This is a genomic window from Amycolatopsis sacchari (assembly GCF_900114035.1).
Classification (GTDB): Bacteria; Actinomycetota; Actinomycetes; order Mycobacteriales; family Pseudonocardiaceae; genus Amycolatopsis_E; species Amycolatopsis_E sacchari.
Map to the genome: position 1 here is coordinate 1 of NZ_FORP01000002.1, position 449,327 is coordinate 449,327.

Here is a 449,327-nt window from a genome sequence, read left to right on the forward strand (position 1 = left end):
GAAAAGCCGCCATCCGCGCCCTCAAACGCCACCTCTCCGACGTCCTCTACCACGCACTCCACACCGACCACCACCACTTGACATAGAAGCTTCCTTCGGCGTCGCTGCGCGATGGGCTCCGCCCACCCTTGACCCGGTGAGCCAACCGCTAAGGCAGCTGGGGATCGACGCGGGGGTGGGTGTGGGCGGTGGGGCCGCTCGCTTCGCGTCGCCGGGTGTCCGTGTGTGGTGGGCCTGCCGCTCGGCTTTTGTAGCTCTGTCAGGCGTTCAGGACTGTGCCGATTTCCACTGCGGCATCCTGTCCGTAGGCCTCCGCGATGCGCTTGAGGCCGTTCGCCTTGTCCAGGTGCCATTCCTGCGTGCCGATGGTTTCCAGCACCAGCACGGCGATGAGCGATCCCAGCTGCGCGGCCCGTTCCAGGCTCAGGCCACCGTGCAAACCGGCCAGGAAGCCTGCCCGGAAACCGTCTCCGACGCCGGTGGGGTCGGCTTTCGTGAGTTCCGGGACCGCGTCGATGTGCAGTGTCTCGGTGGGGCTGACGATCTCCACACCCTTTTCGCCGAGGGTGGTGATCCTCAGGCCGACGTGGTCCAGCACCTCGTCCTCGCCCCAGCCCGTCTTCTGGCGGAGCAGCTCCCACTCGTAATCGTTGGTGAACAGGTACTTCGCGCCCTCGACGAACGTGCGCGCCTGTTCCCCGTCCATCCTCGCCAGCTGCTGCGACGGGTCCACCGCGAACTCGTAGCCCCGCTGGCGGCACTCCTCCGCGTGCCGCAGCATGCCCTCGGGATCGTCCGGGCTGATGAGCACCAGGCCCAGCTCACCGACGCGGTCGGCGATCGGGCCGAGTTCGATGTTGCGGGCTTCGGCCATGGCACCCGCGTAGAACGTGGCGATCTGGTTGAGGTCCTCGTCCGTCGTGCACACGAACCGGGCGGTGTGCGCGACCTCCGACACCAGCACGCCGGACGTGTCGACACCGTGCCGCTCCAGCCACGAACGATAATCCGCGAAATCTTCCCCCACCGCGCCGACGAGCACCGGCCGCACGCCGAGCACGCCCAGGCCGAAGGCGACGTTCGCCCCGATGCCACCGCGCCGCACCACGAGATCGTCGGCGAGGAAGCTGAGCGACACCCGGTGCAGCTGGTCGGCGATGAGCTGGTCCGCGAACCTGCCCGGGAAGTGCATCAGATGGTCGGTGGCGATACTGCCCGACACCGCGATCCGCGCGTTGGATGGCACCAGTGCTCCCTGCTCTCGACACACGTGACGGCGCCGAAGTTAGCCCGTCAGAGTTAAATCGCCGCCGCGGGTCGACCCTACCGCCAGGTAAGGGTGTCGCACCGGGGGCCAGCGGCCTTAGCGTCCCCGATGTGCCCGTTAGGACAGAACCGGAAACCCTCGCCGACCTGATCGGTGACTGCGCCGACATCCCCGCCGAGCTGCGCGAACAGCACCGGCCCGTGCCTCCTCCGCCCACCCCACGGGGCTGGGCCGTCGACGAGGCCTGCCAGGCGCAGGTCGCCGGCCTGGACGGCTGAAAGACCCTCCGGCGGACACAAAGAACGGGCGCGGGCCACGTGCAGAACGTGGCCCGCGCCCGCCCAAAAACCTCAGGCGCCGCTCCGTCAGTGGAACGAGTCGCCGCAGGCGCAGGAACCCGTCGCGTTCGGGTTGTCGATCGTGAAGCCCTGCTTCTCGATGCTGTCGACGAAGTCGATCACCGCGTCCTGGACGTACGGCGCGCTCATCCGGTCCACGGCCACGCGCAGCCCGTCGAAGTCGCGGAACAGGTCGCCGTCCAGCTCGCGCTCGTCGAAGAACAGCTGGTAGCGCAGGCCGGCACAGCCACCGGGCTGGACGGCGATGCGCAGGTGCATGTCGTCGCGGCCCTCCTGCTCCAGCAGCGCCTTCGCCTTCGCCGCGGCCGCGGCGGTCAGGCTCACGCCGTGGGTGGCCTCGGTCTGCGGGGCGCCGGTCTCAGCGGTCGTCATGGCTCTCCCTCAGGTGTTGCTCTGTCGCGGGTACGGATGCCTCCTGCAATCAGTCAACATCGCCCGTCCCCGTCTTGTTCCACGCCGGGGCGTTCGACAACCATCGTCCCACATCTCACGACCGGGGGAACAGTTCCGCCGGTGCCTGCAATATCCTGGTCCCGTGAGGTTCCTACGCCGCAGTGGCACGACCACCGAAGACAGCCCCGAGACCGAGGCCGCCGAGGTGGCCGAAAGCGTCGAATCTCACACCCGGGGCTACACCCCGGGCAAGGGACGGGCGACGCCGAAACGCCGGGAGGCCGAGGGCAAGCGCCGCGGCCCGGTCGCGCCGCCGCCGCGCACCACGCGTGAGGCGATGAAGCGCAACCGCGAGCTGCGCAAGTCCAACCCGCAGACCAAGGAAGAGCGCCGCGCCGCCGCCAAGGAGCGCCAGGCACGCATGGCCGCGGGTGACGAGCGCTACCTGCTCCCCCGCGACAAGGGCCCGGTCAAGGCGTACGTCCGCGACCTCGTCGACTCGCGCCGCAGCCTCACCGGGCTGTTCATGCCGCTGGCGATCGTGGTGCTGCTCATCATGTTCTCGCCGTTCCCGCTGCTCCAGCAGTACGTGACGCTGATCTGCATGGTGCTGCTCGTCGCGATCGCGATCGAGGGCTTCTTCACCGGGCGCCGCGTCGCGCGCCTGGCCCGCGAGAAGTTCCCCAAGGAAGCCATCAACGGCCGGTCGCTCGGCTGGTACGCGTTCGTGCGCGCGAGCCAGATCCGCCGCCTGCGCATGCCCAAGCCCCGCGTGAAGCCCGGCGAGACGGTGCCCGACCCGAGGTAGTTAGTTAGCGAGACGAAAGAGCTACGCTGACGACATGGAATTCCGTCGTCTCGGCCGTAGCGGGCTCTCCGTCAGCGAGATCGCCTACGGCAACTGGCTCACCCACGGCTCCCAGATCGAGGAGGAGCAGGCCCAGGCCTGCATCAAGGCCGCGCTCGACGCGGGCATTTCGTTCTTCGACACCGCCGACGTCTACGCGAACACCGTCGCGGAGTCCGTGCTCGGCCGCGGGCTCGCCGGGCAGCGGCGCGAGAGCCTGGAGATCGCGACCAAGGTCTACTGGCCGACCGGCCCGAAGGGGCCCAACGACCGCGGCCTGAGCCGCAAGCACATCATCGAGTCCTGCAACGCGTCGCTCAAGCGCCTGCAGACCGACTACGTGGACCTCTACCAGGCGCACCGCTTCGACTTCTCGGTGCCGCTGGAGGAGACGTTCCTCGCCTTCGCCGACCTGGTCCGCCAGGGCAAGGTGCTCTACGTCGGCGTCTCGGAGTGGACCGCGGAGCAGATCACCCGCGGCGCGGAGCTGGCGCGCGAGCTGAAGGTGCCGTTCGTCTCCAACCAGCCGCAGTACAACATGCTGTGGCGCGTCATCGAGCCGCAGGTCATCCCGGCCTCCGAGCGCGAGGGGCTGAGCCAGATCGTCTGGTCGCCGATCGCGCAGGGTGTGCTCACCGGCAAGTACAAGCCGGGCCAGGCGGCGCCGGCCGGTTCTCGCGCCGCGCACGAGGCCACCGCCCAGTCGGTGCAGCGCTACCTGCGTGACGAGGTGCTGGAGCGCGTGCAGAAGCTGGAGCCGCTGGCCGCGCAGGCCGGGCTGTCGCTCGCGCAGCTCGCCGTCGCGTGGGTGCTGCAGAACCCGAACGTCGCCTCGGCGATCATCGGCGCCTCCCGGCCCGAGCAGGTGCACGAGAACGTCAAGGCCGCAGGCGTCAAGCTCGACGCCGACCTGCTGAAGGCGATCGACGACGTGCTCGACGGCGTCGTCGAGGACGACCCGCGCCTCACGCAGAGCCCTCGCTGAAAGTAGCTAGCCCAGGACCTGCCCCGCGACAACGAGGTCGTGCGGGTAGGTCACCTTGAAGTTCCGCTCCTCGCCGGGCACCCAGTGCACCGGCAGGTCGGAGAAACGCTCCATCACCGACGCCGTGTCCGTGCCCTCGAACCCCTCGCGGGCGGCCTGTTCGTAGGCCGCGAGCAGTGGTGCCGCCCGGAAACCCTGCGGCGTCTGCGCCCGTACGACCCGGCCCCGCGGCCGCGGGCCGAGCGTCTCGCCGTCCCCGGCGAACACGTCGTCCGCCGCCAGGCCCGGCATCGCCCCGCCGTGCTCGCGCGCCACGCGCAGGACCTCCGCGATCAGCTTCGGCGTGACCAGCGGACGGGCGCCGTCGTGCAGGAGGACGGCGTCGACCGAGCCGTCGGCGATGCGGTTTCCCAGGTGCCGCAAGGCGTTCAGCTCGGACTCCTGGCGCGTGCCGCCGCCGTGCACGACCTCGACGGGCACCTCCTGGTCGGCCAGCACCTCCTCGACGAGCTCCGCGTCCTGCGGGCGCGTGACCAGTACCAGCACCCCGATCCCGGGCACCGCGGCGAACGCCGACAGCGACCACGACGCGATCCGCCGTCCCGCCAGCGGCAGGTAGACCTTGTTGAGGTGCGCGCCCACGCGCGTGCCCGCGCCGCTGGCCAGTACCACTCCGGCCGCCGAAGGTTCTGTCACGGTGCCGAATCGTAGGCGCTAGGTTGACGTCGTGAGTCGACCCGCGTTCACCGACGTCCCCCAGCCCGACGAAACGGCCCGTGCCGAGGCACGGCGCCGGCACGCGACGCTCCTCAAGCCCGTCGAATCGCTCGGCAGGCTGGAGGAACTGGGCGCCTGGATCGCGGCGTGCCAGGGCGTGTGCCCGCCGCGGCCGTTCAAGCGGCCCCGGGTCGTGATCTTCGCCGGGGACCACGGGATCGCGGCGAAGGGCGTCTCGGCGTACCCGCCGGAGGCCACCGCGCAGTTCGTGGACGCGTTGCTCAAGGGCAACGGCGTGCCCAACGCGCTCGCGGAGGTCGCCAACGCGGGGTTGCGGGTGGTGGACGTCGCCGTGGACGCGGACACCGCTGTGCAGGAGTTCAAGGTGCGCCGCGGTTCCGGGTCCATCGACGTCGAGGACGCGCTGACCGACGAGGAGATCGAGGCGGCGCTGCGGGCGGGCGTGGAGGTCGCCAACGCGGAGGTCGACGCGGGCGCGGACCTGCTCGTGGCCGGTGACCTCGGGGTCGGCATCAGCACGCCGTCGGCGGTGCTGATCGCCGCGCTGACCGGCACCGAGCCGGTGGCCGTCGTCGGCAGGGGCTCGGGGATCGACGACAACGCGTGGATGCGCAAGGCCGCCGCGATCCGTGACGCGCTGCGCCGCGCCCGCTCGGTGCTGTCCGACCCGCTCGCGCTGCTGCGCACGTCGGCGGGGGCCGACCTCGCCGCCATGACGGGATTCCTCGCGCAGGCCGCCGTGCGCCGCACGCCGGTGCTGTTGGACGGCCTCGGTTCGGTGGCCGCCGCGCTCGTCGCCGAGGAACTGGTGCCGAACGCCCGCTCGTGGTGGGTGGCGGCCAGCCGCTGCGCGGAGCCCGCGCACGACCTCGCGCTGGAGCACCTCGACCTGAAACCGGTGCTGGACCTGAACATCCGGCTCGGGCAGGCGTCGGGGGCGCTGGCCGCGCTGCCGCTGCTGACGATGGCCGTGCGCCTGCTCACCGACGTCGCGACTTACGACGAGGCCGGGGTCGCGCCGCCGCAGTAGTCTGGGCGGGGACGGAAGGGGGCTGCCATGCCCGAGCAAGACCCCGACTACAGCGAATCCGGGGTGCCCAGCTTCGACTACGTCCGCGACCGCATCGAGGGCCGCTTCGCGACCGCGGCCGGTGCGACGGAACTGGCCGGGGAGACGCCGGAAGCCCAGTCGCTGGAGGAACAACTCGCCGACCGCGACCGCGCCGTGCGCGACAAGCTGGCGGAGATCCGCCGCTCGCTCGGCAAGGAGTGACCGCAGGCCGCTCGCGTAGGACAGCGGCTTTGGCGCACGGCTCCGCCTCTCATGGCGAAAGGGCCGCTCGCGCACCGGAACACCTCTCCACCCCGCCCGGCGGCAGCGGCCTGCTCGCCGCACACAGCGAAAGGCCGCCGCCCCTGCCGGGACGGCGGCCTTCGCGGTGGACAGCGTCAGGACAGCGGGTGCATCCAGCCGTGCGGGTCGGGGCGGGTGCCCTCCTGGATGCCGATCAGCTCTTCCCGCAGCTTCATCGTGAGCTCGCCGGGGTTGCCGCCGTTGACGAGGAACTCGCCGCCGGCGTGCTTGACCCGGCCGACGGGCGTGATCACGGCGGCGGTCCCGCACGCGAACACCTCCGTCAGCTCACCGGAGGCGGCGTCCTTCTCCCACTCCTCCGTCGAGATGCGGCGCTCCTCGACCTCGTGCCCGAAGTCGGCGGCCAGGCGCAGCAGCGAGCTGCGGGTGATGCCGGGCAGCAGCGAACCGCTCAGCTCGGGCGTGACCACCCTGGCGTCGGCACCGGAGCCGTAGACGAAGAACAGGTTCATCCCGCCCATCTCCTCGACCCAGCGCCGCTCGACCGCGTCGAGCCACACCACCTGGTCACAGCCCTCCTGCACGGCCTGCGCCTGCGCGAGGAACGAAGCCGCGTAGTTCCCGGCGCACTTGGCCGCACCCGTGCCACCCGGCGCGGCACGCACGTACTCCGTGCTCAGCCACACGCTCACCGGCTTGACGCCGCCCGTGAAGTACGAGCCCGCGGGCGACGCGATCAGCGAGTACAGGTACTCGTCGGCGGGCGCGTTCACGCCGAGGCCCACGGACGTCGAGATCATGAACGGCCGCAGGTACAGCGTGTCACCCGTGCGGGTGGGCACCCAGCGCCCGTCGGCGGCGATCAGCTCGTGCAGCGAACCGAGGAACAGCTCGTCCGGCAGCTCGGGCATCGCCAGCCGCCGCGCGGAATCGCGGAAGCGGGCCGCGTTCGCCTCCGGCCGGAACGCCGAGATCGAACCGTCCGGCTGGCGGTACGCCTTGAGGCCCTCGAAGATCGCCTGCCCGTAGTGCAGGACCGACGTCGCGGGGTCGAGCGTCACCGGCTCGTACGGCCGGAGCCCGGCGTCGTGCCAGCCCTGCTCGGCGGACCAGCGGACGGTGACCATGTGGTCGGTGAAGTAACGACCGAAGCCCGGCGCCGCCAGTACCTCCGCTACACGCTCCGCGGTGGCGGGAGACGGGTTCGGGGTACGGGTGAAGGGCAACGTGGTCGTCATTGCCACAGGATATCCTCTAGTCGGACGTCCGAGAATGTCCTCCTGCCCTAGGATTGCGCGGGTGACGGAAAACCGTGTGTCCGCCGGTGTCGGCTCCGACGTCCGCGCCCTGGTGGCCGCCGCGCTGCTCACCTACAGCTGCGGCGTGCTCCTGCTCGTCGGGTACCTCCTGCTGACCGTGTTCGGCGCGATCCTGGCCGCGGTCGGGGCGGTGTTCGGCGTCATCTGGTGGCGCAAGGTGCACGACGACCAGTTCTTCCCCGCCGGGCTGTCGACGAAGTCGGTGGTCACGCTCGTGGTGGTGGGCGGCGTGCTCACGCTGCTCGCGGCGCTGCTGGCCGCCTGACCACCAGCACTCCGAGCGCGAGCACGGCCAGCGCGAGCAGCAGGTCGAGCCCGGGGATCCAGGCGAGCAGCGTGATCGCGAGGGCCGCGCTGACGACCGAGCGCGCGTGCGGCAGGGTCAGCAGGCTCGTCACGAGCACTTCGGCCAGTGCCAGCGCCGCGGCGACGAGCAGTGCCTGAGCGGGCGCGAGGAACACCGCGCCGGCCGCGGCGAGCAGTCCACACAGGAGCGAGCCGGAGGGGCGTGGCAGTGCGCCGCGTGCCTCGGTGAGGGCGCCCAGCGCGGCGGGCACCGTGGCGATCACGACGATCCCGGCGAGCAGGGGTTCGATGGCCTGCCCGTCGACGGCGGCGAGCAGGTCCCGCAGCGGCGCGTCCGACAGCCCGAGCCGGACCGGGCCGAGCTGGTGGAGCGCCACGGCGCAGAGGACGGCCGCGACGACCACGGTCCCCGCGAGCCACCGGTCCGGCTTCTGCCTGGTGAGCAGCGGGAACAACACGGCCGCGGCGGCGAAGATCCCGGCGAACCCCGGACCCGAACCCACGCCACGCTCGGGCGCGATGGCCAAGCACAGCGCGACGAGCCCGGCCGCGCCGACCAGGAGGATGCCCAGCACCCAGCCCCGGACGAACCTCGGCAGCACGGCCCCGGCCCCATCCCCAGCGGCGACGATCACCACGACGGCGAGCGCCACCGGCACGCGGTACTGCGGCAGGAGGTAGGTGCCACAAGCGGAGGCGAACACCGGCACGAGGGCGAGCCGGGCGACGGTCCGGGCGGCGGTGAGGAGCGGGACCGCCCGCGGGGGGAGGTGGGTAGTGGCGGAGGGCCGGAAGGCCCGGCGGGCGGCGGGTCGGGGTGGCCGTGGGCCCGCGTCGGAGGGCGGGGGTTCTCGCCGGGCGCCGGAGGCGGGCGGGACTGCGCGCTCGCCGGAGGCGGGGGCCACGGCCTCGCCGGAGGGCGGTGCCAAGGCCTCACCGGACGGCGGTGCCTCTCGCGCCAGGCCGGAGCCGGGCGGGAGCGGGCCCTCATCGGAGGGCGGTGCGTCCGTCGGGGGTTCGTCACCGGCCACCCGGCGGGACAGGCGCGACCCCAGGCCCAGGCGGGCCAGCACCCTCGCGGCCGAGGGCCGCGTCGGGGTGCCGGGGCCAGCCGCAACACCACCAACACCACCCACCGCCACCCGGGGTGCGCACAGCGCCAGCAGGCCCGCCACCAGCGCGCCCGCCGGCAGCCACCACCCGCCGCCCGCCGCGCCCAGTGCCAGTGCGATCCCCAGCCCGGCAGCCAGCCGCACGGCCCATCACCTGCCTTTCTTGCCCCTCGATCGGCTCAATTAGCATGGCAAACGAAAATCCCACCGTCCGAACGCGCGCGAGGAGCCACCAGTGACCGTGCCGAAGTTTGCCCTGTACGAGAACACCGAGACGGCCCTGGGCAAGAGCAAGGCCGACGTGGTCGTGATCGGCACACTCCAGGGCGAGAAGGCACCCGTCCTCGCGCCCGGCTCCGAAGCCGTCGACGCCGCCTTCGACGGTGGGCTCGCGGGCCTGCTGTCCACTCTGGGCGCGACCGGCAAGGTCGAGGAGATCGTCAAGCTGCCGACGCTCGGCAAGCTCACCGCCGGCGTCGTCTACGCCGTGGGCCTCGGCAAGCCCGGCGACGACGGCACCGTCACCCCCGAACAGGTCCGCCGCGCCGCCGGGGCCGCGGGCCGCGCACTCGCCGGCACGGCCCGCGCGCTGTTCATGCCGTCCACCCTGGACCTGCAGGCCGCCGTCGAAGGCCTCGCGCTGGGCGCCTACAAGTTCACCGAGTACAAGTCCGAGCCCGGCGACGCCCCGGTGTCCGCTGTGGACTTCGTCCAGCCCGCCGACGGCACCGGCCGCGCGCACAAGGCCACCCTCAAGGCCGCCACCGCGATCGCCGAGTCCGTGATCATCGCGCGGGACCTCGTCAACACCCCGCCGAACGACCTGTTCCCCGCGTCCTTCGCCGACCGCGCCCGCAAGCTCGCCGAGGCCAACGACCTCGACTTCGAGGTGCTCGACGAGAAGGCGTTGAAGCGCAAGGGCTTCGGTGGCATCCTCGGCGTCGGCGGCGGCTCCTCGCGGCCGCCGCGGCTGGTGCGCGTGTCCTACAAGGGGCCGAAGGCCGCCAAGAAGATCGCGCTCGTCGGCAAGGGCATCACGTTCGACTCGGGCGGCATCTCCATCAAGCCCGCGGCCAACATGGACCACATGACCTCCGACATGTCGGGTGCCGCCGCGGTGCTCGCGTCGGTGGTGCTGGCCGCGAAGCTCAAGTACCCGCTGGAAGTCACCGCGCACATCCCGCTCGCCGAGAACCTCCCGTCCGGCACCTCGTACCGCCCCGGCGACGTGCTGCACATGTACGGCGGCAAGACCGTCGAGGTGCTCAACACCGACGCCGAAGGCCGCCTCGTGCTCGCCGACGCGATGGTCCGCGCGGCCGAGGAGAACCCGGACTACCTCATCGAGACCTCGACGCTGACCGGCGCGCAGGTGGTGGCGCTGGGCAACCGCACCGCCGGGATCATGGGCTCCGACGAGTTCCGCGACCGGGTCGCCGCGATCGCGCAGGCGACCGGCGAGGGCGGCTGGCCGATGCCGCTGCCCGAGGAGCTGCGGGCCGACCTCGACTCGAAGCTCGCCGACCTGGCGAACGTCACCGGCCACCGATGGGGCGGCATGCTCGCCGCCGGCCTCTTCCTGCGTGAGTTCGTCGCGGACGGGCTGCCCTGGGCGCACATCGACATCGCGGGCCCGGCGTACAACACGGGCGGCGCGTGGGGCTACACCCCCAAGGGCGGCACGGGCCTCCCGGTCCGCACGATCGCCGCCGTGCTCGCCGACATCGCCGCGAACGACTGACCCGCGGTGTGGCCCCTTCCTCCGGGGAGGGGCCACACCGATTGACTTTCGATAGATTCCAAGCGACACTCGATGCATGTTCGCCGTTCGCCGCGTGGTCGTGCCGCTCCGGATCTTCCTCGTCCTGTTGTTCGCGATCCTGGTGGTGTTCCAGACGCTGTCGCTGCCGGGGAAGTTCGCGTACGAGGCGAGGGAATCGCCGGACCAGGCGTACCTGCGCTGGCCCGAGACGGCGGTGTCGGTGTTCTGGGTGCTGTGCGTCCAGGTGGTGATCGTCTGCACGTGGCGGCTGCTGTCGCTGGTGAAGGAGGACCGCATCTTCAGCGAGGGCGCGTTGAAGTGGGTGGACGCGATCGTGGGAGCCATCGCCGCGGCGTGGCTCGTGCTGCTGGGCGTGTTCGTCTACGTCGGCCTCGTCGCCGACGACCCCGGAGCGCCCCTCCTGCTGTTGCTGCTGCTGGTGGGCGTGACCGTGCTGGGGCTGCTGATGGTGGTGATGCGGGCGCTGCTGCGCCAGGCCACCACGCTGCGCACCGAGCTGAACGCGGTGATCTGAGTGCCCATCGTCGTGCGGATCGACGTGCAGCTGGCCAAGCGCAAGATGAGCGTCGGGGAGTTCGCCGAGCGCGTCGGCATCACACCCGCGAACGTGGCCGTGCTCAAGAACGGGCGCGCGAAGGCCGTCCGCTTCAGCACGCTGGAGGCCATGTGCCGGGTGCTGGAGTGCCAGCCCGGCGACCTCCTCGAGTGGGTCGAGGACTGACGCGCGTCAGCCCTGGGCCCGCTTCTGCCGCTGCGTGTACTCGCGCATGCGCTTGGGGTAACCGATCTTGGCCACCTCGTACACCGGGATGCCGCGTTTCCGGCCGAAGTTCTGCGCCGCGTCCAGGCTGCCGATCCGCCGCCGGGTCCACTCGCCGTCGTGCGCGACCAGCACGATGGTGGTTTCGGTCACCGTGGTGCGGGGCTCCACGTAGGCCTCGACGCCCCGGCGGGCGGCTGCCCACTCCTCCAGGTGCCGCGTGTCGTCCCCGCTGGCCCCGCGCAGCGTGCCAGCCCTGCGCTTCCTGCGCAGCGAGTCGAACAGACCCACCCTCGACCACCCCATCTCCGACCGGTCCCACCCGCCATTATCCGGGCGTTCCGCGATGCGCCCAGCAACACACCCGGCTACCTCGCAACTCGCGAGTCCGTAGTGACAAGATGATGAGGGTTGCGACGTAACACCACGTTGAACCGGATGAAGACGAGCATCACCGACGAGCTCCTCGAGGAGAAGTGAAGTGAGCGACGCTGGCGCCGACCTGGTGATCCTTGGCGGCGGATCAGGCGGCTACGCGGCGGCCTTCCGTGCCGCCGAGCTGGGCCTTTCCGTGACCCTGATCGAGAAGGACAAGCTGGGCGGGACGTGCCTGCACCGCGGCTGCATCCCCACGAAGGCGCTGCTGCACGCCGCGGAGGTCGCCGATTCGGCGCGCGAGGGCGAGCAGTTCGGCGTCAAGACGATCCTCGAGGGCATCGACATCGCGGGTGTCCACAAGTACAAGGACGCGATCATCTCGCGGCTGTACAAGGGCCTGCAGGGCCTGGCGAAGGCCCACAAGGTCAACCTCGTCGAGGGCACCGGCACGTTCGTGGGCGGCACCACGGTCGAGGTCGACGGCCAGCGCTACACGGGCAAGCACCTGATCCTCGCCACGGGCTCGTACTCGAAGACCCTGCCGGGCCTGGAGCTGGGCGGCCGGTTCATCGCGAGCGAGGACGCGCTGTCGCTGGACTACATCCCGGAGAAGGTCGTCGTGCTGGGCGGCGGCGTCATCGGCGTGGAGTTCGCCAGCGTGTGGGCCTCCTTCGGGGTGGACGTCACGATCGTCGAAGCGCTGCCGCGGCTCGTGCCCGCCGAGGACGAGTTCGCCTCGAAGCAGCTGGAGCGCGCGTTCCGCCGCCGGAAGATCACCTTCAAGACGGGCGTGAAGTTCACCGGCGCGAAGCAGGACGACAAGGGCGTGAGCGTCTCGCTGGAATCCGGCGAGACCATCGAGGCCGACCTGCTGCTCGTCGCCGTCGGCCGCGGCCCCAACACCGCGGGCCACGGCTACGAGGAGGCCGGCGTCAAGATGGAGCGCGGGTTCGTGCTCACCGACGACCGGCTGCGCACCAACCTCCCGAACGTCTACGCCGTCGGCGACATCGTCCCCGGCCTGCAGCTCGCGCACCGCGGCTTCGCGCAGGGCATCTTCGTCGCCGAGGAGATCGCCGGCCTGCAGCCGCGCGCGATCGACGAGTCGGGCATCCCGCGCGTCACCTACTCCCACCCGGAGGTCGCCTCCGTCGGGCTCACCGAGGCCGCGGCCAAGGAGAAGTACGGCTCCGGGGTCACCACGTTCACCTACGACCTGGCGGGCAACGGCAAGAGCCAGATCCTCAAGACCTCCGGCGCCGTGAAGCTGGTCAAGGCGCCCGACGGCCCGGTCGTCGGCCTGCACATGGTGGGCGACCGGGTGGGCGAGCTGATCGGCGAAGCCCAGCTGATCTACAACTGGGAGGCGTTCCCGGAGGACGTCGCGCCGCTGATCCACGCGCACCCGACCCAGACCGAGGCCCTCGGCGAAGCACACCTTGCCCTCGCCGGCAAGCCGCTGCACGTGCACAGCTGACGTACCTGGGCAAGACGACAGACCACAGCAACAAGATTCAAAGGGAGTCAGCGAACGATGGCCTACTCCGTCACACTGCCGGAGCTCGGGGAGAGCGTCACCGAGGGCACCGTCACGCGGTGGCTTAAGCAGGAGGGTGACACCGTCGCGGTCGACGAGCCGCTGCTGGAGATCTCCACCGACAAGGTCGACACCGAGGTACCGTCGCCGGTCGCCGGCACGCTGCAGCGGATCGTCGCCAAGGAGGACGAGACCGTCGAGGTCGGCGGCGAACTCGCCGTGATCGACGACGGCACCGGCGGGAGCAGCGACTCCGGCGGTGACGTGGAGCGCGCCCCGGCCCAGCCGGAGGCCCAGCCCGAGCCCGAGCAGCAGTCCCAGCAGGCCGCCCCGGCGGCGCAGGAGTCCGCGCCGCAGGCGCAGCCCGCGCCGAGCGGGTCCGCGCAGGGCACCCCGGTGACCCTGCCGGAGCTGGGCGAGAGCGTCACGGAAGGCACCGTGACCCGCTGGCTCAAGCAGGTCGGCGACACGGTGGCGGTGGACGAGCCGCTGCTGGAGATCTCGACGGACAAGGTCGACACCGAGGTGCCCTCGCCGGTCGCCGGCACGCTGCTGGAGATCAGCGTGCAGGAGGACGAGACGGTCGAGGTCGGCGGGCAGCTCGCCGTCATCGGTGACGCCTCCGCCGCGCCCGCCCCGAAGGCTCCGGAGCCCCAGCCCGAGCCGCAGCAGCAGGCGCCCGAGCCCAAGCCGGAACCGAAGCCCGAGCCCAAGCCCGAGCCGAAGCCGGAGCCCACCCCGCAGCCCGCGGCTGCCGCCCCGGCGCCGCAGGCCCCCGCCCCGCAGGCGCCCGCGCCGAAGCCCGCGGCCGAGTCGCAGGACAACGGCAACGCCCCGTACGTCACGCCGCTGGTCCGCAAGCTCGCCACCGAGCACGGCATCGACCTGTCGACGCTGACCGGCAGCGGGGTCGGCGGCCGGATCCGCAAGCAGGACGTGCTCGCGGCGGCCGAGGCCAAGCAGAAGCAGCAGCAGGCCGCGCCCGCCGCCCCGGCGGCGAGCACCCCGGCTCCCGCGGCCCAGCGCCCGAGCGCTCCGGCCCCCGAGGAGTCGGCGCTGCGCGGCACGGTGCAGAAGGCCAGCCGGATCCGCCAGGTCATCGCGCAGCGCACCCGCGAGTCGCTGCAGACCTCGGCGCAGCTGACCCAGGTGTTCGAGGTGGACGTCACCAAGATCGCCCGGCTGCGGCAGCAGGCGAAGGGCGCGTTCGCCGAGCGCGAGGGCGTCAAGCTGACGTTCCTGCCGTTCTTCGCGAAGGCGACGGTCGAGGCGCTCAAGCAGCACCCGAACATCAACGCCTACCTCAACGAGGACACCAAGGAGATCACCTACTTCGGCGAGGAGCACCTCGCCGTGGCGGTCGACACCGAGCGCGGCCTGCTCTCCCCGGTGATCCACAACGCGGGCGGGCTGAACCTGGCCGGGCTCGCCAGGGCGATCGCCGACGTCGCGTCCCGCACGCGCGCGAACAAGATCAAGCCGGACGAGCTGTCGGGCGGCACGTTCACCATCACGAACCTGGGCAGCAACGGCGCCCTGTTCGACACGCCGATCATCAACCAGCCGCAGTCCGGGATCCTGGGCGTCGGCGCGGTGGTGAAGCGGCCGGTCGTGGTGACCGACGCCGACGGGCAGGACACCATCGCCATCCGGTCGATGGCGTACCTGGCGCTGACGTACGACCACCGCCTCATCGACGGTGCCGACGCCGGCCGGTTCCTGACCACGATCAAGCACCGCCTCGAGGAAGGCCACTTCGAGGACGAGCTGGGTCTCTGACGTCCCACCGGAAAGGGGGCGTGTCGTCGGTGACGGCACGCCCCTTTTCCTGTCTCCGCCTAAGCTGAGGCCATGCGTGTCCTCGTCGCGGGTTCCCGCGGGCTCATCGGTACTGCCCTGGTCTCGGCGCTGCGGGAGGCCGGGCACGAGGTGCGGCGGCTCGTGCGCGGCAGCGGTGAGTACACGTGGGACCCGCCGTCGGGCCGCATCGACGAGGCCGCGCTCAAGGGCGTGGACGGCGTGGTGAACCTGTGCGGGACGCCGCTGGTCGGGCGGTGGAGCGCGGCGCGCAAGCAGATGATCGCGGACAGCCGGATCGAGCCCACCGAGGTGCTCGCCGAGGCGGTCGCGGAGCACCGAATTCCCGTGCTGCTCAACGCATCCGGCGTGCACTACTACGGCGACGGCGGGGACGCCGAGCGCGACGAGACCGCACCCCGCGGCGAGGGTTTCCTGGCGCACCTGTGCGAGGCGTGGGAGGCCGCGACAGCACCGGCCGCGCGGGCGGGCGCGCGGGTGGTGTACCTGCGGACGGGGCTCGTGCTCAGCCGTCGCGGCGGGCTGCTGGGGCCGCTCAAGCCGCTGTTCAAGCTGGGCCTGGGCGGGCGGATCGGCAGTGGCAGGCAGTACCAGGCGTGGATCAGCGAGCAGGACGAGGTCGGCGCGATCCGGTTCCTGCTGGAGCACGAGAGCGTGGCCGGGCCGGTGAACCTGGTCGGCCCCGAGCCGGTGACCAACGCGGAGTTCACCAAGGCGCTCGGGCGGGCGCTGCACCGGCCCGCGCCGTGGTGGGCTCCCGCGGCCGCGCTGAAGCTCGCGCTCGGCGAAGCCGCGGACGAGCTGGCGTTGTCCTCGGTGCGTGCGGTGCCTTCGGTGCTGCGGCGGGCGGGTTACCGGTTCACACACTCCACTGTGGACGAAGCGATGGCGGCGGCGCGGTGATCCGCGTGCTCGGCGCCGGGCTGGGTTTCCTCGGCCTGTTCGTCGCGCTGGGCATCGCCGTGGCCCGGCACCCGCTCGCGGTCGACCTCGCCGTCACCGGCGCGTTCCAGGGCTGGTGGCGGGGACCGGTCGGCACGGCGACCTCGGTCGTGAGCAACCTGGTCGGCCTCGTGCTGCCGGCCGCGGTGATGCTCGGCGTCCTCGTCGGCGTGGTGCTGGCGTGGTACCGGGGGCTGCGGGCGGAGGCGTGGGTCGCGGCGCGGGTGCTGGTGGTGTTCGGCGTCGCGCGGCTCACGAGCTGGGTCGGCAAACCGATCTTCCTGCGTGAGCGGCCACGGCAGTACGCGGAGTTCAGCTACCCGAGCGGGCACGTGGTGGCGATCGCGAGCGCGGGGTTCGCGGTGGTGCTGCTGTGCCGGTGGCTCGCGCCCGCGCTGACCCGCCTGGCCCTGGTGGTGTCGGCCGTGGCGACCGTGCTCGTGGCGCTGACCCGCCTGGTCCTCGGCGTGCACTGGCTCAGCGACACCGTGGGTGCGGTGCTCGGCGTGCTCGGCATCGGGCTGCTCGTCGCGGCTGTGCTGCGGCTCCTACCGGGACCGGTGTCGGCGTCCGCGCCCGCGGCGTAGCCTCACGGTTGTGAGGATTTCCTGCCGTGCCACCACCGAGCCGGTCGACGTCCGTCCGATCGGCACCATCGACTACCTCGAAGCCTGGGACCTGCAGCGGGAGTGCGCGAACGCGCGTGCGGACGGCACCGGCCCCGACACGATGCTGCTGCTGGAGCACCCGTCGGTGTACACCGCGGGCAAGCGGACGCAGCCGGAGGACCGGCCCGCCGACGGCACCCCCGTCGTGGACGTGGACCGCGGCGGCAGGATCACCTGGCACGGGCCCGGCCAGCTCGTCGGCTACCCCATCGTCAAGCTCGCCGACCCCATCGACGTCGTGCACTACGTGCGGCGGCTGGAGGAGGCGCTGATCCGCGTGTGCGACCAGTTCGGGGTGCACACCGGGCGCGTCGAGGGCCGCAGCGGCGTGTGGGTGCCCGCCGACGACCGCGGGCCGGAGCGCAAGATCGCGGCGATCGGCATCCGCGTGCAGCGCGGCGTGACGATGCACGGGTTCGAGCTGAACTGCGACGCGGACCTGAGCGCGTTCGACAAGATCGTGCCGTGCGGCATCCGGGACGCGGGCGTCACCTCGCTGTCCTGGGAGCTGGAGCGGGACGTGACGGTCGAGGAGGCGCTGCCGCTGGCGCGCGACGCCGTGCTGGCCGCGCTCGACGGCGAGCTGGCCGTGAGCGACCGCTGGCTCGCGCGGCCGGAGGCGCCCAGCGCCCCCGGCGTCACCTTCGCACTGCAGTCGTGAAAAAGGAGGCGGCCCCGCGCAGGGGCCGCCTCCTTCTCTTTCAGGACAGCTGCGGCAGCACGTCCGAGGCGATCAGCTCCAGGTGGGCCAGGTCGCCGAGGTCGAGGATCTGCAGGTACACGCGGGTGATCCCGGTTTCCTCGCGGTAGCGGCCGATCTTGTCGACCACCTCGGCGGGCGAACCGGCCAGCCCGTTCTCCTTCAGCTCCGGCACCTCCCGGCCGATGGCCGCGGCGCGGCGGGACACCTCGGCGTCGTCGGCGCCGACGCAGGCGACCAGCGCGAGCGAGCGCGTGATCTCCTTGGGGTCGCGGCCGATCTCGCGCGCGGCGGCGTCCACGCGCTCGAACTGGGCGGCGGCGGTGGCGGCGTCGGCGAAGGGCAGGTTGAACTCGTCGGCGAACCGGGCGGCCAGCGCGGGCGTGCGCTTCTTGCCGGTGCCGCCGATGATCACCGGCGGGCGCGGGGTCTGCGCCGGCTTCGGCAGCGCGGGCGCGTTCTCCAGGCGGTAGTGCTCGCCGGAGAAGCTGAACGTCTCGCCCTCGGGCGTCTCCCACAGGCCGGTGATGATCTCCAGCTGCTCGCCGTAGCGGTCGAAGCGCTCCTTGGCCGGGGGCAGGTCGATGCCGTAGGCGGTGTGCTCGGCCTCGAACCAGCCCGCGCCGAACCCGAACTCGACGCGGCCGCCGGACATCTGGTCCACCTGCGCGACGGAGATCGCGAGCACCGAGGGGTGCCGGAAGGTGGCCGAGGTGACGAGCGTGCCGAGGCGGATGCGCCGCGTCTCGCGAGCGAGGCCGGCGAGCGTGAGCCACGCGTCCGTCGGGCCGGGCAGGCCCGAAACGCCGCCCATTTTCAGGAAATGGTCAGAGCGGAAAAACGCGTCGAAACCGGCGTCCTCGGTCGCTTTGGCGACGCGAAGCAGGTCGTCGTAACTGGCCCCCTGCTGGGGCTCCGTGAAGATCCGTACGTCCACGAAAACAAGATTAGATTCCGGTGGGCTTGGTCGCCGGTGCGGGTAGCGGAACCTGAGGGGCTCCCTCGCTCCGGGATCGCCTCGTCATGACCGCCAGGTCACCACCTCGGCGCTGTCCTCGCGACGAAGCCCCTCAGAACCCGCGGCGGCGCAAGCTCGTCGCGTGGCGAAGCGGCCCCGCCGCCCAACTGCCCTAATCGGTGCGGCGGACCCGCGTGAGGAGCTGGACGATCACGGTCTCGACCTCGGCCCCGACCTTCTTCGGGTCCGGGGAGCTCGCGATTTCCGTCGCCGCGGAGGAGAGGGCGCCGAACAGCAGGCGTGCGGTGATCTCGACCGGGACGCTGTCCACCTCGCCCGCCTCGATGAGGTCCTCCAGGCTCGACCGGATCAGCCCGAAGCTCGCCCTGTCCTCGGCCTCGCGCCAGCGCTCCCAGCCCATGACGACGGGACCCTCGTGGATGGCGATGCGCTGGTACGACGGGTCGAGGCAGCTGGAGATGAACTCACGCAGCCCGGCGAGCGCGCGCTCCCACGGCGGCTCCGGGCCGCGCATGATTTCTTCCAGCCTGCCGAAAACCGCGCTTTCCACCTGTGCGAACGCCGCTTCGAAAAGCGCCTGCTTTCCGCTGAAATGGTGGTACAGCGCGCCTTTGGTCACCCTGGCCCGCTTCGCGACCTCGTCCAGCGACGTGCCCGCGTACCCCCGCTTGGTGAACAGTTCGACCGCGCTGTCCACCAGTGCCGATCGAGTGGACTCCGAATAGTCGAGTCGCCTGGACCGCATTGTCACCACCACCACAGCTTACGCCAGCCCTCCCTTTGACATACCCGTGGTATGTTCGACATACCGACAGTATGGAGCAGACTCGGAGTATGGGGGCTGAACTCATGAGCTGGACCGACTTCCACCGGCGGCGCGAGGTCGCCGACGCGGTGTTGCGGCGGGCCGCGCGCGATCCCCGCGGGCCGCTGCCCTTCGCCGAGGTACCCGGCGCACGCGAACTGTTCGGCACCGAGGAACAGCTCGTGCTCGCGCTGCAGTACCGCTGGAGCCAGGTGCTCGGCGGGCACCTGCGCACGGAGTTCGAAAGCGAGCCCGAGGACCACGTTGACGCGGTCACCCGCGCCTGGCACGAGGCCACCCGCCGGAACCGCACGTTGCGCGCGGTGCTCGACGCCGCCGCCGAGCGGCACCCCGCGCTGCGCCGCGTGCAGGAGGCCGAGCAGCGGATGCTCGCCGTCGCCGCGGGGCTGGCCGAGCCCGGCGAACCCGTCGAGGAGCTGACGAAGGTGGGCGCGGCGTTCACCGCGCTGCTCCGGCACGGGCCGGAGCTCCCGGCGCCGCGCCGCAACCCGCTGGGCCAGCTGCTGCGCATGCTCGCGCCCACCGCGTGACGTGGTGTCTACTACCCGGTATGCCGTGGACCGAAGCTGACATACCGGACCAGTCCGGCCGCACCGCGTTGATCACCGGCGCGAACTCCGGGCTCGGGTTGCAGAGCGCGAAGGCCCTCGCCGCGAAGGGGGCCCGCGTGCTGCTCGCGTGCCGGTCCGCGGAACGCGGGGCCCAGGCGCTGCGCGCCGTCCAGGAGGTGGCGCACACGGAACCACGGCTGATCACGCTCGACCTGGCGGACCTGTCGTCGGTCCGCAAGGCCGCCGCGGAAGCCCGTGAGGACGGCGCGCTGCACCTCCTGATCAACAACGCCGGCCTGATGGCCACCCCGCACGGCACCACCGCCGACGGCTTCGAGCTGCAGTTCGGCACCAACTACCTCGGTCACGCCGCGCTGACCTGGCTCTTGATGCCCGCATTGCGCGAAGGCACCGACGCGCGCGTCGTGACGCTCACCAGCATCGGCGCGTTCGGGGCGCGGCTGCACCTGGACGACCCTAACTTCGAGCACCGGCGGTACAACGCCGCCGCGGCGTACGGGCAGTCGAAACTCGCCAACCAGGTGTTCGCGCTGGAGCTGGACCGGCGGCTGCGGGCCGCGGACGAGGACATCCGCAGCGTCGCGGCCGCTCCCGGCTACACGGCCACCGGACTGGGTTCCGCGATGGCCGCCTCGTACTCCAGCGTCCTGGTGCGCAAGGCGCTGCGCGCCGCGTTCAAGATCGGGGACGTCGTGCTCGCGCAGAACGTGCGGCGGGGTGCGCTCCCGCAGCTGTACGCGGCGACGGCGCCCGAGGTCAACGGCGGGGACTACGTCGCGCCGAAGACGTTCCAGATGCGCGGGGAGCCCGTGATCATCCAGCCCGTGCGGCCCGCGCTGGACCGGGCGACCGGGGCCGCGTTGTGGGCGCGGACGGCCGAGTTGACCGGGATCACGCCGGACCCGATGTAGTGGTCCCGGCGCGTAGTCTGGGGGGCGTGACTGTTGCGCCTGAAGGTCGGAAGCTGCTGCGGCTCGAGGTCCGCAACGCCGAGACCCCGATCGAGAAGAAGCCGTCCTGGATCAAGACCCGGGCGAAGATGGGCCCCGAGTTCACCGAACTCAAGGGCCTGGTGCGCCGTGAGGGCCTGCACACCGTGTGCGAGGAAGCGGGCTGTCCCAACATCTACGAGTGCTGGGAAGACCGCGAAGCGACGTTCCTGATCGGTGGCGACCAGTGCACCCGGCGCTGCGACTTCTGCCAGATCGACACCGGCAAGCCCGCCGCACTGGACCGCGAGGAGCCGCGGCGCGTCGCGGAAAGCGTGCAGGCGATGGGGCTGCGTTACTCGACGGTCACGGGTGTCGCGCGTGACGACCTGGAGGACGGCGGCGCGTGGCTGTACGCCGAGACGGTCCGCCAGATCCACGCGCTGAACCCGGGCACCGGCGTCGAGCTGCTGATCCCCGACTTCAACGCCGACCCCGCGCAGCTGGCCGAGGTGTTCTCGTCGCGGCCGGAGGTGCTGGCGCACAACGTCGAGACCGTGCCGCGGATCTTCAAGCGGATCCGCCCCGGGTTCCGGTACGCGCGTTCACTCGAAGTGATCACGAAGGCTCGCGAGGCGGGGCTCGTCACCAAGTCGAACCTGATCCTCGGTATGGGGGAAACCCCTGAGGAGGTCGAGCCCGCGATGCGTGACCTCGTGAACGCGGGCTGCGAGATCCTGACGATCACCCAGTACCTGCGCCCGTCGGTGCGGCACCACCCGGTCGACCGGTGGGTCAAGCCGGAGGAGTTCGTCGAGCATTCGCAGGTCGCGGAGTCACTGGGCTTCGCCGGGGTCATGGCCGGTCCGCTGGTGCGCTCGTCGTACCGGGCGGGTCGGCTGTACGCCCAGACGAAGCGGCACCGCGGTGAGCCGCTGCCGGAGAACCTGGCGCACCTGGCCGAGGCCGGGCCCGCGGCACAGGAAGCCAGCAGCCTGCTGACCCGCTGATTTCAGGGTTCGTCCCGGAAGCCCCTCCCCGCCGGGTTCGCTAGGTTGGACCGTGCGACACCGACAAACCGGACAGGGGGAGCTACAGCGTGATCACCGACATCCTGAACTGGCTGCAGAACCTGCCGCAGCCGGCGCTCGTCGGCGCGACGGGGCTGCTCGTGTTCCTCGAGTGCACCATCGGCCTCGGCTTCCTCGCGCCCGGCGAGTCGGGACTGCTGATCGCCGCGACGACCGCGCACACCGTGCCCCGGTTCCTGATCCTGTGGGGTGTGGTCACGGTGTGCGCCACGGTGGGTGACTCGATCGGTTACACGATCGGGCGTCGCTGGGGGCCGCGGCTGCGGGAGACGAAGCTGATCCAGAAGCACGGCCTGGACGCCTGGGACCGGGCGACGGGCATCCTGCAGCGGCGGGGCGCGTGGGCGGTGTTCTTCGCGCGGTTCCTGCCGGTGATCAGGACGCTGACGCCCGCGGCGGCGGGCACGTCGGGGCTGCCGTTCCGGAAGTTCCTCCCCGCGGCCTTCGCGGGCGCGATGTGCTGGTCGGCGCTGCACATCAGCATCGGCGTGGCGCTCGGCGAAGCGGCGAAGCAGATCGAGAGCGTCATGAACACCGGCGGGCTGATCGTGCTCGGGGTGCTGGTGCTCGTCGGGCTGTTCTTCCTGCACCGCTGGCGGAAGAAGCGCTCCACGGAGGACACGAAGCAGAAGGACGTCGTCTGAGGGGGCCCGGTGGTGTTCAGCCCTCCGCTGAACGCGCCAGCGCGACCAACGCCCCCGCCGCTTCCTCGTCCAGCACGGCGTACGTGCCGTAGTCCACCGCCGACGGGGGTGGCGGTGGGAGGCGGCGGCGCGGGGCCGCGTGCAGGTCCCGCACCCCGGTCGCCCGAGCGATGGCCAGCGCGTTGTGCGGCCGGATGCCACCGCAGGCCATGACCGCCAGCGCATCGCCCGCGGCGGCGACCATCCGGCGCAGTACCGGCACGCCGTCCTCCGCCCGCGCCGCGCCTCCTGACGACAGCACGCGCCGCACTCCCAGCGGCACCAGCGCTTCCACCGCCGTCACCGGATCCGCCGACACGTCGATCGCCCGGTGGACCGTCACCGGCAGGCCGTCCGCCGCCGCGACCAGGTCCGCCAGTACCGCCCGGTCCAGCTCGTTCCGCGCCGTCAACGCCCCGACGACCACCCCGGCCGCACCGGAGATCGCCGCGTGGCGGACATCCGTCAGCATCGCGTCCACTTCGGACGGTGTGTACCGGAAACCGCCCTCCCGCGGGCGGATCAGCACGTGCACCTCCGCGCGGTGGCACCGCGCGAGCACCGCGGCCAGCAGGCCCGGCCCCGGCGTCAGCCCGCCCAGCTCCCCCGCCGAGCACAGCTCGATCCGGTCCGCGCCCAGCTCGTCGGCCGTCACCGCGCCGTCGACGGTGTCCGTGCTCAGCTCGATCCGCAGGTTCACAGCAGCTCGGGCGTCAGGTCGGGGGCGGGCATGCCGGGGTCGAACGGGAACATCGGCCGCTCGATCCGCCGATGCCCCAACCGCAGCAGGTCCTGGTCCACCCCGCCCGGCGTGAGCGCCAGCCGCCAGTCCGCGGCCATCTCGTACAGCTCCGGCTCCAGGTACCCGATCTTCACGATCACCACCTCCGCCTCACGCGGTTTCAGGCCCAGCGCGGTGAAATCGGCCTCGTGGTGGTACGGCTTGCGGCGCGCCGTCACGATCACCCGAAGCTCGCCCACCGCCAGCACCACCGCCGTCCCGGCCACGGGATCTTCGGCGTCGATGGCCTCGACACGCGCCGTCAACGGCACCGGACCACACGGGCCCGAGTCGATCTTCCCGCCGACCTCGACGGTCACGGTGGCGCCGATCCCGGCGCGCACGGCGGTGGCCACGGTCTCGGGATCGACGATCGCCGCGTAGATCCCGTTCACGTCCAGGCGCAGCAGCTCGCCGAGGCTCCAGGAGGTGTCCCCGGCGCCGCCCGCCGTCGGGTTGTCCCCGGAGTCGCTGATGAAGAACGGCCGCGCCTCGCTCGCCTTCGCGATGCTCACACACTCGGCCAGCGTTCCGGTCGGGGCCACGAAAGCGAAGTCGTGCCGCGCGTCCCAGTACGCCCGCGCCAGCTCGGCCGCCTTCGCCGCGATCAGTTCCCGGTCGTCGCCCGTGACGACGACCGCCGCCTGGCAGCGCGGTTCGTCCGCCCACGCGTAGCCGACCCAGATCGCGGCGTCCAGCACCCCGTCGAGCGCCTCCACCTGCGGGACGCGGGCGTAGATGCTCTTCGCGGGCTCGATGCGCGTGCTCGTCTTCTCGCCCGGCAGCAGCACCGGCACCTGCACCCACGCCTTGGCGGGTTTCCCACCGTCGCGCAGACGCGCCACCAGGTTGCGCACCGCGCGTTCCCGCGTGTCCCACGCGTCTTCGTGTGGCGCCATCCGGTAGCAGGTGATCAGGTCGACCGCCCGCGCGAGCCGCCGCGACACGTTGCCGTGCAGGTCCATCGACGCCGAAACCAGCACGTCCGGCCCGATGATCTCCCGGATCCGCTCGGCGAGATCCGCCTCGACGTCGAGCCGGCCCTCCACGCTCATCGCGCCGTGGATGTCGAAGAACAACCCGTCCAGCGGCCCGGCGTCGCGCAGCCGCGTGAAGATCTCCTCCGACAGCTCGGTGTACGACTCCTCGGTGACCGCGCCGCCCGGCAGCGCCTTGGCGTGCAGCAGCGGGACCCACTCGACGTCGGCGGGCAGGAAGTCGTAGCGCGCCAGCAGTTCCCGGTCGCGGGTCACCACGAAATCGTCCACTGTAGAGCGATGGGGCGAGAACGTGCTCGACTCGATCGCGATTCCGGCGATCCCGATCCGCAACGGCTTCACCCGGCCACCTTTCCCGCCGCTCGCACGGCTTCGTCGAAGACTTCCTCCAGCGTGAGCGCACCCGCGCCCACGAGAGCCGTGTCCGCGCCGGTGCGGACCCGGTCGATCCTGAGTTCCCGCGTCGCGAGCGGCAGGCACCGCTCGTACAACGCGCCCCGCACCGCGGCGACGAACGCCTCGGCCCCCGACAACGCGCCGCCCAGCAGCACCGCGTCCGGGTTCGCGAAGTTGACCACCGTGGCCAGCACCTCGCCCAGCAGCAGCCCGGCCCGGCGCACGGCAGGCGTGACCTCCGGGTGCGCGTTCTCCGCCGCCGCCATCACCTCGGCAGCACTGGCCAGCTCGACGCCCGCCTCCCGCAGCTGGCGGATGAGCGCCGCACCGCTGGCCACGGTCTCCAGGCAACCGCGATTGCCGCAGCTGCAAGGGTTTTCCTCCCCGGCGGCGACCCGCACGTGGCTGATGTCGCCTGCCACGCCACCGCGACCCCGGTGCAGCCGCCCTTCGACAATCAGGCCCGAGCCGATGCCCGTGCCCGCCTTGACGACCACCAGCGTTTCGCCCGGCGGGCCCAGCCGTGCCGCCCCCAGCGCCATCAGGTTCGCGTCGTTGTCCACCACCACCGGCTGCGTGAAGTGCCGTTGCAGCGCGGCACGCACGGGATAGCCGCGCCAGCCCGGCATCCGCGCGGGCAGTGTGACGGTGCCCGCCGCGTAGTCGACGGGACCGGGCAGCCCGACACCGACGCCCAGCCACCGGCCCGGCACGTCGCTCCGGCGCGCGAGGTCGTGCACCGTCGCGGCGAACTCGGCGAGCACGGTGTCGGGGTGCGCGTCGATCGTGATGGGCGCTTCGGTGGTGCACAACAGGTTCCCGCCGAGGTCGAGCGCGCCGACGCGCACGTGGCTGGAGCCGAACTCGGCGGTCCAGACGTGGCCGAACTCCGGGCGGACGGCGAGCAGCCGCGGGCGGCGGCCGCCCTGCGACCGGCCCTCACCGGACTCCGTCAGCACCCCGGCGGACAACAGCGCCTGCACCCGCAGCGAGACCGTCGACTGCGGCAGCCCGAGCACCCGCGCCAGCTCCATCCGGGAGGTGGCGCGGCCACTGGTGATCAGCCACAACAGGTCCGTGGCGGCGGGGGCCGGAGTACCGAGCACTACTTGCACCAAATCTGTCGTAAGTATGCAGAAACCTTATTGTCACCTGGCCCCCTTGGCGATTTCCATGGGAGGTGGTTGACTCCGCCAGCATAGGCAGCCCCGGGAAGCCCCAGCAAGAAATCTCTTGCATCAATCTTGTTGGAAGTGAGGCGAAAAATGGTGCGCAGACTGGCCCTGCTGGCCGTCTGCTGTCTCGCGCTGACGGCCTGTGCCGGAGCGCGGGAGCAGCACGGCGGCGGCGGGCAGAACGAAGTGCCAGGCGGGACGGTCCGGTTCGCGCTGCCCCCGTCGGCGACACCGAACTGGATCCTGCCGATCTCCTACCCGGGCTACACGGCCAGCTACAACTCGGCGATCCAGTCCACGATGTACGTCCCGCTCTACGCCTACGACGGCACTTCGGGCGCGGTCGCGATGGACGAGCAGGCGAGCGCGGCCGAGCCGCCGGTGTATTCGGCGGACGGCCGCACGGTCACGATCCGGCTCAAGCCGCTCACGTGGTCCACGGGAACCCCGGTGACCACGCGGGACGTCGAGTTCTGGTTCAACCTCGTGCGCGCGGGCAAGGACGACTGGGGTGCCTACACGAGCGGGCTGATCCCGGACAACGTCACCGCCTTCCACGCCGTCGACGAGCACACCTTCACGCTCACGCTCGACAAGACCTACAACAACGACTGGTTCACGGCCAACCAGCTGACCTACGTAATTCCGCTGCCGCACCAGGAATGGGGTGACGGCGACGCCGACCGCACGCCTGAAGGCGCCAAGCGGATCTTCGACCACCTGGTCGCCGAAGCGAAGAACCTCGGCACCTACGCGTCGAATCCACTGTGGAAGGTCGTGGACGGCCCGTTCGCGTTGCGGAACTTCACCGCGAACGGCGCGGTCAGCCTGGTGAAGAACCCGCGCTACACCGGGGAAGACCCCGCGCGCCTGGACGGCGTCGACTTCCTCACCTTCACCAGTTCCGCCGCGGAGTACAACGTGCTGCGGGCCGGCGGCGTGGACTACGGCTACCTGCCGACGTCGAACCTGGGGCAGCAACCCGAACTCGAAGCGCAGGGCTACACCATCGAGCCGTGGAACGGCTGGTCCATCACCTACATCCCCTACAACTTCAACAACCCCGCGCTGGGCAAGGCGTTCTCCCAGCTGTACGTGCGGCAGGCGATCCAGCACGCGGTCGACCAGCAGGCCATCTCGTCGGTCATCTGGCGTGGCACCGCGAGCCCCGGCTACGGCCCGGTGCCGCAGGACAACGACCCGCAGTACCTGTCCGACCGGCAGAAGACCAACCCGTACCCGTTCGACCTCGACGCGGCGCGGAACCTGCTGGCCTCACACGGCTGGCGGCCGGGGAGCGACGGGGTCCTCACGTGCGAGGGCGACTGCGGTGAGGGCGTCGCGCGGGGCACGCGACTGGAAATGACCCTGCTGACGGAATCCGGCTCCGACGAGACCGACGGCACCATGCAGGAGCTCAAGTCCGAGCTGGCGCGGATCGGCATCGAGCTGAACATCAACTCGCAGCCGCTCAACACCGTCCTCGCGACGGGCACGACGTGCAAACCCGAGGAGCCCTCCTGCTCGTGGCAGCTGTCGTACTTCGGCACGCAGGGCAGCTGGTACTTCCCGGCTTACCCCAGCGGCGAGCAGCTGTTCACGACGGACGCCAGCGTGAACTTCGGCGGGTACACGGACGCGGTCACCGACCAGCTGGTTTCCGCGTCCACACAGGCGAACGCGGCGCAGACGATGCTCGACTACAGCGCCCGGCTCGCCGAGCAGCTGCCCGTCATCTGGATGCCGAACCCGCCGTACCAGGTCTCGGCGATCGACTCCGCGCTGCACGGCGTCAGCCAGGACCCGCTCGCGGGCCTGCAGCCGCAGCGCTGGTTCTGGACGAAGGAGGTGGCGCGATGATCCGCTACGTCGGAAAACGCTTGCTGCTGGCCGTCGTGGTCGTGCTGCTGGTCACCGTGGCCACGTTCGTGCTGCTGCACCTGCTGCCGGGCGGCCCCGCGCGCGGCATCCTCGGCGTCAAGGCCACGCAGGAGCAGATCGACGCGTTCAACCACTCCGCCGGGTTCGACCAGCCGTTGCCGGTGCAGTACTGGGACTACCTGCTCCGCCTGCTGCACGGCGACCTCGGCGAGTCGTACTCGATGAACACCGACGTCACGACGCTGCTGGGCGAGCGGCTGCCGAAGACGCTCGTGCTCACCGCGACCTCGACGCTGCTGGCGATCGTCGTCGCGCTGCCGCTGGGCGTGTGGCAGGCGGTCCGGCGCGGTGGCGTGCTCGACCACCTCGGCACCGGGATCGCGTTCGTGCTCTACGCGACGCCGGTGTTCTTCCTGTCGCTGCTGCTGATCATCCTGTTCTCGCAGGCCCTGCCGTGGTTCCCGGCGCAGGCCGCGCAGGGCGACACGCTCGGCGAACTGCTGTCGCAGCCCGGCTCGCTCGTGCTGCCGGTGCTCGCGGGCGCGGGCGCGACGGTGGCGGCGTTCAGCCGGTACATGCGTGCCTCCACTTTGGACAACCTGACCGAGGACTACGTGCGCACGGCCCGCGCGAAGGGCACGCCGGAGCGGGTGATCCTGTGGCGGCACGTCTGGCCGAACTCGCTGACCTCGGTCGTCGCGATGCTCGGCTACTACGTGCCGGTGATCTTCGGCGGGTCGCTCGTCGTCGAGTCGATGTTCAACTACCCCGGCGTCGGACTGCTGTTCTGGAACGCCGCCCGCAACGCCGACTACCCCGTGCTGCTGGGCGTCGTGCTCGTCATCGCCATCGCGACGGTCGCCGGTGCCCTGCTCGCCGACCTCGTGCAGCTGCTGATCGATCCCCGGATCCGGAGGGCGGGAGCACATGACCACGCTTGACCCGACCATCTCGCTGGCGCCCGCACCCGAGCGGCGCCACCGCGGCACCCTCTCGGCGTTCCTCGGGCACCGCACGGCAGTCGCCGGCGGCATCCTGCTCCTGCTGGTGCTGGCGTTCTGCTTCCTCGGCCCGCTGCTCTACGGCAGCGACCAGGTGCACACGAACCTGCAGGCCGCGCGGCTCGCGCCGGGTGCCGGACACCCGCTGGGCACCGACGACCTCGGCTACGACGTGCTCGGGCGGCTCATGGTCGCCGGGCGCACGTCGTTGATCGTCGGGGTGGTCGCGGGGCTCATCGCGACCGCGATCGGCGCGATCTGGGGCGCGCTCGCGGGGTACGCGGGCGGCTGGGCCGACGCCGTGCTGATGCGAATCGTCGACACCGGGGTCGCCATCCCCGCGTTGTTCCTGCTGCTCGTGGCCGCGACGCTGGTGACCCCGAGCGTGTGGGTGCTCGCGGTGATCATCGGCTGCGTCTCGTGGCTCGTCCCGGCGCGGCTGATGCGCGCGGAAACGGTGACGCTCAAGGAACGCGACTACGTGAAGGCCATCTCGGTGCTCGGCGCCGGACGGCTGCGGATCGTGTTCCGGCACCTCATCCCCAACGCGATCGGCACGCTGATGGTCAACCTGACCTTCCAGATCGCCGACGCGATCCTGCTCGTGGCCTACGTCAGCTTCCTCGGACTCGGCGTGCCACCGCCGACGACGGACTGGGGCGCGATGCTGAGCAAGGGCATCACCTACACCTACGACGGCGCCTGGTGGCTCATCCTGCCGCCGGGTATCGCGATCGTGCTCGTGGTGTGTGCGATCAACTTCCTGGGCGACGGACTGCGTGACGCGTTCGCGGTGAGGGGGCGGCGATGAGTGTGCTGAGCATCGAAAACCTGCGGGTGACCTACGGCGACAGTCCGGCCGTCGACAACCTGTCGCTGACCGTCGGCAAGGGCGAGATCGTCGCGCTGGTCGGGGAATCCGGGTCCGGCAAGAGCACGGCCGCGCTCGCGGTGCTGGGGCTGCTGCCGGGGAACGCGAAGGTGACCGGCTCGATCGAGCTGGCCGGGCAGGACGTGCTCGGCCTGCGGGGCGAGGCGCTGCGGCGCGTCCGCGGCAAGGGCGCCGGCATGGTCTTCCAGGAGCCGATGACCGCGCTGAACCCGTTGCGCACCATCGGGTTCCAGCTGGCCGAGGCGATCCGCAACCACGACGAGCAGCCGAAACGGCTGAAGCACTACCGCGACCGGTGCGCCGAGCTGCTGGACCGCGTCGGCGTGCCGGAGCCGCGGCGGCGCCTGGACCAGTACCCGCACCAGCTCTCCGGCGGGCTCCGGCAGCGCGTGATGATCGCCATCGCGCTGGCGGCGGGGCCGGAGCTGATCATCGCGGACGAGCCGACGACCGCGCTCGACGTCACCGTGCAGCAGCAGATCCTCGACCTGCTGCGGGACATCCGCGAGCACGAGGGCACGGGCACGCTCCTGATCACGCACAACATGGGCGTCGTCGCCGACCTCGCCGACCGGGTGCTGGTCCTGCGCCAGGGCCGCGTCGTCGAAGAGGCGGCCACCACGAAGCTGTTCGAACACCCGGAAGCCGACTACACCAAGCAGCTCCTGGCGGCGGTTCCGTTGCTGGGCACGGCTTCCCACTCCGAACCCGAACCGGCCGACGCGGTCCTGTCGCTGACGGACGTGGTGGTCACCTACGGCGGGCGGCGGGTGGTCGACTCCGTGTCGCTGCACGTCGGCGCCGGGGAGATCGTCGGGCTGGTCGGCGAGTCCGGTTCGGGCAAGACGACGCTCGGCAACTGCGCGCTGGGGCTCGTGAAGCCGAAGTCCGGCGGGGTGCGCGTGTTCGGGGAACCGCTGAACGGCAAGGCACGACGGCACATCGGCGCCGTCTTCCAGGACCCGGCGTCGTCCCTGGACCCGCGGATGACGGTGGCGCAGACGATCGCCGAACCGCTGGTCGTGCACACCCGGCAGGGCAGGCGTGAGCGGCTGCGGCGGGTGCGGGAACTGCTCGACGCCGTCGAGCTGCCCGAGTCGCTGCTGCACCGGTACGGCCACGAGCTGTCCGGTGGTCAGCGGCAGCGGGTGAGCCTGGCGCGGGCGGTCGTGCTGGGCCCGAAACTGCTGGTCGCGGACGAGCCGACGAGCGCGCTGGACGTGTCCGTGCAGGCCACGGTGCTGGATGTGCTGGCGCGGCTGCACGAGGAGTTCGGGTTCGGCTGCCTGTTCATCAGCCACGACCTCGCCGTCGTGGACCGCGTGTGCGACCGCGTCGCCGTGCTCAGCGGCGGGCGCGTCGTCGAGCAGGGCCCGTGCGAGCAGGTGCTGCGCACGCCGGAACACGAGTACACGCGGGCGTTGCTGCTGGCCTCGCCCGTGCCGGATCCGGCGCGGCAGCGTGAGCGGCGGTTGGCGCGCGCGGTATGACGGCACGGTTCTGGGCAGGGCTCGACATCGGGGGTTCGAAGACGCTCGCCGTGTTGTGCGACGAGCGGGGCGAGGTGGTGGCGGAGGCGGTGCGGCCGACGCCGGCCACCGAGGGTGGCGAGTCCATTTTGGACATCGCCGCCGGGCTGGTGCGCTCCTTCGGTGTCACCCCGGCGGGGATCGGTGTCGGTGCCGCGGGGGTGGTCGACCCGAACACCGGCACCGTGCTCGCGACGGGCGATTCGTTCACCGGCTGGGCGGGCACCGCGATCAACGCCGGGCTCTCGGCCCGGCTGGGCGTGCCCGCGCGTGCGGAGAACGACGTCAGGGCGTTTCTGCTCGGCGAGGCGGCGGGGTTGCGGAACGCGCTGGGTGTCACGCTCGGCACCGGGGTCGGCGGGGCGCTGCTCGTGGACGGCAGGCTGCTGCGGGGCCGGGGCGCTGGGGAGATCGGTCACGTGGGCGCGTTCGGGGACGAGCCGTGTTCGTGTGGGCAGCGGGGGCACCTGGAGGCGTACGCGTCAGGGCGCTCGCTGTCCCGGCGTTACGCCGCGCGGACGGGGGCCTCGTTGACAGCGCAGGAGATCGCGGCGGCCGCCGAGGCCGGGGACGCCGTGGCGGCGGCGGTCTACGAGGAAGCCGGGCGGCACCTGGGCTCGGCGGTCGCGCAGGCGGGCGGGTTGCTGGGCCTGGACCTGGCCATCCTCGGCGGCAGCGTGGTGGCGTCGTGGCCGTTGCTGGAGAAGGCGGTGCTGCGCGCGCTCGAAGCCCAGCCGCTCCTGTCCGGTACTCCGGTGCGGATCCGGTTGTCGCGGCTGGGCTCGCGCGCGGTGGCGCTGGGGGCGGTGCGCCTGGTCCGGGAGTGAGCGCCTCACCCCTGCCCTGAGCTGGTCCGCCGCGCCACCGATTCCACAGTGGACTTCCCGGCGGTCCACCCGGAGATCCAGGGGCCGGTGCCCTCGCTCGGGTCGAGGACCCCCTCCTCCAGCGACGTGTACCGGCCCCGCAGCACGCCCGCGGTCAGCGCGTAGTCCCCGTCGTCGGTGTTCGTCCACAGGGCGTCGAACAGCCGCTCGACCCGCAGGCGCGACTGGTGGCAGAACGCCTCCGCCAGCTCCCGCGCCTCCGCCGTGTCCTGCATTTCCGCCCGCACGCAGCTCGCCGCCATCGCGAACAACTCCGCGCCGATGTCGACGATCCGCCCGAGGAAGCCCTGCCGCTTCTCCAGCGCCGCCTGCCAGCGCGCCATGCCGTAGAACGTCGAGCGCGCCAGCTTCCGCGACGTGCGCTCGACGTAGCGCAGGTGCGGCGCCAGCCTGCCGAACTCCGCGAACGACGTCGGCACCTGGCCGCGCCCGGTGACCAGCTGCGGCAGCCACTTCGCGTAGAACCCGCTCGCCTTCGCGGCCGCCTTCGCCTTGGCGGACAGGTCCGCGTCGGCTTCCGCGAGCGCGCCCGCGGCGGACAGGTGCGCGTCCACGGCCTCGCGCGCGATGAGCAGGTGCATGATCTCCGTCGAACCCTCGAAGATCCGGTTGATCCGCAGGTCCCGCACCAGCTGCTCGACACCCACCGCGCGTTCGCCGCGCGCGGCCAGCGACTCCGCCGTCTCGTACCCGCGCCCGCCGCGGATCTGCATCAGCTCGTCCGCCACGCGGCACGACATCTCGCTCGCCCACAGCTTCGCCAGCGCCGCCTCGATGCGAATGTCGTTGCGGCCCTCGTCGCTGAGGTGCCCGGACAGCTCCTGCACGCTGTCCATCGCGTAGGTCGTCGCGGCGATGAACGCGATCTTGTTCGCGACCGCGGCGTGCTCGCCGATCGGCTTGCCCCACTGCACGCGCTCGCCCGCCCACTCGCGCGCGATCTTCAGGCACCACTTGCCCGCACCGGCGCACATCGACGGGATCGACAGGCGGCCGGTGTTGAGCGTCGCCAGCGCGATCTTCAGCCCCTTGCCCTCGCCGCCGACCACGTTCTCCTTCGGCACGCGCACCCGGTGGAAGCGCGTCACCCCGTTTTCGATGCCCCGCAGGCCCATGAAGGCGTTGCGCCGCTCCACCGTGATGCCCGGCGTGTCCATCTCCACGATGAACGCCGTCACCCCGCCGCGGTGGCCCTCGGACTTCGGCACCCGCGCCATCACGACGACCAGCTCCGCCACGACACCGTTGGTGGTCCACAACTTCACGCCGTCCAGCTCGTACGCCTCGCCGTCGTCGGTGGGCACCGCGGTCGTCGCGAGCCGCGCCGGGTCCGAGCCCACGTCCGGTTCGGTGAGCAGGAACGCCGTGATCGCACCCTTCGCGCAGCGCGGCAGGAACCGCGCCTTCTGCTCGGGCGTCCCGGCGAGCTTGAGCGGCTCCGGCACGCCGATCGACTGGTGCGCCGACAGCAGCACACCCAGCGTCGGGTTCACCGAGCCGACGAGCATCAGCGCGCGGTTGTAGGCGACCTGCGTCAGGCCGAGGCCGCCGTACTCCTCGGGGATCTTGATCCCGAAGCAGCCCAGCGCCGCCAGCCCCTTGACGTACTCGTCCGGGATGCGCGACTCGCGTTCGATGACGCTGCCGTCGATCGTCGCGCAGTACTCCCGCAGCTGGCCGAGGAACCGCTCCGCCTTCGCCTCGGCCTCGGGCGTGCTCCGCGGGTGCGGGTGGACGAGGTCGAGGCGGAAGCGGCCGAGGTACAGCTCCTTGGCGAACGACGGCTTGTCCCAGCCCGCTTCCCGCGACTCCTCGGCGAGTGCCCTGGCTTCCTGTTCCGTCACCTTCACCGGTTTCGCCACCGGGCACCTCCTCAACATCGGCGTCAAGCCTTTGTGACGAGTGTTACTCACTGGTAGCGATCAGGGAAGGCTCTCCGCCGAGAAAAGCCGTCGCCGTGACCGGGAAGCCGGGCAGCCCGAGCACGACCTCGCCCGGTCGCGGCCGCCCGAGCACGTACATCCGCCGGTGGAACCAGATGTCGGTGTACAGGTCGAGCGGGCAGCCGCCGATCTCGACCTCGACGGGACCGATTTCCGGCAGCACGGCCCAGCCGTGGACCAACGGCTCGTCGTCCTCGATGTAGTCGGCGTCGTCGACCGCGCCCGCGATCCGGGTCCAGGTCCCCGGTGCCGGCGGCCGCGACCGTCGCGCGACGAAGACCAGCGCCGCCAAGGGAACGACGACCATCCCGTAGGCGACGAGCACGTAGGCGATCTCGTCGGGAGCCGGTGGTTCGATGACCGTGGCGACGAGCAGCGCGACGAGGGCGGCGGCGAACAACCCCGCGAAGCCCGCCGCCAGCCGGAACCGCCGCCGCTTCCGCCACCAGTGGTCCACCGCCCTCGGCGCGGTCACCCGTCCCGCCCTCCGCCGGACCCGCGCGCGCCACGGCCGTCCGGAACCCTCGACGCGGATCACCGCCAGCCCGCCGTCCGGGCCGACGAACCACACCCTCCCGGTGCGCGCGATGACGTTGCGCACCTCACGAGGCATCCCGGGCAGCGCGAACACCGTCCCGCCGGCCACGATCCGCCTGCCACGCAGGCTCACGTCGACCGGCAACCAGGGCTGTTCCCGCAGCAGGGCTTCGGCCGGGCGGGTCCAGCGCACGAACCGCAGGCGGCGCCAGACGGTCCAGCCGAGCCAGGCGGCGAGCCCGACCGGCAGGCCGATGAAGTCGGTGGTCTCGAACCCGGATGCCGCGTGCAGCACGACGAGCAGCCCGATCCACGCCAGCCACTCCCACGGCACGCGGCCGCGCTCGCGCAGGTGCGCGAGGTGCAGCGCGGTGCTGTCACTCTCGAACGCGGGCAGGTGGGCCACGGGGAGCACGACGAGGAGCGTAAAGCCCGGATCTTGGCGCGGCGATCGAATTCGTCACCAAGAATGGCCGCCACGCGGCGTGCGAGAGACGATCGGGGCATGACCGAGCTGAACCTCCCCCGCCCCATCGGGTTCGTGCTCGGCGGAGGCGGCAGCCTCGGCGCGATGCAGGTCGGGATGCTGCGTGCGCTCGACGAACGCGGGGTGCACCCGGACCTCGTGACCGGCACGTCCGTCGGTTCGCTCAACGGCGCGTTCCTCGCGCTGGAACCGGCCGACGCGACGCGGCGGCTGCCGGAGATCTGGGTGCACATGACGCGTCAGGAAGCGTTTCCCGGCGGGGTGTTCAGCCAGGTGCGGACGCTGCGGCACGCGAAGACACACCTGTTCCCCAACACCGGCCTCGCCGCGATCGTGCGTGAACACCTCGGTGAGCACACGACTTTCGAGGACCTGAAGCTGCCGCTCGGGGTCGTGACCACCGACGTCGACACCGCGGAGCCGCGCCTGTTCCGCTCCGGCGAACTGCTGGCGCCGCTCCTCGCGAGCGCCGCGATCCCCGGCATCTACCCACCCGTCGAGCACCACGGCCACCTGCTCTACGACGGCGGGCTCGTGGCGAACGTGCCGATGCGGCAGGCACTCGCGATGGGGGCCAAGTCGCTGGTGGTGCTCGACTGTGCTTTTCCCGGTCAGATCCCGTCGCCGCCACGCACGATCGCGGAAGTGCTGATGTACACGGCGATGATCAGCATGCGGAACCAGGCGGTACTGGAAGCACCGCTCGCGGCGGCCGAAGTGCCCGTCGTGTACCTGCCGGGACCGGTGCCGATGCGGTTGAGCCCCTTGGATTTCCGTCACACCGGAGAACTGGCGGAGCGTGCATATGGCGCCGCACGGGTACACCTCGACAGCCTTGATGTCGACGGACCCGGCCTTTACGGCGGACCGGGTGTGAAAGTCGTGTCAGGCACCGAAAACGAGTGGTGACGCACGCCACTCCCCGGCAACAAACCACGTGGTCGGACGTCTGTAGGGGCGCGGTAGTTTGAAGCACCAGGCACGCTCCTCCCGACCTCCACGACAAAAGAGACCAGATGTTCTTGAACAACTCTTTACGCTTCTCCGGTAGAGCGCGATCCGGACTGCTCACCGGGATGCTGGTGACCGTGCTCGCCCTTTCGGCGTGCAGTTCCGACAATTCGGACAACAATTCGACGACCGGCGGCGGTACCCCGGTTTCGTCCGAGGCCGGCGCGGCCGTGAAGGTCTCGATCGAGCCCGCCCAGACGACGAACGTCAACCCGAGGACGCCGATCGTCGTGAAGGCCGCGAACGGCACGATCACCGACGTGACCGTGACCAACACCGCGAAGGGCACCAAGGTCAAGGGCACGCTGTCGCCGGACAAGACGACGTGGACGTCCAGCGACGTCCTCGGCTACGGCGCGAAGTACTCGATCGACGCGCACGCGGCCGACGACAAGGGCAAGACCGTCGAGGAGCAGAGCACGGTCAGCACCCTGTCGCCCGCGAAGCAGGCCAACCCGAACATGATCCCGGCGCCGGCCGCCGTGGCGCAGAGCGGTGTCGGCGTGGGGCAGCCGATCGTCTTCCAGTTCACGTACGCGGTGAAGAACAAGGCGGACGTGGAAAAGCAGCTGTCGGTGACGTCGAACCCGCCGCAGCAGGGCAGCTGGTACTGGATCGACGACAAGAACGTGCACTACCGGCCCAAGACGTACTGGCAGCCGGGCACGACGCTCACCGTGAGCGCGAAGATCTACGGCGTCGACTTCGGCAACGGCGTGTTCGGCGCGGAGGACCGCACGGAGACCTACCACGTGCACGACTCGTGGATCGCCAAGGCGGACGGCAACACCGAGCAGATGCAGATCTTCCACAACGGGCAGCTGGTCAAGACCATGCCGATCTCGATGGGCAAGGACGCGACTCCCACGCACCTCGGCGCGCACGTGATCTCGGACAAGCAGAAGGACTACACGATGGACTCGTGCACCTACGGGGTCTGCAAGGGCGACCCCAACTGGTACCGGTCCGAGGAGCACTGGGCGCTGCGCATGTCCAACGACGGCGAGTTCGTGCACGAGAACCCGAACAGCGTTGGGGCGCAAGGAAATTCGAACGTCTCACACGGCTGCATCAACCTCAACGCCGACAACGCGCAGTGGTTCTTCAACAACTTCGGCCTCGGTGACGTCGTGGAGGTGAGCAACTCCGGCGGCAAGCAGCTGCCGGTGTGGGACCTCTACGGCGACTGGGCCCTGTCCTGGGACGCGTGGCAGAAGGGCAGCGCGCTGAACTGAGGGGCACCGACGCGGCCCGCGCTCCCGCCCGGGGCGCGGGCCGTTCTCGTCTAGTCCTCGACCGGGTGCCCGCTGGTGGCGACGATGATCGTGACCACCAGCGCGACCAGCGCCGCCGCCACCAGGTACACCGCGATCGGGGTGGCCGACGCCGCCAGCACGAGCACGGCGGCCAGCGGGAAGCCGAGCGCGATGGGGCGGCACTCGTTGCGCGGCCCGACGTGCAGCAGCCACACGCTGAGCACGTACAACGCGACCGGCACGGTCAGCGCGAGCGCGGTTCCCGTCGTGCCGAGGTGCCCGGTGTGCGTGACGTGGTCGATCGTCAGTTCCAGGCCCACGCCGACGGCCGCGGCCGAGCCGAAGATCAGGTAGTGGCCGAAGCCCCACACGTAGCCGCGCCGGAACTGCAGCACGCGGCGGTGCCCCGGCTGGTCGAAGTACACCCACCACATCGAGCACACGATCGCGAGCCCCGCGACCGCCACCGCGATCAGCTCCCCGACCTCGTGGCCGCTGCTCAGCGCGTCCTCCATCGCCGTCGTCGCCGCGAGCACCGACTCGCCGAGCACGATCAGCGTGAACAGCCCGTACCGCTCGGCGATGTGCCGCGGGTGCCAGCTCGTCGCGCGCGCCCGCTCCGCCCACACCGGCACCAGCAGCTCCGCCACGACGAGCACGAGGAAGCTCGCCGCGAACCACGAGCCGGGCACCACCAGCCGGAGCAGCCAGCCGACCTGCACGACGGTGATACCCAGCCCGTACCGCAGCGCCGTCGCGCGGTACGTCTCGTCCTGCCGCGCGGCACGCAACCACTGCGCGACGAGGGCGAGCCGCATGAGCACGTACCCGGCGACGACGATGGAGAGGTCCTCGTGCCAGGCCGCGGGCACGCCCGCCGCGACCACGAGCGCACCGGCGATCTGCACGAACGTCGCGACGCGGTAGGGCACGTCGTCGGTGTCGAAGGCGGACGCGAACCAGCTGAAGTTGACCCAGCCCCACCAGATCGCGAAGAACACGACGAAGTAGGTGCCCACGCCGTGGGCGATCTCGTGCTCGCCGAGCGAGTGGTGCAGCTGGACCCCGGCCTGGCTCACCGCGACGACGAAGCACAGGTCGAACAGCAGCTCCAGCGGAGTCGAGGCGCGATGCTCCTCCGCGCGTCCGCGCGCGAGCATCGGGCGGTACCAGACACGGGTGCGTTCCACGGCTCTCCCCTCGGGCCGGCGGCTCGTACCCCGCCATCCCACCACGAGGGCTCGGGTGAGCCCGGCTCCCCCTCCGTGCGGGCCCACCCGAGCAGGTGCCTTCGCGCGACTGCCGAACGGTCCCCCGCGGACGCCGACAGCAGCGTGAGAAACGAGCGGATGTCCCAGCCGGACGACCCCGGCTCGCCGGGCTCGTGGTCCCATCCCCGGACCGCGGGCCAGGCCGCCACTTTCCGTAGCGAATTTCTCGAAGTGAAGGCCTGACCAGGTTTACCTGGTCGCTCTCAGTAGCGCTACCTCATCGAGGAAACCATCACTCGGATGGAGCAGCAATCGTCACGTGCTGTAGTTGGTCGGCAGAGCGGCGTGCTCGCCGGGCCCGAAGTTCCCCGACGCCGAGGACCAGCGCGATGGTGAGCGGTGGCGCCGGATTCCCGTGCGCCGGGGTGACTGCGGCACGGAATGCCGAGTACCGATCGCCTGCCCCTGCCGCACAGCTTGTAGCGGTGAGTAGTGAGGCTTCGCCCCTGAACCTCAGCCGCCCGCAGGCGAGGAGGTGGGGTGTCCCCGCTTCTTCGCCTCCGGGGTCAGGTGGCATCCCGTCCGTACCAGCAGGGTGGTGTTGACAGCCGAGCCGAAGTTCAGTTCGGCGTCATACGGGTCGGAGAAGACGACTTCGTGGTCCGTCGGCCGGCCGACCGTGGTCACGACCTTGTCGAACCCGTACTTCAGGGCTACCGTCCGCACGACCCGTACGGCCTCATCCCAGCGCCCGTCCGGAATGCTCCCGGGCGCCATCCAGTTGGGCAGTCCGCGCTGTTCACCGTCAGTTTCGAGACCCGGGTAGCCGAACCCGCAAGCCGCGCCGGTCAACTGGCTCGTCTGCCGCCACCGCAGGTCGGGAAACGCCCCCGACAACGCGTCGCGGATGTGGCCCGACATCTCCTCATAACGCGCGGTGGCCTGATCGATGTCCGGACGCTGCAGCAAGTCGGCGAATTGCTGGGACAGACGGTTCGGATCCGGCGTTGCCGACATGGGGCTCCCTGCACGGTCGTTGCCTCCGCACCCGGTCAGTTCGAGCACCAGTGCAGCGGCGGTCAGACCGGCCAGAGTTACGCGGATGAGGCGGTTCATGGTGGGTTCCAGGAGTCGGTGGCGGGAAGGGGTGACGCTAGCGGCGTACCGGCGGCTGAGGCACCGGCGCCGGGGGCATCGGCGGGTACGGCACTCTGAGATCCGGGCGGCCGGCGACGATGACGGCCATGTTGTACTGGCTGGTAGATCCTTCCTGCAGGTACTCGCTGTGGGTGTGGATCGCACCGAGAGACGCACCGTCCGCCGAGATCGCGTTCCCCGTGTCCACACGCTCGATGCCAGGCATGTCCTAGGGAGACACGCCGAAGTGATCGAGCATGTCCAGCCCGGGGACGGAGTCCTGATCCGACCTGGCGGCGAACAGGTGTCCGTCCGGGACTTTGAGATCATCCCGCTCATCGGCGTCCAGGCCAGGTGATCCGAACACCACAGCGTCGTCGACCGGGGTGTCCTCCTGCAACGCGATTCCGGTCGTGAGGCTGCCATACGAATGCCCCAGGGCGGTGAGGTGCAGCGGGTTCCCCGTACTGCTGTGAGCCGCGCCCAGCCCGTCCAGGAACCCGTCGAGCTTCTCCGCGCCCACCCTCGCCAGGTGATCCGAAATCACCGACTGGTTCCCGTCCAGAACGCCGCTCCACTGCGGGGCCTCGTACCCCATCCACCTCACCGTCGCCACCTGCCCGCCGTCTCCGTAGCGGTCGGCCAACGACTGAGAATGCTGTTGCAGGTTCTGCATGTCGTTGTCGTAACCACTGAGACTCCGGTCCACCGTAGAGGTGAACCCCGGGGTGAACACGGCGACGTGTTCGGCCGTGTCGACGTTTCCCACTGCGAGGGCTGCCTTCACCCGGTCACCGGACGTATCGAGAGTGAGGAGCTGCCGCTCCCCAGGGCGACGCATGGTGGCCTCGACAGCGTTCAGAGACCCGAGCTTCGCCTCGAGTCGATCGATCTCGTCCTGGACCCACTGGATCGCTCCCGGCGACACCTCCGACTGACTGGAGAGACCGGCGAGCTCCTGTGCGGCAGCGTCGATCCGCTGCTGGATCGCCGCTCTCTCCGCGGGGATGCGGGCCAGGTTGGCCCTCGATCGGACCTCCCCGGGCAACCCGTCCCGGTTGCCGAGGAGCTCGGGATGGTCGCGTAGCAGCACGGCCTGCTGGTTGGGCGACAGTGTGGCCCACCATGCGGCGTTGTCCGCCGGTGTGGCCCCGATCGTCGGCGCCGGGATGCTCAGCGACCCGAGCACCCAGCCGGAATTCCCGGCGGCCGCCAGGTCCGTACGATCATCGCCCGGGTCGATGACGTGGCCGGCGAGAACGCGGTCCAGCACCGCGCAGAAGTCGTTGTCGACGTCCTCGGCGGAACGCAGCACCTCCCGCACCCGGTCCTGCAGTTCGACGGCGATCCGCTGCCGGTGGGCTCTCCCCAGCGAGCCGTCCGGGTCCTGCGCGGTGCACACGGGCGGCGGCCCGTGGTCGGTCACCCTGCCGTCGTCACCGATGACGAATTCGTGCGCGGCGGCCAGACTTCGCGCCTCGGCCACTCCGTGCAGTAGCCCGGTGATCGCATCGGACACGTCCCCGGCGGCACGGCGCACCGCGGCGCCTTCGGCGGCCAGTTCTTCCGCCGCGGCGGCGAGCCGGGCGGCTTCCGTCGCCGCGGCGTTCGCGGCCGGTCCCGCCCAGCCCTCCGGCATCGCGGTCGCGCGCAGCTCGTCGGCACAGCCGACGAGCCGGTTGTAGCGGTCGTTCAGCACCGCGACCAGCTCCGCGAGCGGCTCCGGGCTCCACCGGATCACCTCACCCCAGCTGACCACGGTCAGCTCATCCCACTCGGCATCTCGAACTGGCGCAGCTCGCGCTGGGCCGCGTCCTCGTGGGTTCGGTAGAACTCGACGGCGCGGGCCAGTGCTCTCGCGTAATCAGTGAAACCGGCCGCGAGCGACTCCTCCTGCCCTGCCCAATCCGCCTTCACCGCGGCCAGTTTCGCGACGGCCCGCGCGCCGGGCATTCCGGCTTCTGCAGCTGGAATGGCCCCCGCGAAGTCCAAAGGACCGATCACGTCCGCGACTCGCTGCGCGGCCTGGCCCGCTGCCACGATGTCGTCGATGACGACCTGGTACCCGGACATGCTCCCCACTCAGACGACGGTCGGCCGCACACTGTGCTCGACTCGTGACGCTACGGGGTCAGGAGAGGAGGCTCAACCGGTTCGGGCGGATTTGAGTAGGTCTACTCATCGCCATCCGCTTGATCGGCTGGGGCAGGACGTCCTCACCGAGCATTTCGTCGCTGACGCGAACGGGCGAGATCATGCGCGGCGCGGAGCAGGTCCCGCACGGTGGTTTCGGTGCGCGGGCCCGGGTTCACGACCGCGAGCCAGCCCTGCCTGGCGTAGACGGGGTGGGCGATGACGGCATCCTCGGCGTCTTGTGGCGTGCGGGCTGTCCACTCCGTGAAGATTTCCTTGCCTGCGAAGAGGTTCACGCGGAAGGCGCCGGGCCGGTTCAGGCGCGAGGTCTCGTCGCCCGGGTAGTCCTTCGTCACGATCGTCGCGAAAGGCTGCGTTTTCGGGACCACGCCGTCGGGCGCGTAGTAGAAGAACGCGTCGCCCCAGCTGATCTCGGGTGAGCCGTCGCCCGGGCCCGGCTGGAGGGTCAGTACGCCGTCCAGTCCTCCGACGAACTCGATGATCTCCGTGATACCCATGGTTCTAGCCTCTCATTCATGTGCTTGTGGAGGCTTTGGCTCTTGTCTGCCCTGGTGGCCCGGTGACAACCCGCAAATCGGAGGGTTTGCGGACGATCGAGGTCGCCCGGCGGGCGGGGTACTCGGTGCAGCAGGTGCGCAACCTCGAACGCGACGGCGTGCTCCCTCCCGCCGCGCGCACCGGCAGCGGCTACCGCAGCTACGACGAGCGGCACGTGTGGTCCGCGCTGGCGTACCGGTCGCTGGCGGCGGCGACAGGCCCGGTCGAGGCGAAGGCGATCATGAGGGCGGCGCAGGCTTACGCCGCTTCGCAGGCCTTGCGGGGCGGGCGGCGGTGTTCGGGGGCGGAGGCGACCCGGCAGGAGGGGCAGGGATGCTCCGATTCCGAGGCGAACCCGCAGGGCGGGCAGGTGCCACCCGGGGCGGAGGCGACCCTGCCGGTGGATTCGGGGCCGGGTCTCTTCGCGTTGCTGGACGCGGCGCACGCTCGGCTCGATGCTGAGCGGCGGGCGTTGGCGATGGCGAAGCAGGCCGCCGAGGCGATTGCGGCGGAGCCGATCGCCGACATGCGTCCGTCGGATTCGTTGAGCATTTCCGAACTCGCCGAGGCGATTGGAGTGCGTCCGTCGACGTTGCGGCATTGGGACGCGGAGGGGCTTGTCGTGCCTTCGCGGGCGTCCGCGCGGGAAGCCCGACGGTACTCGCCCGCAGACGTCCGCACCGCACGGATCGTCCACCAGCTTCGGCTCGCCGGGTACGGCATTGCGGCGCTTCGGGTTCTGGTGCCTCAGCTCGGCGGCGGGGGCGAGGTGGGCGCGGCGTTGGCCGCCCGGGAGGCGGCGATCGAGAGGCGGGGGCGGGGGTTGCTGGAGGCGGCTGGGGCGCTTGGCCGGTTGGTGTTGTGAGTGGGAGCGCGGGGTTGGTGTCGCCTCCGTGGGTGGGGGTGGCCTCCGCAGGCAGGGCTGGCTTCCGCGGGCGGGGGTGGCCTCCGCGGGCGGGGCTGGCCCCCGCAGGCGGGGGTGGCCCCCCAGGCAGAGCTGGCCTCCGCGAGCAGGGCTGGCTTCCATGGGCCGTAAGCGGCGCTTGGGCGGGGGCGCGCCGGGCTCGGCCCGGGCTCGCTGGCCTTGGTTGGTGGCCGGTTTCGCTTGCCCTGTCCCTCGCCTCGCCTGCCCGGGTACCGGGGTTCACCGGGCGCGGCCGCCCTGCCTGAGCGGCCCCACCCCCGCCCCGATCCTTGAGTGTTCACGGCCGATCGGGGCGCGTAAAGGGCGCCTTCGGCGTCGCTTCGCGATGGCTTCGCCACCCTTGACCCGCCGGATCGGCCGTAAGTGCGGCTGGGGATCGGGGCGGGGGTGGGTATGGGCGTTGGCCCCTCGCGTTCGCGTCGCCGGGTGGTGGTGTGTGCGGTGCCGCGTCGACGGCACCGCCCCAAGGCCCTCCGCGCCTCTACGTTCCCGCCGTGATGCCTGGGATGCCTTTCAGCTCACCCATCAGCATCGACGTCACCTTGACCGGGTAGTCGTACAGCGCGAAGACCGTCTCGCGCTGGCGGCCGATCAGCTTGAGGCGCACCGGGGTTTCGCCTCGGTGGGCGAGCAGCGTGGACTTCAGCTCCCCCACCACGCTCTTGTCCAGCTTCTCCGCCGAGCAGTGCAGCATCAGCGGCGGCTCGTCCTCACCGTTGCCGACCTCCGACAGGTCCAGCGGCACGAGCCCGCCCCCGAAGACCGACATCTTGTCCTCGCGCCAGTTGACCCTGCCCTTCACCAGCACGGCGTTGTCCTCCACCAGATCCGCGGCGAACATGGCGTACGACTTGGGGAAGAACAGCACCTCCAGCGACGCGTCCATGTCCTCGACGGTGCAGATGGCCCAGGGCTCGCCCTTCTTGTTGACCCGCCGCTCCAGCGACGTGATCAACCCGGACACGACCAGCTCGCCTTCCTTCGGCGGGTTGTCCAGGATCGCGGCGATCGGGCGCGGCGCGTGCTTCCGCAGGATCCGCTCGGCGCCGTCCAGCGGGTGCGCCGACACGTACAGACCCAGCATCTCCCGCTCGTAGGCCAGCAGCTGCTTGCGCGGCCACTCCTCCTCGCTGAACTTCAGATGCGCCAGCGGCGACGACGACGGCGCCGCCTCACCCGCATCGTCCGCCGAGCCGAACAGGTCGAACTGGCCCATCGCCTCCTGGCGCTTCAACGGCACGACCGCGTCGACCGCGTCCTCGTGGACCTGGATCATCGACAGGCGCGTGTTGCCCAGCGAGTCGAACGCACCGGCCTTGATCAGCGATTCCAGCACGCGCTTGTTGCAGGCCACCAGCTCCGACTTGTCGAGGAAGTCGGTGAACGAGGAGTACTTCCCCTTCTCCTCACGCGTCTTGATGATCGAATCGACCACGTTCGCGCCGACGTTGCGGACCGCGCCCATCCCGAAGCGGATCGCGTCCCCGACCGCGGCGAAGCGCGGGCCGGATTCGTTGACGTCCGGCGGCAGCACCTTGATCCCGAGCCTGCGGCACTCGGACAGGTACACCGCGGACTTGTCCTTGTTGTCCCCGACCGACGTGAGCAGCGCGGCCATGTACTCCGCGGGGTAGTTCGCCTTGAGGTACGCCGTCCAGTACGACACCAGGCCGTACGCGGCCGCGTGGCTCTTGTTGAACGCGTACCCGGCGAACGGGAGGATCGTGTCCCACAGGGCCTTGATGGCCTCGTCGGAGAACCCGTTCTCCTTCATCCCGCTGTGGAAGCCCTCGAACTCCTTGTCGAGGACCTCCTTCTTCTTCTTCCCCATGGCGCGGCGCAGCACGTCCGCGCGCCCCATGGAGTACCCGGCCACCTTCTGGCCGATGTGCATGATCTGTTCCTGGTAGACGATCAGGCCGTACGTGTCGGCCAGGATCTCCTTCAGGGGCTCTTCGAGCTCGGGGTGGATCGGCTTGACCTGCTGGCGCCCGTTCTTGCGGTCCGCGTAGTCGTTGTGGGCGTTCATGCCCATCGGGCCGGGGCGGTACAGCGCGCCGACCGCGACGATGTCGTCGAACACCGTCGGCTGCATGCGGCGCAGCAGGTCCCGCATGGGGCCACCGTCCAGCTGGAACACGCCGAGCGTGTCACCGCGGGAAAGCAGCTTGTACGTCTCCGGGTCGTCGACGCCGAGCGTGTCGAGGTCGATGTCGATACCGCGGTTGGCCTTGATGTTGTCGATCGCGTCACCGATGACGGTGAGGTTCCGCAGGCCCAGGAAGTCCATCTTCAACAGGCCGATGGCCTCACAGGACGGGTAGTCCCAGCCCGTGATGATCGACCCGTCGTCCCGCTGCCACAGCGGGATCGCGTCCATCAGCGGCTCGCTGGACATGATGACCGCGCAGGCGTGCACGCCGGCGTTGCGGATCAGGCCCTCCAGGCCGCGGGCGGTCGTGAAGATCGTCGAGACCTCTTCGTCGGTCTCGATCAGCGTGCGAACCTCGGCGGCCTCGCCGTAGCGCTCGTGCTGCGGGTCGACGATGCCGGACAGCGGGATGTCCTTCGCCATGATCGGCGGCGGCAGTGCCTTCGAGATCTTGTCGGCGATCGCGTACCCCGGCTGGCCGAAGTGCACGCGCGCCGAGTCCTTGATCGCGGCCTTCGTCTTGATCGTGCCGAAGGTGATGACCTGGGCGACCTTGTCCGCGCCGTACTTCTCGGTGGCGTAGCGGATCATCTCGCCGCGGCGGCGGTCGTCGAAGTCGATGTCGATGTCGGGCATCGAGACGCGCTCGGGGTTGAGGAACCGCTCGAACAGCAGCTTCTGCGGGATCGGGTCCAGGTTGGTGATACCGAGGACGTACGCGACCAGCGAACCGGCGGCGGACCCACGGCCCGGACCCACGCGGATGCCCACCTTGCGCGCGTGGTTGATGAGGTCGGCGACGACGAGGAAGTAGGCGGGAAAGCCCTTCCCGATGATGACGTCGAGCTCCATCTCGATGCGCTCGCGGTAGCCCTCCGGCGCGCCGTCGGGGAACCGCCACTTCAGGCCGCGCTCGACCTCCTCGCGCAGCCACGACGCCTCGTCGTGCCCCTCGGGGACCGGGAACACCGGCATCCGGTCCTTGTGGGTGTACACGTCCTCGTACGACTCGACGCGCTCGGCGATCAGCAGCGTGGTGTCGGCGGCGCCGGGGACCTCGGAGTCCCAGTACTCGCGCATCTCCTGCGCCGACTTGAGGTAGTAGCCGTCCCCGTCGAACTTGAACCGGTTGGGGTCGTTGAGCGTCTTGCCCGACTGCACGCACAGCAGCGCCGAGTGCGAGTCGGCCTGGTCCTTCGTGACGTAGTGCGAGTCGTTGGTGGCCAGCGGTTTCAGGTCGAGCAGCTTGCCGATCTCCAGCAGGCCCTCGCGCACCGAGCGCTCGATGGGCAGGCCGTGGTCCATCAGCTCCAGGAAGAAGTTGTCGGCCCCGAAGATGTCCTTGTAGTCCGACGCCGCCTGGATGGCCTCCCGCTTCTGGCCCAGCCGCAGCCGCGTCTGCACCTCGCCCGACGGGCAGCCGGTGGTGGCGATGATGCCGCTCGCGTTCTCCGCGATCAGCTCGCGGTCCATCCGGGGTTTGCGGTAGTAGCCCTGGATGCTGGCGAGCGACGACAGCTTGAACAGGTTGCGCAGGCCGGTCGCGTTCTGCGCCAGCATGGTCATGTGCGTGTACGCACCGCCACCGGAGACGTCACCGCCCTCGCCGAACTCGTCCGAGCCGCGCTGCGACGCCTGCCCCCAGAACACCGGCTTCTTCGTGAAGCGCGACTCGGGCGCGATGTAGGCCTCGATGCCGATGATCGGCTTGAGGCCCGCCTTCTTCGCCTCCTGGTAGAACTGGTCGGCCCCGTACATGTTGCCGTGGTCGGTCATGCCGACCGCGGGCATCTCCAGGCGTTTGGCCTCCGCGAACAGCGGAGCGATCTTCGCCGCACCGTCGAGCATCGAGTACTCGGTGTGCACGTGCAGGTGAACGAAGGAATCGTTCGACACCGGCGAAAACCTCCCCATAGCGGTACTGCGAGTCCCTGAGACGGCCAGCCTAGCTCCCGGCACCGACAGTTTCGCGAAGGCGTGCCGGGCCCGGTTCGAGGCGGCGCCGGGGTCGTGAGAAACGTCTCGTGGACCGCCCCGGCCGGAGGTAGTGTCGGTGATCATGCGAACGGAAGACGTGCTCCGGTACCGGGCGGAAACCCCTGGCTGCGCCGACGTGGTGCACTTCAACAACGCCGGTTCGGCGCTGCCGCCAGAGCCGGTCGTGGACACGGTGGTCGCGTACCTCCGCGACGAGGCGCGGCGTGGCGGGTACGAGCTCGCCGACGCGGAGGCCGACCGCGTCGAGGCCGTGTACGGCTCCGTCGCGCGGCTGCTGAACGCCCAGCCCGACGACATCGCGCTGACCGACAACGCGACGCGCTCGTGGCAGGCCGTCTTCTACGCGATGCGTTTCGAGCCGGGTGATCGCATCCTCACGTGCCGCTCGGAGTACGCCAGCAACGCCATCGCGTACCTCCAGGTCGCGCGGCACACGGGCGCGGTCGTCGAGGTCGTGGACGACGACGAGACCGGCCAGGTGGACGTCGCGGACCTGCGCCACCGCCTCGACGAGCGGGTGAAGCTGATCTCGATCACCCACGTGCCCACGCAGGGCGGTCTGGTCAACCCCGCCGAAGAGATCGGGGAGGTCGCGGCGGAGGCGGACGTGCCGTTCCTGCTGGACGCGTGCCAGTCGGCCGGGCAGCTCGACCTCGACGTCCGGCGCCTGCGCTGCGACGCGCTCAGCGCGACCGGCCGCAAGTACCTGCGTGGCCCGCGCGGCACGGGTTTCCTCTACGTCTCCCCGCGCCTGCGCGACCGGCTGGAGCCCGCGATGCTCGACCTGCACTCCGCGACGTGGACCGCGCCGGGCGAGTACGAGGTCGAGAAGACGGCACGCAAGTTCGAGGTGTGGGAACGCAACTTCGGCCTCGTGCTGGGGCTCGGCGCGGCCGTGGACTACGCGCTCGAGGTGGGCCTGCCCGCGATCGAGGGGCGCGTCACCGCACTCGCCGCCACCCTGCGTGAGCAGCTGCGGGCCCTCGACGGCGTCACGGTGCACGACCAGGGCAAGCGGCAGTGCGGCATCGTCACGTTCAGCACCGACCGCCTCCCCGCGGCCGACGTCAAGGACCGCCTCGCGCTGGCGGGGATCAACACCTCGGTCAGCCGCCGGACGTCCGCGCAGTACGACTTCACCGGCCGGGACCTGCCGGACCTCGTCCGCGCGTCGGTGCACTACTACAACACCGAGGACGAGGTCCGGCAGCTGACCGGCGAGCTGACGCGGTTGCTCAGCTGACGACGACCGGAGTCGTCAGCACGCGGTCCGGCCCCACTTCGCGGGCCTGCCCGGTGATCTCGAACGAGCCGGTGCAGGGCAGGTCGGCCGCCGAGCGCCCGACGAACACCTCGAACGCGCCCGGTTCCACGATCCGGCGCAGGTCGAGCCCGGTGAAGCTGGTGCGGTCGGCGTGCACCTCGAACGTCACGCGCCTGCTCTGCCCCGGCTCCAGCGGCACGCGGGCGAACCCGGTGAGCGCGAGCACCGGCCGGGTCACCTGCGCCTGCACGTCCCGCAGGTACAGCTGCACGGTCTCCTCGCCGGCGCGCTCGCCGGTGTTGCGCACGTCCACCGAGATCGACACCGTTCCGTCGGCCGGGATCTCCTGCGCGCTCACCGAAAGCCCGGAGTACTCGAACGCGGTGTAGGAGATGCCGTGGCCGAAGGGGAACAGCGGCGTGGGGTCGAGGTTGCTGATGCCCTCGCTGTTCCCGCCGAGCGGCGGGTGCAGGTAGGTGTTCGGCGAACCGCCCGCGACCCGCGGCACCTGCACGGGCAGCCGTCCCGAGGGGTTGACGCGCCCGGTCAGCACACCCGCGAGCGCCGGGCCGCCCTCCTCACCGGGCATGAACGCCTGCACGAGCGCGGCGGCGGAGGCGTGCCGCCCCAGCGCGTACGGCCGCCCGGACACGACCACCACGACGACCGGCTTCCCGGTCGCGAGCAACGCGCTCACCAGCTCGTCCTGCACACCGGGCAGGCTCAGGTCCTCGGCGTCGCAGCCCTCACCCGACGTGCCCTCGCCGAACAGGCCAGCCCGGTCGCCGACGACGGCGACGCACAGCTCGGCCTCCTCGGCGGCCGCGACCGCCGCCGCGATACCGGACCGGTCCTCGTCACGGATCGGGCAGCCCTCGTGCAGCGAGATCTCCGCGTCCGGCAGCTCGCGCCGCAGCGAGTCCACAAAGGATGGAACGTCGACCCCGATGCCGAACTCGGGGAACCGCGGCAGCACGTGGTTGGGGTAGGAGTAGCAGCCGAGGAACGCCAGCGGGTCGTCGGCACACGGGCCGACCACCGCGATCCGCTGGGCGTCCAGCGGCAGCACACCGTCGTTGGCCAGCAGCACGATCGACTTCTCGGCGATCTCCCTCGCCAGTTCCCGGTTGCGGGGCGAGTCGAGGTCGACCGCGGCCGCCTGCGGCTGCCAGTCCGCGTCGAGCAGACCCAGCTCCGCCTTCTGCCGCAGCAGCCGCTGCACCGAGCGGTCGACGAGCTCCTCGGACACCTCACCCGAACGCACCAGCTCGATGAGTTCCTTGCCGTAGCACAGGGTGTCGGGCAGCTCGACGTCGATGCCGGCCGCGAGCGCGAGCGCTCCGGCGTGCCCGACGGTGTCGGCGACGCGGTGCATGCTCTTCAGGAACGCGATGGCCCAGTAGTCGGACACCACGACGCCCTCGAAACCCCACTCCTCACGCAGGATCCCGGTCAGCAGCGGGGTGTGCGCGGCGACGGGCACGCCGTCGAGGTCGACGTAGGCGTTCATCACCGAGCGCGCCCCGCCTTCGCGGATGGCCATCTCGAACGGCGGCAGGATGACGTCACGCAGTTCGCGCGGGCCGATGGACACCGGCGCGTGGTTGCGCGCCGCGCGGGACGCGGAGTACCCGGCGAAGTGCTTGAGCGTGGCGACGATCCCCGTCTTCTCCAGCCCCCGCACGTAGGCGGCGCCGAGCGTCCCGACGAGGTACGGGTCCTCGCCCATGGTCTCCTCGACGCGGCCCCACCGGTAGTCGCGCACGACGTCGAGCACCGGCGAAAGCCCCTGGTGCACGCCGCCCGCGCGCATGTCCTCGGCGATGGCGGTCGCCATGCGCTCGACCAGCCCGGGGTCGAACGTCGCGGCCCACGCCAGCGCGGCCGGGTAGACCGTCGCGCCGAGCGTCGTGAACCCCGTCAGGCACTCCTCGTGCACGATCGCGGGGATGCCGAGCCGCGTCTCCTCGACGATTTCCCTTTGCAGCGCGACAACCCGGGCGGCGCCTTCCTCGGCGGTGACCGGCGCGGTGCCGAACACCCGCGTCAGGTGCCCGATCCCGTCGGCGCGGACCTGCTCGAACGGCACCCCGCCGCGGGCGAACACGTCCTGCATCGGCGCGACGTTCCCGTTGAGCTGCTCGTTGCCGGGCCAGGCGCTGCCCAGCTGCGCCACCTTCTCCTCGAGTGTCATCTCGGCCCGGAGCGCCTCGGCGCGCTCGTCGGGGGAAAGCGACTTGTCCTGCCAGCGGGTCATCGTGCTCCTCGGTCGGCGATGGGGGCCGTCGAGCCGCGGACGACGAGGTTCGTCGCCAGCTCGACGTGGTGGGAGTCCAGGGTTTCGCCCGCGATCAGCCGCAGCAGGGTGCGCAACGCGACGCGGCCCATGTCGTGCAGCGGCTGGCGGACGGTGGTCAGCCCGGGCGTGGCCAGTTCGGCCAGCACGGTGTCGTCGAAGCCGACGACGCTGAGGTCCTGCGGGACCCGCATGCCCCGGCGGCGGGCGGCTTCCAGCACACCCAGCGCCGTGGCGTCGTTCGCGGCGAAGACCGCCGTGGGCGGCTGCGGCAGCGACAGCAGGCGGGTGCCCATCTCGAGGCCGGATTCGAACTGGAAGTCACCGTGCAGCACCAGTTCCGGGTCGGCGGGCACGCCCGCGTTCTCCAGCGCCGCGCGGTACCCGTGCAGCCGGGCCTGGCTGCACGACGCGGGCAGCGGGCCGCCGGCGAAGGCGATCCGGCGGTGGCCGAGGCTGAGCAGGTGCTCGGCCGCGGCGAGGCCGCCCGACCAGTTCGTCGCGCCCACACTGGTGACCTCGACGCGCGGCAGGTTCAGCGGGTCGATCACGACGAGCGGCAGCCCGGCTCGCGCGAACCCCTCGACCTGCGCGAGGCTGAGCTCCGACGTGACGACGATCAGCCCCTGCCTGCCGCTGCTCTTGAGCCGCTGCGCCCAGCTGTGCTCCGGCGCGAGCGGACCCGCCGGTTCCGCGGCGGGCACCTTGCCCACCACCACGTCGACGCCGATCTCCGCGCCCGCTTCCGTGATGCCGCGCAGGATCTCCAGCGAGTACGGGCTGCGCAGGTCGTCGAACACGAGGTCCACCACGCGCGTCGGCACGGGCAGCCGTCTGCCGGTCTGCGGCACGTAGCCGAACTCGCGCAGCGCCTCCTCGACCCTGGCGCGCGTCGCGTCGGAGACGTCACCCCGCCCGTTGAGCACTTTCGAGGCCGTCGGCAGCGAGACACCCGCGGCCTCGGCCACCATGGCCAGGGTCGCCCGCTTGCCTGTACCAGCCGGCACCGCACCCTCCTATCGAAAAATTTCCGGCTCACTGTAGCTCCGGCAAGTGTGTTCCACCAGCCCTTGACGCCACCACGGCACCGGCCTATCTTCCCTGCCACACCATAGTGTTTCCGAAAGTTTTCGGAACCTTCGATGGGGAAGGCACGACGATGACACTGGGCAAGCGCCGGACGGCGCTGATGGCGGCCGGCCTGGCCGCACTCCTCTCCTTCACGGCCGCCTGCGGCAGCAGCGGTCCGTCGGGCGCGGGCGGCGGAGGCGTCACCGGCTGGGCCCTCACCGGCGGTGACGAGCAGACCATCCGCACGTCGTTCGAACAGGCCAAGGTCGACGGCCAGTTCTTCGGCAACGACGCCTACAAGCAGAAGATCCGCTCCGCCGTCGGCGCCGACCAGGCCCCGACCCTGGTGTTCAGCTGGGGCAACGGCGGCATGCTCAAGTCCTGGGTGGACGCGGGCAAGATCATGGACCTCACCCCCGAGGTGCAGAAGGACCCGACGCTCACCAGCCGTTACCTGCCCTCGGTCGCGCAGACCGGCGTGATCGACGGCAAGACCTACGCGGTGCCCAACAACGGCATGCAGCCGGTCGTGCTGTTCTACAACAAGGACCTGTTCAACCGGATCGGCGCGCAGCCGCCGAAGACCTGGGACGAGCTGATGGCCCTCGTGCCGCGGTTCAACCAGGCGGGCATCGCGCCGTTCTCCCTCGGCGGGCAGAGCAAGTGGCCGCAGCTGATGTGGGAGGAGTACCTCGTCGACCGCATCGGCGGGCCCGAGGTGTTCAACGCAATCGCCGCCAACAAGCCGAACGCGTGGTCCGACCCGGCGATCATCCAGGCCAACACGATGATCCAGCAGCTCGTCAGCGCCGACGGGTTCGTGCGGGGCTTCAACTCCATCGCCACCGACTCCAACGCCGACACCGCGCTGCTCTACACGGACCGGGCCGCGATGTACCTGATGGGCTCGTGGGCCTTCCCGACCATCAAGCAGGCCGACCCCGGGTTCACCTCCAGCAAGCTGGGCTGGACCACCTTCCCCACCGTGCCCGGCGGCAAGGGCGCCCCGGAGAACATCGTCGGCAACCCCGCCAACTACTGGTCGATCTCCGCGAACGCGAGTGACCAGCAGAAGCAGGCCGCCGTCGAGTACCTGCGCACCGGCGTGATGAACGACAGCTACGTCGACAGCCTGCTGTCCAACGGTTCCGTGCCGCCGATCAACGGGATCGAGGGCAAGCTCGCCAAGACCGAGGACCCCGAATACCTGTCCTACGTCTACAACCTCGCGAGCAAGGCGCCGAACTTCCAGCTCTCCTGGGACCAGGCCCTTTCGCCGGGGCAGGCGGACGCCCTGCTCAACAACCTCGGCCAGCTGTTCCTCAAGGAGATCACGCCGGAACAGTTCTCGAACAACATGAACGCCACGATCGGGAAGTGATGGAGACACCCACTATCGCCCCCGGTACCACCGGGGTCGGGAAGCGGGAAGGGACGGCTCCCGGTGCGCGCAACCCGCGCACCGGGCCGCCGGCTCTGATGGCCGTGCCCGCGCTGGCGTTCTTCTCGGTGTTCGCGCTGCTGCCGCTGGGCGGTGTGGTGGTGCTGAGCCTGATGCGCTGGGACGGCATCGGCGCGCTGTCGTGGGAGGGCGTCGCCAACTGGTCGGCCGTGCTGTCCGATCCGGCGACCTACCACGCGATCGGGCTGAGCGTGCAGGTGATGGTGTTCAGCTGGCTGTTCCAGACCCCGATCTCGCTGCTGCTGGGGGTGCTCGTCGCCGGGCGCGGGCGGTACCGCGCGGTGCTGGGCGTGCTGTACTTCCTGCCGCTGCTGCTGTCCGCGGCGGCCATCGCGATCGCGTTCAAGGCGCTGCTGGACCCGAACTTCGGGCTGAGCAGGGCCTTCGGTGTGCAAGCGCTGTCCCAGGACTGGCTCGGTGACCCGCAGCTCGTGCTGTACGTGGTGATCTTCGTGATCGCGTGGCAGTTCGTGCCGTTCCACACCCTGCTCTACCAGGCCGGCGTGCGGCAGATCCCGCGGCAGCTCTACGAGGCCGCGGAGATCGACGGCGCCGGGCGCGTGCGGCAGTTCTTCTCCATCACCCTGCCGCAGCTGCGCTACACGATCCTCACCTCGTCCACGCTGATGCTGGTGGGTTCGCTGACCTACTTCGACCTCGTGTTCGTGCTCACCGGCGGCGGTCCCGGCAACGCGACCCGGTTTCTGCCGCTGGACATGTACCTCAGCGGTTTCTCGAACGACGACATGGGCCGTGCGAGCACGCTGGCCGTGCTGCTGGTGGTCGCGGGACTCGCGTTGTCGCTGGGGCTGGCGCGGCTCGCCGGGTTCCAGCGCGGTTCGCAGCTGGAGGGAGCCTGATGGCCCGCACCCGTCCCAACGTGCCCGGGAGCGTCGCCGGGTTCGTCTGGCTCGTCATCGTGCTCGTGCCGGTGTACTACGTGGTCGTGACGAGCCTGCGCAACCAGCGCGGGTTCTTCGACGCGAACCCGCTGTCGTTCCCGGCGAACCCGACGCTGGACAACTACGCGCTGGTGCTGCGCAACGACTTCCTGCGCTACTTCCTCAACAGCGCGGTCGTCACGCTCGGCACGGTCGCGATCACGGTCGCGGTTTCGCTGATGGCGGCGTACTACGTGGTGCGCAGCCGGACGCGGTTCTCCGGCCTGACGTACAAGGCGTTCCTGCTGGGCCTCGCGATCCCGTTGCAGGCCACGATCATCCCGGTCTACTGGCTGATCACGCGGGCACACCTGTACGACACGCTGCTCGCGGTGATCCTGCCGTCGGTGGCGTTCGCGATCCCGCTGTCGGTGGTGATCCTGGCGAACTTCCTGCGTGACGTGCCGAACGAGCTGTTCGAGTCGATGCGCGTGGACGGCGCCGGGCACTGGCGGATGCTGGTGAGCCTGGTGCTGCCGCTGGTGCGGCCCGCGGTGGTCACGGTGGCGGTGTACGACGGGCTGAACGTGTGGAACGGCTTCCTGTTCCCGCTGATCCTCACGCAGAGCTCGGACCAGCGGGTGCTGCCGATGGCGTTGTGGGCGTTCCAGGGGCAGTTCCGCGTGAACATCCCGGCGGTGCTCGCCGCGGTCATCCTGTCCACGCTGCCCGTGCTGGCGCTGTACATCCTGGGCAGGAGGCAGCTCGTCACCGGGCTGACCGCCGGCTTCGGGAAGTGATCAGCGCCCCAGGACCGCTCCCGGGTTCCGGTGCGCCGAAGGGGCACCGAGAGCCCGGGAGATGGCCCGCGCGGTGGCGCTCATGACGGGCACCAGCGCGCGGGGTTCGTACTCGTTGACGTGCACGACCAGGCCCAGCGCGGCGATCACGTCGTCGGCCGCGCCGCGGATCGGCGTCGCGATCGCCACGCCTTCCAGCGTGAGCTGCTCCTCGGCGACGGCGATGCCGGTGTGCCGGACCTCGGCGAGGATCCGGCGCAGCGCCGTGGGGTCCGTGACGGTCTTGGCGGTGTACCGCTTGAGCGGGCCCGCCAGGACGTCCTCCTGCACCTCGCGCGGCGCGTGGGCGAGCAGGACGAGGCCGGTGCCGGTGACGTGCAACGGCCACCGCTGCCCGAGACGGCTGAGCACGGTGACCGCGCCACGGGCACGCAGCGTCTCGACGTACACCACCTCGGCCCCGTCGCGGACGGCGAGGTGCACGTGTGCGCGCGTGGAGTGGAACAGGTCTTCGAGGTAGGGCTGGGCCAGTTCCCGCAGCTCCAGGCCCCGCGGGGCGAGCGCGGCGAGCTCCAGCAGGTGCAGCCCGATGCGGTAGCGGCCGTCGGTGTCGCGTTCCAGCGCGCCCCAGTTCACCAGCTCCCCCGCGAGGCGGTGCGCCGTCGTGAGGGACAACCCGGCGCGGCGGCTGATCTCGCTCAGCGTGAGAACGCTGCGACCGGGAGCGAACGCGTCGAGGACGGCGAGCAGTCGGCCGGCGGCGGTCATCGGGGTGGGGGCGTGCGAAACGGCCCTCTCCATGGCGGCTCCTCTGGTCTGCGCTGACCGGAACACCGCCAGGCTACGCGATTTCCGGGGGAAGCAGAACCTGTCCATTGTGGACTGGGGCGGCCCGGTTCTTGATCACCGTTCCGACGCCGACCGGGGAAATGTTTCACCGTGGAATTCCCCGGTAACGCTTTCCCGCCCGTTTCCGACAGAGGTGCACAAAGCGGCGAAATGGCCGCACTTCCTGACGAAAAGGAACCTCCATGCCCAAGCTCAGCCGTCTTCTCGGCACCGTGGCCGCGGGGGCGGCCCTCGCCCTGTTCGCGCCCGCACCGGCCCTGTTCGCGAACGCGGCGGACACGCTGAACTGCGGTGATTTCCAGTACCAGGAAGACGCGCAGGCGGAACTCGAAAAGAACCCCGCTGATCCCAACAATCTCGACGGCAACGACGACGGCGTCGCCTGCGAGAGTCTTCCGCACAGACCGAAGACCACCACCGAAAAGCCCACTGCCACTACGACGGCGCCGAAACCCGCCACCACGACGAAGGCCGCCGACAAGGACTGCGCCGATTTCGCCACGCAGGCGCAGGCCCAGGCGGAGCTGAACAAGAACCCGGCCGACCCGAACCGGCTCGACGCCGACCACGACGGTTACGCGTGCGAGTCGAAGTTCGGCCAGCCGACCGGGCAGGTCAAGGTGAAGCCGAGTGGTGGCGTCGACACCGGTGACGGCACCAGCCTCCCGTCGGAGAACGACACGGCACTCGTGGCCGGCGGCGCGGCACTGGCCGCGACCGCGGGCGCGGGCGCCGTCCTGCTGGTGCGGCGGCGCGCCCGGCGATGACCCTTCCCCACTGGCGCCGGTGGCTGGTCGTCCTGGCCACCGGCGTCGCCCTCTCCGCCTGCGCCACCGGGAACACCCCGGCAGCACCGCCCGCGATCAGCCCGCCGGCGGTTGCCACGAACGCGCCACCGCCCGCCGGGAAGCCCGCGGCGCCGGCCCGTCCGGCGACGCTGGAGGTGCCCGCGATCGGCGTGCGGACGGGCCGGATCATCGACCTCGGGCTGACCGCGTCCGGTGAGCTGGAGGTGCCGCAGGACGCCCTCACCACCGGCTGGTTCACGGGCAGCCCCGCGCCGGGCGACGTGGGTCCCGCGGTGCTCGCCGCGCACGTCGACTACAACCACGTCCGCGGCACCTTCTACCGGCTCAAGGACCTGCGGCCGGGCGATCAGGCGCTGGTGCACCGCGAGGACGGCAGCACGGCGGTCTTCACGGTCTACCGCGTCGCCCACTACCCGAAGTCGGCGTTCCCCACCGACGAGGTCTACGGCGACACGGCGGGCCCGGAGCTGCGGCTGATCACGTGCGGCGGCACGTACGACCGTGCGACGCGCAACTACGAGGACAACATCGTCGCGTACGCGCGGGCAGGCTGATCAGCTGCCGAACGTGTCGGGATCGGGGCCGGTGCGCCGGTTCCGGTCCAGCCCGCCGATCGCGATCATGTCCTCTTCGGACAGTTCGAAGTCGAAGACGTCGATGTTCTCCCGGATCCGCTCCGGCGACGAGGACTTGGGGAACACGATGTTGCCGAGCTGGATGTGCCAGCGCAGCACCACCTGCGCGGGCGACTTGCCGAGCCGCCCGGCGATGCGCGTCAGCACCTCGTCGTCGAGCACCTCGCCCTGTGCGATGGGGCTCCACGCCTCGGTCGCGATGCCGTGTGTGCGGTGGTACTCGCGCAGTTCCGCCTGCTGCAGGTACGGGTGCAGCTCGATCTGGTTGACCGCCGGGGTGGTGCCGCTGTTCTCCGCGAGCGCGTCCAGGTGCGCGGGCTGGAAGTTCGACACGCCGATGGCGCGGGCCTTGCCCGCCTTGAGGATCTCCTCGAACGCCTGCCACGTCTCGACATAGCGGTCCCGCGCCGGGAGCGGCCAGTGGATGAGGTAGAGGTCGACGTAGTCGGGGCCGAGGCGGCGGAGGCTGCCTTCGAGCGCGGTGATCGCGTTGTCGTGGCCGTGTGCGTCGTTGGCGAGTTTCGTGGTCACGAACACGTCCTCGCGCGAGAGCCCGGACTGGCGGATGCCCTCGCCGACGCCCTCTTCGTTGCGGTACATCTGCGCCGTGTCGATGTGCCGGTACCCCGCCTCCAGCGCCACACGGACCGCGTCGGCGGTGTCGGCGGGCGGGATCTGGAACACGCCGAACCCGAACTGCGGGATGACCACGCCGTTGCCGAGTTCGATGCCGGGTACGTCGGAAGTCGCCATGGCCCCGGCCTACCCGACCCCGCGCCGGGGCAAACGCCGGTCAGATCCCCCGGCCGAGTGCCTTCACGCGCTCGACGGCCGCGGCGCCGCCCTCGAACTCGACCCGCACCTCGTCCCGCCCGAACACGAACAACAGCAGTTCCACGGGCGCGCCGACCAGAGTCACGGTGTCCGGCCCGGACTTGACCTCCGCCTGCCGCCCGTCGGGGGTCCGCAGCACGATGCCCACGGGTGACTTGCGCAGCGCGAACTTCGCCGTCCCGCGCGCCGCCCGCCACGCCGCCGCGTCCCGGGCCGGGTCCGCCGGGCGGGGTTCCCAGCCGGGCTGGGCGCGCCGGACGTCCTCGTGGTGCACGAGGAACTCGCTGCCGTTGGCCGCCTCGTCGACGCCGGGCAGGCGCGTCGGCCAGAACTTCGCGGGCCCCGACCGCACGCGTGCGACGAGTTCGGCCCACGGCAGGTTCGCGTAGCGGTCCTGCACCTTCTTCGTGTACCCGGCCAGCGCGGGCACGACGATGCCCGGCGCGGCGTCCGGCCGCCGCTCCCGCAGCACGAGGTGCGCGGCGAGGTCCCGGGTCCGCCAGCCCTCGCACAGGGTCGGCGCGTCCGGCCCCAGCTCGTCGAAGAGTGCGCTCAGCGCGCGGCGTTCGTCAGCGGCAACACCCATGCGGCCGACACTACCCGGACGTAGGGCTTCCGCTCACCATCACGTCCGGTCCGTGGCCCGCGCCGGGCACGACTTCCACGGTGATTTCCGGGTTCAGCGCCTGGATGCGGCGTTTCTCCCGCTCCGCGTCGTGGAGCGGGCTGAGGGCGCCGAGCACGATGTCCACGGGCACGCGAAGTGATCGCCACTCCTCGTCGGTGAGCGCTTTCGGCATCACGACCTTCGTGCGGTGCTTCGCCTGCGCGAGCACGAGGGGACGGCACAGGGGGTCGACGTACACGCCGTAGCGGGCGCTGCCCTCGAACCGCCGCCGGATCGCCCGCGGGGCGAGGGCCAGCGCGAGACCCGCCGCCATCCAGCGGTACTGCCGGAACCCCATCGGTGCGAGGCAGGCCGGTTCGATGGCCGTGACACCCACGATGCCGTCCGGTCGCTTCAGGGCCTGGTTGAGCGCGAGCCATCCGCCACGCGACATGCCCACGAGCTGCAGTTCCCACAGCCCGAGGCCGGTGAACACGTCGGCAAGCCATTCGGCGGCTTCTGCCGCGTCGCGCAGGGGCGCGGTCTGCACGCTCCGCCCCGGTTCGCCGAGCGAGTCGATGGCGTACACGGGGCGCTTCAGCCCCGCGACGAACGGCTGCCAGGACAGCGAAGTGACCGCGAACCCGTGCAGCAGCACCAGGGGCAACCCGTCGCCCGCGCTGTACCGGACGTACGTCGAACCGTGACGCGTCTCGACCGTCCGGTCCTCCGCGGGCAGGGGCCAGTCGAGGAGGGAGTCGTAGACCTCCAGGTACCGGCGTCTGCTCCGCTCGTCGGGAAATCCGCTGATGTTCATGGTGCCCTCCCAGTTTTTATCGTGCACTTGCACTATAAAGGAGGAGTGCCGAAGCGGGTGGATCACGAACAGCGACGCCGGGAGATCGTCGAAGCGCTGTGGCGCGTCGCGAGGGGTGAGGGGCTGGCAGCGGTGACGTTGCGGCGCGTCGCTGCCGAGGCGGGGGTCTCGATGAACCTGGTGCAGTACTACTTCACGACCAAGGACCAGTTGATCCAGGACGGGCTGCACCTGCTGATCGAGGCGGCGGGCGCGAGGCTGGGGCGCGAACTGGCGAAGGCCACGAACCCGCGTGACGCGGTGCGGCGGTGCCTGACCGGCCTCCTGCCGCTCGACGAGCGCAGCCGCCTGTACAGCGCGGTGTTCCACGCGTACCTGGGTTTCGCGGTGACCCAGCCGGCGATCGCGGCGCTGGTGAAGCGAATCCCGCATGACGTCGTCGCGACGCTGGCCCCCGTGCTGGCGAAGGCGAACCTGGACGAGCGGGAGATGCACGGCCTGCTCGCGATGGCGGACGGCCTGGCGTCGGGCATCCTCGTGGGCACGTACAGCGGGCGGGAGGCGCTGGAGCTGGTGGACCACCGGGTGTCGGTTCTGTTCGGCACACTGGAGTCATGACCGAACGCAAACCGCGCGGCATGCCGGTGGAGACGTGGGTCGAGCGGCAGATCAGGGAGGCGCAGGAGCGGGGCGCGTTCGACAACCTGCCCGGCGCCGGGAAACCGTTGCCGGACCTGCACAAGCCACGGGACGAGATGTGGTGGATCAAGCAGAAACTGGACGAGGAGGGCCTGTCGGCGGACGTCCTGCTGCCGGAGCCGCTGCGCCTGCGCAAGGAGGTGGAGGGCCTGCGCGAGGCGGTCCGGCCGCTGCCGACGGAACGCCAGGTGCGGGAGGCGGTGTCCCAGCTGAACCGCCGGATCGCCGAGTGGTTGCGCGCCCCGTCCGGCCCGCCGGTGCACGTGAGCCCCGTCGATGCCGACGACGTGGTCCGGCAGTGGCGGGAGGACAGGGAGGGCCGGGTTGTGTCCTCCACGCCTGAGCCGCCGGTAAAGCGCACCCGTTGGTGGCGGCGCTAGGCACTCGCCCCCCGTCCAGCGGTTCGCCACCCCGGCCCTACGGCCGCGGCATCCACCGATCGGTCGATGCCGCCCCTGCCCGATCCGACGCCGGACCGCGCCTCCGCGCACGATCCGCCGCCCCGCCTCCGGCCCGAATACTCGCCGGGTGTCGAGAACTTCCCCTGACCAGCACTCCTTCCGCAGCCTGAAGTGGCTCGCCGGCGCCTACCTGTCGCTCGGTGTGCTCGCGCTCGCCGCCATCGTCCTGCTGCGCGGCGACCCGGCGCAGGTCAACGACGCGGTCTGGATCCGTGCCCTCATCGTGTTGATCACCGCCGTCGTCCTGGTCCTCCTCACGAACCGGGCGGCGCGCGGGTCGGCCGGCGCGCTGCGGCGGCTGCGGATCATCTCCGTCGTCGTGCCCGTGGCCATCGCGGTGCTCGTCGCCCTGCCCGGGCTCTTCCCGCTGTGGATGCGGCTCGAACAGGGCCTGTGCGGGCTGGTCATGGTCGGCTACGCAATCGTGGCCCACCGCGCCGGCCGGTGAGATCATCGGTCCGGTGAGCATCGCCGACCCGTGGCAGGCCCGGCTCGACCGCATGCGGCGCGTCGTACCGCTGCCGCTGCTCGCGGTGTCCACCGCCGCGTCGTTCGCCGTGCCGGGCCCGCCCCGGCTCGCGCTCGAAGCGGTGTTCGTGGGCGCCGCCGCGGTGTGGTCGGCCGTCGTCAGTGCCCGGCTCCCGGCGGAGACGCCGCGCTGGCAGCGGCTGATCGCGTACGCGGTCCACACGGCGCTGGCGGCCGTGCTCGTGGGGATCAACCTCTGCTTCGGGATCTTCGCGTACTCGGGGTTCCTGTTCGCCTACCCGCTGGGCCGCCGTTGGCGCGTCGCGGGTTTCGCGGCCACCGCGCTGATCGTGTCCGCGTCGCTGTCCGGTGGCTATCCCACCGGGTTCGACGGGCACGGCCTCACGTACTTCGTCGTCGCCGCGGTGATGCTCGTGCTCGTGCTCAACTCCGCCAGCATCACCAACCACGCCGTGGCGCAGAACGAGGAACGCGGCCGGATCATCGCGGAGAACGCGCGCCTGCACGAGCAGCTGCTGACCCAGGCCCGGCACGCGGGCGTCGTCGAGGAACGGCAGCGCCTGGCCGGGGAAATCCACGACACGCTCGCCCAGGGGCTGACGGGGATCATCGCCCAGCTGGCGGCGGCCGAGCACGTCCGCCACGATCCCGCGCAGTTGTCCCGGCACCTCGAACTCGCCCAGTCGCTGGCCCGCGCGAACCTCGCCGAGGCACGACGTTCGGTGCGGGCGCTGCGCCCGGGACAGCTCGAACAGGCGAACCTGCCGGACGCGCTGGCGGAACTGGTGCGCGAGTGGTCGGGACGTTCGGGGATCGCCGCGGAATTCCGCGAAACCGGCGGACCGTGCCGGGTGCCCGGCGAGGTCGAAACGGTTCTTTTCCGTGTGGCGCAGGAAGCTTTGTCGAACGTGGAAAGGCACTCGGGCGCGGGCAAGGCGAATGTCACGCTGACCTGTCTCGACGACGCGGTGTTGCTCGACGTGCACGACGACGGCACGGGTTTCGGTCCGGACGAGGACGAGGGGTACGGCCTGCCGGGCATGCGCCGACGGCTGGCCGGGGTGGGAGGAACGTTGACGGTCGAATCCGGCGCGGGCTACGGCACGACGCTCAACGCCTCGGTGCCGCTGCGGTGAGCGCGATCCGGCTGCTGATCGTGGACGACCACCCGATCGTCCGCGATGGCCTGCGGAGCCTGTTCTCGGGTGACCCGGATTTCGTCGTGGTGGGTGAGGCGGCCGACGGCGCGGAGGCGGTCCGGCTCGCGCGGCGCACCGAGGTCGACGTGATCCTGATGGACCTGCGGATGCCCGGGATGGGCGGGGTCGAGGCGATCAGCGCGTTGCGGGACCACCCGGCGCGCGTGCTGGTGCTGACGACGTACGACACGGACCGCGACGTGCTGCCGGCACTCGACGCGGGTGCGACGGGCTACCTGCTGAAGGACGCGCCGAGGGACGAACTGGTGCGGGCGGTGCGGGCGGCACACGCCGGGCGCGCGGTGCTGGCGCCGTCGGTCGCGAGTGCGTTGATCGGCAGGGTGAGCGGTGGTCAGGAGGCGCTGAGCCCGCGGGAACTGGAGGTGCTGCGGCTGGTCGCCGACGGCGCGACGAACCAGGTCGCGGCCCGCCGCCTGCTCATCAGCGAAACGACGATCAAGACGCACCTGCTGCACATCTACACGAAACTCGGGGTCCGCGACAGGGCGTCCGCCGTGGCGGCGGCGTACAAGCGTGGGCTGCTGGAGTGAGGAGTCACCGGCGTTTCAAGCGGTCAGCTGCGCTATCCGGTCGGTGGTCCAAGTCCGGATCTGGTTGACGACGTCGAGTTCCGGTCGTCCTTGCCGCGCAAGGTCACGGGAGGTTCTGAATTCGTCCCACAACGCTCTCGCCGACGCCGGGACGGCATCAGGGTAAAGCACTTTTTCGCAGGAAACCCTGACGCGGTCGATCGCACTCTGCCCGTCGTCCCAATCCGCCAGGCGCGCCGCCCGGTCGTCGGGCTCGATGGAATAGCCGGTGGAAATCCGGTCGGTTTCGGCGCGGAGTTCCACAACCGCTTCGAGGCACACCCGCTTGCGTTCCCGTGCCTGCGCGTCGCTGTCGATCCTGAGCGGGACCCAGACGCTGGCGACACCCACCACCACGGCCACGAGCAGATTGCTGACACCCACGAAATCGCGTTTACCCGGCACGTTCCGGCTCAACATCGCCGGGCCACCTCGACAGTGGATGTGCTGCGTTTGGTGCCGTTCTTCGTGTCCACCGCGACCGTGCCGGTGAGGGAGCTGGTTTCGCAAGGCAATCGTGCGGCTTCAGCGTCGACGGTGGCCGTGAACATCAGGTACACGCCACCGTCGGGAGAGTAGGAACCGACGTTGATCCCTTTCGTCGCGAGGTCGTCACTCTCGATGGGTTTCCACTCGTTGCCGGTCGAGGAAGCGGAAATCTTCGTACTACCGGGAACATAGGTCAGCCCGGCCGGTAGTTCGCTCCGCACGACCACGTCGTTCTGCTCAGTGGTGCCGGTGTTCCGGTAGCGGATCTTGAAGTCGACGGCGTCGCCGTGGGCAGCGGTGGTGGAGGCGGACCAAGACTTACTGCCGGCAGGCGCGACCCATTGGTCGACCGTGAAGTTCGGTTGGTCGGTGAAGAACCGGAAGGTCACGAAGCCCGCACAGCCGTCGCCACCGGGCAGCAGGCCGTCCGGTTGCCCGCAGCCGACCGGGGTGCCCTGCATCGAGAAGAGTTCGTCGACGGGTACCGCGGTTCCGGTGGCCGAGTCGTCCCGGTACAACCAGGCCGAGCCGGGCACGATCCTGACCGCGACCGCGTCATCCGGCGAAGTCGCGAGTACGACGCCCTTCCACACCCGCGGTGGACTGGCGTTGGCCGAGGTGATGGTCGCGTTCAGCCTCTCCCGCCCCATGACGCCGGCAGGCAGGGTCACCGCCACCCGCGTGTTCCGGCTCGTCGCGTCGGCCGAGCGCGCGTCGTTGCGGAAGTAGATCCAGGCTTCGTACTCGGTCCTGGGCTTGAGCTGGACGAGCCCCCGCTCGGCCACGGCGGGATCGCCCGCGGGACGCACCGTCACGAAACTGCGCTCGTCGCCGTGGCGCGGGTTGTCGATCACCGAGTTGAGGACCGCACCGGCAGGCCGCCCGGCTTCGGGGTACGTCGGCCTGCCCGGCCCCCACCCCGCCTCGGCGGAACTCAGGTCGACGCCGTGGCCCTCCTCCGCGGTGCAGGCGGAAACCACGGTCACGACGGCACCGAGCAGGCACACCACGATCCGGGAACGCACCATCCCGCCTGGGCTCACAGAGTGAAAGATCGACTTCAGGAGCCCGGGTGTTACGGGCTGCACGGTGCTGTCCGGCCGGCCGCTTCACGGAGCGTCCCGCGTACGGACGCGGAGCCGACGATGCGGGGTCAGCTCGACCTGGCCGGGGCCCGCGTCCAGTACAGCGAGCAGGCCGCGCCTACCGGCGAAGGTGAGATCACGAAGTCGGTGCTGTGCGGCGTGGAAGGCTGCCGGCGAGCAAGCCGCCGGGTGCGACCTGCGGGGCTCCCAGCTGACCGGGGCACAGGGACTCGCGACACTCGGTGGGGGACGATCAGCACCGAGCAGGCCGTCTCGGTCGCCGTGCGGCTGGCGACGGAATGCGCCTGCGGGTGGAGGGGTGACGTCGGGCTCCGTCATCGAGCGCTCTGCCGGTGGCCGCCCTGGCGCCTGGTGGCCGTCGTCGCCGGAGCCAGCTGGCCCGCACAGGAGACACTGATCGCATGAGTGCGCGCGAACCCCGCTTTCCCGGGCTCGTCCTGCCCTCACCGCTGGTCGAACTCAGCGATGACCGCCTGCGTGGTCCCGGCATCCGCCTCTATCTGAAACGGGACGACCTCATCCACCCCGAGCTGCCCGGCAACAAGTGGCGCAAGCTCAAGTACAACCTGACCGTCGCCCGCCAACAGGGCCACACCCGCCTCCTGACGTTCGGCGGCGCGTACTCCAACCACCTCCGGGCGGTGGCGGCCGCCGGGCACTTCTTCGGCTTCGAGACCGTCGGAGTGGTGCGGGGTGAGGAACACCAGCCGCTCAACGACTCGTTGGCGTACGCGGTCGGCCGCGGGATGCGCCTGACCTACCTCGACCGCACGACCTATCGCCGCAAGGCCGAGCCGGACGTCCTGGCCGCCCTGTCCGAGGAATTCGGCCCCTGCTACATGGTGCCGGAGGGCGGCGGCAACGGGCTGGGCGTCCGCGGTTGCGCGGAACTGCCGGCGGAGATCGAGCGGGGCTTCGACGTCATTTGCTGCGCCTGCGGCACCGGTACCACCCTCGCGGGAATCGCGGCCGGGCTGACCGGTGACCAGCGGGCCTGGGGTTTAGCGGTGCTCAAGGGCGGCCGGTTCCTGGACGACGAATTGCGGCGGCTGCAGCGCGAATCCTTCGACCACGAGACCGACAACTGGACCATCGATTACGACTTTCCTTTCGGCGGCTACGCCAAGCGCACGCCGGAACTGGACGCTTTCATCGCCGACTTCACAACCCGGCACGGCATCACACTCGACTGGGTTTACGAAGCCAAGATGATGTATGGCCTGTTCGAACGCATCGGCTCAGGTGCGTTCGCGCCGGGGACGACCATCGTGGCGGTCTTGAGCTGAGGCGGCGGTGTTCTGAGATCACAAACGCAAAAAACCTCGCGGGCGACACGAACGCGCAACCCGACGCCGTTGAGGCCGCAGCCTCCGAAACTGATCCTCCTCTTGTTGACCCGAGGCTCTTGCGCGCCTGGACAGGAGAAGAATTCCAGGTATACCGCGACGTTGCGGCAAGCGACCCGTCCGCAGCCGTCATGGGCGCATGGCGCAGGCTTGAGAAGTTCATGCGAGCCTCGGACGGGTGCACGGCTGACGAAACAACTGCGTCGAGGTGGCGAATAACCTTCGGCGGCTTCGGAATCAAGCCACGCACGATCCCGACACCCAGGTCAGCACCAAGGACGCGCTCGATTACATCGCCGCGGCCGAGCGGTCAGCCGACGCGCTCGTCCTCGTCCAGCGCAAACTCCCGTAGTCAGGATCGTCCCCGCTATGCCTGGTCGCAGTAGGTCCGCTGAGCCCTCTTCGGCGTGATGCGAGCCGAGCTCACGGAGCCGTTCCGCGCGCTCCTCGACGCCAGGCACGTCGGCACGGCGTCATCCGCGGCTGGGGCACGTTCCGCCACCGTCCGCCCGTCCGGCGTCTTTCCGGCGTGGTGTGAACGAGCACGTTCTGGTGGGGGTCGTGGAGGCCTTTTCACACGTACCTAGCAGCGCTAAACGTCTCCTCACGATGGCGTTGGCGTAGCCAAACAGGGCGGAACCACCCTGGGAACGCCCGTCGTATCGCGTCATGCGTCAGCTCCGCCCGGTCGAGGTTGACGAGCTGGTGGAGGCATACCTCAGTGGAGCAACCGTGCGAGCTCTCGCTCAACGGTTCGGCATCCATCGCTCGACGGTCGGTTGGCACCTCCAGGGCCGCGGGATCAACACCACTCCACCAGCGCTTCAGCCCGACGAGGTCCAGCAGGCCGCCGAGCTGTACCGCTCCGGCTGGTCATTAGCCGGGATCCAGACAAGATTGATGCCGCTCCAAACACGGTGAGGGCCCAGCTTCTGAAGGTTGGCGTCAAAATGCGAGACGCCAAGGGCGCAAAAGGTAGAACTGCACCACCACAAACGCGCTCAAGTGAACAGATTGTATAATTTGACACATGCAAGTTACCTACTTCCCGTACCTATTCATGAACAATCAGGAGGAGCTTGCCCTCGACCAATTGGACGTGCGCGTATGGAACTACGACAAGAAGGCCGACACTTACATAACCTCGCCCGAACTCCGAAAAACGCTTGATGCCATCATGCAAACCAATGTTCACAGCAGATGGCCAATCAAGGATATGGGCATCATTTCCATCGGGGAGCCCGACTTCCGCGAGTATTCTCCAGAAGAAAAACAACTGTGCCAGGAGGTGAGGACAATACTGTTCATCAGCGCCCTTGCCCGTAGCGGTGTACTCGAACGAGGGCCGAACGTGGGCCATTACATAGCGACCTCCGAGAACTTCTCACTATTTGAACAGAATTTCCAGCCCGACACAAAATACACAGCTACTCAAGATGGCTACGTCGTAAACATGTGGCATGGCGGTCACGACATCACACAGGTACAGTTCCGAGCCCCAGAGTATGTTCCAAAGCCCATAGTATTTCAACAAGACACCAACCTGCTTGCCGCACTATTTACTCTGAGAAAGAAGCAGAAGCGACTATATCGACGCATCATGCGAGCGACCGACATGATGATGCAGGCCTACTACAATGACACCAAACTAAGCGAGGCAGCCCGAATATTGGCTATCGCCTCTGCTTATGAAATTCTGTTCGACCTACCCGAAAGTGGTCAGCGCCGAGCGCTACGCGACGAGTTTGAGCGTCTATTTGACCTTCCCAGCGACCCCCGACGCACCTTTGTTACCCACAAAGACCGTCGAGGAAAAACTCACAGGGCAAACAAGACGGTCAAGGTCTACTGGGCAAACAAGTTCTACGAACTTCGTAACGCAATCATTCACGGATCGCCCGTCAAGAGTGACGATTACGTGTTCCAAGGAGCGCAGCGATACTTCGACATTGCAGTGCTTTTTTTGTATTGGGTGTAAAGAAGTATATTGAGGAGAGTCGCTGCATGGAGGCAAGTTACGATCGGATAGTCTGGAAGAAAGTGGACAACTCAGACTATCACGCCGAGGCCCCAGACGAGTTCCCAGAATTTTACGAGGGGTTTGTCTACGATAAGGGCGATATACGCCGAATCGCTGAGCAGATGGTCAAGAGACTTGAGGAGCCGAGGTAGCACCACAAATCGGGAACCCGAATCATGGACCGCTTACACTGCCGTGAGCACAAACGATTTATCCCTCCAGTGCAACGCGGTCCCGTATGCCTTATCAACGACCCGAACGATCTCGGGTATTGAAGCTTCTTCGTCTTCACGGCAGCGATCGATCTTATTCTTGAGCACTGGCCATAGCTGATTAGCCAATGCCACCTTGCTCGGCTTATAGCTCCAGTCCCGCCACACGTTCTTGATATCGACACTGTGGTTTCCATTCCGCGCCAACCTTCGTAACCCCGCCAAAGCGCCGATGACATCCTCACGACTAAGGCCGTTCACGGTCTTGTGGATCGCCATGAGAGCGTCCGCCAGCTCCTCGTCCGCGAAGTGCGCAAACTCGTAGCACGACGCTGACCAGCGGTGGATATCGACAAGCAGGCTCAGCTCTTCCTCAGTGGTCTTGGCACCCTGGGCACGCAGTACCTGTCGAATCTCGTCGAGGATGCCTTCGCGAGTCCGCTCCCACTTGTCCGCAGCGAACTTGCCCTCTGGGTCTACGGCAACCATCAAGCAGGTCGGCGGCTTGAGTAGTTCCCAGTGGCCATCGGTCTCGCGCCTAGCGATCAAAGGTGCCGCTGCCAGAGCCGCGACCTTCTGGAGATCCTTGGTCGTCCCGCCAAGATGAAGCACGCGAACCAGCTCTGGCGCCTCCCGGTAGCCCAACTCAGCCGCGATCTTCATGACATGGAATTGTTCGCTCTCGCCTTCGACGGCCAGCACAACCCGAGGATGGGGCGAGAGACCCAGGCTCATTAGGTCCTGGTCCAAGCTGCCGTCACGGCGGCTCAACCGCTCACGCATCGGATGTGATGACTTTGACGAAGACCCTGAAAGCGGCTCCGCCAAGCCTCGGCCAGTCAGGTCTTCATAGAAGAGCAGCAGAATCTCAGCCGTCTGCCCCATGTCCATCGCCGCGAGCGCAGGTCCCTTGAGCTGCTCCCATGCCTTCCTCGGCGCCCGGCGGGCGAGCCTTCCCCACGCGCTACCCAGAGGATCAATCTGGGTAGCCCACGTGAGCAACACCTCAGCGTCTTCGGCAGCCTGCTCGGCGGAGTAGCCCAGCGCGTCACCTACGGCCACGGCGTCGAATGAGTCTCGGTACGCCGACCACTGCTCGAATGTCGTGTTCGACAGGTGCACAAAGGCCGGGTCGAGCTTCGTCCCGTAGCGAGCGTCAAGCGCGGTCGCAGCGACGGCGATACGGCGAAAGCTGGCTGCCTTCTCAACTAGGTACGGACTTGGAGCGGGCAAGGTCACTCTCCACTTGCCTCTACGCCACACTTCCCGCCGGCGAGATGCAGCGGCTCACCCGCGCCCTGGCTGAAGCCGAAGCGGAGATCAGGGCAGCCAGGACCACCACCAGCGACGTCGAAACCACCCTGCAGCAGGCCCTCACCGCTTCCAGCCACTGCGCCGCCGCCTACGTCGCCGCGCCCGACCACGTGAAGCGGCAGATCAACCAGGGGTTCTTTGAAAAGCTCTACATCGGCGAGGACGGCAGCGTCATGCGAGCCGAACTGACGGAGCCGTTCCGCGCGCTCCTCGACGCAGGGCACGTCGGCACGACGTCATCCCGGCCGTATCCGCACCGGCCGGGGCACGTGCCGCCGCCGTCCGCCCGTCCGGCGTCTTTCCGGCCGCCCAGGGCGATGACGGCGCGGCAATCACCGTCCGTACACAAAACACCACCCCCGCCGAGATTTCCCTCGTCGGGGGTGGTTTGAACGAGCACGTTCTGGTGGGCGCAGCAGGGTTCGAACCTGCGACCCCTTGCTTGTAAGGCAAGTGCTCTTCCGCTGAGCTATGCGCCCTCGCCCGGTGGCGCCCCACGGGGCACCACCGGGACGAGATCAGGCAGGCAGTTCCGAGACCGCCTTCTTCCAGGCCGACTGGTCGCGCGGCTCGCCGGGCTGGTTGACCTCCGCGAAGCGCACCACGCCGTCCTTGTCGATGAGGAACGTGCCGCGCAGCGCCATGCCCGAGCCCTCGTTGAACACGCCGTACGCCTTCGCCACCTCGCCGTGCGGCCAGAAGTCCGACAGCAGCGGGAACTGGTACCCCTGCTGCTCGGCCCACGTCTTGAGCGAGAACACCGTGTCGATGGACACACCGAGCACCTGCACGCGGCCGTCGTAGTCGTCGAACTCGTCGCGCAGCTGGCACAGCTCGCCGGTGCAGGTCCCGCTGAAGGCGAACGGGTAGAACACCAGCAGCACCGGCTTCTCACCGCGGAAGGACGACAGGCTGACCGGCTGCCTGTTGTAGTCGTTGAGCGTGAAGTCCGGGGCCTGGGAACCGACCTCTACCGCCATCCTGGCACACCTCTCCCGTCTCGCCTGAAGCTTCGCGCCCCAACCTTACCGGTCAGCGCTTCGACTTCGATTTGGGCGAGACCAGTTTGGTGCCCGCCCAGTTCGCGCCCACGCTGATGTTGGACGTCTGCGCGAGCCCGACCGTCGGCACGGCCTCGGCGATCTCGCTGGGCTCGACGTGCCCCGGCTGCCCCGTCTTGGGCGTCAGGACCCAGATCACGCCGTTCTCGTCGAGCGGGCCCCTGGCGTCCATGATCGCGTCGACCAGGTCGCCGTCGTCCTCCCGCCACCAGAGCAACACGACGTCGATGACCTCGTCGGCGTCCTCGTCGAGGAGCTCGCCGCCGATATGTTCTTCGATGGCGGCACGCAGGTCGTCGTCGACGTCCTCGTCCCAGCCGATCTCCTGAACCACCATGTCCGGCTTGATGCCGAGCCTTTCGGCGACGCTGCTGTAGTCAGCGTCTCCAGCGGCGACCACTGCTTTCACTCCTCCAACTACGACGGGTGACCGGCTGGTCCGGGCACTCGGATACACGGATGGGGCTAGCGAACACGCCCGCGGCCCGCGGCGCAACCGTCCACACCGGATCTCTCCCAAGTCGTTTCCCACGGTAGGAGCGTTCGAACCCTCCCGGCACCCCCCTTCGACCCGGCATTTCACCACGGCGAAAGAGCGTGACCTAGGGTGGAGAGGTCTCGCGCGCGTGCGCGCGTCTGCAGTATGCGAATCCGATCGCGGGACAGGCAAACGTTACCGCCGAGTAGCGATGACGGAGGCCCCGAAAAAGACGACGATGTCAGCAGGACCCCGCCCCAAAGCGGGTTCCTGGACGAGAAGTGACAACTGGCGAGGAGATCCCTTGGCCCCCCGAAACGACCAGGCCGCAAGCCCTGGTGCCCAGCCGGCACCGGCACGGGTGCGCGTCATCCGCGACGGATTGGCCGCGCACCTTCCCGACATCGACCCGGAGGAGACCGCCGAATGGCTGGACTCCTTCGACGAGGCACTCGCCCGTGGCGGACAGCAGCGGGCCCGTTACCTGATGTTGCGGATCCTGGAACGTGCCCGTGAGCGCAACGTCGGCGTGCCGCCGCTCACGGCCACCGACTACGTGAACACCATCCCCACCGAGAACGAGCCCTGGTTCCCCGGCGACGAGGAGATCGAGCGCCGCTACCGGGCCTACATCCGGTGGAACGCCGCGATCATGGTGCACCGCGCGCAGCGGCCCGGCGTCGGTGTCGGTGGCCACATCTCCACGTACGCCTCGTCGGCCGCCCTGTACGAGGTCGGCTTCAACCACTTCTTCCGCGGCAAGGACCACTCCGGCGGCGGCGACCAGATCTTCATCCAGGGGCACGCCTCCCCCGGCATCTACGCGCGCGCCTTCCTGGAGGGCCGCCTCACCGAGCAGCAGCTCGACGGCTTCCGCCAGGAGTACAGCCACGCCGGCGAGGGCGGCGGCCTGCCGTCGTACCCGCACCCGCGGCTGATGCCGGACTTCTGGGAGTACCCGACCGTGTCCATGGGGCTGGGCCCGATGAACGCGATCTACCAGGCCCGGTTCAACCGCTACCTGCGTGACCGCGGCATCAAGGACACCTCGGACCAGCACGTCTGGGCGTTCCTCGGCGACGGCGAGATGGACGAGCCGGAATCACGCGGCCTGATCCACGTCGCGGCCGGCGAGGGTCTCGACAACCTGACCTTCGTGATCAACTGCAACCTGCAGCGGCTCGACGGCCCGGTGCGCGGCAACGGCAAGATCATCCAGGAACTCGAGGCCTACTTCCGGGGCGCGGGCTGGAACGTGATCAAGGTCATCTGGGGCCGCGAGTGGGACGCGCTGCTGTCCGCCGACCGCGACGGCGCGCTGGTCAACGTCATGAACACCACCCCGGACGGTGACTACCAGACGTACAAGGCGAACGACGGCGCGTACGTCCGCGAGCACTTCTTCGGCCGCGACCCGCGGACGAAGGAGCTGGTCAAGGACCTGTCCGACGCCGACATCTGGAACCTCAAGCGCGGCGGCCACGACTACCGCAAGGTGTACGCGGCGTACAAGGCGGCGATGGAGCACCACGGCCAGCCGACGGTGATCCTGGCCCACACCATCAAGGGCTACGGGCTGGGTCCCTCCTTCGAGGGCCGCAACGCCACGCACCAGATGAAGAAGCTCACGCTCGACGACCTCAAGCTGTTCCGCGACTCGCAGCGGATCCCGATCAGCGACGAGGAGCTGGAGCGCGACCCGAAGCTGCCGCCGTACTACCACCCCGGCAGGAACTCGCCGGAGATCGAGTACATGATCGGCCGCCGCCGCGCGCTGGGCGGGTACCTGCCGGAGCGGCGGGGCCACCGCGCCAAGGCGCTCGTGCTGCCCGGCGACAAGGTGTACGAGGCCGTCCGCAAGGGCTCGGGCAAGCAGGAGGTCGCCACGACGATGGCGTTCGTCCGGCTGGTCCGCGAGCTGGCCAAGGACGCCGAGATCGGCAACCGGATCGTGCCGATCATCCCGGACGAGGCGCGCACGTTCGGCCTCGACTCGATGTTCCCGACCGCCAAGATCTACAACCCGCACGGCCAGACGTACACGTCGGTCGACGCGAACCTGATGCTGGCGTACAAGGAGTCCGAGCACGGGCAGCTGCTGCACGAGGGCATCAACGAAGCCGGCTCGACGGCCTCGTTCACCGCCGTCGGCACGTCGTACGCCACGCACGGCGAGCCGATGATCCCGATCTACATCTTCTACTCGATGTTCGGGTTCCAGCGGACCGGTGACGGGCTGTACGCGGCGGCCGACCAGATGGCGCGCGGGTTCGTGCTCGGCGCCACCGCGGGCCGCACGACGCTGACCGGTGAGGGCCTGCAGCACGCCGACGGGCACTCGCTGCTGCTGGCGCACACCAACCCGGCGGTCGTGGCGTACGACCCGGCGTGGTCGTTCGAGATCGCGCACATCGTCAAGGACGGCCTGCGCCGCATGTACGGCGAGACCGGCCCGGACGGCAACGGCGAGAACGTCTTCTACTACCTGACGGTCTACAACGAGCCGTACCAGCAGCCGGCGGAGCCGGAGAACCTCGACGTGGACGGCCTGCTCAAGGGCCTGTACCGGTACGCCGAGGCGCCGCGGGGCGACGGGCCGGAGGCCCAGATCCTGGTGTCCGGCGTGACGATGCCCGACGCGCTCAAGGCGCAGCGGATGCTCGCCGACGAGTGGGGCGTGCGGGCCGCGGTGTGGTCGGCGACGTCGTGGTCGGAGCTGCGGCGCGAGGCCGTCGAGGTGGACCGCGAGAACCTGCTGCACCCGGAGAACGAGCCCCGCGTGCCGTACGTGACGCGGACGCTGCAGGGCGAGCGGGGCCCGATCGTGGCGGTGTCCGACTGGATGCGCGCCGTGCCGGACCTGATCCGGCCTTGGGTGCCGGGCGACATGATCACCCTGGGCACCGACGGGTTCGGCTTCTCCGACACCCGGCCCGCGGCGCGGCGCCACTTCCTGGTGGACGCCGAGTCGATCGTGGTCGCGACGCTCACCGGGCTGGCCCGGCGGGGCGAGGTCGACCGGGCGAAGGTCGTGGAGGCGACGCGGAAGTACCGCCTGGACGACGTGTCCGCGGCGGGCCCGCAGCTGTCCGACTCCGGCAACGCGTGATCGAAGACGGGCGGGGCACCCGGCGGGTGCCCCGCCCGTCCGTTATCGAGGAGAGGTCTTGACGAAAAGGCGGCTGCCGAGGCCCGCGGAGCTGCGGGAGATCCTGCGGCCGAAGCCGTTCGTGGTGGATCCGGTCGAGCGCAGGCTCGCCGGTGCGCACACGATCGCCGATCTCCGGGCGATCGCCCGGAGGCGGACACCCCGTGCGGTGTTCGACTACACCGACGGTGCCGCCGAGCTGGAGGACAGCCTGCGCCGCGCGCGGCAGGCGTTCCGCAGGGTCGAATTCCACCCGAACGTGCTGCGCGGCGTCGCCGACGTGGACACGGGCACGACGGTGCTCGGGAAGCGGTCGGCGTTGCCGTTCGCCTTCGCGCCCACCGGTTTCACGCGGTTGATGCACCACGAGGGTGAGCGCGCGGTAGCGCACGTGGCGCAGCGCGAGCGCATCCCGTTCTCGTTGTCGACGATGGGCACGACGTCGATCGAGGACGTCGCGGCCGCCGCTCCCGAGGCCCGCAAGTGGTTCCAGCTGTACGTGTGGCGCGATCGCGGCGCGGGGCTGGAGCTGATGCGCCGGGCACACGAATCGGGCTACGACGCGCTCCTGCTGACCGTGGACACGCCGGTCGCGGGCGCGCGGATGCGGGACGTCCGCAACGGCCTCACGATCCCGCCCGCGCTGACGCCGCGCACGTTCCTCGACGGCGCGATGCACCCGGCGTGGTGGTTCAACCTGCTCACCACCGAACCGCTGGAGTTCGCGTCGCTGTCGGCGTGGGGCGGCACGGTCGCGGAGCTGATCAACAAGCTGTTCGACCCGACGCTGAACTTCGACGACCTGGCCTGGGTGCGGGAGAACTGGCCGGGCAAGCTCGTCGTGAAGGGCATCCAGAACTCCGACGACGCGCGGGACGTCGTGAAGCACGGCGCGGACGCGGTGGTGCTGTCCAACCACGGCGGCCGCCAGCTCGACCGCGCGCCGACGCCGCTGGAGCTGCTGCCCGCGACGCTGGACGCGCTGAGCGGGGACGCCGAGGTGTGGCTCGACACGGGCATCCTGTCGGGCGGGGACATCGTGGCCGCGATCGCGCAGGGCGCGAGCACGTGCCTCGTCGGGCGGGCGTTCCTGTACGGCCTGATGGCCGGTGGCGAGCGCGGCGTGCAGCGGTGCGTGGAGATCCTGCGCGCGGAGATCGTGCGCACCATGCAGCTGCTGGGTGTCCGCACGATCGACGCGCTGCGGCCGACGCACGCGACGCTGCGCTGACGGCTACGCGCTTGCAGGCCCCAGCAGCACGTCCAACCCCAGGTACTCCAGCAGCAGGTGCTTCAGATGGGCACCCTCGATGAGCTGTATCCGGCCGTGGCGGGCAGCGAAGTCGTGAGAGGCCTTACCGAACCGTGACGTCGTCACCAGTACGCCGCGACTCGCTCGTTTGTCGTCCATCACACCCGCGAGGGCACGCACCGCGTCCGGTTCGACCATGCTCTTGTAGCGCTTCGCCTGAATGACGCAAACGCCACCCATTATGGGGTCCTCGTTCACCGCGATCGCGTCCAGACCGTCATCCCGAGACGCCTGCGTCACCCAGGATTTCATCCCCATGGCTTCGAAGAGCTGCTTCACCAGCACCTCGAACTCGAATGGCCTCATCTCCAGCAGCACAGGCCGGGAATCCAGCCCGGCTACGACGTCCTGCGCTTCGACCAGCCGGTACTTTGAGAGATCGGGGTCGAAGATGGGGCGGACAGCTTCGAGATCCCACGGGTGAGGTGAGACCAGCGCGTTGAAATACCTCAGGCACTCGACCGGATCGAGCTCGGTCAGCACCAGGTGCTCGAACTGCTGACGAGTCGCCGAAACGCTGACCAGGCAGGGACGCTCAGGCTGGCCAGTGGCCTTGTTCCGGGTCGATACGTGAGCGTTGATCGCGACCTCGTCCACGAGTTCCGCGGGCCGGACTTCGAACACGTCGCGGATCGTGCGCAGCACCAGCTGAGCGACCAGGCGGGCGTACCGCTCCTTGATCTCCTTGGGCGGCCGCGGTTTCGCCGTGATCTCGTCTCGGGTCTTCACATAGGTGTATTCGCGGGCCTCGGGAATGACGTCCACGTTGGGCAGCTCTCGGATGAGCAGGAGTTTCCTGGCGTCGACCTGGTAGGCAACCTCGACGTCGATCGGTAGTTCCGCTGGCAGCGGCGAGCCTTCGACCAGCAGTTCGAAGTAGTCCTCGACCGCCTCGGGCTGCTTCGACAGAACCCGTTGTTCCAGGTCGTTCACCTGCGCGTTGTGTTGTTCGACGCCTTGCCTTCTCGACTCCTCGGCCTGCCTGTGTCTGGCCTGCATGGCCACCAGCGCACTGTTCCTGTCCCTCTCCCGTACCTGATACTGCGCAAGCTCATGTTCGAACCGGGCTCGGGCCTGATCCACGACCTTCTGGTACGACCCCTTGAACACTCGCGACATTCCGGACGGTGGAGGCGGCGCGTAGGCCGACCAATCGGGCTGGGCCGCGGGAGTGGCCAAATTTCGCGGAGGAGTGAATGGACGAGGACGATACGTCTGGCGCAGCTGAGCGAAAGAGAAGACGCCAGGACGGCGGAGAGCGCTCAACAACACCTGGTCAAGCTCGCCGATGCGCTCCTCCACTGTACGAGTGAGCACCGCCGCCTGATCCTGCTGTTGCTTGAGGTAGCGCTCACGTTGAGCTCGAGCTTCCTGCGCTTGAGCACGCTGTTCCGCCCGCGCGGCACGTTCCGCCTCCCGGCTCGCGCGTTCCCTCTCCTTGATGGCCTGATTGAGCTGCCGTTGCCGCTCACGTTCCTGCACCATCCGCTGGTGCTGCAACTCAGCGAAAAAACCACGTTTTCGACCCAAGGCAAGACCCCCATACGACGAATCCGGTAAGGGAGACTAGCCTAATTATCGGGCCGTGACGATGCGCCGACCTGGCGATCTTTCACCACACCATCCGAGCCGACGGTCGGAAAGACCATGTTCGGTTCGAAGTCGGAAATTCCTTCTTGCATGGAACACGTGAAGTGAGCTCCCAAGGCGAGCAGATCTCCCCGCACGTCTCGATCAGCGGAACGTCCGGCTTGACCCGCGGCGCGAAGCTCCTCATCCTGCCTTAGCCCGTACGGAAAGCGGCTTCCGCATCGTGGAATCGAGGTCGGCATGTTCGTGCAGGAGCTCGCACCGCTCGCCGGTTCGCTCGCGCTGTCCGCGCTCGTCGCGGTCCTGCCGCTCGCGACCGTGCTCGTCCTGCTGGGCGGCCTCCGCATGCGGGCACACCACGCGGCGCTGCTGGGGCTGCTCGTCGCGCTGGTCGTCGCCATCGCGGTCTACCGGATGCCCGTCGTGCAGGCGGTCTCCAGCGGGCTGCAGGGCGCGGCGTTCGGCCTGTTCCCCATCATGTGGATCGTCGTCAACGCGCTGTGGATCTACCGGATCACGGTGCGCACCGGCCACTTCGACGTGCTCCGCCGCTCGTTCGGCCGCGTCTCCGACGACCCGCGCATCCAGGCCCTGCTGATCGCGTTCTGCTTCGGCGCGCTCATGGAGGCGCTCGCCGGCTTCGGCGCGCCCGTCGCGATCAGCTCGGTGATGCTCGTCGCGCTCGGCTTCACGCCCGTGCGCGCCGCCGTCCTCGCCCTCGTCGCGAACACCGCCCCGGTCGCGTTCGGCGCGATGGGCACCCCGGTCGTGACGCTCGCGCAGGTCACCGGCATCCCGCTGGACACCGTGTCCTCGATCGTCGGCCGCCAGACCCCGCTGCTGGCCCTGTTCGTGCCCCTGCTGCTGGTGATCATCGTCGACGGCAGGCGCGGGCTGCGGGAGACGTGGCTGCCCGCACTCGTCTGCGGCATCGCGTTCGGCGCCGTGCAGTTCGCCGCGTCGAACTACGTTTCCGCGCAGCTGGCCGACATCGGCGCCGCGCTCGCCGGGGCGGCGGCGCTCGTCGCGCTGCCCGCCACGCGCAAACCCGCCCGCGAGGAGGTGCGGGCCGCCGTGCTCACCGGCGTGGCAACAGAAACGCTGGACCGGCCCGAGGACCGCGGCGAGATCGTGCGCGCCTACCTGCCGTACGCGCTGATCATCGTGATCTTCTCGCTGGGGCAGGTGCCGCCGGTCAAGCGGCTGCTGGACTCGGTGACGTGGAAGTTCCACTGGCCGGGCCTGAACGTGGTGGGCAGCAACGGAAAACCGGTCTCGGGCAACACGTTCTCCCTGCCGTTCCTGAACACCGGCGGGACGCTGGTGCTGATCGCGGGGATCCTCACGGTCGTCGCGCTGCGCGTCGCCGCGCGGGACGCGGTGCGGGAGTGGGGCGCGACGGTGCACGAACTGCGGTTCGCGATCCTCACCGTCATGGGCGTGCTCGCGCTCGCGTACGTGATGAACCTGTCCGGCCAGACGACGACCATCGGGCACCTGATCGCCGGAGCCGGTGCGGCGCTCGCGTTCCTCTCGCCCGTGCTGGGCTGGTTCGGCGTCGCGGTTTCGGGCTCGGACACGTCGGCGAACGCGTTGTTCGGCGCACTGCAGGTGACCGCCGCGCACCAGGCCGGGCTGTCACCGGAGCTGCTGGCGGCGGCGAACAGCTCCGGTGGCGTGCTCGGCAAGATGATCTCCCCGCAGAACCTCAGCATCGCGTGTGCCGCCGCGATGCTGCCCGGCGAGGAGGGGACACTGTTGCGGAAGGTGCTGCCGTGGAGCCTGGGGCTGCTGGCGGTGATGTGCCTGATCGTCGTGGGCCAGAGCACGGTGCTCAGCGGAATGCTGCCCTGAGCGACGAGTTTCCGGCGCTCGCGCGGTCTGCACCGGCATGAGCGACCTGGACGAACGATTCACCGCGGAGTTGCGCAAGAGCCCGGCCAAGGGCGGCTGGACCTACGTCGTGCTCCCGGGTTCCGCCGAGCTGTTCGGCACGCGCGGCCTGGTGAAGGTGCGCGGCACCATCGACGGGCTGCCGTTCCGCGGCTCGTTCATGGCGCTGGGCGACGGCACGCACAAGCTGCCGGTCAAGGCGGACCTCCGGCGCGCGCTCGGCAAGGAGGCCGGCGCGCGCGTGGAGGTCCACCTCACCGAACGGCTGGGCTGACCCGCGCCTTCGCGCGCGTGGCGGAGCGGTTCCAGCTCCACCAGCCGTGGATCACCAGCGCCGCGAACACCACGTAGATCGCCGCGGAGAAGTACAGCCCGGAGGCGATCTGCAGCGGCACGCCGACCGCGTCGACGGCCAGCCACACCAGCCAGAACTCGACCAGCCCCAGCCCCTGCGCGGCGAACGCGACGAGGGTGCCGACGAAGATCGCGGCGTCCGGCCACGGCGCCCAGGACGCGTTGAGCGCGTCCAGGAGCAACGCCATCCCGACCGTGCCGGCGACGAAGACACCCACCATGCTCAGCCGTTCGGCGAGCCTGCCGCGGCGCACCACCACGCCGTACACCGGGTCCTTCCGGCGCGTCCACGCCCACCAGCCGTACAGCGAGATCAGCAGGATCGCCACCTGCCGCGACGCCAGCCCGCCCAGGTGGGCACTGGTGTAGACCGCGAACAGCAGCACGGTCGCGCCGACCTGCACCGGCCACGTCCAGAGCGTCCGCCGCTCGGCGAGGAACACCACAGCCAGGGCGCAGATCTGCCCGACCAGCTCGGCGATCGAGATCCACTGCCCGAAAACCGTCACCCCGTGCTCCAGCAAGAAGTTCACGTGGTCGTCAACCGCCGGCGCCCGGCCGGGATTCCCCGTCCGGGTCCGTCTCACGTCGTGGGCACCGCACGATCGGGTGAGCAGGGTAGCGGTGAAAGATCCACAAGGTCCATAGTGGACCTACCGGTGGGGACCGGGGAGATGAGGCCGCCCGAGGACGCGCAAACCGCGACTCGGGCGGCCTCGCATTTTCCGCCTGTTCGCGCTTCGCGCTCCCAGGCGGCGCGAGTCCGCGTATCACCCGGGGGCCGAGCCCCCGGACCCCCGCGGTGCGAGCTCCTTCTGACCCAGCCTGGTGCTGTTGGTTAATTACCAGCATCCATGGTTGCTGTCCTACTGAGTGTGGCCTCCGGAGAGGGCTGCGAAGACGCCGGTGTTGCCTTCGGCGGCGGGGATGAAGTCGTCGGCGCCCGTCGGTTGTGCCTTCGCGGCGCCCACGCAGGCGCGGTAGTCGTACGCGGGTTCGTACCCCAGGTGCTTCCGCGCCTCCTCGATGCTGATCTCCAGGTTCCAGGTCAGCGGCAGCCGCACGGTCAGCGCAGGCACCCCGAAGACCTCCGAGACCGCCGCCGCCCCCTCGACGGACGAGGTGGGTTCCGCCGCGGCGATGTTGAACGCCCGCCCCACCGCTCCCGGCTCGGTCAGCGCCAGCCGGGCGCCCTGGGCGGCGTCACGCACGTCCACCATGCTCAGCGTCCACGGCCCGTCCGGGCCGACGAGGCTGACCGCCGTGTCGTCCGGGGCGTCGCCGACCTGTTCGTCGAAGAGGTCGACCAGCTTCGGCTGCCCCTCGAAAAGCGGCCACAGGGTGTTCTTCCTGCCCCTCTCCTGCTGGAACCGCAACCAGCCGCGGCGATATCCCAGCCGGTAAAGGGTGGCGGCTTCATCGGGACTGAGCACCGTGCCGAACCGCACTATCGAAAACGGAATTTGAAACTGCTCGGCCCGGTTCCGCAGGATGATCTCGCCGAGCAGTTTGCTGGTGCCGTAGTAGTCGGCGGGCTCCTGTGGCAGGTCTTCGGTCAAGGGTGTCGCCGGCGGCCTGCCGGGCCGGTACGTCGAGTCGGTGCTCGCCAGCACGAACCGCTCGAAATCCGGGGACTCGTGCAGCACTCCTTCGAGCAGGCGGAGGGTGCCGAGCGTGTTGACGTCGTAGAAGTCGTCGATGGGCAGGTCGCCGACCACCATGCGGGCCGCGAGGTGCACCACGTGCGTCACGCCCCGGCAAGCCTTGCTCACCGAGCGCTGATCACGCAGGTCCGCCTCGACCACCTCGGCTTCCGCGACCGAGGCGAGCTTCGCGGCGTGCGTGCTGCCGGGCGTCACCATCGCCCTGACCTCCCAGCCGGACGAAACCAGTTGCTTCGTCAGGTTCGCGCCCACCCGTCCAGCCGCACCGGTGACGAGAACTTTCATGCGGAGACCCTCTTTCGGACGAAGAATTCGGTCGTCAATTCCGGATCGACGGTGCCACCCGCCGCGGCGCTGTTCAACGAGCTGATTATCGCCGCACGTACGATCGGGGCACCATGACGCAGTCTGCGAAGCACCACGGGCTTTCCGACAAGACGTTGCGGCGGTTGGACCGCGCGTCGGGGCGGTTGGCGTCCGCCAGTGTCGCCGCGATGGAGCGGCGCCTGCCGTGGTTCACGCGCCTGCCCGCGGACCAGCGCGCGAGCGTGCTGATGATCACCCAGACCGGCGCGGCGGGCTTCGTCGACTGGCTGCGCGACTCCCAGGAAGCCCTCAAGCTCACCAGCGACGCCTTCCGCAGCGCCCCGCAGGAACTGTCCCGCTGGATCAGCCTCCGCCAGGCCGTCGGGCTGGTCCGCATGGCCATCGAGGTCTTCGAGGACGAACTGCCCGCCTTCGCCGCCAACGACGCCGAGCGCGCGGCCCTCATCGAGGGCATCCTCCGCTACGGCCGCGAAATCGCCTTCGCCACCGCCAACTCCTACGCCGCCGCCGCCGAGGCCCGCGGCGCCTGGGACGCCCGCCTCGAAGCGCTCGTCGTCGACGGGATCGTCCGCGGCGACGCCGAGGAATCCGTGCTCTCCCGCGCCGCGGCGCTCGGCTGGGACCCGGCCACGGCCGCGACCGTGCTGGTCGGCAGCCCCTCCTCCGACGACCCGCCCGCCGTCGTGTTCGAGGTGCGCAGGCTGGCCGCCCGGCTGTCCCGGCCCGTGCTGCTCAGCGTGCAGGGCTCCCGGCTCATCGTCGTCGCTGGCGGGCCCGAGGAGGACCTGGGCAAGCTCGCCGTCGTGTTCGGCGAAGGACCGGTCGTCGCCGGGCCGACCGTCGCCGACCTCGGCGAAGCCCACCGCAGCGCCGCCGAGGCGCTCTCCGGGCTGCGCGCCGTCGTCGGCTGGCCGGGCGCCCCGCGGCCCGTCCGCTCGGCCGACCTCCTGCCCGAGCGCGCGCTGTCCGGCGACGCGGAGGCCGAACGCCTGCTCATCGAGGAGATCGCCCAGCCGCTGGAGGACGCCGGCCCGAACGTCCTGCAGACCGTCGAGGCGTACCTGGAGTCCGGCGGGGTGCTGGAGACCTGCGCGAAAACCCTGTTCGTGCACCCGAACACCGTGCGCTACCGGCTGCGGCGTGCCACCGAGCTCACCGGCCGCAACCCGCTCGACCCGCGCGACGCGCTCGTGCTCCGCGTTGCACTGATGGTCGGCAGGCTTGCCCGTGCCCGCGGTCTCTGGTGACAGAACTCACGCGCCGCACTGCCCGAACCATACAAGACATTTCCCCCGCGACGGGCTGTGAGAGCTGGATCTTTGGAGGGTTCCTCCAAAAACGCGGCACGGACTTGGTGACCCCCGGCATCCCGGTCACGGCGAGTGGACGTGTTCCCTGGACACCGTGACAGCTCTCCTCGCCCCCGGACAGGGCTCCCAGGCCCCCGGTATGTTCACCCCCTGGCTCGAACTCGACGGCACGCGCGAGCAGCTGCGGCGCTGGTCGGAGCGCGCCGGCCTCGACCTCGTGCACCTGGGCACCGAGGCCGACGCCGAGACGATCCAGGACACGGCGATCACGCAGCCGCTGATCGTGGCGCTGTCGCTGCTGGCTTTCGAGCAGCTGTCCGACCTCCCCGCCGACGCGCCCGTCGCCGGCCACTCCGTGGGTGAGCTGGCCGCCGCCGCCATCGCGGGCGTGCTCTCCGCCGAAGACGCCGTCGCGCTCGCCGCCGTCCGCGGCGCCGAGATGGCCAAGGCCTGCGCGGCCGAGCCGACCAGCATGGCCGCCGTCATGCTCGGCGACCCGGACGAGGTCGTCGCCTGGCTGGAGGGGCACGGCCTCACCGCCGCCAACCGCAACGGGGCCGGGCAGGTCGTGGCCTCCGGTGCCGCTGACGCGATCGAGCGCATCGTCGCCGAGCCCCTGGAGGGCACCAAGGTCCGCCAGCTCAAGGTCGCCGGCGCCTTCCACACCGCCTACATGGCTCCCGCGGAGGAGGCGCTGCGCGCGCACGCCGCGAACATCACCGTCTCCGACCCGGTGCGCCCGCTGCTGTCGAACGCCGACGGCCAGGTCGTCACCAGCGGCGCCGAGTACCTGGACCGCCTCGTCAAGCAGGTCACGCGCCCCGTGCGCTGGGACCTGACGATGGACGGCCTCGTCGGGCTCGGCGTCACCGAGACCGTGGAGCTGCCGCCCGCCGGCACCCTCACCGGGCTGGTCAAGCGCCAGCTCAAGGGCACCGTGACCACGACGGTCGCGCTGAAGACCCCGGCCGACCTCCCGGCCGTGAAGGAGGTCCTGTGACCAGGTTGCAGCTCAAGCAAGGCCCGGCCGCCACGCGCGTCCTCGGCGTCGGCAGCTACCAGCCGGACCGGGTCGTCACCAACGACGACCTCTCCCAGCTCATGGACACCAACGACCAGTGGATCCGCGACCGCGTCGGCATCATCGAGCGCCGGTTCGCCGAGAAGGACGAGCTGCTGGTCGACATGGCCGTCACCGCGGGCCGCAACGCGCTCGCCGACGCCGGGGTGGACGTGTCCGAAGTGGACACCGTGATCGTGCCGAACTGCACCATGCCGGCCCCGATCCCCAACGCCGCGGCCCAGGTGGCCGACCGCATCGGGATCAAGGCCCCCGGCGCGTTCGACCTCAACGCCGCGTGCGCGGGCTTCTGCTACGGCCTCGGCGTCGCCTCCGACCTGATCCGGTCCGGCTCGGCGGGCAAGGTGCTGGTGATCGGCGCCGAGAAGCTCACCGACGTGGTGGACCCGGTCGACCGCGCGAACGCGATCATCTTCGCCGACGGCGCGGGTGCGGCCGTGGTCGGCCCGTCCGACGAGCCGGGCATCGGGCCGGTGGCGTGGGGCAGCGCGGGTGACCTCGTCGACACCATCTACATGCGCGACCACCGCTACATCTACCAGGAGGGCCAGTCGGTCTTCCGCTGGGCGACCACGCAGATCGCGCCGATCGCCTTGCGGGCGCTCGAACTCGCCGGGCTCGAACCGTCCGATGTGGACGTGCTGATCCCGCACCAGGCGAACCTGCGCATCGTCGAGGCCATCGCCAAGCGGCTGCGCGCCAAGGGCGCCCGCGAGGACATGGTCGTGGCCGACGACATCCGCTACTCGGGCAACACCTCGTCGGCGTCGATCCCGATGGCGCTGGACCACATGCGCAAGGCGGGCACCGTGAAGAGCGGGGACGTCGTGCTCATGGTCGGTTTCGGCGCCGGACTGTCCTACGCCGGACAGGTCGTCATCTGCCCGTGATACCACTTACCCCGGCGGGCGCCCGCCCGCACGGGGTGATCGAAGCCCGGACAACCAGGAAAGGGAAACCAACAGTGGCGGACAAAGAAGAGATCCTCGCCGGCCTCGCCGAGATCGTCGAAGAGGTCGCCGGTGTCGCTCAGGACGACGTGAGCTCCGAGAAGTCGTTCGTGGACGACCTGGACATCGACTCGCTGTCGATGGTGGAGATCGCGGTGCAGGCCGAGGACAAGTTCGGGGTCAAGATCCCGGACGACGAGCTGGCCAACCTCAAGACCGTCGGCGACGCCGTGAACTACGTCGCGGCGAACGCCAAGTAAGCATTTCCTGAACTCGATTCCTCGGGGAGAGGTCCACATGAGCAACATCGACGTCGTGATCACCGGGCTGGGTGCCACCACGCCGCTCGGCGGGGACGTCGCGTCCACGTGGGACGGCCTGCTCGCCGGCCGCAGCGGCATCCGGCGCATCGAGGCCGACTGGGTCGAGCGGTTCGACCTGCCGGTGAAGATCGGTGCGACTCTCGCCGAGGAACCGACGGAGACGCTTCCGCGCGTGCAGGCACGCAGGCTCGACCGGTGTGAGCAGATCGCGATCATCGCCGCGCGGCAGGCGTGGGCGGACGCCGGGTTCACCGAGCCGACGGACGAGCACAGCGACGTCGAGCCCGAGCGGCTCGGCGTGTCCATCGGCACCGGCATCGGCGGCCCGGTCACCCTGCTGAACCAGGACGACCTGCTGGAGGAGCACGGCATCCGCAAGGTGTCGCCGCTGACCGTGCCCATGCTGATGCCCAACGGCCCCGCGGCTCACGTCAGCATCGAGCTGAAGGCCCGCGCCGGAGTGCACGCGCCCGCGTCGGCGTGCGCCTCCGGTGCGGAGGGCATCGCCAACGGGTACCAGATGATCCAGAACGGCCGCGCCGACGTCGTGGTGGCCGGGGGCGCGGAGTCCTGCATCCACCCCATCACCATCGCCGGTTTCGCCCAGGCCCGCACGGTTTCCACGAACAACGACGACCCCGAGCACGCGTCGCGCCCGTTCGACGCCGCGCGTGACGGGTTCGTCCTCGGCGAGGGCGCCGGTGTCGTGGTCCTCGAGCGCGAGGACCACGCGCGCGCCCGCGGGGCGAAGATCTACGGCAGGCTCGCGGGCTACGGGATCACCTCGGACGCCTACCACATCACCGGCAACCACCCGGAGGGCATCGGCCAGGTCGCGGCCATGACCAACGCCATCCGGATGGCGGGGCTGACCGCGGAGGACGTCCAGCACGTCAACGCGCACGCCACCGCCACCGTCGTCGGCGACATCGGCGAGGCGAACGCGATCCGCAAGGCCATCGGCTCGCACCCCGTGGTGACGGCGCCGAAGGGCGCGCTCGGCCACCTCGTCGGCGGCGCCGGTGCGGTCGAGGGCATCGCGACGCTGCTCGCGATCTACCACGGCATCGTCCCCGCGACGCTGAACCTGGAGAACCAGGACCCGAAGGTCGACCTGGACGTGGTGTCCGGTGAGCCCCGCAAGGGCGACTTCACCGCGGCCGTCAGCAACTCGTTCGGCTTCGGCGGCCACAACACGGCGCTGCTGTTCACCGCCGCGTAGCTGGTTCTCGAGAAAGGCCGGTTCCCCACGGGGGAGCCGGCCTTTTTCAGCAGCGGGACATCTCGGGGGTCGTGTACCCGGCGACGGCGTCCACGCGCCAGTGGCCCTGCTCCAGTGCCACGGGCAGGCCGAGCTTCCAGTGCACGCAGGTCGCATCGGGCAGCTCGGCGGGCGCGGCCGTCGGGTCCTGGACGCTCGTGAAGCCCACCAGCACGCGCAGGTCCGTGGCCGTGACGGCGTCGATCCGGTACACGAGGATGCTGCCGTCCTTCGTCGAGTCGTAGTCCTCCAGCCAGCTCGCGCGCGGTTTCGCCTGGATGCGGGCCCTGGTGACCGTGGTCTTCCACTGGTCGTAGTCGCGGCTGTTGATCGCGTCGAAGTAGGTCTGCAGCAGCTGGGAGATCACCGCGTGCTGCGGGTGCGCGGCGGCGTCGGGCGTGAGCTCCACCGTGCCGGGGCCGGGCTGTTCCGCCGCCGGGCGCGCGGTGGAACTGGGCAGCGCGATCACGGCGTCCGGCGTCGACTCGGGGAGGCGGTAGACCTCCCTCGCGAGCAGACCACCGCCGACCATCAGCGAGACGACCACGACCAGGACGGGCAGCAGCCAGCGCTGGGAACTCGGCGGTACCGGCACGGCTGACACAACGGCAGCGTAGTGGTTAACGCCGTACTACGCGCGCGCCTCTCCCCACCTCGGGCCTGCCGGGCAGGATTCGGTCGCTGAGTGGCTCAGCTCCGCGCGGCTGTCCCACCCGTCACCCGGCCACCACCCCGGCAAACGCGCCTACCCCACGCGGTGCAGCCACGTCACCGGAGCGCCGTCGCCGGCGTGCCGGAACGGTTCCAGCGCCTCGTCCCAGTTGGTGGCCAGCAACTCGTCCACCTTGTGGGCGAACGCTTCGCCCGCACGGGCCTGGGTCACGAGGGCGCGCAACTGGTCCTCACCGACCACGATGTCGCCGTTGGCGCTGGTGCGGCCGTGCCACAGGCCGAGGCCGGGCGCGTAGCAGTAGCGCTCGCCGTCGACGCCGGGGCTCGGGTCCTCCGTGACCTCGAAGCGCAGCATCGGCCACGCCTTGAGCCCGGCGGCGAGCTTCGCCGCCGTGCCCGCGGGCGCGCTCCAGTTGCACTCGGCACGGAGCTGCCCCGGAGCGGCGGGCTGCGCCGTCCACTGCAGATCCACTCGGGTCCCTAGGGTGCCCGAGATCGCCCACTCGACGTGCGGACACACCGCAGACGGCGACGAGTGGACGTACACCACACCACGGGTGTTTCCACGGGTGCTCACTGCTGACCTCCGCTACTCGACGAGGGGCGTCTTCCCCTACGACCTCGCGAGCCTCGGGAGCCGGCAAAACCATGGCGTGGCTTGAGCACATTGTGCACTGCGATCACCCATTTGGCCACATGAACCTCAGGCGTCGCACACGCCACTTTCCGTAGAGGGCACTGCCACGCCCGCGGCAGTGCCCTCGCGGACAGCTACCCGGCGGCGCCCAGGGACCGGGCGGCGGCCACGGTGTCGACGAGTCCGGCGCCCTTGTCGTACGCCGAAGTGTAGGGGCCGAGGGCCTCGTACGGGGCCCCGTCGGAGTACTTGTACGCGGTGGATTTGAGGGCGTTCTCGATGTCGGCCGGTGTCGCGGCGGGGTTGGCCTGGAACAGCTGCGCGACGATCCCGGTGATCTGCGGCGCTGCCATCGAGGTTCCGCTGATCACGTTGTAGGTCCCCAGATCCAGCGGACCGGGGCCGTTCTCGGGCTGCAGGCCCTGCGCGCAGATCACGAGGTACGGGCGGCAGGCGGACAGGATGTTCTCGCCCGGCGCGGAGATGTCGGGCCAGGTGGCGGAGTCGCTCGCCAGGCCGCGTGACGAGTAGTCCGAAACCGTGCCGTCGCGGGTGCCGGTGCCTTGATCGTTGAAGGAGGCCACGGAAAGCACGCCGGGTGTCGGGTCCTGGCCGGGCGGGTTGGACAGGTTCTGGCTGCCGTCGCCGCCGTCGTTTCCGTTGGCCCACACCGTGACCACGCCTTCCGCGGCCAGTGCGCGCTGCAGCTGGACCGTGGCGGAGTCCGGGTCGAAGCTGCCGCCGCCGCTCGGCCCGTAGGAGTTGTTGATCACCTTGATGGGTGGGCAGACGCTCGCGGGCACGCCCGCCCCGCACGGCGCGGCGTGGTTCTCCAGCACCCAGTTCAGCGCGGAGTCCGTACCCAGCACGAGGATCGCGAGCCCGGTCGAGAGCGCGACGATCTTGGCGCCCGGCGCCGAGCCCCCCACGCGGGTGCCGTCCGGCAGGGTGAGGGCCGCCCCGGCGGCGATGCCGGTGACGTGCGTGCCGTGGCCGCCGAGCGAGGTGGTGTCGGTGTCGACGTTCGTCGGCACATCGACGATGCACGACGTGGCGGTGCCGCTCGTGCAGAGGCTCTTGAGATTGCGCACCACGCGCCCCTGGAACGCCGGGTGCGTCGGGTCGACGCCGGTGTCGATGATCGCGACCGAGACCCCGCTGCCGTCGAGCGCGGCGCCGTTCGCCCCGGTGAGGGTGGTGCGGGCTTCGGCGCTGCGCGTCGCGGTGGTGCCGGTGCTGCCGTAGGCGACGAGGGGGTCGTTGTTCTCGACGTAGGTGACGCCCGGCATCTGCCGGACGGCGCGGACCTGAGCGGCGGAGCCTCGCGCGGCGACGACCCCGATCTTGGCGAACCGCGTGATCTCGGTGAGGCCTGCTTGCCGGACCGCGCGTTCGGCGGTGGTCACGTCCGTCGCGTGGACGAGGGTGGTCAGCGACGTGGTCGTGGACAGCAGGGGCGCCAGGGTGGCGGAGACGGGGGCGAGGGTGCCAGCCGAGGCGGGCGGCGTGAGGGCGACGAGGGGTAGTGCGAGCGCGGCGGCGAGAACCGGCAAGCGTTTGCGGGGAGACGGGCTACGGCGCATACGGCTTCTCCTCAGCTCGGATGGCCGTACTAACGAGTAGCACACGGTCGAGTGACGGCGGTCACGCTGTGCTGAGACAGAAGCGCAGAGTGCCCGGGATTTTCACACTGCTGGTCCATTCGGCCGTCACCGCGCGCTAGCGTAGGCAGCCAGCAGCCACCGTCAGGGGAGGTTCAGGTGCGGCTCGTCCGCCTCGGGCAACAGCCGTCGCGCGTCGCCGACGACATCCGCGCGGCGCTCGCGTCGCTCGGCCGGGGCGCGACCGTCGTCGGCGGGGTGGCACTCGTCGGGGCGCGGCCGATCCCGTCGGTCCGCAGCGTCGACGCGATCGTCGTGCTGCCGCGGGGTGTGCTGATCGTGCTGGGGGTGGACCTGCCCGAACCGGCGATGAAGCTGGAAGCGCCGCTCGCGGGACCGTGGCGGGCGGACGGCTGGGCGGTGGCGACGCCGGACCGGGCGGTGAACCCGGCCGCCCCGAAGCTGGAACTCGCGGAGGCGATCGCGAAGCACCTGCGGCCGAAGGTGCCGGAGGCGCTGCCGATCGGGACGATCCTCGCGGTGGGGCCGTACGTGGACCAGGTCGACCAGCCACCCGCGGACGCCGCCGGCGCGGTCCGGGTCCTGCACCCGACGGGAAAGCACATGCTCGCGGCGGCCATTTCGCTGGCGGCCGCACCGGAGCCGTGCTCGGTGGCGCAGGCGCGCGCTCTGGTGAAGGCACTGGCCCCAGAAGCCCCACCCATCTCGGATGACGCGTTGCGGGCGGAGGGTTTCGGGGCGGGCCTGGGAGAAGAGCCGGAGCGGACGACGAAGCTGGACAGCCCGGAAGCCACGGAGAAGCTCGACGGGCCGGGGAAGGCCGGACCGAGGAAGGCTGGCGGCGGGGCGACTGCTGCGGCGGGGACGGCTGGTGCCGTGGCGGTGGGGACAGCTGGCGTCTCGGCGACTGCTGCTGCGGCGGGGAAGGCCGGTGGCGGGACGGGCGCGGCCGGGAAAGCTGGCGGCTCGGCGGCCGGTGCTGGCGGCTCGGCGACTGCTGCTGCGGCGAAGGCTGGCGCGGCCGGGCAGGCCGGTGGCGCGGCAGAGAATGCTGACTCGACGGCTGGTGCGGCCGCGAAGGCTGGTGCCGCGGAAGCACCCCGTGCGCCGGAGAAGTCGGTCGCCCCGGGGATCAGCGCTCCGAACGTAGTCGCCGCCATCGCGGCTGAACCAAGAAACCCGTCGGCCCCAGGCGGCCCCACGCAGCCCGGAAAACCGCCCGCACCAACCGGAACCACCGCCACCAAGGCAGCACACCTGGCCGGAACCACCCCGGCCGAACCCGGAGCCGCGGCACCCGGCGGTCCAGGCACCTTCGCCTCCTCCGCGGCCACCGAGAAGATGGCCCCGCCGCCGCGGCCGCCGGTGAAGGCGCGGGCCGAAGTGCCGCCGCCGCGGCCGATCGAGGTCACCACGCCCGTTCCGCGCATCACCGCCGCCGTGCCCGTGCGGGCCGCCGTGCCGGAGAAGTCACGGACCGTGCGGTGGTTGCCCTTCGGCGCGATCGGGTTGCTCGCGGTGCTCCTCGTGACGGCCATCGTGTTCGCGACGACGAGCGGCGCCGACGACGCGCCCGCCCAGCCGGCGCAGGTCGTCAACGGCATCCCGCTCGCCCAGCGCGCCGCCGCCCGTGACGTGCAGTGCGCGGCCCACGCGGTCGGCGATCTGCAGGTGAGCCTGCAACGCAGCGGCTGCGTGGACCTCCGCCGCGCGAGCTTCGAAGCCACCGTGGACGGCAAACCCGCGGCGGTTTCCGTGGCGGTCGTGGCCTTTCCGGACTCCGCCAAGGCAAAAGCGTTCAAGAAAGCCGCGGACACGCCCGGCGGCGGCAGCGTCACCGACCTCGCCACGGAGACCGGCAAATGGTCCCGCACCCCGCACTTCGACGCTGCCGCCTACGTCAGCGCGGCAGACGGCACCGCGGTGCGGCTGGTCCTCGCCGCGTGGTTCGACCAGCCCTCCACCGCCGACGACCCCGGGCTCCTCCGCGCCGCCAACGCCGCCCTCACCGCCCGCATGCCTTGACCGCTAAAGCCCGTACGTCTCCAGCAACCGCAGCCACACCTCGCTGATCGTCGGGAACGCGGGGACCGCGTGCCACAGGCGGCGCAGCGGGACCTCGCCCACGATGGCGATCGTCGCGGCGTGGAGGAGGTCCGAGACGTCCTGGCCGACGAACGTGACCCCCACCAGCACCTCCCGCTCCGTGTCCACCACGATCCGCGCCTTGCCCGTGTACCCGTCGGCGTGCAGCGACGAGCCCGCCACCGCGATGTCGATGTCCACCACCCGGTGCGGCTTGCCCTCCTCCGGCCCCGGCAACCCGACGGAGGCCACCTCCGGATCCGTGAACACCACCTGCGGCACGGCGTGGTGATCGGCCGTGCTCGTGTACTGACTCCACGTCTCCCCCGTCACGACCTCGCCCGCCGCCCGTGCGGCGATCACGTCCCCGACCGCGCGCGCCGCGTACTTGCCCTGGTGGGTCAGCGGCGCCCGGCCGGTCACGTCACCCGCGGCGTACAGCCAGCCTCCCTCCACTTCGGACACCAGGCCCGTGTCGTCCACCGTCAGGGTGCTGCCCGGCTTCAGCCCGACCGCCTCCAGCCCGATGTCGTCCGTCGTGGGACGGCGGCCCGTCGCGACGAGCAGCTTGTCCGCCGTCAGCGTCTCGCCGCCCGTCAGCTCCAGCTTCGCCGCTCCGTCCACTTCGGAGGCCCTGACCAGACCCGAGTCCAGGTGCACCCGCACGCCGTCCGCCCGCAGGCCCTCGACCACGAGATCTCCCGCGAACTCCGGGTACCTCGGCAGCGGCCGCGGCCCGCTCACGATCAGGTCGACCTGCGACCCCAGGCGCGCCCACGCCTGCGCCATCTCGACGCCGACCACGCCACCGCCCAGCACCGCGAGCCGGGCCGGCACCTCGCTCGCCGACGTCGCCTCACGCGAACCCCAAACGGGTATCTCGCCGAGGCCCGGGATGTCCGGCGTCCTCGGCACGCTGCCCGTGCACACCACGATCGCGTGGTTCGCCCGCAGCACGCGCTCAGCGTCCACTGTGACCTCTCGCTCACCGGTGATCCGCGCGTGCCCGCGCACGACCTCGATGCCGGCGCCCCGCGCCCACTCGACCTGTCCCGAGTCGTCACCACGTGAGGTGAAGTAGTCGCGGCGCTCGAACACCTTCGCCGGATCGAGTGCACCTCCCACCGGCACGCCCGGCAGCCTGCGGGCCGCGGCGAGCGCGTTTCCGGGGCGCAACAAAGCTTTGCTCGGGATGCAGGCCCAGTACGAGCACTCGCCCCCGAACCGTTCGTGTTCCACCAGCGCCGTCTTCAGCCCGCCCCGCACCGCGCGGTCGGCCGCGTTCTCCCCCACCGGCCCCGCGCCGATGACCACCACGTCGAAAGTCTCTTCGGTCATGCGGACAGCGCACACCAGGCAAGCGCCGGGCGCAAGCCCGAGAAGGTATTCTCAGCGGAGCATTTCGAGTACGGGAGGTTTCGGTGGCCAAGAACACCGCGGTGCAGTTACTGGACGACCTGAACGGCGAGCCGGCCCAGGAGCAGGTCCGGTTCGGCCTGGACGGTGTCGACTACGACATCGACCTCTCGGACGAGAACGCGGGGAACCTGCGCGAGATCCTGGCCCGCTACGTCGAGCACGGCCGCCGCACCGGTGGCCGCAAGCGCCAGCCGCGGCGGCTCGCGCCGCCCACGCGCGGTCGCAGGAAGCCCGCCGCTTCCCGTACCACGACGGCGAAAACGGCCGAACCCGCCACCCGCAAGCGGAGCACGGCCAAGTCGGCGGCGGCCGCCAAGCCGGCGCCGGCGAAGAGCACCGCGAGCAAGGCCAAGCCGGCCGCCGCGAAGAAGGCGGCTCCCGCGAAGAAGGCGGCCGCGACCAAGAAGGCCGCCCCCGCGAAAACGGCGGCGAAGGCCCCGGCCAAAACGGCGGCCAAGAGCACCGCCAAGAACACGGCCACGAAATCGCGTGCGAAGACCGCCGCCACGAAGTCGACGACGACGAAAGCCGCCGCGAAATCGACGAGCACCCGCTCCGCGGCCGCGAAGACCACCGCGAAATCGAGCGGCACCCGGTCCACGGCCGCGAAATCGACCGGCACCAGGGCCACCGCGAAGAAGCCCGCGGCGGCCAAGAAAGCCGCGTCCACGGAAAAGGCCCCGCGCCGCGCCACCCGCAAGGCGCCGCCGGTGGTGTTCTCCAGCGCGGGCGCCTGAGCTCTACAGGTTCTTCAGCTCTTCGACGATCTCCCCGACGGAGGTCTTGGCGTCGCCGAAGAGCATGGTGGTCCGTGGTTCGTAGAACAGGTCGTTGTCGATTCCCGCGAAACCGGAACTCATCGAGCGTTTCAGCACGATGACCGAGCGGCTCGCGCTGACGTCGAGGATCGGCATTCCGTAAATGGGTGAGCCGGGGTCGTTGCGGGCGGCGGGATTCGTCACGTCGTTCGCACCGATCACGAGTGCGACGTCGGTCTGCGGGAATTCGGAATTGACCTCGTCCATTTCCTTGAGCTGCTCGTAGGGCACGTCGGCCTCGGCGAGCAGCACGTTCATGTGGCCGGGCATGCGCCCGGCGACGGGGTGGATGGCGTAGGTGACGGAAATGCCCTTGGCTTCCAGCAGCTGCGCCATTTCCCGGACGGCGTGCTGGGCCTGGGCGACGGCCATGCCGTACCCGGGCACGACCACGACCTTGCTCGCGTAGGCGAGCTGGATCGCGGTGTCGGCGGCGGTGGTGCTGCGGACCGGACGGACCTCTCCGGAACCGGCCGTCACCGCCGTCGTCCCGCCGAACCCACCCGCCACGATCGCGGGAATCGAGCGGTTCATCGCCTTGGCCATGAGGTTCGTCAGGATCGAGCCCGACGCCCCGACGATCATGCCGGCCACGATGAGCGCGGTGTTCTCCAGCGCCAGCCCCATCGCCGCGGCCGAAAGCCCGGTGAAGGCGTTGAGCAGCGAGATGACCACGGGCATGTCGGCGCCGCCGATCGGCAGCACCACCATCACGCCGAGCACGGCCGCGGCGAGCAGCAGCACGATCATCAGCGGTTCCGCGTGCGCACCCGCGACCACCGCTGCCCCGCAGCCGACCGCACCCAGCAGCAGAACGATGTTCAGCGGCTGTTGCAGTGAGCGCAGGGTGATCGGCCTGCCCGGCAGGATCTCCTGCAGTTTCCCGAACGCGATGAGCGAACCCCAGAACGACACCGAACCGATGAGCGCGGCGAACAACGACGCGATGGCTACGTAGCGGGGTTCGTCCGAATACCCGTCCGTGGTGCGGAACTCGACCCACGCGATGAGCGCCACCGCCCCGCCGCCGACGCCGTTGAACAACGCGACCATCTGCGGCATCGCCGTCATCTTCACGCGCCGCGCGGCCGGCACGCCGACGAGCGCGCCGAGCAAGACGCCGAGCGCGATCAGGACCCAGTTGCTCATCCCCGGCGTGAGCAGGGTGGCGACCACCGCGACGACCATGCCCGCGGCGGCGATCCAGTTGCCGCGCACCGCGGTGCGCGGGCCGGTGAGCCCCATCAGGCCGTAGATGAACAACGCGAACGCGATGATGTAGAGGACGCCGATGAGATCAGTCATCGGCCTCGTCCTTCTTGTGCCCCTTGAACATCCCGAGCATCCGGTCGGTGACGAGGAACCCGCCGACGACGTTGATGGTGCCGAACGCGATCGCGATCACGAGCAGAACCTTGTTCAACACCCCGTCGGCGCCGAGCCCGAGCACGACGAGCCCGCCGAGCAGCACGATGCCGTGGATGGCGTTCGTACCGGACATCAGCGGGGTGTGCAGGGTGTTGGGCACCTTGGAGATCACGGTGAAACCCACGAATCCGGCGAGCACGAGCACCGCCAGGCTTTCCACCAGCATCAGGCCGCTCCCCTTTCCCGTCCGGCGACGCACGCACCGGCGACGATCTCGTCGGCGAAGTCGATCGCGAGCCCGCCGTCGCCGTCCACCAGCAGTTCGACCAGTTCGGTCAGGTTCCGCGCGTACAGTTCGCTGGCGTGGCCCGGCATTTCCGCGGGCAGGTTCAGCGGGGAGCAGATGGTGACGTCGTGCACGACGACGTCCTTGCCCGGCTCGGTCAGTTCGCAGTTGCCGCCGGACTCCCCGGCGAGGTCCACGACGACGGCGCCCGCCGGCATGCCGCGCACCGCTTCCTCCGTGACGAGCGTCGGCGCCTTGCGGCCGGGGACGAGCGCCGTGGTGATCACGACGTCGAACCGCGTGATGGCTTCGGTGAGCCTCCGTTGCTGTTCGGCGCGTTCCTCCTCGGTGAGTTCGCGCGCATAGCCGCCTTCGCCGACCGCTTCGATGCCGAGGTCGAGCCAGTTCGCGCCGACCGAGCGGACCTGGTCGGCCACCTCGGGCCGCACGTCGTAGCCGGTGGGGCGGGAGCCGAGCCGTTTCGCCGTCGCGAGCGCCTGGAGCCCCGCGACGCCCGCGCCGAGCACGAGCACGTTGGCAGGCGGCACGGTCCCGGCCGCGGTGGTGAGCATGGGGAAGAAGCGGATGAGCCGGTCGGCGGCCAGGAGTACGGCCCGGTACCCGGCGACGCTGCTCTGCGAGGACAGGGCGTCCATCGCCTGGGCGCGCGTGATGCGCGGGATGGATTCGACCGCGAACGCGGTCACCCCGGCGCGGTCGAGTGCGGCGATGCCGTCCACATCGGACAGCGGTTTCAGGAAGCCGATCAGGACGGCGCCGCGTTTCAGCCTGGCCACCTCGTCCGCGGTGGGCGGCGCGACCTTGAGCACTATGCCGGCCTGCCACGCGTCCCCGATCTCGGCACCGGCCTGCTCGAACACGGAGTCGGCGAGCAGCACGCCCGCACCGGCACCGGGTTCGACGACGACGCGCAACCCGCGCCGGACCAGCCGGTCGACCAGCCGGGGGACGAGTGCGACCCGCCGCTCCCCCGGTAACGACTCGCGGACGACACCCACCGTCAGAGGTGCGGATCCGACCACGCTGAACCACCTCCTGACGGAGCCGGGCGATCAACCCAAGTGGTAACAGCAAAGGGGGTCCCGCGAACGGGGTCAAGTCCTGCTGCGCCAGGCGGGCACCCCGAGCGTGATGAGTTTCAGACGCTTTTCGGCTGTCCGGACGATGCGTTCGTCCGCGCCGGGACGGGCTTCGAGCAGGTCGAGCACGGTCGCCTGCATCGCGGTGACGATCAGCTCGGCCATCATGTGCAGGTCCTCGTTCGACCATTCCCGCAGGTATTGGAACCGCGCGAGGTCGACGGCCAGCTCGCTGGAGAACAGCCGCAGCTCGGTCGCGACCGCGCGGGACACCGCGCCCGATCCGCCGTACCGCTCGCGCACGAGGAAGCGGAAGTGGTCCTCGTGGGCCCGGACCTGCTGGTGGAGGGTCTGCACCGAAGCGCGGATGATGTCGCTGGACGCCCGCCGGTCGGCGCGGGCCGAGCGGATCATGTCGCGCAGCGTGCGCATCGACTCCTCGACGAGCGCGACGCCCAGCTCGTCCATCGAGGCGAAATGCCGGTAGAACGCGGTCGGCACGATGCCCGCCCGCTTGGTGACCTCGCGCAGGCTCAGGCTGCCGAAACCACGGTCGGCCAGCAGGCCCAGTGCCGCGTCGAGCAGTGCCCGCCGAGTGCGTTCCTTGCGCTCGTGGCGCGTCGCCGGTTCCGCCGTCACGCTGATCACCTTACGACCCCCGGCCTTGCTCGTTCCGGCGCTGTCCGCCATCATTGAGTGTACAGGCGTTCACTGAAGGAGGTGTGGCAGATGGGCAGGCTGGCATCGCTCGCCGAGGCGCTGCTCACCCCACACGGCGTGGACCGCTACCTCGAACTGGTCGACCCGATGCTGGTCCGGCGGGAGATCCGGGGCGAGGTGACGGGCGTGCGCCGGACGCCCCGCGCGGTGACGCTGCGAGTGCGGCCGAGCCGGGCGTGGCGGGGATTCACCGCGGGGCAGCACGTGCGGGTCACGGTCGAGATCGACGGGGTGCGGCGCACGCGGTGTTACTCCCCGGCCAACTCGCAGTACTCGGACGGGCTGGAGTTCACGATCGCGCGGGACGGCCTGGTTTCGCAGTACCTGTACCACCAGGCGAAGCCGGGTCTGGTACTGGGACTGTCCGAACCGGACGGACGGTTCACCCTGCCCGAGCGCCGGCCGGACCGGTTGTTGCTGATCAGCGGCGGAAGCGGGATCACGCCGGTGCTGTCGATGCTGCGCACGCTCGTCGACGAGGGGCACCGGGGCGAGGTGGTGTTCCTGCACTACGGGCGGGACGTGCCGTACGAGCTTTCCACGCTGACACGGGAGAACGTGCGCGTCGTGGACGGGCACGGACTCGGCGGGCGGTTCTCCGCCGCCCACGTCGAGGCGGTCGCGCCGTGGCACGCCGAAGCGGCGGCGTACGCGTGCGGTCCGGTGCGCCTGCTGGACGCCGTGCGCGATCTTCTTGGTGAACAAGTGCACACTGAACAGTTCACACTGGAGGTGGGGACCGGGGCAGCCGGCGGGCGCGTGCGGTTCTCGCGCAGCGGGGTCGAGGTCGGCAACTCCGGGCACGCCCTGCTGGAGCAGGCCGAGGCCGCGGGCCTGCGCCCGGAGCACGGCTGCCGCATGGGCATCTGCTTCTCGTGCACGCAGGTCAAGACCCGCGGCACGGTGCGGGACGCCCGGTCCGGCGAGCTGTCCGCCGAAGAGGACGAAGAGATCCAGTTGTGCGTGTCCGTGCCCGTCGGTGACGTCGAAATCAACTGTTAGGAGCAACGCTCATGACCGGTTTGCAGGACAGGCTGACGCCCGCGCAGGTCGAGGCTTTCGGCCGGGAGCTGGACGCGATCCGGCAGCGGATCGTCGAGGACCTCGGCCAGGCCGACGTCGACTACATCCAGAACGTGATCAAGACACAGCGGGCGCTGGAGGTCACCGGCCGCGCGCTGATGTACTTCCCGCCCGCGTGGCTCGCCGGGGTCGCGGCGCTTTCGGTGGCGAAGATCCTCGACAACATGGAGATCGGCCACAACGTCATGCACGGCCAGTACGACTGGACGCGTGACCCGGCCTTGAGCTCGCAGCAGTTCGAGTGGGACACGGTCGCTCCGGCGGCGAACTGGCGGCACTCGCACAACTACATCCACCACACGTACACGAACATCCTCGACAAGGACCGCGACATCGGTTACGGCATCCTGCGGATGGACCCGGCGCAGAAGTGGCACCCGTACTACCTGGGCAATCCGGTGTACGCGGCGCTGCTGGCGGTGATCTTCCAGTGGGGCGTGATGCTGCACGACCTGGAGTTCGACCGGGTGGTGCGCGGGGAACGCACGTGGGCCGAGAACGTGCCGGTGATCCGGCGGATGGTGCGGAAGGCGTCGCGGCAGATCGGGAAGGACTACATCCTGTTCCCACTGCTGACGGGCCCGCTCGCGCCGCTGACGTTCGTGGGCAACGCGTCGGCGAACCTGGTCCGCAACCTGTGGGCGTTCGCGATCATCTTCTGCGGTCATTTTCCGGCGGACGTGGAGAGCTTCACCGAGGAGGAGACGGAGAACGAGACGCGGGGGCAGTGGTACCTGCGACAGATCCTCGGCTCGGCGAACATCACCGGCGGGCAGCTGTTCCACATCCTCACCGGGAACCTGTCGCACCAGATCGAGCACCACCTGTTCCCGGACATCCCAGCGCGGCGTTACCCCCAGATCGCCGACGAGGTGCGCGGGATCTGCGAAAAGTACGGCCTGCCGTACAACACCGGCCCGTTGCGGCGGCAGCTGTGGAGCGTGGCGAAGAAGATCGTGCGGCTGGCGTTGCCTTCTCCGGGGCAGCGGGAGCCGGAGCCGGTCACTACGCTGGAGCCGGAACTCCGGGCAGCCTAGGGGAGAACATGGTGGGACAGTTCGAGCGCGGTAAGGACACGGTGCAGGTGCTGACCGAAAGCGCGGCCACCCACGTGGGCCGCATAGCCACGATCGTCACCGGCGCCGTCCGCGATGTCGCCAGGGAAGCCGGAGAATGGCTGACCGAGGTGATCGAGATGCGCGAAGCAGCGCAACGGGCCAGGAAGGACGAAGAGCGGGAGCCCTCGGACCCCACCTAGAGTTGGGTTGCCGGCGGCCGAGTGACCAGGGTCCACCGGGCGTGAACGCCCTGCCGAAGACCCCCGCCCCATCCCCTTGATCGTTTAGTGGCTGGGGATCGCCGGGGGTGGGGGTCCTGCCGGCTTTCGTTGGCGGGTTCCGTTGTCCTAAAGGGACGTTGGTGTTGTGATGCCTAGGTGGTCTCGTAGTGTCGTTCCTTCGTAGTCCGTCCGGAAGACTCCCCGTTCCTGGAGCAGTGGCACCACCTTGTCCGCGAAGGGGTCCAGGCCCCCTGGGGTGACATGCGGTACCAGGATGAAACCGTCGCAAGCATCTGCCTGCACCAGGTCGTTCATGGCTTCCGCGATGGTTTCCGGTGACCCCACGAAGTTCTGCCTGCCGGTCACCTCGATGATCAGTTCCCGGATCGACAGGTTCTTCGCCTCCGCCAGTTCCCGCCACTGCTTCGCCGTCGCCAGCGGGTCCCGGTACATGCGGACGCTGGCCCGGCCCCTGGCGATCGTGTTCTCGCCCACCAACGGATCCACCTCGGGGAGCGGGCCGTCCGGGTCGTAGCCCGACAGGTCCCGGTTCCACAGCTGCTCCAGGAACTTGATCGCCGTCTGGCCGCTCACCTGCTGGTGCCGCACCACGTCCGCGAGTTCCTGCGCCTCCGCATCCGTGTCCCCCAGCACGAAAGTCGCCGCCGGGAGCACCACCAGGTCCGAATGCTTCCGGCCATAACGCGCCAGACGGCCCTTGACGTCACTGTAGAACTGCTGCCCGGCCTCCTTCGTCCCGTGCCGGGTGAAGATGGCTTCCGCTGTCGCCGCCGCGAACTCACGGCCCTCGTCCGAGTCCCCCGCCTGCAGGATCACCGGACGCCCCTGCGGACCGCGCGGCACGGTGAACCGGCCCGCGATGTCGAACTGCTCGTCGTGCCGCTCGAACGCCCCGGCGTCCGGGCGCGCGAGGAACTGACCGGATGCCTTGTCCGCCAAGACATCTCCGTCACGCCACGAATCGAACAGCTCCCCCGCGGTCTCCAGGAACCGCTTCGCCCGAACGTACCGCTGGTCCTCCGGCAGGAAGCCGCCACGCCGGAAGTTCTCGCCCGTGAACGCGTCCCACGACGTCACCACGTTCCAGCCCGCCCGGCCGGCGGACAGGTGGTCCAGGCTCGCGAACTGCCGCGCCACCTCGTACGGCTCGTTGAACGTCGAGTTGATCGTGCCCGTCAGGCCCAGCCGCTCGGTCACCGCCGCGAGCGCCGCCAGCACGGTGAAGGTGTCGGGACGGCCGACCACGTCCAGGTCGTAGATCTTCCCGCCCTGCTCCCGCAACCGCAGCCCCTCGGCGAGGAAGAAGAAGTCGAACTTCGCCCGCTCCGCCGTCTGCGCCAGGTGCACGAACGAACTGAACTCGATGTGGCTGCCCGCCTCCGGATCACTCCACACCGTCGTGTTGTTGACCCCCGGGAAGTGCGCGGCCAGGTGGATCTGCTTCGTCATGTCGGAACTCCCTCAGGCGGCGTAGCGGTTGGCCGGACGGTCGAGGCCCAGCAGGCCCCGCAACGTGTTCGCTTCGTAGGAACGGCGGAAAACGCCGCACTGCTGGAGTTCGGGCACCAGCCCGCGCGTGATCGCGGTCAGGTCGTGGGGAACCGCACCCGGCCGCAGCCGGAACCGCGAGACACCCCAGCCGAGCAGGTGGTCCGCGAGCTGTGCCGGTGTCCCCACGAAGATCTCCGCGTCGGAGGTGTACTCGTCCCCTGCCACGTCGTCCAAGCGCGCCTTGCGGTCCCGTGCCGCCTGTTCGGTTTCGTCCAGGAACACCACCAGATCCGCGAACACGAGCGGCCCCTCGACCGGCGCGTCCCGCTCGGTGACGAACACCAGGTCGGCGCCGCGCTCGGCCAGCCGGTAGGCGACCGGTACGTGCGCGAGCACCGCCACGGGCGGCTGGCCCTGCGGCGGACGCGGCGTGATCGACGGCCCCTTCACGCTGAAGAACCGGCCCTCGAAATCGATGTAGTGCAGCTTGTCCCGGTCGATGAACCGGCCGGTCGCCACGTCGCGGATCTCCGCGTCGTCCTCCCAGCTGTCCCACAACCGCCGCACCACCTCCACGTAGTCGGCGGCCTCGTCGAACAGGTCCTCGCGCGAGAGCACCTCGCGACGGCCGAAGTGGCCGGCCTCGGCCTGCGAAGCCGACACCCGCACCCGCACGCCCCCGCGACCGCTGCTGACGTAGTCGAGCGTCGCGATGGCCTTCGAGATGTGGAACGGCTCGGTGTGTGTCGCGAGAACCGTCGGTACGAACCCGACGTGCCGCGTCAACGGCGCCACCCGCGAAGCGATGAGAACGGCGTCGAGCCTGCCCTGCACCCGGTCGGTCCGGTCCGTCTGCGGGCTGAGCGAATCCTCGATCGTGACGAAGTCGAGCAGCCCGCGCTCGGCCTCCGCCGCGAGGTCCGCCCAGTACCCCGCGGTGAACAGCTCAGCGGGCCGGGCGTCCGGTTCCCGCCAGGCGGCCGGGTGCCAGCCGGCCCCGTCGAGTGCGACGGCGAGACGAAGACTCTGCGACATGCCCTGTTCCTTTCGCCGGAGGCGCCATCACCGGTTCAAACGAATGCCCCCGGCGCCTATTTCCCCGGTCCACGGAGTGGGAAGGGGTAGGGGAAACCGGATGGCCCGGCCCGCACCGCCCGGGCAAGCTGGGGTGGTGAACCGCCGCCTGCTCACCGCACCCTTCACCAGGGTGTTCGCGAAAGAACTGCTGTGGGCGCTGATGCCGTTCCTCCCCACGCTCGTGTGCGTGGTGGTGCTGGCCGCCGGGCTCGTGCTGGGCACCCTGCTGTCCCCGGTGTTCCTCGGCGTGCTGCTGCTGGCCGGGGTGCTCGACGCCGTGCGCGACCTCGGCGGCCTGCACCGGCGGCTCGCGCGGCGGCTGCTCGGCGTGACGGTCGCCGACCCGCCGCCTCCGCTGCGGAGCCTCCGTGCCCGCCTCCGCGACCGCGTCGCCCGGCGCACCTTCGGCTACCTGCTCGTGCGCCTGCCGCTGTCGTTCGTGAACCTCACGGTCGCCGTGACGCTGCTGGGGTACGGGCTGCTGGCGCTGACCTACCCGCTGTACTGGGGTGCCACGAGGGGCAGCCTGCTGCCGCTGACCGACCTCAGGTTCTCCACGTGGTTCGCGTCCCTGCCGTTCGCGCTCGCCGGCGCGGCACTCCTGCTCGCGACGCCGTGGCTGCTGCACGGGCTGACCAGCCTCGACCGCGCACTCGTGGTGAGCCTGCTCGGGCCGAGGAGCCTCACCGAGCGGGTTCGCGACCTCGAACAGAGCCGCGCGGAGGTCATGGACGACGCGACGACCCGGCTGCGGCGCATCGAGCGCGACCTGCACGACGGGGCGCAGGCGCAGCTCGTCGCGCTGGCGATGAAACTCGGGCTCGCCCGCGACGAGCTGGCGCGCGAGGACACCGACGTCGCCACCCTGCGCAGGCTCGTGGGCGCCGCCCACGGTGAGGCGAAGCAGGCGCTGACCGAGCTGCGCGACCTCGCCCGCGGCATCCGGCCGCCCGCGCTCGACGCCGGGCTCGAGGTCGCGCTCACCACGCTCGCCGCCCGCAGCGCCGTCGACGTGCGGCTGCACGTGGACCTGCCCGACCGCCCGTCGCCCGCGCTGGAGACCCTGCTGTACTTCAGCGCCGCGGAACTGCTGACGAACGCGGTCAAACACGGCCACGCGCCGGTCGTGCACGTCGAGCTGACGGCACCGGACGGCGTGGTGCGGCTGGTGGTGTCCGACGAGGGCGAAGGCGGCGCGCGGCTGTCGCCCGGCGGCGGGCTCGCCGGGGTGGCCGAGCGCGTCGGTACCGTCGACGGGCACCTGGACATCGCGAGCCCGCTCGGTGGTCCTACGGTGATCACGGCGCGAATACCGGCGGGGGGCTGACATGCGCATCGTGGTGGCGGAGGATTCGGCGATCCTGCGGGCCGGGCTGGTGGAACTGCTGACGTTGCGGGGCCACGAGGTCGTCGACGAGGTCAAGGAGGCCGAGTCGCTCCGCAGGGCGGTGCGGGAACACCGGCCCGATGTGTCCATAGTGGACATCAGGATGCCACCGGGGTTCACCGACGAGGGGTTGCGTGCCGCGCTCGAACTCCGCCGGGAGAACCCGCGCACGGCGGTGCTGCTGTTCTCCCAGTACGTCGAGACGTCCTACGCCGCCGAACTGCTGGCCGACCGCGCGGGCGGCGTGGGCTACCTCCTCAAGGACCGGGTGGCCGACGTGGCGGAGTTCCTCGACGCGCTGCGCCGGGTCGCCGCCGGGGAAACCGTGCTCGACCCCGAGGTGGTGAGCCAGCTGTTCGGCGCCGCCCGCAGGTCGGACGCGCTGGCGCGGCTCACCGACCGGGAACGCGACGTGCTCGCGCTGATGGCGGAGGGCCGGTCGAACGGCGCGATCGCGGCGAAGCTGCACCTTTCGGGCGGCTCGGTGGAGAAGTACGTCACGCGGCTGTTCGACAAGCTCGGCCTGCCACCGTCCGAAGAGGACAACCGGCGCGTGCTCGCCGTGCTGCGGTACCTGGATCCGTAATACGGTGGGGGCATGCACTCCACGGAGATCGAGATCCGCACCGGACGGCAGGCGGTCGTGCACGACCTGACCAGGGAGGCCGAGTCGTTCCTCGCCGGGGCCGGCGCCGGGGACGGGCTGCTGCACGTCTGGGTCCCGCACGCCACGGCGGGCCTGGCGATCCTGGAGACCGGCGCGGGCAGCGACGACGACCTGCTGTCGGCGATCGACGACCTGCTCCCGCGCGAGAACCGCTGGCGCCACCAGCACGGCAGCCCCGGCCACGGCCGTGACCACGTGCTGCCCGCGTTCCTGCCGCCGTACGCCACGGTTCCCGTCCTCGGCGGCTCGCTCGCGCTCGGCACGTGGCAGTCGGTGTGCCTGGTGGACACCAACGTGGACAACCAGGTGCGCAAGGTGCGGTTCAGCTTCCTCGCGGGCTGAACCGCTTCGGCACCAGCAGCACCACGAGTCCCGCGGCGAGCAGGGCGCCGAGCACCCACAGCGCGACGGTCACGTCCGGCGCCCCGCCGGTGCCCTGCAGCACGCTGCGCAGGCCCTCGGTGGAGAACCGGAACGGCGTCCACGACCACAGCGCCACCCGGTACGCCGGGTGCAGCAGCTCCGGCACCTGCCCCGCGACAGCGGGCGCGAGCAGGTAGAGCGGCGCGAGCACGGCCATCGCGCCCAGCCCGAACAACCGCAGCAGCGCGCCCTGCACCGCGGCGAACGCCGTCGCGACGAGGAACACGAAACCCAGCACGTCCCAGCCGAGCGGCAGGCTCGCGTCCCACAGCTTGAGGAACCCGGCCGGCACCGCGGTCATCAGCACCCCGCTCGCGAACACCCGCACCAGCCGGGCGCCGAGCCGGATCTCCTGACCTTGCCGCCGCGCGGCGACGAGCAGCACGGCGCCCGCGGCGAGTGAGCCGAGCCAGCACAGGATGCTCACGGCGAGCGGTGCCGTCCGGCCGGCGGTGCTCGCGGGATGCACCGTCTCGACCCGCGCGCCGGGCACCGCCGTGGTCAGGAGCTGTTGCACCGCTTGGGTTCCCGCCGGGTTGACGGCGCCGGAGACGACGACGGTGGCGGGCTGCCCCAGTTCGAGGACGCCGTAGACCTCCTTGTCGTCGAGCAGTTTCCTGGCCTCGTCGCGGGTCGTGACGCGCCAGCTCACCGCTTCACCGCCATGCGCCGTGATCTGCTGCGCGAGCGCCGGTGGCGCCACGACCGCGACCGGCAGCCCGTGTGGTCCCGCAGTGGCCTGCACCCCGACCGTCACCAGCCCCAGCACGACGGCGATCACCGCACCCGCCAGCGCCGCGAGGGAGGCGAGCTTCATGACGTCCTCCAGTTTTTCCTCACTCGTTGAATTAAGGAGGACGGTAGGCAGCGGCGACCCGAAAGTCAACCCGTGTTGAATAACGCTGCCGGTACGGTCGGAGACGTGGACAAGCGACTCGTGCTGTGGGACATCGACCAGACCCTCATCGACCTCCGTGGCGCGGGCCGCGAGTGGTACGCGCGCGTGCTCGAAGAGGTGACCGGCGTGCCGATGACCGGCATGCCGTCGTTCTTCGGGCGCACCGAGCTGGCGATCACGTCGGAAGTGCTGCGGCTGCACGGCATCGAGCCGGACGAGGAGACCGTGCGGAAGGTGTGGGCCGGTCTGGTGACGGCCGCGCAGCAGTCGCTCGCGACGATGGCCGGCGGCGGTTTCGTGTTACCGGGCGCGGAATCCGCGCTCGCGGCACTCGCGCTGGAGGGCCGCGCGGTGCAGTCGCTGGTGACCGGCAACCTGCGCGAGATCGCCTGGCACAAGCTCGCCACGTTCAGGCTGCACGAGCACCTGGACTTCGAGATCGGCGGCTACGGCTCGCTTTCGGCGCACCGGCCGGACCTCGTGGCGTACGCGGTGGAGCAGGCCGCCACCCGGCACAGCCCGTTCGCGCGCGGGGCGGTGATCGTCATCGGCGACACCCCGCACGACATCGACGCGGCACTGGCCCACGGGGCGACGGCGGTCGGTGTCGCGACAGGCCGTTTCGACGCGGCAGCCCTGCGCGAGGCAGGTGCGCACGTCGTGCTGAAGGACCTGTCGGACACCGGCGCCGTGCTGGACGCCGTGCTGGGCTGAGGTCAGCCGCGGACGAGCTTCACCAGGTGGGCGACCACGTCGTCCACCGGGATGTCCTGGCGCTCGCCGGAGGCGCGGTCCTTGACCTCGACCACGCCCTTCGCGAGGCCGCGGCCGACGACGAGGATCGTCGGTACGCCGATCAGCTCCGCGTCGGCGAACTTCACGCCCGGCGTGGCCTTGCGGTCGTCGAGCAGGACGCGCACACCCGCGGCGTCCAGCTCGGCGGCGAGCTTCTCCGCGCCCGCGAACACGCTTTCGTCCTTGCCCGCGATCACCACGTGCACGTCGGCGGGCGCCACGGCACGCGGCCACACCAGGCCCAGTTCGTCGTGGTGCTGCTCGGCGATCACGCCGACCAGGCGGGACACGCCGATGCCGTAGGAGCCCATCGTGATGCGGATCGGCTTCGAGTCGGCGCCGAGCGCGTCCACCTCGAAGGCGTCCGTGTACTTGCGGCCCAGCTGGAAGATGTGGCCGATCTCGATGCCGCGGGCGGCGACGAGCGTGCCCTCGCCGTCGGGCGACGCGTCACCCTCGCGGACCTCGGCGGCCTCGATCGTGCCGTCGGGGGTGAAGTCGCGGCCGGCGACCAGGTCCACGACGTGGTGGTCGGCCTTGTCGGCACCGGTCACCCACGCCGTGCCGGTCACCACGCGGGGGTCGACGAGGTAGCGGATCCCGTTGTCCTGCAACGCCTTCGGGCCGATGTAGCCCTTGACGAGGAAGGGGTTCGCGGCGAAGTCGGCGTCGTCGAGCAGCGCGACCTCGGCGGGCTCCAGCGAGGCTTCGAGGCGCTTCGGGTCGACCTCGCGGTCACCGGGGATGCCGATGCCGAGGATCTCCCAGTCCTTCGCGCCGGGCCGGCGGATCTTCACCATGACGTTCTTGAGCGTGTCCGCCGCGGTGAACGTGCGGCCCAGGTCGGTCTTGGTGTTGAGGTAGTCGACCAGCGTCGCGATCGTGGGCGTGCCGGGGGTGTGGTGGACCTGCGCGTCGGGCAGGCCGTCGAGGGGCCGGGCGGGCGGCGCGGGCGTGACGACGGCTTCGACGTTCGCGGCGTAGTTCGACGCCGTGCTGCGGACGTAGGTGTCCTCACCCGTCTCGGCGACGGCGAGGAATTCTTCGGACGCCGAACCGCCCATCGCGCCGGACGTGGCGGCCACGATCACGTACTCCAGGCCGAGCCGGTTGAAGATGCGGATGTAGGCGTCGCGGTGCAGCTGGTACGAACGGTTGAGGCCCTCGTCGTCGAGGTCGAAGGAGTACGAGTCCTTCATGACGAACTCGCGGCCCCGCAGGATGCCGGCGCGGGGACGGGCCTCGTCGCGGTACTTGGTCTGCACTTGGTACAGGATGACCGGGTAGTCCTTGTACGAGCTGTACTCGCCCTTCACGGTGAGGGCGAACAGCTCCTCGTGCGTGGGGCCGAGGAGGTAGTCGGCGCCCTTGCGGTCCTTCAGGCGGAACAGGGCGTCGCCGTACTCGGTCCAGCGGCCGGTCTTCTCGTACGGTTCGCGGGGCAGCAGCGCGGGGAACTGGATCTCCTGCGCGCCCATCGCGTCCATCTCCTCGCGCACCACCGTCTCGATGTTGCGCAGCACCCGCAGGCCCAGCGGCAGCCAGGAGTAGCCGCCCGGCGCCACGCGGCGGACGTAACCGGCGCGCACCAGCAGCTTGTGGCTGGGCACTTCGGCATCCGCCGGGTCCTCACGCAGGGTGCGAAGGAACAACGACGACATCCTGGTGATCACTGGGGTGCTCCTAGGGTTGCGCACGGGCGCCGATACACGGTGACGGACAGCCTAGTCAACCCCGGCGGGGGCGCTTCAACCGGTTATCGCGGGTGGTGGCTGGAGCCGGGGTGGCTGGCTGCCGGGGGGGCTGGCGGCGCCGGTGGGGTGGCTGGGGCTGCGGGCGCTGGCGGCTGAGGGCGCTTGGCCGCCAGGGCGGGCTGGGCTGCGGGTGGCGGTGCCCGGCCAGCCGCTGGGCATGCCTGCCCCTGCAGCGGGCCGGGAGGTACCAGGCCGCTGGGTGCGCCTGGCTTGCGGCGGCGGGAAATCTCGGCGGGCCTGGCTCCCTGCGGGCGGTGCGCCTGCCGGGCAGCTGGGCGCGGCCGGTGTGCGCGGGCGGCCGGAACTGTCGGTGGGTGGGCCTAGCCTGCGGGCATGATCCTGGATCTGGCGATGGTGACGGTGGACTGCGCCGACCCGCGGCGGCTGGCGGCGTTCTGGTGCGAGGCGCTCGGCATCCGCGTCGAGCACGACTGGGGTGAGTTCCTGGTGCTGACGCCGGCGCGGGAGGGCGGGGTGCGGCTGGGGTTCCAGCGGGTGCCCGAGGAGCGCGCCGGGAAGAACCGGCTGCACCTGGATCTCGCGACGCCCGACCCGCAGGGCGAGGTGGCGAGGCTGCGCGGGCTGGGCGCGGAGGTCGTCGCGGAACACGAGGCGCCCGGCATGAGGTGGACCGTGCTGACCGACCCGGAGGGCAACGAGTTCTGCGTCGGGGCGGGTGATTGAGGCGGCGCCTCGCGGGAGGCGACGCCGAGCGCGGTGCGATGGGCTGAGGTGAGGCCAGGGAAGCCGGGCGGGCTGAAAGCGGCGCAGCGTTCGCACACCACGCCCCCTCACCTCACCGCGGTAACACCGCCCCCAGCTCCCGTGCCGCGGCGCGGAGGGCCGGGACGAAGGCCTCCAGCTCCGCCACGCCGGCCCGGTACGCCGGAGCCGCCGTGGACAGGGCCGCTATCGCGCACCCATCGGGGCCCAGCACGGGCACGCCGACCGCCCGGATGCCGACCTCGTGCTCCTCGTCCGCCACCGCGTACCCGCGAACCCGCACCGACTCGATCTCCCGGGCGAACTCCTCCCTCGACGTGATCGTCCTCGGCGCCAGCGGCACCAGCTCCAGCGTCGCCACCAGCTCCTCGCGGTGCGGCGCGAACGCGACCAGGCACTTGCCCATCGACGTGCAGTGCAGGGGCCCCCGCTTCCCCGGCTCACCCCGGATCTGGATCTGCCGCGGCCCCTGCACCGAATGCACGTACACCTGGTGGTGCCCGTCGAGCACCGCCATCAGCGTCGGCTCGCCCGTCTGCTCCGTCAGCGCCCGCAACACCGGCAGCGCGACCCCCGCGAACCCGCGCGCGTGCGAAACCCGCTGCCCCAGCTCGAACAACCGCAACCCCAGCGCGTACCGCTTCGAGCCCGGGTCACTGCGCGCGAAACCGTGGTCCTGCAACGAACTCAGCAACCGGTGCGTCGTGCTCACCGGATAACCCGCCCGCCGCGCCAGCTCCGACAGGCCCACGCCCTCGGGATGCTCACCGAGCAGGGACAGCACGTGCAGGGCCTTCCCCACCATGTCAGCCATCAACCACCCCTTGACGTCACCCGGGCGAGGTTCCACACTGCAAAGCACACCATATCGCGGAAGAGCTTTCCATATAACGGAAAGCCCGGCAAGGAGGCCGACATGGAGAGCGCATCCGTGGCCGAGGCGACCGCACTGGGCAGGCAACGCTGGCTCCGCCTGATCCCGATCGTGTTCGTCACCTACAGCCTCGCCTACCTCGACCGCTCGAACTTCTCGATCGCGACGGCCGGTGGCATGGCCGAGGACCTGCACCTCACCAGCTCGGCGTCCGGCCTCATCGCGGCGTCCTTCTTCGCCGGGTACTTCCTGCTCCAGGTCCCCGGCGTGCTCTACGCCGACCGCCGCAGCGTGCGTGACCTGATCTTCTGGTCGGTCCTCGCGTGGGGCGTCCTCGCGACGCTGCAGGGCCTGCTCAGCTCGGTCACCGCGCTGATCGTCGTCCGCTTCCTGCTCGGCGCGGTCGAGGCGGCCGTCCTGCCCGCGCTCGTCGTGCTGCTCGCCCGCTGGTTCACGAAGGCGGAACGCGGGCGCGCCAACGCTTTCCTCATCCTCGGCAACCCGGTCACCGTGATGTGGCTGTCCGCCGTCTCCGGCTACCTCATCGAGGCGACGTCGTGGCGCGGCATGTTCATCATCGAGGGCCTGCCCGCGCTGGTCTGGGCCTTCGTCTTCCGCGCGCAGGTGCGGGACCGGCCCGCCGACGCGCGGTGGCTCGCCCCCGCCGAACGCGACGCCGTGGACAGCGCCATCACCGCCGAACAGGCCGAACTCGCGCGCGTCGTGGAACCCGGCGAACGGCACCCGCTCGTCGACGCCCTGCGCTCCCCCACGGTGCTCGTGCTGGCCGCGCAGTACCTGCTGTGGAGCATCGGTGTCTACGGCTTCGTGTTCTGGCTGCCCTCGATCGTCAAGGCCGGTTCGTCCACGGGCATCGGCGCGACCGGCCTGCTGTCGGCGATCCCGTACTTCTTCGCCGTCATCGCGATGTTGCTGAACTCGCGTGCGTCCGACCGCACCAACCGCCGCCGTCGCTACGCGTGGCCGTGGCTGCTGGCCGGTGCGATCACGTTCTACGGCTCGTACCTCGCCGGGCACAACGCTTTCTGGCTGTCGTTCACGCTGCTGGTGCTGGCGGGCATCGCGATGTACGCGCCGTACGGCCCGTTCTTCGCGATGATCCCCGAACTGATGCCGCGCCGCACCGCCGGCGTCGCCGTCGCGCTGGTCAACGCCGCCGGGGCCCTGGGTGGCTTCCTCGGCACGTATCTGGTGGGCTGGTTGCGCAACGCCACCGGCAGCGACGCCGCCGCCTTCCTGATGCTGGCGGGCACGATGGCCGCGTCCGCCGTGATCCTGTTCGCCGTGAAGAACCCGAAAGCGAAGACCGCATGACCGCACGAGTGCTGCTGCCCTGGACCGATCTCACCGTTCCCGCGGACCTGGAGGCCGCGTACTACGACGGCAGCGGGGCGCCACCGGAGGGCCTCGACGGGATCGAGTTCTACGTCCTGCCCTACGACTCCGGCCCCGAGCCGCCGAAGCTGATCCCCCGGCTGCCGTCGCTGAAGGCCGTGCAGGCGCTTTCGGCGGGCGTCGACAACCTGCTGCCGCTCATCCCCGAAGGCGTCCAGCTCGCGAACGGCCGCGGCCTGCACGACCTGAGCGTCGCCGAGCACACGCTCGCGTTGATCCTCGCCGCACAGCACGACCTGCCGCGTTGGTTCCGGCAGCAGCCCGAGGGGTCGTGGGCCCGCGAGCACACGCGTTCGCTGGCCGACTGCCGGGTGCTGCTCGTCGGCTACGGCTCGATCGGCAAGGCCATCGAGCGCTACCTCGTCGCCGGGGAAGCCGAAGTGGTCCGCGTCGCCAGCCGCGCCCGCGACGGTGTGCACGGCATCGACGAGCTGCCGGAGTTGCTGCCCGGCGCGGACATCGTGGTGCTCGTCCTGCCCGACACCCCGGGCACGCGGGGCCTGCTCGGCGCCCGTGAGCTGGCCGCGCTGCCACAGGACGCGCTGGTCGTCAACGTCGGCCGCGGCACCGCGATCGACACCGACGCGCTCACGACAGCCGTGGCCGAGGGCCGGGTCCGCGCCGCGCTCGACGTGCTGGACCCCGAACCACTGCCGTCCGGCCATCCACTGTGGACGCTACCGGGCGCGATCATCACGCCCCACGTCGCGGGTGGTTCGGCCTCCTTCTACCCGCGCGCGAAGCGGCTGGTGGAACAGCAGCTCGTGCGGTTCGCGAAGGGTGAGACGCTGGCCAACCTCGTGGGCTAACTTGGCTGCGTGTGGTTCACCGTCCTCGGTCCGGCGCAGGTGACCACCGACGGGACCGTCGTCGCCGTCGGTGGTCCGCGGGTGCGCGCGCTGCTCGCGCTGCTGGTGCTCGACGCGGGCCGGGTCGTGAGCACCGACCGGCTGATCGACGGGCTGTACGGCGAGCAGCCGCCCGAAGGCGCCGCGAACGCGCTCCAGGCCCAGGTTTCGCGCCTGCGACGGGCCCTCGGCTCCGAGCTCGTGGAGCTGCGGCCGGGCGGATACCGGCTGGCCGTGGAGCCCGACGACGTCGACGTGCACCGCTTCACGCGGCTGGCCCGCGAAGGGCGTGAAGCGCTCGACGCCGGTGATCACGCGAAGGCCACGGAGGTGCTGGAGAGCGCGCTGGGGTTGTGGCGCGGCGTAGCGCTTGCCGACGTCGAAGCGCCCTTCGCGGTAGGACAGCGGGTACGTCTCGAAGAGCTGCACCTGTCCGCGACGGAGGACAGCGCCGAGGCGCGGCTCGCCCTCGGGGAAGCGGCGGCCCTGGTGCCCGAACTGCGCCAACTGGTCACCGCGAACCCACTGCGCGAACGGCCCGCCGCCCTGCTCATGCGCGCGCTCAACGCTTCGGGCCGCCAGGCCGAGGCGCTCACGGTCTTCGAAGACGCACGCCGCACCCTCGCCCACGAGCTGGGCGCTGACCCCTCGCCCGAACTCGCGGACGCGCACCTAGCGGTGTTGCGTGCGGAGCCCGTGCGGGCGAGGCCCGTCCCGAACCCGTTGACGAGTTTCCTGGGCCGCGAAGCCGAACTTCTCCGCGTCGGCGAACTGCTGGCGCGCGCACGGCTCGTCACGCTCACCGGTCCGGGCGGCGCGGGCAAGACGAGGCTGGCGGTGGAAGCGGGCGTCCAGCACGGTGGCGAGACGTGCTTTGTCGATTTCTCTCCTTTGCGAGACGGATCCGAAGTACCCCATGCGGTTCTGGACGCGCTCGGGCTGCGGGAGAGCGGCCTGTTCGGTTCCCCAGGTCAGACGGACGCGGTCGAGCGCGCGATCGCCGCGTTGACCACTCACAGTCTCCTGCTGATCGTCGACAACTGTGAGCACGTCGTGGACGATGCGGCCGCGTTCTTACAACGCTTGCTCACCGCCTGTCCGGGTGTCCGTGTGCTGGCGACGAGCCGGGAGGCGCTCGGCGTCACCGGCGAGGCGCTGTGCCCGCTTCCGCCGCTGGCCCCGGAACCGGCGGCCGCCCTGTTCGCCGAACGGGCGGCGGCCGTGGTGCCGGACGCCGTGCTCGACGAGGTGGTCGTGCGCCGGATCTGCACCGCGCTCGACGGCCTGCCGCTCGCGATCGAGCTGGCCGCCGCCCGGCTGCGCACGATCCCCTTGGCACAGCTGGAATCCCGGCTGGACGACCGGTTCCGCGTGCTCTCGCGCGGCAGCCGCACCGCCGCGCCCCGGCACCAGACGCTGCGTGCCGTGGTGGAGTGGAGCTGGGACCTGCTCGACCCGGCGGAGCAGGAGCTGCTGCGCAGGCTGTCGGTCTTCGCGGGCGGCGCCACGGTGGAGTCCGCCGTCGTGTGCGGAGTGTCCGAAGTGGACGATTTGCTCGCGGGACTGGTCGAGAAGTCCTTGCTGGAGGCCGAAGACGGCCGGTTCCGGCTGCTGGAAACCATTCGTGCGTACGGGGCGGAGCGGCTGGCGGAAGCCGGTGAGCGCGAACGCTTCTCCCGTGCGCACGCCGAGCACTTCCGCAGTCTGGCGCGGACGGCCGATCCCCACCTGCGCCGCGCCGAGCAGCTGACCTGGCTCGCCCGGCTGACGGCCGAGCACGCCAACCTGCACGCGGCACTGCGCTGGGCGGTCGACGCGGACGTCCGGCTGGCGCTGGAACTGATCGGCGCGCTGTCGTGCTACTGGTGGTTGCGGGGCGTGCTCAGCGAGGTGGCGCCGCAGGCGGCGCGGCTGCTCGACCGGCTGGACACGGTGCCGGACGGGCTGGCCGAGGAGTACGCGCTGGCCGTGCTCATCGCCGGTCCGTCCACTGTGGAGAACCACTTCCAGTACGTCGAGGAGATCATGCGGGCGCTGCCGGGCACCCCGCGCCAGCCGTACCTCCTGGTCGCCTGGGCGTTGTTCAGCGGTCCGCCCGACGAGCCGCCGCCCGCCGCCGCGGTACGGATCCGCGACAGCGACGACCCCTGGGTGCGGGCGCTGGCGCACTTCTCGATGAGCTACCTCGACCTGTTCGGCGGGCGGCTCGCCGGGGCGGAGCGCGAGTTTCGGACCGCGCTGGAGTTCTTCCGCTCGGCGGGCGACCGCTGGGGGACGGCGCAGGTGCTCGACGGCCTCGCCACGCTGACGGAGTTCGCCGGTGAGCGCGAACGGTCGCTGGCCCTGACGGACGAGGCGATCGCGCTCGTGGCCGAACTCGGTGCGCGGGAGGAGCTGACCGAGCTGTGGTGCCGGCGCGCGGACCGGCTGCGGCACAGCGATCCGGCGGTGGCGCGGGCGGACTACGAGCGTTCGGCCGAACTCGCGCGGCGCGTCGGCGTCCCGGCGACGCTTGCGTTGGCGCACCTGGGTTTCGCCGAACTGGCCCGGCTGCGCGGCGATCTCGCCGAGGCGCGGCGCTGGGCGGAGCAGGCGCTCGGCGAGTGCGGGGCGGGCTGGCAGAGCACGGGCGCGCGGTCACGCGTCCTGACTGCGCTGGGGCGGATCGCGGAAGCCACGGGAGACCTGGCCGGGTCCCGGGCGTGGCATCGGCAGGCGATCGAACTGACGCTGGACCGCCGGTTCCGCCACGACCTCGTGGTGGCGGTCGCCGGGGCCGCTCCCCTAGCGCTCGCGGAAGGTGATCCACCCCGGGCCGCCCGGCTGCTCGGCATCGCCGAGGGCCTGCGTGGCGCCCCGCTCGCCGGTGATCCGGAGGTGGACCTCCTCCGCGCCCGCCTCGCCGCGGAGGAGGTCGACCGGGGCCGCCGCATGTCCTACCCCGAGGTCAGGGCCTACCTGCGGGGTAGTCCTTCAGCTTGAGCTTGTTCGCCGCCCGGACGGTGAGCCAGAGGAACAGCGCCAGCATCGGCCGCCGGGACAGCATGCGGTACGTCCGGTTGCGGCCGCGGATCTTCGCCGCCGTTTCCGGTGCCAGGAACGGACCCGCGTTGCGGGCCTGCTTCAGCCCGGCCTCGGCGGCGGGCCGCACCTCCCGCGCGTACCGCGCGAACGCGACGCGGTGATCACCGCCCGCCGCGGCCAGTTCGCCCGCCAGCACGTAGGCCGCCATCATCGCCAACCCCGTTCCGCTGCCGCCAGGGCCCGCGCCCCACGCCGCGTCGCCGACCAGCGCGACCCTGCCCCGCGTGTACCGCTCCAGGCGGATCTGGCACGTCGAGTCGAAGTACAGGTCTTCCGCGTCACGCAAGGCTTCGAGCAGCTTGGGCACCTCCCAGCCGAGGTCCCGGTACAGGTCGTGCACGATCTTCTTCTGCTGCTCGGCGTCGTGCCGGTCGTACGCCAGCCCGTCGGCCTGGAAGCAGAACCCGACGCCGATCCGCCCCGTCCCGCGGATACCGCTCACCAGCACCGCGCGCCCCGGCGCGTTGTACATGAGGACCTTCCGGTCGAGGCCCAGGTGATCGGGCGCGGAGAAGCCCGCGAACGAGTAGCCGGTGTCGGTGCGGAACCGCGACTCCGGCCCGAAGGTCAGTGCCCGGACCCCCGAGTGCAGCCCGTCGGCGCCGAGCACGAGGTCGAACCGCCGGGGCGCGCCGTGGGCGAAGGTGACGTCCACGCCGTCGGCGTCCTCGCGCAGGGAGGTGATCCAGTCGCCGAAGACGTACTCGGTCCGGTCCTTCGTCGCTTCGTACAGGACGCGGCTGAGGTCGCCACGCAGGATCTCGACCTCACCGCTCATGAACTCCGGGGGCAGCGCGGCGACCTGACGGCCGGTCTCGTCGAGCGCCACCAGCGGGCCCATGCCGGTGCGGTGGCGCCAGACCTCGTCCGCCAGCCCGGCCCGGCGCAGGACCTCCAGCTGGTTGCCGCGGAAGTCGACCGCCTGCCCGCCTTCGCGCAACGCGGGTGCCCGCTCCACGACCGTTGTCCGGTGGCCGTGGCGGCCGAGCCACAACGCCAGCGACGGTCCCGCGATGCTGGCACCGGAAATGAGGATGTGCATGTCAGTCCCTCTCGTCGTCTCGATGGGACCGAGCTTCGACGAGGGCGCTGACCGCCGGCTGACCGTGCGCTGACGGTCAGGTCAGGACGCCTGGGCGTACTCCTCGACCAGCGAGGCCGTGCAGTGGCAGTCGCCGTCGATCTCTTCGCACGTCACGACGAACGTGTGCCGCACCCGGTCGAAGTCGCGGCAGCCGGGTTCGCTGCACTCCACGACCTCGTCGGTGTGCACGATCAGCGTGCCGTGGCAGTGGTCCAGGTCGGCAACGCAGTGGGGGCACTCCATGCGGCCTTGGTACCACCCGGCCGGGCGAGACCGGTGGACGGGGTCCGGCGTGTCGCCCGAGATTTCAGGCACTCTTCGGGGCACGCCTGGTCGCGGGCTTCTTGGCCGGGGCCTTGCGCGCCGCGGGTTTGCGGGCCTTCTTCGCCTCGGACACGCTCGCCTCCAGCGCCGCCATCAGGTCCACGACGTCGGACTTCGCCGTCTTCTTGCGCGGTTTGCGGGTGTCCTCGCCCGCGACCTTCGCCTCGATCAGCGATTCGAGCGCCTCGCGGTAGCTGTCGGTGTACTTGCCGGGGTCGAACACGGGCTCGGTGAGCGAGTCGATGAGCGAGCCCGCCATGCTCAGCTCCTGCGGCCGGATCTGCGGCGGATCGTCGTCCAGGAAGCCGAAGTCCGGGGTGCGGACCTCGTCGGGCCACAGCATCGTGGTCATCACCAGCACGTCCGCGTGCACCCGCAGCAGCGCGAGCGTCTCCCGCTGGCGCAGCGCGACCTTGGCGATCGCCACGTTCTGGGACTTGTGCAGCGCGTCCCGCAGCAGCACGTAGGGCTTGATGGCGGTCTTCTGCGGTTCGAGGTAGTAGTGCCGGTCGTAGTGCAGCGGGTCGATCGCCTCCAGCGGCACGAACTCCAGCACGTCGATCACGTTCGAGCTGGACAGCGGCAGCCCTTCGAGGTCGGCGTCGGTCAGCACGACCATCTCGCCGTCGTCGAGTTCGTACCCCTTCGCGATCTCGCCGTAGGGCACCTCGACGCCCTCGATCGAGCAGAACCGCTTGTACTGGATGCGGCCGCCGTCGCTCTCGTGCACCTGCCGCAGGGACACGTTCTTGTTCTCCGTGGCCGCGTACAGCTGGATCGGGATCGTGACCAAGCCGAACGAAACGGAGCCCTTCCACATCGATCGCATCGCGAGTGCCCTCCCGCTGGTGGCGACATAAGCCCTGGTCACACCGTACGCGGGGAATCGCGTCCCGACTAGTTGCGACGGTAGCCGCCGACCAGCGCCGCGGCGGCCGTCCGGGCGTGTGCGGCGGGGTCCGTCCGGCCGAAGATCCCCGCCGTGACCATGGCCCCTTCGGCGAGGAGCAGCAGCTGACCAGCCAGTTCACCGGGCAGCCCGGCCGCGGTGACCAGTTCCTCCAGGTAGGTCCGGAATGCCTCTTTGTGGTGACGGGCCTGCCGCGTCACGGCGTCGGACACGGCGCCCAGCTCCCCGTAGGAGTTGATCCACGCGCAGCCGCGGAAGCCGGGTTCGGCGAACCACAGCTCCAGCCAGTCGAACACCGCGAGGATGCGCCGCTCCGGGTCCTCGTGCTGTTCGACGTGCTCGGCGAGCCGGGCGCGCCAGGTCGTGTCCCGGCGCTCCAGGTACGCCTCCACCAGCTGCTCCTTGGCGGGGAAGAGCCGGTAGAGCCGTTTGAGCGAGACGCCGGACGCCGCGCGGATGTCGTCCATGCCGACGGTCTGGATGCCGCGGGCGTAGAACAGCTCCTCCGCGGCGTCGAGCAGCCTGTCCCTGGCGAGGTCAGGATCCATTGTGGACACGGAGCACGTCCCTGGTCAGCTCCAGGTGGCCGCGGTGCTGCGCCAGCTCCTCGTACACGTGCAGCAGCGCGGCGCCCTGCGTGCGGCCGATCGGGGTGCCGCGGTACTTCTCCGGCGTCTCCTGCCGCAGCGGCGCCCGCGGGTCCGCCGCCGCGAGGTCCGCCCGCACCTGCTGCTTCGCCTTCTCCACGCGCGCGACGAGGCCGGCGACCGTGCCGGTGGCGCGGAACTCCGCCTCCCGGTCCCGCCGCACCTCCCGGCCCGCCACCATCCGGCCCACCCAGAACTCGATGACGCCGACGCAGTGCGTGACGATGGCGTACGGGGAATTGGTCTCCGGCGGGCCCGGCCGCCGGTTCACCAGGTCGTCACCGAGCTCCGTGACGACGGCGATCATGCCGTCGAGCGCCCGGTCGGTGAAGAACAGGAACTCATCCTCGGTGATCACTCCACACCCCTCACTCGTCGGTCACCAGGACGTTACGCCACCGTCCTTCCTGGAACGGCCCGCACCGAGGATGCTGTTGCGCATGAGAAGCACGATCGACTTGCTCGGGCGCCGCTGGACGCTGCGGATCATCTGGGAACTCAGCTCCAGCCCGGCCGGTTTCCGCGAGATGCAGCGCCGGTGCGGGAACATGTCGTCGAGCGTGCTGTCCAGCAGGCTGACCGAGCTGATCGGCGCCCGCCTGGTCGCCGGCGACGCCGGCCGCTACCGCCTCACCCCGCTCGGCGAGGAACTGGTGCGCGCGCTGCAGCCGTTACAGGAGTGGAACGCGAAGTGGGAGGACGAGCTGCACGCCTGAACTTCAGCCCGGCAGCAGCTCGGTGACCAGCCGGGTCAGCTGCCGGAGGTTGCGGCATTCGTGCATGGGCACGACGCGTGCGTACCGCAACGCCGCGGAATCGCCGGTGCCCCAAGCTGATCGCGGCTCCGGGTTCAGCCAGTGCACGTGCTTCGCGCGGTCGGCGATCTCGCGCACCGCGGCCAGGTTCGGGTCGCCGCCGTTGGTGCGGCCGTCCCCGAGGATCAGCACCGACGTGCGCGGGCCGACCGCGTCCGCCCAGCCGTCGACGAAACTGCCGAGCGAATCGCCGTAGTCGCTGCTCATGCCCCAGCGCGTCAGCTTCGCCTCGGTCAGGATGCGGCGTGCCAGCGCCTCGGGATCGGCGGCGGAGGCGGTGACGAGGTCGGTGATCTCGTCGGTCAGCTCGACGAAGGCAAAGGTCCGGACCTTGCTGAACTGGTCGGCGAGCGCCCGCACGAGCAGCAGCGTGAACTGGGCGAACCCCGCGACCGAACCGGACATATCGCATAACAGCACCAGTTCCGGACGCCCGGGACGGCGCTCACGCAGCACCGGCCGCATCGGTACGCCACCGGTCGCGAGGGAGCGGCGCAGCGTGCGACGCAGGTCGATCTGCCCGCGCCGGGCGCGACGACGGCGGCTCGCGAGGCGCGTGGCGAGCTTGCGGGACAACGGCTGGATGGTGCGCCGCAGCTCGGCGAGCTGCGCGGTGCTGGCGTTGGTGAAGCTCACGAGGTCGGTCTGCGGGGCGACGGCGTGCCGCGCGATCCGTTCCCGGCCACGGTATTCGGCCGTGCGGCGGCGGGCTTCGGCCTGCACCTGCTCGCGGAACGCGGCGATGCGCGAGGTCGCCTCCTGCCGGGCAAGCGCTTCCCCGAGCCCGTCGCCCTGCGCGCCGCGGATCGCCGCGAGGACGCGGTTGAGCAACGCGTCCGGGCGCACGCGTTCCAGCGTCTGGTAGGCCGACCAGCCGCTCATCCCGCCGCTGCCACCGCCTTGACCGCCCTGCCCGCCCTGGCCGAAGGAGCCGTACTGCCCGAACACGTCGACCCCGGCGGCCGCGAGCGCCCGCATGCGTTCGGCGTCGCCCTGCGCGAGCGCCTCGACGAGCGCTTCCCGCAGCTCCGCCAGGTCCGTGGTTTCCGCGGCCGTTTCGGCGGAGCCCACGGCGACGGGGAAGTAAAGGTCGAACAACGCGTCGAAGGTGGCCCGCTGCCCGGACCGGCGGAGCAACGTCGCGGCGAGCGCGGCACGGACCTGTTCGCGGTCGGCCAGCCCCAGCACGTCGACGGCAGCAGCGGCGTCGACGGTTTCGCCCGGCCCGACGCCGATCCCGTGCTCCCGCAGGGCACCGACGAACTCGACCAGCCGGCCGGCCAGCGCGTTCACGACGACGCCGTCAGCCGGTCCAGCCGCAGCTCGGCGGCTGCCTTCCGGTGGTCGCTCTGGTACTTCAGCAGCACGCCGAGCGTCGCTTCGACGACCTGCTCGTCAAGGGTTTCCGCCCCCAGCGCGAGCAGCGTGCGCGCCCAGTCCACGGTTTCCGCGATCGACGGCGCCTTGCGCAGCTCCAGCTCCCGCAACGCGCCGACGACGCGCACGACGGATTCGGTGAGGCGGGCGTCCAGCTCCGGCACCTTCAGCGTCACGATGTCGCGTTCCAGCTCGGCTGACGGGAAGTCCAGGTGCAGGAACAGGCAGCGCCGCTTGAGCGCCTCGGACAGCTCGCGCGTCGCGTTGGAGGTGAGCAGGACGAACGGGCGGCGGGCCGCGGTGATGGTGCCGAGTTCGGGGACGGTGACCTGGAAGTCGCCCAGCACCTCCAGCAGCAGGCCCTCCATCTCGACGTCCGCCTTGTCGGTCTCGTCGATCAGCAGGACCGTCGGGTCCGGGTTGCGGATGGCCTTGAGCAGCGGGCGGGGCAGCAGGAACTCCTCGCTGAACACCTCGTCGCGCGCCTGGTCCCAGCCCTCGTCACGGCCGGCCGTGATGCGCAGGAGCTGCTTGGCGTGGTTCCACTCGTACAGCGCCCTGGCCTCGTCGATGCCCTCATAGCACTGGAGCCGGACGAGGTCGCTGCGCGTGGCCTCCGCGACCGCGCGCGCCAGTTCGGTCTTGCCCACACCCGCGGGCCCCTCGACCAGCAGCGGCTTGCCGAGCCGGTCGGCGAGGTAGACGGTGGTCGCGACGGGGGTGGACGCCAGGTAGCCGACGGCGGCCAGCCGCTCGACGACCTCGTCCACGGAGCCGAACAACGGTTCCTGCATCGCTCCATTGTCGGGGCGCGGCGCCGCCGGGCCGGGACGGCGTGCGCAACGTCACTACCCGTGGGTACGGCGCTCGTCCCGCAGGCGATCACGGCGTGTCATCCCCCGGCGGCGGATGAGGTGCGCCGGTACCGGAATCGTCACCGTCAGCGACCACTGCTCGTCGGCGGAGACGAGCTGGACGGTGACCATGCCGAGCCAGCCGCCCTCTTCACGCTGGATCCACTCGTGCAGCATCCCCGGCACCTCCGGCTCGACGCGCAGGGCGGCGGAGTTGCGGGGGCCGTAGTCGTCGACACCAGGCCTGAGCAGGCGCCGGACCTGGACCCACACCCGCCGTGGCGGGGACACCGAACGCACCCACGGCGGCCGCTCCACGTGCTCTCCCTACCACTGACGCCGGTGCCGGGCCGGCCGCTTCCCCCGGCCGACCCGGCACCTCCGACGTTAGAACACGTGTTCGATGATCACAAGGTGTCACGAGCGTCGAAATGACTGAGAGTGACCGGGGTCGCAGGACGAGGACGGCCTGGGGCAGGGTGCGGACCTGGCCGGGTTCGCGCTCGTGCGGGCCGCCGCCCTCCCCGGCGCGCGGCTTCCTGGGCTCAGCGTGACAGGAGCCGCAGGACGAGGGCAGCCGCGGCGACCAGCAGCAGGACCACCGGGGCGGACAGGCCACCGAAGTCGCGCCTGCGGAGGTGCGCCCCCACCGCGCCCACGAAGTACAGCACCACACCGATCGCCGCGGCGATGCCCAGCGGCGGCCACCAGATCCCGACGAGCAGCCCGGCGGCGCCGGCGAACTCGCACGTCGCCAGGAACGGGAACAGCCCCAGCGGCACGCCGATGCCCGTCAGGCTGGTCACGACCTGCTCGGCGCGCGTGAGCTTCGCGATCCCGGAACCGACGAGCGCGATCGACAGCAGCACCGCGACGGCGACGTAGGCGACGGTCAAGGGGACACCTCCGTGAGAACGGGTTTTCCGGCGCTCAGCCGCTCATGCACCAGCCGGAACCGGACTTCCTGATGGGCATCGGGAAGGAACGAGAGTTGCCCGCGGCCGACGCCTGCAGCGTCAGCGTGCCGGTGCTGCCGGTGACCTGCGGCGCGGCGGCCGCGGAGTAGACCACCTGCGCCGGCACCTTGTCCAGGATGGACTGCAGCTCCTGGGTTTCGGCGGCGGTCATCGGGACGCACGACAACGGCGGGAACTTCGAGACGACGCGCGTGTTGTAGGCGTCGAGGATGGCGTCCTGCAGCTCCTCCGGCGTCGCCTTGCCCGTGGCACTGCTCGACGGGCTGCTGCTCGCCGTGCGCTTGCCGCTGGACGACGCGGGCGCGGGCGGTGGCGGCTGGGGCGCGGCCTGCTGCTTGTCGTCACCACCGCCGGTGAGCAGCACGATCGCGGTGACCCCGCCCCCGACGAGCAGCACCACGCCGACGATGATCGCGGCGATGAGGCCCTTGTTGCCGCGGCGCGGCGGTTCGCCACCCGGCCCGCCCGGGTAGCCGCCGGGCTGCGGCGCGCCCCAGCCGGGTTGTTGCGGGTACTGGGGCTGCTGTCCCCACTGCTGCTGCGGCGGATACTGCTGGCCGCCCGGGTACTGCTGCCGCGGGTCGTACGGTCCCGGCTGCCCGGGCTGCGGCGGATAGGTCATGGCAAAACTCCCCCTGCTTGGATGATCAGGGGTCACGCTAGCGCTTCGTCCCTTCCGGACACCAGCGGTTCACCGGTACCGCAGCGCCGCCAGCCCCGGTTCCAGCGCCCGCACGGCGGGATGCGCGGACCAGCGCCGCACCGTGGCGGCGAACCGGCGGAAGTCCGCCAGCACCGTCGCCGACCCGATCGCCGCGCCCTGCGCGATCATGCCCTGCGCCAGTTCGCACGCGTGCTCCAGTTCGCCCGCGGCCGCGTGCGCGAGCGCCCGCCGCACCCCGAACCGCAGCCGCGCCCTGACCGCGTTCTCCGGGATGCGCGCGATTTCGCGGTCGAGCACCTGCGCCGCCTCCCGTGGCCTGCCGAGGTCGTGCAGGCACCACCCGGTGACGACCGCGACCGGGTCCGGCACGTGCGTCGTGCCGACCACGGGTCCGCCGGTCCGCTCGGCTTTCGCCGCGGCGAGGTGGCCGGCGGCGCGGTCCAGCGCCCGCAGGCACTCGCCGTGGTTCCCCGCGAGCGCGTGTCCCTGTGCCTCCCGTTGCGCCGCGAGGCCGAGGACGCGCCTCGACGTGCCCTCCCCGACCTGGGCCTGCCGGGCCAGGTCGACCGTCGTCGCCGCGTCCCCCGCGTACAGGGTGATCAGCGCCTGCCGGACCAGCGCGTAACTGGCGGCGTCACGGTCCCCTGTGGACGCCGCGACCTCGGCCGCCTTCGCCGTCCACCACAACGCCGCCGCGGTGTCGCCGGACTCCTGCGTCATCCAGCCCGCGAACTCCGCCGTGCGCGCGAACACCCTCGCGACCTCGACCGCGGCGCTCCCGCCGGCCTGCCGGGCCACGGCGCGCAACGACTGCGCCTGGCCGACGAGCATCGGCAGCACCGACCGCGGTGGCGCCACCTGCCCGAGCCCGCGCGCGGCGGCGAGCAGTTGTTCGTGGTGGCGCAGGCTGTCGCGGAGCCGGAACGCCGGTGCGGCGGCGGGCACCGCGGCGAGCCCGGCCAGCGCGGCGGCACCGCCACGCAGGACCTCCCGCCGCGCGAGTGGCTGGAAAGCGTTTTCCCCGTCGGGCGTCATCGTCATCATCCAGAGCCCGTCCTCGCCGGTTTCCGTCCGCGCGGGCGCCGGGTCCGCCGCGGGCGGGGCGGTCAGCGCGACCAGCTCGCCGTCCGCCGCCAGCTCCGCGTCGCACCTGCGGACGAACTCGGCCGACGGCTGCTGCAGCCCGTTTTCGACCCGGCTCAGGTACCCCTTGCTGTAGTACACGCGGCCCGCGAACCCGCTCAGGGAAAGGCCCTTCGCCAGCCGCAGCGCACGCAGCCGGGCACCGAAAGCCGGGACCGCACCGGTCATCGGCCTCCCCCTTTCCCGCCGCGGATTTCATTCCGCCGGATAACAGCAAACAGCAAACGGGAGGCGGGCACAAGGAGTTCGACAGCATATTGGAAGATCGATACCGCGCCGCGGCGGGGTCGGCACCGGCGCCGATTAGCCGACAAAAACCGGACATCTTCCGGAGAAAAGCGAGAAAAATGGTGGTTACCTCCCGGTAGGGCTTGTCAAGGGGCCATCCGGCTGCCGATGATTGCTCCCCGTCCGAGGGGGATTCACCGAATCGACCACCTCACCGTCCGCGAAGCACGACGCCGCGAGGGGCATCCGACGTGACGCAGGTTTTCCTCAACTACCGCGCGGCCGACGACCCGTTCGGCGTGACCATGCTGGACCAGGTGCTGTCGGCGCGGTTCGGTCCCGACGCCGTCTTCCTGGCGTCGAAATCCATTCCGCCGGGCGCCGACTGGGAACGGGAGATGTTCCAGGCGGTCGCGGACTCCGCCGCGCTATTGGTGATCATGGGACACAATTGGCTCGACGCCAGGAACGAGCGGGGACAACGCAGGCTCGACGATCCGGAGGACTTCGTCCGGCGGGAGATCATCACCGCCGAAGAGCTGGGCAAGAGGGTGATTCCGGTGCGGCTCGGGGTGCCCCGGCTCGCCGCCGGCGCCTATCCCCCGGAACTGCGGGTGCTCGCCGGCAAGCAGGACATCGAAATCCGTTTCCGCAGCGCCCGGATAGACGTCGAGCACCTGGTCGCGAAGCTGCGTGAACACATTCCCGCGCTCCGCCGCGCCGCACCCGGGGAGAAGAGCCCGGCGAAGTTCGCGGTGCACGGCGAAAGGATCGGCCAGGTGACGCAGGCCGAGCGGTTCACGGTGCACGGCGACTTCAACGCCGGCCTGCCGCCCGCCTGAAACCGGAGCACGCGTTGACCGACGACAAACCCCCGGAGCCGGAGCCGAAGCCTCCCGAAACTCCGGAAAACCCGCCGCCGCAGGGGAACCGCGACGCCGAGGACTCCTCCGGCGCCCAGCCGCCGGGCCGCGACGAAGCCGTGAAACAGCTGCGTGGCGAGGCTTCCGCACTGTCCACCGCCCGCTTCGGCAAGATCACCGCGGAGGGCATCGGCAGGCTCGAAGGCCTCAACGTCAACGTCTTCCAGGGCGAGTTCACCGTCGAGGGGGACTTCCTCACCGGCGGCGGCGAGCGCAGGCGTGCGCCGAGGCGGGTCACCACGTCCGCCGTGAGCGCCGAAGCGATCGCGGAGGTCGACGACCACTTCGTACGCCCGGCGGACTTCGAGTCCGGGGTGGACGTGCTGTCGACGGGCAACCTCGTCGTCTTCTCCGGACCGGAGACGACCGGCAGGCGTACCCGCGCGCTCGCGACCGTCCTCACCGTGCTCCGGGAACGCGAGCTGCCCGGCGAGGTGCTCACGCTCGGCGAGCACGTGCTGGGCAACCCGAACTGGCGCATCCCGCCGGGCGCGTGCGGGCTGCTGGTGGTGGACCGGCCCAACGCGCAGCGCAAGTACGCCGCGGAGGGCATCGGCGACCTGTGGCTGACGGAGACGTCGAAGCGCCTGGCCGGGCAGGGCGCGTTCCTCGCCGTCGTCACCGGTCCCGTCCGCGGGTCGCTGGCGTCCGCGCCCCGCGCGTCCGACTTCGTGCTCGACGACCTCGAACTGCCCGATCCGATGGAGATCGTGCGCAAGCGCGTCCGCGGCGAGCTGCCGTGGCTCGCCGGTGAACTCGACGACCGGCTCGCCGGCACCGAACTGGCGCTGCTGCTCGCCGAACGGGACGACCCGGGGTTCGCCCAGCGGGCCGCCGCCGCGGTTTCCGAAGCGCTGCGGACCGAGGCCGACCTCGCCGCGGCCGTCGCGAAGCTGCGCAACGCCGAGGAGCAGGTGCGGGAGTGGCTGGACCGCGCGCCGGAGCTGGAGGAGATCGCGTTCGTGCTCGCCACCGCGACGCTGGAGGGGGCGAGCTACCTCAGCATCGCGGACGCGGCGGTCGCCCTGTACCGCAAGCTCAGCGGCAAATCCGGCGCGCTGACGCCGCGATACCTGCGGGGCCTGGCGGCGGGCTGGCGCTGGATCGACCGCACCGACACCGACGGCACGCCCACGCTGCGGTTCCGGCACGACCGCCTGCGTCCCGTGGTCCTCGCGCTCACCTGGACCGAACTGGACGGTGCCAGAGCCGACGTCCTGGACTGGCTCAAGAGCCTCAACGAGCACAGCGACGTCGAGGTGCGGGCCAGGGCCGCGCAGGCCGCCGGGCTGCTCGCGAACAACGACTTCGACCACGGCGTGCACCGTTTCCTGCTGCCGTGGGCGGGGGCGGCGTCCTTGCGGCTGCGGCAAAGCGCCGCGTACGGGCTCAACGTCGCCGCGACGCTGGGCAGGCACGCCGACCGCGCTTGGTCCTATGTGGAGCAGTGGGCTGACCTCGTGCACTCGACCGGCTCCAGGCGGTTGCCCGCGACCGCGGCGATCGCGGCGGGCGGACCGCTCGGCGTCCGGTACCCCGACCGCGCGCTGCGGGTGCTGCGCGCGCTCGTGTGCGACGGGCACTGGGGGCTGCTGGAACCCGCGGCGGTGAGCACGCAGGCGTTGCTGGAGGCGGGACGCGTCGGCGAGGTGCTGACCGCGTTGCTGGACTGGACGAAACCGGCGAGGGTGACCGAGCCCGTGGAGAAGGCGCTGACGATGTTCGCCTTCGCCGCGCTGCCACCGGATTCCTCCGCGCACGACTGGCCGCTGCTGCTCCGGCACGCCGACGAGCACCGCGAAGCGCTGCCCGAGCTGTGGGGCAGGGCGCTGGCCTGCGAGCCGGTGCGCCCGCTGGCGCTGGACGCGCTGCGCGAGTGGGTCCGCGTGGCCGACCGGGACGACGAAGCGTTCGACGTCGTGCTGAGCCTGCTGGGCGGTATCGCGGACCGGGGTGAGAGCGACTACTCGCGCCTGTGCCACGCGCTCTACGACTGGGCCACCGACCGCGAGCTGCCGTCGGACGCGGCCGCCGAGCTGCACGACGAACTGGTGGAAGCAGGGGAAGGACCGGGATGACGCAGACCTACGACCCGATCATCGAGGTGACCGAGCTCCGGCGATTCCGGCTGCTGGAGCCGTTGCGGGCGCCGGCGCTGGGCACGGCGCTGGTACTGGAACCCGCGACCGGCAAGCCGCTGGTGGTCCGCCCCGGCGACCGGGTGCCGGACTCGCGGACGGGGCACTACCGCCGGGTGCACCTGATCAACACGGCCAACCGCGGCCTGGAGTTCACCGAGACGGTCGCGAGCGCGGACCCGGCCTTCCCGTTCACCGTCACCGTCGGGTTCGGCTGCCAGGTGACCGATCCGGTCGCCATCGCGAGGGACGGGGTGCGGGACATGACCGCGGCGCTGGCCCCCGCGCTGGGCAAGATCGTCAGGGACGTCGCCGCGCGGTACGACCCGTTGCGGCCGAGCCAGGCCGAGGCCGCGATCACGAGCACGCTCAACTCCGCCTACCCCACGAGCGCCGTGCGGCTGACCGGGTTCACGGTGCGAGTGGTGACGGACGACGCGGCCGAGATCATGACCACCAGCCGCGAGCTGCGGGTGCAGGAGATGCGGCGGGACGCCATGCGCCCCATCGCGGGCGGTGGCAGGGAGGAGATGCTCGCGCACGTCATGGCGCTGACGCACGGCGACCCGACTCCCCTGCTCGACCGCGAGGAGGAGGCCAGGGAACGCGAAACGAGGGCCAAGCTCGACGTGCTGCGCACGCTCATGGGCTCCAGCGAGAACCTGGAGGGCTTCGACACCTCCGAGATCCGCAAGCAGGCGCTGACCGCGTTCTTCCCCGGTGACAGCCCGCTGATCGGCGGCAAGCGCGGCGGGATCAGGGACCGCATCGACCGCACGAAGCCGCGGAAATCGCTCGAGGACGGCGGGGTGGTCGAGGGCAACACGCCGGAGGAGCCGGCCGAGCCGAAGGACAACGGTGGCGAGCGGCGGGCGAGCAGGGTGCGGGGCACCGCCAGTGCGCCGGCGAAGTCCACGGAAGACTGACGTGGAGGTCCGTCCGGTGCTGCGTGGCTCCGCGAAGCTGTGGCAGCACGAGGAAACCGGTTTCGCCGCCGTGGGCGTGTGCACCGAGCGGATCGCCGAACGGGGTGAGGACGCCGATCCACTGCTGCTGTTCCACCGGCCCACGCGCCACGGCCTGCTGGCGGTCTTCGACGGCGTCGGCGGCGCGGGCCGCGGCACGGCAGGACGAGCGGGCACCGGCCTCGACCGCACGCAGGCCTGGGTCGCGTCGCGGCGCGTCCGCGGTCTGGTCGAGGAGTGGTTCACCACGGACCGCACGGGCGACCTGCGTGAGCGGATCGTCGCCCGCCTCGCGGCGGGCACGCGCCGGGGCAGCCGCGTCCGCGGCAGCATCGCGCGGGAGTTCCCCAGCACGTTCGCGGGGCTGGCCTTCCAGCTCGGCGAGACGGGCGTGCGGTGGGAGGTGCTGTGGGCCGGGGATTCCCGTTGCTACGTCGCGGAACCAACGCTCGGGCTGCAGCAGCTCAGCCGCGACGACACCGACTCCGCCGACGCGCTCGAACTGCTCGTGCAGGACCCGCCGATGACGAACATGGTCAGCGCGAGCCGCGACTTCCAGCTCAACCGCTGGCAGGGTTCGACGCTCCGCCCCTGCCTGCTCGTCTGCGCGACCGACGGCTTCTTCGGCTACGTCGACACGCCTGCGGAGTTCGAGTACCTCCTGTGGGACACGTTGCTGTCCGCGCAGGAGATCACGCACTGGTCGGCGCTGCTGGCGGAGCGCGTGACGGCCTACACCGGGGACGACGCCTCGCTGGTCGTGGCCGCGCTCGGGTTCCGGACGTTCGACGAGCTGCGGGCGAGTTTCCGGACCAGGCGGGACCTGCTGCACACCGAGCACGCCGAGCCGATGCGGCTCGCCCGCGAGCACGGCAGGGCGGCGCTGGTCCCGGCGCGCGAACGGTCGTGGCGGCTGTACCGGCGGCTCTATGAACGGCGGCTGCCCGGCGCGGAGGGGGAGGTCCGGTGAAGCTCGGCGAGACGGTCAACGGCTACCTGGTCGTCAGCAAACCGACGAACGCCGGCGCGGGCAAGTGCCTGTGGGCCTTCGCGGAGAAGGACGGCCAGGAGTACTTCGTCAAGGAGTTCCTCGAACCGAAGCGGCCGAAGCCGGATTCGATGGGCTCGATCGAGGACAAGCAGCGCCGGTACGCGGAGTGCCGCCGCTTCGAGGAACGGCACCGCAGGGTCGCGTCGTTGCTGCGCGCCGACCACCCGCTCGCCGGGAACCTCGTGCTGACCAAGGACTTCTTCGCCGAGGGCACGCGCTACTACAAGGTCACGAGGCGCATCAGGGGCGAGGATCGGCAGCCGCACGAACTCGACTCGGAGCGGCAGGCGATCGTGCTGCGCACCCTCGCCGACAGCCTGGCGCTGCTGCACGAGCACGGGATCGTGCACGGCGACCTCAAGCCGGACAACGTGCTGCTGTACCGGCCGCCCCGCAGTGACGTCTACACCGCGAAGCTGATCGACTTCGACGACGCCTACCCGGCGGGAGAACCACCGGACCCGGACTCGATCGGCGGCAACCCGGTCTACGGCGCACCGGAATGGTTGCGGTACGTGCGGGGCGACCCGGGCGCCGAACTCACGCAGGCGGCCGACATGTTCGCGTTCGGCCTGCTTATCCACACGTACCTGTTCGGTGCCCCGCCGGCGGTTCCGCCGGGGTACGACTCGGCGGCGGCCGCCGTGCTCGCCGGGGAACCGCTCACGTGGGACCCGCGGCTCGCAGGCGCGCCGGCCGGGCTGCTGCGGGCGCTGGCGCACGCCGATCCGGGGCAGCGGCCGGACATCACCGCTGCCGCGGCCGTCCTGTCCCGCGACGGGGCCAACCGGGTGCGGATCAACCTCGCCGGCCGTACCCGGGTGCCGCCGGGATCGGGCCGCCTCCGCATCAACCTCACGGGAAACGGGAGAAGGTCATGAGCGCGCAAGGCAACAACCTGCAGTACGCGGTCGACATCGTGCTGTGCGTCGACGCGACGCTCAGCATGCGGCCGATCCTCGACGACGTGAAGCACAGCGCGCTGTCGTTCCCCGGCAGGCTGGCGCAGGAGATGAAGGACAAGGGGCGCGGGATCAGCAGTCTCCGGCTCAAGGTCATCGCCTTCCGCGACTTCGGCGACCGGGCCGACGACGCGATCTCGGAAAGCCCTTTCTTCTCGGTGCCGCACGAACTCGACGACTTCGAGCGCACGGTGCGGGAGCTGACACCCAGCGGTGGCGGCGACGAGCCGGAGTCCGGGCTGGAGGCACTGGCGCTCGCGATGGCGTCCAAGTGGGAGACGGGGCTCGACCGGCGGCGGCACGTGATCGTCGTGTTCACCGACGCGCCCGCGCACCCGCTCGGCGACCGCCGGCAGCGCGCGGCGCACACCTACCCCGCCTCGATCCCGTCCTCTTTGGACGGACTGTTCGAGCAGTGGGGGCACCGGCAGAGCCCGCACGCGCTGATGGAGAACTCGGCCAAGCGGCTGCTCGTCTTCGCACCCGAGGAGTACCCGTGGACCGACATCGCCGACGACTGGAACCACACCCTGTTCTTCCCGTCGACGGCGGGCGAGGGGCTGGAGGAGTGGGAGATGGACGAGATCATCGCGACGATCGCCAACAGCCTGTGACCAGGCGGCTGTTCCGGTCCCGAGCCCGCCTGGAGTGGCGGTACGAACCGGGTCCCGGTCACGAACTGCGCCAGTACCTCGGCGGGGCGCCGACCGGCCGGGTCGCGATCACGGCGTGGGACTGTCCTGATCGGACACACCTGGTGGGGCCGGACGTCTTCCTGATCAGGGACCACACCACGCTCACCGTCACCGAGCAGCCGCGGCACGGGCTGGGCAGCGCGGTCCGGCTGCAGGTCGCGCTCGCCTCGTGCCGGGACGCGCAGCTGGTGGACGAGCCGGGGCTGCCCGGTACCGCGCCGATCCGGTTCACGTTGACGGTCCGGCTGGGCCGGGCCGCGGTGGACGTGCCGCTGTGGTTCTCCGCCGGGTCACGGCCGTTCCTGCAGCGGCTGGCGGCGGAGATCCAGGCGGGTGCCGTGGTGGCGCGGAAGAAGCGGGCGGCGGAGGTGCTGACCCCGCTCGTGGTGGACACCGCGCCGGGCTCCGCGGAGTGGATCGTGTTCCGCGCCAGTGGCGACGAGGATGCCGTCGTGCCGCGGTGGAGCGGGGAGGTTCCGTGACGGCGGCCTGGGTGTGCGACTCGTGCGAGACCAACAACCTGCCGGGTGCGGCGACGTGCCGGAACTGCCACCGTGCGCCGGGGAGTGCGCGGGGTGTGCCGGAGCAGGTGTCGTTCACGTCGCCCGAGGAGCCTGAGCCGACGTTCGTGGAGTCGAAGCACGCCGAGCCACCGCGCATCACGCTCACCCCGCCGCCTCCGCCGCCACCGCGTCCGGTCCGGCCCGCTCCGCCGCCGCGGTCACCGTTCGCGCCCCCGCCCAGGCCGCCGCGGCCGAGCCGGGCGATGCCGGGTACCGGGAAGGTCGTGCTCGGCACCGCGGGGGTGATCCTCGGGATGATCGTCGTGAGCAGGGCGATGAACTCGCACGACAGCACGAGTCCGGCTGCCACGCCCCCGGTGTGTCCCGCGGTGGTGGCGCGGTGGCTGCCGGGTGGCGCGGCCACGCTGGTCGTCCAGTACCGGACGGACAAGCACGTGGTCACGCTGTGCCGGGACGGCTCGGGACGGTTGTACTACGACGGTCAGGTGCGGGGCGCTCCGGCGGATTCCGAGAACCACATCTCGCTCGCGGCGACGGAAACGCCGAGCGGGTACGTCGCGCGGAACGGGCCTTACGTGTACGAGATCGTCGGTTCGCAGTTGACGGTCACCAACCAGGGCAGGCCAGTGTCACGGATGCCGCTGACGCAGGTAGCGCCGTGACGCCTCACAGGCGCCACTGCCACCCCGCCTCACGCAAGGCTTCCGCGCGCGCCAGAACGGCGTCGAGGCGGGTGGCGGATTCCTCGGCACGCCAGTAGCGTTCGGAGGCCGTGGTCTGCGTGGAATGCTTGCGGTACAAGGTACTCGGCTCGGCGATGAACACCCCGGGCGCCACGGCCTCGGCCGCGAGGAGGAGGCCGATCGTCTCGGCGCCGGTGAGGGCGGGCCAACCGCCGAGCGCGCGCACGAGGGCCGTGTGGGCCGCGAACGTCGCCGCCAGCACGGACAGCCGGTCCGCGCACTGCTCGGCGAGGAAGCGGCCGGGCTCGACCGGACCGTCCGGCGGGTCGTACGGCCCTGGCACGGTGGAGCCGTCGGGCAGCAGGTCGAGAGCAGCTGAGGTGCACCAGGCGGCCGTGCCCAGCGCCTGAATGTCCCGGTCGAGCGCACCCGGCAGGAGGACGTCGTCGGCGTCGAAGGTGCGCAGGAGTGTGCCGGACGCGCGAGTCAACGCCATGGTGCGCGCAACGGCGGCGCGGGCGGGGAGTCCGTGCCCGATCCGCACCCGCTCGTCCGGCGGCAGGACGCGCTCGGCCAGCCCGGTGTCACCGTCCTCCTGGAGGCACCACTCCCAGTCCCAGCCGTCGGGCAACTCCTGCTTGACGAGGGATTCGTACGCCTCGGCGAGGTAATCGCGCGCACCGGGGTGAACGGCGCTGATGACACTGATCGTCGGCACGGGATCATCCTGTCAGGAGGGGGTGACGCGACCTGCGACGATCCCTGGGCCTTGGCCACAACCAGCCTCTCGCTATACTGAAACGACACTTTCGTTTTCCCGCTCCCGTAGTGACCCATCGCGTCCCTCGCGCCGCCTGACATGGTCGTCACCCCACTTCCCAGGGCCAGGAAGGACACACCGTTGTCAGTACCCGACGTCAGCACCCACACGATCTCCGAACTCGTCTCGCTCGCCGGACGGGTGGCAGTCGTCACCGGTGGCGCACGGGGGATCGGCTACGCGATCGCGAACCGGTTCGCCGAAGCCGGCGCCCACGTGGTCGTGGCAGACCTCGACAAGGCCGCTGCCGAACAGGCCGCGCAAGAAATCAGTGGCGAGCACGGCGCCCGTTGCCTCGCGGGAGTAGTTGACGTAGGCAACGAACAAGCGGTCCGAGACCTGGCAGACCGCGTCGTTCGCGAACTCGGCAGTCCTCACATCTGGGTCAACAACGCAGGGCTGTACCCGGCGAAAAGCCTTTTCGAGGTGACCGAGGAAGATTGGGATCTGGTTCTGGACGTCAACCTCAAGGGCGCGTTCATCGGCGCCAAAGAGGCCGCGAAGAAGATGATGGACGCGAAGAGCCGGGGGGTTATCATCAACATGACCTCCGTCTCGGGTTACCGCGCATCATCACGGGGAAATCCCGCATACGTATCCGCGAAACACGGCATCCGAGGATTGACCAGGAGCCTCGCCACCCAGTTGGGACCGCACGGCATCCGGGTTCTTTCAGTGGCCCCGGCTACCGTCGAAACCCCGGGACTCCAGCAGAGCCGCAAAGAGGTGGCGGCGCGCGGCGTCCCGCAGATCGACTCCCACCAGCTGAAGCCCCTGGGCAGGGACGGGGTTCCGGACGACATCGCCCGAGTCGCGCTCTTCTGCGCCAGCGATCTTTCGATGTTGATGACTGGTAGCACGCTCGTCGTCGACGGAGGCGTGCTCGCGGTCCTGTAGCGGAGGAAGTCACTCCCTTCTCGGCGGGCGCGGGCTGGTAGTACACCGAAAGGATGGAGTACCGGCGTCTCGGCAGTTCGGGTGTGCGAGTTTCCTCGGTGAGCCTCGGCTCCTGGCTGACCCACGACCAGACCCGCGAAGGCGAGGCGATCGCTTGCACCAGGCGAGCTCACGAACTCGGGGTGAACCTGTTCGACACCGCGAACGAGTACCAAGCTGGCCGAGCCGAGGAGATTCTCGGAAAGGCACTACGGCCGTTACCGCGGGACACGTACCTGGTAGCGACGAAAGTGTACTTCCCCATGGGGAGTAGCCCGCTTCAGCGCGGTCTTTCCCGTAAACACGTGATGACACAGGTCGAGCAGTCCCTGCGCCGACTCGGCGTGGACTACATCGACCTGTACCAATGCCACATGTTCGACGAGGAGACACCGGTCGAAGAGACCGCCCGGACGATGAACGACCTGATTCGCGCAGGGAAGATCCTCTACTGGGGAATATCCAACTGGTCCGCGGAGCAGATCAAGAACGTCGTCCACGCCTGCGACTCGCACAACTGGGAGCGTCCGGTCAGCAACCAGGCGCAGTACTCAGCCCTGTGGCGCAAGATCGAACGCGAGATCCTGCCCACGTGCTCCGACCACGGTATGGGCGTGCTCGGCTTCTCACCACTCGCCATGGGCGTTCTGAGCGGCAAATACCAACCCGGCGCAGGCCCTCCCGAAGGAACAAGGGCACAACGCAGCCTTGGCCCCCTTGACTGGCGGATGAACCATTTCCTGGCCGACCGAACCCTGGCAGCGGTGCGGGAGTTCGGGCAACTCGCCGCGGATTGCGGCTACAGTTCCGCCCAACTCGCGCTCGCGTGGTGCCTGCGCCTGCCAGAAGTCTCCAGCGTGGTCATCGGCGCCTCGCGACAGAAGCAGCTGGAGGACAACATCCAGGCAGCCGGAATCAGCATCGGTCCAGATCTTGAGCGCACCATAGCGGCCATACTGGCCCCCTTCGCGGTCACGGACGACAGTTTCCCCGACCGAGCTCCACAGCAGGTGCCGACATAGGAAGGGTCAAAACGGGTCCCCTACCGGCATGGTGGACACCCCTCAGCACTGAGCCCTACCGGCAGCGCACCCGCATCGCCGCCCAGTCGGCGTGGTCGGCGAAGTTGCCGTCGCCTCCGCTGTGGTTCACCAGCTTCAGCTCCCGCACCCCGCGCACGTCCAGCACCGCGGAGGCCGGAGGGCCGCCCGCCCGCCGCAGGCCGCTGTCGAACAGCAGGCGGCCGTCCCCGTAGGCGAGGAAGCGGGCGGTGCCCTTGACGTTGTGCGGGCCGGGCCACGTGATGCCCAGCACCTCGTCGTCGACGCCCGCCGTGGTTTCGAACGTGCCGCAGCGGCCGCCGAGGTAGTACGCGACCTGCGCCGACGCGTACGTGCCCAGTCCGGTCGCGAACTGCCTGCCGCCGAGGGTGAGCGTGCCGCCCGCGCAGTCACCGCAGAAGTCGTCCGCGCCGAACGAGTGGTCCACTTTCATCGGCAGGTACCAGCCGTTGTCCGTCTGCAACCGGGGATGGCCGGACAACGCCACGTCCCCTGCCGGCGGCGCGGGCGGGACCACGACCTGTGCCGCCGAACGGTACTTGCCGCCGGTCAGTTCGAGCGCGGCGTGCGTGGCGCCCGGTGGCGGGAGCACCTCGAACCGTGCCGTCACCGGCCGCCCGGCGACCGACACGACGCCGTCCTGCCGCAGCAACCGGACCCGCCAGCCCGCCGGAGCCGCCAGCCCGACCTGCTCCACCGGAACTGGGAAAGCGCTTTCATTGCGGACGGAGACCGTGACCGGCGTGTCCTCGACGAACCCGGTGTCCGTGGACAGGGTGACCTGTGGTTCGATCCACATAGGACTAACCGAGACCCGGAACAACACCACGCCGTGCGGCGGCACCTGCGCGGAAATCCCGCCTACGGTCGAAGTCGAGGTGTGCTGCCACAGATCCCGCAGCACGTAACCCGGCGACTGCGGCAAGCCGACCGCCCGCGCGTCCGTGCGGATTTCGGTGCTCGTGGCGCCTCGGTTGAACAGGGCCACCGCCACGTCACCGCCCGCGAGCCTCCTGGTCCAGACCTCACGATCACCGTCGCTGCCCAGCCGGTCCCCCGGCAAGCCGAGCGGGTCCTGGTCGACGGCGATGACCTCGCGGTTGCCCAGGATGTCGAGCGTCTCGCGGTCGGCGGTGCGCACGTCGTTGCCCATCAGCAGCGGCGCGGCCAGCACCGACCACAGGCTCAGGTGTGCCCGGTACTCCTCGGCGCTCATGCCGCCGTTGCCGATCTGGAGCATGTCCGGGTCGTTCCAGCCCTGCCCGCGACCGGCCCTTGTGGACAGTCCAGTCTCCTCCTCGGTGTTGCGCAGCAGGGAAGACCACTGGTCGTCGATGTCGGCCGAGGTTCGCCACAGGTCGGCGGGGCGGCTCGGCCACGTCCACGGGTTGCCGTGCCGCGACACCCCCAGCACCACGCTGCGGCCGGTGGCGTCCAGTGCGGCGCGGAACCGCGTCGTCAGCTGGTACGGATCGCCCTGTGCCCCGCACCAGTCGAGCTTGACGTAGTCCACTCCCCAGTCGGCGAAGTCGCGCGCGTCCTGCTCGTAGTGCCCGCCGCTGGCCGGACGGCCCTCGCAGGTCTTGGCACCAGCCGCGGTGTAGATCCCGAACCGCAGGCCGCGGGCGTGGACGTACGACGCCAGTGCCGCCATGCCCGACGGGAACGTGACGGGATCGGCGGTCAGGTGCCCCTCGGTATCGCGGGCGGACGCCCAGCAGTCGTCGACGTTGACATAGCGGTAACCAGCGTCCCGCAGCCCGGTCCGGACCAGTGCGTCGGCGGTCTCCTTGACGATCGTTTCCGTGATCCCGCAACGGAAGCTGTTCCAGTCGTTCCAGCCCATCGGCGGCGTCGTCGCGCGGGGCGGAGCGGCGGAGGCCGGGTGGGCCGGAACCAGGACGAGTGCGATCCCGCTGAGCGCGGCCGTGCCCCAGCGCACGAAACGAGCGAACATGTCTCGACTTTAGGACGGTTCTAGAAGGTCTGCCTGCCGATGCGGCGAAACGCCTGGGGAGCGAACGCAGGCATGATCCCGTCCACCGCTTCCTGCGGCGACGCTAGGCCCCGGCGTGCACGAGCTCCTCGGATTCCAGCAGTGGTGCGGGTTTCCCCAGCAGGTGCAGGTCGAGGAATGCCCGCACGTGGTCGCGCGTCAGCCGGGAAACGCGGTCCGCCGGCAACGCCGCGCCCGCGTCCAGGCCCGCCTGTTCCCCGAGCAGGCCGATGTCGGTGAACGAGCCGTGCAGCGCGCCGCGCACCGTGTACCACCGTTTCCAGCCGGTCAGCAACGCCCACGCGGTCTCCCACGTGTCCGCGGCGGGTCCGCTGCCGCGCGTGTACTGGGCGGCACGGCCCATGAACAGGAACGGCGTCGCGAGACCGGGTTCGAGCAGCGCCGGGTACACGGTGCCGTCGATGTTGACGCCGGCCTGGATCCGCGGGTCGGCCGACACGGCGGTGAGTGCGCTCGCGCCGCCGACGGAGTGACCGGCCATCGCGATCCCGGACGGTTCGAGATCGCGAGTCAGCTCGTCGAGCACGAAGGAGGCGTCAGCGGCACGGCCTGCCACCAGCTTTTCCCAGAAAGCCCCGTTCCGCCTGGAGTTCCCGGCCAGGCACGTCGCGAGGCGCCCATCGGGGAACGTCGTCGCCGCGCTCTCGTGGGTGTGGTCGATCCCGGCGACGAGGTAGCCGTGGCTCGCCAGCTCCTCGGCCAAGCCGGAGAGGATGGCGCGGGGTTTGCCGAAACCGGGCGAAAGCAGGACGAGCGGGCCGGTGCGGTCCGCGACCGGCACGTCGTCGTACGCGTGGGTCCGCGTCGTGCTCAGGACGTCGGGAGGCAGCCCCACCACGTGACCGGCCCGCAGCACGAGTTCCGACTCCAGTGGCGTCAGGTAACCGTTCCGCCTGGTTCCGGGGGCGGCGGCGGGGAACCACAGGGTGAGCATCAGCTCCCGCGGTTGCTCCACCGGCAGCCAGGGGTCGCTGCGCGCGTGGTCGACGAGGTGCAGGGCCCGCGCTCCGACCGGGTGGGGTCCGGTGGGCTCGGGCAGGCGGAGGGCGATCGGGGTCACGGGACCGAGTGTGGCCACCGCCGTCACCCCGGCACATCCGGAACATCCCTGGTTTCTTCACCCCACCGCGGCCCGGATCGTCTCGCGGAGCCACCGTTGCGCCGGGTCCGCGTCGAGGCGGGCGTGCCAGCTCAGGCGTACCTCCACCGCCGGGAGCTCGGCCCCCACCGGGAACGCGCGGATCCCCAGCGGCGGGCCGTACTGCTCCGCGAGCCGCGACGGGACCAGCCCGACGTAGTGGCTCGACGCGACGAGCAGCACCGCGACCGCGAACGTGGGCACCACGGCGGCCACGTGCCGGTGCAGGCCCGCCGCCTCCAGCGCGTCGTCGAGCGGGCCACGGGACCTGCCCCGCCGCGAGGCCGACACGTGTGGGTACCGGCACAGCTGCGCGAGCGTCGGACGCCGGTGACGGCCCAGCGGGCTGTCGGCCCGGACGATGCCGACCAGGCGTTCCCGGTACAGCGGGGCCGTCCGCAGGTCGGGCGCACCGGGCTCACCCACGCCGATGTCGAGGTCGACCGAGCCGTCACGCAGGGCCTCCGTGCTTTCGCTGCCCTCCGCGACGAACCGCAGGGTCACGCCGGGCGCGACCGCGGAAACGGCTTCCACCGCGGCCGTCGCGAGCGTCGCCGCCACGCCGTCGTTGATGCGGATCGTGAAGGTGCGGTTCAGTTCGGCGACCGGGACCTCGCGGTCGGCGCTGATCAACGCCGACGCCTCGTCCAGCAGCGAACGCACCCGCGGCGCGGTGCGCAGCGCGAACGGCGTCGGCACCATCCCCCGTCCCGCGCGCACCAGGATCGGGTCGTTCATCGCTCGCCGCAGCCGCCCCAGCGCCCGGCTCGTCGCCGGGATGGACAGGTGCAGGCGCTCGGCGGCGGCCGTCACGCTGCCCTCCTGGAGCACCGCGTCGAACACGCGCAGCAGGTTCAGGTCGAGATCCCCGTACACAGTTGCAGCGTACGCAAATACTCATTATCGAAGTTGCGTGGCACGAACATCCTCCGAATTCCTACCGTCGGAGACATGCCGCTCAACCTGCTGACGCCTCAAGAAACCCGACGTGGCCTGCTCTCGGTCATGTGCGCGTGCGTCGTGCTCGTCGTCGGGATGGTCGCCGCGATCAACCTCGCGGTCCCCCTGCTCGCCGCGAGCACGCTGCACCCTTCCGCGTCCGCGCTCGTGTGGATCGTCGACACCTACGTGATCTTCTTCGCCTGCCTGGTGATCCCCGGTGGCGCGGCGGGAGATCGCTTCGGGCGCAAGGGAACCCTCCTGGCCGGACTGGTGCTGTTCGCGGCGGGCGCACTCGTTTCGGCGATCGCACCGGACGTCGCCGTGGTGCTGGTCGGACGTGCCGTCACCGGCATCGGCGCCGCCGCCGTGCTGCCCAACACGCTGGCCGTGCTGCTGCACGCCGTGCCCGCCGAACGCCGGGGCCCGACGATCGCGACCTGGGCGTCCATGACGGGTATCGGCGGCGTCATCGGCAACGTCGGCGGCGGCGCCGTGCTGACGGGCGGGTCATGGCGCTGGCTGTTCGCCGCCGTCGTGCCGGTCGCGCTCGTGCTCGTCGCGGCCGTGGGGCGCATCGCCCCGGTTTCGCCACGCCACGACCGGCGCCTCGACCCGCTCGGTGCCGTACTGCTCGTCGCCGCCTCGATGGCGCTGCTGCTCGGCATCGTGCAGGGGCCGGAGGCGGGCTGGGGCAGCCCCGTCGTCGTCACCGGTTTCGTCGCCGCCGCGGTGCTGTTCGCGGCTTGGACGATCGTCGAACTGCGGGTCGAGCACCCGCTGCTCGACCCGAGGCTGTTCCGCCTCCGCGGGCTGCGCGGGGCGTGCCTCGGCATGACGGTGATCTTCTTCGGCATGTTCGCGCTGTTCTACGTCAACGCGTCGTTCCTCCAGTACGGCAAGGGGTTCGGCGTGCTGCTGACCGGGCTCGGGATCGTGCCGCTGACGCTGCCGGTCATCCTCGGCGGACGGCACGTCGGGCACCTGTCGGCGCGGATCGGCCTGATGGCCACCGTCGCACTCGCGTTCCTGTTCGTCGGGGTGGGCCTGCTCGGGTTGTCGTTCAGCGGCACGGAGACGTCCTACCTCAGCTACGCGGGGTGGCTCGTCCTGACCGGGATCGGCGTGACGCTGGCACTTCCGACGTTCTCCGGCGTGATCGCGGGGTCCCTGCCACCGGCCCAGGCCGGGGTCGGCACGGGGTTGCAGGCGACCACCCGCGAGTTCGGCAGCGCGCTCGGCGTGGCCGTCATCGGCACGGTGCTCACCGCGCGGTTCACCGCCGCACTGCCCGCGGACCTCCGCGGGGCGCACACCGTGGCACAGGCACTCGCCGACGCACCCGGACGCGCCGCGGACGTCGTGGCCGCGTTCGTCTCGGCCGCGGATTCCGGGCTGCGGCTGATCGGGGTGGCCGTGCTCGTCCTCGGGGCGATCGTCGTCCCGCAAACCAGGAAAGGGTCCTGACCATGCACATCTTCATCACCGGCGACCGGCATCGGGACCACAGTTCGGCACGGGGATGGCCGCCGACGGCGAGGCCGCGCGAGCGCTCCTCCGCTGGGTCCCCAGCGCCCGACTCTCTCTGAAGACCTTGCCGCCTACTTCTGAAAGGAAGACTGATGTCCGAGTTCGAAGCCAACGTGACCGCGTTCATGCTCGTCAAGACGACGCCCGAGTGGCTGCGCCTCACCGTGGAGGAGCGCGTGGCGGCCTTCGAGAACGAGGTCGTGCCCGTGATCAAGAGCAAGGCGCGGGGAGTCCGGTCGCGCTTCTTCGACACCGAGTTCTACTCGGCTCGCGCCACCGACGTGTGGATGTGGGAGGCGCGGGACCACGAGTCGTACCAGCTCGTCGTCGAGGCGCTGCGGGAAACCCCGTTCTGGGACAAGTACTTCGAAGTCGTCGAACTCCTCGTCGGCGTCGAGAACGGCTACGCCAGGAACTACGGGACCCGGGCGCCGACGAGCATCAGCGCCTGACCTCCGCGTGCTGGGGCCGCCGAGCGGGCGCCCCCAGCACGCGGCGACGCGCAGGATCACGGCCAGGCTCAGCGAGTTCAACAGCGCGTGGGTGACCGCCTCGCGTCGGCGAGCGCCTCCGGCGACGTTGCGTCCGGGGCGCTGACCGCCGGGCGGTTCACAGCACGTGCTCAAGGCGGATCGGCAGCCTGCGTGGCCGCCGTCCGGTCGCGTGGTGCACCGCGTTGGCGATCGCCGCCGCGACGCCGACCATCGCGACCTCGCCGAGCCCCTTCACGCCCGCCGCGTTGAACAGCGGGTCCGGCTCGTCCACGAAGTCGACGTCGATGCTGTGCACGTCGGCGTTGACCGGGACCGGGTACTCCTCCAGCGTGGGGTTGAGGAAGCCGCCGAACCGCTCGTCGACCTCGCTCTCCTCACGCAGCGCCGCCCCGATGCCCCACACCACGGCACCGCGCACCTGGCCGGCCGCCGTCACCGGGCTCGCCACGCGACCGCAGTCGGCGACGCTGACCACCCTCGGCACCCGGATCCGCCGCGTGCCCGCTTCGATGCGGACCTCGACGAAGTGCGCGATCCAGCTGAACGAGCTGAACTCCCCGAACTCGGGACCGGCGATCGCCACCAGCCCGGCACGCGAGCGTTCGAGCATCTCGGGCAGTGTGTTCACCTCGACCTCCACCGGCCCGCCCACCGCCGCGACGCAGGCCGCGACGTCGACGTCCCCGGAAGCCGCCGCGTTCAGGTGTTTCCGCAGCTCGATAAGTCCTGATTGGACAGCGGGCAGCGCTGTGGCCGTGCCCCACGAACCCGCCGTGAGGTGCTGCGGCGCGACGCGGGTGTCACCGACCACCACGACGACGTCCGCGACCGGGATGCCGAGGTCCCGCGCCACGGTCAACGCGATGGCCGAGCGGATGCCCTGTCCCATCTCGTGCCCGTCGACGCTCACCGTCACCTTGCCGTCCGCGGTGGCGGACAGGTGTGCGACCGCGGGCGCGACGTTGCACGGGTACGCCCCCGCCGCGACGCCCCAGCCGATCGTCGAACCGTCCGGGGCCACCATCGACCCGGGTTCGGGGTTCCGCTCCGCCCAGCCGAAGCGCTCGGCACCCCGGCGCAGGCACTCGGCGAGGTGGCGGCTGGAGAACGGCTTGCCCGTCACGGGGTCCAGCGCCGTGTCGTTGGCCAGCCGCAGCGCCACCGGGTCCTGTCCCGTGGCGTACGCGAGTTCGTCGATCGACGACTCGAACGCGAACGCCGCCGGGCTTTCGAAGGGCGCCCGCATGTACCCCGGCGTCTGCACGTCGGTCCGCACCAGCCGCTGGCGGCCGCGGAACGCCGGCACGCCGTACAACCGGGACGTGATCTCCGTTGCGGTGCAGGGGAAAAGATCGTGCCGCGACGTCTGCTGGTCCACCTCGTGCACGGCGGCGAGCAGCCGGCCGGACGCGTCGGCGCCGAGTCGCACGGTGTGGCGGGTGGTGGGCCGGAAGCTGGCCGCGTGGAACGTCTGCGGCCGCGGCAGCACCAGCTTCACCGGACGGCCGAGCCGCCGCGAGACGACCGCCAACGGCCCGAGGTGCGGTTGCAGCGAGTTCTTCTGCCCGAACCCGCCACCGAGGTACGGCGAGCGGATCTCGACGTTCGCCGGGTCGATGCCCAGCTGCCGCGCCAGCCCGCCCCGCAGCGCGCCCGCGTTCTGCGTGCCCTCGTGCACGACCACGGTGTCACCACGCCATTCGACGACGCTGCTGATCAGTTCCATCGGAACCTGGTGCTGCGGCGCGTGTTCGTAGGTGCCCTCGATGCGCACCGGGCTCGCCTCGAACGCCGCGTCCGCGTCCCCGACCTTGATATCGGCCAGGAACGGCAACGGGATCGCCTCCTCCTGCACCACGGTTTCCGCACCCTCGGCGTCGAGCCCGACCGCGAACGGCTCCGGCTCGTACTCCGCGGTCACGAGGTCCGCGGCCTCCGTCGCGGCGACGAGCGTGTCGGCGACGACGAGCGCGATGGGCTGGCCGCGGTACGCGACCCGGTCCCCCAGCAGCGGCTGGAAGCTCTGGAACCCGTACCCGCCGCCCATGATGAAGCTGCCCTCGGCCAGCTCACCGGGCTCGAACCGCGTCACCACGAGGCGCACGCCCGGCACGGCCTCGGCGGCCGCCGTGTCGATCGACACGATCCGGCCCTTGCCGACGTGCGCGGTCGCGAACATCGCGTGGGCCACGCCTTCGGGCACCCGGTCGGCGCCGTAGACGGTCCTGCCGGTCACCTTGTCGTAGGCGTCGACGCGGCGGTTGTCGATGGCGGTCATCTCGTGGCTCGCTCTCCGGCAATGCGCACCGCGTCAGCGACCGTGCGGATGCCCAGTTCGACTCGGAACCCGTTGTAGTTGCCGGGGCGCGCACCCTCGAACGCGATCTCCCCGGCTCTCCTGGCGTTTTCCGGCGTCATCGCGCGGCCCGGCAGGTACTCCTCGGCAGCGGTGGCCCGCCACGGCCGTGTGGCGACACCACCCAGCGCGATGCGGCACTCCCCGACGACGCCCTGCTCGTCGAGGGTCAGCGCGACGGCCGTCGAAGCCAGCGCGAAAGCGTAGGACTCCCGGTCGCGGATCTTGTGGTAGGTCGAGCCCCGGCCGGCGGCGGTCGCGGGCACGCGGATGCGCACGATCAGCTCGTCCGCGGCCAGCGTGTGCTCGCGCGCGGGGTCGTCGCCGGGCTCGACGTGCAGTTCGGCGAGCGGCACGGTGCGCTCGCCGTCCGGGCCGACCACGTCGACCACGGCGTCGAACGCCAGCAACGCGATCGCCCAGTCACCGGGGTAGGTCGCGATGCACGCGTCGGAACCGCCGAGCAGCGCGTGCGCCCGGTCGTGGCCGCCGATAGCGGCGCAGCCGCTGCCCGGGTTCCGCTTGTTGCACGGGAACTCCGGGCCACCGCGGAAGTAGGCGCACCGCGTGCGCTGCAACAGGTTGCCGCCCACGGTCGCCATGTTGCGCAACTGCTGGGAAGCCGCGCGCCACAACGACTCCGACAATGCGGGGTAGTCGGCGCGGACGACGGGGTGGTCGGCGACGTCGGCCATCCGGGCACCCGCGCCGAAGACCAGCTCGTCCGCACCGGCCTCGATCCCGTCCAGCCCGGGCAGGCGGTGCACGTCGATGACGGCGGGTGGCGCCTCGATGCCCAGCTTCATGAGGTCGTACAACGTCGTGCCACCGGCGAGGATCTTCGTGCCCGGCACCGCCGAACGCAGCGCGTCGACGGCCGCGTCCACGGTTTCCGGGACCACGTAGGCGAAGGACCGCATGGCGTCACGCCCCGTTCCGCGCCGGGCCGGCGGCTTCCCGCACCGCGGCGACGATGCCCACGTAGGCACCGCACCGGCAGATGTTGCCGCTGAGGTACTCGCGGATCTGGTCGTCGTCGGTGTGCCCCTCGGCGATGCAGGCCAGGCCCGACATGATCTGCCCCGGCGTGCAGTAACCGCACTGCAGCGCGTCGTGGTCGATGAACGCCTGCTGCAGCGGGTGCAGCCCGCCGTCCGGCCCGGCGACACCTTCGATCGTCGTCACCTCGCGCCCGGCGGCCTGGACCGCCGGGGTCAGGCACGACACGACCCGCCTGCCGTCCACGTGCACCGTGCACGCACCGCAGTGCCCCTGGTCGCAGCCCTTCTTCGTGCCGGTCAGGACGAGCCGCTCACGCAGCACGTCGAGCAGCGATTCGCGTGGATCCACCTGGAGGCGGACCTCCTGCCCGTTGACGGTGCAGGACAGCTCCGCGGTGGGGTCGTCGGTCATGCCGCGACAGTAGGTCCGCCGGCCGCACCACCGCTTTCCCCTGCTTGCTGCGGGTGACCCCGTTTATTGCTGCTGGTTGCGGTAGACCGTGGGTGTCACGCCGGTTTCCCGCCGGAAAGCCGTGGCCAGGCGGGAAGGCGTCGCGAACCCGCACAGGTGGGCGATCTCCGTCACGGGCAGGTCGGTGCGGGTGAGGTAGCGGCGGGCCTGGTCGAGCCGGATCCCGTTGAGGAACCGGTAGGGCGTCTGCCCGGTGGCGGTCTTGAACACGCGGAGGAAGTGGAACGGGCTCAGCTCGACGGCCGCCGCGATCTCGGTGAGCGTCAGCGGCAGGTGCTGGTTGTCGCGCATGAACGCGATCGCCTGCCGCACCCGCAGGTCCTCGCTCCGCACGGGCGCCGGGGCGGGTGCGGACGCGTGCCGGGTCAGCAGGTGTGCGGCGAGGAACGCCGCCGCCGTCTCCGCGTACAGCTCGTCGGCCCCCGCGAGTGCGGCCTCGCCGAGCCCCGCGACGATGGCGGCGAGCACGGGGTCCTCCGCGACGAGCGCGTCGGGACGGCTGACGCGCGAGGCGTCGCGGCCGTACAGCTCCGCCGCCGTCCGCTCCAGCAACCCGGCGGGCAGGTACACGTGGGTGCTCGCGGTGGGACCGGAGCCCCACCAGCGCAGGTGCGAATCGTGGTGGGGCGCGGTCATCCCGATCCGGCCCGGCCCGTATTCGGCGCTGTGCCAGCGAGCGCCGCTCTTCGACTCGATCGTCTTGCTGCCCTCCGTGATCAGCACGAGGGTCTGCTCCGCGGTCGCGGGCAGCAGGACCTCCTCCGCCACCGGGTCGTTCGCGTACGAGCGGACGAGCAACGACCGCCAGCCGTTGTCCCGCCAGCTGCACAACCGGAGCCGCGCGACCGAGTCCAGGTCGAAAGCCAGTGCGCCGAACACGTCATCCTCCGGTGAGCACGCCGATGGCGACGCCGAGCGTCGCGGTGTTGTAGAGGAAACTCAGCACCCCGTGCGAGAGTACGCGCGTGCGCGCCGCTGTCGTGAGGGTTTCGACGTCGGACACGGCGAACGTGGTGCCGACGGTGAACGCGAAGTAGGCGAAGTCGGCGAACACCGGGGTCTCCGTGCCGGGGAAGGCGAACTGGCGCTCCGGCAGTGACCGGTAGTACGCGTGCGCGTACCGCTCGGCGTATCCGAAGTGGAGGATCGCCCACGCCAGGAGCACCGCCGGCACACCGAAAACGCGCGCGACCAGATCGCTGCTCGCGTCACCGGTGCCCAGCACGATGGTCAGCCCGGAGGTGATGCCGACCATGCTGGTGAACACCGTGAAGAACAGCCCGCCCCGGCCGCCGAGCAGGTGCTCCCGCCGGCGCGGCCCACCCCGCTTCCGCACCAGCCGCCCGATCCTGGAGGTGAGGTAGCCCACCGCCAGCAGGTCCCAGCAGGCGATGAAAACGGGGCTGTCGAACAGGAACACGCACACGCCGACGGCGAGCAACGCGATTTCGAGCAGCCGGCACAGCACGGCACGGGCCTTGTTCAGCACGAGTCGCGGACAGTACCGAACGTGTTGACTGGGAGTGCCACTCCTACCGTCGGGCACCCCGTTCTGCTTACGCTCACACGGTGGAGGAGGACAACCGGCTCGGTGAGTTCATCAGGGCGCGGCGCACCGTCGCCGATCCCGCGCACCTGGGTTTCGCCGACTCGGGCCGCAGGCGGGGCACCGGGTTGCGGCGCGAGGACGTGGCGACGATGGCGGGGATCAGCACGGACTACCTCGCACGCCTGGAGCAGGGCCGGGAGCGCAACCCGTCCGACCAGGTCCTGCGGTCTCTCGCCGAGGTGCTGGACCTCGACCCCGAAGCGGTGGAGCACCTGTACCGCCTCGCGCGGCCGCGTCCCCGCCGACGCCGGGTCACCCGCGTGGAGGAGGACCTGCGGCGGCTGATGGACACCTGGACGCACACCCCGGCGATGATCGTCGGGCCACTGCTGGACGTCCTCGCCGCGAACCCGCTCGCGCAGGCCCTCTACGCGCCCGCCGGGCCGGAGCCCAACCTCGCGCGGTTCTGCTTCCTCGGCCCCTCCGCGCCGGAGTTCTACGCCGACTGGGAAGCGGTGGCGCGCAAGGGAGTCGCGGCCTTGCGGATCGCCGCGGGCGAGGACCCGGACGACCCGCGGCTGACCGACCTCATCGGCGAGCTGACGGTGAAGAGCGCCGAGTTCGTCCGCCTGTGGTCCCGGCACGAGGTCCGCGACAAGAAGCACGAGCCGATGCGGATCCGGCACCCGCAGGTGGGTGAGTTGGACCTGACGTACCACTCGTTCACGGTGAACAGCGCGCCGGGGCAGCAGCTCAAGATCTTCCAGGCGCCGCCGGGCAGCGCGACCGAGGAAAGGCTGGCACTGCTGGGATCGCTGCGGGCCGGTCATGAAGTCGGTTGAGGCGCTGCTGCCGCTGGTGCTCGACAGCGTGCCGCAGCCGGTGTGGGTGGTGGACGCCGAGGGCCTCATCCTGTTCGCCAACCAGGCCGCGGTGAGCGCACTGGGCTACGACGACCTGTCGCAGCTACGTGGCCTGCCGAGCCACGAAACCGTGCACTACAAGCGGGTCACGGGTGAGCCGTACCCCGCCGTGGAGTGCCCCATGCTCCGGCCGCGGCTGACGGGCGAACCGGCACACGGCGACGACGACTGGTTCGTGCGCCGGGACGGCTCGCTGTTCCCGATCGCGTGGTGGTCCGCGCCGCTCGACCTCGACGGCAGTCCAGCACTGGTCTACTCCTTCACCGACCTGACCGAGCGGCGGGCCGCCGAGCGCATGATCCGCGAACGTGACGCGGCCGAGGTGCGGGCGGTGGAATCCCGTGCGGCACAACGGCGCATCGTGGAGAACACCGCTGAGGTCCGCCGCCAGATGGCCCGGGACCTCCACGACGGCGTGCAGCAACGGCTCGTCGCATTGCTGATCGGGCTCCAGCTGGCGCGCGAGGAATTCCCGCCAGGCGAGGCCGAACTGGTCGACGACGCGATCAAGCAGGCGCAGGCCGCGATCGACGACCTGCGGGACCTAGTCGCCGGGATCCACCCCGCGATCCTGACCTCACGCGGGCTCGTGCCCGCGGTCGAGGCGCTCGCCGCGCGCACGCCGCTGCCCGTGGTGATCACCGGGAACCTGTCCCGGCGGCTCCTGCGGACCGTCGAGGTCAACGCGTACTTCGTGGTGTCGGAGGCGATCACGAACGCCGTCAAGCACGCCCGCGCCGGCGAAATCGGCATCGACCTCAGCGCGGACGACACCACGCTGACGCTCGAAGTCCGCGACAACGGCGCCGGCGGCGCCGGGCTCGACGGGCCGGGCACGGGGCTGATCGGCATCGCCGACCGCATCACCGCGCTCGACGGCCGGTTCTCGCTGTCCTCACCCCCGGGCGGCGGCACCACCCTGCGTGCCGCGGTGCCCCTCACCTGAGCGTGGGGTTTGCCCCATTGCGGACACCGTGCGGGCGGGAGAAGCTGGGGCCATGGGTTTCACGGTGCTGGTGGTCGACGACGACCCGGGGTTCCGGCGAGTGGCGGGCCGCCTGCTCGCCGTCCGCGGGTTCGAGGTGATCGGCGACGCGGCCGACGGCGACCAGGCGCTGACCGAGATCCGGGCCCGCCGTCCGGACGGCGTCCTGCTGGACCTGAACCTGCCCGACACCGACGGGCTCACGCTCGCGGAGCGGATCAGCCGGGAACCGGCCGCCCCCAGCGTGGTGCTGACGTCCACGGACATGACCGGCTACGCCGAGCGCACCCTGGCCGAGGCCGGGATCCGCGCGTTCGTCCCGAAGGACCAGCTCGTCGGGGCCGACCTCGCCGGGTTGTTCACCGCCCCAGGTACCTGAGCACGGCCAGCACCCGCCGGTGCCCGGTCGCCGCGTCGGTCAGGCCCAGCTTGCTGAAGATCCCCGTCACGTGCCGCTCGACGGCGGGCACGGTGACGACGAGTTTGGCCGCGATGCCCGAGTTCGAATGGCCTTCCGCCATCAGCGCGAGCACTTCCCGCTCCCGCTGGGTGAGCGTGTCGAGCGGGCCGCCCGCCCGCTTGCGCCCGACGAGCCGGGCGATCACGTCGGGGTCGAGCGCCGAACCGCCGTCGGCGACCCGGCGGACCGCGTCGATGAGCAGGTCCGGGCTCGCCACCTTCTCCTTCAGCAGGTAGCCGACGCCCTCCGCGCGGTCCCCCACCAGATCCATCGCGTAGGCGTCGTCGAGGTACTGGGACAGCACGATCACGCCGATCCCCGGCTCGGTGGACCGGATCTCGATGGCGGCACGCAGCCCCGCCTCGTCGAACCGCGGCGGCATCCGGATGTCGGTGATCACGACGTCCGGTTTGTGCTGCCGCGCCTCGTGCACGAGTTCGGTCGCCGTGCCGACCGCGGCCACCACCGTGCAGCCCGCGCGTTCGAGCATCCGCACGACGCCCTCCCGCACCAGCGCCTGGTCCTCACCGACGACGACTCTGATCTCCGCGCTCACTTCCGGAGCATATAACGAATTCCGGGCCCTGTGGAAAACCCCAGGGAAGTTCTGGGGCGCACTTCATGGTCGCGGGATCGCCGCGCGGGCAGGCTGGACGTCAGCAAGTCCACTTCGGATTCCGCGGGGAGAGGCGACCATGACGACGATGCTGACCGGACGGCCGCTGTCGACGCGGGAACGCGGCAGGCTGGGCGGGATGGCCGCCGTGATCGTGGGCCTGCACGTGGTGGGCTGGGGCGCGCTCGTGCTGCCGTCCGGCACGCGGGCCCTCGGGCTCGGTGTCGGGTTCACCGCCTACACGCCTCGGCATGCGGCACGCGTTCGACGCCGACCACATCTCCGCGATCGACAACACGACGCGCAAGCTCATGCAGCAGGGGCAGCGCCCGCTGTCGGTCGGGTTCTTCTTCGCACTCGGCCATTCCAGCGTCGTGTTCGGGCTCGCGTTGCTGCTGTCACCGGGTGTGGGGGCGGTGATCGGGCCGGTGCGGGACGGCAACTCGGCGCCGCACCACTACACCTCGCTCATCGGCACTTCGGTGTCCGGCACGTTCCTGTTGCTGATCGCCGCCGTCAACGTGGGCATCCTGAAAGTGTTGCGGGGCCTGCGTTCGGGCGCCGACGACGAGGCCGCGCTGGAGCAGGAGCTGGCGAACCGCGGGCTGCTGAACCGCCTGCTGGGCCGGTTCCCGAAGGCCATCGGCAAGCCGTGGCACATGTACCCGCTGGGCTTGTTGTTCGGGCTGGGGTTCGACACCGCGACGGAGGTGGCGCTGCTCGTGCTCGCCGATTCCGCGACCGTCGCGGGGCTGTCCGTCGCGGTCGTCGTGGTGATCGGCGCGGCCGAGCTGCTGTCCGTGTTGTCCGGCGAGTTCGGGCGGTCGGGCGCGTTCCGGTCGCCCGACCGCCCTTCCTGATCCTGACCGGAAATTTCGCTATCACAAGGAGAAAACCATGTCACACCACCTCGACTCGCCCATCGCGCGTCAGGACGTCCGCCTCGACATCACCGACCTGTACGTGTTCCGGGGTGAGACCGGCACGGTGTTCGTGATCAACGTCTGCCACTCGCTCGCCGGGGACATCCCGGTGCCGGGCTACCACCCCGAGGGCAGGTACGAGTTCAAAGTGGACACCGATGGCGACGCCGTGGAGAACCTGACCTACCGGTTCGTCTTCGGGGAACGCGACGCGCAGGGCAACCAAACCTACGTCGTGCGACGGCTGACCGGCGACGAGGCGACGGACGCCTTCGCACAGGGCGAGGTCGTCGCCGAGGGCGTGACGGGTGACGCCGTCACGGGCGTGTCCGGGCTGCGGGTCTGGACCGGCAAGGCGGGCGACCCGTTCTGGATCGAGCCCGACGTGCTGCACGCGGTGGGCCACGCGTTCCAGGACGGCACGAAGGTCGACCTCGGCGAGTGGACCGAGGCGCGGGCGACAAACTTGTTCGCCGGGCACACGGTGTACTCCATCGTGCTGGAGGTGCCGGACGCCGACCTCGGCTCGGGCCGCGTCGGGGTCTGGGCGGTGGCGACGCTCGCCACGGACGCGGGCGGCTGGCGTTCGATCAACCGTGTGGGCCTGCCGATGATCCACCCGCTGTTCACGCAGTTCAACGAGGACCTCGGCGACCGTCTCAACGCCGGCGTGCCGTCGGACGACTACGCCACCTATGGCGATCTGGTGAGCAAGGAGATCGCGGGCGTCGTCGCCGCGTACGGGACGGCCGAGGACCCGCAGGCGTACGGGGAGAAGCTGGCGCACCGGTTCTTCCCCAACGTCCTGCCGTACACCGTGGGCACGCCCGCGTCGTTCGGCTTCGCGGAGTGGAACGGCCGCGCACTCACCGACAACGCCCCCGACGTGATGTTCTCCACCGCCGCGAACACCCCGATCCGCCTCGGCATCGGCCGCGAGTCGGTCACCTCGAAGCCGACGAGCGCGTTCCCCTACGTGCCTCCGGTGGCTTGAGCCGATCGGCGGGGTACCGGCAATCCCGGTACCCCGCGGTTGTGGCGCCGTTCCGGACCCGCCTCGGCGTCAGCCGCGAACCCATGATGCCCACAGCCGTAGCTCCCTCCCCCACCTCCCGACACGACACTGTGGTGCCAAACCACATACCCCCTCAGCTCCCGGCCGCTTACCGTCGGTCGCTATGAACGAACTGGACGGCCGGATGGCCCTGGTCACGGGCGCGGGCAGCGGGATCGGGCGCGCGTGCGTGCACGCGCTGGCGGACGCGGGCGCGAAGGTGCACGTCGTGGACATCGACGGCTCCGCCGCCGAACGCGTCGCCGCCGAGATCGGCGGCCGGGCCCACATCGCCGACCTCGCGGACCCCACCGCCGTCGACGCGCTGCCCCGCGAGGTCGACATCCTCGTCAACAACGCCGGTTTCCAGCACGTCGCGCCGCTGACCGAGTTCCCGCCCGAGGTGTTCACGCGGGTGCAGCAGGTCATGGTCACCGCACCGTTCCTGCTGATGCGCCGGGTCCTGCCGCACATGTACGAGGGCGGCTACGGCCGGATCGTCAACATCTCCAGCGTGCACGGTCTGCGCGCCAGCCCGTTCAAGGCCGCCTACGTGGCGGCGAAACACGCACTCGAAGGACTGTCCAAAGTGGCCGCACTGGAGGGCGCGCCACACGGCGTGACGAGCAACTGCGTCAACCCCGGTTACGTCGACACCCCGCTCGTGCGTGACCAGATCCGCGACCAGGCCGCCACCCACGGCATCGCCGAGTCCGAAGTGGTCGGTGAAGTCCTGTTGCGCCGCGCGGCGATGAAGGAGCTGCTCGACCCCGGCGAGGTCGCCGAGGCCGTGCGGTGGCTGTGCGGCGAGCACGCGCGGCACGTCACGGGGATCTCCCTGTCCCTCGACGGCGGCTGGACCGCTGCCTGAAAACCCCTGCGACACAAAGGAGTGTTGGTCTTGCCCAGTCCCCGCATCGCGAAGGTCGTGGCCGCGAGCCTCATCGGCACGACGATCGAGTGGTACGACTTCTTCCTGTACGGCTCGGCCGCCGCCCTCATCTTCAACAAGCTGTTCTTCCCCGGCTCGGACCCGCTCACCGGCACGCTGCTGTCGTTCGCCACGTACGCCATCGGGTTCCTCGCCCGGCCGCTCGGCGGGCTGGTGTTCGGGCACTTCGGTGACAAGGTGGGCCGCAAGAAGCTGCTCGTGTTCAGCCTGCTGCTGATGGGCGGTTCGACGGCGGCGATGGGCGTGCTGCCGACGTACGCCGCCGTCGGCGCGGCCGCGCCGGTGCTGCTCACGCTGCTGCGGCTGGTCCAGGGCTTCGCGCTCGGCGGCGAGTGGGGTGGCGCGGTGCTGATCGTGTCCGAGCACGGGGACGACCGACGGCGCGGGTTCTGGGCGTCGTGGCCGCAGTGCGGCGCGCCCGGCGGGAACCTGCTCGCGACGGCGGTGCTCGCGGTGCTGGCGGCGGTGCAGTCGGACGCGGCGTTCGCGTCGTGGGGCTGGCGCATCCCGTTCCTGCTGTCCGGGGTGCTCGTCGTGATCGGCCTGTGGATCCGGCTTTCGGTGACGGAGTCGCCGGTGTTCCTCGCCGCCCAGCGCAAGGCGGAGAAGCGGGCGCACGTCCCGGTCGTCGAGGTGTTCCGCGACAGCTGGCGGCAGGTGCTGATCACGATCGGCGCGCGGATGGCCGAGAACGTGTCGTACTACGTGCTCACCGCGTTCATCCTCGTCTACGTCACGACCGGGCTGGGCCTGGGCAAGTCGGCCGGGCTCAACGCGGTGCTGATCGGGTCGGCGGTGCACTTCGTCACGATCCCGTTGTGGGGCGCGCTGTCCGACCGGATCGGCCGCAAGCCGGTGTACCTGTTCGGCGCGGTCGCGATGGCGGGCTGGGCGTTCGGGTTCTTCGCCCTGCTCGACACGCGCTCGCCCGCGCTGATCGCCCTCTCCGCGACGATCGGCCTGGTCCTGCACGGCGCGATGTACGGCCCGCAGGCCGCGTTCTTCGCCGAGCAGTTCGCCACGCGCGTGCGGTACACGGGCCTGTCGGTCGGCGGGCAGCTGTCGTCGATCGCGGCGGGCGCGCTCGCCCCGATCGTCGCGGTGGCGCTGTTCAAGAGCTCCGGCGGCACGACGGCGGTGTCGCTGTACGTGGTGGCGATGTGCGTGCTCACGGTGCTCGCCCTGCTCACCGCCCGTGAAACGGCCCGCACCTCCCTCCACGACGAGGCAGCCGAGGGCACGCTGAGTGGTGTTTCCTGAGCGCCTGTCCTACGTGACGGATCGGGTACCCGCTCACCGCATGGGTCGAGCCGGAACTGCCGGAGTGGCTGGAAGAGCGTGACGTCGAATTCGAGCCGGATGCCGTGAAGCAGCTCCTCGACGAGCTGAGGCCGCCGCGAATGGGTATCGCTCGTCCAGTTCTTCACGCAGAGCGACGTCCACTACGGGTGCTTCCTGATCAGTCGCGATGATCTCGCCACTGACACCGCCACGCGAAGCCTTGCGAAATGAGACGATGAAACCGTGGATGACGTGCTGCGACTGCTCGACCTGCTCGCCGGCGGGGCGGGCAGCGAGCAGCTCGCCGAGGTCGGCGCGGGCAACCCGGAACTCGCCAAGGCGACCGAGCTGGCGCTGCGGATCTCCGCGACGCTGAGCGCCCACCGCCGCCGCGAGGCCGAGCTGACCGCCCTGTTCGACACGGCGAGCGATCTGGCACGGCTGCACGACCCGGACGCGGTGCTCCGGTCCATCGTGCGCCGCGCCCGCACGCTGCTCGGCGCCGACGTGTCGTACCTGAGCCTGAACGACGAGGCCGCCGGCCGGACGTACATGCGCGTGACCGACGGCTGCGTCTCGCAGCTGTTCAAGGAGGTCGTGCTCGGCATGGGCGAGGGCATCGGCGGCCTCGTCGCGCAGACCGCCCGGCCCTACGCGAGCCCGGACTACTTCCGCGACAGCCGTTTCCAGCACACCGGCCCGATCGACGACGCCGTGCGCGACGAAGGGCTGGCCGCGATCCTCGGGGTGCCGCTGTCGCTGGGCGCCGAGGTGATCGGCGTGCTGTACGCGTCAGACCGCACGCCGCGTGAGTTCACCCCCGACGAGGTCGCGCTGCTCCAGTCACTGGCCGACCACGCCGCGATCGCACTCGACAACGCCCGCCTGCTCGACGAGATCAGCTCGCACAGCGCGTCCGTCCAGCGCGCCGAGGAGGCCCACGACCGGCTGATGGACCTCGTGCTGCGTGGCGGTGACGTGCCCGACGTCGCGGCCGCGGTCGCGGACGTGCTGCACGGGGCGATCGGGTTGTTCGACGCCGACGGGATGCCGCTGACGTCCGTGGGGACGCCGGTCGCCCCGCCGCCCGCCGAGGCGGTCGCGGCGTCACGCGCCACCGGCCGGTCGGTGACCGGCGACGGCGTGTGGGTGTGCGCGGTCCAGGCGGGGCCGGAACCCCTGGGCAGCATCGTGCTCGCCGGACGGCCGGAACTGGTCGACGCCGACCGGCGGTTGTTCGAGCGTGCCGCGGTTGTGACGGCGTTGCTGCTCATGTTGCGCCGCTCGGTCGCGAAGGCCGAGGACGAGGTGCGCGGGGAGCTGCTGAGCGACCTGCTGACCGCGCCGGGCCGCAACCCGGCAGCACTCGTCGCTCGCGCGGCACGCCTCGGGGTGGACCTCACGGAGTCGCACGTCGTGCTGGTCGCCCACGCGGAATCCGTGTCCCGCACCCGCCTCGCGATGGCCGCCGCCCGGTACGCCGCGCTCGCGGGGAGCCACGCGGACGAGGTGGTATTGCTGGTACGCGCGGAGGACCCGTCGCTCGCTTCGCGGATAGCCACGGATCTCGGGGCCATTGTGGACACTCCGGTGACCGTGGGGGCCGCCGGCCCGGCGAGCGGCCCTGCCGCCATCGCGGAGGCACACGCCGAGGCGCTGCGCTGCCTGCGGGCACTGCTCGCACTCGGCCGCACCGGTGAGGGGGCGTCGGTGGCGGAGCTGGGGTTCCTCGGCGTGCTGCTGGGCGACCGTGGTGATCTGGAGGGTTTCGTGCGGCGGACCCTCGGACCGATACTGGACTACGACACCCGCCGAGGCACGGAACTCGTGCGGACGCTGGAGGAGTACTTCGCGGCAGGCGGGAACCTCACGCGCGCGAAGGAGGCGTTGCACGTCCATGTGAACACGGTCGTACAACGCCTCGAACGCGTGGCCACCCTCCTCGGCGAGGACTGGCAATCTCCGGCGCGAGCGCTGGAGGTCCAGCTGGCACTGCGTGTGCACCGCTTGCGGCGGTCACCCTAGCGAGCACTCCGCGGCCAGGTTTCCGTTGGCAGGACGGGAAACCGTGGTTGACCGGGGCGGACGTTTCCCGTCCAGCCAGCCTTCCAGCACGGTGAAGGCGCTGCGGAAACAGGAACCCATCGGGCGGAGCCGGTCGGGATAGGTGTCGTACAGCGCGTCGACGTGGTTGCCGCCCTCGATGCGGTAGTAACGGTGCAGGTTCCCGCGCCCCGCGGCAGTGATCATCCGGTCGTAGACGTCGGAATCCCGGCTGATCGGCAGCAGCGAGTCGAGCGTGCCGTGCAGGGTGATGAGCGGTTTGCCGATCCGCCCGGTCAACGCGATGCGATCGACGGCCCGGTGCACCGCCGCCGGGCGGGACGCGTAGTCGTAGTCAGCGTCGTTCCCTCGGTAGCCCGGGTCCAGTTCCTCGCGGTAGATCCGTTGCGTCAGTTCCCAGTAGACATCGCGGTGGTACGGCCACAGGAACTCCGACTCGGGCGCGAAACCGGCTTCCACGGCAGAACCCCGCAACGCGGATGGCAGGAATGTCAGCAGGTTGTCCCGCTGTGTCCACAGTGTCCCTTCCCAGTCCACACCCCCGTCGTAGAGCGCGGGCCGGTTCTCCAGCTGCCACCGCACCAGGTACCCGCCGTTGGACAGCCCGGCGGCGAGTGTGCGGGTGACGGGGCGGCCGTAGAACCGCGCTGCGGCGGCCTTCGCGGCGAGGGTCAGTTGCGTGACGCGGAAGTTCCACTCCGCGATCGCATCGCCGGGCCGCTTGCCGTCGAGGGAGAAGCTGGTGCCGGTGTTCCCCTTGTCGGTCGCGGCGAACGCGTACCCCTCAGCCAGCACCTGGTCGGCGATCGCGCGGTCGTTGGCGTACTGCCTGCGGTTGCCGGGAGAGCCGCCGACGACGAGCCCGCCGTTCCAGTGCCGTGGCAGCCGCAGCACGAACTGGGCGTCGTGGTTCCAGCCGTGGTTGGTGTTCGTGGCCGAGTCGTCGGGGAAGTAGCCGTCGACCTGCACTCCCGGCACCGGCCCCGGCACGGGCAGCCCGGCGGAGGTCAGCCCGGCCCAGTCCGCCGCGACGGTGTGCCCCGAGGCAGTCGTGCCGGTCGTGGTCAGGTCGGCCAGGCACGCCGATTCCTGGTACTGCGCCCCGGGCACGCGCACGTCACAACCACCGCTCGCGGCCGCCGTTCCCGGCAGCACCACCGCGGCGAGCAGGGCGGCGAGCGCCACCGTGAAGAACTTCTTCGTCTCCATCGGGGAAAACTAGGGTGACGGGGTGCACGTGGACCATGTTTCCCGCCCACACAAACCTCCTTCGCGATGTGGCTGTCCGCACCGTCGAAGCCGTGGTGGAACCGGTTCTACCCTCGGTGCACGTTTGGTCACGAGGAGGTGATCGGCTTTGCGCCGGTTCTTGTTCCTGTTCGTCCTGCTGGCAGGACTGGTCGCGGCGGGCACCGTGCCCGCGTCGGCGGCGAGCATCCGCCAGGTCACCGGGTTCGGCGGCAACCCCGGTGCGTTGCAGATGTTCGAGTACAAACCCGACGGTCTCGCGGCGGGGCGTCCCGTGGTGGTCGCATTGCACGGCTGCACGCAGGACGCCACTGGTTACGGCCAGGGCTCCGGCTGGGTGTCGCTGGCCCAGCGTGCCGGGTTCACGCTCGTGCTGCCGCAACAGCAGCAGGTCAACAATCCCAGCCAGTGCTTCAACTGGTTCCAGTCGGCGGATGTCACCCGCGGGCAGGGCGAGGTGGAGTCGATCGCGCAGATGGTGCGCTGGGCCGTCGCCGATTCGGGAGCGGACAGCCATCGCGTGTACGTCACGGGCCTGTCCGCGGGCGGCGGGATGACGGTCGCGCTGCTCGCGACGTACCCGGACCTGTTCGCGGGCGGTGCCGTGGTGGCGGGTCTGCCGTACGGCTGCGCCACAAGTGCGATCGACGCCTACAGTTGCATGTACCCCGGCAAGGACCTGACGCCGTCGCAGTGGGCCGCGAAGGTCCGTGCCGCGTCCACGTACCAAGGCCCGTGGCCGACGGTCAGCATCTGGCAGGGCACGGCGGATTACACGGTGGCCCCGGCGAACCAGCGTGAGCTGGTGGACCAGTGGACGGCGGTGCACGGCATCTCGACCACGCCGTCGGCGACGGACACCGTGTCCGGTTATCCCCACGCCGTCTACCGCGACGCTTCGGGCCGGACGGCGGTGGAGACGTACAGCATCACCGGCATGGGCCACGGCCAGCCGATCGACCCAGGTGTCCAGTGTGGACAGCCGGGCGCATACCTGCTGGACGTGCACCTGTGCACCGCCGCGAGGATGACCAGCACGTGGGGCTTCTGAGCGGCACGCTCAGCGGTCGCTGTACTTGATGGCGGTGAGCGTGATGACGGTGCCGGGCGCGACCTTGGTGCCCGCGGCGGGGCTCTGCCCGGTCTGGACCCAGTCGCGGTCGAGGATGAGCATACGGCCGCGCCCGGTACCGTCCACCTCCCGGAGGTTGTAGAGCCCGGCGGCCTGCATGGTGTCCTGTGCGTCCTGGTGGTTCATACCACTGACGTCGGGAACGGTGATCAGTTCCGACGCGGAGGTCGTTGCCGATTCGCGGTGCGAGGTGGGAGCAGGCGCTTCGCTACCCGACGTGGGGGCGGGGGATCGTCCCGTGCCCCCGGCGCATCCGGCGAGCGTGAGGGCCACGACGACGATTCCGATCGTTCTGCGCACTGCCCGTCCTTCCCGTTGGTGACTACGTCGACACCAGGTGGTCGGCGAATCGTTGAACAGCGTTACAGCCCCTAGGCACCCGCCCGGCGGAGGCGCTCCGCCGCCTGAACCCGCAAGGGTTCGCCACACACCGGCGGGTCGCCGTGCAACGCTTCCCACCGGGCGTTGTGCGCGGCGGGCCACACACTGGCCGCCCACGCGACTTCCCGTTCCTCCACTGTGAACGGCCGCTGCCGGATGCGCTGGTACGCCTGCAGAAACGCCTCCGAACTCTCGATCGGTGGCAGCGTCGGCGGTCCCGCGCTCGCGAACGTGCCGCTCGCCGCTCCGGCCAGTGCGGCCTCGGGCTGCCACGTGAGGCTGTCCCAGTCGTGCACCGCCCAGATCTCGTCGCCGTGCCAGCGCAGGTTCTGCGCCTCGAAGTCGCCGTGTCCCAGCACGCACGGCAGGTCCGCGGCCAGCAACCGCTGCCGGGCACGCACCGCCGTTTCGACGACGTGGTCCGGCACCACGCTCTGGTCCCGCTCGTCGAGGAACGGGATCACCGGCCACAGCCCAGGATCGCCGTGGTCCCACCGCACCCACCGCGGGTTCGGCAACGGCGGCGGGACGACCAGGCCGGCCAGCTCGGACATCAGCCAGGCGAACACCGCCGCGTACCGGACAGCCACCTCCGGCGAGTCGCCGCGCAGCATCTCACCGCCGGGCCGGAACTCCTCGGCGTGCACGTCGAACGCCCCGACCGCGACGACCGGCGTGAGCGGCCGCGCGCAAGGAAAACCCTGGCGCGCCAACCACTCCTGAGCCGCGACGCACGCCGCGGCCCTCCCCTCGCCGGGACGCGACTTGACGACGACGTTCCGCCCATCCCCCAGCCGCAGCCCGAACACGGTCGATATGCTCTCCAGCCGGAACAGCACCTCCGCCGGTTCGCCGTCCAGGTGACGCCGGCACCACGACGTCAGCTCGTCCTCGCGCACCCGGATGAGTATGCCCCACCGGGCCGCACCATGGAGCGTCCTGAAAACACCCCCTCCGGCACCCGGCGGACACTGGAACCGCCAGCACATCCGGGACGACCACACCCCGCTGGCAACCCGGCTTCCGGTTGGCCGCACCCGCCGGAAGCCGGGCCTCAACGGAAGGAACCCTCGGCAACCTGCCCGTTCTTCAGAGTCGCCCGGACCCGATTCGCGGGGTGCTTCAGGACGCGAACCGCCGCGTACTCGTCGTCACGGATGACCAGGAAGCCGTTCTCCGCATCGAGATCGAGCCGGGCTCCCGCCCGCCACCTGCCCTGGGGGAGCTCGTCGCGGGAAGACTGAACGCACTCGTCGACCAGCCGCGCGTCCTCCGGGGAGCCGACGGCAACCGTGCCGCTCCGATCGCCGAGCCGTGGCAGTGCGACCGCGAGCCCGACGGCGAGCACGACCACCGCGGCGGCCACGGCCAGCGGCGCACGCATCGCCCTGAACCGGCCACCGGGAGCCCACCCCTCCAGCTGCGGTTCGATCTCGGCCCACAACCGGTTCCGCAACCCTCAGGCATCGGCCGCCGCTCCGGCAGTTCGGAGGTCTCGCTCATCGCCCCTCCGCCAAGCCCGTCGAATCGATGCCAGTGTCCTCCAGGAGGCGCCGCAGCCTGCTTCGGGCACGGGAGATCCGCGCCCGGACGCTCACTTCGGCGATCCTCAGCACCTCCGCGGCCTCGGCCGTGGACAGCTCACCGAGCAGGCACAGCCGGTGCGCTCGCCGTGCTCGCTTCGGTCGTCGGGCTGGCACGGTCCGGTGGCGACGAGGACTCGTCGCGCTGCTCGTGCCGTTCGCGATCGCCCTGGCCGCCTATGCCGTGCCGCGGCCCGACTGGATGGGGACCTACCGCTTCACGACGCCCGTCTGGGCCCTGGGTGCGCTGATCAGTGCCCTCGCCGCGACGGAGGTGCTGCGCCAAGCCCGTCCCCGCGTCCGCACGCTGCTGGCCGCGGCACTCGTCGTCGGGATGCTGCCGTCGGTGGTGTCGTTCGCCGGTCAGTCCCAGCAGTTCCGGGCCGCCCCGACGTTCCCGGCCTGCGCGGTCGCCGACCGCTACGGGAGGACGTTCAACGCCTACGCCGACCTGATCGGCGCGCGGGCCGCGTCCCTGCTGCTGACCGATCTCGGCGGTACCTCGCTGACCAGCCGGCTGCACCTGGTCGACCTGGGCGGGCTCGGGGACTCCCGGATCGCCGACTACATCCACGACAACGACCCGGCAGGTCTGCGGGACTACGACCAGATCTTCGACTCCCCGGACGCGGACGGTTTCCCCGGCGGCGACTGGGTGCGCAAGGAAGCCGCCCCACCCTTGTCCGTGCGGGCCGAGCCGTCCTGTGGTCAGAGATTCACCGCAGGCTCGACCGAGGGGTTCGAAAATGGGATTCGCCATGAAGTCGGCACTGACAGGCGGCGCGCTCGCGGCGACCGCACTCCTTTCCGCGTGCGGCGGGAACAGCGTGGTGGGGCACGGATCTCCTGCGCCGGTGAACGAAGCCAAGGCGGCGGTGCAGGCATCGGCGAACCCACGACCGGAGACGTCAACTGCAGCGAGCACGGCACGGCCAAGGCGTCGTCTACTGCGGGAAAGACGGCGACACCGCCTTCCGCATCGAAACCGCACCCAGCGGTTCGTGACGCGGGATGAGCAGCCGGGACCCCACGAATTCCCCCAGCTCACCCGCTGTGCCCCCGGCAGGACTCGAACCTGCGACCTAGAGATTAGAAGGCTCTTGCTCTATCCAGCTGAGCTACGAGGGCCTGGCGCCGACGGCCGCTGCAGGCCACGACCACCCCTGCAGTTTAGTCAACGTCACCCCTCGTATCGCTGGACACCGGCTGATCGTTTCAGCCCCTGCCGATGTAGGGCATCTTGGTCGCGGTGAGAGTCATGAACTGGACGTTCGCCTCCAGCGGGAGGCCCGCCATGTACAGCACGGCCTCCGCGACGTGCACCGGGTCGAAGGTCGGTTCCGGGCGCACCGAACCGTCCGCCTGGCGGGCTCCCGTGGCGATCCCGGCCGTCATGTCCGTCGCCGCGTTGCCGATGTCGATTTGACCACACGCGATGCCGAAGGGGCGCCCGTCCAGGGAAATCGTCTTCGTCAGGCCCGTGATCGCGTGCTTCGTCGCCGTGTACGCGGCACTGCCGGGGCGGGGTGCGTGCGCCGAGATCGAGCCGTTGTTGATGATGCGCCCGCCCTGCGGCCGCTGCTCCTTCATCACCCGCACCGCCTGACGGGCGCACAGGAACGCGCCCGTCAGGTTCACGTCGACGGTCTGCCGCCAGGCCGCCACGTCCAGCTCACCCACATCACCCGATGGGCCGAACGTGCCGGCGTTGTTGACCAGCAGGTCGAGGCGCCCCCATTCGCGGCGCACCGCGTCGAAGAGGGCCTCGACCTGCTGCTCGTCCGCCACGTCGGTGGGCACGACCAGCGCGGAACGGCCCTCGGCCGTCTCCGCCAGCGCCTCCGGGCGCCGCCCGGCCAGCGCCACGTCGTACCCCGCGTCGAGCAGGGCGCGCGCGATCACCCGGCCGAGGCCGGACCCGGCGCCCGTCACCACCGCGACAGCCATGGCGTCAGAAGTTGATCATGTGGCCGGCGAGGCCGTGGACGGCCTCCTTGACCGCCTCACCCAGCGTCGGGTGGGCGTGCACGTTCCGCGCCACCTCGTGCACCGTCAGGTCCCACTGCTGCGCCAGCGTCAGCTCCGGCAGCAGCTCCGTGACGTCCGGCCCGATCAGGTGCGCGCCCAGCAGCTCGCCGTACTTCGCGTCCGACAGGATCTTCACGAACCCGCCGGAGTCCGCCAGGCCGTGTGCCTTGCCGTTCGCGGTGAACGGGAACTTCGCGACCTGGACGTCGAAGCCCTTCTCGCGGGCCTGCTCCTCGGTGTAGCCGAACGAAGCGACCTGCGGCTGGCAGTACGTCGCCCGCGGGATCATCACGTAGTCGAGTTCCATCGTCTCGGCACCGGCGATCGTCTCCGCCGCCACGATGCCCATCGACTCGGCCGCGTGCGCCAGCATCAGCTTCGCCGTGACGTCCCCGATCGCGTAGATGTGCGGGACGTTCGTGCGGCAGTGCCCGTCGACCGCGATGGCGCGCCGCTCGGTCAGCTCCACACCCGTGTTCTCCAGGCCGTAGCCCTCGACCCGCGGCTGGAAACCGATGGCCTGCAGCACCTTGTCGGCTTCGAGCGTCTGCTCCGCGCCGTTCGACGAAACCGTCACCTTGACCTTGGCGCCGCTGTCGTCGATCGACTCGACCTTCGTCGAGGTCAGGACCTTGATGCCCAGCTTCTTGTACCGCTTCGCCAGCTCCTTGGACACCTCGGCGTCCTCCAGCGGCACCATCCGGTCCAGGAACTCGACGATCGTCACGTCGACGCCGTAGTTGTGCAGCACGTAGGCGAACTCGACGCCGATGGCGCCCGCACCCGCGATGATGATGCTGCCGGGCAGCTCACGCGAGAGGATCTGCTCCTCGTACGTCACCACGCGCTCGCTCAGCCGGGTGCCGGGCAGCAGCCGCGTCGTCGCGCCGGCCGCGATGATGCAGTTGTCGAAGGTCACCGTCTCGGTGCCGTTCGCGGTGGTCACTTCGAGCGTGTTCGCGTCGGTGAACTTCCCGCGCCCGTCGTACTCGGTGATCTTGTTCTTCTTCATCAGGAAGTGGACGCCCTTGACGCGCCCGTCCGCCACCGACCGGCTGCGGTCGAACGCCGCGCCGTAGTCGAAGCGGATGTCGCCGTCGGAGGAGATCCCGAAGGTCTTCGCCTCCTTGGTCACCAGGTGTGCCAGCTCCGCGTTCCGCAGGAGCGCCTTCGACGGGATGCAGCCCACGTTCAGGCAGACGCCGCCCCAGTACTTCTCCTCCACCACCGCCGTCCGCAGTCCGAGCTGTGCCGCCCGGATCGCCGCGACATACCCGCCAGGCCCGGCGCCCAGCACCACCACGTCGAAGTGTTCAGACATGCACCCAGCCTATGCCCGGGGTGCGGCCGATGTTCGCGCGGTGGTACGGGCACCGGGCCCGCGAAATCAGACCCGTTCGAGGATCACGACGGGGATCTTCCGGTCGGTCTTCTCCTGGTACTCGTCGTACGCGGGCCACACCTTCGTCATCACCGGCCACAGCTTCTCGCGCTCCGCGTCGTTCGCGGTGCGCGCGCGTGCGGTGAACCTGTCGGCCTTGACCTGCACCTTCACCTCGGGGTTCGCCTGCAGGTTGAGGTACCAGCCCGGGTGCTTCGGGTCGCCGCCCTTGGAGGCCACGATGACGTAGTCGCCGTCGACCTCCTGGTAGATGAGCGCGAACTTGCGGTCCTCACCGGTCTTGCGGCCCTTGGTCGTGAGGATCAGGGCCGGCACTCCCGGCTGCCAGTCGTGACCCTCCTCACCGTCGGTCTCCTCGTAGCGGCGCACGTGCTCATCGCCGAAGAGCATCAGAGGCTTCCTTTCGTCGTCGGTTCAGACCACTCCGCAACGGAACAACAACCGTGGCCCCTCGGGTAATCCGACCCGATCGAGTGCATCTGACCAGGCAAAATCCGGGAACCCTTCTTAGAATTCGGGCCGTTGAGAGCGTTTGCCGCCAGGGGAGGACGGATGATCGCCAGGAGTCACGTGACGCTCGAGGACGTCGCGGAGGTGGCCAACGTGTCGTTGGCCACAGCCTCCCGCGTCCTCAACGGCACGACCAACGTCCGCGAGGACCTCAGGGACAGGGTCCTCGCCGCGGCGACCGACCTGGCCTACACCCCCAACGTGCACGCGCAGGCGCTCGCCGGGGCGTCGCACCCCACGGTCGGCGTGGTGTGCCATGACGTGAGCGACCCGTACTTCGCCGCGGTGGCACGGGGTGTGCTGCGGGCGGCGGACCGCAACGGGTTGCTGGTGATGCTCGCGAGCACCTTCCGCGACCCGGAGAAGGAGATCGCGTACGTGTCGACGCTGCGCAGGCAGCGCGCGTCGGCGATCGTGCTCGCCGGTTCCGGTTTCGAGGACAGGGCGTGGGAACGCGCGCTGGCCGCCGAACTGGAGCCGTACCGGCGCGGCGGCGGGCAGGTCGCGGTGATCGGCAGGCACCGCAACCTCAAGGTCGACAGCGTGCAGCCGGAGAACCGGTCGGGCGCGAAAGCGCTTGCCGGGGCCCTGCTCGGGCTGGGGCACCGGCGTTTCGCCGTGCTCAGCGGCCCGCGGACGATGACGACGGTGGTGGACCGGTTCACCGGCTTCCGCGAGGGCCTCGCCGAAGCGGGGATCGAACTGTCCGAACGAGACGTGTTCGAGGCCTCCTTCGACCGCGACGGCGGACAGGCGGCCGCGGAGGAGTTCCTGTCGGGCAGGCACCGCGCCACGTGCGTCTTCGCGGTGAGCGACCAGATGGCGATCGGCGCGCTGGCGGCGTTCCGGGCCGCCGGGCGTGACGTGCCGGGAGACGTGTCGCTCGCGGGTTTCGGGAACATCCCGGTGGCCCGCGACCTGAACCCGGCGCTGACCACCGTCGCGCTGCCGTTGGAGGACCTCGGCGAGCAGGCGATGGAACTCGCCTTGAGCGGCACGCCCACCGGGCGCAGCCGGACCCGCCGAATGGCCGGTGAGGTGTTGCTCCGCGACAGCACGGCGCGCACCCGTCGCCGCCGCTAGGGTCCACTGTGGAGTGATCTACTCTGGGTAGCACGGCGCCGCCGGCTCATTCCCGGCGGCGCCGCGAACGCCCCTCGTTCGGCCGAGCGGCCCACTTCCCGTATCCGGCCGTGCTCCGATCGACTGATGCTGCCTGCAAGTTGCAATCAAAACAGTCCATCATTTGATCGGCCGTGCCACGATGACCCCCATGACAACCACTTCCGAACCCCGATGGCGAAGACTCGAGCCAGACGAACGCAGAGAACAGATCTTCACATGTGCCGCGCGGCTGTTCGGGGAGCGGCCGTACGCCCTGGTGTCCACTTCGGACATCGCGGCGGAGGCGGGCGTGGCCAGGGGCCTGATCAACCACTACTTCGGGACCAAGCGGGAGCTGTACCTCGCGGTGATCCGCCGGGCCGTGACGATGCCGGCGCTCGACGGGCACGCCCCACTCGACGGGCCGCTGTCCGAGCGGGCCAACGTGACGGTCGAGAAGTTCCTGGACATGGTGCTCAGCCAGGGGAAGATGTGGCTGGTCGCGACGTCGGAGGGCATCGGGCAGGACGCCGAGGTGGAGGAGATCCTCGTCGACGCGGAGCGCCGGTCGGCCGACCGCGTGCTGGACGCGTTCGGCGTGCCCGCGGACGCGGAGGCGCGGCCGCAGCTCAACGCGCTGATGCGGTCGTTCGCCGGGATGGTGAAAGCGGCGGGTCGCGAATGGCTGCTGCGCAAGGAACTCGACCGCGGCCAGGTGCACACCCTGCTTTACCACACACTCATCACGATGCTGGAGCGCGTGTTCCCCCCGCTGCTCAAGACCGAGTGAAACCCTCCCGGACCGGACAAAGGCCGTGACCCCGCCTTTCCGGTTCCGGAAGATCCGGATTGCTCATCCGCGGCGGCTTCACCGGTAGGTCAGCAGCCGCGCGCCCCGCCCGTCGAAGTGCGAATGCTCGTTGAACGACAACAACGTGAGCCCGCTCCGCCCGGCGAGCACCTTCGTGATCCCGCAGTTCACCGTGACCCTGTTCAGCTTCAGCAGCCCCGTTTCGGGCTCGCCGAGCAGCGTCCCCGCCACCGTTCCGATCACCCCGCCGGACGTGAAGACGAGCGCGTTCTCACCCTTGCCCAGCGCCGCGACCAGGTCTTCGAGCGCTCCCCGCACCCGCGCGCGGAACGCCGGCCACGATTCGGCGCACGGCGTGTCCTCACCGGCGCCGATCCATTCGGCGAGCGCACCGTCCAGCACTTCCTGGTAGCCCCGCGAATCCGTCGCGCTCTGCGGCACGCCACCGCCGTGGTGCGCCACGATGTCCACGTGGTCGTACTCGTTCCACCTCGGGTCCTCCTTGGCGGGCGCGCGTTCGCCGAGCCAGTCGAGGACCGTCTCGGCGGTGGCGCGCTGGCGGGCCAGCGACCCGGACCTCGCTTCGGTGAAGCGGATGTCGCGGCGCAGCAACTCCGCGCCGACCACCGCGCCCTGCTCGGCACCGAGGTCGGACAGCCGGTCGTAGTCCGCTTCACCGAAGGAGGCCTGGCCGTGCCGGATCAGGTAGATCGCTCCCATCGACCGCAGGTTATCCGGCCGTGTTGAGGAGCCTGTTCGGCGTGCCCGCGGTCGCGTTGCTGATCTTGCCGGTGCTCGCGGCGGCGGTCAGCGCGTCGGACACCTGCGCGGGCGTCGCGGCCGGGTGGCCGGCGAGGTAGAGCGCGGCAGCGCCGGTGACGTGCGGGGTCGCCATCGACGTGCCGCTGATCGTGTTGGTGGCCGTGTCACCCGTGCCCCACGAGGACTTGATGCTCACGCCGGGGGCGTAGAGGTCGACGATGCTGCCGTAGTTGGAAAAACTCGCCTGCTTGTCGGTCCGGTCGCTGGCCGCCACGGTGATCGCGCTCGCCACGTGCGCGGGCGAGTAGCCGCTGGCGTTCGCGCTGTCGTTGCCCGCGGCCACGGCGAACGTGACGCCCTTGGCGATCGCGCCCTCGACGGCCTGGTCGAGCGCGTCGTCGGAGGTGCCGCCCAGGCTCATGTTCGCCACGGACGGGCCGGAGGCGTGCTCGGCGACCCAGTCGATCCCGGCGACGACCTGCTCGGTGGTGCCGCTGCCGTCGGCGTCGAGCACCCGGACCGGAACGATCTTCACGCCCTTCGCGACGCCGTACTCGCTGCCGCCGATGGTGCCCGCGACGTGCGTGCCGTGGCCGTTCTCGTCGGTGGGGTCGGCGTCGTTGTCGATGAAGTCGTAGCCGCCGGAAACGCGTCCGCCGAAGGTCTCGTGCGTCGCGCGGACACCGGTGTCGATGACGTACGCGGTCACGTTGGTCGCGGTGGTGCTGTACGTGTACGAGGAGTCGAGGGGGAGGTCACGCTGGTCGATGCGGTCGAGGCCCCACGAAGGCGGGTTCTGCTGCGTGTCGGACACGCGGAAGACGTGGTTCTGCACGACGTACGCGACGTTGCTGTCGGCGGCGAGCCGCTTCGCCTGGCGCTCGGTGGCGTGGATGGAGAAGCCGTGCAGCGCCGCGGTGAACGTGCGGGCGAGCGAGGTGTCGTAACGACCGGTGAGGGTCTGCGAAAGCTTGCTGACGGCGTCGGCGTTCTTGAGCACGACGAGGTAGCTGTCCGCCACCGCACCCGGGGTGCCGGCGTCGCGGATCTGCCCCTCCTGGGCCTGCGCGCTCGCGGTGCCGCCGGCGACGGCCGCGAGTGCCACCCCGGCCGCGAGTAACTTCCGAGCGTTCACCATGAAACTTCCTCCCACCCGATTTAGTGATTAGAAGGTCATGCAAACCGGTGGTCGCCACTCACGGCAACAATTCACAGTTACCACTACTAACCCGTTTGGGTGAGCGCTGCTAAGGTGGGAGACGCAGGCAACAGGGCGAGGCGTGATCAGGTGACCGATACCGACACCGCGTTCTCCAAGGCGCTGCGCACTTCGATCGCCCGTAGCGGGCTGAGTCTCGACCGGCTGCAGGCGCGGCTGCGCGCCAACGGTATCCCGGTGAGCATCACGGCGCTGAGCTACTGGCAGTCGGGCAAACGGCAGCCGGAGCGGCAGAGTTCGCTGTCGGCGGTGCGGGTGCTCGAAGACGTGCTCGGGCTGCGTCCCGGTGAGTTGCTGAGCCTGCTGCCCCCGCCGCGTCCGCGTGGCACGAACCGGCCGCGCGGCGAGCCCGTGAACTTCCCCGTCGATGCGCTGCGGACGCTGCTGGAACGGGTCGGCGCGCCGCACGCGTTGGAGCAGCAGCACAAGCTGAAGCTCGCGAGCCTGCACGACCGGTGCGAGATCGCGGCGGACGGCGGCCAGCGCGCCACGACGGCGCGCGCGGTGTTCCAGGCGACGGCCGACGGTCAGGACCGCTGGCTGCTGGTGTACGACCACGGCGGCACCGACGCGGGGCCACCCCGGCTGCACGCGCTGCGCAACTGCCGCGCGGGCCGCGTCGAGGTGGACACCGAGCACGGGCTGACCGCCGCCGAGCTGCTGTTCGACCGCACGCTCGAACGGGGCGAGACGCAGCTGATCGAGTACACGCTGACCAACGGCGGGCCGCCCTATCCCCCGTGCTCGAACACCTACTACCGCGAGTTCCGCCGCCCCGTGCGCGAGTACCTGCTGGAGATCAGCTTCGACACGGCTCCCGAGCGCTGCTGGCAGTACACGCGGACCGATCCGGAGAAGGGCGAGGAGCGGCGGGACCTCCACCTCGACACGACGGGCGGGGTGCACGCCGTCGCGCTCGACTTCGGTCCGGGTGTGTTCGGCATCGGCTGGACGTAGGACGTCCTACGTATTGCGGTTTCGCCCGTCAGCACACGGGATCCTGCACCGCGAGGCCCGTTTCGCCCGGATCGACAACCAGGACGGGGCAGGCCGCGTTTGCCGGGGGACATCTTCGAGAACGAAGGAGCCTGGGGTGAGATCGGGAAGCATCGCGGCCGCCTGCGCCGCACTGACCGTGGTCTGCCTGCCGGTGGTGGCGTCCGCCGCACCGGCGCAGGCCGACGCACCGGTGGCGTACGCCGTCACCGCCGCCTACGACGTGCCCGCGCTGGAGGGCACCGGCAACGACACCGCATCCATCGTGTTCCGGTCCCCTGGGGCGCCGGGGACCACCGGCGGCACGTTCGACGAGCAGTCACTGCCCGTCGGGCCGCTGTCGACCGGCACGTCCTGGTTCCTCGACGTGAACCGGAAAGTGGGCTGGTTCGACGACTCGGTGCCGCCGGCGGGGGCCACCGCACCAACGTCCTACCAGTCCACGGCGACGCTGAGCGGCAGCGGGAGCGTGGACGCCCACGTGCGGGCGGACTACATGCTGGAGGCGCAGGGCGGGGCCCAGCACGTGTGGCTGTACCTGGACGACGCGACGAGCATCGCGCAGTGCCCCGGGCTGCGCGGCACGGGAGGGAGCGGGCTGTGGGTCCGGCAGCCCGACGGCGCACTGGCGCGAGTTCCGCTGCCCTTGGACGAGCCGTACACCGTCCGCGACGTGCCGCTGCGACTGCCGCAGGTCACGGTGGCCGACCAGGACCTGCCGCAGTTCGCCGACATCTCCGTGCGCACGGCGGGTCCTGGTGAACTCGTCGGCGCCGATGGCACCGTGGCCGCGGGCTGGCGGGTCGACGTGGACAGCTACGTGGTCGGGGCGAACGGACGCGAGGACCGCGGCCACTCGGTGCTGGTCCTCGGCGGAGCCGCCTGCACCAGCTGACCACCCGGCGACCGGTGGCGGCGCCGGCCCATCCCGACGACGCCGCCACCAGGTTCGTGGCGTGCGGCGACCAGCGCCAGGGCTAGGCCAGTTCCGTGCGCAGCACCTTGCCCGTCGCGTTGCGGGGCAACTGCTCCACGAACTCCACGTCCCTCGGCACCTTGTAGCGGGCCAGGTTCGACTTCACGTACTCGCGCACGGTTTCCGCGTCCAGGTCGCTGCCCTCGGCACGCACGACGAACGCCTTCAGCCGCTGCCCGAACTGCTCGTCCGGCACGCCGATCACCGCGGCCTCCAGCACGTCCGGCCGCTCCACCAGCAGGTTCTCCACCTCGACCGGGAACACGTTCTCCCCGCCGGACACGATCATCTCGTCGTCACGGCCGTCGATGAACAGCAAGCCGTTCTCGTCGAAATGCCCGACGTCACCGGTGGACAGCAGCCCGTCGATCATCTCCTTCTGCCTGCCGTCGGTGTAGCCGTGGAAGCTCAGCCCGCTGCCAACGAACACCCGCCCCGTCACGCCGGGTTCGGTGATCCGCTGCCCCGCCGAGTCGTACAGCGCGACGCGGCAACCCACCGGCGACCGCCCCACCGTGCCCGGCGCCCGGCGCCAGTCCTCCGGCGTCGCGACCGTCGCGACCGCGACCTCCGTCGAGCCGTACAGGTTGTGGATCACGTCGCCGAACGCCTTCGTCGCCCGGTTGCCCAGGTCCGGCGACAACGCCGAGCCCGCGACGAAGATGATCCGCAGCGACGACGTGTCGTACCGGCTCAGCACCTCCGGGCCGAGGTCGACGATGCGCTGCAGCATCGTCGGCACCAGCACCAGTGCCGTGCACCCGTGCTCCTCGACGCCCTTCAGCGCCGCCTCCGGGTCGAACCGGCGGCGCATCACGACCTTGCACCCCAGCGCGTACGACAGGATGAACTGCGAAAGCCCGGTGCCGTGGAAGATCGGCGCGCCGAGGTACGTGCTTTCCCCCGCCCGCAGGGGAATCCGGTCCAGGAACTGCGCGGTGGAGAACAGCGACGTGTGATCGCGCGGCGCCCCCTTCGGTGTGCCGGTCGTCCCGCTCGTCAGCAGCACGAACCCGCCGCGGCGCGCCGGCGCGGGCACCGGCCGGTCGTCGGTGCTGGTGATCAGCTCGTCGAGGACCGGGATGCCGTCGAGCGCGTCGTCGGAGTCCACCCAGGCCAGGTACCTGTCGACGTCCGCGGGGATGTCGGAGAGCAGGTCGGTGAACTCCTGGTCGTACACGAGGGCACGCGCCTGCTCGCGCCGCACCACGTCGGCGAGCTGCCTGCGCCCGAAGCCGGTGTTCATCAACAGCAGCCGCGCGCCGAGCTTGCCCGCCGCGGCCATCGTCAGCACCAGGCCGCGGTGGTCGCGGCAGAGCGCGGCCATCACGGTCCCGGGCCTGATCCCGCGCCCGGCCCACGCGCGGGCGAGCGCGTTGGACTGGAGTTCGAGCTGCCGGAAGGTGAGCGGGCCCCGCTCGTCCACGAGACCGACCGCGTGCGGGCTGCGCCGGGCCGCGATCTGGGCCGCGGCGGCGAACGGGCCGATCCTGCGCATCGCGACGAGGGCTTGCAGCCCTTCGTCGATCCTCGGGAACGGGATGAGGCCCGCCTTCCACATGACCTCGATGCTGCGGACCGTCTCCGTCACCTTACCGCCGAGCATGGCACCTCCGTTGGGGCCGACCGTACCGACGGTACGGACGTTACCGGAGAGTAGGCCGGAGACGGAACCGGTGCTCAGGCCGCGAAGGCGTGGAACGGCACCCGGGCGTCCACGGTGAAACGGGCCACGACCACGTCCTCGGCGGTCTCGATCGGCCCCGGCCGGTCGGGGTCGATCGTCGTGAGCAGCGGATATCCCTCGGTGCCGACGGGGCCGTAGCTGCGGCCCTTCTCCCAGTCGGACGCGGGGATGCCGTCGGGGGTGCGCCTGATGTAGGCGCACTCCTTGACGACCAGCGCGTTCTCCGGGTGCTCGCGCCCACCGGGCACGAACCAGTACATGAAGTGCGGCCTGCCCGCCATCTCGATCACGACCTCGATGTCGTTGCCTGCGGGGTATCTCATCGGGCGTCCTCCAAGACGACGAGCGGTGCCCTGTCCGCGGCACCGAAGAGCGAGGCGAGCTGCTCCGGCGTGCCGCGGAAGGCGTTGGCGTCGTAAGGGCTCAGCGACGGGGCGCTCGCGGAGCTGGTGAACTGCAGCAGGAGCACCGGCAGCCCGCCGTAGCCGTCCCAGTACGAGGCGGGCACGTCCCGGTACTCGTCGAGGTAGCCGCCGGGGTCCAGGTCCGGGTAGCGGCTGGACCACAGCGGCGGCAGCCCGGCCAGCGACGGCGAACCCCAGCTCTGCCAGTACCAGCGGGGCAGGTACACCAGCGGCACCCGGTGGCCGCGGGCCCGCGCGCCGTCGACGAACTGGCGGGTCATCGCGAGCGTGGGCGCGGAGACGACCTGGCCGTCGGTGCCCTCGATGCGCTCCACGTCCGGGATCAACGCCATGCTCTCCGGCACCGTGCGGTCGACCGCGTCGAGGTGCTCCTCGACGGAGTACCGGCTGTCGAGGAACCAGTACGCGGCGGTGATCATGCCCGCCGCGGCCGAGCGGCCGCTGTTGGCCGCGAACTTGTCGTCGGCCCAGTTGCCCTGGCCCGCCTTGTGGATCGCGAACCGGAGCCCCTCGCGGTACAGGGCGGCGAAGTCGACATCGCCCTGGTGGTGGCTGGTGTCGCTGCCGAACGTCGTGCCTGCTGGATCCAAGGGTCCTCCTCGTGGTGCGTCGGTGGGTCACCGTGCACACGTATCCGGTGGCCCGCCGGTTGAACCCGCGGATACGAAAACTGTCGGTGGTGTGGCGCAGAATCGGAAGGTGCACATCTTCGTCGGACAGGAGGAGGGCGGTCGTTTCGACGTGCTGACCCCGTCCGGCCGGCGTGCGCTCGACCTGGCCGGGCTCGCCGAGTTCGAGCGTGAGCACCGGCCGCGGTGGGTGTTCCCGTCGGTGGAGCGGGGCTACCCGGCGTTCGTGAGGGGCGGGTTGCGCGTGAGCCGGTGCCACGACCTGTCCCTCGCCGAGGGGCTGCTGCTGGCGCACGAGGGCACGGGCGGGCCACGGGGGCTGGCGGCGGCGTTTGCCAGGGCGAACGGGCTCGAACCGCCGCCGGACGAGCCGGCGCACGCCGACGTGCAGCCCGCCCTGTTCGAGACGCGTGGTTCCGGGCTGCCGGACGGGGTTTCGGTGGTGGACGCGGCGAAGGCGGTGCTGGCCGAGCAGGAGCGGCGGATCCGGCGGTGCGAGCAGCCGGAGCGGATGCGGTTGCTGGTCGCGGCGGAGTCGGCGAGCGCGCTGGCCGCGGCGGAGATGTCCGCCGACGGGCTGCCGTGGCGGGCGGACGTGCACGACGCGTTGCTGACGGAGCTGCTGGGCCCGCGCGTGCCCGCCGGGCAGCGGCCGAAGAAGCTGGTCGAGCTGGCGGCCAGGGTCAGCGAGGCGTTCGGCGGCAAACCGGTCAACCCGGACAGCCCGGCGACGATCGTGCGGGCGTTCGGCCGCGAGGGCATCTCGATCCCGTCGGCGCGGGCCCACGTGATCCGCAAGATCGACCACCCCGCGGTGCCGCCGCTGCTGGAGTACCGCGAGCTGTCGCGGATGTACTCGGCGAACGGCTGGGCGTGGCTGGAGGAGTGGGTGCACGACGGGCGGTTCCGGCCGTCGTGGGTCGTCGGCGGGGTGGTGTCGGGGCGCTGGGCGAGCCAGGGCGGTGGGGCGCTGCAGATCCCGAAGACGCTGCGGGTGTGCGTGCGGGCGGATCCGGGCTGGAAGCTCGTGGTGGCCGATGCGGCGCAGCTGGAGCCGCGGATCCTCGCCGCGTTGTCGGGTGACCGGCGGTTGGCGGAGGTCTCGGCTTCGACGGATCTGTATGCCCGCCTGGCGGAGGCGATGTTCCCGGTGCTGGACGAGAAGTCGCGTGGCCGGGCGAAGATCGCGATGCTGTCCGCGATGTACGGCGGCACGGCCGGTGAGGCCGCGTCGCTGCTCGCGTTGCTGCGTCAGCGTTTCCCGGACGCGGTGTCCTATGTGGAGGTTGCCGCGCAGGCGGGTGAGCGCGGGGAGCGCGTGCGGTCGCGGCTGGGCCGGACGTCACCGGCGCCGTCGGAGGCGTGGCGGGCGCTGACGGGCGCGGCGGAGGACGACGGCAGGGCGCGGCAGGCGTCCCGGAACTGGGGCCGGTTCACGCGGAACTTCGTGGTGCAGGCCAGCGCGGCGGACTTCACGGCGGTGATGCTGGCAACGCTGCGGCAGCGGCTGCCCTCGCCCGCGCACCTGGTGTTCTTCCAGCACGACGAGGTGATCGTGCACGCCCCGGACGACGTGGCGGGCGAGATCCCGGCGATGATCGAAGCCGCGATGCGCGAGGCGTCGGCGCTCATGTTCGGCCCGCGGTGCCCCGTGCACTTCCCCATGCACACCGCGGTAGTGGACGTCTACGCCGACGCGAAGTGAGGGGCTGGTCGTAGGGGTTAGTGAGTCCTAACGGATGCACGTGTCTCTCGTCGCTTTCCCTGTGGGTCCGTCCATTCGACCACACACATCGCGGAACCAGGGGAACCCATAGCCTGCAACAACTCGTAACTTACTGATCCACGAGGGGGTAACACCTTTACAACTTCCGCCTCATCAGCCAATAAGTCGAAGTTGTCCTGGGGGTTACCGTCACCGTCCTCATAACGGTAACTGACATCAGTAACAGGCTTGTTCAGGTTACTTTCCAAGACCAAGCTCCATCGACGCTTGGTCCTCAATCGGCCTCTACTGTCGGTCTCAGCCGATTCCGTAACCTCGATCCTTGGCCACACTCCTTCGGCAGGATCAGGCTCAACAGCCGCAAGGTCCTGCTGCAAGCTCGGCGCTTCTCGCTTCAAAGCAGCATCGGCTTCACGGCGATACTTGGTCGCCATACGCGCGAGAAGACCGGAGACGACTTCACTCAACTTTTCGACGCTGTCATAATCTGCAATGAAAGCCTCCCTTCCAAGTTCTGCAATATATTTTTCCAAGGCCTGCCGCTGCTCAAGGGCATCACTACCAATCAAGGGGGTGCGCTCGCACCTATTCAGCAGAACAGCTACATCTTTGCCCTGCGCCCGAAGTCGAGCGACCTCTTCGGCAGTTCCGGAAGGATGATCCGGAGTCGGAGTACCCAAGCGATCAGTGAAAACAACGACACCCAGATCAGACTCATCGACTATTTGCTCGTTGAGAACCGACTGCGCGTACTCGCCGAACGCCGGTGTCCCACCTTCACGCCAATCGGTTGTACTGAAGTGGATACCGAAGATTCGCCCTTGGAGATTATTCCACATGCGCACTGCACGTAAAACTACCTCACGATGGCCCGCTGGTAAATCACTTGGACTGGAAACAAGAACCTGAAGCACCAGCGCGTTATATGACACGATCGACCTCCAGAAAAAGAATCTGACCGAGGACAAGACTACCGGCGATCGTTCCATAGACCCGTCGGGGGTCAACGTAAAGCTTCAACATACTGTTGGTTAGACAAGAAAAGAGCCGCTTTGCGGCTGGTTCGCAATCCGTCTAGTCTTGCAGTCGCCCCCGCGGCGCAGGCTGTCCCAACGATCGCCACAATGCGGCCACAGTGGAATTTGCTCAGCGCCCCGACGCCTGGCATCAAGCCGCGGCGTCGAGGGCCTTCAGGATCCGCTTCGCGGACACCGGGTGCGCCGTGCCGAGCGTCTGCGCGAAGTAGCTCACCCGCAGCTCCTCCAGCATCCAGCGCACCTCGACCAGCTCCGGCCCCGGCTGGACGCCCGGCGGCAGCGCCGCCACCGCCCGCTCGTACTCCTCCCGCAGCCACCGCACATCACGCAGCAGCTCGACGTCCTTCGCCGCCGCGTTCGCCAGCTTGTCGATGCGGCGCTCGATCGCCCGCAGGTAACGCACCAGGTTCGGCAGCCGGTCGTACCCCGTCGCCGTCACGAAACCCGGGAACACCAGCGCGTCGAGCTGGGCGCGGATGTCCGCGAGCGACTCCGCGGGGCCACGGGCGTCCGCCAGTCGCGTTTCCACGTCGTTCGCGGCCCTGAGAATCTGCTCCACTTCGGACAGTACAACCAGGACGGCCGGGTTCACGCTGCCCCGCACCTTCTCCAGCAGCACCGCGAACCCCGCCTCGTCCCACGACGGGCCACCGTTGTCGGCCATCAGCTTGTCGACCGCGCAGTCCACGCAGTCCTCCAGCAACCCCGCGACGCTGCCGTGCGGATTGCGGCCCAGCACCAGTTTCGCGTTGTTCGACAGATTGCGGTTGATGAACTTCATCGGCGACGGCAGGTTCAGCCGCAACAGCTTCCGCGTGCCCAGCCACATCTGCTGCCGCTGCTCGACCGGTGTGTCGAGCATCCGCACCGCCACCGACGAACCCTCGTCGACGAGCGCGGGAAACGCTTTCACCTCATGCCCGCGGCGCGTGCTCGCGAACACCTTGGGCAGCTCCCCGAACGCGGGCTTCGTCAACCCCTCACGCTCGATGCTGTTGGCGGCCCGGGAAATCGTCTCGCGCACCTTGCCGCTCAACGACCGCTTCAGCGCGAGCAGGTCCTTGCCCTCGGCGAGCCTGCGGCCCCGCTCGTCGACGACGCGGAACGTCATCCGCAGGTGCTCCGGCACGGCCGCGAGCTGCCACGCGTCCGGCGGCACCGGCACGCCACGCAGGTCCTCCAGCTCCCCCGCCAGCACGTCGAGCAGCGGCCCGTCCGCCGGGGAAACCCTGGACAGCACGTACTTCGCCGTGTCCGGCGCCGGGACGAAGTTGCGCCTCAGCTGCTTGGGCAACGACTTGATCAACGCCGTCACCAGCTCCTCGCGCAACCCCGGCACCTGCCAGTCGAAGCCGTCGGGCGTGATCTGGTTCAGCACCGGGAGTGGGATGTGGACGGTCACGCCGTCGGCGTCGGCGCCCGGCTCGAACTGGTACGTCAACGCGAGCCGCTGTGAGCCCTGCGTCCACGTGTCCGGGTAGTCGGACTCGCGCACCGCGTCCGCGGCCTCGGTGACCAGCATCGCCTTCTCGAAGTTGAGCAGGTCGGGCTGGGTGCGCCGCGTCTTCTTCCACCAGGTGTCGAAATGCCGCCCCGACACCACTTCTTCGCCGACGCGCTGGTCGTAGAACTCGAACAGCGTCTGGTCGTCCACCAGCAGGTCGCGGCGGCGGGCCCGGTTCTCCAGGTCCTCGACCTCGTCGAGCAGCGCACGGTTGGCCGCGAAGAACTCGTGCCGCGTGTCCCAGTCGCCCTCGACCAGCGCGTGCCGGATGAACAGCTCCCGCGACAGCTCCGGGTCGATGCGCCCGTAGTTCACCTTGCGCCCCACCACGAGCGGCACGCCGTACAACGTCACGCGCTCGCTCGCCACCACCGCGGCGCGCTTGCGTTCCCAGTGCGGCTCGGAATACGTGCGCTTCACCAGGTGCCCGGCGAGCGGCTCGACCCACTCCGGTTCGATCCGCGCGTTCACCCGTGCCCACAGCCGGGAGGTCTCGACCAGTTCGGCCGAGACCAGCCAGCGCGGCTGCTTCTTGAACAACGCCGAGCCCGGGAACACCGCGAACCGCGCACCCCGGGCGCCCAGGTAGTCACCCTTCTCCGGGTCCTTCAGCCCGACGTGCGACAGCAGCCCGGCGAGCAGCGAGATGTGCACGTTCTGCGGGTCGGCGGGCTCGCTGTTGAGCGTGATGCCGAGCGGTTTCGCGAGCTGGCGGAGCTGGCTGTAGATGTCCTGCCACTCACGCACGCGCAGGTAGTTGAGGAACTCGTTGCGGCACAACCTGCGGAACTGGTTGCCGGACAACGCTTTCTGCTGCTCCCGCAGGTACTCCCACAGGTTCAGGTACGCCAGGAAGTCCGACGTCTTGTCGGCGAACCGGGCGTGCTGCTGCTGCGCGGCCTCCTGCCTGTCGGCGGGCCGCTCGCGCGGGTCCTGGATGGACAGTGCGGCGGCGATGATCATCACCTCGCGCACGCACCCGTTCTTCGCGGCCTCCAGCACCATCCGGCCCAGCCGCGGGTCCACCGGCAGCTGCGCGAGCTGACGGCCGACCTCGGTGAGCTTGTCCCCGTCGAACGCGCCCAGCTCCTGCAGCAGCTGCTTGCCGTCGGTGATCTGCCTGCGGTCCGGCGCCTCGACGAAGGGGAACGCGGCGATGTCGCCGAGCCCGAGGGCGGTCATCTGCAGGATGACCGACGCGAGGTTGGTCCGCAGGATCTCCGGATCGGTGAACTCCGGGCGCGACTCGAAGTCCGCCTCGGTGTACAGGCGGATGCAGATACCGTCCGACGTACGCCCGCAGCGGCCCTTCCGCTGGTTCGCCGAAGCCTGCGAGATCGGCTCGATCGGCAGCCGCTGCACCTTCGTGCGGTGGCTGTAGCGGGAAATGCGCGCCGTGCCCGGGTCGATCACGTACTTGATGCCCGGCACGGTCAGCGACGTCTCGGCGACGTTCGTCGCGAGCACGATGCGCCGCCCGGTGTGCCGCTGGAACACGCGATGCTGGTCCGCCGCCGACAACCGCGCGTACAGCGGCAGGATCTCCGTGTTCGGCCGGTCCTGTTTGGACAACGCGTCCGCGGTGTCGCGGATTTCCCGCTCCCCGGACAGGAACACGAGGATGTCGCCGGGCCCTTCGGCACACAGCTCGTCGACCGCGTCGGAGATCGCCTGGACCTGGTCGCGCTCCTCGGCGTCCGGCTGGTCGGGGTCCACAATGGGCCGGTAGCGGACCTCGACCGGGTAAGTGCGGCCGGAAACCTCGACGATCGGCGCACCACTGAAGTGCTCCGCGAAACGCTCCGGGTCGATCGTCGCCGAGGTGATGATCACCTTGAGGTCGGGGCGGCGCGGCAGCAGCTGCTTGAGGTAGCCGAGGAGGAAGTCGATGTTGAGGCTGCGTTCGTGCGCCTCGTCGATGATGATCGTGTCGTAGCGGCGCAGCATCCGGTCGTGCTGGATCTCCGCCAGCAGGATGCCGTCGGTCATCAGCTTGACCATCGTGTCGTCACCGCTGGTGTCGGTGAACCGCACCTGGTACCCGACCGTGCCGCCGAGCTCCGTACCCAGCTCGCTCGCGATGCGCTCCGCGACGGTGCGGGCCGCGAGCCGCCGCGGCTGGGTGTGCCCGATCTGGCCGCGCACGCCGAGCCCCAGTTCCAGGCAGATCTTGGGCAGCTGGGTGGTCTTGCCCGACCCGGTCTCGCCCGCGACGATCACGACCTGGTTGTCCCTGATCGCGGCCGCGATGTCGTCCTTGCGCCGGCTGACCGGCAGCTCGGCGGGGTAGGTGATCTTCGGCCGGCTCTCCGCGCGCCGCCGCACGCGCCGCTCCGCGGCGTCGACGTCGGCGGCGAGCTGCCGCGCCACGCGCTCCGGGTCCCGCGCCTTGCGGGCACCGTCGAGCCGCCGCCGCAACCGGTGCTCGTCGCGCAGCATCAACTCGGGCAGCCTGGCCCGCAGCTCAGCAAGGGGGGATGGCGTAGACATACGGATTCCAGTTTAACCGGCGGCCCCGGGTCGCGTCCGCCGGTTAAATCCGCGCCCAATCCGGACGGGTTCTGTCCGGAGTCGCCTCTAGCTTGGCCGGTGTCCCACTCCAGTCCAGGAAGGAACCACCGTGCAGTTCGCCTCCGTCCGCGTCATCACCGAAGACATCCGCCGCCTCGTCGCGTTCTGGGAGCAGGCCACCGGTGTCGAAGCGCGCTGGCTCGCCGAGCAGTTCGCCGAACTCGTGACGCCGTCGTGCACCCTCGCGATCGGCAGCGCCGAAACCATGGCGTTGTTCAGTCCCGGCGCCGCCGTGGCCCGCTCGAACCGGACCGTGATCCTGGAGTTCCTCGTCGACGACGTCGACCGGGAGCACGACCGGCTGACCGGCCTGGCCGCCGCGCCCGAGATCGTGCAGAAACCGACCACGATGCCGTGGGGGAACCGTTCGCTGCTGTTCCGCGACCCCGACGGCAACCTGGTCAACTTCTTCACGCCGGTCAACGACGAAGCCCGCGCCCGGTTCGGCAAAGCCCCGGGGAACGGCGTCGAGTAGAGTCCGGCTCGTGGCGAGCCCGGAAGCGGACTGGGCGGGGGCTTTCGGTCACCCCGTCAGCCCCCTGAACCCCTGAGATTCCCCGGCTGACCGGGAGTGACGAGACGTACCCACCGCTCTCTCACCCCGGAGTCACTCGATGCCGCTTTCCCTCTACCTGCTCGCTGTCGCCGTGTTCGCCATGGGCACGTCGGAGTTCATGCTCGCCGGTCTCCTGCCGGACCTCGCCGCGGACCTCGGCGTGCCACCGGGCACCGCCGGGCTGCTCACGTCGGCCTTCGCGATCGGTCTCGTCATCGGCGCACCGCTCATGGCCGCACTCGCCCGCCGGTGGCCGCGGCGGGCGAGCCTGTGCGGGTTCCTCGTCGTGTTCCTGGCCGCGCACGTGGCCGGCGCGGTGACCGGGAGCTTCGCCCTGTTGTTCGCCACCAGGGTCCTCGCGGCGCTGGCCAACGCCGGTTTCCTCGCGGTCGCGCTCACGACGGCGGCCGACGTCGGCCGGAAGGGGCGCGCCGTGGCGGTCCTGCTCGCGGGGACCACGCTCGCGACGGTCGCCGGCGTGCCGGGCGGCGCGCTGCTCGGTGCGGCGTCCGGCTGGCGGGCGACGTTCTGGGCGGTCGCGCTGCTGTGCCTGCCCGCCTTGGCGGCGGTACTGCTCGTGCCCGCAGGCGAGGCCGCGCGGGGAGACCTCCGCCGGGAACTGGCCCAGCTGCGGCGGCCGCGGCTGCTCGTGGTGCTGCTGCTCGGCGCGCTCGTCAACGCGGCCACGTTCGGCAGCTTCACGTTCCTCGCGCTGCTCGCCGACGGGGCCGCCGTTCCCGTCGTGCTCGTGTTGTTCGGGCTGGGGTCCTTCGCGGGCGTCACCGTCGCGGGGCGGCTGTCCGACGACCGGCCGGGCGTCGTGCTCGGCGCGGGCGGGCTGCTCCTCCTCGGCGGCTGGCTCGCGCTCGCCGCCTTCCCCGGCGCGGTGTTCGCGCTGGCGTTCACGCAGGGCGCGCTCTCGTTCGGCGTCGGCGGCACGCTCATCGCGTTGGCGCTCCACGAAGCCGCGGGTGCGCCGACGATGGCCGGTTCCTACGCCACTGCGGCGTTGAACGTCGGCGCCGCCGCCGGACCCGCACTGGCCGCGGCCGCCCTCGGCGTGGACGAGCGCGGCCCGGCCTGGGTCAGCGCGGCCCTCGTCGCGGTGTTCCTGGTGATCACGCGCGGACGAGCACCTCGGGGCTCAGCGTCGCGGGCGAGCGGTGACCGGCCAGCCCGAGAGTGAGGTCCAGTTCGGCGAGCAGGCTGCGGAGCACGTGCCGCACGCCGTCCTCGCCGCCGAGGCCCAGCCCGTACACGTAGGGCCGCCCGAGCAGCACGGCCTTCGCGCCCAGCGCCAGGGCCTTGAGGACGTCCGCACCGGTGCGCACCCCGGAGTCGAACAGGACCGCCAGCCGGTCGCCGACCGCCTGCGCGATACCCGGCAACGCTTCCAGCGCACCGAGCGCGCCGTCGACCTGCCTGCCGCCGTGGTTGGACACGACGACGCCATCCATCCCCGCGTCGGCGGCGCGGCGGGCGTCGTCGACGTGCTGGATGCCCTTCAGCAGGATCGGGCCGTCCCACAGGTCGCGCAGCACCGCCAGCTGCTGCCAGCTCTTGTCGGTGCCGGTGAACATGCCGACCCATTGCAGGAGCGCCATCTGCTCGTCCTCCTCGGGCGATTTCGCCAGCAGGGCGCGGAAAGCCGGGTCGGACATGGCGATCGCGGTGCCCTCGTTGCGGATGAACGGCAGGTACGCGCGGTCGAGGTCCTGCGGGCGCCAGGCGAGCGTCCACGTGTCGAGCGTGACGACGAGTGCGGTGTAGCCGGCCTTGCGGGCGCGCCCGACGATGCTCGCGCAGACGTCGGGGTGGTTGGGCCAGTACAGCTGGAACCAGCGCGGGCCCGCGCCGCTCGCCTCGGCGACGTCCTCGATCGTCCGGGACGCGGCGGTGGACAGGATCATCGGCAGCCCCAGCCCGGCGGCGGCGCGGGCGGTGGCGAGTTCGGCGTCCGGGTGCACGATCGACTGCACGCCGACGGGCGCGAGCAGCACCGGGGCCGGGAGGTCGTTGCCGAACAGGGTCGTCGTCAGGTCGCGGTCGGTCGCGTCGGTGAGCATGCGGGGCACGATCCGCCAGCGGTCGAACGCCTCGCGGTTCGCGCGCATGGTGGCGCCGGAACCCGCCCCGCCCGCGACGTACCCCAGGGCCTCGGGGGTGAGGACGGCGGCCGCCGCGTCCTCCAGTGCCGTGAGGTCCGTGGTGAACGGGGGCTTGTTGCCGGCAAGGCCCTGCAGGTAGATCTCGTTCTGGTAGCCACCGAATCGTTCGGCCACGGGCACCTCCTCGTCGACGCTGCGCGAAGCGTACGTGCCCGGCATTCGAGTGGTCGTGGCCACGTCGGGGAATAGCGGGGAGTCGTCGACCAGTTGCCGCTTTGCGGAGACGGGAGAGATTTTGACCGCGACTGCTTCAACGACTGCCACTGCCCCCGCCGCACCGAAAACCCTGCGTTACGCGCTGATCCTCGGTGGCCTCTCGGCCTTCGCGCCACTGTCCATCGACATGTACCTGCCCGCGCTGCCGAGGATGGCCGAGGACCTGCACAGCGCGGACGCCACCCTCCAGCTCACGCTGACGGCGTTCATCGTCGGACTGGCCGTGGGACAGCTGGTGCTGGGGCCGATCTCGGACGCCGTCGGTCGCCGCAAGCCGTTGCTCGCCGGGCTGGCCGTGTACGCGGTCTCGTCGGTGTTGTGCGCGGTGAGCCCGTCGGTGGAGTTGCTCATCGCCGCGCGGACGCTGCAGGCGCTGGGCGCCGCCGCCGGGATCGTGATCGCGAGGGCGATCGTGCGCGACCTGTACTCGGGCACGGCGATGACGAAGTTCTTCTCGATGCTGATGCTGGTCAGCGGCCTCGCGCCGATCCTGGCGCCGGTACTCGGCGGGCAGGTCCTACGTCTGACGTCCTGGCGCGGTGTGTTCGTGGTGCTGACGGTGTTCGGCGCACTGCTGTTGCTCGCGGCGGCGCTCGCCCTGCCGGAGCCGCTGCCGCCGGAACGCCGCAGCCCGAACCGGCTCGGTGCGACGCTGCGGACGTACGGGGGGTTGCTGGCGGACCGGTCGTTCGTCGGTTACGCGCTCGCGGGCGGGCTGATGTTCGCGGGGCTGTTCGCCTACGTGTCGGCGTCTTCGTTCGTGCTCCAGGAGGTGTACGGGCTCAACCCGCAGGAGTTCAGCCTGGTGTTCGGCGGGAACGGGATAGGGATCGTGCTGGCGGGCCAGCTCAACGGGCGGCTCGTGGGGCGGTTCCCGGAGCGGACGCTGCTGGCGGTGGGCCTGACGACGTCGGCGCTCGGCGGGCTGGGCGTGCTCGCGGCGGCGGTGTTCTCGTGGCCGCTGGTGGCTCTGCTGGTGCCGTTGGTGCTGCTGGTGTCGAGCATCGGCATGGTGATGCCGAACGCGTCGTCGCTGGCGCTGGCGGAGCACCCGCATTCGGCGGGCGCGGCGTCGGCGTTGCTGGGCGTGCTGCAGTTCGTGATCGGCGGGCTGGCGACCCCGCTGGTCAGCATCGGCGGCGCGTCGAGCGCGGTGCCGATGGGCACGGTGATGGCGTGCTTCGCGGTGGCGGCGCTGGTGATCTTCCGGACCCTGACCCGGCGCACGGCGTAGCCGGGGCTCAGCCGATCGCCGAGAGATCGCCGTCCGTAAGGGTTTTCTCGTCCACCGGGGGCCTGTTTTCGACCAGGCGCTGCAGTGCGTCGCCGTCGTCCCAGGCGTTCACGTTCATCGCTGCGGTTACGTGGCCCTCGCGGAGCCAGAACGCGGTGAACTCCCGCGTGCCGAGGTCACCGCGGACCACGAGCCGGTCGGTGTCCGGATCCGCCAAGCCGCGGTACTCACAGCCGAGGTCGTACTGGTCGGTGAAGAAATACGGGGCCGCGGTGTAGGGCTCGTGCTCGCCGAGCAGGTTCGCCGCCACGTGCGCGCCCTGGTTCTTCGCGTTGGCCCAGTGCTCGACACGCACGCGCCTGCCGTAGCGCGGATGGAAGTGCGACGCGATGTCCCCGACCGCGAACACGTCGGGCGCGGACGTGCGCAGGCTCGCGTCCACCGCGACGCCGCCGTCGTCGGCGAGTTCGAGGCCGGCGGCGTGCGCCAACTCCACGCGCGGGCTCACCCCGACCGCCGCCACGACGACGTCCGCGGGCAGTTCGGTTCCGTCGGCCAGCCGCACGGCTCGCACCCCGGCCGAGTCCCCGGCGATCTCCGCGATCCCGGCGCCGAGACGCCAGTGCACGCCCTGCTCGGCATGCATGTTCCGGAACACCTCCGCTACCTCCGGCCCCAGCACGGGTAGCAATGGCGCGGCGATGCGGTCCACGACGGTCACGTCGACACCGTGCCGCCGGGCCGCGGCCGCCGCTTCAGTGCCGATCCAGCCCGCGCCCACCACGACGGCGCGTTCGGCGTCCGCGAAGGCCGCGCGCAGGGCGAGGGAGTCGTCGAGGGTACGCAGGGTCCGCACCCCGGGCAGCCCCGCGCCGGGGACGGGCAGCAGGCGCGGTTGTGAACCGGTCGCGAGCACCAGCCGGTCGTAGGGGTGATCACCGCCCTGGTTGTCGGCAACCCGGCGCGCCCCGAGTTCGATCCGCGTCGCGATGGTGTGCCGGCGCAGGTCGATGTCGTGCTCTTCGTAGAACCCGGCGTCGCGCACCCAGTCCGGTTCTTCGGCGTCGCCCAGCAGCACGCCTTTCGACAGGGCGGGCAGTTCGTACGGGCGGTGGGCCTCGGCGCCCAGGAGAACGAGTTCGCCGGAGTACCCGTGTTCACGCAGCGTCGCCGCGGCTGTCGCCCCACCGAGTCCCGCACCGAGGATCACGATGCGTCGCGGTTGCGCCATGGCTCTCTCCCTGTCACCGGTGACCTGTCTCACGCTACCGTCCGGGTGAGTTTTTCGCGTCCACCGTCACGAGCTCTCACCGCTTCGGTCCCTTCTGCGGTCCGGGCGAAGCGAACGAGGGGAACGACGTGACTGCTCAGGACGAATGGTCCGTCACCTGCCGCGATCTGGCGGGGCGGAAGCGGGCGCTGACCGTGTTCACCAGCAACGGGCGCATCGTGCTGGTAGGACCTCCCGGCGAGGCCGCGGTGCTGGAACCACTGGACGTAGGACGTCTCCGCGCGGCGTTGCGGGACGCGGTTGTCGTGGTAGGACAGGAAGCGCGGGAGTGATCACCCCTGCAGCCGCTACCCCCGGATCGGCTGGCTAGGTTAGCCTAACTTCATGACCGCGATCGCCGAAACCACGACCGCCACCCGGCTCCACGGCGAGGGCCTGACGCTCGCCTACGACGGGCGCACGGTCGCCGAAGACCTCGGGGTGACCATCCCGGACCAGTCCTTCACGGTGATCGTCGGTCCGAACGCTTGCGGGAAGACCACCCTGCTGCGGGCGCTGGCGCGGTTGCTCAAGCCGCGCAAGGGGATGGTGTACCTGGATGGTGAGGTCATCACGTCGATGCCCGCCAAGCAGGTCGCGCGGCGCCTGGGGTTGCTGCCGCAGAGTTCAATCGCCCCCGAGGGCATCACGGTCGCGGATCTGGTGGCCCGCGGCCGGTACCCGCACCAGCGGCTGCTGCGCCAGTGGTCGAAGGAGGATGCGGCAGTCGTAGAACGTTCTATGTCCGCAACGGGCGTGTCCGAACTGGCCGACCGCCTCGTGGACGAACTGTCCGGCGGTCAGCGGCAGCGGGTGTGGCTGGCGATGGCGCTGGCGCAGGAAACGGAACTGCTGCTGCTGGACGAGCCCACGACGTTCCTGGACATCTCGCACCAGATGGACATCCTGGACCTGTGCGCGCAACTGCACGCCGAACAGGGCCGCACGCTCGTCGCGGTGCTGCACGATCTCAACCACGCCGCCCGGTACGGCACCCACCTCATCGCGATGCGCGGTGGGAGGGTCATCGCCACGGGCAGCCCGGAGGAGGTCGTCACGGCGGAACGGGTGGAGGAGATCTTCGACCTCCCGTGCCGCGTGATGCCGGATCCGGAAACGGGCACCCCACTGGTGATTCCCAAGGCGCGGCGATAGCCGCACAAAGCCCCCGAGAGTTGGGTGATCATCCCGTCGCCTGACACCGGGCGATCACTTTGAGCCAGGGCCGCAACAGGCGCCGGAACCGGCGGCCGAAAGACCAAAGCTTGCGGCCCTGGAGCAAAGTGATATGCACAAACCGCAGGCGACGGGATGATCACTCAACTCGACCACCTGCCCGAGGTGAGATCCCTTTGGGGTCCATCATCCTGGAGCCTGCCCGCCGGCCAATACCGCTAAGTTTAGGCGAGTTTCCGCAGCTCAGAGGCGTTTGGAGGCGTCGCCCACAGAGCGGTCACACCCCGACAGAACAGTTGCCTCAATTGAAGATTCCCCTCAACCGCAACGGCGACTGTCTTAAGTGGAGAACCGCCTAACCGGCGGGAACGACTGAACAGAGCCTCCGGTAACGCCCTGACCAGGTAAAACGTACTAACTTAGCGGTATTGCCCGCCGGCGAGGCATTCTTTTGATCTTCTCGCTTAAATGCCCAGGCACCGGGGTTTACCGGGCGTGACCGCCCTGCTGAAGCGGCCCCACCCCCGCCCCGATCCTTGAGTGTTCACGGCGGCTGGGGATCGGGGCGGGGGTGGGTGGGGGCGGTGTGGCCGCTTCCGTTGCGTTGCCGGGTGCGGGGTGGCGGTGTGGGTCCCTAGCTCAAAAAAGCCCTCAGCAAGGAGGCTGTCCCCTCCAGGTGTTCGGCCATGGCTTGCCTCGCCGATTCCGGATCGCCCTTGAGGATTGCTGTCGCGATGGCTTCGTGCTGGGTGTTGGAGTGGTCCAGGTTTGGGGGCAGCAGGGGGATCTCGTCCAGCAGGCGGTTCACGCGCATCCGGACGTCGGCCACCGCGGAAGTCAGCGAAGGCGAGCCCGTCACCTCCGCGATCGCCAGGTGGAAACGGGAATCCCGCCGCCGATAATCACCTAAATCGGCTGCTCGGGTTTCCGCCAGCGTCGCCAGTAAATGCTCGCGATCCTGATCCGCGATGCGCGCCGCCGCGAGTTCGGCCGCTCCCGTTTCCAGGACGTGCCGCAGGCCCAGCGTGTCCTCCAGGTCCGGGCGCCGCTCGTCCGGCACCGGCGACGGCAACGTCTCCTGCACGAACGTGCCGCCGTACCGGCCGCGCCGCGACTCCACGTACCCGGCTTCGGACAGGGCGTGAATGGCCTCACGAAGCGTCACCCGGCTGACACCGAGGCGTTCCGCCAGCTCCCGTTCCGGCGGCAGCCGCTCCCCCGCCCCGACCACGCCGAGCCGGATCGACTGCAGCAGCCGTTCCACCGTCTCCTCGAAGGCGTTGCCCGTCCTCACCGGCCGGAACAGTGCCTCGTCCGCGCCCGCCATGTCAGCATTCGATCACGTTGACGGCCAGCCCGCCGCGCGCGGTCTCCTTGTACTTCACCTTCATGTCGGCGCCGGTCTCCCGCATCGTCTTGATCGCCTTGTCCAGCGTGACGACGTGGCTCCCGTCCCCGTGCAACGCCATCCGCGCCGCCTGCACCGCCTTCGAAGCACCGATCGCGTTCCGCTCGATGCACGGGATCTGCACGAGACCGCCCACCGGATCGCACGTCAGCCCCAGGTGGTGCTCGACCCCGATCTCAGCCGCGTTCTCCACCTGCTCCGGACTGCCGCCCAGCACCTCCGCGAGCCCCGCCGCCGCCATCGCGCACGCCGAACCGACCTCACCCTGGCAGCCGACCTCGGCGCCCGAGATCGAACCCGTCGTCTTCAGGATCACGCCGATCGCGCCCGCCGTGAGCAGGAACCGCACCACCCCGGCGTCCGAGGCACCCTGCACGAACCGCCGGTAGTAGTGCAGCACCGCCGGGATGATGCCGGCCGCACCGTTCGTCGGCGCCGTCACCACGCGGCCGCCGGAAGCGTTTTCTTCGTTCACCGCCAACGCGTACAGGCCCACCCAGTCCATTGCGGACAGTGAGTCCTCCGGCTCCGACAACAGTTTGGCGTGCAGGGACTTCGCCCGCCGACGCACCTTCAGGCCGCCCGGCAACACCCCGTCGTGCTCCAGGCCGTTGCGGACGCACTCCCTCATGACGTCCCAGATCCGCAGCAGCCCGGCCTCGATCTCCTCGCGCGACCGCCACGCGAGTTCGTTGCGCAGCATGATCTCGCTGACCGGCACGCCCTCCTCGCGACACAGCGCGAGCAGCTCACCGCCGGTCGTGAACGGGTGCGGCAGGGGGGTGCTGTCCTCGACCACACCCTGCTCACCCCGCACGAAACCGCCACCCACCGAGTAGTAAGTGCGTTCGAGCAACAGATCTTCGCCGTAAGCACGGAAAACCATGCCGTTCGGGTGCTCGGGCAGCGAACGTCGCCGGTGCATCACCAGATCCCGGTCCTCGCCGAACCGGATCTCCTGCCTGCCACCGAGGCACAACCGCCCCGAAGACCGGATCGCCTCGACGAGTGCGGGCACGGCGTCCGTGTCGACGTCCTCCGGCGTCTCCCCCGAAAGTCCTAAGAGGACAGCGCGATCGCTGCCGTGCCCGAAACCCGTGGCGCCCAGGGAACCGAACAGCTCCGCCTTCACCCGCCGGACACGCGGCAGGTCGTCGCCGAGCGCCTCGACGAACAACCGCGCCGCGCGCATCGGACCCACGGTGTGGGAACTCGAAGGCCCGATGCCGATCGAGAAGAGGTCGAAGACGCTGATGGCCATCTCAGGCGCGCCGGTAGAACGGCATCGGCACGACCTCGACCGGCTCCACCCGGCCGCGGATGTCGACCGACAGGCCCGTGCCCGGCTCGCTCAGCTCCTTCGCCACGTACGCCATCGCGATGGGATGACCGAGCGTCGGAGAAAGCGCACCGCTCGTCACCACGCCGACCTCGCGCTCACCGTCGAGTACCCGGTACCCGTGCCGGGGCGCACGCCGCCCGGAACCCTTGAGCCCCACCAGGACCTCGGCCGGTTCGCGACGACCCTCCAGCGCGGCCTTGCCGACGAAGTCCGGCTTCTCGAACTTCACCACGCGCCCCAGCCCGGCGTCGAACGGCGCGCGATCGGTGCTGAGTTCGTTGCCGTACAACGGCATCCCGGCTTCGAGACGCAACGTGTCGCGGCACGCGAGGCCCGCGGGCAACAGGCCGTGCTCCTCACCGGCGTTGGCGAGCACGTGCCACAAGTCCACCGCCTCGGTCGCCGGCACGTACAGCTCGAAGCCGTCCTCGCCGGTGTAGCCGGTGCGAGCCAGCAGCACGTCGTGACCGCGTACCTGAGTGGGCATGCTCGCGTAGTACTTGAGCCCGGAGAGATCGGCGTCGGTCACGGAACCGACGATCGCCGCCGAATTCGGGCCCTGCACGGCGATCAGCGCGGTGTCGGCCGACCGGTCCTCGACCGTGACGTCGAATTTCGCCGCACGGGCGCGCAGTTCCGACGCGACCAGCGCCGCGTTCCCCGCGTTGGCGACGACGAGGTACTTCTCCTCGGTGAGCCGGTAGACCACGAGGTCGTCGAGCACCCCGCCATCCTCCGCGCACATCATCGTGTAGCGTGCGCGGCCGGGCTGGACCGCCGAAAGCGTGCCGACCAGAGCGAAATCGAGCGCGTCCGCCGCCTGCGGTCCGGTCAGCTCGATCTCGCCCATGTGCGACAGGTCGAACAGCCCGGCCGCCTCACGCACGGCGCGGTGCTCGGCGAGCTCGCTGGAGTACCGCACCGGCATCTCCCAGCCGGCGAAGTCGGTGAACAGCGCATGCAGTCCTTTGTGGACGCCATACAGCGCGGTGTGCATGTCAGCTCCCGTAGGCTTCGATGGGCGGGCACGAGCAGACGAGGTTGCGGTCGCCGTAGGCGCCGTCGATGCGGCGCACCGGCGGCCAGTACTTGCCCTTCGGCGAAACGCCCGCCGGATAAACCGCCGTCTTGCGGTCGTAGGGCAGGTCCCAGTCGCTCGTCAGCGTCTCGGCGGTGTGCGGGGCGTTGCGCAGCGGGCTCTGCTCCACCGGCCAGCGCCCCTCCGCGACCTCTTCGATCTCGCGGCGAATCGCGATCATCGCGTCGCAGAAGCGGTCGATCTCGGCGACGTCCTCGCTCTCGGTGGGCTCCACCATGAGCGTTCCGGCGACCGGGAAGGACATCGTCGGCGCGTGGAAACCGTAGTCCACCAAGCGCTTCGCGACGTCCTCGACGGTGACGCCGGTGCGCTTGGTCAGCGCGCGGAGGTCGAGGATGCACTCGTGCGCGACGAGCCCGCCGCGCCCGGTGTACAGCACCGGGTAGTGCGGGGCCAGGCGTGCGGCGATGTAGTTCGCGGCCAGCACGGCGACCTTCGTCGCGGCGGTCAGCCCGGCCGCGCCCATCATCCGCACGTACGCCCACGAGATCGGCAGGATCGAGGCGGACCCGTACGGCGCCGCCGAAACCGGGCCGACCGCGGAGTCGCCGGCCAGGTTCGGGTGGCCGGGCAGGTACGGCGCGAGGTGCGCGCGCACCGCGACCGGGCCGACACCGGGGCCGCCACCGCCGTGCGGGATGCAGAACGTCTTGTGCAGGTTCAGGTGCGAGACGTCGCCACCGAACTCACCGGGCTTCGCCAGCCCCAGCAACGCGTTCAGGTTCGCACCGTCCACATAGACCTGTCCGCCCGCCTCGTGCACGATGCGGGCCAGCTCGCCGATCCCGTCCTCGTACACGCCGTGCGTCGACGGGTACGTGACCATGATCGCGGCGAGGGTGTCGCGGTGAGCGTCCACTTTGGCCTTGAGGTCTTCGAGGTCCACGTCACCGTTCTCGCGGCAGGCGACGACCACCACGCGCATCCCGGCGAGCACGGCGGACGCGGCGTTGGTGCCGTGCGCCGACGACGGGATCAGGCACACGTCGCGCTCGGGCTGCCCGTTGGCCTTGTGGTACGCGCGGATCGCGAGCAGACCCGCGAACTCGCCCTGCGAACCGGCGTTGGGCTGCAGCGAAACCTCGTCGTAGCCGGTGACCTCGGCGAGCCAGCCGCACAACTGGTCGATCAGCTCGCGGTAGCCCTCGGCGTCCTCGGCGGGCGCGAACGGGTGGATGCCTGCGAACTCGGGCCAGCTGATCGGCTCCATCTCCGCGGTGGCGTTGAGCTTCATGGTGCACGAGCCCAGCGGGATCATGCCGCGGTCGAGCGCGTAGTCCTGATCGGACAGTCGGCGCAGGTACCGCAGCATCGACGTTTCCGAGCGGTGCTTGTGGAACACCTCGTGGGTGAGGTACTCGCTCTCGCGCGCCAGCCCGGCCGGGAGCGCCGACGGGCCGGGCTCGGCGTGGGCTTCGAGGTCGAAGGCCAGCAGCACGCGGCGCAGGGTGTCCACAGTGGTCACTTCGTCGCACGCGATGCGCACGTGGTCGTCGTCCACGCGACCGAGGTTGATGCCGAACCGGCGCGCGTCCGCGAGCACCTGCCCGGCGCGGCCGGGAACGCGGGCGAGCACGGTGTCGAAGAAGCCCTCGTGGACGACCTCGACGCCGCCTTCCCGCAGCGCGGCGGCGAGCCCGGTGGCCAGCCCGTGCACGCGCTGCGCGATGGCCTTCAGCCCGTCGGGGCCGTGGTAGACGGCGTACATCGCGGCGAGGACCGCGGGCAGCACCTGGGCGGTGCAGATGTTCGAGGTGGCCTTCTCGCGGCGGATGTGCTGCTCGCGGGTCTGCAGCGCGAGCCGGTACGCGGGGTTGCCGTCGGCGTCGACGGATACACCCACCAGCCGCCCCGGCAGCGAGCGCTCAAGCCCCTTGCGGACGGCGAGGTAACCGGCGTGCGGGCCGCCGTAGCCGAGCGGCACGCCGAAGCGCTGCGTGGTACCGGCGGCGACGTCGGCGCCGAACTCACCGGGCGCGGTGACGAGCGTGAGGGCGAGCAGGTCGGCGGCGACGGTGTAGAGCGCGCCCGCCTCCTTGGCGACCTTGCCGATCGCCTCGTAGAAACCCTTGCCGCGCAACACACCTGAGGCACCGGGGTACTGCACGACGACGCCGAAGAAGTCCTCGGGCAGGCCGGTGTGCAGGTCGCGCACGTCGACCTCGATGCCGACGGCCTCGGCGCGCGTGCGCACGACGGCGATGGTCTGCGGCAGGCATTCCGCGTCGAGGACGACGCGCGAGGACTTCGCCTTCGACTGGCGGCGCATGAGCATGACCGCTTCGGCCACGGCGGTGGACTCGTCGAGCAGGGAGGCGTTGGCGGTGTCCAGGCCGGTCAGGGTGGAGACCATGGTCTGGAAGTTGAGGAGCGCTTCGAGGCGGCCCTGCGAGATCTCCGGCTGGTAGGGGGTGTACGCCGTGTACCAGGCGGGGTTTTCGAGGACGTTGCGGCGGATGACCGGCGGCGTGACCGTGTCGCTGAAGCCGAGGCCGATCATCTGCGTCATGGGCCGGTTCTTCGTGGCGAGCGCGCGCAACTCCGCGGTGGCTTCCTGCTCGCTCGCGGGCGGCGGCAGGCGCAGGTCGCGGTCGGTGCGGATACCGGCGGGCACGGCCGCGTCGACGAGCGCGTCGAGGCTCCCGTACCCGCATTCGGCGAGCATCTTGGCCTGTTCGTGCTCGGCTGGACCGATGTGGCGATCGGCGAAGGTGGACATCGGGAGCTCCTCGTTCAGCGGCTGCGGGAACTCCCCCTCTGTCATCGGCACCTGAGAGTTTCACCGCTGTGGGGCGGCTTTCACCTTGGGTGAGGCGCGGACGTGCGCCTGCTTTCCAGAGTGGCCTGGCCAGAGCGGTAACTGGTACCTGAGAGATTGGCGGGGAGGTTGCTCCTTCGGTGCCCCGTGTGTCGACGGGGGCTCTCCCGCTCCGGCTCGTGACGGCCCATGTTCAGTTGTGGCGTCAGTCTATAGCCAGGGGCACCGGCGAGCGAGGGGACGGCGGGGCAGGTCTCCGGGGCCCTTTCGCGCCCCGGAGTTGTCGACGGTGCGTGATGCGTTGTGCGCGATCCGCTGTCCGGGCAGCGGCCCCCGCCTAGATCGGGGTGACGTAGGCGCCGCTGATCCCGCCGTCGACCAGGAACTGCGAGGCGGTGATGAACGAGGCGTCGTCGCTGGCGAGGAAGGCGACGGCGGCCGCGATCTCCGTCGGCTCGGCGAACCGGCCCATCGGCACGTGCACCAGACGGCGGGCGGCGCGTTCCGGGTCCTTCGCGAACAGCTCCTGCAACAGCGGCGTGTTCACCGGACCGGGGCACAGCGCGTTCACCCGGATGCCCTCGCGCGCGAACTGCACGCCCAGCTCCCGCGTCATCGACAGCACGCCGCCCTTCGACGCCGTGTACGAGATCTGCGAGGTCGCCGCGCCCATGACCGCGACGAACGACGCCGTGTTGACGATCGCGCCCTTGCCCTGCCGCTGCATGTGCGGGATGGCGTACTTGCAGCACAGGTACACCGACGTCAGGTTCACCTCCTGCACCTTCCGCCAGGCGTCGATCCCCGTGGTCAGGATCGAGTCGTCCTCCGGCGGGGAGATGCCGGCGTTGTTGAACGCCACGTCCAACGACCCGAAACGGTCCACAGTGGTCTGGAACAGGGCCTCGACCTGGGCTTCGTCGGTGACGTCCGTGGCGATGAACTCGCCGCCCACCTCGTCGGCGGCCGCCTTGCCGCTCGCCGCGTCGACGTCCGCGACCACCACCTTCGCGCCCTCGCTCGCCAGCCGCCGCGCCGTGGCGAGGCCGATCCCGCTGCCGCCGCCGGTGATGACGGCGACCCGGCCCTCGAACCGCTGCATGTCAGACCTCCGTGCTCAGAAAGACGTTCTTGACCTCGGTGAACGCGTCCAGCGCGTCCGGCCCCAGCTCACGCCCCAGCCCCGACTGCTTGAAGCCGCCGAACGGCGTCCAGTACCGCACCGACGAGTGCGAGTTGACCGACAGGTTCCCCGCCTCGACGGCGCGGGAGACCCGGAACGCTCGTCCAACGTCGGACGTCCAGATGGACCCGGACAGCCCGTACTCGGTGTCGTTCGCCAGCCGGATCGCGTCCGCCTCGTCGGTGAACGGCACGACGGCGACCACCGGCCCGAAGATCTCCTCGGTGACCAGCGGATCGGTCAGCGACGTCGGCGTGACGACCGTGGGCGGGAACCAGAAACCCGGCCCGTCGGGTGCGCTTCCCCGGAAAGCGACTGGAGCATCAGGTAGGACGTAGGACGTCACACGTTCCTTGTGCTGCCGGGAGATCAGCGGGCCCATCTCCGTGCCCTCGGCACCCGGATCGCCCACGACGACCCCCTTGACCGCGGGTTCGAGCAGCTCCATGAACCGGTCGTAGACCGGGGCCTGCACGAGGATCCGGGACCGGGCGCAGCAGTCCTGCCCGGCGTTGTCGAACACGCCGTAGGGCGCGGTCGCCGCGGCCTTCTCCAGGTCGGCGTCGGCGAACACGATGTTCGCACTCTTGCCGCCGAGCTCCAGCGTCACGCGCTTCACCTGCTCGGCGCAGCCGGCCATGATCTGCTTGCCCACGGCCGTCGAGCCGGTGAACACGACCTTCCGCACGGCCGGGTGCGTCACGAACCGCTGCCCGACGACGGCACCCCGGCCGGGCAGCACCTGGAACACGTCCTCGGGGATGCCGGCTTCCCGCGCCAGTTGCGCCAGGCGCAGTGCGGTCAGCGGGGTCAGCTCGGCGGGTTTGAGCACGACGGTGTTCCCCGCGGCGAGCGCCGGCGCGAAACCCCACGCGGCGATCGGCATGGGGAAGTTCCACGGCACGATGATCCCGACCACGCCGAGCGGCTCGTGGAACGTCACGTTCACCCCGCCGGGCACCGGGATCTGCTTGCCGTGCAAGCGTTCCGGCGCGGCCGCGTAGAAGTGCAGCACGTCGCGGACGTTGCCGGCCTCCCACCGCGCGTTGCCGATCGTGTGGCCGGAGTTGGCCACCTCGAGCCGGGCCAGGTGCTCCACGTCGGCGTCGACCGCCTCGGCGAACCGCCGCAGCAGGCGCGCCCGGTCGCCCGGCGCCACGGCCCGCCACGACGGCAACGCCGCCTGCGCCCGCGCGATCGCCGCGTCGGTCTCCTCCAGCGAAGCGAGTTCGACCGTCCCCACGACCTCCTCGGTCGCCGGGTTGATCACGTCCATGTCGTTCCTCACGTCCTTCACGAGCGGGTCGCGTCGACCAGTGCGGCGAACAGGCGCACGTCCTCGACGTCCTGCTCCGGATGCCATTGCACGCCCAGCACGAACCGCGAGCCGGGCACCTCGACGGCCTCCACCGTGCCGTCCGACGCCCAGCCGACCGCGCGCAGGCCCTCGCCCAGCGAAGCGACCGCCTGGTGGTGGTAGCAGTGCCCCTTCGCCTCCACGCCGAGGATCCCCGCGACCCGGCTCCCGTCGGCCAGGGTGATCCGGTTGTGCCCGTACACCGCGGGCGCGGGCTGGTGGTCCGCGTGCCCCACGACCTCCGGCAGGTGCTGGGTCAGCGTCCCGCCGAGCGCGACGTTCAGCACCTGCATGCCCCGGCACACCCCGAGCAGCGGCAGCCCCCGGTCCAGCGCCGCCCGGGTGAGCGCGAACTCGAATGCGTCCCGCTCCGGCCGGGAAACCGTTTTCTCGTGCGCCTGCTGTCCGTACCGCGCGGGGTCAACATCCGCGCCGCCCGCGATCACCAGAGCGTCCACTGCGGACAGTGCCGTGACATCGCTTCCCACAGACGGCAACAGGACTGGCACACCACCGGCCGCGACGACAGCGTCCACATAAGACCGGGGCAGCAGCGCGGCAGGCGTCTGCCACACACCCCAACTCGCCGTCTCGACGTAGGTGGAGATGCCGATGACCGGCCTAGAGCCGCTCGAAACCACGGATCCGCTCCCAGTCGGTGACGGCCGCGTCGAAGGCCGCGAGTTCGACGCGGGCGGCGTTCAGGTAGTGCTCGACGACGTCATCGCCGAACGCGGTTCGCGCGACCTTGCTCTCCGCGAGCAGCTGCGCGGAGTCGCGGAGGTTCGCGGGCACGGTCGGTTTCTCGGCACCGTAAGCGTTCCCGGTGAACTCCGGCTCCAGCGGCAGCTCGTTGTCGATCCCGTGCAGCCCGGCGGCCACGAGCGCGGCCACGGCCAGGTACGGGTTCACGTCGCCGCCGGGCACGCGGTTCTCCACGCGCAGCGACTGGCCGTGCCCCACGACGCGCAGCGCGCACGTCCGGTTGTCGGTCCCCCAGGCGACGGCGGTCGGCGCGAAGCTGCCGGGCATGAACCGCTTGTAGGAGTTGATGTTCGGCGCGAAGAAGTACGTCAGCTCGCGCAGGCACGCCAGCTGCCCGGCCAGGAAGTGCGTCATGAGCGGCGAGAACCCGCCAGGGCCGTCACCCGCGAGCACCGGCTCGCCGTCGGCGGAGCGCAGGCTGATGTGGATGTGGCAGGAGTTGCCCTCGCGCTCGTTGTACTTCGCCATGAAGGTCAGGCTGCGCCCCTCCTGCGCGGCGATCTCCTTGGCACCGGTCTTGTAGATGCTGTGGTTGTCGCAAGTGGACAGCGCCTCGGCGTACCGGAAAGCGATTTCATGCTGGCCCGGGTTGCACTCGCCCTTGGCTGACTCGACGTACATCCCCGCCGAACCCATCTCGTTGCGGATGCGCCGCAACAACGGCTCGATCCGCCCGGTGCCGAGCATCGAATAGTCCACATTGTACTGGTTGGCGGGCGTCAGCTCACGGTAACCGCGTTGCCACGCCTGTTCGTACGTGTCGTCGAAGACGATGAACTCCAGCTCCGTGCCGACGAACGCGGAAAGCCCGCGCTCGGCCAGCCGGTCGAGCTGACGGCGCAGCACCTGCCGGGGTGAGACGGGCACGTCGCCGCCCCGCACCCGTTCGACGTCGGCGAGCACCAGCGCCGTGCCCGGGTGCCAGGGCAGCAGGCGCAGCGTCGTGAGGTCCGGGCGCAGCACGAAATCGCCGTAACCCTTCTCCCACGAGGACAGTTCGTAGCCGTCCACGGTGTTCATGTCCACGTCCACGGCGAGCAGGTAGTCACACGCCTCGGTCGCGTGCGGCACGACCTCGTTGACGAAGTACTCGGCGGCGCACCGCTTGCCCTGCAGCCGCCCCTGCATGTCGGTCATCGCGACGAGGACGGTGTCGATCACACCTTCTTCGACCAGTTCCCGCAGGCGGTCGAGGGTGAGCATGCCTCTGGCACTGTTCATCCGCACACCCTTCCGCGCCACCACAACCCCGTCAAAGGGCTACTATTGGTCCATTGACGAGCGCTGTCAAGGGGGCGGAATGGCCGACGAGATCATCGACGTCTGGATGCAGCAGCCGAACCAGCGTTTCCTCGACCAGCGGTGGCTCGAACCGTTGCTGCGCTGGACGGACCTCGACCGCGCAGCGCCCCCGGTCGCGGCGACGCTCGGTGCGATGGACCGCGCCGGCGTGCGGATCGGCCTGCTGTCGGCGTGGCACGGCCCGCAGGGGGTGCTGATCTCGAACGACGAGGTCGCCGAACTGGTGCAGGCCCGCCCCGACCGGTTCGCGGGCATCGCGACCGTCGACCTCACCGATCCCGTGCGTGCCGTCCGGGAGATCCGGCGTTGCGTGCGGGACCTGGGTTTCGTGGGCGTGCGGGTGGTGCCGTGGCTGTGGAACCTGCCGCCGAACGACCGCCGCTACTACCCCGTGTACGTCGCGTGCGTGGAGGAGGACGTGCCGTTCTGCACGCAGATCGGGCACACCGGGCCGCTGTGCCCGTCCGAACCGGGGCGGCCGATCCCGTACCTGGACGAGGTGCTGCTGGACTTCCCGCAGCTCGTGGTCGTCGGCGGGCACGTGGGGTACCCGTGGCTGGCGGAAGTGCTGTCGCTGGTGCGGAAGTACCCGAACTTCCACGTGGACACCTCGGCGTACGCGGTGCACCGGCTGCCGGAGGAGCTGGTGGAGTTCATGCGCGGCCGGGGCCGGACGCGAGTGCTGTTCGGCAGCAACTACCCGATGCTCACGCCCGCCCAGTGCCTCGACCGGCTGGACGACCTGGGGCTCGGCGCGGAGGCGCGGGAGCTGTTCCTCGGCGGCAACGCCCGGCGGGTGTTCTCGCTGCCGCTGTAGAGGCGGGAGATCCTCGTTTCCCGTCCGGAAGGGCAGTTGATCAGCGGAGGCGCCGGTCCGTCCGTATCCTCGCGGTACCGGCTGGGAGGCAGCGCATGAGCGAGCGAAAGACCGTCATCATCACGGGCGCGAGCGATGGCATCGGCGCCGCGGCCGCGCGCACGCTCCACCGCGACGGTCACCGGGTGGTCGTCGTCGGCCGCTCGCCGGAGAAGACGGCCGCCGTCGCGGGCGAGCTCGGGGTGGACTCGTTCGTCGCCGACTTCACCCGGCTCGACGAGGTGCGCAAGCTCGCCGATGACCTGAACACGGCGTACCCCCGCATCGACGTGCTCGTCAACAACGCCGGCGGCCTCTTCGGCGAACGCGCCAAGACCGTCGACGGCTTCGAGAAGACCTTCCAGGTCAACTACCTCGCGCCGTTCCTGCTCACCCAGCTGTTGCGCGACAAGCTGATCGCGTCGGGCGCCGCCGTGTTCCAGACGGCGAGCCTCAGCGCACGCCTGGCCGCCAAGCTCGACCTCGACGACCTGAACCACGACCGCGACTTCGCGCCGGTCCGGGTCTACAACTTCACGAAGCTCGAAATCGTCCTGTTCACCAAGGAACTGCACCGCCGGTACCACGCGCAGGGCCTCTCGGCAGCCGCGTTCGACCCGGGCGGCGTCGCGACGAACTTCGCCACCGGGTCCACCAGCCGGCCGATGCGGCTCCTCTACACGACTCCCGCGCTGCGCGCCCTGCTGCCCGGCCCGGACAAGGGCGCCAGGACCCTGCTGTGGCTCATCCAGGGCAAACCGGGCGTGGACTGGGAGTCCGGGGGCCTCTACGTGCGGCGCAAGCCCGGCCGGACCAACCGCCAGATCGAGGACGCCGACCTCGCGCGTGCCCTCTGGGACCGCACCGAAGAACTGCTGAAGTAGCCCTACCCCCGACCCTCCAGATACCGGCGGATCTCGGTGACCGCCGCCCGGCCCGCGCGGTTGGCGCCGATCGTGCTCGCCGAGGGGCCGTACCCGACCAGGTGCAGCCGCGGGTCCGCGACGACGCGGGTGCCGTCCATGCGGATGCCACCGCCGGGCGCCCGCAGGTGCAGTGGCGCCAGGTGGTCCAGCGCCGCGCGGAAGCCGGTCGCCCACAGGATCGCGTCGGCGTGCCGCTCCGTGCCGTCCGCCCACACGACGCTGTGCTCGGTGAGGTGGTCGAACATCGGCTTGCGGTCGAGGATCCCCTGCTCCAGGCCACGCCGGACGTCCGGCGTGAGGGCCAGCCCGGTCACGCTCACGACGCTGCCCGGCGGCAGTCCCGCGCGCACCCTGCGGTCCACCTTCGCGACGGACTGCCGTCCGATCTCCGGACCGAACTCCGCGTCCAGCCATTCGGGTTCGCGGCGGGTCACCCACGTCGTACCGCTCGCGACCTCGGCGATCTCCAGCAGCAGCTGCACTCCGGACGCACCGCCGCCGACCACGACGACGTGCTTGCCGCGGAACTCCTCCACGCTCTCGAAGTCCGCCGTGTGCAGCTGGCGGCCGCGGAACCGCTCCTGCCCCGGGTAGTACGGCCAGAACGGCCGGTCCCAGGTGCCGGTCGCGTTGATCACCGCCCTGGCCGCCCACGTGTCGGTCGCGCTCTCGACCAGCAGCCGCTCGCCCTCGTCGTGCACGGACAGCACGTCGACGGGCCGCACGACGGGCAGGTCGAACGTCCGCTCGTAGCGGCCGAAGTACTCCGACACGACCTCCGACGCGGGACGGTCGCGGTCGGCTTCCCCGAGCGCCATCCCCGGCAGGTCGTGGATCGCGTGCGCCTTGCCCAGCTTCAGCGACGGCCAGCGGTACTGCCACGCGCCGCCCGGCCGCTTGCCGTGGTCGAGGACGACGAAGCCGGTGCCGTTCCGGAAGCCGGTGCGACGCAGGTGGTAGGCGGCGGAGAGGCCCGCCTGCCCCGCGCCGATCACGGCCACGTCGGTTTCTGTACGCACTCCACGTACAACGGCGAGCGGGGGCCGGGGCTTCCCCCGGCCCCCGAGATCACTTCCGGCGGATCGCGCGGATGATCGCCACCACGACCAGGAGCCCGGCGACCCCGGCCAGCACCGGGGCGAGGCGCTTGAGCACCGAGTTGCCCGCCAGGTCGAACAGGTCGAGGGCCTCGGTCTCCTTCGGCTCGGCCGGCTTGACCGACTCCAGCTTCGGCTTGGGCTCGGCGGCCTCCGGAGTGGCCGTCGTCTCCGGCTCCGGCTCTTCGCCGCCCCCCAGCTTCTCCGCCAGGTTGGTCGCGAACTGGTCCAGGATCTTGCCGCCGACCTCGGAGATCATCCCGCGGCCGAACTGGGCGGGGCGGCCGGTCACGTTCAGGTCGGTCGACACGGTGCCCTTGGTGCCGGTGCCGTCCTCGTGCAGCGTCACCGTGACCGTGGCAGCCGCGGTGCCCGCGCCACGCGAGTCCTTCCCCGACGCCTTGATCACGATCCTGCGGGCCGCCTCGTCCTTCTCCAGGAACTCGCCGGAACCCTTGTACAGCAGGGAAATCGGCCCCAGCTTGACCTTGACCGTACCGGTGAACGTGTCACCTTCGACCTTCGTCAGGCTCGCCCCTGGCATGCACGGCGCGACGCTCTCCGGGTCGATGACGGCCTGCCAGACCTGGGCGGGCGGCGCCGGAACGGTGAACTCGTGGTCAAGCCGCACGGCCTGACCTCCCTTCGTCCTCGTAGGGCAGATGCCGGAAAGGGCATCCTGACGGCACTTTACGCCGTCAGGATGCCCTCCGAGGGGTTCCTCTCACCCGGTGACAGCCGCGCTGACCGCCCTACCCGTCAGTACTCGCGCCAGCTCCTGCCGGTACTCCACGTCGGCGTTGCCGTCCGCGGTCGGGTTGGTGCCCTCCGCGGCGTGCGCGGCGGCGGCGCGGATCGTCTCCCGCGTCGCCTCCTGCCCGACGAGCGCCTGCTCGACCGCCGTGGCGCGCACGGGCGTCGCGCCCATGTTCGTCAACGCGATGCGGGCCTCGGCGATCCTGCTGCCCTCGGTCCGCACCGTCGCCGCCACGGCCACCATCGACCACGCCTGTGCGACCCGGTTGAACTTCTCGTAGTGCGCCCGCCAGCCGGTGTGCTTGGGCACCCGCACCTCGACCAGGATCTCGTCCGGCGCGAGCGTCGTCGTGAACATGTCCTGGAAGAAGTCGGCGGCGGGCACCGTGTGGCGGCCGGACGTGCCCGCGATGACCATCTCCGCGTCCAGCGCGAGCGCCGGGGCGAGCAGGTCACCCGCCGGGTCGGCGTGCGCGATGGCGCCGCCGAACGTGCCGCGGTGGCGGACCTGCGGATCGGCGACGGTGTCCGTCGCCCTGGCCAGCAGCGCGGCGTGCTCGGCGACGAGGTGGTCCCGCTGCACGTCGTAGTGCGTGGTCATCGACCCGATCACCAGCGCGTCGCCGTCCTCGCGGACCCCACGCAACTCGGCGATCTTGCCGAGGTCGACGATCGTCGACGGCGCCGCGAGCCGCAGCCGCAGCACCGGCAGCAGGCTCTGCCCGCCGGCGAGCACCTTGGCGTCCTCGCCCGCGGCCGCCAGCGCCTGGACCGCCTCGTCCACAGTGGACGGAGCGGTGTAGTCGAAGGCAGCGGGGATCACTGCGCACCTCCCGAAGCGTCGATCGAACCGAGCCCGCCGCCGGCCTCGCTGCCGAGGCCACCGGCGTCCTTGCTGCCGCGGTGGATCGCGGCCCACACCCGCATCGGCGAGCACGGCATCTCGATGTCGTCGACACCCAGGTGCCGCACCGCGTCCACGATCGCGTTCACCACCGCCGGGGTCGAGGCGATCGTGCCCGCCTCGCCGACCCCCTTGACGCCCAACGGGTTCGTCGTCGACGGCGTCTCCGTGCGGTCCGTCGTGAACGAGGGCAGGTCCGCCGCGGACGGCAGCAGGTAGTCCGCGAACGTGCCCGTCGTCAGCGTGCCGCTCTCGTCGAAGACCGCCTCCTCGAACAACGCCTGCGCGATGCCCTGCGCCAGCCCGCCGTGGATCTGGCCCTCGACGATCAGCGGGTTCACCACCGCGCCCACGTCGTCGACGCACACGTACTTCCGCAGCGTCACGCGGCCCGTCTCGGTGTCCACCTCCGCCGCGCACAGGTGCGTGCCGTGCGGGAACGAGAAGTTCTCCGGGTCGAACACGGCCTCGGAGTCCAGCGTCGGCTCCATGCCGTCGGGCAGGTTGTGCGCGGCGAACGTCGCGAAGCAGACGTCCTGGATCGTGGTGGACTTGTCCGTGCCACGCACGGTGAACTTGCCCTGCGCGAACTCCAGGTCGTCCGGCGAGCACTCCATCAGGTGCGCGGCGATCGTGCGGGCCTTGGCGACGACCTTCTCCGCTGCCTTGACCACCGCGATCCCGCCCACCGCGAGCGAACGCGAGCCGTAGGTGTCCATGCCCTTGTGCGAGGACTGTGTGTCGCCGTGGATCACCTCGACGTCCTCGAACGGCACGCCCAGCTGGTCGGCGACGATCTGGCTCCACGCCGTCTCGTGCCCCTGGCCGTGCGCGGACGCGCCCGTGACGACCTCGACCTTGCCGGTCGGCAGCATCCGCACCGACGCGTGCTCCCACCCGCCCGCCGCGTAGTCGAGCGAACCGAGCACCCGCGACGGCGCCAGCCCGCACATCTCCGTGAACGTCGAGATGCCGATGCCCAGCTGCACCGGATCCTTGCGCTCCCGGCGTTCCCGCTGCTCACGCCGCAGCCCGTGGTAGTCGAACAACTGCATGGCCTTCTCGGTCGCGGCCTCGTAGTTGCCCGAGTCGTAGGTCAGCGTGGAAACGGTGGTGTACGGGAACTCCTCGTGCTTGATCCAGTTCTTCTCACGCAGCTCCATCGGGTCCATGCCCAGCTCGGCGGCGAGCTCGTCCATGATCCGCTCGATGCCGAACGTGGCCTCCGGCCGCCCGGCGCCGCGGTAGGCGTCGGTGAGCGTGGTGTTGGTGAACACGTTGGTGCAGGCGAAGTGGTACGCCGGGATCTTGTAGATCGCGTTGAACATGAACGCGCCCAGGATCGGCACACCCGGCCCGACGAGCCCGAGGTACGCACCCATGTCGGCGAGCAGCTCGACCTTCAGCCCGGTGACCGTGCCGTCGCGGTTGGCGGAGATCGTGATGTCCTGGATCTGGTCGCGGCCGTGGTGCGCGGCGAGCATCGTCTCCGAGCGCGACTCGGTCCACTTGACCGGCTTGCCCAGCTTCTGCGCGAGCAGCAGGCACATCGTTTCCTCCGGCAGCACGGCGATCTTGCCGCCGAACCCGCCGCCGACGTCCGGCGCGATCACCCGCAGCTTGTGCTCGGGAATGCCGAGGGTGAGCGCCGCCATCGTCTTGAGGATGTGCGGCACCTGCGTGGCCGACCACATCACGATCTGGGCACCAGTCGGGTCCACCACGCACGAACGCGGCTCCATGAAGGCCGGGATGAGCCGCTGCTGCCGGAACCGCCGCTTGACGACGACCTCGGCGCTGGAGATCGCTTCTTCGACATTTCCGCCCGAACCCGCTTCACCGCTGTCGAACACCCACAGCGCGTTGCGGTTCGTGCCCAGTTCCTCGTGCACGAGTGGCGCGCCTTCGGCGAGCGCGTTCTCCAGCCCGAGCACGACGGGCAGTTCCTCGTAGTCGACGTCGATGGCTTCGAGCGCGTCCTGCGCCTCGGCCTTGCTGCGCGCGACGACGACCGCCACGCCTTCACCGGCGAAGTTCACGCGGTCGGCGGCGAGGATCGGCCGTCGCGGGCTCTTCATGTCCGGCGTGATGGGCCACGCACACGGCATCCCGATGCTGCCGTCCGGGTCCAGGTCCGCGGCGGTGTAGACGGCGACGACGCCGGGCTTGGTCTTCGCCTCGGCGGTGTCGATGCCGTTGATCTTCGCGTGGGCGTACGGACTGCGCAGGACCGCCACGTGCAGCAGACCCGGCAGCGTCAGGTTGTCCGTCCAGCGGGTGCGCCCGGTGATGAGCCGGGCGTCCTCCTTGCGGGTGCGGGCCTTGCCGACCTCGGGCTCGATCGTCGCGGTCACGTCACTCGCCCCCGATCGCGCTCGTCTCGCGGGCCTCGCTGACGCGCTCGGCTTCCGGGCCGGCGCCGGGGCTCATGTGGCGTGCGGCGTCCTGCACGGCACGCACGATGTTCTGGTAACCCGTGCAGCGGCACAGGTTGCCTTCGAGCCCCTCGCGGACGGCCTTCTCGTCGGGATCGGGGTTGTCCGCCAGCAGGTCGATCGACTGCATGATCATGCCGGGCGTGCAGAAACCGCACTGCAGCGCGTGGTTGTCGTGGAACGCCTGCTGCACGGGGTGGAGCTGCCCGTCGCGCGCCAGCCCCTCGACCGTGGTGATCTCGCAGCCGTCCGCCTGCACGGCGAGCACCGAGCAGGACTTCACGCTCTGGCCGTTGAGGTGGACCGTGCACGCCCCGCAGTTGCTCGTGTCGCAGCCGATGACGGTGCCGACCTTGCCGAGCGTCTCCCTCAGGTAGTGGACGAGCAGCGTGCGGGGTTCGACCTCGTCGGAGTACTGGGTTCCGTCGACGGTGACGGTGATACGCATTGAGGCCCTCCAGTGGTGGGAGCTGGGGTGATCGCCTTCACACCGGGAGCCTGCTCCTTCTGTCGCGGTGGGACAAGTCCCCGCTCGGGGAACTTGACACACCCCTTCCGCGAATGCGCTTTCACGTCATCGATCGCTCCGCATCCGCGGAGATCCACAGTGCACGAAGTGACAAAAATATGGACTTCGATCACCGACTTGTGGAACTAACCGTGGATGCGTCCCGACAGCTCGGCGAGCCGTTTGCCGCCGCCGCCCCACCGCATCGCGATGATCTCCGCGGCGATGGACACGGCCGTCTCCTCCGGCGTGCGCGCCCCGAGGTCGAGCCCGATCGGCGACGACAGCCGCGCCAGCTCCTCGTCGGTCAGGCCGGCCTCCCGCAGGCGGGCCATCCGGTCGTCGTGGGTGCGGCGCGAGCCCATGGCGCCGACGTAGCCGACGTCGAGGCGCAGCGCGACCTCCAGCAGCGGCACGTCGAACTTCGGGTCGTGCGTCAGCACGGCGATGACGGTGCGGCGGTCGATGCGGCCGGCCTCGGCCTCGGCCTTGAGGTAGCGGTGCGGCCAGTCGACCACGACCTCGTCGGCGCTGGGGAACCGGCTGGCCGTCGCGAACACCGGCCGCGCGTCGCACACCGTGACCTGGAACCCGAGGTACGCGCCCATCCTGGCCATCGCGGCGGCGAAGTCGATCGCGCCGAACACCAGCATCCGCGGCGGCGGCTCGAACGAGTTGACGAACACCGACATGCCCTCGCCGCGGCGCTCGCCCTCCAGGCCGTAGTGCAGGGTGCCGGTGCGGCCGGTGGCGAGCAGGCCGCGTGCGTCGTCGACCACCGCGTCGTCGATGCGGGCGGTGCCGAGAGTGCCCTTCGTGCGGTCGGGCCACACGATCATGTGCCTGCCGACGCGGTCGGCGTCCTCGTGCTCGATCACCGTCACGACCGCGACAGGCTGTCCTTTGTGGACCGAGTCGACGACGTCCTGCAGCTCGGGCATGGTGTCCTTGTCGACGCGCTCGACGTAGATGTCGATGATCCCGCCGCAGGTCAGGCCCACCGCGAAGGCGTCGTCGTCGCTGACGCCGTAGCGCTGCAGCACGGGCTTGCGCTCGGCGACGACCTCCTGCGCCAGCTCGTAGACGGCGCCTTCCACACAGCCGCCGGACACGCTGCCGACGACCTCCCCGTCCTGCCCGACCAGCATCGCCGCCCCCGGCGCGCGCGGGGCGCTGGAAAACGTGGAGACCACCGTGCCGAGGCCGACGGCCTCGCCCTCGGCCCACCGCTTGTACAGCTCGTCAAGTACGTCATGCATCGCGTATCTCCACCAGCAGTCGTTCCAGGGTGGCCAGGCTGTGGCCGGCCAGCAGGTGATCGAGGTGCGGGAGCGCGGCCGCGATTCCGGACTGCACCGGAGCGTAACCGGCCCGTCCCGCGTGGGGGTTCACCCACAGGACAGCGTGCGCCAACCTCCGCATCCTGGCCAGCTGCTCACCGAGCAGGCTCGGGTCGCCGCGTTCCCATCCGTCGGAGAACACAACGACGACCGCCCGCCTCGCGATTCCCCGTTGTCCCCAGCGATCCAGGAAAATCCGGAGCGTTTCGCCGAGGCGCGTGCCGCCGGCGAAGTCCGGCACCGCCTGGCCGGCGCCCAGCATCGCGCGTTCCGGGTCGCGCTGGCGGAGCTGACGGGAGACGCGCGTGAGGCGCGTGCCGAGGGTGAAGACCTCGGTGCTGGCGGGCGCGCTCCGCACGACGACGTGCGCGAACCGCAGCAGCGAGTCGGCGTACGGGGACATCGAACCGGACACGTCGAGCAGCAGGACGACCCGGCGCGGGCGCGTGGCCTTGGCGCGGCGGGCGAGCTTCACGATTTCGCCCTGGGCGAGCATCCCGCGCAGCGTGCGGTCGGGGTCGAGCGTGCCCTTGCGGGCGGGGCGCCGCCGCAGCGAGCGTTTGACCGGGGGGACCGGCTTGAGCACGGCGAGCAGTTCCCGCAGGTGGCGGCGTTCGGCGGCGGTCAGCTCGGCGAGGTCCCGCTGGCGGAGCAACTCGGTGTCCGTGGCGGCGACGCGCAGTTCGTCGGCCTGGTCCTCGGCCTGGCCGTCCCCGGCGGGCTCGCCGGACATCGCGGCCATCCGGGCCTTCTTCTCCTTGGCGACCGTGACGGGCTTCGGCCCGGGCGGCTCGGCGGCGAACCACTGGGCGAAGGCGTCGTCGTAGCGGGGCAGGTCGTCGGGATCGGCGCACAACGTCACCCGTCCGGCCCAGTACAGGTGGTTGATGTCGGCGAGGTCGACCTGCTCCACGGCGTTCAGGTACGCCTGCACCCGCTGGGGGTTCGCGGGCACGCCGGCCTCGCGGAGGGCGGTGGCGAACCCGACCAGTGCGGGCAGCGGGTCCGTGGTGGTCACCAGTTCATTGTGCCGCCGTTCGGCGGAACCGTCCGCTAGGCTCCTGCGTCAGACGGTCACCGTGGTGGGAGCGGGCCGCGTTGACTTCTCCGGAGAACTCGGGCGCACGATGAGATCGAGTGGACTCCTCTTACTCGCGGTCGCCGCTTCGGTCCTCGCGCTGGCCGCGGCCTGTACCGACAGAACCGGCGGATCCCCGCTCCCACCAGCGACCTCCGCTACCTCGGCGCCGACCGCTCCGAAGGTGAGCAACCCGCTTCCCGCGCTCGCCTCGTACAGCGACAAGCCCTGCGAACTGGTTCCCCCGTCGCTCATCAGCCAGCTCGGCTACTCCGATCCCGAACCCAGTGCCGCCCACGGTCCGCTCGGCCCTGGCTGTGGCTGGATCGATGTCCGCACGGCCCACGGGAAGAACCTGAACGTCGCCGTCGGCGTCATCGACGGCAAGGGCGACGGAGGAATCGCCAGGGTGCAGTCGCTGAACGGCAGCCTCTACGGGTTCGTCGAACCGACCGAGATCTCCGGCTATCCGGCTGCCTACGCGGACACCACGGACCGTCGAGGCCAGGGGAAGTGTGCTCTCGTCGTCGGGGTCACTGATGACAGCACCTTCTCCGTCGACACGGACGGCTACTCCGGCCAACAAGATTCGTGCGCGGCGGCTGAGCAGGTCGCGGCCGCCGTGATCACCACCTTGCAGGGAGGCTCGTGAAGCGGGAGTTGGCCGTGATCGGCGATTCCCGCAGGCGCCCGCGCCCGGGGTGCTGATCAGTTCATTGTGCCGCCGTTCGGCGGAACCGTCCGCTAGGCTCCTGCGTCAGACGGTCACCGTGGTGGGAGCGGGGGAGGTAGCTGTGCTCGAAGCGGACGGAGGGGGCTTCTGGGAGCGGGCCCTCGGCGTGGAGCCCCAGCAGGGCGCGTACACCGTCTGGGGGTCCGACGGCATGATCGGCACGAAGGTGGCCGAAGCCGGCGGCGAGGGCGGGTTCGTCTTCCCGAGCATCGACGAGATGAACGCCGTGCTCGGCATGTGGAAAGACCGCCAGGCGAGTATCACCAAGAAGAAGAACCTGATCGAGTTGGCCCGGGGCCAGCTGAGCCAGCTCGCCGACGACCCGGAGAGCCAGGGCTACCTCCGGCGGGCGCGGGAGTCGCTCGACCTGCTGTACAACCAGCACCAGTCGATGTTGGACTACGTCGGCAACTACATCCAAAAACTGACCGACGCGACCAACGCGAAACAGGCCGACGAGGACGCGCACAAAGCCGCGTTCAAGGGCACTACGGAGAACTAGTCAGCGTGATGAAGCGGCCTCTCGCGATAACCACCGGCATCGTCGCGCTTTCGCTCGCGCTCCTTTCGGGCTGCTCCCAGCCACAGGCCGGAAATCCGGCTCCGTCGCCGACCTCGTCGGGAGCCGCCTCCGCCGCGCCGCGCGTCTCGAACCCGCTGGACCCCAGCGCCTACGTCGGCCGCCCATGTGACCTGGTGCCACCGCAGCTGGTGTCCCAGCTCGGCTTCAGCGATCCGACCCCCACCGACGCCGACAGCCCGTTCGGGCCGGGATGCGGTTGGATCGACGTCAGCGGGGCGAAGCCGAAGAACCTGAGCGTCGGGCTCCAGATACTCCGGGGCGAGCGCAACGGCGGTCTGTCCGCCGTTTACCGGACCCGCGACGCCGGTGGCTACGCGTACGCCGATCCCACCGACCTTTCCGGATATCCGGCGGTCTTCGCCGACACCCAGGACCGGCGTGCACAGGGGAAGTGCTCGGTGTACGTGGGAATCGCGGACGATCTCACGTTCAGCGCGGGAGTCGACGGCTACTCCGGGCAGCAGGATTCGTGTGCTGCGGCCGAGCAGGTCGCGGCCGCCGTGATCACCACCTTGCAGGGGGGCTCGTGAAATGGGGATGAACGGGACCGAGGTCTACCACAACTTCACGCAGGGCAGCTCGCAGTCGCTTCAGGCGGCGGCTCAGGCCGTGCAGCAGCTGGCCAGTGAGTACGAGCAGGAAGCGACCGCGATCCGCGACCTGCAGAACCGCATGAACGCCGCCTGGACCGGCAGCTCGGGGAACGCCGCGTACGCCGGTGCCAACCCGCTCGCGCAGGCGTTCACCGACTCCGCCGAGCCGCTGGTCATCACCAACGCCTCGATGAGCGTTCAGTCCGACCTGTTCGAGAACGCCCGCTCGAACGTCGTCCCCGTCCCGCCCGCGCCCGAGAAGCCCAGCGGGTGGAACCTCGCCTTCAAGTCGGCCATCCCGATCGTCGGGCCGTCGCTTGCGGTGAGCGACGTCAAGTCGTACCAGGAAGGCATGGCGAAGACCAACGCGGCCAACGAGAACAACGTCCGCGTCATGGAGCAGTACAGCTCGGCCACCGGTGACACACGCGGCCGCATCCCGACCGACTACAAGGTGCTGCCCACCGACACAGCCTCCATCAGCCTCGGCTCGTCGAGCGTCACCCACGTCGGTTCCATCGGCTCCGGGTACACCGACGTCACCCGGGCCTCGTCGTCCACGGCCTATTCCTCCGTGGGCAGCCCGCAGGGCGGCGGTCCCGTCAGCGCGCCCCCGACCTTGAGCGGTGCCGCGCCGGTCAACACGCCCCACGTGCAGACCGGCGGCAACCCCGGGCCCGTCAGCGCGCCGCCGAACCTGTCCGGCACCGGCCCGAACACGGGCGGCGGCACCGGTACGAGCGCGTACGTGCCGAACGTTTCCGGCGGCTACGACAACACCCGGCGCCCCGGCCCCACGCCCAACCGCGGCACCACCTCCACAGGCACCGGTGGCGGGCGTGGCAGCGCCGCGAACCGGCTGTACGACGACGAGAACCGTCGCACCACAGGCCGCGGGAGCAGCGCGGCCGAAGAGCGGCTCGGGCGTGGCAGCGCGTCCGAACGACTCGCACGCGGCGGCAGCGGCGAAGGACGTCTCGGCAGCGGCGAGGGTCGGCTCGGCAGTGGCGAAGGGCGCCTCGGCAGCGGTGAGGGCCGCCTGGGCGCGGGCAAGAGCAGCGGAGCGGGCAACCTCGCCAGCGCGGCGTCCGCCGAGGAAGCGGCCGCGAGCCGGAACGCGGCCCGCAGCGCGAACGGCGCCCCGATGGGCGCGGCCGGGCAGCGCGGGCGCGGCGAGGAGGACGAGGAGCACCAGCGTCCCGACTACCTCGTCGAGGCCGATCCCGACTCGATCTTCGGCACCGACGTCCGCACGACTCCGCCGGTCATCGGCGAATAGCCATGCCCGCCGTCCGCAGTGACTACCTGTCCCTGCCGCTCGACGCGCTCGCGGGCGCCGTCGAGCGGGAGAAGGCGGGCACGCTCCACCTCGTCCTGCGGCCCGAACCCCTGTGGCTACCGGACGACGAGAAGCGCGCGGCCGAACGGCGCATGCTGGAGTCGCTCGACGCGGCCGGCCTGCTGGACCGCCAAGGCCGCCTCGACGTCGAGTTCCTCGACTGGCTTCCGTTGCTCACCAACGCTTCCGTCGAGTACTACGGCTGGGTCCACGACGGCCGTCGCACCTACGGGGTCCTCGCCGCGGCCCGCGGGCTGCAGGGCATCGTCGCCGTGCGGGTGGACGACGGGATCGCGCTCAAGCCCGTCCACCGCGACCGGCTGGCCGAATCACTCGTGGCCGAGCTGCCCGACGTGCGGCCCGGCGGCGGGCGCCCACTCGTGATCCGCGTCGCCGAGCTGGAGGAAGCCGGCCGCGAAGACCGCATCCCCAGCTGGGACATCCGCGACCTCGTCAACGTGTTGCAGCGCCCGGTGAGCGGCACCGGCGAGCTGTACGTCGCGCACCGCGACGAGCTGAACCGCTACCACCAGCTCGACACCCCGCTGCACTACGCCGACACCGACTGGGGCCGCTACCTCAACTACGCCACCGGCACCGGCAGCGACGCCCAGATCTACCTCGCGCCGGGTCACCCCACGGCGATCATCGAACACCTGCGGAAGCTGGAGCAGACCCTCCCGAGCTGACGGGCGCACCGAACCACGTCCGGAAAGCGCTTTCCAGGCCCGCCTGTCCCCCGTCGCCCGCCCAGGCGACGAAACCGTCCGGCCGGACCAGCACCGCGGACAGCTCCGGATGAGTGGTGCACTTCGCGCTCAGCACCCGCACCCGAGGCGCCCACCCGGCCGCCAGCCGCCGCAGTTCCGCCGAATCGGCCAGGTCCAACAGCACCCCGCGACCGTCGTGGCAGTGCTCGCCGAACCGGCTGCCCTCGGCGAACTCGAAGTCCGGCGCACTGGAGCCGACGAGCTCGTGCTCCCCCTCGATCGGGTAGCGGTGCAGCATCCCGGATACCTTCCGCGCCACGTAGGTGGCCCCGTCCCGCGTCGCGAGCAGGTCCGCCACCACGTTCCGCAACGCCTTCGTGCGCGGGTCCGTCCGCATCAACGCCACCTGCGCCCGCGTCCACTCGAGCACCCACTCCCCGATCGGGTGCCGCTCCGCGGTGTAGGTGTCCAGCAGCCCTTCCGGCGCCCAGCCCCGCACCGTCGCCCCGAGCTTCCAGCCCAGGTTCACCGCGTCACCGATGCCGAGGTTGAGCCCCTGCCCGCCGAACGGCGAGTGCACGTGTGCCGCGTCGCCCGCCAGCAGCACCCGGCCACGCAGGTACGTCGAGGCCTGCCGGGCGTTGTCCGTGAACCGGGTCGCCGAGTGCACGGCCGTCACGCGAACGTCCACACCGGACACTCGGCGCAGGCTCTCCTCCAGTTCCAGGGCCGTGACCGGGGTCGTCCGGTCGTCCGGCGCGCCTGACTCGACCGTGAGGATGCGGCCGGGGACCGGGCCGTGCACGTAGATCCCCCGGTCCGTCCGGTTCCAGCCCGGCTTCAGCGCCTCCTCGCCGGTCAGCTCCACCAGGGCCTGCCTGCCGGTGATCTCCGGGTCCGTGCCGGGGAAGTCGAAGCCGGCCAGCTTCCGCACCAGACTCCGCCCGCCGTCGCAGCCGACGAGCCAGCCCGCCCGCACGGACTCCTCACCCAGCCGCACGGTGACGCCCGATTCATCCGCGTCGAAGCCGGTGAGTTCGGTGCCCCTGCGCAACTCCACGCCCAGTTCACGCACCTTGTCCGCGAGCACCGTCTCGATCGCCTGCTGTCCCACGGGCAGCAGCCGCATCGCCGGTCCGGCGTCGCGGAGACCACCCACATCCACCAGGTCGGCGTCCACCATCAGTCCCGCGAAGTGCCCGGCGATCCTCGGCATCGCCTTCGGCTTCCCCTGGAACGCGGCGATCCGCTCGAACGCCCGGCGCTGGTGTTCCTCCAGCGCCGCCCACAGGCCCCGCCGGTAGAACGCCTCGGCGGTGGGCACGTTGATCGAGCCCGCCTTGATCGTCTGGTCCACTTCGGACAGTCGCTCGACCACGAGCACCCGCACGTCGGCGAGCCTCAGCTCGAGCGCCAGCATCAACCCCACCGGGCCGCCCCCGGCCACCACCACGTCGAAGTCCATGCCGCCAAACTTATACCGAGTCAAAGTTTTGGTCCAGTAAAATTATGCGCATGGGGCTCCGCGAGCAGAAGAAGCAGGCCACGCGACGGCACATCTCCGACGTGGCGAGCATGTTGTTCCTGCGCCGGGGCTTCGACAACGTCACGGTCGCCGAGGTCGCCGAAGCGGCGGGCGTGTCGAAGATGACGGTGTTCAACTACTTCCCGCGCAAGGAGGACCTGTTCCTCGACCGGCACGCCGACCGTCTGCGGGACCTGGAGCAGGTGATCCGCGCCCGGCCGGAAGGCGAATCACCGGTCGCGGCGCTGCGGCGTTACCAGCACGAACTGCTGGCGCAGCGGCACCCGCTGTCCGCGACGGTGCCGGGGGTGGTCCACTTCGCGCGCGTGGTGGAGGCGAGTCCGGCGCTGCGTGGCCGGGTGCTCGAACAGTCGCGCGAGATCGCGGAGACGCTGAACACGCTGCTGGCCGAGGAGTTCGCCCCACTGGACGCCGAACTCATGGCGAACCTGCTCGCCGCCGCGCTGGAAACGATCTACCGGCACGCCACGAACCGCATGCTCGCGGGCGCCGACCCCGACGAGGTGTACCGCGACCAGCCCGCGGTGGTGGACCGGGCCTTCGATCTGGTGGAGCGGGGACTGGGGGCGGTTGGGTGACCCGGGGGGTTGAGGGGCGGAGCGGCGGGGCGGCGGCGCCGGGCGGCACCACCGGCGGGGCTGCGCGAGGCGGCGGCGCGGGCTAGCGGCGGGGCAATGCGGCGCAGCGGCGCAGCGGCGCGGCGGCGCGGCGGCGCGGCGGCGCGGCGGCGCGGGCCAGCGACGGAGCCGCGAGGCGCCAGGCGGGGGTGGCGCGACACCAGCGGGGAGTGGCGCGCGGGCGGTGCCAGCGGCAGGAAGTGCGGAGGTGAGTGGCGGCGCGGTGCGACGGGCACCGAGGCCGCCGCGGCGCCCCTTGAGCGGCTGGTGGCGCGGTGAGGCGAGGCGGGCGTGATGTGAGGCGGCCGCGCGCCACCGGCGGCGCAACACCCTGCGGCCACCCTGAGTAACGGCAGGAAATGCCGCAGTGCGAGCCAGTGGGTGGCCGTTGGGGTGTCGCAGGGGACAGGAGCGCCACGGGCGACGACGCAACGCCCTGCGGCGGTGCCGCGGCCACGCGAGGCAACAGAAACCACCCTGGCCCAGCCCGGTCGCCCGCCCCGCAAGCGCTTTCCGGAGCGCCTCAGGCCAGGAGGGCGTCGAGCTTTGCGCGGACGCGTTCCATGTCCTCGGTGTACTTCAGCACCGCGCCGAGGGTGCGCGCGGCTGCCTCCACGTCCAGCTCGTCCCGGCCCAATGCCAGCAGCGCCTGCGCCCAGTCCAGCGACTCCGCCACCCCGGGCGGCTTCAGCAGCTCCAGCTCCCGCAGCCGCCGCACGGCCACCGACACCTGCGTCGCCAGGCGCTCGCCGATGCCGGGCAGGCGACGGCGCAGGATGGCGACCTCGCGAGCCAGATCCGGGTGCTCCAGCCAGTGGTACAGGCACCGGCGCTTCAACGCGTCATGCACCTCGCGGGTGCGGTTCGACGTGAGGATCACCAGCGGCGGCTGCTCCGCCCGCACCTCCCCGTACTCCGGGATCGTCACGGCGTTCTCGTCGAGCAGCTGCAGCAGGAACGCCTCGAACTCGTCGTCCGCGCGGTCGATCTCGTCCACCAGGAGCACGCACGGCGCGGTCGTCAGCGCCTTCAGCAACGGCCGCGCCAGCAGGAACCGCTCGGTGTACAGCGACTGCTCCGCCGCCTCCACGTCCAGGCTCTCGCTGCCCGCTTCGAGCGCGCGCAGGTGCAGCAGCTGCCGCGGGAAATCCCACTCGTACAGCGCCTGCGCCGCGTCGATGCCCTCGTGGCACTGCAGGCGGATCAGCGGCAGCTCCAGCGAGCGCGAAAGGGCGACCGCGAGCGACGTCTTCCCCGTGCCGGGCTCGCCCTCGCAGAACAGCGGACGCTGCATGCGCAGGGCGAGGAACGCGGCCGTGGCGACACCTTCGTCAGCGAGGTAGCCGGCGCTCTCGAGCGTCTGCGCCAGCTGTTCGGGAGAGTTGACCGTCACGGTTCCACCCTACGGTGCAGATCGGCCGGAGTGTCCACGTCGAAGCCACTGCCGAGATCACCGCACTCGATCAGACGCACGTCCTGCCGCGGCGCGAGCCAGTCCCGGGCACCGCGATCGCCCCGGGCGCTGTCAGCGATCTCGGTCCACCAGCGGCGTCCGAAAAGCACCGGATGTCCTGGTTTGCCGTCGTACGCCGCGCGCGCCACTACTTCCGGCGACGCGAGCGCGGCCAGCCGGGCGATCACGCGGGCGTCCACCTTGGGCAGGTCGACGAGGTGCACCAGCACCGCGTCCGCCTCCGGCAGCGCCCGCAGCCCGGCCCGCAGCGACGCACCCATGCCCGTCTCCCAGTCCTCGGCGTGCACGGCGAGCGACCGGTCCGGCAACAGCGCCCGCACGTCGTCGGCCTGAGCGCCCACAACCACGCGCACGGGCTCGCACCCGCCCTCCGCCAACGCCCGCAACGCGCGGCGCACCAACGGTTCCCCGTCGAGTTCGACGAGTGCCTTCGGCCGCCCGAAACGCCTGCCCGCGCCCGCGGCGAGCAGCAGACCCGCGCAGCTACCCACGGCGGCGCGCCTGCGGGGCGTGGGCGAGGTCGCCCTCGATCCGTCGCGCCGTGGCGAGCAACCGCGGCAGCATCTCCTCGGCGACCTGTTCACGCGTGGTCCGGCTGGCGTGCGTGGACACGTTCACCGCCGCGACCACCCGGCCCTGCCGGTCCCGGATCGGGGCGGCGATCGAGCGCAGCCCCTCCTCCAGCTCCTGGTCGACGAGCGCCCAGCCCAGCCGCCGCACGGCTTCGAGCTCGGCCCGCAACGCCTCCGGCTCGGTGAGGGTGTGCGAGGTCAGCCTGTCCAGCCGGGTCTCCGCCAGGTACTTCTCCAGCTCCGGCGCGTCGAGACCGGCGAGCAGCACGTGCCCCATCGACGTGGCGTACGCCGGGAAGCGCGTGCCCACGTTGATGCTGACGGTCATGATCCGGGAGACCGCGACCCTGGCCACGTAGACGATGTCGGTGCCTTCCAGCACCGAGACCGAACTCGATTCCCGCACCTCGGCCGACAGCCGTTCGAGGTGCGGCTGCGCGACCTCGGGCAACGTCATGCTGGACAGGAACGAGTACCCGAGTTCGAGCACCCGCGCGGTGAGCGAGAAGTACTTGCCGTCGGTGCGGACGTAGCCCAGGTCCACCAGCGTGAGCAGGAAGCGCCGGGCCGCGGCGCGCGTCAGCCCCGTCGCCCTGGCCACATCGGACAGTGTGAGTTCGGGCGCGCCCGCCCCGAACGCGCGGATCACCGCGAGGCCGCGTTCCAGCGACTGTACGTGGTGCGCCGCGCGCTCCTCGTTGTCCATGCCGAGCAGACTAACGTGGCTGCGCGGAGGGCTCGCCCAGCTCCGCGAGTGTGCGCTGCGCCAGCGCGAACGCGGCGTTCGCGGCGGGTACACCCGCATAGACGCCGGTGTGCAGCAGCACCTCGCCGATCTCGTCCGGGGTGAGGCCGTTGGTGATCGCGGCCCGCACGTGCATCGGGATCTCGTTCTCGCAGTGCAGCGCGGTGAGCACGGCGAGGGTGATGCAGCTGCGCGTCTTGCGGTCCAGGCCCTCGCGGGTCCAGATCGAGCCCCACGCCGCGCGCGTGATGTAGTCCTGGAACTTCTGGGTGAACTCGGTGGTGTTCGCACCCGCGCGGTCGACGTGGGCGTCGCCCAGCACCTCGCGGCGGACCTTCATGCCGGCTTCGTACAGCTCGTCACTCACGCGTCGGCCCCCTTCAGGTGCTCCAGGATCAGCTGGGTGAAACGCTCGGCCTGCTCGTAGCTGCCCAGGTGGGCGGCGTGCTCGACGACCTCGAACCGCGCGCCGTGCACGCCGTCGGCGATGACGCGGCCGTGGTCCGGCGGCAGGGCCTTGTCGTCGGCGCCGGAGATGACCAGCGTGGGCGCGGTGATCTTCGGCAGCGCGGGGACGAGGTCCAGGTCGGCGAGCAGCTCACAGCAGGCCGTGTAGCCGTCGGCGGGCGTCTCCGCCGTCATCGCCTGCAGTTCCTTCGCCTTCTCGGGATGCGCGTCGATCCACTCCTGGGTGAACCAGCGGGTGATGCTGCCCTCGGCGATCTTCGCCATGCCCTGCGCCCGCACCTGCTGGACGCGGTCGAGCCACATCTGCGTGTTGCCGGGCTGGGCCGACGTGCAGCACAGCACGAGACTGCGCACGCGGTCCGGCGCGTTCTGCCCGAGCCAGATGCCCGTCATGCCACCCAGCGACAGCCCCACGAAGTGGGCCGCGGAGATCTCCAGCCGGTCGAGCAGCGCCAGCACGTCACCGCCCACGTCGTCGATGCCGTACGGGCCCGGCGGCACCGGCGAGCGGCCGTGGCCGCGGGTGTCGTACCGGAGCACGCGGAACCCGTTGTCCAGCAACGGTTTCAGCTGCGGGTCCCACATCTCCAGCGTGCTGCCGATGGAGTTGCTCAGCACCACGACGGGCGCGTCGGCGGGACCTTCGAGCACGTGGTGCACCTCGACGCTCACGAACTCCCCTTTCGCTCGGCATGGGCGGCCAGCGCGCGTTCGACGAACACACGCGCGCTGCCAAGATAGTCCGCGGGGTCGAGCAGCCGCTCGATGCGCTCCCGCGAGAGGTGCTTGCCCACCAGCGGATCCTCCGCCAGGAGGTCGGCCAGCGCACCTTCACCGGCCAGTGCGCGCTTGGTGCACGCCGTGACGGCGTCATGGGCCGCGAGGCGCCCGGTGTCCTTCGCCAGCTCGGTGGTGACCCGCTCGGACAGGATCGCCCCGCCGGTCGCGTCGAGGTTCTGCCTCATCCGTGCGGGATCGACCCGCAGCCGCTCGAAGCTGGTGCGCAGCCAGTGGACCGCGGAACCCGTGCCGCGGAACAACTCCGTGAGCGGCCGCCATTCGGCGTGCCACGAGCCGGCGGCACGCTGGTGTTCCTGGGTCATCGCGGCGAGCAGCGTGGCGACCAGCCCCGGCGCCTGCTGCGCGGCCGCCTGCGCGGCGACCGCCGCCACCGGGTTCCGCTTGTGCGGCATGGTGGAGGAGCCACCGCTGCCCTCGGCGATCTCCGCGACCTCGGCCACCTCGGTCTGGGCCAGCAGGGTGATCGTGCGGCTCGCGCCGCCCACCACTCCGGACAGCTCACCGAGCGCCCCGGTCAGCTCCGCGATGCGGGTGCGTTCGGTGTGCCACGGCAACGCGGGCTCCGCCAGGTCCAGCCGACGGCTGAACGCCGCCAGCACCGCGGGCCCGGCTTCACCGAGGGAAGCGAGGGTGCCCGTCGCGCCGCCGAGCTGCGCGGCGGGGCGCAGCTGCGCTAGCCTGCGCGCCGCACTGTCCAAACCGGACAGCCAGCCCGCCGCCGTGAAGCCGAACGTCACCGGGATCGCCTGCTGCAACAGGGTTCGCCCGGCCTGCACCGTGCCCGCGTGCTCCCGGGCAAGGCGCGCGGCGTGCTCGGCCGCTGCCTCGACGTCCTCACGCAGCGCTTCGAGTGCCCGTTTGGCCACGAGCATCGCGGCACTGTCCACGATGTCCTGGCTCGTCGCGCCCAAGTGCACGTACCGGGCCGCCTCGCCGCCGACCTTCGTGGTGATCTCACGGACGAGCGGCGCCGCCGGGTTGCCGACGCCGACCGACTTCGCCCCGATCTCCGCCACGTCGAAGTAGCCCTCGCGGCACACCTCGGCGATGCGCTCGGCGTGCTCGCGCGGGACCACCCCGGCGTCGGCCTCGGCCTGGGCGAGCGCCGCCTCGACGTCGAGGAGCGCCCGCAGCCAGGCCGCGTCGCTCACCTCGTCACGGACGGCACCCGCGGCCAGTACCGGGTCGAACAGCTCAGACATCGAAAAATACTGTCTCGCCTTCGCCCTGCACGCGCACGTCGAACCGGTAGCCGTCCTCGGTCTTCTCCGCGACCAGTGTGTGCCGCCGGTCCTCGGGCACCGACCGCAGCACCTCGTCGGCCGCGTTGGCGTCGGTGTTCTCGGGGAAGTAGATCCGCGTGACCACCCGGTCGAGCATGCCGCGGCCGAACACCGACACGTCGATGTGCGGGGCCTGCGTCCGGCCGTCCTGCCCAGGCACCGCGCCGGGCACGAGCGTCAGGATTCCGTAGCTGCCGTCGGGCTCGGTCGGGCAGCGGCCGAAGCCGCGGAAGCCGGGCACCCGGCCACGCGGGTCGTCGGGGTGGTCGAAGCGGCCGTTCGGGTCGGCCTGCCACGTCTCCACCAGCGCGTCCGGGATCGGGTTACCCGCGCCGTCGGTGACGACGCCGCGGATCCACACCGCGCCCGGGGTGCCCTCGGGCACGACGGTGGGGCCGTCCTCCCAGGGCAGGCCGAGCGACAGGTACGGGCCGACGGTCTGCGAAGGGGTGGTCATTCGTCCTCTTCCTCCTCGTTTTCGAAGACCGACGCCTCGCGGCCGCGCACCACGATGTCGAACTCGAACGCCAGCGCCCAGTGGTCGACGGTGCGGCTCAGGTCGAACTTCGAGATCATCCGCTGGCGGGCCTTCTCGTCCGGGACCGAGTTGAAGATCGGGTCCTGGAAGAACAGCGGATCGCCGGGGAAGTACATCTGGGTGACGAGGCGCTGGGTGAACGCCGTGCCGAACACCGAGAAGTGGATGTGCGCCGGACGCCAGGCGTTGTCGTGGTTCTTCCACGGGTACGCGCCCGGCTTGATCGTGGTGAACTCGTACCGGCCTTCCGAGTCGGTGACCGTGCGGCCGGCACCGGTGAAGTTCGGGTCGAGCGGGCCGGGCCAGTTGTCCCCGATGTGCCGGTAGCGGCCCGCCGCGTTGGCCTGCCAGATCTCGATCAGCGAGTTCGGGATCGGCTTGCCGTTGCCGTCGAGCAGCCTGCCGTGCACGATGATCCGCTGCCCGATCGGCTCACCGTCGTGCTGCTTGGTGAGGTCGTTGTCGTGCTCGCCGAGCCTGCCGGGGCCGAGCAGCGGGCCGGTGACCTCGGTGAGCATGTGCGGCAGCAGGGTCAGCGGCTGCTGGGGGTGGCGGAGCGCCGTGGACCGGTAGCCGGGCGAGTCCAGCGGCGGGTGCGTGCCCTGCGGATCCCGCCGGTACCGCGGCAGGATCAGCTTGTCGCTCGTCGGTGCTGCCATAGCACTTTCCCTTTCCTCTCAGGCTTCCAGGACAACGGCCAGCCCCTGGCCGACGCCGATGCAGATCGCGGCGAGCCCCCAGCCGCCACCGCGGCGGCGCAGCTCGTACGCCAGCGAGCCGAGGATGCGGCCGCCGGACGCGCCCAGCGGGTGCCCGATCGCGATGGCCCCGCCGTTGACGTTGACGATCGACGGGTCCAGCTTCGGCCAGTCGGCCAGGCACGCCAGCGACTGCGCGGCGAACGCCTCGTTCAGCTCGACGGCCTTGAGGTCCTCCCAGCCGATGCCGGCGCGCTCCAGCGCGATCTCCGCGGCCCGCACCGGGCCGATGCCGAAGACGTCCGGGTCGACGCCCGCGGCACCACGCCCCGCGATGCGGGCCAGCGGGGTCTTGCCGAGCCGGTCGGCGGCCTTCTGGTCACCCAGCAACACGGCGGACGCGCCGTCGTTGAGCGGCGAGGCGTTGCCGGCGGTGATCGTGCCGTCCTTGCGGAAGGACGGCTTGAGCTTCGCCAGCTTGTCCAGAGTGGAATCGGGCCGGATGCCCTCGTCGCGGGTCAGCTCGGTGCCGGGCACCGGGACCACGTGGTCGTCGTAGAACCCGGCGTCCCACGCCTTCGCCGCGTTGAGGTGGCTGCGCAACGCGAACTCGTCCTGCGCCTCGCGGCCGATCCCGTAGCGCTCGGCGAGCCGCTCCGTGCTCTCGCCCAGCGAGATCGTCCACTGCTCGGGCATCTCCGGGTTGACCATGCGCCAGCCCAGCGTGCTCGAGTGCAGCGTCTGGTTGCCCGCCGCGAACGCCTTCTCCGGCTTCAGCAGGATCATCGGCGCGCGGCTCATCGACTCCACGCCACCGGCGACGACGAGCGACGCGTCCCCGGTCGCGATCGAGCGGCTCGCCTGCATGACGGCGTCGAGCCCCGAGCCGCACAGCCGGTTCACGGTCGTGCCCGGCACGCTCGTCGGCCAGCCCGCGAGCAGCGCGGCCATGCGGGCGACGTTGCGGTTGTCCTCCCCCGCCTGGTTCGCGTCACCGAGGACGACCTCGTCGACGGTGGCCGGGTCGAGTTCGCTGCGCTCACGCAGCGCCTTCAGCACGTGCGCGGCGAGGTCGTCGGGGCGGACCTTCGCCAGCGCGCCGCCGTAGCGGCCGAACGGGGTTCGGATGGCGTCGAGAACGAATGCGTCTGTCACTTGGCCGCCTTGAGTTCGCGGAGGGTCTGCAGTTCGGCCTCGGTGGGGGGCGGCGTGCGGGACAGCTCGGGCGAGACCTTCAGGTCCCAGCCCGTCGCCTCACGCACCTGCTCGACGTCCACCCCTTCGTGCACCTGGGTGAGCACCAGTTCGCCCGTCTCGTCGGGCCGGAACACGCCGAGGTCGGTGATCACCAGCGTCGGGCCGGCGCCACGCAGGCCGAGCTTCTCCCGGTCACCCCGGCCCGTGCCGTGCCCGAACGAGGTGATGAAGTCGACCTTCTCGACGAAGCTGCGCTTGCTCTGCCGCACCACCACGTACACCTCGTGGCAGGACGCGGCGATCTCCGGCGCGCCACCGGCGCCGGGCAACCGGACCTTGGGGTGCGCGTAGTCGTCCCCGATCACGGTGGTGTTGATGTTGCCGAACTTGTCCAGCTGCGCGGCGCCGAGGAAGCCGACGTCGATGCGGCCGGGCTGCAGCCAGTAGTTGAACACCTCGGGCACGCTGATCACCGCGTCCGCGGTCTCCGCGAGGATGCCGTCACCGATCGAGGCGGGCAGCCTGCTCGGCTTGGACCCGAGCGTGCCGGATTCGTAGATCAGCACGAGGTCGGGCGCGTGGGTGCGGCGCGCCAGGTTGGCCGCGGTCGAGGGCAGGCCGATGCCCACGAAACACCGCTGGCCGCCGGACAACGCGCGGGCCGCGGCGATCGACATCATCTCGTCGGACGTGTACGTCCGCTCTTCGGTCGTGGCCGTCACTTCGCCGCTCCCTCCATGCCGAACACCTTCTCGTCCAGCCACTGTTCGAACGAGTCCCGATTCCGGCCAATGGAATCCCAATACTCGTAGTACTCGTTGTCCCGTTCGTAGTAGCCCTGCGCGTACGACGGGTGCGCCCCGTGCGGCACCTCGGCCACGGCCGTGACGGCCCACGAAGGCAGGATCAGCTGACCCGGCACCGGTTCCAGCTCGTCGACGACCTCCTCGACGGTGACGAGACTGCGCTTCGCGGCGAGCACGGCCTCCTTCTGCACGCCCACCAGACCCCAGATCTGCACGTTGCCCGCGCGGTCGGCGCGCTGCGCGTGGATGATCGACACGTCCGGGTTCAGCGCGGGCACGGCCGCGAGCTGCTCACCCGTGAACGGGCACGTGATCTGCTTGATCGTGTCGGTGTACTTCGGCAGGTCCGTGCCGGTGTAGCCGCGCAGCACCGCGAACGGCAGCCCGGACGCGCCGGCCACGTACCGGTTGGCCATCCCCGCGTGGCTGTGCTCCTCGATCTCCAGCGGCACCGGCCACGAGTTCTGCACCGCGTCACGGAAGCGGTGCAGCGAGCCGACCCCCGGGTTGCCACCCCACGAGAACACCAGCTTGCGCGCGCAGCCGGCGCCGATCAGCTGGTCGTACACGATGTCCGGCGTCATCCGGACCAGCGTCAGGTCCCGGCGGCGCTGGCGGATGATCTCCTGCCCGGCCGCGTGCGGGATGAGGTGCGTGAACCCCTCCAGCGCGACGGTGTCACCGTCGTGCACCAGGCGCGCGACGGCGTCGTGCAGGGACAGTATCTCGGCCATGAGCTACAACCTTCGTTCGCATTACGCACACTCGTTCTGTATGAGAACATACTTGGTGCGGGCCGGTCGCGCAAGGAAAGGTGTGGGGCATGCGGATCGTGGTGACGAGGCGGGTTCCGGAGGCGGCTCTGGTGGAGCTGCGCGCACTGGGCGAGGTGGTGGTTTCGGACGCGGACCGCCCCCTCACACAGGAAGAGCTGCAGGAGGCCGTGGCCGGCGCGTCGGCGATCGTGAGCATGCTGCACGACCGGATCGACGGCGCCGTCGCCGATGCCGCGGGCCCCCAGCTGCGCGTGGTCGCCAACGTAGCGGTGGGGTACGACAACATCGACGTGCCCGCGCTCGTCGAGCGCGGAGTGGTCGTCACGAACACACCGGACGTGCTCACCGACGCGACCGCCGACCTCACCTTCGGCCTGCTGCTCGCGCTCACCCGCCGCATCGCCGAGGGCGACCGGCTGCTGCGGGCCCGCAAGCCGTGGTCGTTCCACCTCGGGTTCATGCTCGGTTCGGGACTGCAGGGCAAGACACTGGGCATCATCGGTCCGGGCCAGATCGGCAAGGCGGTGGCGCGCCGGGCCGAGGCGTTCGGGATGCGGGTCGTCTACAGTGGACGGTCACAGCCGAAGGAGGACCTGCTGCGCGTGGCGGACGTGGTGTCGCTGCACTGCCCGTTGACGCCGGAGACGCGGCACCTGATCGACGCGAAGGCGCTTTCTGCCATGAAGCACACCGCGTTCCTCATCAACACGACGCGTGGCCCGGTGGTCGACGAGTCCGCGCTCGCGGATGCGTTGCTGGCCAACGAGATCGCCGGTGCGGGGCTGGACGTGTTCGAGCGCGAGCCGGAGGTCGAGCCGCGGTTGCTGGAGCTGAACAACGTCGTGCTCACGCCGCACCTCGGTTCGGCGACGGTCGAGACGCGCACGGAGATGGCCCTGCTCGCGGCGCGCAACGTCGCCGCCGTGCTGAACGGCGGGGAGCCGGTAAATCCCGTGCACCGCTGACTGGTACGGAAGTACTGTTCCGGCGTGCCCACGCTGATTCTCGACGCCGACGACACGCTCTGGGAGAACAACGTCATCTTCGAGCGGGTCATCGACGACTACCTCGACTGGCTCGCCCACCCGACACTGGACCGCGCCGCGCTGCGCGCCGTCCTGGACGACATCGAACGGGCGAACGCGAGTGCGCACGGCTACGGCACGAAGGTGTTCCTGCGCAGCCTGCACGACTGTTTCGAGCACCTCCGCGAACGCCCGGCGACGCCGGCGGAGCGCGAGGAGATCCTCGGTCTTGCCGACGCGCTGATCCAGCACAAGGTGGAGCTGATCCCCGGGGTCGCCGAGACCCTGGAGGAACTCGCGTCCCGGCACCACCTGCTGCTGCTCACCAAGGGCGACCGGGAGGAGCAGCAGCGCAAGATCGACGCGTCCGGGATCGACCACCACTTCGCGGCCGTGCACATCGTGCGGGAGAAGCACGCCGGCACGTACCTGGAGCTGATCGAGGAGCACTCGCTGCGGCCCGAACGGACCTGGATGATCGGCAATTCGCCCAAGTCGGACATCCTGCCCGCGCGGCGCGCCGGGCTGAACGCGGTGTTCATCCCGAACGAGCACACGTGGGTGCTGGAGCACGACGAACTCGACCCCGGCGACGACCGCGTGCTGCGGCTGGAGCGGTTCCCGGAGTTGCTGGCGCATTTTTGAGGTGAGCGGGCGGGGGCTGGGACGACGGGCGACGCGGCGGGACCCGGGCGGTGGGCGGGGCTGGAGCGGTTGCCGGGTGGGCGAACCTCCGGGGGCGTGACAGGGACAGGCGGATCAGCGCGGCGACGGCGCGAAGGGGGTGGTCGCCGGATGGGGCCGGGGCCGGAAGCGGGCCAGCGAGATGGCGGTAGCCGACGGGCTGGGCCCCGGTCGGGAGCGGGCCAGTGGCTTGCCTTCGAGTGGCGGGAGCCCGCCGGGCCGGAAGCGGGCCAGCGGGGCTCCAGTGTAGCTGCCGGGCCGAGCTGGGATCGGGCCGGAACCAGCCAGCGGATTGCCTCGGGGGCGACGCCGACCGCCGCGACGGCGCGAAGGTGGCTATAGCTGCCGTGGCGGACTTGAATTGGCTCAGCGGCTGGCCAGGGCGGGGCAGCAGCGGGCCCCGGGCCTGACCGCGACGGGGAGTGGCGCGGCTCCGCCGCAACCCCACCGAAAACGCCAACGGCCGGCTCCCCGCACCCAGGGGAGCCGGCCGTCGAGTGCTGGAGCCGTCAGACTCCCGCGGCCGCGCCGGGGGCCGGCATCACGGCGAAGTTCAGCTGCCCCTGGTCGTCCTGCTGGACGTCGAGGACCTTGTCATCCAGGAACTGGGCCGCCTGCGGCTCGAGGAAGACCCTGGCTCCGCCGTCGGCGCCGAGGACCTGGTCACCCGCCTCCGGCTGCTCCGCCAGGGAGAGCGCGAGCTGCGCGCCCTCGTCCTGCTGGGCCTGCACCGCGAAGCGCAGCCCACCCGTTTCCTGCTTGCCTTCCTGGGCGGTCAGCGCGCTGATCGCCTCGGCGGCGGCGTCGGTCATCGCGAGCATGGTGTTCATCCCTTCGGTTTACGTGCGCTCGTATCCCCGACCGTAGAGGTCTCGGAATGGTCACGCCGGGTGACACCGGCAGCTTCCCCGAAAAAGCGGCCATCTCCCCAGTTCATGCGCTGCGTGACCGATATCACTCCGGCCGCGTGGGCGGGGTCCGGAAGGTCTCCGCGACCGAGCCGCCGGGCTTGTCGGCGTTCTGGTTCTCCTCGACCGAATCCACGCCGTTGGACGACTCGGCGTCCTCGTCCACGAGGGTCGTGGGTGCGCCCGACTCGTCGTCGACCGTCTCGTCGAGCTGCTCGGCCGGGGTCGTCGCCGTCGTGGGCTGGTCCGGGTCCTCGGGCTGGACGTCCGGGCGCTCCTCGCGCAGCCGGTCCTCCAACGGCTTGCCCTCGCGCTCCTCGTTCGGCGTCGTGCCGAAGCCGTCGGAGAAGGCGTAGCGCTCGGGCGGCTCGATGCCCTCCTCGAGCGGATCGACGCGCAGCCGGTCTTCGTCGAGGTCCTCCGCGCTGTTCAACGCGGCCGGGTCGGATTCGACGGAATCGGGTACTGGGTGTCCGTGCGCCTCGCTCATGGGGAGGCGATACCCGAGGTCAGGACCGGGCAAACCCGAGATCAAGGTCACTCGGTTGTAGAGTGCAAGAAGTTGCTGAGGCTAGGTAAATTGAGCGTCATGACCACCGCGCAGTGGAGCGGGCCGCGGGCCGACCGCGGGCTCGACGTCACCCATCCGGTGGTTTGGTACGTGGTGGCAGGCGTGGTCACCACGGGGCTGCAGGAACTCGTTTTCCTCGCCGCCCGCCCCTTCGTCGACTCGTTCGCCGCGAACGTCCTCGCCATCGGGCTCACCACGATCGCCAACACGGAGTTCCACCGCCGCGTCACGTTCGCGCACATGAAGGCTTCGGTCGCGAAACTGCATTTGCAGTCCGCAGGCACTTTCGCGTTCTACGCCAGCTACGGCTCGCTCGTCCTCGTACTGCTGCACTGGCTGGTCGGCTCGCCCTCGGCGACGCTGGAAGCGGTGGTGCTCGCCGCCACGAGCGCGGTGGGCGGCATTTTACGATTCATCGTCCTTCGTTGGTGGGTTTTCACCACTGGCTGACATTTTCCACGCACCGGTATCGGGTGCGCACAGAACTCGCACGTAACCGCCCTGAGTAACCGCGAAGAATGCATTCGTGAGCATTCCGCTGCTGCAAACGGGGTATCTCTTGAACAGTCCTTGTTCAACTTTCACTCGCCGCTTACGATTACGCTCAGTCGCTTCGGGAGCGGGTCGGCAGGGATCTTTTAGGGGAGTGTCCGCTCACCGTGGGTGACAGACGAGGGCCCGACGATGACCGGTCGTAGGGTCGCCGTTGTCGTTGGGGAGTCGACCATGAGAACCGAAGTCCCGCCTGTCACCGCCGTGCCCGCCGAGGCGCAGGTGCCCGGGTTCACCACGCCGCAGTCCTTCCCGCGTGGAGCCGCCTCTCGGCTCACGAAGGAAGAGCTCGACCCTGCCGTCAAGGAGGCCGCCGGAGGAGACCCCGTCGCAGTCAGCAAGCTGATCGCGCTGATCACGCCCGTCGCCGTCCGGTACTGCCGGGCCCGGCTCGGCGGCCGCGACCTGTCCTACCTCTCGGCCGACGACGTCGCGCAGGAGGTCTGCCTGGCCGTCCTGCACGCACTGCCGAACTACCAGGACCGCGGCGGCTCGTTCCTCTACCTCGTGCACGCCATCGCGTCCAACAAGGTCGCCGACGCCTACCGCCTGGTCTCCCGCGACCGGTCGGACCCCGTGGCCGAGCTGCCGGAACGGCCGCTGACGGACAACGAGCCCGAGAAGCGCGTGCTCGACGGCGACCTCGGCGACCGGCTGAGCAAGCTGCTCGCCACGCTGCCGCCGCTGCAGCAGGAGATCCTCACCCTGCGGCTGGTCGTGGGCCTGTCCGCCAACGAGACGGCCGAGGCGCTGGGCATCTCCGCGGGCAACGTCCGCGTCACCCAGCACCGGGCGCTCACCAAGCTGCGCGCGATGATCACGCGCGACGGCGACCTCGTGGACTGAAACCGCTCTCAGCCGAAAGCCTTCTCCAGCGCGGGCAGCAGGTCCGACTTCGCGAACTCGAAGAACGGGTCCTGCTGGTCGCCGCCGATCTGGACGAGCGCGAGGTCGGTGAACCCGGCCTCCGCGAACGGCTTGACCGCCTCGACGATCGCGTCCACGTCCGCCCCGCACGGGATCGACTGGGCCACGTCGGCCTGCCTGACGTACTGCGTCGCGCCCGCGAACGCGACCGTGCCCGGCAGTTCGGCGTTGACCTTCCAGCCGCCCGAAAACCAGCGGAACTGTTCGTGCGCCCTGCGCTCGGCGGCCTCGCGGTCGGTGCCGAACGACACCGGCAGCTGCGCGAACTTCCGCGTCGTGTCCTCGCGCACCTGCGTGCGCTCGGCGTCCCACGCCTTGACCAGCTCACCGTTGGGCTCGGTGGTGATCATCGCGTCGGCGACCGGCGCGAACCGCTCCACCGACTGCTGCCCGGACACCGCGACCGCGATCGGGGTGCGCCGCTCCGGCAGGTCCCACAGCTTCGCCGAGTCGACCCGGAAGTGCTGTCCCGAGAAGTTCACGTACCCGCCGTCGAACAGCTCACCGATGATCTCGACGGCCTCGCTGAGCATCTCGTGCCGGACGTTGGCCGGCGGCCAGCCGCGGCCCACGACGTGCTCGTTGAGGTTCTCGCCGGCCCCCAGCCCGAGGATGAACCTGTTGTCGGACAACAGGGACACGGTCGCGGCCTTCTGCGCGACCACCGCGGGGTGGTACCGCACCGTCGGGCACGTCACGAAGCTCAACAGCTCCACCCGCTCGGTGACCTGGCTGACCGCGCCCAGCACGCTCCACGCGTACGGCGCGTGCCCCTGCTCGTCGAGCCACGGGAAGTAGTGGTCGCTGGAGACCTCGAAGGCGAACCCGCACTCCTCGGCCGCCCGCGCGTGCCGGACCAGCTCCTTCGGCCCGGCCTGCTCGGTCATCAGCGTGTAACCGAAACGCACTCCTGCTCCTTCTCCGCCTCGGCCTGCAGCTGCTTGCGGCGCGCGATGGCGGCGCGGCGCTCGGTTTCGTCGAGCCCACCCCAGACCCCGAACGGCTCCTCGACGGTCAGCGCGTGGTGACGGCACTCGACGATCACCGGGCAGGACATGCAGATGCGCTTGGCCCTGGCGACCCGGTCGGCGCGCGCGAAGCCGCGTTCTCCGTCAGGATGGAAGAAGACCGAGCTGTCGAGGTTCCGGCAATTGCCGTGGCGCTGCCACTCCCAGGTTTCGGCGACCGGGGTGGGCAGCCGTGACGTGTCCGCCATGTTCGAACTCCCTCGCGACGTGCTGTCGCGCCGGGACTACCCCGGTTCTCCCGTCGCTACACCCTGCGGGCGGCAGGAAAGTTCTTCACGAGCCAATGATCCGCGTACAACCGCTCCCCGTACGGCTCGACCTCCTGGTATCCGTGCTTCGCGTAGAGCGCCCTCGCTTCGACGAGATCGGCACGGGTGTCCAGGCGCATCACTTGTGCACCGTTTCGCACCGCTTCTTCCTCCGCCGTCCTCAGCAGGGCCGACGCGACACCCCGGCCTCGCGCCGTGGGTTTGACGAACATCCGCGTGAGCTCCGCCACGGTCGGTTCGGCGAACCGGACCCCGACGCAGCCCAGCACCTCTTCGCCGTCGCGCGCGAGGAAGAACAGGACCACGTCGTCGCTCGGGTCTTCGGCGAGCGCGCGGTCGATCTCCTCGTCCGTCGCCTGCCTGCCGTAGTACCGGCTGGCCACGTCGTCGACGTACTCGCGCAACACGGCCACGGCTTCGGGGTGGTCTACGGGTACCCGCGTGATCTTCACCGGCGGAGCACGAAGTTCAGCGCCAGCGCGGAGAAGACGATCTCCTCGTCCTGGTTGAGCAGTTCGATGCGGCTGCGCACCAGACCGCGGTCCGGCTTGGACTTCGAGGGCCTGCTCTCCACGACGTGCACCCGCAGCCGCAGCTCGTCCCCCGGCCGCACGGGCTTCGGCCAGCGCAGCTCGTCGATGCCGGGGCTGCCGAGGCTCGACACCGGGGACAGGTAGTTGTCCGCGAGCAGGCGCATCATCAGGCTCGCGGTGTGCCAGCCGCTCGCGATCAGCCCGCCGAACGGACCGTCCGCCGCGGCGGCGGCGTCGACGTGGAAGGGCTGCGGGTCGTACCTCGTCGCGAACTCGACGATCTCGGCCTCGGTCACCTTGACGTTGCCGAACTCGTGCGTCGAACCCGGGACGTAGTCCTCGAAGTACCGGTCGGTCATGAGCGTAGCTAACCATGTGCCGGACATACTCCCGGTATGGTCTTCCGCATGGCTGAGCAGCGGAGCTTCGACCTGGTCCTCCTCGGCGCGACCGGCTTCACCGGCGGGCTGACCGCCGAGTACCTCGCACGGCGCATGCCGGAGGGAGGGCGCTGGGCACTCGCCGGGCGCAACCGGGACCGGCTCGAAGCGGTCCGGCGGCGCCTCGGGGCGAAGTGGGAGTCGTTGCCGCTACTGGAGGCCGACGTGGCAGATCCGGTGTCGCTGCGGGAACTGGCGGGGAAGACGAAGGTCGTCGCGACGACGGTCGGGCCCTACCTCGCCCACGGCGAACCGCTCGTGGCCGCCTGCGCCGAAGCGGGCACGGACTACCTGGACCTGTGTGGTGAACCGGAGTTCTTCGACCGGATGTACCTGCGCCACCACGCGACGGCCGAGCGCACCGGCGCACGGCTCGTCCACGCCTGCGGGTTCGACTCGATCCCGCACGACCTCGGCGTGTTCTACACCGTCAAGCAGTTGCCGGAGGGCGTGCCGCTGCGGATCTCGGGGTCGGTGAGCACGAACGCGACGTTCTCCGGCGGCACGTACGCCTCGGCGCTGGGCGTGTTCGCCCGGCCGCTGCCGATGGTCCGCGCGGCACGCGAGCGGGCCGCCGCGGAGGGCAGGCCGGCGGGACGCCGTGTGCACAGTGGACCGGGTTCGCTCCACCGCGACGCGGAAACCGGGCGCTGGCTGGTGCCGCTGCCGACGATCGACCCGAAGGTGGTGGCGCTGTCCGCACGGCTGTTGCCCGCGTACGGCCCGGATTTCCGCTACCGGCACCACGCGGCGTTCCAGCACCTGTCCTCAGTGGTGGGAGCGACGGCGGGCCTCGGCGCGCTCGCGGCACTGGCGCAGGTGCCCCCGGCCAGGAAGGCGCTTTCCGGACTGCGCTCCCCCGGCAGCGGCCCGGGCGAGGAACGCCGGGCCCGGTCGCGGTTCACGGCGCGGTTCGTCGGCGAGGGTGGCGGCAGGCGGGTGGTGACCGAGGTGTCCGGCTGCGATCCCGGTTACGACGAAACGGCGAAGATGCTCGGCGAATCCGCCCTGTGCCTCGCCTTCGACGACCTCCCCCCGACGTCGGGTCAGGTCACGACGGCCGCCGCGATGGGCGACGCGTTGCTGGGCAGGCTCGTGGACGCCGGGCTGGTGTTCCGCGTCGTGTGATCACCGGCGTGGCAACGGGTGCAGCTCGACGTCACGCAACCGTCCCTTCGCGATCGTGGCGGTCAGGTACGTGCAGACGGGCTGGCGGCGGCGGTCGGTGGGCGAGCCGGGGTTGAGCAGGCGGAGACCGTTGTCCGCCACCGTGTCCCACGGGATGTGGCTGTGCCCGAACACCAGCACGTCGGTGTCCGGGAAGGCGGCCGCGCACCGCTGCTCGCGCCCCTTCGCCGCGCCGGTCTCGTGCACCACCGCCAGCCGCACGCCGTCCAGCTCCTCGCGGGCGACCTCCGGCAGGCGTTTCCGCAGCTCAGGGCCGTCGTTGTTGCCGTAGACGCCGATTAGGCGGCGGCTGCGGGCCGCGAGTTCGTCGAGTAGAGCGACCTCCACCCAATCACCCGCATGGATGACAACGTCGGCCTTGTCCACGGCCTGCCAGACCTCCTCCGGCAGAACGCGGGCGCGTTTGGGCACGTGGGTGTCGGCGAGGAGCAGAAGGCGCATGTCCCACCTGTACACACCCGCTTTTCCGGGCGCCACCGGGCGCCCGTAACCTTCATCCCTGTTGTCCGGATTCCGCCGCCCACCTCAGGGGAAGGTGACCCTTTGCCGCAGGAACCCGTGTGGCCCACGGCCGACGCCGAGCAGACCGACTACCTCGAACCCGTCACGGAGATCATCCCGCCCGCCACGCCGAAGCGGCCGCGGCGCGCGCTCAAGCGCGCCGCCGTCATCGCCGGCTCGGTGCTGGGTGTCCTCGTCGCGCTCTACGCGGTCGACCTGCTGGTGAGCCAGGGCAACGTGCCGCGCGGCGTCACGGTGGCGGGAGTGGACGTCGGCGGGCTCAAGCGCGCGGAGGCCGAGGAACGCCTGCGGGCGCAGATCGAGCCGCGCCTGGTCAAGCCGGTGGCCGTGCGGGCGGGCGACGTCGACACGACGATCGACCCGGCGCGCGCGGGGCTGAGCCTCGACTGGCCGTCCACTTTGGACCAGGCTGGCGACCAGCCGCTCAACCCGTTCACCCGGATCGGTTCGTTCTTCACCAGCCGCGAGGTCGGCGTGGTCACCCAGGCCGACAAGGCGCAGCTGGTCAACACGCTGCAGAACCTCCGCGCCCAGGTCGACCGGGAACCCACCGAGGGCGGCATCCGGTTCGAGGGCGCGACCCCGGTCGCGGTCGAGCCGAAGCAGGGCCAGCAGCTCCAGGTCGACGACGCGGCGATCGCCGTGCTGGCGGACTGGGCGTCGGGGCACCCGGTGACGTTGCCGGTGCGGCAGACGCCGGTCGCCGTGTCGCCGGAGGCCGTGCAGACCGCGCTCACCCAGCTGGCGCAGCCCGCGGTGTCCGGCCCGGTCGTGATCCACGGCGACGGCAAGGACGCCACCGTCAAACCCGAGGCGATCGCGGCGGCGCTGCGGTTCGAACCCGCCGACGGCGGCACGCTCGCGATGAAGGTGGACAACGCCAAGATCGTCGAGGCCGCCGGCCCGCAGCTGAAGTCCACCGAGAAGCAGGGCAAGGACGCGCAGATCGTGTTCTCCGGCGGGCAGCCCACCGTCGAGGAGTCCGTGGACGGCCGGGGCGTGGACTGGAACCCGACCCTGGAACCGCTGCCGGAGCTGCTCAAGCGCACCGGCCAGCGCGAGCTGACCGCGAAGTACGTGGACACCCCCGCGAAGGTCACCACCGAGCAGGCGAACCAGCTCGGCATCAAGGAGGTCATCGGCGAGTTCACCACCGGTGGGTTCGCGGCGGACTCCGGCGTCAACATCCGCACGGTCGCGCAGAAGGTCAACGGCGCCATCGTGAAGCCGGGCGACACCTTCAGCCTCAACGGTTTCACCGGACCGCGCGGCGCCGCGCAGGGCTACGTCGAGGCCGGCGTGATCGAGAACGGCGCGCCCGCGCGCGAGGTGGGCGGCGGGATCTCGCAGTTCGCCACGACGCTCTACAACGCCGCGTACTTCGCCGGGCTGAAGGACGCCGGGCACAAGGAGCACAGCTACTACATCAGCCGCTACCCCGCCGCCCGCGAGGCGACCGTGTTCCAGAACCCGGACGGCTCCAGCGTCATCGACCTGAAGTTCACCAACGACTCACCGACCGGGGTGGCCATCCAGACCATCTGGACCCCGTCGTCGATCACCGTGAAGCTGTGGGGCACGAAGCGGTACACCGTCGAGTCCGTGCCGGGCGAGCGCGTCAACTTCGTCGACCCCACGCCGAAGCCGGGGCCGCCGCAGAACTGCCACGCCTCCAACGGCTCGCCCGGGTTCACCACGTCGGACACCCGGATCCTCCGCGACGCGGCGACCGGGCGTGAGGTGCGGCGCGACAAGCGCACCGTGCACTACAACCCGCAGCCGAAGATCATCTGCGGCGGATGACCGCGAGCCGCGCCTCGACGCCGTCGAGGCAGCGCTCGATGGCGTAGTCGAACAGGTTGTGGTCGGCGTGCTGCTCGGGGTTGGTCACGAGGGTGTGCAGCCAGGCGCTCATCGTGGCCAGCCCGGGCCTCGACTGGTCGTCGACGTGCCGCGTCCAGCGGGCGGCGTCGCGCGCGTAGTCCTCGCTGTTGCGGCGGTGCTCGTCCTCGACCGAGATGAAGTGGCAGATGATGTTGGCGAGGAAGCGGTAGACCTGGGCGCTCTCGTCGCCGAACCCGCCCTGCTGCAGGATGCGGACGCCGCGGTCGATGGACGGGCCCGCCGCCTCCGGGGACAGCCCGTGCACGGCGATCCGCCTCGCGACGCCGGGGAACCGCGTCAGCACGGCGCGCATCTCCGTGGCGAGCGCGGCGAACCACTCACGCCACGGCAGGCCCTCCGGCGGCACGGCGACCATGCCCACGACGCGGTCCACCACCGCGCTCACGACGGCCTCGCGGTCACCGACGTGGTGGTAGATGACCGCGGGGTAGGCCTGCACCGCGCCCGCGAGCTGGCGCAGCGTCCAGCTCTCCAGGCCCTGGCTGGCGGCCAGGTCGAGGGCCGCGGCGATGATCCCGTCCGGGGTGACGGCAGGCAGGCCGGCGGCATCCCGGGAACGGGGCCTGCCGGGGACCGCAGCTGAGTTCGCCATGGGGTTCACCCTAGCTGGCCGCCCCCCGTTACTGGCAGGCTGCCAGTTTCTCCCGGGGTGTCCTACCCTGGGCGGAAAAACCCGGTGGCCAGATGGGTTCGGGCATGCCAGGGTGAGGTGTTCGCGCGTTTTCCCAGGAGGCTGCCATGCCCGAGACCCCGTCCTCTTCCGGTTCCCCGGAGGACGACCAGAAGCGCAAGTTCCGGGAGGCGCTGGAACGCAAGCAGGCGGCGAGCCGCGCCGGTGCCCAGCACGAGCACGGCGGCGGCAAGGGGCAGCACGCACACGGCCCGGCGGCCGCGAAGCGCACCTTCCGGCGGAAGTCGGGGTGACCGGGGGGCGGTGAGGCCGTCCGGGGGGTCGGCTGTCCGGGGGCTTGGCTGTGGCCGGGCGCGGGGCTTGGCCGGGGCTCGGGGTGATGGTGCCTTGGCTGCGTAGCGGCGGAGCCGCTGCGGCGGCAGGGGTCCGGGGGTGGCTGCCGTGCCGGATCCAGCGATGGCACCACGGCGCGGGGACGGCGGCAGCGCCACGTGGAATCGGAGCCGCCAGGAGGCGGTCGCGGCGGCGGAGCCGTCGCCGGATGGCCGCGGCGGTAGGGCCGCCCCTGGATCGCGGTGAAGGCTGCGCCTCCGCCGGGTCGGTGGCGGCAGAGTCGCCGCGGGACGGCCGCGATATTCGAAGCGCCGCCCGATGGCCGCGGTCACGGAGCCGCCCGGTCGCGGTGGTGGCGAAGTCCTGCAGGACCGCCACGGCCGCTGAGCCGCCATGCGGATGGCCGCAGTCACGGAGCCGCCCGGTCGCGGAGTGGCGAAATCCCCGCGGGGCGGCGACGGCCGCGGAGCCGCTGCCCTATGGCCGCAGTCGCGGAGCAGCCCGGTCGCGGAGTGGCCAAGTCGCCACGGGGCGGCCATGGATGCGGAGCCGCCGGATGTGCGGTGGCGGAGCCGCCCGGTGACAGAGCCACAGAGGCCCCAACCCTCCCCCGGGAGGCCACCACCCGAGCCCCCGCAGGCGGACCGCCGGAGGGTGGCCCGCCCGAGGGGCGGGCCACCGGGCCAGCCGCCTACGCGGGCGTGAGGATCGACCGCAGGCGGCCGACCTCCGCCATGCGCCGTTCCGCCAGGCGGTCGGCCGCCGTGGCCGGGGGGACGCCTTCCGCCTCTGCCAGGGCGAAGACCGCCTTCGTGGTGTCGTAGATCGCGCTCGCCTTGCGCTGGGCCCTCGCGAAGTCGAAGCCGTGCAGCTCGTCACTCACCTGGATGACTCCGCCGGCGTTCACGAGGTAGTCGGGCGCGTACAGGATCCCGCGCTCCTCGAGCACCTTCTCGATGTCCGGGTGCGCCAGCTGGTTGTTCGCCGCCCCGCAGACGACCTCCGCCCGCAGCTCGGGCACGGTCTCGTCGTTGAGGGCACCGCCCAGCGCGCACGGGGCGAACACGTCCAGCCGCGACCGGACCAGCTCGTCGGCGTTCGCCGCGACCTCGACCTCCGGGTGTGCCGCCCGGACCCGCTCGATCGCCGCCGCCGACACGTCGCTGATCACGACGCGCGCGCCCGCCTCGACGAGGTGCCCCACGAGCAGGTGCCCGACCTTGCCGACCCCGGACACGCCCACGCGCCGCCCCGCCAGCTCCGGCGACCCCCAGCGGTGGTCGGCACAGGCCCGCATGCCCTGGAAGACCCCGAACGCGGTCAGCACCGACGAGTCACCGGCGCCGCCGTCGTCCGTGGAACGACCGGTGACGAACCGGGTCTCCTTCGCGACCACGTCCATGTCCGCGACGTAGGTGCCCACATCGCACGCCGTGATGTAGCGCCCGGCCAGCGACTGGACGAACCGGCCGTACGCCCGCAACAGCGCCTCGGACTTCGCCGTCGCCGGGTCGCCGATGATCACGGCCTTGCCGCCGCCCAGATCGAGCCCCGCGAGCGCGTTCTTGTAGGCCATGCCCTTCGACAGCGCGAGCACGTCGGCCAGCGCGTCGTCCTCGGAGGCGTACGGGTAGAACCGCGTCCCGCCGAGCGCGGGCCCCAGCGCGGTGGAGTAGATGCCGATGATGGCCTTCAGACCGGACGCCCGGTCCTGACAGAACACGACCTGCTCATGACCGCTTTCGCGGCCGAAAACCCCTTCGGTCAAGGTGGCTCCTCGGGTGGGCGGCCCCCGCTTGTGGCGACGACCGGTTTCGGTTGTGGTGAGCCGGCTGGGAAGGTCGTTCCCCGGCCCAGCAGCAACATAGCGCTCCAGCAGCCACGCGACTAGAGATCGCGCCGAACGGCCCACAGCTCGGGGAACAGCGGCCGGAACAACGTCGAGCGCAGGTACTCCGCCCCCGACGAGCCGCCCGTGCCCGCCTTGTCGCCGATCGTGCGCTCGACCATCTTCACGTGCCGGTAGCGCCACTCCTGCAGGCCTTCGTCGAGGTCAACGAGGTGCTCGGCGACGACCGCCGCGCCCTCGTCGTCGGCATAGACGCGCAGGAGGTCGCCGTCGTAGCCCTGGGTCTTGAGGTACGACTGGAACGACTCCCACAGCGAGGGCCGCGCCATCGCCTCGACGATGCGGCGCCGCCCCGGGTCGTCCTCCGGGTAGTGCGCGAACGCGCCCTCGTCCCGGCGGCCCAGCACCACCTCCAGCTCGCGGAACTGCGCGGACTGGAACCCGCTGGACGCGTCGAGCCGGGCGCGGAAGCTCGTGAACTGGCTCGGTGTCATCGTCTCCAGCACGTCGATCTGGGCGACCACGACCTTGAGCACCGTCAGCACCCGGCGGAGCGTGCGGATGGCGCGGGCGGTGTCCCCCGCTTCGAGCCGTTGCTGCAGGTAGGCCAGCTCGTGCAGCAGCTGCTTGAACCACAGCTCGTACACCTGGTGGATGACGATGAACAACATCTCGTCGTGCTCGGTGGAGCGCGGGCGCTGCGCGGCGAGGACCTCGTCGAGCGCGAGGTAGGAGGTGTAGGTCAAAGCGGCGTCATCGGACATGCCGCCAGGCTAGAGCCGCGCCACCCGCCGAGGACGGCACCGACCACCACCTCAGGCCAGCGCCGCGGTCACGTCCAGCTCCACCAGCTGCCCGGGAAAGCCGAGGCAGGCTACGCCGAGGAGCGTGCTCGCGGTGCTGAACGCACGGCCCAGCGCGGATCCCGTGAGCCGGTCCCAGACCGCGGAGAGGTCCGCCCGCTCGCCGCTCGCCACGTAGATCACCGTGCGCACGACGTCGTCCGGGGTCGCACCGGCGTCTTCGAGTGCGGTGAGGGTGTTGGCGACGACCTGGTCGGTCTGCCCGGGCAGCGTGGGCGGGATCGTGCCGTCCGGCGCGAGCGGGCACTGCCCGGCGAGGAACACGAGGCGACGGGCCTCGACGACGGTGACGTGGTGGTAGCCCGGAGTGGCGTGCAGCCCCTCGGGATTGCGGCGTTCAATGGGCACGAGGACCAGCCTGGCACGGGAGGCGCGATGCGCAGGACGATCGACTGGGCAGACGGCGCGATCGAGATCCTCGACCAGTGCGCGCTGCCGCACGAGGTGCGGGTGCTGCGCCTGACCACCGTGGACGAGCTGATCGCCGCGATCCGCAGGCTCGCCGTGCGCGGGGCGCCCGCGCTGGGAGCCGCTGGGGCGCTCGGGACAGCGCTTTCCGCCCTGCGCCACAGGGACGAGGACGCCGTGCGGGCGGACGCGAAACGGCTCGCCGACGCGCGGCCGACCGCCGTGAACCTCGGGTGGGGGGTGCGGCGTGCGCTGAACCGGTTGCCGGAGGGTCCGCAATTCGTGCTCGAAGAGGCAATGGCCGTGCTCGACGAGGACGAACGGGTGAATCGGAAAGCGTCCGAACGGGCGGCCGAATTCCTGCTCGACCGTTGTGCGCGCCGTCCGCTGCGGTTGCTCACGCACTGCAACGCGGGCCGGCTGGCCACCGTCGGTTGGGGGACCGCGCTCGGCGTGGTCTGGCACCTCCAGGCCGCCGGGCAGCTGGAGTACGTCTTCGCCGACGAGACCCGGCCGCTGCTGCAGGGCGCCCGGTTGACGGCCTGGGAACTGGGCGAAGCCGGTGTGCCGTACCGCCTGCTGCCCGACTCGGCGGCGGCCTCGGCGATCGCCCGCGGGCTGGTGGACGCCGTGGTCGTGGGCGCGGACCGGATCGCCGCGAACGGGGACGTCGCGAACAAGGTCGGCACCTACCCGCTGGCGCTCGCGGCCGCGCGGCACGGGATTCCGTTCGTCGTGGTCGCCCCGATGTCCACAGTGGACTCCCAGGTCCCCTCGGGCGACGGGATCGTCGTCGAGGAGCGGGCGGCCGAGGAGGTCACGCACGTCGCCGGGCGGCCCGTCGCCCCGCCCGATGCGGCGGTCTTCAACCCCGCTTTCGACGTGACCCCGGCCGATCTCGTGACCGCGATCGCCACGGAAGACGGGTTTTTCCCGTTAGAGTGATTTGCCCGTTTACCGACGAAGTATGGAAATCCGACTTTCCCGCTCGTTACATTTTTTTCCTTCCCCTGGCTCGTTTTCGGATCTAATCTCTGCGCAGTTCCACCTGCTACGTCAAGAGGGGAAGTCCCCAGTGCGAAGAGCTCTGACCCTGTTCGTTTCGCTCGCCCTCGCGGGCGGCGCGGCCGTCGCGGCACCCGCCGTGGCCAGCGCGCAGGGACGCGCGGTGATCCCGCTGTCCCACCCCGACTGGGCCACGCCCCAGTCGAAGGTCGCCGACGCCGCCCCGTCCTCGAAGCTCAGTTTCCGCGTCTACCTGTCGATGCGCGACCAGGCGGGCGCCGAGGCCGCGGCTCAGGCCGTGAGCGACCCGTCGAGCAAGACCTACCGCCAGTACCTCAGCCCCGACCAGGTCCGCGACCGGTTCGCGGCCACGGACGCGACCGTGAAGTCGGTGCGCGACTGGCTGGCCGGCAGCGGCTTCGCCATCGGCGACGTGCCGTCGAACAAGGCGTACGTCGAGGCCAGCGGTACCGCCGACCAGGTGGAGAAGGCGTTCAGCGTCGACCTGGCCAAGTACAAGGTCGACGGCCAGGTGCTGCGTGCCGCCGACAAGGAGCTGTCGGTGCCCGCCGCGCTGGCGAACCAGGTGCTCGGCGTCGTCGGCGTCGACCAGGCCACCCAGCTGCTCAAGCCCGACCACACCGACGGCACCCCGAGCGACGTGCCGCCGTCGGACGGCTTCCGCAACGCGCGCCCGTGCAGCGCCTACTACGGCGAGAAGGTCGACACGACCGACCCGGCCTACGGCGGCAAGGTCCTGCCGTACGCGCCGTGCGGCTACACCCCGGCGCAGCTGCGCTCGGCCTACGGGCTGGACAAGGTCGGCGCGAACGGCAGCGGCACCACCGTCGCGATCGTGGACGCCTTCGCCTCCCCCACCCTGTACGCCGACGCCGCCGAGTACGCGCGGCGCAACGACCCGGCGCACCCGCTGCTGCGTTCGCAGTTCTCCGAGAAGATCTTCCCGACCAACCCGGAGATGGAGCCGCCGGACCAGTGCGACGCCGCCGGCTGGTACGGCGAGCAGACGCTGGACGTCGAGGCCGTGCACGCCATGGCGCCCGGCGCCAAGATCCTCTACGTCGGCAGCGCCGACTGCCAGGACGCTTCGCTGGACGAGGCGCTGAACTGGATCGTCTCGAACCACAGCGCCGACATCATCAGCAACTCCTACGGTGACACCGGCGAGGACATCCCCGCCTCCGAGGTGCGGGTCTGGAACCAGATCGCGGTCCAGGCCGCGATCGAGGGCATCGGCGTCTACTTCTCCTCCGGTGACAACGGAGACGAGGTCGCGCGGCTGGGCACCCCGTCGGCCGACTTCCCCGCCTCCGACTCGTGGGTGACCGCCGTCGGCGGCACGAGCCTCGCGATCGGCAAGAACGGCCAGAAGCTGTTCGAGACCGGCTGGGAGACCGGCAAGAGCACGCTGACCAACGGCGCGTACGTGCCCGGCCCGCCCGGGGCGTACACCAGCGGTTCCGGTGGCGGCACGAGTGTCCTGTTCGACCAGCCCTTCTACCAGAAGGGGATCGTGCCGGACGCGCTGTCCACGCAGAACCAGCACGGCAAGGCCAAGGGCCGCGTCGTGCCGGACATCTCGACGGTCGGTGACCCCAACACCGGCTTCCTGGTCGGGCAGACGCAGACCTTCCCGGACGGCGTGTACTACGACCAGTACCGCATCGGCGGCACGAGCCTGTCGTCGCCGCTGCTCGCCGGGATCGTCGCGGTGTCGGACAGCCTGGCGCACTTCCACCACGGGTTCCTCAACCCGCTGGCCTACCAGATCGCCTCGCGCACGCCGGCCATCACCGACGTCAAGCACGTCGACGCCGCCGTGACCCGGGTCGACTACGCCAACTCGGTGGACGCGTCGGGCGGCCTGATCACCTCGGTGCGGACGTTGGACTACCCGAACCTGACGATCCACACCACCGGCGGCTACGACAACGTCACCGGCCTCGGTTCGCCGAACGGCCTGGCGTTCCTGCTGCTGCCGTAACGCGCACCACGGGAAAGCCCGGTCTCCTCACGTGAGGGGACCGGGCTTTTTCTTTCGCCGCAGGCCGACCGCGCCGTCGCTGCGGGTGGCAGCCACGTCCCTCCGCGTCAGCGCAAGGCTTTCCGGATCAGCTGGGCGAGGTGGACCGCGCGGCGGTCCGACTGCTGGGCGATCTGCGTGCGGCAGCTGAAGCCGTCCGAGACGACCACGGTGTCCGGGGCGGCTTCCCGGATCGCGGGCAGCATGCGGTCCTCGGCCACGGCGACCGACACGTCGTAGTGGCCGCGCTCGAAACCGAAGTTGCCCGCCAGCCCGCAGCATCCCGAGTCCAAAGTGGAGTTCCGGATCCCCGCACGGGCCATCAGCCGTTCGTCCGCGGTGAAGCCCAGTTCCGCGTGCTGGTGGCAGTGCACCTGGGTGACCGCGTCGAGGTCGAGGTCCCGCAGCGGCAGGTCGGCGTCGGCGAGCAGCTCGGCGAACGTGCGGGTGCGGCTCGCCAGCAGCGCGGCCGTCTCGTCCCCCGGCAGCAGGTGCCCGAGGTCGCCGCGGAACAACGCCGTGCAGCTGGGTTCGAGGCCCACCACCTCGTACCCGGCGTCGAGGTACGGCTTGAGCACCGACAACGTGTGCCGAAGCACGCGCTTGGCCACGCCGAGCTGCCCGGTGGACATCCATGTCAGTCCACAACAGACATTCTGTTTCGGGACCACGACGTCGAAACCGGCCGCTTCGAGCACCTCGGTCGCCGCGTGCAGGACGTCCGGGGTGAGGTAGTTGTTGAAGGAATCGGGCCACAGCACCACCCGCTTGCCACCACCGGAGGTCCGCTTGTGGGAGCGGGTGAACGGCCGCGTGGCGAACTCCGGCAGATCCCGCTCCGGAGCCAGCCCGCCCAGCCGTTTCACGAGTGCGGCCACCCGTGGTCGGCGCAGCAGCGCGTTCAGCAGGCGCGGGGCGAGCGCCGAGAACCGCAGCCACAGCGGCAGCCAGCCCATCGAGTAGTGCGACAGGGGCCGCAGCCTGCCCTTGTAGTGCTGGTGCTGGAACTCCGCCTTGTACGTCGCCATGTCGACATCGACCGGGCAGTCCGACAGGCAGCCCTTGCACGACAGGCACAGGTCGAGCGCGTCCCGCACCTCCTCCGAGCGCCAGCCGCCGGTGATCAGCTCCCCGTTGATCATCTCGGCGAGCAGGTGCGCGCGCCCGCGCGTGGAGTGCTTCTCCTCGCGCGTGGCGCGGTAGCTCGGACACATCACGCCGCCACCGCTGGTGTTGCGGCACTTGCCGACGCCGACGCACCGGCGCATCGCCTCGGCGAAACTGCCGTGGTCGTGCGGATAACCCAGCGCCACGGGGATTTTCGCCTCACGCACCCGCAGGTCGGCATCGACGGCACGCGGGCGGACGAGGATGCCCGGGTTCATCCGGTCGTCCGGGTCGAAGATCGCCTTGAACCGCTCGAACAACGCCATCATCTCGGGGCTGTACATGCGCGGCAGCAGTTCCGAGCGTGCCTGCCCGTCGCCGTGCTCGCCGGACAACGAACCCCCGTGTGCGGCGACCAAGTCCGCCGCGTCCTCCAGGAACGAGCGGAAGTTCGCCTTGCCCGGCTGGGAAAGCAGGTCGAAGTCGATGCGCATGTGCAGGCAGCCCTCGCCGTAGTGCCCGTACACCACGGTCTTGCGGCCGTGCCGGGCCAGCAGCTGCTTGAACTCCCGCAGGTACGAGCCGAGCCGCTCCGGCGGCACCGCCGCGTCCTCCCAGCCGGGCCACGCCTCCGAGCCATCGGCCATGCGCGTCGCGAGCCCGGCGCCCTCCTCGCGGATCCGCCGCAACCGCCGCTGCGCCGCGGGGTCCGTGTGCACGACGTGCGGACGGCCCAGGTCGCGCGCCAGTCCGGCGGCCCGCTCCCGCGCCTCGTCGAGCGTGTCGCCAGTCAGCTCGACCAGCAGCCAGGCGCGGCCGTCAGGCAGGTCATCACCGCCGGAGGAGGTGAGCTTGACGAGCTCGACGTCCAGGCCCTCCACGGTGAGCGGCTTGCGCTCCAGGATCGCGGGCACGGCGTCGGCGGCGTCGATGTCCGAGGCGAAGCCGAACACGGCGAGCGCCTTGTGCTTCGGCAGTTCGACGAGCCGGAGCGTCGCGTCGAGCACGGTCACGCACGTGCCCTCGCTGCCGACCAGCGCGCGGGCGACGTTGAACCCGTTCTCCGGCAACAGGTGTTCCAGCCCGTACCCCGACACGCGGCGGCCCCACGCCGAGAGTTCCTTGCGCAGCAGGGCGAGGTTGCCGTCCACCAGGTCACGCAGCTCGCGGTACACGCGCCCCTCGGTGCCCGGCAGCGCGGCGCGGCGGTCCGCCTCCTGCCGGGACGTCGGCCCGACCGTCATCCTCGTGCCGTCGTAGAGCAGGACTTCGAGGCTTTCCACGTTGTCGGCCGTGCGGCCCCACGCGACGGAGTGCGAGCCGCACGCGTTGTTGCCGATCATGCCGCCGATCGTGCAGCGGCTGTGCGTCGAGGGATCCGGCCCGAACCGGAGCCCGTGCGGAGCGGCGACGGCCTGCAGGTCGTCGAGGACGGTGCCCGGGGCGACGCGGGCGGTTCGTGCCGCCACGTCCAGTTCCCGCACGCCGGCGAAGTACCGCGAGCTGTCCAGGACCAGGCCGGGACCGCACGCGTTGCCCGCGATGCTGGTGCCGCCACCCCGCGCGATCACGGGCGCGCCGGTCTCGCGGCACGCGGCCACGGCGGCCACTACGTCGTCTGCCGTGCGGGGCAGGACGACGCCGAGCGGCGCGTGCCGGTAGTTGGAGGCGTCGGTGGTGTAGAGCGCGAGGGCCCCCGGGTCGAAGGCCGCGTCCTGCTCGCTCAGAAGCTTCCGAAGGGTGTCGCGCACGCCCCCATTGTGCCGCCTGGCGGGACGGCGGTCTTGCCGGAGGCGGACGCGCGGGGTTGGCTGGGCGCATGGAAACAGCCGCCGTCCGTGAAGTCGCCGACCGCCTGCTGCTCGCCTACGAGAAGGGCGAGCCGACCGCGCCCGTGATCGAGACGCACCCGGACGCCACGATCACCGACGCGTACCGCATCCAGCAGGAACAGGTGCGGCGGTGGGTGTCCGACGGGGACGTCGTCAAGGGGCACAAGGTCGGGCTCGCGTCGAAGGCCATGCAGCAGCAGATGGGTGTCGACCAGCCGGACTACGGGCACCTGCTGGCCGGCATGTTCCACCTGGAGCACCAGCCGATCAGCGCCGCGAGCCTCCTCCAGCCGCGGGTCGAGCCGGAGATCGCGTTCGTGCTCGGGCGGCGGCTCTCCGGGCCCGGCGTGACGGTCGCGGACGCGCTGCGTGCCGTCGATTTCGTGGTGCCCGCGCTGGAGATCGTGGCGTCGCGGATCACCGACTGGCGGATCTCCATCGTCGACACGATCGCCGACAACGCCTCCTCCGGTGGCGTGGTGCTGGGCAGCAAGCCGACGCTGCTGTCCGATGTGGACCTCCGGCTCACCGGCTGCTCGCTGCAGCTGGGCGGCGAGCTGGTCGCCACCGGGGCGGGTGCGGCCGTGCTCGGCTCGCCGGTCAACGCCTTGGTGTGGCTCGCGAACACCATCGGCCCGCTGGGCATCGACCTGGAGCCGGGGCACGTCGTGCTGCCGGGCTCGATGACCCGCGCGTACCCGGTGAGCGCGGGGGACACGGCGGTCGCCGACATGGGCGAGCTGGGCACGGTGACCGCCGTGTTCACCGCCTGACCTCACTCCACCAGCAGGTCCTCGATCGTGATCGGGATGTGGCGGACGCGGATGCCGGTCGCGTTGTAGACCGCGTTCGCGATCGCGGCCGCCACGCCCACCACGCCGATTTCGCCGAGCCCCCGGGCGCCGACGTCGTTGTGGAAGGTGTCCGGGTACTCGACGAACTCGACGTCGACCTGCGGGATGTCGGCGTTCACGGGCACCAGGTACCCGGCGAAGTCGCCGTTCGCGAACCGGCCGTTGTCCTCGATCTCCAGACCCTCGTGCAGCGCCGCCGAGACGCCCCAGATCATGCCGCCGCTCAGCTGGCTGCGCGCCAGCTGGTCGTTGATGATCCGGCCGCCGTCGAACACGCCCAGCAGCCGCGAAACCCGCACCTCGCGGGTGAGCCGGTGGACGCGGACCTCGCAGAACTGGGCGCCGAACGAGCTGAACGAGTGCTTCGTCATCTCCTCGCCGGGCGCGGACGAACCGACCGCGGCGACGGATTCCTCGCCCACCGCCCGCAACAGCTCGCCGTAGGGCATGGTGCGCCCGCCGCCGTGGACCTGGCCCTCGGCGTAGGTGACCTCCTGCCCTTCGAACGGTGCGCCCGGCGCCGAAGCCAGCTTCAGCAGGGCGTCGAGCACCTCCGCGGTGGCGGCCATGATCGCCGTGCCGGTGCTCGCCGTGGCGGACGAACCGCCGGACATGCCGCCCGGCGGGAACAGCGAGTTGCCCAGGCGCGGGGTGATGCGTTCCGGCGCGATGCCCAGCGACTCCGCGCCCACCGTCGACACCACGGTCAGCAGGCCCGTGCCCGGGTCGGCGCCGCTGGTGGAGATCACCGCGGTCTCGTCGGCGTTCAGCCGCACCTCGACCGACGAGGGGAACCGGATCGCGGGGAACATCGCGGTCGCCACGCCGAGGCCCACCTGCCAGTCGCCGTCCGTGCGGCCGTTCGGCGTGCGGTGGATCCAGCCGAAGCGCTGCGCACCGGTGGTGAAGCACTCGTCGAGGTGCTTGCTCGACCACTGCAGGTCCTGCCCCGGCGGGGCGATCGAGTTGTTGCGCAGCCGCAGCTCGATCGGGTCCACGTCCAGCGCGACGGCCAGCTCGTCCATCGCGCTCTCCAGCGCGAACGAGCCGGGCGCCTCGCCAGGCGCCCGCATGAACGTCGTCTGCGGGAGGTCCAGCCGCACGACCCGCTGGCTGATCCGGAGGTTCCGGGTGGCGTACGACCGCAACGAGCTGGAGTGGGAGGTCTCCTCGACGAACGACCCCGAGCGCGGCAGCGTGCACCACGAGTCGTGCTTGAGCGCGAGCAGCGTGCCGTCGCGGTCCGCGCCCAGGGAGATCTCCTGCAGGGTCGCCGGGCGCGTGGCCGTCGCGGTGAACACCTGTTCCCGCGTCAGCGTCGCCTTGACCGGGCGGTTCAGCGCCCTCGCGGCCGCGGCAGCGAGGAAGCCCGGCACGGAGGTCCGGCCCTTCCCGCCGAACGCACCGCCGACGAACGGGTTGACCACATGCACCTGCGCGGGCTCCAGGCCCAGCGCTCCGCTCAGCTCGTACGCCAGCAGGTTGCTGCCCTGGTTGCCGCTGTACACGGTCAGCACGCCGTCCTCCCACACCGCGACCGCGGAGTGCGGCTCCATCGCGGCGTGGTTCTGCGTCGCGGTGCGGTAGGTCGCCGACACGACGACCGGGCTGTCCGCGAGAGCGTCCTCAATGGACTCGACGCCGTCAGCGAGCACGGTGACCACCGGCTCCGCACCGCCCAGGAGCTCGGGCGGGTCCTCGGCGTCGTCGAGGTGGTCCTCCAGTGACGTCCTGGCGGGTAACTGACGGTACGTGACCTCGACGAGCATCGACGCGTCCCGCGCCTGCTCGAACGTCTCCGCCACGACGAACCCGATCGGCTGCCCGTACCACTCGACGTCCCTGTTCCGCAGCGGCAGCCAGGCGTCCCCCGGGATCGGCATCGGCGGGGGCGTCTGGAGCTCCAGCGGGTCGAACGGCGTGTAGACCGCGAGCACGCCGGGCGCGCTCTTCGCCGCCGTCACGTCCATCGCCTCGATCTCCGCGCGGGCGACCGTGCTGGTGACCACGCAGCCGTAGACCATGCCGGGGAAGTTGTTGTCCGCCGCGTACTTCGCCCGCCCGGCGACCTTGAGCGGGGCATCCAGCCTGCCGGTCATCGGCGGCTCCCTTCGGTCAGTTCGAGCAGCGCGCGGACGATCGTCCGCTTGAGCAGGGAAGCCTTGAAAGCGTTGTGCGCCAACGGCCTCGCGCCCTCGACGGCCAGCGCGGCGGCCTGCTCGAAGGACTCCTCGGTCACCGGCTTGCCACGCAGGGCCTCCTCGACGGCGGTCAGCCGCCACGGCACGGTCGCCACGCCACCGGCCGCGACCCGCGCGTCGACGATCCGCGAGTCTCGGACGTCGAGCGCCACCGCGGCGGAGGCGAGCGCGAACTCGTACGACTGCCGGTCACGCACCTTGACGTACGTGGAGTTCGCCGCCCAGTCCAGCCGCGGCACGCGCACCTCGGTGATCAGCTCACCCGGCCGCAGGTCGTGCTCCACCTCGGGCGTTTCCCCTGGCAGGCGGTAGAAGTCGGTGAGCTTGACGGTGCGGGTGCCGTCCGCGCCCGCGAGCACCACCTCGGCGTCGAGCGCGACGAGCGCCACTGCCACGTCACTGGCGTGCGTGGCGACGCAGGCGTCGCTCGTGCCGAGAATCGCGTGCATCCGGTTGACGCCTGTGATCGCGGAACAACCCGAGCCCGGCTCGCGGCGGTTGCACGGCATGGCGACGTCGCGGAAGTACGTGCAGCGCGTGCGCTGCATGAGGTTCCCGCCGATGCTCGCCATGTTGCGCAGCTGCTGCGACGCGCTGAGCAGCAGCGCCCGCGAGATCGCCGGGTACACGCCGGGGTGCGCGGCGATGTCGGCCATCCGTTCGAGCGCGCCGAACCGCAGGCCGTCGCCCGTGTCGATGCCCCGCAGCGGGAGGTCGTTGATGTCCACGACGTGCCGTGGCGTCAGCACGTTGAGCTTCATCAGGTCGACGAGCGTGGTGCCGCCGGCCAGGAAGGCCGCGTCGGCGGAGAAAGCGCTTTCAATGGTGGGAGCGGTGGTCAGTTCAAACGGTCGCATCAGCGTTCTTCACCTGTTCCACGGCTGCGACGATGTTGGGGTAGGCGGAGCAGCGGCAGAGGTTGCCCGACATGAACTCACGGACGTCCTCGACGTCCTGGCGCACGGCGGCCACGGCCGACATGACCTGGCCGGACGTGCAGAAGCCGCACTGCAGGGCGTCCTGCTCGACGAACGCGCGCTGCACGGGGTGCAGAGCGTCCTCTGTGGACAGTCCTTCGACCGTCGTCACGGGGTGTCGCACGGTGGCGGCCAGCGTGAGGCACGACAACACGGGCTTGCCGTCGACGTGCACGGTGCAGGCGCCGCACTGGCCCCGGTCGCAGCCCTTCTTCGGACCGGTGATGCCGAGCCGTTCCCGCAACGCGTCCAGCAGCGTCACACCGGGTTCGACGTCCAGCCGCTCGGTCCTGCCGTTGATTTCCAGCGAGATTTCCATGATGTGGTTGGGTCCCTTTCCCCCGGGCCCTCGGTGGAGTGCGACCTGGTTGCGGATAGTCATCCGCTTCGCTCTTCCGAAGCTAGCGGATTACAATCCGCTTGGCAACGGGCGAGCAGGAGGAACCATGGCGACGGGATCGGTCAGTCCGCGGCGGGCGGACACCCGGCGCAACCACGAGCGCATCCTCGCCGTCGCGGCGGAGTCGCTGACCTGCTCGGACGAGGTGTCGTTCAACGCTATCGCGAAGAAGGCCGGCGTGGGGGTCGGCACGGTGTACCGGCACTTCCCCACGCCGGAGTCGCTCATCCTCGCCGTGTACGAGCGCGAGGTGCGGCACCTCGTCGAGGTCGTGGAGGACCTGCTGCGCCGGTACCCGCCGGACCGGGCGTTCCGGGTGTGGGTGGTCGACCACCTGGCGCACTACATGATGTCCAAGCGCGGCCTCGCGGACGCACTCCGCCGGGCGACGTCGGCGCGGGGTGAGCTTCCGGCACACGCGTACGAGTCACTGGTCGCCGCGGTCGCGACCCTGCTGCGCGCGAACATCGACGCGGGCACGGTCCGCGCGGACCTGAGGCCGGAGGCGCTGGTGCGGGGCCTCGGCGGGCTGTGGTACCTCCAGCCGGAGGAGAACTGGAAGGCGCAGACGGAGGAGCTGCTGGACCTGCTGTGGCGGGGTATGCGGACGGAGTGACTCGCACCTAGAGGGCGGCCACGAAACGCTCCACGTGGGCGGCGACCTCGTCGGGGACCTCCAGCGGGGAAAGGTGCCCGGTGTCGCGGAGGACGGACATCGTCGCGGTCGGGAGGACCGGCAGCAGGCGTTCGGCGAGCACGGCGGGTGGATCGACCTGGTCGTGCTCGCCCGCCAGCACCAGGACGGGCACCTCGATCGCGGCGACGGTGTCCGCGATGTCCTCGATGATGCCGTGCCGGGGCCAGGCCAGGCGGGCCTCCGTCGTGACGTTGAGGCTGTCGGCGACAACCCTTGCGGGATCGGGCAAAGCACGGTGGGTCAGCACGTGGTCCAGCGCCGCGGTCACGGTTTCCGCGTTGTCGTAGGCGTGGGCGAGCGCCTCCCGTTCCTCCGCGCTCACCTCGGCGGGCCGGGGTGGCGCCGGGGCCACGAGTACCAGCCCGGCCAGCCCGTCCGGCCTGCGTGCCGCGACCAGCTGCGCCACCTTCCCGCCCATCGAGTGTCCGATGAGGACATACCGCGACAGCCCCAGCTCGTCGACCACCCGGAGCGCGTCGTCGGCGAGCTGGGTCAGCCCGTACGGTCCCGGCAGCTCACGCGCGGCACCCCAGCCCCGCTGGTCGTAGCGCACCACCGGTCGCCCCGGCAGCCGCTCGGCCACCGGCGCGAAGGTTTCGCCGGAACCACCCCAGTAGTGCAGGAAAACCAGTGCCGTCCCGGTTCCCGGCTCGTAACTCACCGGGAGGCCGCCCGCGACCGTCTTCACATCGTTCGCTTCCATGCCACCGACGCTAGGCGGGCACCGGGGCCACGACGAGGTACGCTTCGGTCTGGTCATGGTGAAAAACGGACAGCAGCGCATCAGAACGCTGCACTACCGCGTCGCGGCGGACTCGCCTTCCGGGGTGGAGGTGCTCACCTTTTCCCGGCTGCGTCTGATACCCGCGGGAAAGCAGTGGGACACCGTGCACCGGGCGGACTTCCACGTGCTCGCGCTGGGCAGGTCCGGTCGAGGCACGGTCGTGGTGGATTTCGTCCGGCACCCGCTCGACGCCGACCGCGTGGTCTGGATCCGCCCGGGGTGGACGCACTCGTGGGCGGACATCGCCGCGGTCGAGGGCCTGGTGGTGTTGTTCCGGCCCGAGTTCGTGCCCCCGTCCTCGCCGGGCACCGACGTCCTCGGCCCGGTGAGCTGGCAGGTGGACCGCGCGGACCTGGTGCGGCTCGCCGCCGATCACCTGCGCCGCGAGTACGTTGAGGGAGACGCCGAGATCCTGCGTCACCTGCTGGAGGTGCTGCTGCTGCGGGTCGCCGGCGGCGCGCCGCGGCCGGCCGACGGGCGGGAGGTGTTCACCGCCTTCAGCCGCGCGGTCGAGGCGGAGTACGCGCGTTCCCGTGAGGTCGAGTGGTACGCCCGCCGGCTCGGCTACTCGCCGAGGACGCTGCGCCGCGCCACGCAGGAAGCGGTGGGCGTCGGCGCGAAGCGGTTCATCGACGACCGCGTGGTGCTGGAGGCGAAGCGCCTGCTCGCGCACACCGGGATCACGGTCGCGGAGTGCGCGCGCCGCCTCGGTTTCGACGATCCGGCGAACTTCGCGAAGTTCTTCCAGGCCCGCGCGGGAAGCACACCCGGCGCGTTCGCGGAGTCGGTGCGCTAACTGGTGTTTCTTGAGCGGCGAAGCCGCCTCACCACCCACGCAGCTCGCACCGCCACGGGTTTGAATCGGCTCAGCCGCGCGGAGCGCGTCCGTTGAGGGTGGTGGTGGGAGGCACAGCCGCGGAGCGTCGATGAGGGGTGGTGGTCGGGCTGGCGGGCGGGCGGGCGGGCCTCGGGTTCCGCCACCCGCACCGGCAAGCAAGCCCGGAAACGATCGGCTAAGCCGGTTCCGGGTGGCCGAGTTTGGTGAGCCAGAGGCGGAACACCCGGTGCAGCGACTCGGCCCCGACCAGCTCGCCCGGGGGCTCGAACTCACGGGGGTACAGCAGGAAACCCCGCTCCTGCGGGCCACCGAAGCCGCCGTGGGAGCCGACGTGCGGTTCGAACGGGGAGGCCTCGTCGGTCTCCGGGTCGTAGCGGCTGTTGATCATGATGTCCGGGCAGTGCGGGAACGAGTCCACGCGCTTGATGAGGTCCTTCGCGTGTCGGTTGAGGCGCAGCAACGGATCCGAACCCACGACGAAACCGCTGTCCAGCCGGTGCAGCCCGTCCCGGTCGAGCACCACCGGCCCGAACTCCGCACTGCGCACCAGCAGGAACCCGACACCCGGGTGGTCCACCAGCGCCGGCAGCAACTCCGGGTACTCCCGCTCGATCGTCTCCAGCTGGACCCGGCCCTCGTGCTCGGTGAACGACACCATCGCGACGTGCCCGGACACCGTCACCACGACACCCGGCGCCACGCGCGTCACCTCGCCCGGGCCGCCTGCGTCGGCCCGGGGCCGGTGTTCGAGACGGCCCGCCTTGCGCGCCCTGTCCCGCAGGCGCTGCGCGATCGGCCCGCCGCCCGACGCCACCTCGGCCTCCGGCGTCGGCCCACCACACAGGCGCCCGACCAGCTCCTCCACCGACTCCCCGAACCGGTCCGCGAACGCCCAGCCCTGCGTCTGCCCGTGGTCGGACAGCACGACGAGGTGGTACCGCCGCGGCGCGAGCTTCGACGCCCGGTGCAGCCGCCCGATCTGCTGGTCGATGGCCCGGAGCACGGCGAGCGAGTCGAACCGCTCGATGCCCGAGTGGTGCGCGACCTCGTCGTAGCCCAGGAAGTCCGCGTACACCACCGACCGCCCGGCGAGCATGTCCTCCAGCACCGCCGACACCACGACGTCCCGCGCGATGACCGTCGTGCCCGGCCGCGCCAGCGGGTACAGCCCGCCACGCTTGACCCGCGGCCGCACCCCGGCTCGCCGCTGCTTCGCGGCCGCCGACAGCTCGCGGGCGACGTCCACCAACGCCGATCCCAGCGTGTGCACAGCGTTGACCGGGTTCGCGAAGTACGCGTAGTAGCCGGTCCCGACCCGGTCGGCGCGCCGCCGCCGCAAACCCTTCGGCAGCAGCACCGAAACCGCGCTCATCGTCAGGCTGTAGTGCGGGGCGTCCCCGGTGAACAGGTTGCCGTGGCTCGCCCCGTCCACCGCGAGCAGCCCGCGGCCGTCGGAGTGCCGCCGCTCGATCTCCGCGGCGTCACGCGGGTGCGCGCACGCCATCACGTGGTCGCGATCCTTCTCGTACCAACGGAAACCGAGGATGTCGGAGTTCGAGCCGTGCAGGATGCCCGCGACGCTCGCGCCCGTCTGCGAGCTCCAGTCGGTCTGCCACGACGTCAGCGAGTGGCTGTCGGCGGCCAGCCAGCGCGCCAGCGTCGGCATGTCGCCGTCGCGGACCGCGCGCCGCACCACGTCGTAACCGAGCCCGTCCACCTGCAGGAAGATGACGCCGGGCGGCTGGTCGGCCTGCCGCTCCGGGTGGCGCCTGCTGCGGCGCACCGCGCGGCGGAAGAAGATCTCGTCCTCGTCCAGTGCCAGCACGCTGCTGACGAGCGCGTTCACCACGGAGATGCCCACCACCACGACCACGGCGGTGCGCAACCCCGCGACCTCGACCCCGGGCACCGCGGCGAGCGCGGCGAGGGCACCCGCGCCCAGCAGCAGGAAACTGCCCACGCCGAGCGTGAACAACGCCACCGGCAGGGCGATCCGCAGCACCTGCGGCCACACCACGCTCGTCAGCACCGACAGCAGCAGCGCGCACACGATCGGCTGCCACCAGCTCGGCATGGCGAACCCGTCGAGCCAGATGTCCAGCCCCCGCAGGGCGAACGCCACGGTCAGCAGCACCAGCACACCACGCGCGATGGTGCGGCCACGCCGCAGCAGGCGGCCGCGTTCCGCCTCCGTCATTTCCCCACCCCTGTTTTCGCCCGCCGCCGTTTCGCGACGAGGTTCAGCACGACCGTCACCAGCAGGACCAGCACCGCCGCGAGCGCGGTGGCCACGAGTGGCGAGTCGAAGATGCCCCCGCTCAGCACGCCCAGCAGAGCGTAGGCGACCGCCCACAGCACACACGCGACGAGCGTCGCGGGCAGCAGGCGCCGCCACGGGTAGGAAACCGCGCCTGCCGCGAGCAGCACCGGGATGCGGCCCGCGGGTACGAGCCGCCCGATCACGATCAGCTGCCAGCCACGCCGCTCGAACCGCACGCGCGCGGAGGCGAGCCGCTCCGCCCCCTGCCCGCGCGAGAGCCAGCGCACCGCGGCGGTGCTGCCCAGGCGTGCGGCGGCGAACGTGGCGACGTCGCCGATCCCCGCGCCGAGCGTGGCGAGCAGCAGCACCAGCGGCAGGGACAGGTGCGGTGTCGTCATCGCGATCGCGGCGGCGCCGCCGACGAGGGCACCGGTGGGCACGACGGGCACGATCGATCCGATGAGGACACCGAGGAACAGGGTGGGGTAACCGATCGACGACGTGTCCGACCAGTCGAGCGCGAGCGTCACGGGCGTACCCCGGTCAGCCGCACGTGCTCCCCGGGCTCGGTCACCCGCACCTCGGTGTGGGCCGCGGCCGCCTCCGCGAACCGGCGCGGCGGTTCGACGAGCAGTCGGCGCATCTTCTTCGTGCGCGCGATCCCCGGCAGCGCGAGCGTGCCCCAGTGCACCGGCACGGTCACCGCGGGCCTGATGAGGCGGGCCGCTTCGGCGGCGCGCACCGGGTCGAGGTGACCGGGGCCGAGCGACGGCCCCCAGCCCCACACCGGCAGCAGCGCGACGTCGATCCCGCTCAGCTGGGCCATTTCCCCGTACAGGTCGGTGTCCCCCGCCACGTACACCCGCCGTCCGCGCGCCTCGACGAGGTGGCCCACGGCGGGCGCGTGCGGACCGTGGGTGAAGCGCGGACCCCAGCGGTGCCCGGCGTGATCGGCGTACAGGGCGGTGATCGTCAGCTCACCGTCGGTGAGGCTCTCGCCGACGCCGAGCTCGTGCACCCGCCGGAAACCCCGGCGCCGCAACCAGTCCCCGGCCCCGCGCGGCACGACGACCGGCACGTCGGCGCCCAGCAGCCGCAGCGACGGCAGGTGCAGGTGATCACCGTGCAGGTGCGAGATGAGCACGAGATCCGCGCCTGCCCAGGCATCCGGCGGCAACGGCGGCGCGACGCGGCGCAGCCCGCCGACCGTGCCCGTCAGCACGGGATCCGTGAGCACCACCCGGCCGGCTGTCTCCAGGCGGACTGTCGAGTGGCCCAGAAAGCGCATCGCCAGTCCGTCCACACGGTCATTATCCACGGCGGAAGGCCTCCGCCGGCGCACTCGCGGGGCCCGCGCCGCCGTGGGGGAAGTAACACTACGGTTACCGAACCGGACGTGCCGCCTGCCCCGGCGAGGCCCGCACAGCCCCGCCCGGATCCCTGTTTCCGCTGCTCAACCCCGGTGCGGGACGGTAAGACCGAAGGAAGGTCGACAGTCAACGCCCGCGTGGCATTTCCCACGCGACGCGAACGACGTATGTCGATAACGCCGAATTCACACTACTGTCATAAGACCCGGCGAACCCGGGAGTAACAACCGCGCCGTCGAAACGGGCCCCACCACGCCCGGGGAGACACGCGCGCTCAAATCGAAGATCGCCCAAGGACGTGCGTACCCGACGACTAGCGGCCACCCGCTGATGTGTGGCCGGGCGCTGGCGTCTGCCCTTGTGCCGCCTAGCCCGTTTTCCTTCTCGACTGACCATCGCGGCCCGGGACGGCTCCGTTAGCAGGTCTGCCAAGACCCGCTCGATCGAGTGAACCCCCGGGCTGCCTACGCCCAAGGAGGCGGCCAGCCGTGACCCGCCACAGTTCGACCGAGCCCCAAGGCTTGTACGACGCGCAGTACGAACACGACGCCTGCGGTGTCGCCTTCGTCGCCGATCTCGCCGGCCGGAGAAACCACGAGATCGTGAAGAAGGCGCTCGTCGCGCTGCGCAACCTCGAACATCGCGGTGCTCGCGGAGCCGAACCCGATACCGGTGACGGCGCGGGGATCCTGATCCAGGTCCCGGACGCCTTCTACCGCGAGGTCGTGGACTTCGCGCTGCCCGAAGCCGGTCACTACGCGGTGGGCACGGCGTTCCTGCCGGTCGACGAAACCGCGCGCGGCCGGGCGATGAGCGCGATCGAGGGCATCGCCGCCGAAGAGGGCATGTCGGTGCTGGGCTGGCGGGAGCTGCCCGTGGACCCCGAACACGTGGGCCCGACGGCGAAGAGCGTCATGCCGCACTTCAGCCAGCTCTTCCTGGCCGCCCGCGAGCCCGAGGTGAGCGGGCTGGCGCTGGAGCGGCTCGCGTTCTGCGTGCGCAAGCGCGCCGAGCACGCGCTGGAGCCCGAGGGCGTCTACTTCCCCAGCCTGTCGTCGCGGACGATCGTCTACAAGGGAATGCTGACCGAGCCGCAGGTGGAGCGGTTCTTCCCGGACCTGACCGACGAGCGCGTCGTGAGCGCCATCGGGCTGGTGCACTCCCGCTTCTCCACCAACACGTTCCCGTCGTGGCCGCTGGCGCACCCGTACCGGTACGTGGCGCACAACGGCGAGATCAACACGTTGCGCGGCAACCGGAACTGGATGGACGCGCGCGAGTCGATGCTCGCCACGGACCTGATCCCCGGCGACCTGTCGCGGCTCTACCCCATCATCACGCGGGACGCGAGCGACTCGGCGACGTTCGACGAGGTGCTGGAGCTGCTCCACCTCGGCGGCCGCAGCCTGCCGCACGCCGTGCTGATGATGATCCCCGAGGCGTGGGAGAACCACGAGGAGATGGACCCCGCCCGCCGGGCGTTCTACGAGTTCCACTCCTCCCTGATGGAGCCGTGGGACGGCCCCGCGCTGGTGTCGTTCACCGACGGCACGCAGATCGGCGCGGTGCTGGACCGCAACGGCCTCCGCCCGGCCCGCTACTGGGTCACCGAGGACGGGCTCGTCGTGCTCGCCAGCGAGGTCGGCGTGCTGGAGCTGGACCCCGCGAGCATCGTGCGCAAGGGACGGCTGGAGCCGGGCCGCATGTTCCTCGTCGACACCGCGCAGGGACGCATCATCGACGACGAGGAGATCAAGGGCGAGCTGGCGGCGCAGCACCCGTACGCCGAGTGGATCGACAGCGGGCTGGTGCGGCTGGAAGAGCTGCCCGAGCGCGACCGCGAGGTGCCCACGCACGCGTCTCTCGTGCGGCGGCAGCAGGCCTTCGGCTACACCGAGGAGGAGCTGGAAACGCTCCTCGAACCCATGGCGCGCAGCGGGGCCGAACCCATCGGCTCGATGGGCAACGACTCCCCGCTCGCCCCGCTGTCGAGCAAACCGCGGCAGATCTTCGACTACTTCAGCCAGCTGTTCGCGCAGGTGACCAACCCGCCGCTGGACGCCATCCGCGAGGAGCTGGTGACGTCGCTGGGCACCCAGCTCGGCGCGGAGCCGAACCTGCTCGACGCGGGCCCGGAGCACTGCCGCAAGATCGTTCTGCCGTTCCCCGTGCTGGACAACGACGAGCTCGCCAAGCTCGTGCACATCAACGACGACGGCGACCTGCCGGAGTTCCAGGCGGTCACCGTGCAGGGCCGCTACCGCGTCGACGGCGGCGGCAAGGCGCTCGTCGAGCGGCTGAACGAGATCTGCGCCGAGGTGTCCGAGGCGATCGAGGACGGGGCGCGGCTCATCGTGCTGTCCGACCGCGGCGTCGACGAGCGGCACGCGGCGATCCCGTCGCTGCTGCTGACCGGCGCGGTGCACCACCACCTGGTGCGGCAGAAGACCCGCACCCAGGTCGGGCTGATCGTCGAGTCCGGCGACGCCCGCGAGGTGCACCACATCGCGCTGCTCATCGGGTACGGCGTCGCCGCCGTCAACCCGTACATGGCGATGGCGACCGTCGAGGAGCTGGCGCACCGGGGCAAGATCCCGGGTGTCACGCCGCAGCAGGCGACCCGGAACCTGATCAAGGCGCTGGGCAAGGGCGTGCGCAAGACCATGTCGAAGATGGGGGTGTCCACTGTGGCCTCCTACACCGGCGCCCAGATCTTCGAGGCGATCGGGCTCGGCGAGGAGGTCGTCGACACCTGTTTCCGCGGCACCACGTCGCGGCTGGGCGGCGTCGGTTTCGACACGCTCGCCGAGGAGGTGGCGCAGCGACACAAGCGCGCCTTCCCGCGCGACGGCATGCGCCCGGCGCACCGCGAGCTGGAGACCGGCGGGGACTACCAGTGGCGGCGCGAGGGCGAGCCGCACCTGTTCAACCCGCACACGGTGTTCAAGCTGCAGCACTCCACGCGCACCGGGAAGTACGAGATCTTCAAGGAGTACACGCGCGCGGTCGACGAGCAGTCCGAGAAGCTCATGACGCTGCGCGGGCTGTTCGAGTTCAAGGAGGGTGTGCGGCCGCCGGTGCCCCTTGACGAGGTCGAGCCGGTCTCGGAGATCGTCAAGCGGTTCGCCACGGGCGCCATCTCCTACGGCTCGATCTCGCAGGAGATGCACCAGACGCTGGCGATCGCGATGAACCGGCTGGGCGGCAAGTCCAACACCGGCGAGGGCGGCGAGGACCCGGAGCGGCTCTACGACCCCGAGCGGCGGTCCGCCGTCAAGCAGGTCGCGAGCGGCCGGTTCGGCGTCACCAGCGAGTACCTCGTCAACGCCGACGACATCCAGATCAAGATGGCGCAGGGCGCCAAGCCCGGCGAGGGCGGGCAGCTGCCCGGCGCGAAGGTGTACCCGTGGATCGCGAAGACGCGGCACTCCACGCCGGGTGTCGGGCTGATCTCCCCGCCGCCGCACCACGACATCTACTCGATCGAGGACCTGGCGCAGCTGATCCACGACCTCAAGAACGCCAATCCGGCCGCCCGCATCCACGTGAAGCTGGTGTCGGAGGTCGGCGTCGGCACGGTCGCGGCGGGGGTGTCCAAGGCACACGCGGACGTCGTGCTCATCTCCGGGCACGACGGCGGTACCGGTGCCTCGCCGCTGTCGTCGATCAAGCACGCGGGCGGGCCGTGGGAGCTGGGCCTGGCCGAGACGCAGCAGACGCTGCTGGCGAACCGGTTGCGGGACCGCATCGTCGTGCAGACCGACGGGCAGCTCAAGACCGGGCGTGACGTGGTGATCGCCGCGCTGCTCGGCGCGGAGGAGTTCGGCTTCGCGACCGCGCCGCTCGTGGTGTCGGGCTGCATCATGATGCGCGTCTGCCACCTCGACACTTGCCCGGTGGGCGTCGCGACGCAGAACCCGAAGCTGCGGGAGAAGTTCAGCGGCAAGGCCGAGTACGTGGTGAACTTCTTCGAGTTCATCGCCCAGGAGGTCCGGGAATACCTGGCACAGCTGGGTTTCCGGTCCATCGAGGAGGCCGTCGGGCACGCCGAGGTGCTCGACAAGCGCCGCGCGGTCGACCACTGGAAGGCGGCCGGGCTGGACCTGTCGCCGATCTTCCACGTGCCCGAGCTGGCGCCGAGGGCGGCGCGGCACCGCGTCGTCGCGCAGGACCACGGGCTGGACAAGGCGCTGGACAACACGCTGATCCAGCTCGCCGAGGGTGCGCTGAACTCGGGCGACAAGGTGAAGCTCGAACTGCCCGTGCGCAACGTGAACCGGACCGTGGGCACCATGCTGGGTTCGGAACTCACCAAGCGGTGGGGCGGCGAGGGCCTGCCGGACGACACGATCGACGTGACGTTCACGGGCACCGCGGGCCAGTCGTTCGGCGCGTTCCTGCCGCGGGGCATCACGCTGCGGCTGTTCGGCGACGCGAACGACTACGTGGCGAAGGGCCTGTCCGGTGGGCGGGTCATCGTGCGGCCGGACCGGAGCGCGCAGTTCACCGCGGAGGAGCACATCATCGCGGGCAACGTGATCGGCTACGGCGCGACCGGCGGCGAGATCTTCCTGCGGGGCAAGGTCGGCGAGCGGTTCTGCGTCCGCAACTCGGGCGCGCTGGCCGTCGTGGAGGGCGTCGGCGACCACGGGTGCGAGTACATGACCGGCGGGCGCGTCGTCGTGCTCGGCCCGGTGGGGCGGAACTTCGCGGCCGGCATGTCCGGCGGTATCGCCTACGTGCTCGACCTGCCCGCGTTGCGCGTCAACCGGGAGATGGTGGACCTCGACCCGCTGGACGACGAGGACGTCGAGTTCCTGCGCGACGCGGTCGAAAAGCACTACGTGGAAACGGAATCGGCGGTGGCGCACGCGCTGCTGGCCGACTGGGACGTGGCCGTCGAGCGGTTCGGCAAGGTCATGCCCAGCGACTACAAGCGAGTTCTGGCCGCGCGGGCGGAAGCCGAGCGCGACGGCCGTGATGTCGACGAGGCGATCATGGAGGCCGCACATGGCTGACCCGAAGGGTTTTCTGACGACGCCGCGCGAGACGCCGAAGACCCGTCCGGTGCCGCTGCGGCTGCTCGACTGGCGCGAGGTCTACGAGGACTTCCACTCGACCAAGCTGGAGAAGCAGGCCGGGCGCTGCATGGACTGCGGCATCCCGTTCTGCCACCAGGGTTGCCCGCTGGGCAACCTCATCCCCGAGTGGAACGACCTGGTGTGGCGCGACGACTGGCGCGACGCCATCGAGCGGCTGCACGCCACCAACAACTTCCCGGAGTTCACCGGCACCCTGTGCCCGGCGCCGTGTGAGACCGCGTGCGTGCTCGGGATCAACGACGATCCCGTGACGATCAAGCGCGTGGAGATCTCCATCGTGGACCGTGCGTGGGAGGAGGGCTGGGTCACGCCGCAGCCGCCCGCCACGAAGACGGGCAAGAAGGTCGCGGTGGTGGGTTCGGGCCCGTCCGGCCTGGCGGCGGCGCAGCAGCTGACCCGCGCCGGCCACGACGTGGTGGTGTTCGAGCGGGCGGACGCGATCGGCGGCCTGCTGCGGTACGGGATCCCGGCGTTCAAGATGGAGAAGTGGCGGCTGGACCGGCGGCTGGACCAGATGCGCGCGGAGGGCACGGAGTTCCGGACCGGGGTGAACGTCGGCGTCGACGTGACCGCGGACGAGCTGCGGGCGCGGTACGACGCCGTGGTGCTCGCCGGTGGTGCCACGGCGTGGCGGGACCTGCCGATCCCCGGTCGCGAGGTGCCGGGCGTGTACCAGGCGATGGAGTACCTGCCGTGGGCGAACCGGGTCGCGTCGGGTGAGCTGGCGGAGCCGCCGATTTCGGCGGACGGCAAGCACGTCGTGGTGATCGGCGGCGGCGACACGGGCGCGGACTGCGTCGGCACGGCGCACCGGCAGGGCGCGCTTTCGGTGACGCAGCTGGAGATCATGCCGCGGCCGCCGGAGTCGCGGTCGGCGGCGCACCCGTGGCCGACGTACCCGATGATCTTCCGCGTGTCGTCGGCGCACGAGGAGGGCGGCGAGCGCCTGTACTCGGTGAACACGCAGGAGTTCCTCGCCGGCGACGACGGGAACCTGCGGGCGCTGCGGCTGGTCGAGGTGCGCAACGAGGGCGGCAAGTTCGTGCCGGTCGAAGGGACCGAACGGGAACTGCCCGCACAGCTGGTGCTGCTGGCGATGGGGTTCGTCGGCCCGCAGCGCGAGGGCCTGCTCGAGTCGCTGGGCGTCGACCTGGACCAGCGGGGCAACGTCGCGCGGAACGCGGAGTACCGGACGAACCTCGACAACGTCTTCGTGGCGGGCGACATGGGCCGCGGCCAGTCGCTGATCGTGTGGGCGATCGCGGAGGGCCGCTCCGCCGCGGCGGCGGTGGACCGCTACCTCGTGCCGGAGCGTGACCTGCTGCCGGCACCGATCCGGCCCACGGACCGGCCGATCGCGTAAGAGGATCACCCGAAAAGCCCTCTGTGCGTCACGTAAGTACGGCGCGCAGGGGGCTTTTCGCTGTCCTCGTTGCGCCATCCGAGTGAAAAGCCCCGCGTACTGCATCCGGGCGGTGGAATTCGGCACTTAGGGAGGTCAGCAGGTTCACCGAAGAGGGGGCTCTCATGGCCGTTGACCTGTCCACCCCGCTGTCCTGGAAAACCGCCGACGGCGACGCCGCCACGATGCTGGACGAGCTGCAGCCGAACATCCTGAAGGCACACGTCCGCGATCACCTTTCCGTGCTGTTCCTGGGTTTCGGGGACGCCGGGGAGGCGAAGACGTTCCTCGGGGCGGTGGCCGGGCTCATGAAGTCCGCCAGGACGCACCTGGAAGAGGTCGAGGCGTTCAAGTCAGGCAGTGGTGGCGGCACGCCGTACGTCGGGGTCGGGCTGACCGCCTCGGGTTACGCGAAGCTCGGCATCACGGCGGTGCCCGGCAACGGGCCGTTCCAGCAGGGGGCGAAGCAGTCGGCCGGCACGCTGCGCGATCCGGACCCGGCGACGTGGGAACAGCCGTACCAGGCCACGATCGACGCCGTGGTGCTGGTCGGTGACGCGAGCACGGCGACGACGCGGACGAAGCGAGCCGAGTTGCTCGCGTTGCTGCCGCCGTCCGTGACCGTGCTCGGCGAGGAGACCGGGCGCGGGCTCACCAACGACAACGGCGACGGGATCGAGCATTTCGGGTACGTCGACGGGCGCAGCCAGCCGCTGTTCCTCACCGAGGACGTGGAGCTCGAGCGCGACACCACGGACGGGATCAACGAATGGGACCCGGCGGCTCCGTTGAGCCAGGTCCTGGTTCCCGATCCCGCGGCGCCGGACCCCGGCGTGCACTTCGGCAGCTACTTCGTGTTCCGGAAACTGGAGCAGAACGTCCAGCTGTTCAAGCAGGCGGAGCAGGACCTCGCCGAGGAACTGGGCCTGAAAGGCGAGGACGCGGAACGGGCGGGCGCGATGCTCGTCGGCCGTTTCGAGGACGGCACCCCGCTGGTTTCGCAGAGCGCCGCGGGCGCGCACTCGCCGGTGGAGAACGATTTCAGCTACGACAGCGACAAACTCGGCCAGAAATGCCCCTTCCACGCGCACATCCGCAAGACGAATCCGCGGGGTTCGGGTGGTTTCGAGGCACCGGAGGCCGAGCGGCGGCACCTGATGGCGCGCCGGGGGCAGACCTACGGCAGGCGGCTGGACGATCCCAGTGCCGATCTGCCGCCGGTGGTCCGGCCCACGAAGGACGTCGGACTGCTTTTCATGGCGTTCAACAGCGACCTGGTCGACCAGTTCGAGTTCACGCAGCTCAACTGGGCGAACAACGCCGGTTTCCCGAGCACCCCGGACGGTTCGGCACCCGGCCTGGACCCGGTGATCGGGCAGGGTGCGCGGCCGGATCCGAGCTATTCGCGGGACTGGGGCCGCAATGGCGCGCAGGTGGTGGACGCGATTCCGCAGGCGGTGACGGTGAAGGGGGCGGAATACTTCTTCATGCCGTCCCTTGCCTTCCTGCGGGGTCTGTGAGAAAACGTCGGACAACCCACCGGGCGACCTCCGGCGGGTTTTCCCCGAACAGCCGATTTCCGACGTGCCGGGAAAGCGGGTAGTAGTTAGGCGTGAATCGAGACGAACGCCTGAACACGCTGCTCGAAATGGTCGGGCGGCGGGACAGGATCGAGGTCGAAGAAACGGCGAAGGAACTCCGGGTCTCCCCCGCCACCATTCGCCGGGACCTCGATCACCTGGCCGGCAGGCAGTTGCTGATCCGGACGCGCGGTGGTGCCGTGCGCAGCTCGGTCGCCTACGACCTTTCGCTGCGGTACGGCGCCGGGAACCACGCGGAGGAGAAACGGCGCATCGGCGAGGTCGCGGCACAACTCGTCCGCCGCGGCATGGTCGTCGGCTTGAACGGCGGTACGACGACGACCGAAGTGGGCCGCGCACTGGCGGTGCGCCCGGAGTTCAACGAAAGCACGACGGTCCCCGCGCTCACCGTGGTGACGAACGCACTGAACATCGCCCACGAACTGGCGGTGCGGCAGTGCATCAAGATCGTGACGACGGGCGGCGTCGCGGGCACGGGCACGTTCGAACTGACCGGCCCCCTCGCAACACCCGTCCTGCGGGAAGTGCGGCTGGACCTGGCCTTCATCGGTGTGGACGCCCTGGATGCGGCACGTGGCTTGTACCACGGACAAGAGGCGGACGCGGAAGTCACGCGCCTGCTGGCATCGCAGGCCCGCGAGGTGGTGGCAGTCGCGGACAGCACGAAACTGGGCGCGTTCGCCTTCGCGAGAGTCTGCGCCACAACGGATGTGCAGATGTTGATCACCGACACAGCGGCAACCCCAACACAGATCGCCGCCTTCGAAACAGAAGGAGTACAAGTACTACTGGCCTGACCCGCAACCGTGCAACTCGAAGCGAACAGGGGCCCACCGCCCACACCCGGTAGACCCCGGCACCCAACGCGCCCAGGCGCAGGGCGCCGACCACGAGGCGCAGGGCGCCCAGCGCCCGACCGCCGACCGCTGGCTGCCGGGTGGTAGCGGTGGCGCTGGCGGTAGCAGCCGACCGATGGCGATGGCGATGGCGATGGCGATGAGAGTTGACCCGCTGGCCCAACCCCCAACCCCCACCCCTCCACATTGACCCCACCCCGCCCCTGGTTTACCGTGGGACGGCAAGGCGATGGCGACCGGAAGCGGTGAGAATCCGCGCGGACGCGCCACTGTGACCCGGGCCTAGGTCCCCGGGAAGTCAGACCCGGACCATCGCGAGCACCCCGAGCAGGCCGCGCAAGCCCGAGGAGGACCTCATCATGACCCAGGCCGCCGCATCGATTCCGGCGCCGATCCCCGTCCGCATCCCGATCCGGCAGATCGTGCCGTGGGCGGTGCTCGTCGGTCTGCTCGCGTTGATCGCGCTCTACTTCGTCTCCACCGAGCAGGGTGCCGCCTCGGTGATCGCGAACCACTACGTCCACGAGTTCGTCCACGACGGACGGCACCTGCTCGCCTTCCCCTGCCACTGACATGATGAGGACACTGCTGGTCCGCGGCATGCTCGCGGGCCTGGTCGCCGGTGTGCTCGCCACCCTCTTCGCCTACGTGTTCGGCGAACCGTCGGTGAACCTCGCCATCGGGTTCGAGGAGTCCGGCGCGCACGAGCACGGCGAGGAGCTCGTCAGCCGGACCACCCAGAGCACGATCGGCCTGTTCGTCGGCGTCGGGGTGTACGCGATCGCCATGGGTGGGTTGCTGGCCTTGGCTTTCGCGTTCGCCTACGGCCGGATCGGGCGGTTGCGGCCGCGGCACACGGCGTTGTTCGTGACCGCGGCGGCGTTCGTGGTGGTCGTGCTGGTGCCGTTCCTCAAGTACCCGGCGAACCCGCCCGCGGTCGGCCAGGAAGGGACCATCCAGTCCCGCACGGAGCTGTACTTCGCGTTCGTCGCACTGTCCATTGTGGCCGGTGTCGTCGCCGCGTTCGCGGGCCGCACGCTCGCCGACCGGTACGACGCCTGGACGGGCGGGATCGTCGCGTGCCTCGGCTACGTGGTCGTCATGGCGTTGTGCGCGTGGCTGCTGCCGGTCGTCGACGAGGTGCCCGCGGACTTCCCCGCCACGACGCTGTGGAGCTTCCGCACATCATCGCTCGGCACGCAGCTGACACTGTGGACGGTGTTCGCGCTGGTGTTCGGCACGCTCGCCGACCGCGCGTTCACAAGATCCGCTGCCCGTCCGGTGCCCCAGCCCGGATGAGCCGCAGGAGCACCTCGGTGTCGAGGTGCTCCGCCACGGCGTCGGCGAGCCTGTCCACCATGGACTCCCGCAGAGCCGAAAAGCCCGGCGCACCGGCGCTCGGGGACCACGACACCCCGGCCTGCGCCGCGGCTTCGGCCAGCCACGCCCGGCGGAAGCCGTCGTTGTCGAGCGTGCCGTGCCAGGTCGTGCCCCACACCGGGCCGACGCGCCAGCCGTCGAGGAACGGTTCCGCGTCGCCGTGCGCGAGCGCGCTGCCGTGGTGGATTTCGTACGCTTCGACCTCGTGCCCGCGCCAGCTGCCCACGGGACGCCCCAGCACCTTCTCCGCCGTGAACGACACCGTCGTCGGCAGCAGTCCGAGCCCCGGCACGCGGCCGGCACCGGACTCGACGTCGTCGTGGATCTCCTCCGCCAGCATCTGGTAACCACCGCAGATGCCCAGCACCGGCCGTCCCGCTCGGACCCGCTCGGCCAGCACGTCGTCGAGGCCGCGTGCCCGCAGCCAGCCGAGGTCGTCGACGGTCGCGCGGGTGCCCGGCAGCACCACGATTTCGCTCGTGCGCACCACGTCCGGTTCGGCCGTCAGCTGGACGTGCACGCCGGGCTCCGCCGCGAGTGCGTCCACATCGGTCGCGTTGGACGCACGCGGAAAGCGCACCACGGCCACCCGCAGCGAACCGCCGTCCTGCTCGCGGCGCCAGCCCGCCGCGGCCAGCGCGTCCTCGGAGTCGATCCACACCCCGTCGAGCCACGGCAGCACCCCCAGCACGGGACGCCCGGTCAGCTCCTCGATCCGATCGAGGCCCGGCCGCAGCAACCCCACGTCACCGCGGAACTTGTTGACGATCCAGCCCGCCAGCAGCGCCTGGTCGGCGGGTTCCAGCAACGCCTGTGTGCCGTACATCGCGGCCAGCACACCCCCGCGGTCGATGTCGCCGACGACGAGCACCGGCAGGTCGAACCGCCGTGCCAGCCCCATGTTCACGTAGTCGCCCGCGCGCAGGTTGATCTCCGCGGGACTGCCGGCGCCCTCGCACACGACCACGTCGAACCGGCTCCGCAGGTCCTCGAACGTGTCGAACGCGAGTTGTGCAAGCGCTTTCCGACCGGTCGCGTACTCGCCCGCTTCGAGCGTGCCGAACGGTTTGCCCAGCGCGATGACGTGACTGCGGTGGTCGCTGCCCGGCTTGAGCAGCACCGGGTTCATCGCCGCCTCGGGCTCGACCCCCGCGGCCCGCGCCTGCAACCACTGCGCGCGCCCGATCTCCGCGCCGTCCGCGCACACCATCGAGTTGTTGGACATGTTCTGCGCCTTGAACGGCGCGACACGCAGCCCCTGCCGCGCCAGCCACCGGCACACCCCGGCCGTGACGAGGCTCTTGCCGGCGTCCGAAGTGGTGCCCGCGATGAGCAGTCCCCTCACCGGGCCACCGCCGCGGCGAGTGCGGCCAGCCCGACGGTTTTCGACAGCCGGACCGAACGGTGCAGGTCAGCGGTGCCGGGCGCGGGTCCGTCGCCGAGCGTCCCGCGGTCCTCCGCGCGCCCCCCGTAGCTGTTCACCCCGCCGAGCCGGACGTCCAGCGCTCCGGCGAAGGCGGCCTCGACCTGTCCCGCGTTCGGGCTGGGATGACGGCGGCCGTCGCGCCGCCACACACGCCACGCCCGCGCCGGGCTCCCGCCGACGAGCGGCGCGCAGGCGACCGCGGCGAGCGCACCGAGCCGGGCGGGCACGAGGTTCGCCACGTCGTCCGCGCGGGCCGAGGCCCAGCCGAAGCGTTCGTAGCGGGGCGAGCGGTGGCCGACCATGGCGTCGAGGGTGTTGAGCGCGCGGTAGCCGAGCAGGCCGGGCAGCCCGGCGACCGCGCCCCAGTACAGCGGTGCGACGACGGCGTCCGACGTGTTCTCCGCGATGGATTCGGTGGCCGCGCGGGCGAGTTCCTTGGAGTCCAGACCGGTCGCGTCACGGCCACACAGGTGGGACAGGCGGCTTCGCGCGGCGGGCAGGTCGTTGGCGTCGAGCAGGTGGGCCATGGTGGCGCCTTCCCGCGCCAGGCCTCGGCCGCCGAGGACGGTCCAGGTGGCGAGCGCGGTGGCGGCGAAGCGGGCGACGGGACGCCGGCGCGTCGCGACGTGGACAAGCGCGCCGAGCCCAGCCGCTGCCCCGGTGCAGATCGCGGCGTAGGCGGCACCGCGGGGCCGCGAACCGGCCCACATCCGCCGTTCCAGCGCTCCCGCGGCGCGCCCGAACACGGCGACCGGGTGACCGCGACGGGGATCGCCGAAGGCCGCGTCCAGCGCGTATCCGGCGACAAGCCCCAGCCTGGTCAACGATCTTGCATACACCACGCACACGACCGTAGCGCTTGCACGAGAATGCCGGGTATGACCAAGCTGACCCAGCGGCTCGCCTCCTCGTTCGAGACCGCCGCGCGGCTGCTCCGCCGGTACTCCGGCGACGAAGCGAAGGTGCTCGTCCTCGGCGGCGTCCGCTCGGGCAAGTCCCGGCACGCCGAACGCCTGATGAACCGGCACCCCGAGGTCGTCTACGTGGCGCCCGGCTACCCGGCGAGCGACGACGACCCCGAGTGGGCCGCGCGCATCGCGCTGCACCAGGCCCGCCGCCCGGCGAACTGGCGCACGGTGGAGACGTCCGACCTGGCCGCGACGGTGCGCAGAGCGTCCCGCCCGCTGCTGATCGACTGCCTCGGCACGTGGGTCAGCCGCGTGCTCGGCGAGGTCGGCGCGTGGGAGCAGGCGAACGGCTGGGAGCTGCGGCTCGACGACCGGCTGGAGGACTTCCTGGCCGCCTGGGTGAACGCGCACGTACCGATCGTGGCCGTCAGCAACGAGGTCGGCATGGGTGTGGTGCCCGCGACGGTGTCCGGGCGCGTGTTCCGTGATGTGCTGGGGGCGTTGAACAACCGGGTCGCCGCGGAGTCGGACAGCGTCCAGCTCGTGGTGGCCGGGCGCGTGCTGCGCCTCGGCGAAAGGGCATTGCTGTGATTGACGTTCCGCTTCCGGACTCCCGCGCTCGCGAGGAGGCCCTGGCCCGGCTCGACGCCCTCGTGAAACCGGTCGGCGCGCTGGGCAGGCTCGAAGAGCTGGCGGCGTGGCTGTCCGCCGCCCACGGCGTGGTGCCGCCGCGGCCGGTCGAGGACGTGCGGGTCGTGGTGTTCGCCGGTGACCACGGGGTGTCGGCGACGTCGGCGTACCCGCGGGAGGTCACCGCGGCGATGGTGCGCGTGTTCCTGGCGGGCCGCAGCGGTGTGAACGTGCTGGCGAAGCAGGTCGGCGCGCGCGTGCGGGTGCTGGACATCGCGGTGGACGACGACCTCGCGGACGTGCCCGAGGACGTGCGGGCGTACAAGATCCGCCGCGGCTCGGGCTCGATCGACGTCGAGGACGCGCTGGCGCCGGGCGAGGCTTCGCGTGCTTTCGACGTGGGCCGCGAAGTGGCCGACAAAGAGATCGACGGCGGCGCGGACCTGCTCATCCCCGGCGACATGGGGATCGGCAACACGGCGGTGGCGGCGGCGCTGGTCGCGGCGGTGCTCGGGCTGCCGGCGGCGGACGTCGTCGGCACGGGCACGGGGGTCGACGAAGCCGGGCGGGCGCGCAAGGTCGCCGTGGTGGAACGGGCACTGGCGCGGCCGCGGGGTGACGGCCCGTTCGACGTGCTGACCGCCCTGGGCAGCGCGTGTGCCGCGGCGACGGCGGGTTTCCTGGTGCAGGGCGCGGTGCGCGGGGTGCCGGTGTTGCTGGACGGCGTGTTCTCGGGCGCGGCCGCGTTGGTAGCGCGGGAGATCGCGCCGGACGCCGTGCACTGGTGGCTCGCCGGGCACCGGTCGACCGAGCCGTCGCAGGCGTACGCGCTCAAGGCGCTGGGGCTGGCGCCGATCCTCGACCTCGGGCTGCGGCTCGGTGAGGGCAGCGGGGCCGTGCAGGCGGTGCCGACGTTGCGGGCGGCGCGGGCGGTCCTCGCCGAGATGGGGCTGCTGGCCGATCTTGCTTGACGCACTGCGCATGGCGGTCGGCACGCTGACGGCGCTGCCCGTGCCGCCGCCGTCCCGGATCGACCGCCGCGTCGCGGGCGGGGCAATGGTGCTGGGCCCGGTCGCGGTGCTGCCGCTGGCCGCGTTGGCGGGGCTGGTGCTCTACGCCGGGCAGCTGCTCGGGTTGCCGTCGCTCGCCGTCGCGGGCGTGGCGGTGGGTGCCGTGGCGCTGGGCAGCCGCGGGCTGCACCTGGACGGCCTGGCCGACACGGCGGACGGCCTCGGCGCTTCGTACGACCGCGCGCGGGCGCTGGAGATCATGCGGCGCGGCGATTCCGGGCCGACCGGGGTGGCGGCGCTGGTGCTCGTACTGATCGTCCAATGTGGAGCGATGGCGGCGGCCGGACCGTGGGCGGGCGCGGCGGCCGTCGTGGTGGGGCGGTGCGTGCTTTCGTTGTGCTGCACGGGGTTCGTGCCGTCGGCGCGGGCGGAAGGGTTGGGCGCGACGGTGTCCGGCTCGGTGCCGCTGCCACTCGCGGTGGTCGTCTTCGCGCTCGCGGCGGGGTTGTCGGTGTTGCTGCCGGGGCTGCCGTGGTGGCGCGGCCCGCTCGCGGTCGCCGTGGCGTACGCCGTGGCGGGGGTGCTGTTGTGGCGGTGCGTGCGCAGGCTGGGCGGCATCACCGGGGACGTGCTGGGCGCGTGCGTCGAGGCCGCGACGGCCGCGGCGCTGGTGGCGCTGGTCTGACGGGGGTTGCGGGGAGGGCCGCTGCGGCGGCGCTGGGCTGGCGGGGTTGGGCGGACGGCCGCTGAAGCGCTACCCGCCGCCGGGCTGGCGGCGCCGACCTGACGGCTGCCGGGGCGGCCCGCTCCTCCGCCGATGCCCGCCGCGCTGGTAGCGCTCGCCTGGCCGCCCGCACCACCCGCCGCCGGGCTGGCGGCGCCGGCTTGATGGCGGCCATGCCGCCGAGGCCACCGCGCCGCCGACGGCCACCGCGCCTGAAGCCCTACCCCTCCGCGCGGTCCACGGCGTGGCGCAGCGCGTGCTCGGTGATCCGGAAGTGCTCCCGCGCCACGGCGGCCGCCGCGTCCGGGTCGCTGTTCGTGATGGCCTCCACCAAGGCCCGGTGCTGCGGCAAGGCCATCTCCCGCAACTCCGGCGTGAACGGCTCGTGGCTGATGCCGAGGCTCACCTGCGCCAGCAGCTGACGGCTGAGATCCGCGAGCGGTGGGTTGTGCGCCGCCGTGGCGATGCTGCGGTGGAGTTCCACGTCCGCGGCCCGCGCGCTCACCCCGTCCCGCGCCTCCTCGTACCGCCGGAGCGCCCCGAGGATCGCCGCGTCGTCCTCCAGCGTGTGCCGTTCCGCGGCGGTGCGGGCGATCAGCGACTCGATGAGCCGCCGCAGGTCGAACAGTTCCTCCAGCTGGTCCCAGTCCTTGCCGAGCAGATCGCGCACCACGCCCGCGGTCCGCTCGCCCCAGTCCTGCCGCACGAACGAACCGCCGGTGCGGCCACGCCGGATTTCGACGTACCCCGCCTCCCGCAGGTCCGCGAGCGCCGCTCGCACCGTCACGCGGCTCACGGCCAGCATGTCGGCCAGGTCCCGTTCGGCCGGCAGGCGTTCCCCCGCCGAATAGTCACCGACGGCGATGGCGGCGATCAACCGGTCGGCGACGGCCTTGGCCGCGGACACCGGTTGGACGGGCGTCGACAACTCGCGCTCTTCGGACACCCGCACATCGTAAATTCCAGATTAAAGGTATAGCTTGAGTACCTTTGCGGAGTACCCTACCCGCCATGGTCCCCTCCACCACCGGCTTCGCCCCCTTCCGCGACTACCGCACCTGGTACCGGATCACCGGCGAACTCGGCTCCGGCGTGCCGCTCGTCGTGCTCCACGGCGGGCCCGGCTGCACCCACAACTACGTGCTGAGCATCGCGGGCCTGGCGAACCGGCACCGGGCCGTCGTCCACTACGACCAGCTCGGCTGCGGCGAATCCACCCGGCTGCGGGACGCCGAACCGGGTTTCTGGACCGTCGAGCTGTTCCTCGAAGAGCTCGGCAACCTCCTGACCCACCTCGGCATCGCGGACGAGTACGACGTCCTCGGGCAGTCGTGGGGCGGGATGCTCGCCGCCGAACACGCCGTGCGGAAACCCGCCGGACTGCGCAGGCTCGTCATCGCCGACTCGCCCGCGTCGATGCGCGACTGGACCGCGGCGGCCGAAAAGCTCCGCGCGGAGCTGCCCGGCGACGTCCGCGAGACCCTCGAACGGTACGAAGCCGCCGAGGACTACGAGAACCCCGAATACAAGGCGGCGACGGACGTCTTCTACGCGCGGCACGTCTGCCGGATCGTGCCGAACCCACCGGAGGTCCAGCGCACCAACGAGGCGCTGGCCGAGGACCCGACGGTCTACCGCGCGATGAACGGCCCCAACGAGTTCCACGTCATCGGTTCGCTGCGCGACTGGAGCGTCATCGACCGGCTGCCGGCGGTGGAGGTGCCGACGCTCGTGGTCAACGGCCGGTACGACGAGGCCACCGACGACTGTGTCCGGCCCTACCTGGAAAGGATTCCGGACGTTCGTCATCACCGTTTCGAAAACTCCTCCCACATGCCGCACGTGGAGGAGCAGGATGCCTACCTGGAGATCGTCGGCGCGTTTCTGGAGGCGGAGAAATGAGTGAACCCGAACTCCACAGGTTCGGCTACCAGCAGGAACTCCGGCGCACGATGACCGTGCGCGACCTGGTCGTGTACGGCATGGTCTTCATGGTCCCGATCGCGCCGTTCTCGATCTTCGGTTCGGTGTTCGACGGCTCGTCGGGCATGGTGCCGCTGACCTACGTCATCGGCTGGGTCGCGATGATCTTCACCGCGATCAGCTACCGCGAAATGTCCCGCGCCTTCCCGATCGCCGGCTCGGTCTACTCCTACGCCGGCCGCGGCATCGCCCAGCCCGCGGGATTCCTGGCCGGCTGGGCGATCCTGCTCGACTACCTCCTCGTGCCCACGCTGCTCTACGTCATCGGCGCGCAGGCCATGGCCAACGTCGTGCCCGGCGTGCCGCAGTGGGCGTGGATCGTGTTGTTCGTCCTGCTCAACACCCTGATCAACCTGCGGGGCATCGAGACGACGGCGACGGCGAACAAGGTGTTCCTCTACGCGCAGCTGCTCGTGCTGGCGGCGTTCGTGGTGCTCGCGGTCATCGGCATCAGCCGCGGCTCGGGTGGGGCGCACTGGTCGGGCACGCCGTTCTTCAACTCCGCCGAGTTCTCACCGTCCCTGGTGTTCGGGGCGTTGTCGATCGCGGTGTTGTCGTTCCTCGGGTTCGACGCGATTTCCACGATGTCCGAGGAGGTCACGGGCGGTTCGCGGGTGATCGGCCGGGCCACGCTGCTGGCGCTGACGCTCGTCGCCGTGCTGTTCGTCGTGCAGACGTACCTCGCGGCGCTGCTGGTACCGGGCAAGACGCAGTTCGAGAGCGACGACGCGGCCAACAACGCGTTCTACGACATTTCGAACCTCATCGGCGGGCGGACGTTCGAGATCGTCGTGGCGCTGGCCGTCGCGATCGGGACGGCGATCGCGAACTCGCTCGTCGCGCAGGCGGCGACATCGCGGCTGCTGTTCTCGATGGCCCGTGACGGGCAGCTGCCGCGGTTCCTGCGCCACGTGCACCCGGTGCGCCGCGTGCCGGAGAAGGCCATCCTGCTCGTCGCGGGGATTTCCCTGGTGCTGGGCCTGTTCCTGGTCGGGCAGATCGCGCTGCTGTCGTCCCTGGTGAACTTCGGCGCGTTGTTCTCGTTCCTGCTGCTGCACGTTTCGGTGGTGTCGCACTACCTGTTCCGGCGGCGGGACCGGAACTTCGGGCTGCACCTCGTCGTGCCGCTGATCGGGTTCGTGATCATCGGGTACGTGCTGGTCAACGCCGACATCCACGCGAAGGTCGGCGGGCTGGTGTGGCTGGCGATCGGGGTGCTGATCCTGGTGTTCTTCAAGGTGACCGGGCGGTCGGCGAACCTCACGCCGGCAGAAGGCGAGCCAGCACCCGGAGAAAAGCAGTCGTCGTAGCCTCGTCGCGCACGGCGAGCCGCAGGTGGTCGCCGTCCAGCCCGGGGAACGTGTCACCCCGGCGGACGGCGTACCCCTGTTCACGCAGCCGCTCGCGGATGCCCTGTGCCCCAGGGATTTTCACCAGCACGAACGGGGCACGGGGCTCACCGAGCACTTCGACGCCGAGTTCCCGCAACCCCGCGACGAGCCGCTCGCGGTCGCGTTCGGCGGCGATGGCGAGCTTGTCGGCCTCGTCGAGCGCGGCCGGGCGGCAACAGGCGACGACGGCCCGCGCCGCGAGGGTCGAAGCCGACCACGGCGGCTGCACGGCCTTCAGCCGCCGCACCACGTCGGGTTCGGCCAGCAGGTAGCCCGCCCGCAACCCGGCGATCCCCCACGTCTTCGTGAGGCTGCGCAACACGACGAGCCCGGGAAGCGCTTTCCCGGCCAGCGACTCCGGCTCACCCGGGACCGCGTCGAGGAACGCTTCGTCGACGACCACCACCCGGCCGGGACGCAGCAACGCTTCGAGCGTGGCGGCGGGGTGCAGCACGGACGTCGGGTTCGTGGGATTGCCGGCGAACACCAAGTCGGCGTCTTCGGGCACCAGCGCGGGATCGAGCGTGAAATCCGGCCGCAGCACCACCCGCCTCGGCTCGTGCCCGGCGGCCCGCAGCGCGGCCTCGGGTTCGGTGAACTGCGGGTGCACGACGACGGCGTTCCGGTCGCGGAAAGCCGTGGCCAGCAAGGTGAAGGCCTCCGCGGCACCGGCCGTGACCAGCACGTCGTCGGGACGGCGCCCGTGCCGTGCGGCGACGGCTTCGGTGGCCGCGGTGGGATCGGGATACGCGGCCAGGTCACCCAAGGCCTCGGCCAGCTCGCGTCGCAACCATTCCGGCGGCTCGGGCAGGCGGACGTTCACCGCCAGGTCGACCAGGCCGTCACCGACCTCGCGATCCCCGTGGTGGTGCAGGTCGTAGTCAGCCATGCCGGTGCACCGCGGCCGCGAACCGCCGCGCGAGCGACGGGTGCCCCGCCCAGTGGACGTGCAGGTACGAGGCGTGGAGCGTCGGCGTCGCGAAGCCCTCGGCCTTGCCGTCCCACTCCCACGCGGGCGCTTTCCCGTGGCGTGGCAGGACCTCCGTGCGGTGGAACTCGTGCCCCGTCACGCGGTCTCCCGTCTCGCCGAGCAGGTGCGGCTGGGGCGCCACCGCACGCCGGTAGCCGAGCGCACCGCGTTTCGTCATGCGTGCCACCGCGTCGAGCGCGCCGACCATCGGCTGCCCGTCGAGTTCCCGGCACAGGTACAGCAACCCGGCGCACTCCGCGACCACCGGCATTCCACTGTGGACAGCGGCAGCGATCTCCTCGCGCAACGGCGCGTTCGCGGACAGCTCCTCGACGTGCACCTCCGGGAACCCGCCGCCGAAGTACAGCCCCGCGCAACCCTCCGGCAACGCCTTGTCCTGCAACGGATCCACGTCCACCACATCGACGCCGAGCGCCACCAGCAGTTCCACGGTCTCGGTGTAGCGGAACGTGAACGCTTCCCCGGCCGCCGCGGCCACGACCTTCCGTGGCCCATCCCACGAAGCTCCGGGTGACCACGGCTGTCCGCCCAACCGCGAAGCCCCCCGCGCCACCCGCACAATCGCTTCCAGATCCACGCCCTCACTGATCCATGCCGCGAGCTTCGGCAGCAGCCGCTGCGACTCCGCCGCCCGCTCGGCGACCGGCACCAGCCCGAGGTGACGGCTCGGCGCGTGGATGTCCTCGGTGCGCCGCAACGCTCCCAGCACGGGAATGCCCGTCGGCGCGAGCGCGGCGCGGATCTCGTCCTCGTGCCGCTGCGAGCCGAGCTTGTTGAGGATCACCCCGGCGAGCCGGAGGCGCGGGTCGTACGTCGCGAAGCCCAGCACCGTCGCGGCGACGCTGCGGCTCGCCGCGCTCGCGTCCACCACGAGGACGACGGGCGCGTCCAGCAGCCGCGCGACGTGCGCGGTCGACGCGAAGCCTTCGGTGCCCAGCGCACCGTCGAACAGGCCCATCACGCCCTCGATCACGGCGAGTTCGCCCGCCCCGTGCAGCAGCAACGGGACGAGCAGTTCTTCGCTCTGCAGGAAGGGATCCAGGTTGCGAGGCGGGCGCCCGGTCGCGAGCGCGTGGTAGCTCGGGTCGATGAAATCCGGGCCCACCTTGTGCCCGGACACGTCGATCCCGCGTGCCCGCAGCGCCGCCATCAGCCCGGCCGCGACGGTGGTCTTGCCGTGTCCGGAGCCGGGGGCCGCGATGACGACCCTGGCTACCATTCGATCCCCCGCTGGCCCTTCTGCCCGGCGTCCATGGGGTGCTTGACCTTCGTCATCTCGACCACGAGGTCCGCGGCCTCGACGAGTTCCGGCGCCGCGTCGCGGCCGGTGATCACGACGTGCTGCCGGCCCGGCCGGTCCCGGATCGTCTCCACGACGTCGGAAACGTCGATCCAGCCCCACTTCAGGGGATAGGTGAACTCGTCCAGCACGTAGAAGTCGTGGCGCTCCTCGGCCAGGCGCCGCTTGATCTCGGCCCAGCCCTCACGGGCGTTCGCGGCGTGGTCTTCCTCCGAGCCCGCCTTGCGGGACCAGCTCCAGCCCTCGCCCATCTTGTGCCACTCGACGGGCCCGCCCTGCCCGGTGCTCTCGTGCAGCTCGCCGAGCGCCTGGAAAGCGCTCTCCTCGCCCACCCGCCACTTCGCGGACTTGACGAACTGGAACACGCCGATGGACCAGCCCTGGTTCCACGCCCGCAGCGCCATCCCGAACGCGGCCGTGGACTTGCCCTTCATCGGTCCGGTGTGGACGGCGAAGACCGGGCGGTTGCGGCGCTGGCGCGTGGTCAGGCCGTCGTCCGGCACGACCTCCGGCTTGCCCTGTGGCATCAGGCGGCCCTCCCCAGCCGGGATTTCACGGCGCTGGTCAGCGAATCCGCGGCGACCTCGCCGAGCGGCACGTGTTCCGCGCCGAGGTGCTCGGCCAGTTCGGCGGCGAGCCCGAGCCGCATCCGGCCGGACTCGCAGTCCATCACCACCGCCGTCACGCCGGCCAGCAGCTCGGCCGCGGCATGCGAGCGGCGTACGGCGTCGGGCCCGCTCGTGGCGCGGCCGTCCGTGACGACGACGAGCAGCGGGCGGCGGCGCGGGTCACGCAACTCCTCCACGCGCAGCACCCTCGCCGCCTCCAGCAGTCCTTCCGCCAACGGCGTGCGGCCGCCGGTCGGCAGCGCCTCCAGCCGGGCCGCGGCGGCCTCGACACTGATCGTCGGCGGCAGTGCGAGTTCCGCGCCCTGCGCCCGGAAGGTGACCAGCCCGACCTTGTCCCGCCGCTGGTAGGCGTCGAGCAGCAGCGACAACACAGCGGTCTTCACCTCGCGCATCCGCGACCGCGCGCCCATCGAGCCCGACGCGTCCACGCAGAACAACACGAGGTTGCCCTCGTTGCCCTCGCGCCGCGCGTAGCGCAGATCTCCCTTGCGCAGCACCAATCCCGGACCGGACCGGCCACGGCCGCGCTGGTGCGGCGCGGCGGAACGCAGTGTGGCGACGAGGTGCGGCTTGCCCTCCCGGACGCTCGGCGGCTGCACACCGATGGTGCGGCCGGATTCGGTGATCGCCCGCGACCGGCGGCCACGCTCGCCCTCACCGACTCCGGCGACGCGGAACAGCCTGGCCTTGAACGGTTTCCCCGCTCCCGCACGCTGTTCACCGCCGCCCTGTTGCCCGGCCGTCGGGGTCTGCCCGCCGTCGCCGCCTTCCGGCGGGGCCTCCGACGGCGCCTCGGAACCCGAACCGGGGCCGTCGTCGTCCGGCTCCGGCGGCTCGGCGTCCCGCAGGGCCTGTTCCAGCTGCTCCTCGTCGATCCCCGGCGCGTCGAAGGGGTTGCGGCGACGCCGGTGCGGCAACGCCAGCCGCGCGGCGACACGGATGTCCTCGGTGGACACTTCCGTGCGCCCGGCCCACGCCGCGTGCGCGACGGCCGTCCGCGCGGTGACGATGTCCGCCCGCATCCCGTCCACGTCGAACGAGGCGCAGACCTCCGCGATCTGCCGCAGCGCGTCGTCGGTCAGCTCCACGGACGGCAGCAGCTTCTGCGCCGCCTGGATCTCGGCGGCCAGCGCGGCGTCCTCCTCGGCGTAGCGGCCGGCGAAACCGTCCGGGTCCGCCTCGTACGCCAGGCGCCGCCGGATCACCTCCGCGCGCTGCCCGGGATCACGGCTGGAGGCGACCTCGACGGTCAGCCCGAACCGGTCGAGCAGCTGCGGCCGCAGCTCGCCCTCCTCGGGGTTCATGGTGCCGATCAACACGAAGCGCGCCGCGTGCGAGACCGAGACGCCCTCGCGCTCGACCGTCGCGCGGCCCATCGCCGCGGCGTCGAGCAGCGTGTCGACGAGGTGGTCGTGCAGCAGGTTGACCTCGTCCACGTACAGCAGGCCGCGGTGCGCGGCCGCGAGCAGGCCCGGCTGGTAGTCGGTGACGCCCTCGGCCAGCGCGCGCTCCAGGTTCAGGGAGCCGACCACGCGGTCCTCGGCCGCGCCGACGGGCAGCTCGACCAGGCGCGCGGGGCGGCGCGTCGCGGCGGCACCGGTGTGCGGACCGTCGGGGCAGACGGGATCGGGGCGCGCGGGGTCACACGAGAAGCGGCAGCCCTCGACGACGTCCACCTCCGGCAGCAGCCCGGCGAGCGCGCGGACCATCGTGGACTTCGCCGTGCCCTTCTCGCCCCGCACGAGCACGCCGCCGATCGCGGGTGAGATGGCCGACAGCACGAGCGCGAGCCGCAGATCCGGCATCCCGACGACGGCGGTGAACGGATACGGCCTCAAGGGAGAACTCCTTCGCCACGCGCGGGTGTCCTCGCCCGCTCGAACAGGGCACGTGCCGCACCGGCACGCAACGGACGCCGAAGCTCTGGCTCCCGGCCTGGCCGGCCGGATCACAGTGGCGGGACCGCCCCGGATTCGCACCGGGTTCCACGACGGCCGTCCCCGGCATCATCGCATACGGTTCTGCGACGTGACGATTCTTGTGGTGGGCCTCGGCGCCGACGGCTGGGCCGGGCTGCCCGAGCCCGCGCGGGCGGAGCTGGCCGGGTGCGACGTGCTGTTCGGCTCGGCCCGCCAGCTTGAGCTCGTACCGCTCGACCTGCCCAAACACGCCTGGCCGAGCCCGCTGCTGCCCGCGCTGGACGACCTGCTGTCCGGCCACGCGGGCTGGCGGTTCGGGGTGCTCGCGAGCGGCGACCCGCTGCTGTCGGGCATCGGCACGACGCTCGTGAAGCGGTTCGAGGACGTGCGGATCGTGCCGGCGGTGTCTTCTGTCACGCTCGCGCGGGCGCGGCTGGGCTGGTCGGCGGAGGAGACCGAGGTCGTCAGCGTCGTGGGCCGCAGCGTGCACCGGATCAGCAGGGTGCTGACGTCCGGCGCGCGGGTGCTGGTCCTCAGCTCGGACGCGTCGACACCAGCGGAGATCGCGGAACTGCTGACCGCACAAGGCTTCGGCGAGAGCGGGATGACCGTGCTGTCGCGGCTGGGTTCGCCGCGGGAACACCGGGTCGACGGCGTCGCCCGCACGTGGTCGGCCGAAGTGGACCCGGTGAACATCGTGGCGATCGAGTGCGTGGGCACCGGGTTGCCTCCCTTGCCGGGCCTGCCCGACGACGCCTTCGAGCACGACGGGCAACTGACCAAACGCGACCTGCGGGCGTCCGCGCTGGCGCGGCTCGCCCCGCTGCCGGGGCAGCTGCTGTGGGACGTCGGCGCCGGGGCGGGCAGCGTCGCGATCGAGTGGTCACGCGCCCATCCCCGCAACCGCGCGATCGCCGTCGAGCGGGATCCCGTGCGGGCAGAGCGGATCCGCCGCAACGCCGAGCGGCTGGGGGTGCCCGAACTGCGCGTGGTGACCGGCTCGGCGCCCGAGGTGCTGACCGGGCTTCCCGCACCGGACGCCGTGTTCGCCGGTGGTGGGCTGGCCTCGCTGGACGTGTGCCGGGAGGCGCTGCGGGACGGCGGGAGGCTCGTCGCGCACGCGGTCACGCTGGAGTCGGAGCAGGTCCTCGCGGCCGCCTACCGGGAGCACGGCGGTGAGCTGGTCCGGCTCGCCGTCGAGCACGCCGCGCCACTCGGCGGGTTCACCGGCTGGACGCCGGCCCGCACCGTCACGCAATGGAGCTACGCGAAATGACCGTCTACTTCATCGGTGCCGGACCCGGTGCCGCGGACCTCATCACCGTGCGCGGGCGGGATCTCATCGCGCGCTGCGCGGTGTGCCTGTACCCCGGCAGCCTCACGCCGCCCGACCTGCTCGCGCATTGCCCGCCCGGCGCGAAGCGGATCGACACCGCGGACCTTTCGCTGGACCGGATCATCGGCGAGCTGGTGGCGGCCGATCGCGCCGGGCACGACGTCGCGCGCCTGTGCTCGGGCGACCCGTCGATCTACAGCGCGGTGGCGGAGCAGATGCGGCGGCTCGACGCGGCCGAAGTGTCGTACGAAGTGGTGCCCGGCGTCCCGGCGTTCGCCGCGGCGGCCGCGGTGCTGGGCCGGGAACTGACGGTGCCGACGATCGGGCAGAGCCTCGTGATCACCCGCGTCCAGGCGCGTTCGACGGCCATGCCGCCGGGCGAGACGCTGGCCGCGTTCGCCGCCACCGGCACGACGCTCGCGGTGCACCTCGCGATCAACCGCATCGAGCAGGTCGCGGCGGAACTGCTGCCGCACTACGGCGCCGACTGCCCCGTCGCCGTGGTGCACCTGGCGACCCAGCCGGGACAACGGATCGTGCGCGGCACGCTGGGCGGAATAGCACCGCAAATCCGGGCGGAAGGGATAACCCGGGCGGCAGTCATCTTCGTCGGCCGTGTGCTGGCCGCCGAGAATTTTCCGGACAGCTACCTGTATTCGATGGCACGGGACCGTTCGGAGAAATTCCGCGATATCGATTGAGCCCCTGCCCGGCGCGCGGTCGTGGGCGCTCGGCTCGCCGGACTCCCGCACGAGCTGGCCCACTACAGCAACCGCGCCGCCGCGACCTACCGCGGTTTCGTCCGGATGACCCGGACCTTGGGACAGCTGTCCCGACCGGGCTGGTTCGCGCAGGCGGCGAACATCGCGGACCCGCGCCGGGGCGCGCCCTGCGGGAGGTCGAGGCGCTCGCGCTGGCCGACGCCGGGGACGCGGCAGGCCTGCGCAAGCTGGTTGCCGATGCGAGCCTGCCGCTGGGCTGGCGTCCCTCGGCGAGCGTCACCTGATTTCCGCGTGGGCGAGCCCCAACCGGTCGTGGTGTTGTAGCCAGGCCCGAATTCCAGAGCGTGCCCCTCGAACTGCCCGAGGGGTGACGAGGTCGACCTCCCCGTGGTCGAGGTCTAAGCCCGCCCCACGATGGTCCCCGCGCGGTCGATGACCACGACGTCCACCGCGACCGGCGCCGGGCCCAGCACCTCGACCGCCACCTCCCGCGCCCGCGCCGCCACCAGGTCGCCCAGCGGCAAACCCGCCGCCCGCGCCAGCTCCAGCGCGTGCAACGCGGTGTTCGCCGCCAGGATCTCCTCCCCCACCTCCGGTGCCAGTGACGCCAGCAGCCGCAGGTCCACCTGCGAGCGCTTCGAGTGCAGGTCCAGGTGCCCGGCCGCGAGCTTCGAGAACTTCGCGAACCCGCCGCCCAGCGTCAACCGCGGCACGGGGTGCCGCCGCAGGTACTTGAGCACCGCGCCCGCGAAATCCCCCATGTCCAGCAGTGCGCTCTCCGGCAGCCCGTACAGCTCCGCGACCACCCGCTCCGACGTGCTGCCCGTCGCGCCCGCCACGTGCTCGTGCCCGATCGCCCGCGCCACGTCCACCCCGCGCCGGATGCTGTCGATCCACGCCGAGCACGAGTACGGCACCACCACCCCCGTCGTGCCCAGCACGGACAGCCCGCCGACGATGCCGAGCCTCGGGTTCCACGTCTGCCGCGCGATCTCCTCACCGTCGGGGATCGAGATCTCGACGACCACGTCCCCGCTGCCGTCGTGCTCGGCCGCGACCCGCTGGACGGCCTCCGTCATCAGCCGCCGCGGCACCGGGTTGATCGCCGGTTCGCCCACCGCCAGCGGCAATCCCGGTCGCGTCACCGTGCCGACGCCTTCGCCCGCGCGGAACGTGACCCCGCTGCCCGGTTCGCCCGGCGACACCGTGGACAGGATGAGCGCGCCGTGCGTGACATCGGGATCGTCGCCCGCGTCCTTGATCACGCCCGCGGTCGCGAAGCCGTCGCCGAGGCGTTCGGTCGCCAGCGCGAACGTCGGCCGCTTGTCCTTCGGCAGCCGCACCTCGACGGGATCGGGGAACTCACCGGTGAGCAGCGCGGTGTAGGCGGCGGTCGTCGCCGCCGTCGCACACGCCCCCGTGGTCCACCCGTACCGCATGAACAGGGAGTATGGCTGGCGTGCAGACCGTTCTCGTCCTCGGAGGCACCGGCGAGGCCCGCGCGCTGGCCGCCGGGCTCGTCGAACGTGGCGTACGCGTCGTCTCGTCGCTCGCCGGCCGCGTCGCGAACCCTCGCCTTCCGGTCGGCGAAGTGCGCGTCGGTGGCTTCGGCGGTCCGGACGGTCTCGTGCGCTGGCTGACCGAGAACGGCGTCGTGGCCGTCGTGGACGCCACGCACCCCTTCGCCGAACGCATCGGCGCCTCGGCCGTCGCCGGCACGGCCAAGGCCGGAATTCCGTTGCTGCGCCTGCAACGTCCCGGCTGGCAGGCCGGTCCCGGCGACGACTGGCACTGGGTGGACTCGCTCGACGAGGCCGCGAGGAAGATCACATCCTTCGGCGAGCGCGTCTTTCTGACCAGCGGGCGGCAGGGCCTCGCCGCGTTCGCGGGCTGCACCCGGCAGTGGTTCCTCGCGCGCTGCGTCGACCCGCCGGAGCCGCCACTGCCGCCGAAGATCGAAATCATCCTCGACCGGGGCCCCTACGACGTGCCCGGCGAGACGGCGCTGATGCGCGAGCACCGCATCGACGTGCTCGTCACCAAGGACAGCGGCGGCACCATGACCACCGCGAAACTCCTCGCCGCTCGCGAACGCGGCATCCCGGTCGTCGTCGTGCGCAGGCCCGCGCGTGCGGGCGTCCGCACGGTCGAGGACGTGCCCGCGGCGCTCGCGTGGGTGTCGGCGATGCTGGGGGCATGACCGAAGCCTTCTACGACGTCCTCCGGCGGCGCCGGGACGTGCGCGCCGAGTTCACCGGCGAGCCGATCCCCGGCGACGTGCTCACCCGCGTGCTCGAAGCCGCGCACAGCGCGCCGAGCGTCGGGCTGACCCAGCCGTGGGACTTCGTGCTGGTGCCCGACCGCGGCACCCGCGAGGCCTTCCGCGAGCACGTGCTCGCGGAACGCGAGGTCTTCGCGGATTCGCTCGACGAGGACCGCGCCGCCGTGTTCGACCGGATCAAGATCGAAGGCATCCTCGAATCGAGCCTCGGCGTCGTCGTCACGTACGACCCCGCCCGCGGCGCACCCGACGTCCTCGGCCGCCACGCGATCGCCGACGCGGGGCTGTACTCGGTGTGCCTGGCCATCCAGAACCTGTGGCTCGCCGCGACCGCGGAGGGGCTCGGCGTGGGCTGGGTGAGCTTCTACCGCGAGGATTTCCTGCGCGGACTGCTGGGTATCCCCGACGCGGTCCGGCCCGTGGCCTGGCTGTGTGTGGGCCCGGTGAGCCGGTTGCACGAAACGCCCGATCTGGAGCGGCACGGGTGGCGCTTCCGCCGCCCGCTCGCCGCCGCAACGCATCTCGGCCGCTTCGGCGAACACGCGGGCGTGCATAATCTCTGCCCGACAGAACCCGAAGGAACCTCGACACACTAGGGCGATAGCGTTCGTGCAATGTGGATGGCCAGCAGGACGCCGACAGTCTCCTCTTCCGAGGTGACCGATCCGGAGCAGCCGCGCCCGGAGCAGGCACCGCAGACCAGGCCCGGTACCAGACTGTGGCACTGGTTGTCCGTCGTGCTCGGCCTCTTCGCGGCCGCGTGCGCGATCGCGTACCCGTTCCTGCCGGTCGTGCAGGACACGGCGCGCATCACGTGGCCGGTCGGCAGCGACACGCGTCCGGTGAACGCGCCGCTGACCGGGTACTGGGCGCAGGACATGCGCGTCGACCTGCCGTGCCCCACGATCCAGTCGCTCAACTCGCGCCTGCCGGGCGGCGGGCTGCTGTTCTCCACCGTGCCCAGCGCGCGCACGGGCAACGGCGCGGGTGTGTTCCTGCGCGTGCAGGACGGGGTGCTCACGGCGTTCAGCCGGGGGCAGCAGGTGGCCCGCCAGCCGCTGCCCGCGTCGGGCTGCGACGTCACGTTCACCTCCAGCGCCACCCACACGACGCTGACGGTCGCCGGTTCCCCGGTCTACGACTCGGGCGGTGACGTCCGGCCGCGCGTCATCGGCATCTACACGGATCTCACGTCCGACCGCGACCCGATCGCCGGGCTGAACGTGTCGATCACGCCGGACACGCGGTACCAGTCCTCGCCGACGGGGCTCAAGGTCGGCATCGGCGTGTTCGGGATCCTGTCGCTGCTCGGCTGCCTGATCGCGGTGAACCGGCTCGACCGCGGGCGCGCCCGGCGCGCGCCACGCTGGGCGCCGGTCGGCTGGTGGAAGCTCACGCCGCGCGACTTCACGGTCTTCGGCGTGCTGGGCGCGTGGGTGTTCATCGGTCCGGTGACCTCCGACGACGGCTACATCCTGACCATGGCGAGGGTCGCCGACCAGTTCGGCTACCTGACCAACTACCACCGCTGGTTCGGCGTCGCCGAGGCCCCGTTCGGCTGGAACGACCACATCTACGAGGCGATGGCGGCGGTGTCCACGGTGCCGCCGTGGATCCGGCTGCCGTCGTTCCTCATCGGCCTCATCTGCTGGCTGCTGATCAGCCGCGAGGTCATGCCGCGGCTGGGCAACCAGGTCCGGCAGAGCCCGGCGGCGAGCTGGGCCGCCGCGATGGTGTTCCTGGTGTGGTGGCTGCCGTTCAACAACGGCGTGCGCCCGGAGCCGTGGGCGGCGCTCGGCTCGCTGCTCGCGCTGTGCGCGGTCGAGCGGACGCTGGTCACCCGGCGCCTGCTCCCGCTGTGCCTCGGGTTGCTGGCGGCCGCGTTCGCGCTGGCCGCGACGCCCACCGCGCTCATCGCCGTGGCGCCGTTCCTGGTCGCCGCGAAGCCGCTGTTCCACATGCTGCGCACGCAGGCCCGCGACTCGGGCTGGCTGTCGGTGCTCGCGCCGATCGCGGCCGCCGGGTTCACCGTGCTCATCGTGGTGTTCGCCGACCAGACGTTCGCGACGGTGGCGGAGGCGACCAGACTGCGGGGCAACGTCGGCCCCAACCTGCCCTGGTACAACGAACTTTCCCGGTACGAGCTGCTGTTCGCCGACAGCGCCGACGGGTCCATGACGCGCCGGTTCCCGGTGCTGCTGCTGATCTTGTGCACGGGCGCGTGCCTCGTGGTGCTGCTGCGCCGCGGGCGCATCCAGGGCGCCGCGCTGGGCCCGGCCCGCCGCCTCATCGGCACCACCGCGTTGTTCTTCCTGCTGCTGGCGCTGACGCCGACGAAGTGGACCCACCACTTCGGCGCGTTCGCCGCGGTGGGTTCGGCGATGGCGGCGCTCACGGCGCTGGCGACCAGCTCGACGGTGCTGCGGTCCAAGCGCAACCGGGCGGCGTTCACCGCGGGGCTGCTCGCGGTCGCCGCACTGGCCGCGACGGGGCCGAACGCGTACTGGTTCGTGTCGAGCCTCGGGGTGCCGTGGTTCGACAAGGCGCCGTCGATCAAGGGCTTCCACCTGTCCACGGTGCTGCTGTTCGCGGCGGCCGTGGCGGCGGTGATCGCGTTCGTGGAGAACGTGCGGGCGCAACGGCCCGGCCTGCTGCCGCCCCCCACCCAGGAACGGCGGCTGCGCGCGCTGCGGCTCGGCTCGCTGTCGCTCGTCGTGGTCTGCGGGCTCGTCGTCGCGTTCGAGTTCGCGAGCATGGGCAAGGCGATCCAGAAGCAGTGGGGCAGCTACAGCCTCGGCGCGGCGAACGTGGCGCACCTGGTGTCGACCAGCTGCAACCTGTCCGACCACGTGATGGTGGAGCAGGACCCGGTGTCGAGCGTGCTCAAGCCGGTCGCCGCGCAGACCGTGCCGGTGGAGCAGCAGCAGTCCAACTCGGGGCTGCCGCCCGCGCAGGAGGACAACGGCAAGACGCAGACCGGGTTCCACTCGAGCGCGCAGGACAGCGACGACCCGTTGAGCGGGCCGCCGCACGGGTTCACCACGAGCACCGTGCCGATGTGGAGCAGCTACCACGAGAGCGGGACGACGCCGACGGGCAGGCTGCGCACGGACTGGTACCAGCTGCCCGAGAACCGCGCGGGCGCGCAGGTCGTCGTCGCCGTCGCGGCGAAGTCGGGCAAGGCGACGAGCGTCGCGCTGGAGTTCGGCACCCAGACGCCGGAGGGCGTGAAGGTCGCCCGGACGGACACGGTGCTGCCGCAGGGCGTGGGCACGACGTCGGGCAGCAGCACGGACACCGGCAAGTGGGCCGACGAACGCGTCCAGCTCGACAACGTCCCGGCGGACCAGACGCTGGTGCGCGTGGTCGCGAAGGACGACGACGTGACCGACGACGGCTGGGTGGCGGTGACCGCGCCGCGCGTGCCGACGTTCACGACGCTGACGCAGCGCGTCGGCAACGCCCCGGTGTACATGGACTGGCCCGCGGCGTTCGTGTACCCGTGCATGAACCCGGTGACCTCGCACGACGGCATCTCGCAGGTGCCCGCGTACCGGATCACGGCGGGCACGCTCGCCCCGGAGGCCGGCATCGCGGACAACATCGGCGGTGGCCCGAACGGGTGGCTGGAAGAGGTCGCGAGCGAACCCGAGGTGCCGAGCTACCTGGAGGGCGACCCGGGCCAGTCGTGGGGCCAGCTGATCCAGATCGAGCCGTACACGGAGGGCACGACGCCGCACGTCGAGCACGGTGAGAAGACCGTGTGGGGCTGGTGGTCGCCGGGCCCGGGCCCGCAGCAGCCGAACGGCTCCACGCCGACGCGCTGACGGTCGTCACTGATCCTCAGTGCGAAGGCGTCGAGCGGGTCACCGTGAGCAGCAGGGGAACGCCGGCGCCTTCGCGGGCGGCCAGGTCGGCGAGGAAGCCACCGAGCCAGCCGATCGCGTCCAGCGACCACTCGGAAAGCGTCCCCTGGAAGGTCACGCGGTGCCTCGGTGGACCGAGCCACATCTCGTCGGGCAGCGGCGGCGGCAGGGGCTCCTGGTCGACCAGGGCCCCGCACTGGAAGACGTTCTGGTTCAGGCTGCCCAGCCACCGGTGAATCCGCTGGGCCACGGAAGGGATGACCGGGTCCTGACCGCTGTCCAGTGTGACGCTCACCGGCGTCACCGCCCGCACGTCGTCGAACCAGGCCGCGGTGGACAGCGACGGCATCCGGGCGTGCTGCGGACGCGCCGAGATGTCCAGGCTGTTCGCCGGTAGCAGCACTTGTGCCGCGTCGAGCCGCAGTGTGCCAAGCCTTACTGTGACATCCCGGGCGCAGCAGAGGAACGGTTGCACCGGCAACGACCTGTCGCCGGGCACCGGGTCAACCCCCACCTGAAACCAGGTGACGAGCGAAGACCCGGGAGTCGCCAGGGGATGCTCCCGCCCGGCGTCATTCATGCCCCACAAGTGGTCGAGCCAGCCCATTGCCCGCGACCGGTCGTGAAACTGGATGTACGGGTCGCGATCGGTGACCCAAACCCCGTCCGGACGCGGGGCCAACTCGCCATACACTGCGGCGAACAGGGTTCCCGCGACTCCACGGGAACCCTGCGCCCGGCCCGGGCGAGGCTCGTTGCTCGTCAACCCGTCCCCTCGTCGTCGACCCCGTGATCGGCAGGACGATACTCCGGCCGGGTCCCGACGCGCTGACGATCGTTCGCCCGTTGTTGGGCTGGATGTCCGGCTCCCGTCGCCGCCGCGCGTTTGGATGCCCTGGTCACCAACTTCGATCAGGGAGGCCGGCATGGCACTCACCAGACGGGATCTGCTGCGCACGGGCGCGCTGGGCATCGCGGTGGCGGGCAGCATCGACGCGATCGCCGCGCCGGTCGCGTCCGCGAACGTGCGCCGCCCCACCGGTTACGGTCCGCTCGTCGACGACCCGGCCGGGCTGCTCGCGCTGCCGAGGGAGTTCTCCTACCGGGTGGTGGCGCAGGCCGGGGTGACGACGCTGGAGAGCGGCCACCCGACCCCGAGCGACGCGGACGGCACCGCGTGCTTCCGCGACCGCAGCGGGTTCGTGCTGGTGAACAACCACGAGATCGGGGGCGACGAGCCTTTCCGGGTGCCGACGTTGCCGGGGATCACCTACGACCCGGGTGCCGGGGGCGGGACGACGAACATCCTCGTCGACCACTGGGGGCGGCGCGTGCGCGAGTACGCGAGCCTGGCGGGCACGCACAACAACTGCGCGGGCGGGCACACGCCCTGGGGCACCTGGCTGACGTGCGAGGAGACCGAACAGCGCGCGGGCGGCGTGTACCAGAAGGACCACGGGTACGTGTTCGAGGTGGACCCGTTCGACCGGCGTGCCAACGAAAACCCGGTGCCGCTGAAGTTCCTGGGCCGCTACTCGCACGAGGCCGTCGCCGTGGATCCGCACGACTCGACGATCTACCTGACGGAGGATGCCAGCGGCCCCAACGGTTTGTACTTCCGGTGGACGCCGCCGAAGGGCTTCCGGGGTCGCCGGGGCGCGCTGCGGCAGTTGCAGCTGACCGAGGGTGACAACGCGGGGCGCCTGCAGGCGATGAGCTGTTTCAAGGGCGGCAAGCACATCGACGACCTGTCGGAGGCCACGCGCCCGGGCACACGGTACCGCGTCAAGTGGGTCGACGTGCCGGAGCGGGACGCCAAGGAAGTGTCGGTGCGCAAGCAGTTCACGGCGGGCCAGGTGACGCACAGCCGGAAACTGGAAGGCGCCTACTGGGGTGACGGCGGGGCCTACTTCGTCGCCAGCTACGCCAGGGCTTCCGACGGAAGTGTCAACGAACACGACGGCCAGGTGTGGTTCTACGACCCGCGCACGGAAACGGTCGAGCTGAAGACCATCTTCGGCGTGAACCCGGACCCGGACGCCGACACCGACTACGACGGTCCGGACAACATCACCGTCTCCCCGCACGGCGGCCTCATCCTGGCCGAAGACGGTGAGGGCCTGTCCCACCTCGTCGGCGTGACGGACACGGGCAAGGCGTACCCGATGGCAAGGAACGAGCTGAACGACAGCGAGTTCACCGGCCCCACGTTCAGCCAGGACGGCAGGATCCTGTTCGCGAACATCCAGTCCCCGGGGTATGTCTTCGCCATCACGGGGCCTTGGCACCGGTGGTGAACAAGCCCCAGAGTCGGGTGATCATCCCGTCGCCGGCCCGTCCGGCGAGGACATTTTTTGTCTTTTTCCCAAGGTGACCACCGGGGTCCACCGGCGGTGAGGCCTTTAGTACGTGCGTGGGGTCCAGACCTGGCCGTTCGTCACCGTTGTTTTGCTGGAGCCGATGATCAGCAGGCATCGCATGTCTACTGTGGACGGATCCAGGTCACCCAGGGTGGTGATCCTGATGTCTTCTTCCGGGCCGCCGACGTCCCGTGCGATGACTACTGGGGTGGCTTGGGTGCGGTGGGTCAGCAGTATTTCCCGTGCCTGGGCCAGTTGTGTGGTCCGGGTGCGGGAGGCCGGGTTGTAGATCGCCACCACCATGTCCGCTTCACCCGCCGCATGCAGGCGCTTTTCGATGATCTCCCAGGGCTTCAGGCGATCCGACAGCGAAATGACGCAGTAGTCGTGGCCGAGGGGTGCTCCTACCCGTGACGCGGCTGCCTGCGCGGCCGTCACGCCCGGCAGGACGCGCACCGGCACCGGGGCCTCCAGTTGCGCCGCCTGTTCCAGAACCGCCGAGGCCATCGCGAAAACACCCGGATCGCCCGATGACACGACGGCCACGCGGGCACCGGCCTGCGCCAGGGAAAGCGCTTCCCGTGCCCGGTCGGCCTCCACGCGGTTGCCCGAGGCGTGCCGCTGCTGGCCCGCGCGCTGCGGGACCTTCGCCAGGTACGGGCCGTACCCCACCAGGTGTTCCGCGCCCTCCAGCGCCTCCGCCGCCTCCGGCGTCAGCCACTGCGGACCCGCCGGGCCCAGGCCGACGACCACGACCTCGCCGCCGTCCGCCGGTTCCGGCGCATCCGAGACAACCGGCGATTTCCGTGCGGCATAAGCAGGACTGGGCACCAGCGCGAGCGAGAAGTACGGTACCGACTCCGGATCGACCTCAGCGAACGGCTCGATCCGCTGGGCCTCCCACGTGGCCCGCTCGACGTAGTAAGCGTTTTCCAGCTTCCCCGACTCCGCCAGCGCCTCACGCACCGAACCGAACGTGCGCCCCAGCTTCAGCACCGCCGCCGCATCCGTGTCCGCCAGCCGCCTTGCCAGTTCCGGGGCCGGGAGCGTGCCCGGCAGGACCGTCAGCACCTCGTCCCGCTGCACCAACGGGCGGCCGAGCACCGAGGACGCCGCCGAAACCGACGTCACCCCCGGCACGGCCTCCGCCTCGTACCGGTCGCACAACCGCTCGTGCATGTACATGTAGGAGCCGTAGAAGAACGGATCACCCTCACACAGCAGTACCACGTCACGCCCGGCGTCCAGGTGCTCCGCGAGCCGCTTCGCGCTCAGCTCGTAGAACTCCGCGATCGCACCCTCGTACCCGCCGGGATGATCGGTCGTCTCCGTCGTCACCGGGTACACGAGCCGCTCTTCGATCTGCCCGTCCCGCAGGTACGGCTCGGCGACCGAACGCGCGATGCTGCGACCGTGCCGCGCACTGTGGTACGCGATCACCTGCGCCTCGCTGATCAACCGCGCCGCCTTGACGGTCAGCAGCTCCGGGTCCCCCGGCCCGAGCCCGACACCCCACAGCTTCCCGGTGCTCATTCGACTTCACTCGCCAACGCGTTCACCGCGGCGACGGCCATCGCACTGCCGCCCCGCCTGCCGTGCACCACCAGGTACGGCGCCGGCGCCCGCTTCACCAGTTCCACTTTGGACTCCGCCGCCCCGACGAACCCCACCGGCACCCCGATGATCGCCGCGGGCACACCGGCACCTTCCTCCAGCATCTCCAGCAGCCGGAACAACGCGGTCGGCGCGTTGCCGATCGCGACGACCGAGTCCGCCAGGCGGTCCCGCCACAGCTCCAGCGCCGCCGCCGAACGCGTGGTGCCCAGCCGTTCCGCGAGGCCCGGCACCCGCGGGTCGGACAGGGTGCACACGACCTCGTTGTCCGCGGGCAGCCGCCGCCGCGTGATACCGCTGGCGATCATGTGCGCGTCACACAGGATGGGCGCGCCCGCCCGCAGCGCGGCCCGCGCCGACTCGACGACCTCCAGCGAGTACCCCAGATCGTCCACCAGGTCCACCATGCCGCACGAGTGGATCATGCGCACCGCGACGGGCTCCAGGTCCTCCGGCAGGATCGCGACGTCGGCCTCGTCGCGGATCGTGGCGAACGAGTGGCGGTAGATCTCCGCCCCGTCCTTCAGGTAGTCGATCACCGGTTTCCCTTCTGTCCCAGCACATCCACCAAAGCCCCGGCGGGCACCCACGCCCCTTCGACGAGGTAACCGTCCTCCGCCGCCACCACGTCGACCGCGTCCCGCGGCTTCCCGCACCGCCGCTCACACCCCGAGAAATGCGCCCGCACGGACACCCGCCGCGCGTCCGCGCGCACGTCCGCCCGCGACTTCGCGCACCCCGGCCGCCCGATGCACGCGCTGACCCGGCTCGCACTCGACAACGCCGCCAGCTCGGGCCGGTACTCGGGCACCACGACGCTGCGCCACGGCGTGACCACCACATCGGTGCCGAACAACCGCAGCTGCTCCGCCGTCAACTGCCCGAACAACGGCGCCACGCACAACCCGCGCCGCCCGTCGTCCCGCACAAAAGGTCCCGCCTCCACCGGGCGCGCGGGCCGGCGAGCGCCGGAAAACCCCGGCAGCTCCCGCATCCGCCACGCGCTGCCGCGGATCTCCAGGAACCGCAGCGCTTCCCGCACCAGGGTGGCCACCGCCTCCGCGCGAGGCACCCGCTCTCCGGGCTTTCCGGCCCGCAACAGCACGCCGTCCCGCTCGTCGAGGGCCTGCCAGCACAGGTCCGCGTCCTCCGCCGCGACGTCCCCGCGCCCGTCGTCGAGCGCGAACAGGAACCGGCCCGGCAGCGCGGCCAGCGCGGGCTCCGCGCACACCGCCGCGTCCAGCGCCGCCACCAGCGGCCGCACGTCCACGAGCCCGCCGGCCAGCCCGCTCAACGGCGACGCGAGGAAGTTCCGGACGCGTTCGTGCGTGGGCGCGGGCAGCAAACCCGCGTCCGACAGCCGTCCGACCAGCTCCCCGGTGTCACGCGCGAGGCCGCGCAGCTGCACGTTCCCCCGCGAGGTCAGGTGCACCGAACCGTCGCCCAGCTCCTCCGCGCACGATGCCAGCACGGCCAGTTGCGCGGCGGTGATCCGGCCGCCGGGCAGGCGAACCCTGGCGAGCGCGCCGTCCGCGGCGTCGTGCGTCGAGAAGACGCCAGGACAGGCGTCTGGACGGGCTCGGTGGGGCATGGTGCTCACTGTAATCCTTGGATCGAAGATAGTAGGTCTGCTACATTTCCCCGCATACCAGCTACAGGGGGAAGAAGGACTATGACAGTTCTGAACGGTCCTCGGGGGGTGACGGACCCCGTGCGCACCGACACCACCGTGCTCGAAGTGCGTGACCTGCGGATGCGCTACGGCACGCAGGATGTGTTGAAGGGCGTGGACTTCACCGCGCGGCGCGGCGAGGTCCTGGCGCTGCTCGGGCCGAACGGCGCGGGCAAGACCACCACGGTCGAGATCCTCGAAGGCTTCCGCATGCGCTCCGCGGGGGACGTGCGCGTCCTCGGCGTCGACCCGGCCCGCGGTGACGAGGCGTGGCGCGCCCGCATCGGCGTCGTGCTCCAGTCGTGGCGCGACCACGCGAAATGGCGCGTGCGGGAGCTGCTCGCGCACCTCGGCTCCTACTACCGCGACTACTCGACCGACCACATCCGGCGCCCGTGGGACACCGACGAGCTGATCGAGGCCGTCGGGCTGACCCAGCACGCGCACAAGCGCACGGGGTCGCTGTCCGGCGGCCAGCGGCGCAGGCTGGACGTCGCGATCGGCATCGTCGGCCGCCCCGAGCTGCTGTTCCTCGACGAGCCGACGGCCGGGTTCGACCCGGAGGCCCGCCGCGAGTTCCACGACCTCGTGCACCGCCTGTCCGACGACGAGGACACGACGATCCTGCTCACCACGCACGACCTGGACGAGGCGGAGAAGCTCGCCGACCGGATCCTGATACTGGCGGGCGGTTCGATCATCGCGAACGGTTCGGCGGACGAGCTGTCGCGGCGCATGTCCACCGAGGCCGAAGTGCGCTGGACCCGTGACGGCCAGCGGTACGTGCACACCACCACGCAGTCGACGAAGTTCGTGTACGAGCTGTTCCAGCAGTACGGCGAGGAGATCGCCGATCTGGAGGTGCGCCGGGCGAGCCTGGAGGACACCTACATGGCGCTGGTGCACCGGTTCGAGGAGGGGGCGCGATGAGCCCGCTGAGCGGCGCCGTGCGGGCCGGGGTGGTCCGCGGCCGCATCGAGCTGCGGCAGACGTTCACCAACGTCCAGGACCTGTGGGCGTACCTGTTCCCGGCCGTCGCGCTGACGGTCGTGATGATCTTCATGCGCGGCGCGTCCGTGCCGGGGATGAACTTCCAGCTCAGCTCGCTGACCCTGCCCAGCGTGCTGGGCATGAACATCGCGTTCGCCGGGCTGGTCAACCTGAGCCAGCAGCTGGTCACCGAGCGCGAGGACGGCACGCTGCTGCGGGCGAAGGCCGTGCCGAACGGCATGATCGGCTACCTCGTCGGGAAGATCGTGCAGGTGGCCGGCATGTCACTGGTGGGGTGCGTACTGGTGTTCATCCCCGGGCTGTTCGTGACGCACGGGCTGGAACTCGGGGCCGGTTCGTGGCTCGCGCTGCTCGGCGTGGTCGTGCTGGGGCTCGTCGCGACCATGCCGCTCGGCGCGGTCCTCGGCTCGCTGCTGGCCAGTCCCCGCAGCATGGGCCTGGTGATGCTGCCGATGATGGGGATGGTGGCCATCTCCGGGATCTTCTACCCGATCACGGGCCTGCCCTCGTGGCTGCAGGGCGTCGGGCAGGTCTTCCCGGTCTACTGGGTGGGCCTGGGGATGCGCTCGGCGCTGCTGCCGGACGCGTTGGCGGCGGTGGAGGTCGGGCACTCGTGGCGGCACCTGGAAACGGTCGGCGTGCTGGGCGCGTGGGCCGTGGTCGGCCTGGTACTGGCGCCGGTGGTGTTGCGTAGGATGGCGCGGCGCGAGTCCGGCTCGACCGTGGCCGCTCGCAAGGAGAAGGCGTTGCAGCGGATGCCGGGATGAGCGAGACGATCTACAACCGCATCGCCATGCTGCGTGCCGAGCGGGGCATCTCGCGGCGGCAGCTGGCGGAGGCGCTGGGCGTGCACTACCAGACGGTCGGCTACCTGGAACGCGGCGAGTACAGCCCGAGCCTCTACCTGGCGCTGAAGATCGCGCAGTACTTCGAGGTCGGCGTGGAGGTGATCTTCTCCACTGAGCCGTTCCCCCGGCTCGGGGAGCGATCGGCCTGACGACCCCTAGAGTGAGGGATGACCAAAGGAGGCCCAGCGTGATCCTGCTGCTGTCCACTTCGGACACCGACCTGCTCAGTGCACGGGCGAGCACCGCCGAGTACCGGCTGGCGAACCCGGCCAGGCTCGACCTCGCCGAGCTGCCCGCGTTGCTCGACGGCGTGCCCATCGTCGTCGTCCGGATCCTGGGTTCGGCGCGGACGTGGCAGGAGGGGCTGGACACCGTGCGCGCGAGCGGGGCGCACGTGGTGGTGCTCGGCGGGGAGCAGACGCCGGACGCGGAGCTGATGGAGCTCTCGACCGTCCCGGCGGGCATCGCCACCGAGGCACACGCGTACCTCGCGCAGGGCGGCCCGGAGAACCTGACCCAGCTGCACCGGTTCCTCTCCGACACGCTGCTGCTCACCGGTGACGGCTTCGAGCCGCCCGCGCCGCAGCCGATGTGGGGTGTGCTCGACCGCGAGCGCCGCCGCACCGAGGGCCCGGTCGTCGCGATCCTGTACTACCGCGCGCACCACCTGTCCGGGAACACCGCGTTCGTCGAGGCGCTGTCCCGCGCGGTGGAGGACGCGGGCGGCCAGGCGCTGCCGATCCACTGCGCGTCGCTGCGCTCCCGTGAGCCGGAGCTGATGGCGGAGCTGGCGAAGGCCGACGCGTTGCTGGTCACGGTGCTCGCGGCGGGCGGCACCCGGCCGTCCGAGGCCGGTGCCGGTGGCGACGACGAGGCGTGGGACGTCTCCGAGCTGGCCGCGCTCGACGTGCCGATGCTGCAGGCGCTGTGCCTCACCAGCGACCGCGACACGTGGGCCGCCAACGACGAGGGACTGTCCCCTTTGGACGCCGGGAACCAGATGGCGGTCCCGGAGTTCGACGGACGGCTCATCACGGTCCCGTTCTCCTTCAAGGAACTCGACTCCGACGGGCTGCCCCACTACGTGCCGGACGCCGAGCGCGCGTCCCGCGTCGCGCGCATCGCGCTGGCCCACGCGCGGCTGCGGCACACCCCGCCGGCCGAACGGCGTATCGCGCTGATGCTGTCGGCGTACCCCACGAAGCACTCCCGGGTGGGCAACGCCGTCGGCCTCGATACCCCCGCGTCGGCGGTGAAGTTGTTGCGCCGAATGATCGAACAGGGTTACGACCTCGGCTCGGAGCCGTTCCCCGGCGTCGAGTCCGGCGACGGTGACGAGCTGATCCACGCGCTGATCGCCGCGGGCGGGCAGGACCCGGAGTGGCTCACCGAGGAACAGCTGGCGGGCAATCCGATCCGCGTGCCCGCCGCGCGCTACCGCGAGTGGTTCGCGCGGCTGCCCGAGGAGCTGCGCGCCGAGATGGAGCAGCACTGGGGTCCGCCGCCGGGGTCGTTGTACGTCGATGACGGCGACATCGTGCTGGCCTCGCTGCAGGCGGGCAACGTCGTGCTGATGATCCAGCCGCCACGCGGGTTCGGGGAGAACCCCGTCGCGATCTACCACAACCCCGACCTGCCGCCGAGCCACCACTACCTCGCCGCGTACCGCTGGCTGGAGGAGGAGTTCGGCGCGCACGCGGTGGTGCACCTGGGCAAGCACGGCTCGCTGGAGTGGCTGCCGGGCAAGACGGCGGGCCTGTCGGCGTCGTGCGCGCCGGACGCCGTGCTGGGCAACCTGCCGCTGATCTACCCGTTCCTCATCAACGATCCCGGCGAGGGCGCGCAGGCCAAGCGCCGGGCGCACGCCACGATCGTCGACCACCTCATCCCGCCGATGGCGCGCGCCGAGAGCTACGGCGACCTCGCGCGCCTGGAGCAGCTGCTCGACGAGCACGCGAACATCGCGGCGATGGACCCGGCGAAGCTGCCCGCGATCCGCGCGCAGATCTGGACCCTCATCCAGGCCGCGAAGCTCGACCACGACCTCGGTGTGGCGGAACGCCCGCACGACGCGGAGTTCGACGACTTCCTGCTGCACATCGACGGCTGGCTGTGCGAGGTGAAGGACGCGCAGATCCGCGACGGCCTGCACGTCCTGGGTGAGGCGCCGACCGGTGAGGCGCGCGTGAACCTCGTGCTGGCCATGCTGCGCGCGCAGCAGATGTGGGGCGGCAAGGCCGGTGCCGTGCCGGGCCTGCGTTCCGCGCTGGGCCTCAAGGAGGACGCACCACTGTCCGATGTGGACGCCATCGAGGCGACCGCGCGACAGCTGGTGCTGGACATGGAGGCCGCGAACTGGTCCGTGGACGCGATCACGGCCGAGGAGCCGGTCGCTTCGGTGCTGCGTTTCGCGGCGACGGAGATCGTGCCGCGCCTGGCGGGCACCACGGCGGAGATCGACGCGGTGCTGCACGCGCTCGACGGCGGCTACATCCCGGCCGGGCCGAGCGGTTCTCCCTTGCGTGGCTTGGTGAACGTGCTGCCCACGGGCCGGAACTTCTACACGGTCGACCCGAAGGCGATCCCGAGCCGCCTGGCGTGGGAAACGGGCCAGGCGCTGGCGGACTCGTTGCTGCGCCGCTACCGCGAAGACACGGGCGACTGGCCGCGGTCCGTGGGCCTGTCGGTGTGGGGCACGTCCGCGATGCGCACGTCGGGCGACGACGCGGCGGAGGTGCTGGCGTTGCTGGGCGTGCAGCCGGTGTGGGACGAGGCTTCGCGGCGGGTCACCGGCCTGGAGCCGATCCCGCTGGCCGAGCTGGGCCGTCCGCGCATCGACGTGACCGTGCGGATCAGCGGCTTCTTCCGCGACGCGTTCCCGCACGTGATCGACCTGATGGACGACGCGGTGCGGCTCGTGGCCGCGTTGGACGAACCCGTTGAGCAGAACTACGTCCGTGCGCACTATCTGTCCGACGTGGAGGCCCACGGCGACGAACGCCGTGCCACCACGAGGATCTTCGGCTCCAAGCCGGGCGCGTACGGTGCGGGCCTGCTGCCGTTGATGGACTCCGGCAACTGGCGGGACGACGCCGACCTGGCCGAGGTGTACGCGACGTGGGGCGGGTACGCGTACGGCCGTGAGCTGGACGGCAAGCCCGCGCGGGAGGACATGGAGAGCTCGTACCGGCGGATCGTGGTGGCGGCGAAGAACACCGACACGCGTGAACACGACATCGCCGACTCGGACGACTACTTCCAGTACCACGGCGGGATGATCGCGTTCACGCGTGCGCTCACCGGGCAGGCGCCGGCGTCGTACATCGGCGACTCGACATCGCCGGACGCGGTGCGCACGCGCTCGCTGCACGAGGAGACGGCACGAGTGTTCCGCGCGAGGGTCGTCAACCCGCGCTGGCTGGCCGCGATGCGCAAGCACGGCTACAAGGGCGCGTTCGAACTCGCGGCGACGGTGGACTACCTGTTCGGCTTCGACGCCACGGCGGGCGTGGTGCAGGACTGGATGTACGAGAAGCTGTCCGAGTCGTACGTGCTGGACCAGCAGAACCAGGAGTTCCTGGCGAAATCCAACCCGTGGGCGCTGCGGGGCATCATCGAGCGCCTCACGGAGGCCGCGGACCGCGGCCTGTGGGCCGAGCCGGACCCGGCTCTGCTGGACCAGCTGCGCGAGGTCTACCTCCGCACGGAGGGCGACCTGGAGGGCGAGTAGGTCAGGAGGCGCCCAACGCGCGGTACACCGCCTCCACGTACTCCCGGCTCCGCCGCGACCCGAGGATGCCCGGCGCCATCCTGTTCATCACGTACGCGATGGTCACCCGCCGGTCCAGGTCGAGGATCGCCATCGAACCGCCCCAGCCGCCCCAGTATGCGACGCGGCCGGGTGGCACCTCGGGCAGCGTCCTCGGGTCGCTGAGCGCGAAACCCATGCCCCACCGGAGGTGCAGGCCGTTGACGAGGTCGATCCCGTTGGACTGCTCCTCGAAGATGCGGTCGACGGTCGCCGGGGTGAGCAGGTGCGGGATCGCCGACAGGATCCGCGCGACCGAGCGCGCGTTGCCGTGCCCGTTGGCCGCACCGATCTCCGCCGTCCGCCACTCCGTGCTGTTCGCCTCCTCGGCGGCCACGGCGGGTCCCGCGAATGTGCGTGCGGCCGGACTTTCCGGGTCGAGACCGTCCAATGCGGACGGTGGTGGTGGCACGATCTCCGCGACGCGCGGCCAGTCCTCGCGGCGGACGCCGAGCTGGAAGTCCGCGCCGAGCGGCCCGGCGACCTCCTCGGCGACGAACTGCCCGAGCGTCTTCCCGGTGACCCGCCGGACGAGTTCGCCGAGCAGGTGCCCCTGGCTGAACAGGTGGTAACCCGACGCGCTGCCGGGCTCCCACCACGGTGCCTGTGCCGCCATCCTGGCGGCGGCCTTCTCCGCGTCGTACAGGTCGGTCAGCGTCGCGGGCTGGTCCAGTCCGGACACGCCGGAAGTGTGCCCGAGGATGGCACGGACGGGGATGTCCTGCTTGCCGTTGGCCGCGAACTCCGGCCAGTACGCCGCCACGGGGGCGTCGAGATCCAGCAGCCCCCGGTCGGCGAGGACGAGCACCGACACGGCGGTGACGAGCTTCGTGATGGACCAGACGTTGACGATCGTGTCGGCTTCCCACGGTCGCGTCCTCGCCGGGTCCTGGTATCCGCCCCAGAGGTCCACGACGGGCTCGCCGCCGACGTCCACGAAGATCGAGGCGCCCAGTTCCTCGCCGGTGCCGAGATTGCGTTCGAGCGCGGCCCGCACCTCGGTGAAGTCATGTGTCATGACCCCAGCTTCGGGGCCTCACACCGGTGTGAAGGTCAAGCACCGATTTCGTCGAGGTACCTCAGCACCGCGTCGCGCCGCTCGGTCAGCTCTCCGATGCGCGCCCCGAGCGTCTCGGCACGACGCCGCAGCGCGGCCACCAGCTCCGGGCAAACCGGCCCACCGAGGTGGGGCATGGCTTTGCGGATGAGCCGCGTGGGCAGCCCGGCGTCCACCAGCTCGCGGATCTGCCGGATGCGCGCGAGGCCCTCCTCGCAGTAGACGCGGTAGCCGTTCGCGTCGCGCCCGGGGACGATCAGTTCCTGCTCCTCGTAGTAGCGCAGCAGGCGTCGCGGCACCCCGGTGCGGGCCGTCACCTCACCGATCCGCACGGGGTCAACCCCGCATCCACAGGCAGAACGGGTGCCCCGCCGGGTCGAAGCACACGCGCACGTCGTCCTGCGGCTGGAACTCCGCCACGGTCGCCCCGGCGCCGGTGGCCAGCGCGACGGCGGCGGGCAGGTCGTCGACCTCGATGTCGAGGTGCAGCTGCATCTGCTGGTCCTCGCGGCCGGCGGGCCACACCGGCGGCGTGTGCTCGGTTTCGAGCTGGAAGGACAGGCCGGCGCTGCCGTCCTCGGGCCGCAGGGTGACCCACTCGGGCTCGTCCGTGCGGATCGGCCAGCCGAGCAGCTCCTGGTAGAAGACCGCCAGCCCGTGCGGATCCGGCGTGCCCAGGACGGTGGAGGTCAGCTTGAGTCGCGTCACGTGATCGAGGGTAGGACGAATTAGGCTCGGACACCGGGCGAACACGGAGGGGACGCGAGTGGACAACTACGACATCAAGAAGGCCGGTCAGGACTTCGTCGTCGGCCCGCTGGAGGGGCTCTGGCGGGCCGACGACCCGTCCGTCTTCCTCACGCGCCGGAAGGACGCGCGAGACTCAGGACGATCCTGAGGCAGCACGACCACACACGAAGGGGACGCGAGTTGATCGACCTGAACAGTGACCTCGGCGAGGGCTTCGGCATCTGGCCCCTCACCCACGACGACGCGCTGCTGGACATCGTGACCAGCGCGAACGTCGCGTGCGGCTTCCACGCGGGCGACCCCAGCGTGCTGCGCCGGGTCACGACGCGGGCCGCCGAGCGGGGCATCGCGGTCGGGGCGCAGGTGGCTTACCGCGACCTCGCCGGGTTCGGCCGCCGGTTCATCGACGTCGACCCCGCCGAGCTGGTCAACGACGTGATCTACCAGATCGCCGCGCTCGACGGGTTCGCCCGCGTCGCGGGGACGCGTGTGAGCTACGTGAAGCCGCACGGTGCGCTGTACAACGCGATCGTCCACCACGCCGAGCAGGCCGCGGCCGTCGTGGAGGCGGTGCGCAGTTACGACGCGTCCTTGCCCGTGCTGGGCCTGCCGGGCTCGGAATGGCTTCGCCAGGCCGAAAACGCGGGGCTGCGCACCGTCCGGGAGGCCTTCGCCGACCGCGCGTACACCCCCGAAGGGACGCTCGTTTCACGCCGTCGGCCCGGCGCGGTCGTGCACGACGCGGAGGAGGTCGTGCGGCGCGTCGTGCGGATGGCCACCGAGGGCACGGTGACCGCGATCGACGGCAGCGTCGTCGAGGTCGAGCCGGACTCGGTGTGCGTGCACGGCGACACGCCCGGTGCCGTCGAGATCGCGCGCGGCGTGCGGGACGCGCTCGTGCGGGAGGGCGTGGAGTTGCGCCCGTTCACCAGCACAACGGCAGGTGCGTGATCCCGTTGATGAAGTTCGACGTCAGGTGCCGCACCGGCCCGTCGAGCCGCGCCTCGGGCAACCGCAGGAACTCGCGGAAGAACAGCCGCAGCTGAAGCCTGCCGAAGTGCGCGCCGAGGCACAGGTGCGGCCCCTGCCCGAACGCGAGGTGGTCGTTGGGCTCGCGGGAGACGTCGAAGCGGTACGGATCGGGGAAAGCGCGCTCGTCGAAGTGCGCAGACGCGAAGTACACCACCACTTTGTCGCCCTCGCTGATGCGCTGCCCGCCCAGTTCCGCGTCGCGGGCGGCGGTGCGGCGGAACGTGAGCACGGGCGGGTGCCAGCGCAGCATCTCCTCGACGGCGCTGGGCAGCAGGGCGGGATCGGCGCGCAGCCGCCGGTACTCCTCCGGGTGCTCGACGAGCGCGAGCACGCCGCCGGGCAGTGCGCTGCGGACGGTGTCGTTGCCCGCGATCACCAGCAGGAAGAAGAACATCTGCAGCTCGGCGTCGTCGAGCGCGCGACCGTCCACTTCGGCCTGGACAAGCGCGGTCATCAGGTCGTCGGCGGGCCGGGCGCGCTTCTCCTCGGCGAGTTGCCGGGCGTAGGCGAACATGTCGGCGAGCATCGCCGGTGAGCGCGGGTTGATCGGCTTCCCCTGCTCGTCACGCACGATCTCGGCGTGTTCGGGGTCCTGGTAGCCGATGACGCGGTTCGTCCACTTGAGGAGCAGACCGCGGTCCTCGGCCGGCACGCCGAGCAGGTCGGAGAGGTTGAGCAGCGGGAAGTCGTCGGTGACGTCGACGGGCAGGTCACACCGGCCGTCGACGCCGGCGAGGAGTTTCCTGGCGCGCTCGGCGATCTGGTCGGCGAGGCGTTCCAGTCTGCGGCGCGTGAACACCGCGGAAACGATGCGCCGCAACCGGTTGTGCTCCGGCGGGTCCATGTTGAGGATCATGCGGCGGATGAACGCGAGGTCGTCCGGCTCGGGGTCGCGGATCTGTGTCGCGCCGAGCCAGGACGAGTAGATCTCGGGGGTGCGCAGGACGTGCCGGACGTCGGCGTAGCGGGTCACAGCCCAGAAACCGGGCCCCGCGGGCCAGCCCAGCACCTCGGGTTCGTCCTGCCAGCACACGGGTTCGGTTTCGCGGAGGCGGCGGAACTCCTCGTGGGGCAGGCCGCGTGCGAACACCCTCGGGTCGAAGACGTCCGCGCGCGTCATCAGTGCTGGTCCAGGAAGACTTCGATCGCGTTGGCGAGTGTCACCGGCACCTCGTCGGCCGCGTAGTGCCCGGCGTCGGGCAGCACCTCCAGCTCCAGCTTGGGGTACCACTGGGCGAACGTGGTGAGCATCGTCTGCTCGCCCAGCGCGGGGTCGTGCTCGCCGACGAACACCTTGATCGGCACCTCGGCGCCGATGATGCGCTCGGAGAAGTCGGTGTGCGCCCAGGCTTCCAGGTAGTCGGCGAAGGCTTCGCGGTCGGAGTTCTCCTCGGAGTGCAGGACCATCCCGTCGAGCCACGCGTCGGGGTGGCGGCCGCCGGTGGTGAAGTCGATGATCGTGCGGCGTTTCGCGGAGTCGCCCGGCGCGCCGGAGAACAGCTGCCACGTCTCGTCGTCGAAGGGCACGCCGCTCGCGGGCACGGGCGAAACGCCGACCAGCGCGCGGACGCGCTCGGGGGCGTCGGCGTAGACCCACTGCATGACGCTGCCGCCCATCGAGTGCCCGACGAGGGAGAACCGCTCGGCGCCGCGCTGGTCCGCGAGGGCGAGCACGTCGGCGGCGGCCTCGGCGATGGTGTGCTCGCCGGGCTCGTCCCGCCGCGAGCCGTAGCCGCGGTAGTCGGGGAAGACGTAGGTGAACCGCTCGGCGTCCAGGTGCGGGATCAGGTTGCCCCACGCCCCGCCGGACCCGAACCACCCGTGCAGGACGAACACGATGTGCCCGCCGGTACCGACAACGTTGCTGGTCACGCGCGCCTCCTCCTCGAGCCAAGTCCGAGCTTGGCACAACACCCGCCGATCCGCACCGGTTCTGGCAGGCTCCCGGGGATGGCGGACCACTTGCTGTACGTGGCGCGGCACGGCGAAGCGATCGACGAAGGCGAGCTGAGCGAGACCGGACGGCGGCAGGCGGCGCTGCTCGGGCGGCGGCTGCGGGAGGTGCCGCTCGCGGCGGTTTCCCACAGCCCGCTGCCGCGCGCGGTACGGACGGCGCGGCTGCTGGCGGCGGAGCTGCCGGGCGTGCCGGTCGTGGAGGCCGGGGAACTCGGCGACTACCCGCCGCCCGTCCCGGACGAGCTGCCGCCGGTGTACGCGGAGTTCGTCCGGCAGTTCTCCCCCGCGGAGCTCGCGTCCGGCGCGCGCCTGGCGGCCGCCGCGATCGCGCGGTTCGCCGTGCCGACGGCCGAGGAGCGGCACGAGCTGGTCGTCACGCACAACTTCCTCGCGGCGTGGTTCGTCTGCCACGCGCTCGACGCCCCTCCGGGCCGTTGGCTGGGCCTGAACCAGGACAACTGCGCCCTCACGGTCATCCGCTACCGCCCGGACCGGCCGCCGTCGCTGCTCGTGTTCAACGACAGCGGCCACCTCCGGAGGTGAAAAGGCGGGCCGGTGACGCACCCAAACCCAAGCCACCGGCCCGCCCGGCTAAACGCCCGGCACCCGCCGATGGTGCCGGAACGGCCACTGGTGCACGGGCCGCGCGAGCAGCTCCGCCGGCGGGTCCGGCAGCCGCTCCACGCCGCGGGCGATGACGACGATCCGGTCCTCCCCGCCGAGGTAGATGTCGGCTTCCCGCCGCACCGTCGCCTCGACCCAGCGCAGCAGCTCCTCCCGCCGGCCGGGCACCGCGCGGACCTCCCACATCAGCGTGTCGCTCACCGGGCGGCTCGCAGCGGCGGGATCGCCGGGACCTCGGGCGCGTTGTCGAGATCGGCCCGCGTCATGCGGAACTCCGCCGGGTACAGCTCACGCCGCGTGCGGCGCGCGGGTTCCGTGGTGCGCCACGTGTACAGGCACAGCCGACACTGGTGCACCTCCCACACACCGGGCACCGGCGAATCCGCCAGCTTCTCCAGGGCCTCGTGACCACAACGGGGACACATCAGCGAAATTCTCCTTACCGGTTGGCGAGCATGCCCTGCAGCTTGGCCAGCCACGCGCCCGCCTCGGGCAGGTCACGCACCGGCTGGCTGTAGTGGCCGCGGTTGTCGGGGGCGACCGGGGTGGTCGCGTCGATGATCAGCTTGTTCGTGATGCCCGCCGGCTGCGAGCCGGGATCCAGCTCGACCACGGGCAGGTTGGGGATGTTGACGATGTCGCCCGCCGCGTTGACCTTTGTGGACAGTGCCCACATGACCTGCGGCAGGTTGAACGGGTCCACGTCCTCGTCCACCATGATCACCATCTTGAGGTAACCGAGTCCGTGCGGCGTCGTCATCGCCCGCATCCCGACGGCCTTCGCGAACCCGCCGTAGCGCTTCTTCGTCGAGACGATCGCGAGCAGCCCGTGCGTGTACATCGCGTTGACCGCCTGCACCTCGGGGAACTCGCGCTTGAGCTGCTGGTACACCGGCACGCACGTGCTCGCGCCGATGAGGTAGTCGACCTCCGTCCACGGCATGCCGAGGTACAGCGACTCGAAGATGGGATTGCCGCGGAAGGAAATCCGGTCGATCCGCACCACGGTCATGCTGCGGCCACCCGAGTAGTGCCCGGTGAACTCGCCGAACGGGCCCTCGATCTCGCGCTTGCGCCCCTCGATCACGCCCTCCAGCACGACCTCCGCGCCCCACGGCACGTCGAGCCCCGTCAACGGCGCGGTCGCGATCGGCGCGGGCGCGCCCCGCAGCGCGCCGGCCATCTCGTACTCGCTCTGGTCGTAGGCCATCGGGGTGCTCGCGACGATCGTCATCACCGGGTCGTTGCCCAGCGCGATCGCGACCGGCAGGTCCTCACCCACCTCCTCGGCCTTCGCCAGGTGCAGCGCGATGTCGTGCATCGGCACCGGCTGCAGGCCCAGCTTCGCGCGGCCCTTGACCTCCATCCGGTACACGCCGACGTTCTGCTTGCCGAAGTGCTCGGGGTCCTCGGGATCACGCGAGATCACCGCGGCCTTGTCGAGGTAGAAACCACCGTCCCCGTCGTTGAGCCGGAACAGCGGCAGCACCTCGAACAGGTCGACGTCGTCGCCTTCCAGGGTGTTCTCCGCCCACGGCGGGTTTTCCCGCCGCTCCGGCGGGACCGGGAACGTCTCCCAGCGGCGGATGAACTCCGCCACCTGGTCCTTCACCGGCATGTCGGCGGGCAGGCCGAGCGCGAGCGCGTGGTTGGCCCAGGAACCGTGCACGTTCAACGCGATCCGCGCGTCGGTGAAGCCGGTGACGTTGTCGAAGTACAGCGCGGGCGCGCGGTCGCCGAGGCGGGCGGCGGCGTTCGCGGCGGCACCGAGATCGGGCTCGGCGTCCACCTGCTCGGTGACGCGCAGCAGCTGCCCTTCGCTGTCGAGGGTGTCCAAAAAGGACCGGAAATCGTCGAAGGCCATGGTTCTCCTATCGGTGCAGGCCGGCCCAGCGACGGGCCCGTGGTGCGGGCAGGTCGAACTGGTCCAGCACGCGGGCGACGATGTGGTCGAGCACGTCGTCCACGGACTCGGGGTGGTTGTAGAAGGCGGGCATCGGCGGCACGATCGCGACGCCCATCCGCGCGAGCGCGAGCATGTTGTCCAGGTGGATCTCGCTGAGCGGGGTTTCCCGCGGCACCAGCACGAGCTTGCGGCGTTCCTTGAGCACGACGTCCGCGGCCCGCCCGACGAGCCCGTCGGCGTACCCGGCCCTGATCCCGGCCAGCGACTTCATGCTGCACGGGATCACGACCATCCCGTCGGTGCGGAACGAACCCGACGAGATGCCGGCCGCCTGGTCACCGGAGCCGTGCACGACGTCGGCGAGCTTGGCGACCTCCCTCGCGCGGTAAGGGGTTTCGAGCTCGATGGTGGTGCGCGCCCAGCGGCTGAGCACCAGGTGCGTCTCGACGTCGGCCAGCTCGTGCAGCGCTTCGAGCAGGCGCACGCCCAGCGGCGCCCCGGTCGCTCCCGTCATCCCCACGATCAACCGCACGGCACCCTCCTCGCGATGGTTCGTATGCGAACCTTTCGTGTTCACACTACCATCGGTGCATGTCCCGGGTCGACGAAGCGGTGTTCCACCTCATGCGGCGCGTGCTCCAGGAGCACGGCGCGCGCTGGCAGGCGAGGCTGCCGAACCTGACGAAACCCCAGTACGCGGTGCTGGTCGTGATCGACGAGGGCGAGGAGGTCGACCAGGCCACGGTGGGCCAGCAGGCGGCCATCGACAAGGCGACGCTGGCCGGGCTGATGTTGCGGATGGAGCAACGCGGGCTGATCACGCGCACGGTCGGCACGGACCGCCGCCGCCGGATCCTGCGCCTGACCGACGCCGGCCGCGAGGCCCTCCACGCGGCGAAACAGGTCGCGGACGCGGTGAACGGCTCGATGCTCAGCCGCCTCGACGCCGAAGAGCACGAGCGGCTGCGCGCACTGCTGGCGAAGCTGGCGGACTAGTACTTTCCGCCTATCCCGGAGTCCCCGAAGATCGGATGTGCTCACCGGGCGCCGTCGGCGATCGTGGAACCACGAGAGACCGACGTCCCCGAGGAGGACTCATGTACTCGGACGCCATGAGCCGAGGTGAGGAGAAGTTCTGGGGCTGGGCCGTGGGCAGTGTGTCGATGGTCCTCCTGCTGGCCTTCGTCCTGCTGTTCCTGGCCGCGCTGGTCAGCATCCTGCGCTCCCGCCTGACCGGCGGCATGAAGCTGGTGTGGGTGGTGTTCGCCTTCTGCGCGCCGTTCCTCGGCAGCCTGCTGTGGTTCGTGTTCGGCCGGCGCGACGCCTCCATGCCGGAGCGGCGATGATCGTCGCGGAAGGACTGACCAAGCGCTACCCCGGCGGCACCGGTGTCGAGGACCTGTCCTTCACCGTGCGGCCCGGCGTGGTGACCGGTTTCCTCGGCCCGAACGGCGCCGGCAAGTCGACGACGATCCGCCTCATGCTGGGCCTCACCAGGGGCTCCGGCCGCACCACGTTCGGCGGCCGGACCTACGCGGAGGTGTCCGGTCCACTTCGGACGGTCGGTGTGCTCACCGACACCGCTCCCGCGCACCCGGCCAGGACGGCCGCCGCGCACCTGCGGATGGTCGCCGCGGGTGGCGGGCTGCCGGCCCGGCGCGTGCGCGAGGTCCTCGCGACCGTCGGGCTCGAATCCGTGGCCCGGCGGCCCGCGGGCCGGTTCAGCCTCGGCATGAGGCAGCGGCTCGGGCTGGCCACCGCGCTGCTCGGCGACCCGGAGTACCTGCTGCTCGACGAACCGGCCACCGGACTGGACCCCGAGGGCATGCGGTGGCTGCGCGATCTGCTGCGCGGGCTGGCCGGGGAGGGCCGCACGATCCTGGTGTCGTCGCACCTGCTGGCCGAGATGACGTCGCTCGCCGAGGACCTGGTCGTCATCGGCGCCGGCAGGCTCGTTTCGGCGGGACCGCTGGAGGAGTTCGTGCGACGGCACGCCCGCGCCGAAGTGGTCGTTCGCGTCGACGACCCCGGCGTGCTGATGGTGGCGCTGGCCCGCGACGGCCTGCACGTGCGGAAGGAAGCGGCGGCCGAACTGGTCGTCGGCACCGCCGACACCGAGCGGGTTTCCGCGGTCGCCGCCCGCGCGGGGGTCGGCGTGCGGGAACTGTTCGTGCGCCACAGCGGTCTCGAAGACGCCTTCCTCGCCGCGACCGCGGCCACCGTCCGGCACCGGGGTGAGCTGACGTGAAGCACGCACTGGCCTACGAGTGGGTGCGGGCGCGCTCGCTGCGGTCGACGTGGCTCCTCCTGGCGGCGGCGGGCGCGCTGCACTTCGCCTCCGGCCTGTACTGGGGCCTCAAACGCGACCTCGGCGAACTGGACGCGTTCACCTCGGCGTTCGGCGTCGTCGACCGGCTGGGCGCGCTGCTGGTCGCGGCGCTCGGCGTCGCCGCGTTCGGGCTCGACCACGAGCACGGCACCCTCACCACCACTCGGCTCGTCCTCCGCTCGCCGGTCCGCATCGTCACCGCGCGGGCACTGGTCACCGCCGGGCTCGGGCTGTTCGGCGGGATCCTGATGGTGGTGCTGACCGCCGCCGGGGTGCTGACCGGCGGGGGCGCCCTGCCTGCCGACCCGGGGGCGGCAGGCAGGGCGGCGGGCGCGGTGCTCTGCCTGACCGTCCTTTCCGGACTCGCCGGGGTGGCGCTCGGCGGGCTGCTGCGGCACACCGGACTGGCGGTCGGCGCGTTCGCGGGATGGACCCTGGTCGCGGAAACGGCGCTGGCCGCGCTCGTCCGCGTGCCGGTGACCGCGCTGCCGTTCAGCGGCACGGCGTTGTTCGCGGCCACGGGGACGGGGGTGTTCGCCGGGCTCGTCGTGGTGGCGCTCGCGGCGGCGACGTGGACACTGGCACGCCGTGACGGTTGATCAGGCAGGGCCTAACCTGGCCCCGGTGAAGCGGTGGCTGGGCTGGTGGGACGGCCGGATCGTGCTGCTGGCGCTCGACGTCGCGGTGGCCGCGGCCGTGATCGCGGTGACGCTGGCGGGCGGCGACCCGCGTGACCCGCATCCGGCGCTCTACGTGCCCGCGGTGGTCGTCTCCGGGCTCGCCCTCCTGGCGCGGCGCCGGTGGCCGTTCCTGATGCTGCTGGTCGCGCTGGCGTGCCTGCCCGCCGGGGTGTCGCTGCTGCCGGGGATGGTGGCGCAGTACTCGGTCGCGGCCCGGTACGGCGTGCGCGTCCTGACCGGGGTTTCGGTGGTGACCGCCGCGGTCGCCGAGTACCTGCTGGTGGTGCTGCGGCAGCCGGTGAGCCTCCCCTTCGTCGCGCTCGCGCTCGGGTTGTACGTGCTCGGCCCGGCGCTGGCCGGCCTGTGGATGCACCAGCGCGCCGTGCTGCTGACCGTGTTGCGGGAACGCGCGGAGGAGGCCGAGCGCACCAGGACGCTGCTCGCCGACCGGGCCGTCTTCGCCGAGCGGCGGCGGATCGCACGGGAGATGCACGACGTCGTCGCCCATCGCGTGACCGCCGTGGCGCTGCAGGCGGGCGGGCTTTCGCTGCAGGCGCCGGACGAACAAACCGCACAGGCGGCCGAAGCGATCAGGGCCACCAGCGTCGCCGCGCTCGACGAACTGCGCGGGATCCTGCGGGTGCTGCGCGACGACGCCCCCTCCTCGGACGCCGGCTCGGGTGTCCTCGCGTCGCTGGAGCACCTCGTCGACGAGGTTGTCGCGACCGGGGCGCGGGTCGAGCTGACCCTGCCGGACCCGCTGCCCGCGGTGCCCGGCCAGGTCGGCAGGGCTGTCTACCGGGTCGTGCAGGAAGCGCTCACCAACGCGGGGAAACACGCCCCGCACGCCGCCGTCGGCGTCCGGCTGGATGTCTCCGGGGAACAGCTCGTGGTGGAGGTGACCAACCGGCTGACCCCGCACGGCAGCACCGTCCCCGGCTCCGGCTACGGTCTCGTCGGGATGCGCGAACGAGTCGAACTGGCCGGCGGTGACCTGCGGACCGGGCCGACCGGTGACGGCCGGTTCCAGGTACTGGCGCGGTTCCCGGTCGGGGTGGTGGAGCGGTGACGGTCAAGGTGGTGCTGCTGGAGGACGAGGAGCTCGTCCGCAGCGGTATCCGGATGATCCTGGAGTCGGCCGGGGACATCGCGGTGGTCGCGGAGGACACCGACGGCACGCGGGCGGTCGAGCTGACCGACCGCCACCGGCCGCACGTGGTGCTCACCGACGTCCAGATGCCCCGTGTGAGCGGGCTCGAGGTGGTCAAGCGGCTCGCCGGCCACCCCGCGGCCCCGGCGGTGGTGGTGCTGACGACGTTCGACGTCGACGAGTACGTCTACACCGCACTCCGCCACGGCGCGGCCGGGTTCCTCCTCAAGGACACCCCGCCGCGGGAGCTGGTGACGGCGGTGCGGGTCGCGGCCCGCGGCGAGGCGATGCTGTCGCCGAAGATCACGAAGCGGCTGCTGACGGACTTCGCTTCCGCGGGCGGGAGCGCGCAGGCCAAGGCACGGCTGGCCGAGCTGACGCCGCGGGAGCACGACGTGGCCGTCCACATCGGACGCGGGCTGAGCAACGCGGAGATCGCACGGGCGCTCAACCTGAGCGAGTCGACCGTGAAAGTCCACATCGGACATATCATGGCCAAGCTCGAAGCGGCCAACCGGACGCAGGTGGCGATCCTGGTCCACGACGCCGGGTTGAGCTGACCTCGGGGCTCAGTCGAGGCAGAACTCGTTGCCCTCGACGTCCTGCATGACGATGCACGACTCCTCTTCGCCGTCGGCCTCCAGCAGCCGCACGCGGACCGCGCCGAGCGGGAGCAGGCGCGCGCACTCCGCTTCGAGTGCGGCGAGGCGTTCCTCGCCCACGAGCCCGGTGCCGACGCGGACGCAGAGGTGCACCCGGTTCTTGACGACCTTGCCCTCGGGCACGCGCTGGAAGTACAGCCGCGGCCCTTCGCCGGAGGGATCGACGCAGACGGCCGACTGCCCCGGATCGTCGAGCGGCGGCACGGTGTACCCGAGCACCTCACCCCAGAACCGGGCTACGCGCCCGGGATCCGCGCAGTCGAACGTGACCTGGAACTTCCTGACCGATACCACCGCGCCAGCCTAGGCGGGCCGCTCGTCGAGCGAAGCCGGGGTCGCGCAGTGCTCGTCGCCGCGATCACCGCCGAATACGGCGCCGCGGAGCGAGCCACCGAACGATGGCCGAAGCGCTCGGTCTCGGTTTCGGTACGTGGTCCCCGCCGAGCCGTGGCTGCCACCCCGGCACCGGCGGGGGCGAAGCGCGGCTGCCGCACTGGGCCGCCAATGGCCGTCCCACCGAGGCGAACCTGGCCGTGCGGGCCGCAGTCGCCGGGGTGGCGGCCGAACTGGCTGCCACCCCGGCCCCGGTGGGGCCGGCCCGGGTGCCGCACCGCGCCCGGCCACCGCGCTGGTGCCCATCACGTCGGCGCCGACCCCGGCGCTGAACGTCAGGCCACCGCCGGCGTCCAGAGGGCGTCGATCTCGCGTTCCGCCGCCGCCAGGCTCTCCTCCGCCAGCGGGATCAGGTCCGCCATCGCCGGGTTGGCCTTCGCCAGCGTCAGCTCGGCCACGATGAACCGCGGTTCGAGACCCGTCAGCGACAGACCGTGGGGCAGCCACGGGGAAGCGTGGTCCCACCCCTCACGCGGGGTGCCCTCGCCGTAACCGCCGCCGCGTGCCGCGAGCACCAGGAACTCCCGCCCGCCCAGGAGCGGCTTCCCGGTCTCGGCGTCGAAGGACAGGCCCGGCGTGATCAGGTGGTCCACCCACGCCTTGATGCTGCTCGGCGCGCCGTAGTTGTACAGCGGCAGCCCCAGCAGCACCGTGTCGGCGCGCCTGACGTCGTTCACCGCCTCCTCGGTCACCGCGACCGCCGCGGCGTGCTCGTCGGCGTGTTCGTCGGCTGACAGGGACCGGGCGGCCAGGTTCACCGGACCGAAGTGCGGCAACGGGTCGGCGGCGAAGTCGCGGTACGTGACCGTGCCGTCCGGATGCGCCTTCCGCCAGGCGGCCGCCGCGCGCGCCGTCAGCCTGCGGCTCACGGACGCCTCGCCCTGGATGCTCGAGTCGATGTGCAGGAGATGAGGCATGCTGTTTGACCGTTCGTAGATAGTTTGTGTTGGACAAACCATTAGTAGCACATCTATTGCTGCACGAGCACGTAACATGTGGTCATGGCCTCTCTCCCGGTCGTGAACCAGCCGCCGCCCCGGGTCGGCGCGCTGCTCGACCACCTGTCGCGGCGCATGCGGCTGCGCGCGGAGGCCGTGCTCGCCCCGCTCGGCCTGCGACCGCGGCACCTGGTCGCGCTCACGGTGCTGCGGGACAGCGGCGGCAGCAGCCAGCAGGCATTGGCGAGGACGCTGGAGATGGACGGCACGAACGTCGTCGGGCTGCTCAACGATCTGGAGGCGGAAGCCCTCGTCGAACGGCGGCGTTCCCCGCAGGACCGCCGCAAGCACATCGTCGAGCTGACCGGCGCGGGAGCGGAGCGCCTGGCGAAGGCGGAGTTCGCACTCGCCGCCGTGGAGGACGAGGTGCTCGCCGACCTGGACGCCCCCCAGCGCGAGGCGCTCTACACCCTGCTACGCCAGGCAACCAGGGACTGCGTCGAAGACCCGTGCACGGAACACCGCAGCTCCTGCTGAGCGGCTACGTCCACGCCTCGCCTTGCTCCTGCCACAGCACAGCGTGGTGCAAGGCCTCGACGAGGCGCTCGTCGTCCTCCTCCGAGGGGTCGTCCCCGAAGGGCACCCACCGTTCCCGCACCTGCCGCCCGTCCTCGTAGCCGGTGAGCAGGATCCCGGGATAGGCCAGGGACACCGGGCAGCCACCGGAGTCGACGGTGACCCGTTTCAGGTGCACCGCCACCCGCACCGCCCTTTCGACCATGCTCCGGCAGTCGCGGCGGGCGGGGTTTTGGTTACTGGCGGGTTTTCGGCAACCCTGTACGGACCGGGCCCGCCGCTGGAATGCACAATGCAGGCCGGACATCTCGACCAGGGAGTGGATCAGGAACGTGACGAGCGTCGTGCAGTCGATCGAGCAGAGGATCGCCGGGGAACTCGGCGTGCGCGAGGGGCAGGTCAAGGCGGCCGTCGACCTCCTCGACGGTGGCTCGACGGTGCCGTTCATCGCCCGGTACCGCAAGGAAGCCACGGGCATGCTCGACGACGCCCAGCTGCGCACGCTGGAGGAGCGGCTGCGCTACCTGCGTGAGCTGGACGAGCGGCGCGAGGCGGTGCTCGACTCGATCCGCACCCAGGGCAAGCTGACCGAGGAGCTGGAGGAGCGGATCCGGCTCGCGGACACGAAGGCGCGCCTGGAGGACATCTACCTGCCCTACAAGCCGAAGCGGCGCACCAAGGCGCAGATCGCGCGCGAGGCGGGCCTGGAGCCGCTGGCCGACGGGCTGCTGAACGACCCGACCACCGACCCGCAGGCCGCCGCCGCGGTGTTCGTCGACCCCGAGAAGGGGGTCGCGGACGCGCAGGCCGCGCTCGACGGTGCGAGGGCGATCCTGGTCGAGCGTTTCGGCGAGGACGCGGACCTGATCGGCGAGCTGCGCGAGAAGATGTGGGCGCAGGGCCGCCTCGCGTCGAAGGTGCGTCCCGGCAAGGAGACCGAGGGCGCGAAGTTCGCGGACTACTTCGACTTCTCCGAGCCCTTCACGAAGATGCCGTCGCACCGCGTGCTGGCGATGTTCCGCGGTGAAAAGGAAGAAGTCCTCGACCTCACGATCGAGCCCGAGGAGCCGTCGGACGAGCCCCGCGTGGGGCCGAGCGAGTACGAGCAGCGCATCGCGCAGCGGTTCGGCATCTCGAACGAGGGCCGTCCCGCCGACAAGTGGCTCCAGGACACGGTTCGCTGGGCGTGGCGCACGAAGATCCTGCTGCACCTCGGCATCGACCTCCGGCTGCGGCTGCGGCAGGCCGCGGAGGACGACGCGGTGAAGGTGTTCGCCGCGAACCTGCGTGACCTGCTGCTGGCCGCGCCCGCGGGCACCCGCGCGACGATGGGCCTCGACCCCGGCTTCCGCACCGGCGTGAAGGTCGCCGTCGTCGACGCGACCGGCAAGGTCGTCGCCACGGACACGATCTACCCGCACCAGCCCGCGAACCGCTGGGACGAGTCGATCGCGAAACTGGCGAAACTCGCCGCGCAGCACCAGGTCGAGCTGATCGCCATCGGCAACGGCACCGCCTCGCGCGAGACGGACAAGCTCGCGCTGGAGCTGATCAAGAAGCACCCGGAGCTGAAGCTCACGAAGGCCGTCGTGTCGGAGGCGGGCGCGTCCGTGTACTCCGCGTCGGCGTTCGCGTCCCAGGAGCTGCCCGGCATGGACGTATCGCTGCGCGGCGCCGTGTCGATCGCCCGGCGCCTGCAGGACCCGCTGGCCGAGCTGGTCAAGATCGACCCGAAGTCCATCGGCGTCGGGCAGTACCAGCACGACGTGTCCGAGGTGTCGCTGTCGCGTTCGCTGGACGCCGTGGTCGAGGACTGCGTGAACGCCGTGGGCGTGGACGTCAACACCGCGTCCGCGCCGCTGCTGACCCGCGTTTCGGGCATCACGTCCTCGCTCGCGGAGAACATCGTGAGCCACCGCGACCAGCACGGCCCGTTCCGGTCGCGCGAGGTCCTCAAGCAGGTGCCGCGGCTGGGCCCGAAGGCGTTCGAGCAGTGCGCCGGCTTCCTGCGGATCCGCGGCGGCGACGACCCGCTGGACTCCTCCAGCGTGCACCCGGAGTCCTACCCGGTGGTGCAGCGCATCCTCGCCGCGACGGGCAAGGAACTGCGTGAGCTGATGGGCAACGAGCGCGCGCTGAAGTCGGTGCGGCCCGAGCAGTTCGTCGACGAGAACGTCGGTCTGCCCACGGTCACCGACATCCTGACCGAGCTGGAGAAGCCGGGCCGCGACCCGCGTCCGGCGTTCAAGACCGCGACGTTCGCCGAGGGCGTGGAGAAGATCGCCGACCTCAAGCCGGGGATGCGGCTGGAGGGTGTCGTGACGAACGTGGCGGCGTTCGGCGCGTTCATCGACATCGGCGTGCACCAGGACGGGCTCGCGCACGTGTCGGCGCTGTCGAAGAACTTCGTCAAGGACCCGCGTGACGTGGTCAAGCCCGGCGACATCGTCAAGGTGAAGGTGCTGGACGTCGACATCCCCCGCAACCGGATCTCGCTGACGCTGCGCCTCGACGACGAGGTCGGCGGCGGCCCGAAGCCGGCCCGGCAGCAGCAGGGCGGCGGCCAGGGCCAGCGTGGTGGTCAGGGGCAGCGTGGTGGTCAGGGGCAGCGTGGCGGTCAGGGCCAGCGCAAGGGCGGTGGCCAGCAGCGGGGCCGCCAGGGCGGCGACGCCGCTCCCGGTGGTGCGCTCGCCGACGCGCTCCGTCGGGCGGGCTACGGCCGCTGACGCACCGGGGTCGCCGCCCTCACCCTGCGTCGCCATGGCCGACGACGTGACACGCCATCCGGCGGAACAATCCCCCGCCGGGTGGCGCAAGGGTGGGCGGCGGGCTCATCATCGACGTATGGGCTGGGCCGACTATCTGGCGGACCGTTCGGCCCGGCGCTGGCTCGACGAGGTCGCCGGGTGGCTGGAGCCTGGCTGGCGCGCGTTGTCCGCCGACCCGGCACTGTGGGGCGTCTTCGAGGAGCACCTGACGGCCGTCGCCGAGGTCGTCCGCTGCGAGACGGAGCTGGTCCCGAGGCAGGACCCGGCGAGCACGCTGGTCCTCATCGCCGGGCACGCCCACGACGTGTGGTCGGAGGCGGAGGCCGACGGCTGGGTGCCGCCGGAGCGGGAGCAGGGTTGGACCGCCGCCGAGTGGACCGGGTTCCGGGTCCTCGCGTGCTTCCGCCTCGCCGCCGCCGAACCCCACGGCCCGAAACTCAGCCCGACCGCGGCGGCGTTGGTGCGCCCGCGGACCCGCGGCATCGGAAAACGCGTCCGGTAACACTCGCCCGAACGGCCGCCTCCACTGCCCTTCCGGTCGGAAAAGGTTCACCGACCGGACATACGAATGGAGCTAGCGGCGTCCCCGCCGACGCCCATACGATCCGGTCCGGTGATTTCCTTCCGCATCCTGGGACCGCTCGAAGTCGCGGTCTCCGGCCACCCGGTCGCGTTGGGCGGCCCGAAGCCGCGGCTGCTGCTGGCGGCGTTGTTGGTGCAGCCCAACGTCGTCGTGTCGACGGATGCGCTCGTCGAAGTCCTCTGGCCCGGCTCGGCACCACGCTCGGCCGCCGCGAACGTCCGCACCTACGTCCACTCGCTCCGCCGCCGCCTGACCGAGGCGGATTCCTCGCTGGCAGAACGGATCCAGGGCCGGACGGGCGGGTACGTCGTCACCGTCGAGCCCGGTGAACTCGACTCCACCGTGTTCGAGCAGCGCCTGACCGATGCGGATGGACTATCCGATCCACACGCGGCGCTCGCCGCGCTGGGGGAAGCGCTGGCCGTCTGGCGCGGGCAGGTGCTGGAGGACCTGCCGCACAACCACACCTGGACCTCGGCCATCGCCCGCCTCACGGAGCTGCGGCTGGCGGCGCAGGAGCAGCGGATCCGGTTGCGCATCGGGCTGGAGGAGCACGCCGACGCCGTCGTCGAGCTGCGTGCACTGCTCGCGGACCACCCGCTGCGTGAGGAACTGTGGCAGCAGCTGATCCTCGCGCTCGACGCGTGCGGCCGCCGGACCGAGGCGCTCACCGCGTACACCCAGGCCGAGCGCGTGCTGCGGGAGGAGCTGGGCGCCGAACCCGGTGCCCCGCTGCGCCAGGTGCGCGCGCAGCTCACCACGGCCGCCGAACCCCAGCAGTTACCAGCGAATCCGGTGCCCATGTGCCAGCTTCCGCTCGACCTCCCCGATTTCACCGGCCGCGAGGACCTCGTCGCCGAACTCGTCCGCCTGCTCGAAGGCTCCCGCTCCGCCGACCGCCCCGCCGTGGTCGTGTTGTCCGGGGCCCCGGGCGTCGGCAAGTCCTCGCTCGCGGTCCGGGTCGCGCACGCGATGCGGGCCGAATTCCCCGACGGGCAACTGCACATCGACCTGCGTGGCACCGCGGAGTCGCCGCGCCGCCCCCTCGACGTGCTGCCGGAACTGTTGCGGGCACTGGGAGTTCCCGACTCCGCGATGCCCCGTCAGCTGGACGAGCGGTCGGCGTTGCTGCGGGCCAGGCTCGCCGGACGGCGGTTGTGCGTCGTGCTCGACGACGCCGGCAGCGCCGCGCAGGTGCGCCCGCTGCTGCCCGGCGCCGGGGCGTCCGCGGTGCTGGTCACCAGCCGCGTGCGGATGCCCGACCTCGAAGGCGCGCGCTCGCTCGACGTGGAAGTGCTGCCGGAGGACGAGGCCGCGAAACTGCTGGCGGCGATCGTCGGCGAGGCACGTGTGGCGGCGGAACCCGAAGGCGCGGCGGCGATCCTGCGGGCCTGCGGCTGCCTGCCGCTCGCGATCAGGGTCGCGGGCGCCCGGCTCAGCCACCGTCCTCATTGGACGCTCGCGCGACTGGCGGACCGGCTCTCCGACGAACACCGCAGGCTCGACGAGCTGCGCGTGGGCGATCTCGCCGTGCGGGCGAGCGTGACGTTGAGCTACGACCAGCTGCCCGGCAGCGCCGCGCGCGCCTTCCGGGGGCTGGGGTTGCTGGGCCCGGTGCAGTTTCCCGGCTGGGTCGTGGGCGCGGTGCTGGACCGGGCCGATGCCGAGGACGTACTGGACGTGCTCGTCGACGCCCACCTCGTCGAGATGGTGTCCGCCGACGTGGGCGGGCAGCCCCGCTACCGGCTCCACGACCTGTTGCGCGTCTACGCCGCCGAGCAGGCCGAGCTCGAACCGCTCGACGAGCGGCGCGCAAGGGTGCGGCGGGTGCTGGAGGGCTACCTGTCGCTGGCGGTGGAGGCGGCCGAGCGCATGCCGATCCACTTCTTCGGCGTGACGTCCGTGCCGACGGAGGCGGCGTTGTGGCGCCCCGGCGGTCTCCCGGCCGAGCCGAGCACCTGGTTCGAGGCGGAACTGCGCACGGCGGTGGCGATGGTGGAACTGGCGGCGGCCTGGGGTTTCGACGATCTCGCGTGGCGGCTCACCGCGGCGTTCACCCCGTACTTCGACCTGCGCGGGCACCACGACGACTGGCAGCGCACGCACGAGATCGCGCTCGCCGCCGCCCGCCGGTCACCGGACCGGCACGGGCAGGCGATCGTCTTGCGCAACCTCGGGCAGATCGACCTGTACCGGGACGCCTACGACGAAGCGCTCGACGCGTTCAAGCAGTCACTGCGGCTGTTCCGCGAGGTCGGTGACGACCGTGGCGCCGGGATTTCCCTGGCAGGGCTGGGCACGGTGCGTCGCGTGGCAGGCGAGAACGAACGCGCGCTCGACCACTGCCACGAAGCGCTGGAACTGTTCGCGCGGGCCGGGGACCGGCACGGGGAGGCCGTCGTGCGCATCGCGGTCGGCACGGTGTGGCTCGCGCAGAACTGTTACGCCACAGCGGGTCGGTGGTTCACCGACGCCTACGAGCTGTCCGCGGGGATCGGGGACCGGCACCGGGAAGCCCATGCGCTGCAACGGCTTGCGCTGCTGCACCAGAGCCGCGGCAACCTCGGCGAGGCGCGGCAGGAGCTGGACAGGGCGATCGCGATCTTCGACGAGCTGGGGGACGATCATTGCGTCGGATACGCGCACCAGAGCCTGGGCAGGCTGTACCTGGCCAGCGGCGATCTCGCGCACGCCCGGTTGTTGCTGGTGAACTCGCTGTCGGTGCACCAGCGCAACGGCGACCGCCGGTCGGAGGCGGAGGCGGCGGAGCTGCTCGGTGAGTTGCACGAGCGGCTGGGCCAGCGGGACAAGGCACGCGAGTACGTGGTGCGATCACTCGGCATCTGGCGGGAACTGCAGGTGGCCAAGCAGGAGGAGGCGCTCGCGGACCGGTTGCGTGCCCTGGGCGGGGACGACGGCCGGGTTTCGCTGTCCGGCGCCTGACCGGGCGCCGACCGCCAAGGTGAGCGGACAGCGGGCTGGCGCACACCGGCGCCTGGCTTCCGCCGCTCGCCCCGTTGACCACCCATCGCTCCCCTGTGCCTCACCGGCCATTGACCGAGAAGTTGATCAAGGCCATCCTGGTGCGCACCAGCGAGCCGGGAGGCGGAAGATGAGCAGCTTCGTCGTGGTCGGCGGCACCGGGCGGACCGGGCGCCGGGTGGCCCGCCTGCTCGATCGGGACGGGCACCGCGTCGTGGTGACGGGGCGGGTGGCGGCGGAGGGCGTGGTGCGGCTGGACCTCGCCGAGCCCGACCCGGCGGTGTTCGCGGGCGCCGACGGGATCGTGGTGTGCGTGGAGCCGCCCGCGGACCCCGGCGAGGCGGAAGCCGTTGTGCACCACGGCATCGCGGCCGTCGCGACGGTCGCCGCGCGGGAGGACGTGCCGGTGGTGCTGGTGTCGCAGATCTACGTGACCCGCGGCGCGAAGCACCCGGACATGGGCGCGCGGATCGAGGCGCGGGCCCGCGGGGAGCAGGCGTTGCGGGAGAGCGGGGCGCAGTACACGATCGTCCGCCCGAGCTGGCTGCACGACCGGCCGGCCGACGGCGTGCGCGTCGAGCAGGGCGACACCGGCGAAGGCCGCATCAGCCGCGACGCCGTGGCGGCAGCCGTCGTGGCGGCGCTGTTCGACCCGTCGGCGTCGGGCAAGACGTTCGAGCTGTACGATGACCCGGATTCCCCCGAGCCCGACTGGCCCACGCTCTTCGCGGCGCTGAAGCCGGACCCGGAGGCGCAGGGCTGACGGCTTCCCGGTCAGGTCGGCGGTTCGGGTGTACCGCCGGGCCACACGCAGGGCGAGGACACGATGAGGAAAAGCTCGCCCTTGAAGTTCGACTTCAAGGTCATCTGGAATCCGTCCGCGGTGTTCTCGCCCCACAGGAACTCGTTGGGCGGGTTGTCGTCGAGTATCCGGAAACCGTGATCCTGCCACCAGGTCCGAACGGCACCGAAGTACGACGGGACGTTCGCCGCCGGAAGACCCTGAATCTGGTAGGTCCGCGACGCCACGACCCGGTTCTTCGGCCCACGATCCGTCGGATCGGAGCAATCCCCGCGGTCTTCGTAAGCCGACAACTCGTACACCGCTTCGGCGGGCAGCGCTTCGCGAACCTGCGTCGAGTACTGCTCGACGCGGCGGTTCGCTTCGTCGATCGTGATCGTCGGCTGCATTCCCACGTCCTTACCTCCGCACGCACCCGTCATGAGCACTCCGGCGAACACAACGAGCCGGACGACCTTGGCTCTCCTCCCCAGGCGGCTCACCAGCACCACTGTTCCCCTAGTAGGTCGGCCGGCCGGCGATGATGCGGCCCAGGTTGTCGAGCGCCTTGTTGTTCGGATTCCAGTATTCGCTGTGGGCAGCTCCGGACAGACCACCCTCATACCAGGGACCTTCGGTGCCAGGATCCGATGTGAACACTTTTCCTCCGAAGCCGGGGTCGGCGGGGTCCGGTCCGTGGGGATCAAAGTGCTGACCGGACAAAGGTGGGGCGAGGTCCACGTTGGTCACCTTGATCATGTCGTGCGCAGCAACCGTCGAGTGTACGTGCTGTCCCACATCCGCCTGGTTGACTCCTTCGAGGTGCAGCTGGGAGACGTTGTCCGCGCCGACGCCCGGGCTGGCCACGAATGCGAGGTCGTCGGCGTTCAGGCCGCCGTCGCGAGCTGCATGGCCCACGAGAGTGGTCCCATAACTATGCCCGATCACCGTGTTGTGCGAGGGTGCTCCCACGTGGCTTTCCCGCAGCCCTTCCTGAAAGCTGTCCAATTTGCCTTTGCCGTCGTCGACATAGCTTTCACGAGCAGCGTCGACCAGGGTGCCCGGTGCTTCGTAACCCTGCCACGTGATCACCGCTGTCGAGGACGATCCGGCCTCACGAGCAGCGTGGACCATCCGGTCGGAGCGATTGATATCCCCGCTGATCTTCGAGAGTTCGGAGCCGGTTCCCGGGACGTAGGTGGCGACATCGGCCGCGGTGTCCGGATTGCCGCAGGCGATGACGGCCTTGCCGTTCCCACTGGCATCCAGCATCAGCAAGTACGCCCGCGGCTCACCGGGCCGAGGGTGGTTGAGCCGGTCGTAAATGGCATCCACGCCGTTGAGCTTGCCGCTGATCTCATCCCATTGCTCTTTCAGTCGCTCGTAGGCGGCTCGGTCGGTCAGCACGATGTCGCCGCCCGCCGTGTGCCGCAGCGCGTCCATCCGGTGCCGGACGTCGTCACGTTGGTTCATCAGCTCGGCACGGGTCTGGTCCAGCCGGATCCGGTTGGCGGCGTCACGCGCCTCGGTGGGCAGGCCGTCGCGCGGTCCGATCAGTTCGGGGTGCTCCTTGGTCAGCACCTGACGTTGACCGGGACTGAGAGTGGCCCACCAAGCGGCGTTGTCCGCCGGGGACGCGTTCGGCGGAGGCGGGATGCTCAATGCACCCAGCGCCCAGCCGGAATTTCCCGCGGCGGCGAGATCGGTGCGGCCACTGCCCGGATCGATGACGTGGCTGGTCTGGATGCGGTCCAGCACCGCGCAGAAGTCGTCGTCCACATCCTCTGCCGAGCGCAGCACCTCCCTTATCCGGTCCCGCAACTCGGAGAGGACGCGGTGGTTGTCGGCGGCGGCGACCGATCCGTCCGGATCGTCGGCGGTGCACACAGGTGGCGGGCCGCCCGTGACGACACCGTCCTCGTCGATGCGGAACTCGCGCGCGGCCGCCAGGCTCTGGGCCTCGTGCACCCCGTTCAGCACCCCGGTGATCGCGTCCGACACGTCTCCGGCAGCGCGGCGCAACATGGCACCTTCAGCGGCGAGCTCCTCGGCGGAGTCGGCGAGGCGAGCGGCCTTCGCCGCCGCGGCGTTCGCCGCGGGACCGGACCAGCCTTCCGGCATCGCGGTCGCCCGCAGATCGTTCGCACAACCGATGAGCCGGTTGTAGCGGTCGTTGAGCACTCCGACCAGGTCCGCGAGTGGTTCCGGTCTCCACCGGAGGACCTCACCCCAGGTAACCACGTTATCAGCCTGCCGTCCTCGGCGTCTCCCACTGCCGGAGATCATGCTGAGCGCCATCTTCGTGAGCGCGATAGAACTCGTCGGCGCGGGACAGGTCCTCCGCATAGCCGCTGAACTCGGCAGCAATCAACTGCTCCCGTCCCGCCCAGCCCCGCTTGACCGAAGCGAGCTTCGCGACGGCGCGGGCACCGGGCATTCCGGCGTCCCCATCCGGAATGGCACCCGCGAAGTCCAGCGGAGCGATCACCTCGGCGACCCGCTGCGCGGCCTTCCCGGCGTCCGCGATCTTGCCGATGACGACCTCGTACCCAGCCACGTCTGCCCTCCCACCAGTCATGTGCTGTAAGTGCTCGCCTCGTGAGGCTATGGGAACAAGCTCGACCGGCTCAACCGATTCGGGCCTACTTGAGTACGACTACGCATTCAAGGTTCACACCACCGGAGACCGCACAAATCGCACGGCCATGTCAGAGGTGCTCCAAGCGGGGGATGCCCGCCCGTCCCACCGCGCTTCCCTACGAAAGCGCTTCCAGCACCGGCTTGCGCAGGTGCTGGTAGATGATCGACGTGCGGAAGCCGACGATCTCGCGGCGGCTGGTGAAGCGGTCGAGCAGGAACGCGTGCAGGTGGTCGATGTCCTGCGCCGTCACGTGCACCAGGAAGTCGTCGCTGCCCGCCATCGTGTACACCGACAGCACCTCGGGCAGCCGCGCCACCGACCGCTCGAAGGACTGCACCACCGTCCGGCTCAGCGGCCGCACCTGCACGGCCACCATCGCCTGCACTCCGCGGTTCAGCGCCGGCAGGTCGACCTCCGCGTGGTAGCCCCGGATCACGCCCCGCTGCCGCAGCAGCCGCGTGCGCTCCAGGCACGTCGACGGCGCGATGCCCACCTTGCGGGCGATGTCCCGGTTGGACTGCCGCGCATCCTCCTGCAGCTCACGCACGATCGCCGAATCAACTTCGTCCATGGCCGTCCTCCCCCTGCTCCTGCCGAACATCGTTCGGCGCTGCCCCTACTCGCCTGGTCATCAGCCTAGCTTCGAGGCATGGAACATGAAGATGTGACGATCCGGCGTGGTCGCCGGTCCGGCCTGCCGATGATGATCGCCGTGCACTCGCGAGCGCTCGGGCCCGCCGTCGGTGGCGTGCGGATGCGCCACTACGCCGACTGGCGCGACGGCATGGAGGACGCACTGCGCCTGTCCGAGGCGATGACGTACAAGTGCGCCGCCGCCGACCTCGCCTTCGGCGGCGGGAAGAGCGTCATCGCGCTGGACCGGCCCCTGACACCCGAGCTGCGCCAGGCCGCGCTGGAGGACCTCGGCGACCTCATCGCGTCCCTCGACGGCTCGTACCTCACGGGCCCGGACGTCGGCACGGGGCCCGCGGACATGGCGGTACTGCGGCAGCGGACCCCGCACGTGTTCTGCCTGCCCGAGGAGCAGGGCGGCACCGGCTCGTCGAGCATCCCGACAGCGGTGGGCGTGCTGGCGGCCCTGCGCGCCGGCGCACGGCACGTGTTCGGCAGCGAGTCGCTCGACGGGCGGACCGTGGTGATCAGCGGCATGGGCTCGGTGGGTTCCCTTGTCGCGAAGGAACTCCCGGGCGCACGGGTCATCGTGTCCGATGTGGACCCGGCGCGTCGTGACCCGGCCTACGAGTGGGTCGAGCCCGAGGAGGCCCTGCGCACTCCGGCGGACGTGTTCGTCCCGGCCGCGGTCGGCGGGGTGTTCGACCCGCGGACCGTGCCCGAGGTCGGCGCCCAGCTCGTCGTCGGCCCGGCGAACAACCAGCTGGCCGCCGATTCGGTGGCGGAACTGTTGGTGCAGCGGGGAATCACGTGGATACCCGACTTCGTGGCGAGCGCGGGCGGCGCCGTCTACACGCTCGCCAGGGAGATCGGGCACCTGAGCCACGACGAGGCCATGCGGCGCGTCGAGGCGATCGGTTCCACAGTGGACACTGTGCTCACCGGCGAGGGAAACCCGCTCGAAAACGCGCTGAACCTCGCGAAGGAACGGCTCACTCGCTCTGCCCTTCCGGCAGGCGAGGCTTCTCGGTAAGCCCTTTCTTCACCGAGTCGAGGATCGCCATGCCCTGACCGACGAGCCCCGAAGCGAGCTCGCCGAGCCCGTCCGCCCCGTTGAGGATGTTGACGTTCGCACCCGACAGGCCCTGCGCCGCCTCCCTGACGATCTGCGGCAGCTGGTCGATGAGCATCCGGTCGAGCGCGACGCGGTTGTGCGAGGCCGCGGCCTCGGCCTGGATGCGCATCTTCTCGGCCTCGGCCTGCGCGAGGATCCGGACGCGTTCGGCCTCGGCGTCCGCGGGCTTGACGACCTCCGCGACCAGCTGCTGCTGGCGCAGCTCGGCCTCGCGCTGCGCCAGCTCGGTCCGCATCGCGATGACCTCGCGCTGCGCCTGTGCCTGCGCGAGCGGGCCCGCCTGCGCGGCCTCGGCCTGCGCCCGGTCCACCTCGGCCTTGTACCGCGCCTGCACGACCGCGGTCTGCCGGGCGTACTCGGCCTGCCGCCGCTGCGACTCCTGCTCGGCCTCCGCCGAGGCCTGGTTCGCCTGCGCCTGCGCGATCTGCGCCTGCCGCTGGATCGCGGCGTTGTGCGGGGCGGCCATCGCGGCGATGTAGCCGAGCTTCATGTCGTCGATCGACTGGATCTGCAGCGAGTCGACGGTCAGCCCGATCTTCGCCATCTCGGCCTTCGACCCGTCCAGCACCTCGGTGGCGAGCTTCTGGCGCTCGGTGACGATCTCCTCCACCGTCATCGATCCGACGATCGACCGCAGGTGGCCGGCGAAGACGCGCCCGGTGAGCACGGACATCTGGTCCTGGTCGGAGAGAAAGCGCTGTCCGGCGTTGACGATGCTCTCCTCGTCGTTGCCGACCTTGAAGGCGATCACCGCGCGCACGCTCAGCGCGATCCCCTGCCTGGTCACGCAGATCTCCTCGACCTCCGACTCGCACATGGCGAGCGTGAGGAACCGGACCTTCCGGAACAACGGCAGCACGAAACTGCCGTGTCCGATCACCACCCGGAACGGATTGTCCCCCACCCCGTTCTTGCCGCCCGAAATGAGCATCGCCTCATCGGGCGCCGGCACGTGATAACCGAGCATCTTCGCCTACTTCCGTCGTCACGCCGTGCCGGGGAGGTCGGTCCACGGCACGACGTCGACCGCCCGCGCCCCATGCGCGGCGACGACGAGTACGGACGTGCCGAGCGGGATCGGTTCCTCGGACCAGGCAAGGTAGATTTCCGTGCCACCGCGTATCCGCACCCGTACCTCACCGGGACCGGCCGCGCCACGCGTCGCGTGCACGAGTTCGCCCGTCCGGCCCACCACGGTGGGATCGCCGTTCACAACACGAAATCTACCGCTCCCGCGCGGATTCCCGCAGGAAAAACTGCCATCCGGACAATTGGGAGGAATTGTCCGTCCACAATGGAAATCGTCACAGCTTGAGCGACAGCTCGTCCAGTCCCGCGGTCAGTGCGCCTTCGATTTCCTGCAGGTGCTCGGCCCGGACCGTCAACGGCGGCGAAACCGCGACCGCCCTGCCGAGCGTCCGCACCAGCACGCCCCGCTGCCGCACCAGCGACGCCAGGTCCCCGATCGCCGTCGGCACGCGCTCCAGCACCGCCGCCGTCAGCTCGACCGCACCCAGCAGCCCGACCCCGGCACGCACCTCCGCGACGAGCGGGTGCGCCGCGAGCGGGGCGAGCGCGTCCGCCAGCACCCCCTCCATGGTGCGGCCGCGTTCGACGAGCCCCTCCCGCTCCAGGATGCCGAGGTTCGCCAGCGCCGCCGCGCAGCACGCGGGGTGCCCGGCATACGTGGCGCCGTGGCGGAGCGTGTTGCCCGGCCGGCCCCAGAACGGCTCGGCGACGCGCTCGTGTGCGACCACACCGCCCAGCGGCAGGTACCCGCTCGTCACGCCCTTGGCGAAGGTGATCAGGTCGGGTTCGGCGTCCCACCGCTCGACGCCGAACCAGGTGCCCAGCCGGCCGAACCCGCAGATCACCGCGTCCGCGATGGCCAGCACGCCGAACTCGCGGCACACGTCGATCACGCCCCGCACGTACCCCTCCGGCGGCGGCAGCACCCCGCCCGCGCCGATGACCGGCTCGAACAGGAAGGCCGCGACGTTCTCCGCCCCCACGCGCAGGATCTCCTCCCGCAGCGCGTCGACCGAGTCGTACTGGACGCGCGACGACGAGGGCAGGAGCTCGCCGAAGCCGGTGCGGTTGGCGTCGATGCCCGCGACGCCGGTGCCGATGCCGTTGGTGCCGTGGTACGACTGCGCGCGGCTGATCACGTGCACGCGGCCCGACTCGCCCCGCGCGTCGTGGTAGCGGCGCGCGATCTTCACCGCGGTGTCGATCGCCTCGCCACCGCCCGTCGTGAGGAAGACCTTCGCCCCGGGCACCGGCGCGATCCCCGCGAGGCGGGCGGCCAGCTCACGCGCCGGCTCATTGGCGAAGTCACCGAAGGTCGAGTAACCGGCGAGCCTGCGCATCTGCCCGGCCGCCGCGTCGGCGATCTCCTGCCTGCCGTGCCCCACGTTGGCGTACCAGAGGCTCGCCGTCGCGTCGAGGTAGCGGTTGCCGCTGGTGTCGTAGACCCAGACGTCCTCACCGCGGTCGACGACGAACTCGTGCTCGCGCACGACGGCCATGTCCGAGAAGGGGTGCCACAGAGCAGTCTCCATGCGCTCAGGATGGCTTGCCGTGGATCACTTTTCCAGGGTTGAGGATCCCGTGCGGGTCGAACGCGCGCTTGACCGCCTGGTGCACGGACAGCCCGACCTCACCCAGCTCGGTCTCCAGCCACGCCCGCTTCAGCGTGCCGACACCGTGCTCACCGGTGATCGTGCCGCCCAGCCGCAAGCCGAGCGCCATGATCGCGTCGAACGCGGCCTGCCCGCGCCGCACCGATTCCGGGTCGCCCGCGTCGAAGACGACCGTGGGGTGCAGGTTCCCGTCGCCCGCGTGTCCGCAGCACGGCACGGCCACGCCGTGCTCCCCGCCGATCTCCGCGATGCCCTCGATCAGCTCCGCGAGGCGCGACCGCGGCACGCACACGTCGTCGACGAGCTGGTCGCCCAGCCTGCCGAGTGCGACGCCGACGAGCCGCCGCGCCTCGATCAGCAGATCCGCCTCGGCCTGGTCGCTCGCGACGAACACCTCCATCGCCTCGCACTCGCGGGCGGCGACGGCGAAGGCTTCGAGGTCGTCCGGCGCGGCGGGGCCGCGATCGGACTGGGCGATCAGCACGGCGCCCACGTCGTCGGGGAAGCCGAGGTCGCGGTACGCGGACACGGCGTCGACGGTGGCCTTGTCCATGAACTCCAGCACCGACGGCCGCCGCCCCGTGCCCAGGTACGCCGTCACGGCGCGGCACGCCGCCGCGGACGTGTGGAAGAACGCGAGCGCGGTGAGCGGCTTCTCCGCGGCGGGCCGCAGCGCGACGGTCACCTCCGTGACCACACCCAGCGTCCCCTCCGAGCCGGTGATCAGCCGCACCAGGTCGTAGCCCGCGACACCCTTCGCCGTGCGGCGCCCGGTCCGCAGCACCCGGCCGTCCGCGAGCACGACCTCCAGGTGCCGCACGAAATCGCTCGTCACCCCGTACTTCACGCAGCACAGCCCGCCGGCGTTCGTCGCGACGTTGCCGCCGATCGTCGAGCTCTCCCACGACCCGGGGTCGGGCGGGTAGAACAGGCCCTTCTCGGCGACGGCCTTGGACAGCACGGCGTTGACCACGCCGGGCTGGACGGTCGCGGTGTGGTCGACCTCGTCGATGTCGAGGATCCGGTCCATCCGCTCCAGCGACAGCAGGATCGCGCCGTCCACCGCCGTCGCGCCGCCGGACATGCCGGTGCGCGCGCCCTGCGGTACCACGGGAATCCGGTGCTCGTGCGCGTACTCCAGCACGCGGACGACGTCCGCGGTCTCGCGCGGGCGGGCGAGCGCGACCGGCCGCCCCGCCCGCACGAACCCCGCCTGGTCGGAGCTGTACGCGGCGAGGACGTCGGGGTCGGTGGTCACGTAGTCGGCCTCGATCAAGGTGTGCTCCCCTCGTCCGGCTGGTAGGCGTTCATCGCGGGCACGTTGCGGTACATGCGCCGCAGGAAGTCGAGCAGCTGGGCCTTTTCGGCCGCGCTGAACCCGGCGAGCAGCAGTTCCTCGCGGCGGAGGGAGACGGCCAGGAGGTGGTCGTGGACCTCGTGCCCGGCCTCCGTGAGCAGCAGCCCGCGGCGGCCGCCGGTGGTGTCCACGGTGAGCAGCTCGCGGTCCCGCAGCAGGCGGATGCTGCGGCTGACGACGGACTTGTTGAGCCCGAGGACGTCGCCGATGCGCGTGGCGGTGCAGGCGGGTTCGTTGACCACCGCGGAGAGCACGCGCCACTCGTTGATGCCCACGCCGTGCAGGCGGTTGAACAGCCGGGAACCGCCCCAGGACAACGAGTTCGAGATGAGGCTCAGGTACGCCGGCACGTACTCGTCGCGCACCACGCTGTGCCTCCGGAACGTCATCCTCTGACCCTAATGGCTGGCCTTTCTTACTTGACCGAGGTACGGTTTACTCATGCAGGTAAGAAGCTTCACGGCGGAGGCCCGGCGGGCGCAGATCGTGGGGGCGGCGATCGAGGTCATCGCGGAGGTCGGCTACCCGCAGGCGTCCTTCGCGCGGATCGCCGAGCACGCGGGGCTCAGTAGTACGCGGCTGATCTCGTACCACTTCGCGGGCAAGAAGGAGCTGATCGAGCAGGTCGTCGCCGAGGTGTACAGCGAGATCGGCGGCTTCATGACCGAGCGGGTGGGGCGGGCGGAGGCGCCGCTGGAGGCGCTGCACGCGTACATCGAGGGCTACCTCGAGTTCGTCGCGGAGCACCGGACGCAGATGAAGGCGCTGTTGAGCATCTTCCTGAACGGCGGGCTGGAGTACGACCCGGCCGAGCAGGAGGCCGACGTGCTGTCCCCGCTGGAGCGGATCGTGCGGGAGGGGCAGGAGGCGGGCGTGTTCCGGGAGTGCGACGTGCGCGTGGCCGCCGCGGCGGTGCAGCGCAGCCTCGACGGGGTGCCGATGATGCTGGAGGCACGGCCCGACCTCGACCTCGCGACGTGCGCGCGTGAGCTGGTGGAGCTGTTCGACAGGGGGCTGCGCCGATGATGCGGGTTTGTGGGCGGCGGCACGCGTTCGGTGCGCGCGAGCTCGTCGACTGGGGGGCACGAAGATGATGCGCCTGTATCCCCCGCGGCATCCGGACGCGCCCGGGCGGGTGCCGTTGCCCCGGCGGCTGCGGCAGGGCGCGGTGCTGGCCGTGGACCTCGCGGCGCCGATCGCGGCCTACTACGTGCTGCGGGCGGCGGGGGCGAGCGTGTACGTGGCGCTGCTGGTGAGTGCGGTGCTGCCCGCGGTGAGCACCGGGGTGCAGCTGCTGCGCGGGCGGAGGCTGGACCAGCTGGGGTTGTTCATGGCGGTGATGACCCTGCTGTCGGCCGGGGTGGCGGCGATCAGCGGGGACGACCGGTTCCTGCTGGCGAAGGACGGCTGGCTGACCACGGTGACGGGCCTCTGGATGCTCGCGACGACCCGGGCGCACCGGCCGTTCGTGTACCACTTCGCGCGCGTGCTGCTGGAAGGCCGCGTCGGCCCGGGCGGCGAACGGTGGGACTCGCTGTGGGAGCGGCTGCCGGATTTCCGCCACGTCTGGCGCGTCGCGAACGTCATCTGGGGCACCGCGACACTCCTCGACGCGGGTGTCCGAGTCGCGATGGCCTACACGCTGCCGGTGAACCTGGTCCCGGCGCTCAACGGGCTGCAGTACGGGGTGCTCTTCGTCGTCCTCCAGGTGGCGACGAACATCTACTACTTCCGCGTGGGGCTGTTCAACCCGCGCTCGGCCCTGTACCGGGCGGAAGCCGGTTGAGGCGGGGCGGGCGGGGCCAGGCGACCCCCGCGACCGCGTTAGCGACTTGTGGCGCGACCTGCGTCTCCCACGGTGACCGGTCTTTGGCGGCGGGTGGTTTGCGAGGGCCACTGCGACCGGCTCCCACCCACGAATTCCCGCCACCCGGACGGCTTCCGCCGCGGCTCCACCACCGGCGCGGCCGACCCCGGGCGCCCACCACGGAGCCGTCGGCTCCCGGCGCGGCCAAGTCCACGGGCCTACCGCGTGGCGCGGCCGAACCCAGCCACCTGCCCCCGCAATCGCCTTCGCGACTTGTGGCGCGACCTGCGGCTCCGCGCCTCAGCCCAGCGCCGTCCGCGGTCTCAGCCCACCGCGCTCCGCGCCTCAGCCCACCGCGGTCCGCAGCGTCAGCCCACCGCCGTCCGCAGCCTCAACCCAGCGCTCCGCGCCTCAGCCCGCGGCCGGTTGCACCGCCTCCACGGGTTGCTTCCTCGGCTCGGGCACGATCTCGATCCGCTTGCCCGCCGGGGGCTCGATCTGCAGCAGCGGCGTCGCGTCGGCCAGGAGTTTTTGTGTTGCGTGGAGCTGGTCGGTCGTGCGGCGGCGGAGTGCGTCCAGCGCGTCGGCCTTGCGTTGTGCCTGTTCGACGAGCTGCTTGGCCTTCTCGCTCGCCTCCGCGACCATCGTCTCGCACTTCGCCGTGGCCTCCGCGACCATCGTCTCGCACTTCTCGGCGGCCTCGCGTTCCTGCTTCGCGATCGACGCCACCGCGGCTTCCCGGCGCTGCCGCATCGCCTCGTCGAAGTCGCGTTCCACCTGCTCACGGCGCCGCGCGGCCTGCTCGTCGAGCCGGTGCCGCGTCTGCGCCGCCTCGCTCGTCATCGCGTCGACCTCGGCCTTCGTGCGCCGCATCATGTCCTCGTGCTCGGCGGCGGCCTCCCTTCGGCGGGCGTCCACCTCCGCGACCAGGCGTTCGTGCCGCTCACGCAACCGTTGCGCGGCCTGGTCGGCGGCCGCCCAGCTGCGTTCGGCGGCGGCACGCGCCCGCTCGGTGATCTCCTTCGCCTCGTCCTCGGCCAGCTCGACCATGCGCAGCAGGCGCTCGCTGAGCCCGTCGGCCTCGATGGGGGTGCGGCTGATGCGGTCGATCTTCTCCCGCAGCCGGTCGTTCTCGCTGCGCAGCTCCTCCAGCTGCCGCGCGAGGTTCTCCGCGCTGGCGGCCGCCGCGTCCCGATCGGCGATCACCATCCGCAGGTCGGTTTCGGCCCGCCGCACGTACTCGCGGACCTGGCGCACGTCGTACCCGCGCCAGGACCGGTCGAAATCCGTGCGAAGCGGAACCAGATCCTCGCGAGAGTCAACGCCAGCCATCAGCACCTCCCGAATCGACAGTCCTCAATGGACTAATCGGCTGAAATCCCGTACCACCAAGCATCCTCTTTCCGAGGCGTTCCGTCCACCAGCCTGGCCGCTTCGGCGTAATTTTTCGGTGTGACGCTCTTCGGGCACCGGTCGCCGGGGACGGATTCCCCTTGCCGGAACCGGCTTTCCAATTCCCCGAAAGCCGGTACGAGACATTTCCGAACGAGACGTACCGCCGTCGTGGTGACACAACGGGTAGCTTGATGATCCCCGGAAAGCCGACACCGTAGCCTAACCGGGTGACCGGGACGGAAACGCAGGACGAGGGACGTCTGATCGCCGGCCGCTACCGGCTCGAGCGCCGAATCGGCGGGGGCGCGATGGGGCTGGTGTGGCTCGCCAAGGACGAGTTGCTCGATCGCACCGTCGCACTGAAAGAGCTGGTCCTGCCCGCGACGCTGACCGCCGAGGAAGCCGAGCAGGCCCGCAAGCGCGCCGCGCGCGAGGCCCGCATCGCCGCCCGGCTGCAGCACCGGTACGCCATCACGGTCTTCGACGTCGCCGACGACGGCGGCATGCCCGTGCTCGTCATGGAGTACCTGCCGTCGCAGAGCCTCGCCGAGGTGCTGAACGCCCGCGGCCCCATGCCGCCCGCCGAGGTCGCCCGGATCGGCGCGCAGGCCGCCGAGGCGCTGGCCGCCGCCCACGAAGCCGGGATCGTGCACCGCGACGTCAAGCCCGGCAACATCCTGCTCGCCGAGGACGGCACCGCGAAGATCACGGACTTCGGGATCTCGCGGGCGGTCGACGACGGCACGCTCACCGGCAGCGGCGCGCTCGCGGGTACTCCGGCGTTCCTGTCCCCCGAGGCCGCGCGCGGCGAGAAGCCGACCGCCGCCTCCGACGTCTTCTCGCTGGGCGCGACGCTCTACGCCATCGTCGAGGGCCGTTTTCCCTACGGCGACACCGACAACCAGATGGCCCTGCTCTACGCGGCCGCGGCCGGCCGGGTCGCGCCGCCGCAGCAGGCCGGACCGCTGACAGAGCTGCTCGGCCGCATGATGTCCGTCGCTCCCGCCGACCGGCCCAGCATGGCCGAGGCCGCGGCCGAACTGCGGAAGATCGCCAGCCCGGCGCCGGCCGGGGAACGCCGGCGGGGCGTGGTGCTGTGGCTGACGGCCGCCGCGGTGGTGCTCGTCGCCGCGGTCGTGACCACCGTGTTGCTGGTGCGCAACGGCGGGGACGGCGGCACCGCCGCGCCGCCCGCCCCGTCGTCGTCCGCCCCAGCCCCGACGTCCTCGGCACAGCAGCCGACCTCGTCGACGGCGCAGTCGAGCCCGGCGACCAGCCCGTCCACGACGACCCCGCCGCCGCCGTCACCGCCCGCGAGCGCGCCTGCCGGGGGCGCGCCCACCCTCGACCCGGTGCAGTTCATGCGCGAGTACTACGGGCGGATGCCTGGCGGGACGGACGTCGGCTGGAGCCAGCTCAGCCCGACGATGCAGGGCAGCATGAGCCGCGCCTACTACGTCAACTACTGGACCTCGATGAGCAGCTTCCGGGTGGTCAGCGGCCCGGAACTGGTCGGGCCCAACACCGTCCAGTCCACGCTCGACTTCGTGCAGAACGGCAGGCACTACCACGAGACGCACCGCGTCACGCTCGTCAACAGCGGCGGGCGCCTGCTCGTCGAACACGACGCGCTCGTCTAGGGCAGGTAGTACATCGGGTTCGGCAGCTTGACCGGCCGCTCGGCGTGGCCGCCTTCGAGGTCGCTGTACTGGTCGCCGAGGTTGAGCACGATCGTCGCGCCACCGGCCTCGATGTGGGCGCGCGTCTGCGACTTGTACTGCACCGTCGTGCAGGTCAGCCCGCACGTCAGGTACGCGGGCGCGGTGCCCTCGGGCTTGAAGTACGCCTCCGCCGGGGCCGGGTAGCCCTCGTTCGCGAGGTTCTTCAGCGACGCCGGGCCCTGGTGCTGCGCGCGCCCGGTCAGGAAGTACACGTCGACGCCGTGCTGGGCCGCCCAGTTGGCGAGGTGCAGCGTGGGCTGGATCGCGGGGAACGTGCCCGCGTTGATCGCCTGCTCCTGCTTGACCGGGTCGAACCCGAAGTCGTTGTCGGCCTCCCAGCCGTAGGTGACCTCCGAGGTGTCGTCGACGTCGAGCACGATCGCCGGGTTCGCGACGCCCTGCCGCAGCCGCCGCTCCAGGTACTGCTGCGCCTGCTCGACCTGGCGGCGCGTGTCCCTCGCCCACTGGCTCACCGGAGACTCGTGGTGGTGCCCGGACGAATCCACGGTGTCGCCGTAGTAGGCCTTCACGTCCAGCTTGACCTGCCCGATGTTGTCGGGCTCGTGGCTGCCGCCCGACGTGGCGAGCGCGGTCGCCCCTCCGGCGACGGTGGCGCCGATCGCCGCCGCGGCGGCAAGCTTCAGCAGACTGCGGAAAGACATGACGTGGCTCCCAACCTGAGGTGAACGGTTGGCAAACTACGTCATCAGCACGGGATCCGGACCGCCTGACACAAAAAAGTCACCGGCGCCCGGCCGATCCGGGTGAGGACCACCGTCGCCTCCCCCTCGCCACGGAGCTTGAGCCGCTTGCGCAACGCGTCCGGGTCGACGTCCAGCCCGCGCACCAGGATCTCCAGCCGCCCGACGTCGTGCCGTTTCAGCAGCGCACGCAGGGTCTTCTCGCTGTACGGGCCGTGCTCGACGATCCGGAACGCGCGCACGCCCGGCGGCGGCGTGGTGCCCGTGAGGTACGCGATGCGCTCGTCGAGCTGCCACAGCCCGTGCCGCGCGGCATAGTGCTTGACCAGCCCCGCCCGCACCACCGCCCCGTCGGGGTCGATGATCCACTCGCCGGGCCCGCCCGCGCCGACGTCGTCCGGTTCGTCGGAGGTGATCGTCCACTGCGGACCGTCCGTGCGCAGCACCGTCGCCCGGCGGGCGGCGGTCGCGACGTCGCCGGTCCACAGGCACGCCTCGCGCACCTGCCCGTCGAGCGACACCAGCTCGACCTCGTCCGCCCACGGCAGCGCCGCCCAGTCCAGCCCCGGCGAGCACTTGACCGCCAGGTCGCGCCCGGCGTAGATCTCGGCGAGCGCGTCCAGCGGCGGCGCGAAGTCCTCCGGCCGCCACTTGCGGCCCTTCGCGTCGCGGCGGGCCGGATCGGCGACCACGACCGTGCCGCGGCTGACCGGGCGCAGCGCGTCGGCACGCGCGAGCGGTACGTCCGGGCAGTTGTGCCTGGCCATCGCCAGCCGCACTTCGTCCACATCGGACCCGAGCGTCCTGCGGGCGGTGCGCGCCAGCTCCACCAGGTCCGCGCCGATCGAGCACGTCACGTCGTGCACGTCGCGGCCGGCGAGCCGGGACGCGCGGTGCCGGGCCACGGCCGACGCGCTCGCCTGCTGCAGCGCGTCGCCCGTGAACAGCCAGTTCTCCGCCGCGTCGAGCTTCCACCCCGCCTTGCGCCGCAGCAGCACCGTCTCCAGCACCGCCGCCGCGCGGTCCCCCGCGATCCGGCGCGCCGACTCCACGTCCGCGATCCGGCCCGGGTCCAGCGCGGCGCACCCGGCGAGGACGCGGACGCCCTCGGCCGAGCGCAGGAACGCGACGTCGTCGAGCGAGAACGCGTACGGCACCTACAGCTCGACCGGTGCCGGGGGCTTCGTGCCGGTGATCATCACGTTGTAGAACAGCTCACGCGGCAGGACCTTCGCGAGCACCTTCTTGTCGAGCGCGGACAGCCGCAGCCACAGGTGGTAGGCGAACATCCGCCACCGCACGGTCAGCTTCTCCGGCGGCACCGCGGCCTCGAACGTGCGGATCGGCCAGCCCGCGAGCGCCGCCGCGAACTCCTCGGTCACCGCGCGCACGTCCACCGCGCCCGCGCCGAGCGCCATCCGCTCCAGCTCGCTCGGGTCGAACGTGTGGATGTCGACCACGGCCTCCAGCGCCGCCGCACGCGAGGACTCGTCCAGCTCCTCCTGCGGCCGCCGCCACGCGGTCAGCGGGCCCAGCTTGGTGACGTTCGTGGTCAGCCACCACGTGAGCTGCCCGAGCTTGCGCGCGTAGAAGTTGCCGATCTTGGTCGGCTCCCCGGCGAACACGAAGCGCCCGCCCGGCTTGAGCACGCGCAGCACCTCGCGCAGCGCGGCGGGCACGTCCGGGATGTGGTGCAGCACGGCGTGCCCGACGACCAGGTCGAAGCTGTTGTCGTCGTAGGGGATGCGCTCGGCGTCGGCCACGCGGCCGTCCACGTCGAGGCCCAGCTTCTCGGCGTTGCGCAGCGCCACCCGCACCATGCCCGGCGACAGGTCGGTGACGGAGCCCTTCTTGATGACCCCGCCCTGCATCAGGTTCAGCAGGAAGAACCCGGTGCCGCTGCCCAGCTCCATCGCGGTCGGGTACGGCTGGCCCTCGGTGCCCGCGACGGCGTTGAACACGTCGGTGGCGTAGGAGATGCAGCGCTCGTCGTACGAGATCGACCACTTCTCGTCGTAGGTGCCCGCCTCCCAGTCGTGGTAGAGGACGTTGGCGAGCTTCGGGTCCGAGTAGGCGGCCTGGACCTCCTCGGCCGTGGCGTGGGGGTTCGGTGCGGGGTCTGCCACGTCATTTCCCTTCGAAGGTGGCCTTGCCGGGACCGTTCTCGATGAACGACCGCATCCCGTTCTTCTGGTCCTCGGTGGCCCACAACGCCGTGAACAGGTACGTCTCCAGCTTCAGCCCGCTCGCGAGGTCGCCGTCGAGCCCGCCGTCGATGGCGGCCTTGGCGTTGGCGAGCGCGACCGCGGGGCCGTTCACGAACTGCGCGGCCCACTTGCGAGCCGACTCGTACACGTCGTCGGGGGCGACGAGCTCGTCCACGATGCCCAGGCTCAGCGCCTCGTCGGCCTTCGCGAAGCGGCCCGTGAACACCAGGTCCTTCGCTTTGCTCGGGCCGACGAGCCGGGCGAGCCGCTGCGTGCCGCCCGCGCCGGGGATGATGCCGAGCAGGATCTCGGGCTGGCCGACCTTCACGTTGTCACCGGCGATGCGGCGGTCCGCGGCGAGCGCGAGTTCGAGGCCGCCGCCCAGCGCGTAACCGGTGATCGCGGCGACCGTCGGCTTGGGGATCGCGGCCACCTCGGCGACCGTGCCCTGCAGCGCGGCGCCGAAGGTGCGCATCTCCGCGTACGTGCGGGTGGACATCTCCTTGACGTCGGCACCGCCGCAGAACGTCTTCTCGCCGCCGTACAGGATCACCGCGCGCACGTCGGCGCGCTCGGCGGCCTCGCGGGCGGCTTCGCCCAGCTCGGCCTGCACCTGGTTGTTGATGGCGTTGACCGGCGGGCGCTCCAGCCGGATCGTGCCGATCCCACCGTCCACCTCGAGCCGTACGAACTCGCCCACGCTGGCATCCTCCTCGTCGGTTACTGGTCGGTACCCTACCGGCGGCGGGCGAAGAACCGGTCCCCCGACCGCTCCAGCAGCAGGTCCTGGTCGAACGTCTTGGACAGGTTCTCCGCCGTCAGCACGTCGTCGATCAGCCCGGCGACGACCGCCTGGCCCTCGCGCAGCAGCAGTGCGTGGGTGAAGCCGGGCGGGATCTCCTCGACGTGGTGCGTCACCAGCACGGTCGCGGGCGCGTCGGGGTCCATCGCCAGCGTCGAAAGCCGGGCCACCAGGTCCTCGCGGCCGCCGAGGTCCAGACCGGCGGCGGGCTCGTCGAGCAGCAGCAGCTCGGGGTCGGTCATCAGCGCGCGGGCGATCAGGACGCGCTTGCGCTCGCCCTCGGACAGGGTGCCGAACGTGCGCTCCGCGAGATGCGTCACACCGAGCGTGCCGAGCAGTTCCATCGCCCGGTCCACGTCCAGGTTCTCGTACTCCTCGCGCCAGCGGCCGATGACGGAGTACCCAGCGCTGACCACGACGTCGCGCACCAGTTCGTCGCCCGGCACGCGGCCGGCGAGCGCGGCCGAGGTGAACCCGATGCGGGGGCGCAGTTCGAAGACGCTGACCTTGCCGATCCGCTCGCCGAGCAGGTCCACGGTGCCGCTGGTCGGGTGCAGCTCGGCGGCGGCCAGGCGCAGCAGTGTGGTCTTGCCCGCGCCGTTCGGGCCGAGCACCACCCAGCGTTCGTCCAGTTCGACGGCCCAGTCCAGGCCGGCGAGCAGCTCGTTGCGGCCGCGGCGGACCCCCACGCCCGCCATGCGCACCACGAGGTCGTCAAGGTTGTTGGGCTCGCTCACGTGCCCATTGTGGTCATAGTTGACCGTCCCGGTGGCAGCGGGTGCGTCCAGCCCGTGAGACGTCACGCGGGGTAGCGGGCGGGCGTGGCACGATGCGGTGCGTGAGCACTCCGCCGTTCCCGCGCCCCGTGGGCCCGTTCTGGCGGAACCGTGCCGTCGACCTGCTCCTCGTCGCCTCCAGCGGCTGTACCGGTGCACCGTCCCGCACCCGTCACAGCCGTTACCGAGGAGCTTTCGTTGACCCAGACCGTGCTCGACTGCGAAATCCACCCGTGGCTCGCCGAGTCCGCGCTGCCCGGGTTGCTGCCGCAGTCCCGTCTACTGTGGACGCCCGCTGAACTGGCGGAGCTGACCCACCGCGTCGCGTCCGAACTTTCCGGCCCGCTGCACGAGGTGCTGCGTTTCGACGCCGAGCAGCGCTGGTGGGCGCGGCTCGCGCTGACCGACGGCGTGGAGTTGTGGCTGTTGTCGTGGCTGCCCGGCCAGCACACCTCGCCCCACGACCACGGCGGCGCGGCGGGCTCGTTCACCGTGCTGCGGGGCGAACTGACCGAGGAGTACCGCTACCCCGGCGGCCCGGTCCGCACGCGGAACCACGTCGCGGGCAAGGCCCTCGGTTTCGGCGCGGGCCGGGCGCACCAGGTGGGCAACAACGGGACGACCCCGGCGGCGAGCGTGCACGCGTACTCGCCGCCCCTCGTCCCGACGCGCGAGTACGCCTCCTTGGCTGACGTGCCGAGCGAAATCCCGCCCCTGCCGGTGATACTCGGCCGATGACCGTAGACGAAATGCTCGCCGCGGCCCGATCCCGGCTCGACCGGGTCGGGCCGGAAGGCGCGCGGGAGCTCCAGGAACGGGGCGCGCTGATCGTGGACATCCGCCCGGAAGCCAACCGCGCGGCGGAGGGCGAAATCCCGGGCTCGGTGGTGATCGAGCGGATCCACCTGGAGTGGCGGCTCGACCCGGCGGGCTCGCACCGCCTGCCGCAGGTGCGCCCGGAACTGCCGGTGGTCGTGGTGTGCAACGAGGGCTACGCGTCGAGCCTCGCCGCCGCGGATCTCCAGCGCCTCGGGTTGCGGGCGACGGATTTGGATGGTGGGTTCCGGGCGTGGGCGGCGGCGGGGTTGCCGGTGCGGGAGGGGCCGACACCGGCCGTGCCGTGAAGGCATTGCCGGAGTACCGGAGTGCCGTTAGGCACGCCCGCCAGAGTTGGGTGCTCATCCCGTCGCCTGATACCGGGCGATCACTTTGAGCCAGGGCCGCAACCTTTTTGCTCGCTTGCGGCCGAGTGACCAGGCTTGCGGCTCTGGCTCAAAGTGATATGCACAAACCGCAGGCGACGGGATGATCACTCGACTCGACCACCTCGTGAAGGTGAGATCCCTTTGGGGCTCGATCATCCTGGAGTCTGCCCGCCGGCCAATACCGCTAAGTTAGTACGTTTTACCTGGTCAGGGCGTTACCGGAGGCTCTGTTCAGTCGTTCCCGCCGGTTAGGCGGTTCTCCACTTGAGACAGTCGCCGTTGCGGTTGAGGGGAATCTTCAATTGAGGCAACTGTTCTGTCGGGGTGTGACCGCTCTGTGGGCGACGCCTCCAAACGCCTCTGAGCTGCGGAAACTCGCCTAAACTTAGCGGTATTGCCCGCCGGCGAGGCAGTCTTTTTCTTTGGTCCGGCCGCCTGCCTCGGCACCGGGGTTCACCGGGCGTGGCCGCCCTGTTTGAGCGGCCCCACCCCCGCCCCGATCCTTGATCGTTTAACGGTTGGCTCACCGCGTAAAGGGCGCCTTCGGCGTCGCTGCGCGATGAGGCTTCGCCTCACCCTTGACACGGCGAGCCAACCGCTAAGACAGCTGGGGATCGGAGTGGGGGTGGGTGTGGGCGGTGTGGCCGCTCGCGTTCGCGTTGCTCGGTCCCGGGTGTGGGGCCTTGCTTTGCGTTGCTGGGTGGCTGTTGCGTTGTCAGGCCAGCACGACTTTTCCTAGTTCTGCTGGGGTGGCCAGTAGTTCGTGTTTGGGCACGATCCTTACCGTGTAGCCCAGTGAGCCCGCGTGGGGTAGGCGTACGGTGGCCGCGAAGAGGCCGATTCCCTCCTGGGCCATGGGTACTGTCATCGGGTCCGTCAGTTCGTCCGAATCGCCGACTGTTCCGACCACCGCTTGTACGTCCACTTCGGACAGATCGAGCCCTGCCAGGTCGATCCGGGCCTGCACGCGGACTTCCCTGCCCACCACCAGTTCCTCGGCCGTCAGGTCCGTGTCGAAGATCTTCACCTGCGGCCACAGCATGTCGATGCGTTTGCGGTACTCCGACAGCGAGCGTGCGCCCTCGTAGTTGTCGCGCGCGGCGGCGGCGACCGTGGCGGCGGCGGGGCGGTAGCAGGTTTCCACGTATTCCCGCACCATCCGCGACGCCTGCACGCGGGGGCCGAGGGTGTCGAGCGTGTGCCACACCATCGACATCCAGCCCTGCGGCACGCCGTCGCCGTTGCGGTCGTAGAACAACGGCGCCACCTGCTGCCCCAGCAGGTCGTACAACGCGGCGGACTCCAGCTCGTCCCGGCGCAGCGGGTCACGGATGCCGTCCGCCGTCGGGATCGCCCAGCCGTTGCTGCCGTCGTAGCACTCGTCCCACCAACCGTCCCGAATGGACAGGTTGAGACCGCCGTTGAGCGCCGACTTCATGCCCGACGTGCCACACGCCTCCAGCGGGCGGGTCGGGTTGTTGAGCCACACGTCGCAACCGCGGTAGAGGTAGCGCGCCATCGACATGTCGTAGTCCGGCAGGAACACCATGCGGCGCCGCACATCCGGATCGTCCACGAAGCGGACGATCTGCTGGATCAGCTGCTTCCCGCCCTCGTCCGCCGGGTGCGACTTGCCGGCCACGACGATCTGGATCGGCCGGTCTTCGTCCAGCAGCAACGCTTTCAGGCGCTCCGGATCACGCAGCATCAACGTCAGCCGCTTGTACGTCGGCACGCGGCGGGCGAAGCCGACCGTCAGCACGTCCGGGTCGAACACCGTGTTGATCCAGCCCAGCTCCAGCGCCGACGCACCCCGCTGCAACCACGACTCGCGCACGCGCCGGCGCACCTCGGTCACCAGCTTCTGCCGCAGATCCCGTCGCAGCGCCCACAGTTCCTCGTCGCTCACGCCCTGCCGGCTCGGCAACTGGCCGCGGTGGCCCCACTCCTTGTGCTTCCCACCGAGCAGGGCCGTCAGCTCACGCGCCACCCACGTCGGGCCGTGGACGCCGTTCGTGACGGACGTGATCGGCACCTCGTCCTCGTCGAAACCGTTCCACAGCCGGGAAAACATCGCGCGGGACACCCGGCCGTGCAGCTGGGACACGCCGTTCGCGCGCTGCGCCAGCCGCAGGCCCATGTGCGCCATGTTGAACATGCCCGGGTTGTCCTCGGCGCCGAGCGCCAGCACGCGCCGCGTCTCGATGCCCGGCAGCAGGCGGCCGTCGCCGAAGTAGTGCTGCACGAGGTCCACCGGAAACCGGTCGATGCCGGCGGGCACGGGCGTGTGCGTGGTGAACACCGTGCCCGCGCGGACCGCGGAGAGCACCTCGTCGAACCCGAGACCGTGCTCGGAAATCAGCTCGCGCGCCCGTTCCAGGCCGAGGAAGCCCGCGTGCCCCTCGTTGGTGTGGAACACCTCCGGCTGCGGGTGCCCGGTCAGCTCGCAGTACCGGCGCACCGCGCGCATGCCGCCGATCCCGGCCAGGATCTCCTGGCGGATGCGGTGGTCGGCGTCGCCACCGTAGAGGCGGTCGGTGACGCGGCGCAGGTCCTCGTCGTTCTCGTCGACGTCCGTGTCGAGCAGCAACAGCGGCACGCGGCCCACGTTGGCCTGCCACACCTGCGCGTACAGGTCCCGCCCGCCGGGCATGGCGACGTGCACCAGCACCGGCTTGTCGTTCTCGTCGGTGAGCAGTTCCAGCGGCAGCGCGTTCGGGTCGATGACGGGGTAGTGCTCCAGCTGCCAGCCGTCCAGCGACAGGCCCTGCCGGAAGTAGCCGGCCCGGTACAGCGGGCCGACGCCGATCATCGGCACGCCCAGGTCGGACGCGGCTTTGAGGTGGTCGCCGGCGAGCACGCCGAGGCCGCCCGAGTAGTTGGGCAGGGCCTCGTGCACGCCGAACTCCATGCAGAAGTAGGCGATGGCCTTCGGTGCTCCGTCGGCGCCGTGCTGCTCCTGGTACCAGCGCTCCTCGGTGAGGTAGCGCTCCAGGTCCTCCGTGGCGGCGCGTGCCCTGGCCAGGAAGTCCTCGTCGGCGGCGAGTTCCTCCAGGCGCGCGGACGGGACGGCCAGCAGCATCCGCAGCGGGTCGCGGACGCGGCGGAACAGCTCGTCGTCCATCGACGCGAACAGGTCGCGGGTCGGCGGGTGCCAGGTCCAGCGCAGGTTGGTCGCCAGCGCCCGCAGGCCCGCCAGCGGTTCCGGCAGGCTCGCGCGCACGGTGAACCGACGGATTGCTTTCATGACGCTCGACAATATCGGTTAGCCTCGCGTCTCCGAAGCCGATCAGGGAGCGGGTGGGATGCGCGCAGGGGGTCTGATCTTCGCCGTCGCGGGGTTGCTGGTGATGAGCCTCACGGCGTGTGGGGGTGAAAGCGGGGGCACGGGGGCGAATTCCGTCGCCGGGCTGCCGGTCACCCACTTCGAGAGCGGGTTGCGCACGGACGCCCCCAAACCCGGCCTGGACGTCGAGAACGTCAGCGACGACGAGGCGGACCGGCTCGCCACCGCCACGATCGCCGACGTCGAGGAGTACTGGAGCGGCCGGCTGCCCGATGACTTCGGGATCAGGTTCGAGCCGGTGAAGTCCCTGCTGTCGTACGAGTCGAACGGCGTGAACCAGTCCAACGGGTGCGGCAACACGAAGCGGAACGTCAACGCCTTCTACTGCGGCCAGGACGACTCGATCGCGTGGGACCGCGGGGTGCTGCTGCCGACGATGATCCGGCAGTTCGGGCCGCTGTCGGTGGTGACGGTGCTGGCCCACGAGTTCGGGCACGCCGTGCAGTACCGGCTCCAGGACAAGGCCGGGATCAACCGCAGCACGCCGACGATCGTCAAGGAGCAGCAGGCCGACTGCTTCGCGGGCAGCTACTACCGATGGGTGGCCGAGGGCAAGAGCGAGTACTTCCGGGTGTCGACGGCGGAGGGCCTGAACGCGGCGCTGTCGTCGCTGTTCCTGGTGCGCGACAGCGCGGGCACGGCGGCGACGGACAACCAGGCGCACGGCACGGCGTTCGACCGGATCTTCGCGTTCCAGCTGGGTTTCGAGCACGGACCGAAGGACTGCGCGAAAATCGACATGGCCAGCCTGCAACCCCGGCTGACGGAGCGCCCGTTCGACCAGGCCGACCGCAACGAGGGCACGCTGCCGATCAACGACACGACCGTCGACTACCTGAAGCAGAGCCTGGACGCGGCGTTCTCGGGCGCCAACGCCCCCAAGCCGGAGATCGTGCAAGGTGGCGGCACGTGCGACGCCGGCCCGGCGACCCCGCCCGCGTCGTACTGCCCGTCGGACAACACCGTCAACATCGACCTGGCCGCACTGGCGGAACTGGGCAAACCGGTCGACCAGGACGCCGAATGGCAGGGCGCGGACACCGGCGGACACGGTGATTTCGCGGCCCTGTCGGAAATCGCGTCCCGCTACGCACTGGCGATCCAGAAGGGCGTCGGCGCGTCACTGGACAACGCGAACGCGGGCCTCCGGACGGCCTGCCTGGTAGGCGCCTGGGCCGCGGCAACGAACAAGCTGGCGGACACAGCTCTGCGCCTGTCCGCGGGAGACCTGGACGAGGCCATCTCAGACCTGCTCCGCCCCGACAGCCTCGTAGCGGCCGACGTCAACGGCAAGCGTGTGGACGCGGGCTTCACCCGGGTCGAAGCCATGCGCACCGGATATCTCCAGGGCTCCGGTCCGTGCAGCAAGCAGTACGGGTGACCAGCCCCGACACCCACCGCCCACCGCACCCGGCGACGCAACGCGAGCGGCCACCCCGCCCACACCCACCCCCGCCTCGATCCCCAGCCGCACTTACACTCAAGGATCGGGGCGGGGGTGGGGCCGCTCGGGCAGGGCGGTCACGCCCGGGGACCCCGGTGCGGCCCTGGCCCAAAGTGATCGTCCTGAGTCAGGCGACGGGATGATCACCCAACTCTTCGGGCTTTGCCCTAGAACAGTGCCGAGGCCAGGTTCCGTCGTGCCTTCGCCACCCGCTCGTCCGCGGGGTCGAACAGCTCGAACAGCCCCACCAGGTGCTCCCGCACCTTGTTCCGCTCATCGCCCGCCGTCCTGCGGACCGTGGCGATCAGCCTGGCGAAGGCGTCCTCCACCTGGTTGGCCGCGACCTCGTAGTCCGCGGCCGCCAGCTGGGCCTGCACATCGCCCGGATCGGCGTCGGCGCGGGAGACCGACGACGGGTCGGCCTTTTCGGCTCGGGCCGTGAACCGGACCTGCGTCAGGGCTGCCTTGGCGAGTTCGTTCGCCGGTTCCGCGTCCAGGATCCGCTGGTAGGCGGCCTCGGCCGCGGCGTAGTCACCGCGCTCGAAGGCCTCCTCGGCTTCGACGAAGCGCGGGTCCTCCGGCTGCTCGGCGGGTTCGGCCGGCTGCGCGTCGCTGATGCCGGGCAGCTTGTCCTTGAGCGCGTCCAGCAGGGCGTTCAGCCACTTCCGGACCTCGGGCTCGGGCAGCGCACCGGCGAAGGCGTCCACCGGCTGCCCACCGGCGATCGCGACGACCGTGGGGATCGACTGGGCACCGAACAGCTGCGCGATGCGCGGGTTGGCGTCCACGTCCACCTTGGCGAGCACCCACGCCCCGCCGGACTCCGCCGCCAGCCGCTCCAGCACCGGGCTGAGCTGTTTACAGGGCCCGCACCAGTCCGCCCACAGATCGACGACGACGAGCTGCCGCAGCGACCGCTCGACGACGTCCGTCTGGAACGAAGCCTCGGTCACCTCCAGCACGGCGGCACCGCTCGCCGGCGCCGCCTGCTCCGCACCGGGCGGCGGGCTCGCCGGACGCTGACGCGCCGCGTCGGCCCTGGCCTTCAGCGCGGACAGGTCGACCGCGCCCGACAGCGCGGCCGACACGGCCGCTGAGTTCGCTGCTGATCCGCGTGGGTTCGTCACGCTTCCATCCTGGCACGGCAGCCCGCGAGAATCACCGCAGGTGCTCCTCCACCCGCTCGACCTTCGCCGACAGCTGACCCTCGTACCCCGGCCGGATGTCGGCCTTGAGCACGAGCGAGACCCGCGCGGCGCCCTGACCTGCTGCTTCGACCGCGCGCTTCACGACGTCCATGACCTCGTCCCAGTCACCTTCGACGTTCGTGAACATCGCGTTCGTCTCGTTCGGCAGCCCCGACTCGCGTACCACCTTGACCGCCCTGGCGACGGCCTCGCTCACGCCGCCGTCCGGATCCCCGCCGGACGGGCTGACGCTGAATGCCACGATCATGTCGTTCCTCCTCCGGTTTGTGGCACCACCCTGCCCCATGACCCTGGTACCCGCTGGTAGCTTCCCGGTTCATGAACCGCCCACTGCCGTTCGACCCGATCGCCCGCGCCGCCCAGCTGTGGGAGGACCGGGTCGGGCCCTCCGGCACGATGGCCGCGGTGACCGGGTTGATGCGCGTCCAGCAGATCATCCAGTCAGCCGTGGACGGCGCGCTGAAGCCCCACGGGCTCACCTTCGCCCGCTACGAGGCGCTCGTCCTGCTCAGCTTCGCGCGCCGGTCGAGCCTGCCGATGCGCGTCATGGGTGAGCGCCTGCAGCTGCACCCGACGAGCGTCACGAACATCGTCGACCGCCTGGAGCGGGACGGGCTCGTCAAGCGCGTGCCGCACCCCACCGACCGCCGCACCACCCTCGTCGAGATCACCGACGAGGGCCGGGCACGGCACGCCGAGGCGACCAAGGCCGTCACGGCGATCGACTTCGGCCTCGTCGGGCTCACCCCCGCCCAGACCAGCCAGCTCACCGAACTGCTCACCCGCGTCCGCAAGGCGACCGGCGACTTCGTGGAGTGAAAAACGGCCCCCACCCCGCCGGGGTGAGGGCCGTCTCCGCAGAACGTCAGGCGGCCGCGGTCTCGCGGACGATCAGGCCGACGCCACCGTGCGCGAGGCGCTCCGGGCCGTCGAGCTTGCCGGTGCGCAGCGCCCACTTCTCGAACCACCAGGTGAACAGCGGCGGGATGCTGGCGAGCAGCGCCATCACGAGGACCTTCGGCTTCCACGCGAGCGGCTTGAACACGGCCAGCGTCACCACGACGTAGCAGATGAAGATCACGCCGTGCACCATGCCCAGCACCGGGACCCCGCCTTCGTTGGCCGCGGAGAACCCGTACTTGAGGATCATCCCGATCACCAGGGCGGCCCAGGAGAGCGCCTCGGCTACTGCGGCCACGCGGAACACGAGAGCGGCCTTGCTGGACACTGCTTTCCTCCTCAGTGGATGCACACAAAAAAGCCCGACACCGTCAACCACGCTGTCGGACGTTTCGGTATCAGTGTGCGCCGTGACGCTCCTCACGGGAACATCGGGGGTCGTGATTGTTCTCACGACCCCCGATGCTTACCCATAAGACGTGGCTTGCGGAACGGTGCGGGTAGCGGAACCTGAGGCGGCCCCTCGCTCCGGGATCGCCGACTCATGACCGCCAGGTCACCACGTCGGCGCTGTCCTCGCGAGGAACCACCTCAGAACCCGCAGCGGTGCAAGCTGACTGCGTGGTGAAGCGGCTACGCCGCTTGTGAAACACGCACTAGCCGCAGGGCGACGGAGGCGCTCCGCCGGGACCCGTTGCCCACGTGGCCTTCGCGGCGTCCGTGGTCAGCCGGAAGTCCAGGGTGGACCCCCGCGTCAGCTGCTCCAGCGAGACGTAGGCCCGGTCACTCGGCACGCCGTTGACGCGGAGCCCCTGCACGTACTGCAGCTGCGACGCGTCGGCCCCGCCCGCCTTCAGCACGACGCTGCGCCCGTTCTCCAGGTGCACCACGGCCTTCGCGAACTCCGGCGCGCTCAGCACGAACTGCCCGGTGCCCGGCACCGCCGGGTACAGCCCGAGCGCGCTGAACACGTACCAAGCCGACATCTCGCCGAGGTCGTCGTTGCCCGTGACGCCGTTGGGGGCGTTGGTGAACAGGGTGTGCGCCGCCCGGACGACCGTGGAGGTCTTCCACGGCTGGCCGATCAGCGCGTACATCCACGGCGAGTGCAGGTCCGGTTCGTTGTTGGGGTTGTACCGGAACTGGTTGTAGTAGTTGTACGGCCCGGTGACCCACTCCTCACGCACCGTCTTGGCCGGGTCGGCCAGCAGGTCCGAGTAGGCGAAGAAGTCGTCGAGCCGGGCCGCCGTGGCCTGCTGCCCGCCCATCCGCTGCACGAGGCCGGGGATGTCCTGCTGGGTCAGCCACTGGTACTGCCACGCGGTGCCCTCGTGGAACCCGTCCTGCCCCTCGGGCGTGTAGGGCCCGTCGGCGGGGGTGAACCAGTCGCCCCCGGTCACCTTCGGCCGCGGGAAGCCCGTGAAGCCGCGGTCGGTCACGGTGCTGTCCCACAGGACGCGGTAGTTCTGCCCCTTGGCGGCGAGCGCCTGCGCGTCCTTCGTCTTCCCGAGCCCGCGGGCCATGATCGACAGCGAGCAGTCCGCGAGCGCGTACTCCAGCGTCGCCGACGCGCCGTGGTTCGGGTCGGTGTCCTGCCCCTTCTTCGGGAAGTTCGGGTCGTACTGCACGAACCCGTTCGCCTGGTAGCTCTCGTTGCCCGAGCGCCCCTGGAACGGGGACGAGGCGGGCGGGATCTGCGTCGAGTTCTGCAGCAACGCCTGGTACGCCTGGCCTTCCAGGCCGCGCAGCGCACCGAACCGCCACAGGTCCACCAGGAACGGCGTGACCGGGTCACCGGTCATCGTGTTCGTCTCCTGGTTGGCGTAGGCCCACCGCGGCAGCCAGCCACCCTGGTCGTGGATCGCCAGTATGCTCTGCGCGATGTCGTGCGCCCGGCCCGGCCGCAGCAGGGCGAGCAGCTGGTTCTGCGAGCGGTAGGTGTCCCACAGCGAGAAGTACTGGTAGTACGTCCAGCCGACGGCACGGTGGACCTGGTTGTCGAAGCCGCGGTAGCGGCCGTCGACGTCGTTGCCCGTCAACGGTTGCAGCAACGTGTGGTACAGCGAGGTGTAGAACACCGTGCGCTTGTCACTCGTACCACCGGTGATGTCCACACTGGACAGTTCCTGGCGCCACGTGCGCTGCGTGGCCGCCTTCACGCGGTCGAAGTCGCGGTTGCCCTCCGCCGCGAGGTTGCGGCGGGCGCCGTCGGCGTCCACATAGGAAATCGCCGTAGACGCGGTGACGGAACCGGGGTTGTCGAACGTGAGCCACGCGCCGCGCAGCCCCGCCCCGCCCGCGGACTCCCTGCTGCCGGGCGTGCCGCCGGTCGGCGACCACGTGCCGTAGGAGGTGAAGGGCTTGTCGAACGTCGTGCGGAAGTAGGTCGTGTACGGCTTGCCGCCGCAGAACGCCTGCGACTCCACCGTGCCCTCGACGGTCCGGTTGTCGACGATCCGGACGCTGCTGCCGCTGACCGGTTCCTTGTCGTTGGCCTGCCCGGTGTTGACGAACACATGCGCGGGCCCGGACTGGTCGAACGTGTACCGCTCGAGGCCGGTGCGGGTCGTCGCCGTGGTCTCGACGTCGATCCCGCCGTAGCCGGTCAGGTGGACCTTGTAGTAGCCGGGCTGACCGACCTCACCGTCGTGCGTGTACGGCGAGGCGTACTTCGTCTGGTCGAAAGTGGACGGTTGGCCGGGGTCGAAGGTGCCGGTCCGCGGCAGGGTCGAGACGAGCCCGCCCTGCTCCCAGCAGCCCGCACCGGACAGGAAGAAGTGCCCGAACCCGCGGATCGCGGTGTCCGTGTACTGGTACCCCGCGTAGTGCGAGCCGATGGGGCTGACCTGCGTCATGCCGAAGGGCGCCGAGGCGCCCGGGAACGTGTTGCCCTCGTCCTGCGTGCCGATGAACGTGTTGACCGAGTCGAGCACGTCCACCGGCGCGGCCGCCGCCATCGGGGTGACGACGGCCGCCGGAACGAGGGCGGCAGCGAGTACTGCCACCAGTTTCTTCATGGGTTATCCGATTCCGATCGCGAAAACGTGCAACTGTCCACCCGAGACGTTCGACGGCAGGGTCACGCTCCGCACGGTCTTGCCCGCGGGCAGCGTGATCGGCGCGCTGGCGAACACGTAGGTGTTGATCTGTTGCGGGGTACCGCCGGTGCTGTTGCGGTACGGCGTGGTGAACGCGACCTGGTTGCCGAACGCGGGCTGCTGCCCGCCCGCGCCGAGCGTCCAGTCCGAGAACCCGAGCTGCGCCGTGCTCGAGCTGCCGTCGGTGTAGCTGATCGTCAGCGTGCCGGAGGCGCTGCCGTTGCTGGCCGCGCCGAGGAACGCCAGCCGCCCGCTGCCGGACGCGATGATCGTCTGCCCCTGCGCCTGCACGTTGTCGGGCGAACCCGCGGGGTAGTTCGGCCAGGTGTAGGACAGGCCGCCCACCGTCACCGTGCTGCCCGCCTTGGCCCCGGCGGCGGCGAGGGCGTCGGCGGAGTAGCTGAAGCCCACCCCGTCGAAGTTCGCCGCGGCCGGCTTGGAGTCCGGCGAGATGCCCGCGTTGTTGACCGCCGCCAGCCAGCTGCCCGGCTGCGTCACGAGCACGCCCAGCGTCGAGGACAGCGACGGCTGCCCGGCCGCCGACAGCGTGACCGGCACCTGGTACGAGCCCTCGGCCGTGCTGTCGCCGATGTTCACCGTGACGTTCACCTGGGCCTTGCCGCCGGCGGGCACCGCGATGTCACCGGAGGACGGGGTGACCGTGATGCCCGCCGGCGGGTTGGCGGTCCAGTGCCACGTGCGGGCGGTGCCGGTCAGGTCCTGCGCACCGACCGCGGTGGTACCGGACGAGCCGTTCGGCACGACCAGCCGAGCGGGATCCACATAGGACACCGCGGCCGGCTCACCGTCGCGGAACGACGGCGGCGCGTCCGACGGCGCACTGCCCCACGAGGTGTCCGGCGTGGTGGACAACGTGAAGTCCAGCGTGCCGCCCGTGGTGGGGAAGGACTCCGGCAGCCAGGTCTTGGTCGAGGAGACGCCGTTGACCTTCAGCCCGGTCACGTACTGGCCGGTGCCGTTGCCGTTGATGGTGATCTTCTTGCCGAGCCCGGTCGTCACCACGGCCTTCGGGAACAGCGGCGAGCCGACCACCAGCTCCGCGCGGCCCGGGATCTCCGGGTACACGCCGAGCGCCGACCAGACGTACCAGGACGACATCTGGCCGAGGTCGTCGTTGCCGATCAGGCCCTGCGGGTTCGGGTTGTACAGCTCGGTCTGCACGCGCCGCACGATCGACTGCGTCTTGTAGGGCGCACCGGTGAAGTCGTACAGCCACGCCACGTTCGAGTTGGGCTCGTTGCCCAGGAACGCGTGCGGGTCCTGCGTGCCGGCGTTCAGCTCCGTCAGGAACTCGTCCAAACGGGACTGCACGGCCTGGTTGCCGCCGAACGCCGTGATGAGGCCGGCGACGTCGTAGGGCACCATCCAGCTGTACTGCGCGCCGTTGCCCTCGACCCAGCCCTGCGAGCTGCCCGGGTTGTACGGCGTGGTGAAGGTGCCGTCGGCGTTGCGCGGCTGCAGGTAGCCGGTCGCCGGGTTGTACAGGTTCTGCCAGTACTGGGCACGCTTCATGAAGTTCTGGTACGTCGAGCTGTCGCCGAGCCGCGCGGCGAGCTGCGCGATGGAGAAGTCGGCGCTGGTGTACTCCAGCGTGTCGGCGCCGGCGCCGGGCACGTAGCCGAGCTTCTGGTAGTCCTCCAGCCCGGGGCGTTCGGTGTAGCCCTGGGTGGTGGGCTGCGTCGCGCCGCGGATCATGGACAGCAACGCGTTGTGCGCGTCGAAGTCCTTGGCACCGAAGGCGTACATGCTGGACACGATGATGTGGTACGGGTCGCCGTTCATCACGCCCGTGTAGTCGTTGGCGACCGTCCAGCGGTCCCACGCGCCGCCTTGCGCGGCGTAGGCGACCATCGAGTTCGCGATGTCCGAGGACTCCTTGGGCGCCAGCAGCGCCAGCAGCTGGGCCTCCGAGCGGTAGATGTCCCAGCCGGAGAAGTTCGTGTACATCGCGTGGCCCTTGGCCGCCGTGTGCACGCGCCCGTCGAACCCGGTGTAGCGGCCATCGACGTCGGAGAACACGTTCGGCTGGATCAGCGAGTGGTACAGCGCGGTGTAGAACGTGGTCTTGTCGGCGTCGGAACCACCGGTGATCTGGATCTGGTTGAGCCGGTCGTTCCAGGCCTTGCGCGCCGCGGCCGCCACGTCGTCGAACGAGCGGCGGTTGTTCTCCGCCTTGACGTTCGCCTGCGCCCCGTCGACGGACACGAAGGACAGCCCGACCTGGACGTTGACCTCGGCGCCGGGGGCGAAGGTCACGTAGCCGCCGCTGCCGGGACCGCTGACGGTGGTGTTCTCCGGCTTCTTGGCGTCCGTGCGCGCGGTCTTGGCCTGCTCGGCCGCCAGGGTCTGCGGGGAGACCTTCGACTGCGCGCCACCGTTCTCGACGGCCTTGTTCGGGGTGACCGTGCCGTTGCGCCAGGTGCCGATCGAGGTGAACGGCTGGTCGAACTTGGCGTAGAAGTACACGCGGTAGTGCGAGTCGGTGCCGCAGAACCCGCCGCTGGACGCCCAGCCGCTGACGGTGTCCCTGCCGATCGAGATCTGGGCGTCGTCGGTGCCCGTGACCGAGCCCGACGTGTTGATCAACAGCGTCGACGTGCTGTTCTGCGGGTAGGTGAACCGGCCCGAGCCGGTGCGCTGGGTCGCGGACAGCTCGACGTTCACGCCGCTGTCGAGCTTGACGCTGTACTTACCGGCCGTGGCCTGCTCGTTCGCGTGCGAGAACGGCATGGTGTAGCGGCCGGGGTCGGTCGCGGGCGAAGTGGTGACCTGCCCGTTGTAGGGGATGAAGGGGATGTCCTCGTAGGTGTCGCACCCCGCGCCGGACAGGTGCGTCAGGCTGAAGCCCTTGAGGGCGGTGCTGTCGTAGTAGTAACCGCCCGGCTGGCCGGTGACCGTGTCCGGGCTCCACTGGACCATCCCGAACGGCACCACCGCGCCCGGGAAGTTGTTGCCCGCACCACCGCCGGTGCCCTGGTCCTTGCCGCCCGGCCGGGTGCCGACGAAGGGGTTGACCCACTTCGCCAGGTCCTGTTGCGCGGGCGCCGCGTCCGCCTGCACCGCCGGCATGACCACTGATGTGACCACGAGGCCGGCGGCGAGCGCCAGCCCCTTTCTGACTCGCGAAAGCCTCACTGGCGTCGCCTCCTGTGACAACCTTGTCGCCGCAGGCCACTGTCGTTACTGGCTGACGAGCGGGTCAAGGATCAGGGCGGATCCTGTCTCGTTCCGGACAGGCGATACTCCGTACGCAGCAAGGAGTATCGCCGCTTCTCGTTCGGACCATTGACAACCCGCCCACAAAGGTGTGAAATCCCCAGCACTATGACAACGTTGTCGGACGGCACCCGCGGGTCCGCGAGACGCGCCACCATGAGCGACGTCGCGCGGCTGGCCGGGGTCAGCATCAAGACCGTGTCACGGGTCGTCAACGACGAGCCCGCGGTGCACCCGGAGACCGCGCGTCGCGTCGTCGCGGCCATCGAGCAGCTCGGGTTCCGGCGCAACCTCGGCGCGCGCAACCTGCGCCGGGGCTCCAGCACCGGCACCATCGGCCTGATCGTCGAGGACGTCGGCAACCCGTTCTACTCCGAGCTGAACCGCGCGGTGGAGAAGATCTCGACCTCGTTCGGCAGGCACGTGCTCACCGGGTCGTCCGACGAGAACTCCGACCGGGAACGCGAGCTGGCGCTGGAGTTCTGCTCCCGCCGCGTGGACGGGCTGCTCATCGTCCCCGCCGGCGCCCAGCACCACTACCTGGTGCCGGAGATGCGCGCGGGCACGCCCGTGGTGTTCCTCGACCGCCCGGCAGGCGACATCGTCGCCGACACCGTGCTGGTGGACAACCTCGGCGGCACCATCGAGGCCGTCGCGCACCTGGCCCGCCAGGGCCACCGCCGCATCGCCTTCGTCGGTGACAGCCCCGACATCTTCACGGCAACGGAGCGGTTACGGGGTTTTCGGGAGGGCTGCGTGCGCGCCGGACTCCGTTACGACGAACGGCTCGCGGTCCTGCGCACCCCCACCCAGGAGAACGTCCTCGACGCCGTGGACCGCCTGCTGACCGGCCCCGACCGCGCCACGGCCGTCATCGCGGGGAACAACCGGGTCGCCGTGCACCTGCTGCGCGCGCTGACCCACGTCACCCCGCGCCCCGCGCTGGTGAGCTTCGACGACTTCGAGCTCGCCGATCTGCTCGACCCGCCCGTCACCGTGATCGGCCACGACGTGAGCCGGCTCGGCAAGGCGGCGGCCGAGCTGCTGTTCGCAAGGATCCACGGCGAGGACTCCCCGCCGAGAAAGGTAGTGCTGCCCGTGCACCTCGTACCCCGCGGCTCCGGTGAGGTCGCCCCGTGAGTTCTCCGATCAAGCTCCCGGCCAACCAGCCGCCCCAGTTCTACCGCGGTGGCGCGGCCATCGCCGCCCTGCGCGGCGCCGACTCCGGCAAGGAGTTCGGCCCGGAGGACTGGGTCGCGTCCACCACCACCCTCTACGGCCAGGAGGAGAACGGCCTGACGAGACTGCCCGACGGCAGGTGGCTGCGGGACGCGGTGCGGGCGGACCCCGAGGCGTGGCTGGGCGCCAAGCACGTGGCCGCCTTCTCGGACTCGACGGCGCTGCTGGTCAAGCTGCTCGACGCCGGGCAGCGGCTGCCCGTGCACTTCCACCCGTCGAACTCCTTCGCGCGGCAGCACTTCGACTCGCACTTCGGCAAGACCGAGGCATGGATCGTGGTCGGCACGAGCGGCGACGACCCGCGAGTCTACCCCGGCTTCAAGGAGAGCGTGGACCCCAAGACGGTCGCCGGGTGGGTGCGTGAGCAGGACACCGAGGCGATGCTCGGGGCACTCAACAGCGTGCCCGTCAAGCCGGGTGACAACGTCTACATCCCGGCCGGCCTGCCGCACGCCATCGGCGAGGGCGTGTTCGTCGTCGAACTCCAGCAGCCGACGGACTTCTCGCTGACCATCGAGTGGCGCGACTTCCTCGGCAGCCCCGAGAAGGGCCACCTCGGCATCGGGTTCGACGCGGCCCTGCAGGCGCTCGACACCTCCGCCCGCGACCCCGAGTCGATCATCAAGCGCACCGCGGACCTCGACGAGTCCACAGTGGACCTGCTCGTGCCCGGCGCGGCGGAGTTCTTCCGCGCCGACCGGCTGCGCCCCAGCCCGTCCCTCGCGCTCGACCCGTCGTTCACGGTGCTCGTGGTGCTCGACGGCCAGGGCACGCTGAAGACCGAGCACGGCGGCGAACTGGCGCTGGCCAAGGGCGACACCGTCCTGGTGCCGCACGCCGCCGGGCAGTCGGAGGTGGCGGGCGAGCTGACGATCATCCGTTGCCGCCCACCAGCACCGGGAGCATGACATGAGCGACGCCGTCCTGCTGGACGCCCAGAACATCGTGAAGCACTACGGCTCGGTCGAGGCGTTGCGCGGCGCCTCGTTCCAGGCGAGAGCGGGCGAGGTGACCGCGCTGATCGGCGACAACGGCGCCGGGAAGTCGACGTTGATCAAGTGCCTGTCCGGCGCCGAGCAACCGACGTCGGGGCGGATCCTGCTGGACGGCGCGGAGGTGCACCTCGACTCGCCCACCACCGCGCGGCGGCTGGGCATCGAAACCGTGTACCAGGACCTCGCGGTCGCACCCGAGCTCGACCCGGCCGCGAACCTCTTCCTGGGCAGGGAGATCCACCGGCGCGGCCTCCTCGGCAAGCTGGGGATGCTGGACAAGGCCGAGATGCGGCGGCAGGCGGTCGAGGAGTTCAAGCGGCTCGGCGTGACGCTGCAGAGCACGGACGTGCCGATCGGCTCGCTGTCCGGCGGGCAGCGGCAGAGCGTCGCCGTCGCGCGGTCGGTGGTGTGGGCGAGCAAGGTCGTCTTCATGGACGAGCCGACCGCCGCGCTCGGCGTCGTGCAGCGCGAACGCGTGCTGGACGTCATCCGGCGGGTGCGGGACCAGGGCATCGCGGTCGTGCTGATCAGCCACAACATGCCCGAGGTGCTGTCGGTGTCCGACCGGATCGAGGTGCTGCGGCTCGGCAGCAGGGTCGCGCGGTTCCAGGCCTCGGAGACCAAGCTGGAGGACCTCGTCGCCGCGATGACCGGGGCGCTCACCCACGAGGAGGCGGCGTGACCGCAACCAAGGAGATCCAGTCCACTGTGGAGGGTGGCTTCGGGAAGCGCTCCCTCGGGCAGCGGCTGATCGGGGCGAACACGTTCTGGATCGCGCTCGTACTCGTCGCGCTGATCATCGTGTTCAGCGTGCTCAAGCCGGGCCAGTTCGCGACGGTGTTCACGTTCCAGACGCTGCTCATCGAGACGTCCGTGCTGCTCGTGCTGTCGGTCGGGATGACGTTCGTGATCATCACCTCCGGCATCGACCTGTCCGTCGGCTCCGTGCTGATCTTCGCGGGCATGGTGTGCGGCAAGACGATGGAAGCGCTTTCCGACGGCAACGCGAGCAACGCGGGCTGGGGCGTCATCGGCATCGGGCTGGTCGCGGCCGTGCTGTCCGGCACGATCTGGGGCCTGATCAACGGGTTCCTCATCGCGGTCGCGAAGATCCCGCCGCTGATCGTCACCCTCGGCACGATGGGGGCGGCGCTCGGCGCGGCGTACCTGCTCAACAACGGGTCCGACGTCCGCAGCGTGCCGACGGTGCTGAACAAGACGCTCGGCTACGGCACCTCGCTCGGCGGGATCCCGAACCTGGTGCTGGTGGCGGTGGTGATCACGCTCATCGGCGCGTGGCTGCTGCACACCACCAAGTTCGGCCGCTACACCTACGCGGTCGGCTCGAACGCCGAAGCCGCCCGCCGGGCCGGGATCGGCGTCACGCGGCACCTGCTCAAGGTGTACCTGCTCACCGGGTTCCTCGCCGGGATCGCCGGGTTCATGTCGCTGGCGTACTACGCGTCGACGACCATCACCGCGCACACGACGGACAACCTCAACGCCATCGCGGCGACGGTCATGGGCGGCACGAGCCTGTTCGGCGGGATCGGCTCGGTGCTGGGCACGGTCATCGGGGTGTTCATCCCGGCCGTGCTCAAGAAGGGGTTCAACATCACGCAGGTGCCGGACTTCTGGCAGATGATCGCGGTCGGCGCGGTGCTCGTCGCCGCCGTGTGGTTCGACCAGCGCCGCCGCAGGCAGCGCAACTCTCGATGAACTACAACGAGGTAGGGAGTTCGATTCGATGAAGAAGGTGCTCACGGCCGGCGTCGTGGCGGCGACGGCGGTGCTGCTCGCCGCGTGCAGCTCCGGGCAGGTCGGCGGCGGTTCCGGCGGCGGGGTGCAGAACAACAAGCAGCTCGCGCTGATCCCCGGTGTGCAGGCGGAGCCGTTCTACATCTCGATGCAGTGCGGGGCCGAGGCCGAGGCGAAGAAGCTCGGCTACACGCTCACCACCCAGGCGCCGCAGCAGTTCGACGCGGCCCTGCAGACGGAGAAGGTCAACGCGCTGGGCTCCAACCCGCCGGCGGCGTTGCTCATCGCGCCGACCGACGACACGGCGATGCTCGCGCCGATCCAGCAGGTCGCCAACCGCGGCACGAAGATCGTCCAGGTCGACACCTCGCTGAAGGACTCCAGCATCGCGGTTTCGTCGATCTCGTCCAACAACGTCGAGGGCGGCCAGCTCGCGGCGAAGACGCTGGCCGAGCTGGTCGGCAACCGCCAGGGTTCCGTGCTCGTGCTCGACACGAAGGCGGGCACGTCCACGACGGCCGCCCGGGTGCAGGGCTTCACCGACGAGCTCAAGAACCACCCGAACCTGAAGTCGATCGGCGTCCAGTTCACGAACAACGAACCGGAGCAGGCGGCGTCGAAGGTCACCGCGGCACTGGCGTCCACCCCGGACCTGATCGGCATCTTCGCCACGAACCTCAACACGGGCGAGGGCGCGGCGACGGGCCTGCGCAACGCGGGCAAGACGGGTCAGGTGAACCTCGTCGGCTTCGACGCCAGTCCGTCCGAAGTGGACGGTCTGCGCAGCGGCGAGTACCAGGCGCTGATCGCGCAGGACCCGGCGATGATCGGGCAGCAGGGCGTGGACCAGGCGGTCGCGGCGCTGGAGGGCAAGCCGGTGACGAAGAGCCTCACCGCTTCCCTGCACTCGCTGACCAAGGCGAACATGGACGCGAACTCGCAGTACTTCTACAAGCAGTCCTGCTAGCGGTCCTCTCCTGACCCGGGCCCCGCGTCCGGGTCAGGAGATGGCGCGCAGCCTGCCGTCGGGCGCGCGGAGCCGCGTGAGCGCCTGGGCGGTCTCGTCGTCGGCGGGCAGGAAGACGACGAGCTGCTGGCCGTCCGAGGGGAGTTCGAGCGTTTCGCGGTTCAGCCGGAGTTCCCCCGCCGTGGGGTGGGCGAGCCGGAGCACACCCCGCCGCGGCACGACGTGCCGGTTCACCCGCCGGGTGAACTCGGGCCCGAGTTCGAGGTGCTCGGCGGAGGACGACGCCCACGCCTCGAACGCCCGCTCGTCGGCGAGGTCCTCCCAGTCGGGGAAGAAGGTCCTGGCGCGGGGGTCGGCGAAGACGTAGCGGGTGAGGTTCGGCGCGCCGGCGTCCAGCAGGCCGGTCGCCCGCACCATCGCCTCGAAGCAGCTCGTGTGGGCGAGGACGTCGCCGAGCCGGTTGGTCACCACCGCGATGCCGGGTTCGAGGAGGCGGAGGGTCTCCCGCACGGTGGGCCGGACCTCCCGCGGAGCGTGCCGGGTCGACGCGAGGCAGCCGCCGCCGGTGATCTTCGCCAGGTACCGCAGGTGGCTGCGCTCGGCCGGGGAGAGGCTGAGCGCGTCGGCGAGCGCGTTCAGCACGGCGATCGAGGGGTTGTGGTCCCGGCCCTGTTCGAGGCGGGTGAGGTACTCGACGCTGATCCCGGCCCTGGTGGCGAGGTCGACCCGCCGCAGCCCCGGCGAGCGGCGGCGGCCGCGGTCGGGCAGGCCGAGGGACTCCGGCTGGGTGCTGTCGCGCTTGGCTCGGAGGAAATCGCCAAGTGGTGTGCCCATGTGTCGAGGATAAGGCCTGGCGGGACGGCTCAGGGTGGCCCTGCGGGGGCCAGCCTGAGCACGGTCTGGTCCCACTCGCGCTGCGGTCCGAAGCTGGATGGCATGACGAACAAGTTGGTGATCATCCTCGGCAGTGTCCGGGAAGGACGGTTCGGTCCGGTCGTGGGTTCGTGGCTGGCGGAGCAGGCCCGTGCTCACGGGGGTTTCGAGGTGGAGGTCGTCGACCTGGCGGATGTCGAGCTCCCGCTGGCGCTCCCCGCGGCGCCGCCGAAACTGGCCGGGGCGGAGTACCCGCGGCCCGCCGGGATGGCGGCACTGACCGCGGCTCTGGAGAGCGCGGACGCGTTCCTCGTGGTGACGCCCGAGTACAACCACAGCTATCCCGCGTCGCTGAAGGCGGCGATCGACTGGCACTTCACGCAGTGGACGGCGAAACCGGTCGCGTTCGCCAGCTACGGCGGGCTGGCCGGGGGCAGGCACGCCGTGCTGCACCTGGAGAACGTGCTGACGGAACTGCACGCCGTGACCATCAGGGACGGCCTGGTGTTCCCGAACTACTTCCACACCTGGCAGGACGGCCAGCCGCTCGACGCCGACGCACCCACCCGCGCGAAGGTGGTGCTCGACCAGCTCGCCTGGTGGGCGGACGCCCTCCGCGTGGCACGGGAAAAGGCGCCGTACCCCGGCTGAGTGTCACCGGGAGCGTGACGGGGTACCCGGCGCCGAGGCGGTGGGGACATGGCGGCGCAGCGGTGGGACGAGGCACAGCAACGGCGGGCGTGGCTGGCCGTGCCGGTGGCGGTGCTGTGCAAGTTCATCGACGACCAGGGCTACTACCTGGCCGCGTTGCTGGCCTACTACGGGTTCCTGTCGCTGTTCCCGCTGCTCCTGTTGCTGGTGACGGTGCTGGGGTTCGCGCTGCAGGACGATCCGGGGTTGCAGCAGCAGGTACTGCACTCGGCGTTGGCGGACTTCCCGGTGATCGGGCAGCAGATCGCCGGGAACGTCCACAGCCTCAACGGGCACGTCGCCGGGGTGGTGATCGGGGCGGTCGGCGCGGTGATCGGCGGGCTCAGCGTGGCCGGGGCGGGGCAGGCGGTGCTCAACAAGGTGTGGGCGGTGCCGCGCGTGCGCCGGCCCGGGATCGGCGGGTACTACGCGCGGAGCCTGCTGCTGGTGGTGACGCTCGGGCTGGGCGTGCTGCTCACCACCGTGCTGACGGCGGTGGTCGGTGTCCTCGGCTGGGGTGTGCTGGTGCGCGTCGGCGGCACGGTCGCCGCGGTGGCGGTCAACGTGCTGCTGTTCCTGCTGGGGTACCGGGTGCTGACCGGGCGGCCGGTGCCGGTGCGGGAGCTGTGGCCGGGGGTGCTGTTCGCGGCGGCCGTGTGGCAGGGGTTGCAGGAGGCGGGCACTTACCTGGTGGAGCACGAGCTGCGGGGCGCCAGCGCGACGTACGGGCTGTTCGGGATCGTGCTCGGGTTGCTGACGTGGCTGTACCTCGGCGGGCTGGTGTTCGTGCTCGGCGCGGAGATCAACGCCGTGCGGGCGCTGCGCCTGTGGCCGCGGAGCGTGCTGACGCTGTTCGTCGCCGACCCGGACCTCACCGGCGCGGACGAGAAGGCGTACACCGCGTACGCGGGCACGGAACAACACGTCGAGCGGGAGGACATCAAGGTCCACTTCCCGGAGGAGGAGTAGACCTCCCCCGGGCGGTGACCCTCACAACTCCCCGAGCCGCCTCGCCAGCCACTCGCGCGTCTCGCGCCAGAGGCCCGCTCCCAGCGAGACCCGGGCGACGCCCAGCGACGCGACATCCACCCCGGGAATGCGGTTTCCGTTGACGGCGGCCGGGCTCACCGCACGCACGAACTCCCCCAGCACGTCCGCGGAGCGGAGCAGGATCGGGTACACGCAGTCCGCCCCCGCCGCCAGGTACGCCTTCGCCCGCTCGATCGCCTCCGGCAGCACTTCCGCCCCGCGCCCGCCCAGGAACAGGTCGACGCGGGCGTTGAGCACCAGCGCGTCCCCCGCGGCTTCGCGCACCGACGCCAGCCACTCGGCCTGCTCCGCGATCGGGCGGAGGGCGCCGCGCGCGTGGTCGGTGTCCTCCAGGTTGCAGCCGACCGCGCCGGCCTCCAGCAGCCGCTCGACCAGCTCGGCGGCGGGCAGCCCGTACCCCGATTCGGCGTCGACCGTCACCGGGACCGACACCGCGCGGGCGATCCGCGCGGCAGCGGCGAACATCTCGTCCACCGGCGCCCGTTCCCCGTCGCCGTAACCCAGTACCGCCGCGACGGCGTGCGAACTCGTTGCCACCACGGGAAAACCGGCCTCTTCGACCAGCCGGGCGCTGTCGGCGTCCCACACGTTCGGCAGCAGCAGCGGCTTTCCGGGCACGTGCAGTGCCCGCAGCGCGGCGGCCGTCACCGGGGGTTCTCCGGCAGCGGCTTGTGGCTGGTGACACCCAGCCGGTTGAACGCGTTGATCGCGGTGATCGCCCACGCCACCACGAGGTACTGCTCCTCGGTGAAGGCGGTGGTCGCCTGCTCGTACACGTCGTCCGGCACGTCCTGCACCTGCGAGAGCCGGGTCATCGCGTCGGTCAGGGCCAGCGCGGCCCGCTCCTGCTCGCTGTAGAAGTCGGTCTCCTGCCACGCGCCGACCATCAGCACGCGCCGCTCGGTCTCGCCGAGCTTCCGCGCGTCCCGCGCGTGCAGGTCCAGGCAGTACGCGCAGCCGTTGAGCAGCGACGCCCTGATCTTCACCAGCTCGATGAGGCGCTGGTCCAGTCCGGCGTCGGCGGCCGCCTTTTCGATGTCGTGGTGCAGGTTGAGGAGGTGCTTGAACAGCTGCGGGCTGCGTTCGCTGATCTGGATCCGCTTCGTCATGACGACAACGCTATCGCCAACTGGCCCACGTGTATGGTCCAGTTTCGTGGCAGATTCGTGGACCAGTCCGGGCTGGGACGTGCACCTTGACTGGCATCCGGGCACCGGACGGCAGGGGCTCGCGGACGCACTCCGCCGGGCGATCCGGGAGGGGCGGCTGGCACCCGGCACCGCGGTGCCGTCGACACGTGCGCTCGCCAAGGACCTGGGCGTCGCACGCGGCACGGTTACGCGCGTCTACGCCGACCTGACCACCGAGGGCTACCTGCGCACGAGCCAGGGCGCGCCGACCCGCGTCGCCGCGATCAACCCCGCCACCCCGGCCCCGGAGAAGACCGGCCCGCGCGCCGCGCCGTGGGTGCCGGACGCGAGGTGGGACCTCTACCCCGGCCGCCCCGACCTGTCGTCCTTCCCGCGTGCGGCCTGGGCTTCGGCGACCCGGCGCGTGCTGCAGGAAGCGCCCGCGAACGTGTTCGACTACGGCGAGGTGCACGGTTCGGCGGCACTGCGGGAGTCGCTGGCGCGCTACCTGTCCCGCAGCCGGGGCGTGGTCGCCGAGCCCGACCGGATCGTGGTGTGCGGCGGGTTCAGCCACGCGCTGACCGTGCTCTGCCACGTCCTGCGCGAGCGCGGGGAAACCTCGCTGGCCTTCGAAGATCCGTCCCTACCCCAGATCCGTGAGAACGCGAGCCGCGCGGGCCTGCGGCTCGCCGGGGTGCCCGTCGACGAAGCCGGTATACAAGTGTCCCTTGTGGACAATCCCGCCGTCGTCGTCACCCCCGCGCACCAGTACCCCCTCGGCGTGACGCTCGCACCGGAACGCCGGACGGCACTGGCGCGCTGGGCCACGACGACCGGCGGCCTGGTGATCGAGGACGACTACGACGGCGAGTTCCGCTTCGACCGGCAGCCCGTCGGCGCGTTGCAGGCCCTCGCGCCCGATCGGATCGTCTACACGGGAACGGTCAGCAAAACCCTCGCTCCCGCGACGCGCATCGGGTGGCTGGTGCTGCCGAGGTCACTCGTCGAACCGGTGCGCGCGGCTCTCACCGCGACCGGCTGGCGACCGCCGACGCTGGACCACCTGGTGCTCGCCGACATGCTCGACTCCGGCGCCTACGACCGGCACGTGCGGCAGCGACGCACCACCTACCGGCGTCGCCGCGATCGCCTGCTTTCCTTGCTGCCCAAGGGTTTCCAGCCGATCGGGATCTCCGCGGGCCTGCACCTGCTGGTGCTGCTGCCGCCACACCTCACCGAGGCGGAGGTGATCAAGGCCGCGCTGCGGGAATCGGTGGCGATCGACGGCCTGGGGCGGCACTGGTTCGCCGAGGGCGAGCACCCGCAGGGCATCGTGCTCGGCTACGCGACCCCCGCCGAGCATGCGTTCGGCCCCGCGGTCGAAGCGCTGATGCGCGCCCTGGGTCAGTTCTCCAGCGGCCCCGGGTGAGCCAGGTCCGGCGGCATGGGCTCGTTCGGCGCGTACGCCGGGGCCTGACCGTCCGCCAGCGCAGCGGCCGAGTCGACGAGCCCGAACCGGTCCCGCACCTTGCCGAGGAAATCCGGCTCGGTCAACCGCACGAGCTTCGCCCGCTGCTGCGCGCCGTACACGCTGATCCAGTCACCCGGGTTCAGCACGCCCCGGAGCTGCCCGTCGACGCTCACCGCGACTTGACCCGAATGCTCCAGCACCAGGATCCCGACCGACTGCGAACAGTCCAGCACGACGCTGCGGTTGAACACCATGTGCGCCGCCACGGGCGTGAACACCAGCGCGTCCAGCTTCGGCGACACGATCGGCCCGCCCGCCGCGAAGCTGTACGCCGTGGACCCGGTGGACGAAGCGACGATGAGCGCGTCGGCGCTGTAGGAGGCGAAGAGCTTCCCGCCGACGTACACCGCGAGGCTCGCCTGCCGGTCCCGCGCCAGCTTCTCCACGACGACGTCGTTGAGCGCCAGCACGTCCAACGGCACGCCCCAGCCGACCTCGCTCTTCATCCCCGGCCGCGGCTGCGGCGGCGGCAGCGCGGGCCCGCGCCCGTACCGCAGCATCGCCTCCATACCCCGCGGGATCTCCAGCGGCCGCGACGCGCGCATCGTCAGCGCCATCCGCGCGTCCACCGTCGTCTCGCCCCGCTGCACGGCGTCGAGCGCCGCACGCACGTCGTCGGTGCTGACCTCGGTGAGGAAGCCGACGCGCCCGACGTTCACGCCCAGCACCCGCGCCCCCGACGGCCCGGCGACACGCACGCCGCGCAGGAACGTGCCGTCGCCGCCGACGGTGACGATCAGATCGGGATTACCCGCCCGCGCCGCCTCGTCCCGCGCGTGCAGCCTGCCGTCGTGGTCGTCCCACACGTCGATGTCGACGCACGGGATGCCGTGCTCGGCCGCCCACTGCCGCACCTCACGGGCCGCCGCGAGTGCCGCCTCCTTGCCGCCGTGGACGACCAGACCGACGCGCTCGACAGGCACCATGCTTCCCATTGTCCAGACCGCGGCGGATCAGGCAGCGCGTCGTCCCGTCAGTTCGACGGGACCTTGATCAGCAGCGCGTCACCCTGGCCGCCGCCACCGCACAGCGCCGCGGCACCGAGCCCGCCGCCACGGCGCCGCAACTCGTGCACGAGGTGCACCGCCAGCCGGGCACCGGAAGCCCCGATCGGGTGGCCGAGCGCGATCGCGCCACCGTTGACGTTCACCTTCTCCGGGTCCAGCCCGAGCTTCTCGCTCGACACCAGGCCCACCGCGGCGAACGCCTCGTTGATCTCCACCAGGTCCAGCGCGCTCACGTCGAGCTTCGCCTTCGCCAGCGCGGCCTTGATCGCGTTGGACGGCTGCTCGTGCAGGCTCGCGTCCGGGCCGGCGACGACGCCGTGCGCGCCGATCTCCGCCAGCGGCGTGATGCCCAGCTCCTCGGCCTTCTCCCGGCTCGCCACGACGACGGCCGCCGCGCCGTCGGAGATCTGCGACGCCGAGCCCGCGGTGATCGTGCCGTCCGCGGCGAACGCGGGACGCAGCTTCGCCAGGCCCTCGACGGTCGTGTCCGCGCGCACGCCCTCGTCGGTCTCGAACAGCACCGGGTCGCCCTTGCGCTGCGGGATCGAGACGGGGGCGATCTCCTCCTTGAACAGGCCGTTCGCGATGGCCGCCGCGGCCCGCTGGTGCGAGCGCGCCGAGAACTCGTCCTGCTGCTCACGGGTGAGGCCGTAGCGCGAGTTGTACTTCTCGGTCGAAGCGCCCATCGCGACCTGGTCGAAGGCGCAGAACAGGCCGTCGTAGGCCATGTGGTCCAGCAGCGTCGCGTCGCCGTACTTGAAGCCCGACCGCGACTTCGGCAGCAGGTGCGGCGCCTGCGTCATCGACTCCTGCCCGCCCGCGACGACGAGGTCGAACTCGCCCGCGCGGATGAGCTGGTCGGCCAGCGCGATCGCGTCGAGGCCGGACAGGCACACCTTGTTGATGGTCAGCGCGGGCACGTCCATCGGGATGCCAGCCGCGACCGCGGCCTGCCGCGCCGGGATCTGCCCCGCGCCGGCGGTCAGGACCTGGCCCATGATCGTGTACTGCACGGCCTCGGGCGACACCCCGGCGCGCTCGAGCGCGGCCTTGATGGCCACCCCGCCCAGCTGTGCTCCGGAGAAGTCCTTCAGGGACCCCAGCAGTCGACCGATCGGGGTGCGGGCGGCACCCAGGATCACCGAACCGGACAAGGCAGCCTCCAAAACACGAACAACGGCGGTCATCTCGACGATACCGGCAGGACCTCGCCAGTACAGGTGTGAGTCGCGGCACGCGAACGGCGACTCGCGGGCGCCTATGCTCCCCCTCATGGATGAGGCGCTGAAACCGCTCGTGACGACGATCGACCACGTCGGCATCGCGGTGCCGGACCTCGACGCGGCCATCGCCTTCTACGCCGAGAACTTCGGCATGCGCGCGACGCACACCGAGGAGAACGAGGAACAGGGCGTGCGCGAAGCGATGCTGCACGCCGAGGGCGACGAGTCCGGCCCCGCGATCCAGCTGCTCGCGCCGCTGCGCCCGGACTCGACGATCGCGAAGTTCCTCGACACCAAGGGCCCGGGCCTCCAGCAGGTCGCCTACCGGGTCCGCGACGTCGAAGCCGCCGCGGAGGCCTTGCGCGCCAAGGGTTTGCGGCTGCTGTACGACAAGGCCAAGCGTGGCACCGCGGGCAGCAGGGTCAACTTCGTGCACCCGAAGGACGCCGGCGGCGTGCTCGTGGAACTGGTGGAGCCCGCTTCCTAGGAGGGAGCAGGCCGCGCCATCAGCGCGTCGGCGATGAAGTTCAGCTCCCGCTCCATCAGGTCCGGCGGCTCGTCGCCGTGCCGCGCGACGGAGTGGCGGTAGCTCACGGCGAGTGCGAGCAGGCCGGCCGCGCTGTCGACGTCCGCGACCGCGATCCCGCCCTCACCCGCCGCGAGGATCACCGCCCGCACCTGCCGCACCAGCTGCTGGAACCGTTCGTGCAGCGCGTCCCGCACCGCGCGGTGCGTGTCGGCCTCACGCCAGAGCAGGTGCGACAGCATGCGGGAGCAGGCGAGCCGGGCGTCCAGTTCGCGGACCAGACGCCGCAGGCTCTCCGCGATGTCCCCCGGCACCACCACCAGCTCCGGCTCGATCTGCTCGTCGGGCAGTCGCTTGATCAGCGCGCCCAGCAGGTCGGACTTGCGCCGGAAGTAGTAGTGCACGAGACCTTTCGGCACGCGGGCGCGTTCCGCGATGCGCGACGTGGGCGTGGCGTCGAAACCCGATTCGGCGAACAGCTCCTCCGCCGCGACGAGGATCCGCTCCTTCGCCGGGGGCTCTTCCGTACTCAGTGCTGACCCGCCATCCTGTGCGCCGAGTTCGCCACGGGCAGCGCCGCGGCACCGATGACCAGGGTCAGGCCACCGATGATCCAGGCGGACCACGCGGCGGCGGTCAGGTCGGTGTAGCTCATCACCCAGGGCGAGATGAACAGCAGGGCGCCGAGCACGACCTGCACCCCTTCGCCGTAGACGAGCCCCGGCATGGCCAGGGACAGCAGACCGTCGAGGGCGATCAGCGCGCCCAGCACGATCATCGTCCACATCGCGGCGTTGTCGGTGTCCACCCACAGGAACGACAGCACCGCCACCACTCCCAGCACCACCTCGGCCCAGTCGTGCGGACGCATCCATGCACGTGTCGAGGTTTCGGCCATCGTGAATCACCTCCTGAAAGCGCCTTTGCTCTCCCGGATTTCCATGGTGCGCTTGGTTGGCCGCCCGGTCAAGAATTCCGGAGCGCACCCGTGCCGGTAACGCTCCGCGTCACGGTTACGGCCTGCCGCCTCCCCACCACCACCCTCAATGGCGACGCTCCGCGTCACAGCTACCATTTCGTTATGAGCCTTGGCGAAGAACGGGAGCTTGTACCGCTGGGGGCCGGCTTCGACCTGGCGAAGCGCGGCTACGACCGGCATCAGGTGGACGAGCACCTGGAACGGCTCGACGGCGACCTCAAGATGCTCGCCGCCGACCGGGACGCCGCCATCTCGCAGGCGGGCGACCTGGCGCGCCAGCTGGAACAGGCCCGCGGGGAGATCGACAACCTCCGCGGCCAGGTCGAACGGCTGGGCCAGCCGCCGACGACCGTCGAGGGCCTGTCCGAACGCCTGCAGCGCATGCTCCGGCTCGCGCAGGACGAGGCCGCCGACACCCGGGCCCGCGCCGAGGCCGAGGCGGGGCACATCCGGGCGAAGGCCGAGGCCGACGCGAGCGCGATGCGTGCCCGCTACGAGCAGCTGCTGTCCGAGCTCGACGCCCGGCGCAAGGAGATGGAGGCCGAGCACCGCAAGGTCCTGGAGGACGCGCGGGCCGAGGCCGAGTCGATCACCCAGAAGGCCAAGGACGAGCGCGACCGGCTGGACTCCGAGGCCGAGCAGCGCCGTACGAAGGTCGAAGAGGACTTCGAGATCGCCATGGCCGCCCGGCGCACCGAGGCCATGCGCGTGCTGGCCGAGCAGGAGGCCGCGAGCAAGGCCGAGGCGGAACGCCGCGTGCGCGAGGCGACCGAGGAGGCCACCGCGATCCGCACGAAGGTCGCGGAGGAGCAGAAGGCGGCCCACGAGGAGATCGAGCGCCGCCGCCGCGAGTCGATCGAGGACGCGAACCGCCGCAAGCAGGCGTCGATCACCGAGGCGAACGCCCGGCTCGCCGAGGCCACGGACGAGGCGCAGCGGCGGGTCCGCGAGGCGACCGAAGAGGCCAACAAGCGCATCAACGCCGCCGCCGACCGGGTCGAGGCGCTCCGGTCGCTGCGTGCCGGGATCGCCGAGCAGGTCAAGGCCGCGAAGGCCGTGCTCAACGAGGCGACCGCCGTCCTGGGCGACGCGGCGCCGGTGGTGGAGCCGTTGCCCGAGGAGCAGCCGACCCGTCCGGCGACGCCGGTTCCGGCCGCCAAGGAGGGGGCTGCGAGCAAACCGACTGGCGAGTAGCCTTCACAGCCACGCGGTTCGCGCACTGGCCGGGAGGACTTTCGCATGGCGGCTTACCAGACTGTGGTCGTGGGTACGGACGGTTCGGATTCGTCCTTTCGCGCGGTCGACCGGGCGGCGGCGGTGTCGGCGGATTCGGGTGCGCGGCTGGTGATCGTGTGCGCCTACTACCCGGCGAGCCGCAGCGACGTCGAGAAGGCGCAGGACGTGCTCCGCGACGAGGCGTACCAGGTGGTGGGCTCCGCTCCGGCCGAGGACACGCTGCAGTCGGCGCGTGACCGGGCCGTCAAGGTGGGGGCCACGGACATCGACACGGTCGCGGTGGTCGGCGAGCCGGTGGAGGCGCTGCGGAAGGTCGTGCGGGAGCGGTCGGCGGACCTGCTGGTCGTCGGCAACCGGGGGCTGAACACGCTGGCCGGCCGGATCCTCGGTTCGGTGCCCGCGGAGGCGGCGCGGAAGTCCGGGGTGGACGTCCTGATCGTGCACACGACCTGACGGTCCGGCGTGGACGAGGAACGACTCGAACGCATCCTGCTCGGCGGTCAGCGGCGGTACACGCGGCTCGAGGTGGCCGAGAAGACGGGTGTGCCGATCGAACGCGCGACGAGGCTGTGGCGGGCGCTGGGTTTCGCGACGGTCGCCGACGACGACGTGGTGTTCACCGATGCCGATGTGGAGGCCGTGCGCCTGGCCGATCAGCTGATTTCGTCGGGGTGGCTGGACCCGCGCCTGGAGACGACGGTGACGAGGGCGCTGGGCCAGCACCTGTCGCGGCTGGCGGAGTGGCAGGTGTCCATGTTGTGGACGCTGATCACGGAGAACGAGGAGCTGGGCCGCGACGAGAAGCAGGTGGCGCTGCTGGTGGAGCGGCTGGTGCCCGAGTTGCAGCGGGTGCAGGACTTCGTGTGGCGGCGGCACCTGGCGGCGTTCGCGGGGCGGGCGCTGGCGTCGCCGGAGGAGAACCTGGAGGCGCGGACCGAGGTCGCGGGGTTCGTGGACATGGTCGGGTACACGCGGTTGACGCGGCGGATCGGCGAGTCGGAGCTGAGTGAGATCCTGGAGCGGTTCGAGGCGCTGGCGACCGAGGTGGTGGCCGAACACCACGGCCGGGTGGTCAAAATGATCGGCGACGAGGTCCTGTTCGTGGCCGATTCGCCCGTGGACGCCGCGGAGATCGCGCTGACGCTGACGGAACGCACAACGGCGGACCCGACGCTGCCGGACGTCCGGGCGGGGATGGCGTCGGGGAGGATCTTGAGCCGCTTCGGGGACGTGTACGGCTCGGTGGTGAACCTGGCCGCACGCCTGACGTCGATCGCCCGCCCAGGCACGATCCTCATCGACCGGGAACTGGCCCGCGCGCTGGCGACGACCCACAGGTACTCGATCCGCCCCCGCCGCGCCACGGCTGTTCGCGGTTACGCGCGCCTGCGCTCGTTCGCCCTCCGCCGGGGCTGAGGCGCTTCGGGCGCGGTTCGGGCGGTCTGTTCTGTTGACCGCAGCCCGCCCACGGCACCGCACGGCCATCGCACGCCGCCGCGCGAGCCACTGCCGCGCAGCCGAACGCACCCCGCGCCCCGCCGCCGCAGCCACCGAACGCACCCGGGCCTCAGCGCCGCGCCGCCGCACCGCGGCCACCGCACGCACCCCGCGCTCCACCGCCACGGCCGCCGCATGCTCCCCGCCCATCGCCGCAGCCGCCGAACGTACCCCGCCAGCCCGCCGCCGCGGTCACCCGAGCCACCGCACGCACCGCGCAACCCACCGCCGCGGCCGCCGAAGGCGACGCCACAGCCCGCCCAGCGCGCCACCCCAGCCACTTCGCGCCACAGGCCGCCGCGAGCCCCACGGCGGCAGGCCAAGGCGGCGAACCCGCCAGGCGACCTGCCACCGCGAACCTCGCCGTCCGGCCTGCGCAGCCCGACGACGGGCGCGAAACCGCGATGGTCAGGCGGGTAGCACGGCGTACTGCCGCACGTACAGATCGGTGTAGGTGACGGGCCCCCGCGGTCCGGGGACGCGGTCCAGGTTGATGCCGGTCTCCGGCACGGCCAGCAGCTTGAAACCGTCGAGCAGGCGCGTCGGCGCGTTCCAGAAGACGCCCGTGCCCGTGTAACCGTCGAAGAACGCCTCGGCGGCGGCGCTGTCCTCCGTGGCGATCCCCGCCGCGAGGCCGGACGTCTGCTCGTTCGCGATGCGCACCGCCTCGGCGAGGCTCTCGACCTGCGCGACGGTGACCGTCGCCTCGTGGTCGGAGTCCAGTGCCCACTCGTAGCCGATCGCGTGCTCGTGCGGCGGCAGCGAAGGCGTCACCTCACGCTCCGCGAGCGCCTCGGAGATCACCGGCCACAGCCGCTCGTGGACGGCGGAGTGCACCAGCAGCAGGTTCAGCCGGTTGCACACGCCCAGCCGGTCGAGGCTGTCGAACACCAGCGCGCGCACCTTGTCCGCGTCCGCGGCCTCGTCCACGTAGAGCACGCCGCCGCCGTCCGCGTGGGCGAGCGTGCGGACGCCGTGCACCGCGGCCTCGGTGGCGAGCCTGCGGGTGCTCTCCCCGCTGCCGCGCAGGATCACCAGCGGCACCAGGCTCGGCAGCTGCACCAGCGCCGTGGCGGCCTCGCGCTCGACGCGGGGCACGAGCTGGATCGCGTCCGCGTCGATGCCGGCTTCGGTGAGCGCGGGCGCGATCACCACGTCGAGCAGCCGCTGGGCGGACCCCAGCGCGGCCGAACCCGTGCGCAGCACACCGGCGTTGCGGGACTTGACCAGCTGCGAAGCCACGTCGACCGTCACGTTCGGCCGCGCCTCGTAGTTCGCGCCGATCACGCCCACCGGGCGCCGCCGCTCCACCAGCCGCAGGCCGCCGTCCAGTGTGGACACCGGGATCGATCGTTCCTGGTGCGGGGCGCCGGCGAGCAGGCGCAACTGCTCGGCCATCCCGGTGAGCCGCTCCTCGGTGATGGTCAAGCGGTCCAGCAGCCCCGCGCTCATGCCCTCTTCCCGGGCCTTCGCGACGTCGGCGCGGTTGGCTTCCAGCACCGCCTCACGGTGCTCCAGGAGCAGGCGTGCCATGGCGGTCAACGCGGCGTCGATGGCCTCGTCCGGCGCCGTGGCCAGTGCTGGAACCGCCGACTTCGCCGCCCGCGCGCATTCCTCTACTGCCTTGGCCACCTCGTCGGACACAGCGCACCTTCCTTTCGCCGCTTTCAGGCACTCCAGTGTGCCGTACGGGCAGCTCAGGACTGCAGCGCGGGCTCCAGCAACCACGCCCCGCCGACCACGAGACACGTCAGCGCGATCACCACCATGATCAGCACCCACAGCGCGGCGGGCACGCCGGTGAGCCGGTCCAGCTGGTCGACGTCGGAGTCACGGGCCGCGCCCCGGCGTCGTTTCCGCTGCAGCTCGAACACCGGCCGGAGGCCGCCGAACAGCAGGAACCACGTGATGAGGTACACGAACCACGCCTGCACCTCCGGTCCGGCGACGAGCGCGACCACGGCGAGCCCGCCCGCCGTCAGCACGACGGACAGCACGCCGTAGGCGTTGCGCACCATCACCAGCACCCCGAGCAGGAGCACCGCGGCGACGGCGAGCAGCACCGTGATCCGGTCGGCGGCGAGCAGCCCGGCGAACCCGAGCCCGAGCACCCCGGGCGCGGGGTAGCCGGCCAGCGACGTCAGCACCATGCCGGGCCCCGTCGGGCGACCGCGCGACACCGTGACGCCGGACGTGTCGGAGTGCAGCTGGATCCCCTGCAGGCGCCGCCCGGCGAGCACCGCGACGAGGGCGTGCCCGGCCTCGTGCACGATGGTCACGAGGTTGCGGGCCAGCCGCCACGGTGCCCCGGACAGCACCAGCAGCAGCGCGAGACCGCCCGTCACCAGCGGCACCCAGACCGTCGGGTCCGGCTGCGCACCGAAGATCCCGACCGGTGATACGACGTCGCCCGTGTCCGCGAGTTGCACGCGCGCAGCTCACCACATCGGTTGTCTACGTGGTGTTACCACCCCCGTCCGTTTCACAGGTTTCCGTTCTGCTGTCAGTAAGTCCTGGTCAGGTCGCCGCGTCGGGACGACGGCTCGCCTCAGCGGTGAGGGCGCCCGCGCGGCTGCTTCCGGGGCGCGGTTAGGCGGGTCGGCGAAGTCGGCCCGGACGGTCATCCGATTCGGCTCTGCGGGGCTCGGCGCTGAACGGTCCCGGCCCGAAGAGCGCCGACCCGAACGGCACCGGGCCGTGAGGCTCGGCACGGAAAAGTCCGGCCGGAATGGCACCAATCCCAAGGGCACCGGGCCGCGAGGCTCGGTCCGAAGGGCCTCGGCCCGGGGAGCACCTCTCCGAAGGGGCAGCAGTCCGAAGCGCAACGGCTCGAAGCGCCCGGCACTGACGGGGCCGACTCGGCAGACACCGGCCCGAAGGCCCGGCCCGCAACGCGCCTCCCCCGAAGGGCCTGACCCGACAGACACCGACCCGACAGACACCGGCCCGAACGGCCTCGGCCCCCAGCCCGGAGCCTCCGACCCAGCTCCCCCGTTCCCGAACCCCCGCCCCGAGCGGCCTCGAACCGGACCCACGGACGTCCGAGAACTCTCGCCCGACGAGTGCACGGACTCGGCGCCAAGACCGTGACCTCGCCTACGAGCGCGCGGGATCCCTCACCCTTGACCGTGGACTCACCCCAGGCGGACCTCCCGGTGTACGCGCAGCAGCAACCCCACCCAGCTCCGGTACGGGCGCCAGCGTTCGGAGAGCGTCTCGAGTTCCGCGACGTCCGCATCCGGCAGGCCGTACAGCTCGCGCATCTCGTCGTGCAGACGGGGTTCATTGGCCGGGAACAGGTCCGGATGACCGGCCCCGCGGATGAGGATCAGCTCGGCCGAGAACGGGCCGATACCCGGTAGCCGCCGCAACTGCCGCAGCGCTTCCTCGGGTTCGAGGGCCCGGAGCGCTTCGGCGTCGAGCAAGCCCTCCTCCGCCGCTCGGGCCATCGCGCGGAGCCGGTGCACCTTCGTCGCCGAGAGACCCAGTGGTTGGTCTAGCGTGCGCAGGACCGAGGGCGCGGGGAACGACGCGAGCCGCTTGCCCTCGACGTCGACCAGCTCGCCGTACCGCTCCGCGATGCGCTGCTTGATGGCGGCGGCCTGCGTCATCCGGATGCGTGACGCGATGATCGCCCAGCACGCCGCCTCGTACGGCGAGTGGAACAGCACGGGCCGCAACCCCGGAAAACGCTCCTGCAGCGCACCCACCACGGGATCGGCCCTGCCCAGCTCCGCGAACCTGCCGCCGTCGACGTCCAGCGACAGTATTCGGCCCACCTGCCGCACCGCCGCGCCGACCACTTCCCCTTCCGCGGCAACGGAAACCTCGACCGAACCCGGTGCTCTCCGCCGGATCAGGACACCGGCGTGCTGCCAGCTCCCCTCGACCGGGAACGCCATGCGCAGCGTGCCCGGCTCCTCCGCGGCGTCGGCGCGCGCCGCCGGCGTGAACCCTTCGAGGAACCGCGCGGATGCGGCGAGGTCGAACGGGCCCTCCGCACGCAGTTCGGCGGGGCGCTGCAAGGTGCTGGTCATCGGTACCTCCAGTGGTCGGATCTTCGTTGCGCCGACCATAGCGCCGACCACCGACAGTTTTCGGCGCCGCCGAAAACCCGTTGCCCACCTTGCTACCTTCGTCGCATGGGAACTTTGTGGCAGTCCAGCGTCGCGACCGCTCGTCCGCGGTCCGCCTGAACGCAGCGGCTGCTCACACCCCCGCGCCGACGATCCGTCCGCGCCCCTTCCCCACGCACACCAGTCGCTGCGTCATGAGCCCTGTCCTTCCTCATGACGTGGAGTCCCCATGCCCCCGGCACCCCGTGCCGAGCGCTCCGGTGGCGTGCACTTCCTTGCCGCACCCCGGATCGCCGCCCGGCTCGTTCGCTCCTGCCCGCTGCACCCCGGCGACCTCGTCGTCGAGTTCGGTGCCGGGCAGGGCGCGATCACCACCCATCTGGCTGAAACGAACGCTCAGGTGCTCGCCGTCGAACGAGACCCCGAGTTCGTCCGCAAGCTCCGGAGCCGTCTGGCCGATCGCGGGAACGTCCGCGTGATCCAGGCGGACATCATGAGCTTTCCCTTGCCGCGCAAGCACTTCTCAGTGGTGGCCAGTATCCCCTACGCGCTGTCGACCGCTCTTCTCCGCCGCCTCCTCAGCCCCCAGCGCACCCGGTTGCGGCAGGCCGCGCTCATCGTGGAGTGGGGTTTCGCGAAACGCGTCATCGCGCCCCGGGACCTCGAACAGGCCTGGTGGGCAGCGCGATTCGAACTGGAACTCGTCTCGCGGATATCCGCGAACTGCTTTTCCCCTCCCCCGCGAGTCGATTCGGCCCACCTCGTCATCCGCAGGCGACAGGCGGTTCCCGACCGGGCATTGTGGACGCTCCTGTCGACGGCGTACCGCACCCCGAGCCAGCCCGCGAGAAAGGTCCTCGGACACCCGAAACTCCTGCACAGCACCGGGATCGACCCGGCAGCACCGGTCGCGAAGATCCGGCCCGCGGCCTGGGCCGAGCTGGCGCGCCACCTCGCACGCGACCGCAGCCGGTACTGGCCCCCGCTCCCGCCAAGATTCCGCTGAGAATTCTCAGGAAATTCTTCTCAGCTGATTTCGAAGCTGTTCCACAGGTTCCTCACACCATCGCGACCGAAGCTGGGCACATGAGCGAGAACGACTTCCGGCAGGGCCACCTGGGTGGCTACCAGCCGCAGCAGAGCTACCCGTACTACACGCAGCCTGCTCCCGCCGGGCAGGTCCCCACCCCGCCACCGCCGCGCCGCAAGGGCAAGCGGGTGGCGGCGCTGGTCAGCGCGACGGCCGTGGCGGCCGCACTGGTCGGCGGCGCGAGCGGCGCGGCGATCGTGGGCCTCGAAGGTGGCTCCTCGGCGACCGCTTCCGGGACCACGGCGAGTGCGCAGACGGTCTCCGGCACGACCAACACCGACGTCAGCGCGGTCGCCGCGAAGGTACTGCCCAGCGTCGTCCAGGTGAACGTGACCACCAGACAGGGTGAGGCGATCGGTTCCGGGGTGATCCTCAGTTCCGACGGCAAGATCCTCACCAACGCGCACGTGGTGTCCGGGGCGGTCGGAGACGTCACGATCACCCTGTCGGATGGCAAGCAGTACCAGGCGAGCGTGCTCGGCGCGGACACGAAGGCCGACATCGCCGTGCTGCAGGCGAAGGGCGCCAGCGGTCTCACCGCCGCCACGCTCGGCGACTCCAGCAAACTGGCCGTGGGGCAGGAGGTCGTCGCCATCGGTTCACCGGCCGGGCTGCAGAACACGGTGACCTCGGGCATCATCAGCGCGCTCAACCGGCAGCTGTCCGACATCGGCACCGGTGAGCAGCAGTCCTCGCCGTTCGACCAGACGGCCAACCGGACGAGTGACTCGCCCAGCTACACCGCCATCCAGACGGACGCCGCCATCAACCAGGGCAATTCGGGCGGCGCGCTGGTGAACATGGCGGGCCAGGTGATCGGGATCAACTCCGCGCTCTACAGCCCGTCGTCGTCGGCGGGGTCGGTGGGGATCGGCTTCGCCATCCCGATCAACGACGCGAAGACCATCGTCAGCCAGCTCGAAAACCAGTGACGAGCGGGCGTGCGCGGCGGAACGGGCCGAGGTCGGGGCGGCCCGTTCCGCTGTGTCGGTCGTGGCCGCCGGACACGGCGCGTTAAAGTCGTTCGGTGACCGACCGTCTTGTCTGGATCGACTGCGAGATGACGGGGCTCGACCTCGCCAAAGACGCACTCATCGAAATCGCCGTCCTGGTGACCGACGCCGAGCTCAACATCCTCGGCGAGGGCCTCGACCTCGTCATCCACACCGACGACGAGACGCTGGCGGGCATGCCGGACGTGGTGCGGGACATGCACGCGCGGTCCGGCCTGACCGAGGAGGTCCGCCGCTCCACGACCACGCTCGGCGAGGCCGAGCGGCAGGTGCTGGCTTATGTGCGCCGCTTCGTGCCGGACGCCAGGACCGCCCCGCTCGCCGGGAACTCCATCGCCACGGACCGGGGTTTCATCGCCAGGGACATGCCCGAGCTGGACGCGCACCTGCACTACCGGATGGTCGACGTCTCGTCGGTCAAGGAGCTGGTCCGCCGCTGGTACCCGCGGGTCTACTACGCCAAGCCGGAGAAGGGCCTCGCGCACCGGGCGCTCGCGGACATCAAGGAGTCCATCGGCGAGCTCGACTACTACCGCCGCACGGCGTTCGTCCCCCAGCCCGGACCCAGCACCGAGGAGGCCCGCGCCGCGGCCGCTGACGTGCGGGAACAGCACAGCGGGTAACCCCCTGCGCGGCGGCGGGGACGGCACGCTACGATATCCCGGCTGAGGTTGGCGGGCTGCCGGCTCCTCGCGTGGTGGGTGTAGCTCAGATGGTAGAGCACCTGGTTGTGGTCCAGGATGTCGCGGGTTCGAGTCCCGTCACTCACCCCAACCGCCCCATCGCGGATTTCCGTGGTGGGGCGTTTTTCTTGTCCCGCCTGCGGCGACTCGCCGTTGGCCTGCTGGGGATCCTGTTGCTCAGCGCGTGCGTGTCACCGCCGCCTCCCGCCGGACCTCCACCCGCCTTCCGCTTGCTCGCCGGGCGTTATCAGCTGGCGCGGGATCCGGACAATCCGGCGCTGACTTGGGTCCGCACCCATCTTGGCGGCGAGTCGTCGGCGGCCGAGCCGATCGAACAGCGAATCGCCTACACGCCCGTCGCACGCAGTTTTACGGCCCAGGACACGGATCTCGCCGGTCACGTGCACGACTACGTGGCGCAGGCGGCGCGACAACGCTGGCAGCCGATGCTCGTCGGCGCGTTCACCGAACCGGGGCGCTGCCCAGAGGCGGGCTCGCCCGCCGTCGCCGATTTCGCGCGTGGGCTCGGCCAGGAGAGGGCCATCGTCGTCCTCGAACCGGGGTTGCTGCTGGGTGATTGCCCTGGTGCAGCGGCCTACCTCGCTGCCGTGGTCCACACCATCCGCACTGCCGCGCCGAACGTGTTCGTGTTCCTCGACGTGTCCGGAAACGACGATCCCAGTCAGTACGCCGGAAGACTTCTCGCCGCGGGAGTCCGTGAGGCTTCGGGGATCACTGTCAACGTCGGCCGATATGCCTCCATGGAGAAGCTCGCCGGGCCGACTCGACGGCTGTTCGACGCCTTGGCGGCGAGCACGGGGCGCCGCGACTACTTCCTGCTCGCCGACAGCGCCCGCAACGGTGCCACGGTCACGGACGACTGCAATCCCGCGGGGGCGAAACCGGGTTCGCCCGGGGCGTTTTCGGATGAACCTGGCGCGCTGCAACAGGCCTGGCTGACGGTTCCGGGTGTTTCCGACGGACCCTGTGGCACCGCTCCCGGTTCTCGTCGCGGGGAATTCGTCCCGGACCTGGCCCGGCAGATGGCCGGTTGACCCGGCCTTTCCGGTGACGGTACTTGCGTCGTCGAGTCGGACACTCGAATATGGAGCCCGAATCACACTGGGGAGGGGGACCACCGGTTGTGCCCGCAGCACCAACCGTCCTCATCGGACGTTGGCCGGAGGGGCGGCGGCAGGTCCCGATCACCGTTCCGCACAGCCGTGGAAGCGTTTTCGCGGCACCGTCATCGCGTGCTTTGAAGGTGCGCGGAGCAAGGGGGAGAGTTCGTGTCGTATCCGCAGCAGCCAGGGCAGCCGGGACCGTTCGGGCCGCAGGGACAGTGGGGCCAGCAGCCGCCCGCACATCCGGGCGCACCGGGGTATCCGGGGTATCCGGGAGGGCCGGGAGGGCCGGGCGGCTATCCGGGAGGGCCTGGTGGCTGGGGTGCGCCGCCACCTCCGCCTGGTCGTCGCCGGAAGGGACTGATCATCGGCCTGGTGATCGCGGCGGTGGTGGTCGTCGCCGGCGGGGTGACCACCGCGGTCGTGCTCAGCTCGGGACACAAGATCGACGCCGCGTCGATCCCGAGCTACACGCCGCCCCCGCTGCCGAGCCTGAGCGTCAGCGGGCTGCCGAGCAGCCGCCGCTCCGCGACGCCCAGCAGCTCCGCCTCGGCACCGAGCAGCGCCGTCGGCTCGGCCGGCGCCCGGGGCAAGTCCACTCCCGAGGAACTCCAGAGCGCGGCAGTCGCGGCGTACACGTCCCGCCAGGTGGCCGACTTCCAGGCGCTGAGCTGCAAGGAGCTGTCCCAGTCGCAGCTGGACCAGCTGCAGGGCGAGCTGGCTTCGCTGCCCGCGGACGCCACCTGGTCCAATGGTGCGCCGCCGCAGGTCAACGGTTCCACCGGCACGATCCACGTGGACGGCACCAGCGGCGGGCAGACCCGGACAGCCCAGCTGCCGATCGTCAAGAACGGCGATCTGTGGTGCGTTGACGCCTGACCGGACGTGTCACGCCGGCGTCGACCGCTCGGCCCGGAACGTCCTCCGGTAGGCCAGCGGTGACACCCCGATCACCGCGTGCAGGTGCTGTCGCAGAGAGGTGCCGGTGGCGAAACCCACCTGGCTCGCGATCTCGTCGATCGGCAGGTCACTCGATTCGAGGAGGTGGCGGGCCCGGGCGAGTCGTTGCTGGATGATCCAGCGGCCCGGGCTTGTGCCGACCTCGTCGGTGAAGCGGCGGGCGAAGGTGCGCGGGCTCATCCGCGCGTGGTGTGCGAGATCGGCGAGCGCGAGCGGCTCGTGCAGGTGTGCGAGCACCCAGCTGCGGGTGGCCGACGTGCTGTCCTGCGACGTCCGGGGAACCGGCGCTTCGATGTACTGCGCCTGTCCGCCGTCTCGCCACGGCGGCACCACGCAGCGGCGCGCCGCCCGGTTGGCGATCTCGCTGCCGTGGTCCCTGCGCAGGAGGTGCAGGAACACGTCGACGCCGGAGGCGGCACCGGCCGAGGTGAGGATGTCGCCGTCGTCGACGAACAGCACGTCCGGGTCGAGGTCCACCTTCGGGAAGAGGCTCCGGAAGCGCTCGGTCGCCTGCCAGTGGGTGGTGGCCCGGCGGTCGTCCAGCAGGCCGGCGGCGGCGAGCACGAACGCGCCGGTGCAGATGGACACGAGCCGGGTGCCGGGCCGGATCAACCCGAACGCCGCGGCGATGGGCTCCGGCAACCCGTGTGCGAGGAACTCAGCCATTTCGGGGGACGGGTCGAAGGACGCGATCACCACGGTGTCGGCGCTGCTCAGCACCTCCGGGCCGTGCTCGACGGCGATCGTGAAGTCGGCCGCCGTGCGCACCGGCCCGCCGTCGACCGTGCAGGTCAGGACCTCGTACAGGTCCTCGGTCGCGCCGAAGATCCGGCTGGGGATACCGAGTTCGAAGGGATACACCCCGTCGAGGGCGAGCACGACGACCCGATGCGGGTGTGTCAAGAGCCGACTCCGATCGCTCGCGTGGTCAGGGATGGCACGATCTCATCGTAAGGTGACCATCTTGCCATTGCCGGGTCTGGTGCGGACCCAGCACGCTGGGGTTCATGAGCGAAAGCACCACGATGCGTGCCATCAGCCAGGAAGCCTTCGGCGGCCCAGAGGTGCTCGAGGAGGTCGAACGGCCGCGGCCGGTGCCAGGAGGGAACGAGATCCTCGTCCGCGTCCACGCCGCGGGCGTGAACCCGACCGACTGGAAGCACCGCGGGGGCCTGCCGTGGCTGAGCGAGCCGGTACCGGTCCTCGGGTGGGACGTCTCCGGGGTCGTCGCGGAGGTCGGCGCCGGGGTCACCCTGTTCAAGCCCGGCGACGAGGTGTTCGGCATGCTGCCCTACCCGCACGGCGCGGGCGCTTATGCCGAGTACGCCAAGGCCCCTGCCAGGTCCTTCGCCCGGAAGCCGGCGAACCTCGACCACGTGCAGGCCGCCGCTCTGCCGCTCGCCGGTCTGACCGCGTACCAGGCGCTGGTCGACGCGGCGGAGGTGCGGCCTGGGCAGCGGGTGCTGGTCCACGCCGCGGCCGGCGGGGTCGGGCACCTGGCCGTGCAGATCGCCAAGGCGCGGGGGGCGCACGTCATCGGCACGGCCAGCGCCGGCAAACACGACCTGCTGCGTGACCTCGGGGCGGACGAGTTGATCGACTACCGGACCACGGATTTCACCACCGCGGTCGACGGCGTCGACGTGGTCCTGGATTCCCTTGCCGGTGAAGTCCGCACGCGTTCCCTGGAAATCCTGCGCCGGGGCGGCGTCCTGGTCTCGTTCGTGGGCGACGGCGGCGAATCCGCCGATCGACAGAAGGCGGCCGAGCTGGGTGTCCGGATGGAGGGATTGCTTGTGGAGGCCGACAACGCGGGCATGCGCGCCATCGCCGAACTCGCCGAGCAGGGCCGGCTCCGCCCCCACCTCGACGCGACCTTCCCGCTCGCTGAAGCCGCCAAGGCCCACGCCCACGGGGAGACTGGCCGGACCACGGGGAAGATCGTCCTCGTCGTTCGTTGAGGGATGCCGGGTCGTTTTCGTGCGGGGGAAGCGATTCCGACAGGCAGGTTGGCTGCCACTCCTTGGGTGCACCTACGTCGGTCGACACATTCCCTCACGGAGTCCGGTGGTGACCCTGAGGATGTCGGCAGATCAACGGAACTTTGTGGCAGTTCTTTGCCTATGCCCGCCGTTACCGGTCAAGAGCAGCGTTGTTTGCCGCCGTATAGGTACCGATTACTGCAGGACGGCGCTCCTCGCGCTCATCATCCGAACAATGTGAAACCCCGGCCGCTTGAATCAGAGGCGTGCCGGGGTCTTCGCAGACGAAGGTACACGATGGCTGCCCTGAGCCACCTCGAATCGCGGCTGTCCCATGAGCGTCTGCCGCCGTACCGAACGGCCGCCCATGACCATCGCGACGCGTGGCTCGCTACGAATGGACGGCGGGGTCTCGGCCACGTTCTGGCGCACCGGCCGGGCCGAGGCACCCGGCCGTGTGGTGGCGGAGCTGAACTTCGGGTTCTGGCGGTTCGGTTCCTGCTCGCCCGGCGTTAATGACGGCACGCTCTGGCAGTACCGCATGTACCGCGCCTTCCCCGGCAAGCGCTGAGCGGGCGGTCTCAGAGCCGCACCTGCATCGGGCGTCACGACCCTGTCCACAACCGGCCTCTGCGAAGCCAGCCGTGACGGCTCGTGTTGGGTCGCCTGCCCTGATGCCGCTGGTAAGCACATGAAAGCAGCGACCAGCTGGCGACACACCAGGTGAAGTGGAACGCGCTACCGCCGTCGGCGGGTGGCAAACGCGCGGTCCCCACCCACGTGACTGGCGAGTAAGTGTGCAGTTTCTGTTCAATCAGACGTGGCCGAGCGTCAAAAAACAAAAACCCCAGGCCGTTGACCTGGGGTGATGGTGCGCCATCAGGGACTCGAACCCCGAACCCGCTGATTAAGAGTCAGCTGCTCTGCCAGTTGAGCTAATGGCGCTTGCTCGTTCCGCTTCGGTCTCCCTCAGCGACAAGAGAAGATTAGCACCCCCACCGAACCCCCTTCACGCAGGGTCCCCAAGCGCGTGACGGCACGCCTGTGTGGTTCAGTTTCACGCACTAAATACTGCTTCCAGCTACACTTCACGGCATGAGTGAGCGGGATCAGGCACTGACGACCCTCCGGCGACGCGGGGTGCTGGACGCGCTCGTGTGGGCCCAGCGGTCGGCGTACGGGCAGGTCCGGCAGGACTACAACCCCGAAGGCGGCCACAAGCAGAGCTGGATCGGCTTCAGCGGGCACACCTACCTGATCGACCGGCTCGACCGCGTCTTCCAGTGCGGCGACTACGCGGCGCCCCGCGGCGAGGGGCCCATCGGCCGCGACGTGCTCGCCGCCGGCATCACCGACGAGGACTTCCGCACCATGCCCCACCTCCCCGCCGGCACGGTCGTTCGCCACGACTTCAACGGCTCACCCGGCTGGTCGGCCGACGGCTGGCGCTGGCTGCTCACCTCCTACCGCTTCGGCGAGGTGCACCGCATCCGCTGGCCCGAACACCGCAAGACCAAACAACTCGTCGCACGACAGCCGCACGACGACGGCGGCCTCTTCCCGCTGACCACGCTCACCACCGTGCCCGTCCAGCCCACCCTGATCCTCGCCCACGCGATGGACCCCGAGACCGTCGAATCCGAGCTGTTCCTCGGGCGCAGCAGGTGGAACCCCGACGGCGGGGACGCCTGGGTGTGGTGCGAGGACCTCCTCGCCCAGCCACCCGCCCGCACCACGTGGTCTGAACCACACCTGCCCATCGCGGCCGCCGACCCGACCGTGCCCGACGCGGACGTCGCCCTGCGTCGGGCGGTGGGCGGTCCTCGTGCTATTGGTGACGCATGAACGACCGGCTGGAGGACGTCGCCGCCTTCTTCGACGGTGGTCGGCTGACCCTGGCCCGCCGGCTGGCCGGACTCCGCAAGAACGCCCTCGCCACGCAGATCCAGAAGACCCCCACCGCCGTCGCCGCCTACGAAAGCGGGCTGAAGCGTCCCGCACCGGCCACCGTGGCCGCGCTCGCGCTCGCCCTCGACGTCGCACCCGGGTTCTTCGTCGCCAGGCCCAGCAGCCTTCCCGCGGCGACCACCGCGCCCCACTTCCGGTCGCTGCGCTCCACGAGCCAGCTCTCCCGCGACCAGGCGCACGCCTACGGCTGCCTCGCCGTCGACATCGCCACCGCCATCGAACGGCACGTCGAGTTCCCCGGACGCGACCTCCCCCAGTACCCCGTCGACGCGGCCGCCGGCGCGGGACCCGAAGAAGCCGCACGACTCCTGCGGAAGCAGTGGGAACTGCCGCCGGGCCCGGTCGGCCACCTCGTCCGGCTGGTCGAGAACCACGGCTGCCTCGTCGTGTTCAGCCCGCTCGACAACGCGACCGTCGACGCGTACTCCTTCGACACCCCGCTCCGCCCGATCATCCTGCTCAACCCGCTCAAGGACGACTACTACCGCCAGCGCTTCGACGTCGCCCACGAGCTCGGCCACCTCGTGATGCACCTCGACGCCGAACCGGGCGGCCGCACCGTCGAGGACCAGGCGCACCGCTTCGCCGCGGAATTCCTCATGCCCGCCGACGAAATCGCCGCCGAACTGCCCCGCAAAGCCGACTGGCGCGTACTCGGGCAGCTGAAACAACGCTGGAACGTCAGCCTCCAGGCACTGCTCTACCGCGCACGCAGCCTCAAGGTCATGAGCGACGTGACCTACCGCAACGCGATGACCACCGTCTCCACCCGCGGCTGGCGGCGCCGCGAGCCCGGCCCCATGCCGATGCTCGAACAACCCTCGCTGCTCCCCCGCGCGGTCGAACTCCTCAAGGCGGAGAACCAGGCCGACGAACTGACGCTCGCCGCGGAATGCCAGGCACCGCTGCGCCTCTTCCGCACTGTCACCTCCCGCGCACCGGTTCCGCCTGAGCGGTAACGGACGCCGCCCCGCCCGCGACTTGAGGAAAACGGCACACACGGGCGAGGTGAGGACCGTGACCACGTTGCGGATTGCGACGTTCAACCTCGAGAACTTCGACGAGACCGCCCCGGACGCGCATCCCTCGCTGGACGAGCGCATCACGCTGATGCGGCCCCAGATCGAACGGCTGCGGGCCGACATCGTGTGCTTCCAGGAGGTCAACGGCCAGGAGCGCGACGGGCAGCCACGCGACCTGCACGCGCTCCGGCGCCTGCTGGAGGACACCAACCTCGACGCGGCGGAAACGGCCTCCACGCGCACGGCGACCAAGGAGGTCTTCGACGAGCGGAACCTCGTGGTGGCCTCGGTGCACCCCATTTCCGGTTCCGAGCAGCTGAAGAACGACCTGGTCGCGAAACCGCTCTACCGGCAGTTGACCGCCGACCCGCCGGACGAGACCGCCGAGCCCGTGGAAATCGAGCGCCCGATCCTGCACGTCGAAATCAGCGTCGACGAAAAACCGTTGCACGTCATCAACGTGCACCTCAAGTCGAAACTGCCCAGCGACGTCGCCGGGCGGAAGATCGACGCGTTCACCTGGAAAACAGCGGACTCGTGGGCCGAAGGCGCGTTCATCTCGTCGATGAAGCGCATGAGCCAGGCCGTCGAGGTCCGCCGCCTGGTCGACCGGATCCTGGATGACGACGGCGACGCGCGGATCGTGGTCGCCGGCGACTTCAACGCCACTCCCGACGAGGTGCCCGTGCTGGCCATCCGCGGCGCCGTCGAGGACACCGGCAACGGCGCGCTGACCACCCGCGTGCTCGTCCCCGTCGAGCACACCGTACCCGAGCCCGCCCGCTACACCCTCTACCACCAGGGCAAAGGGCAGATGCTCGACCACATGCTCGTCACCAGGAACCTGCTCGCGCACTACCGCGGCTCGGAGATCCACAACGAGCTCCTGCACGACGAGTCGGCCGCGTTCGCCGACGACCGGAAGTACCCCGAGTCCGACCACGCGCCCGTCGTCGCGGCCTTCGAGTTCTGATCCGGCAGGAATTCGCGAACCTGGGGCACGAGAGGAAATTTTCCTACCTCGCCGATCCCCTCAGTTTTTCTGTTATGCTTCATTGACCTACCCAGGGGTATGCGCGCCACATCGCCGCATACCCCTTTTGCGTTACCGACTTCTTCCGTGCTTTTTGTCACGGTTTTCTCGTTGGGCTTTTCGAGTGCTTTCCGGCAAGATCCCTGCAGTCACCCAAAAGTGTGGTGACGGGGGTTGCGTCACGGACGCGGGGGCACGTGGCGCCTACTTACTCTTTGGAGCACATCTTGCGTAAGCCCTTGGGGCGCCTCGCGGCCGTGGTGGCCGCCAGCGCTCTGATCACGTTCGCGGCCGCCCCGGCCGCTTTCGCCGACGACACCGACACCACGACCTCGACGGTGCCGACGTCCTCGATGGTGGAAACGCCGACCAGCTCTGCTTCGGAGGCACCGTCCTCCTCCTCGGCGTCCACCAGCGAGTCCGCGCCGTCGAGCTCGTCGGCCGCCACCACGTCGTCCTCGTCGTCGGGGACCACCGAGTCGAGCAAGCCGACCCAGACGAGCAAGCCGACGTCGGAGACCAGCACGCCCACCTCGTCCAGCCAGGCAGAGCCTCCCTACGAGGACAACGTGGCAGGCGGCGCCGACCTCCCCGAGGGCTTCGGCTTCGTGGTCGTCGCGTGCGCGGGGGGCGAGCCGAAGAACCTCAGCTCCCCGTCCTTCGACGTCCTGGAAGGCCCGTACCAGGAGGAGCAGGACGGCCGCTACTGGGACTACCTCGTGCAGCGGCACGAGGGCGTGAGCTTCGACGACCCGAACCAGCACATCGAGGCGTCCTGGGAGTGCCCCGCACCGCAGGGTGGCGGCGCTTCGACCGGCGGCGACATCACCCCGATCCCCGGCACCGGGGACGCCGACGCATGGCAGGCCAGCAACGGTGGCAAGCCCCAGGTCCGCTACGCCCCGAAGACGGGCGTCGAGACGGGCTTCGGCGGCACCGCGCAGGGCTGACACACACATGCGCAACGTTGTCCGGCAGGGCGGTCGCGGGATCGCGGCCGCCCTGCTGCTCGCACTGACACTGACCGGCTGCGGCGGTTCCGGCGGCCAGGCCGCACCCCCCGCACCCACCACGTCCGTCTCGGTCACCAAGCCGTACGACAAGCTGCGGCCGACCGAGGTCAAGATCCCGAAGATCGGGGCGTCGTCCTCGCTGATCTCGGTCGCGATCAACAAGGACGGCGAAATCGCCGTGCCGCCGGTGAACGAGCCGATGCAGGCCGCCTGGTACCGGTTCTCGCCGGTGCCCGGTGACGTCGGCCCGGCCGTCATCCTCGGGCACGTCGACGGCAACCACCAGCCGGGGATCTTCTACCGGCTGAAGGAGCTGAACCCCGGCGACGAGATCCAGGTGACCCGCAGCGACGGCAAGGACCTGAAGTTCGTCGTCGACCACAAGGTGCAGGTCCCGAAGGACCAGTTCCCGACCGAAGCCGTGTACGGCAACTCGGACAAGCCGCAGCTGCGCCTGATCACCTGCGGCGGCGCGTTCGACCACGCCGAGCACAGCTACGTCGACAACATCGTCGTCTACGCGAACCTCGCCTGACGAAAAAGGCCGTCGGCGCGCCCCCTCGTGCGCCGACGGCCTTTTTCTAGTTCACGCAGTCCGGCGCTCCCGCCGCGGGCGGGTTCGCGACGAACGTCCGCACCTTCGCGGGGTCGAGCCCCAGCGAGCTGCCGCTCGTGGACCGGGTCTCGCCCTCGGTCGGCACGGTCCCCGTCCGGACCTCCCCGGGGCGGACCGACCGCAGCTGCCCCGCGAACGCCAGCAGGTCCCAGCCCGGATCGGTGCGGACGTTGGTGCGCACGACGTTGAGCAGCGCGTTCAGCCGTTGTGCGTCGGTGAGCAGGTTCCCGCTCAACGCCTGGTTCGCGAGCCCCCGCAGGAACGCCTGCAGCCGCACCACGCGATCCAGGTCACCGTTCGGCAGCCCGTGCCGTTGCCGCAGGAACGCCAGCGCCGAACTCCCCTCGAGGACCTGCTGTCCCGCCGGGAACGACGCCCCCGTCACCGAGTCGTGCGTCGCCGCGGACAGGCACACCGGCACTCCGCCCACCGCGGAACTCAGCGCGCCGAAGGCCGACATGTCGACCAGGGCGTAGTGGTCGACATGCACGCCGGTGAGCTCCTGCACGGTGCGGACGAGCGTGTTCGCACCGCCCTGGGCGTACGCGGAGTTCAGCTTGCCCATGCCGAAGCCGGGCACGTCCACCCAGGAGTCCCGCGGGATGGAGACGAGCGACGCCGTGCCGTCGTGCCCGAAGTGGCCCAGCACCACGGAATCCGCGAAGCCGGCGTCGTCGATGCCGGCGAGCAGGACGTTCTGGTCCACCGCCCCCGGCGGTGCGCCCACCACCGGTTCGCCGCGTTGCAGCATGCGGGGCACCACGATCGCGGCGACGGCCACGACGGCGGCCAGTGCGGCCGCGGCCACCAGTACCGGCGTGCGGTTCCTGCGCGGTCGGCGGTCCAGAGTGGACAGAACCAGCGCCGGGTCGGGCCGGTGCCTCGCCTCTTCCGCGAGCGCCGCGCGGATCAGGTGTTCGGTGCGGTCGGGGGTCATGACAACGCCTCCGTCACGGGCAGGCCCCGGCGACGGCCGCCCTCGGCGGTCCGCAGCGTGCTCAGGGCGCGGGAGATGTGGCTGCGCACCGTGCCGGCCGAGCAGCCGAGGGCCTCGGCGATCTCGGCGTCGGTGCAGTCCTCGTAGTACCGGAGCACGATCGCCGCCCGCTGCTTGCGCGGCAGGCCGGCGATCCGCACGCGCATCGCGTCCCGCTCGGCGTAGTGGTCGGCGTGGTCCGCGGAGGGTGTCGCGAGCGCGTCCAGGGTGCTGTGCTCGGCGGTGACGTTGCGTGCCGCACGGCGGCGCCGCCACGACAGGTACTCGTTCGTCACCATGCGCCGCACGTAGCTCTCCGGCGCCCGCAACGACTCGATGCGTGCCCACCGCGACTGCGCGCGGAGCAGCACCTCCTGCACCACGTCCTGCGCCAGATGCGGATCGCAGGTCAGCGCCGTGGCGTAGCGCAACAACCGGTCGAGGCGTTCAGCCACGAATTCTTCGAAGCGCACCGATGCTCCCTTCGTCCCAGGATCGATGCGCCCCTACAACGCGCTGACCCCCTCCCGTTGTTGAATTCTCCTCACAAGGTTTTGGTCCAGTCCTCGATGGTCAGCACGTCGGCCTGCTGCGGGAAGATCCGCTCGAGCAGGAACCGGTGCACGTCGGGCTCGGGATCGGCGCACCCGTCGGACAGGACGGTGAGCCGGTAGTCGAGGTCGGCGGCCTGGCGCAGCGTCGAGAGCACGACGCCCCGGGTGGCGACGCCGGTCAGCACGAGGTGCTCGATACCGCGGGCGTCGAGCACGAGCCGCAGGTCGCTGCCGGTGAACGCGCTCACGCGCTTCTTGGTGACCACGATCTCACCGGGTTCGGGTGCGACTTCGGAGACGATGGCCGCACCCGGGTCCTGGTCGGTGAAGGCGCCCTCCGGCAGGGCGCCGAAGGTCTTGTTGCGGGGGTGGCCTTCGGGGTGGCCCGCGCGGAACCCGAGCACGACGTGCACGACCGGCAGTCCGGCCGCGCGGGCGGCGCGCACGGCACCGGCGAGGCGCGGCACGTAGTCCGGATCGGGCACCCGGGAGGCGATCGCCTGCTGGAGGTCCATCACGAGCAGCGCGGTGTTCGTCACGAAGAGGTCCTTTCGCGGTTGAGGGAACGGTCGGCAATGGTGATCGCCAGGAACAGAGCTGCGGCGGCGAGCATGAACGCCGCCAGGTGGTGCAGACCGCCGGTGTCGGCGTGCGCGCCGAAGAACGCGCCGTTGGCGGCGGAGGCGACGATGGCGCCGAGGTAGCCGAAGGTGCGCAGGAGGCCGGCGGAGGACCCCATGCGCTCGGCGTCGGCCTGTGCGTACACGGAGTTCTGCAGCGCCAGGCTGTTCAGCCCCTGCGGGACACCGAACACGACGGCGACGACCAGCAGCAGCCAGATCGCGCTGTGGGGACCGAGCAGGAGCAGCAGCGCACACGCGACCAGCTGCCCCAGCCCGCCGACGAGCAGCTTGGCGCGCACTTCCCGGCGACGACCGGTGAGGGTGGACACGACGATCGCCATGCCGAACAACGGCAGTTGCGTGAGCCCCGCCTCCGACGCCGACAGCCCGCGCCCCTCCTCGACCCACTGCGTGTAGCCGTACAGGAAGGCGTACGAGACGACGTACGCGGCGAGCGCGCGGGCGTAGGTGAGCAGCAGCGGCCGGTTGCCGCCCAGCACCCGCAGGTCCAGGAACGGCTGTGCGGTGCGCAGTTCCCGGACGGCGAACCCGGCGGCCGCGACGGCGGTGAGTGCGAGCAGGTACCAGTCGGCCGTCCTCGGGTGCATCAGGAACAGCAGCAGCGACACCAGCATCACGGCGAACAACGCCATCCCCGGCAGGTCCAGCCCGGCGACGGGCCGGTCCGGCTTCGGCGGCCGGGTGCGGGGCAGGAACAACGCGCCGACGACCAGCCCGGCGAGGGCCAGCGGGATGTTCACCGCGAACGTGGTGCGCCAGCCGCCGAGCCCGATCAGCAGCCCGCCCAGCGACGGGCCGATGACGGCGATGGTCTGGGTGGTGACCGCGAGCGCCGTCAGCACCCACGCCGGGCTGTCGTGCCCGGTGCGCTCCGCCTCGCCGCGGATGAGGTACATCGCGGCGGGATAGCCCGCGCACGTGCCGAAACCCAGCAGCACCCTGGCGGCGATCAGCACCCCGAGCGTCGGGGCGAGCACGCCGACGAGCCCGGCGAGCCCGGTCAGCGCGGTGCCGATCAGGAACAGCCGTCGCGGGCCGTGCAGGTCGATCAGCCTGCCCACGACGGGCTGCCCGATCGCGGTGGCCAGGTACAGCGCGGAGATCAGCCACGCGGTCTCGGCGGGCGGTGCGCCGAACGCGACGCCGATCGGCACCAGCGAGACCGCGATGATCGAGGAGTTGACCGGGTTCAGTACCGAACCCAGCATCATCGGGGCGAGCAGCCTGCGGTCGAACCGCTCCGCGGTGGCGTGGCTCATGAGCGGTAGATCCGCTCCAGCAAGGCCATCGCGTCGAGGACGGTCTGCCGTTCGGCCTCGGTCAGCTTGTCCTCGCAGACCCTGGCGAGCCACTCCTCACCGGCACGGCGCTGGTCCGCGAGGAAGGTGCGGCCCTCCTCGGTGACGGTGACGAGCTGCCGCCGCCCGTCCTCCGGGTCGGGGCGGCGCACCACGAGCCCGCGCTGCTCCAGCACGGCGACGACGGAGGTCATCGACTGGTGCCGGACACGCTCGGCCGCGGCGAGCTCGCTGACCGACGCGTCGCCGTCCTTGTCCAGCCTGCTGAGCACGGACGTCTGCGACGGTGTGAGGCCGCTGGTGTCGTACTCCTGCCGGAGCCGCCGCCGCAGCCTGCCGACCACGGTCCGGATCTCGTGCGCGGCGCGCACCGCCGATGCCGACACGGAACTTCCTGCCATGCCGACACCGTAACTCCGCAGCCTTAACTGCGCAACTAAGGCTGTGCAGTTTTAGCTGCGCGCCGGCAGCGCCAGCTTCGCCAGCGCGTCGACCAGCGGGGCGAGCTCCGGGAGCTGCTCCGCGTCCGCCAACGCGCGGGTCAGCGCCTCGTCGTGCGTGGGGCGCGCCTCGTCGAGCAGGCGCCTGCCCGCCTCCGTCACCTCGGTGTAGATCCCGCGGCGGTCGGTCGGGCACAGGTACCGCTGCAGCAGGTCCCGGTTCTCCAGCCTGCTCACCAGCCGCGTCGTCGCGGACTGGCTCAGCACCACCGCGTTCGCGAGCTGGTTCATGCGCAGGTGGAACCCGTCCTGGCGGGCGAGGACGTCGAGCACCGTGTACTCGCTGACCGACAGGGAGTGCGCCTGCTGCAGGTCGCGCTCCAGCCTGTCCTCGATCCGCGCGTGCAGGGCGGCCAGCGTCCGCCACCCCTGTGCGCGCGCCTCCACCGCATCGTCGTCGAGTGACACGGTTCACCACTTCCCTCGGGCTGCTCGGCTTGCCCCCTCATTGTTGCATGCTACGGTTGGCGACGCGTGCAAATACAAGCGTCTGCAAATATTGCTCACGCTCGATGAAAGAAGGGTTCATGCCTGTCGCACTGTTCGCGCTGGCGCTCAGCGCGTTCGGCATCGGGACGACGGAGTTCGTGATCATGGGCCTGCTGCCCGAGGTCGCGGGGGACTTCGGGGTGTCGATCCCGACCGCTGGCCTGCTCATCTCCGGCTACGCACTGGGCGTGGTCGTGGGCGCGCCGGTGCTGACCGCGCTCGGCTCCCGCGTACCCCGCAAGACCGTGCTGGTCGGACTGATGGTCCTGTTCATCGCCGGCAACCTGGTGTCCGCGCTCGCGCCGGGCTACGGCCTGCTGATGACCGGCCGGATCGTCGCGGCGCTGTCCCACGGCGCCTTCTTCGGCGTCGGCTCGGTGGTGGCGGCCTCGCTGGTCGCGCCGTCGAAGCAGGCGAGCGCCATCGCCATGATGTTCACCGGCCTGACCGTCGCCAACGTGCTGGGCGTGCCCGCCGGCACCGCGCTGGGCCAGCACTTCGGCTGGCGTTCGACGTTCTGGGTGGTCAGCGCGCTCGGCGTGCTCGGCCTGCTCGGCATCCTCGCGCTGGTGCCGCGCCGGACCGCCACCCCCGGCAACGGCCTGCGCAGCGAGCTGGCCGTGTTCCGGCGGCCGCAGGTCTGGCTCGCGCTGGCCATGACCGCACTCGGCTTCGGCGGGGTGTTCGCGTCGTTCACCTACATCGCGCCGATGATGACCGAGGTCGCCGGCTTCTCGCCGGGCGCGGTCACCTGGCTGCTCGTGTTGTTCGGCGTCGGCCTGGTCGTGGGCAACCTGCTGGGCGGGCGCGCCGCCGACCGCGCGCTGATGCCGAGCCTCTACACGATCCTGGCCGCGCTGGCCGTCGTGCTGGCGGTGTTCGTGTTCACCGCACACGCCCAGCTGCCCGCCGCGGTCACCATCGCGTTGTTCGGCGCCGCCGGGTTCGCCACCGTCCCGCCGCTGCAGGCGCGGGTGATGGCGAAGGCCGAGGGCGCGCCCGCGCTCGCCTCCGCGGCGAACATCGCGGCGTTCAACCTCGGCAACGCCGGGGGCGCGTGGCTCGGTGGCCTCGCCATCGACTCCGGCCTCGGCTACACCGCCCCGAACTGGATCGGCGCACTGCTGGCGGCGGGCGGCCTGCTCGTCGCGGTCGTCTCCGGCCTGCTCGACCGCTCACGCCGCCGCGCCGACGTCCTCGTGCACTGAAAGAAGAAGGAGAAGAAGTAGTGATTCCCACCGTCAAGCTCAACAACGGCGTGGAGATGCCCCAGCTGGGCTACGGCGTGTTCCAGGTGCCCGACGACGAGACCAGGGCAGCGGTCGCCGCGGCGCTCGAGGCCGGGTACCGCAGCATCGACACCGCCACGGCGTACGGCAACGAAGGCAGCGTCGGGCGCGCGATCGCCGAATCCGGCATCCCGCGCGACGAGCTGTTCGTCACGACGAAGCTGTGGAACGCCGACCAGGGCTACGACGAGACGTTGCGGGCCTTCGACAAGAGCCTCGAGCTGCTCGGCCTCGACCACCTGGACCTGTACCTGATCCACTGGCCGGCGCCGGAACTCGGCCGCTACACCGAAAGCTGGCGCGCGTTCGAGAAGCTGTACGCGGACGGGCGCGTCCGGGCGATCGGCGTGTCGAACTTCCAGCCCGCCCACCTGGAGAGGCTCGGCGGCGAGGTCGTGCCCGCGGTCAACCAGGTCGAGCTGCACCCCTACCTGCAGCAGCGCGAGGTCCGCGCCTACAACGCCGAGCACGGCATCGCGACGGAGGCGTGGAGCCCGCTGGCGAAGGGCGGCGACCTGCTCGGCGACCCGGTCGTCAAGGCGCTCGCGGAGCGGCACGGCCGCACGCCCGCGCAGATCGTGCTGCGCTGGCACCTGCAGCTGGGCAACGTGGTGATCCCGAAGTCGGTCACGCCCTCGCGCATGCGCGAGAACCTGGCGGTGTTCGACTTCACGCTCAGCGACGCCGACGTCGCACAGCTGTCCACTTTGGACCGGGGTGAGCGGACCGGGCCGGACCCGGACACGTTCAACGTGGCCTGAGCAGAGCACGAAGCGATTCGGCGAGGAGGGCCGGGCCCTCCTCGCCGAACGCACGTGCCGGGCGTCAGCCCGCGGCGAGCGCCTCGTCCCGCGTCGCGAAGACCGGGATCTCCTGGTCGAGGCCGGTCAGCTGGAGCGGGCGCGCGGTGGCGCTGCTCGTCGCGACGACCCGCAGCTTCGTGTGGTCGGCGGCCTCCTGGTGCGCCGCGACCAGCGCGGTCAGCCCGGCGGAACCGAGGAACTCGACCCCGCCGAGGTCGACGACCAGCGTGCCGGGGCGCTCACGCACCGCGGCCAGCAACTGCTTCTCGAACTCCGGGGCGGTCACCATGTCGATGTCGCCGGAGACCGCCAGTACCGCGCCCTGGCCGTGTTTCTCCACGGTGACGCGCACGGTCTGCCCGCTCGGGGGCCCGGCTGAGGATGACGGATCGGCTGCACTCACGGCGTAAATATCTCACAGGTCGCCGGGAATCTCCGATCAGCCGTGCAAGGCGTGCCCGAGATCCGGGCTGACCGGCAGCCGGGCGCCGAGTCCGGCGACTTCGACCGCCCGGTCGACGCAACGGGTACCGCCGACCAGCCGAAGGACGACCTCCGCGGTGTCCGCGTGGTCCGCGGCACGCAGCAGCGCGCCGAGCCCCGCGGTGCCGAGGAAAGTCACCCGGGAGAGATCGAGCACCACGCGGCCGGGCGCCGACGCCCAGACCGGTTCGAGCGCGGTGGTGAGCTGCGGCGCGGTGGCCGCGTCGATCTCGCCGTTCGCCTCGACGACCACGACGCCGGGCCGGGGGGTGCTGGAGCTGAGCCGCAGCAGGGGTGGGATCGCGGGAGCCGTCATGCGGCACCTCCGTAACGGTCGGTTGGGCACGTGCCCGTCTCCGGGCAGGGGGAACGGCTGTGCTCTCAACCGGGTTCGCCGCCTGTCTACCACCGGCCGGTGCGTCTGTACAGCGGGCGAGGCACGGGTCATCGGCACGGAAAAGCCCGCCGACCCTCGGAGTCGGCGGGCTTTCCCGGATGGGCTCAAGCGGCCTCGGCGCGCGTGCGGCGGACGAGCTTCCGCCGCTCGGCGTCGGTGGTACCGCCGAAGATCCCGTGGTCCAGGCCGGTGTCGAGCGCGTACTGCAGACACTCGGCACGAACCGGACAGCGTGCGCACACGGCTTTCGCCTGCGCGACCTGCCGGGCACCCGGGCCCATTTCGGACACGGGGAAGAACAGCTCGGGGTCCTCGCCCCGGCAGGCGGCACGCTCCTGCCAGTTGCCCTGGTAGGACATTTCCTGCCGCCTCCTTTCTGGCGTGTGTTCCGGGCACGGCTCCGCCGCTCCTGCAATTCGGGAGAAGCACACGAGACGGGCGAACCAGCCGCAGGGTCAACACGCGCTGGTCGGGCTTCCATTCCGCCCTTGAGTTGTGGTGTTCCGCACTAGGCGGTACCCACGGCCGTGGAGATCCAACCACTTTCACCGCGAACGGTTCACGACTTTCACCGTCTTCCGCGGGAACCGGCGTTCGACGTGCTCCTTCGCCGGCGAGCCGGGGTTCACGTAGATCGTCTCCGGCTTGTCCTGGAGCGGGCGCAGCACGGTGTCGAGGAACTCCCGGCGATCTTGCAGGTAGGGGCCGAGCACGTCCTCCCCCGCCGGGCAGACCGCCATGCAGTACGCCGCCTTGTAGTTCGCCTTGAACGACAGGCTCTGCCACATCGACGCGTTCTCGGATTCGGTGACGCGGGAGCGGAAATCGGCCCCGTCCTCGCTGTCGGCGATCGTGGCGACCCAGTCGGTGAACCCGGACATGAACTCGCGGTAGTTGTGGGTCGCGCAGGCGGCGGCGTCGAACGCGCCGTCCTTGGCGATCGCACCGACAGGGCACGCAGCGACGCACAGCTTGCACTCGAGGCAGGGGTTGTAGTCCAGCGGTTTGCCGTACTCGCTGACCTCGGCGTCCACCAGCAACGTGGCGAGCAACACGAAGTTGCCGAACCGGGGGTGGATGACGTTGCGGTGGACGCCCATCGCGCCCAGCCCGGCGGCGACCGCGACCGTCTTGTGCGCGACCACCCAGATGCGGCCGGGGAAGCGGTCCATCTCCATCGGGAACGTCGCCGAGGGGTTGATCACGCGGTGGCCGGCGTCCTGCAGGATCCGCGTGATCCGGTGGCCGGCCTCGTTGATGATCTCGCCGCTGCGGTGGAACTCCTGGTTGGCGACGCTGCGTGCGGGCGTCCGGACGTTGTCGCGGTTCATGCGGACGACGAGCGAGACGAGGCTGCGCGTGCCCGGCAGGGCTTCGAGCACGTACTTCCGCTCACCCGCGAGGTCCGGGTGGTCGAGCGACACGGCGGCGACGTCGTCCGCACCCGCGGCGAGGCAGATCTCACGCAGCCAGGCGGCGTCGATCGGGCCGGGCTCGGGCTTGTCCCGGCCCTGGACCGCGCGGACGGACGGATGCGCCGCGATGCGCGACGGCAGCTTGGTCATCGACAGCTCCCTGCTAAGTTGGAAAGTCCAACTAACCGTCTCACGTGCTAAGTTGGAATTCAAGACGAGGAGGTGTGCTCATGCCCGCACGCGAGTGCTCGATCGCCAACGCCCTGGCGGTGGTCGGGGAGCGGTGGAGCTTCCTCGCGCTGCGCGAGGTGATGCTGGGACAGCGCCGGTTCGACCAGATCGCGGCGAACACGGGCGCGAGCCGGGACATCCTGGCGGCGCGGCTGCGGAAGCTGGTGGAGCACGGCGTGCTGCGGAAGGAGCAGTACGAGGACCACCCGCCGCGCTACGAGTACGTGCCGACCGAGGCGGGGCGCGCGCTGCAGCCGATCCTGCTCGGGCTGATGCAGTGGGGGGACAAGTACGTGACGCAGGGCCCGCCGCCGACGGTGTGGGAGCACTCGTGCGGTGAGGAACTCCACACCACGACGGTGTGCGCGCACTGCGGCGAGCCGGTCGAACATGGCGAGTCCAGGCTGCTGCGGCTGGGCGGCGTGCCGCAGGCGTGATCAGCGGCGGCGGGGGCTGAGCTGACAGCGGCGCGTGGGCACGCGCGGACTGCGGCAGGCGTGATCAACGGCGGCGGGGGCCGAAGCGCATCGCGAAATCCCGGGCCACGACCGTCAGGAACGGCCTCCGGCCACGCAACCAGCCGAGCACGCCACCCACGCGCCGGGCCGCGGATGCTCAGGTGGGCGCCGCCGCCGCAGGCGTGATCAACGGCGGCGCGGGCCGAAGCGCATCGTGAAATCCCGGGCCGCGACGGTGAGAAACGGCCTCCGGCCGCGCAACCAGCCGAGCGCGCCACCCACGCGCCACGTGCCGACCCCCAGGTGCACCGTCCCCGCCGCGCGCACCGGCGTCTGCGCGACGGCGCCGCGCAGGGCCTGGAGCACCGTGCCCCGCACCGGGAACGGCAGCTTCAGCCCCGGCGACAGACCACCCACCCGTGCCTCCGCGAGCAGTGCGCCGTCCGCCGTCGCGCCGCCCGTGAACGACGGCTCGTGCCGCACGGCGAACTCCGCCAGCTCCTTCGGGATTCCCCACAACTCGCGGCCGCCCTCGCGCGACGCCGGGCTGTCCACCCAGATGTCGGTGATCGTCAGCCCGAACCGCCCGCCCTGCCGGACCGCGACCGCCGCCAGCAGCTCGTGGTACGGCAGCAGGCCACCGGGCAGGTAATCGACGAACGCCGTCGCCACCACGGCCCTGCCGAACAGCGTCACGGGCCGCACGCCCGGCGGCAACGACGGGACCACGCCTGCGGGCACGAGCCACAGCGACACGTACCCGTGACCACGCAGGTCCCACGGCTCGGGTGGATAGTCCATTGTGGATTCCTCACTTCGGGCTGATCGGCAGGCGCAGCGCGCCGGGCGCGGCCGCGGGCACCACGGGCTTCCGCGGCGCCACCGGCCGGAGGCGGGCGTACGGCGAACCCTGCGGCGGTCGCCGATCATCTTCGCCCTTGTTGGGCCACAACGCCATCGCCCGCTCCGCCTGCGCGGTGATCGTCAGCGCCGGGTTCACACCGAGGTTCGCCGAGATCGTCGAACCGTCCACCACGTGCAGCCCCGGATAGCCGTAAAGCCGGTGGTACGGATCCACCACCCCCGTCTCGGCGGAGTCCCCGATCGGGCAGCCGCCGATGAAGTGACCGGTCAGCGGGATGTCGGCGAAGTCCGTCCACGCGCCGCCCGCGATGCCGTCGATCTTCTCCGCGACGCGCCGCGTCGCCTCGTGCCCGGCCGGGATCCACACCGGGTTCGGCTCGCCCCCACCCTGCTTCGTCGTCATCCGGCGACCGAACAGCCCGCGTTTGGTGTACGTCGTCAGCGAGTTGTCGAGGCTTTGCATGACCAGCAAGGCGATCGTACGCTCCGACCAGTGCCGCGGGTCGAACAACCGCCGCAGGTCCCGCCGGTGCCGCACCAGCTCACGCACCCCGAGCCGCCACCGCGCGCGCCCCTCCTGCGCGTCGACGAGCACCGTCATCAGCAGGCCCATCAAGTTGCTGCCGTGCCCGTACCGGACCGGCTCGATGTGCGTGTGCTCGTCGGGGTGCATGGACGACGTGATCGACACGCCCTCGGAGTAGTCCACGTCGGCGCCCCGGGCCCTCGCGGCGAGCACGGCCTCGGAGTTCGTGCGGGACAATGTACCCAGCCGCCCGGAGACGCGCGGCAGGCTGCCGTGGTCACGCAGCCGGTGCAGCAGCCGCTGCGTGCCGAGCGCGGCGGCGGAGAACACGACCTGCTCCGCGGTGAACACGCGCCGGCCCCGGCCGCCGGTCTGCCGGGCGTGCACGGCGTAACCGCCCTCGGGTAGCGGCCGCACATCGGTCACCGTGGTCAGTGCGTGCACCTGCGCACCGGCGCACTCCGCGAGGTGGAGGTAGTTCTTCACCAGCGTGTTCTTCGCGCCGTGGCGGCAGCCCGTCATGCACGCCCCGCAGTGCGAGCACGCCGTCCGCTCGGGACCGAGCCCGCCGAAGAACGGATCGGGCACGCGTTCTCCCCGCTCGCCGCCGAAGAAGACTCCGACCTCCGCGGGGTGGAAGGTGTCGCCGACACCCATTTCCTCCGCCACCGCCCGCATGACGCGGTCGGACGGGCTGACCCTGGGGTACGTCGTGGCGCCGAGCATGCGCTTGGCCTGGTCGTAGTACGGCGCGAGCTCGGCGCGCCAGTCGGTGATGTGGCCCCATTGCCGGTCGCGGAAGAACGCCTCCGGCGGCTCGTACAACGTGTTCGCGTAGACCAGCGAGCCGCCGCCGACCCCCGCGCCGGTGAGCACGAGGACGTCACGCAGCAACGTGATCCGCTGGATCCCGGTGCAGCCGAGCACCGGGGCGAACAGGTAGTCCTTGAGGTGCCACGAAGTCTTCGCGAACTCCTCGTCGGCGAACCGCCGCCCGGCTTCGAGCACGCCGACCCGGTAGCCCTTTTCCGTCAACCGCAAGGCGGTCACGCTGCCGCCGAACCCCGAACCGATGACCACCACGTCGTAGTCGTACACGCTTTCAGGCCGCCTTCCCCGGCGCCACCTCGCGGTACGCCCGCAGGTCCACTTTCGCCGTGCGCCGGTGGTACTCCCAGACCAGACCGGGCCAGTTCGTCGAGATCCGGCCGTTTTCCTCGCGGTACCAGCTGCGGCAGCCGCTCCACACGCTCGCCGCGAGCCTGCCCTGCACCTCGCGGTCGAACCGCTCGGCAACGTCGCGTCGAACGTCCACACAGGACACACGGCCCGCCGCCATCTCACGCACGAGCTGAAGCACGTAACGGCACTGGTGCTCCATCATGTAGATGATCGAGTTGCCGCCGAGATTGGTGTTCGGGCCGTAGATGAGGAACATGTTCGGGAAGTCCGGCACGCTGATCCCGAGGTAGGCGTGTGCACCACCGGCCCACTCCTCCGCCAGCTCGCGCCCGCCGAGCCCGCGCACGCGCATCGGGGCGAGGAACTCGGTCGCCTTGAAGCCCGTGCCGTAGATCAGCACGTCCGCCTCGTGCAGCCCGGTTGTCGTGCGCACACCTTCCGGCGTGATCTCGGTGATCCGGTCCGTGACGACGTCCACATTGGACTTCGCCAGCGTCGGGAACCAGTCGTTGGAGAACAGCACGCGCTTGCAGCCGACGCGGTAGTCCGGCAGCAAGCGCTTGCGCAGCGCGCGGTCGCGCACCTGGCGCCGCAGGTGGACGCGGAACAGCAGCTCGACGAGCCTGCCCAGCGGCAGCACCGAAGTCAGCGCCAGCGTCAGCAACTCGCCCACACCCCACGTGCCGAACCGGCCGAGCAGCTGGGTGACCGGCAGGGACCGGTACAGGCGGTGGTGCCAGCGGGTGTAGGCGCGGTCTGGTTTGGGCACGACGTAGGGCGCGGAGCGCTGGAACACCGTCAGCCGCGCGACCTGGGGCTGGATGCGCGGCACGAACTGGACGGCGCTCGCCCCGGTGCCGATGACCGCGACCCGCTTGCCCCGCAGATCGACGTCGTGGTTCCACTCGGCCGAGTGAAACACCTCTCCGGCGAAGGTCCCGGCGCCCGGGATGTCCGGCACGGCGGGCCGGGACAGCTGACCGGTGGCGGGCACCAGCACGTCGGCCTCGACGGTCCCGGCGGACGTCTCCAGCCGCCAGCGCCCGGTGCCCTCGTCGAACTCGGCGGCCGTGACCTCGGTGTTCAGCCGGACGTGGTCGAGCACGCCCTCGTCCTTCGCGACCCGGCGCAGGTAGTCGAGGATGTCGGGCTGCTCGGAGTAGCGGCGGGGCCAGGTGCGGTTCGGCGCGAAGGAGTACGAGTACAGCGGCGACGGCACGTCACAGGCCGCCCCGGGGTAGGTGTTCTCGCGCCAGACACCTCCGATGTCGCCGGCGCGTTCGAAGACCTCGAAGTCGGTGAACCCGGCGCGCTTGAGCATGACGGCCAGCCCGAGGCCGCCGAACCCGGCGCCGATGACGGCCACCTTCGGCTGACGGGAGGACGTCGGCGTCTTTCTCACGTCCCAGAAGGTAAGCCCGTGCCGGTACCCGGCCAAGACAACAGCGGACAGGCGATCCATAATTCCGGCCATGAGCCAGCTGGTCGAGCCGGTGGTGCGGCACTGGGACTTCCCCCGGGGGATCGCGAGCGTGTGCCTGCTGGTGCGGTTCGCCGGGGACCACGGGGTCGCGGAGGACCAGGTGCTGGCGGGCAGCGGGCTGACCGCGGCGCGGCTCGCGGACGCGGGCGCCGAGGTGGACGCCCGGCAGGAGCTGCGGGTGGTGCGCAACCTCGCGGCGGCGCTGCCCGACGCGGGGCTGGCCGTCGGGCGCGAGTACCACGCGACCGCGTTCGGCATCTTCGGCTTCGCGTTCATGAGCAGTCCGACCATGCGGGACGCGGTCAACCTGGCGCTGCGGTACCTCGACCTGAGCTTCGCGTTCAGCATGCCCCGCGCGCTGCTGGAGGACGGCAGGGTGCGGATGGAACTGGACGACACCGCACTGCCCGCCGACGCCGCCCGGTTCCTCGTCGAGCGGGATCTCGCGGCGATCCACACGATGCTCAGCGAGCTGCTGGGGAGCCAGGTCCCGTTGCTGTCGCTGGAACTGCGCTACCCCGAGCCGTCCACAGTGGAGGAATACGAGGCGCTTTTCGGGATGCGGCCCCGGTTCGGCGGCACGGGCAACATCGCCTACTTCGACGCCTCGCTGCTCGACGAACCACTGCCGCTGGCCAACCCGCAGACCGTCGCGCTGTGCGAGGCGCAGTGCCGCGAACTGGTGTCACGTCGTCGAAGCCGCGCCGGGATCGCCCACGAAGTGCGGGAACGGCTGACCCGCTTCGGCGCGCTGGCCGAGGGCATGCCCGGCGTCGCCCGCGAGCTGGGCATGAGCACCCGGACGCTGCGGCGGAAGCTGGAGGAGTCGGGGACGAGCTTCCGCGCGCTGCTCGACGAGGTGCGCGAGGCCCTCGCCGAGGAGCTGCTCACCACCGGCGCCCTGTCGGTCGAGGACGTCGCGATCCGGCTCGGGTACGCGGAGGCGTCGAGCTTCATCCACGCGTTCAAGCGGTGGAAGGGCACCACGCCCGCCGCGTACCTCCGCCGGAGTTGACCTGGAGCCCGGTCCAGCTCCTAGCGTCGGCGGCATGAGCACTTCCCAGCACAAGATCGGCTCCGGGTTCGGCGCGGAGACCACCGCCGCCGAGGTCGTGCGGGGCCTCGACCTGTCCGGCACCCTCGCGCTCGTCACCGGCGGCTACTCCGGGATCGGGCTGGAGACGACCCGCGCGCTGACGGCCGCGGGCGCCCACGTCGTGGTCCCCGCCCGCCGACCGGACGTCGCGAAGGAGGCGCTGGGCGGGCTCGCCGAGGTCGACGAGCTGGACCTCGGCGACCTCGACAGCGTGCGGGCCTTCGCCGGGCGGTTCCTGGCGTCCGGCCGCGGGATCGACATCGTGATCGCCAGCGCCGCGATCATGGCGTGCCCGGAGACGCGCGTCGGCCCCGGCTGGGAGGCCCAGTTCGCGACCAACCACCTCGGGCACTTCGCGCTGGTCAACCGACTCTGGCCGGCGATCCGCCCCGGCGCGCGGGTGGTGTCGGTGTCCTCGCGCGGCCACCACTTCTCCCCCATCCGCTGGGACGACCCGTGGTTCCAGCGGGGCTACGACAAGTGGCTGGCGTACGGGCAGGCGAAGACGGCGAACGCCCTGTTCGCGCTCCACCTCGACGAGCTCGCCCGGCCGGCGGGCGTCCGGGCCTTCTCGGTGCACCCCGGCAGCATCCTGACCCCGTTGCAGCGGTACCTGTCCCACGAGGAGCAGGTCGCGAACGGCTGGATCGACGAGGACGGCAACCCGCTCGGCGCCTACTTCAAGACACCGGAACAGGGCGCGGCGACCCAGGTGTGGGCCGCGACTTCGCCGCAGCTGGCCGGTATGGGCGGGGTGTACTGCGAGGACTGCGACATCGCCGAGCCCGCACCCGAGGACGACCTGCCCCCGTCCGGCGACCGGCCGCCGGTGCGGCTCGGGGTGCGGGACTACGCGTGCGACCCGGCGCAGGCGGCCCGGCTGTGGGCGTTCTCGGCGGATCTCACGGGCGTGAACGCCTTCGCCTGAGTGAGAATGGGGGCCGGACCGACGGGAAGGAGCCGGCCGTGACCGACCAATGGCACCAGCCGCTGCGGCACATCAAGAGCGGCGAGCTGTCCGGCGACACCGGCCAGACCAGCGGGATGCGGCGGCTGGAGGCCATCTCGGGCAAGACGGCCGGTTCGCGGAAGGTCTGGATGGGCGAAACCCACGTCGGTCCCGCCACCAGCTCCGGTGACCACCACCACGGCGAGGCGGAGACGGCGATCTACGTCAAATCCGGGCACCCGGTGTTCGTCTTCGCGGACGGTGACGAGGAAGTGCGGCTGGAGACGAGCCCCGGCGACTACATCTTCGTGCCGCCGTACGTGCCCCACCGCGAGGAGAACCCCGGCGACGAGGACGCGGTCGTGATCATCGCCCGCAGCAGCCAGGAGGGCATCGTCGTGAACCTGCCCAGCCTGTGGGCGCCCGTGGAAGGTCCTGAATAGACGACCGTCCCGTCGTCACCGCCACCGACCGGACCCCTTACCGGTCCGTGGACCGCCGGACGTATGCTTTCCGGTGCGTCAAGCAGCTGGCGCCGAAGCTTGGGCAAAGCACGGACGGCGCGAAGGTGGCGAAAGCTTGATGTCAGGTGTTTTTGTGGTACTCCCACGCGGAACGGCGTTGACGACCTGTCGCGGATGAGCATTTCCCCCGAACGGCCGGAACCACTGATCCGACTGGACGAGGTGGCGGCCGCGTTAGCAGGACTGCGCACGGAAATCGCCGAGGAAGAACCCCTGTCCGCCGTGCTGCAGCGGCTCGCCGAAACCGCGGTGAAGGGGATCGCCGACGCGGACGGCGTGAGCGTCACGCTGCTGGGCGATGACGGCCCGCACACGGCGGCGACCACGGACGAGACGTTGATGCGCATCGACCACGACCAGTACGAGGCGGGCCGTGGCCCGGCGCTGCACGCCGCCCGCACCCGGCAGCCGGTCCGCGCGGCCGTCCGGCAGGACGAGCAGCGGTGGCCGGAGTTCGTGGCCGCCGCGCAGCGCAGCGCCGTGCTGGCCTACCTGTCGGTGCCGTTGCTGCTGGTCGGTGCGACCGAAAGCGAGGACGAACTGCTCGGCGCGCTCAACGTGTACAGCCGCACCGCGTCGGCCTTCGACCCGTTCGACGAGCGGCTCATGCAGCTGTTCACGGCGTCGGCGTCGGCGGCGATCGGCAACGCGCGGCGCTGGCACCACGCCCGGCAGCGCGTGCGGCACCTGGAGATCGCGCTCACCTCGCGGGCGGACATCGACCAGGCCAAGGGCGTGCTGATGGCGGTGCACGGCATCACGGCGGACGAGGCGTTCGCCCGGCTCGTCGAGCAGTCGCAGCGGCGGAACACCAAACTGCGGGAGGTCGCGAGCGAGCTGCTGGCGTCCGTGCGGCGCCGGTAGGGGCTTGAGGCCGGGCGAACCCGGGTACCGCAAGGAAGTGGATCGCCTGCGTTACTCCCTCCGTGCGCCCGGCTCCTGGCTGCTGCGTGCCCTCCGCGTGCCCGGCCGCGAGCGGGAAGCGTTGGTGCAGGCGGGAAAGATGGCTCTCGCCGCGGTGGTGGCGTGGCAGCTCGCGCGGGTGCTGCTGCCGTCGCCGCAATCGTTCATCGCGCCCTACGCCGCGGTGTTCCTGATGGCGGAGACCGTCTACCGCTCGCTCACCAACGCCGCCCAGCAGCTCGTCACGCTGATGCTGGGGCTCGTGCTGGCGTACGCGGGTGCGAACCTGCTGCCGCAGCCGTTGCTCGCGATGGGCGTGACGGTGTTCCTCGGCATGCTCGTCGGGCAGTGGCACCGGCTGGGCAGCAGCGGGGTCTGGGTGGGGGTCATCGCGCTGTTGATGATCGCGGGCGGTACCGCGGATTCCGGCGCGTACCTGCTGGAACGGCTCGGGGAGACCGTGCTGGGCGCGGGGGTCGGCGTCGCGGTGAACATGCTCATCCTGCCGCCCGTGCACCTGCGTCACACACGCCGCACGGGCAGCCTGCTCGCCGGGGAAATCCGGGAGCTGCTCAGCTCGATCGCCGACGACCTCGGGGGCGACTGGGATCTCGACACGGCGCGCTCATGGCTGCGCCGGGCTCGGACGCTGGACCAGACCGTGCGGCGCGCGGAGGAGGCGGTGAGCTGGGGCCGCGAGAGCACCCGGTTCAACCTGCGCTGGCGGTTCCAGGCCCGCCGGAACCGATCTCCGGTGCCGTCGCGGATCGAGTCGTCGATCGGGCTGCTGGGTGAGGTGTCGGCGCAGGTGCAGCGGATCGCCGAGGCGCTCGTGACCGAGGAACCGCTGGACAGCGCGTTCACGCAGCGTTTCGCCGACCTGCTCCACGGCCTGGCGCAAGCGATTGCTAACTACGAAGAGTCACTGGACCAGGGGGCGGAGTCGCTGCGGGAGCGACTCGACCCGGTCCACGAGAAGCAGCGTGACCTGGTCCAGTGGGTGTACGAGGGCCGCACCCTGTCGGCCGAGGCGCGGCAGACCGAGGACGCCCTGCTACTTGCCGTGTCCCGCGCCCTCCGCGTCCTCGCCAACGGCGGCCTCGCCGTGGGCCGCTAGCAGCTGCCGGGTCTCTTCGAGCACCGCGTCCACCTCGACGGAGGCGACGAACGAGTCGTCGTGTTCGCAGCGTGGCAGGTCCTCGCGCGTCACGTCCACCCCGCACACCGGGCAATGCGTCGTCCACGCGATGAGCACGCGGTCCCGCCGCCGGCCGAGCGGGCCGGCGTTGATCACGTTCCCCATCCAGTAGATGCCCACCGCGGGCGCGCCCACCGCCCGAGCCAGGTGCCGGGGCCCGCTGTCGTTGCCCACGAACACGCTGCAGCTCGCCAGCACCCCGCACAACGCCGACATCGACAGGTGCGTCATCGGCCGGACGCACTCCGCGGCACTGCCGAGGCGTTCCCGCGCCAGCCCGGTCACGCGGTCGACCAGCTCCTGCTCGTCGGGCGAACCGATGACCGCGACCCCGGCCCCGTCGCGCACGAGCGCGGCGATGACCTCGGCGAACTTCTCCGCCGGCCAGCGGCGGCGCGGATCGGTCGCGCTGGGGTGCACGACGACGAGCGGCCGCGGCAGGCCGCGCAGGTCGTCGGCGGCAGCGGCGAAATCGCTTTCCCGCACCGTCAGGCGCGGCTCCAGCGCGACGGGCGCCGCCCCCGCGAGCCCGACCACCTCCAGCGCCCTCAGCACCTCGTGCTGGTAGTAGCGGAACGGCACCCAGCGGTCCAGCTCGACCGCGTCCTCGGTGCGGGAGCCGACGGTGTACCGCGGCTTGAGCCGCTGCACGAAGGGGTTCGAGTTCCGGCCGCCGCCGTGCACCTGCACCGCGAGGTCGACCGGGCCCACGCTGTCGAAGAACGCCTGCTGCTCGGCCTCGTCGAACGGTTTGCCCGCCGGTTCGTGCACCCCGCGTGCGGGCGGCAACTGCAGCACCTGGTCGATGGGCGAGGGCCGGTCCGCGAACAACTCGGCGTGCATCCGCGTGCCCAGCAGCACGATTTCGGCCTCCGGGTAGGCCGCCTCCAGCGACTCGATCGCCGGCACCGCGAACAGCAGGTCACCGAGGCCGCCGCCACGCAGCACCGCGATGCGCCGCACGTCGGGCCACGGTTCGAGCACCGGTCCTACCGCGGGTGTGAACGTCGTCAAGGTCTCCTCCTTCTCGCGCTGGAAGAGGTGCCCGCTGCCGCGACAGGCAAACAGGAGAAGTTTGACCTTCGCGTATTCGGGCACGTTCTTGGCCGAGTAGGAGTGGAGGTGCACATGACGGCCATCACGGCTGACCTCGTCCAACGGCTTTCGCGGCACACCCCGAAGGTCGTCGTCGTGGGCGACGCGATCCTCGACGTGTGGTTGTCGGGGCACAGCGACCGGCTCTGCCGGGAGGCGCCCGCGCCCGTCGTCGAGGTGGGCGAACGCGCGTTGTCCGCAGGCGGTGCCGCGAACACCGCGGTCAACCTGGCGGCGATGGGTGCCGAAGTGCGGTTCGTCAGCCTCGTCGGGGACGACGACGCGGGCCGCGAACTCCGGGAGCTGCTCGCCGGCCAGGGGGTGGACACGCAGCACGTCGTGGTCCAGCCGGGACGGCGCAGCGTCAGCAAGCACCGCGTCGTCGCCGACGACCAGGTGCTGGTGCGGTTCGACGAGGGCGACGACGCGGAGGCCGACGGTGACCTCGCGAAACGGGTCGCCGCCGCGCTCGAACTCGCCGTGGAGGACGCCGACGCGCTGCTCATCTGCGACTACGGCAACGGTCTTTTCGGCTCCACAGTCCGGAACTCGGTCGCGAAGGCGCGCGAGGAGCTGCCGCTGGTCGTCGTGGACGCCCACGATTGCTCGCGCTGGCGTGAAATCACGCCCGACCTGGTCACACCGAACGCGGGCGAGGCCGCGCGTCTGCTCGACATCTCCCTGCCGGAGAACGGAAAACGCGCCGAGCTGTTCGAGCGGCGCCGCGCGGACCTCGTCGGGGCGACAGGCGCGAAGGCCGTCGTCGTGACGCTCGACCGGGACGGCGCGTTGCTGCTCGCCCCCGACGCGCCCGGCTACCGCACGTGGGCCGATCCCGTGCCGGAAAGCCAGGCCAGCGGCGCGGGTGACACCTTCGTCGCCGCGTTGTGCCTGGGTGCCGCGGCGTCCCTGCCGCTGACCGCGTCCATGGAACTGGCGCAGGCGGCGGCGTGCATCGTGGTGGGCAAGAGCGGCACGTCCGTGTGCACGTGGACGGAACTTTCCGTGGCGCTGACCCGGGATGCCGCGCTGGACCACGACGAACTCACCGAACTCGTGGCCCGGCACCGCGAAGCCGGGCAGACGGTGGTGTTCACCAACGGCTGCTTCGACGTGCTGCACCGCGGCCACATCACGTACCTCAACGAGGCCAAGCGCCAGGGTGACGTGCTGATCGTCGCCGTGAACTCCGACGACAGCGTGCGGCGGCTCAAGGGCCCGGACCGGCCGGTGAACACCGCGCAGGACCGGGCCGCGGTGCTGTCCGCGCTCAGCTGCGTCGACTACGTGACCGTGTTCGACGAGGACACCCCGATCAACCTGCTGCGCAGGCTGGAACCCGAGTTGTACGTGAAGGGCGGGGACTACGCGGAGAACATGCTGAAGGAGGCGCCGGTCGTGCGGTCCTACGGCGGCGAGGTCCGGGCGCTGGGCTACGTGCCCGAACAGTCCACCACGTCCGTCATCGAAAAGATCCGCACTTCTTCGGCGGTGAAGGGAGAAGCGTGAGCGAACTCGACGTGCTCATCCCGACCTGCGACCGGCCCACCGAGCTGGCGGTCACGTTGTCCGGGCTGGCCGCGCAGGAGTTCACGGAGTTCTCGGTGATCGTCAGCGATCAGTCCGAGGGCGAGCCCGACTGGGAAACCCCGGCGGCGCAGGCGATGGTCCGGGTGCTGGAACGGCACGGGCACCGCGTGACGCTCAGCCGGAACCTGCCGCGTCGCGGGCTCGCGCAGCAGCGCGGGCAACTGCTTTCGCTGTCGTCCGCGCGGTACGTGCTCTACCTCGACGACGACGTGTGGCTCGAACCCGGCACCCTGACCCGCCTGCACTCGGCGATCACCGAGCTGGACTGCGGTTTCGTCGGCAACGCGGTGACGGGACTGTCCTATGTGGATGACCATCGACCGCACGAGCTGGCCCCGTACGAAGAGTGGCAGGGGCCGCCGGAGCCCGAGCAGGTCTCACCGGACAGCCCGGCGTGGGGACGCTGGACGTTGCACAACGCCGCGAACCCCACGCATCTGTCCGACCGGGTCGCGGATCGTCCGAAGTGGACCGCTTACAAGGTGGCCTGGGTCGGCGGTTGCGTGCTCTACGACCGCGAGCTGCTGGAGTCGGTCGGTGGCTTCGAATTCTGGCAGGAGATCCCGGAAACCCACTGCGGCGAGGACGTGCTGGCGCAGCTGAGGGTCATGGCGAAATATGGCGGGGCGGGTATCCTGCCCACAGGTGCCGTGCACCTGGAAGCGCCGACGACCGTGCCCGACCGCACCCGACAGGCCTACGAGGTGGTATCGCCGTGAACCCCCTTTCCCAGGAGAGGCTGAGGAAACGTGACCGGTTCCTCGACCAGGCCGTACGGGAAATGTGGAAGTACGACGAAAGACTGCAGGGCATCGACGTCGAGGTCCGCTTCGACCGCGGTGTCGCGCACCTGACGGGAGAAGTGGAATCCGCCGCGCAGCTGGCCACGGCGCGTGCGCTCGTCGGCAGGCTCGACGGCGTGCTCGCGGTGTGGGACAGGGTGCGCGTCGCGGGCCGTGATCCGGTGGTGCTGGACCTGGGGTGCGGGGCGCAGAAGCAGTACCCCGGCAACTTCGGCGTCGACCTGTACCCGACGCCGAAGGTGGACGTGCTCGCCGACGTGTCGCGGGCGCTGCCGTTCGCGGACGGCTCGGTGGACCGCGTGTTCCTGGTGCACATCCTGGAGCACCTGATCGATTTCCTGCCGCTCGTGGACGAGGTGCACCGGATCCTCCGGCCGGACGGCGTCGCCTTCGTGCTGTCGCCGTGGTGGCAGTACGTCAACGCGGTCGCCGACCCGACGCACGTGCGGATGCTGGACGTGCAGACCATCAAGGGCATCTGCCGTCGCCCCGGCTCGAAGCGGCCGTGGTACCCGCTGCACGCTTCATGTGACGGGGCCAGCATTTTCGCCGAGCTGCAACCGCTTTCCGACGAGGCGGAGTTCCCGGACGAGACGGAACTCGCCCGGTTCTTCGACTGACGTTCAGCCGAGGACGAGCGGGAGTCGCGCGGCGAACCCGCCCAGCGCTTCCCGTTCGGCGTCGGTCGGCGTGCGACGCCCGGTGCCGACCAGCAGCGCGTCCTCGTCGGACATCGAGTCGGGGAAAGGTGTTCCGGCGATCTTCTCCAGCAGAGTTCTTGCCGCGGCAAGGGTTTCGGTGGGCGGTTTCGGCGCCGAAGGCAGGTGCGCGACGAGGTCGAGGTGGTGCAGGGTCCACTCGAGCACGTACGCGGACAGGTAGTCGCCGACCGCCAGCACCTGCCCCTGGGTGCCGACGAGGGCGGTGGGATCGGCGAGTTCGGCGGCCCGGCCCGCAGCGGAACCGACGTCGTCGAAGTGGAACTTCAGCAACCGCGGCTCACCGTAGGCCGCCGCGAGGCGGGGGATCAACGCGTCGAGCTCGTCCTCCCCCGTGGGTGGCTCGACGAGGTGCCAGTAGGTCACGGCGTCCACGGTCGCCGGGCCTTCGGCGGGCGTGACGAGGGTGATCAGCACGTCCTGCGCGCCGATGACCAGGTGGCACACCACGTCCCGCACGAGCCAGCCCCGGCACCCCGAGGGCCGGTCGAAGGCCTCGTCCGGAATTCCGGCGACGGCCCCGCGCAGGGCCGTCCAGGAGTGCGCAAAGAGGTCCACCCGGGCAAGGTACTAGGAACGCTGTTCCCTCGTCCGCTCGATCGCGGTGCCCAGCACGCCGAGCGCGATCATGCCGATGGCCAGCCCGAAGTGCAGCCAGTTGTCGGCGCCGTTGACGGGCAGGAAGTTCATCCCGCCGTGGCTGTCGATGACGAGGCCGTACACGCAGACGAGCAGGTAGATGAACCCGCCGAGCACGAGGTACCCCCGCGCGCCGCCGGGGATCGTGGCGAGCGCGAGGCCCGCGACGCCGAACAGCAGGTGCACGAGGTTGTGCAGGACGGAGACGTTGAAGACGCCGAACAGCAGCGCTTCCGAATGGTGCCCGCCGAAGGTGAGCTGGTCGTAGTGCGTGGTGATGCCGGGGATGAAGCCGAGGATGCCCGCGAGGAGGAAGGCCACCGCCACGACGATGGCGAAGACCTGCACCGGCCGCCGGGTCCGGGTTGTCGTTGGGGTCATGGCGTTCCCTGTACCCAGCTCCGGGGGTGCCGATGCACTACAGTTCGGCGCAGTGATCGACAAGGTGGCGTGGCTCCGGGTGGAGTCGGGCCGGGTGCTGACCGCCCGGTCGCACGGCAAGGACGTGTACTACCTGCCGGGCGGCAAACGCGAAGCCGGGGAAAGTGACGTCGACACGCTGGTGCGTGAGGTGCGCGAGGAGCTGTCGGTGGCGATCGTGCCCGGCAGCGCGGCTCACATCGGCACCTACGAAGCCCAGGCCGACGGCAAGGCGGCGGGCACGACCGTGCGGATGACCTGCTACTCCGCCGACTTCGAGGGGGAACTGGCGCCCGCGAGCGAGATCGCCGAACTCCGGTGGCTCACCTCCGCGGACCGTGCGCTCGTCTCCGCGGTCACCCGGAACGTCTTCGACGACCTGCTTCGGCGCGGGCTCCTGCACTGAGGTCGGCCAGCGTCTCGGCGACTTCGGCGGCGGCGCGCCGCACGTCGAAGTCCCGTACGGCCAGTTCCCGCCCCGCCCTGGCGAGCTTCACGCGCAGCCCGGCGTCCGTGACCAGCCGTTCCAGTCCGCTCGCCAGCGCGTCGGCGTCGTCGGGTGGCACGACGGCGGCGGCACCGGCGAGGATGTCGACGGCGTCCCCGACCGCCGTGGTCAGGCACGGCAGCCCGTGGGCCAGCGCGGTGAGCAACGCCCCCGGCGGGACCTCCTGCCGCGCGGGCGCGCAGAACACGTCCACCCGCCGCAGCAACGGGATCGCGTCCGCCACCGGCCCCACGAAGCGCACGGGCAGGCCGCGGGCGCGGTCGATGAGGGCCGCTCGCTCCGGCCCGTCCCCCGCGATCAGAACGCGCACCGCCCGGCCCCGCCGGACGAGCGTCGCCGCGGCCTGTACGAGCAGGTCCAGGCCCTGTTCCCCGCTCAGCGGCGCGACCGCACCCACCACGACCGGCGTCTGCGTCCGCACCGGCACGGGGTTCGCGGGGATCTCGACGCCCGGCCGGATGCGGTGCACGCGTTGTGCGGGCACGCCCAGCTCGGCCAGGGTGCGGACGAGGGAACGCAACGGGGCGAAGGCACCGGCGAGCCGTCCGTAGACGTCCCACAACTCGGCGGACGGTTGCCCCGCCGTGTGCAGGGTCGCCACGGTCGGCGCGACGGACGTGGCCGCCCGCAGGGCCGCCGCGTTGCTGGTGGGGTCGGGCAGGTCGACGTGCACGACGTCCGGCGCCAGCTCCGCGAGCACCGCCTGCGTTCCGGGCGCCCACGACCGGCCGCGCGCCGACGGCACCACCCGCAGGCCGGGCCGCTGCCCGAAGAACCCGGCGACCTCCCGGCTCACCACGAGGCTCGGCCGCACCTCCGGCGGCAGGAACCGCAGCAGTCGCGCCACGTGCGCTTCCGGAGCGCCGAAGGAGACCGCGTCGATCACGAACGCCGCGTGCAGGGAATCCACGGCGGGCCGGGTACCCATCGCCCGAAGGAGTTACGCGTGGGGGTTCGCCGGGCGCGGCGCCGGGTAGCCGGAGCCATGCTGTCCTCGATCCTCCGCGGAATGGCGGCCGGTGCGGCCGGCACCACCGCCCTGAACGCGGTCACGTACCTCGACATGGTGTGGCGGGGCCGTCCGGCCAGCAGCACCCCCGAGAAGACGGTCGAGACCCTGTCGGAGAAGACGGGTCTGCCGGTACCCGGCGACGAGCAGCAGCGCGGCAACCGCGTGTCCGGTCTGGGGCCGCTGATGGGGCTGCTGACCGGTGTGTGCGTGGGCGCGGGGTACGGCGCGCTGCGCGGGCTGGGGTGGCGGCCGTCGGTGCCGGTGGCGGGGCTCGTCACCGGGGTCGCCGCGATGGCCGGGTCGAGTGCGCCGATGACGCTGCTCGGCATCACCGATCCGAGGGAGTGGTCGGCGGCGGACTGGGCCAGCGACATCGTCCCCCATCTCGCGTACGGGCTGGTCACGGCCGGTACCTACGCGGCCACGACCAGCTGAGATACGTTTCGTTCTTCACTCGAACGGGTAGACCCTCCCCCGGCGAATTCCGGGAGAGGGGAAGCACGATGGCGAGGCACCGTTTCGAGGACAACGACAACGACGAGAAGTGGGGCGGCCCCGAGCTGGCGGAGCAGATCGACCACCAGCCGCGCAAGCACCGCCAGGACCGCGAAGGCAGGGAATCGCGGCCGGAGGCCGAACCGAGCCCACCACCGCAGCGGTGATGTGCGGGGTGTGACCGGCCGCCCGGACGACCGCAGCAGCGGACGAAACCCGGCAGGCCGCGGACCCACCCCCGTGCAACTCGGGCCGCTGTGACCGGCTGCCCGAAACCCGCCAGACCGCGCATCCACGCCAGTGGAGCTTGGGGGCGGCGTGACCGGAGGGGGCACAGCGGTCACGCCGCCGGTGAGGCCACCCGGGCGGAGCCGGTGACCGTGGCGTGCTGCGGTGGACCTGCCAGGTCCACCCCCCAGTCGCTCTCGCACAGTCTCAGCTACCCAGGCCCCGCGCGCGGCAAACGTGGGTTTCGCGCGGCGCCGGGGCGGGGTACCGCGTCCCCATGAGCGTCGTCGTGATCGGGCAGGTCGCCCGCGATCTCGTGCTCCGCGTGCCCGAGGCACCGGGCCCCGGGCAGTCCGCGAACGTGCGGGAACGCAGGGAGGTGCTGGGCGGCAAGGGCGCGAACCAGGCGGTCGGCCTGGCGCAACTGGGCATGCACGTCGCGCTCGTCGGCGTGGTCGGCGACGACGGCACGGCCGACCGGCTGCTGTCCCGCGCGGAGGCGGACGGTATCGACGTCTCGCACGTCGCGCGGCGCCCAAGCGCCGAGACCGCCTTGATCGTGGACGTGCTCGACGACTCCGGCCAGTGGCGCTACCTCGAGCACATCCCCGAGGAGACCCTCGTGACGCCACGCGACGTGTTCGCGGCGTCCGGCTTGATCCGGTCCGCGCGTGCCGTCGTGGTGCAGTTGCAGGAACCGCCGGAGGCCGCGCTCGAAGCCGCCCGCATCGCCCGCGCCGCAGGCGTGCGCGTGGTCCTCGACGGCGCGCCGGGCGGCCTCACCGAGGAACTGCTCGCCCACGCGGACGTGCTGCGCGCGGACCGGCGTGAAGCGGAATTGCTGGCGCACAAGGAGATCACGTCCGTCGACGACGCGATCGAGGCCGGTCGTTCCCTCGTCGAGCGCGGGCTTTCGCTCGCCGTGCTCGACGCGGCCGGCGTGGGGAACGTGTTCGTCACCCGGCGCGGGCACGAGTTCCTGCCGCTGTCCGACGTGGAGGTGGTGGACTCCACCGGCGCGGGTGACGCGCTCGTCGCCACGCTCACGTATGCGCTGGTCGCGGGCGAACCGCTGCCCGTCGCCGCGCGGCTGGCGGTCGCGGCGTCGTCCCTGACCGTGCAGCACCCGGGCGGTCGCCCACGGCTGTCGCGGGCCGCACTGTCCGCATACACCTGAAAGAGTGTTTGCCTGATCACATCGCGGGCACTCCCCGGCCATGCTGACCACTGCCCTCACCGGCAAACCCAAGGCGGCCCGGCGCCTGTACATCCCGCCCGACCAGACCGCGCCGCCCGTCCCGTGCGAGGAGTGCGGTTACACGGCACTGCACGTGGGCCGGATCGTCGAGGACGAGCGGGTGGTGGCCACGATCCTCGTGTGCACCCGCTGCCGCGCCCGCACGCCCCGCTGACGTTCAGGCGAGCAGTTCGCGGCTCGCGACCTCCGCCGCCCCGAGCTCCTGCCCGAGCTGCATGATCAGGTTCTGCGCCCTCGCGAGCGCCGACGCCGCGTCGAACACCGACCTGGTGATCGCGTCGAACCCGCGTGGCGGCAGATCGCCCGAGCACATGCGCTGTTCGAGCCACGCCCCGAGTTCCGGCAGGCTCCGCCCGACGTTCTCGGCGAGCAGCCGCAGGGAAGCCAGCACCTCGGAGACCTCCGCCGTGCTGCCGATCCCGCCCTGCCCGTCGAGCCCCGACGTCTGCCGGTAGAGGTGGCGCGTCGCCTCCTGGGCGCGCGCGGCGAAGGTGGTGGCGGCGGTGGCCTCGGCCCCGCCGTTCGGCGATACGTCCATCTTGAGTTCCTTCGTCGGCGAGGGGTGGTAGAAGCCGTACCCCGAGCGGCCGCGGTCAAACGACGTTTCGGCCGGATCGTGCCGGGAACCCGCCCCGCAATGATCCCCGGCACGATGGAATTCCCATGACGCACAGCGAACTCCGGCGGGACGTCCGCCAGCTCGCCGACCGGCTCGTCGAGGTCGTGGCGGCCGGTGACCACGGTGCGCTGGCCGCGCTCGTGCCCCGGCTGCTCGGCGGGCAGTCGCCCGAGCGGCGCCTTTTTCCACCGCTGCTGGCGGAATTCGCCGCCGAGGTCGCGTGGCGGCTGCGGGCGCACGCCGGGGCAGTGCGGCCCGAGGACGTGTTCGTCGTCGACCTCACCGGCGACGACGAGGACGGCGTGCCGGTGGACGAACTGCCCCCGCCGTTGCGTGCCGTGTTGCGCGCCGTGCTCGCCGAGCTCAACGACGATTCCGAGAACTCCTTGTTACAACTGGAATTCGTGGCGCGGGACCCGGACCCGCTCGGCAGGCTCGACGCGCTGCTGCACCTCGTCTGGTGGGTGAGCGACCTCCGCTGAAGCGGCTACCCTGGAACACCCGGAGCCGAGTGGAAGGGGAGCACGTGGGCAGCCGGTGGTGGCGGGACGCGGCGATCTACCAGATCTACATCCGGAGCCTGGCCGACGGCCAATACCGCTAAGTTTAGGCGAGTTTCCGCAGCTCAGAGGCGTTTGGAGGCGTCGCCCACAGAGCGGTCACACCCCGACAGAACAGTTGCCTCGATTGAAGATTCCCCTCAACCGCAACGGCGACTGTCTCAAGTGGAGAACCGCCTAACCGGCGGGAACGACTGAACAGAGCCTCCGATAACGCCCTGACCAGGTAAAACGTACTAACTTAGCGGTATTGGCCGACGGCAGCGGTGACGGGATCGGCGACCTCGCCGGCATCCGCGCCCGGTTGCCCTACCTGCGGGACCTCGGTGTCGACGCGGTGTGGATCACGCCGTGGTACCCGTCCCCCATGGCGGACGGCGGTTACGACGTCGCCGACTACCGCGACATCGACCCGCTGTTCGGCACGCTCGCCGACGCGGAGGCGCTCATCGCCGAGGCGCACGAGCACGGCCTGCGGCTGATCGTCGACGTCGTGCCCAACCACACCTCCACGCGGCACCGGTGGTTCCGGGAAGCGCTGGCGGCCGGGCCGGGTTCCCCCGAGCGGCAGCGCTACATCTTCCGCCCTGGCAAGGGTTCCGGCGCTCCCCCGAACGACTGGCGCAGCGTGTTCGGCGGCCCGGCGTGGACCAGGGTCGCCGACGGCGAGTGGTACCTGCACCTGTTCGACGCCTCCCAGCCGGACCTCAACTGGGACCTGCCGGAGGTGCGCGCGGAGTTCGAGGACGTGCTGCGGTTCTGGCTCGACCGCGGCGTGGACGGGTTCCGCATCGACGTCGCACACGGGCTGGTCAAGCACCCCGGACTGCCGGATCTCGGCGTGGACCACGAGGACCTCGTGAAGCCGCCGGACCGCACGAACCACCCGCACTGGGACCGCGACGAGGTGCACGAGATCTACCGTTCTTGGCGCCGCATCACGGAATCGTACGGGGAGGACCGGATCTTCGTCGCGGAGGCGTGGGTCTCCCGCCCCGAGCGGCTGGCGAACTACGTGCGCCCGGACGAGCTGCACACCGCGTTCAACTTCGACTTCCTGCGCTGCGCCTGGGATGCCGGCGCCCTCCGCGCGGTGATCGACTCCAGCATCGGCGCGCTGCGGGAAGTCGGCGCACCGGCGACGTGGGTACTGTCCAATCACGACGTCGTCCGGCACGTGACCCGTTACGGGAAGGGGGATCCCGAGCTCGGCAGGCGCCGCGCGCGGGCGGCCCTGCTGCTGATGCACGCACTGCCCGGCAGCGTCTACCACTACCAGGGCGAGGAACTCGGCCTGGAGGAAGTGGAGGACCTGCCCGAGGAGGTGCTGCAGGACCCGACGTGGGAACGCTCGGGTCACACGAAACGGGGGCGGGACGGTTGTCGCGTGCCGCTGCCGTGGGAGGGCACCGAGCCACCGTTCGGCTTCGGTACCGGCGGGTCCTGGCTGCCCCAACCCGCGCACTGGCGCGATCTCACGGTGGCCGCCCAACTGGATGACGAGGGTTCGATGCTGTCGTTGTACCGCAGGGCTTTGCACCTGCGGCGCGAGCACCCTGCGCTCGGCGACGGGGAACTGTCCTGGTTGGACTCCCCGGAGGACGTGCTGCTGTTCCGCCGGGAGCCGGGGCTGGTGTGCGCGGTGAACCTCGGAGACACGCCGGTCCCCCTGCCGCCGCACGAAAAGGTGCTGCTGTCGAGCGAGCCACTGCCGGACGGGAAGCTGCCCTCCGACGCGGCTGTCTGGCTAGGCCAGCCCCTCGCCCACCGCCACCCTCGACGGTGACGCTGCGCGTCGCTGGTCAACCCAAGTGCTGCCGTAGCTGCTGGCAGGCGTCCTCGCAGCTGCGGCATGCTTCGGCGCATTCGGCGCAGTGCCGGTGGTGCTCGGCGTGCTGCTCGCACTCCTCCGCGCACATCCGGCACGCCTGCTCGCAGACCTCCAGCAGTCGCCTCGTCACGCCCACGGCATCACCGCGCCGGGACAGGATCCGCGCGGTCACCTCGCAGACGTCCGCGCAGTCGAGATCGGTGCGGATGCAGTCGCGCATGGCGGCGGGGTCGGCCTCGGCCAGGCAGGCGTCCGCGCACGCGGTGCACGCCTGCGCGCAGGTGAGGCACTCCTGTATGCACGCCGCGATCGCCTCCGGGTCCACGCCCCCGAGGTCGGCGGGGTGGCTTTCCAGCATCGCCAGTGCTTTCGTCATGCCCCGCGCGTACCCGCGTGCGCACCGGAGAAACCAGGTTTCCGGAGGCCGGGGCAGGGAACCACCGGACGGTGTCCAGACGCGACGAGCTGCAAGACGCGGCGAAGAAGACCTTCGGCTGGGACCGGTTGCTCCCCGACCAGCTGACCGCGATGGAGCAGCTCCTCGGCGGCCGCGACGTGCTGGTCGTGATGCCGACGGGATCCGGCAAGTCGGCGATCTACCAGGTGCCCGCGTTGCTCCGCCCGGGGCCCACGCTGGTGGTGTCGCCGTTGACCGCGCTGCAACGCGACCAGGTGAACCAAATCGCCGAGAGTGAAGCCCCCGACGCGGTCGCGGTGAACTCGGCGCAGCGCTCACGCGACAGCAAGGACGCCTGGGAGTCGATCGAGGAGGGTGACGCCGAGTACCTGTTCCTCTCCCCCGAGCAGCTGGCGAAGGAGGAGGTCCTGCGGCGGCTGGACGAGGTGCGGCCGAGCCTGTTCGTGGTCGACGAGGCGCACTGCGTTTCGGCCTGGGGACACGACTTCCGGCCCGACTACCTGCGGCTGAGCCCCGTCATCGAACGCCTCGGGCACCCGCCGGTGCTGGCGCTGACGGCGACCGCGGGCGGTCCGGTGCGCGACGACATCGTGACGCACCTCGGCATGCACGACCCGGTGCAGGTGATCACGGGCTTCGACCGGCCGAACCTGCACCTTGCCGTGCACTGGTTCGCCACGGACGAGGAGAAGCGGCAGGCCCTCGCCGAATGGGTCGCGCAGGCGCCCAAGCCGGGCTTGGTCTACACGGCCACGCGCAAGGACTCCGAGCGCTACGCGGAAGAACTCGGCCCGGCCGCCGCCGCGTACCACGCGGGCATGAAGGCGAGCGACCGCAAGGACGTGCACGAACGGTTCCTCGCCGATGAACTGGAGGTCGTCGTCGCGACGTCGGCGTTCGGCATGGGCATCGACAAACCGAACGTGCGGTTCGTGGCGCACGCGTCGATCCCGGAGTCGCTGGACTCGTACTACCAGCAGATCGGGCGTGCGGGCCGGGACGGCGAACCGGCGGAGGCGCTGTTGTTCTACCGCCCGGAAGACCTTGGGCTGCAACGGTTCCTCACCGCGCGACGGCTCGACGAGGAGGGCGTGCGGGAGGTCGCCGAGGCGGTGCGTGAGGCCGACGGGCCCGTGGCGCCGCACGATGTCGACGAAGCGGTCGACCAGTCCCACCGGCGCGCGATGAACAACCTGAACCTCCTCGAGCAGGCCGACGTGGTCGAGTGCGCGACGGCGAGTTCGACTACCGCGACGACGCGCCGGAAGACCCCACGGAGGAAGTCAGCGAGGTCTCGGAGAAGCAGAAGGAGCTGGACCGCACGCGGCTGGAGGTGATGCGGCAGTACGCCGACACGCAGTCGTGCCGCCGCCAGTTCCTGCTGGGCTACTTCGGCGAAACCCTCGACGAGCCGTGCGGCAACTGCGACACGTGCGAGGCGGGGACGGCCGCGGAGCAGGCGCAGTTCACCGATGCCGAGTACCCGCCGGACGCGAAGGTCCGGCACCGCGAGTGGGGCGCCGGCCGGGTCGTGCACCGCGAGGCCGACCGCATGACGGTGCTGTTCGACGAAGGCGGCTACCGGACGCTGTCGCTGGCCGCCGTCGAGGAGGGGGACCTGCTGACTGAGGACGGGTGAACCGTGCTCATCCACCAGTGGTGAACTTTCGGCATTCCGTGCCTCCGCACCGGCGGCCTTGGGTATCGTGCCGATCATGACGTCTCCGGGGGGTGGCTGGTCGCAGCCACAGTCGCAGCGGCCCAACCCGTCCACACCGTTCCCACCGGGCGCTGGGCAGGGTTTCGCACCGCCTGCCGGAGGGCCTCCCCCCGCACCGGGCTACTCCCCGGCCTGGCAGCAGGTCTATCCGCCCGCTCACGGATACCCGCCAGCGCGGCCCTATCCGCCAGGCCCGTACCCCCAGGCTCACCCGGTCCAGCCGGTGGCCGGGCCCTACACCCTCCCCGGCTTCGGCGCGATCCCCGCGGTGCTCGGCGCCGTGCTGCTGATCGTCGGTTTCTTCGCCCTGCCGTGGGCGAGTGTGGCGGGGCATTCGGTGCACTTCGTCGACCTCACGAAGCTCGCCTGGGACAGCGAGGGCAGCGGCGGCGGTTACGGCAAGGCGTACGCCGCCGCGATCGGGTACCTCGCGCTGCTCGCCCAGCTGGTCAACCCGCTGCCCTGGACGCTGGGCTCCTTCCGCGGCCCGAAGTCCGCACTGGTGTTCAGCGGGATCCGGCGCAAGGAGTTCAACCGCGCGAACTACTGGTGGTACCGAACTTCGTTCGCCGTCCGCTCGGCCCTCATGGTCATCCTGCACGCCGTGGGCGTCATCGCCCTGTTCAAGGACGACCTGGGCGCCACCGGCGCCGGTGCCTGGCTCGTGCTCGGCGGCAGCATCCTGGTCACCGCCGGTGCCGCCATCGGGCCGCGCATCACGGCGCACATGCCCCGAGGTTGAACAGCTCGAACAACCGCTGCTGCGTCGCGTCCCGCGCCGTGAGCACCCGTCGCGTGCGCGGCCGCCCGCCCGTCGACGGGTAGCGCAGGACGGTCTCGCCGATCCCCGCCAGCTGGTCCAGCAACTCCCGCACGGACAGGTCGAGCCCCGCCCGGTCCGCCTCCCGCCGCATGACGTGGGTGACGGCCGTCGCGAGCACCGTGACCAGCGAATGCACCGCCATGCGGTGCTCGCTCCAGTCCCACCGCGGCGCGGGCGCGGCGACGAACGAGTCGTTGAGCATCCGCACGGTCGAATCGAGGTGGTAGCGCGCCCGGTACGCGGTGACGACGTCCACCACGGGCCAGTCGTGGTCCGTGACCAGCAGCTGCTTGCCGAAGAACTCCTCGTCCAGCCGGGCCCGCGCCGCCTCGTCGATGCGGTGCTCCAGCCGCAGCTCCCCCGGCCTGCTCCCGGTCAGCCGGGCGCTGAGCACCCGGTCCACCCACCGCACCCGGGTGATCCGCGCGATGTCCGTGAGCAGCTGCTCCCTCGGCCGGCGGTTGGTGCCCGCCTCCAGCGCCAGCGCCAGGCCGTCGAGCTGCCGCGTCGCACTGCTCAAGGCCTGCGCGAAACTCCTCGACTGCGCCGCGTGGAGCCGGGCCGAATGCGTCAGCACGACCCGCCGCTGTACGCCGAACACGTTCGTCCGGGCCTCCAGGGCGGTCAGCCCCGGAAACCGCCCCGGGTCCACCGGGCGACGGCTCGAAGCGGGCCTTGCCAGCAGGTCGGGGAAGTCGGCCAGCGGTAGTGCCCCGACGAAGTGCAGCCCCGAGTCGAGGTCGAGCTGGGCGTGCTGACCGGTGTCGAACACCACGGTCACCTCACCCGCCTGCCGCGCGCCCAGCCGGTCGACCGCCACCCCGAACGGCTCGACCCCCAATCCGCCCCGCCGGTAGACGCGCGACACCAACGGGATCGCGCCGTCGAGGGTCACCAGTGCGCTGAGCCCCGCGAGCGTCGCGTCGGCGGTGTCGGACTCCGCGTACGTCGCGAAGTTCGGCACGTCCACGGCGAGCGTGACCGACTCTCGCGGAATCCTCGCGGCGACGGCGTCTTCGATGCGTTCCAGCTGCCCGCGCGTCAGCCGCCGCGTGACGCGCCAGAACTCCTCGTCCCGCACGGCGTCCGCAGGCAGGCGAGGGCGCACGAACCGTGCCGCGGCGGCACCTTTCCACCAGTCTTCGAGCGGGACGTCCGGCGCGGTCGCCCGGTGCAGGACGGCGAGCACGAGGTACGTCGCGATCTTCGCCCGGCGCGGCGTCAGCACGTCTTCGATCGCCTGCCGCACCTGGAGCCGCTCCAGGGTGGACCAGACCGCCGCGACGTCACCGAAAGCCAGGTGCCGCGTGGATTCGGGCAATCCGGTCGCTCCGTCGAGTGCCGCGGCCACGTCCGCGGCGGAGCCGAGGTAGCGCTGCGACACGATCCGGGGCGAACCGTCCACCCGTTCGGACTCCACCAGGTAGTAGTACGTCCGCCCGTTGATGCGCTTGCCGACGATCGAGGCCACACTTTAGGTAATACCGCCCGCACCGGTCCGCGGCAACGAAAGCAGGGTCACTGAGCTGCGTAAACACCCGGCCGCGGTCGGGTGCGGACGGAATCACCGAAGCGGTCGTGGAGGTGCTTCGCCCCGCGCACCTACGTTTGCCCTATGGCTTCCGCTGACCAGCAGGACCGACCGACCGCCTCCGCGATGCGCCGCGCGCTCGCGCGGGCGCGCGACGGCAAGACGCTCGACCTCACCGAAGCGACCGTGCTGCTGCACGCCCGCGACGAGGACCTGGCGACGCTGTCGGAGTACGCGTCCCGGGTCCGCGACGCCGGGCTCGCCGCCGTCGGCCGCGAAGGGATCATCACCTACAGCCGCAAGGTGTTCATCCCGCTGACCCGGCTGTGCCGGGACCGCTGCGGGTACTGCACGTTCGCGACGGTGCCGGGCAAAGTGGACGCTCCGTTCCTGTCGCCGGACGAGGTGCTGAAGATCGCCCGCGACGGCGCCGCGATGGGCTGCAAGGAGGCGCTGTTCACGCTCGGCGACCGCCCGGAGGACCGCTGGAAGGCCGCCCGCGAGTGGCTCGACGCGCACGGCTACGACGACACGCTGTCGTACGTGCGCGCGATGGCGATCCTGGTGCTGGAGGAGACCGGGTTGCTGCCGCACCTCAACCCCGGTGTGATGACGTGGCAGGACCTGCAGCGGCTCAAGCCGGTGGCCCCGTCGATGGGCATGATGCTGGAGACCACGGCGACGCGCCTGTGGAGCGAGCGCGGCGGCCCGCACTACGGCTCGCCGGACAAGGATCCCGCGGTGCGGCTGCGGGTGCTGGAGGACGCGGGGCGCAGCGCGGTCCCGTTCACCACGGGCATCCTCATCGGCATCGGCGAGAACTACGCCGAGCGCGCGGACGCGTTGTTCGCGATCCGCAAGGCCGCGCGTGCCTACGGCGGCATCCAGGAAGTCATCGTGCAGAACTTCCGCGCGAAGCCGGACACGAAGATGCGCGCGACGCCCGACGCCGACCTGCAGGAGCTGGCGGCGACGATCGCCGTGGCGCGGCTGGTGTTCGGGCCGAAGATGCGGTTGCAGGCGCCGCCGAACCTGATCGGCAGCCAGTACGACCTGATGGTGAAGGCCGGCATCGACGACTGGGGCGGGGTTTCGCCGCTGACGCCCGACCACGTGAACCCGGAGCGGGCGTGGCCGCAGATCGACGAGCTGGCGCGGCAGACCGCGGCGGCGGGGTACGAGCTGCGTGAGCGGCTGACGATCTACCCGGAGTACATCCTGGCCGGTGAGCCGTGGCTGGACCCGCGCGTGGCGGGGCACGTCGCGGCGCTGGCGGATCCGGCGACGGGGCTGGCGCTGGACGTCAAGCCCGAGGGCAAGCCGTGGCAGGAGCCGGACGGCGGCTGGCAGCAGCAGGGCCGCACGGAGCTGCACGTCGAGGTGGACACGGTCGGCCGCACGGGCGACCGGCGCAGCGACTTCGACTCGGTGTACGGCGACTGGAACGAGATCGCCAAGCAGGTGCCGACCGCCCCGGCGCGGATGGACGCCGACATCGCGGCGGCGTTGCGGCGCGCGGAAAAGGACCCCTCGGGACTGTCCGATGAGGACGCTCTGGCGCTGTTGCACGCGGACGGCGCGGAGCTGGACGCGCTGGCGGAGCTGGCGGACGGCCTCCGCCGCGACGCGGTCGGCGACGACGTGACGTTCGTGGTGACGCGGAACATCAACTTCACGAACGTGTGCTACACGGGCTGCCGGTTCTGCGCCTTCGCGCAGCGGCGGACGGACGCGGACGCGTACACGTTGTCGTTGTCGCAGGTGGGTGACCGGGTCGACCAGGCGTGGGAGGCCGGGGCGACGGAGATCTGCATGCAGGGCGGGATCCACCCGGACATGCCGGGCACGGCGTACTTCGACCTGGCGGCGGAGGTGAAGCGGCGGCAGCCGGACATCCACCTGCACTCGTACAGCCCGATGGAGGTCGTCAACGGCGCGTCGAGGACGGACCTGTCCATTCGCGACTGGCTGACGCGCGCGCACGAGTCCGGTGTGGACTCCCTGCCGGGCACGGCGGCCGAGATCCTGGACGACGACGTGCGGTGGGTGCTGACGAAGGGGAAGCTGCCGACGTCGAGCTGGATCGAGGTGATCACGACCGCGCACGAGCTGGGCATCCCGACGACGTCGACGATGATGTACGGGCACGTCGACACGCCGGCGCACTGGGTGGGGCACATCAAGCTGATCGGGCGGTTGCAGCGGCAGGCGCTGGAGCGGACGGGGCGGCGCGGGTTCACGGAGTTCGTGCTGCTGCCGTTCATCCACCAGAACGCGCCGATCTACCTGGCCGGCCTGGCGCGCCCGGGGACGACGGTGCGGGAGAACCGGGCGGTGCACGCGCTGGCGCGGATCCTGCTGCACGGGTTGATCGACAACATCCAGTGCTCGTGGGTGAAGCTGGGTGAGGAGACGTGCCGGGCGGTGCTGCGCGGTGGCGTGAACGACCTCGGCGGCACGCTCATGGAGGAGACGATCAGCCGCATGGCGGGCGCGAACAACGGCTCGTACAAGACGATCAGCGAGCTGGAGGCGATGGTCGAGCCGCTCGGCCGCCCGCTCGTGCAGCGCACCACGTCGTACGGCCGCCCGAGCCCGGAACGCGTGGCGGCCGCCCGCCTGAGCGACGGAGTAGCGCAAGCGGTGCGAAACCCCCTCCCCATCGTGGGCTGATCGCGGAGGTCCGGCGAGGTTCGTGCGCGGCGGCTCGGCGGGGTGCGTGGCCCGGCGGGGGTGGCGCGACCCGGTGGGGTGCGGTCCAGCACGATGCGCGGTCCGGCGGGGTGCTCCCTCGACGCAGTGACGCGGCCCGGTGGGGTGGCGGCCCGGCGCGGTGGCGCGGCCCGGCGCGGTGGCACGCCCGGTGGGTGCGCGGCCCGGTGGCGCGGTTAGGGGCGGTGGCGCGGTTGGGCGCGGTGGCGCGGCCCGTTGGGTGGCGGCCCGGTGGGGGCGGTCGCTCCCCGGGTGGTGGCACGGCCCAGTGGGTGGCGGGTCGCTCCGCGGGGCCCTGCGGAGCGCGGCCCGGCGCGGTGACGGGCCGCTTCGTGGGGTGGCACGCCAAGTTGCGGCGGCTTCGGGTGGAGCGGCATCGGCTCCCGGGTGAGGCGGCAGTGGCTGCGGGCGGCCATCAGGGGCAGTCGCGGTCGCGGGCGTCCCGGGGGGGCAACAGGGTCCTTCGGCCCTGGTGTGGGGGGTCGGCATCAGCGATCGTTGAGGCATCAGGAATTTCTCGGTCATGCCGGTCGCAGCGACTGGGAAAGGCCGGGGCGGCGACTCCCACACCTCCCCGCTACCCCGGCCATCCTGAGAGAAAACGAGCAGCGCGAAGCACATCCCCATACCTCGTGTACAACGCGGCCAGCCCGAACCGCAGAACGTCGGGCGGCCGGAAGTCACCGATGATGTCGGACTCCGCCATCGCGGCCATGACGTGCTGGGCGTCGGGCCAGCGGACGGAGAGCTGGTTGCCTCGGGAAGCGTGGTCTCTCGGGGTCAGGACCTCGGCAGCGGGCACCAGTTCGTCCAGGCACCGCAGGAAGAAGTCACCCAGGGAAAGCGCTTTCTCGCGCACCTGGGCGATCGACACGTCGGCCCAGACGTCCAGTGCCGCGTCCAGCGCGAGCATCGACAGGATGTCGGGCGTGCCGGCGCGGGCGCGCCCGATCCCCGCCTTGCCCGTGTACTCCTCGCTCATGCCGAACGGGTCCGCGTGCCCCGCCCAGCCCGGCAACGGCTGGTCGAACCGCTCCTGCCAGCGCACCGGCACGTAGCAGAACGCGGGTGCGCCCGGCCCTCCGTTGAGGAACTTGTACGTACAGCCCACCGCCAGGTCCACGCCCGCCGCGTCCAGCTCCACCGGCACCGCCCCGACGCTGTGGCAGAGGTCCCACACCGCCAGCGCGCCCGCCGCGTGCAGCCCCGCGGTGATGCCCGGCAGGTCGTGCAGGCGGCCGCTGCGGTAGTCGACGTGGTTGACCAGCGCCGCCGCCGTCCGCTCCGACACCGCGGCAGGCATCTCCGCCGGCGTGACCCGGCGGATCTCGTGGCCCGTCAGGCGTGCGGCGCTCTCCGCGACGTAGCCGTCCGTCGGGAACGTCGTGGCGTCGACCACGATCTCCGGGCGCCCCGGGTTCAACCGCACAGCCGCGACGAGCACCTTGAACAGGTTCACGCTCGTCGAGTCGCCGACCACGACCTGCCCCGGCGCGGCACCGACGAGCGGTGCGATCCGGTCGCCGATCCGCTGCGGCGCATCCCACCAGCCCTCGTCCCAGGACCGGATGAGCCGCCCCGCCCACTGCTTCCGCACGACCTCGTCCATCCGCGCGGCTACGGTCCGTGGCGGCGCACCCAGTGAGTTCCCGTCGAGGTAGGCCAGCTGTGGGTCGAGATCGAACTCCGCCCGCTTGCCCGCCAGCGGGTCACGGGCATCGAGTTCCGCCGCCTCCTGCCCCAACGACATGGGAATCCTTCCTCTTCGCCCTTCTGGCCGCGAATGCCGATTCACTGTCCGCGAATCGCTACCTGTTTGTGGCATGCCTCACATAGGGTGGCGAGCACTCGTCACCATCCGTGCACCGCCGAGGAGGCCAACGATGACCACTCAGACCTCAGTCACGGACCGGACGCAGGGCCAGACCATCGCCAAGCTACTTCGCCGCGACGCCGAGGAGTACGGCGACCTGCCCGCGCTGACGTCCCTCGACGCCGAAGGCGAGCCGACACTGACCTGGTCGGAGGTGCGCCACGAGGTCGCGGTGCTCTCCCACGGGCTCGCCGGCCTCGGACTAGCCCGTGGCGACCGGATGCTGATCATGGCGCCCAGCTCCCCCGACCACATCCTCGTGGACCTCGCCGCCATGCACCTGCGCGCGATCCCGTGCACCGCGTACGCCACGCTCAGTCCCGACCAGATCCGTTACGTCGCACGGCACAGCGGCGCGCCGGTGGTGGTGCTTCAGGGCACGAACGAACTCAAGCGCTGGGAGCAGGTGCTCGACGACCTGCCGGCGCTGCGGCACGTGGTGATGATCGACAGCGGAGCCGTCCCGCCCGGCGACGACCGCTTCGTCAGCCTGGCCGACCTGCGCCGGAGGGGCGCGGAATCGCACGCGGCCGACCCAGCCGCGTTCGAGCGGATGACGGACGCCGTCCAGCCCGGCGACCCGCTGTCGATGATCTACACCTCGGGCACCACCGGCGACCCCAAGGGCGTGGTGCTCACCCACGCCAACGCCGTGCACGAGTCCTACGCGTTGCAGGCGCTGCACGACATGGCCATGCACCTCACGAACATCGCGTACCTGCCGCTGGCGCACATCGCCGAGCGGGAGATCTCCATCTACCTCCCGATCGCGATCGCCGGTCACGTGCACACCCTCGCCGACCCGACCGCGATCGCCGCCGCCCTCGGCCGCGTGCACCCGCAGGGCTTCTTCGGCGTCCCGCGCGTGTGGGAGAAGATGGTGGCGGGCCTGAAGAACATGCTGGCCAACGTGCCGGAGGACCGACGCGCCGCGCTGCTGGCCGCGAACGACCTGCTGCAGCAGGGGTACAAACTGCGCAACGCGGGCCAGGAGGTGCCCCCGGACCTCGCGGAGAAGATCGCCGAGACCGACCGGACGGTGCTCGCCCCCATCCGCCAGCTGCTGGGCCTGGACCGCCTCCTCTTCTGCTCCAGCGGCGCCGCCGCGCTGCCGCTGGAGGTGCTGCACTTCCTCGCCGGGCTCGGGGTGGAGATCCACGAGGTGTGGGGCCTGTCCGAAACCACCGGCGCCGTCACCGCCAACTGCGCCGCCGCCTTCCGCGCGGGCACGGTCGGCCGCCCCGTCGCAGACACGGAGGTCAAGGTCGCCGAGGACGGCGAACTCCTCGTGCGCGGCCCGCTCGTGTTCGCCGGTTACCTGCGCGAGGACGGCTCGATCGAGCCCGCCGTGGACGCCGAGGGCTGGTACGCCACCGGCGACATCGGCTCGATCGACGACGACGGCTTCGTCACGATCACCGACCGCAAGAAGGAACTGATCATCACCTCGGGCGGGAAGAACATCGCCCCCACCCGGATCGAGGGCCTGCTCAAGGAGCACCCGCTGATCGGGCAGGCGGTGGCGATCGGGAACGACCGGCCGTACGTGACGGCGCTGATCGTGCTCGACGACGAGATCCTGCCGGGCTGGGCCACGGCTCAGGGGATCGAGTTCACGGACGTCTCCGCGCTGGCCGGGCACCCCGCGGTGCGCGACGAGATCGACCGCGCGGTCGAGTCGGCCAACAGCAGGCTTGCGCGCGTTGAGCAGATCAAGCGCTTCGAGCTGCTGACAAAGCCGTGGACGCCGGAGTCCGGCGAGGTCACGCCTACGCTGAAGCTCAAGCGCCGGGTCATCGGCGAGCGCTACGCCCCGCAGATCAGCGCGCTCTACGCCTGACCCGGTCGGAGAAGTCGGAAAGGTCACCTCTTCATCGTGGTGGCCCTCCCGGCTCCCGGTCCACACCCAAAGTGCCTACCTGTGGACAACTGGGGTCTTGTGGACAACTCGGCGAGGACTGTGCCGGTGCGCGAAGAAGACCTGACCACGAGATTGGTGGACCGCTTCGGCCCCCAGGGCGAGACCTGGCTCGCCGAGGTACCTGCGCTGGCCACGCGCCTGGCCTCGCGCTGGGGGCTCGAGCTCGGCGAACTGTTCGCGAGCGGGGCCTCTTCGCTGGTCATGCGCTGCCGTTGGCCCGACAGCACACCCGTGGTGCTGGCGGGTGCCTGCCGTACTGGCCACGGACGCGGAAGCCGGCGCGACGGTGCTGGAGGAGATCCTGCCTGGCACCGAGGCCGAAGACCTGCCCGCGGCCACTTTGCCTCCGCTGTGGGGAAAACTGCTGGCCGCGCTCCACGCCGCGTCCCCGCCCGTCGGATGGCCTTGGCATCTGCGGGGTCGCTGTGAGGAGGCCTTCGACCGGATCGGCCCGAGGCTGTCCGACCCGGCCAACGCCGCAGGGATCAGCGAACCCGACTGGCAGCGGGCGATACGGCGCTGCGAGACGTTGCTGGACACCCAGGCCGCCAACGTGTTGCTGCACGGCAACCTGCACCTCGGCAACGTTCTGGACGCCGGGCCAGCGCGGGGCCTGGTCGCGATCGATCCGAAGGCGTGCGTAGGTGATCCGTGCTTCGACGCCGTCGACTACGCCGTCGCCGGTGCCGGGCACGAAGGGGTCGAGGCCCGTTGTCAGCGGCCGGCGGCCGCGTGCGGGCTCGACGGCGGCAGATTGTTCGCCTGGAGCCGCGTCGTCGCGCCGATGGCCGCCATCGCGCACCTCACCTACGGCGGTCCGGAGCCGGTCATCGACGAACTACTCGCCCTCAGCAGGTGAAACCCCTCAGGCCGTGCGCAGCGGCGTCGACGTCGACTCCGTCCACTTCCGCAGGCGGGGCGGCACGCGCTTCTCCAGCCCGTACGGCTCCAGGTGCGCGCTGAACACCTCGTCGAACGCGCGGCGGACCGTCTCCGTGTCCCACGTCTGCCGCTCCAGGATCGGCGCCTTCAGGTACGGCTGGCCGATGATGTGCAGCTGCGGCCCGTTGAACCGCACGAGCTGTCCCGTGATGCCCTCGGCGTCGTCGGAGAGCAGGAACAGCACCAGCGGCGCGATGCGCGAGGGCGTCCGGTCGGGCGGGCAGTTGCGCAGGGAGCGCTCCGACTTCCAGACCATCCGCGTGTGCGCGAGCGGGCACACGGCGTTCACCCGGATGCCCACCTCCTCCAGGTCCAGCGCCCACGAGTAGGTCAGCGAGGCCACCGCGCCCTTGCTCGCCGAGTACACGCCGAGCTTGCGCTGGCCCAGCGAGGCACCCGAGGAGATGTTGACGATCGACCCGCCGGTGCCCTGCTCCACCATGGCCTTGATCGCCGCGATGCCGGTGTACATCACCCCCAGCACGTTCACCTCGACGAGCTCGCGCACCTGCTCGGGCTCCTCCTGCCACGGCAGCGCCTCGTAGTTCAGCGCCGCGTTGTTGACCAGCCCGTCGATCGAGCCGAACTCGTCCACGCACCGGCTGACCAGCGCCGCCGCCTCGGCCGGGTCGGTCACCGTGTGGCCGCTCGCGACGGCCTGCCCGCCGTGCTCCCTGATGTTCGCGGCCGTGCGCTCCGCCAGCTCCACGTCGATGTCGTTGGCGACGACCCTGGCGCCCGCCTGCGCCAGGTGCACGGCGAACGCCTCACCGAGCCCACGGCCGGCACCCGTCACCACGACTGCCCTGTCCTTCAGGCCGGCAAGCTCCATGTTCATGTCCTTCACTCCCCACTGGCCAGCCCCGAACTCGAGCCGCGGGCGGCTCCTCTGACCCTGGTTCCAGTGTTCGCCGTCCGCACGCGACCGCCACTCGGCCGACGACGAGCGGTCAGCAGACTGCGCCGAACGAGTGACCGCCGACCAGCGCCGCATACTCTCCGACCGGTCAGTGGGACGGTTCGCTGCGCCGTTCGTCGTAATCCGAAGGTTGGTGATTGCCTCCGCTCAGGCCCAAACCCGGACTACCGTCGTGCTGTGACTGTTCGCCTCCGGGCTGTAAGCGGCATACTGAGTGTTGTCTTTCCTGTCGCTTGGGTGAGTGCCCGGTTCCCGCGCCCCACGGCGGACGACAGAATGCGGAACGGCCAGGCGTTCACTCGATCAGGGGGGAGCTAGGGAGATGGTGAGGACGCAATCCCGTCCCGGCATGAGTTCCGCGCTGGCCAACGGCGAGTTCCGCACCGTCTGGCTGGCCGAGGCGCAGTCCACCATCGGTGACCAGCTCACGATCGTCGCACTGGCCCTGCTCGTCTACCACCGCACGGGTTCGGCGCTGCTGTCCGCGATCGCCTACGCGCTGACGTTCCTGCCCGCCCTCGCGGGCGGTCTCGGCCTCGCGCAGCTGGCCGACCGCTACCCGCGGCGGACGGTGCTCGCCGGTTCGGCCGCGGTGCAGGCGGTGCTGGTCGGCGTCATGGCGATCCCGGGGATGCCGCTGCTGCCGCTTTGCGTGCTGGTCGTGCTGGCCCGGCTGGCGGGCGCGCCGTCCAACGCGGCGCAGAACGCGCTGACGCGCGAGATCTTCACCGACGACGAGCTGTACCTGCGCAGCCAGGACATCCGCGGCATCACGACGAACACCGCGATGCTGCTCGGCCTGGCCTGCGGCGGGTTCCTCGTGACCGCGGCCGGCCCGTCGTGGGCGCTGGCGATCGACGCGGCCACCTTCGCCGTGAGCGCGTTCGCCCTGCACCGCTGGGTGCGGCCGCGCCCGGCGGCGGACGGCGGCGACGGCGCGTGGTTCGGCGCGATCCGCTGGGTGGCTGGGCAGCGACGGCTGCGCGTGCTGCTCGGCCTGTCGTGGCTCGTCGGCCTCGCGGTCATCCCCGAGGGCCTCGTCGCGCCGCTCGCGCGCGAGATCGGGGCTCCCGACCAGGCCGTCGGCTGGCTGCTCGCGGCGGACCCGCTCGGCTTCGTGGCCGGGGTCTTCGTCATGTCCCGCTTCGTCTCCGCGGAGGCGCGCAGGCGGGTGCTGGGGGTACTCGCCATCGTGCCGACGGCGGTGCTGCTGGTGTTCTCCCTGCGGCCGGACCTCGTGCTGGCGCTGGTCGCGCTCGCGGCCGCGGGTGCGGCCGGCGCGTACATCGTCACCGTGGGCGCCTCGTTCATCACGTGGGTGCCCAACGAACTGCGGGGCGGCGCGGGGGGTGTGTACCGGACCGGACTGCGGGTGGCACAGGGCGTCGGCGTGGCCATCGGTGGTGTGCTCGCCGAATGGGCGGGCTCGGCCACCACCGCCATCACGATCGCGGGCGCGGCGGGGGTGCTGCTGGGCATTCCGCTCGCCGTGTCCTGGGCGCGGTTGGGTCCGGGTACGACGGAAGCAGCCGGCGCGTCATGAGCCGACCGGCGTCCGGCGGGCATCAGAAGTCACGGTTCGACACGGGGGGTCACCTCCGGTTTTCGAGCGAGAAACAAACGCGAAGCGAGCAGGCAGCGGATCAGAAGTCGCGGTTCGACACGAAGAACACCTCTCCCACGGCAGCAGCGGCGAAAGAATCAGGATTTTCCGGGGCACGGATCAGAAGTCACGGTTCGCCACGGCAAGCCACCTCCACACAACCGAGCAACACACACAAACGAGCGCGCAGAACTCCCACACCTCAGAAGTCACGGTTAGACAAGAAGAACACCTCCAATCGGTGCTCGCACGCCGAGCAGAGACGTACCACTGTGGACGAGGTCGCCGTCCGCCCGGTGCGTCGTATGCGGTGGGATGATACCTGTTGAAGAGAAAGCACCCGGCGTCTCTCCGGGCACAGCAAAGTTACCCCGCCAGTGTGCGGTCCGTCGAGAGAAGGTGATCCAGTGCCCCCACCCCCCGCCCGGTCCGGATCACCGACACTGCCCGGGCAAACGGCCGCGACGCCGGACCCCCAGGGGAACGGGGCGGCGGTGGCCGGCGGATCCCCGGCCGGGCACCCCGCCCCGGACACGTCGAGTGATTCCCCGAGCACTCGCCGCTCTTTCAAACCACAATATTGGGCGCTGTGGCGGCGTCCGAAAGCATTCATCGCATTCCTCCTCGTAGCGGAACTCGCCGCCGTCGCGTGGTTCGTCCTCGTTTTCGTGGACATGACGGCGCCGACCCGTCTGGATTTGCTCCGGTTCGCGATTCTGACGGCCGGCGCGACGGTCCACATCCAGATGACCCGGCGACAGGAGGAACGCCGCAGAAATCGCGTGCGAACGGTCCTGATCGACCTCACCGCGGTATGGGTCTTTCCCGCCGCGATTATTCTTCCGGCACCGCTGACCATCGGCTTGGTACTGCTGATTCGCGTGCAGCACTGGTTCGTCGCACGCCGTCCCGCGCACAACTTCGTGTTCTCCTCGATCACGCACATGCTCGCCGCGACGGTGGCGCACCGCGTATTCGTGGCGCTGGGCGGACAACAGTGGATGTCGCTCACCGCGCTGTCCTCGCTCGGCGAATTCGCGAAACTGCTCTTGGTCGGGCTCGTCTACGAGGCCGTGCAGATCCTGTACGTCGGCAGCATTCTGAGTCTGTCCGGGAAGTCGAAACCGACGATCCGCAGCGTGCTCGGCAGCAAGGCGGACAACCTGCTGGAGGCCATCACGATCGGCCTCGGCGCGGTCACCGCGATCCTGCTGGTGATCCTGCCGCCGACGGTGGCGATCATGGCGGTGGTGACGGTCGTGTTCAACCGCCTCGCGGAGCTCGACCAGCTGCAGGACGACGTCCGGACGGACCCGAAGACGCAGGTCTACAACATGCGAGGGTGGACGGAGTCGGCCGAGCGGGCCCTCGCGCGGGCGGCGAAGTCGGACGACAACCTCGGCATCCTGATGATCGACCTCGACCACTTCAAGTGGATCAACGACACCTACGGCCACCCGGCGGGCGACGACGTGCTGCGCAACCTCGCCCAGCTGTTGGACGAGGTCACGCGGCCCGCCGACGTGGTGGGCCGCTTCGGCGGCGAGGAGTTCCTCGTGCTGCTGCCCGACGCGGACCAGGCGGCGGCGACCGGCGCGGCGGAGCGGATCCGGTCGTCGGTGGCGCGGCTGCGGATCGCGACGACGGACAAGCGCGGTGACCAGATCACCGTGTCCGACCGCACGGCGTCGATCGGTGTCGCGGTCTTCCCCGACCACGGCGACTCGCTGGAGAAGCTCATGCACGCCGCCGACGCGGCCGTGTACGAGGCGAAGGAGGGCGGCCGGAACCAGGTGCGCCTCGCCGAGCACCGCGCTCATCACGGAGCGACAACCACTCACTAGGGTGAGGCACTCATCCGGGGACCACCCGGATGTGCGAAACCCACGGACCCTGCCACCCTGGAGTTCATGATCGCCCCAGCCGAGACCCCGCGCCTGCGCAGGCGCCTGTCGAACTCGGCCTGGCTGCTGGTGCTGACGCTGGCCCTGCTGGGCTTCGGCTTCGTCGCGTCCCGCCCCTCCGCGCCCCCCGACCACGGCCCGCCCACCGGCGGCGCGGCCGCCGCGCAGCGCGCCATCGAAGCCCTCACCCATCCGGGTGGGGAGCCGACGGCGCTGAGCCTGCTGCCCGCGGACTTCACCCGCGTCACGGGCGTCGTCCCGGGTGCCCTGCCCGCGCGCGACGGCACGGTGCGCGCGGTCCACGTCGACGGCGGCTGCTCGACGCCGTGGGGCGACGACAACACCAAGTGGGACTACGCCGTGCCGTGCAAGGCCCACGACCTCGGCTACGACCTGCTGCGTTACGCCGACAAGGTGGGCCAGCCGCTCGCCCCGGCCGTGCGGGAGTCGCTCGACGCGCGCCTGTCGGCGGACATGCACAACATGTGCCACGTCAACCCGATGGACTCGCCTAGGACGTGCCAGCTGGTCGCCTCGCTGTACTCCGCCGGGCTCGTGGTGAACTCCTGGCACCAGCGCTGGGGGCCGCCGGTGGGTGACCCGATCGGGCCGATGCTCGCCGGTGTCGCCGTCATCGGGTGCCTGCTGGTCCTGCGGCTGCGGGGCTGGCTGTCCGCTCGCCACACGCGCCCGGCGCGCCCCGCGCCCGCCCGCGGCCCGGCTCCGGCGTCGAGCTGGGTGACGCTCGGCGTGACGAGCCTGGTGCTCATGATCGCCGGGGAGTCGGTGATCCAGCTGGCCCGGTGGGCGGGCGTGGCCGAGTCGTGGCTGTGGCCGTTCACGTGGCTCGCCCAGCTGGCTCCCGTGTTCTTCTTCGCCGGCGGCCGCGCCAACGCCGCGGGCTGGCACGCGGTGCTCGACGGCGGGGGCGGGTACCGGCAGTACCTCGCGCACCGCGCGAGCTGGCTGCTGCGGCCCGCGTTGATCTTCGTCGTGGTGACGCTCGTCGTGCCGCTCGCGCTCGAGCTGCTCGGCATCCCGGACAGCACGAACGCGACGATCGTGCGCGTCGCGCTGCACCCGTTGTGGCTGCTGGCGGTGTACCTGCTGACGATGGTGGCCGCCCCGGTGATGCTCGCGCTGCACCGGCGGGCGCCCAGGGCGGGCGCGCTCGCGCTGCTGGCGTTCGTCGTGCTGGCCGAGCTGGGCGCCGGCTGGACCGGGTCGAAGATCCCGCACTACCTCGCCGCGTTCGGGCTCGCGCTGCTCGCCCAGCAGGTCGCGTTCGGCAGGCTGTTCGCGCGGAACCGGTGGTGGCTGCTCGGCGGCGCGCTGGCGGGACTCGCCGGGCTGGTGCTGCTCACCACCGTCGGCGGCACGGCGCCGAACCTGCTCGGCACGCCCGGCGCGCCGCCCGCGCTCGCCGCGCCCGCGCTGCCGGTGCTGCTGCTGGGCGCGGTGCAGCTGGGCGTGCTGGGCCTGTCCGCCCGTCCGCTGAACCGGCTCACCGCGCAGCCCGTGGTCTCCGCTGTGGTCCGCCTCGCCCTGCGCGCTCCGATGAGCCTGTACCTCGGGTTCCTCGCGGCCGTGTTGCTGCTGGTGACGGTGGTGTACCTGCCGCCAAGCCCGGCTGCCGCGCTCGCGTGGCTCACCGGCCCGCGCACGCTCATGGCGCTGGGGCTGCTCGCCGTGCCCGCGTTGATCGTGTTCTGGTGGTTCGAGCGGCACGGTGACGGGTATGTCCCGGTTCCCCTGTCAGCGCCGACGGGGTGGCTGGCGCACGCCGCCACCGCACTGGGCACGGGTTTCGCCACGATCGGCCTGTTCGGGTTCGCGCTGACGCAGTTCGGCGGGGACACCGGCGCCACGCTCCTCGGCCTGCCGCTGGACCCGATCCAGAACCTGATCGAACTGCTGCTCGGGGTGTTCCTGCTGCACGCCGTGCGCACCGGGGCGAGTGCGACAGCGAGCACGTGGGTCGTCACGGCCTTGGCGTGCGTGCCGCCGCTGCTGGACGCGGCCGACGGCGTCGAGGCGTCACCCGTTCCGGTGCTGGTCCACGGGCTCACCGGACTGTTCGCCCTGGGGGCTGCCGCGAGCACCCTCCTGTCGGCCAAGGCGGTGGTGGAGAACACGTAACCGGGTGTGCTGAACCACATTCGCCGATCAATGTGCGACGCTACGGCAACCGGGTGACCGGGTGGCGCGTCCACCCGATCGGGCACTCGTGTGACTGAGAGCCGGGGAAGGGAGACGAGGGCGTGGAGTATCCGCCGCGGAACGAGCGTGGGGCACCTCGTCGTCCCGTGCCGCGGCAGGGCCGTCCGGCCGACGCCCGCTACGTCGGCCCCGCCCGCCGCGGTGCACCACCGCCCCGTGGCGACCGCCGCCCCGCACCGCCCAGCCCCCGCCGCCGTCCCGCTCCGCCGCCTCCGCCACGCCGCCGCCGGTACGGCGCCAAGATCGCCGTCGCGGTGGTGTCGCTGCTGGTGATGAGCCTGACCGGCTACGCCTGGGCCGCCATGCAGGGCCTGGTCAGCGGGCTGACGACGGCGGACGTGATCAGCGGCGACCAGCCGGCCGACGGCGCCCGCGACATCCTCCTGGTCGGCATGGACAGCCGCACCGACGCGCAGGGCAACCCGCTGTCCGAGCAGCTGCTCGCGGAGCTGCGGGCCGGGGTGTCCGACGGTGTCGAGAACACCGACACGCTGATCATGGTGCACATCCCCAACGACGGCAGCAAGGCCGTCGCGATCTCGCTGCCGCGCGACTCCTACGTCAGCATCCCGGGCTTCGGCACCCACAAGATCAACTCCGCCTACGCGCGGGGCAAGGCGGCCGAACGCAAGAAGCTGCAGGACTCCGGCGACACCGATGCCAAGGACATCGAGGTCAAGAGCGCGCAGGCCGGCGCGAAGACGCTGATCGCGACCGTCGAGCAGCTGACCGGCTCCTCGATCGACAACTACGCCTCGATCAACCTGCTCGGCTTCTCCGACATCACCAAGGCCATCGGCGGCGTGGACGTGTGCCTCAAGGACAACGTCAACGACCCCTACTCGGGCGCGAAGTTCACCAAGGGCAAGCACACGATCTCCGGTGTCGAGGCGCTGGAGTTCGTGCGCCAGCGGCACGGGCTCCCCCGCGGCGACCTCGACCGGGTGGTGCGCCAGCAGGTGTTCATGGCCGGGATGGCGCGCAAGGTGCTGTCGGCGGGCACGCTCGCCGACCCCGGCAAGCTCAGCTCCCTCACCGACGCGATCAAGAAGTCCGTGGTGCTCAACCAGGGCTGGGACATCCTGGGCTTCGCCCAGCAGATGAAGGGCCTGACGGGCGGGCAGCTGCAGTTCCAGACCATCCCGGTGGTCAACGTGGACTACCCGACGCCCGAGGACGGCCAGGCCATCAAGGTCGACCCGTCGGCGGTGCGGAAGTTCGTGCAGGGCCTGACGGGCCCGCCGGCCGGCGCCCAGTCCACCCCGCCGGGACCGGACAACTCGGCGACCACTGTGGACGTCCACAACGGAACTCCCAAGTCCGGTCTCGCCGCGACCGTCTCGCAGGCGCTGACCGGGAAGGGCTTCAAGGCGGGCGAGACCGGCAACGCCAGCGCCCGCGTCAAGGCCACCACCATCCGCTACCCGGCAGGCGCCAAGGACGCCGCCCAGTCCGTCTCGGACGCACTGGGGGTCACCGCGGCGCTGCAGGAGGACGACAGCGTCCAGACCGGACACGTCCTGGTCGTGGTGGGCAGCGACTACTCGGCCGCGTCGTCGGCGCAGAACGTCCAGCAGTCCTCCGGCGCCCCGTCCACCGGTGCCGCCGCGCCCGCGGACGATGACGACAAACCGATCACCGCCGACGGGATCACTTGCGTCAACTGACGTAGGCCGTTCAGCCTCCTCCTGTTAGCCCGTTCGGCCTAATCACAAGATCAAGTTGAACGATCCGCGCGAACTCGCGTAAGAGCAGCGGTCTCAGCGACTTACATACGCGTGGACACCGCTGAAGTACGACGGCACGCGCCGCCGCAGGGGTATGACGCGAGGCAGGGCAGGGGACCAGGAGTGCACATCGACAGTGACCTCTACCAGCGAGTTCTGGGGGAGGAACTCAGGAAGCTGCGGCGCAGGCGGGGCTGGACGCGCAAGGAGCTGAACCAGCACCTGCAGAGCGACATCTCGCTGCAGACGCTCGCGACCTACGAGCTGGGCACGCGGCAGTGCTCGGTGGTCAGACTCGTGGAGCTGTGCCTCGCCATGGACGAGCTGCCCCAGGACCTGCTGGCCCGCGTGCACCGGCGCGTCTTCACGGACGAGCCCGGCAAGGTGCGGCTCGACCTGCCGCGCATCGTCGCCGACCACCGGCCCGAGCTGCTGCCGCTGCGGCGCTGGGCGGAGGACCGCCTGCGTCAGCAGGGCGCGCCCCGCGAGGTGCAACTGGACCGGCCCGCCGTGGACCGGATGGCCGAGCTGTGCGGGCTGAGCACGGCGGAACTACTGGCCCTGCTGCACGACCTCGCCGAACCCGTGCCGGACGGGCTGGATCCGGGGGGCGGCGGAAGGCTCTGACACCGACCAGCCGCCCCGCCGGGAAATCAGCAAGATGCGGACCGCCAGGTGCTACTTGCCACCTGCGGTGCCGATTAGTTCGAAGTCGGCGGGGCGGACCCGGCGGGTCGCGAGCCAGTACCGCCAGGTGAAGCCGGGCCACAGCGTCCGGTTGACCCCCTGGGCGTCGAGGTACCAGCTCTTGCACCCGCCCTGCGTCCAGACCCCCTTGGCCAGTTTGCGCTGCATCTGCGCGTTGAACCGGTCCTGCACCTCCGGCCGGGTCGCGAGCGCCTCCGCACGGGAACCCTCGACGAGGTCGATCGCCTCGGCGATGTAGTGGGCCTGGGACTCGACCATGAAGACCACCGAGTTGTGGCCCAGACCGGTGTTGGGGCCGAGCAGGAAGAACAGGTTCGGGAAGCCGGCCACGGTGATGCCCAGGTGCGTGCGCATGCCCTCGGCGGCCCATTCCTTCGCCAGGTTCCGGCCGCCTTCGCCGACGATCTCCAGGTTCTCGAACGCGTCGATCACGTGGAAGCCGGTGCCGAAGATGATGGCGTCGACCTCGTGCTCGCGGCCCGCGGCGTCCACGATGCTGTGCTCACGCACCTCGGTCACCCCGTCGGTGACCACGTCGACGTTGTCCCGCGCCAGCGCCGGGTAGTAGTCGTTCGACATGAGCACGCGCTTGCAGCCCATGACGTAGTCCGGCGTCACGCGGCGGCGCAGCTCCGGGTCGGCGATGGACCGCGCGATGTGCCGCTTCGCCAGCTGCTGCGCGGCCTTCATCAGGGTGAGGCTGCCGTTGAAGCCCAGCACCCGCGCCTCCAGCGACCAGTACAGGGCGTCGCGGTAGAACGTCTGCAGCGCGGGCACCTTGCGGAACGCCTTGCGCGCCCAGTCCGGCACGCTGTGGTCGGGCTTGGGCAGCACCCACGGCGGCGTGCGCTGGAAGACCGTCAGCTCTGCGACCTGCGGCGCGATCTGCGGGATGAACTGGATGGCGCTCGCGCCGGTGCCCACCACCGCGACGCGCTTGCCGCGCAGGTCGAAGTCGTGGTTCCACTCCGCGGAGTGGAAGCTCTCGCCGCGGAAGTTCGCCATGCCGGGCAGGTCCGGGATCTGCGGCAGGTGCAGGGCACCGACGCCGTTGACCAGGTAGCGCCCCACGAACTCGTCGCCGCCCCTCGTGGCGACGTGCCAGCGGTGCTCGCCGGCGTCCCAGCGCGCGCCGGTCATCTCCTGGCCGAAGCGGATGTAGGAGTACAGGTCGTACTTCTTGGCTATGCCGCGCAGGTAGTCCCAGATCTCCGGCTGCGGCGAGAACGTCCTCGTCCAGTCCGGGTTCTGCTCGAAGGAGTACGAGTACATGTGCGACTGCACGTCACACGCGCAGCCCGGGTACGTGTTGTCGCGCCACGTGCCGCCGACCTCGGTCGCCTTCTCCAGGATCACGAAGTCCCGGCGGCCCTTCTTCAGCAGCTCGATGGCCATGCCGAGTCCGGAGAATCCCGTGCCGACGATGACCACGCCCGCCTCGGTGCGCTCGCCCATCCGTCCACCTCGCACTTCCCGTTTTACTGTTACCGCGAGTCCACCTTACTGGAAGTAGGTTACCTCCGGTAGAGTCAATTGCGTGACCACCCGCAAACGCATGCCCCGGGCCGAGCGCGAACGTCAGATGCTCGAGGTGGCCGAAGCGGTGTTCGCGGAGCGCGGGTACGCGGCGGCGTCGATGGACGAGATCGCCGAGCAGGTCGGTGTCTCGAAGCCGATGCTCTACGAGTACTTCCATTCGAAGGAAGGACTCCTTTTGGCCTGCATCGCCGCGTCCAGGGCGCAGCTGCGCACGGCCACCGAGGAGGCGGTCGCGGGGGCGACGTCGGCCGAGGACGCGCTGCGGCGGGGGCTGCACGCGTTCTTCGTCTACATCCGGGAGCACCAGCAGGCGTGGTCGCTCCTGCGGAACGAGATGGTGCTGATCGGCACGTCGGCGTCGGAGGAGATCGAAGCCACGCGGCGGCAGCAGACGGACCTGATCGCCAAGTTGATGGCGGGCCTGCTGGACGTGGGGTCCCCCCTGCGGGTGGAAGCGGCGGCGGAAATCGTGGTGGGGGCCTGCGAGCGTTTGGCTATCTGGTGTGAGCAGCACGACGAGGTGACACCTGAACGGGCTACTGAGTACGCCATGGCCGTCCTGTGGAGCGGCCTGCGCGAGCGCGCTCAGTGAGCAGTTTTGACACGCCCGTGCATCTGCTCGTGCATTAGCTAACCCTATGGTCACGTAGAGCACATCTGAATCCCTTGCTTGTCACGCACAGTCGTGTTGAGGTACCGATAGAGGGTCAGCGAAAGTTCGGCGAACGGCGGCTTAAGTTACGCCCAATCGGGGTAACCCGGTTCGGCGTCATGACCCGGCGGTGCCTGGCTCCCATCCGGGACCACACACAGCCGGTGCAGGGGTGGGAGGACTTGATGGCGGAACCGATCACGGCGATCTACGTCCAGGAGGACGAGGACTGGAGCGTCACCGTCTCGGGGCACGGCAAGACGCTGACCGGGCACGCGCCGGGCATCATCGCGGCGCGGGACAACGTGGACCAGCTGGTCGAGTCACTGGGGCCGGACGCCAAGGGCGCCACGGTGGTGCACCTGCTGAACGGCAGCGCGCTGGAGTTCACGGCGGCGTACATGACCGCGCGGCTGGCTCGCCCGGAGGTGACTGCTCCGGAGTCGCCGATGTCGGAGGCTTCGGATGCTGCTTCGTCGGATGCTGCCTCGTTGGAAGTGGCTTCGTCGGAAGTGGCTTCGTCGGATGCGGAGTCGTCGGTGGTGGCGGCGGACGTGCCCGAGCAGCAGTCGGAGGAGCGTGGCGCCGCGAAGCCGCAGAACAAGGCTTCCCGGCGGCCGAAGGCCAAGCTGACCGCCGACATCGGTGACGCGCTGGAGAAGAAGGCCACGGTCCGCGCAGCCCAGGGCTGAGTTTTCGCACCGTCCGGGGTCCCGGGTGGGTTCCGCGCCGTCCGGCGTGCTTGAGCCGAGTTGATAGCCGCTCTGGGTGGTTCGGGTTGCTTCTCGCGCCGCCCGGCGAGCCGCGCCGTCCGCCAGCCTGCTGAGCCGGGTTCATGGCCGCCCTGGGCAGCCCAGTTCGCTTGCCGTGCCGTCCGGCGTCCCGGGCGAGCGGGTGCCCGCCCGGGCGCGGGATCAGCGGAAGAGCTTGCGCACCAGCAGCGCGGCGACGAGCACGCCGGCGCCGATGAGCGGGAACTTCACCTTCGGGTCCTCGAGCTTCGCGAGCACGCTGGTCTTGGCCGAGTCCGCCAGCCGCTTCGGGCTGGCCTTCTCGCCGAGCTGGTCCAGCGTCGTGGCCAGCGCGGCGCGGGCCTGCTCGATCTCACGCTCGATGGTGTCGGGATCGCGTGCCACCAGTCCTCCTCACCTTGGCAGGGCACCACGGTAGATCACGGCCCCGCCCCCACCGCACCGGCCACGCCGGAAGCCGCCGGCCACGGACGCTAGGCTGAGCGCGTCCGGGCCCGTAGCCCAATTGGCAGAGGCACACGGTTTAGGTCCGTGCCAGTGTGGGTTCGAGTCCCACCGGGCCCACACTTCTCAGCGGCGGCGGAGTGCCGCGTCCCGGAGCGCGGGCGGCTGCCAGGCCACGTCCTCGGGGTTGACGTCGACGCCAGGGGGCACGATCTCGTCGATCCGGTCGAGGACGGCCGGATCGAGCCGGATCTCCGGCGCCGCCAGCTGTGCTTCGAGCTGGTCCCTGGTGCGTGGCCCGACGATGGCGGCGCTCACCGCCGGGTGCTCGAGCACGAACGCCAGTGCCAGCTCCACCAGTGTCAGCCCGGCCTCGGCGGCCAGCGCGGCCAGTTGGGTGACGATCTCGAGTTTCCGCTGGTTCGCCGGGGTGGTGAGGTCGAACCGCCCGCCGGCACCCGGTCGCCGGGGCATGCGCTTGTCCCGCTCGCTGGTGTTCTCCTTGCCCACCCCGAACCGCCCGGACAGCCAGCCGCCCGCCAGCGGGCTCCACGTCACCACCCCCATCCCGTACTCCTGCGCGACCGGCAGCACATGGCCTTCGATCCCGCGCACCAGGATCGAGTACGGCGGCTGCTCGGTCTGGAACCGTTCCCGCCCGCGGCGCTGCGCCACCCACTGCGCGGCCACGAGCTGTTCGGCGGGGAAGGTCGAGCTGCCGAAGGCCCTGATCTTGCCCGCCCGCACCAGATCGGTCAGTGCGCCGAGCGTCTCGTCCACGTCGACCGTTTCGTCCGGACGATGGACCTGGTAGAGGTCGATGTGGTCGGTCTTCAGGCGGCGCAGGCTCTGCTCGCACGCGGCGGTGATCCAGCGTCGCGAGGCACCGCGGGCGTTCGGGTCCGCACCCATCGGCGAGCCCACCTTGGTGGCCAGCACGACGCGGGAACGGTCCACCGACGCGAGCGCTTTGCCCACGATCGTTTCCGACTCCCCCGCAGAATACACGTCCGCGGTGTCCACGAAGTTGATCCCCGCGTCGAGTGCGCGGTGGATGATCGCCGCCGCGTCGTCGTGATCCGGATTGCCCCAGGCGCCGAACATCATGGCGCCGAGGCACAGCGGGCTGACCTTGATCCCGGTTCTGCCCAGAGGACGATGTTCCATGCGACCACCGCACCACGCCCGGCGGCCGGGGCGTGAGACCGATACCGGCACCGGATTGCCTGATCCTGCCGAGTTCGAGCGGATCGGGCCACGCCGCGTTGCCCGGCGGAACCCGTGCTGCTTGACTCGCCGGGTGGACCCACTCGACGAGCTGCGCGCGCTGGTGCTGGGCGCGGTCGGCGTCGGCGGGGTGCGCAAGGTCCGGGTGCTCGACGACATCACGCTGACGACGGTCGACGAGCCGCTGCCGCCGCGGAGCGCGATGACGGGACCCTCGTTCGCGGTCGTCGCCCAGGGCGTCAAACGCACCACGCTCAACGGGATCCACCACGACTACCACGCGGGTCAGTACCTGGTCGTGCCGCTCGACCTGCCGGTCACCGGGCAGGCGCTGGTGGCCAGTCCGGACGCGCCGCTGGTCGTCCTCAGCATGACGCTGAACACCCACGCCATCGCGCCGCTGCTGCTGGAAACCGGCGTTCCCGCGAAGACGTCCACCCCGACCGGCCTGGCCACGAGCGACGCGTCCCCCGAGCTGCTCGATCCCGTCGTCCGCCTCCTGCGCGTGCTCGACCGTCCGGACGACCTCCGAGTGCTCGCCCCCGGCTACCGGCGCGAGATCCTGTGGCGCCTGCTCACCGGCGAGCAAGGGCCGCTCGTGCGTCAGATCGGTACCACCGACGGGCACCTCGGCCACATCGCCAGGGCCATCCGGTGGCTCCGCGAGAACTACGCCGCGCCCGTTTCCGTCGCAGAGCTCGCGAAAGTCGCCGGCATGAGCGAGTCGACCTTCCACCGCCATTTCCGCTCGGCGACCTCGATGACGCCGATCGAGTACCGGCAGCAGATCCGGCTCCAGCGAGCGCGTGTCCTGCTCGCGGCCGGCACGACGAGCGTCGCCGAAGCCGGTTACCTGGTCGGCTATGAAAGCGCTTCCCAGTTCAACCGCGAGTACCGCCGCGCCTTCGGCGTCTCGCCCGGTGCACACCGAAGTGCGGTGCCTACAGCATCGAGCGGGTCAGGCCACCGTCCACGGTGACCGTCGTGCCCGTGACGTAGGAAGCCAGCGGTGAAGCCAGGAAGCACGCCACAGCCGAGAACTCCTCCGTGGTGCCGAAACGCCCCATCGGTATGTCGCCGGTGGCGTCCGCCGGAACGCCGTCCGGGTAGAGGTCGTGCACCCGCGACGTGAGAATCCGGTCCGGTGCAACACAATTCACCGTGATGCCCTCCGGCGCCAACTCCCCCGCGAGCGTCTTCAGGTACGCCGTCACCCCCGGCCGCACCAGGTTGGACAACGCGACCAAAGACGTCGGCTCCTTCACGGTGGACGTCGTGACAGCCACGATCCGGCCGGATTCGCCGCGGCGGAGGTGCGGAACGACGGCGCCGACCATGCGGACGAGGGGAAGCACCAGTGCGTCGAACGCGGCCCGCGCGGCGTGGTCGTCGATCCGCAACGCGGGGCCGGGGCGGGGTCCTCCCGTGTTCCACACCAGGATGTCGACCCCGCCGAAGCGGTCGACGGTGTGTTCGACGACCATTGCGGCGGAGTCTTCCTCGGCGAGATCAGCGACAACGGGGTAGGCATCGATACGCTTCGCCTCCGCGTCCAGCGTGTGACGTCGCCGGGCGACGGCCACCACGTTCGCCCCCTCACCGGCCAGTCGCTCGGCTACGGCCAGCCCCAGACCGGAAGACGCGCCACAGACGATCGCGGTGCGGCCCTCGAGCATCAGATCCACGGTTTCCTCCTAGCGGGCCAGTACTTCGCGCAGCAGCGCAGTAGTCTCTTGTGGACATTCAACCGGCCAGAAGTGGCCACCGGGCAGGTATCGGACGTCCACTTCGGACACACCCAGGAGGTACTTCCCGGCATCGGTGAAGAACTCGCGCGGCTGCGTGTGGGAATCCCAGCCCTGGACCAGGGTCATCGGGGCGCGCCACCGCGGGATCAAGTCCCGGCGTCGTGCCAGCCACTCCTTCCGGAACGTGGAGGCCATGTGGTAGCGCGGAACAGCGCGTGCGATGCCCGGGTAGGAAAACTCCTGGATGATGCGGCGCATGTCCTCGTCGGCCACCGGCAGCCGCGCGAGCGTGGTGTGGGCCCAGACGGCGAACCGTTTCGCGTCGTCCAGGAGCCCGGTCCACGGGGCCTCGGCGATGAGGTCGTCGTGCGGTGCGAGTTCGGGGTTGAAGTGGTGGAGGTGCTGTTCGCCCCGCACGTAGTGCCGCACGCGCTCGGGGTGGCCGGCGGCGACGTGGTCGCCCTGCACGGTGCCGCGGTCGTGGGTCACCAGCGTGAACCGGTCCAGGCCGAGGGTGTCGAGCAGCGCGACGAGCTGCTCGGCCGCGCCTGCCTGCCGGTAGTCGCCGCGGCCCTTCTCCGACTGGCCGTAGCCCTTGAGATCGACGGCGATGCAGCGGTACGAGTCCGACAACGCGGCCATCTGGTGGTGCCAGAGGAACCACGAGTCGGGCATCCCGTGCAGAAACACGACGGGTGCCCCGCTGCCGGCCTCGACGTAGTGCCACCGGACGGTTTCCTGATCGCCGGGGACGTCCGCGAAGTGGTGGGTGAACACGACGCCGTCGAGTTCCTCGGTGTCACCGTCGTGGTCCTCACGGCGCGGCCGGACGTCGGCGTAGCGCTGGAGACGCTCGGCGAGGAGGTCCTCGCGGAGCACGAAGTTCGCGAGGGCCTGGCGCGCCCGCACGGGTAGCTCGGTGTATTCGAAATCGCTCACGTTGCCACTGTGTGCGCGGGACACCATCACGTCCAACGATGTTTCCTGCTGGCCCTCAGCACTATCAGTGATAATGAGAGCTGTGGAACTGCGCCACCTCGAATACTTCCTCGCGGTCGCCGACACCGGTGGCTTCACCCAGGCCGCGAAGGCGTTGCACGTCGTCCAGTCAGGGGTGTCGGCGACGATCAAGGCGCTGGAACGGGAACTCGGAGCGGAGTTGTTCACCCGCACCCCGCAGGAAGTCACGCTGACGGCGGCGGGGCGCACGTTCCTGCCGCGGGCGCGGGAAACCCTGGACTCGGCGCGCGCCGCGAAGGATGCCGTGCACGGGATGCGGGGCGCGGTGCAGGGCACGGTGACGGTCGGCACGCTCACGTCGATCGACCTCGTCGACCTGCCGGAACTCCTCGCCGCGCTGCGGGCGCGGTACCCGGGCGTGACGGTCCGGCTCCGGGCGGCGATGGCCGGGTCCGCCGGGTTGGCACAGCACCTCCGCGAAGGCCGGCTCGACGTCGCGTTCCTGGCGTTGCCACCGGCGGACCTGGACACCCGGCTGCTGGCGTCCGCGCCGCTGGCCCTGTACGTGCCCGGCTCGCACCCACTCGCCCGGACCGGGCGCGCGACGCTGGCGCAGCTGGCGGAGTTCCCGTTCGTCGACACGCCGCCGGGCTTCGCGAACCGGACGATCGTGGACCAGGCGTTCGCCGCGGCCGGCGTGACGCGCGAGGTGACGGTCGAGATCGCGAACGTCGCCACGGCGGCGCGGTTCATCCAGGCGGGGCTGGGAATCGGCTTCCTGGGGCACTCCCTGGTGCCGGAACACAGCGGGCTCGCGACGGTGGAGGTCACGGACGCGGACCTGCGCTGGGAGCTGTCCGTCGCCACGGCCTCCACACGCCGCCCGAGCGCGGCGACGCGGGCGTTCCTGGACCTGCTCGCGGAGCGGCATCCGTCGCCTTGAGTTCAGCCGGGCAGCCTCACCCCGCCAGCGCTTACTCCACCGGCGGGGTGCCGTGCGTGTGGAAGGACTCGATCGTCTTCAGGCCCCACGCCTGGCCCTTCGCGCGCTCGGCCTGGGTCCACGTGATCGTCTTCCAGTCGGGCGCCAGGATGAGGCGTGCGACCGGGTTGCACAGCTCGATGCGGTTGCCGCCGGGCTCGTAGACGTACAGGAAGAACGTCTGCTGGATCGCGTGCTTGTGCGGGCCCGTCTCGATGAAGACGTCGTTCTCCAGGAAGATGTCGGCCGCGCGCAGGATGTCCTCACGCGTGTCCGTCGCGAAAGCGATGTGGTGCAGCCTGCCGTTGCTGCCCGTCCAGTCCTCTGTGTACACCAGGTCGTAGGACTTGTTCCCGAAGTGCAGCCACTGCGCGGCGATCTTCCCCGTGTCCAGCCGGATCTGCTCCGTCGCCTCGCCGCCCAGCAGGTCACGCACGAAATCACCGTTCGGTTCGACCTGCGCGGCCAGGAAGTTCACGTGGTCGAGCCGCCGCACGGAGACACCGCGGCCCGGGTACGCCTGCGCCTGGTTCTTCAGCGCCGGCCGCAGCTCCTCCGGCGGCTGGTACCACTCGCTTTCCCAGTACAGCTCGAATTCGTGCCCGTCCGGGTCCGTCGCGAGGTACGTCGGCCCGATACCCGCGTCGCCGTCGATCCAGCCGATGCCGCGGCCCGCGGCGTCCAGCGCCTTCACCCGCCGGTCGAGCGCCTCCTGGCTCGACGCACGCAACGCGGTGCGCCGGATGCCGGACGTCGAATGCGCCGTCAGCTTCAGGCTGTGGTGCTCGTAGTCGTCCCAGGTGCGCAGGTACACCGAGTCGCCGTCACGGCCGTTTTCGGTCAGCCCCATGATCTCCGTGAAGAACCACAGGCTCTTATCCGGCTCGGGGGTGAGCAGCTCGACGTGGCCGACGTGAGCGATGTCGTGCGACGGTGCCATCGACAATCTCCTAGCTAGCGCGGGAAAACGGTGCCCTCGAACAGCTTTCGTGCGGTGCGCACCACGCCGGAGCGGCGCACGTGCACGCCGTCCAGTTCGACCTCCACCTCCAGGTGGCCGGTCGGGTGCTCGATGTCCAGCCGGTTGCCGGTGACGTGCGCCAGGTCGTGCCCGACCGCGCCCTCCATCAGCACGGCCGTCCCCACGGTCACCGCGCCCAGCACCCCGATCGACGTGTGCAGCTTCAGCGGGATGAACGTGCGCGTGCAGATGGTGCCGCCGTCACGCGGCGCCGCCACCAGCGTCGTCTTGGGGACCGACGCCTCGCTGACGTCCCCGAGCCCCATGAGTTTCCCGGCCTGCAGGCGGAGGGACTGGATCCGGTCGCGGAGACCGGCGAGTTCCTCGACGCTTTCGTAGCCGGTGATACCGAAATCCTTGGCGTACGCGACAACGACGGGCATCCCGTTGTCGATGCACGTGACCTCGATGCCGTCGATCTCGTCGCGCACGTTCCCCGTCGGCAGCAGGCTGCCGGTCGCCGAACCCTCGGTGTCGGTGAAGTCCAGCGTGATCGCCACGGCGGTACCGGGCACGCCCGAAATCGCGGTGTCCCCGTCGTAGCGCGGCACGCCGCCCGGCGTCGGGAACGTCGCCACCGCAACGGAATCCGAGTTCACCATGTGGATGCGCACGGAGGTCGTCTCGTCGCCGGGCCGCACGAGTCCGCGCTCCACGGCGAACGGGCCCACGCCGGCGAGGAGGTTGCCGCAGTTCTGCCGGTCGGAAACCGTGGCCTCCTCGACGCCCAGTTGCAGGAACAGGTAGTCCACATCGGACTTCCCGTCCCGCGACGGGGAGATCACCGCGACCTTGCTCGTCAACGGGTGCGCGCCGCCGATACCGTCGATCTGGCGCGGGTCAGGACTGCCCATGATGCGCAGCAGGAGGTCGTCACGCTCGGCCGGATCGGACGGGAGGTCGTCGGCGAGGAAGTACGCGCCCTTGGAGGTGCCGCCACGCATCAACAGGCACGGCACCCCGTTCACAGCCCGTACTCCTCTGCGGTCACGTACTGGACGCCGAGCTCCGCGAGCTTCGCGCGCAGGCCGTAGCGGTCGAGGCCGAGTTCGCCGTCGCGGAACGCCGCGCGGGTCTTCTCCTCCTTCTCCACGCGCGCCTGCGACGCCTCCACCGCGCGGTCGACGTCCTGCCGCGGCACGACCACGACACCGTCGTCGTCGGCGAGGATCGCGTCACCCGGTTTGACGAGCTGGCCGCCGATGGTGATCGGGACGTTCACGGCGCCCGCGGTCGCCTTGACGGTGCCCTGCGCGCTCACCGCGCGGGACCAGACGGGGAAGCCCATCTCGTGCAGTTCGGCGACGTCGCGGACGCCGGCCTCGGTGACCAGGCCGCGCACCCCGCGCACCTGGAGCGCCGTGGCGAACAGCTCACCGAACATGCCGTCCGTGCTGGGCGAGGTGGTGGTCACGACGAGCACGTCACCGGGACGGCACTGCTCGACCGCCGCGTGGATCATGAGGTTGTCGCCCGGCCAGGACAGGACGGTCACGGCGGTGCCGCCGATGCGGGAGCCGAGGTGCACCGGACGCAGCTGCGGACCGAGGAAGCCGGTGCGGCCCAGGGCTTCGTGCACCGTGGCGACCCCGTACTCGGCGAGCTTGTCGACCTTTTCGATCTCCGCGCGCGGCACGTCGGTGACGATGACGTTCCTCATGCCAGGACATCTCCCTACTTCCGGCTGCTCACCCGACAGTAGGAGCCTGCGACCTAGATTGTCAACAATTTTGCTAACAAGCGGAGGCTGCCTTCTGCCACGCGGTGATGCGGGCGATCACCAGCAGGAACAACCCGCCCGACACCACCCGGATGCCGAAAGCCACGGTGTCGGTGAGGGAGGCCGTGAACAGGTCGTGGGCATCGGCGGGCCGGAGGAACCCGACGGTGGCCCAGAGGTCGACGAGCGCGGACAGCAGGTAGAGCGACCACCAGGCCGTGACCAGTCCGCTTCCCCGCACCCGGGCCAGGTTCAGCGTCTCCGGGGAGCCGGGCCTGCTCGTCTTCCAGACGTCGGAGACGATCGTGTGCGGGTACCAGAAGTTGACGACCGGGCAGATCCAGCCGCCGATCACCCAGCCGCGGCCCAGCCGGTGCTGGGCGAGCGACCGCGACTCGGCGTTGCGGCGGGCCCGCCACAGCCACCCGACCACGACGACCCCGGCGCACGCCAGGATCGCGGCCGAAGCCCACCGCAACGTCCTGCTGAGCGAATCGGCGGCCACCACGTCGGCGAGCGGGGCGGAACCGTCGAGGTAGCCGGTGACCACGTGGTACGCGTGCCAGTGCGTCCACGTCACCGCACCCCTCGCCACCGCCGCCAGTACGACCGCGACCGCGGCGGCGACACCGAGCGCGGTCAACGGCCGCACGGGTTCGGACTCGGACGGGGAGGATGCGGCGAAGGGCGCCAGGGCATCGGTCACGGGAGGACAGTCGTGATCACGCGCCCCGGCGTTTCACCCCCTCCGCCCCGTGAAGGCCAGCAGCCGTTCGCTGGCTCCGCCCGCCACCCCCAGGGGCGGGCCGAACCGGCCGGGGCGGTCCGCCGGGGTGAGCAGGAGCGGCGCCAGTTCGAGCAACTCCTCCGCCAGGGGCTCCGGCAGCGGACGCCGCGCCCCGCACGCCTGCGCCACGTCCCACCCGTGCACCGCGATCTCGAACGCGCCGGCGCTGGTGAGGAGCTCCGGCGTCAGGACCGCCGCCCCGACGCCGACCGTCCCCGGCGCTTCCGCCGCCGTCCACGCGGCGAGCAGCCCCGTGGCGTGGCCACGCACCGTCGTGACCGGATCGCCCGCCGCCTCGGGCACGGTGAGCGGGACGTGCCCGAGGTCGGCGGCTTCCCGCAGCGCGAGCAGTGAATCGTCGAGGTGTGCGAGGAGGTCCCCCAGCGTCCAGTCCGCACAGGGGGTCGGGCGCGACAGCGGACCGGGCGGGACGAGGGCCAGGCTGCCGAGCGCGTAACCGATCGCGCGTTCGAGCAGCCCGAGCCCACCGAGCAGCGCCGCGCCCCCGTCCGTCATGCCGGCAGGACCTCGGGCAGCCCGAACTTCGCGAACAGGCCGGTGTCGAAGAAGCAGGTCACGTGCCGGACACCGGACTTCGACAGCGTCAGCACGGGCATGTTGAACGGCCGGTACACGTCGCCGTCCCGGACGTACAGGCCGAACCCCGGCTGGCCGTTCGACCGGATCGGCAGCAGCCGCATGTCGCCGGGGCCCTTCGCGGGGCACTTGAGGTCGATGAGCTTCGCGATGTTCTCCGGGCCCTGGTACCAGCCGACGAACGGCGGCATCTCCCAGATCGCGTCCTTCGTGAACAGCTCGACCATCGCCGAGATGTCCTTGCGCTCGAACACGTCCACGAACCGCTCCAGCAGCTCGCGCTGCTCCGCGTCACCCGGCGCGACGACGTCGTCCTCCCGCGGCGTCACCTCGTCGAGCTGGGCGCGGGCGCGCTGCAGGATGCTGTTGACCGCGGTGGTCGTGGTGTCGAGGACCTTCGCCACCTCGGCGGCGCGCCACTGCAGGACGTCCCGCAGGATCAGCACCGCGCGCTGCCGCGGCGGCAGGTGCTGGAGCGCGGCCATCAGCGCCAGCCGGATGCTCTCGCGGGAGGTCACGATCGCGGCGGGGTCGGCCTGGTCGGCGCCGACCATGGCGTCCGGCACGGGTTCGAGCCACGGCACCTCGTCCTGGGCGACCAGCTCGTCACCCCCGTCCAGGCCGGGCCCGCCGAGCCCGGTCGGCAACGGGCGCTTGTCCCGGCTCTCCAGCGCGGTCAGGCACACGCGCGTCGCGATGCGGTAGAGCCACGTGCGCAGCGAGGAACGCCCTTCGAACCGGTCGTAGGACTTCCACGCGCGCAGGTAGGTCTCCTGCACCAGGTCCTCCGCGTCGTGCACGGAACCGAGCATGCGGTAACAGTGCGCGAGCAGCTCGCGTCTGAACGGATCGGCCTGACGCAGGAAATCCTCGTCGGCCCGTCTTTCGGTCAGTGTCATGGTCACCAGCATCGCCTCCTGTCGCGTCACCTGTACAGACCCGGCAAAGTTCGCGAACTCATCGGTGCGGTGGCGATGACTTTCCGTGGCGGTCGTGGTCTCCCCTTCCGACCGCACCCGAACGGAAGGAAGTACAGCCATGACCACCCAGACCACCGTGCCCGCCCGCCGCACTTCCACCGTCGCCCTGTGGACCACCCAGGTCCTGCTCGGCGCCTTCCTGCTGATCGCGGCCGCGGGGCCGAAGCTGCTCGGCGAACGGTTCGCCGTGCAGATCTTCGACGAGATCGGCGCCGGGCAGTGGTTCCGCTACCTGGTCGGCGTGCTGGAGCTCGCCGGCGCGATCGGGCTGGTGGTCCCGGCGCTGACCGGGCTCGCCGCACTCGGCCTGTCGGCCCTGCTCGTCGGCGCCACCTGCACGCAGCTCTTCGTGCTCGGCGAACCCCTGTACGCGCTCACCCCGGCGGCGCTGGCGATCGTCGCGGGAGTGCTCGCGTACGCGCGCCGGGAGAGCACGAAGAGCCTCCTCGCGCGGCTGAGGCGATGACGTCAGACCGCGAACCGCGCCACCGGGCTCGTCGTGGGTTGCGGCGAGCCCCCGGCCGGTTCGACCGTCATCGCGATCTGCTGGACGCCCCGCAGCCCGGCGAACGCGAGCGCCGAGGTACCGCGAGGCCCCAGGACACCCAGCGACTTCGCGGTGCCGCCGACGATCGCCCACGCCTGGTACGTCGTGTTCGCCGGCTGGTCCGGCATCCCGGACAGCACCAGCAGACCGCGGTCGAGCCGCTGCGAAAGCAGCACGCTGCCGCCTTCGGTCGAAACGGCCCGCAGATCCGGCGCGGACAACAGCTGCGTCACGGCGTTCTGCTGGGCCAGCTGACCGCGGGCCGCGGTGAGCTGGCCCTGCGTCCGCACCACGACCACGCCGAGCGCGACCGCCACGACGACGGCGACCGCGGCCGCCACCGAAACCAGCCGCAGCGCCAGTCCCCTCGCCCCCCGCGCCGGTTCCGTGCGTTCGGTGCCGGGGGGTTCCTGGCGCACGCCGGCGATCCTGGTCAGCACCTCGGCCTTCAGCCGTGGCGGTGGCGCCTCGCTGACGGCGAGCGCCAGCCTGGCGCCGGTGGCCCGCAGTTCGGCGACCTCCCGCGCGCACTCGGGGCACTGCGCGAGGTGGCGTTCGAACTGCCGCCGCTCGAACTCGTCGAGCGCGTCGATCGCGTAGGCACCGGTCAGCAGGTGCGCGTCCGGCGTCGTCATCGGGTCACCCCCAGGCAGTCCCGCAGGCGGATCAGCCCGTCCCGCAACCGTGTCTTGATCGTCCCGAGTGGACTGTCGAGCAGCTCCGCGACCTCCGGGTACGTCTTCCCGCCGTAGTAGGCGAGCAGCACGGACTCGCGCTGCAGCTCGGTCAGCGAGCCGAGGCAGCGGCGCACCTGCTCGCGTTCGAGCCGGGCCGTCACCGCCTCGGCGACCTCGTCGAACTCGCGGCCGGGGGCGACGGCGCTCGCCTTCTGCTCGCGGTCGGCACGGGCCTGCGCCGACCGCACCCGGTCGACGGCGCGGCGGTGGGCCAGCGTCAGCGCCCAGTTCACCGCGCCGCCCTTGGCCGGGTCGTAGCGCGGCGCGGTGCGCCACAGCTCGACCAGCACCTCCTGCGCGACCTCCTCGGACTGCGCGACGTCACGGACGACCCGGCGCACGATGCCGTACACGGGTCCCGCGACGACCTCGTAGAGCCGCTCGAACGCGGCCTCGCTGCCCCTGGCGACCTGCGTGAGCAGCTCCTCCGGGGTCGGCCCCTGCTCGCCCGGCCGCGTCGGGAACGCCCGCACCGACTCGTCCATGCACCCATCCTTCCCTGGCTCGGCACAGTTCGTTCGGTACCGGGCGCGGGGCGGATTGGTCAGTTCAGGAACTTCGCGGCGTCTGTCAGCAGCCCGCGCAACCAGACGTGCCCGGGGTCGTCCTCGAAGTTCTCGTGCCACCACAGTTTCTCGACGATGGGCTGCGGATCCCCGGGGCACGGCAGCACCCGCAGGCCCAGCGTGCCCGCGACCTGACGGGCGAGCCGTTCCTGCAACAGCGCGACGCGATCGGTCCCGGCGACGAGGTGCGGCACGGCCTGGTAGCTCTCGACGCGCACGACGACGCGCGGCTGGATGCCGAAGGCCGCGAGCTGCTGCGAGAGGGGCGCGGCGGGCGGGTAGCCCTGGTTGGGGTGGTACGGCGCC

At 70.9% G+C, this 449,327-nt stretch carries 439 protein-coding genes, 5 tRNA genes and 3 riboswitches (1 of these 447 running past the window's edge); of the genes, 218 read left to right on the forward strand and 226 right to left on the reverse strand.

Annotated elements, in window-relative coordinates; all coding sequences use genetic code 11:
- Window positions 1–259: 259 nt before the first annotated feature.
- The gene (locus BMZ92_RS04055) at window positions 260–1,246 is read right to left on the reverse strand and encodes a carbohydrate kinase family protein (protein WP_091504360.1); all 987 of its coding nucleotides are present in this window, start codon (window positions 1,244–1,246) and stop codon (window positions 260–262) included.
- A gap of 131 nt (window positions 1,247–1,377) precedes the next feature.
- Here BMZ92_RS04055 and BMZ92_RS37245 point away from each other — a divergent pair, with 131 nt between their 5' ends.
- Window positions 1,378–1,545, forward strand: a complete 168-nt coding sequence (locus BMZ92_RS37245; protein WP_177228537.1) for a hypothetical protein — start codon at window positions 1,378–1,380, stop codon at window positions 1,543–1,545.
- Between the two features lie 87 nt (window positions 1,546–1,632).
- On the opposite strand, the gene BMZ92_RS04060 is transcribed toward BMZ92_RS37245, so the two are convergent.
- The gene (locus BMZ92_RS04060) at window positions 1,633–1,998 is read right to left on the reverse strand and encodes a HesB/IscA family protein (protein WP_091504361.1); all 366 of its coding nucleotides are present in this window, start codon (window positions 1,996–1,998) and stop codon (window positions 1,633–1,635) included.
- Between the two features lie 163 nt (window positions 1,999–2,161).
- On the opposite strand from BMZ92_RS04060, the gene BMZ92_RS04065 reads away from it, so the two are divergent.
- Window positions 2,162–2,827 (forward strand): DUF3043 domain-containing protein, encoded by a 666-nt coding sequence (locus tag BMZ92_RS04065; RefSeq protein WP_177228538.1) that lies wholly within the window; start codon window positions 2,162–2,164, stop codon window positions 2,825–2,827.
- Between the two features lie 34 nt (window positions 2,828–2,861).
- A complete protein-coding gene (locus BMZ92_RS04070; RefSeq protein ID WP_091504362.1) occupies window positions 2,862–3,851 on the forward strand; it encodes an aldo/keto reductase family protein in 990 nt (329 codons plus the stop codon).
- A gap of 6 nt (window positions 3,852–3,857) precedes the next feature.
- On the opposite strand, the gene BMZ92_RS04075 is transcribed toward BMZ92_RS04070, so the two are convergent.
- Complete coding sequence (locus tag BMZ92_RS04075) at window positions 3,858–4,523, reverse strand: IspD/TarI family cytidylyltransferase (protein WP_091504363.1); 666 nt, start codon at window positions 4,521–4,523, stop codon at window positions 3,858–3,860.
- A gap of 55 nt (window positions 4,524–4,578) precedes the next feature.
- On the opposite strand from BMZ92_RS04075, the gene cobT (BMZ92_RS04080) reads away from it, so the two are divergent.
- Together cobT (BMZ92_RS04080) and BMZ92_RS04085 are read left to right on the forward strand one after the other, a co-directional pair.
- The gene (gene cobT, locus BMZ92_RS04080) at window positions 4,579–5,619 is read left to right on the forward strand and encodes a nicotinate-nucleotide--dimethylbenzimidazole phosphoribosyltransferase (RefSeq protein WP_091504364.1); all 1,041 of its coding nucleotides are present in this window, start codon (window positions 4,579–4,581) and stop codon (window positions 5,617–5,619) included.
- 27 nt (window positions 5,620–5,646) lie between these two features.
- Entirely contained in the window at window positions 5,647–5,862 is a 216-nt protein-coding gene (locus BMZ92_RS04085; protein WP_091504365.1) for a hypothetical protein, read from the forward strand.
- A gap of 176 nt (window positions 5,863–6,038) precedes the next feature.
- Here the strand turns inward: BMZ92_RS04085 and BMZ92_RS04090 are convergent, their stop codons facing one another.
- Window positions 6,039–7,142: a branched-chain amino acid aminotransferase gene (locus tag BMZ92_RS04090; protein WP_091504366.1), complete on the reverse strand. Its 1,104-nt coding sequence runs from the start codon at window positions 7,140–7,142 to the stop codon at window positions 6,039–6,041.
- Window positions 7,143–7,203: 61 nt separating this feature from the next.
- Between BMZ92_RS04090 and BMZ92_RS04095 the strand changes: the two genes are divergently transcribed.
- A complete protein-coding gene (locus BMZ92_RS04095; protein WP_245782890.1) occupies window positions 7,204–7,488 on the forward strand; it encodes a hypothetical protein in 285 nt (94 codons plus the stop codon).
- On the opposite strand, the gene BMZ92_RS04100 is transcribed toward BMZ92_RS04095, so the two are convergent.
- Complete coding sequence (locus BMZ92_RS04100) at window positions 7,457–8,785, reverse strand: hypothetical protein (protein ID WP_091504368.1); 1,329 nt, start codon at window positions 8,783–8,785, stop codon at window positions 7,457–7,459. The genes BMZ92_RS04095 and BMZ92_RS04100 overlap by 32 nt on opposite strands.
- Window positions 8,786–8,876: 91 nt before the next feature.
- On the opposite strand from BMZ92_RS04100, the gene BMZ92_RS04105 reads away from it, so the two are divergent.
- From BMZ92_RS04105 to BMZ92_RS04115, 3 genes are all read left to right on the forward strand, one after another.
- Window positions 8,877–10,382 (forward strand): leucyl aminopeptidase, encoded by a 1,506-nt coding sequence (locus BMZ92_RS04105; protein ID WP_091504369.1) that lies wholly within the window; start codon window positions 8,877–8,879, stop codon window positions 10,380–10,382.
- A 76-nt stretch (window positions 10,383–10,458) separates the two neighbouring features.
- Window positions 10,459–10,938, forward strand: a complete 480-nt coding sequence (locus BMZ92_RS04110) for a DUF2975 domain-containing protein (RefSeq protein ID WP_091504370.1) — start codon at window positions 10,459–10,461, stop codon at window positions 10,936–10,938.
- The gene (locus BMZ92_RS04115; RefSeq protein ID WP_091504371.1) at window positions 10,939–11,145 is read left to right on the forward strand and encodes a helix-turn-helix domain-containing protein; all 207 of its coding nucleotides are present in this window, start codon (window positions 10,939–10,941) and stop codon (window positions 11,143–11,145) included. It begins immediately after the preceding gene.
- 6 nt (window positions 11,146–11,151) lie between these two features.
- Here the strand turns inward: BMZ92_RS04115 and BMZ92_RS04120 are convergent, their stop codons facing one another.
- The gene (locus BMZ92_RS04120) at window positions 11,152–11,490 is read right to left on the reverse strand and encodes an oxidoreductase (RefSeq protein ID WP_091504372.1); all 339 of its coding nucleotides are present in this window, start codon (window positions 11,488–11,490) and stop codon (window positions 11,152–11,154) included.
- Window positions 11,491–11,665: 175 nt separating this feature from the next.
- On the opposite strand from BMZ92_RS04120, the gene lpdA (BMZ92_RS04125) reads away from it, so the two are divergent.
- The 5 genes from lpdA (BMZ92_RS04125) (at window position 11,666) to lipB (ending at window position 17,188) form a co-directional block, all read left to right on the forward strand.
- Complete coding sequence (gene lpdA, locus BMZ92_RS04125) at window positions 11,666–13,039, forward strand: dihydrolipoyl dehydrogenase (RefSeq protein ID WP_091504373.1); 1,374 nt, start codon at window positions 11,666–11,668, stop codon at window positions 13,037–13,039.
- A 57-nt stretch (window positions 13,040–13,096) separates the two neighbouring features.
- Window positions 13,097–14,878, forward strand: coding sequence for a 2-oxoglutarate dehydrogenase, E2 component, dihydrolipoamide succinyltransferase (sucB, locus tag BMZ92_RS04130; protein WP_091504374.1), 1,782 nt, complete (start codon window positions 13,097–13,099; stop codon window positions 14,876–14,878).
- 72 nt (window positions 14,879–14,950) lie between these two features.
- Window positions 14,951–15,820 carry a TIGR01777 family oxidoreductase gene (locus BMZ92_RS04135; RefSeq protein ID WP_091504375.1) on the forward strand — a complete coding sequence of 290 codons (870 nt, stop codon included), beginning with the start codon at window positions 14,951–14,953 and terminating at the stop codon, window positions 15,818–15,820.
- A complete protein-coding gene (locus BMZ92_RS04140) occupies window positions 15,817–16,446 on the forward strand; it encodes a phosphatase PAP2 family protein (protein ID WP_091504376.1) in 630 nt (209 codons plus the stop codon). The genes BMZ92_RS04135 and BMZ92_RS04140 overlap by 4 nt, the downstream gene beginning before the upstream one ends.
- Window positions 16,447–16,462: 16 nt before the next feature.
- Window positions 16,463–17,188 (forward strand): lipoyl(octanoyl) transferase LipB, encoded by a 726-nt coding sequence (lipB, locus tag BMZ92_RS04145; RefSeq protein ID WP_177228558.1) that lies wholly within the window; start codon window positions 16,463–16,465, stop codon window positions 17,186–17,188.
- A 40-nt stretch (window positions 17,189–17,228) separates the two neighbouring features.
- Here the strand turns inward: lipB and BMZ92_RS04150 are convergent, their stop codons facing one another.
- On the reverse strand, window positions 17,229–18,164 hold the full coding sequence (locus tag BMZ92_RS04150; protein ID WP_091504378.1) for an LLM class F420-dependent oxidoreductase: 936 nt from the start codon (window positions 18,162–18,164) through the stop codon (window positions 17,229–17,231).
- A 193-nt stretch (window positions 18,165–18,357) separates the two neighbouring features.
- Entirely contained in the window at window positions 18,358–18,951 is a 594-nt protein-coding gene (locus BMZ92_RS04155; RefSeq protein WP_091504379.1) for a TetR/AcrR family transcriptional regulator, read from the reverse strand.
- Between the two features lie 104 nt (window positions 18,952–19,055).
- On the opposite strand from BMZ92_RS04155, the gene BMZ92_RS04160 reads away from it, so the two are divergent.
- The 4 genes from BMZ92_RS04160 (at window position 19,056) to BMZ92_RS04175 (ending at window position 22,268) form a co-directional block, all read left to right on the forward strand.
- Complete coding sequence (locus BMZ92_RS04160) at window positions 19,056–19,562, forward strand: hypothetical protein (protein ID WP_091504380.1); 507 nt, start codon at window positions 19,056–19,058, stop codon at window positions 19,560–19,562.
- A gap of 20 nt (window positions 19,563–19,582) precedes the next feature.
- Window positions 19,583–20,515 carry an oxidoreductase gene (locus tag BMZ92_RS04165; RefSeq protein WP_091504381.1) on the forward strand — a complete coding sequence of 311 codons (933 nt, stop codon included), beginning with the start codon at window positions 19,583–19,585 and terminating at the stop codon, window positions 20,513–20,515.
- 26 nt (window positions 20,516–20,541) lie between these two features.
- On the forward strand, window positions 20,542–21,543 hold the full coding sequence (gene lipA / locus BMZ92_RS04170) for a lipoyl synthase (protein ID WP_091504382.1): 1,002 nt from the start codon (window positions 20,542–20,544) through the stop codon (window positions 21,541–21,543).
- 89 nt (window positions 21,544–21,632) lie between these two features.
- Window positions 21,633–22,268 (forward strand): DedA family protein, encoded by a 636-nt coding sequence (locus BMZ92_RS04175; RefSeq protein ID WP_091504383.1) that lies wholly within the window; start codon window positions 21,633–21,635, stop codon window positions 22,266–22,268.
- A gap of 16 nt (window positions 22,269–22,284) precedes the next feature.
- Here BMZ92_RS04175 and BMZ92_RS04180 read toward each other — a convergent pair whose 3' ends face one another.
- Genes BMZ92_RS04180 through BMZ92_RS04190 form a run of 3 tightly spaced genes read right to left on the reverse strand, consistent with a single transcriptional unit; the run spans window position 22,285 to window position 25,588 of the window.
- On the reverse strand, window positions 22,285–23,007 hold the full coding sequence (locus tag BMZ92_RS04180; RefSeq protein ID WP_245782891.1) for a copper homeostasis protein CutC: 723 nt from the start codon (window positions 23,005–23,007) through the stop codon (window positions 22,285–22,287).
- Complete coding sequence (locus tag BMZ92_RS04185) at window positions 23,004–24,428, reverse strand: M81 family metallopeptidase (protein WP_091504384.1); 1,425 nt, start codon at window positions 24,426–24,428, stop codon at window positions 23,004–23,006. Before BMZ92_RS04185 ends, BMZ92_RS04180 begins: the two co-directional genes overlap by 4 nt.
- Window positions 24,425–25,588, reverse strand: a complete 1,164-nt coding sequence (locus BMZ92_RS04190) for an ROK family transcriptional regulator (protein WP_245782892.1) — start codon at window positions 25,586–25,588, stop codon at window positions 24,425–24,427. Before BMZ92_RS04190 ends, BMZ92_RS04185 begins: the two co-directional genes overlap by 4 nt.
- Before the next feature lie 159 nt (window positions 25,589–25,747).
- Here BMZ92_RS04190 and BMZ92_RS04195 point away from each other — a divergent pair, with 159 nt between their 5' ends.
- From BMZ92_RS04195 to BMZ92_RS04215, 5 genes are read left to right on the forward strand one after another with little or no spacing between them, the layout of a single operon-like run.
- Window positions 25,748–27,517 (forward strand): peptide ABC transporter substrate-binding protein, encoded by a 1,770-nt coding sequence (locus BMZ92_RS04195; RefSeq protein ID WP_091504385.1) that lies wholly within the window; start codon window positions 25,748–25,750, stop codon window positions 27,515–27,517.
- A complete protein-coding gene (locus BMZ92_RS04200) occupies window positions 27,514–28,479 on the forward strand; it encodes an ABC transporter permease (RefSeq protein WP_091504386.1) in 966 nt (321 codons plus the stop codon). Before BMZ92_RS04195 ends, BMZ92_RS04200 begins: the two co-directional genes overlap by 4 nt.
- Entirely contained in the window at window positions 28,466–29,350 is an 885-nt protein-coding gene (locus BMZ92_RS04205) for an ABC transporter permease (protein ID WP_091504387.1), read from the forward strand. Before BMZ92_RS04200 ends, BMZ92_RS04205 begins: the two co-directional genes overlap by 14 nt.
- Window positions 29,347–30,921 carry a dipeptide ABC transporter ATP-binding protein gene (locus BMZ92_RS04210; protein WP_091504388.1) on the forward strand — a complete coding sequence of 525 codons (1,575 nt, stop codon included), beginning with the start codon at window positions 29,347–29,349 and terminating at the stop codon, window positions 30,919–30,921. The genes BMZ92_RS04205 and BMZ92_RS04210 overlap by 4 nt, the downstream gene beginning before the upstream one ends.
- Window positions 30,918–31,787, forward strand: coding sequence for an ROK family protein (locus BMZ92_RS04215; protein ID WP_091504389.1), 870 nt, complete (start codon window positions 30,918–30,920; stop codon window positions 31,785–31,787). Before BMZ92_RS04210 ends, BMZ92_RS04215 begins: the two co-directional genes overlap by 4 nt.
- A 5-nt stretch (window positions 31,788–31,792) precedes the next feature.
- Here the strand turns inward: BMZ92_RS04215 and BMZ92_RS04220 are convergent, their stop codons facing one another.
- Complete coding sequence (locus BMZ92_RS04220; RefSeq protein ID WP_091504390.1) at window positions 31,793–33,727, reverse strand: acyl-CoA dehydrogenase family protein; 1,935 nt, start codon at window positions 33,725–33,727, stop codon at window positions 31,793–31,795.
- 25 nt (window positions 33,728–33,752) lie between these two features.
- Window positions 33,753–34,742: a hypothetical protein gene (locus BMZ92_RS04225; RefSeq protein ID WP_091504391.1), complete on the reverse strand. Its 990-nt coding sequence runs from the start codon at window positions 34,740–34,742 to the stop codon at window positions 33,753–33,755.
- A gap of 90 nt (window positions 34,743–34,832) precedes the next feature.
- Between BMZ92_RS04225 and BMZ92_RS04230 the strand changes: the two genes are divergently transcribed.
- Window positions 34,833–35,723 carry a patatin-like phospholipase family protein gene (locus BMZ92_RS04230; protein WP_091504392.1) on the forward strand — a complete coding sequence of 297 codons (891 nt, stop codon included), beginning with the start codon at window positions 34,833–34,835 and terminating at the stop codon, window positions 35,721–35,723.
- Between the two features lie 107 nt (window positions 35,724–35,830).
- Window positions 35,831–37,060: an Ig-like domain-containing protein gene (locus tag BMZ92_RS04235; protein ID WP_218153397.1), complete on the forward strand. Its 1,230-nt coding sequence runs from the start codon at window positions 35,831–35,833 to the stop codon at window positions 37,058–37,060.
- Between the two features lie 50 nt (window positions 37,061–37,110).
- On the opposite strand, the gene BMZ92_RS04240 is transcribed toward BMZ92_RS04235, so the two are convergent.
- The 5 genes from BMZ92_RS04240 to BMZ92_RS04260 form a co-directional block, all read right to left on the reverse strand.
- On the reverse strand, window positions 37,111–38,241 hold the full coding sequence (locus BMZ92_RS04240; RefSeq protein WP_091504813.1) for a low temperature requirement protein A: 1,131 nt from the start codon (window positions 38,239–38,241) through the stop codon (window positions 37,111–37,113).
- A 564-nt stretch (window positions 38,242–38,805) separates the two neighbouring features.
- A complete protein-coding gene (locus BMZ92_RS37250) occupies window positions 38,806–39,408 on the reverse strand; it encodes an LppA family lipoprotein (RefSeq protein WP_177228539.1) in 603 nt (200 codons plus the stop codon).
- A gap of 250 nt (window positions 39,409–39,658) precedes the next feature.
- Complete coding sequence (locus BMZ92_RS04250; RefSeq protein WP_091504395.1) at window positions 39,659–41,188, reverse strand: alpha/beta hydrolase; 1,530 nt, start codon at window positions 41,186–41,188, stop codon at window positions 39,659–39,661.
- A 2-nt stretch (window positions 41,189–41,190) separates the two neighbouring features.
- The gene (locus tag BMZ92_RS04255) at window positions 41,191–41,511 is read right to left on the reverse strand and encodes a hypothetical protein (RefSeq protein ID WP_091504396.1); all 321 of its coding nucleotides are present in this window, start codon (window positions 41,509–41,511) and stop codon (window positions 41,191–41,193) included.
- A gap of 134 nt (window positions 41,512–41,645) precedes the next feature.
- Window positions 41,646–42,080: a DUF6194 family protein gene (locus BMZ92_RS04260; protein WP_091504397.1), complete on the reverse strand. Its 435-nt coding sequence runs from the start codon at window positions 42,078–42,080 to the stop codon at window positions 41,646–41,648.
- 62 nt (window positions 42,081–42,142) lie between these two features.
- On the opposite strand from BMZ92_RS04260, the gene BMZ92_RS04265 reads away from it, so the two are divergent.
- Complete coding sequence (locus tag BMZ92_RS04265) at window positions 42,143–42,985, forward strand: MerR family transcriptional regulator (protein ID WP_245782894.1); 843 nt, start codon at window positions 42,143–42,145, stop codon at window positions 42,983–42,985.
- Between the two features lie 541 nt (window positions 42,986–43,526).
- Here the strand turns inward: BMZ92_RS04265 and dnaE are convergent.
- Window positions 43,527–47,093, reverse strand: coding sequence for a DNA polymerase III subunit alpha (gene dnaE, locus BMZ92_RS04270; RefSeq protein ID WP_091504398.1), 3,567 nt, complete (start codon window positions 47,091–47,093; stop codon window positions 43,527–43,529).
- Between the two features lie 163 nt (window positions 47,094–47,256).
- Between dnaE and BMZ92_RS04275 the strand changes: the two genes are divergently transcribed.
- Window positions 47,257–48,438, forward strand: coding sequence for an aminotransferase class V-fold PLP-dependent enzyme (locus tag BMZ92_RS04275; protein WP_091504815.1), 1,182 nt, complete (start codon window positions 47,257–47,259; stop codon window positions 48,436–48,438).
- Here the strand turns inward: BMZ92_RS04275 and BMZ92_RS04280 are convergent.
- Both BMZ92_RS04280 and BMZ92_RS04285 read right to left on the reverse strand, forming a co-directional pair.
- A complete protein-coding gene (locus BMZ92_RS04280; protein WP_091504399.1) occupies window positions 48,431–50,716 on the reverse strand; it encodes a beta-xylosidase/alpha-l-arabinosidase in 2,286 nt (761 codons plus the stop codon). The genes BMZ92_RS04275 and BMZ92_RS04280 overlap by 8 nt on opposite strands.
- Complete coding sequence (locus BMZ92_RS04285; protein WP_425425792.1) at window positions 50,713–51,726, reverse strand: LacI family DNA-binding transcriptional regulator; 1,014 nt, start codon at window positions 51,724–51,726, stop codon at window positions 50,713–50,715. The genes BMZ92_RS04280 and BMZ92_RS04285 overlap by 4 nt, the downstream gene beginning before the upstream one ends.
- 188 nt (window positions 51,727–51,914) lie before the next feature.
- On the opposite strand from BMZ92_RS04285, the gene BMZ92_RS04290 reads away from it, so the two are divergent.
- From BMZ92_RS04290 to BMZ92_RS04300, 3 genes are read left to right on the forward strand one after another with little or no spacing between them, the layout of a single operon-like run.
- Window positions 51,915–53,207: an extracellular solute-binding protein gene (locus tag BMZ92_RS04290; protein WP_091504401.1), complete on the forward strand. Its 1,293-nt coding sequence runs from the start codon at window positions 51,915–51,917 to the stop codon at window positions 53,205–53,207.
- Window positions 53,207–54,148 carry a carbohydrate ABC transporter permease gene (locus BMZ92_RS04295; RefSeq protein WP_091504402.1) on the forward strand — a complete coding sequence of 314 codons (942 nt, stop codon included), beginning with the start codon at window positions 53,207–53,209 and terminating at the stop codon, window positions 54,146–54,148. The genes BMZ92_RS04290 and BMZ92_RS04295 overlap by 1 nt, the downstream gene beginning before the upstream one ends.
- Window positions 54,148–54,969, forward strand: a complete 822-nt coding sequence (locus BMZ92_RS04300; RefSeq protein WP_091504403.1) for a carbohydrate ABC transporter permease — start codon at window positions 54,148–54,150, stop codon at window positions 54,967–54,969. The genes BMZ92_RS04295 and BMZ92_RS04300 overlap by 1 nt, the downstream gene beginning before the upstream one ends.
- Here BMZ92_RS04300 and BMZ92_RS04305 read toward each other — a convergent pair whose 3' ends face one another.
- Window positions 54,970–55,737, reverse strand: coding sequence for an IclR family transcriptional regulator (locus tag BMZ92_RS04305; protein ID WP_091504404.1), 768 nt, complete (start codon window positions 55,735–55,737; stop codon window positions 54,970–54,972).
- 263 nt (window positions 55,738–56,000) lie between these two features.
- On the opposite strand from BMZ92_RS04305, the gene BMZ92_RS04310 reads away from it, so the two are divergent.
- On the forward strand, window positions 56,001–56,585 hold the full coding sequence (locus BMZ92_RS04310) for an excalibur calcium-binding domain-containing protein (RefSeq protein ID WP_091504405.1): 585 nt from the start codon (window positions 56,001–56,003) through the stop codon (window positions 56,583–56,585).
- Entirely contained in the window at window positions 56,582–57,181 is a 600-nt protein-coding gene (locus BMZ92_RS04315) for a class F sortase (protein WP_091504406.1), read from the forward strand. Before BMZ92_RS04310 ends, BMZ92_RS04315 begins: the two co-directional genes overlap by 4 nt.
- On the opposite strand, the gene BMZ92_RS04320 is transcribed toward BMZ92_RS04315, so the two are convergent.
- The 3 genes from BMZ92_RS04320 to BMZ92_RS04330 are packed head-to-tail and all read right to left on the reverse strand — an operon-like array spanning window position 57,182 to window position 59,520.
- Window positions 57,182–58,015 carry an aldo/keto reductase gene (locus tag BMZ92_RS04320; protein ID WP_091504407.1) on the reverse strand — a complete coding sequence of 278 codons (834 nt, stop codon included), beginning with the start codon at window positions 58,013–58,015 and terminating at the stop codon, window positions 57,182–57,184.
- Between the two features lie 40 nt (window positions 58,016–58,055).
- Complete coding sequence (locus BMZ92_RS04325) at window positions 58,056–58,682, reverse strand: TIGR03085 family metal-binding protein (protein ID WP_091504408.1); 627 nt, start codon at window positions 58,680–58,682, stop codon at window positions 58,056–58,058.
- 10 nt (window positions 58,683–58,692) lie between these two features.
- On the reverse strand, window positions 58,693–59,520 hold the full coding sequence (locus BMZ92_RS04330) for an alpha/beta fold hydrolase (protein ID WP_091504409.1): 828 nt from the start codon (window positions 59,518–59,520) through the stop codon (window positions 58,693–58,695).
- Between the two features lie 57 nt (window positions 59,521–59,577).
- Between BMZ92_RS04330 and BMZ92_RS37260 the strand changes: the two genes are divergently transcribed.
- The 5 genes from BMZ92_RS37260 to BMZ92_RS04360 all read left to right on the forward strand — a co-directional run bounded on the left by BMZ92_RS37260 (window position 59,578) and on the right by BMZ92_RS04360 (window position 62,919).
- The gene (locus BMZ92_RS37260) at window positions 59,578–60,138 is read left to right on the forward strand and encodes a TetR/AcrR family transcriptional regulator (protein ID WP_177228540.1); all 561 of its coding nucleotides are present in this window, start codon (window positions 59,578–59,580) and stop codon (window positions 60,136–60,138) included.
- Window positions 60,135–60,599, forward strand: coding sequence for a DnaJ family domain-containing protein (locus tag BMZ92_RS04345; RefSeq protein WP_091504411.1), 465 nt, complete (start codon window positions 60,135–60,137; stop codon window positions 60,597–60,599). Before BMZ92_RS37260 ends, BMZ92_RS04345 begins: the two co-directional genes overlap by 4 nt.
- A gap of 148 nt (window positions 60,600–60,747) precedes the next feature.
- Window positions 60,748–61,128 carry a hypothetical protein gene (locus BMZ92_RS04350; protein ID WP_091504412.1) on the forward strand — a complete coding sequence of 127 codons (381 nt, stop codon included), beginning with the start codon at window positions 60,748–60,750 and terminating at the stop codon, window positions 61,126–61,128.
- 13 nt (window positions 61,129–61,141) lie between these two features.
- The gene (locus BMZ92_RS04355) at window positions 61,142–62,305 is read left to right on the forward strand and encodes a sensor histidine kinase (RefSeq protein ID WP_091504413.1); all 1,164 of its coding nucleotides are present in this window, start codon (window positions 61,142–61,144) and stop codon (window positions 62,303–62,305) included.
- Window positions 62,302–62,919, forward strand: coding sequence for a response regulator (locus BMZ92_RS04360; protein ID WP_091504414.1), 618 nt, complete (start codon window positions 62,302–62,304; stop codon window positions 62,917–62,919). Before BMZ92_RS04355 ends, BMZ92_RS04360 begins: the two co-directional genes overlap by 4 nt.
- A gap of 15 nt (window positions 62,920–62,934) precedes the next feature.
- On the opposite strand, the gene BMZ92_RS04365 is transcribed toward BMZ92_RS04360, so the two are convergent.
- On the reverse strand, window positions 62,935–63,378 hold the full coding sequence (locus tag BMZ92_RS04365; RefSeq protein WP_143249790.1) for a hypothetical protein: 444 nt from the start codon (window positions 63,376–63,378) through the stop codon (window positions 62,935–62,937).
- Window positions 63,372–64,475, reverse strand: coding sequence for a DUF11 domain-containing protein (locus BMZ92_RS04370; RefSeq protein WP_091504416.1), 1,104 nt, complete (start codon window positions 64,473–64,475; stop codon window positions 63,372–63,374). Before BMZ92_RS04370 ends, BMZ92_RS04365 begins: the two co-directional genes overlap by 7 nt.
- A gap of 479 nt (window positions 64,476–64,954) precedes the next feature.
- Between BMZ92_RS04370 and BMZ92_RS04375 the strand changes: the two genes are divergently transcribed.
- Entirely contained in the window at window positions 64,955–65,839 is an 885-nt protein-coding gene (locus BMZ92_RS04375) for a 1-aminocyclopropane-1-carboxylate deaminase/D-cysteine desulfhydrase (RefSeq protein WP_091504417.1), read from the forward strand.
- Between the two features lie 1,090 nt (window positions 65,840–66,929).
- The gene (locus tag BMZ92_RS36750) at window positions 66,930–67,877 is read left to right on the forward strand and encodes a hypothetical protein (protein WP_143249791.1); all 948 of its coding nucleotides are present in this window, start codon (window positions 66,930–66,932) and stop codon (window positions 67,875–67,877) included.
- A 227-nt stretch (window positions 67,878–68,104) separates the two neighbouring features.
- Here BMZ92_RS36750 and BMZ92_RS04385 read toward each other — a convergent pair whose 3' ends face one another.
- A complete protein-coding gene (locus BMZ92_RS04385) occupies window positions 68,105–69,370 on the reverse strand; it encodes a hypothetical protein (RefSeq protein ID WP_091504419.1) in 1,266 nt (421 codons plus the stop codon).
- A gap of 38 nt (window positions 69,371–69,408) precedes the next feature.
- On the opposite strand from BMZ92_RS04385, the gene BMZ92_RS04390 reads away from it, so the two are divergent.
- Window positions 69,409–69,837 carry a hypothetical protein gene (locus BMZ92_RS04390; protein WP_091504420.1) on the forward strand — a complete coding sequence of 143 codons (429 nt, stop codon included), beginning with the start codon at window positions 69,409–69,411 and terminating at the stop codon, window positions 69,835–69,837.
- A 12-nt stretch (window positions 69,838–69,849) separates the two neighbouring features.
- Here the strand turns inward: BMZ92_RS04390 and BMZ92_RS04395 are convergent.
- From BMZ92_RS04395 to BMZ92_RS04405, 3 genes are all read right to left on the reverse strand, one after another.
- A tRNA-Val gene (locus BMZ92_RS04395) sits at window positions 69,850–69,924 on the reverse strand.
- Between the two features lie 39 nt (window positions 69,925–69,963).
- Window positions 69,964–70,425, reverse strand: coding sequence for a peroxiredoxin (locus BMZ92_RS04400; protein WP_091504421.1), 462 nt, complete (start codon window positions 70,423–70,425; stop codon window positions 69,964–69,966).
- 52 nt (window positions 70,426–70,477) lie between these two features.
- Complete coding sequence (locus BMZ92_RS04405) at window positions 70,478–70,906, reverse strand: DUF3052 domain-containing protein (protein WP_091504422.1); 429 nt, start codon at window positions 70,904–70,906, stop codon at window positions 70,478–70,480.
- Window positions 70,907–71,288: 382 nt separating this feature from the next.
- Here BMZ92_RS04405 and aceE point away from each other — a divergent pair, with 382 nt between their 5' ends.
- Both aceE and BMZ92_RS04415 read left to right on the forward strand, forming a co-directional pair.
- Window positions 71,289–74,093: a pyruvate dehydrogenase (acetyl-transferring), homodimeric type gene (gene aceE, locus BMZ92_RS04410; RefSeq protein WP_091504423.1), complete on the forward strand. Its 2,805-nt coding sequence runs from the start codon at window positions 71,289–71,291 to the stop codon at window positions 74,091–74,093.
- A 58-nt stretch (window positions 74,094–74,151) separates the two neighbouring features.
- A complete protein-coding gene (locus BMZ92_RS04415) occupies window positions 74,152–75,363 on the forward strand; it encodes an alpha-hydroxy acid oxidase (RefSeq protein WP_091504424.1) in 1,212 nt (403 codons plus the stop codon).
- 3 nt (window positions 75,364–75,366) lie between these two features.
- On the opposite strand, the gene BMZ92_RS38005 is transcribed toward BMZ92_RS04415, so the two are convergent.
- A complete protein-coding gene (locus BMZ92_RS38005; protein ID WP_245782895.1) occupies window positions 75,367–76,929 on the reverse strand; it encodes a restriction endonuclease in 1,563 nt (520 codons plus the stop codon).
- 345 nt (window positions 76,930–77,274) lie between these two features.
- Between BMZ92_RS38005 and BMZ92_RS04430 the strand changes: the two genes are divergently transcribed.
- Together BMZ92_RS04430 and BMZ92_RS04435 are read left to right on the forward strand one after the other, a co-directional pair.
- The gene (locus tag BMZ92_RS04430; RefSeq protein WP_091504426.1) at window positions 77,275–78,888 is read left to right on the forward strand and encodes an L-lactate permease; all 1,614 of its coding nucleotides are present in this window, start codon (window positions 77,275–77,277) and stop codon (window positions 78,886–78,888) included.
- 37 nt (window positions 78,889–78,925) lie between these two features.
- A complete protein-coding gene (locus BMZ92_RS04435) occupies window positions 78,926–79,201 on the forward strand; it encodes a DUF1905 domain-containing protein (RefSeq protein ID WP_091504427.1) in 276 nt (91 codons plus the stop codon).
- Here the strand turns inward: BMZ92_RS04435 and BMZ92_RS04440 are convergent.
- Both BMZ92_RS04440 and BMZ92_RS04445 read right to left on the reverse strand, forming a co-directional pair.
- Window positions 79,182–79,814, reverse strand: coding sequence for a nicotinamide mononucleotide transporter family protein (locus tag BMZ92_RS04440; RefSeq protein ID WP_091504428.1), 633 nt, complete (start codon window positions 79,812–79,814; stop codon window positions 79,182–79,184). The genes BMZ92_RS04435 and BMZ92_RS04440 overlap by 20 nt on opposite strands.
- 333 nt (window positions 79,815–80,147) lie before the next feature.
- Window positions 80,148–81,230, reverse strand: a complete 1,083-nt coding sequence (locus BMZ92_RS04445; protein ID WP_091504429.1) for an NAD-dependent epimerase/dehydratase family protein — start codon at window positions 81,228–81,230, stop codon at window positions 80,148–80,150.
- A gap of 113 nt (window positions 81,231–81,343) precedes the next feature.
- On the opposite strand from BMZ92_RS04445, the gene BMZ92_RS04450 reads away from it, so the two are divergent.
- The 5 genes from BMZ92_RS04450 to BMZ92_RS04470 all read left to right on the forward strand — a co-directional run bounded on the left by BMZ92_RS04450 (window position 81,344) and on the right by BMZ92_RS04470 (window position 86,158).
- A complete protein-coding gene (locus BMZ92_RS04450) occupies window positions 81,344–82,519 on the forward strand; it encodes a PucR family transcriptional regulator (protein WP_091504430.1) in 1,176 nt (391 codons plus the stop codon).
- Window positions 82,520–82,667: 148 nt separating this feature from the next.
- A complete protein-coding gene (locus tag BMZ92_RS04455; RefSeq protein ID WP_091504431.1) occupies window positions 82,668–83,582 on the forward strand; it encodes an ACP S-malonyltransferase in 915 nt (304 codons plus the stop codon).
- Entirely contained in the window at window positions 83,579–84,553 is a 975-nt protein-coding gene (locus BMZ92_RS04460) for a beta-ketoacyl-ACP synthase III (protein WP_091504432.1), read from the forward strand. Before BMZ92_RS04455 ends, BMZ92_RS04460 begins: the two co-directional genes overlap by 4 nt.
- Window positions 84,554–84,627: 74 nt before the next feature.
- Window positions 84,628–84,873: an acyl carrier protein gene (locus tag BMZ92_RS04465; protein ID WP_091504433.1), complete on the forward strand. Its 246-nt coding sequence runs from the start codon at window positions 84,628–84,630 to the stop codon at window positions 84,871–84,873.
- 37 nt (window positions 84,874–84,910) lie between these two features.
- Entirely contained in the window at window positions 84,911–86,158 is a 1,248-nt protein-coding gene (locus BMZ92_RS04470; protein ID WP_091504434.1) for a beta-ketoacyl-[acyl-carrier-protein] synthase family protein, read from the forward strand.
- Window positions 86,159–86,204: 46 nt separating this feature from the next.
- Here the strand turns inward: BMZ92_RS04470 and BMZ92_RS04475 are convergent, their stop codons facing one another.
- The 3 genes from BMZ92_RS04475 to BMZ92_RS04485 all read right to left on the reverse strand — a co-directional run bounded on the left by BMZ92_RS04475 (window position 86,205) and on the right by BMZ92_RS04485 (window position 89,089).
- Complete coding sequence (locus tag BMZ92_RS04475; protein WP_245782896.1) at window positions 86,205–86,801, reverse strand: hypothetical protein; 597 nt, start codon at window positions 86,799–86,801, stop codon at window positions 86,205–86,207.
- A 141-nt stretch (window positions 86,802–86,942) separates the two neighbouring features.
- Complete coding sequence (locus tag BMZ92_RS04480; protein ID WP_091504435.1) at window positions 86,943–87,446, reverse strand: DUF3145 domain-containing protein; 504 nt, start codon at window positions 87,444–87,446, stop codon at window positions 86,943–86,945.
- Window positions 87,447–87,640: 194 nt separating this feature from the next.
- Window positions 87,641–89,089, reverse strand: a complete 1,449-nt coding sequence (locus BMZ92_RS04485; protein ID WP_091504436.1) for a S8 family serine peptidase — start codon at window positions 89,087–89,089, stop codon at window positions 87,641–87,643.
- Between the two features lie 177 nt (window positions 89,090–89,266).
- Between BMZ92_RS04485 and BMZ92_RS38010 the strand changes: the two genes are divergently transcribed.
- The gene (locus BMZ92_RS38010) at window positions 89,267–91,153 is read left to right on the forward strand and encodes a hypothetical protein (RefSeq protein WP_091504437.1); all 1,887 of its coding nucleotides are present in this window, start codon (window positions 89,267–89,269) and stop codon (window positions 91,151–91,153) included.
- A 3-nt stretch (window positions 91,154–91,156) separates the two neighbouring features.
- Here the strand turns inward: BMZ92_RS38010 and BMZ92_RS04495 are convergent, their stop codons facing one another.
- A complete protein-coding gene (locus BMZ92_RS04495) occupies window positions 91,157–92,551 on the reverse strand; it encodes a dihydrolipoyl dehydrogenase family protein (protein ID WP_091504438.1) in 1,395 nt (464 codons plus the stop codon).
- 83 nt (window positions 92,552–92,634) lie between these two features.
- Between BMZ92_RS04495 and BMZ92_RS04500 the strand changes: the two genes are divergently transcribed.
- Complete coding sequence (locus tag BMZ92_RS04500; RefSeq protein ID WP_177228542.1) at window positions 92,635–93,369, forward strand: histone-like nucleoid-structuring protein Lsr2; 735 nt, start codon at window positions 92,635–92,637, stop codon at window positions 93,367–93,369.
- Window positions 93,370–93,372: 3 nt separating this feature from the next.
- On the opposite strand, the gene BMZ92_RS04505 is transcribed toward BMZ92_RS04500, so the two are convergent.
- The 4 genes from BMZ92_RS04505 to BMZ92_RS04520 all read right to left on the reverse strand — a co-directional run bounded on the left by BMZ92_RS04505 (window position 93,373) and on the right by BMZ92_RS04520 (window position 96,894).
- Window positions 93,373–94,755 carry an NAD(P)(+) transhydrogenase (Re/Si-specific) subunit beta gene (locus BMZ92_RS04505; RefSeq protein WP_091504439.1) on the reverse strand — a complete coding sequence of 461 codons (1,383 nt, stop codon included), beginning with the start codon at window positions 94,753–94,755 and terminating at the stop codon, window positions 93,373–93,375.
- Window positions 94,748–95,044, reverse strand: a complete 297-nt coding sequence (locus tag BMZ92_RS04510) for an NAD(P) transhydrogenase subunit alpha part 2 (protein ID WP_091504440.1) — start codon at window positions 95,042–95,044, stop codon at window positions 94,748–94,750. The genes BMZ92_RS04505 and BMZ92_RS04510 overlap by 8 nt, the downstream gene beginning before the upstream one ends.
- Window positions 95,044–96,147 (reverse strand): NAD(P) transhydrogenase subunit alpha, encoded by a 1,104-nt coding sequence (locus tag BMZ92_RS04515; protein WP_091504441.1) that lies wholly within the window; start codon window positions 96,145–96,147, stop codon window positions 95,044–95,046. The genes BMZ92_RS04510 and BMZ92_RS04515 overlap by 1 nt, the downstream gene beginning before the upstream one ends.
- Window positions 96,148–96,219: 72 nt before the next feature.
- Window positions 96,220–96,894, reverse strand: coding sequence for a TetR family transcriptional regulator (locus tag BMZ92_RS04520; protein WP_091504819.1), 675 nt, complete (start codon window positions 96,892–96,894; stop codon window positions 96,220–96,222).
- A gap of 39 nt (window positions 96,895–96,933) precedes the next feature.
- Here BMZ92_RS04520 and BMZ92_RS04525 point away from each other — a divergent pair, with 39 nt between their 5' ends.
- Genes BMZ92_RS04525 through BMZ92_RS04535 form a run of 3 tightly spaced genes read left to right on the forward strand, consistent with a single transcriptional unit; the run spans window position 96,934 to window position 99,265 of the window.
- Complete coding sequence (locus BMZ92_RS04525) at window positions 96,934–97,926, forward strand: ferredoxin reductase (RefSeq protein ID WP_091504442.1); 993 nt, start codon at window positions 96,934–96,936, stop codon at window positions 97,924–97,926.
- Between the two features lie 11 nt (window positions 97,927–97,937).
- Complete coding sequence (locus BMZ92_RS04530) at window positions 97,938–99,044, forward strand: fatty acid desaturase family protein (protein WP_091504443.1); 1,107 nt, start codon at window positions 97,938–97,940, stop codon at window positions 99,042–99,044.
- Window positions 99,045–99,052: 8 nt separating this feature from the next.
- Window positions 99,053–99,265 (forward strand): hypothetical protein, encoded by a 213-nt coding sequence (locus BMZ92_RS04535; RefSeq protein WP_091504444.1) that lies wholly within the window; start codon window positions 99,053–99,055, stop codon window positions 99,263–99,265.
- A 147-nt stretch (window positions 99,266–99,412) separates the two neighbouring features.
- Here the strand turns inward: BMZ92_RS04535 and BMZ92_RS04540 are convergent, their stop codons facing one another.
- Together BMZ92_RS04540 and BMZ92_RS04545 are read right to left on the reverse strand one after the other, a co-directional pair.
- Entirely contained in the window at window positions 99,413–100,756 is a 1,344-nt protein-coding gene (locus BMZ92_RS04540) for an NtaA/DmoA family FMN-dependent monooxygenase (RefSeq protein WP_091504445.1), read from the reverse strand.
- A 12-nt stretch (window positions 100,757–100,768) separates the two neighbouring features.
- Complete coding sequence (locus BMZ92_RS04545; RefSeq protein ID WP_091504446.1) at window positions 100,769–101,833, reverse strand: LLM class flavin-dependent oxidoreductase; 1,065 nt, start codon at window positions 101,831–101,833, stop codon at window positions 100,769–100,771.
- A 136-nt stretch (window positions 101,834–101,969) separates the two neighbouring features.
- Here BMZ92_RS04545 and BMZ92_RS04550 point away from each other — a divergent pair, with 136 nt between their 5' ends.
- The 3 genes from BMZ92_RS04550 to BMZ92_RS04560 are packed head-to-tail and all read left to right on the forward strand — an operon-like array spanning window position 101,970 to window position 104,271.
- Complete coding sequence (locus BMZ92_RS04550; RefSeq protein ID WP_245782897.1) at window positions 101,970–103,202, forward strand: sensor histidine kinase; 1,233 nt, start codon at window positions 101,970–101,972, stop codon at window positions 103,200–103,202.
- Window position 103,203: 1 nt separating this feature from the next.
- Complete coding sequence (locus tag BMZ92_RS04555; protein WP_091504448.1) at window positions 103,204–103,848, forward strand: response regulator transcription factor; 645 nt, start codon at window positions 103,204–103,206, stop codon at window positions 103,846–103,848.
- Window positions 103,849–103,860: 12 nt separating this feature from the next.
- Entirely contained in the window at window positions 103,861–104,271 is a 411-nt protein-coding gene (locus BMZ92_RS04560; RefSeq protein ID WP_091504449.1) for a secondary thiamine-phosphate synthase enzyme YjbQ, read from the forward strand.
- On the opposite strand, the gene BMZ92_RS04565 is transcribed toward BMZ92_RS04560, so the two are convergent.
- Window positions 104,252–105,169, reverse strand: a complete 918-nt coding sequence (locus BMZ92_RS04565; RefSeq protein WP_091504450.1) for a YhgE/Pip domain-containing protein — start codon at window positions 105,167–105,169, stop codon at window positions 104,252–104,254. The two genes, BMZ92_RS04560 and BMZ92_RS04565, sit on opposite strands and share 20 nt — an antisense overlap.
- Window positions 105,170–105,274: 105 nt before the next feature.
- Between BMZ92_RS04565 and BMZ92_RS04570 the strand changes: the two genes are divergently transcribed.
- On the forward strand, window positions 105,275–105,964 hold the full coding sequence (locus tag BMZ92_RS04570; protein ID WP_245782898.1) for an HAD family hydrolase: 690 nt from the start codon (window positions 105,275–105,277) through the stop codon (window positions 105,962–105,964).
- Between the two features lie 2 nt (window positions 105,965–105,966).
- Here the strand turns inward: BMZ92_RS04570 and BMZ92_RS04575 are convergent, their stop codons facing one another.
- The gene (locus BMZ92_RS04575; RefSeq protein WP_091504451.1) at window positions 105,967–107,718 is read right to left on the reverse strand and encodes a proline--tRNA ligase; all 1,752 of its coding nucleotides are present in this window, start codon (window positions 107,716–107,718) and stop codon (window positions 105,967–105,969) included.
- A 414-nt stretch (window positions 107,719–108,132) separates the two neighbouring features.
- On the opposite strand from BMZ92_RS04575, the gene BMZ92_RS04580 reads away from it, so the two are divergent.
- A complete protein-coding gene (locus tag BMZ92_RS04580) occupies window positions 108,133–108,483 on the forward strand; it encodes a VOC family protein (RefSeq protein WP_091504452.1) in 351 nt (116 codons plus the stop codon).
- 112 nt (window positions 108,484–108,595) lie between these two features.
- Here the strand turns inward: BMZ92_RS04580 and BMZ92_RS04585 are convergent, their stop codons facing one another.
- Window positions 108,596–109,336: an IclR family transcriptional regulator gene (locus BMZ92_RS04585; protein WP_091504453.1), complete on the reverse strand. Its 741-nt coding sequence runs from the start codon at window positions 109,334–109,336 to the stop codon at window positions 108,596–108,598.
- 102 nt (window positions 109,337–109,438) lie between these two features.
- Between BMZ92_RS04585 and BMZ92_RS04590 the strand changes: the two genes are divergently transcribed.
- From BMZ92_RS04590 to BMZ92_RS04600, 3 genes are read left to right on the forward strand one after another with little or no spacing between them, the layout of a single operon-like run.
- Window positions 109,439–110,731, forward strand: coding sequence for an MFS transporter (locus tag BMZ92_RS04590; RefSeq protein WP_091504454.1), 1,293 nt, complete (start codon window positions 109,439–109,441; stop codon window positions 110,729–110,731).
- Window positions 110,728–111,621, forward strand: a complete 894-nt coding sequence (locus BMZ92_RS04595; RefSeq protein WP_091504455.1) for a 2-hydroxyacid dehydrogenase — start codon at window positions 110,728–110,730, stop codon at window positions 111,619–111,621. Before BMZ92_RS04590 ends, BMZ92_RS04595 begins: the two co-directional genes overlap by 4 nt.
- A 9-nt stretch (window positions 111,622–111,630) precedes the next feature.
- Window positions 111,631–114,642: an AfsR/SARP family transcriptional regulator gene (locus BMZ92_RS04600; RefSeq protein WP_091504456.1), complete on the forward strand. Its 3,012-nt coding sequence runs from the start codon at window positions 111,631–111,633 to the stop codon at window positions 114,640–114,642.
- On the opposite strand, the gene BMZ92_RS04605 is transcribed toward BMZ92_RS04600, so the two are convergent.
- The 5 genes from BMZ92_RS04605 to BMZ92_RS04625 form a co-directional block, all read right to left on the reverse strand.
- A complete protein-coding gene (locus tag BMZ92_RS04605; RefSeq protein ID WP_091504457.1) occupies window positions 114,608–115,786 on the reverse strand; it encodes an FAD-dependent monooxygenase in 1,179 nt (392 codons plus the stop codon). The genes BMZ92_RS04600 and BMZ92_RS04605 overlap by 35 nt on opposite strands.
- Window positions 115,787–115,867: 81 nt before the next feature.
- The gene (locus BMZ92_RS04610; RefSeq protein WP_091504458.1) at window positions 115,868–116,071 is read right to left on the reverse strand and encodes a hypothetical protein; all 204 of its coding nucleotides are present in this window, start codon (window positions 116,069–116,071) and stop codon (window positions 115,868–115,870) included.
- Between the two features lie 64 nt (window positions 116,072–116,135).
- Window positions 116,136–116,981 carry a non-homologous end joining protein Ku gene (gene ku / locus BMZ92_RS04615; protein ID WP_091504459.1) on the reverse strand — a complete coding sequence of 282 codons (846 nt, stop codon included), beginning with the start codon at window positions 116,979–116,981 and terminating at the stop codon, window positions 116,136–116,138.
- A gap of 68 nt (window positions 116,982–117,049) precedes the next feature.
- On the reverse strand, window positions 117,050–117,610 hold the full coding sequence (locus BMZ92_RS04620) for a TetR/AcrR family transcriptional regulator (protein ID WP_091504460.1): 561 nt from the start codon (window positions 117,608–117,610) through the stop codon (window positions 117,050–117,052).
- A complete protein-coding gene (locus tag BMZ92_RS04625) occupies window positions 117,600–118,067 on the reverse strand; it encodes a mycothiol transferase (protein ID WP_091504461.1) in 468 nt (155 codons plus the stop codon). The genes BMZ92_RS04620 and BMZ92_RS04625 overlap by 11 nt, the downstream gene beginning before the upstream one ends.
- Window positions 118,068–118,149: 82 nt before the next feature.
- On the opposite strand from BMZ92_RS04625, the gene BMZ92_RS04630 reads away from it, so the two are divergent.
- Window positions 118,150–118,425, forward strand: a complete 276-nt coding sequence (locus tag BMZ92_RS04630) for a winged helix-turn-helix transcriptional regulator (RefSeq protein WP_218153400.1) — start codon at window positions 118,150–118,152, stop codon at window positions 118,423–118,425.
- A gap of 3 nt (window positions 118,426–118,428) precedes the next feature.
- Here the strand turns inward: BMZ92_RS04630 and BMZ92_RS04635 are convergent, their stop codons facing one another.
- From BMZ92_RS04635 to BMZ92_RS04660, 6 genes are all read right to left on the reverse strand, one after another.
- Window positions 118,429–119,817 carry a vWA domain-containing protein gene (locus BMZ92_RS04635; protein ID WP_091504463.1) on the reverse strand — a complete coding sequence of 463 codons (1,389 nt, stop codon included), beginning with the start codon at window positions 119,815–119,817 and terminating at the stop codon, window positions 118,429–118,431.
- Window positions 119,814–120,695 carry an AAA family ATPase gene (locus BMZ92_RS04640; protein WP_091504464.1) on the reverse strand — a complete coding sequence of 294 codons (882 nt, stop codon included), beginning with the start codon at window positions 120,693–120,695 and terminating at the stop codon, window positions 119,814–119,816. Before BMZ92_RS04640 ends, BMZ92_RS04635 begins: the two co-directional genes overlap by 4 nt.
- Window positions 120,696–120,749: 54 nt before the next feature.
- Window positions 120,750–121,073, reverse strand: a complete 324-nt coding sequence (locus BMZ92_RS04645; RefSeq protein ID WP_091504465.1) for a hypothetical protein — start codon at window positions 121,071–121,073, stop codon at window positions 120,750–120,752.
- 227 nt (window positions 121,074–121,300) lie between these two features.
- Complete coding sequence (locus tag BMZ92_RS04650) at window positions 121,301–121,651, reverse strand: DoxX family protein (protein ID WP_091504466.1); 351 nt, start codon at window positions 121,649–121,651, stop codon at window positions 121,301–121,303.
- A gap of 34 nt (window positions 121,652–121,685) precedes the next feature.
- Window positions 121,686–122,354 (reverse strand): hypothetical protein, encoded by a 669-nt coding sequence (locus tag BMZ92_RS04655; protein WP_091504467.1) that lies wholly within the window; start codon window positions 122,352–122,354, stop codon window positions 121,686–121,688.
- 69 nt (window positions 122,355–122,423) lie between these two features.
- Window positions 122,424–123,707, reverse strand: a complete 1,284-nt coding sequence (locus tag BMZ92_RS04660; RefSeq protein ID WP_091504468.1) for a helix-turn-helix domain-containing protein — start codon at window positions 123,705–123,707, stop codon at window positions 122,424–122,426.
- A gap of 311 nt (window positions 123,708–124,018) precedes the next feature.
- Between BMZ92_RS04660 and BMZ92_RS04665 the strand changes: the two genes are divergently transcribed.
- From BMZ92_RS04665 to BMZ92_RS04700, 8 genes are read left to right on the forward strand one after another with little or no spacing between them, the layout of a single operon-like run.
- Window positions 124,019–124,609: a toll/interleukin-1 receptor domain-containing protein gene (locus BMZ92_RS04665; protein ID WP_091504469.1), complete on the forward strand. Its 591-nt coding sequence runs from the start codon at window positions 124,019–124,021 to the stop codon at window positions 124,607–124,609.
- Between the two features lie 14 nt (window positions 124,610–124,623).
- Window positions 124,624–126,768: a hypothetical protein gene (locus BMZ92_RS04670; protein WP_091504470.1), complete on the forward strand. Its 2,145-nt coding sequence runs from the start codon at window positions 124,624–124,626 to the stop codon at window positions 126,766–126,768.
- Complete coding sequence (locus BMZ92_RS04675; protein ID WP_091504471.1) at window positions 126,765–127,754, forward strand: hypothetical protein; 990 nt, start codon at window positions 126,765–126,767, stop codon at window positions 127,752–127,754. Before BMZ92_RS04670 ends, BMZ92_RS04675 begins: the two co-directional genes overlap by 4 nt.
- Before the next feature lies 1 nt (window position 127,755).
- Window positions 127,756–128,763: a protein phosphatase 2C domain-containing protein gene (locus BMZ92_RS04680; protein ID WP_245782899.1), complete on the forward strand. Its 1,008-nt coding sequence runs from the start codon at window positions 127,756–127,758 to the stop codon at window positions 128,761–128,763.
- On the forward strand, window positions 128,760–129,725 hold the full coding sequence (locus BMZ92_RS04685) for a protein kinase domain-containing protein (protein WP_091504473.1): 966 nt from the start codon (window positions 128,760–128,762) through the stop codon (window positions 129,723–129,725). Before BMZ92_RS04680 ends, BMZ92_RS04685 begins: the two co-directional genes overlap by 4 nt.
- Window positions 129,722–130,420, forward strand: a complete 699-nt coding sequence (locus BMZ92_RS04690; RefSeq protein WP_091504474.1) for a vWA domain-containing protein — start codon at window positions 129,722–129,724, stop codon at window positions 130,418–130,420. The genes BMZ92_RS04685 and BMZ92_RS04690 overlap by 4 nt, the downstream gene beginning before the upstream one ends.
- On the forward strand, window positions 130,417–130,983 hold the full coding sequence (locus BMZ92_RS04695; protein ID WP_091504475.1) for a hypothetical protein: 567 nt from the start codon (window positions 130,417–130,419) through the stop codon (window positions 130,981–130,983). The genes BMZ92_RS04690 and BMZ92_RS04695 overlap by 4 nt, the downstream gene beginning before the upstream one ends.
- Complete coding sequence (locus tag BMZ92_RS04700) at window positions 130,980–131,687, forward strand: hypothetical protein (RefSeq protein WP_091504476.1); 708 nt, start codon at window positions 130,980–130,982, stop codon at window positions 131,685–131,687. The genes BMZ92_RS04695 and BMZ92_RS04700 overlap by 4 nt, the downstream gene beginning before the upstream one ends.
- Window positions 131,688–131,691: 4 nt before the next feature.
- On the opposite strand, the gene BMZ92_RS04705 is transcribed toward BMZ92_RS04700, so the two are convergent.
- Complete coding sequence (locus BMZ92_RS04705; RefSeq protein WP_091504477.1) at window positions 131,692–132,426, reverse strand: glycosyltransferase family protein; 735 nt, start codon at window positions 132,424–132,426, stop codon at window positions 131,692–131,694.
- A 183-nt stretch (window positions 132,427–132,609) separates the two neighbouring features.
- On the opposite strand from BMZ92_RS04705, the gene BMZ92_RS04710 reads away from it, so the two are divergent.
- Both BMZ92_RS04710 and BMZ92_RS04715 read left to right on the forward strand, forming a co-directional pair.
- Window positions 132,610–133,425: an SDR family NAD(P)-dependent oxidoreductase gene (locus tag BMZ92_RS04710; RefSeq protein WP_218153401.1), complete on the forward strand. Its 816-nt coding sequence runs from the start codon at window positions 132,610–132,612 to the stop codon at window positions 133,423–133,425.
- Between the two features lie 53 nt (window positions 133,426–133,478).
- Window positions 133,479–134,486 (forward strand): aldo/keto reductase family protein, encoded by a 1,008-nt coding sequence (locus BMZ92_RS04715; RefSeq protein WP_091504479.1) that lies wholly within the window; start codon window positions 133,479–133,481, stop codon window positions 134,484–134,486.
- 55 nt (window positions 134,487–134,541) lie between these two features.
- On the opposite strand, the gene BMZ92_RS04720 is transcribed toward BMZ92_RS04715, so the two are convergent.
- From BMZ92_RS04720 to BMZ92_RS04730, 3 genes are all read right to left on the reverse strand, one after another.
- Complete coding sequence (locus BMZ92_RS04720; protein ID WP_091504480.1) at window positions 134,542–136,482, reverse strand: NPCBM/NEW2 domain-containing protein; 1,941 nt, start codon at window positions 136,480–136,482, stop codon at window positions 134,542–134,544.
- A gap of 103 nt (window positions 136,483–136,585) precedes the next feature.
- Window positions 136,586–137,602: an alpha/beta hydrolase family protein gene (locus BMZ92_RS04725; RefSeq protein ID WP_245782900.1), complete on the reverse strand. Its 1,017-nt coding sequence runs from the start codon at window positions 137,600–137,602 to the stop codon at window positions 136,586–136,588.
- A gap of 57 nt (window positions 137,603–137,659) precedes the next feature.
- Window positions 137,660–138,556, reverse strand: a complete 897-nt coding sequence (locus BMZ92_RS04730) for a LysR family transcriptional regulator (protein ID WP_091504482.1) — start codon at window positions 138,554–138,556, stop codon at window positions 137,660–137,662.
- Between the two features lie 129 nt (window positions 138,557–138,685).
- Between BMZ92_RS04730 and BMZ92_RS04735 the strand changes: the two genes are divergently transcribed.
- Together BMZ92_RS04735 and BMZ92_RS04740 are read left to right on the forward strand one after the other, a co-directional pair.
- The gene (locus BMZ92_RS04735; protein ID WP_091504821.1) at window positions 138,686–140,086 is read left to right on the forward strand and encodes an MFS transporter; all 1,401 of its coding nucleotides are present in this window, start codon (window positions 138,686–138,688) and stop codon (window positions 140,084–140,086) included.
- Between the two features lie 155 nt (window positions 140,087–140,241).
- Entirely contained in the window at window positions 140,242–140,601 is a 360-nt protein-coding gene (locus BMZ92_RS04740) for a darcynin family protein (RefSeq protein ID WP_091504483.1), read from the forward strand.
- 157 nt (window positions 140,602–140,758) lie between these two features.
- Here the strand turns inward: BMZ92_RS04740 and BMZ92_RS04745 are convergent, their stop codons facing one another.
- The 5 genes from BMZ92_RS04745 to BMZ92_RS04765 form a co-directional block, all read right to left on the reverse strand.
- Window positions 140,759–142,921 carry a xanthine dehydrogenase family protein molybdopterin-binding subunit gene (locus tag BMZ92_RS04745; RefSeq protein ID WP_143249792.1) on the reverse strand — a complete coding sequence of 721 codons (2,163 nt, stop codon included), beginning with the start codon at window positions 142,919–142,921 and terminating at the stop codon, window positions 140,759–140,761.
- The gene (locus tag BMZ92_RS04750) at window positions 142,918–143,919 is read right to left on the reverse strand and encodes an FAD binding domain-containing protein (protein ID WP_091504484.1); all 1,002 of its coding nucleotides are present in this window, start codon (window positions 143,917–143,919) and stop codon (window positions 142,918–142,920) included. The genes BMZ92_RS04745 and BMZ92_RS04750 overlap by 4 nt, the downstream gene beginning before the upstream one ends.
- A 4-nt stretch (window positions 143,920–143,923) precedes the next feature.
- On the reverse strand, window positions 143,924–144,412 hold the full coding sequence (locus tag BMZ92_RS04755) for a (2Fe-2S)-binding protein (RefSeq protein WP_091504485.1): 489 nt from the start codon (window positions 144,410–144,412) through the stop codon (window positions 143,924–143,926).
- A gap of 63 nt (window positions 144,413–144,475) precedes the next feature.
- A complete protein-coding gene (locus BMZ92_RS04760) occupies window positions 144,476–145,351 on the reverse strand; it encodes a helix-turn-helix domain-containing protein (protein WP_091504486.1) in 876 nt (291 codons plus the stop codon).
- Window position 145,352: 1 nt separating this feature from the next.
- Window positions 145,353–145,961 carry a DUF1345 domain-containing protein gene (locus tag BMZ92_RS04765; protein WP_091504487.1) on the reverse strand — a complete coding sequence of 203 codons (609 nt, stop codon included), beginning with the start codon at window positions 145,959–145,961 and terminating at the stop codon, window positions 145,353–145,355.
- Between the two features lie 80 nt (window positions 145,962–146,041).
- On the opposite strand from BMZ92_RS04765, the gene BMZ92_RS04770 reads away from it, so the two are divergent.
- The 3 genes from BMZ92_RS04770 to BMZ92_RS04780 are packed head-to-tail and all read left to right on the forward strand — an operon-like array spanning window position 146,042 to window position 148,308.
- Window positions 146,042–146,863 carry a helix-turn-helix transcriptional regulator gene (locus BMZ92_RS04770; protein WP_091504488.1) on the forward strand — a complete coding sequence of 274 codons (822 nt, stop codon included), beginning with the start codon at window positions 146,042–146,044 and terminating at the stop codon, window positions 146,861–146,863.
- Window positions 146,850–147,890, forward strand: coding sequence for a sensor histidine kinase (locus BMZ92_RS04775; protein ID WP_091504489.1), 1,041 nt, complete (start codon window positions 146,850–146,852; stop codon window positions 147,888–147,890). Before BMZ92_RS04770 ends, BMZ92_RS04775 begins: the two co-directional genes overlap by 14 nt.
- Window positions 147,891–147,942: 52 nt before the next feature.
- Window positions 147,943–148,308 (forward strand): response regulator transcription factor, encoded by a 366-nt coding sequence (locus tag BMZ92_RS04780; RefSeq protein ID WP_091504490.1) that lies wholly within the window; start codon window positions 147,943–147,945, stop codon window positions 148,306–148,308.
- Here the strand turns inward: BMZ92_RS04780 and BMZ92_RS04785 are convergent.
- Window positions 148,289–148,933, reverse strand: a complete 645-nt coding sequence (locus BMZ92_RS04785; protein ID WP_218153408.1) for a response regulator transcription factor — start codon at window positions 148,931–148,933, stop codon at window positions 148,289–148,291. The two genes, BMZ92_RS04780 and BMZ92_RS04785, sit on opposite strands and share 20 nt — an antisense overlap.
- 323 nt (window positions 148,934–149,256) lie before the next feature.
- On the opposite strand from BMZ92_RS04785, the gene BMZ92_RS04790 reads away from it, so the two are divergent.
- The 5 genes from BMZ92_RS04790 (at window position 149,257) to BMZ92_RS04810 (ending at window position 155,240) form a co-directional block, all read left to right on the forward strand.
- Window positions 149,257–149,865, forward strand: a complete 609-nt coding sequence (locus tag BMZ92_RS04790) for a HoxN/HupN/NixA family nickel/cobalt transporter (RefSeq protein WP_425425787.1) — start codon at window positions 149,257–149,259, stop codon at window positions 149,863–149,865.
- Between the two features lie 37 nt (window positions 149,866–149,902).
- Entirely contained in the window at window positions 149,903–150,922 is a 1,020-nt protein-coding gene (locus tag BMZ92_RS04795; protein WP_091504492.1) for a DUF4331 family protein, read from the forward strand.
- Between the two features lie 184 nt (window positions 150,923–151,106).
- Window positions 151,107–151,853: a 3-hydroxybutyrate dehydrogenase gene (locus BMZ92_RS04800; RefSeq protein WP_091504493.1), complete on the forward strand. Its 747-nt coding sequence runs from the start codon at window positions 151,107–151,109 to the stop codon at window positions 151,851–151,853.
- Between the two features lie 24 nt (window positions 151,854–151,877).
- Window positions 151,878–153,194: an MFS transporter gene (locus BMZ92_RS04805; RefSeq protein ID WP_425425788.1), complete on the forward strand. Its 1,317-nt coding sequence runs from the start codon at window positions 151,878–151,880 to the stop codon at window positions 153,192–153,194.
- A gap of 264 nt (window positions 153,195–153,458) precedes the next feature.
- Window positions 153,459–155,240 (forward strand): helix-turn-helix domain-containing protein, encoded by a 1,782-nt coding sequence (locus BMZ92_RS04810; RefSeq protein ID WP_091504495.1) that lies wholly within the window; start codon window positions 153,459–153,461, stop codon window positions 155,238–155,240.
- Here the strand turns inward: BMZ92_RS04810 and BMZ92_RS04815 are convergent.
- The gene (locus BMZ92_RS04815; RefSeq protein WP_177228543.1) at window positions 155,232–156,488 is read right to left on the reverse strand and encodes a tannase/feruloyl esterase family alpha/beta hydrolase; all 1,257 of its coding nucleotides are present in this window, start codon (window positions 156,486–156,488) and stop codon (window positions 155,232–155,234) included. The genes BMZ92_RS04810 and BMZ92_RS04815 overlap by 9 nt on opposite strands.
- Window positions 156,489–156,636: 148 nt before the next feature.
- On the opposite strand from BMZ92_RS04815, the gene BMZ92_RS04820 reads away from it, so the two are divergent.
- Window positions 156,637–157,578 carry an extracellular catalytic domain type 1 short-chain-length polyhydroxyalkanoate depolymerase gene (locus BMZ92_RS04820; protein WP_245782902.1) on the forward strand — a complete coding sequence of 314 codons (942 nt, stop codon included), beginning with the start codon at window positions 156,637–156,639 and terminating at the stop codon, window positions 157,576–157,578.
- Window positions 157,579–157,587: 9 nt separating this feature from the next.
- Here the strand turns inward: BMZ92_RS04820 and BMZ92_RS04825 are convergent, their stop codons facing one another.
- From BMZ92_RS04825 to BMZ92_RS04840, 4 genes are all read right to left on the reverse strand, one after another.
- On the reverse strand, window positions 157,588–157,959 hold the full coding sequence (locus BMZ92_RS04825) for a PASTA domain-containing protein (protein WP_245782903.1): 372 nt from the start codon (window positions 157,957–157,959) through the stop codon (window positions 157,588–157,590).
- A gap of 71 nt (window positions 157,960–158,030) precedes the next feature.
- Window positions 158,031–158,939 (reverse strand): phosphotransferase, encoded by a 909-nt coding sequence (locus BMZ92_RS04830; RefSeq protein ID WP_245782904.1) that lies wholly within the window; start codon window positions 158,937–158,939, stop codon window positions 158,031–158,033.
- Between the two features lie 155 nt (window positions 158,940–159,094).
- Window positions 159,095–159,424, reverse strand: coding sequence for a hypothetical protein (locus BMZ92_RS04835; RefSeq protein ID WP_143249794.1), 330 nt, complete (start codon window positions 159,422–159,424; stop codon window positions 159,095–159,097).
- Window positions 159,425–159,539: 115 nt separating this feature from the next.
- Window positions 159,540–159,740, reverse strand: coding sequence for a sigma factor-like helix-turn-helix DNA-binding protein (locus BMZ92_RS04840; RefSeq protein ID WP_342743461.1), 201 nt, complete (start codon window positions 159,738–159,740; stop codon window positions 159,540–159,542).
- Window positions 159,741–159,774: 34 nt separating this feature from the next.
- Here BMZ92_RS04840 and BMZ92_RS04845 point away from each other — a divergent pair, with 34 nt between their 5' ends.
- Window positions 159,775–160,638: a hypothetical protein gene (locus tag BMZ92_RS04845; RefSeq protein WP_091504497.1), complete on the forward strand. Its 864-nt coding sequence runs from the start codon at window positions 159,775–159,777 to the stop codon at window positions 160,636–160,638.
- 39 nt (window positions 160,639–160,677) lie between these two features.
- Here the strand turns inward: BMZ92_RS04845 and BMZ92_RS04850 are convergent.
- From BMZ92_RS04850 to BMZ92_RS04865, 4 genes are all read right to left on the reverse strand, one after another.
- A tRNA-Arg gene (locus tag BMZ92_RS04850) sits at window positions 160,678–160,751 on the reverse strand.
- 87 nt (window positions 160,752–160,838) lie between these two features.
- Window positions 160,839–161,570, reverse strand: coding sequence for an SDR family oxidoreductase (locus BMZ92_RS04855; protein ID WP_091504498.1), 732 nt, complete (start codon window positions 161,568–161,570; stop codon window positions 160,839–160,841).
- A 4-nt stretch (window positions 161,571–161,574) separates the two neighbouring features.
- Window positions 161,575–162,972: a dihydrolipoyl dehydrogenase gene (gene lpdA / locus BMZ92_RS04860; protein WP_091504499.1), complete on the reverse strand. Its 1,398-nt coding sequence runs from the start codon at window positions 162,970–162,972 to the stop codon at window positions 161,575–161,577.
- A 66-nt stretch (window positions 162,973–163,038) separates the two neighbouring features.
- A complete protein-coding gene (locus BMZ92_RS04865; protein ID WP_091504500.1) occupies window positions 163,039–163,443 on the reverse strand; it encodes a nitroreductase family deazaflavin-dependent oxidoreductase in 405 nt (134 codons plus the stop codon).
- A 162-nt stretch (window positions 163,444–163,605) separates the two neighbouring features.
- On the opposite strand from BMZ92_RS04865, the gene BMZ92_RS04870 reads away from it, so the two are divergent.
- Window positions 163,606–164,646: a LacI family DNA-binding transcriptional regulator gene (locus BMZ92_RS04870; protein ID WP_091504501.1), complete on the forward strand. Its 1,041-nt coding sequence runs from the start codon at window positions 163,606–163,608 to the stop codon at window positions 164,644–164,646.
- Window positions 164,647–164,836: 190 nt separating this feature from the next.
- Window positions 164,837–165,457 (forward strand): TetR/AcrR family transcriptional regulator, encoded by a 621-nt coding sequence (locus BMZ92_RS04875; RefSeq protein ID WP_091504502.1) that lies wholly within the window; start codon window positions 164,837–164,839, stop codon window positions 165,455–165,457.
- Between the two features lie 78 nt (window positions 165,458–165,535).
- Here the strand turns inward: BMZ92_RS04875 and BMZ92_RS04880 are convergent, their stop codons facing one another.
- On the reverse strand, window positions 165,536–166,198 hold the full coding sequence (locus BMZ92_RS04880) for a histidine phosphatase family protein (protein ID WP_091504503.1): 663 nt from the start codon (window positions 166,196–166,198) through the stop codon (window positions 165,536–165,538).
- Between the two features lie 10 nt (window positions 166,199–166,208).
- Window positions 166,209–167,378 (reverse strand): S8 family peptidase, encoded by a 1,170-nt coding sequence (locus BMZ92_RS04885; protein WP_091504504.1) that lies wholly within the window; start codon window positions 167,376–167,378, stop codon window positions 166,209–166,211.
- 150 nt (window positions 167,379–167,528) lie between these two features.
- On the opposite strand from BMZ92_RS04885, the gene BMZ92_RS04890 reads away from it, so the two are divergent.
- Both BMZ92_RS04890 and BMZ92_RS04895 read left to right on the forward strand, forming a co-directional pair.
- Window positions 167,529–168,416, forward strand: coding sequence for a hypothetical protein (locus BMZ92_RS04890; RefSeq protein ID WP_091504505.1), 888 nt, complete (start codon window positions 167,529–167,531; stop codon window positions 168,414–168,416).
- Window positions 168,417–168,552: 136 nt separating this feature from the next.
- Entirely contained in the window at window positions 168,553–169,350 is a 798-nt protein-coding gene (locus BMZ92_RS04895; RefSeq protein ID WP_091504506.1) for a hypothetical protein, read from the forward strand.
- 82 nt (window positions 169,351–169,432) lie between these two features.
- Here the strand turns inward: BMZ92_RS04895 and BMZ92_RS04900 are convergent, their stop codons facing one another.
- The 3 genes from BMZ92_RS04900 to BMZ92_RS04910 form a co-directional block, all read right to left on the reverse strand.
- Window positions 169,433–171,037, reverse strand: coding sequence for an acyl-CoA synthetase (locus tag BMZ92_RS04900; RefSeq protein ID WP_091504507.1), 1,605 nt, complete (start codon window positions 171,035–171,037; stop codon window positions 169,433–169,435).
- Window positions 171,038–171,111: 74 nt separating this feature from the next.
- Complete coding sequence (locus BMZ92_RS04905; protein ID WP_091504508.1) at window positions 171,112–171,441, reverse strand: hypothetical protein; 330 nt, start codon at window positions 171,439–171,441, stop codon at window positions 171,112–171,114.
- Window positions 171,438–172,133, reverse strand: a complete 696-nt coding sequence (locus BMZ92_RS04910; protein WP_091504509.1) for a glycoside hydrolase family 25 protein — start codon at window positions 172,131–172,133, stop codon at window positions 171,438–171,440. Before BMZ92_RS04910 ends, BMZ92_RS04905 begins: the two co-directional genes overlap by 4 nt.
- Window positions 172,134–172,242: 109 nt before the next feature.
- On the opposite strand from BMZ92_RS04910, the gene BMZ92_RS04915 reads away from it, so the two are divergent.
- Window positions 172,243–173,877 (forward strand): bifunctional 3'-5' exonuclease/DNA polymerase, encoded by a 1,635-nt coding sequence (locus BMZ92_RS04915; RefSeq protein WP_091504826.1) that lies wholly within the window; start codon window positions 172,243–172,245, stop codon window positions 173,875–173,877.
- A 17-nt stretch (window positions 173,878–173,894) separates the two neighbouring features.
- On the opposite strand, the gene BMZ92_RS36755 is transcribed toward BMZ92_RS04915, so the two are convergent.
- The gene (locus BMZ92_RS36755; protein ID WP_143249795.1) at window positions 173,895–174,830 is read right to left on the reverse strand and encodes a hypothetical protein; all 936 of its coding nucleotides are present in this window, start codon (window positions 174,828–174,830) and stop codon (window positions 173,895–173,897) included.
- 235 nt (window positions 174,831–175,065) lie between these two features.
- Entirely contained in the window at window positions 175,066–178,929 is a 3,864-nt protein-coding gene (gene hrpA, locus BMZ92_RS04920) for an ATP-dependent RNA helicase HrpA (RefSeq protein WP_091504510.1), read from the reverse strand.
- Window positions 178,930–179,059: 130 nt separating this feature from the next.
- Here hrpA and BMZ92_RS04925 point away from each other — a divergent pair, with 130 nt between their 5' ends.
- Window positions 179,060–179,485 carry a VOC family protein gene (locus BMZ92_RS04925; RefSeq protein WP_091504511.1) on the forward strand — a complete coding sequence of 142 codons (426 nt, stop codon included), beginning with the start codon at window positions 179,060–179,062 and terminating at the stop codon, window positions 179,483–179,485.
- Between the two features lie 139 nt (window positions 179,486–179,624).
- A complete protein-coding gene (locus tag BMZ92_RS04930) occupies window positions 179,625–180,752 on the forward strand; it encodes a Cmx/CmrA family chloramphenicol efflux MFS transporter (protein WP_091504512.1) in 1,128 nt (375 codons plus the stop codon).
- Here the strand turns inward: BMZ92_RS04930 and BMZ92_RS04935 are convergent.
- On the reverse strand, window positions 180,685–181,848 hold the full coding sequence (locus tag BMZ92_RS04935; protein ID WP_091504827.1) for a lactate 2-monooxygenase: 1,164 nt from the start codon (window positions 181,846–181,848) through the stop codon (window positions 180,685–180,687). The two genes, BMZ92_RS04930 and BMZ92_RS04935, sit on opposite strands and share 68 nt — an antisense overlap.
- A 121-nt stretch (window positions 181,849–181,969) precedes the next feature.
- On the opposite strand from BMZ92_RS04935, the gene BMZ92_RS04940 reads away from it, so the two are divergent.
- Window positions 181,970–183,184 (forward strand): Bcr/CflA family multidrug efflux MFS transporter, encoded by a 1,215-nt coding sequence (locus BMZ92_RS04940; RefSeq protein ID WP_245782905.1) that lies wholly within the window; start codon window positions 181,970–181,972, stop codon window positions 183,182–183,184.
- 7 nt (window positions 183,185–183,191) lie between these two features.
- Here the strand turns inward: BMZ92_RS04940 and BMZ92_RS04945 are convergent, their stop codons facing one another.
- Window positions 183,192–184,415: an NAD(P)/FAD-dependent oxidoreductase gene (locus BMZ92_RS04945; RefSeq protein WP_091504513.1), complete on the reverse strand. Its 1,224-nt coding sequence runs from the start codon at window positions 184,413–184,415 to the stop codon at window positions 183,192–183,194.
- A gap of 128 nt (window positions 184,416–184,543) precedes the next feature.
- Between BMZ92_RS04945 and BMZ92_RS04950 the strand changes: the two genes are divergently transcribed.
- A complete protein-coding gene (locus BMZ92_RS04950; RefSeq protein WP_091504514.1) occupies window positions 184,544–184,747 on the forward strand; it encodes a hypothetical protein in 204 nt (67 codons plus the stop codon).
- Between the two features lie 52 nt (window positions 184,748–184,799).
- Window positions 184,800–185,609, forward strand: a complete 810-nt coding sequence (locus BMZ92_RS04955) for an ABC transporter ATP-binding protein (RefSeq protein WP_091504515.1) — start codon at window positions 184,800–184,802, stop codon at window positions 185,607–185,609.
- A gap of 655 nt (window positions 185,610–186,264) precedes the next feature.
- On the opposite strand, the gene BMZ92_RS04960 is transcribed toward BMZ92_RS04955, so the two are convergent.
- The 8 genes from BMZ92_RS04960 to BMZ92_RS04995 all read right to left on the reverse strand — a co-directional run bounded on the left by BMZ92_RS04960 (window position 186,265) and on the right by BMZ92_RS04995 (window position 196,763).
- On the reverse strand, window positions 186,265–186,957 hold the full coding sequence (locus BMZ92_RS04960; protein WP_091504516.1) for a FadR/GntR family transcriptional regulator: 693 nt from the start codon (window positions 186,955–186,957) through the stop codon (window positions 186,265–186,267).
- Window position 186,958: 1 nt separating this feature from the next.
- On the reverse strand, window positions 186,959–188,299 hold the full coding sequence (locus tag BMZ92_RS04965; RefSeq protein WP_091504517.1) for an L-serine ammonia-lyase: 1,341 nt from the start codon (window positions 188,297–188,299) through the stop codon (window positions 186,959–186,961).
- Window position 188,300: 1 nt separating this feature from the next.
- Window positions 188,301–189,377: a glycine cleavage system aminomethyltransferase GcvT gene (gene gcvT, locus BMZ92_RS04970; protein WP_091504518.1), complete on the reverse strand. Its 1,077-nt coding sequence runs from the start codon at window positions 189,375–189,377 to the stop codon at window positions 188,301–188,303.
- Window position 189,378: 1 nt separating this feature from the next.
- Window positions 189,379–192,243: an aminomethyl-transferring glycine dehydrogenase gene (gcvP, locus tag BMZ92_RS04975; RefSeq protein WP_177228544.1), complete on the reverse strand. Its 2,865-nt coding sequence runs from the start codon at window positions 192,241–192,243 to the stop codon at window positions 189,379–189,381.
- Window positions 192,230–192,322, reverse strand: a riboswitch (glycine riboswitch). (Overlaps the previous gene by 14 nt.)
- A gap of 1 nt (window position 192,323) precedes the next feature.
- A riboswitch (glycine riboswitch) is annotated at window positions 192,324–192,417 on the reverse strand.
- Between the two features lie 157 nt (window positions 192,418–192,574).
- A complete protein-coding gene (locus BMZ92_RS04980; RefSeq protein ID WP_091504519.1) occupies window positions 192,575–193,339 on the reverse strand; it encodes a 3-oxoacyl-ACP reductase in 765 nt (254 codons plus the stop codon).
- A 1-nt stretch (window position 193,340) separates the two neighbouring features.
- Complete coding sequence (locus BMZ92_RS04985) at window positions 193,341–194,696, reverse strand: aldehyde dehydrogenase family protein (protein ID WP_177228559.1); 1,356 nt, start codon at window positions 194,694–194,696, stop codon at window positions 193,341–193,343.
- Between the two features lie 17 nt (window positions 194,697–194,713).
- The gene (locus BMZ92_RS04990) at window positions 194,714–195,418 is read right to left on the reverse strand and encodes a gamma-glutamyl-gamma-aminobutyrate hydrolase family protein (protein ID WP_091504520.1); all 705 of its coding nucleotides are present in this window, start codon (window positions 195,416–195,418) and stop codon (window positions 194,714–194,716) included.
- Window positions 195,399–196,763, reverse strand: a complete 1,365-nt coding sequence (locus BMZ92_RS04995; RefSeq protein WP_177228545.1) for a glutamine synthetase family protein — start codon at window positions 196,761–196,763, stop codon at window positions 195,399–195,401. The genes BMZ92_RS04990 and BMZ92_RS04995 overlap by 20 nt, the downstream gene beginning before the upstream one ends.
- 79 nt (window positions 196,764–196,842) lie before the next feature.
- On the opposite strand from BMZ92_RS04995, the gene BMZ92_RS05000 reads away from it, so the two are divergent.
- Window positions 196,843–197,661 carry an amidohydrolase family protein gene (locus BMZ92_RS05000; protein WP_091504522.1) on the forward strand — a complete coding sequence of 273 codons (819 nt, stop codon included), beginning with the start codon at window positions 196,843–196,845 and terminating at the stop codon, window positions 197,659–197,661.
- Window positions 197,662–197,756: 95 nt separating this feature from the next.
- Window positions 197,757–198,584, forward strand: a complete 828-nt coding sequence (locus tag BMZ92_RS05005; protein ID WP_091504523.1) for an SDR family NAD(P)-dependent oxidoreductase — start codon at window positions 197,757–197,759, stop codon at window positions 198,582–198,584.
- Window positions 198,585–198,586: 2 nt separating this feature from the next.
- On the opposite strand, the gene BMZ92_RS05010 is transcribed toward BMZ92_RS05005, so the two are convergent.
- The 7 genes from BMZ92_RS05010 to BMZ92_RS05040 form a co-directional block, all read right to left on the reverse strand.
- Entirely contained in the window at window positions 198,587–199,645 is a 1,059-nt protein-coding gene (locus BMZ92_RS05010) for an NAD(P)-binding domain-containing protein (protein ID WP_091504524.1), read from the reverse strand.
- Window positions 199,646–199,694: 49 nt separating this feature from the next.
- Window positions 199,695–200,354, reverse strand: a complete 660-nt coding sequence (locus BMZ92_RS05015; protein WP_091504525.1) for an SRPBCC family protein — start codon at window positions 200,352–200,354, stop codon at window positions 199,695–199,697.
- A gap of 93 nt (window positions 200,355–200,447) precedes the next feature.
- Window positions 200,448–201,302, reverse strand: coding sequence for an FAD binding domain-containing protein (locus tag BMZ92_RS05020; protein ID WP_091504526.1), 855 nt, complete (start codon window positions 201,300–201,302; stop codon window positions 200,448–200,450).
- Window positions 201,299–203,737 (reverse strand): xanthine dehydrogenase family protein molybdopterin-binding subunit, encoded by a 2,439-nt coding sequence (locus BMZ92_RS05025; protein ID WP_091504527.1) that lies wholly within the window; start codon window positions 203,735–203,737, stop codon window positions 201,299–201,301. The genes BMZ92_RS05020 and BMZ92_RS05025 overlap by 4 nt, the downstream gene beginning before the upstream one ends.
- Window position 203,738: 1 nt before the next feature.
- Window positions 203,739–204,266: a (2Fe-2S)-binding protein gene (locus BMZ92_RS05030; protein ID WP_091504528.1), complete on the reverse strand. Its 528-nt coding sequence runs from the start codon at window positions 204,264–204,266 to the stop codon at window positions 203,739–203,741.
- Window positions 204,267–204,472: 206 nt separating this feature from the next.
- Window positions 204,473–205,585: an XdhC family protein gene (locus BMZ92_RS05035; RefSeq protein ID WP_091504529.1), complete on the reverse strand. Its 1,113-nt coding sequence runs from the start codon at window positions 205,583–205,585 to the stop codon at window positions 204,473–204,475.
- Window positions 205,578–206,687, reverse strand: a complete 1,110-nt coding sequence (locus BMZ92_RS05040; RefSeq protein ID WP_425425793.1) for a vWA domain-containing protein — start codon at window positions 206,685–206,687, stop codon at window positions 205,578–205,580. Before BMZ92_RS05040 ends, BMZ92_RS05035 begins: the two co-directional genes overlap by 8 nt.
- A gap of 106 nt (window positions 206,688–206,793) precedes the next feature.
- On the opposite strand from BMZ92_RS05040, the gene BMZ92_RS05045 reads away from it, so the two are divergent.
- The 5 genes from BMZ92_RS05045 (at window position 206,794) to BMZ92_RS05065 (ending at window position 210,681) form a co-directional block, all read left to right on the forward strand.
- Window positions 206,794–207,396 carry a DUF3558 domain-containing protein gene (locus BMZ92_RS05045; RefSeq protein WP_091504531.1) on the forward strand — a complete coding sequence of 201 codons (603 nt, stop codon included), beginning with the start codon at window positions 206,794–206,796 and terminating at the stop codon, window positions 207,394–207,396.
- Window positions 207,397–207,538: 142 nt separating this feature from the next.
- Window positions 207,539–207,979 carry a hypothetical protein gene (locus BMZ92_RS05050; RefSeq protein WP_091504532.1) on the forward strand — a complete coding sequence of 147 codons (441 nt, stop codon included), beginning with the start codon at window positions 207,539–207,541 and terminating at the stop codon, window positions 207,977–207,979.
- An 8-nt stretch (window positions 207,980–207,987) separates the two neighbouring features.
- Window positions 207,988–208,590, forward strand: coding sequence for a DUF3558 domain-containing protein (locus BMZ92_RS05055; RefSeq protein WP_091504533.1), 603 nt, complete (start codon window positions 207,988–207,990; stop codon window positions 208,588–208,590).
- Between the two features lie 7 nt (window positions 208,591–208,597).
- Complete coding sequence (locus BMZ92_RS05060; RefSeq protein WP_177228546.1) at window positions 208,598–209,932, forward strand: PPE domain-containing protein; 1,335 nt, start codon at window positions 208,598–208,600, stop codon at window positions 209,930–209,932.
- A gap of 2 nt (window positions 209,933–209,934) precedes the next feature.
- The gene (locus tag BMZ92_RS05065; protein ID WP_245782906.1) at window positions 209,935–210,681 is read left to right on the forward strand and encodes an ESX secretion-associated protein EspG; all 747 of its coding nucleotides are present in this window, start codon (window positions 209,935–209,937) and stop codon (window positions 210,679–210,681) included.
- On the opposite strand, the gene BMZ92_RS05070 is transcribed toward BMZ92_RS05065, so the two are convergent.
- Complete coding sequence (locus BMZ92_RS05070) at window positions 210,638–212,167, reverse strand: FAD-dependent monooxygenase (protein WP_091504535.1); 1,530 nt, start codon at window positions 212,165–212,167, stop codon at window positions 210,638–210,640. The genes BMZ92_RS05065 and BMZ92_RS05070 overlap by 44 nt on opposite strands.
- A 50-nt stretch (window positions 212,168–212,217) precedes the next feature.
- Here BMZ92_RS05070 and BMZ92_RS05075 point away from each other — a divergent pair, with 50 nt between their 5' ends.
- The gene (locus BMZ92_RS05075) at window positions 212,218–212,826 is read left to right on the forward strand and encodes a TetR/AcrR family transcriptional regulator (protein WP_091504536.1); all 609 of its coding nucleotides are present in this window, start codon (window positions 212,218–212,220) and stop codon (window positions 212,824–212,826) included.
- Between the two features lie 562 nt (window positions 212,827–213,388).
- Here the strand turns inward: BMZ92_RS05075 and BMZ92_RS05080 are convergent.
- The 11 genes from BMZ92_RS05080 to BMZ92_RS05130 are packed head-to-tail and all read right to left on the reverse strand — an operon-like array spanning window position 213,389 to window position 222,181.
- Complete coding sequence (locus BMZ92_RS05080; protein ID WP_091504537.1) at window positions 213,389–214,258, reverse strand: AAA family ATPase; 870 nt, start codon at window positions 214,256–214,258, stop codon at window positions 213,389–213,391.
- On the reverse strand, window positions 214,255–214,830 hold the full coding sequence (locus tag BMZ92_RS05085) for a nucleotidyltransferase family protein (protein ID WP_091504538.1): 576 nt from the start codon (window positions 214,828–214,830) through the stop codon (window positions 214,255–214,257). The genes BMZ92_RS05080 and BMZ92_RS05085 overlap by 4 nt, the downstream gene beginning before the upstream one ends.
- Complete coding sequence (locus tag BMZ92_RS05090) at window positions 214,823–215,617, reverse strand: IclR family transcriptional regulator (protein WP_091504539.1); 795 nt, start codon at window positions 215,615–215,617, stop codon at window positions 214,823–214,825. Before BMZ92_RS05090 ends, BMZ92_RS05085 begins: the two co-directional genes overlap by 8 nt.
- Before the next feature lie 10 nt (window positions 215,618–215,627).
- Window positions 215,628–216,023 carry a 4-carboxymuconolactone decarboxylase gene (gene pcaC, locus BMZ92_RS05095; RefSeq protein ID WP_091504540.1) on the reverse strand — a complete coding sequence of 132 codons (396 nt, stop codon included), beginning with the start codon at window positions 216,021–216,023 and terminating at the stop codon, window positions 215,628–215,630.
- Window positions 216,020–216,796 (reverse strand): 3-oxoadipate enol-lactonase, encoded by a 777-nt coding sequence (pcaD, locus tag BMZ92_RS05100; RefSeq protein ID WP_091504541.1) that lies wholly within the window; start codon window positions 216,794–216,796, stop codon window positions 216,020–216,022. Before pcaD ends, pcaC begins: the two co-directional genes overlap by 4 nt.
- Window positions 216,793–218,127 carry a 3-carboxy-cis,cis-muconate cycloisomerase gene (pcaB, locus tag BMZ92_RS05105; RefSeq protein WP_091504542.1) on the reverse strand — a complete coding sequence of 445 codons (1,335 nt, stop codon included), beginning with the start codon at window positions 218,125–218,127 and terminating at the stop codon, window positions 216,793–216,795. The genes pcaD and pcaB overlap by 4 nt, the downstream gene beginning before the upstream one ends.
- The gene (gene pcaG / locus BMZ92_RS05110; RefSeq protein ID WP_091504543.1) at window positions 218,120–218,665 is read right to left on the reverse strand and encodes a protocatechuate 3,4-dioxygenase subunit alpha; all 546 of its coding nucleotides are present in this window, start codon (window positions 218,663–218,665) and stop codon (window positions 218,120–218,122) included. Before pcaG ends, pcaB begins: the two co-directional genes overlap by 8 nt.
- Window positions 218,662–219,405: a protocatechuate 3,4-dioxygenase subunit beta gene (gene pcaH, locus BMZ92_RS05115; RefSeq protein ID WP_091504544.1), complete on the reverse strand. Its 744-nt coding sequence runs from the start codon at window positions 219,403–219,405 to the stop codon at window positions 218,662–218,664. Before pcaH ends, pcaG begins: the two co-directional genes overlap by 4 nt.
- A gap of 18 nt (window positions 219,406–219,423) precedes the next feature.
- The gene (locus tag BMZ92_RS05120) at window positions 219,424–220,599 is read right to left on the reverse strand and encodes a thiolase family protein (protein WP_091504545.1); all 1,176 of its coding nucleotides are present in this window, start codon (window positions 220,597–220,599) and stop codon (window positions 219,424–219,426) included.
- Window positions 220,596–221,321 (reverse strand): CoA-transferase subunit beta, encoded by a 726-nt coding sequence (locus tag BMZ92_RS05125; protein ID WP_091504832.1) that lies wholly within the window; start codon window positions 221,319–221,321, stop codon window positions 220,596–220,598. The genes BMZ92_RS05120 and BMZ92_RS05125 overlap by 4 nt, the downstream gene beginning before the upstream one ends.
- A gap of 38 nt (window positions 221,322–221,359) precedes the next feature.
- Window positions 221,360–222,181 (reverse strand): CoA transferase subunit A, encoded by an 822-nt coding sequence (locus BMZ92_RS05130; RefSeq protein WP_091504546.1) that lies wholly within the window; start codon window positions 222,179–222,181, stop codon window positions 221,360–221,362.
- Window positions 222,182–222,270: 89 nt separating this feature from the next.
- On the opposite strand from BMZ92_RS05130, the gene BMZ92_RS05135 reads away from it, so the two are divergent.
- On the forward strand, window positions 222,271–223,188 hold the full coding sequence (locus BMZ92_RS05135; RefSeq protein ID WP_091504547.1) for a 2-hydroxyacid dehydrogenase: 918 nt from the start codon (window positions 222,271–222,273) through the stop codon (window positions 223,186–223,188).
- A gap of 24 nt (window positions 223,189–223,212) precedes the next feature.
- Window positions 223,213–223,893, forward strand: a complete 681-nt coding sequence (locus tag BMZ92_RS05140) for an HAD family hydrolase (protein WP_091504548.1) — start codon at window positions 223,213–223,215, stop codon at window positions 223,891–223,893.
- A gap of 548 nt (window positions 223,894–224,441) precedes the next feature.
- On the opposite strand, the gene BMZ92_RS05145 is transcribed toward BMZ92_RS05140, so the two are convergent.
- The gene (locus BMZ92_RS05145; RefSeq protein ID WP_091504833.1) at window positions 224,442–224,753 is read right to left on the reverse strand and encodes a HesB/IscA family protein; all 312 of its coding nucleotides are present in this window, start codon (window positions 224,751–224,753) and stop codon (window positions 224,442–224,444) included.
- A gap of 133 nt (window positions 224,754–224,886) precedes the next feature.
- Complete coding sequence (locus tag BMZ92_RS05150; RefSeq protein ID WP_091504549.1) at window positions 224,887–225,330, reverse strand: hypothetical protein; 444 nt, start codon at window positions 225,328–225,330, stop codon at window positions 224,887–224,889.
- Between the two features lie 99 nt (window positions 225,331–225,429).
- Between BMZ92_RS05150 and BMZ92_RS05155 the strand changes: the two genes are divergently transcribed.
- Together BMZ92_RS05155 and shbA are read left to right on the forward strand one after the other, a co-directional pair.
- A complete protein-coding gene (locus BMZ92_RS05155; protein ID WP_091504550.1) occupies window positions 225,430–225,861 on the forward strand; it encodes a GtrA family protein in 432 nt (143 codons plus the stop codon).
- Between the two features lie 276 nt (window positions 225,862–226,137).
- Window positions 226,138–226,809 carry an RNA polymerase sigma factor ShbA gene (gene shbA / locus BMZ92_RS05160; protein ID WP_177228547.1) on the forward strand — a complete coding sequence of 224 codons (672 nt, stop codon included), beginning with the start codon at window positions 226,138–226,140 and terminating at the stop codon, window positions 226,807–226,809.
- 8 nt (window positions 226,810–226,817) lie between these two features.
- Here shbA and BMZ92_RS05165 read toward each other — a convergent pair whose 3' ends face one another.
- The 4 genes from BMZ92_RS05165 to BMZ92_RS38025 are packed head-to-tail and all read right to left on the reverse strand — an operon-like array spanning window position 226,818 to window position 229,079.
- Window positions 226,818–227,798 carry a TIGR03557 family F420-dependent LLM class oxidoreductase gene (locus BMZ92_RS05165; protein ID WP_091504551.1) on the reverse strand — a complete coding sequence of 327 codons (981 nt, stop codon included), beginning with the start codon at window positions 227,796–227,798 and terminating at the stop codon, window positions 226,818–226,820.
- A complete protein-coding gene (locus tag BMZ92_RS05170; RefSeq protein WP_091504552.1) occupies window positions 227,777–228,106 on the reverse strand; it encodes a WhiB family transcriptional regulator in 330 nt (109 codons plus the stop codon). The genes BMZ92_RS05165 and BMZ92_RS05170 overlap by 22 nt, the downstream gene beginning before the upstream one ends.
- A 56-nt stretch (window positions 228,107–228,162) precedes the next feature.
- Entirely contained in the window at window positions 228,163–228,639 is a 477-nt protein-coding gene (locus tag BMZ92_RS38020) for a GNAT family N-acetyltransferase (protein WP_245782907.1), read from the reverse strand.
- On the reverse strand, window positions 228,636–229,079 hold the full coding sequence (locus BMZ92_RS38025; RefSeq protein ID WP_245782908.1) for a MaoC family dehydratase: 444 nt from the start codon (window positions 229,077–229,079) through the stop codon (window positions 228,636–228,638). The genes BMZ92_RS38020 and BMZ92_RS38025 overlap by 4 nt, the downstream gene beginning before the upstream one ends.
- A gap of 48 nt (window positions 229,080–229,127) precedes the next feature.
- Between BMZ92_RS38025 and BMZ92_RS05180 the strand changes: the two genes are divergently transcribed.
- Window positions 229,128–230,288, forward strand: coding sequence for a saccharopine dehydrogenase family protein (locus tag BMZ92_RS05180; RefSeq protein WP_091504836.1), 1,161 nt, complete (start codon window positions 229,128–229,130; stop codon window positions 230,286–230,288).
- Here the strand turns inward: BMZ92_RS05180 and BMZ92_RS05185 are convergent, their stop codons facing one another.
- Window positions 230,289–230,789, reverse strand: coding sequence for a metallophosphoesterase family protein (locus tag BMZ92_RS05185; protein ID WP_091504553.1), 501 nt, complete (start codon window positions 230,787–230,789; stop codon window positions 230,289–230,291). It abuts the gene before it with no gap.
- A 102-nt stretch (window positions 230,790–230,891) separates the two neighbouring features.
- Between BMZ92_RS05185 and BMZ92_RS05190 the strand changes: the two genes are divergently transcribed.
- Entirely contained in the window at window positions 230,892–232,673 is a 1,782-nt protein-coding gene (locus BMZ92_RS05190; protein WP_091504554.1) for a VanW family protein, read from the forward strand.
- Here the strand turns inward: BMZ92_RS05190 and BMZ92_RS05195 are convergent.
- Window positions 232,657–233,367: a TetR/AcrR family transcriptional regulator C-terminal domain-containing protein gene (locus BMZ92_RS05195; protein ID WP_091504555.1), complete on the reverse strand. Its 711-nt coding sequence runs from the start codon at window positions 233,365–233,367 to the stop codon at window positions 232,657–232,659. The genes BMZ92_RS05190 and BMZ92_RS05195 overlap by 17 nt on opposite strands.
- A gap of 146 nt (window positions 233,368–233,513) precedes the next feature.
- Between BMZ92_RS05195 and BMZ92_RS05200 the strand changes: the two genes are divergently transcribed.
- A complete protein-coding gene (locus tag BMZ92_RS05200; protein ID WP_091504556.1) occupies window positions 233,514–233,699 on the forward strand; it encodes a DUF5302 domain-containing protein in 186 nt (61 codons plus the stop codon).
- A gap of 731 nt (window positions 233,700–234,430) precedes the next feature.
- Here the strand turns inward: BMZ92_RS05200 and BMZ92_RS05205 are convergent.
- From BMZ92_RS05205 to BMZ92_RS05215, 3 genes are all read right to left on the reverse strand, one after another.
- The gene (locus BMZ92_RS05205; protein WP_091504557.1) at window positions 234,431–235,507 is read right to left on the reverse strand and encodes a Glu/Leu/Phe/Val family dehydrogenase; all 1,077 of its coding nucleotides are present in this window, start codon (window positions 235,505–235,507) and stop codon (window positions 234,431–234,433) included.
- Window positions 235,508–235,626: 119 nt separating this feature from the next.
- Window positions 235,627–236,352: a tryptophan 2,3-dioxygenase gene (locus BMZ92_RS05210; protein ID WP_091504558.1), complete on the reverse strand. Its 726-nt coding sequence runs from the start codon at window positions 236,350–236,352 to the stop codon at window positions 235,627–235,629.
- Window positions 236,353–236,403: 51 nt separating this feature from the next.
- On the reverse strand, window positions 236,404–236,799 hold the full coding sequence (locus tag BMZ92_RS05215; protein WP_091504559.1) for a RidA family protein: 396 nt from the start codon (window positions 236,797–236,799) through the stop codon (window positions 236,404–236,406).
- Window positions 236,800–236,826: 27 nt separating this feature from the next.
- On the opposite strand from BMZ92_RS05215, the gene mtnA reads away from it, so the two are divergent.
- Together mtnA and BMZ92_RS05225 are read left to right on the forward strand one after the other, a co-directional pair.
- Window positions 236,827–237,804, forward strand: a complete 978-nt coding sequence (gene mtnA / locus BMZ92_RS05220) for an S-methyl-5-thioribose-1-phosphate isomerase (protein WP_091504560.1) — start codon at window positions 236,827–236,829, stop codon at window positions 237,802–237,804.
- Window positions 237,805–237,934: 130 nt separating this feature from the next.
- A complete protein-coding gene (locus tag BMZ92_RS05225) occupies window positions 237,935–239,869 on the forward strand; it encodes a S53 family peptidase (protein ID WP_091504561.1) in 1,935 nt (644 codons plus the stop codon).
- Between the two features lie 107 nt (window positions 239,870–239,976).
- Here BMZ92_RS05225 and BMZ92_RS05230 read toward each other — a convergent pair whose 3' ends face one another.
- A complete protein-coding gene (locus tag BMZ92_RS05230; protein ID WP_245782909.1) occupies window positions 239,977–242,766 on the reverse strand; it encodes an FAD-binding and (Fe-S)-binding domain-containing protein in 2,790 nt (929 codons plus the stop codon).
- 68 nt (window positions 242,767–242,834) lie between these two features.
- Between BMZ92_RS05230 and BMZ92_RS05235 the strand changes: the two genes are divergently transcribed.
- The gene (locus tag BMZ92_RS05235) at window positions 242,835–243,620 is read left to right on the forward strand and encodes a 2-keto-4-pentenoate hydratase (RefSeq protein ID WP_091504562.1); all 786 of its coding nucleotides are present in this window, start codon (window positions 242,835–242,837) and stop codon (window positions 243,618–243,620) included.
- Window positions 243,621–243,622: 2 nt separating this feature from the next.
- Here the strand turns inward: BMZ92_RS05235 and BMZ92_RS05240 are convergent, their stop codons facing one another.
- Genes BMZ92_RS05240 through BMZ92_RS05250 form a run of 3 tightly spaced genes read right to left on the reverse strand, consistent with a single transcriptional unit; the run spans window position 243,623 to window position 247,198 of the window.
- On the reverse strand, window positions 243,623–245,800 hold the full coding sequence (locus BMZ92_RS05240) for a xanthine dehydrogenase family protein molybdopterin-binding subunit (protein WP_091504563.1): 2,178 nt from the start codon (window positions 245,798–245,800) through the stop codon (window positions 243,623–243,625).
- Complete coding sequence (locus BMZ92_RS05245) at window positions 245,797–246,759, reverse strand: FAD binding domain-containing protein (protein WP_091504564.1); 963 nt, start codon at window positions 246,757–246,759, stop codon at window positions 245,797–245,799. Before BMZ92_RS05245 ends, BMZ92_RS05240 begins: the two co-directional genes overlap by 4 nt.
- On the reverse strand, window positions 246,746–247,198 hold the full coding sequence (locus BMZ92_RS05250; protein ID WP_091504565.1) for a (2Fe-2S)-binding protein: 453 nt from the start codon (window positions 247,196–247,198) through the stop codon (window positions 246,746–246,748). The genes BMZ92_RS05245 and BMZ92_RS05250 overlap by 14 nt, the downstream gene beginning before the upstream one ends.
- 127 nt (window positions 247,199–247,325) lie before the next feature.
- On the opposite strand from BMZ92_RS05250, the gene BMZ92_RS05255 reads away from it, so the two are divergent.
- Window positions 247,326–247,895: a TetR/AcrR family transcriptional regulator gene (locus BMZ92_RS05255; RefSeq protein ID WP_091504566.1), complete on the forward strand. Its 570-nt coding sequence runs from the start codon at window positions 247,326–247,328 to the stop codon at window positions 247,893–247,895.
- A 7-nt stretch (window positions 247,896–247,902) separates the two neighbouring features.
- Here BMZ92_RS05255 and BMZ92_RS05260 read toward each other — a convergent pair whose 3' ends face one another.
- On the reverse strand, window positions 247,903–248,679 hold the full coding sequence (locus BMZ92_RS05260; protein ID WP_091504567.1) for an alpha/beta fold hydrolase: 777 nt from the start codon (window positions 248,677–248,679) through the stop codon (window positions 247,903–247,905).
- Between the two features lie 55 nt (window positions 248,680–248,734).
- Here BMZ92_RS05260 and BMZ92_RS05265 point away from each other — a divergent pair, with 55 nt between their 5' ends.
- The gene (locus tag BMZ92_RS05265; RefSeq protein WP_177228548.1) at window positions 248,735–249,556 is read left to right on the forward strand and encodes a helix-turn-helix domain-containing protein; all 822 of its coding nucleotides are present in this window, start codon (window positions 248,735–248,737) and stop codon (window positions 249,554–249,556) included.
- A 217-nt stretch (window positions 249,557–249,773) separates the two neighbouring features.
- Here the strand turns inward: BMZ92_RS05265 and BMZ92_RS05270 are convergent, their stop codons facing one another.
- Genes BMZ92_RS05270 through BMZ92_RS05280 form a run of 3 tightly spaced genes read right to left on the reverse strand, consistent with a single transcriptional unit; the run spans window position 249,774 to window position 253,161 of the window.
- Window positions 249,774–251,795 carry a phage holin family protein gene (locus BMZ92_RS05270; RefSeq protein WP_091504569.1) on the reverse strand — a complete coding sequence of 674 codons (2,022 nt, stop codon included), beginning with the start codon at window positions 251,793–251,795 and terminating at the stop codon, window positions 249,774–249,776.
- Window positions 251,792–252,388: a DedA family protein gene (locus BMZ92_RS05275; protein ID WP_091504570.1), complete on the reverse strand. Its 597-nt coding sequence runs from the start codon at window positions 252,386–252,388 to the stop codon at window positions 251,792–251,794. Before BMZ92_RS05275 ends, BMZ92_RS05270 begins: the two co-directional genes overlap by 4 nt.
- Window positions 252,385–253,161 (reverse strand): MBL fold metallo-hydrolase, encoded by a 777-nt coding sequence (locus BMZ92_RS05280; protein WP_091504571.1) that lies wholly within the window; start codon window positions 253,159–253,161, stop codon window positions 252,385–252,387. The genes BMZ92_RS05275 and BMZ92_RS05280 overlap by 4 nt, the downstream gene beginning before the upstream one ends.
- A 555-nt stretch (window positions 253,162–253,716) precedes the next feature.
- On the opposite strand from BMZ92_RS05280, the gene gltB reads away from it, so the two are divergent.
- The 6 genes from gltB to BMZ92_RS05310 all read left to right on the forward strand — a co-directional run bounded on the left by gltB (window position 253,717) and on the right by BMZ92_RS05310 (window position 263,489).
- Window positions 253,717–258,246 (forward strand): glutamate synthase large subunit, encoded by a 4,530-nt coding sequence (gene gltB / locus BMZ92_RS05285; RefSeq protein WP_091504572.1) that lies wholly within the window; start codon window positions 253,717–253,719, stop codon window positions 258,244–258,246.
- Entirely contained in the window at window positions 258,239–259,693 is a 1,455-nt protein-coding gene (locus tag BMZ92_RS05290) for a glutamate synthase subunit beta (RefSeq protein ID WP_091504573.1), read from the forward strand. Before gltB ends, BMZ92_RS05290 begins: the two co-directional genes overlap by 8 nt.
- A gap of 164 nt (window positions 259,694–259,857) precedes the next feature.
- A complete protein-coding gene (locus BMZ92_RS05295) occupies window positions 259,858–261,252 on the forward strand; it encodes a Dyp-type peroxidase (RefSeq protein ID WP_091504574.1) in 1,395 nt (464 codons plus the stop codon).
- A gap of 92 nt (window positions 261,253–261,344) precedes the next feature.
- The gene (locus BMZ92_RS05300; RefSeq protein WP_091504575.1) at window positions 261,345–262,130 is read left to right on the forward strand and encodes a DeoR/GlpR family DNA-binding transcription regulator; all 786 of its coding nucleotides are present in this window, start codon (window positions 261,345–261,347) and stop codon (window positions 262,128–262,130) included.
- A 419-nt stretch (window positions 262,131–262,549) separates the two neighbouring features.
- Window positions 262,550–262,762 carry a CbtB domain-containing protein gene (locus tag BMZ92_RS05305; protein WP_091504576.1) on the forward strand — a complete coding sequence of 71 codons (213 nt, stop codon included), beginning with the start codon at window positions 262,550–262,552 and terminating at the stop codon, window positions 262,760–262,762.
- A gap of 1 nt (window position 262,763) precedes the next feature.
- Window positions 262,764–263,489: a CbtA family protein gene (locus BMZ92_RS05310; RefSeq protein WP_091504577.1), complete on the forward strand. Its 726-nt coding sequence runs from the start codon at window positions 262,764–262,766 to the stop codon at window positions 263,487–263,489.
- On the opposite strand, the gene BMZ92_RS05315 is transcribed toward BMZ92_RS05310, so the two are convergent.
- Together BMZ92_RS05315 and BMZ92_RS05320 are read right to left on the reverse strand one after the other, a co-directional pair.
- A complete protein-coding gene (locus BMZ92_RS05315; protein ID WP_091504578.1) occupies window positions 263,449–264,915 on the reverse strand; it encodes a cobyric acid synthase in 1,467 nt (488 codons plus the stop codon). The genes BMZ92_RS05310 and BMZ92_RS05315 overlap by 41 nt on opposite strands.
- On the reverse strand, window positions 264,912–265,838 hold the full coding sequence (locus BMZ92_RS05320; RefSeq protein ID WP_091504579.1) for a cobalamin biosynthesis protein: 927 nt from the start codon (window positions 265,836–265,838) through the stop codon (window positions 264,912–264,914). Before BMZ92_RS05320 ends, BMZ92_RS05315 begins: the two co-directional genes overlap by 4 nt.
- Window positions 265,839–265,874: 36 nt before the next feature.
- Between BMZ92_RS05320 and cobU the strand changes: the two genes are divergently transcribed.
- The 3 genes from cobU to BMZ92_RS05335 are packed head-to-tail and all read left to right on the forward strand — an operon-like array spanning window position 265,875 to window position 268,229.
- Entirely contained in the window at window positions 265,875–266,495 is a 621-nt protein-coding gene (gene cobU / locus BMZ92_RS05325; protein WP_091504580.1) for a bifunctional adenosylcobinamide kinase/adenosylcobinamide-phosphate guanylyltransferase, read from the forward strand.
- Window positions 266,492–267,505, forward strand: a complete 1,014-nt coding sequence (cobT, locus tag BMZ92_RS05330) for a nicotinate-nucleotide--dimethylbenzimidazole phosphoribosyltransferase (protein WP_091504581.1) — start codon at window positions 266,492–266,494, stop codon at window positions 267,503–267,505. The genes cobU and cobT (BMZ92_RS05330) overlap by 4 nt, the downstream gene beginning before the upstream one ends.
- Window positions 267,506–267,515: 10 nt before the next feature.
- The gene (locus tag BMZ92_RS05335) at window positions 267,516–268,229 is read left to right on the forward strand and encodes an adenosylcobinamide-GDP ribazoletransferase (protein ID WP_091504582.1); all 714 of its coding nucleotides are present in this window, start codon (window positions 267,516–267,518) and stop codon (window positions 268,227–268,229) included.
- Window positions 268,230–268,488: 259 nt separating this feature from the next.
- Here the strand turns inward: BMZ92_RS05335 and BMZ92_RS05340 are convergent, their stop codons facing one another.
- Window positions 268,489–269,214, reverse strand: a complete 726-nt coding sequence (locus BMZ92_RS05340) for a FadR/GntR family transcriptional regulator (RefSeq protein WP_143249798.1) — start codon at window positions 269,212–269,214, stop codon at window positions 268,489–268,491.
- A gap of 65 nt (window positions 269,215–269,279) precedes the next feature.
- On the opposite strand from BMZ92_RS05340, the gene BMZ92_RS05345 reads away from it, so the two are divergent.
- Window positions 269,280–270,170, forward strand: coding sequence for a proline iminopeptidase-family hydrolase (locus BMZ92_RS05345; RefSeq protein WP_091504584.1), 891 nt, complete (start codon window positions 269,280–269,282; stop codon window positions 270,168–270,170).
- On the forward strand, window positions 270,167–271,561 hold the full coding sequence (locus tag BMZ92_RS05350) for an APC family permease (protein ID WP_091504585.1): 1,395 nt from the start codon (window positions 270,167–270,169) through the stop codon (window positions 271,559–271,561). Before BMZ92_RS05345 ends, BMZ92_RS05350 begins: the two co-directional genes overlap by 4 nt.
- On the opposite strand, the gene cobC is transcribed toward BMZ92_RS05350, so the two are convergent.
- From cobC to BMZ92_RS05370, 4 genes are read right to left on the reverse strand one after another with little or no spacing between them, the layout of a single operon-like run.
- Entirely contained in the window at window positions 271,512–272,531 is a 1,020-nt protein-coding gene (gene cobC, locus BMZ92_RS05355; protein ID WP_091504586.1) for an Rv2231c family histidinol phosphate aminotransferase CobC, read from the reverse strand. The two genes, BMZ92_RS05350 and cobC, sit on opposite strands and share 50 nt — an antisense overlap.
- The gene (locus tag BMZ92_RS05360) at window positions 272,524–273,852 is read right to left on the reverse strand and encodes a cobyrinic acid a,c-diamide synthase CobB (RefSeq protein ID WP_091504587.1); all 1,329 of its coding nucleotides are present in this window, start codon (window positions 273,850–273,852) and stop codon (window positions 272,524–272,526) included. The genes cobC and BMZ92_RS05360 overlap by 8 nt, the downstream gene beginning before the upstream one ends.
- Window positions 273,846–274,460, reverse strand: coding sequence for a cob(I)yrinic acid a,c-diamide adenosyltransferase (gene cobO, locus BMZ92_RS05365; protein WP_091504588.1), 615 nt, complete (start codon window positions 274,458–274,460; stop codon window positions 273,846–273,848). The genes BMZ92_RS05360 and cobO overlap by 7 nt, the downstream gene beginning before the upstream one ends.
- Window positions 274,460–276,400, reverse strand: coding sequence for a putative cobaltochelatase (locus BMZ92_RS05370; RefSeq protein ID WP_091504589.1), 1,941 nt, complete (start codon window positions 276,398–276,400; stop codon window positions 274,460–274,462). Before BMZ92_RS05370 ends, cobO begins: the two co-directional genes overlap by 1 nt.
- An 87-nt stretch (window positions 276,401–276,487) precedes the next feature.
- Window positions 276,488–276,549, reverse strand: a riboswitch (cobalamin riboswitch).
- Window positions 276,550–276,590: 41 nt separating this feature from the next.
- Between BMZ92_RS05370 and cbiE the strand changes: the two genes are divergently transcribed.
- Both cbiE and cobM read left to right on the forward strand, forming a co-directional pair.
- Entirely contained in the window at window positions 276,591–277,757 is a 1,167-nt protein-coding gene (cbiE, locus tag BMZ92_RS05375; RefSeq protein ID WP_245782910.1) for a precorrin-6y C5,15-methyltransferase (decarboxylating) subunit CbiE, read from the forward strand.
- Window positions 277,754–278,518: a precorrin-4 C(11)-methyltransferase gene (gene cobM / locus BMZ92_RS05380; RefSeq protein ID WP_091504590.1), complete on the forward strand. Its 765-nt coding sequence runs from the start codon at window positions 277,754–277,756 to the stop codon at window positions 278,516–278,518. Before cbiE ends, cobM begins: the two co-directional genes overlap by 4 nt.
- A gap of 419 nt (window positions 278,519–278,937) precedes the next feature.
- On the opposite strand, the gene BMZ92_RS05385 is transcribed toward cobM, so the two are convergent.
- On the reverse strand, window positions 278,938–279,978 hold the full coding sequence (locus BMZ92_RS05385; protein ID WP_091504591.1) for a cobalt-precorrin-5B (C(1))-methyltransferase: 1,041 nt from the start codon (window positions 279,976–279,978) through the stop codon (window positions 278,938–278,940).
- Between the two features lie 11 nt (window positions 279,979–279,989).
- On the opposite strand from BMZ92_RS05385, the gene BMZ92_RS05390 reads away from it, so the two are divergent.
- From BMZ92_RS05390 to BMZ92_RS05400, 3 genes are read left to right on the forward strand one after another with little or no spacing between them, the layout of a single operon-like run.
- Complete coding sequence (locus BMZ92_RS05390) at window positions 279,990–280,739, forward strand: cobalt-precorrin-6A reductase (RefSeq protein WP_091504592.1); 750 nt, start codon at window positions 279,990–279,992, stop codon at window positions 280,737–280,739.
- Window positions 280,736–281,416: a 5,6-dimethylbenzimidazole synthase gene (gene bluB, locus BMZ92_RS05395; RefSeq protein ID WP_091504593.1), complete on the forward strand. Its 681-nt coding sequence runs from the start codon at window positions 280,736–280,738 to the stop codon at window positions 281,414–281,416. Before BMZ92_RS05390 ends, bluB begins: the two co-directional genes overlap by 4 nt.
- 60 nt (window positions 281,417–281,476) lie before the next feature.
- Window positions 281,477–284,647, forward strand: coding sequence for an arabinosyltransferase domain-containing protein (locus BMZ92_RS05400; protein ID WP_091504594.1), 3,171 nt, complete (start codon window positions 281,477–281,479; stop codon window positions 284,645–284,647).
- Window positions 284,648–284,663: 16 nt separating this feature from the next.
- Here BMZ92_RS05400 and BMZ92_RS05405 read toward each other — a convergent pair whose 3' ends face one another.
- Entirely contained in the window at window positions 284,664–285,452 is a 789-nt protein-coding gene (locus BMZ92_RS05405) for a hypothetical protein (protein ID WP_091504595.1), read from the reverse strand.
- Between the two features lie 160 nt (window positions 285,453–285,612).
- Here BMZ92_RS05405 and BMZ92_RS05410 point away from each other — a divergent pair, with 160 nt between their 5' ends.
- Window positions 285,613–286,983, forward strand: coding sequence for an alkaline phosphatase PhoX (locus BMZ92_RS05410; protein WP_091504596.1), 1,371 nt, complete (start codon window positions 285,613–285,615; stop codon window positions 286,981–286,983).
- A 105-nt stretch (window positions 286,984–287,088) separates the two neighbouring features.
- Here BMZ92_RS05410 and BMZ92_RS05415 read toward each other — a convergent pair whose 3' ends face one another.
- From BMZ92_RS05415 to BMZ92_RS05425, 3 genes are read right to left on the reverse strand one after another with little or no spacing between them, the layout of a single operon-like run.
- On the reverse strand, window positions 287,089–288,579 hold the full coding sequence (locus BMZ92_RS05415) for a precorrin-2 C(20)-methyltransferase (RefSeq protein WP_091504597.1): 1,491 nt from the start codon (window positions 288,577–288,579) through the stop codon (window positions 287,089–287,091).
- Entirely contained in the window at window positions 288,576–289,199 is a 624-nt protein-coding gene (locus BMZ92_RS05420) for a precorrin-8X methylmutase (RefSeq protein WP_091504598.1), read from the reverse strand. Before BMZ92_RS05420 ends, BMZ92_RS05415 begins: the two co-directional genes overlap by 4 nt.
- On the reverse strand, window positions 289,196–290,251 hold the full coding sequence (locus BMZ92_RS05425) for a precorrin-3B synthase (protein ID WP_091504599.1): 1,056 nt from the start codon (window positions 290,249–290,251) through the stop codon (window positions 289,196–289,198). Before BMZ92_RS05425 ends, BMZ92_RS05420 begins: the two co-directional genes overlap by 4 nt.
- 162 nt (window positions 290,252–290,413) lie before the next feature.
- On the opposite strand from BMZ92_RS05425, the gene BMZ92_RS05430 reads away from it, so the two are divergent.
- Genes BMZ92_RS05430 through cobN form a run of 4 tightly spaced genes read left to right on the forward strand, consistent with a single transcriptional unit; the run spans window position 290,414 to window position 295,921 of the window.
- Complete coding sequence (locus tag BMZ92_RS05430; RefSeq protein WP_245782933.1) at window positions 290,414–291,262, forward strand: ABC transporter ATP-binding protein; 849 nt, start codon at window positions 290,414–290,416, stop codon at window positions 291,260–291,262.
- Window positions 291,259–292,110: an ABC transporter permease gene (locus BMZ92_RS05435; RefSeq protein ID WP_091504601.1), complete on the forward strand. Its 852-nt coding sequence runs from the start codon at window positions 291,259–291,261 to the stop codon at window positions 292,108–292,110. Before BMZ92_RS05430 ends, BMZ92_RS05435 begins: the two co-directional genes overlap by 4 nt.
- Window positions 292,107–292,340, forward strand: coding sequence for a helix-turn-helix transcriptional regulator (locus BMZ92_RS05440; protein ID WP_091504602.1), 234 nt, complete (start codon window positions 292,107–292,109; stop codon window positions 292,338–292,340). Before BMZ92_RS05435 ends, BMZ92_RS05440 begins: the two co-directional genes overlap by 4 nt.
- Window positions 292,341–292,378: 38 nt before the next feature.
- A complete protein-coding gene (cobN, locus tag BMZ92_RS05445) occupies window positions 292,379–295,921 on the forward strand; it encodes a cobaltochelatase subunit CobN (RefSeq protein ID WP_091504603.1) in 3,543 nt (1,180 codons plus the stop codon).
- A 1-nt stretch (window position 295,922) separates the two neighbouring features.
- On the opposite strand, the gene BMZ92_RS05450 is transcribed toward cobN, so the two are convergent.
- From BMZ92_RS05450 to BMZ92_RS05460, 3 genes are read right to left on the reverse strand one after another with little or no spacing between them, the layout of a single operon-like run.
- Entirely contained in the window at window positions 295,923–297,017 is a 1,095-nt protein-coding gene (locus BMZ92_RS05450; protein ID WP_091504604.1) for a serine hydrolase domain-containing protein, read from the reverse strand.
- A 35-nt stretch (window positions 297,018–297,052) separates the two neighbouring features.
- Window positions 297,053–297,388: a MerR family transcriptional regulator gene (locus BMZ92_RS05455; protein WP_091504605.1), complete on the reverse strand. Its 336-nt coding sequence runs from the start codon at window positions 297,386–297,388 to the stop codon at window positions 297,053–297,055.
- A gap of 4 nt (window positions 297,389–297,392) precedes the next feature.
- Entirely contained in the window at window positions 297,393–297,764 is a 372-nt protein-coding gene (locus BMZ92_RS05460; RefSeq protein ID WP_091504606.1) for a VOC family protein, read from the reverse strand.
- A 58-nt stretch (window positions 297,765–297,822) separates the two neighbouring features.
- Between BMZ92_RS05460 and BMZ92_RS38550 the strand changes: the two genes are divergently transcribed.
- On the forward strand, window positions 297,823–297,954 hold the full coding sequence (locus BMZ92_RS38550; RefSeq protein ID WP_281245148.1) for a hypothetical protein: 132 nt from the start codon (window positions 297,823–297,825) through the stop codon (window positions 297,952–297,954).
- Between the two features lie 35 nt (window positions 297,955–297,989).
- Window positions 297,990–298,757 (forward strand): LamB/YcsF family protein, encoded by a 768-nt coding sequence (locus BMZ92_RS05465; protein WP_177228561.1) that lies wholly within the window; start codon window positions 297,990–297,992, stop codon window positions 298,755–298,757.
- On the opposite strand, the gene BMZ92_RS05470 is transcribed toward BMZ92_RS05465, so the two are convergent.
- Both BMZ92_RS05470 and BMZ92_RS05475 read right to left on the reverse strand, forming a co-directional pair.
- Window positions 298,732–299,958 carry a cytochrome P450 gene (locus BMZ92_RS05470; RefSeq protein WP_091504608.1) on the reverse strand — a complete coding sequence of 409 codons (1,227 nt, stop codon included), beginning with the start codon at window positions 299,956–299,958 and terminating at the stop codon, window positions 298,732–298,734. The genes BMZ92_RS05465 and BMZ92_RS05470 overlap by 26 nt on opposite strands.
- Window positions 299,958–300,710: an alpha/beta fold hydrolase gene (locus BMZ92_RS05475; RefSeq protein WP_091504609.1), complete on the reverse strand. Its 753-nt coding sequence runs from the start codon at window positions 300,708–300,710 to the stop codon at window positions 299,958–299,960. Before BMZ92_RS05475 ends, BMZ92_RS05470 begins: the two co-directional genes overlap by 1 nt.
- A gap of 78 nt (window positions 300,711–300,788) precedes the next feature.
- Between BMZ92_RS05475 and BMZ92_RS05480 the strand changes: the two genes are divergently transcribed.
- Window positions 300,789–301,337: a histidine phosphatase family protein gene (locus BMZ92_RS05480; RefSeq protein ID WP_091504610.1), complete on the forward strand. Its 549-nt coding sequence runs from the start codon at window positions 300,789–300,791 to the stop codon at window positions 301,335–301,337.
- A 48-nt stretch (window positions 301,338–301,385) separates the two neighbouring features.
- Here the strand turns inward: BMZ92_RS05480 and BMZ92_RS05485 are convergent, their stop codons facing one another.
- The 4 genes from BMZ92_RS05485 to BMZ92_RS05500 are packed head-to-tail and all read right to left on the reverse strand — an operon-like array spanning window position 301,386 to window position 303,856.
- Complete coding sequence (locus tag BMZ92_RS05485; RefSeq protein ID WP_091504611.1) at window positions 301,386–301,619, reverse strand: hypothetical protein; 234 nt, start codon at window positions 301,617–301,619, stop codon at window positions 301,386–301,388.
- Entirely contained in the window at window positions 301,616–301,843 is a 228-nt protein-coding gene (locus BMZ92_RS05490) for a non-oxidative hydroxyarylic acid decarboxylases subunit D (RefSeq protein WP_218153402.1), read from the reverse strand. The genes BMZ92_RS05485 and BMZ92_RS05490 overlap by 4 nt, the downstream gene beginning before the upstream one ends.
- Before the next feature lie 14 nt (window positions 301,844–301,857).
- Window positions 301,858–303,282, reverse strand: a complete 1,425-nt coding sequence (locus tag BMZ92_RS05495; RefSeq protein ID WP_091504612.1) for a non-oxidative hydroxyarylic acid decarboxylases subunit C — start codon at window positions 303,280–303,282, stop codon at window positions 301,858–301,860.
- 7 nt (window positions 303,283–303,289) lie between these two features.
- Window positions 303,290–303,856, reverse strand: a complete 567-nt coding sequence (locus BMZ92_RS05500) for a non-oxidative hydroxyarylic acid decarboxylases subunit B (protein ID WP_091504613.1) — start codon at window positions 303,854–303,856, stop codon at window positions 303,290–303,292.
- Between the two features lie 59 nt (window positions 303,857–303,915).
- Between BMZ92_RS05500 and BMZ92_RS05505 the strand changes: the two genes are divergently transcribed.
- The 6 genes from BMZ92_RS05505 (at window position 303,916) to BMZ92_RS05530 (ending at window position 308,043) form a co-directional block, all read left to right on the forward strand.
- Window positions 303,916–304,320, forward strand: coding sequence for a MarR family winged helix-turn-helix transcriptional regulator (locus BMZ92_RS05505; RefSeq protein ID WP_091504614.1), 405 nt, complete (start codon window positions 303,916–303,918; stop codon window positions 304,318–304,320).
- Window positions 304,321–304,421: 101 nt separating this feature from the next.
- Window positions 304,422–304,670: a PLD nuclease N-terminal domain-containing protein gene (locus tag BMZ92_RS05510; RefSeq protein WP_091504615.1), complete on the forward strand. Its 249-nt coding sequence runs from the start codon at window positions 304,422–304,424 to the stop codon at window positions 304,668–304,670.
- On the forward strand, window positions 304,667–305,572 hold the full coding sequence (locus BMZ92_RS05515) for an ABC transporter ATP-binding protein (RefSeq protein WP_091504616.1): 906 nt from the start codon (window positions 304,667–304,669) through the stop codon (window positions 305,570–305,572). Before BMZ92_RS05510 ends, BMZ92_RS05515 begins: the two co-directional genes overlap by 4 nt.
- Window positions 305,569–306,252 (forward strand): hypothetical protein, encoded by a 684-nt coding sequence (locus tag BMZ92_RS05520; RefSeq protein WP_091504617.1) that lies wholly within the window; start codon window positions 305,569–305,571, stop codon window positions 306,250–306,252. Before BMZ92_RS05515 ends, BMZ92_RS05520 begins: the two co-directional genes overlap by 4 nt.
- Before the next feature lie 25 nt (window positions 306,253–306,277).
- The gene (locus BMZ92_RS05525; protein WP_218153403.1) at window positions 306,278–307,402 is read left to right on the forward strand and encodes a sensor histidine kinase; all 1,125 of its coding nucleotides are present in this window, start codon (window positions 306,278–306,280) and stop codon (window positions 307,400–307,402) included.
- The gene (locus BMZ92_RS05530; protein ID WP_091504618.1) at window positions 307,399–308,043 is read left to right on the forward strand and encodes a response regulator; all 645 of its coding nucleotides are present in this window, start codon (window positions 307,399–307,401) and stop codon (window positions 308,041–308,043) included. The genes BMZ92_RS05525 and BMZ92_RS05530 overlap by 4 nt, the downstream gene beginning before the upstream one ends.
- A 9-nt stretch (window positions 308,044–308,052) precedes the next feature.
- Here BMZ92_RS05530 and BMZ92_RS05535 read toward each other — a convergent pair whose 3' ends face one another.
- Together BMZ92_RS05535 and BMZ92_RS05540 are read right to left on the reverse strand one after the other, a co-directional pair.
- Window positions 308,053–308,439 (reverse strand): VOC family protein, encoded by a 387-nt coding sequence (locus BMZ92_RS05535; protein WP_091504619.1) that lies wholly within the window; start codon window positions 308,437–308,439, stop codon window positions 308,053–308,055.
- Between the two features lie 374 nt (window positions 308,440–308,813).
- A complete protein-coding gene (locus BMZ92_RS05540; RefSeq protein WP_091504620.1) occupies window positions 308,814–309,455 on the reverse strand; it encodes an FMN-dependent NADH-azoreductase in 642 nt (213 codons plus the stop codon).
- 84 nt (window positions 309,456–309,539) lie between these two features.
- Here BMZ92_RS05540 and BMZ92_RS05545 point away from each other — a divergent pair, with 84 nt between their 5' ends.
- Entirely contained in the window at window positions 309,540–310,013 is a 474-nt protein-coding gene (locus BMZ92_RS05545; protein WP_091504621.1) for a MarR family winged helix-turn-helix transcriptional regulator, read from the forward strand.
- Between the two features lie 4 nt (window positions 310,014–310,017).
- On the opposite strand, the gene BMZ92_RS05550 is transcribed toward BMZ92_RS05545, so the two are convergent.
- Window positions 310,018–310,257 (reverse strand): hypothetical protein, encoded by a 240-nt coding sequence (locus BMZ92_RS05550; protein ID WP_091504622.1) that lies wholly within the window; start codon window positions 310,255–310,257, stop codon window positions 310,018–310,020.
- Between the two features lie 127 nt (window positions 310,258–310,384).
- On the opposite strand from BMZ92_RS05550, the gene BMZ92_RS05555 reads away from it, so the two are divergent.
- The 4 genes from BMZ92_RS05555 (at window position 310,385) to BMZ92_RS05570 (ending at window position 317,148) form a co-directional block, all read left to right on the forward strand.
- On the forward strand, window positions 310,385–312,778 hold the full coding sequence (locus BMZ92_RS05555) for a Tex family protein (RefSeq protein WP_245782911.1): 2,394 nt from the start codon (window positions 310,385–310,387) through the stop codon (window positions 312,776–312,778).
- Between the two features lie 118 nt (window positions 312,779–312,896).
- On the forward strand, window positions 312,897–313,322 hold the full coding sequence (locus tag BMZ92_RS05560; protein ID WP_091504624.1) for a DUF6401 family natural product biosynthesis protein: 426 nt from the start codon (window positions 312,897–312,899) through the stop codon (window positions 313,320–313,322).
- A 66-nt stretch (window positions 313,323–313,388) separates the two neighbouring features.
- Window positions 313,389–316,346, forward strand: a complete 2,958-nt coding sequence (locus BMZ92_RS05565; RefSeq protein WP_091504625.1) for an AfsR/SARP family transcriptional regulator — start codon at window positions 313,389–313,391, stop codon at window positions 316,344–316,346.
- A 169-nt stretch (window positions 316,347–316,515) separates the two neighbouring features.
- Window positions 316,516–317,148 (forward strand): SDR family oxidoreductase, encoded by a 633-nt coding sequence (locus BMZ92_RS05570; protein WP_091504626.1) that lies wholly within the window; start codon window positions 316,516–316,518, stop codon window positions 317,146–317,148.
- Between the two features lie 11 nt (window positions 317,149–317,159).
- Here BMZ92_RS05570 and BMZ92_RS38030 read toward each other — a convergent pair whose 3' ends face one another.
- The 4 genes from BMZ92_RS38030 to BMZ92_RS05590 all read right to left on the reverse strand — a co-directional run bounded on the left by BMZ92_RS38030 (window position 317,160) and on the right by BMZ92_RS05590 (window position 320,378).
- Window positions 317,160–317,678: a hypothetical protein gene (locus BMZ92_RS38030; RefSeq protein WP_245782912.1), complete on the reverse strand. Its 519-nt coding sequence runs from the start codon at window positions 317,676–317,678 to the stop codon at window positions 317,160–317,162.
- A gap of 7 nt (window positions 317,679–317,685) precedes the next feature.
- Window positions 317,686–319,347, reverse strand: a complete 1,662-nt coding sequence (locus BMZ92_RS05580; protein WP_342743463.1) for an alpha/beta hydrolase — start codon at window positions 319,345–319,347, stop codon at window positions 317,686–317,688.
- 64 nt (window positions 319,348–319,411) lie between these two features.
- The gene (locus BMZ92_RS05585) at window positions 319,412–319,723 is read right to left on the reverse strand and encodes a hypothetical protein (protein ID WP_091504628.1); all 312 of its coding nucleotides are present in this window, start codon (window positions 319,721–319,723) and stop codon (window positions 319,412–319,414) included.
- A 199-nt stretch (window positions 319,724–319,922) separates the two neighbouring features.
- The gene (locus BMZ92_RS05590; protein ID WP_091504629.1) at window positions 319,923–320,378 is read right to left on the reverse strand and encodes an Lrp/AsnC family transcriptional regulator; all 456 of its coding nucleotides are present in this window, start codon (window positions 320,376–320,378) and stop codon (window positions 319,923–319,925) included.
- Window positions 320,379–320,456: 78 nt separating this feature from the next.
- Here BMZ92_RS05590 and BMZ92_RS05595 point away from each other — a divergent pair, with 78 nt between their 5' ends.
- On the forward strand, window positions 320,457–321,473 hold the full coding sequence (locus BMZ92_RS05595; protein ID WP_091504630.1) for a Glu/Leu/Phe/Val dehydrogenase dimerization domain-containing protein: 1,017 nt from the start codon (window positions 320,457–320,459) through the stop codon (window positions 321,471–321,473).
- Here BMZ92_RS05595 and BMZ92_RS05600 read toward each other — a convergent pair.
- The 5 genes from BMZ92_RS05600 to BMZ92_RS05620 form a co-directional block, all read right to left on the reverse strand.
- Entirely contained in the window at window positions 321,433–322,542 is a 1,110-nt protein-coding gene (locus BMZ92_RS05600; protein WP_091504631.1) for an SPFH domain-containing protein, read from the reverse strand. The genes BMZ92_RS05595 and BMZ92_RS05600 overlap by 41 nt on opposite strands.
- Before the next feature lie 18 nt (window positions 322,543–322,560).
- Entirely contained in the window at window positions 322,561–322,788 is a 228-nt protein-coding gene (locus tag BMZ92_RS05605) for an NfeD family protein (RefSeq protein ID WP_218153404.1), read from the reverse strand.
- A 91-nt stretch (window positions 322,789–322,879) separates the two neighbouring features.
- On the reverse strand, window positions 322,880–324,136 hold the full coding sequence (locus BMZ92_RS05610; protein WP_245782913.1) for an aminotransferase family protein: 1,257 nt from the start codon (window positions 324,134–324,136) through the stop codon (window positions 322,880–322,882).
- A gap of 4 nt (window positions 324,137–324,140) precedes the next feature.
- Complete coding sequence (locus BMZ92_RS05615) at window positions 324,141–325,493, reverse strand: FAD-binding oxidoreductase (RefSeq protein WP_091504633.1); 1,353 nt, start codon at window positions 325,491–325,493, stop codon at window positions 324,141–324,143.
- Entirely contained in the window at window positions 325,490–325,963 is a 474-nt protein-coding gene (locus BMZ92_RS05620) for a MarR family winged helix-turn-helix transcriptional regulator (protein WP_091504634.1), read from the reverse strand. Before BMZ92_RS05620 ends, BMZ92_RS05615 begins: the two co-directional genes overlap by 4 nt.
- Before the next feature lie 52 nt (window positions 325,964–326,015).
- Between BMZ92_RS05620 and BMZ92_RS05625 the strand changes: the two genes are divergently transcribed.
- The gene (locus tag BMZ92_RS05625; protein WP_245782914.1) at window positions 326,016–326,600 is read left to right on the forward strand and encodes a TetR/AcrR family transcriptional regulator; all 585 of its coding nucleotides are present in this window, start codon (window positions 326,016–326,018) and stop codon (window positions 326,598–326,600) included.
- Between the two features lie 64 nt (window positions 326,601–326,664).
- Window positions 326,665–327,360, forward strand: a complete 696-nt coding sequence (locus BMZ92_RS05630) for a VC0807 family protein (protein WP_143249799.1) — start codon at window positions 326,665–326,667, stop codon at window positions 327,358–327,360.
- A gap of 432 nt (window positions 327,361–327,792) precedes the next feature.
- On the opposite strand, the gene BMZ92_RS05635 is transcribed toward BMZ92_RS05630, so the two are convergent.
- Window positions 327,793–328,713 carry a DivIVA domain-containing protein gene (locus BMZ92_RS05635; protein ID WP_091504636.1) on the reverse strand — a complete coding sequence of 307 codons (921 nt, stop codon included), beginning with the start codon at window positions 328,711–328,713 and terminating at the stop codon, window positions 327,793–327,795.
- A 290-nt stretch (window positions 328,714–329,003) separates the two neighbouring features.
- On the opposite strand from BMZ92_RS05635, the gene BMZ92_RS05640 reads away from it, so the two are divergent.
- The gene (locus BMZ92_RS05640; protein ID WP_091504637.1) at window positions 329,004–330,416 is read left to right on the forward strand and encodes a serine/threonine-protein kinase; all 1,413 of its coding nucleotides are present in this window, start codon (window positions 329,004–329,006) and stop codon (window positions 330,414–330,416) included.
- Here BMZ92_RS05640 and BMZ92_RS05645 read toward each other — a convergent pair.
- Genes BMZ92_RS05645 through BMZ92_RS05665 form a run of 5 tightly spaced genes read right to left on the reverse strand, consistent with a single transcriptional unit; the run spans window position 330,413 to window position 334,905 of the window.
- A complete protein-coding gene (locus BMZ92_RS05645; protein ID WP_091504638.1) occupies window positions 330,413–331,159 on the reverse strand; it encodes an HAD family acid phosphatase in 747 nt (248 codons plus the stop codon). The genes BMZ92_RS05640 and BMZ92_RS05645 overlap by 4 nt on opposite strands.
- 44 nt (window positions 331,160–331,203) lie before the next feature.
- Window positions 331,204–332,355 (reverse strand): THUMP-like domain-containing protein, encoded by a 1,152-nt coding sequence (locus BMZ92_RS05650; RefSeq protein ID WP_091504639.1) that lies wholly within the window; start codon window positions 332,353–332,355, stop codon window positions 331,204–331,206.
- A complete protein-coding gene (locus BMZ92_RS05655) occupies window positions 332,356–333,324 on the reverse strand; it encodes a class I SAM-dependent methyltransferase (protein ID WP_091504640.1) in 969 nt (322 codons plus the stop codon). It abuts the gene before it with no gap.
- 1 nt (window position 333,325) lies between these two features.
- On the reverse strand, window positions 333,326–334,105 hold the full coding sequence (locus BMZ92_RS05660) for an enoyl-CoA hydratase/isomerase family protein (RefSeq protein WP_091504641.1): 780 nt from the start codon (window positions 334,103–334,105) through the stop codon (window positions 333,326–333,328).
- Window positions 334,106–334,140: 35 nt separating this feature from the next.
- Window positions 334,141–334,905, reverse strand: coding sequence for an ABC transporter ATP-binding protein (locus BMZ92_RS05665; RefSeq protein WP_425425794.1), 765 nt, complete (start codon window positions 334,903–334,905; stop codon window positions 334,141–334,143).
- Window positions 334,906–335,181: 276 nt separating this feature from the next.
- On the opposite strand from BMZ92_RS05665, the gene BMZ92_RS05670 reads away from it, so the two are divergent.
- Window positions 335,182–335,721: a cysteine dioxygenase gene (locus BMZ92_RS05670; RefSeq protein WP_091504643.1), complete on the forward strand. Its 540-nt coding sequence runs from the start codon at window positions 335,182–335,184 to the stop codon at window positions 335,719–335,721.
- Window positions 335,718–336,107, forward strand: coding sequence for a rhodanese-like domain-containing protein (locus tag BMZ92_RS05675; protein WP_091504644.1), 390 nt, complete (start codon window positions 335,718–335,720; stop codon window positions 336,105–336,107). Before BMZ92_RS05670 ends, BMZ92_RS05675 begins: the two co-directional genes overlap by 4 nt.
- A 796-nt stretch (window positions 336,108–336,903) precedes the next feature.
- Here BMZ92_RS05675 and glgP read toward each other — a convergent pair.
- Window positions 336,904–339,435: an alpha-glucan family phosphorylase gene (gene glgP / locus BMZ92_RS05680; RefSeq protein ID WP_091504645.1), complete on the reverse strand. Its 2,532-nt coding sequence runs from the start codon at window positions 339,433–339,435 to the stop codon at window positions 336,904–336,906.
- A 58-nt stretch (window positions 339,436–339,493) separates the two neighbouring features.
- Between glgP and BMZ92_RS05685 the strand changes: the two genes are divergently transcribed.
- The gene (locus BMZ92_RS05685) at window positions 339,494–340,915 is read left to right on the forward strand and encodes a neutral zinc metallopeptidase (RefSeq protein ID WP_091504646.1); all 1,422 of its coding nucleotides are present in this window, start codon (window positions 339,494–339,496) and stop codon (window positions 340,913–340,915) included.
- Between the two features lie 230 nt (window positions 340,916–341,145).
- Here BMZ92_RS05685 and BMZ92_RS05690 read toward each other — a convergent pair whose 3' ends face one another.
- Both BMZ92_RS05690 and BMZ92_RS05695 read right to left on the reverse strand, forming a co-directional pair.
- The gene (locus BMZ92_RS05690) at window positions 341,146–342,105 is read right to left on the reverse strand and encodes a tetratricopeptide repeat protein (protein WP_091504647.1); all 960 of its coding nucleotides are present in this window, start codon (window positions 342,103–342,105) and stop codon (window positions 341,146–341,148) included.
- 31 nt (window positions 342,106–342,136) lie between these two features.
- The gene (locus BMZ92_RS05695) at window positions 342,137–342,433 is read right to left on the reverse strand and encodes an MTH1187 family thiamine-binding protein (RefSeq protein WP_091504648.1); all 297 of its coding nucleotides are present in this window, start codon (window positions 342,431–342,433) and stop codon (window positions 342,137–342,139) included.
- Between the two features lie 71 nt (window positions 342,434–342,504).
- On the opposite strand from BMZ92_RS05695, the gene BMZ92_RS05700 reads away from it, so the two are divergent.
- The gene (locus BMZ92_RS05700; protein WP_091504649.1) at window positions 342,505–343,005 is read left to right on the forward strand and encodes a MarR family winged helix-turn-helix transcriptional regulator; all 501 of its coding nucleotides are present in this window, start codon (window positions 342,505–342,507) and stop codon (window positions 343,003–343,005) included.
- A gap of 46 nt (window positions 343,006–343,051) precedes the next feature.
- Here the strand turns inward: BMZ92_RS05700 and BMZ92_RS05705 are convergent, their stop codons facing one another.
- The 3 genes from BMZ92_RS05705 to BMZ92_RS05715 form a co-directional block, all read right to left on the reverse strand.
- Window positions 343,052–343,414 (reverse strand): DUF3817 domain-containing protein, encoded by a 363-nt coding sequence (locus tag BMZ92_RS05705; RefSeq protein WP_091504650.1) that lies wholly within the window; start codon window positions 343,412–343,414, stop codon window positions 343,052–343,054.
- 328 nt (window positions 343,415–343,742) lie between these two features.
- Window positions 343,743–346,103, reverse strand: a complete 2,361-nt coding sequence (locus tag BMZ92_RS05710) for a GH92 family glycosyl hydrolase (protein WP_091504651.1) — start codon at window positions 346,101–346,103, stop codon at window positions 343,743–343,745.
- A 3-nt stretch (window positions 346,104–346,106) separates the two neighbouring features.
- Window positions 346,107–349,274 carry a GH92 family glycosyl hydrolase gene (locus BMZ92_RS05715; protein WP_091504844.1) on the reverse strand — a complete coding sequence of 1,056 codons (3,168 nt, stop codon included), beginning with the start codon at window positions 349,272–349,274 and terminating at the stop codon, window positions 346,107–346,109.
- 303 nt (window positions 349,275–349,577) lie between these two features.
- Here BMZ92_RS05715 and BMZ92_RS05720 point away from each other — a divergent pair, with 303 nt between their 5' ends.
- Genes BMZ92_RS05720 through BMZ92_RS05740 form a run of 5 tightly spaced genes read left to right on the forward strand, consistent with a single transcriptional unit; the run spans window position 349,578 to window position 354,380 of the window.
- Window positions 349,578–350,561 (forward strand): LacI family DNA-binding transcriptional regulator, encoded by a 984-nt coding sequence (locus BMZ92_RS05720; protein ID WP_091504652.1) that lies wholly within the window; start codon window positions 349,578–349,580, stop codon window positions 350,559–350,561.
- Window positions 350,558–351,568 carry a class I mannose-6-phosphate isomerase gene (locus tag BMZ92_RS05725; RefSeq protein ID WP_091504653.1) on the forward strand — a complete coding sequence of 337 codons (1,011 nt, stop codon included), beginning with the start codon at window positions 350,558–350,560 and terminating at the stop codon, window positions 351,566–351,568. The genes BMZ92_RS05720 and BMZ92_RS05725 overlap by 4 nt, the downstream gene beginning before the upstream one ends.
- A gap of 1 nt (window position 351,569) precedes the next feature.
- The gene (locus BMZ92_RS05730; protein ID WP_091504654.1) at window positions 351,570–352,337 is read left to right on the forward strand and encodes an ATP-binding cassette domain-containing protein; all 768 of its coding nucleotides are present in this window, start codon (window positions 351,570–351,572) and stop codon (window positions 352,335–352,337) included.
- A complete protein-coding gene (locus tag BMZ92_RS05735; RefSeq protein ID WP_091504655.1) occupies window positions 352,334–353,374 on the forward strand; it encodes an ABC transporter permease in 1,041 nt (346 codons plus the stop codon). Before BMZ92_RS05730 ends, BMZ92_RS05735 begins: the two co-directional genes overlap by 4 nt.
- Window positions 353,375–353,402: 28 nt before the next feature.
- Entirely contained in the window at window positions 353,403–354,380 is a 978-nt protein-coding gene (locus BMZ92_RS05740; RefSeq protein WP_091504656.1) for an ABC transporter substrate-binding protein, read from the forward strand.
- 33 nt (window positions 354,381–354,413) lie between these two features.
- On the opposite strand, the gene BMZ92_RS05745 is transcribed toward BMZ92_RS05740, so the two are convergent.
- Window positions 354,414–355,214, reverse strand: coding sequence for a helix-turn-helix domain-containing protein (locus tag BMZ92_RS05745; RefSeq protein WP_091504657.1), 801 nt, complete (start codon window positions 355,212–355,214; stop codon window positions 354,414–354,416).
- 102 nt (window positions 355,215–355,316) lie between these two features.
- Here BMZ92_RS05745 and BMZ92_RS05750 point away from each other — a divergent pair, with 102 nt between their 5' ends.
- A complete protein-coding gene (locus tag BMZ92_RS05750; protein ID WP_091504658.1) occupies window positions 355,317–355,904 on the forward strand; it encodes an NADPH-dependent FMN reductase in 588 nt (195 codons plus the stop codon).
- Between the two features lie 48 nt (window positions 355,905–355,952).
- Window positions 355,953–356,912, forward strand: coding sequence for a YihY/virulence factor BrkB family protein (locus BMZ92_RS05755; RefSeq protein WP_091504659.1), 960 nt, complete (start codon window positions 355,953–355,955; stop codon window positions 356,910–356,912).
- Between the two features lie 21 nt (window positions 356,913–356,933).
- Here BMZ92_RS05755 and BMZ92_RS05760 read toward each other — a convergent pair whose 3' ends face one another.
- Together BMZ92_RS05760 and BMZ92_RS05765 are read right to left on the reverse strand one after the other, a co-directional pair.
- A complete protein-coding gene (locus BMZ92_RS05760; protein ID WP_091504660.1) occupies window positions 356,934–357,641 on the reverse strand; it encodes an isocitrate lyase/PEP mutase family protein in 708 nt (235 codons plus the stop codon).
- Complete coding sequence (locus BMZ92_RS05765; protein WP_091504661.1) at window positions 357,638–358,102, reverse strand: carboxymuconolactone decarboxylase family protein; 465 nt, start codon at window positions 358,100–358,102, stop codon at window positions 357,638–357,640. Before BMZ92_RS05765 ends, BMZ92_RS05760 begins: the two co-directional genes overlap by 4 nt.
- Window positions 358,103–358,148: 46 nt before the next feature.
- Between BMZ92_RS05765 and pdxR the strand changes: the two genes are divergently transcribed.
- Window positions 358,149–359,552, forward strand: a complete 1,404-nt coding sequence (gene pdxR, locus BMZ92_RS05770; protein ID WP_091504662.1) for a MocR-like pyridoxine biosynthesis transcription factor PdxR — start codon at window positions 358,149–358,151, stop codon at window positions 359,550–359,552.
- On the opposite strand, the gene BMZ92_RS05775 is transcribed toward pdxR, so the two are convergent.
- The gene (locus BMZ92_RS05775; RefSeq protein ID WP_091504663.1) at window positions 359,528–360,580 is read right to left on the reverse strand and encodes an NAD(+)/NADH kinase; all 1,053 of its coding nucleotides are present in this window, start codon (window positions 360,578–360,580) and stop codon (window positions 359,528–359,530) included. The two genes, pdxR and BMZ92_RS05775, sit on opposite strands and share 25 nt — an antisense overlap.
- A gap of 47 nt (window positions 360,581–360,627) precedes the next feature.
- A complete protein-coding gene (locus BMZ92_RS05780; RefSeq protein ID WP_091504664.1) occupies window positions 360,628–361,815 on the reverse strand; it encodes an acetyl-CoA C-acetyltransferase in 1,188 nt (395 codons plus the stop codon).
- A 118-nt stretch (window positions 361,816–361,933) separates the two neighbouring features.
- Here BMZ92_RS05780 and mce point away from each other — a divergent pair, with 118 nt between their 5' ends.
- Entirely contained in the window at window positions 361,934–362,371 is a 438-nt protein-coding gene (mce, locus tag BMZ92_RS05785) for a methylmalonyl-CoA epimerase (protein WP_091504665.1), read from the forward strand.
- On the opposite strand, the gene BMZ92_RS05790 is transcribed toward mce, so the two are convergent.
- Window positions 362,368–362,943, reverse strand: a complete 576-nt coding sequence (locus tag BMZ92_RS05790; RefSeq protein ID WP_091504845.1) for a TetR/AcrR family transcriptional regulator — start codon at window positions 362,941–362,943, stop codon at window positions 362,368–362,370. The genes mce and BMZ92_RS05790 overlap by 4 nt on opposite strands.
- A complete protein-coding gene (locus BMZ92_RS05795) occupies window positions 362,940–363,308 on the reverse strand; it encodes an SPW repeat protein (protein WP_091504666.1) in 369 nt (122 codons plus the stop codon). The genes BMZ92_RS05790 and BMZ92_RS05795 overlap by 4 nt, the downstream gene beginning before the upstream one ends.
- A 183-nt stretch (window positions 363,309–363,491) precedes the next feature.
- Here BMZ92_RS05795 and BMZ92_RS05800 point away from each other — a divergent pair, with 183 nt between their 5' ends.
- Genes BMZ92_RS05800 through BMZ92_RS05810 form a run of 3 tightly spaced genes read left to right on the forward strand, consistent with a single transcriptional unit; the run spans window position 363,492 to window position 366,041 of the window.
- Complete coding sequence (locus tag BMZ92_RS05800; protein WP_091504667.1) at window positions 363,492–364,583, forward strand: coiled-coil domain-containing protein; 1,092 nt, start codon at window positions 363,492–363,494, stop codon at window positions 364,581–364,583.
- Window positions 364,584–364,628: 45 nt separating this feature from the next.
- Window positions 364,629–365,078 carry a universal stress protein gene (locus tag BMZ92_RS05805; protein ID WP_091504668.1) on the forward strand — a complete coding sequence of 150 codons (450 nt, stop codon included), beginning with the start codon at window positions 364,629–364,631 and terminating at the stop codon, window positions 365,076–365,078.
- Between the two features lie 9 nt (window positions 365,079–365,087).
- Window positions 365,088–366,041, forward strand: a complete 954-nt coding sequence (locus BMZ92_RS05810; RefSeq protein ID WP_091504669.1) for an adenylate/guanylate cyclase domain-containing protein — start codon at window positions 365,088–365,090, stop codon at window positions 366,039–366,041.
- Between the two features lie 489 nt (window positions 366,042–366,530).
- On the opposite strand, the gene BMZ92_RS05815 is transcribed toward BMZ92_RS05810, so the two are convergent.
- The 3 genes from BMZ92_RS05815 to BMZ92_RS05825 form a co-directional block, all read right to left on the reverse strand.
- Window positions 366,531–367,766, reverse strand: a complete 1,236-nt coding sequence (locus BMZ92_RS05815; protein WP_091504670.1) for an aldehyde dehydrogenase family protein — start codon at window positions 367,764–367,766, stop codon at window positions 366,531–366,533.
- A gap of 53 nt (window positions 367,767–367,819) precedes the next feature.
- Window positions 367,820–368,509 carry a M50 family metallopeptidase gene (locus tag BMZ92_RS05820; RefSeq protein ID WP_177228562.1) on the reverse strand — a complete coding sequence of 230 codons (690 nt, stop codon included), beginning with the start codon at window positions 368,507–368,509 and terminating at the stop codon, window positions 367,820–367,822.
- A gap of 747 nt (window positions 368,510–369,256) precedes the next feature.
- Window positions 369,257–370,159, reverse strand: coding sequence for a DNA-3-methyladenine glycosylase family protein (locus BMZ92_RS05825; protein ID WP_091504672.1), 903 nt, complete (start codon window positions 370,157–370,159; stop codon window positions 369,257–369,259).
- A gap of 268 nt (window positions 370,160–370,427) precedes the next feature.
- Here BMZ92_RS05825 and BMZ92_RS05830 point away from each other — a divergent pair, with 268 nt between their 5' ends.
- The 6 genes from BMZ92_RS05830 (at window position 370,428) to BMZ92_RS05860 (ending at window position 374,987) form a co-directional block, all read left to right on the forward strand.
- Window positions 370,428–371,204 (forward strand): ribosomal RNA small subunit methyltransferase A, encoded by a 777-nt coding sequence (locus BMZ92_RS05830; RefSeq protein ID WP_245782915.1) that lies wholly within the window; start codon window positions 370,428–370,430, stop codon window positions 371,202–371,204.
- An 80-nt stretch (window positions 371,205–371,284) separates the two neighbouring features.
- Window positions 371,285–372,220 carry a S1C family serine protease gene (locus BMZ92_RS05835; protein WP_091504674.1) on the forward strand — a complete coding sequence of 312 codons (936 nt, stop codon included), beginning with the start codon at window positions 371,285–371,287 and terminating at the stop codon, window positions 372,218–372,220.
- Between the two features lie 95 nt (window positions 372,221–372,315).
- Window positions 372,316–372,924 (forward strand): oligoribonuclease, encoded by a 609-nt coding sequence (orn, locus tag BMZ92_RS05840; RefSeq protein ID WP_091504675.1) that lies wholly within the window; start codon window positions 372,316–372,318, stop codon window positions 372,922–372,924.
- Between the two features lie 74 nt (window positions 372,925–372,998).
- Window positions 372,999–373,074: transfer RNA gene (locus tag BMZ92_RS05845), tRNA-His, on the forward strand.
- Window positions 373,075–373,112: 38 nt separating this feature from the next.
- Window positions 373,113–374,039, forward strand: a complete 927-nt coding sequence (locus BMZ92_RS05850; protein ID WP_177228550.1) for a glycoside hydrolase family 6 protein — start codon at window positions 373,113–373,115, stop codon at window positions 374,037–374,039.
- A 444-nt stretch (window positions 374,040–374,483) separates the two neighbouring features.
- Window positions 374,484–374,987, forward strand: a complete 504-nt coding sequence (locus tag BMZ92_RS05860; RefSeq protein ID WP_091504677.1) for a hypothetical protein — start codon at window positions 374,484–374,486, stop codon at window positions 374,985–374,987.
- Window positions 374,988–374,996: 9 nt separating this feature from the next.
- Here BMZ92_RS05860 and BMZ92_RS05865 read toward each other — a convergent pair whose 3' ends face one another.
- Window positions 374,997–375,971 (reverse strand): GlxA family transcriptional regulator, encoded by a 975-nt coding sequence (locus BMZ92_RS05865; protein WP_091504678.1) that lies wholly within the window; start codon window positions 375,969–375,971, stop codon window positions 374,997–374,999.
- A gap of 122 nt (window positions 375,972–376,093) precedes the next feature.
- Here BMZ92_RS05865 and BMZ92_RS05870 point away from each other — a divergent pair, with 122 nt between their 5' ends.
- A complete protein-coding gene (locus tag BMZ92_RS05870) occupies window positions 376,094–377,029 on the forward strand; it encodes an NADP-dependent oxidoreductase (RefSeq protein WP_091504846.1) in 936 nt (311 codons plus the stop codon).
- Window positions 377,030–377,417: 388 nt separating this feature from the next.
- On the forward strand, window positions 377,418–377,621 hold the full coding sequence (locus BMZ92_RS36765) for a hypothetical protein (protein WP_143249801.1): 204 nt from the start codon (window positions 377,418–377,420) through the stop codon (window positions 377,619–377,621).
- A 298-nt stretch (window positions 377,622–377,919) separates the two neighbouring features.
- Here BMZ92_RS36765 and BMZ92_RS05875 read toward each other — a convergent pair.
- Window positions 377,920–377,995 (reverse strand) — tRNA-Lys (locus tag BMZ92_RS05875).
- A gap of 150 nt (window positions 377,996–378,145) precedes the next feature.
- On the opposite strand from BMZ92_RS05875, the gene BMZ92_RS05880 reads away from it, so the two are divergent.
- From BMZ92_RS05880 to BMZ92_RS05890, 3 genes are read left to right on the forward strand one after another with little or no spacing between them, the layout of a single operon-like run.
- Window positions 378,146–378,895 carry a hypothetical protein gene (locus BMZ92_RS05880; RefSeq protein ID WP_143249802.1) on the forward strand — a complete coding sequence of 250 codons (750 nt, stop codon included), beginning with the start codon at window positions 378,146–378,148 and terminating at the stop codon, window positions 378,893–378,895.
- Entirely contained in the window at window positions 378,892–379,977 is a 1,086-nt protein-coding gene (locus BMZ92_RS05885; protein ID WP_091504680.1) for an ImmA/IrrE family metallo-endopeptidase, read from the forward strand. Before BMZ92_RS05880 ends, BMZ92_RS05885 begins: the two co-directional genes overlap by 4 nt.
- Window positions 379,978–380,035: 58 nt before the next feature.
- Complete coding sequence (locus BMZ92_RS05890) at window positions 380,036–381,013, forward strand: endonuclease/exonuclease/phosphatase family protein (protein ID WP_091504847.1); 978 nt, start codon at window positions 380,036–380,038, stop codon at window positions 381,011–381,013.
- Between the two features lie 268 nt (window positions 381,014–381,281).
- Here the strand turns inward: BMZ92_RS05890 and BMZ92_RS38035 are convergent, their stop codons facing one another.
- Complete coding sequence (locus BMZ92_RS38035) at window positions 381,282–381,599, reverse strand: hypothetical protein (RefSeq protein ID WP_245782916.1); 318 nt, start codon at window positions 381,597–381,599, stop codon at window positions 381,282–381,284.
- A 43-nt stretch (window positions 381,600–381,642) separates the two neighbouring features.
- Here BMZ92_RS38035 and BMZ92_RS38040 point away from each other — a divergent pair, with 43 nt between their 5' ends.
- Complete coding sequence (locus BMZ92_RS38040) at window positions 381,643–382,023, forward strand: hypothetical protein (RefSeq protein WP_245782917.1); 381 nt, start codon at window positions 381,643–381,645, stop codon at window positions 382,021–382,023.
- 7 nt (window positions 382,024–382,030) lie between these two features.
- Window positions 382,031–382,621: a class F sortase gene (locus tag BMZ92_RS05900; protein WP_091504682.1), complete on the forward strand. Its 591-nt coding sequence runs from the start codon at window positions 382,031–382,033 to the stop codon at window positions 382,619–382,621.
- Between the two features lie 46 nt (window positions 382,622–382,667).
- Here BMZ92_RS05900 and BMZ92_RS05905 read toward each other — a convergent pair whose 3' ends face one another.
- The 6 genes from BMZ92_RS05905 to BMZ92_RS05930 all read right to left on the reverse strand — a co-directional run bounded on the left by BMZ92_RS05905 (window position 382,668) and on the right by BMZ92_RS05930 (window position 387,082).
- Window positions 382,668–383,639, reverse strand: a complete 972-nt coding sequence (locus BMZ92_RS05905) for an LCP family protein (RefSeq protein WP_091504683.1) — start codon at window positions 383,637–383,639, stop codon at window positions 382,668–382,670.
- The gene (locus BMZ92_RS05910; protein ID WP_177228552.1) at window positions 383,636–384,151 is read right to left on the reverse strand and encodes a SigE family RNA polymerase sigma factor; all 516 of its coding nucleotides are present in this window, start codon (window positions 384,149–384,151) and stop codon (window positions 383,636–383,638) included. The genes BMZ92_RS05905 and BMZ92_RS05910 overlap by 4 nt, the downstream gene beginning before the upstream one ends.
- Before the next feature lie 71 nt (window positions 384,152–384,222).
- Window positions 384,223–384,771 carry a cysteine hydrolase family protein gene (locus BMZ92_RS05915; protein WP_091504685.1) on the reverse strand — a complete coding sequence of 183 codons (549 nt, stop codon included), beginning with the start codon at window positions 384,769–384,771 and terminating at the stop codon, window positions 384,223–384,225.
- Entirely contained in the window at window positions 384,768–386,135 is a 1,368-nt protein-coding gene (locus BMZ92_RS05920) for an MFS transporter (protein ID WP_091504686.1), read from the reverse strand. The genes BMZ92_RS05915 and BMZ92_RS05920 overlap by 4 nt, the downstream gene beginning before the upstream one ends.
- Window positions 386,132–386,575, reverse strand: a complete 444-nt coding sequence (locus BMZ92_RS05925; protein WP_091504687.1) for a MarR family winged helix-turn-helix transcriptional regulator — start codon at window positions 386,573–386,575, stop codon at window positions 386,132–386,134. The genes BMZ92_RS05920 and BMZ92_RS05925 overlap by 4 nt, the downstream gene beginning before the upstream one ends.
- A gap of 51 nt (window positions 386,576–386,626) precedes the next feature.
- Entirely contained in the window at window positions 386,627–387,082 is a 456-nt protein-coding gene (locus tag BMZ92_RS05930; protein WP_091504688.1) for a MarR family winged helix-turn-helix transcriptional regulator, read from the reverse strand.
- A 119-nt stretch (window positions 387,083–387,201) separates the two neighbouring features.
- Between BMZ92_RS05930 and BMZ92_RS05935 the strand changes: the two genes are divergently transcribed.
- The gene (locus BMZ92_RS05935; protein WP_091504689.1) at window positions 387,202–388,371 is read left to right on the forward strand and encodes an MFS transporter; all 1,170 of its coding nucleotides are present in this window, start codon (window positions 387,202–387,204) and stop codon (window positions 388,369–388,371) included.
- Window positions 388,372–388,427: 56 nt separating this feature from the next.
- On the forward strand, window positions 388,428–389,213 hold the full coding sequence (locus BMZ92_RS05940; protein ID WP_091504848.1) for an aldo/keto reductase: 786 nt from the start codon (window positions 388,428–388,430) through the stop codon (window positions 389,211–389,213).
- 64 nt (window positions 389,214–389,277) lie between these two features.
- Here BMZ92_RS05940 and BMZ92_RS05945 read toward each other — a convergent pair whose 3' ends face one another.
- The 4 genes from BMZ92_RS05945 to BMZ92_RS05960 all read right to left on the reverse strand — a co-directional run bounded on the left by BMZ92_RS05945 (window position 389,278) and on the right by BMZ92_RS05960 (window position 391,700).
- On the reverse strand, window positions 389,278–389,658 hold the full coding sequence (locus tag BMZ92_RS05945; protein WP_245782918.1) for an STAS domain-containing protein: 381 nt from the start codon (window positions 389,656–389,658) through the stop codon (window positions 389,278–389,280).
- Window positions 389,659–389,694: 36 nt separating this feature from the next.
- Window positions 389,695–390,054, reverse strand: coding sequence for an STAS domain-containing protein (locus tag BMZ92_RS05950; RefSeq protein ID WP_177228553.1), 360 nt, complete (start codon window positions 390,052–390,054; stop codon window positions 389,695–389,697).
- A gap of 185 nt (window positions 390,055–390,239) precedes the next feature.
- On the reverse strand, window positions 390,240–390,494 hold the full coding sequence (locus BMZ92_RS05955; protein ID WP_091504691.1) for a WhiB family transcriptional regulator: 255 nt from the start codon (window positions 390,492–390,494) through the stop codon (window positions 390,240–390,242).
- A 186-nt stretch (window positions 390,495–390,680) separates the two neighbouring features.
- Window positions 390,681–391,700 (reverse strand): 4Fe-4S binding protein, encoded by a 1,020-nt coding sequence (locus BMZ92_RS05960; protein WP_091504692.1) that lies wholly within the window; start codon window positions 391,698–391,700, stop codon window positions 390,681–390,683.
- Between the two features lie 80 nt (window positions 391,701–391,780).
- Between BMZ92_RS05960 and BMZ92_RS05965 the strand changes: the two genes are divergently transcribed.
- Entirely contained in the window at window positions 391,781–392,218 is a 438-nt protein-coding gene (locus BMZ92_RS05965; RefSeq protein WP_425425789.1) for a winged helix-turn-helix transcriptional regulator, read from the forward strand.
- 207 nt (window positions 392,219–392,425) lie between these two features.
- Here the strand turns inward: BMZ92_RS05965 and BMZ92_RS05970 are convergent, their stop codons facing one another.
- Genes BMZ92_RS05970 through BMZ92_RS05980 form a run of 3 tightly spaced genes read right to left on the reverse strand, consistent with a single transcriptional unit; the run spans window position 392,426 to window position 396,213 of the window.
- A complete protein-coding gene (locus BMZ92_RS05970; RefSeq protein ID WP_091504694.1) occupies window positions 392,426–393,040 on the reverse strand; it encodes an acetoacetate decarboxylase family protein in 615 nt (204 codons plus the stop codon).
- 10 nt (window positions 393,041–393,050) lie between these two features.
- Complete coding sequence (locus tag BMZ92_RS05975; protein ID WP_091504695.1) at window positions 393,051–394,727, reverse strand: GMC family oxidoreductase N-terminal domain-containing protein; 1,677 nt, start codon at window positions 394,725–394,727, stop codon at window positions 393,051–393,053.
- A gap of 4 nt (window positions 394,728–394,731) precedes the next feature.
- Entirely contained in the window at window positions 394,732–396,213 is a 1,482-nt protein-coding gene (locus BMZ92_RS05980) for a flavin-containing monooxygenase (protein ID WP_281245149.1), read from the reverse strand.
- A 70-nt stretch (window positions 396,214–396,283) separates the two neighbouring features.
- On the opposite strand from BMZ92_RS05980, the gene BMZ92_RS05985 reads away from it, so the two are divergent.
- From BMZ92_RS05985 to BMZ92_RS06005, 5 genes are all read left to right on the forward strand, one after another.
- The gene (locus tag BMZ92_RS05985; protein WP_091504697.1) at window positions 396,284–397,309 is read left to right on the forward strand and encodes an AraC family transcriptional regulator; all 1,026 of its coding nucleotides are present in this window, start codon (window positions 396,284–396,286) and stop codon (window positions 397,307–397,309) included.
- A gap of 34 nt (window positions 397,310–397,343) precedes the next feature.
- On the forward strand, window positions 397,344–398,318 hold the full coding sequence (locus BMZ92_RS05990; protein ID WP_091504698.1) for an SDR family NAD(P)-dependent oxidoreductase: 975 nt from the start codon (window positions 397,344–397,346) through the stop codon (window positions 398,316–398,318).
- A 38-nt stretch (window positions 398,319–398,356) separates the two neighbouring features.
- Window positions 398,357–398,782 (forward strand): cupin domain-containing protein, encoded by a 426-nt coding sequence (locus BMZ92_RS05995; RefSeq protein WP_091504699.1) that lies wholly within the window; start codon window positions 398,357–398,359, stop codon window positions 398,780–398,782.
- 195 nt (window positions 398,783–398,977) lie between these two features.
- Window positions 398,978–399,727, forward strand: a complete 750-nt coding sequence (locus BMZ92_RS06000) for a GAF and ANTAR domain-containing protein (RefSeq protein WP_091504700.1) — start codon at window positions 398,978–398,980, stop codon at window positions 399,725–399,727.
- Between the two features lie 37 nt (window positions 399,728–399,764).
- Window positions 399,765–400,883 carry an FUSC family protein gene (locus BMZ92_RS06005; RefSeq protein ID WP_245782919.1) on the forward strand — a complete coding sequence of 373 codons (1,119 nt, stop codon included), beginning with the start codon at window positions 399,765–399,767 and terminating at the stop codon, window positions 400,881–400,883.
- Here the strand turns inward: BMZ92_RS06005 and BMZ92_RS06010 are convergent.
- Window positions 400,821–401,978: a glycosyltransferase family 9 protein gene (locus BMZ92_RS06010; protein WP_091504851.1), complete on the reverse strand. Its 1,158-nt coding sequence runs from the start codon at window positions 401,976–401,978 to the stop codon at window positions 400,821–400,823. The two genes, BMZ92_RS06005 and BMZ92_RS06010, sit on opposite strands and share 63 nt — an antisense overlap.
- 114 nt (window positions 401,979–402,092) lie before the next feature.
- On the opposite strand from BMZ92_RS06010, the gene rfaE2 reads away from it, so the two are divergent.
- The 3 genes from rfaE2 to BMZ92_RS06025 are packed head-to-tail and all read left to right on the forward strand — an operon-like array spanning window position 402,093 to window position 405,072.
- A complete protein-coding gene (rfaE2, locus tag BMZ92_RS06015) occupies window positions 402,093–403,568 on the forward strand; it encodes a D-glycero-beta-D-manno-heptose 1-phosphate adenylyltransferase (RefSeq protein WP_091504701.1) in 1,476 nt (491 codons plus the stop codon).
- Window positions 403,565–404,368, forward strand: coding sequence for a glycosyltransferase family 2 protein (locus tag BMZ92_RS06020; RefSeq protein ID WP_091504702.1), 804 nt, complete (start codon window positions 403,565–403,567; stop codon window positions 404,366–404,368). The genes rfaE2 and BMZ92_RS06020 overlap by 4 nt, the downstream gene beginning before the upstream one ends.
- Window positions 404,365–405,072: a BON domain-containing protein gene (locus BMZ92_RS06025; protein WP_245782920.1), complete on the forward strand. Its 708-nt coding sequence runs from the start codon at window positions 404,365–404,367 to the stop codon at window positions 405,070–405,072. Before BMZ92_RS06020 ends, BMZ92_RS06025 begins: the two co-directional genes overlap by 4 nt.
- A 3-nt stretch (window positions 405,073–405,075) precedes the next feature.
- Here the strand turns inward: BMZ92_RS06025 and BMZ92_RS06030 are convergent, their stop codons facing one another.
- On the reverse strand, window positions 405,076–405,729 hold the full coding sequence (locus BMZ92_RS06030) for a maleylpyruvate isomerase N-terminal domain-containing protein (RefSeq protein WP_091504704.1): 654 nt from the start codon (window positions 405,727–405,729) through the stop codon (window positions 405,076–405,078).
- 12 nt (window positions 405,730–405,741) lie between these two features.
- Window positions 405,742–406,191 (reverse strand): DUF4383 domain-containing protein, encoded by a 450-nt coding sequence (locus BMZ92_RS06035; RefSeq protein WP_091504705.1) that lies wholly within the window; start codon window positions 406,189–406,191, stop codon window positions 405,742–405,744.
- A gap of 52 nt (window positions 406,192–406,243) precedes the next feature.
- On the opposite strand from BMZ92_RS06035, the gene BMZ92_RS06040 reads away from it, so the two are divergent.
- Window positions 406,244–406,636: an NUDIX hydrolase gene (locus BMZ92_RS06040; protein WP_218153405.1), complete on the forward strand. Its 393-nt coding sequence runs from the start codon at window positions 406,244–406,246 to the stop codon at window positions 406,634–406,636.
- Here BMZ92_RS06040 and BMZ92_RS06045 read toward each other — a convergent pair.
- A complete protein-coding gene (locus tag BMZ92_RS06045; protein ID WP_091504852.1) occupies window positions 406,587–407,648 on the reverse strand; it encodes a glycosyltransferase family 4 protein in 1,062 nt (353 codons plus the stop codon). The two genes, BMZ92_RS06040 and BMZ92_RS06045, sit on opposite strands and share 50 nt — an antisense overlap.
- 36 nt (window positions 407,649–407,684) lie before the next feature.
- Between BMZ92_RS06045 and BMZ92_RS06050 the strand changes: the two genes are divergently transcribed.
- The 4 genes from BMZ92_RS06050 (at window position 407,685) to BMZ92_RS06060 (ending at window position 409,885) form a co-directional block, all read left to right on the forward strand.
- Window positions 407,685–408,185 carry a hypothetical protein gene (locus BMZ92_RS06050; protein WP_342743464.1) on the forward strand — a complete coding sequence of 167 codons (501 nt, stop codon included), beginning with the start codon at window positions 407,685–407,687 and terminating at the stop codon, window positions 408,183–408,185.
- Window positions 408,186–408,253: 68 nt separating this feature from the next.
- A complete protein-coding gene (locus BMZ92_RS37265; RefSeq protein WP_177228554.1) occupies window positions 408,254–408,412 on the forward strand; it encodes a hypothetical protein in 159 nt (52 codons plus the stop codon).
- Between the two features lie 338 nt (window positions 408,413–408,750).
- Window positions 408,751–409,650: a ribokinase gene (locus BMZ92_RS06055; protein WP_091504708.1), complete on the forward strand. Its 900-nt coding sequence runs from the start codon at window positions 408,751–408,753 to the stop codon at window positions 409,648–409,650.
- 40 nt (window positions 409,651–409,690) lie between these two features.
- Window positions 409,691–409,885: a hypothetical protein gene (locus BMZ92_RS06060; RefSeq protein WP_091504709.1), complete on the forward strand. Its 195-nt coding sequence runs from the start codon at window positions 409,691–409,693 to the stop codon at window positions 409,883–409,885.
- Between the two features lie 3 nt (window positions 409,886–409,888).
- Here the strand turns inward: BMZ92_RS06060 and BMZ92_RS06065 are convergent, their stop codons facing one another.
- On the reverse strand, window positions 409,889–410,269 hold the full coding sequence (locus BMZ92_RS06065; protein WP_091504710.1) for a hypothetical protein: 381 nt from the start codon (window positions 410,267–410,269) through the stop codon (window positions 409,889–409,891).
- A 125-nt stretch (window positions 410,270–410,394) separates the two neighbouring features.
- On the opposite strand from BMZ92_RS06065, the gene BMZ92_RS06070 reads away from it, so the two are divergent.
- Together BMZ92_RS06070 and BMZ92_RS06075 are read left to right on the forward strand one after the other, a co-directional pair.
- Window positions 410,395–410,832, forward strand: coding sequence for a hypothetical protein (locus BMZ92_RS06070; RefSeq protein WP_091504711.1), 438 nt, complete (start codon window positions 410,395–410,397; stop codon window positions 410,830–410,832).
- Window positions 410,833–411,160: 328 nt separating this feature from the next.
- Complete coding sequence (locus BMZ92_RS06075; RefSeq protein WP_091504712.1) at window positions 411,161–412,696, forward strand: glycoside hydrolase family 13 protein; 1,536 nt, start codon at window positions 411,161–411,163, stop codon at window positions 412,694–412,696.
- Between the two features lie 16 nt (window positions 412,697–412,712).
- Here the strand turns inward: BMZ92_RS06075 and BMZ92_RS06080 are convergent, their stop codons facing one another.
- Entirely contained in the window at window positions 412,713–413,117 is a 405-nt protein-coding gene (locus BMZ92_RS06080; RefSeq protein WP_091504713.1) for a four-helix bundle copper-binding protein, read from the reverse strand.
- A gap of 71 nt (window positions 413,118–413,188) precedes the next feature.
- Here BMZ92_RS06080 and BMZ92_RS06085 point away from each other — a divergent pair, with 71 nt between their 5' ends.
- From BMZ92_RS06085 to BMZ92_RS06090, 3 genes are all read left to right on the forward strand, one after another.
- The gene (locus tag BMZ92_RS06085; protein WP_245782921.1) at window positions 413,189–414,496 is read left to right on the forward strand and encodes a RecQ family ATP-dependent DNA helicase; all 1,308 of its coding nucleotides are present in this window, start codon (window positions 413,189–413,191) and stop codon (window positions 414,494–414,496) included.
- The gene (locus BMZ92_RS38045; RefSeq protein ID WP_245782922.1) at window positions 414,385–414,798 is read left to right on the forward strand and encodes a RecQ family zinc-binding domain-containing protein; all 414 of its coding nucleotides are present in this window, start codon (window positions 414,385–414,387) and stop codon (window positions 414,796–414,798) included. The genes BMZ92_RS06085 and BMZ92_RS38045 overlap by 112 nt, the downstream gene beginning before the upstream one ends.
- A 304-nt stretch (window positions 414,799–415,102) precedes the next feature.
- Entirely contained in the window at window positions 415,103–415,621 is a 519-nt protein-coding gene (locus BMZ92_RS06090; RefSeq protein WP_091504714.1) for a hypothetical protein, read from the forward strand.
- Here BMZ92_RS06090 and BMZ92_RS06095 read toward each other — a convergent pair.
- Window positions 415,596–417,173 (reverse strand): IS1634 family transposase, encoded by a 1,578-nt coding sequence (locus BMZ92_RS06095; protein WP_091504715.1) that lies wholly within the window; start codon window positions 417,171–417,173, stop codon window positions 415,596–415,598. The genes BMZ92_RS06090 and BMZ92_RS06095 overlap by 26 nt on opposite strands.
- A 144-nt stretch (window positions 417,174–417,317) precedes the next feature.
- On the opposite strand from BMZ92_RS06095, the gene BMZ92_RS06100 reads away from it, so the two are divergent.
- Window positions 417,318–419,906 (forward strand): bifunctional FO biosynthesis protein CofGH, encoded by a 2,589-nt coding sequence (locus BMZ92_RS06100; RefSeq protein WP_091504716.1) that lies wholly within the window; start codon window positions 417,318–417,320, stop codon window positions 419,904–419,906.
- Window positions 419,907–420,522: 616 nt separating this feature from the next.
- Here the strand turns inward: BMZ92_RS06100 and kynU are convergent.
- A complete protein-coding gene (gene kynU / locus BMZ92_RS06105; RefSeq protein ID WP_091504717.1) occupies window positions 420,523–421,695 on the reverse strand; it encodes a kynureninase in 1,173 nt (390 codons plus the stop codon).
- A 133-nt stretch (window positions 421,696–421,828) separates the two neighbouring features.
- Here kynU and BMZ92_RS06110 point away from each other — a divergent pair, with 133 nt between their 5' ends.
- Entirely contained in the window at window positions 421,829–423,658 is a 1,830-nt protein-coding gene (locus BMZ92_RS06110; RefSeq protein WP_091504718.1) for an AMP-dependent synthetase/ligase, read from the forward strand.
- A 367-nt stretch (window positions 423,659–424,025) separates the two neighbouring features.
- Window positions 424,026–424,598, forward strand: a complete 573-nt coding sequence (locus tag BMZ92_RS06115; RefSeq protein WP_425425795.1) for an aminoglycoside phosphotransferase family protein — start codon at window positions 424,026–424,028, stop codon at window positions 424,596–424,598.
- 6 nt (window positions 424,599–424,604) lie between these two features.
- On the opposite strand, the gene BMZ92_RS06120 is transcribed toward BMZ92_RS06115, so the two are convergent.
- The gene (locus BMZ92_RS06120; protein WP_091504853.1) at window positions 424,605–425,519 is read right to left on the reverse strand and encodes an SDR family NAD(P)-dependent oxidoreductase; all 915 of its coding nucleotides are present in this window, start codon (window positions 425,517–425,519) and stop codon (window positions 424,605–424,607) included.
- Window positions 425,520–425,949: 430 nt separating this feature from the next.
- Here BMZ92_RS06120 and BMZ92_RS06125 point away from each other — a divergent pair, with 430 nt between their 5' ends.
- The 5 genes from BMZ92_RS06125 (at window position 425,950) to BMZ92_RS06145 (ending at window position 433,681) form a co-directional block, all read left to right on the forward strand.
- Window positions 425,950–427,143: an MFS transporter gene (locus BMZ92_RS06125; RefSeq protein WP_091504719.1), complete on the forward strand. Its 1,194-nt coding sequence runs from the start codon at window positions 425,950–425,952 to the stop codon at window positions 427,141–427,143.
- 647 nt (window positions 427,144–427,790) lie between these two features.
- Window positions 427,791–429,047: a GGDEF domain-containing protein gene (locus BMZ92_RS06130; protein WP_091504854.1), complete on the forward strand. Its 1,257-nt coding sequence runs from the start codon at window positions 427,791–427,793 to the stop codon at window positions 429,045–429,047.
- Window positions 429,048–429,113: 66 nt separating this feature from the next.
- Window positions 429,114–431,246 (forward strand): phospholipase A2, encoded by a 2,133-nt coding sequence (locus tag BMZ92_RS06135; RefSeq protein ID WP_091504720.1) that lies wholly within the window; start codon window positions 429,114–429,116, stop codon window positions 431,244–431,246.
- 122 nt (window positions 431,247–431,368) lie between these two features.
- The gene (locus BMZ92_RS06140; protein WP_245782924.1) at window positions 431,369–432,994 is read left to right on the forward strand and encodes an LCP family protein; all 1,626 of its coding nucleotides are present in this window, start codon (window positions 431,369–431,371) and stop codon (window positions 432,992–432,994) included.
- Between the two features lie 183 nt (window positions 432,995–433,177).
- Window positions 433,178–433,681: a helix-turn-helix domain-containing protein gene (locus BMZ92_RS06145; protein ID WP_091504721.1), complete on the forward strand. Its 504-nt coding sequence runs from the start codon at window positions 433,178–433,180 to the stop codon at window positions 433,679–433,681.
- 51 nt (window positions 433,682–433,732) lie between these two features.
- Here BMZ92_RS06145 and BMZ92_RS06150 read toward each other — a convergent pair whose 3' ends face one another.
- Window positions 433,733–435,217 (reverse strand): flavin-containing monooxygenase, encoded by a 1,485-nt coding sequence (locus BMZ92_RS06150; protein WP_091504722.1) that lies wholly within the window; start codon window positions 435,215–435,217, stop codon window positions 433,733–433,735.
- Between the two features lie 82 nt (window positions 435,218–435,299).
- Between BMZ92_RS06150 and BMZ92_RS06155 the strand changes: the two genes are divergently transcribed.
- Together BMZ92_RS06155 and BMZ92_RS06160 are read left to right on the forward strand one after the other, a co-directional pair.
- The gene (locus tag BMZ92_RS06155) at window positions 435,300–435,893 is read left to right on the forward strand and encodes a TetR/AcrR family transcriptional regulator (RefSeq protein WP_091504723.1); all 594 of its coding nucleotides are present in this window, start codon (window positions 435,300–435,302) and stop codon (window positions 435,891–435,893) included.
- 245 nt (window positions 435,894–436,138) lie between these two features.
- Window positions 436,139–436,645: a hypothetical protein gene (locus BMZ92_RS06160; protein ID WP_091504724.1), complete on the forward strand. Its 507-nt coding sequence runs from the start codon at window positions 436,139–436,141 to the stop codon at window positions 436,643–436,645.
- Window positions 436,646–436,867: 222 nt separating this feature from the next.
- On the opposite strand, the gene BMZ92_RS06165 is transcribed toward BMZ92_RS06160, so the two are convergent.
- A complete protein-coding gene (locus tag BMZ92_RS06165) occupies window positions 436,868–437,089 on the reverse strand; it encodes a DUF3618 domain-containing protein (protein WP_091504725.1) in 222 nt (73 codons plus the stop codon).
- Window positions 437,090–437,195: 106 nt separating this feature from the next.
- Here BMZ92_RS06165 and BMZ92_RS06170 point away from each other — a divergent pair.
- Window positions 437,196–437,269 (forward strand) — tRNA-Leu (locus BMZ92_RS06170).
- Window positions 437,270–437,275: 6 nt separating this feature from the next.
- On the opposite strand, the gene BMZ92_RS06175 is transcribed toward BMZ92_RS06170, so the two are convergent.
- Window positions 437,276–438,316 carry an aldo/keto reductase gene (locus BMZ92_RS06175; RefSeq protein WP_091504726.1) on the reverse strand — a complete coding sequence of 347 codons (1,041 nt, stop codon included), beginning with the start codon at window positions 438,314–438,316 and terminating at the stop codon, window positions 437,276–437,278.
- Window positions 438,317–438,449: 133 nt separating this feature from the next.
- Between BMZ92_RS06175 and BMZ92_RS06180 the strand changes: the two genes are divergently transcribed.
- A complete protein-coding gene (locus BMZ92_RS06180; protein WP_091504727.1) occupies window positions 438,450–439,355 on the forward strand; it encodes an AraC family transcriptional regulator in 906 nt (301 codons plus the stop codon).
- Here BMZ92_RS06180 and BMZ92_RS06185 read toward each other — a convergent pair.
- Window positions 439,318–440,052 carry an SDR family oxidoreductase gene (locus tag BMZ92_RS06185; protein ID WP_245782937.1) on the reverse strand — a complete coding sequence of 245 codons (735 nt, stop codon included), beginning with the start codon at window positions 440,050–440,052 and terminating at the stop codon, window positions 439,318–439,320. The genes BMZ92_RS06180 and BMZ92_RS06185 overlap by 38 nt on opposite strands.
- Window positions 440,053–440,070: 18 nt before the next feature.
- Window positions 440,071–441,063, reverse strand: coding sequence for an alpha/beta fold hydrolase (locus tag BMZ92_RS06190; RefSeq protein WP_245782925.1), 993 nt, complete (start codon window positions 441,061–441,063; stop codon window positions 440,071–440,073).
- Between the two features lie 73 nt (window positions 441,064–441,136).
- Here BMZ92_RS06190 and BMZ92_RS06195 point away from each other — a divergent pair, with 73 nt between their 5' ends.
- A complete protein-coding gene (locus tag BMZ92_RS06195; protein WP_245782926.1) occupies window positions 441,137–442,027 on the forward strand; it encodes a LysR family transcriptional regulator in 891 nt (296 codons plus the stop codon).
- Between the two features lie 31 nt (window positions 442,028–442,058).
- Here the strand turns inward: BMZ92_RS06195 and BMZ92_RS06200 are convergent, their stop codons facing one another.
- The 6 genes from BMZ92_RS06200 to BMZ92_RS06225 form a co-directional block, all read right to left on the reverse strand.
- Window positions 442,059–443,006, reverse strand: coding sequence for a catechol 2,3-dioxygenase (locus BMZ92_RS06200; RefSeq protein ID WP_091504730.1), 948 nt, complete (start codon window positions 443,004–443,006; stop codon window positions 442,059–442,061).
- A gap of 14 nt (window positions 443,007–443,020) precedes the next feature.
- On the reverse strand, window positions 443,021–444,055 hold the full coding sequence (locus BMZ92_RS06205) for a 4-oxalomesaconate tautomerase (RefSeq protein ID WP_245782927.1): 1,035 nt from the start codon (window positions 444,053–444,055) through the stop codon (window positions 443,021–443,023).
- Window positions 444,052–444,747, reverse strand: coding sequence for a 4-carboxy-4-hydroxy-2-oxoadipate aldolase/oxaloacetate decarboxylase (locus BMZ92_RS06210; RefSeq protein ID WP_091504731.1), 696 nt, complete (start codon window positions 444,745–444,747; stop codon window positions 444,052–444,054). Before BMZ92_RS06210 ends, BMZ92_RS06205 begins: the two co-directional genes overlap by 4 nt.
- Window positions 444,748–444,820: 73 nt before the next feature.
- Window positions 444,821–445,513: a DUF4328 domain-containing protein gene (locus tag BMZ92_RS06215; RefSeq protein ID WP_091504732.1), complete on the reverse strand. Its 693-nt coding sequence runs from the start codon at window positions 445,511–445,513 to the stop codon at window positions 444,821–444,823.
- Window positions 445,514–445,546: 33 nt separating this feature from the next.
- Window positions 445,547–446,110 (reverse strand): TIGR03086 family metal-binding protein, encoded by a 564-nt coding sequence (locus BMZ92_RS06220; protein ID WP_091504733.1) that lies wholly within the window; start codon window positions 446,108–446,110, stop codon window positions 445,547–445,549.
- A complete protein-coding gene (locus BMZ92_RS06225; protein ID WP_091504858.1) occupies window positions 446,107–447,090 on the reverse strand; it encodes a sigma-70 family RNA polymerase sigma factor in 984 nt (327 codons plus the stop codon). Before BMZ92_RS06225 ends, BMZ92_RS06220 begins: the two co-directional genes overlap by 4 nt.
- Window positions 447,091–447,229: 139 nt before the next feature.
- On the opposite strand from BMZ92_RS06225, the gene BMZ92_RS06230 reads away from it, so the two are divergent.
- A complete protein-coding gene (locus BMZ92_RS06230; RefSeq protein WP_091504734.1) occupies window positions 447,230–447,637 on the forward strand; it encodes a DoxX family protein in 408 nt (135 codons plus the stop codon).
- A gap of 2 nt (window positions 447,638–447,639) precedes the next feature.
- On the opposite strand, the gene BMZ92_RS06235 is transcribed toward BMZ92_RS06230, so the two are convergent.
- The 3 genes in view from BMZ92_RS06235 to BMZ92_RS06245 are tightly spaced (at most 59 nt apart) and all read right to left on the reverse strand, a layout consistent with a single transcriptional unit that may run on beyond the window.
- Window positions 447,640–448,353 carry an anti-sigma factor gene (locus tag BMZ92_RS06235; RefSeq protein ID WP_091504735.1) on the reverse strand — a complete coding sequence of 238 codons (714 nt, stop codon included), beginning with the start codon at window positions 448,351–448,353 and terminating at the stop codon, window positions 447,640–447,642.
- Window positions 448,350–448,940 carry an ECF RNA polymerase sigma factor SigK gene (sigK, locus tag BMZ92_RS06240; protein WP_091504736.1) on the reverse strand — a complete coding sequence of 197 codons (591 nt, stop codon included), beginning with the start codon at window positions 448,938–448,940 and terminating at the stop codon, window positions 448,350–448,352. The genes BMZ92_RS06235 and sigK overlap by 4 nt, the downstream gene beginning before the upstream one ends.
- Before the next feature lie 59 nt (window positions 448,941–448,999).
- Window positions 449,000–449,327, reverse strand: the 3' end of a protein-coding gene (locus BMZ92_RS06245) for a LysR family transcriptional regulator (RefSeq protein ID WP_091504737.1). The gene runs 617 nt beyond the window's last position; 328 of the gene's 945 nt are visible here — the last part of the coding sequence; its start codon lies off the right edge, out of view — the gene reads right to left on this strand; the stop codon is at window positions 449,000–449,002.

Excerpts from the sequence above, each read along its gene's own strand:
- BMZ92_RS04060 (WP_091504361.1), bottom strand. The coding sequence starts at position 1,998 with ATGACGACCGCTGAGACCGGCGCCCCGCAGACCGAGGCCACCCACGGC.
- BMZ92_RS04070 (WP_091504362.1), top strand. The coding sequence starts at position 2,862 with ATGGAATTCCGTCGTCTCGGCCGTAGCGGGCTCTCCGTCAGCGAGATC.
- BMZ92_RS04085 (WP_091504365.1), top strand. The coding sequence starts at position 5,647 with ATGCCCGAGCAAGACCCCGACTACAGCGAATCCGGGGTGCCCAGCTTC.
- BMZ92_RS04090 (WP_091504366.1), bottom strand. The coding sequence starts at position 7,142 with ATGACGACCACGTTGCCCTTCACCCGTACCCCGAACCCGTCTCCCGCC.
- BMZ92_RS04110 (WP_091504370.1), top strand. The coding sequence starts at position 10,459 with ATGTTCGCCGTTCGCCGCGTGGTCGTGCCGCTCCGGATCTTCCTCGTC.
- BMZ92_RS04120 (WP_091504372.1), bottom strand. The coding sequence starts at position 11,490 with ATGGGGTGGTCGAGGGTGGGTCTGTTCGACTCGCTGCGCAGGAAGCGC.
- sucB (WP_091504374.1), top strand. The coding sequence starts at position 13,097 with ATGGCCTACTCCGTCACACTGCCGGAGCTCGGGGAGAGCGTCACCGAG.
- BMZ92_RS04135 (WP_091504375.1), top strand. The coding sequence starts at position 14,951 with ATGCGTGTCCTCGTCGCGGGTTCCCGCGGGCTCATCGGTACTGCCCTG.
- BMZ92_RS04155 (WP_091504379.1), bottom strand. The coding sequence starts at position 18,951 with ATGCGGTCCAGGCGACTCGACTATTCGGAGTCCACTCGATCGGCACTG.
- BMZ92_RS04160 (WP_091504380.1), top strand. The coding sequence starts at position 19,056 with ATGAGCTGGACCGACTTCCACCGGCGGCGCGAGGTCGCCGACGCGGTG.
- BMZ92_RS04165 (WP_091504381.1), top strand. The coding sequence starts at position 19,583 with ATGCCGTGGACCGAAGCTGACATACCGGACCAGTCCGGCCGCACCGCG.
- BMZ92_RS04195 (WP_091504385.1), top strand. The coding sequence starts at position 25,748 with ATGGTGCGCAGACTGGCCCTGCTGGCCGTCTGCTGTCTCGCGCTGACG.
- BMZ92_RS04200 (WP_091504386.1), top strand. The coding sequence starts at position 27,514 with ATGATCCGCTACGTCGGAAAACGCTTGCTGCTGGCCGTCGTGGTCGTG.
- BMZ92_RS04205 (WP_091504387.1), top strand. The coding sequence starts at position 28,466 with ATGACCACGCTTGACCCGACCATCTCGCTGGCGCCCGCACCCGAGCGG.
- BMZ92_RS04210 (WP_091504388.1), top strand. The coding sequence starts at position 29,347 with ATGAGTGTGCTGAGCATCGAAAACCTGCGGGTGACCTACGGCGACAGT.
- BMZ92_RS04215 (WP_091504389.1), top strand. The coding sequence starts at position 30,918 with ATGACGGCACGGTTCTGGGCAGGGCTCGACATCGGGGGTTCGAAGACG.
- BMZ92_RS04220 (WP_091504390.1), bottom strand. The coding sequence starts at position 33,727 with ATGTTGAGGAGGTGCCCGGTGGCGAAACCGGTGAAGGTGACGGAACAG.
- BMZ92_RS04230 (WP_091504392.1), top strand. The coding sequence starts at position 34,833 with ATGACCGAGCTGAACCTCCCCCGCCCCATCGGGTTCGTGCTCGGCGGA.
- BMZ92_RS04235 (WP_218153397.1), top strand. The coding sequence starts at position 35,831 with ATGTTCTTGAACAACTCTTTACGCTTCTCCGGTAGAGCGCGATCCGGA.
- BMZ92_RS04240 (WP_091504813.1), bottom strand. The coding sequence starts at position 38,241 with ATGCTCGCGCGCGGACGCGCGGAGGAGCATCGCGCCTCGACTCCGCTG.
- BMZ92_RS37250 (WP_177228539.1), bottom strand. The coding sequence starts at position 39,408 with ATGAACCGCCTCATCCGCGTAACTCTGGCCGGTCTGACCGCCGCTGCA.
- BMZ92_RS04260 (WP_091504397.1), bottom strand. The coding sequence starts at position 42,080 with ATGGGTATCACGGAGATCATCGAGTTCGTCGGAGGACTGGACGGCGTA.
- BMZ92_RS04275 (WP_091504815.1), top strand. The coding sequence starts at position 47,257 with ATGCGAACGGAAGACGTGCTCCGGTACCGGGCGGAAACCCCTGGCTGC.
- BMZ92_RS04280 (WP_091504399.1), bottom strand. The coding sequence starts at position 50,716 with ATGACCCGCTGGCAGGACAAGTCGCTTTCCCCCGACGAGCGCGCCGAG.
- BMZ92_RS04285 (WP_425425792.1), bottom strand. The coding sequence starts at position 51,726 with ATGGTGGCCGAGGCCGCGGGTGTCTCGCTGCCGACGGCCTCGAAAGTG.
- BMZ92_RS04290 (WP_091504401.1), top strand. The coding sequence starts at position 51,915 with ATGACACTGGGCAAGCGCCGGACGGCGCTGATGGCGGCCGGCCTGGCC.
- BMZ92_RS04295 (WP_091504402.1), top strand. The coding sequence starts at position 53,207 with ATGGAGACACCCACTATCGCCCCCGGTACCACCGGGGTCGGGAAGCGG.
- BMZ92_RS04300 (WP_091504403.1), top strand. The coding sequence starts at position 54,148 with ATGGCCCGCACCCGTCCCAACGTGCCCGGGAGCGTCGCCGGGTTCGTC.
- BMZ92_RS04305 (WP_091504404.1), bottom strand. The coding sequence starts at position 55,737 with ATGACCGCCGCCGGCCGACTGCTCGCCGTCCTCGACGCGTTCGCTCCC.
- BMZ92_RS04310 (WP_091504405.1), top strand. The coding sequence starts at position 56,001 with ATGCCCAAGCTCAGCCGTCTTCTCGGCACCGTGGCCGCGGGGGCGGCC.
- BMZ92_RS04315 (WP_091504406.1), top strand. The coding sequence starts at position 56,582 with ATGACCCTTCCCCACTGGCGCCGGTGGCTGGTCGTCCTGGCCACCGGC.
- BMZ92_RS04320 (WP_091504407.1), bottom strand. The coding sequence starts at position 58,015 with ATGGCGACTTCCGACGTACCCGGCATCGAACTCGGCAACGGCGTGGTC.
- BMZ92_RS04325 (WP_091504408.1), bottom strand. The coding sequence starts at position 58,682 with ATGGGTGTTGCCGCTGACGAACGCCGCGCGCTGAGCGCACTCTTCGAC.
- BMZ92_RS04330 (WP_091504409.1), bottom strand. The coding sequence starts at position 59,520 with ATGAACATCAGCGGATTTCCCGACGAGCGGAGCAGACGCCGGTACCTG.
- BMZ92_RS04345 (WP_091504411.1), top strand. The coding sequence starts at position 60,135 with ATGACCGAACGCAAACCGCGCGGCATGCCGGTGGAGACGTGGGTCGAG.
- BMZ92_RS04365 (WP_143249790.1), bottom strand. The coding sequence starts at position 63,378 with ATGTTGAGCCGGAACGTGCCGGGTAAACGCGATTTCGTGGGTGTCAGC.
- BMZ92_RS04370 (WP_091504416.1), bottom strand. The coding sequence starts at position 64,475 with ATGGTGCGTTCCCGGATCGTGGTGTGCCTGCTCGGTGCCGTCGTGACC.
- BMZ92_RS04375 (WP_091504417.1), top strand. The coding sequence starts at position 64,955 with ATGAGTGCGCGCGAACCCCGCTTTCCCGGGCTCGTCCTGCCCTCACCG.
- BMZ92_RS36750 (WP_143249791.1), top strand. The coding sequence starts at position 66,930 with ATGCAAGTTACCTACTTCCCGTACCTATTCATGAACAATCAGGAGGAG.
- BMZ92_RS04390 (WP_091504420.1), top strand. The coding sequence starts at position 69,409 with ATGCAGCGGCTCACCCGCGCCCTGGCTGAAGCCGAAGCGGAGATCAGG.
- BMZ92_RS04400 (WP_091504421.1), bottom strand. The coding sequence starts at position 70,425 with ATGGCGGTAGAGGTCGGTTCCCAGGCCCCGGACTTCACGCTCAACGAC.
- BMZ92_RS38005 (WP_245782895.1), bottom strand. The coding sequence starts at position 76,929 with ATGGTGCAGGAACGTGAGCGGCAACGGCAGCTCAATCAGGCCATCAAG.
- BMZ92_RS04430 (WP_091504426.1), top strand. The coding sequence starts at position 77,275 with ATGTTCGTGCAGGAGCTCGCACCGCTCGCCGGTTCGCTCGCGCTGTCC.
- BMZ92_RS04435 (WP_091504427.1), top strand. The coding sequence starts at position 78,926 with ATGAGCGACCTGGACGAACGATTCACCGCGGAGTTGCGCAAGAGCCCG.
- BMZ92_RS04445 (WP_091504429.1), bottom strand. The coding sequence starts at position 81,230 with ATGAAAGTTCTCGTCACCGGTGCGGCTGGACGGGTGGGCGCGAACCTG.
- BMZ92_RS04450 (WP_091504430.1), top strand. The coding sequence starts at position 81,344 with ATGACGCAGTCTGCGAAGCACCACGGGCTTTCCGACAAGACGTTGCGG.
- BMZ92_RS04470 (WP_091504434.1), top strand. The coding sequence starts at position 84,911 with ATGAGCAACATCGACGTCGTGATCACCGGGCTGGGTGCCACCACGCCG.
- BMZ92_RS04485 (WP_091504436.1), bottom strand. The coding sequence starts at position 89,089 with ATGCGCCGTAGCCCGTCTCCCCGCAAACGCTTGCCGGTTCTCGCCGCC.
- BMZ92_RS04495 (WP_091504438.1), bottom strand. The coding sequence starts at position 92,551 with ATGACCGAAGAGACTTTCGACGTGGTGGTCATCGGCGCGGGGCCGGTG.
- BMZ92_RS04505 (WP_091504439.1), bottom strand. The coding sequence starts at position 94,755 with ATGACTGATCTCATCGGCGTCCTCTACATCATCGCGTTCGCGTTGTTC.
- BMZ92_RS04510 (WP_091504440.1), bottom strand. The coding sequence starts at position 95,044 with ATGCTGGTGGAAAGCCTGGCGGTGCTCGTGCTCGCCGGATTCGTGGGT.
- BMZ92_RS04520 (WP_091504819.1), bottom strand. The coding sequence starts at position 96,894 with ATGGCGGACAGCGCCGGAACGAGCAAGGCCGGGGGTCGTAAGGTGATC.
- BMZ92_RS04525 (WP_091504442.1), top strand. The coding sequence starts at position 96,934 with ATGGGCAGGCTGGCATCGCTCGCCGAGGCGCTGCTCACCCCACACGGC.
- BMZ92_RS04530 (WP_091504443.1), top strand. The coding sequence starts at position 97,938 with ATGACCGGTTTGCAGGACAGGCTGACGCCCGCGCAGGTCGAGGCTTTC.
- BMZ92_RS04535 (WP_091504444.1), top strand. The coding sequence starts at position 99,053 with ATGGTGGGACAGTTCGAGCGCGGTAAGGACACGGTGCAGGTGCTGACC.
- BMZ92_RS04540 (WP_091504445.1), bottom strand. The coding sequence starts at position 100,756 with ATGACGAAGCAGATCCACCTGGCCGCGCACTTCCCGGGGGTCAACAAC.
- BMZ92_RS04545 (WP_091504446.1), bottom strand. The coding sequence starts at position 101,833 with ATGTCGCAGAGTCTTCGTCTCGCCGTCGCACTCGACGGGGCCGGCTGG.
- BMZ92_RS04555 (WP_091504448.1), top strand. The coding sequence starts at position 103,204 with ATGCGCATCGTGGTGGCGGAGGATTCGGCGATCCTGCGGGCCGGGCTG.
- BMZ92_RS04560 (WP_091504449.1), top strand. The coding sequence starts at position 103,861 with ATGCACTCCACGGAGATCGAGATCCGCACCGGACGGCAGGCGGTCGTG.
- BMZ92_RS04565 (WP_091504450.1), bottom strand. The coding sequence starts at position 105,169 with ATGAAGCTCGCCTCCCTCGCGGCGCTGGCGGGTGCGGTGATCGCCGTC.
- BMZ92_RS04580 (WP_091504452.1), top strand. The coding sequence starts at position 108,133 with ATGATCCTGGATCTGGCGATGGTGACGGTGGACTGCGCCGACCCGCGG.
- BMZ92_RS04585 (WP_091504453.1), bottom strand. The coding sequence starts at position 109,336 with ATGGCTGACATGGTGGGGAAGGCCCTGCACGTGCTGTCCCTGCTCGGT.
- BMZ92_RS04590 (WP_091504454.1), top strand. The coding sequence starts at position 109,439 with ATGGAGAGCGCATCCGTGGCCGAGGCGACCGCACTGGGCAGGCAACGC.
- BMZ92_RS04595 (WP_091504455.1), top strand. The coding sequence starts at position 110,728 with ATGACCGCACGAGTGCTGCTGCCCTGGACCGATCTCACCGTTCCCGCG.
- BMZ92_RS04605 (WP_091504457.1), bottom strand. The coding sequence starts at position 115,786 with ATGCACATCCTCATTTCCGGTGCCAGCATCGCGGGACCGTCGCTGGCG.
- BMZ92_RS04610 (WP_091504458.1), bottom strand. The coding sequence starts at position 116,071 with ATGGAGTGCCCCCACTGCGTTGCCGACCTGGACCACTGCCACGGCACG.
- ku (WP_091504459.1), bottom strand. The coding sequence starts at position 116,981 with ATGCGATCGATGTGGAAGGGCTCCGTTTCGTTCGGCTTGGTCACGATC.
- BMZ92_RS04620 (WP_091504460.1), bottom strand. The coding sequence starts at position 117,610 with ATGGATCCTGACCTCGCCAGGGACAGGCTGCTCGACGCCGCGGAGGAG.
- BMZ92_RS04630 (WP_218153400.1), top strand. The coding sequence starts at position 118,150 with ATGAGAAGCACGATCGACTTGCTCGGGCGCCGCTGGACGCTGCGGATC.
- BMZ92_RS04640 (WP_091504464.1), bottom strand. The coding sequence starts at position 120,695 with ATGCAGGAACCGTTGTTCGGCTCCGTGGACGAGGTCGTCGAGCGGCTG.
- BMZ92_RS04655 (WP_091504467.1), bottom strand. The coding sequence starts at position 122,354 with ATGACCTATCCGCCGCAGCCCGGGCAGCCGGGACCGTACGACCCGCGG.
- BMZ92_RS04660 (WP_091504468.1), bottom strand. The coding sequence starts at position 123,707 with ATGACCGGTGCGGTCCCGGCTTTCGGTGCCCGGCTGCGTGCGCTGCGG.
- BMZ92_RS04675 (WP_091504471.1), top strand. The coding sequence starts at position 126,765 with ATGACGCAGACCTACGACCCGATCATCGAGGTGACCGAGCTCCGGCGA.
- BMZ92_RS04690 (WP_091504474.1), top strand. The coding sequence starts at position 129,722 with ATGAGCGCGCAAGGCAACAACCTGCAGTACGCGGTCGACATCGTGCTG.
- BMZ92_RS04715 (WP_091504479.1), top strand. The coding sequence starts at position 133,479 with ATGGAGTACCGGCGTCTCGGCAGTTCGGGTGTGCGAGTTTCCTCGGTG.
- BMZ92_RS04720 (WP_091504480.1), bottom strand. The coding sequence starts at position 136,482 with ATGTTCGCTCGTTTCGTGCGCTGGGGCACGGCCGCGCTCAGCGGGATC.
- BMZ92_RS04735 (WP_091504821.1), top strand. The coding sequence starts at position 138,686 with ATGTGCGCGTGCGTCGTGCTCGTCGTCGGGATGGTCGCCGCGATCAAC.
- BMZ92_RS04740 (WP_091504483.1), top strand. The coding sequence starts at position 140,242 with ATGTCCGAGTTCGAAGCCAACGTGACCGCGTTCATGCTCGTCAAGACG.
- BMZ92_RS04745 (WP_143249792.1), bottom strand. The coding sequence starts at position 142,921 with ATGACCGCCATCGACAACCGCCGCGTCGACGCCTACGACAAGGTGACC.
- BMZ92_RS04750 (WP_091504484.1), bottom strand. The coding sequence starts at position 143,919 with ATGCGGTCCTTCGCCTACGTGGTCCCGGAAACCGTGGACGCGGCCGTC.
- BMZ92_RS04755 (WP_091504485.1), bottom strand. The coding sequence starts at position 144,412 with ATGACCGACGACCCCACCGCGGAGCTGTCCTGCACCGTCAACGGGCAG.
- BMZ92_RS04775 (WP_091504489.1), top strand. The coding sequence starts at position 146,850 with ATGAAGTCGGTTGAGGCGCTGCTGCCGCTGGTGCTCGACAGCGTGCCG.
- BMZ92_RS04780 (WP_091504490.1), top strand. The coding sequence starts at position 147,943 with ATGGGTTTCACGGTGCTGGTGGTCGACGACGACCCGGGGTTCCGGCGA.
- BMZ92_RS04790 (WP_425425787.1), top strand. The coding sequence starts at position 149,257 with ATGCGGCACGCGTTCGACGCCGACCACATCTCCGCGATCGACAACACG.
- BMZ92_RS04795 (WP_091504492.1), top strand. The coding sequence starts at position 149,903 with ATGTCACACCACCTCGACTCGCCCATCGCGCGTCAGGACGTCCGCCTC.
- BMZ92_RS04800 (WP_091504493.1), top strand. The coding sequence starts at position 151,107 with ATGAACGAACTGGACGGCCGGATGGCCCTGGTCACGGGCGCGGGCAGC.
- BMZ92_RS04815 (WP_177228543.1), bottom strand. The coding sequence starts at position 156,488 with ATGGAGACGAAGAAGTTCTTCACGGTGGCGCTCGCCGCCCTGCTCGCC.
- BMZ92_RS04835 (WP_143249794.1), bottom strand. The coding sequence starts at position 159,424 with ATGCGTGCGCCGCTGGCCGTGGCCGCCGCGGTGGTCGTGCTCGCCGTC.
- BMZ92_RS04855 (WP_091504498.1), bottom strand. The coding sequence starts at position 161,570 with ATGGCTGTCGCGGTGGTGACGGGCGCCGGGTCCGGCCTCGGCCGGGTG.
- lpdA (WP_091504499.1), bottom strand. The coding sequence starts at position 162,972 with ATGTCTGAACACTTCGACGTGGTGGTGCTGGGCGCCGGGCCTGGCGGG.
- BMZ92_RS04865 (WP_091504500.1), bottom strand. The coding sequence starts at position 163,443 with ATGCTCTTCGGCGATGAGCACGTGCGCCGCTACGAGGAGACCGACGGT.
- BMZ92_RS04870 (WP_091504501.1), top strand. The coding sequence starts at position 163,606 with ATGATCGCCAGGAGTCACGTGACGCTCGAGGACGTCGCGGAGGTGGCC.
- BMZ92_RS04875 (WP_091504502.1), top strand. The coding sequence starts at position 164,837 with ATGACAACCACTTCCGAACCCCGATGGCGAAGACTCGAGCCAGACGAA.
- BMZ92_RS04880 (WP_091504503.1), bottom strand. The coding sequence starts at position 166,198 with ATGGGAGCGATCTACCTGATCCGGCACGGCCAGGCCTCCTTCGGTGAA.
- BMZ92_RS04885 (WP_091504504.1), bottom strand. The coding sequence starts at position 167,378 with ATGGTGAACGCTCGGAAGTTACTCGCGGCCGGGGTGGCACTCGCGGCC.
- BMZ92_RS04900 (WP_091504507.1), bottom strand. The coding sequence starts at position 171,037 with ATGCTCGGCGGTAAGGTGACGGAGACGGTCCGCAGCATCGAGGTCATG.
- BMZ92_RS04905 (WP_091504508.1), bottom strand. The coding sequence starts at position 171,441 with ATGAGATACCCCGCAGGCAACGACATCGAGGTCGTGATCGAGATGGCG.
- hrpA (WP_091504510.1), bottom strand. The coding sequence starts at position 178,929 with ATGTCTACGCCATCCCCCCTTGCTGAGCTGCGGGCCAGGCTGCCCGAG.
- BMZ92_RS04930 (WP_091504512.1), top strand. The coding sequence starts at position 179,625 with ATGCCGCTTTCCCTCTACCTGCTCGCTGTCGCCGTGTTCGCCATGGGC.
- BMZ92_RS04945 (WP_091504513.1), bottom strand. The coding sequence starts at position 184,415 with ATGGCGCAACCGCGACGCATCGTGATCCTCGGTGCGGGACTCGGTGGG.
- BMZ92_RS04955 (WP_091504515.1), top strand. The coding sequence starts at position 184,800 with ATGACCGCGATCGCCGAAACCACGACCGCCACCCGGCTCCACGGCGAG.
- BMZ92_RS04960 (WP_091504516.1), bottom strand. The coding sequence starts at position 186,957 with ATGGCGGGCGCGGACGAGGCACTGTTCCGGCCGGTGAGGACGGGCAAC.
- BMZ92_RS04965 (WP_091504517.1), bottom strand. The coding sequence starts at position 188,299 with ATGGCCATCAGCGTCTTCGACCTCTTCTCGATCGGCATCGGGCCTTCG.
- gcvT (WP_091504518.1), bottom strand. The coding sequence starts at position 189,377 with ATGCACACCGCGCTGTATGGCGTCCACAAAGGACTGCATGCGCTGTTC.
- gcvP (WP_177228544.1), bottom strand. The coding sequence starts at position 192,243 with ATGACAGAGGGGGAGTTCCCGCAGCCGCTGAACGAGGAGCTCCCGATG.
- BMZ92_RS04980 (WP_091504519.1), bottom strand. The coding sequence starts at position 193,339 with ATGCAGCGGTTCGAGGGCCGGGTCGCCGTCATCACCGGCGGCGGCAGC.
- BMZ92_RS04985 (WP_177228559.1), bottom strand. The coding sequence starts at position 194,696 with ATGGACGTGATCAACCCGGCGACCGAGGAGGTCGTGGGGACGGTCGAA.
- BMZ92_RS04995 (WP_177228545.1), bottom strand. The coding sequence starts at position 196,763 with ATGAACAGTGCCAGAGGCATGCTCACCCTCGACCGCCTGCGGGAACTG.
- BMZ92_RS05000 (WP_091504522.1), top strand. The coding sequence starts at position 196,843 with ATGGCCGACGAGATCATCGACGTCTGGATGCAGCAGCCGAACCAGCGT.
- BMZ92_RS05005 (WP_091504523.1), top strand. The coding sequence starts at position 197,757 with ATGAGCGAGCGAAAGACCGTCATCATCACGGGCGCGAGCGATGGCATC.
- BMZ92_RS05030 (WP_091504528.1), bottom strand. The coding sequence starts at position 204,266 with ATGCGTATCACCGTCACCGTCGACGGAACCCAGTACTCCGACGAGGTC.
- BMZ92_RS05035 (WP_091504529.1), bottom strand. The coding sequence starts at position 205,585 with ATGCATGACGTACTTGACGAGCTGTACAAGCGGTGGGCCGAGGGCGAG.
- BMZ92_RS05045 (WP_091504531.1), top strand. The coding sequence starts at position 206,794 with ATGAGATCGAGTGGACTCCTCTTACTCGCGGTCGCCGCTTCGGTCCTC.
- BMZ92_RS05055 (WP_091504533.1), top strand. The coding sequence starts at position 207,988 with ATGAAGCGGCCTCTCGCGATAACCACCGGCATCGTCGCGCTTTCGCTC.
- BMZ92_RS05060 (WP_177228546.1), top strand. The coding sequence starts at position 208,598 with ATGAACGGGACCGAGGTCTACCACAACTTCACGCAGGGCAGCTCGCAG.
- BMZ92_RS05065 (WP_245782906.1), top strand. The coding sequence starts at position 209,935 with ATGCCCGCCGTCCGCAGTGACTACCTGTCCCTGCCGCTCGACGCGCTC.
- BMZ92_RS05070 (WP_091504535.1), bottom strand. The coding sequence starts at position 212,167 with ATGGACTTCGACGTGGTGGTGGCCGGGGGCGGCCCGGTGGGGTTGATG.
- BMZ92_RS05075 (WP_091504536.1), top strand. The coding sequence starts at position 212,218 with ATGGGGCTCCGCGAGCAGAAGAAGCAGGCCACGCGACGGCACATCTCC.
- BMZ92_RS05090 (WP_091504539.1), bottom strand. The coding sequence starts at position 215,617 with ATGGACAACGAGGAGCGCGCGGCGCACCACGTACAGTCGCTGGAACGC.
- pcaB (WP_091504542.1), bottom strand. The coding sequence starts at position 218,127 with ATGTCTGAGCTGTTCGACCCGGTACTGGCCGCGGGTGCCGTCCGTGAC.
- pcaG (WP_091504543.1), bottom strand. The coding sequence starts at position 218,665 with ATGACCACCCCTTCGCAGACCGTCGGCCCGTACCTGTCGCTCGGCCTG.
- pcaH (WP_091504544.1), bottom strand. The coding sequence starts at position 219,405 with ATGGCAGCACCGACGAGCGACAAGCTGATCCTGCCGCGGTACCGGCGG.
- BMZ92_RS05125 (WP_091504832.1), bottom strand. The coding sequence starts at position 221,321 with ATGATGTCGATCGCCGCGGCCCGCGCGTTGTCCGGCGGCCAGCGGTGT.
- BMZ92_RS05130 (WP_091504546.1), bottom strand. The coding sequence starts at position 222,181 with ATGGCCGAGATACTGTCCCTGCACGACGCCGTCGCGCGCCTGGTGCAC.
- BMZ92_RS05135 (WP_091504547.1), top strand. The coding sequence starts at position 222,271 with ATGCGGATCGTGGTGACGAGGCGGGTTCCGGAGGCGGCTCTGGTGGAG.
- BMZ92_RS05145 (WP_091504833.1), bottom strand. The coding sequence starts at position 224,753 with ATGCTCGCGATGACCGACGCCGCCGCCGAGGCGATCAGCGCGCTGACC.
- BMZ92_RS05150 (WP_091504549.1), bottom strand. The coding sequence starts at position 225,330 with ATGAGCGAGGCGCACGGACACCCAGTACCCGATTCCGTCGAATCCGAC.
- BMZ92_RS05155 (WP_091504550.1), top strand. The coding sequence starts at position 225,430 with ATGACCACCGCGCAGTGGAGCGGGCCGCGGGCCGACCGCGGGCTCGAC.
- shbA (WP_177228547.1), top strand. The coding sequence starts at position 226,138 with ATGAGAACCGAAGTCCCGCCTGTCACCGCCGTGCCCGCCGAGGCGCAG.
- BMZ92_RS05170 (WP_091504552.1), bottom strand. The coding sequence starts at position 228,106 with ATGGCGGACACGTCACGGCTGCCCACCCCGGTCGCCGAAACCTGGGAG.
- BMZ92_RS38025 (WP_245782908.1), bottom strand. The coding sequence starts at position 229,079 with ATGACCGACCGGTACTTCGAGGACTACGTCCCGGGTTCGACGCACGAG.
- BMZ92_RS05180 (WP_091504836.1), top strand. The coding sequence starts at position 229,128 with ATGGCTGAGCAGCGGAGCTTCGACCTGGTCCTCCTCGGCGCGACCGGC.
- BMZ92_RS05185 (WP_091504553.1), bottom strand. The coding sequence starts at position 230,789 with ATGCGCCTTCTGCTCCTCGCCGACACCCACGTGCCCAAACGCGCCCGC.
- BMZ92_RS05195 (WP_091504555.1), bottom strand. The coding sequence starts at position 233,367 with ATGGCGAACTCAGCTGCGGTCCCCGGCAGGCCCCGTTCCCGGGATGCC.
- BMZ92_RS05200 (WP_091504556.1), top strand. The coding sequence starts at position 233,514 with ATGCCCGAGACCCCGTCCTCTTCCGGTTCCCCGGAGGACGACCAGAAG.
- BMZ92_RS05210 (WP_091504558.1), bottom strand. The coding sequence starts at position 236,352 with ATGTCCGATGACGCCGCTTTGACCTACACCTCCTACCTCGCGCTCGAC.
- mtnA (WP_091504560.1), top strand. The coding sequence starts at position 236,827 with ATGCGCAGGACGATCGACTGGGCAGACGGCGCGATCGAGATCCTCGAC.
- BMZ92_RS05235 (WP_091504562.1), top strand. The coding sequence starts at position 242,835 with ATGGAAACAGCCGCCGTCCGTGAAGTCGCCGACCGCCTGCTGCTCGCC.
- BMZ92_RS05240 (WP_091504563.1), bottom strand. The coding sequence starts at position 245,800 with ATGACCGGCAGGCTGGATGCCCCGCTCAAGGTCGCCGGGCGGGCGAAG.
- BMZ92_RS05245 (WP_091504564.1), bottom strand. The coding sequence starts at position 246,759 with ATGCGACCGTTTGAACTGACCACCGCTCCCACCATTGAAAGCGCTTTC.
- BMZ92_RS05250 (WP_091504565.1), bottom strand. The coding sequence starts at position 247,198 with ATGGAAATCTCGCTGGAAATCAACGGCAGGACCGAGCGGCTGGACGTC.
- BMZ92_RS05255 (WP_091504566.1), top strand. The coding sequence starts at position 247,326 with ATGGCGACGGGATCGGTCAGTCCGCGGCGGGCGGACACCCGGCGCAAC.
- BMZ92_RS05260 (WP_091504567.1), bottom strand. The coding sequence starts at position 248,679 with ATGGAAGCGAACGATGTGAAGACGGTCGCGGGCGGCCTCCCGGTGAGT.
- BMZ92_RS05265 (WP_177228548.1), top strand. The coding sequence starts at position 248,735 with ATGGTGAAAAACGGACAGCAGCGCATCAGAACGCTGCACTACCGCGTC.
- BMZ92_RS05270 (WP_091504569.1), bottom strand. The coding sequence starts at position 251,795 with ATGACGGAGGCGGAACGCGGCCGCCTGCTGCGGCGTGGCCGCACCATC.
- BMZ92_RS05290 (WP_091504573.1), top strand. The coding sequence starts at position 258,239 with ATGGCTGACCCGAAGGGTTTTCTGACGACGCCGCGCGAGACGCCGAAG.
- BMZ92_RS05295 (WP_091504574.1), top strand. The coding sequence starts at position 259,858 with ATGGCCGTTGACCTGTCCACCCCGCTGTCCTGGAAAACCGCCGACGGC.
- BMZ92_RS05305 (WP_091504576.1), top strand. The coding sequence starts at position 262,550 with ATGACCCAGGCCGCCGCATCGATTCCGGCGCCGATCCCCGTCCGCATC.
- BMZ92_RS05310 (WP_091504577.1), top strand. The coding sequence starts at position 262,764 with ATGATGAGGACACTGCTGGTCCGCGGCATGCTCGCGGGCCTGGTCGCC.
- cobU (WP_091504580.1), top strand. The coding sequence starts at position 265,875 with ATGACCAAGCTGACCCAGCGGCTCGCCTCCTCGTTCGAGACCGCCGCG.
- BMZ92_RS05335 (WP_091504582.1), top strand. The coding sequence starts at position 267,516 with ATGGCGGTCGGCACGCTGACGGCGCTGCCCGTGCCGCCGCCGTCCCGG.
- BMZ92_RS05345 (WP_091504584.1), top strand. The coding sequence starts at position 269,280 with ATGGTCCCCTCCACCACCGGCTTCGCCCCCTTCCGCGACTACCGCACC.
- BMZ92_RS05350 (WP_091504585.1), top strand. The coding sequence starts at position 270,167 with ATGAGTGAACCCGAACTCCACAGGTTCGGCTACCAGCAGGAACTCCGG.
- cobC (WP_091504586.1), bottom strand. The coding sequence starts at position 272,531 with ATGGCTGACTACGACCTGCACCACCACGGGGATCGCGAGGTCGGTGAC.
- BMZ92_RS05360 (WP_091504587.1), bottom strand. The coding sequence starts at position 273,852 with ATGGTAGCCAGGGTCGTCATCGCGGCCCCCGGCTCCGGACACGGCAAG.
- cobO (WP_091504588.1), bottom strand. The coding sequence starts at position 274,460 with ATGCCACAGGGCAAGCCGGAGGTCGTGCCGGACGACGGCCTGACCACG.
- cobM (WP_091504590.1), top strand. The coding sequence starts at position 277,754 with ATGACCGTCTACTTCATCGGTGCCGGACCCGGTGCCGCGGACCTCATC.
- BMZ92_RS05385 (WP_091504591.1), bottom strand. The coding sequence starts at position 279,978 with ATGCGGTACGGGTGGACCACGGGGGCGTGTGCGACGGCGGCGACGACC.
- BMZ92_RS05390 (WP_091504592.1), top strand. The coding sequence starts at position 279,990 with ATGGCTGGCGTGCAGACCGTTCTCGTCCTCGGAGGCACCGGCGAGGCC.
- bluB (WP_091504593.1), top strand. The coding sequence starts at position 280,736 with ATGACCGAAGCCTTCTACGACGTCCTCCGGCGGCGCCGGGACGTGCGC.
- BMZ92_RS05410 (WP_091504596.1), top strand. The coding sequence starts at position 285,613 with ATGGCACTCACCAGACGGGATCTGCTGCGCACGGGCGCGCTGGGCATC.
- BMZ92_RS05415 (WP_091504597.1), bottom strand. The coding sequence starts at position 288,579 with ATGAGCACCGGGAAGCTGTGGGGTGTCGGGCTCGGGCCGGGGGACCCG.
- BMZ92_RS05425 (WP_091504599.1), bottom strand. The coding sequence starts at position 290,251 with ATGCCCCACCGAGCCCGTCCAGACGCCTGTCCTGGCGTCTTCTCGACG.
- BMZ92_RS05430 (WP_245782933.1), top strand. The coding sequence starts at position 290,414 with ATGCGCTACGGCACGCAGGATGTGTTGAAGGGCGTGGACTTCACCGCG.
- BMZ92_RS05435 (WP_091504601.1), top strand. The coding sequence starts at position 291,259 with ATGAGCCCGCTGAGCGGCGCCGTGCGGGCCGGGGTGGTCCGCGGCCGC.
- BMZ92_RS05440 (WP_091504602.1), top strand. The coding sequence starts at position 292,107 with ATGAGCGAGACGATCTACAACCGCATCGCCATGCTGCGTGCCGAGCGG.
- BMZ92_RS05450 (WP_091504604.1), bottom strand. The coding sequence starts at position 297,017 with ATGACACATGACTTCACCGAGGTGCGGGCCGCGCTCGAACGCAATCTC.
- BMZ92_RS05470 (WP_091504608.1), bottom strand. The coding sequence starts at position 299,958 with ATGACGCGCGCGGACGTCTTCGACCCGAGGGTGTTCGCACGCGGCCTG.
- BMZ92_RS05480 (WP_091504610.1), top strand. The coding sequence starts at position 300,789 with ATGGCGGACCACTTGCTGTACGTGGCGCGGCACGGCGAAGCGATCGAC.
- BMZ92_RS05490 (WP_218153402.1), bottom strand. The coding sequence starts at position 301,843 with ATGTGTCCCCGTTGTGGTCACGAGGCCCTGGAGAAGCTGGCGGATTCG.
- BMZ92_RS05495 (WP_091504612.1), bottom strand. The coding sequence starts at position 303,282 with ATGGCCTTCGACGATTTCCGGTCCTTTTTGGACACCCTCGACAGCGAA.
- BMZ92_RS05505 (WP_091504614.1), top strand. The coding sequence starts at position 303,916 with ATGTCCCGGGTCGACGAAGCGGTGTTCCACCTCATGCGGCGCGTGCTC.
- BMZ92_RS05510 (WP_091504615.1), top strand. The coding sequence starts at position 304,422 with ATGTACTCGGACGCCATGAGCCGAGGTGAGGAGAAGTTCTGGGGCTGG.
- BMZ92_RS05515 (WP_091504616.1), top strand. The coding sequence starts at position 304,667 with ATGATCGTCGCGGAAGGACTGACCAAGCGCTACCCCGGCGGCACCGGT.
- BMZ92_RS05540 (WP_091504620.1), bottom strand. The coding sequence starts at position 309,455 with ATGCCTCATCTCCTGCACATCGACTCGAGCATCCAGGGCGAGGCGTCC.
- BMZ92_RS05545 (WP_091504621.1), top strand. The coding sequence starts at position 309,540 with ATGGCCTCTCTCCCGGTCGTGAACCAGCCGCCGCCCCGGGTCGGCGCG.
- BMZ92_RS05550 (WP_091504622.1), bottom strand. The coding sequence starts at position 310,257 with ATGGTCGAAAGGGCGGTGCGGGTGGCGGTGCACCTGAAACGGGTCACC.
- BMZ92_RS05560 (WP_091504624.1), top strand. The coding sequence starts at position 312,897 with ATGGGCTGGGCCGACTATCTGGCGGACCGTTCGGCCCGGCGCTGGCTC.
- BMZ92_RS05565 (WP_091504625.1), top strand. The coding sequence starts at position 313,389 with ATGGAGCTAGCGGCGTCCCCGCCGACGCCCATACGATCCGGTCCGGTG.
- BMZ92_RS05570 (WP_091504626.1), top strand. The coding sequence starts at position 316,516 with ATGAGCAGCTTCGTCGTGGTCGGCGGCACCGGGCGGACCGGGCGCCGG.
- BMZ92_RS05590 (WP_091504629.1), bottom strand. The coding sequence starts at position 320,378 with ATGGACGAAGTTGATTCGGCGATCGTGCGTGAGCTGCAGGAGGATGCG.
- BMZ92_RS05595 (WP_091504630.1), top strand. The coding sequence starts at position 320,457 with ATGGAACATGAAGATGTGACGATCCGGCGTGGTCGCCGGTCCGGCCTG.
- BMZ92_RS05600 (WP_091504631.1), bottom strand. The coding sequence starts at position 322,542 with ATGCTCGGTTATCACGTGCCGGCGCCCGATGAGGCGATGCTCATTTCG.
- BMZ92_RS05610 (WP_245782913.1), bottom strand. The coding sequence starts at position 324,136 with ATGGAGACTGCTCTGTGGCACCCCTTCTCGGACATGGCCGTCGTGCGC.
- BMZ92_RS05620 (WP_091504634.1), bottom strand. The coding sequence starts at position 325,963 with ATGACGTTCCGGAGGCACAGCGTGGTGCGCGACGAGTACGTGCCGGCG.
- BMZ92_RS05625 (WP_245782914.1), top strand. The coding sequence starts at position 326,016 with ATGCAGGTAAGAAGCTTCACGGCGGAGGCCCGGCGGGCGCAGATCGTG.
- BMZ92_RS05630 (WP_143249799.1), top strand. The coding sequence starts at position 326,665 with ATGATGCGCCTGTATCCCCCGCGGCATCCGGACGCGCCCGGGCGGGTG.
- BMZ92_RS05635 (WP_091504636.1), bottom strand. The coding sequence starts at position 328,713 with ATGGCTGGCGTTGACTCTCGCGAGGATCTGGTTCCGCTTCGCACGGAT.
- BMZ92_RS05645 (WP_091504638.1), bottom strand. The coding sequence starts at position 331,159 with ATGTCTTTCCGCAGTCTGCTGAAGCTTGCCGCCGCGGCGGCGATCGGC.
- BMZ92_RS05665 (WP_425425794.1), bottom strand. The coding sequence starts at position 334,905 with ATGGCGGGCGTGGGGGTCCGCCGCGGCCGCAACGAGCTGCTCGCCGGC.
- BMZ92_RS05675 (WP_091504644.1), top strand. The coding sequence starts at position 335,718 with ATGACCGTAGACGAAATGCTCGCCGCGGCCCGATCCCGGCTCGACCGG.
- glgP (WP_091504645.1), bottom strand. The coding sequence starts at position 339,435 with ATGAAAGCAATCCGTCGGTTCACCGTGCGCGCGAGCCTGCCGGAACCG.
- BMZ92_RS05685 (WP_091504646.1), top strand. The coding sequence starts at position 339,494 with ATGCGCGCAGGGGGTCTGATCTTCGCCGTCGCGGGGTTGCTGGTGATG.
- BMZ92_RS05695 (WP_091504648.1), bottom strand. The coding sequence starts at position 342,433 with ATGATCGTGGCATTCAGCGTCAGCCCGTCCGGCGGGGATCCGGACGGC.
- BMZ92_RS05700 (WP_091504649.1), top strand. The coding sequence starts at position 342,505 with ATGAACCGCCCACTGCCGTTCGACCCGATCGCCCGCGCCGCCCAGCTG.
- BMZ92_RS05710 (WP_091504651.1), bottom strand. The coding sequence starts at position 346,103 with ATGAAGAAACTGGTGGCAGTACTCGCTGCCGCCCTCGTTCCGGCGGCC.
- BMZ92_RS05715 (WP_091504844.1), bottom strand. The coding sequence starts at position 349,274 with ATGCCGGCGGTGCAGGCGGACGCGGCGCCCGCGCAACAGGACCTGGCG.
- BMZ92_RS05720 (WP_091504652.1), top strand. The coding sequence starts at position 349,578 with ATGAGCGACGTCGCGCGGCTGGCCGGGGTCAGCATCAAGACCGTGTCA.
- BMZ92_RS05730 (WP_091504654.1), top strand. The coding sequence starts at position 351,570 with ATGAGCGACGCCGTCCTGCTGGACGCCCAGAACATCGTGAAGCACTAC.
- BMZ92_RS05740 (WP_091504656.1), top strand. The coding sequence starts at position 353,403 with ATGAAGAAGGTGCTCACGGCCGGCGTCGTGGCGGCGACGGCGGTGCTG.
- BMZ92_RS05745 (WP_091504657.1), bottom strand. The coding sequence starts at position 355,214 with ATGGGCACACCACTTGGCGATTTCCTCCGAGCCAAGCGCGACAGCACC.
- BMZ92_RS05750 (WP_091504658.1), top strand. The coding sequence starts at position 355,317 with ATGACGAACAAGTTGGTGATCATCCTCGGCAGTGTCCGGGAAGGACGG.
- BMZ92_RS05755 (WP_091504659.1), top strand. The coding sequence starts at position 355,953 with ATGGCGGCGCAGCGGTGGGACGAGGCACAGCAACGGCGGGCGTGGCTG.
- BMZ92_RS05765 (WP_091504661.1), bottom strand. The coding sequence starts at position 358,102 with ATGACGAAGCGGATCCAGATCAGCGAACGCAGCCCGCAGCTGTTCAAG.
- BMZ92_RS05775 (WP_091504663.1), bottom strand. The coding sequence starts at position 360,580 with ATGGTGCCTGTCGAGCGCGTCGGTCTGGTCGTCCACGGCGGCAAGGAG.
- mce (WP_091504665.1), top strand. The coding sequence starts at position 361,934 with ATGGATGAGGCGCTGAAACCGCTCGTGACGACGATCGACCACGTCGGC.
- BMZ92_RS05795 (WP_091504666.1), bottom strand. The coding sequence starts at position 363,308 with ATGGCCGAAACCTCGACACGTGCATGGATGCGTCCGCACGACTGGGCC.
- BMZ92_RS05800 (WP_091504667.1), top strand. The coding sequence starts at position 363,492 with ATGAGCCTTGGCGAAGAACGGGAGCTTGTACCGCTGGGGGCCGGCTTC.
- BMZ92_RS05805 (WP_091504668.1), top strand. The coding sequence starts at position 364,629 with ATGGCGGCTTACCAGACTGTGGTCGTGGGTACGGACGGTTCGGATTCG.
- BMZ92_RS05825 (WP_091504672.1), bottom strand. The coding sequence starts at position 370,159 with ATGACCAGCACCTTGCAGCGCCCCGCCGAACTGCGTGCGGAGGGCCCG.
- BMZ92_RS05830 (WP_245782915.1), top strand. The coding sequence starts at position 370,428 with ATGCCCCCGGCACCCCGTGCCGAGCGCTCCGGTGGCGTGCACTTCCTT.
- BMZ92_RS05835 (WP_091504674.1), top strand. The coding sequence starts at position 371,285 with ATGAGCGAGAACGACTTCCGGCAGGGCCACCTGGGTGGCTACCAGCCG.
- BMZ92_RS05870 (WP_091504846.1), top strand. The coding sequence starts at position 376,094 with ATGCGTGCCATCAGCCAGGAAGCCTTCGGCGGCCCAGAGGTGCTCGAG.
- BMZ92_RS36765 (WP_143249801.1), top strand. The coding sequence starts at position 377,418 with ATGACCATCGCGACGCGTGGCTCGCTACGAATGGACGGCGGGGTCTCG.
- BMZ92_RS05880 (WP_143249802.1), top strand. The coding sequence starts at position 378,146 with ATGAGTGAGCGGGATCAGGCACTGACGACCCTCCGGCGACGCGGGGTG.
- BMZ92_RS05885 (WP_091504680.1), top strand. The coding sequence starts at position 378,892 with ATGAACGACCGGCTGGAGGACGTCGCCGCCTTCTTCGACGGTGGTCGG.
- BMZ92_RS05900 (WP_091504682.1), top strand. The coding sequence starts at position 382,031 with ATGCGCAACGTTGTCCGGCAGGGCGGTCGCGGGATCGCGGCCGCCCTG.
- BMZ92_RS05905 (WP_091504683.1), bottom strand. The coding sequence starts at position 383,639 with ATGACCCCCGACCGCACCGAACACCTGATCCGCGCGGCGCTCGCGGAA.
- BMZ92_RS05920 (WP_091504686.1), bottom strand. The coding sequence starts at position 386,135 with ATGAGCCACGCCACCGCGGAGCGGTTCGACCGCAGGCTGCTCGCCCCG.
- BMZ92_RS05925 (WP_091504687.1), bottom strand. The coding sequence starts at position 386,575 with ATGGCAGGAAGTTCCGTGTCGGCATCGGCGGTGCGCGCCGCGCACGAG.
- BMZ92_RS05935 (WP_091504689.1), top strand. The coding sequence starts at position 387,202 with ATGCCTGTCGCACTGTTCGCGCTGGCGCTCAGCGCGTTCGGCATCGGG.
- BMZ92_RS05940 (WP_091504848.1), top strand. The coding sequence starts at position 388,428 with ATGCCCCAGCTGGGCTACGGCGTGTTCCAGGTGCCCGACGACGAGACC.
- BMZ92_RS05950 (WP_177228553.1), bottom strand. The coding sequence starts at position 390,054 with ATGACGGCTCCCGCGATCCCACCCCTGCTGCGGCTCAGCTCCAGCACC.
- BMZ92_RS05955 (WP_091504691.1), bottom strand. The coding sequence starts at position 390,494 with ATGTCCTACCAGGGCAACTGGCAGGAGCGTGCCGCCTGCCGGGGCGAG.
- BMZ92_RS05960 (WP_091504692.1), bottom strand. The coding sequence starts at position 391,700 with ATGACCAAGCTGCCGTCGCGCATCGCGGCGCATCCGTCCGTCCGCGCG.
- BMZ92_RS05965 (WP_425425789.1), top strand. The coding sequence starts at position 391,781 with ATGCCCGCACGCGAGTGCTCGATCGCCAACGCCCTGGCGGTGGTCGGG.
- BMZ92_RS05970 (WP_091504694.1), bottom strand. The coding sequence starts at position 393,040 with ATGGACTATCCACCCGAGCCGTGGGACCTGCGTGGTCACGGGTACGTG.
- BMZ92_RS05985 (WP_091504697.1), top strand. The coding sequence starts at position 396,284 with ATGAGCCAGCTGGTCGAGCCGGTGGTGCGGCACTGGGACTTCCCCCGG.
- BMZ92_RS05990 (WP_091504698.1), top strand. The coding sequence starts at position 397,344 with ATGAGCACTTCCCAGCACAAGATCGGCTCCGGGTTCGGCGCGGAGACC.
- BMZ92_RS06000 (WP_091504700.1), top strand. The coding sequence starts at position 398,978 with ATGAGCATTTCCCCCGAACGGCCGGAACCACTGATCCGACTGGACGAG.
- rfaE2 (WP_091504701.1), top strand. The coding sequence starts at position 402,093 with ATGACGGCCATCACGGCTGACCTCGTCCAACGGCTTTCGCGGCACACC.
- BMZ92_RS06035 (WP_091504705.1), bottom strand. The coding sequence starts at position 406,191 with ATGACCCCAACGACAACCCGGACCCGGCGGCCGGTGCAGGTCTTCGCC.
- BMZ92_RS37265 (WP_177228554.1), top strand. The coding sequence starts at position 408,254 with ATGGCGAGGCACCGTTTCGAGGACAACGACAACGACGAGAAGTGGGGC.
- BMZ92_RS06055 (WP_091504708.1), top strand. The coding sequence starts at position 408,751 with ATGAGCGTCGTCGTGATCGGGCAGGTCGCCCGCGATCTCGTGCTCCGC.
- BMZ92_RS06060 (WP_091504709.1), top strand. The coding sequence starts at position 409,691 with ATGCTGACCACTGCCCTCACCGGCAAACCCAAGGCGGCCCGGCGCCTG.
- BMZ92_RS06065 (WP_091504710.1), bottom strand. The coding sequence starts at position 410,269 with ATGGACGTATCGCCGAACGGCGGGGCCGAGGCCACCGCCGCCACCACC.
- BMZ92_RS06070 (WP_091504711.1), top strand. The coding sequence starts at position 410,395 with ATGACGCACAGCGAACTCCGGCGGGACGTCCGCCAGCTCGCCGACCGG.
- BMZ92_RS06080 (WP_091504713.1), bottom strand. The coding sequence starts at position 413,117 with ATGACGAAAGCACTGGCGATGCTGGAAAGCCACCCCGCCGACCTCGGG.
- BMZ92_RS06100 (WP_091504716.1), top strand. The coding sequence starts at position 417,318 with ATGGCTTCCGCTGACCAGCAGGACCGACCGACCGCCTCCGCGATGCGC.
- kynU (WP_091504717.1), bottom strand. The coding sequence starts at position 421,695 with ATGTCGTTGGGGCAGGAGGCGGCGGAACTCGATGCCCGTGACCCGCTG.
- BMZ92_RS06110 (WP_091504718.1), top strand. The coding sequence starts at position 421,829 with ATGACCACTCAGACCTCAGTCACGGACCGGACGCAGGGCCAGACCATC.
- BMZ92_RS06120 (WP_091504853.1), bottom strand. The coding sequence starts at position 425,519 with ATGAACATGGAGCTTGCCGGCCTGAAGGACAGGGCAGTCGTGGTGACG.
- BMZ92_RS06125 (WP_091504719.1), top strand. The coding sequence starts at position 425,950 with ATGAGTTCCGCGCTGGCCAACGGCGAGTTCCGCACCGTCTGGCTGGCC.
- BMZ92_RS06135 (WP_091504720.1), top strand. The coding sequence starts at position 429,114 with ATGATCGCCCCAGCCGAGACCCCGCGCCTGCGCAGGCGCCTGTCGAAC.
- BMZ92_RS06150 (WP_091504722.1), bottom strand. The coding sequence starts at position 435,217 with ATGGGCGAGCGCACCGAGGCGGGCGTGGTCATCGTCGGCACGGGATTC.
- BMZ92_RS06160 (WP_091504724.1), top strand. The coding sequence starts at position 436,139 with ATGGCGGAACCGATCACGGCGATCTACGTCCAGGAGGACGAGGACTGG.
- BMZ92_RS06175 (WP_091504726.1), bottom strand. The coding sequence starts at position 438,316 with ATGGAACATCGTCCTCTGGGCAGAACCGGGATCAAGGTCAGCCCGCTG.
- BMZ92_RS06185 (WP_245782937.1), bottom strand. The coding sequence starts at position 440,052 with ATGCTCGAGGGCCGCACCGCGATCGTCTGTGGCGCGTCTTCCGGTCTG.
- BMZ92_RS06195 (WP_245782926.1), top strand. The coding sequence starts at position 441,137 with ATGAGAGCTGTGGAACTGCGCCACCTCGAATACTTCCTCGCGGTCGCC.
- BMZ92_RS06200 (WP_091504730.1), bottom strand. The coding sequence starts at position 443,006 with ATGGCACCGTCGCACGACATCGCTCACGTCGGCCACGTCGAGCTGCTC.
- BMZ92_RS06210 (WP_091504731.1), bottom strand. The coding sequence starts at position 444,747 with ATGAGGAACGTCATCGTCACCGACGTGCCGCGCGCGGAGATCGAAAAG.
- BMZ92_RS06220 (WP_091504733.1), bottom strand. The coding sequence starts at position 446,110 with ATGACGGACGGGGGCGCGGCGCTGCTCGGTGGGCTCGGGCTGCTCGAA.
- BMZ92_RS06225 (WP_091504858.1), bottom strand. The coding sequence starts at position 447,090 with ATGACACTGACCGAAAGACGGGCCGACGAGGATTTCCTGCGTCAGGCC.
- BMZ92_RS06230 (WP_091504734.1), top strand. The coding sequence starts at position 447,230 with ATGACCACCCAGACCACCGTGCCCGCCCGCCGCACTTCCACCGTCGCC.
- BMZ92_RS06235 (WP_091504735.1), bottom strand. The coding sequence starts at position 448,353 with ATGACGACGCCGGACGCGCACCTGCTGACCGGTGCCTACGCGATCGAC.
- sigK (WP_091504736.1), bottom strand. The coding sequence starts at position 448,940 with ATGGACGAGTCGGTGCGGGCGTTCCCGACGCGGCCGGGCGAGCAGGGG.